The 449280-nt window shown below is 66.7% G+C and carries 429 protein-coding genes, 15 tRNA genes, 1 other RNA gene, 6 pseudogenes and 1 riboswitch (2 of these 452 only partly in view); of the genes and pseudogenes, 177 read left to right on the plus strand and 274 right to left on the minus strand.

The features are described from left to right. From JL11_RS11925 to JL11_RS11940, 3 genes and pseudogenes are all read left to right on the plus strand, one after another. A pseudogene (locus JL11_RS11925) lies at positions 1-282 on the plus strand (pectate lyase) (its annotated part extends 282 nt beyond the left edge of the window); the annotation flags it as partial. A 63-nt stretch (positions 283-345) separates the two neighbouring features. Continuing rightward, positions 346-1535 (plus strand): IS3 family transposase gene (locus JL11_RS11935; protein WP_165906610.1). Its coding sequence is split into 2 segments (ribosomal slippage): positions 346-598 and positions 598-1535, totalling 1191 coding nucleotides; the frame shifts between segments, so codons are not numbered across the junction. Beyond that, positions 1456-2673, plus strand: a pseudogene (locus JL11_RS11940) (pectate lyase). Before JL11_RS11935 ends, JL11_RS11940 begins: the two are co-directional and overlap by 80 nt. Before the next feature lie 23 nt (positions 2674-2696). Here the strand turns inward: JL11_RS11940 and JL11_RS11945 are convergent. From JL11_RS11945 to JL11_RS11985, 9 genes are all read right to left on the minus strand, one after another. Then, positions 2697-4196 (minus strand): UxaA family hydrolase, encoded by a 1500-nt coding sequence (locus tag JL11_RS11945; RefSeq protein ID WP_054765847.1) that lies wholly within the window; start codon positions 4194-4196, stop codon positions 2697-2699. Positions 4197-4199: 3 nt separating this feature from the next. Next, the gene (locus JL11_RS11950; protein ID WP_227975926.1) at positions 4200-5594 is read right to left on the minus strand and encodes a mannitol dehydrogenase family protein; all 1395 of its coding nucleotides are present in this window, start codon (positions 5592-5594) and stop codon (positions 4200-4202) included. 83 nt (positions 5595-5677) lie between these two features. Then, positions 5678-7093: a glucuronate isomerase gene (gene uxaC / locus JL11_RS11955; RefSeq protein WP_054765849.1), complete on the minus strand. Its 1416-nt coding sequence runs from the start codon at positions 7091-7093 to the stop codon at positions 5678-5680. Between the two features lie 195 nt (positions 7094-7288). Then, entirely contained in the window at positions 7289-8443 is a 1155-nt protein-coding gene (gene rodA / locus JL11_RS11960; RefSeq protein WP_054765850.1) for a rod shape-determining protein RodA, read from the minus strand. Beyond that, the gene (gene mrdA / locus JL11_RS11965; RefSeq protein ID WP_054765851.1) at positions 8440-10437 is read right to left on the minus strand and encodes a penicillin-binding protein 2; all 1998 of its coding nucleotides are present in this window, start codon (positions 10435-10437) and stop codon (positions 8440-8442) included. Before mrdA ends, rodA begins: the two co-directional genes overlap by 4 nt. Beyond that, a complete protein-coding gene (locus tag JL11_RS11970; protein WP_054765852.1) occupies positions 10434-10952 on the minus strand; it encodes a hypothetical protein in 519 nt (172 codons plus the stop codon). The genes mrdA and JL11_RS11970 overlap by 4 nt, the downstream gene beginning before the upstream one ends. Beyond that, positions 10949-12070 (minus strand): rod shape-determining protein MreC, encoded by a 1122-nt coding sequence (gene mreC, locus JL11_RS11975; RefSeq protein ID WP_054765853.1) that lies wholly within the window; start codon positions 12068-12070, stop codon positions 10949-10951. Before mreC ends, JL11_RS11970 begins: the two co-directional genes overlap by 4 nt. A 151-nt stretch (positions 12071-12221) precedes the next feature. Continuing rightward, a complete protein-coding gene (locus JL11_RS11980; RefSeq protein ID WP_054765854.1) occupies positions 12222-13262 on the minus strand; it encodes a rod shape-determining protein in 1041 nt (346 codons plus the stop codon). Positions 13263-13546: 284 nt separating this feature from the next. Next, on the minus strand, positions 13547-14260 hold the full coding sequence (locus JL11_RS11985) for a TVP38/TMEM64 family protein (RefSeq protein ID WP_054765855.1): 714 nt from the start codon (positions 14258-14260) through the stop codon (positions 13547-13549). Positions 14261-14384: 124 nt separating this feature from the next. Between JL11_RS11985 and JL11_RS11990 the strand changes: the two genes are divergently transcribed. After that, complete coding sequence (locus JL11_RS11990) at positions 14385-15590, plus strand: pyridoxal phosphate-dependent aminotransferase (protein ID WP_054765856.1); 1206 nt, start codon at positions 14385-14387, stop codon at positions 15588-15590. A gap of 51 nt (positions 15591-15641) precedes the next feature. On the opposite strand, the gene JL11_RS11995 is transcribed toward JL11_RS11990, so the two are convergent. The 8 genes from JL11_RS11995 to serS all read right to left on the minus strand — a co-directional run bounded on the left by JL11_RS11995 (position 15642) and on the right by serS (position 24348). Then, on the minus strand, positions 15642-16946 hold the full coding sequence (locus JL11_RS11995) for a cation:proton antiporter (protein WP_054765857.1): 1305 nt from the start codon (positions 16944-16946) through the stop codon (positions 15642-15644). Positions 16947-17055: 109 nt separating this feature from the next. After that, on the minus strand, positions 17056-18045 hold the full coding sequence (secF, locus tag JL11_RS12000; protein ID WP_054765858.1) for a protein translocase subunit SecF: 990 nt from the start codon (positions 18043-18045) through the stop codon (positions 17056-17058). Further along, complete coding sequence (gene secD / locus JL11_RS12005; protein ID WP_054765859.1) at positions 18045-19637, minus strand: protein translocase subunit SecD; 1593 nt, start codon at positions 19635-19637, stop codon at positions 18045-18047. The genes secF and secD overlap by 1 nt, the downstream gene beginning before the upstream one ends. 35 nt (positions 19638-19672) lie before the next feature. After that, on the minus strand, positions 19673-19990 hold the full coding sequence (gene yajC / locus JL11_RS12010; protein ID WP_054765860.1) for a preprotein translocase subunit YajC: 318 nt from the start codon (positions 19988-19990) through the stop codon (positions 19673-19675). 104 nt (positions 19991-20094) lie between these two features. Further along, positions 20095-21084 carry a M23 family metallopeptidase gene (locus JL11_RS12015; RefSeq protein ID WP_082382797.1) on the minus strand — a complete coding sequence of 330 codons (990 nt, stop codon included), beginning with the start codon at positions 21082-21084 and terminating at the stop codon, positions 20095-20097. Between the two features lie 335 nt (positions 21085-21419). Beyond that, a complete protein-coding gene (locus tag JL11_RS12020) occupies positions 21420-22064 on the minus strand; it encodes a protein-L-isoaspartate(D-aspartate) O-methyltransferase (RefSeq protein WP_054765861.1) in 645 nt (214 codons plus the stop codon). Further along, positions 22061-22852: a 5'/3'-nucleotidase SurE gene (surE, locus tag JL11_RS12025; RefSeq protein WP_054765862.1), complete on the minus strand. Its 792-nt coding sequence runs from the start codon at positions 22850-22852 to the stop codon at positions 22061-22063. Before surE ends, JL11_RS12020 begins: the two co-directional genes overlap by 4 nt. Next, complete coding sequence (gene serS, locus JL11_RS12030; RefSeq protein WP_054765863.1) at positions 22852-24348, minus strand: serine--tRNA ligase; 1497 nt, start codon at positions 24346-24348, stop codon at positions 22852-22854. Before serS ends, surE begins: the two co-directional genes overlap by 1 nt. Before the next feature lie 264 nt (positions 24349-24612). Here serS and JL11_RS12035 point away from each other — a divergent pair, with 264 nt between their 5' ends. Genes JL11_RS12035 through JL11_RS12050 form a run of 4 tightly spaced genes read left to right on the plus strand, consistent with a single transcriptional unit; the run spans position 24613 to position 26620 of the window. Beyond that, positions 24613-25464, plus strand: coding sequence for a thymidylate synthase (locus JL11_RS12035; RefSeq protein WP_054765864.1), 852 nt, complete (start codon positions 24613-24615; stop codon positions 25462-25464). Beyond that, positions 25464-25763: a hypothetical protein gene (locus JL11_RS12040; RefSeq protein WP_054765865.1), complete on the plus strand. Its 300-nt coding sequence runs from the start codon at positions 25464-25466 to the stop codon at positions 25761-25763. Before JL11_RS12035 ends, JL11_RS12040 begins: the two co-directional genes overlap by 1 nt. Then, complete coding sequence (locus tag JL11_RS12045) at positions 25760-26290, plus strand: dihydrofolate reductase (RefSeq protein ID WP_054765866.1); 531 nt, start codon at positions 25760-25762, stop codon at positions 26288-26290. Before JL11_RS12040 ends, JL11_RS12045 begins: the two co-directional genes overlap by 4 nt. A 9-nt stretch (positions 26291-26299) precedes the next feature. Further along, complete coding sequence (locus tag JL11_RS12050) at positions 26300-26620, plus strand: YbjQ family protein (protein ID WP_054765867.1); 321 nt, start codon at positions 26300-26302, stop codon at positions 26618-26620. Positions 26621-26654: 34 nt separating this feature from the next. On the opposite strand, the gene JL11_RS12055 is transcribed toward JL11_RS12050, so the two are convergent. Together JL11_RS12055 and JL11_RS12060 are read right to left on the minus strand one after the other, a co-directional pair. Continuing rightward, positions 26655-27752 (minus strand): NADH:flavin oxidoreductase, encoded by a 1098-nt coding sequence (locus JL11_RS12055; RefSeq protein WP_054765868.1) that lies wholly within the window; start codon positions 27750-27752, stop codon positions 26655-26657. A gap of 75 nt (positions 27753-27827) precedes the next feature. Continuing rightward, positions 27828-28901: an Mrp/NBP35 family ATP-binding protein gene (locus JL11_RS12060; RefSeq protein WP_054766958.1), complete on the minus strand. Its 1074-nt coding sequence runs from the start codon at positions 28899-28901 to the stop codon at positions 27828-27830. A gap of 74 nt (positions 28902-28975) precedes the next feature. Here JL11_RS12060 and miaA point away from each other — a divergent pair, with 74 nt between their 5' ends. The 4 genes from miaA to JL11_RS12075 all read left to right on the plus strand — a co-directional run bounded on the left by miaA (position 28976) and on the right by JL11_RS12075 (position 31616). After that, on the plus strand, positions 28976-29857 hold the full coding sequence (gene miaA / locus JL11_RS12065) for a tRNA (adenosine(37)-N6)-dimethylallyltransferase MiaA (protein WP_370866399.1): 882 nt from the start codon (positions 28976-28978) through the stop codon (positions 29855-29857). A 5-nt stretch (positions 29858-29862) separates the two neighbouring features. Then, positions 29863-30228, plus strand: a transfer-messenger RNA (tmRNA) gene (ssrA, locus tag JL11_RS17265). Between the two features lie 89 nt (positions 30229-30317). Then, on the plus strand, positions 30318-30788 hold the full coding sequence (locus tag JL11_RS12070) for an SspB family protein (RefSeq protein ID WP_054765869.1): 471 nt from the start codon (positions 30318-30320) through the stop codon (positions 30786-30788). A gap of 63 nt (positions 30789-30851) precedes the next feature. Continuing rightward, the gene (locus JL11_RS12075) at positions 30852-31616 is read left to right on the plus strand and encodes a C13 family peptidase (protein WP_054765870.1); all 765 of its coding nucleotides are present in this window, start codon (positions 30852-30854) and stop codon (positions 31614-31616) included. Here JL11_RS12075 and JL11_RS12080 read toward each other — a convergent pair. Together JL11_RS12080 and JL11_RS12085 are read right to left on the minus strand one after the other, a co-directional pair. Next, positions 31585-31941, minus strand: a complete 357-nt coding sequence (locus JL11_RS12080; protein ID WP_054765871.1) for a RusA family crossover junction endodeoxyribonuclease — start codon at positions 31939-31941, stop codon at positions 31585-31587. The two genes, JL11_RS12075 and JL11_RS12080, sit on opposite strands and share 32 nt — an antisense overlap. After that, positions 31938-32555, minus strand: a complete 618-nt coding sequence (locus tag JL11_RS12085; protein WP_082382700.1) for a peptidylprolyl isomerase — start codon at positions 32553-32555, stop codon at positions 31938-31940. The genes JL11_RS12080 and JL11_RS12085 overlap by 4 nt, the downstream gene beginning before the upstream one ends. 81 nt (positions 32556-32636) lie before the next feature. Between JL11_RS12085 and fumC the strand changes: the two genes are divergently transcribed. Together fumC and JL11_RS12095 are read left to right on the plus strand one after the other, a co-directional pair. Beyond that, complete coding sequence (gene fumC, locus JL11_RS12090) at positions 32637-34028, plus strand: class II fumarate hydratase (RefSeq protein ID WP_054765873.1); 1392 nt, start codon at positions 32637-32639, stop codon at positions 34026-34028. Positions 34029-34104: 76 nt separating this feature from the next. Continuing rightward, a complete protein-coding gene (locus JL11_RS12095; protein WP_054765874.1) occupies positions 34105-35184 on the plus strand; it encodes an alpha/beta hydrolase in 1080 nt (359 codons plus the stop codon). Positions 35185-35186: 2 nt separating this feature from the next. Here JL11_RS12095 and JL11_RS12100 read toward each other — a convergent pair whose 3' ends face one another. Together JL11_RS12100 and JL11_RS12105 are read right to left on the minus strand one after the other, a co-directional pair. Next, positions 35187-35573: a YccF domain-containing protein gene (locus JL11_RS12100; RefSeq protein ID WP_054765875.1), complete on the minus strand. Its 387-nt coding sequence runs from the start codon at positions 35571-35573 to the stop codon at positions 35187-35189. Positions 35574-35662: 89 nt separating this feature from the next. After that, positions 35663-35902 (minus strand): DUF2171 domain-containing protein, encoded by a 240-nt coding sequence (locus JL11_RS12105; protein WP_054765876.1) that lies wholly within the window; start codon positions 35900-35902, stop codon positions 35663-35665. Between the two features lie 142 nt (positions 35903-36044). Here JL11_RS12105 and JL11_RS12110 point away from each other — a divergent pair, with 142 nt between their 5' ends. Both JL11_RS12110 and JL11_RS12115 read left to right on the plus strand, forming a co-directional pair. Beyond that, positions 36045-37280, plus strand: a complete 1236-nt coding sequence (locus JL11_RS12110; protein ID WP_054765877.1) for a patatin-like phospholipase family protein — start codon at positions 36045-36047, stop codon at positions 37278-37280. Positions 37281-37282: 2 nt separating this feature from the next. Next, complete coding sequence (locus JL11_RS12115) at positions 37283-37471, plus strand: DUF4169 family protein (RefSeq protein WP_054765878.1); 189 nt, start codon at positions 37283-37285, stop codon at positions 37469-37471. Between the two features lie 3 nt (positions 37472-37474). Here the strand turns inward: JL11_RS12115 and JL11_RS12120 are convergent, their stop codons facing one another. Beyond that, positions 37475-38368, minus strand: coding sequence for a DMT family transporter (locus tag JL11_RS12120; RefSeq protein ID WP_054765879.1), 894 nt, complete (start codon positions 38366-38368; stop codon positions 37475-37477). A 151-nt stretch (positions 38369-38519) separates the two neighbouring features. On the opposite strand from JL11_RS12120, the gene JL11_RS12125 reads away from it, so the two are divergent. Together JL11_RS12125 and JL11_RS12130 are read left to right on the plus strand one after the other, a co-directional pair. Continuing rightward, positions 38520-38744, plus strand: coding sequence for a ribbon-helix-helix domain-containing protein (locus tag JL11_RS12125; RefSeq protein ID WP_054765880.1), 225 nt, complete (start codon positions 38520-38522; stop codon positions 38742-38744). 28 nt (positions 38745-38772) lie between these two features. Then, a complete protein-coding gene (locus JL11_RS12130) occupies positions 38773-39492 on the plus strand; it encodes an SIMPL domain-containing protein (protein ID WP_054765881.1) in 720 nt (239 codons plus the stop codon). Here JL11_RS12130 and JL11_RS17550 read toward each other — a convergent pair. After that, positions 39473-39700, minus strand: a complete 228-nt coding sequence (locus tag JL11_RS17550; protein ID WP_152950337.1) for a hypothetical protein — start codon at positions 39698-39700, stop codon at positions 39473-39475. The two genes, JL11_RS12130 and JL11_RS17550, sit on opposite strands and share 20 nt — an antisense overlap. 146 nt (positions 39701-39846) lie before the next feature. Here JL11_RS17550 and JL11_RS12135 point away from each other — a divergent pair, with 146 nt between their 5' ends. The 3 genes from JL11_RS12135 (at position 39847) to JL11_RS12145 (ending at position 43654) form a co-directional block, all read left to right on the plus strand. Beyond that, positions 39847-42204: an ATP-dependent helicase gene (locus JL11_RS12135; RefSeq protein WP_054765882.1), complete on the plus strand. Its 2358-nt coding sequence runs from the start codon at positions 39847-39849 to the stop codon at positions 42202-42204. Positions 42205-42299: 95 nt separating this feature from the next. Then, complete coding sequence (locus tag JL11_RS12140) at positions 42300-43391, plus strand: PLP-dependent cysteine synthase family protein (RefSeq protein ID WP_054765883.1); 1092 nt, start codon at positions 42300-42302, stop codon at positions 43389-43391. Positions 43392-43471: 80 nt separating this feature from the next. Beyond that, positions 43472-43654, plus strand: a complete 183-nt coding sequence (locus JL11_RS12145) for a DUF3606 domain-containing protein (protein ID WP_054765884.1) — start codon at positions 43472-43474, stop codon at positions 43652-43654. A gap of 3 nt (positions 43655-43657) precedes the next feature. On the opposite strand, the gene JL11_RS12150 is transcribed toward JL11_RS12145, so the two are convergent. The 14 genes from JL11_RS12150 to lipA form a co-directional block, all read right to left on the minus strand. Next, positions 43658-43852 carry a hypothetical protein gene (locus JL11_RS12150; RefSeq protein WP_054765885.1) on the minus strand — a complete coding sequence of 65 codons (195 nt, stop codon included), beginning with the start codon at positions 43850-43852 and terminating at the stop codon, positions 43658-43660. 11 nt (positions 43853-43863) lie between these two features. After that, complete coding sequence (lpdA, locus tag JL11_RS12155) at positions 43864-45270, minus strand: dihydrolipoyl dehydrogenase (protein WP_054765886.1); 1407 nt, start codon at positions 45268-45270, stop codon at positions 43864-43866. 2 nt (positions 45271-45272) lie between these two features. Then, positions 45273-45752, minus strand: coding sequence for a glutathione peroxidase (locus JL11_RS12160; RefSeq protein WP_054765887.1), 480 nt, complete (start codon positions 45750-45752; stop codon positions 45273-45275). Between the two features lie 13 nt (positions 45753-45765). Further along, positions 45766-47079 carry a pyruvate dehydrogenase complex dihydrolipoamide acetyltransferase gene (locus JL11_RS12165; RefSeq protein WP_054765888.1) on the minus strand — a complete coding sequence of 438 codons (1314 nt, stop codon included), beginning with the start codon at positions 47077-47079 and terminating at the stop codon, positions 45766-45768. Then, positions 47076-48455, minus strand: a complete 1380-nt coding sequence (locus JL11_RS12170; protein WP_054765889.1) for a pyruvate dehydrogenase complex E1 component subunit beta — start codon at positions 48453-48455, stop codon at positions 47076-47078. The genes JL11_RS12165 and JL11_RS12170 overlap by 4 nt, the downstream gene beginning before the upstream one ends. 3 nt (positions 48456-48458) lie before the next feature. Then, entirely contained in the window at positions 48459-49487 is a 1029-nt protein-coding gene (gene pdhA / locus JL11_RS12175) for a pyruvate dehydrogenase (acetyl-transferring) E1 component subunit alpha (RefSeq protein ID WP_054765890.1), read from the minus strand. 133 nt (positions 49488-49620) lie between these two features. Continuing rightward, positions 49621-49920, minus strand: a complete 300-nt coding sequence (locus tag JL11_RS12180; protein WP_054765891.1) for an FtsB family cell division protein — start codon at positions 49918-49920, stop codon at positions 49621-49623. Between the two features lie 138 nt (positions 49921-50058). Continuing rightward, positions 50059-51336 carry a phosphopyruvate hydratase gene (gene eno / locus JL11_RS12185; RefSeq protein WP_054765892.1) on the minus strand — a complete coding sequence of 426 codons (1278 nt, stop codon included), beginning with the start codon at positions 51334-51336 and terminating at the stop codon, positions 50059-50061. 89 nt (positions 51337-51425) lie between these two features. Continuing rightward, the gene (locus JL11_RS12190) at positions 51426-51860 is read right to left on the minus strand and encodes a hypothetical protein (RefSeq protein ID WP_227975928.1); all 435 of its coding nucleotides are present in this window, start codon (positions 51858-51860) and stop codon (positions 51426-51428) included. 287 nt (positions 51861-52147) lie between these two features. After that, positions 52148-52330, minus strand: coding sequence for a 50S ribosomal protein L32 (gene rpmF / locus JL11_RS12195; RefSeq protein ID WP_054765894.1), 183 nt, complete (start codon positions 52328-52330; stop codon positions 52148-52150). 133 nt (positions 52331-52463) lie between these two features. Next, the gene (locus JL11_RS12200; protein WP_054765895.1) at positions 52464-53015 is read right to left on the minus strand and encodes a sugar O-acetyltransferase; all 552 of its coding nucleotides are present in this window, start codon (positions 53013-53015) and stop codon (positions 52464-52466) included. After that, complete coding sequence (locus tag JL11_RS12205) at positions 53012-54127, minus strand: NAD(P)/FAD-dependent oxidoreductase (RefSeq protein WP_054765896.1); 1116 nt, start codon at positions 54125-54127, stop codon at positions 53012-53014. Before JL11_RS12205 ends, JL11_RS12200 begins: the two co-directional genes overlap by 4 nt. After that, entirely contained in the window at positions 54124-54576 is a 453-nt protein-coding gene (locus JL11_RS12210) for a type II toxin-antitoxin system RatA family toxin (RefSeq protein WP_054765897.1), read from the minus strand. The genes JL11_RS12205 and JL11_RS12210 overlap by 4 nt, the downstream gene beginning before the upstream one ends. A gap of 7 nt (positions 54577-54583) precedes the next feature. After that, positions 54584-55546 carry a lipoyl synthase gene (lipA, locus tag JL11_RS12215; RefSeq protein WP_054765898.1) on the minus strand — a complete coding sequence of 321 codons (963 nt, stop codon included), beginning with the start codon at positions 55544-55546 and terminating at the stop codon, positions 54584-54586. A 183-nt stretch (positions 55547-55729) separates the two neighbouring features. On the opposite strand from lipA, the gene JL11_RS12220 reads away from it, so the two are divergent. Further along, positions 55730-57283 (plus strand): AMP-binding protein, encoded by a 1554-nt coding sequence (locus tag JL11_RS12220; protein WP_054765899.1) that lies wholly within the window; start codon positions 55730-55732, stop codon positions 57281-57283. 6 nt (positions 57284-57289) lie between these two features. Here the strand turns inward: JL11_RS12220 and ygiD are convergent, their stop codons facing one another. From ygiD to JL11_RS12235, 3 genes are all read right to left on the minus strand, one after another. Next, on the minus strand, positions 57290-58048 hold the full coding sequence (gene ygiD / locus JL11_RS12225) for a 4,5-DOPA dioxygenase extradiol (protein WP_082382701.1): 759 nt from the start codon (positions 58046-58048) through the stop codon (positions 57290-57292). A gap of 4 nt (positions 58049-58052) precedes the next feature. Then, complete coding sequence (gene wrbA, locus JL11_RS12230; RefSeq protein ID WP_054765900.1) at positions 58053-58655, minus strand: NAD(P)H:quinone oxidoreductase; 603 nt, start codon at positions 58653-58655, stop codon at positions 58053-58055. 151 nt (positions 58656-58806) lie between these two features. Then, entirely contained in the window at positions 58807-59664 is an 858-nt protein-coding gene (locus tag JL11_RS12235) for a M15 family metallopeptidase (RefSeq protein ID WP_054765901.1), read from the minus strand. A 135-nt stretch (positions 59665-59799) separates the two neighbouring features. Here JL11_RS12235 and JL11_RS12240 point away from each other — a divergent pair, with 135 nt between their 5' ends. The 3 genes from JL11_RS12240 to JL11_RS12250 are packed head-to-tail and all read left to right on the plus strand — an operon-like array spanning position 59800 to position 62614. Then, positions 59800-61158: an MFS transporter gene (locus tag JL11_RS12240; protein WP_054765902.1), complete on the plus strand. Its 1359-nt coding sequence runs from the start codon at positions 59800-59802 to the stop codon at positions 61156-61158. Further along, positions 61155-61949, plus strand: coding sequence for a nucleoside triphosphate pyrophosphohydrolase (gene mazG / locus JL11_RS12245; protein WP_082382702.1), 795 nt, complete (start codon positions 61155-61157; stop codon positions 61947-61949). The genes JL11_RS12240 and mazG overlap by 4 nt, the downstream gene beginning before the upstream one ends. Positions 61950-61957: 8 nt before the next feature. Then, positions 61958-62614 carry an HAD family hydrolase gene (locus tag JL11_RS12250; protein ID WP_054765903.1) on the plus strand — a complete coding sequence of 219 codons (657 nt, stop codon included), beginning with the start codon at positions 61958-61960 and terminating at the stop codon, positions 62612-62614. A 3-nt stretch (positions 62615-62617) separates the two neighbouring features. Here the strand turns inward: JL11_RS12250 and JL11_RS12255 are convergent, their stop codons facing one another. From JL11_RS12255 to dusB, 7 genes are all read right to left on the minus strand, one after another. Beyond that, a complete protein-coding gene (locus JL11_RS12255; RefSeq protein ID WP_054765904.1) occupies positions 62618-64258 on the minus strand; it encodes a Na+/H+ antiporter in 1641 nt (546 codons plus the stop codon). A gap of 3 nt (positions 64259-64261) precedes the next feature. Next, a complete protein-coding gene (gene hflX / locus JL11_RS12260; RefSeq protein WP_054765905.1) occupies positions 64262-65575 on the minus strand; it encodes a GTPase HflX in 1314 nt (437 codons plus the stop codon). Next, positions 65576-65821 carry an RNA chaperone Hfq gene (hfq, locus tag JL11_RS12265; protein ID WP_054766962.1) on the minus strand — a complete coding sequence of 82 codons (246 nt, stop codon included), beginning with the start codon at positions 65819-65821 and terminating at the stop codon, positions 65576-65578. 104 nt (positions 65822-65925) lie between these two features. Then, on the minus strand, positions 65926-66789 hold the full coding sequence (locus tag JL11_RS12270) for a D-amino-acid transaminase (RefSeq protein ID WP_054765906.1): 864 nt from the start codon (positions 66787-66789) through the stop codon (positions 65926-65928). Continuing rightward, positions 66789-68195, minus strand: coding sequence for a nitrogen assimilation response regulator NtrX (gene ntrX, locus JL11_RS12275; protein ID WP_054765907.1), 1407 nt, complete (start codon positions 68193-68195; stop codon positions 66789-66791). Before ntrX ends, JL11_RS12270 begins: the two co-directional genes overlap by 1 nt. A gap of 10 nt (positions 68196-68205) precedes the next feature. Next, positions 68206-70473 (minus strand): sensor histidine kinase NtrY-like, encoded by a 2268-nt coding sequence (locus JL11_RS12280; RefSeq protein ID WP_054765908.1) that lies wholly within the window; start codon positions 70471-70473, stop codon positions 68206-68208. After that, entirely contained in the window at positions 70470-71525 is a 1056-nt protein-coding gene (gene dusB, locus JL11_RS12285; RefSeq protein ID WP_054765909.1) for a tRNA dihydrouridine synthase DusB, read from the minus strand. Before dusB ends, JL11_RS12280 begins: the two co-directional genes overlap by 4 nt. Positions 71526-71618: 93 nt before the next feature. Here dusB and JL11_RS12290 point away from each other — a divergent pair, with 93 nt between their 5' ends. Then, positions 71619-72773, plus strand: a complete 1155-nt coding sequence (locus tag JL11_RS12290; protein WP_054765910.1) for a bifunctional 2-C-methyl-D-erythritol 4-phosphate cytidylyltransferase/2-C-methyl-D-erythritol 2,4-cyclodiphosphate synthase — start codon at positions 71619-71621, stop codon at positions 72771-72773. Between the two features lie 10 nt (positions 72774-72783). Here JL11_RS12290 and JL11_RS12295 read toward each other — a convergent pair whose 3' ends face one another. After that, on the minus strand, positions 72784-75081 hold the full coding sequence (locus JL11_RS12295; RefSeq protein ID WP_054765911.1) for a spermidine synthase: 2298 nt from the start codon (positions 75079-75081) through the stop codon (positions 72784-72786). Positions 75082-75121: 40 nt separating this feature from the next. Here JL11_RS12295 and JL11_RS12300 point away from each other — a divergent pair, with 40 nt between their 5' ends. Both JL11_RS12300 and JL11_RS12305 read left to right on the plus strand, forming a co-directional pair. Further along, positions 75122-75613 carry a CinA family protein gene (locus JL11_RS12300; RefSeq protein ID WP_054765912.1) on the plus strand — a complete coding sequence of 164 codons (492 nt, stop codon included), beginning with the start codon at positions 75122-75124 and terminating at the stop codon, positions 75611-75613. Beyond that, positions 75610-75837: a sulfurtransferase TusA family protein gene (locus JL11_RS12305; protein ID WP_054765913.1), complete on the plus strand. Its 228-nt coding sequence runs from the start codon at positions 75610-75612 to the stop codon at positions 75835-75837. Before JL11_RS12300 ends, JL11_RS12305 begins: the two co-directional genes overlap by 4 nt. 10 nt (positions 75838-75847) lie before the next feature. On the opposite strand, the gene JL11_RS12310 is transcribed toward JL11_RS12305, so the two are convergent. Next, complete coding sequence (locus JL11_RS12310; RefSeq protein WP_182713208.1) at positions 75848-76711, minus strand: YihY/virulence factor BrkB family protein; 864 nt, start codon at positions 76709-76711, stop codon at positions 75848-75850. A gap of 284 nt (positions 76712-76995) precedes the next feature. Here JL11_RS12310 and JL11_RS12315 point away from each other — a divergent pair, with 284 nt between their 5' ends. Further along, positions 76996-78303 (plus strand): diguanylate cyclase domain-containing protein, encoded by a 1308-nt coding sequence (locus tag JL11_RS12315; RefSeq protein ID WP_054765914.1) that lies wholly within the window; start codon positions 76996-76998, stop codon positions 78301-78303. Positions 78304-78308: 5 nt separating this feature from the next. Here the strand turns inward: JL11_RS12315 and mfd are convergent, their stop codons facing one another. Next, positions 78309-81776, minus strand: a complete 3468-nt coding sequence (gene mfd / locus JL11_RS12320) for a transcription-repair coupling factor (protein WP_054765915.1) — start codon at positions 81774-81776, stop codon at positions 78309-78311. Continuing rightward, complete coding sequence (locus JL11_RS12325) at positions 81776-82069, minus strand: FAD assembly factor SdhE (RefSeq protein ID WP_201463963.1); 294 nt, start codon at positions 82067-82069, stop codon at positions 81776-81778. Before JL11_RS12325 ends, mfd begins: the two co-directional genes overlap by 1 nt. Positions 82070-82260: 191 nt before the next feature. Between JL11_RS12325 and recG the strand changes: the two genes are divergently transcribed. Together recG and JL11_RS12335 are read left to right on the plus strand one after the other, a co-directional pair. Beyond that, positions 82261-84348 carry an ATP-dependent DNA helicase RecG gene (gene recG, locus JL11_RS12330; RefSeq protein WP_054766964.1) on the plus strand — a complete coding sequence of 696 codons (2088 nt, stop codon included), beginning with the start codon at positions 82261-82263 and terminating at the stop codon, positions 84346-84348. Positions 84349-84425: 77 nt separating this feature from the next. Next, on the plus strand, positions 84426-86039 hold the full coding sequence (locus JL11_RS12335; protein ID WP_054765917.1) for an NAD(P)/FAD-dependent oxidoreductase: 1614 nt from the start codon (positions 84426-84428) through the stop codon (positions 86037-86039). A 1101-nt stretch (positions 86040-87140) separates the two neighbouring features. Here the strand turns inward: JL11_RS12335 and JL11_RS12340 are convergent. Genes JL11_RS12340 through JL11_RS12360 form a run of 5 tightly spaced genes read right to left on the minus strand, consistent with a single transcriptional unit; the run spans position 87141 to position 91162 of the window. Further along, positions 87141-87935, minus strand: a complete 795-nt coding sequence (locus tag JL11_RS12340) for an MBL fold metallo-hydrolase (RefSeq protein WP_054765918.1) — start codon at positions 87933-87935, stop codon at positions 87141-87143. Then, positions 87932-88714 carry a TatD family hydrolase gene (locus JL11_RS12345; RefSeq protein WP_054765919.1) on the minus strand — a complete coding sequence of 261 codons (783 nt, stop codon included), beginning with the start codon at positions 88712-88714 and terminating at the stop codon, positions 87932-87934. Before JL11_RS12345 ends, JL11_RS12340 begins: the two co-directional genes overlap by 4 nt. After that, on the minus strand, positions 88714-89706 hold the full coding sequence (locus JL11_RS12350; protein WP_054765920.1) for a DNA polymerase III subunit delta': 993 nt from the start codon (positions 89704-89706) through the stop codon (positions 88714-88716). Before JL11_RS12350 ends, JL11_RS12345 begins: the two co-directional genes overlap by 1 nt. Then, positions 89703-90335: a dTMP kinase gene (gene tmk, locus JL11_RS12355; RefSeq protein ID WP_054765921.1), complete on the minus strand. Its 633-nt coding sequence runs from the start codon at positions 90333-90335 to the stop codon at positions 89703-89705. The genes JL11_RS12350 and tmk overlap by 4 nt, the downstream gene beginning before the upstream one ends. Positions 90336-90373: 38 nt before the next feature. Continuing rightward, the gene (locus JL11_RS12360) at positions 90374-91162 is read right to left on the minus strand and encodes a septal ring lytic transglycosylase RlpA family protein (protein WP_054765922.1); all 789 of its coding nucleotides are present in this window, start codon (positions 91160-91162) and stop codon (positions 90374-90376) included. Positions 91163-91272: 110 nt separating this feature from the next. Here JL11_RS12360 and JL11_RS12365 point away from each other — a divergent pair. Further along, positions 91273-91362, plus strand: a tRNA-Ser gene (locus tag JL11_RS12365). Positions 91363-92151: 789 nt separating this feature from the next. Here JL11_RS12365 and JL11_RS17270 read toward each other — a convergent pair. From JL11_RS17270 to JL11_RS12415, 11 genes are all read right to left on the minus strand, one after another. Further along, a complete protein-coding gene (locus tag JL11_RS17270; RefSeq protein WP_335337461.1) occupies positions 92152-92781 on the minus strand; it encodes a helix-turn-helix transcriptional regulator in 630 nt (209 codons plus the stop codon). Beyond that, entirely contained in the window at positions 92774-93043 is a 270-nt protein-coding gene (locus JL11_RS12370; protein WP_054765923.1) for a hypothetical protein, read from the minus strand. The genes JL11_RS17270 and JL11_RS12370 overlap by 8 nt, the downstream gene beginning before the upstream one ends. Continuing rightward, the gene (locus JL11_RS12375) at positions 93037-93576 is read right to left on the minus strand and encodes a lytic transglycosylase domain-containing protein (protein WP_227975930.1); all 540 of its coding nucleotides are present in this window, start codon (positions 93574-93576) and stop codon (positions 93037-93039) included. The genes JL11_RS12370 and JL11_RS12375 overlap by 7 nt, the downstream gene beginning before the upstream one ends. 913 nt (positions 93577-94489) lie before the next feature. Further along, positions 94490-95179, minus strand: coding sequence for a response regulator (locus tag JL11_RS12385; RefSeq protein WP_054765924.1), 690 nt, complete (start codon positions 95177-95179; stop codon positions 94490-94492). Beyond that, positions 95179-97866, minus strand: a complete 2688-nt coding sequence (locus tag JL11_RS12390; RefSeq protein ID WP_054765925.1) for a sensor histidine kinase — start codon at positions 97864-97866, stop codon at positions 95179-95181. Before JL11_RS12390 ends, JL11_RS12385 begins: the two co-directional genes overlap by 1 nt. Continuing rightward, positions 97867-98445: a K(+)-transporting ATPase subunit C gene (gene kdpC, locus JL11_RS12395; protein WP_054765926.1), complete on the minus strand. Its 579-nt coding sequence runs from the start codon at positions 98443-98445 to the stop codon at positions 97867-97869. Positions 98446-98455: 10 nt separating this feature from the next. Continuing rightward, positions 98456-99172, minus strand: a complete 717-nt coding sequence (locus JL11_RS12400; RefSeq protein WP_054765927.1) for a TorF family putative porin — start codon at positions 99170-99172, stop codon at positions 98456-98458. A 23-nt stretch (positions 99173-99195) separates the two neighbouring features. Further along, entirely contained in the window at positions 99196-101262 is a 2067-nt protein-coding gene (gene kdpB, locus JL11_RS12405) for a potassium-transporting ATPase subunit KdpB (protein ID WP_054765928.1), read from the minus strand. 18 nt (positions 101263-101280) lie between these two features. Beyond that, positions 101281-102990: a potassium-transporting ATPase subunit KdpA gene (gene kdpA / locus JL11_RS12410; RefSeq protein WP_054765929.1), complete on the minus strand. Its 1710-nt coding sequence runs from the start codon at positions 102988-102990 to the stop codon at positions 101281-101283. 18 nt (positions 102991-103008) lie between these two features. Continuing rightward, entirely contained in the window at positions 103009-103092 is an 84-nt protein-coding gene (locus tag JL11_RS17750; protein ID WP_082503478.1) for a potassium-transporting ATPase subunit F, read from the minus strand. A 327-nt stretch (positions 103093-103419) separates the two neighbouring features. Then, a protein-coding gene (locus JL11_RS12415) for an IS3 family transposase (protein ID WP_156314186.1) occupies positions 103420-104609 on the minus strand; the annotation gives its coding sequence in 2 pieces (ribosomal slippage) (positions 103420-104357 and positions 104357-104609; 1191 coding nt in all). 135 nt (positions 104610-104744) lie between these two features. On the opposite strand from JL11_RS12415, the gene JL11_RS12425 reads away from it, so the two are divergent. After that, on the plus strand, positions 104745-105638 hold the full coding sequence (locus JL11_RS12425) for a hypothetical protein (RefSeq protein WP_156314198.1): 894 nt from the start codon (positions 104745-104747) through the stop codon (positions 105636-105638). Between the two features lie 74 nt (positions 105639-105712). Here the strand turns inward: JL11_RS12425 and JL11_RS12430 are convergent, their stop codons facing one another. Next, a complete protein-coding gene (locus JL11_RS12430) occupies positions 105713-106474 on the minus strand; it encodes a hypothetical protein (RefSeq protein ID WP_054765931.1) in 762 nt (253 codons plus the stop codon). A gap of 243 nt (positions 106475-106717) precedes the next feature. On the opposite strand from JL11_RS12430, the gene JL11_RS12440 reads away from it, so the two are divergent. Next, positions 106718-107197, plus strand: a complete 480-nt coding sequence (locus JL11_RS12440) for a sensor histidine kinase (protein ID WP_054765933.1) — start codon at positions 106718-106720, stop codon at positions 107195-107197. Between the two features lie 78 nt (positions 107198-107275). Here the strand turns inward: JL11_RS12440 and JL11_RS12445 are convergent, their stop codons facing one another. The 4 genes from JL11_RS12445 to JL11_RS12460 all read right to left on the minus strand — a co-directional run bounded on the left by JL11_RS12445 (position 107276) and on the right by JL11_RS12460 (position 114584). Next, positions 107276-108280: an amidohydrolase family protein gene (locus JL11_RS12445; RefSeq protein WP_054765934.1), complete on the minus strand. Its 1005-nt coding sequence runs from the start codon at positions 108278-108280 to the stop codon at positions 107276-107278. 24 nt (positions 108281-108304) lie between these two features. Then, entirely contained in the window at positions 108305-110245 is a 1941-nt protein-coding gene (locus JL11_RS12450; RefSeq protein WP_054765935.1) for a S9 family peptidase, read from the minus strand. A gap of 92 nt (positions 110246-110337) precedes the next feature. Continuing rightward, complete coding sequence (locus JL11_RS12455) at positions 110338-113022, minus strand: TonB-dependent receptor domain-containing protein (RefSeq protein ID WP_227975933.1); 2685 nt, start codon at positions 113020-113022, stop codon at positions 110338-110340. A gap of 175 nt (positions 113023-113197) precedes the next feature. Next, positions 113198-113285: riboswitch (glycine riboswitch) on the minus strand. 207 nt (positions 113286-113492) lie between these two features. After that, positions 113493-114584: an ABC transporter substrate-binding protein gene (locus tag JL11_RS12460; protein ID WP_054765937.1), complete on the minus strand. Its 1092-nt coding sequence runs from the start codon at positions 114582-114584 to the stop codon at positions 113493-113495. Between the two features lie 53 nt (positions 114585-114637). On the opposite strand from JL11_RS12460, the gene JL11_RS12465 reads away from it, so the two are divergent. The 3 genes from JL11_RS12465 (at position 114638) to cml (ending at position 118258) form a co-directional block, all read left to right on the plus strand. Then, positions 114638-115300: a response regulator gene (locus JL11_RS12465; protein ID WP_054765938.1), complete on the plus strand. Its 663-nt coding sequence runs from the start codon at positions 114638-114640 to the stop codon at positions 115298-115300. Then, positions 115297-116682, plus strand: a complete 1386-nt coding sequence (locus JL11_RS12470) for a sensor histidine kinase (protein ID WP_054765939.1) — start codon at positions 115297-115299, stop codon at positions 116680-116682. The genes JL11_RS12465 and JL11_RS12470 overlap by 4 nt, the downstream gene beginning before the upstream one ends. A gap of 394 nt (positions 116683-117076) precedes the next feature. Then, positions 117077-118258: a CmlA/FloR family chloramphenicol efflux MFS transporter gene (cml, locus tag JL11_RS12475; protein WP_054765940.1), complete on the plus strand. Its 1182-nt coding sequence runs from the start codon at positions 117077-117079 to the stop codon at positions 118256-118258. Between the two features lie 54 nt (positions 118259-118312). Here cml and JL11_RS12480 read toward each other — a convergent pair whose 3' ends face one another. Beyond that, positions 118313-119221 (minus strand): LysR family transcriptional regulator, encoded by a 909-nt coding sequence (locus tag JL11_RS12480; protein WP_082382800.1) that lies wholly within the window; start codon positions 119219-119221, stop codon positions 118313-118315. A 79-nt stretch (positions 119222-119300) separates the two neighbouring features. Between JL11_RS12480 and JL11_RS12485 the strand changes: the two genes are divergently transcribed. From JL11_RS12485 to JL11_RS18260, 4 genes and pseudogenes are all read left to right on the plus strand, one after another. After that, entirely contained in the window at positions 119301-119744 is a 444-nt protein-coding gene (locus JL11_RS12485) for a VOC family protein (protein ID WP_054765941.1), read from the plus strand. Between the two features lie 114 nt (positions 119745-119858). Continuing rightward, entirely contained in the window at positions 119859-120317 is a 459-nt protein-coding gene (locus JL11_RS17560; protein WP_152950363.1) for a hypothetical protein, read from the plus strand. 248 nt (positions 120318-120565) lie between these two features. Continuing rightward, positions 120566-120913: pseudogene (locus JL11_RS18255) on the plus strand (M13-type metalloendopeptidase); the annotation flags it as partial. A gap of 34 nt (positions 120914-120947) precedes the next feature. Continuing rightward, positions 120948-121073, plus strand: a pseudogene (locus JL11_RS18260) (M13-type metalloendopeptidase); the annotation flags it as partial. A gap of 225 nt (positions 121074-121298) precedes the next feature. Here the strand turns inward: JL11_RS18260 and trhO are convergent. The 6 genes from trhO to JL11_RS12520 form a co-directional block, all read right to left on the minus strand. After that, the gene (trhO, locus tag JL11_RS12495) at positions 121299-122258 is read right to left on the minus strand and encodes an oxygen-dependent tRNA uridine(34) hydroxylase TrhO (RefSeq protein ID WP_054766966.1); all 960 of its coding nucleotides are present in this window, start codon (positions 122256-122258) and stop codon (positions 121299-121301) included. A gap of 31 nt (positions 122259-122289) precedes the next feature. Then, positions 122290-122366 (minus strand) — tRNA-Arg (locus JL11_RS12500). A gap of 17 nt (positions 122367-122383) precedes the next feature. Further along, positions 122384-122689, minus strand: a complete 306-nt coding sequence (locus JL11_RS12505) for an ETC complex I subunit (protein WP_054765943.1) — start codon at positions 122687-122689, stop codon at positions 122384-122386. A gap of 78 nt (positions 122690-122767) precedes the next feature. Then, positions 122768-122844, minus strand: a tRNA-Pro gene (locus JL11_RS12510). Positions 122845-122890: 46 nt separating this feature from the next. Further along, positions 122891-123370 carry a DUF192 domain-containing protein gene (locus JL11_RS12515; protein WP_054765944.1) on the minus strand — a complete coding sequence of 160 codons (480 nt, stop codon included), beginning with the start codon at positions 123368-123370 and terminating at the stop codon, positions 122891-122893. A gap of 19 nt (positions 123371-123389) precedes the next feature. Continuing rightward, complete coding sequence (locus JL11_RS12520) at positions 123390-123914, minus strand: cold-shock protein (RefSeq protein ID WP_054765945.1); 525 nt, start codon at positions 123912-123914, stop codon at positions 123390-123392. A 484-nt stretch (positions 123915-124398) separates the two neighbouring features. Between JL11_RS12520 and JL11_RS12530 the strand changes: the two genes are divergently transcribed. The 3 genes from JL11_RS12530 (at position 124399) to JL11_RS12540 (ending at position 126572) form a co-directional block, all read left to right on the plus strand. Beyond that, positions 124399-125588, plus strand: a protein-coding gene (locus JL11_RS12530) for an IS3 family transposase (RefSeq protein ID WP_165906610.1) whose coding sequence is annotated in 2 segments (ribosomal slippage) — positions 124399-124651 and positions 124651-125588 — 1191 coding nt in all. Because the reading frame shifts where the segments join, the coding sequence is not laid out codon by codon here. Positions 125589-125673: 85 nt separating this feature from the next. Then, positions 125674-125916 (plus strand): hypothetical protein, encoded by a 243-nt coding sequence (locus tag JL11_RS12535; RefSeq protein ID WP_054765946.1) that lies wholly within the window; start codon positions 125674-125676, stop codon positions 125914-125916. 53 nt (positions 125917-125969) lie between these two features. Then, entirely contained in the window at positions 125970-126572 is a 603-nt protein-coding gene (locus JL11_RS12540; RefSeq protein WP_054765947.1) for a hypothetical protein, read from the plus strand. 9 nt (positions 126573-126581) lie between these two features. On the opposite strand, the gene JL11_RS12545 is transcribed toward JL11_RS12540, so the two are convergent. Continuing rightward, positions 126582-127139 carry a hypothetical protein gene (locus JL11_RS12545; protein ID WP_054765948.1) on the minus strand — a complete coding sequence of 186 codons (558 nt, stop codon included), beginning with the start codon at positions 127137-127139 and terminating at the stop codon, positions 126582-126584. Between the two features lie 95 nt (positions 127140-127234). On the opposite strand from JL11_RS12545, the gene JL11_RS12550 reads away from it, so the two are divergent. Next, complete coding sequence (locus JL11_RS12550) at positions 127235-127588, plus strand: helix-turn-helix domain-containing protein (RefSeq protein ID WP_054765949.1); 354 nt, start codon at positions 127235-127237, stop codon at positions 127586-127588. 148 nt (positions 127589-127736) lie between these two features. Here JL11_RS12550 and JL11_RS12555 read toward each other — a convergent pair. The 3 genes from JL11_RS12555 to JL11_RS12565 form a co-directional block, all read right to left on the minus strand. Next, positions 127737-127811: transfer RNA gene (locus tag JL11_RS12555), tRNA-Glu, on the minus strand. Positions 127812-127906: 95 nt separating this feature from the next. Next, complete coding sequence (gene recJ / locus JL11_RS12560) at positions 127907-129718, minus strand: single-stranded-DNA-specific exonuclease RecJ (protein WP_054766967.1); 1812 nt, start codon at positions 129716-129718, stop codon at positions 127907-127909. 39 nt (positions 129719-129757) lie between these two features. Continuing rightward, positions 129758-130195 (minus strand): hypothetical protein, encoded by a 438-nt coding sequence (locus JL11_RS12565; RefSeq protein ID WP_054765950.1) that lies wholly within the window; start codon positions 130193-130195, stop codon positions 129758-129760. Between the two features lie 130 nt (positions 130196-130325). On the opposite strand from JL11_RS12565, the gene phaC reads away from it, so the two are divergent. After that, positions 130326-132347 carry a class I poly(R)-hydroxyalkanoic acid synthase gene (gene phaC, locus JL11_RS12570; protein ID WP_156314199.1) on the plus strand — a complete coding sequence of 674 codons (2022 nt, stop codon included), beginning with the start codon at positions 130326-130328 and terminating at the stop codon, positions 132345-132347. Further along, complete coding sequence (locus JL11_RS12575) at positions 132344-132721, plus strand: hypothetical protein (RefSeq protein WP_054765951.1); 378 nt, start codon at positions 132344-132346, stop codon at positions 132719-132721. The genes phaC and JL11_RS12575 overlap by 4 nt, the downstream gene beginning before the upstream one ends. Here JL11_RS12575 and msrB (JL11_RS12580) read toward each other — a convergent pair. The 4 genes from msrB (JL11_RS12580) to rplM all read right to left on the minus strand — a co-directional run bounded on the left by msrB (JL11_RS12580) (position 132718) and on the right by rplM (position 135279). Next, positions 132718-133215, minus strand: a complete 498-nt coding sequence (msrB, locus tag JL11_RS12580) for a peptide-methionine (R)-S-oxide reductase MsrB (RefSeq protein WP_054765952.1) — start codon at positions 133213-133215, stop codon at positions 132718-132720. The genes JL11_RS12575 and msrB (JL11_RS12580) overlap by 4 nt on opposite strands. Positions 133216-133266: 51 nt before the next feature. After that, entirely contained in the window at positions 133267-134205 is a 939-nt protein-coding gene (gene argC, locus JL11_RS12585) for an N-acetyl-gamma-glutamyl-phosphate reductase (RefSeq protein WP_054765953.1), read from the minus strand. A gap of 103 nt (positions 134206-134308) precedes the next feature. Continuing rightward, positions 134309-134800, minus strand: a complete 492-nt coding sequence (gene rpsI / locus JL11_RS12590; protein WP_054765954.1) for a 30S ribosomal protein S9 — start codon at positions 134798-134800, stop codon at positions 134309-134311. A gap of 2 nt (positions 134801-134802) precedes the next feature. Beyond that, on the minus strand, positions 134803-135279 hold the full coding sequence (gene rplM / locus JL11_RS12595; protein ID WP_054765955.1) for a 50S ribosomal protein L13: 477 nt from the start codon (positions 135277-135279) through the stop codon (positions 134803-134805). Between the two features lie 258 nt (positions 135280-135537). Between rplM and JL11_RS12600 the strand changes: the two genes are divergently transcribed. Further along, positions 135538-136938 carry an alkaline phosphatase PhoX gene (locus JL11_RS12600; protein ID WP_054765956.1) on the plus strand — a complete coding sequence of 467 codons (1401 nt, stop codon included), beginning with the start codon at positions 135538-135540 and terminating at the stop codon, positions 136936-136938. On the opposite strand, the gene JL11_RS12605 is transcribed toward JL11_RS12600, so the two are convergent. Then, positions 136907-138007 carry a COX15/CtaA family protein gene (locus JL11_RS12605; protein ID WP_054765957.1) on the minus strand — a complete coding sequence of 367 codons (1101 nt, stop codon included), beginning with the start codon at positions 138005-138007 and terminating at the stop codon, positions 136907-136909. The genes JL11_RS12600 and JL11_RS12605 overlap by 32 nt on opposite strands. 146 nt (positions 138008-138153) lie before the next feature. Here JL11_RS12605 and JL11_RS12610 point away from each other — a divergent pair, with 146 nt between their 5' ends. Beyond that, positions 138154-138408 (plus strand): transglycosylase, encoded by a 255-nt coding sequence (locus JL11_RS12610; RefSeq protein WP_224760946.1) that lies wholly within the window; start codon positions 138154-138156, stop codon positions 138406-138408. After that, entirely contained in the window at positions 138408-138602 is a 195-nt protein-coding gene (locus JL11_RS12615) for a DUF2842 domain-containing protein (RefSeq protein WP_054765959.1), read from the plus strand. The genes JL11_RS12610 and JL11_RS12615 overlap by 1 nt, the downstream gene beginning before the upstream one ends. A gap of 35 nt (positions 138603-138637) precedes the next feature. Here JL11_RS12615 and nhaA read toward each other — a convergent pair whose 3' ends face one another. The 8 genes from nhaA to JL11_RS12655 all read right to left on the minus strand — a co-directional run bounded on the left by nhaA (position 138638) and on the right by JL11_RS12655 (position 144262). Further along, on the minus strand, positions 138638-139870 hold the full coding sequence (gene nhaA, locus JL11_RS12620) for a Na+/H+ antiporter NhaA (RefSeq protein ID WP_054765960.1): 1233 nt from the start codon (positions 139868-139870) through the stop codon (positions 138638-138640). Positions 139871-140114: 244 nt separating this feature from the next. Continuing rightward, positions 140115-140191: transfer RNA gene (locus JL11_RS12625), tRNA-Pro, on the minus strand. 59 nt (positions 140192-140250) lie between these two features. Then, positions 140251-140670 carry a MerR family transcriptional regulator gene (locus JL11_RS12630; RefSeq protein ID WP_054765961.1) on the minus strand — a complete coding sequence of 140 codons (420 nt, stop codon included), beginning with the start codon at positions 140668-140670 and terminating at the stop codon, positions 140251-140253. A 5-nt stretch (positions 140671-140675) separates the two neighbouring features. Further along, positions 140676-140981 (minus strand): integration host factor subunit alpha, encoded by a 306-nt coding sequence (locus tag JL11_RS12635; RefSeq protein ID WP_054766969.1) that lies wholly within the window; start codon positions 140979-140981, stop codon positions 140676-140678. A gap of 77 nt (positions 140982-141058) precedes the next feature. Next, complete coding sequence (locus JL11_RS12640) at positions 141059-142036, minus strand: beta-ketoacyl-ACP synthase III (protein WP_054765962.1); 978 nt, start codon at positions 142034-142036, stop codon at positions 141059-141061. Next, positions 142033-143109 carry a phosphate acyltransferase PlsX gene (gene plsX, locus JL11_RS12645; protein ID WP_257720133.1) on the minus strand — a complete coding sequence of 359 codons (1077 nt, stop codon included), beginning with the start codon at positions 143107-143109 and terminating at the stop codon, positions 142033-142035. The genes JL11_RS12640 and plsX overlap by 4 nt, the downstream gene beginning before the upstream one ends. Positions 143110-143214: 105 nt before the next feature. Continuing rightward, positions 143215-143733 carry a YceD family protein gene (locus tag JL11_RS12650; RefSeq protein ID WP_082382706.1) on the minus strand — a complete coding sequence of 173 codons (519 nt, stop codon included), beginning with the start codon at positions 143731-143733 and terminating at the stop codon, positions 143215-143217. Positions 143734-143737: 4 nt separating this feature from the next. Then, a complete protein-coding gene (locus tag JL11_RS12655) occupies positions 143738-144262 on the minus strand; it encodes a ubiquinol-cytochrome C chaperone family protein (RefSeq protein ID WP_054765965.1) in 525 nt (174 codons plus the stop codon). Between the two features lie 91 nt (positions 144263-144353). On the opposite strand from JL11_RS12655, the gene JL11_RS12660 reads away from it, so the two are divergent. Then, positions 144354-144833 (plus strand): outer membrane protein assembly factor BamE, encoded by a 480-nt coding sequence (locus tag JL11_RS12660; RefSeq protein ID WP_054765966.1) that lies wholly within the window; start codon positions 144354-144356, stop codon positions 144831-144833. A gap of 61 nt (positions 144834-144894) precedes the next feature. Here JL11_RS12660 and JL11_RS12665 read toward each other — a convergent pair whose 3' ends face one another. The 14 genes from JL11_RS12665 to JL11_RS12730 form a co-directional block, all read right to left on the minus strand. Beyond that, complete coding sequence (locus JL11_RS12665; RefSeq protein WP_054765967.1) at positions 144895-147042, minus strand: sodium-translocating pyrophosphatase; 2148 nt, start codon at positions 147040-147042, stop codon at positions 144895-144897. Positions 147043-147219: 177 nt separating this feature from the next. Then, entirely contained in the window at positions 147220-147651 is a 432-nt protein-coding gene (locus JL11_RS12670; protein WP_054765968.1) for a hypothetical protein, read from the minus strand. A 45-nt stretch (positions 147652-147696) separates the two neighbouring features. Continuing rightward, complete coding sequence (gene thiL / locus JL11_RS12675) at positions 147697-148686, minus strand: thiamine-phosphate kinase (protein ID WP_054765969.1); 990 nt, start codon at positions 148684-148686, stop codon at positions 147697-147699. Further along, positions 148686-149210: a transcription antitermination factor NusB gene (gene nusB / locus JL11_RS12680; RefSeq protein ID WP_054765970.1), complete on the minus strand. Its 525-nt coding sequence runs from the start codon at positions 149208-149210 to the stop codon at positions 148686-148688. The genes thiL and nusB overlap by 1 nt, the downstream gene beginning before the upstream one ends. Continuing rightward, positions 149207-149668: a 6,7-dimethyl-8-ribityllumazine synthase gene (ribH, locus tag JL11_RS12685; protein WP_054765971.1), complete on the minus strand. Its 462-nt coding sequence runs from the start codon at positions 149666-149668 to the stop codon at positions 149207-149209. The genes nusB and ribH overlap by 4 nt, the downstream gene beginning before the upstream one ends. Continuing rightward, complete coding sequence (gene ribB, locus JL11_RS12690; RefSeq protein WP_231681298.1) at positions 149665-150813, minus strand: 3,4-dihydroxy-2-butanone-4-phosphate synthase; 1149 nt, start codon at positions 150811-150813, stop codon at positions 149665-149667. Before ribB ends, ribH begins: the two co-directional genes overlap by 4 nt. Beyond that, positions 150813-151403, minus strand: a complete 591-nt coding sequence (locus JL11_RS12695; RefSeq protein WP_054765972.1) for a riboflavin synthase — start codon at positions 151401-151403, stop codon at positions 150813-150815. Before JL11_RS12695 ends, ribB begins: the two co-directional genes overlap by 1 nt. 120 nt (positions 151404-151523) lie before the next feature. Next, a complete protein-coding gene (locus JL11_RS12700; RefSeq protein ID WP_054765973.1) occupies positions 151524-152144 on the minus strand; it encodes a RibD family protein in 621 nt (206 codons plus the stop codon). After that, the gene (nrdR, locus tag JL11_RS12705; RefSeq protein ID WP_054765974.1) at positions 152144-152614 is read right to left on the minus strand and encodes a transcriptional regulator NrdR; all 471 of its coding nucleotides are present in this window, start codon (positions 152612-152614) and stop codon (positions 152144-152146) included. Before nrdR ends, JL11_RS12700 begins: the two co-directional genes overlap by 1 nt. Before the next feature lie 8 nt (positions 152615-152622). Continuing rightward, on the minus strand, positions 152623-153906 hold the full coding sequence (glyA, locus tag JL11_RS12710; RefSeq protein WP_054765975.1) for a serine hydroxymethyltransferase: 1284 nt from the start codon (positions 153904-153906) through the stop codon (positions 152623-152625). A gap of 33 nt (positions 153907-153939) precedes the next feature. After that, positions 153940-154503 (minus strand): GNAT family N-acetyltransferase, encoded by a 564-nt coding sequence (locus JL11_RS12715; protein WP_054765976.1) that lies wholly within the window; start codon positions 154501-154503, stop codon positions 153940-153942. Between the two features lie 32 nt (positions 154504-154535). Next, on the minus strand, positions 154536-154724 hold the full coding sequence (locus tag JL11_RS12720; RefSeq protein WP_054765977.1) for a DUF6898 family protein: 189 nt from the start codon (positions 154722-154724) through the stop codon (positions 154536-154538). Next, positions 154721-155947, minus strand: coding sequence for a 5-aminolevulinate synthase (gene hemA, locus JL11_RS12725; protein ID WP_054765978.1), 1227 nt, complete (start codon positions 155945-155947; stop codon positions 154721-154723). Before hemA ends, JL11_RS12720 begins: the two co-directional genes overlap by 4 nt. A gap of 162 nt (positions 155948-156109) precedes the next feature. Then, entirely contained in the window at positions 156110-156631 is a 522-nt protein-coding gene (locus JL11_RS12730; RefSeq protein ID WP_197273304.1) for a DinB family protein, read from the minus strand. Positions 156632-156660: 29 nt separating this feature from the next. On the opposite strand from JL11_RS12730, the gene JL11_RS12735 reads away from it, so the two are divergent. Continuing rightward, entirely contained in the window at positions 156661-157341 is a 681-nt protein-coding gene (locus tag JL11_RS12735) for a TetR/AcrR family transcriptional regulator (protein ID WP_224761196.1), read from the plus strand. Between the two features lie 258 nt (positions 157342-157599). Here JL11_RS12735 and tuf (JL11_RS12740) read toward each other — a convergent pair whose 3' ends face one another. The 4 genes from tuf (JL11_RS12740) to rpsL form a co-directional block, all read right to left on the minus strand. Beyond that, complete coding sequence (gene tuf, locus JL11_RS12740; protein WP_054765980.1) at positions 157600-158790, minus strand: elongation factor Tu; 1191 nt, start codon at positions 158788-158790, stop codon at positions 157600-157602. Between the two features lie 107 nt (positions 158791-158897). After that, positions 158898-160976 (minus strand): elongation factor G, encoded by a 2079-nt coding sequence (gene fusA, locus JL11_RS12745; RefSeq protein WP_054765981.1) that lies wholly within the window; start codon positions 160974-160976, stop codon positions 158898-158900. A 149-nt stretch (positions 160977-161125) separates the two neighbouring features. Further along, positions 161126-161599 carry a 30S ribosomal protein S7 gene (rpsG, locus tag JL11_RS12750; RefSeq protein ID WP_054765982.1) on the minus strand — a complete coding sequence of 158 codons (474 nt, stop codon included), beginning with the start codon at positions 161597-161599 and terminating at the stop codon, positions 161126-161128. Positions 161600-161680: 81 nt separating this feature from the next. Continuing rightward, positions 161681-162055, minus strand: coding sequence for a 30S ribosomal protein S12 (gene rpsL / locus JL11_RS12755; RefSeq protein WP_054765983.1), 375 nt, complete (start codon positions 162053-162055; stop codon positions 161681-161683). Between the two features lie 742 nt (positions 162056-162797). On the opposite strand from rpsL, the gene JL11_RS12760 reads away from it, so the two are divergent. Further along, positions 162798-163220: a hypothetical protein gene (locus JL11_RS12760; protein ID WP_054765984.1), complete on the plus strand. Its 423-nt coding sequence runs from the start codon at positions 162798-162800 to the stop codon at positions 163218-163220. Continuing rightward, positions 163217-164041 carry a hypothetical protein gene (locus JL11_RS12765; RefSeq protein ID WP_054765985.1) on the plus strand — a complete coding sequence of 275 codons (825 nt, stop codon included), beginning with the start codon at positions 163217-163219 and terminating at the stop codon, positions 164039-164041. Before JL11_RS12760 ends, JL11_RS12765 begins: the two co-directional genes overlap by 4 nt. Positions 164042-164112: 71 nt before the next feature. Here the strand turns inward: JL11_RS12765 and rpoC are convergent, their stop codons facing one another. The 3 genes from rpoC to JL11_RS12780 form a co-directional block, all read right to left on the minus strand. Then, the gene (gene rpoC, locus JL11_RS12770) at positions 164113-168309 is read right to left on the minus strand and encodes a DNA-directed RNA polymerase subunit beta' (RefSeq protein WP_054765986.1); all 4197 of its coding nucleotides are present in this window, start codon (positions 168307-168309) and stop codon (positions 164113-164115) included. A gap of 149 nt (positions 168310-168458) precedes the next feature. After that, the gene (gene rpoB, locus JL11_RS12775; protein WP_054765987.1) at positions 168459-172574 is read right to left on the minus strand and encodes a DNA-directed RNA polymerase subunit beta; all 4116 of its coding nucleotides are present in this window, start codon (positions 172572-172574) and stop codon (positions 168459-168461) included. A 369-nt stretch (positions 172575-172943) separates the two neighbouring features. Then, the gene (locus JL11_RS12780; protein WP_054765988.1) at positions 172944-173624 is read right to left on the minus strand and encodes a type 1 glutamine amidotransferase domain-containing protein; all 681 of its coding nucleotides are present in this window, start codon (positions 173622-173624) and stop codon (positions 172944-172946) included. Between the two features lie 124 nt (positions 173625-173748). Between JL11_RS12780 and JL11_RS12785 the strand changes: the two genes are divergently transcribed. Continuing rightward, the gene (locus JL11_RS12785) at positions 173749-174666 is read left to right on the plus strand and encodes an alpha/beta hydrolase family esterase (RefSeq protein ID WP_082382707.1); all 918 of its coding nucleotides are present in this window, start codon (positions 173749-173751) and stop codon (positions 174664-174666) included. Positions 174667-174790: 124 nt separating this feature from the next. On the opposite strand, the gene rplL is transcribed toward JL11_RS12785, so the two are convergent. The 5 genes from rplL to JL11_RS12810 form a co-directional block, all read right to left on the minus strand. Further along, entirely contained in the window at positions 174791-175177 is a 387-nt protein-coding gene (rplL, locus tag JL11_RS12790) for a 50S ribosomal protein L7/L12 (RefSeq protein WP_054765989.1), read from the minus strand. A gap of 62 nt (positions 175178-175239) precedes the next feature. Then, entirely contained in the window at positions 175240-175755 is a 516-nt protein-coding gene (gene rplJ / locus JL11_RS12795; protein ID WP_054765990.1) for a 50S ribosomal protein L10, read from the minus strand. Positions 175756-176070: 315 nt separating this feature from the next. Then, positions 176071-176532 carry an NUDIX hydrolase gene (locus JL11_RS12800; protein ID WP_054765991.1) on the minus strand — a complete coding sequence of 154 codons (462 nt, stop codon included), beginning with the start codon at positions 176530-176532 and terminating at the stop codon, positions 176071-176073. A 161-nt stretch (positions 176533-176693) separates the two neighbouring features. Then, the gene (locus tag JL11_RS12805; RefSeq protein WP_054765992.1) at positions 176694-177779 is read right to left on the minus strand and encodes an AI-2E family transporter; all 1086 of its coding nucleotides are present in this window, start codon (positions 177777-177779) and stop codon (positions 176694-176696) included. Between the two features lie 89 nt (positions 177780-177868). Further along, positions 177869-178279 carry a winged helix-turn-helix transcriptional regulator gene (locus JL11_RS12810; protein ID WP_054765993.1) on the minus strand — a complete coding sequence of 137 codons (411 nt, stop codon included), beginning with the start codon at positions 178277-178279 and terminating at the stop codon, positions 177869-177871. A gap of 52 nt (positions 178280-178331) precedes the next feature. Here JL11_RS12810 and JL11_RS12815 point away from each other — a divergent pair, with 52 nt between their 5' ends. After that, complete coding sequence (locus JL11_RS12815; protein ID WP_054766973.1) at positions 178332-178940, plus strand: NAD(P)-dependent oxidoreductase; 609 nt, start codon at positions 178332-178334, stop codon at positions 178938-178940. Positions 178941-179018: 78 nt separating this feature from the next. Here JL11_RS12815 and JL11_RS12820 read toward each other — a convergent pair whose 3' ends face one another. The 8 genes from JL11_RS12820 to JL11_RS18100 form a co-directional block, all read right to left on the minus strand. Next, positions 179019-179546, minus strand: coding sequence for a DUF2059 domain-containing protein (locus JL11_RS12820; protein ID WP_082382708.1), 528 nt, complete (start codon positions 179544-179546; stop codon positions 179019-179021). Positions 179547-179663: 117 nt separating this feature from the next. Beyond that, positions 179664-180353, minus strand: coding sequence for a 50S ribosomal protein L1 (rplA, locus tag JL11_RS12825; RefSeq protein ID WP_054765995.1), 690 nt, complete (start codon positions 180351-180353; stop codon positions 179664-179666). Between the two features lie 4 nt (positions 180354-180357). Further along, the gene (gene rplK, locus JL11_RS12830; RefSeq protein WP_054765996.1) at positions 180358-180789 is read right to left on the minus strand and encodes a 50S ribosomal protein L11; all 432 of its coding nucleotides are present in this window, start codon (positions 180787-180789) and stop codon (positions 180358-180360) included. Positions 180790-181151: 362 nt separating this feature from the next. Then, on the minus strand, positions 181152-181727 hold the full coding sequence (gene nusG, locus JL11_RS12835) for a transcription termination/antitermination protein NusG (protein ID WP_054765997.1): 576 nt from the start codon (positions 181725-181727) through the stop codon (positions 181152-181154). Between the two features lie 13 nt (positions 181728-181740). Next, positions 181741-182040: a preprotein translocase subunit SecE gene (gene secE / locus JL11_RS12840; protein WP_054765998.1), complete on the minus strand. Its 300-nt coding sequence runs from the start codon at positions 182038-182040 to the stop codon at positions 181741-181743. A gap of 70 nt (positions 182041-182110) precedes the next feature. Beyond that, positions 182111-182186, minus strand: a tRNA-Trp gene (locus tag JL11_RS12845). A gap of 96 nt (positions 182187-182282) precedes the next feature. Next, positions 182283-183617 carry a hemolysin family protein gene (locus JL11_RS12850; RefSeq protein WP_191554085.1) on the minus strand — a complete coding sequence of 445 codons (1335 nt, stop codon included), beginning with the start codon at positions 183615-183617 and terminating at the stop codon, positions 182283-182285. Positions 183618-183712: 95 nt separating this feature from the next. Further along, positions 183713-183847, minus strand: coding sequence for a hypothetical protein (locus JL11_RS18100; RefSeq protein ID WP_255478917.1), 135 nt, complete (start codon positions 183845-183847; stop codon positions 183713-183715). A 132-nt stretch (positions 183848-183979) separates the two neighbouring features. On the opposite strand from JL11_RS18100, the gene JL11_RS12855 reads away from it, so the two are divergent. Beyond that, positions 183980-184633: a DUF938 domain-containing protein gene (locus JL11_RS12855; RefSeq protein ID WP_054766975.1), complete on the plus strand. Its 654-nt coding sequence runs from the start codon at positions 183980-183982 to the stop codon at positions 184631-184633. Here JL11_RS12855 and JL11_RS12860 read toward each other — a convergent pair whose 3' ends face one another. Beyond that, on the minus strand, positions 184634-185035 hold the full coding sequence (locus JL11_RS12860) for a hypothetical protein (RefSeq protein ID WP_007445689.1): 402 nt from the start codon (positions 185033-185035) through the stop codon (positions 184634-184636). It lies immediately after the preceding gene. Between the two features lie 421 nt (positions 185036-185456). Between JL11_RS12860 and JL11_RS12865 the strand changes: the two genes are divergently transcribed. Further along, entirely contained in the window at positions 185457-186227 is a 771-nt protein-coding gene (locus tag JL11_RS12865) for a pseudouridine synthase (protein ID WP_054765999.1), read from the plus strand. Here JL11_RS12865 and JL11_RS12870 read toward each other — a convergent pair. The 5 genes from JL11_RS12870 to crcB form a co-directional block, all read right to left on the minus strand. After that, on the minus strand, positions 186213-186521 hold the full coding sequence (locus JL11_RS12870) for a transcriptional regulator (RefSeq protein WP_054766000.1): 309 nt from the start codon (positions 186519-186521) through the stop codon (positions 186213-186215). The two genes, JL11_RS12865 and JL11_RS12870, sit on opposite strands and share 15 nt — an antisense overlap. Continuing rightward, positions 186518-186967, minus strand: coding sequence for a hypothetical protein (locus tag JL11_RS17565; RefSeq protein ID WP_054766001.1), 450 nt, complete (start codon positions 186965-186967; stop codon positions 186518-186520). Before JL11_RS17565 ends, JL11_RS12870 begins: the two co-directional genes overlap by 4 nt. A gap of 81 nt (positions 186968-187048) precedes the next feature. Next, entirely contained in the window at positions 187049-187813 is a 765-nt protein-coding gene (locus tag JL11_RS12880) for an ATP12 family chaperone protein (RefSeq protein ID WP_054766002.1), read from the minus strand. After that, the gene (locus tag JL11_RS12885; RefSeq protein WP_054766003.1) at positions 187810-188832 is read right to left on the minus strand and encodes an RluA family pseudouridine synthase; all 1023 of its coding nucleotides are present in this window, start codon (positions 188830-188832) and stop codon (positions 187810-187812) included. The genes JL11_RS12880 and JL11_RS12885 overlap by 4 nt, the downstream gene beginning before the upstream one ends. Next, on the minus strand, positions 188829-189224 hold the full coding sequence (gene crcB, locus JL11_RS12890; protein WP_054766004.1) for a fluoride efflux transporter CrcB: 396 nt from the start codon (positions 189222-189224) through the stop codon (positions 188829-188831). The genes JL11_RS12885 and crcB overlap by 4 nt, the downstream gene beginning before the upstream one ends. 139 nt (positions 189225-189363) lie before the next feature. Between crcB and JL11_RS12895 the strand changes: the two genes are divergently transcribed. After that, on the plus strand, positions 189364-190557 hold the full coding sequence (locus JL11_RS12895) for a hypothetical protein (RefSeq protein WP_054766005.1): 1194 nt from the start codon (positions 189364-189366) through the stop codon (positions 190555-190557). Here JL11_RS12895 and JL11_RS12900 read toward each other — a convergent pair whose 3' ends face one another. From JL11_RS12900 to JL11_RS12910, 3 genes are all read right to left on the minus strand, one after another. After that, positions 190558-191046, minus strand: a complete 489-nt coding sequence (locus JL11_RS12900; protein WP_054766006.1) for a CC0125/CC1285 family lipoprotein — start codon at positions 191044-191046, stop codon at positions 190558-190560. It abuts the gene before it with no gap. Between the two features lie 77 nt (positions 191047-191123). Beyond that, the gene (locus JL11_RS12905; protein WP_054766007.1) at positions 191124-191849 is read right to left on the minus strand and encodes an RluA family pseudouridine synthase; all 726 of its coding nucleotides are present in this window, start codon (positions 191847-191849) and stop codon (positions 191124-191126) included. Between the two features lie 16 nt (positions 191850-191865). Then, the gene (locus JL11_RS12910) at positions 191866-193194 is read right to left on the minus strand and encodes a replication-associated recombination protein A (protein WP_054766008.1); all 1329 of its coding nucleotides are present in this window, start codon (positions 193192-193194) and stop codon (positions 191866-191868) included. 70 nt (positions 193195-193264) lie between these two features. Here JL11_RS12910 and JL11_RS12915 point away from each other — a divergent pair, with 70 nt between their 5' ends. Then, the gene (locus tag JL11_RS12915) at positions 193265-193687 is read left to right on the plus strand and encodes a VOC family protein (RefSeq protein ID WP_054766009.1); all 423 of its coding nucleotides are present in this window, start codon (positions 193265-193267) and stop codon (positions 193685-193687) included. Between the two features lie 499 nt (positions 193688-194186). Here the strand turns inward: JL11_RS12915 and JL11_RS12920 are convergent, their stop codons facing one another. The 4 genes from JL11_RS12920 to JL11_RS12935 all read right to left on the minus strand — a co-directional run bounded on the left by JL11_RS12920 (position 194187) and on the right by JL11_RS12935 (position 199712). Beyond that, positions 194187-195587: a Do family serine endopeptidase gene (locus JL11_RS12920; protein ID WP_082382801.1), complete on the minus strand. Its 1401-nt coding sequence runs from the start codon at positions 195585-195587 to the stop codon at positions 194187-194189. Between the two features lie 74 nt (positions 195588-195661). Further along, on the minus strand, positions 195662-196561 hold the full coding sequence (locus JL11_RS12925; RefSeq protein WP_054766011.1) for an enoyl-CoA hydratase-related protein: 900 nt from the start codon (positions 196559-196561) through the stop codon (positions 195662-195664). Between the two features lie 107 nt (positions 196562-196668). Next, the gene (locus JL11_RS12930) at positions 196669-197886 is read right to left on the minus strand and encodes a hypothetical protein (protein ID WP_152950545.1); all 1218 of its coding nucleotides are present in this window, start codon (positions 197884-197886) and stop codon (positions 196669-196671) included. 233 nt (positions 197887-198119) lie between these two features. Beyond that, a complete protein-coding gene (locus tag JL11_RS12935; protein ID WP_054766013.1) occupies positions 198120-199712 on the minus strand; it encodes a carboxyl transferase domain-containing protein in 1593 nt (530 codons plus the stop codon). Positions 199713-199997: 285 nt separating this feature from the next. Between JL11_RS12935 and rpsF the strand changes: the two genes are divergently transcribed. From rpsF to JL11_RS12990, 11 genes are all read left to right on the plus strand, one after another. Continuing rightward, positions 199998-200387, plus strand: coding sequence for a 30S ribosomal protein S6 (gene rpsF / locus JL11_RS12940; protein ID WP_054766976.1), 390 nt, complete (start codon positions 199998-200000; stop codon positions 200385-200387). 12 nt (positions 200388-200399) lie between these two features. Continuing rightward, a complete protein-coding gene (gene rpsR / locus JL11_RS12945; protein ID WP_054766014.1) occupies positions 200400-200678 on the plus strand; it encodes a 30S ribosomal protein S18 in 279 nt (92 codons plus the stop codon). A 1-nt stretch (position 200679) separates the two neighbouring features. Next, the gene (gene rplI / locus JL11_RS12950) at positions 200680-201264 is read left to right on the plus strand and encodes a 50S ribosomal protein L9 (protein WP_054766015.1); all 585 of its coding nucleotides are present in this window, start codon (positions 200680-200682) and stop codon (positions 201262-201264) included. Positions 201265-201610: 346 nt separating this feature from the next. Next, positions 201611-204085 (plus strand): TonB-dependent receptor plug domain-containing protein, encoded by a 2475-nt coding sequence (locus JL11_RS12955; protein ID WP_054766016.1) that lies wholly within the window; start codon positions 201611-201613, stop codon positions 204083-204085. 160 nt (positions 204086-204245) lie between these two features. After that, the gene (locus tag JL11_RS12960) at positions 204246-205736 is read left to right on the plus strand and encodes a replicative DNA helicase (RefSeq protein ID WP_054766017.1); all 1491 of its coding nucleotides are present in this window, start codon (positions 204246-204248) and stop codon (positions 205734-205736) included. 39 nt (positions 205737-205775) lie between these two features. Beyond that, positions 205776-206807: an alanine racemase gene (gene alr, locus JL11_RS12965; protein ID WP_054766018.1), complete on the plus strand. Its 1032-nt coding sequence runs from the start codon at positions 205776-205778 to the stop codon at positions 206805-206807. Between the two features lie 93 nt (positions 206808-206900). Next, the gene (gene radA, locus JL11_RS12970) at positions 206901-208280 is read left to right on the plus strand and encodes a DNA repair protein RadA (protein WP_054766019.1); all 1380 of its coding nucleotides are present in this window, start codon (positions 206901-206903) and stop codon (positions 208278-208280) included. A gap of 28 nt (positions 208281-208308) precedes the next feature. Then, positions 208309-208905: a CvpA family protein gene (locus JL11_RS12975; RefSeq protein ID WP_054766020.1), complete on the plus strand. Its 597-nt coding sequence runs from the start codon at positions 208309-208311 to the stop codon at positions 208903-208905. Positions 208906-208932: 27 nt separating this feature from the next. Next, positions 208933-210438: an amidophosphoribosyltransferase gene (purF, locus tag JL11_RS12980; RefSeq protein WP_054766021.1), complete on the plus strand. Its 1506-nt coding sequence runs from the start codon at positions 208933-208935 to the stop codon at positions 210436-210438. A gap of 9 nt (positions 210439-210447) precedes the next feature. Further along, positions 210448-210762 (plus strand): hypothetical protein, encoded by a 315-nt coding sequence (locus JL11_RS12985; RefSeq protein ID WP_152950551.1) that lies wholly within the window; start codon positions 210448-210450, stop codon positions 210760-210762. A gap of 88 nt (positions 210763-210850) precedes the next feature. Beyond that, complete coding sequence (locus JL11_RS12990; protein WP_054766023.1) at positions 210851-211603, plus strand: SDR family NAD(P)-dependent oxidoreductase; 753 nt, start codon at positions 210851-210853, stop codon at positions 211601-211603. A gap of 37 nt (positions 211604-211640) precedes the next feature. Here JL11_RS12990 and JL11_RS12995 read toward each other — a convergent pair whose 3' ends face one another. From JL11_RS12995 to JL11_RS13035, 9 genes are all read right to left on the minus strand, one after another. Beyond that, complete coding sequence (locus JL11_RS12995) at positions 211641-212267, minus strand: methyltransferase family protein (protein ID WP_054766024.1); 627 nt, start codon at positions 212265-212267, stop codon at positions 211641-211643. Between the two features lie 221 nt (positions 212268-212488). Then, a complete protein-coding gene (locus JL11_RS13000; protein ID WP_054766025.1) occupies positions 212489-212980 on the minus strand; it encodes an NUDIX hydrolase in 492 nt (163 codons plus the stop codon). Between the two features lie 4 nt (positions 212981-212984). Then, on the minus strand, positions 212985-214604 hold the full coding sequence (der, locus tag JL11_RS13005; protein ID WP_054766026.1) for a ribosome biogenesis GTPase Der: 1620 nt from the start codon (positions 214602-214604) through the stop codon (positions 212985-212987). Positions 214605-214635: 31 nt separating this feature from the next. Continuing rightward, the gene (locus tag JL11_RS13010; protein WP_054766027.1) at positions 214636-216015 is read right to left on the minus strand and encodes a PQQ-binding-like beta-propeller repeat protein; all 1380 of its coding nucleotides are present in this window, start codon (positions 216013-216015) and stop codon (positions 214636-214638) included. Between the two features lie 23 nt (positions 216016-216038). Continuing rightward, complete coding sequence (locus tag JL11_RS13015; protein ID WP_054766028.1) at positions 216039-216773, minus strand: tetratricopeptide repeat protein; 735 nt, start codon at positions 216771-216773, stop codon at positions 216039-216041. Positions 216774-216852: 79 nt separating this feature from the next. Beyond that, positions 216853-217689, minus strand: coding sequence for a 3-methyl-2-oxobutanoate hydroxymethyltransferase (gene panB, locus JL11_RS13020; RefSeq protein WP_054766029.1), 837 nt, complete (start codon positions 217687-217689; stop codon positions 216853-216855). Positions 217690-217746: 57 nt separating this feature from the next. After that, positions 217747-218148 (minus strand): hypothetical protein, encoded by a 402-nt coding sequence (locus JL11_RS13025; protein WP_054766030.1) that lies wholly within the window; start codon positions 218146-218148, stop codon positions 217747-217749. Next, complete coding sequence (locus tag JL11_RS13030; protein WP_054766031.1) at positions 218138-218692, minus strand: RNA polymerase sigma factor; 555 nt, start codon at positions 218690-218692, stop codon at positions 218138-218140. The genes JL11_RS13025 and JL11_RS13030 overlap by 11 nt, the downstream gene beginning before the upstream one ends. 21 nt (positions 218693-218713) lie before the next feature. Next, complete coding sequence (locus JL11_RS13035; RefSeq protein ID WP_054766032.1) at positions 218714-219109, minus strand: DUF6249 domain-containing protein; 396 nt, start codon at positions 219107-219109, stop codon at positions 218714-218716. 185 nt (positions 219110-219294) lie between these two features. Here JL11_RS13035 and JL11_RS13040 point away from each other — a divergent pair, with 185 nt between their 5' ends. Together JL11_RS13040 and JL11_RS13045 are read left to right on the plus strand one after the other, a co-directional pair. Continuing rightward, positions 219295-219534, plus strand: coding sequence for a DUF2188 domain-containing protein (locus tag JL11_RS13040; protein WP_054766033.1), 240 nt, complete (start codon positions 219295-219297; stop codon positions 219532-219534). Positions 219535-219547: 13 nt separating this feature from the next. Further along, positions 219548-220378 carry an endonuclease/exonuclease/phosphatase family protein gene (locus JL11_RS13045; RefSeq protein WP_197273306.1) on the plus strand — a complete coding sequence of 277 codons (831 nt, stop codon included), beginning with the start codon at positions 219548-219550 and terminating at the stop codon, positions 220376-220378. On the opposite strand, the gene JL11_RS13050 is transcribed toward JL11_RS13045, so the two are convergent. Both JL11_RS13050 and JL11_RS13055 read right to left on the minus strand, forming a co-directional pair. Then, positions 220371-220718 (minus strand): ArsC family reductase, encoded by a 348-nt coding sequence (locus tag JL11_RS13050; protein WP_054766034.1) that lies wholly within the window; start codon positions 220716-220718, stop codon positions 220371-220373. The genes JL11_RS13045 and JL11_RS13050 overlap by 8 nt on opposite strands. A 65-nt stretch (positions 220719-220783) precedes the next feature. Beyond that, positions 220784-223399, minus strand: coding sequence for a TonB-dependent receptor domain-containing protein (locus JL11_RS13055; RefSeq protein WP_054766035.1), 2616 nt, complete (start codon positions 223397-223399; stop codon positions 220784-220786). Positions 223400-223577: 178 nt separating this feature from the next. Between JL11_RS13055 and JL11_RS13060 the strand changes: the two genes are divergently transcribed. Beyond that, positions 223578-224666: an ABC transporter ATP-binding protein gene (locus JL11_RS13060; RefSeq protein WP_054766036.1), complete on the plus strand. Its 1089-nt coding sequence runs from the start codon at positions 223578-223580 to the stop codon at positions 224664-224666. Positions 224667-224687: 21 nt separating this feature from the next. Here JL11_RS13060 and JL11_RS13065 read toward each other — a convergent pair whose 3' ends face one another. Continuing rightward, on the minus strand, positions 224688-225044 hold the full coding sequence (locus JL11_RS13065; RefSeq protein WP_054766037.1) for a phage holin family protein: 357 nt from the start codon (positions 225042-225044) through the stop codon (positions 224688-224690). Between the two features lie 115 nt (positions 225045-225159). Between JL11_RS13065 and JL11_RS13070 the strand changes: the two genes are divergently transcribed. The 3 genes from JL11_RS13070 (at position 225160) to JL11_RS13080 (ending at position 226816) form a co-directional block, all read left to right on the plus strand. Next, a complete protein-coding gene (locus JL11_RS13070) occupies positions 225160-225597 on the plus strand; it encodes an HIT family protein (RefSeq protein ID WP_054766038.1) in 438 nt (145 codons plus the stop codon). 71 nt (positions 225598-225668) lie between these two features. Beyond that, a tRNA-Thr gene (locus JL11_RS13075) sits at positions 225669-225744 on the plus strand. 73 nt (positions 225745-225817) lie between these two features. Then, positions 225818-226816: an SMP-30/gluconolactonase/LRE family protein gene (locus tag JL11_RS13080; RefSeq protein ID WP_227975962.1), complete on the plus strand. Its 999-nt coding sequence runs from the start codon at positions 225818-225820 to the stop codon at positions 226814-226816. A gap of 26 nt (positions 226817-226842) precedes the next feature. On the opposite strand, the gene gspM is transcribed toward JL11_RS13080, so the two are convergent. From gspM to JL11_RS13155, 15 genes are all read right to left on the minus strand, one after another. After that, positions 226843-227316: a type II secretion system protein GspM gene (gspM, locus tag JL11_RS13085; protein WP_054766039.1), complete on the minus strand. Its 474-nt coding sequence runs from the start codon at positions 227314-227316 to the stop codon at positions 226843-226845. Then, complete coding sequence (gene gspL, locus JL11_RS13090) at positions 227313-228422, minus strand: type II secretion system protein GspL (RefSeq protein ID WP_054766040.1); 1110 nt, start codon at positions 228420-228422, stop codon at positions 227313-227315. Before gspL ends, gspM begins: the two co-directional genes overlap by 4 nt. Further along, entirely contained in the window at positions 228419-229375 is a 957-nt protein-coding gene (gene gspK, locus JL11_RS13095; protein ID WP_231681300.1) for a type II secretion system minor pseudopilin GspK, read from the minus strand. Before gspK ends, gspL begins: the two co-directional genes overlap by 4 nt. Positions 229376-229401: 26 nt before the next feature. Further along, a complete protein-coding gene (gene gspJ, locus JL11_RS13100; RefSeq protein ID WP_231681307.1) occupies positions 229402-230001 on the minus strand; it encodes a type II secretion system minor pseudopilin GspJ in 600 nt (199 codons plus the stop codon). A 5-nt stretch (positions 230002-230006) separates the two neighbouring features. Next, positions 230007-230387, minus strand: a complete 381-nt coding sequence (gene gspI / locus JL11_RS13105) for a type II secretion system minor pseudopilin GspI (RefSeq protein ID WP_054766043.1) — start codon at positions 230385-230387, stop codon at positions 230007-230009. Then, the gene (locus JL11_RS13110; RefSeq protein WP_335337462.1) at positions 230380-230976 is read right to left on the minus strand and encodes a GspH/FimT family pseudopilin; all 597 of its coding nucleotides are present in this window, start codon (positions 230974-230976) and stop codon (positions 230380-230382) included. Before JL11_RS13110 ends, gspI begins: the two co-directional genes overlap by 8 nt. Then, a complete protein-coding gene (gene gspG / locus JL11_RS13115; protein ID WP_054766045.1) occupies positions 230945-231394 on the minus strand; it encodes a type II secretion system major pseudopilin GspG in 450 nt (149 codons plus the stop codon). The genes JL11_RS13110 and gspG overlap by 32 nt, the downstream gene beginning before the upstream one ends. Before the next feature lie 13 nt (positions 231395-231407). After that, positions 231408-232625 (minus strand): type II secretion system inner membrane protein GspF, encoded by a 1218-nt coding sequence (gene gspF / locus JL11_RS13120; RefSeq protein WP_054766046.1) that lies wholly within the window; start codon positions 232623-232625, stop codon positions 231408-231410. Beyond that, complete coding sequence (gspE, locus tag JL11_RS13125) at positions 232625-234121, minus strand: type II secretion system ATPase GspE (protein ID WP_054766047.1); 1497 nt, start codon at positions 234119-234121, stop codon at positions 232625-232627. Before gspE ends, gspF begins: the two co-directional genes overlap by 1 nt. Before the next feature lie 4 nt (positions 234122-234125). Next, the gene (gene gspD / locus JL11_RS13130; protein ID WP_054766048.1) at positions 234126-236279 is read right to left on the minus strand and encodes a type II secretion system secretin GspD; all 2154 of its coding nucleotides are present in this window, start codon (positions 236277-236279) and stop codon (positions 234126-234128) included. Continuing rightward, positions 236276-237127 (minus strand): type II secretion system protein N, encoded by an 852-nt coding sequence (locus JL11_RS13135; RefSeq protein WP_054766979.1) that lies wholly within the window; start codon positions 237125-237127, stop codon positions 236276-236278. The genes gspD and JL11_RS13135 overlap by 4 nt, the downstream gene beginning before the upstream one ends. Positions 237128-237316: 189 nt before the next feature. Next, on the minus strand, positions 237317-239959 hold the full coding sequence (locus tag JL11_RS13140; protein WP_054766980.1) for a TonB-dependent receptor domain-containing protein: 2643 nt from the start codon (positions 239957-239959) through the stop codon (positions 237317-237319). Positions 239960-240037: 78 nt separating this feature from the next. After that, positions 240038-241555, minus strand: coding sequence for a hypothetical protein (locus JL11_RS13145; RefSeq protein ID WP_227975963.1), 1518 nt, complete (start codon positions 241553-241555; stop codon positions 240038-240040). 475 nt (positions 241556-242030) lie between these two features. Continuing rightward, on the minus strand, positions 242031-242546 hold the full coding sequence (locus tag JL11_RS13150; RefSeq protein WP_054766050.1) for a hypothetical protein: 516 nt from the start codon (positions 242544-242546) through the stop codon (positions 242031-242033). Next, the gene (locus tag JL11_RS13155; RefSeq protein ID WP_054766051.1) at positions 242546-243514 is read right to left on the minus strand and encodes a M20/M25/M40 family metallo-hydrolase; all 969 of its coding nucleotides are present in this window, start codon (positions 243512-243514) and stop codon (positions 242546-242548) included. The genes JL11_RS13150 and JL11_RS13155 overlap by 1 nt, the downstream gene beginning before the upstream one ends. Before the next feature lie 117 nt (positions 243515-243631). Here JL11_RS13155 and ligA point away from each other — a divergent pair, with 117 nt between their 5' ends. Together ligA and JL11_RS13165 are read left to right on the plus strand one after the other, a co-directional pair. Next, a complete protein-coding gene (ligA, locus tag JL11_RS13160; RefSeq protein WP_054766052.1) occupies positions 243632-245965 on the plus strand; it encodes an NAD-dependent DNA ligase LigA in 2334 nt (777 codons plus the stop codon). Between the two features lie 175 nt (positions 245966-246140). After that, positions 246141-246563, plus strand: a complete 423-nt coding sequence (locus JL11_RS13165; protein ID WP_054766053.1) for a DUF2147 domain-containing protein — start codon at positions 246141-246143, stop codon at positions 246561-246563. A gap of 78 nt (positions 246564-246641) precedes the next feature. On the opposite strand, the gene JL11_RS13170 is transcribed toward JL11_RS13165, so the two are convergent. The 14 genes from JL11_RS13170 to JL11_RS13230 form a co-directional block, all read right to left on the minus strand. Continuing rightward, positions 246642-247628, minus strand: a complete 987-nt coding sequence (locus tag JL11_RS13170; RefSeq protein ID WP_054766054.1) for an aldo/keto reductase — start codon at positions 247626-247628, stop codon at positions 246642-246644. Positions 247629-247738: 110 nt separating this feature from the next. Then, positions 247739-247815, minus strand: a tRNA-His gene (locus JL11_RS13175). Between the two features lie 137 nt (positions 247816-247952). Beyond that, a complete protein-coding gene (locus JL11_RS18145; RefSeq protein ID WP_261338991.1) occupies positions 247953-248582 on the minus strand; it encodes an energy transducer TonB in 630 nt (209 codons plus the stop codon). Positions 248583-248680: 98 nt separating this feature from the next. Continuing rightward, entirely contained in the window at positions 248681-249115 is a 435-nt protein-coding gene (locus JL11_RS13185) for a biopolymer transporter ExbD (protein WP_054766056.1), read from the minus strand. 5 nt (positions 249116-249120) lie between these two features. Next, the gene (gene exbB / locus JL11_RS13190) at positions 249121-250008 is read right to left on the minus strand and encodes a tonB-system energizer ExbB (protein WP_054766057.1); all 888 of its coding nucleotides are present in this window, start codon (positions 250006-250008) and stop codon (positions 249121-249123) included. A 535-nt stretch (positions 250009-250543) separates the two neighbouring features. Beyond that, positions 250544-250619: transfer RNA gene (locus JL11_RS13195), tRNA-Phe, on the minus strand. A gap of 63 nt (positions 250620-250682) precedes the next feature. Then, a complete protein-coding gene (locus JL11_RS17280) occupies positions 250683-250847 on the minus strand; it encodes a DNA gyrase inhibitor YacG (RefSeq protein ID WP_082382714.1) in 165 nt (54 codons plus the stop codon). Positions 250848-250850: 3 nt separating this feature from the next. Continuing rightward, positions 250851-251882 (minus strand): ribonuclease E/G, encoded by a 1032-nt coding sequence (locus tag JL11_RS13200; RefSeq protein ID WP_054766058.1) that lies wholly within the window; start codon positions 251880-251882, stop codon positions 250851-250853. After that, positions 251879-252460 carry a Maf family protein gene (locus JL11_RS13205; protein ID WP_054766059.1) on the minus strand — a complete coding sequence of 194 codons (582 nt, stop codon included), beginning with the start codon at positions 252458-252460 and terminating at the stop codon, positions 251879-251881. The genes JL11_RS13200 and JL11_RS13205 overlap by 4 nt, the downstream gene beginning before the upstream one ends. A 17-nt stretch (positions 252461-252477) precedes the next feature. Next, positions 252478-252696, minus strand: a complete 219-nt coding sequence (gene infA / locus JL11_RS13210; RefSeq protein ID WP_008261544.1) for a translation initiation factor IF-1 — start codon at positions 252694-252696, stop codon at positions 252478-252480. A gap of 103 nt (positions 252697-252799) precedes the next feature. Then, positions 252800-253267, minus strand: a complete 468-nt coding sequence (locus JL11_RS13215; protein ID WP_054766060.1) for a UPF0262 family protein — start codon at positions 253265-253267, stop codon at positions 252800-252802. Next, positions 253264-253749: a DUF2948 family protein gene (locus tag JL11_RS13220; protein ID WP_054766061.1), complete on the minus strand. Its 486-nt coding sequence runs from the start codon at positions 253747-253749 to the stop codon at positions 253264-253266. The genes JL11_RS13215 and JL11_RS13220 overlap by 4 nt, the downstream gene beginning before the upstream one ends. Beyond that, a complete protein-coding gene (gene murA / locus JL11_RS13225) occupies positions 253749-255041 on the minus strand; it encodes a UDP-N-acetylglucosamine 1-carboxyvinyltransferase (RefSeq protein ID WP_054766062.1) in 1293 nt (430 codons plus the stop codon). The genes JL11_RS13220 and murA overlap by 1 nt, the downstream gene beginning before the upstream one ends. A 103-nt stretch (positions 255042-255144) precedes the next feature. Next, complete coding sequence (locus JL11_RS13230) at positions 255145-255342, minus strand: hypothetical protein (RefSeq protein ID WP_054766063.1); 198 nt, start codon at positions 255340-255342, stop codon at positions 255145-255147. A gap of 110 nt (positions 255343-255452) precedes the next feature. Between JL11_RS13230 and JL11_RS13235 the strand changes: the two genes are divergently transcribed. Beyond that, positions 255453-255527 (plus strand) — tRNA-Thr (locus tag JL11_RS13235). A 61-nt stretch (positions 255528-255588) separates the two neighbouring features. On the opposite strand, the gene JL11_RS13240 is transcribed toward JL11_RS13235, so the two are convergent. The 4 genes from JL11_RS13240 to lipB all read right to left on the minus strand — a co-directional run bounded on the left by JL11_RS13240 (position 255589) and on the right by lipB (position 259135). Then, on the minus strand, positions 255589-256185 hold the full coding sequence (locus JL11_RS13240; RefSeq protein ID WP_231681308.1) for a hypothetical protein: 597 nt from the start codon (positions 256183-256185) through the stop codon (positions 255589-255591). A gap of 47 nt (positions 256186-256232) precedes the next feature. Continuing rightward, positions 256233-256733: a peptide-methionine (R)-S-oxide reductase MsrB gene (msrB, locus tag JL11_RS13245; protein WP_054766064.1), complete on the minus strand. Its 501-nt coding sequence runs from the start codon at positions 256731-256733 to the stop codon at positions 256233-256235. Between the two features lie 74 nt (positions 256734-256807). Beyond that, complete coding sequence (locus JL11_RS13250; RefSeq protein WP_054766065.1) at positions 256808-258292, minus strand: hypothetical protein; 1485 nt, start codon at positions 258290-258292, stop codon at positions 256808-256810. A gap of 126 nt (positions 258293-258418) precedes the next feature. Beyond that, positions 258419-259135, minus strand: a complete 717-nt coding sequence (gene lipB, locus JL11_RS13255; protein ID WP_054766066.1) for a lipoyl(octanoyl) transferase LipB — start codon at positions 259133-259135, stop codon at positions 258419-258421. 65 nt (positions 259136-259200) lie between these two features. On the opposite strand from lipB, the gene JL11_RS13260 reads away from it, so the two are divergent. The 8 genes from JL11_RS13260 (at position 259201) to JL11_RS13295 (ending at position 265230) form a co-directional block, all read left to right on the plus strand. Then, complete coding sequence (locus JL11_RS13260) at positions 259201-259452, plus strand: FliM/FliN family flagellar motor switch protein (RefSeq protein WP_054766067.1); 252 nt, start codon at positions 259201-259203, stop codon at positions 259450-259452. 96 nt (positions 259453-259548) lie between these two features. Then, a tRNA-Leu gene (locus tag JL11_RS13265) sits at positions 259549-259633 on the plus strand. 65 nt (positions 259634-259698) lie between these two features. After that, complete coding sequence (gene mgtE, locus JL11_RS13270) at positions 259699-261117, plus strand: magnesium transporter (RefSeq protein ID WP_054766068.1); 1419 nt, start codon at positions 259699-259701, stop codon at positions 261115-261117. 69 nt (positions 261118-261186) lie between these two features. After that, entirely contained in the window at positions 261187-262383 is a 1197-nt protein-coding gene (locus tag JL11_RS13275) for a lysozyme (protein WP_156314200.1), read from the plus strand. Positions 262384-262439: 56 nt separating this feature from the next. Beyond that, positions 262440-263027 carry a hypothetical protein gene (locus tag JL11_RS13280; RefSeq protein ID WP_054766070.1) on the plus strand — a complete coding sequence of 196 codons (588 nt, stop codon included), beginning with the start codon at positions 262440-262442 and terminating at the stop codon, positions 263025-263027. Between the two features lie 81 nt (positions 263028-263108). Beyond that, positions 263109-264272: an isovaleryl-CoA dehydrogenase gene (locus JL11_RS13285; protein ID WP_054766071.1), complete on the plus strand. Its 1164-nt coding sequence runs from the start codon at positions 263109-263111 to the stop codon at positions 264270-264272. A gap of 29 nt (positions 264273-264301) precedes the next feature. Beyond that, positions 264302-264490 (plus strand): DUF3008 family protein, encoded by a 189-nt coding sequence (locus tag JL11_RS13290; protein ID WP_054766072.1) that lies wholly within the window; start codon positions 264302-264304, stop codon positions 264488-264490. Between the two features lie 101 nt (positions 264491-264591). After that, positions 264592-265230 carry an exopolysaccharide biosynthesis protein gene (locus JL11_RS13295; RefSeq protein WP_054766982.1) on the plus strand — a complete coding sequence of 213 codons (639 nt, stop codon included), beginning with the start codon at positions 264592-264594 and terminating at the stop codon, positions 265228-265230. 245 nt (positions 265231-265475) lie between these two features. On the opposite strand, the gene flaF is transcribed toward JL11_RS13295, so the two are convergent. After that, a complete protein-coding gene (gene flaF, locus JL11_RS13300) occupies positions 265476-265841 on the minus strand; it encodes a flagellar biosynthesis regulator FlaF (protein WP_054766073.1) in 366 nt (121 codons plus the stop codon). Beyond that, on the minus strand, positions 265801-266223 hold the full coding sequence (gene flbT / locus JL11_RS13305; RefSeq protein WP_054766074.1) for a flagellar biosynthesis repressor FlbT: 423 nt from the start codon (positions 266221-266223) through the stop codon (positions 265801-265803). Before flbT ends, flaF begins: the two co-directional genes overlap by 41 nt. Before the next feature lie 157 nt (positions 266224-266380). On the opposite strand from flbT, the gene JL11_RS13310 reads away from it, so the two are divergent. From JL11_RS13310 to JL11_RS13340, 7 genes are all read left to right on the plus strand, one after another. Beyond that, the gene (locus tag JL11_RS13310) at positions 266381-266818 is read left to right on the plus strand and encodes a hypothetical protein (protein ID WP_054766075.1); all 438 of its coding nucleotides are present in this window, start codon (positions 266381-266383) and stop codon (positions 266816-266818) included. 11 nt (positions 266819-266829) lie between these two features. Continuing rightward, positions 266830-267027, plus strand: a complete 198-nt coding sequence (locus JL11_RS13315; RefSeq protein WP_054766076.1) for a hypothetical protein — start codon at positions 266830-266832, stop codon at positions 267025-267027. 64 nt (positions 267028-267091) lie between these two features. Further along, on the plus strand, positions 267092-267952 hold the full coding sequence (locus tag JL11_RS13320; protein ID WP_054766077.1) for an AAA family ATPase: 861 nt from the start codon (positions 267092-267094) through the stop codon (positions 267950-267952). Between the two features lie 57 nt (positions 267953-268009). Further along, positions 268010-268822: a hypothetical protein gene (locus JL11_RS13325; protein WP_054766078.1), complete on the plus strand. Its 813-nt coding sequence runs from the start codon at positions 268010-268012 to the stop codon at positions 268820-268822. A gap of 144 nt (positions 268823-268966) precedes the next feature. Further along, positions 268967-269560 carry a YfbR-like 5'-deoxynucleotidase gene (locus tag JL11_RS13330; RefSeq protein ID WP_054766983.1) on the plus strand — a complete coding sequence of 198 codons (594 nt, stop codon included), beginning with the start codon at positions 268967-268969 and terminating at the stop codon, positions 269558-269560. 55 nt (positions 269561-269615) lie between these two features. After that, a complete protein-coding gene (locus tag JL11_RS13335; protein ID WP_227976115.1) occupies positions 269616-270512 on the plus strand; it encodes an NUDIX hydrolase in 897 nt (298 codons plus the stop codon). Between the two features lie 87 nt (positions 270513-270599). Further along, a tRNA-Ser gene (locus tag JL11_RS13340) sits at positions 270600-270689 on the plus strand. Between the two features lie 129 nt (positions 270690-270818). Here the strand turns inward: JL11_RS13340 and JL11_RS13345 are convergent. The 8 genes from JL11_RS13345 to JL11_RS13380 form a co-directional block, all read right to left on the minus strand. Then, positions 270819-272645: a Ca2+-dependent phosphoinositide-specific phospholipase C gene (locus JL11_RS13345; protein WP_054766080.1), complete on the minus strand. Its 1827-nt coding sequence runs from the start codon at positions 272643-272645 to the stop codon at positions 270819-270821. A 39-nt stretch (positions 272646-272684) separates the two neighbouring features. Continuing rightward, complete coding sequence (locus JL11_RS13350) at positions 272685-275660, minus strand: TonB-dependent receptor (RefSeq protein ID WP_231681309.1); 2976 nt, start codon at positions 275658-275660, stop codon at positions 272685-272687. Positions 275661-275740: 80 nt separating this feature from the next. Then, positions 275741-276748 (minus strand): FecR family protein, encoded by a 1008-nt coding sequence (locus JL11_RS13355; RefSeq protein ID WP_054766081.1) that lies wholly within the window; start codon positions 276746-276748, stop codon positions 275741-275743. An 84-nt stretch (positions 276749-276832) separates the two neighbouring features. Continuing rightward, complete coding sequence (locus JL11_RS13360; protein WP_054766082.1) at positions 276833-277336, minus strand: RNA polymerase sigma factor; 504 nt, start codon at positions 277334-277336, stop codon at positions 276833-276835. Between the two features lie 166 nt (positions 277337-277502). After that, positions 277503-280262: a TonB-dependent receptor gene (locus JL11_RS13365; protein ID WP_054766083.1), complete on the minus strand. Its 2760-nt coding sequence runs from the start codon at positions 280260-280262 to the stop codon at positions 277503-277505. 179 nt (positions 280263-280441) lie between these two features. Then, on the minus strand, positions 280442-281068 hold the full coding sequence (locus JL11_RS13370; RefSeq protein ID WP_054766985.1) for a DUF1190 domain-containing protein: 627 nt from the start codon (positions 281066-281068) through the stop codon (positions 280442-280444). Between the two features lie 5 nt (positions 281069-281073). Then, entirely contained in the window at positions 281074-281487 is a 414-nt protein-coding gene (locus tag JL11_RS13375) for a DUF350 domain-containing protein (RefSeq protein ID WP_054766084.1), read from the minus strand. A 27-nt stretch (positions 281488-281514) separates the two neighbouring features. After that, positions 281515-282162, minus strand: coding sequence for a DUF2491 family protein (locus JL11_RS13380; protein ID WP_054766085.1), 648 nt, complete (start codon positions 282160-282162; stop codon positions 281515-281517). A 137-nt stretch (positions 282163-282299) separates the two neighbouring features. On the opposite strand from JL11_RS13380, the gene JL11_RS13385 reads away from it, so the two are divergent. From JL11_RS13385 to JL11_RS13400, 4 genes are all read left to right on the plus strand, one after another. Continuing rightward, entirely contained in the window at positions 282300-282980 is a 681-nt protein-coding gene (locus JL11_RS13385) for a YjfI family protein (protein WP_054766086.1), read from the plus strand. A gap of 16 nt (positions 282981-282996) precedes the next feature. Then, positions 282997-283752, plus strand: a complete 756-nt coding sequence (locus JL11_RS13390) for a PspA/IM30 family protein (RefSeq protein ID WP_054766087.1) — start codon at positions 282997-282999, stop codon at positions 283750-283752. A gap of 3 nt (positions 283753-283755) precedes the next feature. Continuing rightward, positions 283756-284922 carry a glutathionylspermidine synthase family protein gene (locus JL11_RS13395; protein WP_054766088.1) on the plus strand — a complete coding sequence of 389 codons (1167 nt, stop codon included), beginning with the start codon at positions 283756-283758 and terminating at the stop codon, positions 284920-284922. Positions 284923-284990: 68 nt separating this feature from the next. Continuing rightward, positions 284991-285596 (plus strand): biliverdin-producing heme oxygenase, encoded by a 606-nt coding sequence (locus tag JL11_RS13400; protein ID WP_054766089.1) that lies wholly within the window; start codon positions 284991-284993, stop codon positions 285594-285596. Between the two features lie 21 nt (positions 285597-285617). Here the strand turns inward: JL11_RS13400 and JL11_RS13405 are convergent, their stop codons facing one another. Beyond that, positions 285618-286907, minus strand: a complete 1290-nt coding sequence (locus tag JL11_RS13405; protein WP_054766090.1) for a PQQ-dependent sugar dehydrogenase — start codon at positions 286905-286907, stop codon at positions 285618-285620. After that, positions 286904-287341 carry a DUF2231 domain-containing protein gene (locus JL11_RS13410; protein WP_054766091.1) on the minus strand — a complete coding sequence of 146 codons (438 nt, stop codon included), beginning with the start codon at positions 287339-287341 and terminating at the stop codon, positions 286904-286906. Before JL11_RS13410 ends, JL11_RS13405 begins: the two co-directional genes overlap by 4 nt. 252 nt (positions 287342-287593) lie before the next feature. Between JL11_RS13410 and JL11_RS13415 the strand changes: the two genes are divergently transcribed. The 5 genes from JL11_RS13415 to JL11_RS13435 all read left to right on the plus strand — a co-directional run bounded on the left by JL11_RS13415 (position 287594) and on the right by JL11_RS13435 (position 295075). Further along, positions 287594-288844, plus strand: a complete 1251-nt coding sequence (locus JL11_RS13415; RefSeq protein WP_054766092.1) for a TetR/AcrR family transcriptional regulator — start codon at positions 287594-287596, stop codon at positions 288842-288844. 268 nt (positions 288845-289112) lie between these two features. Beyond that, positions 289113-291338, plus strand: a complete 2226-nt coding sequence (locus JL11_RS13420; protein WP_054766093.1) for a TonB-dependent receptor — start codon at positions 289113-289115, stop codon at positions 291336-291338. A 61-nt stretch (positions 291339-291399) separates the two neighbouring features. Continuing rightward, positions 291400-292701 (plus strand): hypothetical protein, encoded by a 1302-nt coding sequence (locus tag JL11_RS13425; protein WP_054766094.1) that lies wholly within the window; start codon positions 291400-291402, stop codon positions 292699-292701. Further along, positions 292698-294266, plus strand: a complete 1569-nt coding sequence (locus JL11_RS13430; RefSeq protein WP_054766095.1) for an alkaline phosphatase D family protein — start codon at positions 292698-292700, stop codon at positions 294264-294266. The genes JL11_RS13425 and JL11_RS13430 overlap by 4 nt, the downstream gene beginning before the upstream one ends. A gap of 20 nt (positions 294267-294286) precedes the next feature. Then, positions 294287-295075, plus strand: a complete 789-nt coding sequence (locus JL11_RS13435; RefSeq protein ID WP_054766096.1) for an acid phosphatase — start codon at positions 294287-294289, stop codon at positions 295073-295075. Between the two features lie 467 nt (positions 295076-295542). Here JL11_RS13435 and JL11_RS13440 read toward each other — a convergent pair. From JL11_RS13440 to JL11_RS13455, 3 genes are all read right to left on the minus strand, one after another. Further along, a protein-coding gene (locus tag JL11_RS13440) for an IS3 family transposase (protein WP_165906610.1) occupies positions 295543-296732 on the minus strand; the annotation gives its coding sequence in 2 pieces (ribosomal slippage) (positions 295543-296480 and positions 296480-296732; 1191 coding nt in all). 359 nt (positions 296733-297091) lie between these two features. Next, complete coding sequence (locus JL11_RS13450; RefSeq protein ID WP_054766097.1) at positions 297092-297562, minus strand: hypothetical protein; 471 nt, start codon at positions 297560-297562, stop codon at positions 297092-297094. Positions 297563-297802: 240 nt separating this feature from the next. After that, positions 297803-297894: transfer RNA gene (locus JL11_RS13455), tRNA-Ser, on the minus strand. A 123-nt stretch (positions 297895-298017) separates the two neighbouring features. On the opposite strand from JL11_RS13455, the gene JL11_RS13460 reads away from it, so the two are divergent. The 4 genes from JL11_RS13460 to JL11_RS13475 are packed head-to-tail and all read left to right on the plus strand — an operon-like array spanning position 298018 to position 302847. Further along, positions 298018-299523 (plus strand): exopolysaccharide biosynthesis polyprenyl glycosylphosphotransferase, encoded by a 1506-nt coding sequence (locus JL11_RS13460; RefSeq protein ID WP_054766098.1) that lies wholly within the window; start codon positions 298018-298020, stop codon positions 299521-299523. A gap of 11 nt (positions 299524-299534) precedes the next feature. Beyond that, positions 299535-300980 (plus strand): lipopolysaccharide biosynthesis protein, encoded by a 1446-nt coding sequence (locus JL11_RS13465; RefSeq protein ID WP_054766099.1) that lies wholly within the window; start codon positions 299535-299537, stop codon positions 300978-300980. After that, positions 300977-301918, plus strand: a complete 942-nt coding sequence (locus JL11_RS13470; protein ID WP_054766100.1) for a glycosyltransferase family A protein — start codon at positions 300977-300979, stop codon at positions 301916-301918. The genes JL11_RS13465 and JL11_RS13470 overlap by 4 nt, the downstream gene beginning before the upstream one ends. Continuing rightward, entirely contained in the window at positions 301918-302847 is a 930-nt protein-coding gene (locus JL11_RS13475) for a glycosyltransferase family 2 protein (RefSeq protein ID WP_054766101.1), read from the plus strand. Before JL11_RS13470 ends, JL11_RS13475 begins: the two co-directional genes overlap by 1 nt. On the opposite strand, the gene JL11_RS13480 is transcribed toward JL11_RS13475, so the two are convergent. Next, entirely contained in the window at positions 302844-303545 is a 702-nt protein-coding gene (locus tag JL11_RS13480) for a hypothetical protein (protein WP_054766102.1), read from the minus strand. The genes JL11_RS13475 and JL11_RS13480 overlap by 4 nt on opposite strands. Before the next feature lie 65 nt (positions 303546-303610). Next, entirely contained in the window at positions 303611-305050 is a 1440-nt protein-coding gene (locus JL11_RS13485; protein ID WP_054766986.1) for a GumC family protein, read from the minus strand. A gap of 208 nt (positions 305051-305258) precedes the next feature. On the opposite strand from JL11_RS13485, the pseudogene JL11_RS18005 reads away from it, so the two are divergent. Then, a pseudogene (locus tag JL11_RS18005) lies at positions 305259-305507 on the plus strand (polysaccharide biosynthesis/export family protein); the annotation flags it as partial. A gap of 91 nt (positions 305508-305598) precedes the next feature. Next, a complete protein-coding gene (locus JL11_RS18010; RefSeq protein WP_231681510.1) occupies positions 305599-305934 on the plus strand; it encodes a hypothetical protein in 336 nt (111 codons plus the stop codon). A gap of 19 nt (positions 305935-305953) precedes the next feature. On the opposite strand, the gene JL11_RS13495 is transcribed toward JL11_RS18010, so the two are convergent. Together JL11_RS13495 and JL11_RS13500 are read right to left on the minus strand one after the other, a co-directional pair. Beyond that, a complete protein-coding gene (locus tag JL11_RS13495; protein WP_152950594.1) occupies positions 305954-306265 on the minus strand; it encodes a sel1 repeat family protein in 312 nt (103 codons plus the stop codon). 172 nt (positions 306266-306437) lie between these two features. Further along, entirely contained in the window at positions 306438-307163 is a 726-nt protein-coding gene (locus JL11_RS13500; RefSeq protein ID WP_054766104.1) for a glutathione S-transferase N-terminal domain-containing protein, read from the minus strand. Between the two features lie 175 nt (positions 307164-307338). Here JL11_RS13500 and JL11_RS13505 point away from each other — a divergent pair, with 175 nt between their 5' ends. Next, positions 307339-307926 (plus strand): RcnB family protein, encoded by a 588-nt coding sequence (locus tag JL11_RS13505; protein WP_054766105.1) that lies wholly within the window; start codon positions 307339-307341, stop codon positions 307924-307926. 101 nt (positions 307927-308027) lie between these two features. Here the strand turns inward: JL11_RS13505 and gatB are convergent, their stop codons facing one another. Then, positions 308028-309530, minus strand: a complete 1503-nt coding sequence (gene gatB, locus JL11_RS13510; RefSeq protein WP_054766106.1) for an Asp-tRNA(Asn)/Glu-tRNA(Gln) amidotransferase subunit GatB — start codon at positions 309528-309530, stop codon at positions 308028-308030. A 97-nt stretch (positions 309531-309627) separates the two neighbouring features. Between gatB and JL11_RS13515 the strand changes: the two genes are divergently transcribed. Then, positions 309628-309963 carry a hypothetical protein gene (locus tag JL11_RS13515; RefSeq protein WP_227975967.1) on the plus strand — a complete coding sequence of 112 codons (336 nt, stop codon included), beginning with the start codon at positions 309628-309630 and terminating at the stop codon, positions 309961-309963. Positions 309964-310028: 65 nt separating this feature from the next. Here the strand turns inward: JL11_RS13515 and gatA are convergent, their stop codons facing one another. The 3 genes from gatA to JL11_RS13530 all read right to left on the minus strand — a co-directional run bounded on the left by gatA (position 310029) and on the right by JL11_RS13530 (position 312437). Further along, a complete protein-coding gene (gene gatA, locus JL11_RS13520) occupies positions 310029-311507 on the minus strand; it encodes an Asp-tRNA(Asn)/Glu-tRNA(Gln) amidotransferase subunit GatA (RefSeq protein ID WP_054766108.1) in 1479 nt (492 codons plus the stop codon). Positions 311508-311509: 2 nt separating this feature from the next. After that, a complete protein-coding gene (gene gatC, locus JL11_RS13525) occupies positions 311510-311797 on the minus strand; it encodes an Asp-tRNA(Asn)/Glu-tRNA(Gln) amidotransferase subunit GatC (RefSeq protein WP_039247681.1) in 288 nt (95 codons plus the stop codon). 94 nt (positions 311798-311891) lie between these two features. After that, complete coding sequence (locus JL11_RS13530; protein WP_156314201.1) at positions 311892-312437, minus strand: hypothetical protein; 546 nt, start codon at positions 312435-312437, stop codon at positions 311892-311894. Between the two features lie 73 nt (positions 312438-312510). On the opposite strand from JL11_RS13530, the gene ruvX reads away from it, so the two are divergent. The 4 genes from ruvX to pyrC are packed head-to-tail and all read left to right on the plus strand — an operon-like array spanning position 312511 to position 316232. Next, complete coding sequence (gene ruvX / locus JL11_RS13535) at positions 312511-312990, plus strand: Holliday junction resolvase RuvX (protein ID WP_017506485.1); 480 nt, start codon at positions 312511-312513, stop codon at positions 312988-312990. Beyond that, the gene (locus JL11_RS13540) at positions 312987-313910 is read left to right on the plus strand and encodes an AEC family transporter (RefSeq protein ID WP_054766110.1); all 924 of its coding nucleotides are present in this window, start codon (positions 312987-312989) and stop codon (positions 313908-313910) included. The genes ruvX and JL11_RS13540 overlap by 4 nt, the downstream gene beginning before the upstream one ends. A 52-nt stretch (positions 313911-313962) precedes the next feature. Beyond that, entirely contained in the window at positions 313963-314946 is a 984-nt protein-coding gene (locus JL11_RS13545) for an aspartate carbamoyltransferase catalytic subunit (protein ID WP_054766111.1), read from the plus strand. After that, positions 314943-316232 carry a dihydroorotase gene (pyrC, locus tag JL11_RS13550; RefSeq protein ID WP_054766112.1) on the plus strand — a complete coding sequence of 430 codons (1290 nt, stop codon included), beginning with the start codon at positions 314943-314945 and terminating at the stop codon, positions 316230-316232. Before JL11_RS13545 ends, pyrC begins: the two co-directional genes overlap by 4 nt. Before the next feature lie 130 nt (positions 316233-316362). On the opposite strand, the gene ubiM is transcribed toward pyrC, so the two are convergent. Together ubiM and JL11_RS13560 are read right to left on the minus strand one after the other, a co-directional pair. Further along, complete coding sequence (gene ubiM, locus JL11_RS13555) at positions 316363-317544, minus strand: 5-demethoxyubiquinol-8 5-hydroxylase UbiM (RefSeq protein WP_054766113.1); 1182 nt, start codon at positions 317542-317544, stop codon at positions 316363-316365. Positions 317545-317612: 68 nt separating this feature from the next. Next, a complete protein-coding gene (locus tag JL11_RS13560) occupies positions 317613-318548 on the minus strand; it encodes a glycerophosphodiester phosphodiesterase family protein (protein ID WP_054766114.1) in 936 nt (311 codons plus the stop codon). Between the two features lie 127 nt (positions 318549-318675). On the opposite strand from JL11_RS13560, the gene plsY reads away from it, so the two are divergent. The 3 genes from plsY (at position 318676) to topA (ending at position 323147) form a co-directional block, all read left to right on the plus strand. Further along, entirely contained in the window at positions 318676-319314 is a 639-nt protein-coding gene (plsY, locus tag JL11_RS13565; protein WP_054766115.1) for a glycerol-3-phosphate 1-O-acyltransferase PlsY, read from the plus strand. Further along, entirely contained in the window at positions 319311-320381 is a 1071-nt protein-coding gene (dprA, locus tag JL11_RS13570; RefSeq protein WP_054766116.1) for a DNA-processing protein DprA, read from the plus strand. The genes plsY and dprA overlap by 4 nt, the downstream gene beginning before the upstream one ends. 138 nt (positions 320382-320519) lie before the next feature. Further along, positions 320520-323147, plus strand: a complete 2628-nt coding sequence (gene topA, locus JL11_RS13575; protein ID WP_054766117.1) for a type I DNA topoisomerase — start codon at positions 320520-320522, stop codon at positions 323145-323147. Between the two features lie 165 nt (positions 323148-323312). Here the strand turns inward: topA and JL11_RS13580 are convergent, their stop codons facing one another. From JL11_RS13580 to JL11_RS13615, 8 genes and pseudogenes are all read right to left on the minus strand, one after another. Further along, positions 323313-326522, minus strand: coding sequence for a discoidin domain-containing protein (locus JL11_RS13580; RefSeq protein ID WP_054766118.1), 3210 nt, complete (start codon positions 326520-326522; stop codon positions 323313-323315). 152 nt (positions 326523-326674) lie between these two features. Next, on the minus strand, positions 326675-327490 hold the full coding sequence (locus JL11_RS13585) for a carbohydrate ABC transporter permease (RefSeq protein WP_054766119.1): 816 nt from the start codon (positions 327488-327490) through the stop codon (positions 326675-326677). Positions 327491-327653: 163 nt separating this feature from the next. After that, entirely contained in the window at positions 327654-328586 is a 933-nt protein-coding gene (locus tag JL11_RS13590) for a carbohydrate ABC transporter permease (protein WP_054766120.1), read from the minus strand. Next, a complete protein-coding gene (locus JL11_RS13595; protein ID WP_054766121.1) occupies positions 328583-329851 on the minus strand; it encodes a sugar ABC transporter substrate-binding protein in 1269 nt (422 codons plus the stop codon). The genes JL11_RS13590 and JL11_RS13595 overlap by 4 nt, the downstream gene beginning before the upstream one ends. Continuing rightward, the gene (locus JL11_RS13600; protein WP_054766122.1) at positions 329848-331317 is read right to left on the minus strand and encodes a glucoamylase family protein; all 1470 of its coding nucleotides are present in this window, start codon (positions 331315-331317) and stop codon (positions 329848-329850) included. The genes JL11_RS13595 and JL11_RS13600 overlap by 4 nt, the downstream gene beginning before the upstream one ends. A gap of 75 nt (positions 331318-331392) precedes the next feature. After that, positions 331393-333315 carry a TonB-dependent receptor domain-containing protein gene (locus JL11_RS17755; protein ID WP_197273307.1) on the minus strand — a complete coding sequence of 641 codons (1923 nt, stop codon included), beginning with the start codon at positions 333313-333315 and terminating at the stop codon, positions 331393-331395. A gap of 155 nt (positions 333316-333470) precedes the next feature. Further along, positions 333471-334394: pseudogene (locus tag JL11_RS18265) on the minus strand (carboxypeptidase regulatory-like domain-containing protein); the annotation flags it as partial. Between the two features lie 28 nt (positions 334395-334422). Then, on the minus strand, positions 334423-335508 hold the full coding sequence (locus JL11_RS13615; RefSeq protein WP_197273308.1) for a LacI family DNA-binding transcriptional regulator: 1086 nt from the start codon (positions 335506-335508) through the stop codon (positions 334423-334425). A gap of 305 nt (positions 335509-335813) precedes the next feature. Between JL11_RS13615 and JL11_RS13620 the strand changes: the two genes are divergently transcribed. The 3 genes from JL11_RS13620 (at position 335814) to JL11_RS13630 (ending at position 339992) form a co-directional block, all read left to right on the plus strand. After that, positions 335814-338465 (plus strand): TSCPD domain-containing protein, encoded by a 2652-nt coding sequence (locus tag JL11_RS13620; protein WP_054766125.1) that lies wholly within the window; start codon positions 335814-335816, stop codon positions 338463-338465. Positions 338466-338522: 57 nt separating this feature from the next. Beyond that, complete coding sequence (locus JL11_RS13625) at positions 338523-339017, plus strand: pentapeptide repeat-containing protein (RefSeq protein ID WP_054766126.1); 495 nt, start codon at positions 338523-338525, stop codon at positions 339015-339017. An 81-nt stretch (positions 339018-339098) separates the two neighbouring features. Next, positions 339099-339992, plus strand: a complete 894-nt coding sequence (locus JL11_RS13630) for a pentapeptide repeat-containing protein (RefSeq protein ID WP_054766127.1) — start codon at positions 339099-339101, stop codon at positions 339990-339992. 72 nt (positions 339993-340064) lie between these two features. Here the strand turns inward: JL11_RS13630 and aspS are convergent, their stop codons facing one another. Further along, positions 340065-341897, minus strand: coding sequence for an aspartate--tRNA ligase (gene aspS, locus JL11_RS13635; protein WP_054766128.1), 1833 nt, complete (start codon positions 341895-341897; stop codon positions 340065-340067). Positions 341898-342057: 160 nt separating this feature from the next. On the opposite strand from aspS, the gene JL11_RS13640 reads away from it, so the two are divergent. From JL11_RS13640 to JL11_RS13655, 4 genes are all read left to right on the plus strand, one after another. After that, positions 342058-342345, plus strand: a complete 288-nt coding sequence (locus JL11_RS13640; protein ID WP_054766129.1) for a YciI family protein — start codon at positions 342058-342060, stop codon at positions 342343-342345. A gap of 86 nt (positions 342346-342431) precedes the next feature. Then, positions 342432-343112 (plus strand): hypothetical protein, encoded by a 681-nt coding sequence (locus tag JL11_RS13645; RefSeq protein WP_054766130.1) that lies wholly within the window; start codon positions 342432-342434, stop codon positions 343110-343112. A gap of 88 nt (positions 343113-343200) precedes the next feature. Further along, entirely contained in the window at positions 343201-345417 is a 2217-nt protein-coding gene (locus JL11_RS13650; protein WP_054766131.1) for an RNA degradosome polyphosphate kinase, read from the plus strand. Continuing rightward, entirely contained in the window at positions 345417-346925 is a 1509-nt protein-coding gene (locus tag JL11_RS13655; RefSeq protein WP_054766132.1) for a Ppx/GppA phosphatase family protein, read from the plus strand. Before JL11_RS13650 ends, JL11_RS13655 begins: the two co-directional genes overlap by 1 nt. A 29-nt stretch (positions 346926-346954) precedes the next feature. On the opposite strand, the gene rnd is transcribed toward JL11_RS13655, so the two are convergent. Then, on the minus strand, positions 346955-348106 hold the full coding sequence (gene rnd / locus JL11_RS13660) for a ribonuclease D (RefSeq protein ID WP_054766133.1): 1152 nt from the start codon (positions 348104-348106) through the stop codon (positions 346955-346957). Positions 348107-348185: 79 nt separating this feature from the next. Here rnd and purM point away from each other — a divergent pair, with 79 nt between their 5' ends. The 3 genes from purM (at position 348186) to JL11_RS13675 (ending at position 352126) form a co-directional block, all read left to right on the plus strand. After that, the gene (gene purM / locus JL11_RS13665; RefSeq protein WP_054766134.1) at positions 348186-349223 is read left to right on the plus strand and encodes a phosphoribosylformylglycinamidine cyclo-ligase; all 1038 of its coding nucleotides are present in this window, start codon (positions 348186-348188) and stop codon (positions 349221-349223) included. Positions 349224-349227: 4 nt separating this feature from the next. After that, on the plus strand, positions 349228-349812 hold the full coding sequence (gene purN / locus JL11_RS13670; protein ID WP_082382715.1) for a phosphoribosylglycinamide formyltransferase: 585 nt from the start codon (positions 349228-349230) through the stop codon (positions 349810-349812). 265 nt (positions 349813-350077) lie between these two features. Next, the gene (locus JL11_RS13675) at positions 350078-352126 is read left to right on the plus strand and encodes a M13 family metallopeptidase (RefSeq protein ID WP_054766135.1); all 2049 of its coding nucleotides are present in this window, start codon (positions 350078-350080) and stop codon (positions 352124-352126) included. Between the two features lie 75 nt (positions 352127-352201). Here JL11_RS13675 and JL11_RS13680 read toward each other — a convergent pair whose 3' ends face one another. From JL11_RS13680 to JL11_RS13695, 4 genes are all read right to left on the minus strand, one after another. Beyond that, positions 352202-352402: a hypothetical protein gene (locus tag JL11_RS13680; protein ID WP_054766136.1), complete on the minus strand. Its 201-nt coding sequence runs from the start codon at positions 352400-352402 to the stop codon at positions 352202-352204. Between the two features lie 124 nt (positions 352403-352526). Then, complete coding sequence (gene ndk, locus JL11_RS13685; RefSeq protein WP_054766137.1) at positions 352527-352946, minus strand: nucleoside-diphosphate kinase; 420 nt, start codon at positions 352944-352946, stop codon at positions 352527-352529. A 75-nt stretch (positions 352947-353021) separates the two neighbouring features. Further along, on the minus strand, positions 353022-353444 hold the full coding sequence (locus JL11_RS13690) for a type II toxin-antitoxin system VapC family toxin (protein WP_054766138.1): 423 nt from the start codon (positions 353442-353444) through the stop codon (positions 353022-353024). Beyond that, positions 353441-353752, minus strand: coding sequence for a type II toxin-antitoxin system Phd/YefM family antitoxin (locus JL11_RS13695; RefSeq protein ID WP_054766139.1), 312 nt, complete (start codon positions 353750-353752; stop codon positions 353441-353443). The genes JL11_RS13690 and JL11_RS13695 overlap by 4 nt, the downstream gene beginning before the upstream one ends. Before the next feature lie 45 nt (positions 353753-353797). Between JL11_RS13695 and JL11_RS13700 the strand changes: the two genes are divergently transcribed. Further along, positions 353798-355684, plus strand: a complete 1887-nt coding sequence (locus JL11_RS13700; protein ID WP_054766140.1) for an ABC-F family ATP-binding cassette domain-containing protein — start codon at positions 353798-353800, stop codon at positions 355682-355684. Next, positions 355684-355938 (plus strand): DUF2164 domain-containing protein, encoded by a 255-nt coding sequence (locus JL11_RS13705; protein ID WP_197273309.1) that lies wholly within the window; start codon positions 355684-355686, stop codon positions 355936-355938. The genes JL11_RS13700 and JL11_RS13705 overlap by 1 nt, the downstream gene beginning before the upstream one ends. 3 nt (positions 355939-355941) lie before the next feature. On the opposite strand, the gene JL11_RS13710 is transcribed toward JL11_RS13705, so the two are convergent. Beyond that, on the minus strand, positions 355942-356760 hold the full coding sequence (locus JL11_RS13710; protein ID WP_054766990.1) for a hypothetical protein: 819 nt from the start codon (positions 356758-356760) through the stop codon (positions 355942-355944). Between the two features lie 74 nt (positions 356761-356834). Here JL11_RS13710 and trmFO point away from each other — a divergent pair, with 74 nt between their 5' ends. After that, a complete protein-coding gene (trmFO, locus tag JL11_RS13715; RefSeq protein ID WP_054766141.1) occupies positions 356835-358238 on the plus strand; it encodes a methylenetetrahydrofolate--tRNA-(uracil(54)-C(5))-methyltransferase (FADH(2)-oxidizing) TrmFO in 1404 nt (467 codons plus the stop codon). Here trmFO and JL11_RS13720 read toward each other — a convergent pair. The 3 genes from JL11_RS13720 to JL11_RS13730 all read right to left on the minus strand — a co-directional run bounded on the left by JL11_RS13720 (position 358235) and on the right by JL11_RS13730 (position 360657). Further along, positions 358235-358930, minus strand: coding sequence for a VIT1/CCC1 transporter family protein (locus JL11_RS13720; RefSeq protein ID WP_054766142.1), 696 nt, complete (start codon positions 358928-358930; stop codon positions 358235-358237). The two genes, trmFO and JL11_RS13720, sit on opposite strands and share 4 nt — an antisense overlap. Positions 358931-358997: 67 nt before the next feature. Further along, on the minus strand, positions 358998-359651 hold the full coding sequence (locus JL11_RS13725) for a squalene/phytoene synthase family protein (RefSeq protein ID WP_054766143.1): 654 nt from the start codon (positions 359649-359651) through the stop codon (positions 358998-359000). After that, complete coding sequence (locus tag JL11_RS13730; RefSeq protein WP_152950621.1) at positions 359641-360657, minus strand: polyprenyl synthetase family protein; 1017 nt, start codon at positions 360655-360657, stop codon at positions 359641-359643. Before JL11_RS13730 ends, JL11_RS13725 begins: the two co-directional genes overlap by 11 nt. A 124-nt stretch (positions 360658-360781) precedes the next feature. Between JL11_RS13730 and JL11_RS13735 the strand changes: the two genes are divergently transcribed. The 5 genes from JL11_RS13735 (at position 360782) to JL11_RS13755 (ending at position 364841) form a co-directional block, all read left to right on the plus strand. After that, positions 360782-361537 (plus strand): tRNA1(Val) (adenine(37)-N6)-methyltransferase, encoded by a 756-nt coding sequence (locus JL11_RS13735; protein WP_054766144.1) that lies wholly within the window; start codon positions 360782-360784, stop codon positions 361535-361537. 129 nt (positions 361538-361666) lie between these two features. Further along, a complete protein-coding gene (gene ettA, locus JL11_RS13740) occupies positions 361667-363334 on the plus strand; it encodes an energy-dependent translational throttle protein EttA (RefSeq protein WP_054766145.1) in 1668 nt (555 codons plus the stop codon). A 24-nt stretch (positions 363335-363358) separates the two neighbouring features. Beyond that, positions 363359-363589 (plus strand): DUF433 domain-containing protein, encoded by a 231-nt coding sequence (locus JL11_RS13745; RefSeq protein WP_054766146.1) that lies wholly within the window; start codon positions 363359-363361, stop codon positions 363587-363589. Beyond that, positions 363586-363918, plus strand: coding sequence for a DUF5615 family PIN-like protein (locus tag JL11_RS13750; RefSeq protein WP_054766147.1), 333 nt, complete (start codon positions 363586-363588; stop codon positions 363916-363918). The genes JL11_RS13745 and JL11_RS13750 overlap by 4 nt, the downstream gene beginning before the upstream one ends. After that, entirely contained in the window at positions 363915-364841 is a 927-nt protein-coding gene (locus JL11_RS13755) for a 2-hydroxyacid dehydrogenase (protein ID WP_054766148.1), read from the plus strand. The genes JL11_RS13750 and JL11_RS13755 overlap by 4 nt, the downstream gene beginning before the upstream one ends. On the opposite strand, the gene JL11_RS13760 is transcribed toward JL11_RS13755, so the two are convergent. Then, positions 364842-365246 (minus strand): EF-hand domain-containing protein, encoded by a 405-nt coding sequence (locus JL11_RS13760; RefSeq protein WP_054766149.1) that lies wholly within the window; start codon positions 365244-365246, stop codon positions 364842-364844. It abuts the gene before it with no gap. Between the two features lie 117 nt (positions 365247-365363). Here JL11_RS13760 and JL11_RS13765 point away from each other — a divergent pair, with 117 nt between their 5' ends. The 4 genes from JL11_RS13765 (at position 365364) to metH (ending at position 371215) form a co-directional block, all read left to right on the plus strand. After that, a complete protein-coding gene (locus JL11_RS13765) occupies positions 365364-366338 on the plus strand; it encodes an ArsR/SmtB family transcription factor (RefSeq protein WP_054766150.1) in 975 nt (324 codons plus the stop codon). After that, positions 366335-367291, plus strand: coding sequence for a methylenetetrahydrofolate reductase [NAD(P)H] (gene metF, locus JL11_RS13770; protein ID WP_054766151.1), 957 nt, complete (start codon positions 366335-366337; stop codon positions 367289-367291). The genes JL11_RS13765 and metF overlap by 4 nt, the downstream gene beginning before the upstream one ends. Beyond that, the gene (locus JL11_RS13775) at positions 367291-368397 is read left to right on the plus strand and encodes a homocysteine S-methyltransferase family protein (RefSeq protein ID WP_054766152.1); all 1107 of its coding nucleotides are present in this window, start codon (positions 367291-367293) and stop codon (positions 368395-368397) included. The genes metF and JL11_RS13775 overlap by 1 nt, the downstream gene beginning before the upstream one ends. Positions 368398-368548: 151 nt before the next feature. Continuing rightward, positions 368549-371215: a methionine synthase gene (metH, locus tag JL11_RS13780; RefSeq protein WP_082382717.1), complete on the plus strand. Its 2667-nt coding sequence runs from the start codon at positions 368549-368551 to the stop codon at positions 371213-371215. 43 nt (positions 371216-371258) lie between these two features. Here metH and JL11_RS13785 read toward each other — a convergent pair whose 3' ends face one another. Then, positions 371259-371834: a hypothetical protein gene (locus JL11_RS13785; RefSeq protein ID WP_054766153.1), complete on the minus strand. Its 576-nt coding sequence runs from the start codon at positions 371832-371834 to the stop codon at positions 371259-371261. Between the two features lie 185 nt (positions 371835-372019). After that, a complete protein-coding gene (locus tag JL11_RS13790; RefSeq protein ID WP_054766154.1) occupies positions 372020-375049 on the minus strand; it encodes a TonB-dependent receptor in 3030 nt (1009 codons plus the stop codon). Between the two features lie 540 nt (positions 375050-375589). On the opposite strand from JL11_RS13790, the gene JL11_RS13795 reads away from it, so the two are divergent. Continuing rightward, positions 375590-376492, plus strand: coding sequence for an MBL fold metallo-hydrolase (locus JL11_RS13795; protein WP_054766155.1), 903 nt, complete (start codon positions 375590-375592; stop codon positions 376490-376492). A gap of 131 nt (positions 376493-376623) precedes the next feature. Here the strand turns inward: JL11_RS13795 and JL11_RS13800 are convergent, their stop codons facing one another. Both JL11_RS13800 and JL11_RS13805 read right to left on the minus strand, forming a co-directional pair. After that, positions 376624-377310 carry a DUF1499 domain-containing protein gene (locus JL11_RS13800; RefSeq protein ID WP_054766156.1) on the minus strand — a complete coding sequence of 229 codons (687 nt, stop codon included), beginning with the start codon at positions 377308-377310 and terminating at the stop codon, positions 376624-376626. Positions 377311-377325: 15 nt separating this feature from the next. Next, a complete protein-coding gene (locus JL11_RS13805; RefSeq protein WP_054766157.1) occupies positions 377326-378960 on the minus strand; it encodes a long-chain-fatty-acid--CoA ligase in 1635 nt (544 codons plus the stop codon). Positions 378961-379128: 168 nt separating this feature from the next. Here JL11_RS13805 and udk point away from each other — a divergent pair, with 168 nt between their 5' ends. From udk to JL11_RS13830, 6 genes are all read left to right on the plus strand, one after another. After that, complete coding sequence (udk, locus tag JL11_RS13810) at positions 379129-379776, plus strand: uridine kinase (protein ID WP_054766158.1); 648 nt, start codon at positions 379129-379131, stop codon at positions 379774-379776. Between the two features lie 84 nt (positions 379777-379860). After that, complete coding sequence (locus JL11_RS13815; protein ID WP_054766992.1) at positions 379861-380793, plus strand: NAD(P)H-dependent flavin oxidoreductase; 933 nt, start codon at positions 379861-379863, stop codon at positions 380791-380793. Positions 380794-380829: 36 nt separating this feature from the next. Beyond that, positions 380830-381540, plus strand: a complete 711-nt coding sequence (locus tag JL11_RS13820; RefSeq protein ID WP_054766159.1) for a TorF family putative porin — start codon at positions 380830-380832, stop codon at positions 381538-381540. 174 nt (positions 381541-381714) lie between these two features. Next, positions 381715-381927 (plus strand): cold-shock protein, encoded by a 213-nt coding sequence (locus JL11_RS13825; protein WP_054766160.1) that lies wholly within the window; start codon positions 381715-381717, stop codon positions 381925-381927. 42 nt (positions 381928-381969) lie between these two features. Next, positions 381970-382143, plus strand: coding sequence for a hypothetical protein (locus JL11_RS17570; RefSeq protein WP_152950636.1), 174 nt, complete (start codon positions 381970-381972; stop codon positions 382141-382143). Positions 382144-382166: 23 nt separating this feature from the next. After that, positions 382167-382424: a hypothetical protein gene (locus JL11_RS13830; RefSeq protein ID WP_054766161.1), complete on the plus strand. Its 258-nt coding sequence runs from the start codon at positions 382167-382169 to the stop codon at positions 382422-382424. A 2-nt stretch (positions 382425-382426) separates the two neighbouring features. Here JL11_RS13830 and JL11_RS13835 read toward each other — a convergent pair whose 3' ends face one another. Genes JL11_RS13835 through JL11_RS13845 form a run of 3 tightly spaced genes read right to left on the minus strand, consistent with a single transcriptional unit; the run spans position 382427 to position 385439 of the window. After that, positions 382427-383590: a cystathionine gamma-synthase gene (locus JL11_RS13835; RefSeq protein ID WP_054766162.1), complete on the minus strand. Its 1164-nt coding sequence runs from the start codon at positions 383588-383590 to the stop codon at positions 382427-382429. 9 nt (positions 383591-383599) lie between these two features. Continuing rightward, on the minus strand, positions 383600-384037 hold the full coding sequence (locus JL11_RS13840; protein ID WP_054766163.1) for a hypothetical protein: 438 nt from the start codon (positions 384035-384037) through the stop codon (positions 383600-383602). Position 384038: 1 nt separating this feature from the next. Beyond that, positions 384039-385439, minus strand: a complete 1401-nt coding sequence (locus JL11_RS13845; protein ID WP_054766164.1) for a pyridoxal-phosphate dependent enzyme — start codon at positions 385437-385439, stop codon at positions 384039-384041. 105 nt (positions 385440-385544) lie between these two features. Between JL11_RS13845 and rnr the strand changes: the two genes are divergently transcribed. The 4 genes from rnr (at position 385545) to rpmG (ending at position 389249) form a co-directional block, all read left to right on the plus strand. Then, positions 385545-387875 carry a ribonuclease R gene (rnr, locus tag JL11_RS13850; protein WP_054766165.1) on the plus strand — a complete coding sequence of 777 codons (2331 nt, stop codon included), beginning with the start codon at positions 385545-385547 and terminating at the stop codon, positions 387873-387875. Next, positions 387872-388585, plus strand: coding sequence for an NUDIX hydrolase (locus tag JL11_RS13855; RefSeq protein ID WP_054766166.1), 714 nt, complete (start codon positions 387872-387874; stop codon positions 388583-388585). The genes rnr and JL11_RS13855 overlap by 4 nt, the downstream gene beginning before the upstream one ends. Before the next feature lie 2 nt (positions 388586-388587). Continuing rightward, complete coding sequence (locus tag JL11_RS13860) at positions 388588-388995, plus strand: DUF5990 family protein (protein ID WP_054766167.1); 408 nt, start codon at positions 388588-388590, stop codon at positions 388993-388995. A gap of 86 nt (positions 388996-389081) precedes the next feature. Further along, positions 389082-389249: a 50S ribosomal protein L33 gene (gene rpmG / locus JL11_RS13865; RefSeq protein ID WP_003164451.1), complete on the plus strand. Its 168-nt coding sequence runs from the start codon at positions 389082-389084 to the stop codon at positions 389247-389249. Between the two features lie 79 nt (positions 389250-389328). On the opposite strand, the gene JL11_RS13870 is transcribed toward rpmG, so the two are convergent. Beyond that, positions 389329-390690, minus strand: a complete 1362-nt coding sequence (locus tag JL11_RS13870) for a PleD family two-component system response regulator (RefSeq protein ID WP_054766168.1) — start codon at positions 390688-390690, stop codon at positions 389329-389331. Beyond that, positions 390687-391052, minus strand: a complete 366-nt coding sequence (locus JL11_RS13875) for a response regulator (RefSeq protein ID WP_182713570.1) — start codon at positions 391050-391052, stop codon at positions 390687-390689. Before JL11_RS13875 ends, JL11_RS13870 begins: the two co-directional genes overlap by 4 nt. 106 nt (positions 391053-391158) lie before the next feature. Between JL11_RS13875 and JL11_RS13880 the strand changes: the two genes are divergently transcribed. From JL11_RS13880 to JL11_RS13890, 3 genes are read left to right on the plus strand one after another with little or no spacing between them, the layout of a single operon-like run. Further along, positions 391159-392427 (plus strand): DNA polymerase IV, encoded by a 1269-nt coding sequence (locus JL11_RS13880; RefSeq protein ID WP_082382718.1) that lies wholly within the window; start codon positions 391159-391161, stop codon positions 392425-392427. Positions 392428-392435: 8 nt separating this feature from the next. Beyond that, the gene (gene pncB / locus JL11_RS13885) at positions 392436-393731 is read left to right on the plus strand and encodes a nicotinate phosphoribosyltransferase (RefSeq protein WP_054766170.1); all 1296 of its coding nucleotides are present in this window, start codon (positions 392436-392438) and stop codon (positions 393729-393731) included. A 36-nt stretch (positions 393732-393767) separates the two neighbouring features. Further along, positions 393768-394508 (plus strand): polysaccharide deacetylase family protein, encoded by a 741-nt coding sequence (locus JL11_RS13890; RefSeq protein WP_054766171.1) that lies wholly within the window; start codon positions 393768-393770, stop codon positions 394506-394508. 6 nt (positions 394509-394514) lie between these two features. On the opposite strand, the gene JL11_RS13895 is transcribed toward JL11_RS13890, so the two are convergent. Together JL11_RS13895 and JL11_RS13900 are read right to left on the minus strand one after the other, a co-directional pair. After that, positions 394515-394709, minus strand: a complete 195-nt coding sequence (locus JL11_RS13895; protein ID WP_227975971.1) for a hypothetical protein — start codon at positions 394707-394709, stop codon at positions 394515-394517. Between the two features lie 162 nt (positions 394710-394871). Then, positions 394872-395777 carry a hypothetical protein gene (locus JL11_RS13900; RefSeq protein ID WP_054766994.1) on the minus strand — a complete coding sequence of 302 codons (906 nt, stop codon included), beginning with the start codon at positions 395775-395777 and terminating at the stop codon, positions 394872-394874. Positions 395778-395880: 103 nt separating this feature from the next. On the opposite strand from JL11_RS13900, the gene JL11_RS13905 reads away from it, so the two are divergent. Both JL11_RS13905 and JL11_RS13910 read left to right on the plus strand, forming a co-directional pair. Then, positions 395881-396339, plus strand: a complete 459-nt coding sequence (locus tag JL11_RS13905; protein WP_054766172.1) for a RidA family protein — start codon at positions 395881-395883, stop codon at positions 396337-396339. Further along, positions 396336-397484, plus strand: a complete 1149-nt coding sequence (locus JL11_RS13910) for a GNAT family N-acetyltransferase (RefSeq protein ID WP_054766173.1) — start codon at positions 396336-396338, stop codon at positions 397482-397484. Before JL11_RS13905 ends, JL11_RS13910 begins: the two co-directional genes overlap by 4 nt. A gap of 158 nt (positions 397485-397642) precedes the next feature. On the opposite strand, the gene JL11_RS13915 is transcribed toward JL11_RS13910, so the two are convergent. The 3 genes from JL11_RS13915 to clpS form a co-directional block, all read right to left on the minus strand. Continuing rightward, positions 397643-399319: a class I SAM-dependent methyltransferase gene (locus JL11_RS13915; RefSeq protein ID WP_054766174.1), complete on the minus strand. Its 1677-nt coding sequence runs from the start codon at positions 399317-399319 to the stop codon at positions 397643-397645. Positions 399320-399410: 91 nt separating this feature from the next. Further along, the gene (gene clpA, locus JL11_RS13920) at positions 399411-401714 is read right to left on the minus strand and encodes an ATP-dependent Clp protease ATP-binding subunit ClpA (RefSeq protein WP_054766175.1); all 2304 of its coding nucleotides are present in this window, start codon (positions 401712-401714) and stop codon (positions 399411-399413) included. A gap of 13 nt (positions 401715-401727) precedes the next feature. Then, complete coding sequence (gene clpS / locus JL11_RS13925; protein WP_054766176.1) at positions 401728-402057, minus strand: ATP-dependent Clp protease adapter ClpS; 330 nt, start codon at positions 402055-402057, stop codon at positions 401728-401730. A gap of 167 nt (positions 402058-402224) precedes the next feature. Between clpS and JL11_RS13930 the strand changes: the two genes are divergently transcribed. Further along, positions 402225-402713: a nuclear transport factor 2 family protein gene (locus JL11_RS13930; protein ID WP_054766177.1), complete on the plus strand. Its 489-nt coding sequence runs from the start codon at positions 402225-402227 to the stop codon at positions 402711-402713. 59 nt (positions 402714-402772) lie between these two features. Here JL11_RS13930 and JL11_RS13935 read toward each other — a convergent pair whose 3' ends face one another. Beyond that, the gene (locus tag JL11_RS13935; protein ID WP_054766995.1) at positions 402773-403252 is read right to left on the minus strand and encodes a phasin family protein; all 480 of its coding nucleotides are present in this window, start codon (positions 403250-403252) and stop codon (positions 402773-402775) included. A 243-nt stretch (positions 403253-403495) separates the two neighbouring features. On the opposite strand from JL11_RS13935, the gene JL11_RS13940 reads away from it, so the two are divergent. Beyond that, a complete protein-coding gene (locus JL11_RS13940) occupies positions 403496-404926 on the plus strand; it encodes a D-alanyl-D-alanine carboxypeptidase (protein ID WP_054766178.1) in 1431 nt (476 codons plus the stop codon). Positions 404927-404947: 21 nt separating this feature from the next. Here JL11_RS13940 and JL11_RS13945 read toward each other — a convergent pair whose 3' ends face one another. The 3 genes from JL11_RS13945 to JL11_RS13955 all read right to left on the minus strand — a co-directional run bounded on the left by JL11_RS13945 (position 404948) and on the right by JL11_RS13955 (position 408948). Then, positions 404948-406636, minus strand: a complete 1689-nt coding sequence (locus tag JL11_RS13945) for a cisplatin damage response ATP-dependent DNA ligase (protein WP_054766179.1) — start codon at positions 406634-406636, stop codon at positions 404948-404950. Positions 406637-406741: 105 nt separating this feature from the next. Further along, positions 406742-408559, minus strand: coding sequence for an ATP-binding protein (locus tag JL11_RS13950; protein ID WP_054766180.1), 1818 nt, complete (start codon positions 408557-408559; stop codon positions 406742-406744). A gap of 83 nt (positions 408560-408642) precedes the next feature. Continuing rightward, on the minus strand, positions 408643-408948 hold the full coding sequence (locus JL11_RS13955; RefSeq protein WP_054766996.1) for a BolA family protein: 306 nt from the start codon (positions 408946-408948) through the stop codon (positions 408643-408645). 45 nt (positions 408949-408993) lie between these two features. On the opposite strand from JL11_RS13955, the gene JL11_RS13960 reads away from it, so the two are divergent. Then, entirely contained in the window at positions 408994-409662 is a 669-nt protein-coding gene (locus JL11_RS13960; RefSeq protein WP_054766181.1) for a J domain-containing protein, read from the plus strand. A 12-nt stretch (positions 409663-409674) separates the two neighbouring features. Here the strand turns inward: JL11_RS13960 and JL11_RS13965 are convergent, their stop codons facing one another. Both JL11_RS13965 and JL11_RS13970 read right to left on the minus strand, forming a co-directional pair. Next, positions 409675-410352, minus strand: a complete 678-nt coding sequence (locus JL11_RS13965) for an SDR family oxidoreductase (protein ID WP_054766182.1) — start codon at positions 410350-410352, stop codon at positions 409675-409677. A 40-nt stretch (positions 410353-410392) separates the two neighbouring features. Further along, positions 410393-411565 carry an N-acetylmuramoyl-L-alanine amidase family protein gene (locus JL11_RS13970; protein ID WP_156314202.1) on the minus strand — a complete coding sequence of 391 codons (1173 nt, stop codon included), beginning with the start codon at positions 411563-411565 and terminating at the stop codon, positions 410393-410395. A 509-nt stretch (positions 411566-412074) separates the two neighbouring features. Between JL11_RS13970 and JL11_RS13975 the strand changes: the two genes are divergently transcribed. Genes JL11_RS13975 through JL11_RS13990 form a run of 4 tightly spaced genes read left to right on the plus strand, consistent with a single transcriptional unit; the run spans position 412075 to position 417583 of the window. After that, the gene (locus JL11_RS13975; protein WP_054766184.1) at positions 412075-414741 is read left to right on the plus strand and encodes an Rne/Rng family ribonuclease; all 2667 of its coding nucleotides are present in this window, start codon (positions 412075-412077) and stop codon (positions 414739-414741) included. A gap of 58 nt (positions 414742-414799) precedes the next feature. Beyond that, complete coding sequence (locus JL11_RS13980; protein WP_054766185.1) at positions 414800-416200, plus strand: M48 family metalloprotease; 1401 nt, start codon at positions 414800-414802, stop codon at positions 416198-416200. Positions 416201-416228: 28 nt separating this feature from the next. After that, positions 416229-417014 carry a DsbA family protein gene (locus tag JL11_RS13985; protein ID WP_054766186.1) on the plus strand — a complete coding sequence of 262 codons (786 nt, stop codon included), beginning with the start codon at positions 416229-416231 and terminating at the stop codon, positions 417012-417014. 11 nt (positions 417015-417025) lie between these two features. Beyond that, complete coding sequence (locus tag JL11_RS13990; RefSeq protein WP_054766187.1) at positions 417026-417583, plus strand: CDP-alcohol phosphatidyltransferase family protein; 558 nt, start codon at positions 417026-417028, stop codon at positions 417581-417583. A gap of 78 nt (positions 417584-417661) precedes the next feature. Here the strand turns inward: JL11_RS13990 and tuf (JL11_RS13995) are convergent, their stop codons facing one another. From tuf (JL11_RS13995) to JL11_RS14005, 3 genes are all read right to left on the minus strand, one after another. Next, positions 417662-418852 (minus strand): elongation factor Tu, encoded by a 1191-nt coding sequence (gene tuf, locus JL11_RS13995; protein ID WP_054765980.1) that lies wholly within the window; start codon positions 418850-418852, stop codon positions 417662-417664. A 52-nt stretch (positions 418853-418904) separates the two neighbouring features. Then, positions 418905-418978, minus strand: a tRNA-Gly gene (locus tag JL11_RS14000). Between the two features lie 78 nt (positions 418979-419056). Then, positions 419057-419140: transfer RNA gene (locus JL11_RS14005), tRNA-Tyr, on the minus strand. A 148-nt stretch (positions 419141-419288) separates the two neighbouring features. Here JL11_RS14005 and rlmB point away from each other — a divergent pair. The 3 genes from rlmB to JL11_RS14020 are packed head-to-tail and all read left to right on the plus strand — an operon-like array spanning position 419289 to position 421340. Continuing rightward, complete coding sequence (gene rlmB, locus JL11_RS14010; protein ID WP_082382719.1) at positions 419289-420173, plus strand: 23S rRNA (guanosine(2251)-2'-O)-methyltransferase RlmB; 885 nt, start codon at positions 419289-419291, stop codon at positions 420171-420173. 31 nt (positions 420174-420204) lie between these two features. After that, positions 420205-421014, plus strand: a complete 810-nt coding sequence (locus JL11_RS14015) for a YjbE family putative metal transport protein (protein WP_054766189.1) — start codon at positions 420205-420207, stop codon at positions 421012-421014. After that, a complete protein-coding gene (locus JL11_RS14020; protein ID WP_054766190.1) occupies positions 421011-421340 on the plus strand; it encodes a rhodanese-like domain-containing protein in 330 nt (109 codons plus the stop codon). Before JL11_RS14015 ends, JL11_RS14020 begins: the two co-directional genes overlap by 4 nt. Here JL11_RS14020 and JL11_RS14025 read toward each other — a convergent pair. Then, positions 421337-421684 carry a carboxymuconolactone decarboxylase family protein gene (locus JL11_RS14025; RefSeq protein WP_054766191.1) on the minus strand — a complete coding sequence of 116 codons (348 nt, stop codon included), beginning with the start codon at positions 421682-421684 and terminating at the stop codon, positions 421337-421339. The genes JL11_RS14020 and JL11_RS14025 overlap by 4 nt on opposite strands. A gap of 65 nt (positions 421685-421749) precedes the next feature. Here JL11_RS14025 and JL11_RS14030 point away from each other — a divergent pair, with 65 nt between their 5' ends. Further along, positions 421750-422064, plus strand: a complete 315-nt coding sequence (locus tag JL11_RS14030) for an ArsR/SmtB family transcription factor (protein ID WP_054766192.1) — start codon at positions 421750-421752, stop codon at positions 422062-422064. A 10-nt stretch (positions 422065-422074) separates the two neighbouring features. Here the strand turns inward: JL11_RS14030 and metG are convergent, their stop codons facing one another. From metG to JL11_RS14045, 3 genes are all read right to left on the minus strand, one after another. After that, positions 422075-423775 (minus strand): methionine--tRNA ligase, encoded by a 1701-nt coding sequence (gene metG, locus JL11_RS14035; protein WP_054766193.1) that lies wholly within the window; start codon positions 423773-423775, stop codon positions 422075-422077. Positions 423776-423829: 54 nt separating this feature from the next. After that, the gene (locus JL11_RS14040; protein WP_054766194.1) at positions 423830-425176 is read right to left on the minus strand and encodes an MATE family efflux transporter; all 1347 of its coding nucleotides are present in this window, start codon (positions 425174-425176) and stop codon (positions 423830-423832) included. 62 nt (positions 425177-425238) lie between these two features. Beyond that, positions 425239-425637: a DUF1489 family protein gene (locus JL11_RS14045; protein ID WP_054766997.1), complete on the minus strand. Its 399-nt coding sequence runs from the start codon at positions 425635-425637 to the stop codon at positions 425239-425241. Positions 425638-425743: 106 nt separating this feature from the next. On the opposite strand from JL11_RS14045, the gene JL11_RS14050 reads away from it, so the two are divergent. Next, positions 425744-426034, plus strand: a complete 291-nt coding sequence (locus JL11_RS14050) for an antibiotic biosynthesis monooxygenase family protein (protein WP_054766195.1) — start codon at positions 425744-425746, stop codon at positions 426032-426034. Positions 426035-426041: 7 nt separating this feature from the next. Here the strand turns inward: JL11_RS14050 and JL11_RS14055 are convergent, their stop codons facing one another. Beyond that, a complete protein-coding gene (locus tag JL11_RS14055) occupies positions 426042-428006 on the minus strand; it encodes an acetyl/propionyl/methylcrotonyl-CoA carboxylase subunit alpha (protein WP_054766196.1) in 1965 nt (654 codons plus the stop codon). A 99-nt stretch (positions 428007-428105) separates the two neighbouring features. Between JL11_RS14055 and JL11_RS14060 the strand changes: the two genes are divergently transcribed. Next, positions 428106-428717 carry a TIGR02466 family protein gene (locus JL11_RS14060; protein WP_054766197.1) on the plus strand — a complete coding sequence of 204 codons (612 nt, stop codon included), beginning with the start codon at positions 428106-428108 and terminating at the stop codon, positions 428715-428717. Between the two features lie 379 nt (positions 428718-429096). Here JL11_RS14060 and JL11_RS17575 read toward each other — a convergent pair whose 3' ends face one another. From JL11_RS17575 to JL11_RS14070, 4 genes are all read right to left on the minus strand, one after another. After that, complete coding sequence (locus JL11_RS17575; RefSeq protein ID WP_156314203.1) at positions 429097-429735, minus strand: hypothetical protein; 639 nt, start codon at positions 429733-429735, stop codon at positions 429097-429099. Next, a complete protein-coding gene (locus JL11_RS17290) occupies positions 429736-430800 on the minus strand; it encodes a ParA family protein (protein WP_082382721.1) in 1065 nt (354 codons plus the stop codon). Between the two features lie 55 nt (positions 430801-430855). After that, positions 430856-433444 (minus strand): ATP-dependent chaperone ClpB, encoded by a 2589-nt coding sequence (gene clpB / locus JL11_RS14065; RefSeq protein WP_054766198.1) that lies wholly within the window; start codon positions 433442-433444, stop codon positions 430856-430858. Positions 433445-433593: 149 nt separating this feature from the next. Continuing rightward, positions 433594-435882: a TonB-dependent receptor domain-containing protein gene (locus JL11_RS14070; protein ID WP_054766199.1), complete on the minus strand. Its 2289-nt coding sequence runs from the start codon at positions 435880-435882 to the stop codon at positions 433594-433596. A 198-nt stretch (positions 435883-436080) separates the two neighbouring features. Between JL11_RS14070 and JL11_RS14075 the strand changes: the two genes are divergently transcribed. Together JL11_RS14075 and JL11_RS14080 are read left to right on the plus strand one after the other, a co-directional pair. Next, positions 436081-437718, plus strand: coding sequence for a serine hydrolase (locus JL11_RS14075; protein ID WP_054766200.1), 1638 nt, complete (start codon positions 436081-436083; stop codon positions 437716-437718). An 87-nt stretch (positions 437719-437805) separates the two neighbouring features. Beyond that, positions 437806-438288 (plus strand): hypothetical protein, encoded by a 483-nt coding sequence (locus JL11_RS14080; RefSeq protein WP_054766201.1) that lies wholly within the window; start codon positions 437806-437808, stop codon positions 438286-438288. Positions 438289-438318: 30 nt separating this feature from the next. On the opposite strand, the gene JL11_RS14085 is transcribed toward JL11_RS14080, so the two are convergent. From JL11_RS14085 to JL11_RS14095, 3 genes are all read right to left on the minus strand, one after another. Then, positions 438319-439065 (minus strand): DUF4893 domain-containing protein, encoded by a 747-nt coding sequence (locus JL11_RS14085; protein ID WP_197273312.1) that lies wholly within the window; start codon positions 439063-439065, stop codon positions 438319-438321. A gap of 51 nt (positions 439066-439116) precedes the next feature. After that, positions 439117-439827: a DUF4893 domain-containing protein gene (locus tag JL11_RS14090; protein WP_054766203.1), complete on the minus strand. Its 711-nt coding sequence runs from the start codon at positions 439825-439827 to the stop codon at positions 439117-439119. A 119-nt stretch (positions 439828-439946) separates the two neighbouring features. Further along, positions 439947-440894, minus strand: a complete 948-nt coding sequence (locus JL11_RS14095; RefSeq protein WP_054766204.1) for a DUF4167 domain-containing protein — start codon at positions 440892-440894, stop codon at positions 439947-439949. Positions 440895-441248: 354 nt separating this feature from the next. Between JL11_RS14095 and JL11_RS14100 the strand changes: the two genes are divergently transcribed. Next, complete coding sequence (locus JL11_RS14100; protein WP_054766205.1) at positions 441249-442484, plus strand: NAD-dependent epimerase/dehydratase family protein; 1236 nt, start codon at positions 441249-441251, stop codon at positions 442482-442484. Between the two features lie 8 nt (positions 442485-442492). After that, the gene (locus tag JL11_RS14105; RefSeq protein ID WP_054766998.1) at positions 442493-443386 is read left to right on the plus strand and encodes an SDR family oxidoreductase; all 894 of its coding nucleotides are present in this window, start codon (positions 442493-442495) and stop codon (positions 443384-443386) included. A gap of 9 nt (positions 443387-443395) precedes the next feature. On the opposite strand, the gene JL11_RS14110 is transcribed toward JL11_RS14105, so the two are convergent. The 3 genes from JL11_RS14110 to JL11_RS14120 all read right to left on the minus strand — a co-directional run bounded on the left by JL11_RS14110 (position 443396) and on the right by JL11_RS14120 (position 445321). After that, on the minus strand, positions 443396-443824 hold the full coding sequence (locus JL11_RS14110; RefSeq protein WP_082382722.1) for a molecular chaperone DnaJ: 429 nt from the start codon (positions 443822-443824) through the stop codon (positions 443396-443398). Positions 443825-443840: 16 nt separating this feature from the next. Beyond that, a complete protein-coding gene (locus tag JL11_RS14115) occupies positions 443841-444677 on the minus strand; it encodes a division plane positioning ATPase MipZ (RefSeq protein ID WP_054766206.1) in 837 nt (278 codons plus the stop codon). A gap of 143 nt (positions 444678-444820) precedes the next feature. Next, complete coding sequence (locus tag JL11_RS14120; RefSeq protein WP_054766207.1) at positions 444821-445321, minus strand: SPOR domain-containing protein; 501 nt, start codon at positions 445319-445321, stop codon at positions 444821-444823. Between the two features lie 291 nt (positions 445322-445612). Here JL11_RS14120 and panC point away from each other — a divergent pair, with 291 nt between their 5' ends. Beyond that, complete coding sequence (gene panC, locus JL11_RS14125) at positions 445613-446473, plus strand: pantoate--beta-alanine ligase (RefSeq protein ID WP_054766208.1); 861 nt, start codon at positions 445613-445615, stop codon at positions 446471-446473. 103 nt (positions 446474-446576) lie between these two features. Here panC and JL11_RS14130 read toward each other — a convergent pair whose 3' ends face one another. After that, a complete protein-coding gene (locus tag JL11_RS14130) occupies positions 446577-447332 on the minus strand; it encodes a hypothetical protein (RefSeq protein WP_054766209.1) in 756 nt (251 codons plus the stop codon). Between the two features lie 108 nt (positions 447333-447440). Here JL11_RS14130 and JL11_RS14135 point away from each other — a divergent pair, with 108 nt between their 5' ends. Both JL11_RS14135 and JL11_RS14140 read left to right on the plus strand, forming a co-directional pair. Beyond that, positions 447441-448046, plus strand: a complete 606-nt coding sequence (locus JL11_RS14135) for a TIGR00730 family Rossman fold protein (RefSeq protein WP_054766210.1) — start codon at positions 447441-447443, stop codon at positions 448044-448046. Between the two features lie 105 nt (positions 448047-448151). Beyond that, positions 448152-448445: a CC_3452 family protein gene (locus JL11_RS14140; RefSeq protein WP_054766211.1), complete on the plus strand. Its 294-nt coding sequence runs from the start codon at positions 448152-448154 to the stop codon at positions 448443-448445. Positions 448446-448462: 17 nt separating this feature from the next. Here the strand turns inward: JL11_RS14140 and gltX are convergent, their stop codons facing one another. Continuing rightward, a protein-coding gene (gene gltX, locus JL11_RS14145; protein ID WP_054766212.1) for a glutamate--tRNA ligase crosses the window boundary here: on the minus strand, positions 448463-449280 show its 3' portion. Its footprint extends 517 nt past the window's final position; 818 of the gene's 1335 nt are visible here — the last part of the coding sequence; its start codon lies beyond the right edge, outside the window; it ends in the stop codon at positions 448463-448465.

Here is a 449280-nt window from a genome sequence, read left to right on the forward strand (position 1 = left end):
CACCTGTTCCTGGACGCCTATCATGCGACCGGCGACGACTTCTATTATGAGGCCGCCAAGTCCGCCGCCGACGCTCTTGTCCGGGGCCAACACCCGGCTGGCGGTTGGAACTATGTCATCGACACGGCCGGCGAGGCTTCGCTGAGGCGGTGGTACGACACGGTCGGCAAGAACGCATGGCGGCTGGAGGAATTTCATCGCTACTACGGCAACGCCACCTTCGATGACGCGGGTACGGCTGAGGCCTCGCAACTGCTTCTTCGCCTGTACCTCGAAAAGCGATGACGTGACCCCCTGAAACTCCTCCAGGAATAGCTAGAGTCCGCCCAACGAAGGACGGACAGAATGAAGCGATCGAGGTTCACGGAAGAGCAGATCATCGGGATCCTGCGGGAGCAGGAGGCCGGTGTAGCGACGGCGGAGGTGTGCCGACGCCACGGGGTCAGCTCGGCGACCTTTTACAAATGGAAGGCCAAGTTTGGCGGGCTCGACGTGTCGGAGGCTCGGCGGCTCAAGGCGCTCGAGGATGAGAACGCCCGGCTGAAGCGGATGCTGGCGGACGCGATGCTGGACAACGTGGCCCTGAAGGACCTGCTGGGAAAAAAGTGGTGACGCCCGCCGGCTATCGCGAGGCGGCTGGCCATCTGCAGGCCGCCTACGAGATGAGCGAAAGGCGGGCGTGCCGTGTTCTGGGCGTCGATCGGACGAGCGTGCGCTATCAGGCGACGCGCCCGGACGACGGCGCTCTGCGCGACCGGCTGAAGGCCCTGGCCCAGGAACGTCGACGGTTCGGCTATCGTCGCCTGCACGTGCTGCTGCGGCGCGAGGGCCATGCGGTCAACAGGAAACGGGTCCAGCGGATCTATCGCGACGAGCAACTGACGGTGCGCCGGCGCGGCGGCCGGAAGCGAGCGATGGGCACGCGGCGACCGCTGGACCTGCCGCTGGCGCCCAACCAGCGCTGGTCGCTGGACTTCGTCGCAGACCAGCTGACGGACGGGCGGCGCTTCCGCATCCTGACGGTGATCGATAACTGTACGCGCGAGTGCCTGGCGCTGGTGGCCGACACCTCGCTGTCGGGCGCGCGGGTCGTGCGGGAGTTGGACGCCGTCATCCGGCAGCGAGGGCGGCCCGACACCATCGTCAGCGACAACGGCACGGAGTACACCTCGAACGCGGTCCTGGCCTGGGCCGACGACACCGGCGTCGGCTGGCACTACATCGCGCCGGGCAAGCCCCAGCAGAACGGCTTCAACGAAAGCTTCAACGGGCGGCTGCGTGACGAGCTGCTGAACGAGACGCTGTTCCGCTCGCTGCCGCACGCTCGCGCCGTGCTGGAGGCGTGGCGACGCGATTACAACGAGCAGCGTCCGCACTCGAAGCTCGGGTGGCTGACGCCGCAGGCTTATGCAGAAGCGCTCACCGGACACATCGGCCGGCCTGCTGCGCTGGTTGATGGCTGCGCAGACCGGCCTCTTGCCAACCCAGCCGATCACAGCTCAGATCAACCTAGGACTCTCGTTATGGCTGGATGAGAAACGGGGGTCACGTCAGCGAGACCGCAAATATCTGGCGCCTCTGAACAAGGCGATCGATTTTGTTCTCGACAGCCAGTATCCGAACGGAGGCTGGCCTCAACGTTACCCCTTCGTACAGAACGGCGGCGTCCACGGGCACGCCGACTACACGCCCTACATCACCTTCAATGACGATGTCGCAGGCGAGAATCTGGAGTTTCTGATCTACGCCTGGCACGGGTTGGCGCGGAACGGACGCGGCGATCCGCGCATCCTGGATGCGATCAACCGCGGCATGGATATCTTCGTCAGAACCCAACAGCCTCAGCCCCAGCCCGCCTGGGGCCTGCAGCATTTCCCCGACACCCTAAAGCCGGCCGGCGCGCGGACGATCGAACCTCAGGCCCTCGTCACCCATGCGACGGGCACCAACATCAAGTCGATGCTCGGCTTCTACCGGTTGACCGGGGACCGGAAATTCCTTGACCGCCTGCCTGAGGCCCTGGACTGGCTGGATCAGGTCGCGACCAAGCCGCCGCTCAATACACCGGGGCGGACCCATCCCACCTTCATTCTCGAAGGCGCCAACACCCCGATCTACATCCATCGTCGGGGATCCAACGTCGCCAACGGCCAGTACTACGCCGACGACAATCCCGAGAATCTGATCGTCCACTACGGTTCGTTCCGGAACGTGGACACGCCCGCTCTTCGCGCGGAGTATGCCCGCCTCTCCGCCCTGCCGGTCGAGGCTGTGACGCAAGGGTCGCCGCTGAAGGCGCGACCGGGCTCTCTACGGCTTCCGACCTATTTCACCCTTCAGGACGTCGATGTCTGGGACATGTCCAGCGAGGCCAAACGGCCGTCGCCGGTCAGCGAAAGCCGCGTAGCCGAGGTTCTGGCCGGACTGAATGCGCGGGGCTATTGGCCGACGCCGCTGACGACGACGTCGAACCCCTACAGGGGCGACTCCCCGACCGCCGTGACCGGCGGCGAATATCAGATGACACGTGTCGGCGACGTCTGGGACACGTCGCCCTATCGGACCGACTACCMSGTCTGRGASRCGTCKCCMYMTCGGWCYYSACTAYCSRRWCRWGGGCGATCTCSAYCYMGGYCYTCRKTCGMMWSATSSGCGATCKGACKSCMSGMATGATCGGGCCGTCCGGTGTCAGTCCTTTAGAGGTAGGCGCCCACCTGCCAAGGGACGAACTCATTGTCGCCGATGCCCAGCGCCTCCGACTTTGAAGGCTCGCCAGAGGCCACGGCCAGCATCTTTTGGAAGATCCGTTCGCCGACGTCGGCCAGGCTGGCGCCCGTAAGCACCGGCGAAGCGTCGATATCCATGTCCTCGTCCATCCAACGCGCTAACTTGGCGTTGGACGCGATCTTGATCGAGGGCGCCGGCTTGGCCCCGAAGACTGAGCCACGGCCGGTGGTGAAGACGATCAAATTGGCGCCCGAGGCGATCTGGCCCGTCGCCGAACAGGGGTCGTAGCCTGGGCTGTCCATGAAGCTGAGCCCCCTGGCCGCCCGCGGTTCGGCATAGCCGATCACGTCGTTGAGCGGCGTCGAGCCCGACTTGGCGACGGCCCCCAGAGACTTCTCCAGGATGGTTGTCAATCCGCCCTTCAGATTGCCCGGAGAGGGGTTGTTGTTCAGCTCCATCTGATGTCGCGCCGCATAGTCGCGCCACCAGGCCAGGCGCGCCTGCAGCTTGTCGGCGACGGCCTGTGACGCAGCACGGCGCAGCAGCAGGTGTTCGGCTCCCCAGATTTCGGGTGTCTCCGACAACAGGGCCGACCCGCCGTGGCTGACCAGCCGATCGACCGCCTCGCCCAAGGCCGGGTTGGCCGTGACGCCGGACCAGCCGTCCGAACCGCCGCACTGAAGGCCGACCGTTAGATGCTCGACCGACACGGTCGTGCGTCGTGTCTTGGCGGCCTCCGTGATCAGATCGCGAACGATCGCGACGCCGGCCTCGATCGCGCGCGCCGTTCCTCCGGCCTCCTGTATGGTCAGAGCGTGAAGGGTGGGACCGGCGTTCAGCCCCTCATTGGCGAGCCAGGCGGGGATTTGATTGGCCTCGCACCCCAGCCCCACGATCAGCAGGGCGTGAAAGTTGGGGTGGCGGGCATAGCCTCCCAGGGTGCGCTGCAAGAGGGCCACATCGGAAGACAGGGATGAGCCGCCGCATCCCCCCTGGTGGGTGAAGGCGACCACTCCGTCGACACCGTCCGGCAGGCCGTCATCAGGAAAGGCGTCGGCGATGCGGCGCGCCACTGTGGCGGAACAGTTCACGCTGGTGAGCACGCCGATATAGTTTCGCGTCCCCACTCGCCCGTCCGGGCGAACGATCCCCTGAAAGGTCGCGTCAGACCGCAGCGGCGGCGAACGCAGATCCGCCCCCACCTCGGCCTCTCGTCCATCGTCGGTCATCATCAGATTATGGATGTGAACGTGGTCTCCCGGCGCGATCGCCATGCCGGCGCGGCCGATGACCTGACCATAGCGACGAACCACTCCTCCCGCTTCCACAGCATGACGCGCGATCTTATGACCCGTGGGGATGTGGGTGCGCGCGGGGACGTCCAAGCCTTCGGGAGTCTGGCCTTCGGAAATGTCATCCAGGGCGATGGCGACGTCGTCGAGTGAATTTAAGACCAGAATGCGAGACATGATCTAGACCGCCGCCTCCCGCGCCGCCTCGACCGCTCCTTTGCGACACAGCGACAGATAGGCGTCCGTAACCGCCAGGGCGAAGCGGTCGTCCGCCGCCAGGCGCTGCGGAAAAACGGCCGCAAGCCTCAGAAGACTCAGCACCTGGTCGGCTTCATTGTCAGCCTCAGCCAGACGCCGGGCCGTTTCGGCGGCCAGCGGATCATCGACCTCGAAGCGCTCTCCCCCTTCCGTCAAACCCGATTGCCACCTCATCCAGGCCGCTACGCCCAGCGCCGTCGCCTTGATCCCGAGCCCTGCCGCCAAACGATCTGCGGCCGTCGCCAACAGTCGCTGCGGCAGCTTCTGAGAACCGTCGATGGCGATCTGGCGTGTGCGATGCATCAGGGCGGCGTTGCAGAAGCGCGCCATCAGGGCGTTCCGATAGTCGGCGATCACCAAACCGGGCGGCGGCTCCAACGTCGTCTCGACCTCGTCCCACAGGGCTTCGACATAGGTGCGGAAAGACGGCACGCCCACCACCTCATGCACATGTTCGAAGCCGGCCAGGGCCCCCAGGTAGGACAAGGCGGAGTGAGCGCCGTTCAGAAGTCTCAGCTTGGCGTTCTCCCAAGGCTCGACGGACTCCGCCAACTGAACGCCCAGGCCTGGAAAGTCCGGTCGCTCGCCGGCGAAATGGTTTTCGATCACCCACTGGGTGAAGGGCTCCGTCTTGACCATGCCTTGATCCTCGACGCCGAGCCGGCCGGTCAGTCGCGCCACGTCGTCGGGGGTGGTCGCAGGAACGATCCGGTCGATCATGGTCTGCGGGAAGGCGCCATGACGCCTGATCCAATCGGCCAAGTCAGGGTCGATACGGCCCGCCATCGCCAGCACGGCCGCCCTGATTCTTTGCCCGTTCTGCGGAAGATTGTCGCAGCTGATGACGGTGAAGGGTTTGAGGCCCGCAGCCTTGCGCGCCTTCAACGCCGCAACAAGGAATCCAGGGGCCGTGCGCGGCGCCTCCAGATCGGTCAAATCCGCGGCCACGTCCGGATCATTGAAAATCAGATCGCCGCTTGCGGGGTCGATACGGTAACCCTTTTCGGTGACGGTCAAGGTGACGATGTGAACCTCAGCCCTCGCCATGGCGGCCACCAGGGCGGCGGGGTCTTCTGGGCCGACCAGGACGCCGCAGCCCGCGCCAATGACGCGAAGATCCTCACGCGCCCCGTCACGCACCACCAGGGTGTACAGTCCCTCTTGGGGATTCAGTTGGTCTCTGACGCCCGGTGACCGCAGCGAGGCCCCGAGAACCCCCCAACGCAGGTCGCCGCCGGCCAGGGCGTCGTCGAAGACAACCGCCTGATGGGCGCGGTGGAAGGCTCCCACCCCCAGATGCACCACGCCGGTCTTCACCTCCGCTCGGTCATATCTGGGCTGAGCGACGTCCAAAGGCAGTCGCGACAAGGCCTCTGAGTTCAGCCGGGACGTCGGACCGCTCACAGCTTGTAGGCCGCCTTGACCAGACCATAGGTCAGGGCGTGGGCGACCTCGTGCGCCTCGTCCTCCTCGATCCTATGCTCCACCACAAGCCGGGCCAGGAAGCCGCAGTCCATGCGGCGCGCCACATCGTGACGGGCCGGGATCGACAGGAAGGCGCGGGTGTCGTCATTGAACCCGACCGTGTTGTAAAAGCCGGCGGTCTCGGTGACCTGTTCGCGGAAGCGGCGCATGCCCTCTGGGCTGTCGTGGAACCACCAACTGGGGCCCAGTTTCAACGCCGGATAATGACCGGCCAGCGGAGCCAGTTCGCGGCTGTAGCTGGTCTCGTCGAGGGTGAAGACGATCAAGGACAGGCGCCTGTCCGCTCCAAAGCGATCCAGCAGCGGCTTCAAGGCCCTGACGTAATCGGTCGGGGTGGGAATGTCGCATCCCTTGTCGCGTCCAAAGCGATCGAACACCGTCGCCGAATGATTGCGGAAACTGCCGGGATGCAGTTGCATCACCAGGCCGTCCTCGACCGACATGGCGGCCATTTCGGTCAGCATCTGGCCGCGAAACAGCTCGGCGTCCGCAGCTGTCGCGGGCGCCGCGGATACGCGACGGAACAGAGCCTCGGCCTCTCCTCTCGGCAGATCCGCCGTGAAGGCGGTCGGATGGCCGTGGTCGGTCGAGGTCGCGCCCCTTTCGATGAAGAAGGCGCGACGGTCGCGGAGAGCTTGAAGATAGCCGTCCCAGCTCATGACGTCGCGACCGGTGAGATCGGCCAGGCTGTGCAGATTGTCGCGGAAACCCTCATAGTCCGGATCCAGGACCGGGTCGGGTCGAAACGCGGTCAGCACCCTGCCTTTCCAGCCTGACGACGCGATGGTCTTGTGGTGATCCAGGGTGTCCAGCGGGCTCTCGGTGGTGGTCAAAACCTCGATATTGTAGCGTTCGAACAGGGCGCGTGGCCGGAAACCGTCGGTTTTGAGGGCGGCGTCGATGACGTCGTAATAATGGTCCGCCGTCTCGCCCGAGAGACGCACATCCAGGCCGAACACCTCGGCATAGACCCAGTCATGCCAGAGGCGCGAAGGCGTGCCGCGAAACAGGTGATAGTTCTCGGCGAACCGGCGCCAGATTTTCCTGGGATCCGTCTCCACAGGCCCGCCGTCGACGCGCGGCACGCCCAGATCCTCCATCGCCATCCCCTGCGAATACAGCATCCGAAAGACGTAATGGTCGGGCGTAATCAGCAGCTCAGCCGGGTTGGCGAAGGCTTGGTTCAGGGCGAACCAGCTGGGGTCTGTATGCCCGTGCGGACTGATGATCGGCAGATCTTTGACGGCGTCATACAGCCGCCGCGCGACTGCGCGGGTTCCCGCATCTGCTGGAAACAGGCGGTCGGGATGAAGTCGGAGCGGCTGAGTCATGAAATCCTTCCCTCAGTTCCCGCCGGCCGGACGCGACGAGTCGTTTCTGTCCCTCCTGTTACAGGGCCGAGGACAAAAAAGACACCGGTTACCTACAGGTCGAAAAATCCTGGTCGGCCTATGGCGCCCGCAGAATATGCGGCGCTTTAATCAAACATGCTGGACGGCCCGCCCAGGCGCGCTTTCCAATCAGCCTCAGATCAGCCCATGGCCCTTCGGCAGTTCGGCGTATCGATGCACCCGCGTCGCCATGACGAGGCCGAAGCCTATCATGACGGTCAGCATCACCGTGCCGCCGTTGGACAACAGCGGCATGGGCACGCCCACGACTGGCGCAAGCCCCATAACCATGGCTCCGTTGATCAGCACATACATGGCGAAGGTGGCGATCACGCCGGACGCCGCCAAACGGCCGAAATGACTGTGGGACAGGGACGCTATTCGCAAAGAGATCAATATGATGGCCGCATAGGCGCTGAGCAGGAAGAAGGCGCCGACGAAGCCGAACTCCTCAGCGAAGGCGGCGAAGATGAAGTCGGTATGCCGCTCGGGCAGAAACTCCAGCTGGCTCTGGCTGCCCAGGCCGTAGCCCTTGCCAAGAAGCCCGCCCGAGCCCATCGCGATCTTGGATTGGACGATCTGATACCCCTTGTCGGCCATGTCGGCCTCAGGGTTCAGGAAGGTCAGGACCCGGTGGCGCTGATAGTCGTGCATGCCGAACATCACATAGGGAGGCACGGCGACCGTGGCGACGGCGGCGACGGCGGCGATGATCTTCCAGTTCAGACCGGCCATGAACATGATGGCCGCGCCGGTCAGGCCGATCAGCATGGCCGAGCCCAGATCCGGCTGGTGCGCCACCAGCAGGAAGGGCATGCCGATGATGGCGACGGGAATGATCAGCTTCCAGTGAAAGCTCGCCTCCTTGGCCGAGGCCCCGTGGTACCAACGCGCCAGGGCCAGAACCACGCCGATCTTCATGATTTCCGAGGGCTGTATGCGGGTCACGCCCAGGTCAAGCCAGCGCGTGGCGCCGAGCGCGGTGTAGCCCAACGGCGTCTCGACGAGAGCCAGTAGGAACAGGGCCACGCCATAGATGGGATAGGCCAGGGCGAACCAGTAGCGAATGTTGATCATCGACAGCCCCAGCATCAGCACCAGGCAGACGCCGAACCGGATCAGGTGTTTAGCCGCCCAGGGTGACCACGAGCCGCCCCCCACCGAATAGAGCATCATTGCGCCCGCGCCGCCTACGGCGCAGATGAGCAGCAGAAGCCGCCAGTCGAGCTGGCTGATCTTGGTCGAAACGCGCTCGCGCTCGCCGGGACGAGACAGGGCGGAAGCGGTCATAAGCGCGGCTCCGTCGATGGGGGAAGCGGATCAACCGCCTCCGGCGTCGGCGCCGCCGGCTCGACGGTCGAAGGCTGGGTCAGGTCCGTCGTCTCTGTCGGCTCGGGCGCCGGCGGGCGTTCCATTCGCGCGCGCATCTCCGGATCCTTCAGCAAGGCGACCTTCATCACCTCCCGCGCGCGCGGCGCGCCGGCTGTACCGCCGCCCATGCCGCCGTGTTGCACAATCACCGACACGGCGTAGCGGGGATTGTCCGCCGGCGCGAAGGCGATGAACAGGTTGTGGTCCTTCTGGGCCCAGGGCCGGCCCGCGCCCTTGCGGGAGCCGGCGCCGTAGTTCTGCGCCTGGGCCGTCCCGGTCTTGCCCGCCATGCGGATGTCGCCGAGGCCCAGTTGGCTGTTCCTGAAGCCGGTCCCGCCGACGTCGGTCACCGCCTCCATCCCTTCCCGCATCACCTGCACGAAGGCCGGATCATAGGGCAGGTCGGCGAAGCTGCGGTCGCCCCCCTGCTCCACTCCCCCGATCGACTTGATCAGCCGCGGCGTCACGGCCTTTCGGCCATTGGCCAGTCGCGAAGCATAGACGGCCAGTTGCAGGGCGTTGACCGTCAAGGCGCCTTGACCGATGCCGTAGCTCGGCGTTTCGCCCGGATACCATTTGCCGTCGCCCCGCACGGGATTCTTCCGCCGCCATTCTCGGTCAGGCACCAGGCCCGGCTTCTGGCCGGAGATGCCGATGTCGTAGGTCTGGCCAAAGCCCATTTCGCGCGCCGTCTCGGCGATGGCGTCCGGCCCGACCTCGACCGCCAGGGTCATGAAATAGACGTTGCAGGAGTTCTTGATCGCCGAACGCATGTCCTGCGAACCGTGCCGTCCCAGGCAGGCGAACCGCCGCCCCAGATAGTAGGCCCCGTTGCAGACGATCCGTCGGTTCGGATCGCCGCCCCGTTTCAACGCCGTCAGCCCGACGACCGGCTTGAAGGTCGAGCCGGGCGCGAACGTCCCCGTGAGAGCCTTGTCCAGCAGCGGGCGACGTTCATAGTCGGCCAAGGCGCGATAGATGCTGGAAGGCACGCCCCCCACAAACAGGTTGGGATCGAACGATGGGGCGGAGGTCATCGCCAGGATGTCGCCGTTGCGGACGTCCATCACGACGCAGGCCCCGGACTCCTCGCCGAACACCTCCAGCGCCCGGTTCTGAATGTCGGCGTCGAGGGTCAGAACCACTTCCTGCCCGGGAACCGCCGGGCGGGAGCCGCCCACATCCTCGGCCACCACCCGACCCCGCGCGTCCACCTCGACGCGATTACCGCCGGGCTCGCCGCGCAGGGCCTCGTCCAGCGCCTTCTCCACCCCTTGCCGGCCGATGCGGAAACTGGGGTTGAACAGCAGGGGCGGAACCTCCTCCCCCCTGTCGCGGATGGCCTTGACGTCCCGATCGGACACCTTGGCCACATAGCCGACCACATGGGCGAAAGAGCCGCCGAAAGGATAGTAGCGGGCGTCGTTCATGTCTGCCATGACGCCCGGCAGCTCGTTGGCGTACAGATTGACCTTGGCGAACTCCTCCCAGGTCAGGTCGCTCTTGACCGGAACCGGGTTGAACTTGGACGAGGCGTTGACGTCGCGGATGATGGCGCGGCGGCGTTCCAGGGTGTCGGGAAGCAGCCGACCCAGCAGGTCCAGGGTCTGGTCCAGGTCCTTGGTTTCGTCGCGCACCACCAGCACTCGGAAACTGGGGCGGTTGCCGGCGATGACGACGCCGTTGCGATCCTTGATCAGGCCCCGCGGCGGCGGAACCATGCGGAAGTTGAACTGGTTCTGCGACGAGAGGGTCGCATACTCCTGAGCCTGCACGACCTGGAGCTGGGCCAGCCGCCCTACAAGCGCCGCCACGCCGAGGGTCGCCAGGCCGCCGAACACGAAGGTGCGCCGCAGGAACGAGCCCTGTCGTTCATTGACGTCGGCGAAAAAAATGGAAGGTTCGCCGCTCATCGGAAGCGAATGTCTCCATCGTCGAACCGCTCAAGCATCCAGTCAGCGACCGGATAAAGCAGGAGGGTCGGGACGATCTGGCCGATCAGCGACAGAATGGCCGGCGGATTGCCCGCCCGCACCGTCACGATGACATAGGCGAACAGAAACGCCCCCAGGGTGCAGGCCACATACCAGGCGAACCGGATCAGCCCTTCGTGTCCGGCCAAAAGATTGCGCGACAGAAGCAGGACGCCATAGACCCCCATCAGACACAGGGCCCACATGCCGAGCGGGCCGTTCCAAAACAGGTCAAGGAACAGGCCCAGGGCGAACAGCACAGCCGGCGCCGTCATCGACGGACGGATCAAGGGCCAGGCGAAGGCCAAAACCATGGGCACGACCGGCTCCGGCAAGGTCAGGCCGAAAAGCTGGGCGGGGGTGGCCAGGACGATGGTCGCCGCGACCGCCACAAGGGCCGGATAGAGGATCCATTGCAAAGGCCCGACGACGCGGACCGCAACCGGCCGTCTCACGCGGCGCCTCCCGGCGCAGGCGAGGGTCCGCCCGGCGGAGTCTCAGGCGTGGACTGATCCGGAGCGGCGCGCGGAGCCGGACCGCGCTGAACCGACGGCCCGGCGGTTGCGGCCTGCGAAGCCTGGGCCTGCCGCGTGCGTTCGGCCTGGGCGCGTGCGGCCGCTTGCCGGCGTGCGGCAACGTCCGCAATCGCAGCCGCCTGTTCGAGGCTGGGCTCGGGCGCCGTCCCCAGACCCGCCAGGGGCGGCGCATTCAAGGCGTTGGGATCGACCAGTTGGCCGAAGTCCTGGAACAACAGCACACGCACATAATCGACAGCGCCACGATCGCTGAACAGTTTGACGCGCCAGCTGCCGTCAATGCCCTTGGCGGCGACGCCGATCGGTATGCCGCGCGGCAGTCCCCCACCGTCCCCAGAACTCAGAATGCGATCACCCGGCTGCACCGAGCCGGCTCCGCGAACAAACTCCAGACGCGGGTTGTCGCTGCCGTCGCCGGTGAGAAGCGCCCGCGCATCGGTGCGATCCACCAGGACGGGCGTCCGAGACGCCACATCGGTCAGGAGCACCATGCGGCTCACGCCTCCGGTCGCGCCCGTCACGCGACCGACGAGGCCGTGTTCATTGATCACCGGATTGCCGATCCGCACGCCGCGGCGCGTGCCCACGTCCAGAAGCTTGGCCCGATTAAAGGGTCCGCGCGCGTCGGAGATGGCGCGCGCCGTGATCATCGGAACGGGCGGCTCAGTCCGCAGCCCCAGCAAGGCTTCATAGCGCGCGTTGACGTTCTTCAGGGCGATGGCCTGGTCGCGCCACGGTTGGAGTTCCGCCAATTCCGCCTTGAGTTTCCGATTTTCCGACACCGCGAAGAAATAGCCCCCGACATAGTCGGTGACGGCGCCGACCCAGCGCACCGGCGCGGCCAAGATCCCGCTGACAGGTCCAGTCACCGTATCAGCCGCTCCGCGCACGGCGCCATAGCTGGAACCGCCGTCGACGGCCTTGCGATCGCTCACCAGTAGGAGGCCGGCGGCCACGATCGACACGACGACCACAACCGCGGCGGTCCAGACCAGCGGCACCTTCAGGTTTTCAAAGGGACCGTCGCGAAACGCCACGGGCGACCTTCCACAAAAGGGGTTGGAATCGACAGGCGATCCCTGTCGTTCTGCCTGCCTATCGCAAAATCAGGGCCGGAATGGAACCGTCGATCACGCAGGGCTGAAAAGGATTTGCGGCCGGACTTTCGCCCAGCCGCGATCGAAAAAATCAGAGCGCCGAGTCGAGCACGCCCTTCATCCAGCGCGGATGCTCCAGCACGCGGCCGCAGCCGATGGCGACGCAGGACAGCGGGTCGTCGGCCACCGAGACCGGCAGGCCGGTGTGGTCGCGAATCTCGACATCCAGGCCGCGCAGCAGGGCGCCGCCGCCCGTCAGCATGATGCCCTTGTCGGCGATGTCGGCGGCCAATTCCGGCGGGGTGGCTTCCAGCGCGACCTTCACGGCCTCGATGATCTGGGTCACCGGCTCGGCCAGGGCTTCGGCGGCCTGGCGTTCCGAGATACGGACCTCGCGCGGCACGCCCTGCATCAGGTCGCGGCCCTTGACCTCGATCGACAGGCCTTCGCCGTCGGCCGGGATGCGGGCGGTGCCGATGTCCTTCTTGATCCGCTCGGCGGTCGTTTCGCCGATCAGCAGATTATGGTTGCGACGCATATAGCTGATGATGCTGTCGTCCATCTTGTCGCCGCCGACGCGGACCGAACGCGAATAGACGATGCCCGACAGAGACAGCACGGCCACCTCGGTGGTGCCGCCGCCGATATCGACGACCATGGAGCCGGTCGGCTCGTGGATGGGCAGGCCGGCGCCGATCGCGGCGGCCATCGGCTCGTCGATCAGGCCTACGCGGCGCGCCGAGGCGTTCAGGCAAGAATCATTGATCGCGCGACGCTCGACCGCCGTGGCGCCGGACGGCACGCAGACGATGATCTTCGGGTTCACGAAGCCCTTGCGGTTATGCACCTTGCGGATGAAGTGTTTGATCATCTCTTCGGCGACTTCGAAGTCGGCGATGACCCCGTCGCGCATCGGGCGGATGGCTTCCATGTGGCCGGGCGTTCGGCCCAGCATCTGCTTGGCCTCAATGCCCACGGCGTGAACGATCTTGCGTCCGCCGACGTTGCGCAGGGCCACCACGGACGGCTCGTTCAGGACGATGCCCTTGCCCTTCATGTAAATCAGGGTGTTGGCGGTGCCCAGGTCCATCGCGATGTCGTTGGAGATCGCGCCGAAAAGGGAAAAGCTCATGGGAATCGATACCGTTGTTCTTTGACCGAGGGCGTCAGTTTCGCAGTCGACCTGGCGACGCCCCGCCGTCCTGACATCCCCTTGCCGGACAGCTTCCTGATCGTCTTCGCCACGCCTACCGCTGGCCCGTGTGCCCGTATGAAACAGGGAATACAACCCCCTTCGCGTACCGGACGCGAGTTCACCCCCAGGCCTGTGTAAGCTTGGCGCTCCGGGCCGTTCACGATAGCGTCATGAGGGGGAAGGACTCCCTGTGAAACATCCTGCCGGCGCTTGCCGCGACGTCAGTCCCCACGCGCCTTTTCGCGACGCCTCACCCACTCCCGGACCCCCAGCATTAGACCCAACCAGGCCAGGGCCACGCCCGCCAGGATGGCCGAGGTCCAAACCCCGTCGCCGCTGACGGCCGTCATGAAGGAGCCGCCGAAAAAGGCCACAAGCGCCGTCTTGGGCAAAACCCCCAGGGCGCATCCGGCCAGGAAGCCGGGAAAGGACGCCCGCGCCGCGCCAAAGGCCATGTTGACCACGATGAAGGGCGCCGAGGGCACGTTGCGGATCATGAAGCTGGCGTAGAAGGCGTTCTGCCCCACGAACCGGGTCAACCGCCCGACCGTCTTTCCGCCGTGCCGCTCCAGCACCCGCGCGGTCGGCCCGCGCCCCATCCAATAGGTGACGGCGGCCGAGGCGACCGTGGCGATCCAGCTGTACAGAAACCCGAACCAGGGCCCAAAGGCCACCACGCAGGCGGCGATCAGAATGAACTGAGGCGCCCCGAAGAAGGCTGCGACCGTGAACACGATCACGGCCGCCGGCAGGCCCCACGGCCCGTGCCGGAATCCGCCCAGCCAGGCCTCCAGCCGCGCCTCGGCGTCCAGCCCCAGCTGGCTCTTACCCACGGCGAACAGAGCCGTCATCGCGCCCAGAACGACAACCGTCGCCAGCACGGCGCGCCAGCGCCGCGCCTCCATATTGGACAGGAAATCGAGGATCCAGCGCATCAGACGCGCCGCTTATCACCCCGGCTGTACATTAGCGAGCCTGGGCGGATTGTCCCGGCGGGCCTGCGCGCGTAAGGAACCTCGCCCTCCCCGGCGACAACCTTCCAAGACCGATGGGATTCCCATGTCCAGCCTGCAATCTTCCGCCCTCGCCCGCGTCAAGCCTTCGGCCACCATCGCCGTGACCGCCCAGGCCCGGAAGCTCAAGGCGGAGGGCCGCGACGTGATCGGCCTCGGCGCCGGGGAGCCGGACTTCGACACGCCGGAGAATATCAAACAGGCCGCCATCGACGCCATTAATCGCGGTGAGACCAAATATACCGACGCCGACGGCATGCCCGAACTGAAGAAGGCTATTGTGGCCAAGTTCGCCCGCGAGAACGGCCTGACCTACGACGTGTCGCAGATCCACGTCGCACCGGGCGGCAAGCCGGTCATCTTCAACGCCCTGGTCGCCACCCTGAACCCCGGCGACGAGGTCATCGTGCCCGCCCCCTACTGGGTCTCCTACCCCGATATGGTCCTGCTCGCCGGGGGCGAGCCCGTGACCGTGATCGGCGAGGAGAAGGACGGCTTCAAGCTGCGTCCCGAGGTGCTTGAGGCCGCCATCACCCCCAAGACCAAGTGGCTGATCCTGAACAGCCCCTCCAACCCGACCGGCGCCGCCTACACCCAGGCGGAGTTGCTGGCCCTGGCCGAGGTCCTGCGTCGTCACCCCCACGTCTGGGTGCTCACCGACGACATGTACGAGCACCTCGTCTATGGCGACTTCGAATACACCACCATCGCCCAGGTCGCCCCCGACCTGATCGACCGCACCCTGACCGTCAACGGCGTGTCCAAGGCCTATGCCATGACCGGCTGGCGCATCGGCTACGCCGGCGGCCCCAAGCCGCTGATCGACCTGATGCGCAAGGTGGCCAGCCAGACCACCTCCAACCCCACCAGCATCAGCCAGTGGGCCGCGGTCGAGGCCCTGAACGGCACCCAGGACTTCATCCCCGAGCGCAAGATCGCCTTCGAGAAGCGCCGCGACCTGGTCGTCTCGATGCTGAACCAGGCGACCGGGATCACCTGTGCTGTGCCGGAAGGCGCCTTCTACGTCTATCCGTCCATCGCCGGCCTGATCGGCAAGACGACGGAATCGGGCGTGGTCATCGACGGCGACTCGACCTTCGCCGCCGAGCTGCTGAACGCCGAGGGCGTCGCCGTGGTCCAGGGCGAGGCCTTCGGCCTGTCGCCCTATTTCCGCATCAGCTACGCCACCTCCGACGCCGTGCTGGAAGAGGCCTGCACCCGCATCCAGCGCTTCGCCGCCTCGCTGCGTTGATTTTTCCACCGGACGGACGCCTCTGTGTCCGTCCGGATCGACGGCCCCAGGTCAGGCCGTGGCGCGCGGCGACAGTCGGGCTCCGTCGCCGTCCGGTTCGTTCGGATCGCCCAGCTCCCCTTGCTCTCGCGCCCTGCGGCCATAGACCCATTCGAACAGCGGCGACGCCATAAGGGTCGTGATGATGGCCATCAGGACCAGGATGGAGAACAGGGCTGGGCCGATGACGCCGCGCTGAAGTCCGATATTGATGATGATCAGCTCCATCAGCCCGCGCGCGTTCATCAGGGCGCCGATCCCCATGGCCGTGGCGTTGTCCTGGCCCGTCAGCCGGGCGGCCGCCCAGCAGGCGCCCCCCTTGGCCAGGACGGAGCCGGCCAGGATCACCAGGGTGACGGCGGCCAAACCGATATTGTCCACCATCGTCAGCTGCGTATTGAGCCCCGAAAAAGTGAAGAACATCGGCAGCAGAACCAGAACGGCGAAAGGCTCCAGCTGACGTTTGATCTCCGCCGTCAAAAGGCCGCGCGGCATGGCGACCCCCAGGATGAAACCGCCGAAGACCGCATGGATGCCGACGGCGTCCATCGCCCAGGCGCTGAGCATGAACAGGATCAGGACGACGCCCAATACGCTCGGTCCGACGCGCCCCTCCCGCTCTGCGATCCGGCCTAGGGGCGCCAGAAGCCGGGGCCCCAAGGTCATCATGAAAAGGGCGAAGGCGCCGCCTCCGGCGATCGCCACCACCGCCACCATCGGGCCGGCGCCGAAGCTGGCCAGGACGATCGCCAATACGCACCACGCCCCGGCGTCATCGATGGCGCCGGCGGCCAGAGACAGCGATCCCAGCCTCGATCCGCTCAGGCCGCGTTCGTGAATGATGCGGGCCAACATGGGAAAGGCGGTAATCGAAATGGCCGCGCCCATAAACAGCATGGCCTGCCAGGTCACGATTCCCTCGCCGAACAGGCCAAGACTCAGTAGCCAGGGCGCGATGGCGACCGCGACCAGAAACGGCGCCGCCATACCGGCCAGAGACACGGCCGCCGCGCTGGTCGCATGGGCGCGGAAATGATCCCGGCGAAACCCCAGCCCGACCAGGAACATGTAGAGACCGACGCCCAGCTGGGCGCCGACGAACAGGATGGACCGCGACTCCTTCGGAAACAGGGCGGCCTGCAAGTCGGGAGCCAGAAGTCCGAAAAGGGACGGCCCCAGGATCACGCCTGCGATCATTTCGCCGACGACCTGCGGCTGACCCAACCAGCGCTTGGCCGCCCATCCCACCACCCGGCAGGCGGCGATGATCACCGCCATCTGCAGGAAAAAGGCGACACTCAGCTCCGCATTGGTCATGCGATGATCCCTCCCCAGGGCGCGCCGTTCTTGAGAACGATCACAGGTCGCTCACCCTAAACACCCTCGTCGCCTATTCAAGGCTCCCCGCAGACCTAGGTCGTCTTGATCAGGGCCGGCTGGCCATGCCCAGCTTAACCGGCTTGGCCTCCTCGTTCAGGGCGCCGCGCTTGACGCCCCAGAGCAGGATGATCGGCGCGCCGACATAGATGGACGAATAGGTGCCCACGATGATGCCGAACATCAGGGCGATCGAGAAGCCGAACAGGGCTTCGCCGCCGAACAGGGCCAGGGCCGCCAGCACCATGACGGCGGTCACGCCGGTGATGATGGTCCGCGACAGGGTCTCGTTCAGCGACAGGTCGATCACCTCGCCCAAAGGCATGGTCTTGTACTTGCGCAGGTTCTCGCGAAGCCGGTCGAACACCACCACGGTGTCGTTCATCGAATAGCCGATGACGGTCAGGATGGCGGCGACCATGTTCAGGCTGAACTCCAGGCGGAAGACCACGATCAGGCCGAAGGTCAGCACCACGTCGTGCAGCAGGCCGATCACGGCGCCGAAGCCGAATTGCGGCTCGAACCGGAACCAGATGTAGAGGAACATCAGGCCGATAGCGACGGCCAGGGCCAACAGGCCCGAGGTGAACAGTTCGCCGGACACCTTGGACCCGACCACGCTGACGCCCGAATACTGCACCTCGCCGACCGTGCCGCTGATGGCGCGCTCGACCTGGTTCACCACCTGGGTCTGATCGCGGCCTTCCGGCACCTGGAAGCGCAGGATGGCGGTCGAGCCGTCATCGACATTGGTGTCGCGCCGGGCGATGCCCTGCACCTGGACGTCGCCCAGGTTCAGACCGTTCACCGCCTCGCGCACCCGGTCCAGCTCGATGGTCTGGCCGGCGGGCTTGGACACCTCCATCGAGGCGCCGCCCCGGAAGTCGATGCCCATGTTCAGGCCGGGCACGAAACAGCCCACGATCGAGGCGATGCACAGCACCACCGACAGGACGGCGGCGTACCGGGAGTATTTGACGAAATGGAAGTTCGTCTTCTGCGGCAGCAGTTTGATGAGGGGCCATCCACGCATCGCCATTACTCCGCGATCGGCAGTTTTTTGGGCTTGGCGGTCTTGAGCCAGTAGGCCAGCAGCACCTGGGCCACCAGAACCGACGAGAACACCGAGGTGAAGACGCCGATGCTCAGCGTCCAGGCGAAGCCGCGTACCGGACCGGCGCCGAAGACGAACATGATCGCCGCCGCCACCAGGGTGGTGACGTTTGCGTCCAGGATCGTGCCCCAGGCCTTGGAGAATCCGGCGTCCATGCTGGCGATCACGCTGCGGCCCGCCCGGGCCTCGTCGCGCATCCGCTCATAGATCAGCACATTGGCGTCCACCGCCACGGCGAAGGTCAGGATCAGACCCGCGATGCCCGGCAGGGTCAGGGTCGCCTGGGTCAGCGACATGGCCGCCACGATCAGCACGCCGTTCAGGATCAGGCCGACCACCGAAACGCCCCCGAACAGGAGGCCGTAGGCCAGGATCATGAAGACCACGATGATGGCGAAGCCGACGGCGGTCGATAGGGCGCCTGCGGCCACGGCGTCGGCGCCCAGTTCGGCGGTCACGGTCCGGCGTTCCTCGACGTTCAGCGGCGCCGGCAGGGCGCCCCCGTTCAGCAGGTTCACCATCGTCGCGGCTTCCTGGATCGTGAACTGGCCTTCGATGATGCCCGATCCGTTGGTGATGGCGCTGTTGATGCGCGGCGCGGATATGACCTTGCCGTCCAGGATGATGGCGAAGGGTTTGCCGATATTGGCCGAGGTCGCCTCGCCGAAGCGGCGGGCGCCGGCGCCGTCGAAGCGGAAGCCGATGGCGGGGCGGCCGCTCTGATCGGCGTCGACCGAGGCCCGTGTCAGGTTTTCACCCGAGACCAGAACCCGCTTCTTGACCAGATAGGGCGTGCCCTGTTCATCGGTCAGCAGTTCAGCGTCCGGCGGCACGCGACCCGCCTGGGCCTCCGTCACCGAATTCTCAGTGTCCACCATCTGGAAGGTCAGTTGCGCCGTCTGGCCGATGACCTCCTCCAGCTTGCGCGGATCGCTCTCGCCCGGCGCCTGGACCACGATCCGGTCGGCGCCCTGGCGGGTGATCGAGGGTTCGCGCGTACCCAGGCTGTCGATGCGGCGACGGACGACTTCGATGGACTGATCGACCGCCGTCGATCCCATGCCGGCCAGGGCCGCGTCCGTATAGGCGAATCGGACCCGGTCCGAACCGACGCGGCTGGCCGTCCGTTCGACCTGGCCGGACGGTCCCGGCGCGCCGGCGAGGCGGCGCAGGGCTTCAAAGGCGGCGGTCTGTTTCGCCGGGTCCGCCAAAGCGACCACGACGCCGCCCGCCTCGCGCTGGAGGCCGTTGGTGGCGATGCCCTCGCCGTTCAGGGTCACCCGCACGTCCTCGATCAGATTGGTGACGCGCTTCTCGCGCATCGCCGGCACGTCCACCTCGAGCAGCAGATAGGAGCCGCCCTGCAGGTCCAGCCCCAGGTTCAGGGCGTTCTTCGGCAGCCAGCCGGGCAGCGCCTCCCGCTGAGCCGGGCTCAGCAGGTTGGGATAGGCCAGCAGGCAGCCGATGATCGCCGAGGCGACGACGAGAATGATTTTCCAGCGCGACAGCTGAATCATGAGGACAGTCCAGGTTCAGCGATACGCTTCGGGTCTCAGGCCTTGGAGTCGTTGGCGGCGACGGCGGTGCGGTTGCGCACCTCGGCGATCATCGCCTTGACGACGCGGATATTGACGCTGGGCGCGATCTCGACATTGACCTCGGCCTCTTCGACGCGGGTCACCTTGCCGATGGCGCCGCTGGACAGGACCACCGTGTCGCCGCGCTTCACGGCGGCGATGGCGGCCGCATGTTCCTTGGCGCGCTTCTGCTGCGGACGGATCAGCAGGAAGTAGAACAGGATGAAGATGGCGACGATCGGCAGGAACTGCATGATCACGGCCATCATGCCGCCGTCAGCTGGGGCGCCCATGGGGTCTCTCCGAACACAAGGCGGGGCGGCCCTCGTCGGCGCCCCCATTAAAACGAGGCGCGGAACCTAGGGCCGCGCTTCGCGGATTGCAACGTAACGAACGATCAGCGCGGCAATACGCTCAGGGGATCGACCGCCACGGGGTCGTCGCCGCGCATCTGGCGGGTCTCGAAATGGATCGACGGGCGGCCGTCCCCGGCGGTCAAACCCACGGTGCCGATCTGCTGACCCGCGCGCACGTCGTCGCCGTCCTTGACCGTGGCCGAGCCCAGATGGCCGTAAACCGTGCGCCAGCCGCCGTTGTGCACGATCAGCACCGTCAGGCCCTGGCCCACCAGATCGTCGCCCACATAGGCCACGCGCCCACCGGCCGCCGCCACGACCGAGGCGCCGGCCGAGGCGCCGATATTGATCCCATTGTTGCGCTCGCCCATGCCGACCGGACCGAACCGTCTCAGGATGTCGCCCCGCACCGGCCATTGCAGGGCGATGGTTCCGCCTGCGACGGGCGTCGTCGCCGGACCGGGCGCGCTCTCGACCGGCCGCGTCTGGACCGGCCGCGTCTGGGCCGGCAGGGCCGGATTGCCCGAGGGCGGCGGCGGGGGCGGCGGAACCACCCCCGAGTTCGGCACCAGCACACCGGCCGGCGACGGCCCCGTGGCGTAGGGATCGCGTCCCGTGTCCACGGCGGAATCGGGCAGAATGATTCTTTGACCGCTGGTGATCGCGCCGCGCGGCCCCAGCCCGTTCAGGTCGATCAGGGTTTGAACCGGCGTCTGGAACCGCCGGCCGACGCCCGAGATGGTGTCGCCCGGCTGGATCACATAGGCCGCGCCCGGCGTCACCACGGCGGGCGGCGAAGATGGGGCGGGCGTCGCCGGATAGGTCGGCTGGGCCGGCGTGACCGAAACCGGCGGCGGCAGGGCCCCGCCGTCGATCGAGCCGACCGGCGCCGTCGCCGGCGGCTGCTGATACGGTTGGGCGGGGGTCTGCGGCTGGGCCGGCTGACCATAGGGGCCCTGCTGAGCCTGCGGCTGGGCGCCTCCGGCAGGAACAGGGCGCGTCGAATACTGCGGCTCGGACGGATAGGTCATACAGGCCGCTGCGCTCAGCGACGCCGCCAAGATCACAACCGTTCTCATTCCGCCCGACATCACCGCCACCGGCCGCTCCTTACGTGGTTAAATCCGCCCGCCCGGTTTGCCCGCTCGCGCCGTCCAAGCCAAGCCCGCAATCATCGCCAAAGTGGGGCGGGAAGGTTAACGGCCGTCCAGACCCTCTCCCGCTTGCGGGAGAGGTGGCCCGGCGTCCGCGCAGCGGACCAGGGTCGGAGAGGGAAGTTTTCTTTCAAGAAGCATGACTTCCCCCATCGTTAGGCGTGTCGCTTCGCGCCACGACCTGACACTTCCCCCGCAAGCGGGGGAAGGTCTCACCCCTCCTTCGCCGTCCCCTCGACCAGGGGCACGAACCGCACTTCCGTCAGGCTTTCGCGCCGGAACGAGCCGTCACCTTGCCCCACATAGCGGTGCAGGATCTGCACCGAGGTGCGGCCCACCGGCGCCACCAGAACCCCGTTTGGCTTCAGCTGTTTCAACAGTTCGGTCGGCTCGCCCGGCGATGCGGCCGTCACCATGATCCGGTCGAAGGGCGCCTGTTCGATCCAGCCCAGGCCGCCGTCTCCGTGACGGGTGATGACGTTCTCGATCTCCAGGGCGCGCAGACGCGCCTCGGCCTCGACCAGCAGACTGCGATACCGCTCCACCGAATAGACATAGCGCGCCAGCCGGCTCAGCACCGCGCACTGGTATCCGCTGCCGGTGCCGATCTCCAGCACCCGGTGGCGGGGCTGGACGTCCAGGGCCTGGGTCATCAGGCCGACGATATAGGGCTGGCTGATGGTCTGGGCGCAGTCGATGGGCAGGGCCTGGTCTTCCCAGGCCTGATCCAGGAATTTCTCGTGCACGAAGACCGCGCGGTCGATGCTCTCCATCGCGCCCAGCACCCGGGGGTCCGTCACCCCCTGCTGGCGCAGCGACAGGATCAGACGTCCGGCGCGGTCGTCGTGCAGGTTCATGCGGCCTTCACCGCCTTTGGCGGCGCCCCGCCCAGCACCTTCTTCAGGTCATGGACGCTGGCCATATGGGTCAGGTCGATGTGCAGCGGCGTGACCGAGATCCGTCCCGCCTCGATGGCCCTCAGGTCGGTGCCCTCGGCATGCTCCTGCTTCTCGCCGCGGAAGCTCATCCAGTAGTAGTCGCGCCCGCGCAGGTCGGTGCGTCGCACCGCGTGCATCTCGCCCACGTCGCGGAACCCTTGCGTCGTCACCTCGATCTGCTCGACCCGTTCGGGCGGCAGGTTGGGGAAGTTGACGTTCATCACCACGCCCGGCGCCCATTTCTGGTCCAGCAGACGGCTGATGATCGCCGGCGCGAAGGCCTCGGCCGTCTCCCAGTGAGCCACCACCTCGTCGTGGAACCGTTCCAGGCTCTGGCTCAGGGCGATGGAGCGGATGCCGAAGGCCATGCCTTGCAGGGCTCCCGCCACCGTGCCGGAATAGCTGACGTCCTCGCCGATATTGTGCCCCCGGTTCACCCCGGACAGCACCAGGTCCGGCTTCTCCGGCATCAGATCGTTGACCGCCAGGATGACGCAGTCGGTCGGCGTCCCCGTCACCGAGAACCGCCGCTCGCCATGCTTATGCACCCGCAGCGGCTCGGTCAGGGTGATCCCCCGCCCCTTGGCCGACTGTTCGACGGCGGGGGCGCACACCCAGATGTCGTCGCTCAGGGTGCGCGCGATCCGCTCAAGGGATTCAAGACCTTCCGCCTCGATCCCGTCGTCGTTTGTCAGGAGGATACGCATCAGCCTACGAACTCGCGACCGCTCATATACGGCTGCAGCACCTTCGGCACCGCGATCCGCCCGTCGTCCTGCTGATAGTTCTCCATGATCGCCACCAGGGTCCGACCGACCGCCAGCCCCGACCCGTTCAGCGTATGGACGAACTCGGTCTTCTTCTCGCCGGCCCGCTTGAACCGGGCGTCCATGCGCCGGGCCTGGAAGTCGCCGCAGTTCGAGCAGCTGCTGATCTCGCGATAGGTCCCCTGGCTGGGCAGCCAGACCTCCAGGTCGAAGGTCTTCTGCGCCGAGAAGCCCATGTCGCCCTTGCACAGCAGCATCCGCCGGAACGGCAGCTCCAGCGCCTTCAGCACCGCCTCGGCGCAGGCCGTCATCCGCTCGTGCTCGGCGTCGGAGTCTTCCGGCCGCGCGATCGACACCATCTCGACCTTGGAGAACTGGTGCTGGCGGATCAGCCCGCGCGTATCCCGCCCCGCCGACCCGGCTTCAGCGCGGAAGCAGGGCGTCAGCGCCGTCATCCGCATCGGCGTGGCGAGGTCGTCCTCGGACAGGATGGTCTCGCGCACGAGATTGGTCAGGGAGACTTCGGCGGTGGGGATGAGCCAACGGCGGCTTTGTGCCTCACTGGCTTGAAGCTTGAAGAATGCCTCTTCAGCTTCGATCCAAGCTCGCTCTCCCAACGCCGAATAAACTTCAGAGTAGCCGTTCTCATCAATTTCGATGGGGCCGTTGTTGCGCTCATAGTCAGCAACGAGTTGATCATAAACGTCGCCAGCATCAATGCCGCGTGACTTGATCATTTCGTACTGGTCCCGGAAGGACAGCCCCGTTTGGAATAGATCTGGCCGGAACTTCGGCCATTGTCCCGTACCGAACATCGCCTCGTCCCGCACCAGCAGCGGCGGGTTCACTTCCAGATAGCCGTGCTGGTCCGTCTGCAGGTCCAGCATGAACTGGCCCACGGCCCGTTCCAGCCGCGCCAACTGCCCCTTCAGCACCGCAAACCGAGCGCCCGACATCTTCGCGGCCGCCTCGAAGTCCAGCATCCCCAGGGCCTCGCCCAGGTCGGCGTGATCCTTGGCCGGGCCGCCTTCGCGGGGCGTGCCCCAGCGCGAGACCTCGACATTGCCCGCCTCGTCCTCGCCGTCCGGCACATCCTCGGCCGCCAGGTTCTTCAACCCCGCCAGCAGGTCGCGCAGGTCCTTGCCAACGCGCGCCTCGATCTCGGCCGCCGCCGCGATATCGCCCTTCAGCGCCTCGACCTCGGCCTTCAGCCGGTCGGCCTCGGCCATGTCCTTCTTGCCCATGGCGGCGCCGATCAGCTTGGAGGCGGCGTTGCGCTTGGCCAGGGCGTCCTGGCCCGTGGTCTGGGCGTGGCGCAGTTCGGCGTCCAGCCGCAGGATGTCCGCCACCAGCCCGTCGGCCTGATCCACCCCGCGCGACGACCAGCCCGCGACATAAACCTGGGGGTTTTCGCGAATGGCTCTGATGTCGTGCATGGTCTGAAACTTCGGCTGGGCGGGAGAAGCCGAACGCTCTACCCGCCTGCGCGGTTAGGGGCAACGGCGGCGGGGCGGTTCCCCCTCCACCACGCTTCGCGCGGTCCCCCTCCCCAAAAGGGAGGAATGCGATGACCGAAATCCTCCCCCTCTGGGGGAGGTGGCGCGGCGCGCAGCGCCGCGACGGAGGGGGCCGGCCCGTTTTCTGTGGACGTCGGTTCGGAACCGCGTGGCGAATCACCCGGACTGGGGCAAGTTGGCGGCATGAACGCTCAGGTCGCCTCTTCAGAACTTCAGGGCCGGACGGCCCCGGCCGACCATCCGGAGCGGCAGTATCTGGACCTGCTGCGCGACATTCTGGACAAGGGCGTGCGCCGCGACGACCGCACCGGCACCGGCACCCTGGGCGTCTTCGGCCGCCAGATGCGGTTCGACCTTTCCAAGGGCTTCCCCGTCCTGACCACCAAGAAGCTGCACCTGCGCTCCATCATCGTCGAACTGCTGTGGTTCCTGCGCGGCGAAACCAACATCGCCTATCTTAAGGAGAACGGCGTCCGCATCTGGGACGAATGGGCCGACGCCGAGGGCGAACTGGGTCCGGTCTACGGCAAACAGTGGCGGTCCTGGGCGGCGCCGGACGGCCGCGTCATCGACCAGATCGAGAAACTGGTCCATGGCCTGAAGACCAATCCCCACAGCCGCCGCCATATCGTCACGGCCTGGAACCCGGCGGACGTCGACGACATGGCCCTGCCGCCCTGCCACTGCCTGTTCCAGTTCTTCGTGGCGGATGGGAAACTGAGCTGCCAGCTGTATCAGCGCAGCGCCGACGTCTTCCTGGGCGTGCCCTTCAACATCGCCTCCTACGCCCTGCTGACGATGATGCTGGCCCAGGTGGTCGGGCTGGAGCCGGGCGAGTTCGTCCACACCTTCGGCGACGCCCACCTGTATCTGAACCATTTGGAACAGGCCGAGCTCCAGCTCACACGCGAACCCTTGCCCCTGCCCGTGATGAAGATCGCGCCGAAGGACGATCTGTTCGCCTTCGAACTGTCGGACTTCACGCTGGAGGGCTATGAAGCCTGGCCGCACATAAAGGCCGAAGTGGCCGTCTGATGGATTTCAAGAGTCTGCAGGCCGACGTCCTGCGCATCTCCGACCTCTACGCCGCCAATCACGGCATTGATCGCGACCGGGACTGGGCCTTGCTGAAGCTCCAGGAAGAGCTGGGAGAGCTGACGGCTGAACATCTGCGGCTGTCCGGTCGGGCGCGCGGCGCGGGCGACGCCGAGGCCCTGGGCGACGAGGCGGCCGATGTTCTGGGCATGCTGTTGATCTATTGCGCGGGCGCCGGGATCGACCTTGAAACCGCGATGCGACGCAAATGGCTGAAGTGGCTGGAGCCTGCGGCATGACCGGGCCCGCTCGGATCGCCCTGGTCGTGGCCCGCGGCCGGAACGGCGTCATCGGCCGGGACGGCGACCTGCCCTGGCGGCTGCGTTCGGACCTGCAGAGATTCAAGGCGATCACTATCGGAAAGCCCTGCCTGATGGGGCGCAAGACCTGGGAGAGCCTGCCGCTGAAGCCCCTGCCCGGCCGGCTGAACCTGGTCCTGACCAAGGACGAGTCCTATGAGGCCGACGGCATGGCCAAGGGCGCCGTGGTCTGCTCCAATCTGGACGAGGCGATCGAGATCGCGCGCGAGACCGCCGAGGAGGACGGCGTGGACGAGATCTGCATCATCGGCGGCACGGCCCTGTTCGCCGCCGCCCTGCCCCGCGCCCGCCGCCTCTATATCACCGAGGTCGACGCGGCCCCCGAGGGAGATGCGGTCTTTCCGTCGTTCGACGAAACAGCCTGGGTTGAAGTATCTTCCGAAACCCATGCGGCGGGCGAGAAGGACGACCACGCCTTCACCTTCCGCGTTTTGGATCGTCGTTAGGAGCCCCTCATGTACGTCGCCACCACCAATGACCTGCCCGGTTTTCGCGTCACCCGCCACATCGGCCTGGTGCGCGGCGTTACGGTGCGATCCCGCAACGCCATTTCCGACGCCATCGGCGGCGTCCAGTCCATGCTGGGCGGCCGGGTCGGCGCCTATGTGAAACTGGCCGAGGCGGGGCGTCAGGAAGCCTATGACGAACTGGTCAAACACGCCCAGGCCCACGGCGCCAACGCCATTCTGGCCGTCCGCTATGACGCCACCGAGATCATGCCGGGCGTGACCGAGGTGCTGTGCTACGGCACCGCCGTGATCGTCGAGCCGGCCTGACCTCACTGAGACCTGACCGGCTCGACGCAGCCGGTCAGGACAGGGTCATCAGGTCCGAGCGCTCGAAATTGCGCAGTTCCTCGGTGCGCCCGTCCCGAATCTTCTGCACCCAGTGCGGATCGGCCAGCAGCGCGCGGCCGACCGCCACCAGATCGAACTCCTCCTTCTCCAGCCGGCGCACCAGACCGTCCAGCGAGGCGGGTTTGGAGCCTTCTCCACCGAAGGCCGCGATAAATTCGCCGTCCAGCCCGACCGAGCCGACCGTGATGGTCGGCTTGTTCATCAGCTTCTTGGTCCAGCCGGCGAAGTTCAGGTCAGACCCTTCGAACTCCGGCTCCCAAAAGCGGCGCTGCGAGCAGTGGAAGACGTCGACCCCGGCATCCGACAGGGGCGTCAGCCATTCGGCCATCTGGTCCGGCGTCTCGGCGATCCGGGCGGCGAAGTCCTGCTGCTTCCATTGCGACAGGCGCAGGATGACGGGGATGTCGTCGCCCACGCCTTCGCGCACCGCCTTGACCACCTCGGCGCCGAAGCGCGCCCGCTCGGCGATGGTCGGCCCGCCCCAGCGGTCCCCACGCAGATTGACCCCGGCCCAGAAGAACTGGTCGATCAGGTAGCCGTGGGCGCCGTGAATCTCGACGGCGTCAAAGCCCAGCTCCCGCGCCGCGCGCGCAGAGCGACCGAACGCAGCGATGGTGTCGGCGACGTCTTCTTCGGTCATAGGCTCATACTTGGCCTTGCCCGGCAACGTCAGGCCCGACGGACTGTCCACCTTGCCCAGGGGCGTCCAATCAGCGCCCTGGCCCCGCGCGGATCCGACGTGCCAGATCTGTGGCGCGATCAGGCCTCCGGCGGCGTGGACCTCGTCCACCACCGTCTTCCAGTGCGGCAGGGCCTCGCCGTGGAAAACGGGCACATCGACGTCATTGCGGGCGGCGGGACGCTCCACCACCGTGCCCTCAGTCACGATCAACCCCACCCCGCCCTCGGCGCGGCGGCGGTAATAGCCGGCCACATCGGACGTCGGGATGCCGTTCGGGGAAAAGGACCGCGTCATGGGCGCCATGACGATGCGGTTGGGCAGGGTCAGTCCCTTGACCGTAAAGGGGCGAAACAGGGCGTCGACGCTCATCGGATCTCCTCGCGAAATGGCAAGGGTGAAGGTGGCGAATAGAGTTGCGTTTGAAAACCCCACGCCCTGAAGTTTCTACAGCCCCAAGGAAGCCGCCACCTGCTCGGCAATCACAGCGAACCGCACCGCGATCGCGCCTTCGGGATCCGAGACGACCACCGGCCGCCCCGCATCTCCGCCCTCTCGCAGAGCGGCCTCCAACGGCAGATCGCCCAGGAAGGGGACAGACAGGCGCTCCGCCTCGGTCTTGGCGCCACCCTGTCCGAAGACGGCGCCGCTCATATTCTCGATCAGACCCAGGGTCGGCACATTCACCTTCTGGAACAGCGTGTGGGCCCGCCGGGCGTCGGCCAGAGCCACCTCCTGCGGCGTGGAGACGATGACGGCGCCGTCCAGCGGGGTCTTCTGAATCAAGGTCAGTTGCACATCGCCCGTCCCCGGCGGCAGATCGACCACCAGCACGTCCAGCGGCGCCTCGGCCGCGCCCCATCGGGTCTGGGTCAACATCTGGGTGATGGCCTGGGACGCCATGGGCCCACGCCAAATCATGGCGTCGTCCATCCGGGTCAGCAATCCGACGGACATGGCCTTCAGTCCATGCGCCTGGTGCGGCGCGATGGCGCCGTCCTCATAGGCGGGCTGGCCGCTGATCCCCAGCATGGTGGGCAGAGAGGGACCATAGACGTCGGCGTCCAGAATCCCGACAGACAGCCCCCGTGCAGCCAGGGCTGCGGCCAGATTGACGGCCACGGTGGACTTGCCCACCCCGCCCTTGCCGCTGGCGACGGCCAGCACGCGCCGGACATGGGCCGGACGGTCCGTAGGGACCGGCGCCTTGGGGCGTCCCTGATCCACAGCGGCCTTCGAAAGGCCGGCGGTGCGCGCGGGCTTGCCGAGCCCGGGCTTGGCCTCCGCCGTCAGGATCACCGAGACCCGGTTCATGCCGGGGATGGCCTTCAGCGCCGCCTCGGCCGCGTCCCTGACGGGGGCGTAGGTCGCGACCAGACTGCGGTCCACCTCCAGGGCGAAGCCCGCCCGATCCTCGGCCACGACCAGCCCCTGCACCAGGCCCGAAGCATGGAGCCCCTGGCCCGAAACCGGGTCCTTGACGGCGTCGAGCGCGGCGATGACGGCGGAACGTTCGACCAAGACGGTCTCCACAAGACTTGCAGGCGATAAGGGGCGCGTTCTATCGCCCCTGGATGCCGCCCGCGAGCCTCGATTTGTCCAAGCCGCCGTTAGTCACCCTGATCGCCGGCCCCACCGCCTCGGGAAAATCCGCCCTGGCGTTGAAGATGGCGCGCGAGACCGGGGCGGTCATCATCAACGCGGACAGCCAGCAACTCTACGCCGACCTGCGCATCCTGACCGCCCGCCCCTCGCCGGAGGACGAAGCTCTGGCCGACCACCGACTCTATGGCGTCGCTGACGCGGCTGAGGCCTGGTCGGTCGGACAATGGAGCCGGGCCGCCCTGACCATTCTGGACGAACTGCGGACGGAGAATCGCCCCGCCGTCCTCGTCGGCGGCACGGGCCTTTATTTCGCAGCCCTGACCCGTGGGCTGGCCGACATTCCTCCGGTCCCCGCCGCCGTGCGCGACCAGATCGAGGCGGACTATCTGGCGCAAGGCGAGGCTGCGTTTCGCGCCCGGCTCGCCGACGTCGACCCCCAGGCCGCGCAATCCATAGAAGTCGGCGACCGCCAGCGCCTGGTGCGGGCCATGAGCGTCCATTCCGCCAGCGGTCGCTCGCTGACAGACTGGAAGGCGCGGACCCGCCCGCTTCTGGAGCCCGGTTCATGGACGGGCCTCGTGCTCGAACCGGATCGCGCGGTCCTCTACGCCAACTGCGACCGGCGCGTGGATACGATGGTGGAAACGGGGGCCCTGTCCGAAGTTCGACGCCTCATCGCGCGCAATCTTTCACCCGCCCTTCCGGCTTTCAAGGCGGTGGGCGTGCGCGAGCTCGCCGCCCATGTCGCCGGCAACCTTGAGCGCGAGCCGGCCGTCGCTGCGCTGAAGCAGGCCACACGGAACTACGCAAAGCGGCAGCTGACCTGGTTCCGAAACCAGACGCCGGACTGGCTTCGGCTCCCCGGCGCCTGACGACGGGGCTTGGAAACCGCCCAGGCCACGCCTATATTCGCGTCGTTCGGCTTCGGCCGGACTATGGCGATAAAGGCGCCTGTAATAAGCGGACCGGACCCGGGTGCGATTCCCGGCGGCTCCACCATTTCTCCCTGCGTTATCGGCGGAGGCAGTATGGGGCCGACTAGCATCGACGGACGTGTAAAGAGGATTGCTTTCGCTCGTCCTGGCCCACCGTATCGGGCCATTTTCTAACTGCGAACGATAACTTCGCTGGAGAAGTCGCTCTCGCCGCGTAATGCGGTTCGGGTGATTTCGAACCTTAAGTCCTAGGGGTTCAGATCCCTGGGCGGGGCCTGTCGGGAGCCTGGCAACAGAATCCCGGCGCTTATCCCGCACATCCTGCGTCTTTACCTCATTCACATCTTTCGCCCACGCGCCTGCGCCGCTATCAGTCGCGCTTAATTGCGAGGTGACGATGACCGACCAGACCCCTCCGGTCGATGAGATGCAGTACGAGCGGCTGGCGCACGAGGCTTTGCGCGGCGTGATCCGGTCTGCGCTCGATCATGTGGCCGCCGAAGGTCTGCCCGGCGCGCATCACTTCTACATCACCTTCAAGACCCGGGCCGCCGGCGTCAGCATTCCTGCGAACATGCTGACCAAATATCCCGATGAAATGACGGTGGTGTTGCAACACCAGTATGAGGATCTTCAGGTCGAGGCCGACCGCTTTTCCGTGAAGCTCCGCTTCGGCGGCGTGCCTCGCACCCTCGCCATGCCCTATACGGCGGTGACCCGCTTCTACGATCCCAGCGTCCAGTTCCTGCTGCAGTTCGAAGAACCCGAGATCGTCGAGAATGTGGAAGACGCCACGCCGCCGGAAGATCCGGCGCCGACGTCCGACGGTCCGAAGGTCGTTTCCCTGGACCAGTTCCGCAAGAAATAGCGCCTTCCCTCACCCCGTCCTGGCGCTAAGCTCCCGTGTAAGGGATGTGGATGAGGACGTGCGATGGGTCGGTGGACCACGGCGGCGGTCGTAATGTTCAGCCTGGTCGTCCTGGGCTGTTCGGCCCAGGCGCAGAACCGGTTCGACGGCTGGGCCTCCGCCGTCATAGCCGCCGACTGGCGCGACAGCGACGGCCGAGCGATCACCGCCTTCGACAACGCCCAACGCGACCTGTCCAAGGCCTTTCAGCGAGCCGGCTTCGATCCGGCCTCCATGGTCAGCGTGAGCCTGCGTCCGGACGTCGCCGCGCCGGTGGAGGCCGAGGACAGCCTGCGTCGGTTTGCCGAGGCGGCTGAACGGGCGACGCGCGGCTGCCTCTTCTACGTCACCTCCCACGGCTCTCCCGAAGGCCTGGTTTTCGGACCGGAGGCGACGCTGGCTCCAGAGGATCTGATCCCTGTCTTGCGTCAAACCTGCGGCGATCGTCCGACGGTCGTGGTGCTGTCCGCCTGTTTCTCGGGCGTCTTCGTCGACGGCCTGAAGGGACCGAACCGCATGGTCATGACCGCCGCCCGGCGCGATCGCTCCTCATTCGGCTGCGCCGCCGACGCCCTCTATCCCTATTTTGATGAATGCGTGCTGGACGGCCTGAAAACCGCGCCGGATTTCATCGCCCTGTCCCGCGCCGCCACGTCTTGCGTCGCCGCGCGCGAACAGGCGGAGGGGCTCTCTCCGGCCTCAGAGCCTCAAACGGCGATCGGCGCGAACATGCAACTGCTTTTGCCGACGCTGCGGTTCAGGCCCTACGAGGATAGGATCGGATCGTAATCCGCTCGCGCTCGCCTTCCCGCCGCTCCACGAGAAGACGGGCCACCTGGCTGTCGTCGTGGAACAGATAGCCCTTGATCGAGTCGAGCAGGGCCTTGGCCAGGTTGTCGAGGTCCATCCACGGGGGTTCGCCGACATGTTCCATGCGGATTTCGACCACATGATCGCCCCAGGACGGCCGCGACGCCCACTCCTTGCGCATGAACTCATAGACCAGCGGCTTGTAGTATTTGGCCTGAGTGGTCAGGCCGTCGATGACGATCTCGACCGCCTCGCCGTCCTCGCGGGCCCGCACCTTGCCGGTTCCGATCCAGCCGACGGTCATCGGGTGCAGACGGACGGCGCGGCGTCCAGCAAACGGGCGGAACGGATGACGACCGGCGGCGTCAGCTGCTCTTGCGCGTTCGCGGGCATCTTCTGGATGCGGCGCGCCACATCCAATCCCTCGATCACCCGGCCGAAGGCGGCGAATCCCTGGCCATCCGGATTGCGGGCGCCGCCGAAATCCAGACTGGGGGTGTCCTGGGTCACAATGAAGAAGCTGGACGTCGCGCTGTCCGGGCCGTCGCGCGCCATGGACACGGTCCCCGCGAGATGACGCAGTCCTGTGTCCCGAGTCCGCTCCAGCGGAATGGGCGGACGGGCGTCGTCGTCGCTCCCCCGCGGCGTCGCCGCCTGGATGACGTCGATCGGGTTCGGGTTGGCCGTATTGGTCTCGCGCACCACGGTGCGGAAGAAGGACCCGTTGTCATAGTCGCCGAAGACGACGTAGCTGATGAAGTTGCAGGTGCTGATCGGCGCCGCTTCGGCGTCAAGGGCCAGAACGATTCGCCCGGCCGTCGTGTCCAGGGCGACGCGCGGTCGAGGCTCTTCAGCGGGAAGTCCGGCGCATCCCGCCAGCATCAGCAGAGTCGCCGTTAGAATATGCTTTGGTCCCATGGCCGCCTCGCCTTGCCCTGCTCTTCTCTCGTGCTACACCGCCGCGCATACAATCGCCACGCCTGAGAGCCTTGTCCGCGCATGAGCAACGTCCGCACTGAAACCGACACCTTCGGCCCCATCGAGGTCGCCGCCGATCGCTACTGGGGGGCCCAGGCGCAACGGTCGCTGGGCAATTTCAAGATCGGCTGGGAGAAGCAACCCCTGCCGGTCGTGCGCGCCCTGGGCATCGTCAAGCGCGCCGCCGCCGAGACCAACCGCGACCTGGGCAAGCTCGACCCCGCCCTGGCCGACGCCATCATCCAGGCCGCCAATGAAGTCATCGAGGGCAAGCTGAACGACCACTTCCCCCTGGTCGTCTGGCAGACGGGTTCGGGCACCCAGTCGAACATGAACGCCAATGAGGTGATCTCGAACCGCGCCATCGAAATCCTGGGCGGCGAGATGGGCTCCAAGAAGCCGGTCCACCCCAACGACCACGTCAATATGAGCCAGTCGTCGAACGACACCTATCCGACGGCCATGCACGTGGCCTGCGCCGAACAGGTGGTCAGCGATCTGCTCCCGGCGCTGAAGCATCTGCACGCCGCCCTGGACGCCAAGGCCAAGGCCTGGGCCCACATCATCAAGATCGGCCGCACCCACACCCAGGACGCCACCCCCCTGACCCTGGGCCAGGAGTTCGGCGGATACGCCCAGCAGGTCGCCAACGGCATCGAGCGGATCGAACAGACCCTGCCCAAGCTGATGGAGCTGGCCCAGGGCGGCACCGCCGTGGGCACCGGCCTGAACGCCCCCGTCGGTTTCGCCGAGAAGGTCGCCGCCCAGATCGCCCAGATCACCGGCCTGCCCTTCACCACCGCCCCGAACAAGTTCGAGGCCCTGGCCGCCCACGACGCCATGGTCTTCAGCCACGGCGCGATCAACACGGTCGCCGCCTCGCTGTTCAAGATCGCCAACGACATCCGCTTCCTCGGCTCCGGCCCCCGCTCGGGCCTGGGCGAACTGGCCCTGCCGGAGAACGAGCCGGGCTCGTCGATCATGCCCGGCAAGGTCAATCCGACCCAGTGCGAAGCCCTGACCCAGGTCTGCGTCCAGGTGTTCGGCAACAACGCCGCCCTGACCTTCGCCGGCTCGCAAGGCCATTTCGAGCTGAACGTCTACAACCCGGTCATGGCCTACAACTTCCTGCAGTCGGTCCGCCTGCTGGCCGATGCGGCGATCAGCTTCACCGACAACTGCGTCGTCGGCATCGAGGCTCGCGAGGACAACATCACCCGCGGCCTGAACAACTCGCTGATGCTGGTCACGGCCCTGAACGGCAAGCTGGGCTATGACCTCTGCGCCAAGATCGCCAAGACCGCGCACAAGAACGGCACCACCCTGCGCGAGGAGGCCGTGGGCGGCGGCTATCTGACCGACGCCGAGTTCGACGAGGCGGTGCGACCTGAAAAGATGATCTCGCCCGGCTGACGTCCGGCTGTTAAACTTGCAACCAAGGCGCGGCCCGAGGGATCAGCCCTCGGGCCGTCGTCATTTGGAGGCGGCGATGACCGAGGTCCGGGTATTCTTCACCACCAACCGCAACTATCAGCCCGCCAACAAGCGACAGGTTTTCGGCCGTACCTTCAATCCCGACGGCGTCGCCGCCCTGCGGTTCGGCTATGCCGATTTCAAGTCCGATCCCCAACGACCGGTCCTGCAGGACCTGCACGTCTATCCCGATGTCCTGAACCAGACCGACGTGATCAAAACAGGCGGCGGCATGTTGATGGAGGATCTGCGCGCCTCCATGGCCCAAGGCAGGAAGTGCGACACCCTGGTCTTCATCCACGGCTTCAACGTCAGTTTCACCGGCGCCCTGCAGAGCGCGGCCCTGCTGGCTCAGGGACTAAACATCGGCGGGCATCCGCTGAATGTCGTCGTCTTCAGCTGGCCTTCGGATGGGTCGGCCGTGCCCTGGATGTCCTACTACAGCGACCGGGAGGATGCGCGGGCGTCAGGGCCGTCGGTCGCGCGGGCGTTCCTGAAGTTCAGGGACTTCGTCCTGGCGCTGAACGAAGCCGACTACTGTCAGCGGCGCGTGCATCTGCTGACCCACAGCATGGGCGCCTATGTGCTGCGCCAGGCTTTGCAGGCCCTGATCGCCAAAGATCGGGATGGACTGACCCGTCTGTTCGACCAGATCCTTCTGGCCGCCCCGGACGAGGACGACGACGCCTTCGAGCACGACACGAAGCTTCGGCTGCTGCCCCGCATCGGGCGACAGGTGACCGTCTATTATAATCCCAACGACAAGGGCCTGACCGTCTCGGACAAGACCAAGGCCAATCCGGACCGCCTCGGCTCCGACGGCCCTCGCCTAGTGGATCTGATCCCCAAGAAGGTCGCCCTGGTCGATTGCCGCGTGGTCGCGGGATCGGCCGATCCCTTCATCGAGCACAGCTATTATGTGCGGAGCCAGGCGATGAACGACGACATCTCGGCGGTGCTGGCGGACACACCCCTGGACGACATCCCCAACCGGATCTTTGTCGAACGCCAGCGGTCCTGGCGGATCGTCGCGGAGACCGGCGTCAAGCCGGCCCGACCGCCCGAACCGACTCGCCCCGACGCACCACCCACATAAACCTAAGGCTTGTCGCGGATCGTTCGTCCCACCGGAGCCAGCGCCAGCTTGGCCAGTTCCAGATCCTTCAGGGCGAAGGGAATGCCGATGATCGACACGAACTCGGCCACCGCAATAACCAGGTGCGACAGGGCGATGTACCAGCCCGCCACGACGAACCAGACGATGTTCAGCACCAGACCCAGACAGCCCGCCACCGGATGGGCGTCCTGCCAGACGATCTCGCGTCCGAAGGGCCAGAAGGAATAGCTGGCGATCCGCCAGGCGGCGAAGGTCCAGGGCAGGCCCACCACGGTCAGGGCCAGGATCGCGCCGCCCAGCAGCCACAGCAGCCCCGACAGCCAGCCGCCGAAGACCAACCACAGGATATTCAGGATCAGACGGATCATCGCATCTCTCCGAGAACAATGTCCTCCAGATAGAACGAAGGCCCCGCCGACGACAGCAGGGCCTTCATTAATTCACCGAAACCCGGACCCTAGTGCGGCTTCTCGGACCAGCGCGCCTTGGCCTCGTCCTGGGTCAGGTTCAGGTGGACATGCTTGTCATCCACCCGTTCCACCCAGCTGACCGGGATCAGGTGATGTTTGAACCCACCGGCGAGGTCCAGCTTGGCCAGTTCGATCTGGTCTCCCAGAACATGATCCACGCGGCCGACATGACCGCCGTCCGATCCGACGACTTCGAGATGTTCTTTGATGAGCGAGGCGTCGACCATGAGGGTTCTCCGGGTTTTAAGGTTGGTCCCATGAAACGGACACGCCACGAGCGGGTTTCAAACCGCAGCGCTTGCTGCTGTATAGGGGGCGAGGCAGGACCTGAGCCCGCCGCCGGCTCCTTCACGGATCGTCGAGATACATATGAAACGCGCCTGTTCGACGCTGCTGGCGATGATAATGGCCTGGTCCGTCGCCGCCTGCGGCACCCTGCAGCGGCCGGAAGGGCCGCTGCGCCTGGCCGATGGCGCCCTGATCCCGGCTCAGGATCCGCGGATCCGCACGAACGACGCCGTGCGCCTCGAGGCCTTCACCGAAGAAGTGGGCCAGCGCCTGGCTCAGAAACATGATCTGTCGATCCTAGCCCTGTCCGGCGGCGGGGCCAACGGCGCCTATGGCGCAGGCGTGCTGGTCGGCTGGACCGAGCGGGGCGACCGGCCGGTCTTCGACATCGTCACCGGCGTCAGCACGGGCGCCTTGGCCGCCCCCTTCGCCTTCGCCGGTTCGGCATGGGACGCCCAGCTGGGCCACGCCTATACGGACGGGGGCGCCAGCAGTCTGTTGAGCTGGCGCAGCCTGGCCTTCTTCCTCTACCCCAGCCTCTACAGCGCCTCGGCGCTCCGGACTCTCGTCGACGAGAACGTCACCCCCGACCTCCTGGCGGCCATCGCCCGCGAACACGCCAAGGGCCGCCGCCTGCTGGTCGCCACAACCAATCTGGACAGCGAGGAGACGGTCATCTGGGACATGGGCCTGCTGGCCAGCCAGAACGACGAGAATTCGCGCGCCCTGTTCAAGGAGGTGCTGGTGGCGTCCGCCAGCATCCCGGGCGTCTTTCCGCCCGTGCTGATCGCCGGTCTTCAGCCGGACCAGACCGTGGTGATGGAAATGCACGCCGACGGCGGGGTCAACACCCCCTTCCTCGCCATCCCCGAGCCCCTGGCCCTGTGGACGCGGCCGCAGGACGAGCCCGGCGGCGGCGCCCTCTATGTCGTGGTCAACGGCCAGGTCGGCCGCAACGAAGGGGTCACGCCCGGTCGGCTGACCGCAATCCTGATGCGCAGCTACGACAGCATGAGCAAGGCTTCGCTTCGCACCCATCTGGCGACCACCGCCGCCTTCGCCCGGCGCAACGGGATGAGCCTGTCCCTGTCCGCCATTCCCGATAATGTCGAGGCTTCCAGCCTGGAGTTCGACCAGAAAACCATGACCGCCCTGTTCGAACTGGGGCGCCGGCAGGGTCGGTCCGCCGAGGCCTGGACCCGCCTGGATCGGCCGGACCCTTCGCCTGGCTTCCTTCCCGCCAAGGCCCTGCCCGCCGACGAGGTCCCCGAGCCACTGAGACCCCACGAGGCCGACAGACCCGAAAAACAGAACTGACCATGGCCGAAATCATCAACCTGAACCGGGTGCGCAAGGCCCGCGCGAAGTCCGAAGACAAGACCCGCGCGGCGGCAAACCGCGTCGTCCACGGACGCTCCAAGGCCGAGAAACAGGCCGCCCGGACCGAGCAGGAGCGAGCGGACCGTCGCCTGGACGCTCAGAAGCGCGAGACGCCGACGGAGGACTGAGCCTTAAGCCGCCTTGGGCGCCCGGATCAGCAAGACCTGGCCCGCCAGCACAAGGGCCAGCCCGACCAGCATGGTCACGCCGACCTCCGCCCCCTCGAACAGAACGGACATGATGACGGCGATCGGCGGGGTCAGGGCCGAGATATAGCTGGCGAGGGCGAACCCCCTCTGTTTCGCCAGGGTGAAGTACAGGCCGAAGGCGATGACCGATCCGAAAAGCGACAGGTGCAGCAGGGACAGAACATAGGCGGGTGTCGCCTCGACCCGCCACTCCACTCCGGTTGCAAGCCCGTAAGCAGCCAACATGGCCGTGCCATAGGCCATGGCCCAGGCTGTGGCGGCCATGACCGGGGCTCCGGCCTGCTGACCGCGCCAGGCAAACCAGTTGCCCAAGGCGGAGGCGAGCACCGCGACGAGGGCCAGCACAATGCCCAGCCCCGGCGCCGATCCGGCGGAAGCCCCCGTTCCCGCCAGTTGGCCAAACGACAGGACCGCGACACCGCAAATCCCCAGCACCGCCCCCTGCCAGGCGCCGGCGGACGCCTTCTGTCGCTCCACCAGCCGGAACATGACGAGGTTCACGAAGGCCAGGGCCGCAAAAATGACCGCCACCACGGCCGAGGCCACCCGCTCCTCGGCCGCATAGACGAAGCCGTAGCTGACCGCGAAGACGAAGGCCCCCTGCCCCACGGCGGCCAGATGCTGGACGCGACTCAGCCTGAGCGGCCGCCGCGTCAGGGCGCAGAAGCCGAACAGGACGACAGCCGCCAGACCGAAACGCCAGACGATCGAGACGATCGGATCAACCACGCCCAGCTGCAGGGTGATGGCGAACCAGGTCGTGCCCCAGATGAGGGCGCAGACGAGGATGGCTAGGACGGTGACGGGGCGACTCATGCAAGACTCCGGCTGACGGCGCCGGAATACCATCCCCGCCCTTCCGGCGCCGTTCACGTCTTGCGCCCGTGTGTGACGTCAATTCCAGGAGAAAACCCGCCATGTGCAGTACTCGCCGTCCCTCGCCCGGACGCTTCAGGGGACCTGCGCAGTGAGCGGCCTGCGGAAGCGTTCGGTCGTGCTCGCGGGCCACGCCACCTCGGTGGCGCTGGAACCGGAGTTCTGGGCCGTACTGGACCGGATCGCGGCCCGCCGCAGCCTCTCCAAGGCGCAACTGCTGGCCGACATCGACGCGGGTCGGGGCCGGCGCCCGCTCGCCTCCGCCTGTCGATTGCTGGCGCTCAGCTGGGTGGCGGAACACGGGGTGGAGATGTAAAATCGGCCGCCGACAAGGAGCCTTCCCTATGGACACCCCGCGCCTGATCCCCGCCGCCGTCTTCGGCGGCCTGGTCGCCCTGGGCCTGATCGGCGCCGGCGCTCTGATCGGCCAGGGCGTGGTCCACGCCCGCGCCGGCGACCGCACCGTGACCGTGCGCGGCCTGTCGGAGCGCGAGGTGAAGGCGGATCTGGCGGTCCTGCCGCTGCGCTTCACCGCCTCGGGCGAGGTTCTGTCCGAAGTCCAGGCACGGATCGACGGCGACCTGGCCCTGGTCCGCCAGTTCCTGAAGTCCCAGGGCTATCCGGCCGAGGCCGTCGATCTGGGACGGCTGGAGGTGGCCGACACGCGGTCTCGGGAATACGGAGTCCAGAACGGCGGCCCTCGCTTCATCCTGGCCCAGACCGTCATCGTCCGCACCGGCGACGTCGCCCGGGTCCAGGCCACCACCCGCGCCCTCAACGACCTGGTCCGTCAGGGCGTGGTGCTTCAGGATTTCCAGGGCCCCTCCTACATCTTCACCAAGCTGAACGCCGTCCGGCCCGAGATGATCGCCGAAGGCACGGCGGCGGCGCGCACCGGCGCCGAACAGTTCGCCAAGGACTCGGGCACGCCGCTCGGCCCCATTCGCCAGGCGACCCAGGGCTCCTTCGAAATCCTGCCGCGCGACGGCGCGGGCGGCGACGAATCCGGCTCCATCGACAAGAAGGTCCGGGTCGTGACCACCATCACCTATAGTCTGAAATAGGCCCGTCCGGCGCCTGTACCTCGCCCAGCTGGACGATCTCGGACGCGGGCCGTTCGGTGGGTCGCCGCTCGTCGACCTCCCGCTCACCCGTCGATTCGACCAGGGCGACCCACACGGCGATAACGGCGAACATGCCGACCATGCCGAGGACGAAAGCCCGCCAACCGCCTCCGTCCTGTCCAGGTCTTCGGTCCGATGGTCGGGTCATCCTCTGCGCCTTCCGTTGCATCGTCAGGGGAACAGAGCCTCGGCGGAACCGGTTCCGCAGTTCATTTCCGGACCGGTCCTGACATCGCCGTCTGGTCCCCTTATGTTCCCTTCTTCGATTCTGACCGCCCGGACCGCTTGCCGCCTGTGACCGATCTTCCCGCCCCCCGTATTTCAGACCTGGCCCGCGCGCGTGCGCCGCAGGAGGGAGAGGCGCGCGACTATCTGTCTGGACTGAACCCCGAGCAGCGCGAGGCGGTCGAGACGACGGAAGGCCCGGTCCTGGTCCTGGCGGGCGCCGGCACGGGCAAGACGCGGGTGCTGACGACGCGACTGGCCCACATCCTGGCCACCGGCCGCGCCCGCCCGTGGGAGCTTCTGGCCGTCACCTTCACCAACAAGGCCGCGCGCGAAATGCGCGAACGGATCACCCATCTGATCGGCCCCTCCGCCGAAGGCCTGCGCTGGCTGGGCACCTTCCACTCCATCGCCGCCCAGATCCTGCGCCGCCACGCCGAACTGGTCGGGCTGAAGTCCAGCTTCACCATCCTGGACACCGACGACCAGGAGCGGCTGCTGAAACAGCTGCTGGAAGCCGCCAATATCGACACCAAGCGCTGGACGCCCAAATCCCTGGCCGGCCTGATCGACCACTGGAAGAACCGCGGCTGGACGCCCGACAAACTGCCGCCCGGCGAAGACTTCGCCAACGGCAAGGGCCAGGGTCTTTACGCCGCCTATCAGGCCCGCCTGCGCACCCTGAACGCCTGCGACTTCGGCGATCTGCTGCTGCACAACATCACCATCCTGTCCAAGCACGCGGACCTGGCCGAGGAATACCGGCGACGCTTCCGCTACATTCTGGTCGACGAATATCAGGACACCAACGTCGCCCAGTATCTGTGGCTGCGGCTGCTGACGGCCTCGACCGGCAATGTCTGCTGCGTCGGCGACGACGACCAGTCGATCTACGGCTGGCGCGGGGCCGAGGTGGACAACATCCTGCGCTTCGAGCGCGACTTCCCCGGCGCCAAGATCGTCAAGCTGGAGCGCAACTATCGCTCGACCAGCCATATCCTGGGCGCCGCCTCGGGCCTGATCGCGGCCAACCGCGACCGTCTGGGCAAGACCCTGTGGACCGAGGACGACAGCGGCGACAAGGTGCGGGTGCGCGGCGTCTGGGACGGCGAGGCCGAGGCCCGTCTGATCGCCGATGAGATCGAGACCGCGCGTCGCCCCCACGCCGGCAAGCCGGGGCTGAAATACAAGGACATGGCCATACTGGTCCGCGCCTCCTTCCAGATGCGCGCCTTCGAGGAGCGGCTGGTCATGCTGGCCATCCCCTACCAGGTCATCGGCGGCCCCCGCTTCTTCGAACGCGCCGAAATCCGCGACGCCCACGCCTATCTGCGCCTGATCCAGTCCGAGGACGACGACCTGGCCTTCGAGCGGATCGTCAACGTCCCCAAGCGCGGCATCGGCGACACCAGCGTCCAGAAGATCCTGCAGATCGCCCGCCAGCACGACCTGTCCGCCCTGACGGCCGTGCGAGGCCTGATCAACACCGACGAGCTTCAGGCCCGCACCCGCACCGCCCTGTCCAACTTCGTGCGCGACCTGGACCGCTGGCGCGCCCTGGCCGAGACCACGCCTCACTGGCAGGTCATGGAGACGGTGCTGGAGGAGAGCGGCTACACCGAGATGCAGAAGGCCGACCGCACCAGCGGCCAGACGCGGCTGGAGAACCTGAAGGAACTGACCCAGTCCATGCAGCAGTTCGAGACGCTGCAGGCCTATCTGGAGCATGTCTCCCTGGTCATGGACCTGGAACGGGCGACGGCCGAGGACCCGCACGGCGACGGGGCGGTCCAGATCATGACCCTGCACGGCGCCAAGGGACTTGAGTTCCCGCTGGTCTTCCTGCCCGGCTGGGAGGAAGGCGTCTTCCCCAGCCAGCGCAGCATCGACGAAAAGGGCGAGAAGGGCCTCGAGGAGGAACGCCGCCTGGCCTATGTCGGCGTCACCCGCGCCAAACAGGACGCCCGCATCTCCTTCGCCGCCAACCGCCTGGTCTATGGCCGCTGGACCTCGCAACTGCCCAGCCGCTTCGTCGACGAACTGCCCATCGCCCACGTCGATCCCCAATCCGACACCGGCTACTACGGCGCCTCGACCGGCATGAAGGAGGCCAAGAGCCGCTGGGACGACGCGCCCAGCTTCGGCAGCGGCTATTCCTCCCCCGGTTGGAAACGGGCCCAAAGCTTCACCGCCGCACAGACGCCGAACCGCATCCCCGCGCGCAAGGCCGTGATCGAGGGCGACGGCCGCCTGATCGCCACGGCGGACCCGAAGTCCAGCTCAGGATGGGCGCGCGGCCAGCGCGTCTTCCACCAGAAGTTCGGCTACGGCCACGTCCGCGTCATAGAGGGCAACAAGCTGCTGGTCGATTTCGAAAAGGCGGGCGAGAAACGGGTGATCGACAGTTTCGTGGAGAAGGCGGACTGAACGGAGCGACGTCGGCGTGGCGGCGATCATCCGCCTTTGCCGTCGGCCAAGCTTTGGCCTAAGCCATCGCCTTCCTGTCTGCGACCGAGTCCGCCATGTCCGCCCCTGCCCGTCCCACCGTTGATCGCGCCTGGTTGAGCTGGGCCATGCGGCGGATCGAGGCGGACTACAACCGCTCGGCCGACACCCATCTGATCCCGGTGGACATGCCGGCCCTGTCGGACATCGCCCTGTATCTGAAGGACGAATCCAGCCACCCGACCGGCAGCCTGAAGCACCGTCTGGCGCGGTCGCTGTTCCTCTACGCCCTCAGCAACGGCTGGATCGGCGAGGGCATGACCATCATCGAGGCGTCCAGCGGCTCGACCGCCGTGTCCGAGGCCTATTTCGCCCGGATGCTGAACCTGCCCTTCATCGCCGTGGTGCCGCGCTCCACCGCCCAGGAGAAGATCGCCGCCATCGAATTCTACGGCGGACGCTGCCATTTCGTGGACGTGCCCGGCGAGGCCTACGCCGAGAGCCAGCGGCTCGCCGACGAACTGGGCGGCCACTACATGGACCAGTTCACCTATGCCGAACGAGCGACAGACTGGCGCGGCAACAACAATATCGCCGAGTCCATCTTCGCCCAGATGCGACGCGAGCCCTGCCCCGTCCCGCGCTGGATCGTGTGCGGCGCCGGCACCGGCGGCACCTCGGCGACCATCGGCCGGTTCGCCCGGTTCAATCGCCACGACACCCGGATCTGCGTCGCCGACCCGGAAGCCTCGGTCTTTCACCGTCACTGGGCCGACGCGGCGGTCCAGAGCAGCGCCGATCGCCCGTCCCTGATCGAGGGCATCGGCCGAGCGCGGGTCGAGCCCTCCTTCATCCCCAGCGTGGTGGATCGGATGATCGTCGTCCCCGACGTCGCCTCCATCGCCGCCACCCGCGTCCTCAGCCGGCGTCTGGGCCGCCCCTGCGGCGGATCGACCGGCACCAACCTGTGGGCCTGTGTCGAACTCGCTCAGGAGATGGCGCAGGCGGGCGAATGCGGTTCGATCGTCTCGATCCTGTGCGACCACGGCGACCGCTACGCCTCGACCTATTTCGACGACGCCTGGATCTCCTCCCAGGGCCTGGACACAGCGCCCTGGGAGGCCCGCCTGGACGCCTTCTTCGAAACCGGCGTCCTGCCCGAGGCCTGAACCGCCTGTCTTGTCGGGATGAACAGGACTAAGAAGAGCCGAGAGGCCGCAAACGGTCCGAACCTCTACAGGAGCCGACCATGGCGGGCCTCAAGGACAAGCGCGGCTTCATCGACAAGGACCGCATCGACCTGACCGAGCGTCAGTCGGTCGAATACCGGATGAAGCGCTGGGGCGTGACCAAGGATCAGATCACCGCCGCCCACCGCAAGGTCGGCCGCATGACCAAGGACATCGCGGCGGAGCTGGGGAAGAAGCGCTGAGCCTCAGTCCCTGGCCTGCGTCAGGATCATCTCGGGCGTTTCCCTGACGCGAAACACCTTGGCCACAAACTGGTTATCGATGCTGACCTCCGTCAGAGTCGGCTGACCATGTTTGCCGTCCTTCACGATCAATTCGCGGACGTGGTTCAGGTTGATCCAGTGAACCACGCCGTTTGTCTCGGTGACCTTGGCGAACATGGACCTCTCCATCAGATGTGCAGCACCCGCCCATAGGCGTCCAGCGCCGCCTCGTGCATGGCTTCCGACATGGTCGGGTGCGGATAGACGATGCCGTGGATGTCCTCTTCCGTCGCCTCCATGGTGATGGCGGTGACATAGCCCTGGATCATCTCGGTGACTTCGTGGCCGATCATATGGGCGCCGATCAGGGCGCCGGTCTTGGCGTCGAAGATCACCTTGACGAAGCCGTCGATCTCGCCGGCGGCGACGGCCTTGCCGTTCACGCGGAACGGGAAGCGGCCGATCTTGACCTCGCGCTTCTCGGCGCGGGCGGCCTGTTCGGTGACGCCGACCGAAGCGACCTGCGGCTGGGCGTAGGTGCAGCCGGCGATGGGCGAGACGACATTGGGAGTCTTGTAACCGGCGATATATTCGGCGGCGTGAATGCCTTCGTGGCTGGCCTTGTGCGCCAGCCAGGGCGCGCCGGCGCAGTCGCCGATGGCGAACAGGCCCTTGACGTTGGTCTGGCAGTGGCTGTCGGTCTTGATATGGCCGCGGTCCAGCTCGACGCCCAGGGCCTCCAGGCCGATGCCGTCGGTGTTGGCGGTGATGCCCACGGCCGAGATGCAGACCTCGGCCTCTAGGGCCTCGGCCTTGCCGCCGACTTCGATGTCCACCTTCACGCCCGCGCCGGTCTTGGAGACCTTGGTCACCTTGGCCCCGACCTTGAACTTGACGCCGCGCTTCTCGAACGATTTCTGGGCGGCCTTGGAGACCTCCTCGTCCTCGACCGGCATGATGCGCTCGACCGCCTCCACGACCGTCACCTCACAGCCCAGGGCGCGATAGAAGCTGGCGAACTCGATGCCGATGGCGCCCGAGCCGATCACCACGAAGGTCTTGGGCAGCTTCTTCGGCGCCAAGGCGTCGCGATAGGCCCAGATCTTGTCGCCGTCGGCCTCCAGACCGATCTGCGGCAGGGCGCGCGCCCGCGCGCCGACCGCCAGCATCACCGACTTGGCCTCGACCGTGCGCGATCCGCCGGCCTTCAGGGCGATCACGACCTTGGGCGCCGCAGCGCCCTTCTCCAGCTTGGCCGAACCCTCGATCACCTCGATCTTGTTCTTCTTCATCAGGAAGGCGACGCCCTTGTTCATCGTCGCCGCGACGCCGCGCGAGCGCTGGATGATGGCGTCGAAGTCGAACGACGCGCCGGACGCCGACAGGCCGTATTCCTTCAGATGGCTCAGGCTCTCGAACTTCTCGCCCGACTTCAGCAGGGCCTTGGTCGGGATACAGCCCCAGTTCAGGCAGATGCCGCCCAGGTTCTCGCGCTCGACGATGGCGACCTTCAGGCCCAGCTGGCTGGCGCGGATGGCCGCGACGTAACCGCCGGGGCCCGAGCCGATGACGACGAGATCGAATTCAGCAGCCATGATCAGATCAACTTCTCGATGTCGGCCTTGATGGCCTCAGGTTCAGTCTGCGGGGCGTAGCGGGCGACCACCCTGCCCTCGCGGTCGGTCAGGAACTTGGTGAAGTTCCACTTGATGGATTGGGAGCCGAGGAAGCCCCGCTTCTGCTGCGTCAGCCAGGCATAGAGCGGATGCCGGTTCGGCCCGTTGACCTCCACCTTGTCGAACAAAGGGAAGCTGACGTCGAAGCTGGTGGCGCAGAAGGCGGCGATCTCCGCCGCCCTGCCCGGCTCCTGATTGCCGAACTGGTTGCAGGGAAAGCCCAGCACCTCGAACGGCGCATCGGCGAAATCCCGATGCAGCTTCTCCAGACCCTCGTATTGGCCGGTGAAGCCGCATTTGGACGCGGTATTGACGATCAGCAGCGCCTGACCGCGGAAACGGTCCAGCGACACCTCGGCGCCGTCGATGGCGCGGGCGGAGAAGTCATAGACCGAGGTCATGACTTCCTCCCCCTCACGCCAGCATCGCGACGGGATCTTCGATAAGCGGCTTGAACGCCTGCAGGAAGCGGGCGCCGGTCGCGCCGTCCACCACGCGGTGATCGCAGGTCAGGGTCACGGTCATGACCGTGGCCGGAACCACCTGGCCGTTCTTGACCACGGCCCGCTGCTCGCCCGCGCCCACGCTCATGATACAGCCCTGGGGCTCGTTGATGATCGAGGTGAACTGTTTGATGCCGAACATGCCCAGGTTGGACACCGAAAAGGTGCCGCCCTGGAATTCTTCGGGCTTCAGCTTGCGGTCGCGGGCGCGCTTGGCCAGGTCCTTGGACTCGGTCGCGATCTGCGCCAGACCCTTGGTCTCGGCCTTCCTGATGATCGGGGTGATCAGGCCGCCGTCGATCGCCACCGCCATGGAGATGTCGGCGTTGTGGTGCATGGCGATGCCTTCGGGGGTGTAGGAGGCGTTCGCCTCCGGCACCATCTTCAGGGCCAAGGCGGTGGCCTTGATGACGAAGTCGTTGACCGAGACCTTGATGCCCTGCGGCTCCAGCATCTTGTTCACCTTGGCGCGGACGGCCATCAGCTGGTCGATCTCGCAGTCGATGAACAGGGGGAAGTGCGGCACGTTCTGCACGCTCTCCACCATCCGGCGCGCCACGGCCTTCTTCATCCCGTCCAGCGGGATCAGGTCGTAGCTGCCGTCCGGAATACCCATCTGGGCCAGGGACAGGGCCTTGCGGGGCTCGGCGGCTGCGGCCGTCGAAGCGGCGGCGGCGGGCTGGACAGATCCCTTGCCGGCGGCTTCCACATCGCGACGCACGATGCGCCCGTGCGGACCGGTGCCCTTGACCGACTTCAGATCGACGCCGTTCTGAGCCGCGATCCGACGCGCCAGGGGCGAGGCGAAGATGCGCTGGCCGCTTTCGGACTTCGGCGCCGGTGTGCTCTTAGGCGGCAGAACGGCCTCGGCGGACTTCACGCCTTCGGGCGTGGCCACGGCCTGTCCGCTTTCATGGCCGGCCGGGGCCGGTTTGTCGCTCGTCGGCGGGCCGGCGGGCTTGTCGGCCTTCGGGGCCGCCGCGCCGCCCTCGTCCTTCAGGCGGGCGATGGGCGTATTGACCTTCACCCCTTCCGTGCCTTCAGCGACCAGGATGTCGGTGATCTCGCCCTCGTCAACGGCCTCGACTTCCATCGTGGCCTTGTCGGTTTCGATCTCGGCGATCACGTCCCCGGCGGAGACGACGTCGCCGACCTTGACGTGCCACTTGGCCAGGACGCCCTCTTCCATCGTCGGAGACAGGGCCGGCATCAGGATGTCGGTCATGCCATCACCTGCTTCACGGCTGCGATGATCTTGTCCACGCCCGGCAGCGACAGGGCTTCCAGATTGGCGGCGTAGGGCAGAGGCACGTCCTCCTGGTGCACCCGCAACGGCGGGGCGTCCAGATAGTCAAAGGCGTGTTCGATGACGCGGGCCACGACCTCGGCGCCGACACCCATCGGACCCCAGCCCTCTTCGGCCGAAACCAGGCGGCTGGTCTTCTTGACGCTCTCGACGATGGTCTCGTGATCCAGCGGGCGCAGGGTGCGCAGGTCCACGACCTCGCACTCGACGCCTTCCTCGGCCAGCTTCTCGGCGGCCTGGAGGGCGAAGCCGACCATGCGGCTGTGCGCCGTGATGGTCACGTCCTTGCCTTCGCGACGGACCTTGGCCTTGCCGATGGGGACGACATAATCCTCGACCTCGGGCACGTCGAACTCGAGGCCGTACATCATCTCGTGCTCAAGGAAGACGACCGGATTCGGGTCGCGGATCGCGGCCTTCAGCAGGCCCTTGGCGTCAGCCGCGTCATAGGGGGCGATGACCTTCAGGCCAGGAACCTGGGCGTACCAGGCCGAATAGTCCTGGCTGTGCTGGGCGCCGACGCGCGAGGCCGCGCCGTTCGGGCCGCGGAAGACGATGGGGGCGCGGATCTGACCGCCCGACATATACAGGGTCTTGGCGGCCGAGTTGATGATGTGGTCGATCGCCTGCATGGCGAAGTTGAACGTCATGAACTCGACGATCGGCTTCAGACCCGCCATGGCGGCGCCGACGCCCAGACCGGCGAAGCCGTGCTCGGTGATCGGGGTGTCGACGACGCGCTGGTCGCCGAACTCCTGCAGCAGTTCGCGGCTGACCTTGTAGGCGCCCTGATACTGGGCGACTTCCTCGCCGATCAGGAAGACCTTGTCGTCGCGGCGCATTTCCTCGGCCATGGCGTCGCGCAGGGCGTCGCGGATGGTGGTCTTCACCAGCTTGGCGTCGGCCGGGATTTCCGGATCGCGCAGCTCGACCTTGGGGGTCGAGGTCTGGGTCGGGGCCTTTTCGGGATCGCCGGTCTTGCCCTCGGCGGTCGCCTTGGGCGCATCGGCCTGGGCCTTGTCGGACTCCGCCTTCGGGGCGGGCGCCGCCGCGCCGTCTTCGCCGGCCAGACGCGCGATCGGCGTATTGACCTTCACATTCTCCGAGCCTTCGGCGACCAGGATCTCCAGCACTTCGCCTTCATCCACGGCCTCGACTTCCATCGTGGCCTTGTCGGTTTCGATCTCGGCGATCACCTGGCCGGCCGACACGGTGTCGCCCGCCTTGATGTGCCATTTGGTCAGCGTGCCCTCTTCCATCGTGGGGGACAGCGCCGGCATGAGGATGTCGGTCACGGATCAGGCCTCCACGTAGACGTCGGTATAGAGCTCGGACGGATCGGGTTCCGGGCTTTCTTGGGCGAATTGAACGGCCTCTGCGACGATGGCCTTGATCTCGTTGTCGATGGCCTTCAGCTCGTCCTCGGTCGCATTGGCGGCGGCCAGCAGGGTCTTGACGTGATCGATGGGATCGCGGGTCTTCTTGACCTCGTCCACCTCTTCCTTGGTCCGGTACTTGGCCGGATCGGACATGGAGTGGCCGCGATAGCGGTAGGTCTTGACCTCAAGGATGTAGGGACCTTCGCCGGCGCGGGCGCGCTCGACCGCCTTCTTGACCGCGTCACGGACGGCCAGAACATCCATGCCGTCGACCTGTTCGCCGGGAATGCCGAAGCTGGCGCCGCGCTGGCTGAGCTGGGTCGTGGAGGACGAGCGTTCGATGCTCGTGCCCATGGCGTACTGATTGTTCTCGATGATGTAGATGGCCGGCAACTTCCACAGCTGGGCCATGTTGAAGCTTTCGTACACCTGACCCTGGTTCGAGGCGCCGTCGCCGAAATAGACGAAGGCCACCGAATCGTCGCCGCGGTACTTGCCCGCAAAGGCCAGGCCCGTGCCCAGCGCCACCTGGGCGCCGACGATGCCGTGGCCGCCGTAGAAGCCGGTCGGCACGTCGAACATGTGCATCGAGCCGCCCTTGCCCTTGGACGAGCCGCCGATGCGGCCGGTCAGTTCGGCCATGACTTCCTTCGGATCCATGCCGGCGGCCAGCATATGGCCGTGGTCGCGGTAGCCGGTGATGATCTTGTCATGGCCCTGTTTGACGCTCTCCTGAACGCCCACGGCCACGGCTTCCTGGCCGATGTACAGGTGGCAGAACCCCCCGATCAGACCCATGCCGTAAAGCTGGCCCGCCCGCTCCTCGAAGCGGCGGATGAGCACCATCTCACGGTAATAGCGGAGGAGGTCCTCCTTGGAGGCCGAAGGCGTGTTCGGCAGTTTGTCAGGCGCAGTGGTCTGAGCGGCTTTGGCTGGGGCTTTCGCCATCCGGCATCTCCCGGCTAGGCGCCGGGGAGCGACGCCTTCTTATCGTTACGGAAGGGGGCTTTAGCAGCCTTCGTTCCCGAAACGCAAAGGGGGGCGGGCCAAGCTGTAACAATAGTTCAAGTGGGGAGGATTTTCACCCCTGAACGGATTGCGCCTGAACGGCAATCACATAGTCGCGCGGGTCCGAAAACCCGAGAACCGCGCGGGCCCGCTCCTCCAGCAGATCCTTGGACAGGCTGTCGCTGCGCAGATAGCGCACGCGGGTTTCCAGATCGCGCCGTTGTTCCGTCAGATGGGCGAGCTGCGCCTCGCGCTGCCCCAGCAGGGCGTCCCGCGACGATCCGCTCAGCAGGCCGCGCTCGCCCGTCAGGGCCTGCACCCCAAGATAGGCGAGCAGGAGCAAAAGGACGATGGACAGGCGGTACGGCTTCATCCGTTCGGGCAAGACAGACGCTCCTTCTGAGCGCGAGAGACACAGTTCGTTAACTGTGCCCGAAAATGCCTAACGAAAAGTAGCTTAGCCTTAAGAAAGTCGGCGAAGAATGCCGATTCTTCGCCGACAATTCGTGGCTTAGCGCAGGAGCATGCCGTCGCCGAAATAGACGGCCTGGTCACCCAGCATCTCCTCCAGGCGCAGCAGTTGATTGTATTTGGCCACCCGATCGGAGCGGGCCAGCGAGCCGGTCTTGATCTGTCCGCAGTTGGTGGCCACGGCCAGGTCGGCGATGGTCGAATCCTCGGTCTCGCCCGATCGGTGGCTCATCACGGCGGTATAGCCAGCGCGGTGGGCCATATCGACGGCGTCCAGGGTCTCCGACAGGGTGCCGATCTGGTTGACCTTGATCAGGATGGAGTTGGCCAAGCCCTCGCCGATGCCGGCGGCCAGACGCGCGGGATTGGTCACGAACAGATCGTCGCCGACCAGCTGGACCCGGTCGCCCAGACGTTCGGTCAGCAGGCGCCAGCCGTCGAAATCGTCCTCGGCCATGCCGTCCTCGATCGAGACGATCGGGAACCGCTCGCACAGATCGACCAGATAGGCGGCCATGCCCTCGGCGTCGACGGTCTTGCCCTCGCCCGCCATCACATATTTGCCGTCCTTGAAGAACTCGGTCGAGGCGACGTCCAGACCCAGGTGGAAGTCTTCGCCGGCCAGATAGCCGGCCGCCTGCCCCGCCTTGGTGATGAAGCTCAGGGCTTCCTCGGCCGAGGCCAGATTCGGCGCAAAGCCGCCTTCGTCCCCGACGTTGGTGTTATGACCGGCGTCCTTCAGCTGCTTCTTCAGGGCGTGGAAGATCTCCGTACCCATGCGCAGGGCGTCGGTGAAGGTCTCGGCGCCGGTCGGCAGGATCATGAATTCCTGGATGTCGATCGGATTGTCGGCGTGGGCGCCGCCGTTGATGATGTTCATCATCGGCGTGGGCAGGACGCGGGCAGAGACGCCGCCGATGTAGCGATGCAGCGGCAAGCCGGCCGAGATGGCGCTGGCCTTGGCGGCGGCGAGTGACACGCCCAGGATGGCGTTGGCGCCCAGACGGCCCTTGTTCGGCGTGCCGTCCAGCTCGATCATCGCCTCGTCGATCCGACGCTGATCCTCGGCGTCCATGCCGGACAGGGCGTCAAAGATCTCGCCGTTGACGGCGTCGACCGCCTTCTGCACGCCCTTGCCGCCCCACATATCCTTGTCGCCGTCGCGCAGTTCGACGGCCTCGTGGGCGCCGGTCGAGGCACCCGAGGGCACGGCGGCGCGGCCGAAAGAGCCGTCATCCAGGATCACATCCACTTCCACCGTCGGATTGCCCCGGCTGTCGAGAATCTGGCGGGCGACGATGTCGGCGATGTCGGTCATGGCTCGGCTCTTTGGCTCAGGCGAAAAACAGGTCCGAGGGGTTTAGCCGTCTCCCTGCGAATCGCCAATGGCTGCCGCGCCCCTTGCCGTCAGGAACAGCCCTCGACCAGCTGTATCGACGGATCGCCCGCATGGATCGCTTTCACCTTGCCGTCGGCGCCGACCTCATAGCGAAGGCCGCGCGCCGCAGGATCGACGACATAGGCGGTGGAGCCGCCGCGCGACCAGACGAACAGATCCTCCGCAGGAGCCGGCTCATATTTGTGCGGCTGGGCGAAGACGGCGCCGCCATAGGCCTGTTTGATCGCCATGCCGTCGTCGCCGAGGCCGAAGCCGCGGTCGGTCTTGACCGTCGCCTCACGGGCGGCGGTGATCCGGGTCAGGACGCCGTTCTGAATCATGACCCTCACATCCGCGGGCGCCTTCGTGGGATGGAACTCGTCGCAGGTCTCGGGATCGGGGCCGCCGACCGCATTGGGCTGCGAATCCTCGCCCCAGACCTGAACCAGCTGGGCGCGTGTCATGCCGATCCGCGCGGGGCCCAGGCCCTCGCTGGTCAGGGCGTTAGGATCCGCGGGCGCTGGAGCGGCCTGAGGCGTCGAGGCCGGCGCGGCGGGCTTCGGCGCTGGTTCCTCTCGACGTTCACAGGCGGAGAGAGTCAAAAAAGCGACAGCGCTGACGGCGGCGAAACGGATCATCGACGAAGTCTCCCGAACAAGCTTCGCCGCCATGAACGCACGAAAACGGCGCGCGGATCACCGCGCGCCGTAAATCTCTTTGTCCGGTCGGCGACCGGGCCGGGAGGAAAAGACTAGTCTTCCTTCGGCGTCAGAACCTGACGGCCGCGATAGGTGCCGGTCTTCAGGTCGATGTGGTGCGGGCGCTTCAGCTCGCCGGTGTCCTTGTCCTCGACATAGACGTTCGAGGTCAGGGCGTCGTGGGCGCGGCGCATGTTGCGACGCGAGGGGGATACTTTGCGCTTCGGAACGGCCATGTCCGTCTCAATCTTCTAAGTCGGGCGCCGCCCAGAGCCGAAGCCTGTCTGGCGCGAAAACAATAGCGGCGGCCCACCGGACCGCCACGCGAGGCGCGGCTTATGCATGAACCGCGCGACGATTTCAAGGCGTTTAAGCGGGCGTCAGGCGGCGGACGATCTTGGCCGGATTGCCGACCACCACGACGTCCGCCGGAACGTCTCGGGTCACCACGCTGCCCGCCCCCACCACAGCCCGATCACCGATGGAAACTCCCGCAAGCACGATCGCGCCGCCGCCGATCCAGACATCGTCGCCGATGACGATGGGCCGGGCGGATTCCCGTCCCCGTCGTTCGGCGGCGTCCAGCGGATGTTCGGGCGTCAACAGCTGTACGCCGGGACCGGCCTGGAAGTTGTCGCCGATTCGGATCTCGGCGCAGTCCAGAAACACGCTGTTGGCGTTGACGAAGGCGTTCGACCCGAAATGGATATTGACCCCATAGTCGCAGTAGAAGCCCGGCATGATGATCGCCGCGCCGTCCGACGCCCGGACCAGTTGGTTGACCAGGGCGCGACGCCGGTCTCGATCCGGTTCGGCGTTGATGGCGACGGTCAGGGCCACGGCGCGGGCGCGGCCGTCGCGCAGGTCCGGATCGCCCGGATCATAGGGCAGGCCGGCCAGCATCTTTTCTCTTTCTGTCATGCGGCCTCCGTCAGGGCGGCGGCCACGGCCTCGCCGATGGCCAGGGAGCTGGTCAGACCTGGGCTTTCGATGCCGAACAGAGCCATCAGCCCCTCCATGCCGTGGCGCTCGACCCCGTGCAGTTGGAAGTCCGGCTGCGGCTCGCCAGGCCCGTGCAGCTTGGGCCGAATGCCCGCGTAGTCCGGGGTCAAAGCTCCATCAGGCAGCCCCGGCCAGAAGCGACGGATATAGCCGGCGAACTCTTCCGCCTTGGCCGGATCGACCGAATAGTCCTCGCTCTCGACATAGGCCAGGTCCGGGCCGAACACCGCCTGACCACCCAGGTCCTTGCGATAGTGGGTGCCCAGGGCGCCGGGAATCGGCGGCGGATAGATCAGCCGGTCGAACGGCGCCTTGCCGACCAGCCGGAAATAGACGCCCTTGCCGAAATGGCCGGCGGGGATGTCCTCTGCCGGATAGCCCTCGATCGCCGCCGCCACGGCCTGGGCCGCCAGACCGGGCGCCGTGACCAGCAGACGGCTGGAGACCGCCATCGCCCCCTCCCCGCCCACGCGGATCGTGAAGCCGCCGCCCGGCAGGGGCTCTGCGCCCTCGAACGGGGCCGAAACCACGACCGATCCGCCCGCATCCTCGATCTCGCCCTGCAGGGCCAGCATATAGCCGTGGCTGTCGAACAGGCCGCTCTCGGGCGACAGGATGGCGGCGTGGGCGTTCAGTTCCGGCTCCAGCGCCCGCGCCTGGGCGCCGGTCAGGTGGTCCAGCCCCTCGACCCCGTTCGCCGTCGCCTGTTCGAAGATGGCCTCGATCCGCTCGACCTCGGCCTCTTCGGTCGCCACGACCAGCTTGCCGCACTTCCAGTGATCGATCTTGTGAGTGGCCAAGAAGTCGTAAAGCGCCCGCCGCCCCTCGACGCAGAAGCGGGCCTTCAGCGAAGCGGTCGGATAATAGAGGCCGCCGTGGATCACCTCGGAATTGCGCGACGAGACGCCCTGGCCGACATGGCCTTCCTTCTCCAGCACCAGCACCGTCAGGCCCCGTTTCGACAACGCCCGACCGCAGGCCAGGCCTACGGCCCCGGCGCCCACGACGGTCGCGTCGAAATCGAAACTCATCGCCTGCCGTACCTCCGCATCGCCTCGGCCTCGAAACAGCCGATCAGCTTTTCCACCGCCCGGTCGAAATTGGCCGACAGCATCAGATCCAGCATGCGGGACTTGAAGGCGAAGTCGATCATGAACTCCAGCCGCGTCCCTTCGGGATGCGGGAAGAACTCCCACCGGTTCTTCAGATGTTTGAACGGCCCTCGCAGCAGACCGACCTCGACCTTGGGCGCATTGCGATCATGCCGGACCCAGGTGGAGAACCGCTCCTTCAGGAAGGAGAAGCCCACCCCCGCCTCGGCGTCCAGCACGGTCACGCCCTCGCCTTCGGCCCGCGCGTTCCAGACCCGCATCGAGGTGACCCAGGGCACGAAGTCGGGATAGGCGCGCACATCGGCGACCAGATCGGCAAGCTGTTCGGGCGCATAGGGAAGAATGCGCGTTACGCGGTGGACGGCCATACGGAATTTAGCGGCGCAGCTGCGCCTCGCGCGCGGCCTTCAGCCGGGCGAAGTCGTCGCCGGCGTGGTGCGACGAACGGGTCAGCGGCGACGACGACACCATCAGGAAGCCCTTGGCCCGGGCGATCGCCTCATAGGCCTTGAACTCTTCAGGGGTCACGAACCGGTCGATGGCGGCGTGTTTGCGCGTCGGCTGCAGGTACTGGCCGATGGTGATGAAGTCGACGCCGGCGGACCGCATGTCGTCCATCACCTGCATGACCTCTTCCTTGGTCTCGCCCAGGCCGACCATGATGCCGGACTTGGTGAACTGGTTCGGGTCGCGCTCCTTGACCATCTGCAACAGGCGCAGGCTGTGGAAGTAGCGGGCGCCGGGCCGGATCTTCAGATACAGGCGCGGAACGGTCTCGAGATTGTGGTTGAAGACGTCGGGCTTGGCGTCGATCATCACCGCCGCCGCCCCGTCCTTGCGCAGGAAGTCAGGCGTCAGGATCTCGATTGTGGTGTTCGGCGCCTGGAGGCGGATCTGGCGCACCACCTCGGCGAAGTGAGCCGCCCCGCCGTCGGCCACGTCGTCGCGGTCGACCGAGGTGATCACCACATGGTTCAGCCCCATCTGCGACACCGCCAGCCCGACCTTGCCCGGCTCCTCCGGGTCCAGCGGCTGGGGCAGGCCCGTCTTGACGTTGCAGAAGGCGCAGGCCCGCGTGCAGGTGTCGCCCATGATCATCAGGGTGGCGTGCTTCTGGCTCCAGCACTCGCCGATATTCGGGCAGGCCGCCTCTTCACAGACCGTGTGCAGCCCCTTGGAGCGAACGATGTCCTTGGTGTTGTTGTACTGGCCCGATCCGGGCGCCTTGACCCGCAGCCAGTCGGGCTTTTTCAGAACCACCGACTCCGGACGGTTCTGCTTCTCCGGGTGGCGCAGCTCCGACGGCTTGCGCTGAAGGGTGTCGATCAGGGTGACCATGGGCGGTATTTCGGCCTTCCCGCGCCCAATGGCAAGCCAAAGGCGGTTACAGATGATGGCGCGCCCGATCGCCGCCCCGGGAACTCACGCGACGTTACGCATCTTTTCAAGACGCCGTTGCGTCATTATTGACGGACGCCCGACAACAGAGAGGGCCTGTCGCGCCCTCCGCAGGAGACGCGTTTGCGCCAGGATCTGGACCCTTCGCTGTACGAGACCTCGCTGATCGACGCCCTGATCGAGGCGCGCGCCCGGTTCGGGGACAAGGAGATCCTTGAGGACCAGGATCGCCACCCCCTCACCTACACGGGCTTGATCCGCGCCGCCTTCGTTCTTGGCCGCAAGATCGCGAAGATGACCGAGCTGGGCGAGCGGGTCGCCATCCTGCTGCCCTCGTCCATGGGCGTGGTCGTCACCTTCTTCGGCCTGCACGCCCACGGCCGCGTGCCGGTCATGCTCAACTTCACCGCCGGCGAGGCCAATCTGAAGGCCGCCATCAAGGCCTCGGGCGTCAAGAAGGTCCTGACCGCCAAACGCTTCATCGACCAGGCCAAGCTGGACGACCTGATCGCCGAACTGAAGACGGTGGCCGAAATCGTCTGGCTGGACGACGTGCGCAAGACCATCGGGCTTCAGGACAAGCTGTACGGCCTCGCCGCCGGCGCCGCGCCAAAGCGGTTCCGCGTCAAGACCGACCCTGACGCGCCGGGCGTCGTCCTGTTCACCTCGGGCAGTTTCGGCACGCCAAAGGGCGTGGTTCTGAGCCAGAAGAACCTGGTCGCTAACGCCCGACAGGTCGCGGCCCATATCGACCTTCTGCCGGAATGGGTGATGTTCAATCCCCTGCCGACCTTCCACTGTTTCGGCCTGACCGGCGGCGTCGTCCTGCCCCTGCTCCAGGGTCTGAAGGCCTTCCAGTACCCTTCGCCGCTTCACGCCAAACAGATCACCGACCTGCTGCCCCAGGTGAAGGCGTCCATTCTTTTCGCGACCGACACCTTCCTCAGCCATTACGCCCGGGTCGCCGAGCCCGGCGACTTCGCCACCCTCAAATTCGCCGTCGCCGGCGCCGAAAAGGTGCGCGAGGAGACCCGCAACCTGTTCAACACCAAGTTCGGCGGCGTCGAACTGCTGGAAGGCTACGGCGCGACCGAGGCCTCGCCTGTGGTGGCGGTCAACCATCCCGACCGCAACGCCCCCGGCACGGTCGGTCAGATCCTGCCCGGCATGGACTGGAAGCTGGAGCCGGTTGAAGGAATCGACGAGGGCGGCCGGCTGTTCCTGAAGGGGCCCAACATCATGAGCGGCTATGTCACGGCCGCCGAGCCCCTGGCCTGGGATGCGGTGGGCGACGACTGGCTGGACACCGGCGACATCGTCGATGTCGACGCCGAGGGCTATGTCACCATCAAGGGGCGCGCCAAACGCTTCGCCAAGATCGGCGGCGAAATGGTCTCCCTCACGGCGGTCGAGAGCATAGCCGGTGCGGTCTGGCCGGACCAGCGTCACGCCGTCGTCTCCATTCCAGACACCCGAAAGGGCGAAAAACTGGTCCTGGTCACCGACCACGCCGGGGCCGAGGTGGCGCCCCTGGCGGAATGGGCCCGCGCCAACGGCGCGCCTGAGCTGATCGTCCCCAAGAAGATCGTCAAGGTCGCCGAGGTCCCTGTCCTGGGCACCGGCAAGACTGATTATGTGACGATCCAGAAGATGGTCGAGGGCGACAAGGCGGCGTGATCGGGCTCACCCGATCCGCACCCCCGTCATCGAGATCGAACCGCCGTCGATCCGGTCGTTGAAGAAGCTCACCGCCTCCCCGACCGCCTGCTGGGCGGCCACATAGAGCACGGGCAGGAAGTGCTCGTCGGTCGGCACGCTCAGCTGGGCGTCCTCGGCCAGACCGACCCAGTCGATCAGGGCCTCATGGTCGCCGCGCTCGAACGCCGCCTTCACCGCCTCATTGAACCCGGTCGCCCAGGCGTAGGGTTCTGCCCCTTCCTCGCGCTTCCAGGTGCGCAGATTGTGGACGAAGTCGCCCGAGCCGGCGATCACGATTCCCTCGTCCCGCAGCGGTCTCAGGGTCCTGCCCAGCTCGTAATGCTGGCGCGGCGTCAGCTCGCGGTTCAGCGACAACTGGACCACCGGCACATCGGCCTCTGGCCAGACATGGCAAAGCACCGACCAGGTCCCGTGATCCAGGCCCCACTGCGTCGTCTGCACCGCCCCGGTCAGGTCCGCGACTCGGGCCGCCAGGGCTGGCGAGCCGGGCGCGGGATACTGCATCTCGTGAAGTTCGCGCGGGAAACCACCGAAATCATGGATGGTCTCGGGCTTCTCCTGCGCCGTGACGCCCAGCCCGCGCGTCTCCCAGTGGGCGGAGATCATCACCATCCCCTCGGGCTTGCCCACGGCCTCGCCCAGGTCGCGCCAGGCGGCCCCGTAGGGACCGCCCAGGGCGTTCATCGGCGAACCGTGACCGAAGAAGAGCGCGGGCTGGCGCATCGGATCAGCCGTGCAGCTTCTTGGCCAGTTCGGCGATATGCTTGCCCTGGAAACGGGCGCCGTCCAGCTCGATCTCGCTGGGCATGCGCGAGCCGTCGCCGCCCGTGATCGTCGTCGCCCCATAGGGCGAGCCGCCGTGCACCGCGTCCAGGGTCATCTGGGCCTGGAACGAATACGGCAGACCGACCACCGGCATGCCGTGGTGCATGAAGAAGTTGTGCAGACCCTGGAAGGTGGTCTCCTGACCGCCGTGCTGGGTCGCGGTGGCGGTGAAGGCGCCGCCGATCTTGCCGATCAGGGCGCCGGTGAACCACAGGCCGCCGGCCTGGTCCAGGAAGGCGCGCATCTGAGAGGCGGCCGAGCCGAAGCGGGTGCCGGCGCCGATGATGATGGCGTCATAGTCCTTCAGGTCGTCGATCTTCGCGATCGGCGCCTTCTGATCCAGCTTGTAGTGCGAAGCCTTGGCCAGCTCTTCCGGCACGGTCTCCGGCACGCGCTTGATGTCGACCACGGCGCCTTCGACCTGACGCGCGCCTTCGGCGACGGCTTCGGCCATGATTTCCAGATGGCCGTAGGTCGAGTGGTAGAGGACGAGAATCTTGGGCAAGGGAGGACTCCGTTGAATGTCACGGCCGTCATTCGCAACAACGACCGTTGCTAACTTGGCGTCTCGCTTGACGCCATGCAAGCCCCCTCTCGGCTTTCGCGATGGTTTCGGTCAAAAACTGAAATGAAAACCGGAGGCTCGTCCAACCGGCTCAGGGCGCGAACGAAGGATCCCAGGGCCGCACATATTCCCAGTGCCAGGGTTCATAGACATAGGGGACGAAGCCGAACCGCCCGGCGTTGGCGACCAGCCAGCGATAGGTCGCCCCGCGCGCCATATATTCGCGACTGGCCGCCGCCGTCGAGTCGACGCCCCGGCCCGGCGCCTGGCCGACGTACAGATCGACCGCCGCGCCCGTCCGGTGGGGCGAACAGACGGCGCGGCGCAGGCCGTCGCAATTGCCCTGCTGGGCGCAGCGGGCGGCGTCCGCCTCGGGGTCCCGGAAGCCTGAGAAGATCTGCAGCAGTTCGGGATCGGCGGCGATCTCGGGAACCTCTGCCCGTGCGGCGGCGACCATCCGGCGATAGGCGTCCAGCACGTCACGCCGCAACAGCCGGGTCAGCCGGTCGGCGTGCTCTTCTGACGCGACCAGATAGCCCAGTTGGTTGATCGGCGGCGGATCAGGGCATTCGCCACGGATCCGCGCCATCACGAAAGGCCGCCGCTCCTGCCACAGCCCGCGCAACACCTGGAAGGTCCCGGCGTCGAACAGGCCTGTCGGCGCCAGGCCGTGGGTCTGCTGGAATCCCGCCAGTTGTGAGGCGAAGACCGGCGTACCGGGGCCGCACTGGGTGTGCAGCTCCTGCTGGATCAGGGGCGCATAGGCCATCCACCCAAATTCTGTCGCCCCGAACGGCGCCCACTCCAGTCCATAGGCCGAGGCCGCATTGGCCAGGGCCTCCTCGCCCCAGACGTCGGCGTTGGTGTGGCAGGGCCCCGCCGCGCGCGCTACGCCGGCGAAGGCCAAGACCAGCCAGAGAGTCAGGAACGCGAGACAGCTTCGCCACATGCCCCCAGCAAGCCTCAAGCGGCCCTCAGGAGCAAGCGCGCAGACGGCCGTCCGCCCGAATCCGACTCCGCTCCCGCGTCCAAACCTGCAATCTTGCGTCGGCCCGACTCATCCGGGCTGTCCCGGACCCGTCGCATGACCGCCGCCGCCGCGCCCCGTCGCTCCAACGCCGTGCTCGCCGCCTTCTCCGGCCCCTGCCTGCCGCTGGCGGCCTTCGGCGTGGCCCTGCCCGTCACCCTGCCGGAGTTCTACGCCACCTATGTGGGTCTGGAGCTGGGCGTGGTCGCGACCGTCTTCATGGCCGTGCGGCTGATCGACATCGTCTTCGACCCCTTCCTCGGCTGGGGCATGGACAAGACCCGGACCCGTTTCGGTCGCTACCGCCCCTGGATGGCCCTGGCCACCCCCATGCTGATGCTGGCGGCCCTGATGATGTTCGTCCTGGTCCAGCCGGGCGCCCCGGCGGTCTATCTGTTCGGCTGGCTGCTGTTCCTCTACCTGGGCTTCTCCATCGGCACCCTGGGCCAGCTGGGCTGGGCCGCCGTCCTTGCGCCCCAGTATGACCAGCGCAGCCGCGTCTACGGCTGGTGGCAGGTATTCAACATCATCGGGGTGGTGCTGATCCTGGTTCTCCCGACCGTGGTGGTCCAGACCGGCATCGGAACCTATGCCGACGGGGTGCGGATCATGGGCTGGGGCATCATCATCGCCCTGCCGGTCACCATCGGCCTGGCCATGGTCGCCGTGCCCGAGCCCGTCACCGCCGGGGACCAACCGCACGGCAGCCTCGGCGCCTATCTGGCCCTGCTGAAGACGCCCGTGGTGCGCAAGCTGCTGATCGCCGATCTGCTGCTGGGCGTGGCGCCGGGCATCACCGGTTCGCTGCTGTTCTTCTTCTTCGGCCAGATCCGCGGCTACGACCACACCGAGGCCGGGCTCTTCATGCTGTTCTATTTCGTCGCCGGCCTGTGCGGCGCTCCCTTCTGGGCCTGGCTGGCGACCCGTGTCGGCAAGGACCGGGGCCTGGCGATCGCCAGCCTCGTCTCGGCCGTCCTCTATATCGGCGCCACCCTGGTCCCCGGCGGCAATTTCGCCCTGACCGCCGTGGTCATGTTCATCGCCGGCCTGCCCTACGCCGCCGGCCTGTTCCTGACCCGCGCCATGATGGCCGACGCCGGCGATCAGGAGCGGTTCGAGACGGGCGTCGACCGCACCGGCCTGATGCTGTCCATCCTCTCGGCCACCACCAAGATCGGCCACGTCCTCGCCCTGCTCCCCTATTTCGTCCTCGAAAAGGTCGGCTTCCGCGCCGTGCCCGGGCCGAACGGCAACAGCGACACCTCCCTTCTGACGCTTCAGATCCTGTTCATCGCCGTCCCCGGCCTGCTTCTGGCCCTGACTGCCTGGGTGCTGAAGAACTATCCGCTGACCGCCGCGCGCCATAACGAGATCCGCAAGGCCCTGGACGCCCGCGACGCGGAGGCGCGGGCATGAGGCCGATCGACCGGCTTCTGTCCATCATGGAGCGGCTGCGCGACCCGGACGGCGGCTGCCCCTGGGACGTGGAGCAGACCTTCGCCACCATCGCCCCCTATACGATCGAGGAGGCCTACGAGGTCGCCGACGCCATCGAGCGTAACGATCTGGTCGAACTGAAGGGTGAACTGGGCGACCTGCTGTTCCAGGTCGTCTTCCACGCCCGCATGGCCGAGGAACAGGGCCTGTTCGCCTTCGACGACGTGGTCACGGCCATCGCCGACAAGCTGGAACGCCGCCACCCCCATGTCTTCGGCGACGAAGCCCAACGGACTTCAAAAGAACAGACCGTGGCCTGGGAAGCCATCAAGGCCGCCGAACGCAAGGACCGCAAGAAGCCCGGCGTCCTCGACGATGTCCCCGTCGGCCTGCCCGCCCTGACCCGCGCCGCCAAACTGACCAAACGCGCCGGCCGCGTCGGCTTCGATTGGCCCTCGACCGACGAGGTGTTCGACAAGCTGGCCGAAGAGGTCGAGGAGCTGCGCGTCGAGATCGCCGCCGGCGATCAGGCCAAGGCCCGCGAGGAGCTGGGCGACCTGCTGTTCGTCGTCGCCAACCTGGCCCGCAAGCTGGATGTCGAGCCCGAGGATGCGCTCCGCGCCGCCAACGCCAAGTTCGTGCGCCGTTTCGGCTTCATCGAGGCGGAACTGGCCAAGTCCGGCCGCACCCCCGACCAATCGACGCTGGAGGAGATGGACCGCCTCTGGGACGCCGCAAAGGCGGCCGAGAAGGCCGGCTCGTCCTCCTGAGCCGCCGCATGACCTACGACCTGATCATCTTCGACTACGACGGCGTGGTCGCCGACAGCGAGGTGCTGAACAGCACCGTCATGGCCGAGCAGCTGACCGCCATCGGCCTGCCCACCAGCCTGGACGATGTCCTCGCCGCCTATACGGGCCGGCGCTGGCGCGACAACCGGCCGGTGGTCGAGGCGGCCCTGGGCCGGCCCTGCCCGGAGGATTTCCACACCACCTGGTTCGCTGCCTGCCGGGCCCGCGCCCCGCTCCATCTGAAGCCCGTGCCCGGCCTGATCGACTTCGTCGCCGCCCGGTCCGAGGCGCGCTGCATCGCCTCGTCCAGCGGCCCTGACTGGATCGGCGTCGGCCTGGACCTGTTCGGCCTGACCGATCATTTCGACGGCGCCGTCTTCACCGGCCTGGCGGTCGAGCGCGGCAAGCCCCACCCCGACATCTTCCTGCACGCCGCCGAAAGCATGGGTGTCGATCCGGGCCGCGTCCTGGTCATCGAGGACAGCGAGGCGGGCGTCACAGCCGGGGTCGCCGCCGGCATGACGGTGGTGGGCCTGACCGCCGGAGGCCATGTCCGCGACGGCCACGCCGACCGTCTGGTCGCCCGCGGCGCCCACCATATCGCCGACAGCTATGCGGCGGTCGCGGCCTTCATGGACCGCTGAGCGTCAAAGGTAGCGCAGTTCCTGCAGATCGACCTCGCGGATCATCTTGCGCGCCGTCACCTCGTCCAGCCGGCGTAAGCGCGCCATCCGGCCGAGCTCTTCCCGCTCCGCCGCGAGCGCCGCCAGCCAGAGCTTGCGCTCCACCTGATCGATCTTGCGCGCCACGGCCGCGTCGTCTTCTTCGGTGCGGGTATGGGTCTCGATGCGGCGGCGATAGATCTCCATGATCCGACTGGCGACGTCGGAATAGAGGTCAGGGTTGGCCTTGCCCTCGGCCATGGCGTGGGACGCATCCTCCAGGGCGCGCAGGGCGGCCGAGGCGGCAGCGACGCGCCCTCTGTCCTCTTCCCGCTCCTGTGACGGTTCGGGGGGCAGCTCCACCCCCTTCATCAGACGCGGCAAGGCGAAGGTGGCGAGCAGCAGGGAGACGATGATCACCCCAGCCGCCAGGAAGATCGCCAGATTGCGGGACGGCATCGGCGAGCCGTCCGCGAGGAAGAAGGGCACGGTCAGGATGCCCGCCAGGGTGATGGCGCCCCGCACCCCCGCCAGAGACATGACCATGGTCAGCCGCAGTCCGACCTTGGGCGGCGGCCCGCGATGGCGGCGCCGAAACAGGGTCAGCCTCAGCGACGTCCACACCCAGACGAAACGCAAGGCCGCTAGGGCCGCGACAATGGCCAGGACATAGACAGCCAGCCACCAGACCTCGGGCCGGCTGGTGCCCCGCACCACCTCGGCCGCGCGCGCCATTATGGAAGGCATCTGCTGGCCCAGAATCACGAAGATGATGCCATTGGCGACGAACTGGACCGTGTCCCACACCACCCCGCGCCGGATACGGGTCATGGCCAGGGACTGGCCGCCTACGCCGCCGCCCCGCTCGGTGAAGCTCATGGTCACGCCCGCCGCCACGGCGGCCAATATGCCCGACGCCCTCAGCTCTTCCGCGACCAGATAGGCGGCGAAGGGGATCAGCAGGCTGACCAGGATCTGCGCCCCGACATCCTCGCCCCAGCGCCGACTGACGAAACCCTTAACGTAGCTGATGGCGATTGTGACCAGCACGCCCGTCGCCACCCCGACCACAGACAGCCAGGCGAAGGTCGCCACCGCCCCGCCCAAGGAAAAGGCGCCGGTGGTCGCCGCCACGACCGCGATCCGCATACAGGTCAAGCCCGTGGCGTCGTTCAGCAGCGACTCCCCTTCCAGAATATGCATCAGCCGCTTGGGTATCGGGGCCCGCGCAGCGATGGCCTGGACGGCGATTGGGTCGGTCGGAGACAGGATCGCCGCCAGGGCGAAGGCCACCGGCAAGGGCATCTCGGGGATCATCCACCAGATCATGAAGCCCAGGCCGATGACGGTGAACAGCACCAGCCCCAGGGCCAGTTCCAGGATCACGGCCCGGTCGCGAAACAGGGCCTCCTTGGGGATGCGCCAACCGTCCAGAAACAGCAGGGGCGGCAGGAACAGCAGAAAGAAGATGTCCGGCTTCAGATCGACCGTCGTCCCGGTCGCCAGGACGATGGCGGCCCCCAGACCGATCTGCACCAGCGGCAGGGCGATACGGGTGATCCGCGCGACCGATCCCGACACCACGACGGCCAGAAGCAGCAGCAGGACGGTCTCGATCAGATGCATGGTTCAGTCGGTCAGGCCGGGATACAGGCGCTCGAACCGCCCCAGGGCGGCAGGATGAAGCCTCACTGTGACATGGGTGCGGCCATCCTCCTCCGCGTCCCGCCTCGTCACCCGGCCATGTTCATAAAGCCAGGCCAGCGCCTCGCCCTGTTCGGGCGACAGGGTCAGGCGCGTCTCCGGATCGTCGTCGATCAGGCCGGCGATGGTCTGGCGCAGGCGTTCGATCCCCTCGCCCGTCCAGGCCGAGACGGCGACCGCCTCGCCGTCCTTGGCCAGACGTTCGGCCTGACCAAGAATGGTTTCGTGGGCCTCCTCGTCCAGCAGGTCGATCTTGTTCCAGACCTCCAGCACCCGGCGGGTCTTGCCCTCGGGGGTCTCGATCTGTTTCAGCACGGCCTCGACGTCCTTGGCCTGGGCGTCGCTGTCGGCCGAGGCGATGTCGCGGACGTGCAGGATCAGATCGGCCTCGCCGACCTCTTCCAGAGTGGCGCGGAAGCTTTCGACCAGTTCGTGCGGCAGGTCGGAGATGAAGCCGACCGTATCGGCCACAATGGCCGGGCGGCCCTGCGGCAGGCGGATGGTGCGCTGGGTCGTGTCCAGGGTGGCGAACAACAGATCCTTGGCGAAGACCTCCGATCCCGTAAGCCGGTTGAACAGGGTCGACTTGCCGGCGTTGGTGTAGCCGACCAGGGCGATGGTCGGAAACGGGACCTTCTGGCGCTGTTTGCGATGCAGGCCGCGCGTGCGGCGCACCTCCTCCAGCTCGGCCTTCAGCCGCACGATCCGGTCGGCGATCAGACGCCGGTCCAGCTCGATCTGGGTTTCGCCGGGACCGCCGGTCGAGCCGGTGCCGCCGCGCTGGCGCTCCAGGTGGGTCCAGGTCCGCACCAGGCGCGACCGTTCATAGTCGAGTCGGGCCAGTTCGACCTGCAGCCGGCCTTCCTTGGTCCGCGCGCGGCGGCCGAAGATTTCCAGGATCAGGCCGGTGCGGTCGATGACCTTCACCTCCCACGCCTTCTCCAGATTGCGTTGCTGCACCGGGGTCAGGGCGTCGTCGATGACGGCGACATCGGCCTCGGCTGCCCGCATCAGGGCGGCCAGCTCCTCGACCTTGCCGCTTCCGAACAGGGTCGCTGGCGCGACCTTGCGGACGCGCACGATCTCCTCGCCGCGGATATCCAGGTCCAGGGCGCGGGCCAGGCCGGACGCCTCCTCCAGCCGTTCTTCGGCGAGACGCGGCGATTCGGACCGGCCGTCAGGGTGGATGACGACCGCCCGCTGAACCGGGGCGGCGTGATCAATCAGTTTTTGGGTCAATCAATCGTCTTCGGCGTCGGGCTCGTACAGCTGCACGGGCGCGGACGGCATGATGGTGGAGATGGCGTGCTTGTACACCAGCTGGGACTGGCCATCGCGGCGCAGCAGCACACAGAAGTTGTCGAACCAGGTCACGATTCCCTGCAACTTGACCCCATTGACCAGGAAGATGGTCAGCGGCGTCTTGGTCTTGCGGACCGAGTTGAGGAAGGTGTCCTGAAGGTTCTGGCGTTTGTCTTGCGACATGGCAGGTTTTTCCTGTTCTTGGTTGTTCGTCGCCATGGGAGCGGCGTCGGGGCCGAACGGGCCGGCAGCGACCTTAGACGCCGCCTCCCCGCTCCGGCAACGCCCTAAATGGCCTCTCGACGCGCGCGTTCAAGATAGAGCCGCCGCAGCTTCAACGTAATCGGCCCCGGCTTGCCGTCCCCGATCTTGGTTCCGTCGATCGAAATCGCGGGGGTCACGAAAGCGCCGGCGGCCGTGAAGAAGGCTTCGCGCGCGCGCTTGACGTCCTCGACGCTGAAGGGGCGCTCGTCCAGTTCGAGGCCCTGTTCCTCGATCAGGGTCATCAGGGTGGTGCGCGTGCAGCCCTTCAGGATGTTGGCCTGGGTGTCGCGGGTGCGCAGCTTTCCGTTCTCATCCACGATCCAGGCGTTGGTCGAGGAGCCTTCGGTCACGAGGCCCATGTCGTCGACGAACCAGGCCTCATAGGCGCCGGCCTCCCGCGCCGCCTGTTTGGCCAGGATGTTCGGCAAGAGCCCCACCGTCTTGATGTCGCAGCGTCCCCAGCGGATGTCCGGCTGGGTCAGGACGGCGACGCCCTTTTTCGCCTGAGCTTCTCCTCGTGCGGGCGAGATGGACTTGGCGGTGACGATGACGCTGGGCGGCGTCCCCGGCGCGGGAAAGGGATGGTCGCGCCGCGCCGTGCCGCGCGTGACCTGCAGGTAGACGATGCCGTTCTTCACCCGGTTGCGCCGGATCGTCTCGCGCAGCACCCGCGTCAGGGCGGCGACCGACATGGGAATGTCGATGCGCAGTTCATTGAGGCTGCGATGCAGCCGCGTCATATGGCCGTCGAAATCCGCCAGCCGACCGTCGAACACGGACCAGACCTCATAGACCCCGTCGGCGAACTGAAAGCCCCGATCCTCCACATGGACCACGGCTTCGCCGTGCGGCTGATAGGTTCCATTCACATAGGCGACGCGGGACATCAGTCGGCCTCGTCCTCATCTCCGCCTCGCGCCGGAGAGACACCCAGCGACTTCAGCTTTCTATGCAGAGCCGACCGCTCCATGCCGATGAAGGCGGCTGTGCGGGAAATGTTGCCGCCGAAGCGCATGATCTGGGCGGCCAGATACTCGCGTTCGAACACCTCGCGCGCTTCGCGCAGCGGCAGGGCGATGGTGCGCTCCGCCCCCAGGCTGGAGGAAGGGCTGTTCGAGGTGGCGACCTCCTGCGGCAGCATGTCGGCGGTGATCGGCTCGTTCGGATCGCCTGTCGCCAGGATCAGCAGCCGCTCGATGTTGTTGCGCAGCTGGCGGATGTTGCCCGGCCAGGGATGGACCTGAAGCACCGCCACCGCGTCCTCGCCGACGATCCGGCGCGGCAGGCCCTGGGACGCGCTGATGGTCTCGACGAAATAGTCGACCAGTTCGGCGATGTCCTCGCGCCGCTCCGACAGGGCCGGCACCCGGATCGGCACGACGTTCAGGCGGTGGAACAGGTCCTCACGGAACCGGCCTTCGGCAATCTCCGTCTTCAGGTCTCGCGAAGTGGATGTGACGACGCGCACATCGACCTGCACGTCCTGTTCGCCGCCGACCCGACGGAAGCGCTGATCCACCAGAACCCGCAGGATGCGGCTCTGACTCTCACGCGGCATGTCGCTGATCTCGTCCAGATAGAGGGTGCCGTTGTGCGCCCGCTCGAACACCCCGATCTTGCGCGGCCGGCCGTCCTGTCCCTCTTCCCCGAACAGTTCGATGTCCAGTCGCTCGGGCGTCATTCCGGCGGCCGAGATGGCGACGAACTCGGCGCGCGCGCGCGGGCTGGCTTCGTGGATCTGACGCGCCACAAGCTCCTTGCCCGACCCGGCCGGACCGGAAATCAGCACCCGGCTGTTGGCCTGGGCCACCTTGGCGATGGTGCTGCGCAGGGCCTGGGCCGCCTGGGAGCGGCCGATCAGGCCGGACGGCGTCATCGTCTGCGCGCGCAGACGGCGGTTCTCGCGTTTCAGCGTCGCCGCCTCGATCGCCCGCTCGACCACCACCACCAGCCGATCCGACTTGAACGGCTTTTCGATAAAGTCATAGGCGCCGCGCTTCAGCGCGGTCACCGCCGTCTCGATATTGCCGTGGCCCGAGATCATCACCACCGGCAGGTCGAGGTCGATCTCCTTGACCACCTCCAGCAGTTCCAGCCCGTCCAGACCGCCGCCCTGCATCCAGATGTCGAGGATCGCCAGCGACGGCTTCCGTGCGCGGATCGCCGCCAGGGCCTCGTCGGAATTGGCGGCCACGCGCACGGCGTGCCCCTCATCCTCGAGCAGGCCCGAAACCAGATCGCGGATGTCCGCCTCGTCGTCGACGACCAGAATGTCGGAACCGGTAGGTCGCATCTTGCCTCGCTTATTCGGCGACGACGCTCTGGAGCTTGCGCTCCGTCGCATCGCCGGTCTTGCCGTGGGGTTTCAGGGGGAAGATCAGGCACACGCGGGCGCCGCGCAGGGTCTCGGCGTCCGCCAGCTTCAGCTCGCCGCCGTGGTCCTCGCAGATGCGTTTGACGATGGCCAGGCCCAGGCCCGTGCCCTTTTCGCGCGTGGTCACATAGGGTTCGATCAGGCGATCGCGGTCCTTGGCGGGAAGGCCGACGCCGTCGTCCTCCACCACAAAGACGGCCGTCTCGTTCTCGATGATCAGGGAGGCGATGATGGCCGCCGCATCGGGTCCGGGCGCTGCGCCTTCGGCGGCACGCCGCGCCGCCACGGATTCGCCCGCGTTCTTCAGGATGTTGACCAGCGCCTGTCCCACCATCCGGGCGTCGCACCGCAGGCTCGCCTTGGGCAGGGGCTCGATCAGGTCCACGCCGATGTCCGCGGCCGCCACCCGCTGGGCGAAAACCGCCTCTCGCAGCATTTCGGCGGGGTTGGCCGCCCCGAAACGCGGCGCGGGCATGCGGGCGAAGGACGAGAATTCGTCCACCATCCGGCCGATGTCCCCCACCTGGCGGATGATGGTGTCGGTGCAGCGGTCGAAGATCTCCACCTCGTCCACCTTGTCCCTGTATTTCCGCCTCAGCCTTTCAGCCGACAGTTGGATCGGGGTCAGGGGATTCTTGATCTCATGGGCGATACGCCGCGCCACGTCGCGCCAGGCGGCGTTGCGCTGGGCCGTGACCAGCCGGGTGATGTCGTCGAAGGTCAGCACCATCTCGCCGCCCTGACCGCCCTCGATGCGCACCCTCAGACGCAGGGTCTCGCCTTCGCGGCTCAGATCTATGTCCTCTTCGATATGGGCCTCGACCCGTCCGACCAGATCGCTGAGCTCGGGCGACAAGGTCGCCAGTTCACGGCCGAGAACCTCGGCTTCTTCGATGTGCAGCAGTTGCAGGGCGCTGTCGTTGATGGCCGAGATTCGTCCGCGCCGATCCAGACCGATCACCCCGGCGCTGACGCCGGACAGCACTGTCTCGATGAAGCGGCTGCGATCCTGGGCGTCTTCGCTGGCCGCCTTCAGCGCCGACTGCTGGGCCTGAAGATCGCCCGTCATACGGTTGAAGGCCTCCGACAGGGTGGCGATTTCACCCGGCGCCCCGTCGCTGTCCACCCGGGCGCTGAAGTCGCCCGCCGCCACCTGACCGGCCGCCTTCACCAGCCGCCCGATCGGGGCCGAAATACTGCTGGCCGCCGACATGCCCAGCCAGACCGCTCCAACCAGGACCAGCAGGGCGGTCTCCAGATAGCTGAGAATGAAGGCCGATTGGATCCGGGCGCGGCTCTCCTGGGCTTCGCGATAGGCCTGGATCGACTGGCTCGAAGCGTTCATTCGCGCCACCAGACCGTCCTGCAGCGGCCGCACCAGATAAAGATAGGCGTCGCCATAGGCTGGCAGGGCGATCAGGGAGCGCACGGTGTCCGGGTGCTGGGTCACGTCCGTCGGCGGCTTGCCGCCCTGGACGGCGTCTTCCAGATAGGAGCGCGGCGGAGCCAGATAGGGCGGCGCCCCCGGTCCTTCCGCTCGCGCCAGCACCTCCCGATCACCGTCAAGAATATAGATCGCGGGATAGCCGAAGATGTCTCCGATCTGGGCCAAGGCGTCGTTGAACTGGATCCGGTCGTCGAACAGGCCGCGGGCGCTGGTCAGTTGATCCGCGATCGTGACGAGATCCGCATCGACGGCTGTGGCGACGTCCTGGATGTAGGCGCGCCCGACCACGGCGCCGTTTTCGACCGAGGCCTGGACGTTCTGACTGAACCATTGATCGACCCCCCGCGTCACGAGCACACCGAAGACCAGGGCGATGAGAACCGCCGGAATCACCGCCACCGTCGAGAACAGGGCCACGAACCGCAGGTGCAGGCGCGAACCCGCTTCGCTGGTGCTGCGGGCTAGGACCAGGACGCGACGTCCCACGATGAAGGCCAGACCCGAAATCAGGATCAGATTGGCGATCAGGACGAACAGCACGATCTGACCGGCCGATCCTCGCGCAGCGCCGGCGCTGGCGCCCGGCGCCACCGCGACCAGCCATACCGCCGCCGCCGTGATGATGACGGCCAAGGCGTAGGCTAAACCGAAGCCCGCCCGCGCCCGCTCGGTTTCAAAACGCCCCCAGAACGACTCGTCGCCCGACGAAGGGTCGGTGCGAGAGGTCACGGCTGAGGGCGTATCCGTCATGCCACAGCAGTGTCCGCGAACTGTGGCGGCGTTTCAACAGCCGAATTGAAACAGTCAGGTAAATTTCGCCGCCACAGCCCCGCCATTTCCTGCTCGACGGCCGCGGGATCGTCCAGGCGGCAAATTCTTGCCTTGGCCTCGCGACGGTGTTGCGGATCGGCCGGCCAGGGCGCCTGTTCGATGTACCAGCCCAGATGTTTGCGGAACATCTTCAGCCCCAGCGGCAGGCCGTAGAAGTCGATCGAGGCCCTCAGATGGTGGATCACGATCGCCAGTCGCGCCTCCGGCCCCGGCTCCTGGGGCGCCGTCACGCCGCTCAGCGCCTGTTCCAAATGGGCCGCCAGCCAGGGCCGGCCGTAGACGCCTCGTCCCAGCATCAGACCGTCGGCGCCGGACCGCTCAAGGGCCGTGCGCGCGTCTTCAGGCGTGACGATGTCGCCGTTGACGATGACGGGAATGCGAACGGCCGCCTTTACGGCGCCCACGGCGTCCCAGTCCGCCCTTCCGGTATAGAACTGCTGGCGGGTTCGTCCATGGACCGTCACAGCCCTCACACCGAGCGCCTCGGCCCGCACAGCCAGATCCGCGGCGTTTCGGCTGTCGTCATCCCAGCCCAGCCGCATCTTGACCGTGACCGGACGGCCGGTGGCCCTCACCACGGCCTCCATGATGCGACAGGCCAGGTCAGGCGTCCGCATCAGGGCCGATCCGGCGGCCGAACCCGTCACCTCCTTTGCGGGACAGCCGAAGTTCAGATCGACGATGTCCGCACCGGCCTGTTCGGCCATGCGCGCCCCCTCGGCCATCTGGCCCGGATCCCGCCCGACCAACTGGATCACGGTCAGCGGCAGGCCCGCGCCCACGGCGGCGCGCCGCACCACGTCGGGCCGAGCCCGCGCCAGCTCCTTGGCCGCCACCATCTCGGTCGCCACATAGGCCGCGCCCAGTTTGGAGGCTAGGATGCGGAACGGCAGATCGGTGACGCCGGTCATCGGCGCCATCAGCACGCGGCCGGGCACGGTGACGTCGCCGATGGTCAAGGACTTGGACATTCCCGCCTTTCGCCGCATTGCGCGCCCTTTCGTCAAGCGCGACAGCGGCGGATTGACGGTTTCCCCGCTGAACGTCGCGCTCTAGAAGACGTCATGATCTTCTCAGCCATCATTGTCGCGGCCGGTTCCGGAACGCGGGCCGGCGGCGAAAAACAGTGGCGGACCCTGGGCGGAAAGCCGGTTCTGCGCTGGTCCGCCCAAGCGCTTCTGGACGCCGGCGCCCAGGAGCTGGTCGTGGTCGTAGCCTCCGACGCTCGGGATCGCGCCGCCGAGGTGCTGGACGGGCTGACGGGGTGGCGCGCCGTGGTCGGCGGGACGACGCGGGCGGAGTCCGTTCGCGCAGGACTGGCGGCCCTCACCTGTCCCGGCGACCAGCCCGTGCTGGTCCACGACGCCGCCCGCCCGCTGTTGGACGCCCCCGTCATCGCCCGCGTCGTCGCCGCCCTGGATCAGGCCGACGGCGCCCTGCCCGTCCTGGCCGTCGCCGACAGCCTGCGCCGGGGATCGGACGGGCTGATGGCCGAGGCGGTGGACCGCGAGGACCTCTGGCGGGCCCAGACCCCTCAGGCGTTCCGCCGTGGGCTCCTGGAATCGGCCTATGCCGCCTGGAACCCGGCCGAGACCCCGACCGACGAGGCCGTGGTGGTGCGCCGTCACGGCGGCCGGATCGCCCTGGTCGCCGGCGACGCCCGGCTGATGAAACTCACCTATCCCGAGGATTTCGCCATGGCCGAGGCCCTGCTGTCGCAAGAGACCCGTTACCAGTCCCGCATGGGGACGGGTTTCGACGTCCATCGTTGGGGCCCCGGAGAATCAGTCTGGCTGTGCGGGATCGAAATTCCTCATGATCAGACCCTGATCGGCCATTCGGACGCCGACGCCGGGCTGCACGCCTTGACCGACGCCCTGCTGGGAGCGATCGCCGCCGGCGACATCGGCGATCATTTCCCCCCCACCGACCCGAAGTGGAAGGGCGCCGCCTCCGACCAGTTTCTGATCCACGCCGCCGAATTGGTGGCGGCGCGCGGCGGCCGCATCGTCAATGTTGACGTGACCCTGATCTGCGAACGTCCGAAGGTGAAGCCGCACCGGCAGGCCATGCGCGAACGGATCGCCGATCTGCTGGCCTTGCCGCTGGACTGCGTCAGCGTGAAGGCCACCACATCCGAAGGGTTGGGCTTCACCGGCCGAGGCGAAGGCTTGGCCGCCCAGGCGGCGGCGACGGTGGAGATGCCGGTCTCGGCCTGATCCGGCGCCTTCAGCGCGCGGCCAGCCGCATCTGCCGCACCAGGGCTCCGAACAGGTTCACGTAGTCGTCCGTCCACGGCCGCACCTCCGTGGGCGACAGCCTGCGCCAGCGCGGATCTTCGCGATAGGGCGCCAGGGCCGCTTCGCTCTTGCCGATCACCAGAGCCTCGGTCGAGGATTCCGCCATCAGCGGCGCGTCCGACCGTTCCCGATAAATCTGGTGAAGAGCCGGCGCCCCCAGGGCCGCGGCCGCCGCCTCGGCCGGCAGGGTGATGTCCAGATTGCGGTTGGACAGGTGCAGCACCACCACCCCGTCCGGCTTCAAAAGCCGCAGATAGCCGGCGATGGCCTCCTGGGTCAGCAGATGGGTCGGTACGGCGTCGGAGCTGAAGGCGTCGATGATCAGCAGGTCATAGGAACCGGCGGCCTCCCGCGCCATGGTCAGTCGGGCGTCGCCCAGCACCGTCCGGATCGGTCCTTCGGCGCAACCATTGATGAAGCTGAACCAGCGCGGATCGCGCGACAGCCTATCCACCATCGGGTCGATCTCGAAAAAGCTCATCTGGTCCTGGCGGCGCTTATAGGCCGCCATGGCCCCCGAGCCCTGGCCCACGACCCCGATCCGGGCGCCGTCCGGCCGGTGCGCCTGGGCCATCAGGGCCGCCTGCCCCAGAGGCGTCGCCGTGGCGTAATAGAGGGTTGGCGAGCAACGGTGCGGTTCCGACTGCGCCTGGGCGCCGTGCAGGGTGGTGCCGTGCATCAGCACATGAACCGGTCCCCCCAGACCCGCGACGTCGGTATCGGCCACACGCATGACCCCGAAGAAGCTGCGCTCCGTCAGGGCCCAGTCATAGCCCCGCGCGACATGGTAGCCGGACCAGACCATGGCTCCCAGAACGACGGTGAACATGATCGCCCGGTCCCTCAGCAGGAAGGCGAACAGGGCGGCGACGCCGATCACCGCCTGGGCGATCCGCACCAGTTCGGCGTCCGGGACGACCGCGCGAATGTCGGGGGCGTAGCGCACCAGGGCCAGACCCAGCGGTCCGGCAAGGGCGACCAGGCCCCCGATCACACAGGCGATGATCTCCCATCGCCGCACCTCGCCTTCGCCCCATGGCCGCAAAAGGCCGACGGCGACCAGCGCCAGCGGATATTCCCAGACCATGTTGAAGATCAGGGGCGCAATCAGGGCGTTGAAGACGCCGCCCAGGACGCCGCCCAGCGACAGCAGCAGATAGAATTCCGTCAGCCGGCCCGGCGCAGGACGCCGCTCGGCCATCCGCTGATGGCACATCAGGGCGCAGAAGAAGAAGGCTGTCAGATTGACGACGAAGACGAACAGCCACTCCGTGGTCCGAAAGGCGACCAGGGCGCAGCCGGCCGCCAGCACCCCCGCCTGGATCGCCAGCGTCAGGGGGAGCGGCAGGACCGGTCGGTTCTGAAAGGCGATGACAAAGGTCAGCAGATAGAGGGCCAGAGGAATGACCCAGAGGAAGGGCGCAGAGGCCACGTCGGTCGACAGATGCGCCGTCACACCCAGCATCAGGCTCGACGGAACGGCCGCCAGCAGGATCAGCAACCCCTTCTCGCGCCAGGCGATCAGCGGCCCCGCCTCCAGGGGCGCGGGCTCTGCCGCCGCACCCGTTCGGACCCCGCGGCCGGACCAGGCCAGGGCGCCCAGGCCGGCGACCATCACCAGGAACAGACCATAGCCCAGGCTCCAGCCCAGGCGCTGGAGCGAAAGACTGGCCAGGGGTTCGATCAGGACCGGATAGGCCAGCAGGGCCAGAAAACTGCCCAGGTTCGAAGCGGCATAGAGGACATAGGGGTTCTTCGCGTCCGCCTGGCCCGCCCGCGCCCGCGCATACCAGGCTTGAAGCAGGGGCGCGGTGGCCGAAAGAATGGCGAAGGGGGCCCCGATCGAGAGGGTCAGGGTCGCCAGAAGCCAGGCCGTGGGCGCGTTTGGATCGGGATCGCCCAGGACGCCGCTGATCCGCAGGGGCAAAGACAGGCCTGCGGCCAGCAGAAGCGCCAGATGAACCAGCACCTGAAGCCGCATCGACCCGATGCGCTGCAGGGCGTGGGCGTAGCCGTAGCCGGCCAGCAGCGCGGTCTGGAAGAAGACCATGGCGGCGTTCCACACCGACGGCGATCCGCCCAGGCTGGGCAGGATCAGCTTGGTCGCCATCGGCTGAACGACGAAGACCAGACAGGCCGAGGTGAAGACGGCCAGCGCGAACAGGAGAGGCGTCAGCCGCCCAGGGTTCGGGCGCGCCGCGCTTTCGGCTTGAACCACATCGGTCATGGTGCTGGTTAGAGCGGGACTCGCGGCCTATGGAAAGCGCATGTTCTCACAAGACATCCTGCGACTGGCGCAACAGATCGTCGCAACCGCGGCCGAGCGGGGCCTGATGATCGCCACGGCGGAAAGCTGCACCGGCGGCCTGGTCTCCGCCGTCCTGACGGCCGTCCCCGGTTCATCTGCGGTTCTGGATCGCGGCTTCGTCACCTACAGCAACGCCGCCAAGCAACAGATGCTGGGCGTGCCGGAGGCGACCCTGATCGCCCACGGCGCCGTCTCCGAGCCGACGGCCCGCGCCATGGCCGAAAGCGCCGCAGCCCAGTCGAACGCGAGCGTCAGCGTCTCCGTCACCGGAATTGCGGGGCCGGGCGGCGGCGGCCCGGACAAGCCGGTCGGCCTGGTCCATTTCGCGGCCCTGGGTCCGGGCGGGCTGGTCCACAGGATGGAGCGGTTCGGCGACCTGGGGCGCGACGCGGTCCGGATGGCGGCGCTCAGGGTCGCCTTGGAGATGTTGGCGGAGCGAGCCGCATCGTGACCGAACCCGTCGTCGTCGACGCCCGAGGCCACCGCTGCCCGGCGCCCAGCCTCAGGCTGCAAAAGGCCATGGCCGGGGCGGCGGCCGGCGCCCGTTTCGTCCTTCTGGCGACCGACCCTATGGCGCGCATCGACGCGCCGTTTCTAATGGCTCAGAAGCAGGGCCGCGTGATTTCGATCGAAGAGGTCGACGGCGTCCTGCGCCTTCTGGTCGAAGCGGGCTGAGTTTTCGACCCTAGGTCCGCGACCGCGTGCGGCGGCTGGCCCGCCGTTCCGACAGATCGACCACATCCGCCGCGGCGGAGGCCCTGCGCGCCTGTTCCGCCCTCTCGGCCCCGGCGGCGATCTCCATCTCGGTCGCGAAGGCGCCGCCGTAGAAGATGGCGTTGACGTTCCAGGACAGCCAGATCAGCAAAACCACCACGGCCCCGACCGAGCCATAGGTCGCTCCCAGAGGCGCGATCTGTTCGACATAGATGGCGCAGAGCCAGGATGAGACCACCGACATCAGGGTGGCCACCAGCCCTCCGGTGATCGACGGCAGCCAGGCCACCGGCGTCCGGTGACTCATGGCGTAGCGATAGAGCAACGTCAGCCCCACCACCAGGCCCAGGGCGGGCAGCAGGGCGTCGAGCGGCATCAGACCCGCATTGTCCCCCCTCGCCCCCGGCGAGGCGGCATGGGCCAGAATCCGCGCCGTCACCACGGCGCCGGACACGACGGTGAACAGGGCGAAGGCGAATATGGCGACGAAAAAGGCCAGTAGATTGAATTTGAAGAAGCCGTGAGGCTCAGTCTCATCGTGAATGAGATTAAGTCCCGCCAGCAACGCCTTGAACCCTCGATGGGCGGCGTAGGCGCCGACGAACAGGGCGAAGGCGCTCTGGGCCGAGACGGTCCGGGCGGAAGCCTTGGCCAACCGGGCGATCTCGTCGTGAAAAATGGTCTGGGCCGCGCGCGGCAACAGGTCGGACAGGGCGGCGGCCTGGGCGCTGACCTCATTGATCGACAGGCCCAGCTTATAGACGCCGATCAGGATGGCGATGGCCGGAAAGACGGCCAGAAGGGCGAAGAAGGAAACGCCCCCCGTGTAGAGCATGACGTCCCGGCCCCAGCTGCGGGTGAAGGCGCGCACGGCCAGACCGCCCCAGAAGCCGGGCGCCTTCAGAACCGATCGGGTCAGCTGATCGCTCAATCCGGTCCCCACAACCGTTACAACAAACCCCTAGACTTAAAGGATTCTGGAACGGGGGAAAGCCCTGTCGACGCACCTGCCTTTAAGGGCGGCCTGCGAAGGCGATAGTCCTTTATAAAATGCGTCGCGCTATGGTGGTCCGCCTCGCATGCGGCTATGGCCCCAGCGACCGATGGGGAGGGACTGGCTTGGCATTCGACGCGCGCGTTTTGATCCTGGCGGCTCATGACGCCCGTATCGGGCCGCTCGCCGCCGGCCTGGACGCGCTTGGCTGGACCACCGTCACCGCCCGCGATGTCGGCTCGGCCGAGGCGACGCTTCAGGACCTGCCGCTCGAAGCCGCCGTGATCGACTTTGATTCCCTGACGCCGGACGCGGCGGTCCGACTGCGCGCGGCGGCCCAACCGCGCCGCCTGTCCATCATGGTGGTCGGCGCAGCCCCCGACTCGGTCGAGGGCGCCGATGTCGCCATGTCGGTTCCGCCGCACCCGGCCCAGGCCGCCCTGCGTCTCGAACAGCTCGGCCGCGCCGCCATCGCCGAGGAAGAGTTTCACCTGCGGGTCGCCACCTTCGGCCTGCGGGGCATCAGCCTGGCCGCCGACCCCGGCGCGGCGGCGCCTCTGCGGATCCTGGCGGCCGGGGTTGCGGACCGTCGCTTCCTGGCCCTGTCCAACGCCTTGACCTCTGCGGGGGCCGAGGTGGTGGCGGCGCCCACCCCTTACACCGCCTTCGACTATCTGCATGAGACCCTGTTCGACGCCGCCATATTGTGGGGCGCAAAGGATCACACTCCGGCTCTGTCGATCGCCGCAGGCATGAAGCGCAACACGCGCCTGTATCATATTCCGCTGATGCTCTATCTGCGTGGCGCCGACGAAATCAGCCTGAACGAACTGTTCAATCGGGGCTTCGCCGACGTCGCCTCGACCGAAACGCCGGAGCAGGAGACGGCGGAGCGGGTCCTGGCCATGGCCGGCGCCCACCGCCGCCACCTGACCATCAGAAAGGCGCTGGATTCGGTCCGCAGTCTGGACCTGATGGACGCCTCCACCGGCCTGTTCACGCCCGAACTCTTCGCCGCCCACCTGGGTCGGGTCGCCGAGGCGTCTCGCGTTCGCAAACGTCCCCTGTCCGTCTGCGTTCTCAGGGTGCGCGAGACCGAGCCCGTCACCTGGGCGCGCCAGGGCGGCTGGCTGGACCGGGCCATGCCCCAGATCGGCGCCATGGTCTCGCGCCTGGTTCGGGTCGAGGATACGCCGGCCCGTCTGGCCAAGGAGGTCTTCGCCCTGGCCCTGCCCGCCACGCGCGGCGAGGCCGCTCGCCTGGCCGCCGAACGGATCGCCGCCGTCATCGGCTGCACCGCCTTCGACGCCGGCCCCGACCGCTCGCCCTTCGTCGCCGAATTCGACGTCGGCGCCGCCGAAATGCGCCCCGGCGAATCCGCCGGCGCCCTCCTCGAACGCGCCTCCGCCGACCTGTTCGACAAGACGCGGTAGGGCCCTTACGCCCCCGCCACCCGCGCCAGATCGGCCGTGATCCGCTCCGCCACCTTCAGCCGGTCTTCGGCCGTCGGCCAGTCCCCCGTCACAACGATCTTCTGATCGGGCCGGATCTTCCAGAAGGCGTGGTTCTTCTGGATCAGGCCGACCAGTCCGACCGGATTGGGGAAGCTGTTGTCGCGCAGGGTCAGCACCGCGCCGCGCGGCCCAATGTCGATCTTCTCGATACAGGCCCGGCGACAGTTGGCCTTGACGCCGACGATCTTCAGCAGCTGCTGCGCCTCGTCCGGCAGGGGCCCGAACCGGTCGATCAGTTCGGCGGCCAGGGCTTCACGATCCTCGGCCTGTTCGGCGTCGGACAGGCGGCGATACAGGCTGAGACGGACGTTCAGGTCCGGCACGTAGTCCTCTGGAATCAGGACGGAAGCGCCGACGTTGATCGACGGCGACCAGCCGCGATCCACATTCAGCCCCTCGCCCTTCTCGCGCAGTTCGGCGACCGCGTCCTCCAGCATCTGCTGGTAAAGCTCGACCCCGACCTCGCGGATATGGCCCGACTGTTCGTCGCCCAGCAGATTGCCGCCGCCGCGCTGGTCCAGGTCGTGGCTGGCCAGCTGGAAGCCGGCGCCCAGATTGTCCAGCGACTGCAGCACCTGCAGACGCCGCTCGGCCGACAGGGTCATCGGCTTGACCGGATCGGTGGTCAGATAGGCGAAGGCCCGGGCCTTGGACCGGCCTACCCGTCCCCGGATCTGGTACAGCTGGGCCAGGCCGAACATGTCGGCCCGGTGCACGATCAGGGTGTTGGCCGTCGGAATATCCAGCCCGCTCTCTACGATGGTGGTCGAGACCAGGACGTCGTACTCCCCCTCGTAGAAGGCGCTCATCACCTCCTCCAGCTGGGTCGCCGACATCTGGCCGTGGCCGACCACGAACTTGATCTCCGGCACCTGCTCGCGCAGGAATTTCTCGATGTCCGGCAGGTCCTTCAGACGCGGCGCGACATAATAGGCCTGACCGCCGCGATATTTCTCGCGCAGCAGGGCCTCGCGCACCAGCACCGGATCCCAGGGCGTCACATAGGTCCGCACCGCCAGGCGATCGACCGGCGGGGTGGCGATGATCGACATCTCGCGAATGCCCGACAGGGCCATCTGCAGGGTGCGCGGGATCGGGGTGGCGGTCAGGGTCAGCAGATGAACGTCGGCGCGCAGGGTCTTCAGCTTTTCCTTGTGCTTGACGCCGAAGTGCTGCTCCTCGTCCACGATCACCAGGCCCAGGTCGCGGAAACCGACCTGTTCGGCCAGGACCGCATGGGTGCCGACGACGATCTCGACCGAGCCGTCCTTCAGCCCCGCCCGCGTTTCGGTCGCCTCCTTGCCCGTCACCATCCGCGACAGCTGGCGCACCTTGACCGGCCAGCCGGCGAAGCGTTCGGTGAAGGTCTTGTAGTGCTGGCGCGCCAGCAGGGTAGTCGGCGCCACCACCGCCACCTGTTTGCCGGTCATGGCCACGACGAAGGCGGCGCGCAGCGCCACCTCGGTCTTGCCGAAGCCCACGTCGCCGCAGATCAGGCGATCCATCGGCGTGCCCTTGCCCAGGTCCTCCAGCACGTCGCCGATGGCGTTCAGCTGGTCGTCCGTCTCCTCATAGGGGAAGCGGGCGCAGAATTCGGCGAACAGGCCCGGCGCCGGCGTCACCGCCTCCGTCTCGCGCAGCGCCCGCTTGGCGGCCAGGGCGATCAGCCCCTCGGCCATGGCGCGCAGCCGTTCCTTGGCCTTAGCCTTCCTCGCCTGCCAGCCCGCCCCGCCCAGCCTGTCCAGCTGCACCCCGTCGGCGTCCGTGCCGTACCGGGTCAGAAGATCAATGTTTTCAACCGGCAGATAGAGTTTGCTGTCACCGGCGTACAACAGCTCCAGGCAGTCGTGCGGCGCTTCCTGGATATCCAGGGTCTTCAGCCCCTCATACCGCCCGATGCCGTGATCCAGGTGGACCACCAGATCGCCGGTCGTCAGGGCCGAGGCCTCGGCCAGGAAGTTGGACGCCCGCCGCTTCTTTCTCGGCCGCGCCAGCCGGTCGCCCAGGATGTCGGTTTCGGAGATGACGGCGACCGCATCTGTAACGAACCCATGCTCCACCGGCAGGACGCCGCGCAGATACACGTCCTTGGGCGCCGCCAGCACATCGGCCCAGTCGCGCACGGCGACGATATGATCCAGGCCGTGGTCGCCCAGCAAGGTCGCCAAGCGCTCCGACGAGCCTTCGGTCCACGAGGCGAACAGCACCCGACGCCCCTCGGCCTTCAGCGCCTGGGCATGAGCCGCGACCGCCTCGAACAGGTTGACGCTGTCCTGTGCTCGCTCGGCCGCGAAGGTCCGGCCCAGCCGACCGCCCGCGTCCTCGCCCCCGCCCGTAAAGGGCGTGAGCCGCCGCACCGACCGCCCGGCCAGGGCCTGGTTCCAGTCGCCGGCGTCCATATAGAGGGATTGCGGCGGCAGGGCGCGATTGGCGGCCGCATGCCCTCCCCCCTTCCCCTTTTGGGCCTTGGCCGCCTCGGCCCGCGCCTCATAGGCGTCGACGATCAGATCCCACCGCTCGGCCCGCGCGCTTTCGGCCTGATTGTCCAGAAAGACCTGCGCCTGATCCGGCAGATAGTCGAACAGGCTGTCCAGGCTTTCGTAGAACAGCGGCAGCCACTGCTCCATCCCCTGACGCCGCGCGCCCTCGCTGATGGTCGCATACAGGGGATCGTCGCCCGGCGCCCCGAACAGCTTCAGATAGCCGGTGCGGAAGCGCGATATGGCGTCAGCATCCAGCAGGGCCTCCGACACGGGCGCCAGCGACACGGCCGTCATCTGCCCGGTCGAGCGCTGGGTCTCAGGGTCGAAGGTGCGGATCGATTCCAGTTCCGACCCGAACATGTCCAGCCGCACCGGCTCCTCGAAGCCCGGCGGATAGACGTCCACCACCCCGCCCCGCACCGCGAACTCGCCCCGCTCCGACACGGTTGAGGCCCGGACATAGCCGTTGGCGGCGAAATACCGCTCCAGCGCCTGGATATCGAGATCGCGGCCGACCCTGGTCTCGAACCCCGCCTGGGTCGTCACCGACCGGGGCGGCGTCCTCTGCATGGCCGCGCCGACCGTCGTGACTACCAGAACCGGCCCCTCGCCCGGTTTGCGCTGCGCCAGCCGCGTCAGGGTCGCCATCCGCTGGGCGGCGATCCCCGCCGTGGGGCTCAGCCGGTCATAGGGCAGGCAGTCCCAGGCCGGATATTCCAGAATTTCGACGTCTTGCGAGAAGAATCGGAACGCCTGAACAAAGCCGCCGGCCCGCTGGTAGTCGCGCGCGACAAAGACCCCCACGCCGCCGGCGGCCTTGACCCGCTCCGCCACGACCAGGGCGTCCAGACCTTCCGGCGCCCCGCCCAGATCGGCGTCGGTCCGATGCACAGTCACCTGCTGATCCATCAGCCGATGCCCTTGCCGACCTCGGCGGCCACATGCTCGCGCATGAAGGCCCGCACCTTGGCCATCACCGGCGTCTCGAACTCCGGCGGCGTCGGATCACGCTCGATGATCCAGCCGTAGAGCCACTGGTCTTCCTCGTCGATCAGCCGCTCGAACACGTCCAGCTCGGCCTCGGTCAGGGTCGGGGCCACCTGATCCGAGAACGGCCCCAGCACCATGTCGGCCTCGCGGAAGCCCCGCCGCCAGCATCGGAACTGAATCCGGCCCAGCCTCTGCTTCCGCTCGGGAGTCATTTCGTCGCCACTTTCGTTTTGGGGACGCGCTTCGATTTCGGTCACAAGAATCCTTGCCCGTTGAATATGCTGGTGCGCTCAAACAGAGAGCCGCCGCGCGGCGAGCGATAGCGCACCCAGAATGGAAGAAGCGCAGATAGCGTTCCTGAACGGACTTCGCCACCCGTCATGGTCACGCTATGTTCACGGCGATGCGTCCGCAGATTCTTTTCCCCCTGTTCGCCGAGGTCTCCAGCCTAAAGGGCGTGGGCCCCCGCATCCTGCCCCTGGTGCAGAAGGTGGCGGGGCCGCTGGTGCGCGATCTGGTCTTCCTCAGCCCCTCCGGCGTCATCGTGCGCCGACCCATGGAGGCCGCGACCGCCGTGGACGGCGAGGTCGGGATCTTCGAGATCGTCATCGACCGCCTGTTCGTCCCCAGCCGCCCCGGCGCCCCGCTGAAGGTGCGCGCCAGCGACGCGACGGGCTTTGTTCACCTGGTCTGGTTCGGCGGCTCGCCCCAGCATATCGACCGGCTGCTGCCGCGCGGCGAGACCCGGCTGGTCTCGGGCAAGGTCGAGCGGTTCAACGGCGAGGTCCAGATCGTCCATCCGGACATCGTGACGCCCGACAAGGCCGCCGACATCCCCGCCTCCGAACCCGTCTATCCGGCGACCCAAGGCCTGACCTCGCGCCAGCTGCGCAAACTGGTCCAGGCCGCCCTGCCCGCCGCCCCCGACCTGCCGGAATGGCAGGACCCTGCCTGGCTGAAGAAACAGAACTGGCTGTCCTGGCGCGCGGCGCTGGACGCCCTGCACGCCCCGACGGGCGAGCCCGACCTGTCGCCCGACGCCCCCGCCCGCCAGCGCCTGGCCTATGACGAATTCCTCGCCCACCAGCTCGCCCTGGCCCGCCGTCGCCGCGCCCGGGAGATCAAGCCCGCCCCCGTCATCGCGCCCGGCGCCGCCTCCGACTGCCTGCTCCAGGCCCTGCCCTTCACCCTGACGGGCGCCCAGGCCCAGGCCGTCGCCGAAATCCGCCGCGACCTGGCCTCCGGCAAACAGATGGGCCGGCTGCTTCAGGGCGACGTCGGTTCGGGCAAGACCGCCGTCGCCGCCCTGGCCCTGGCCGACGCGGCCTCCAGCGGCTTCCAGTCCGCCCTGATGGCCCCGACCGAAATCCTGGCCCGCCAGCATTATGAAAAGCTCGGTCCCCTGCTGGAGGCGGCCGGCGTCGCCTCCGTCCTACTGACCGGCCGGGATGCGAACGGCCAGAGACGCGAGAAACTGGCTGCCCTGGCCTCCGGTCACGTCCAGGTCGCCATCGGCACCCACGCCCTGTTCCAGGACGCCGTCCGTTTCGACCGCCTCGCCCTGGCCGTCATCGACGAACAGCACCGGTTCGGCGTCAGCGAGCGCCAGCGGCTCCAGGCCAAGGGCGATCCGCGCCTGGGCGCCGTCCACCTGCTGACCATGTCGGCCACCCCCATCCCCCGCACCCTGGAACTGACCCAGTACGGCGAGCTGGAGGTCAGCCGCCTGATGGAGAAGCCGCCGGGCCGCACCCCCGTCACCACCGCCGTCGTCCCCCTGGCCCGCATCGGCGAGGTCGCCGCCCGGCTGAAGACGGCGCTGGACGCCGGCGCACAGGCCTATTGGATCTGCCCCCTCGTCGCCGAATCCGAGGCCATAGACCTCGCCGCCGCCGTCGACCGCGCCGACGACCTGCGCCGCCTGCTGGGGGTCGAGGTCGGCCTGGCCCACGGCCAGATGCCCGGCGCCGAGCGCGAGGCCGTCATGGCAGACTTCGCCGACGGCCGCATTCCCCTGCTGGTCGCCACCACGGTGGTTGAGGTCGGGGTCGACGTGCCCAACGCCTCCATCATGGTCATCGAACACGCCGACCGTTTCGGCCTGGCCCAGCTGCACCAGCTGCGCGGCCGCGTGGGTCGCGGCGCAAAGGCCAGTTCCTGCATCCTGCTGTACGGCGGCCAGGACGGCGCCCTCGGCGAAACCGCCAAGGAACGGCTCGAAACCCTGCGCCGCACCGAGGACGGCTTCGTCATCGCCGAGGAAGACTTCCGCCTGCGCGGCGGCGGCGACCCGCTGGGCCTGAAACAGAGCGGCTTCCCCGCCTACCGCTTCGCCGACCCGATCCGCCACCGCGCCCTGATGCTGGCCGCCGCCGACGACGCCCGCCTGATCCTGAACCGCGACCCCGACCTGGCGTCCGAGCGCGGTCAGGCGGTTCAGGTGCTGGAGGAGTTGTTCGACTGGAAGGGGCATAAGGCGGGGTCGGATTGAAGGGGCGCCGCGCCCACGTCCGTGATCCTGGACCTTGCGCCTAGGATCCAAAGACTCGACCGGCTAGAACGCCCCGGATGTTGCGCCTGTTAGAACTCAAACTGCCCCTCGACCACCCGCCGGAGGCCTTGCCCGCCGCGATCGCCGCCCGGCTGGGCGTGCCGCCGCACGATCTTGTCTCCTGGTCGATATGGAAGCGGGCGCACGACGCCCGCCGGAAATCCGCGATTCTGAAAGTCTACATCCTCGACGTCGAGGTGAGGGATGAAGCGGCGGTGCTGGCCCGCCTTGCAGACGACGTGCACGTGGCGCCGACGCCGGACGTCGCCTATCGCCCGGTCGCCGTCGCCCCCAGCACCGAGCGCCTTCGGCCGGTCGTGATCGGGGCCGGGCCGTGCGGCCTGTTCGCCGGGCTGATCCTGGCCGAGATGGGGTTCAAGCCGATCATCCTCGACCGCGGCAAGGTGGTTCGGCAGCGGACCAAGGACACCTGGGGCCTGTGGCGGAGCAGCAAGTTGGACCCGGAATCCAATGTGCAGTTCGGCGAGGGCGGCGCGGGCACCTTCTCCGACGGCAAGCTCTACAGCCAGATCAAGGATCCGCGTTTCCTGGCCCGCAAGGTGTTGACCGAATTCGTCGCAGCCGGGGCGCCGGAGGAAATCCTCACCGAGGCCCACCCGCACATCGGCACCTTCCGCCTGGTGACCATGGTCGAGGCCATGCGCGAGAAGATCGAACGGCTGGGCGGCGAGTACCGCTTCGAGCACCGGGTCACCGACATCGATCTCGACAAGGGCGTCCTTCGGGGCGTGCGCCTGCACACCGGCGAGACGCTGGAGGCCGATCACGTGGTCTTCGCCATCGGCCATTCGTCGCGCGACACCTTCCAGACCCTCTACGACCGCGGCGTCCATATCGAGGCCAAGCCGTTCTCGATCGGCTTCCGCATCGAGCATCCGCAGTCGTGGATCGACAAGGCCATGTTCGGCCCCTGCGCCGGCCACCCCGACTTGGGCGCTGCGGCCTATTCGCTGTCGCACCATTGCAGCAACGGCCGCACCGTCTACAGCTTCTGCATGTGCCCGGGCGGCACGGTGGTCGCGGCCACCAGCGAGCCCGGCCGCGTCGTGACCAACGGCATGAGCCAGTATTCGCGCAACGAGCGCAACGCCAACTCCGGCTTCGTGGTCGGCATCTCGCCCGAGGATTATCCGAGCGACCATCCGTTGGCGGGCATCGAACTGCAACGGGATCTGGAGACCCGCGCCTATGCGGCCGGCGGCGGGGACTATTTCGCACCGGGCCAGCTGGTCGGCGACTTCCTGGCGGGCCGCCCCTCGACCGCGCTGGGCGAGGTCGTCCCCAGCTACAAACCGGGCGTGCGCCCGACCGACCTGGCGCCCCTGATGCCCGACTATGTGATCGCCGCCATGCGCGAGGCCCTGCCCGTCTTCGGCCGCAAGATCGCCCGCTACGACGACGCCCAGGCGGTTCTGACGGGCGTCGAAACCCGCAGTTCATCCCCGATCCGAATGACCCGCGGCGCCGACTTCCAGAGCCTGAACGTGCGCGGCCTCTTCCCTGCCGGCGAAGGCGCCGGCTATGCCGGCGGCATCCTGTCGGCCGCCGTCGACGGCATCAAGGTCGCCGAAGCCGTCGCCCGGTCGATGGTTGCGAAGGCGGCGGCCTAGATCGGTCGAACCCAGACAGCGCCCACCGTCAGTTTTTTGGATGCCCGTGGCCGGCTCACGATCCACGGCGGACGGGTTGAGAAGGCCAAAGGCGTCAGGTCGTTGGAGCGTCGGCTATTCGGGCCTGTACGCGAGACCGATCCCGACCCATTGCGGACACTGCGCCTAAGGCTCTGGTCGAGCAATGCGAGGGAAACCAAGAGCGGGAAAGCGTGCCGCCCTTCTTTTGGGTGGGGTGCTCATTGCGGTTATCATGGCCCTTGGTCTGGCGATCACGCCTGCCCCAAGCCCAGACGTTGCCGATGAGATTGATCGGCTGCTCGAACAAGACCCGTGCGTTGGTTCAACTGCTCGGTGGCCGTCCCGCTACTACGTGTGGGAAAGGCCCGCGTGGTCAACAAGGGAGCCGCGGATCGATTTCTTGTGGCTCCTGAGTGGTCCGTGGTTTGGCTCAGACACGTCGAGGGTCAACGTTCGCTTCCACGAAAATGCGTCGCCTGACATGTATCTTCCGGGCCGTCATTTACTTCGGGCCGATCAGGAAGTGATGTGGCTCGATAGCTCGAACGACAAGTTCGTGTTCGGAACCTATGATGTCCAGACACGAAAGTTCATCGATTTGACCTGCGGACCGAACTAACCCGGAAAGTCTGCTTCCCACCCCGAACAGATGTCCCGAACGTCCGCTTTCCAGCGCGGCTCTGCTAAATGCAAATGCGAGGAGAGCGGTTCGTATAGATGAACCAAGGAAGGCAAACGAAGGTCACCTCCCCCAATTTGTCGAACTGAAGCTAATCCTTTCAACACCCTAACGCGTCCGAACGGCCATCGACCAAGCACGCATCCAGACCGTGCTAACCTCGTCGTCCGGTCTTTGACATCAGGCGCGCGCCGCAGTCCGCCTGCGCCGTCCGCTCCCCATCAACGCCCCAGTCGTCGCCCCTGGCGCGTTTGGCGCCTTTGGCACGGTTGTCACCCTGTTTTCGCGCCAAACCGACCGGCCTCAGACGATCATAAGGCGCAGCCGTCGCCCACGGCCCATTTGGCGGTTTGGCGGTTTGGCGGTTTGTCACCCTGTTTTTACGACAAGCCTGCCAAAACTCAGCCGATCATGCAGGTCCAGCCGTCGAACCCGACCTCGACATTGGCCGGAACAATCGCCGACAATTCCTTGTAATCCATGTCGATATGCAGGTTCGTCAGCACGGCCCGCTCGACGTCCGCCGCCGCAATCCACTCCAGCGTCCGGTCCAGATGGGCATGGGTCGGATGGGGGGTGTAGCGCAGGGCGTCGACGATCCAGACCTGACAGCCGGCCACCGCACGGATCGCCGCGTCGTCCAGGTCCGAGACGTCGCTGGAATAGGCCATGTCGCCCAGCCGATAGCCGACCGACCGGATCGGCCCGTGCCCCTGATCGAAGGTCACGACCGGGATCGCGCCCCCCGGCCCCTCCACCGACCAGGCCGTCCCGTGCGGCGGAATGACCTGGGCGTCCAGCAGCGGCGGATAGCCGAACTTGCTCTCGAAGATATAGTCGAACCGGTGCGACAGGGACGTCAGGGTCGCCTCGTCCATCCAGGCCGGGATCCGCTTGCGCGCCCGCGTGGCGAAGGTGCGCAGATCGTCGATCCCATGGGTCTGATCCGCATGGTCGTGGGTATAGAGGACGGCGTCCACATGCCGGGTCCCAGAGGCCAGCATCTGCTCGCGCAGATCCGGCGAGGTGTCGATCAGGACATTGGTCGTCCCCTCCGGCCCGGTCTTGCGCGCCAGCATCGAGCAGCGCGTGCGCCGGTTCCTCGGCTCGGCCGGGTCGCAGACGCCCCAGTCGCCGTCGCCCCGCGGCACCCCGCCCGAGGATCCGCTGCCCAGGATGACGACTTCGAAGCTCATGCCGATCTCGGTATCCGGTCAAAGAGGCCGAAGAAGGCCTCGGTGGTTCTCTGGTCCGCCTCCTCGGCGCTCCAGCCCCGGATCTCGGCCAGCTTGTCCAGCACATGGCCGATATAGGCCGGCTCGTTGCGCCGCCCCCGATGCGGGATGGGCGCCAGATAGGGGCAGTCGGTCTCGACGATTATACGCTCGGCCGGCATGTCGCGGATCACCGCCCGCACATCCTCGGCCGCCTTGAAGGTGGCGATCCCTGAAACCGAGAACCAGGCCCCCAGTTCCGCTGCGATTCCCGCCAGTTCCGCCCCGCTGGTGTAGCAGTGCATCAGCATCTTGAACGGCCCGGCGGCGTGCTCCTCCTTCAGGATCGCCCCCATGACCGCGTCCGCCTCGCGGGTGTGGATCACCAGCGGCAGGCCCGTCTCGCGCGCTGCAGCCACATGCTGGCGGAACACCGCCGCCTGGATCTCGCGCGGGCTGAAGTCATAGTGGAAGTCCAGGCCGCACTCCCCGATCCCCACCACCTTGGGCCGCTGCGCCAGCTCCACCAGGGTCGCCGCCGTCAGTTCCGCCGCGTCCTTGGCCTCGTGCGGATGGACCCCGACCGTGCACCAGATGTCGTCGTTGGCCATGGCGATCCCGTGGGTCGCTTCAAAGGTGGTCAGCTTGTCGGAGATCTCGACCATCAGAGCGACCCCGGCCTCGCGCGCCCGGGCGATCACCGCGTCCCGGTCTTCGTCGAACTGGGGGGCGTGCAGGTTCACATGGCTGTCGATCAGCATCAGCCTCTCCGTTCCTCTTGCGCCTGAACCCGTTTCAGGTCGGCCAGCGCCCCGGCCAGGACATCGCCCCGGTCCAGGTTCAGCCCGGCCGCCCGCTCCGGCAACGGCTGCAGCCGCTCCCACAGCTCGGCCCAACGGTTGCCGAAGCCGGGCGCACTGTTCAGGGCCCGCATCCGCACCGCCGCGATCAGCCGGTCCATCAGGATGTCGAACCGCTCCTGGCCTTCCGCGCCCCGGAACCTGTCGGCGACGGCCAGGGCCTCGGCCCGGTCCACATCGCCCTCGACCCAGCGCCGCGCCAACTGGTCCATCTCGAAGGTCGCCCCCGACGCCAAGGCCAAGGCCGCGCCGGGCGATCCGCCCGCCATGGCCGCCGCGTGCTCGGCCGCCTCCGGCTCGGCCCCCGTGCGGTTCCGCACCAGGGTCTCCAGCCGCTCCTGGCTCCAGATCGGGAAGCTCAGCCGCCGACAGCGCGAACGGATCGTGGCCAGCAGGCGCCCAGGGGCGTGGGTCACCAGGAACAGCACGCCCCGCTCGGGCGGCTCCTCCAGAACCTTCAGCAAGGCGTTGGCCGCATTGATGTTCAGGTCATCGGCCGCATCGATGATCGCCACCCGGTGCTGGGCCTGGGAAGGGCTCTTGGAAAAGAACTCGGGCAGGTCGCGCGACTGATCGACCGAGATCGACTTCTTGGTCTTGCCCCCCTCGACCATCCGTTCCAGCACCAGCAGGTCGGGATGGGACTGGGCCGAGATCAGCCGGCTGACCGGATCGTCACGCCGCGCCCCCAGCGGCCCCCGCCCTGGATCGGCCGCCGCCCCCAGCAGCCGCCGCGCCGCGCGATAGGCGAAGGTCGCCTTGCCCGTCCCCTCGACCCCGCACAACAGCCAGGCGTGGTGCAGCCGCCCCCGCTCCCAGGCGTCCAGAAAGGCCGCCTCGGCCGCCGCGTCGGGGACCAGGTCGAACCGGTCGCGCGGGTGGTCCTCGCTCACAGCAGCCGGTCCTGCACCGCCCGCCAGACCCGCGCCTCGACCTCGTCCGGTGAACCCACGGCGTCGATGAGCACGCACCGATTAGGGTTGGCCTCGACGATGCGCAGAAAGCCCTCGCGCAGCCGCTGATGAAACTCCAACCCCTTGGACTCGAACCGCGTCTCGAACAGGCCGCGCCCGAACGCCCGCTCCAGCCCCACCTCGACCGGCAGGTCGAACACCAGGGTCAGATCCGGCTGATCGTCTCCGACCACGCCCGCATCGATCTGTTCGATAAAGCTCTGGGCGACGCCCCCGCCCGCGCCCTGATAGGCTCGACTGCTGTCGGCGAACCGGTCGCACACCACCCAGTCGCCCGCCGCCAGCGCCGGCCGAATGGTCCGCTCCAGGTGATCCGAGCGCGCGGCGTACATCAGCAGGGTCTCGGTCATGGCCGACCAGGGCTCGGCGTCGGTGGCCACGACGAGGTTGCGGATCACCTCCGCCCCCTTCGATCCGCCCGGCTCGCGCGTGCGGACCACCTGGCGGTCGCCCATAACGGGCTGCAGCCGCTCGACCAGCCGCCCGACCTGAGTCGACTTGCCGGAGCCTTCTCCGCCTTCGAAGCTGATGAATTTCCCACGGGTCACGGGCGCACTAATGGCGTCCGCAGCGCGGGAGGCAAGACTTAGCCGCCGGATATCAACAGAGCGTCCGCATATCCGCGCGCCACGACCGCCTGTCGCGCGGTCTCGGCCGCATTGGCGTCGCCCCAGGGACCGACCAGAACGCGGTACAGTCCGCCGGTCTCGTCCACGGTCGCCCGCTCGCCCAGCCTCCGCGCGATCCGCCGGGCGCTGTTCTGATCCCTGAACGCCCCGGCCTGGACCCAGAAGCCGCCGCCCGCGCCGACCGGGGCTTCGGCCGAGGTCGAGGGAGCGGGGGCCGCCGCCTCGGCCCTGAGCACAGCGCCGCCGCCCAGTCGCGGCGCCCGGCCGAGATAGCGAACCCGCACCCGCCCCACGCCTTGCCGCAGCAGATCCAGCTCCTGCGCCGCGCCTCGCGACAGATCGATGATTCGCCCATCGACGAACGGCCCGCGATCATTGACCCGCACCACGATCCGGCGCCCATTCTCCAGATTGGTGACCTCGACCAGGCCCGGCAGCGGCAGGGTCTTATGCGCCGCGGTCAGCTGGCGCATGTCGAACCGTTCGCCGGTCGAGGTCGGCCGACCGTTGAAGGCGTCGCCGTACCAGGAGGCCAGACCGACCTCGTCATAATCCGGCTGTTCCTTGGGCGTGTACCACCGCCCGCGCACCTGATAGGGCCGCATCGTGCCCGACACGATCGGGGCCGGGTCCCTGACCACGGGCGCGGCTCCGCCGCCTCGCCCGCCGCCCAAGGTCGAACAGGCCGCCAGCAGCGAGAACAGCCCCAAAACCAGGCCGCTCCGGATCCACTGTCCAACTCGCATCGGCACGCCTCGTCACACCCGTCCAAAAACAGGATGACCGAAGACATTTCCGCTTTGGTTAATGGGGCGTTCGCCTGCTATGGCGTCCGCCCGACCGGGCGATCCGGCAAGGAAGTGTGGCCGAGTGGTTTAAGGCACTGGTCTTGAAAACCAGCGACGGTGCGAGCCGTCCGTGGGTTCGAATCCCACCGCTTCCGCCATTCGCATTAATTTTATTACGCAAATTCTAGCTTTTTCTATACGCCCACCTAAACACCCGCCTATCACAACACCGCTTCAGATGGCTTTTCAGGGCGTTCGAGGTGTGTTCGGTTATCTCCAGTTTCGCCTGGTCCGGGAGTTCTGTCTCACTTCCACAGCGGTTTCAGCCGCGATTCGGCGATATGCCCGAACCATCTCAGGCGAAGAGAGAACGAGAGTCCGCCAAGCACGCAGCACTGTCGTCAGCCGGATCGCGCCGTCTCCTTAATCGACCCTCGCCATCATCCAGCGACGAAAGGCGTCGGCGCCCGCTTGTGCCCCGAAGTGAATCGTGTCGGCCATGGCGTAGAACCAGCTCGTCCCCAGCCTGCTAATCAGCCACCTACCCAGCGAGCGCTCACGACTGGCCCGCGATCGGGCAAGCGGAGCGAAGTCATGCGGGACCATTCGTTCGGCGTCAGCTGTTTGCATCGGCCGCGATAGATCGTGCTTGCCTTGGCTGTCGATTGGCCACTTCGCCTTTCCAACAGATCCTGACCGCCTCGGGTCGGTAGCGCGAACTCCATAGACGCGGGGGAGCGTCATCAGTGATCCCGAAATGCCGGACCGAGTCCGCACCATGTCGATCATTCCCACGTCATGGCGCGCCTCCACGCAGTGACGGAAATTAGGGATCACCTGAAGAGGTGGCGCCAGTCAGACGATACAGTCGAGGGCCCGCCCCGTAAGACCGTCGCCGCATCGACCGAGGCCTAAGTTGAGGTCGGGGCCAGAGTTGAAGATGAAGGCTAGAAGCCGAAGTCCGTCTGAACTGGATCCGGACCACGTGAACGTCGTCGCGGCTTGCGCGCCGCCACTGCGGGCGGCGTACACGGTGGAGGTGGAGGTGGCGTTGGGGATTGCGGCGGAACCGACCCCGTCGTCGCCGAACCGGGCGCCCGCTCGCGGGACGGACCGTTCTCCCGCGACGACAGTGGCATGCCCGGCAGACGCGGCGGGCTCGGCGGGCTCGGCGGGCTGAAACGCCGCTCGCCGCCCGGCGCTCGGCCGGGAACCGGTTCGGCGCCTCGCCTCGCCCTTTTCCAGGCGTTCAATTCGCTTTCCCGCCATCCGACCCGACCTGGGGACACGGGTATGGGCCAAGGGAAGAGTCCTGCCCGCTGCATGCGCAAGGCCGTCGTTCGGCTGAAGCCGACGAGGTTTTGAACCTCGGGCCAGAGCAAAAGCCGGTCATCCGGACCGCCGGGCTGGACGCCGTCGTCGTTTAACCGGAACGGGGTCGCCCGGCCTCTTGGAGGCGGAACCGGCGTCGATTCCGCGCGGTCGAGGATCACGTCCGTCACGATCCGCTCCCTCACCGCCTTCGGATGGGCGGAGAAGAGGTTGGGGCCGTCGGATCGGGGCGTCCGATCAGACACGGCGTCGGCTCTGGGCGGCGGCGGGGGCGCCGGTGCGGAGCCCCAATATCTGGGCCGCCGCCCAGGCTTCGAGCAGATTGCGGGGATAGAAGGGTTTTGAACGGACGTGGAGACACGGAGGTCCGTCCGACCGGGTGGACCAAAGCCGCGCCAGCGGGGCCGGCTTGAGCCGGATGCCCCGCTGCGCCAGGAAGGCGGAGGTCTCGGCGCGCGTCAGGAGCGCGCCCTCCTCCACCGCCGAAAACGCGGGCTCCGTCACCATTGGGAGCCTCCCGTAGGCTGGCATTGCTGGACGGTGAGGATCCGCCGGCCCGCCGTCAGGGCGGAGGTAGCAGCCCAGAACGCTCGCGACGTACTGGCGGGTTTCGGCGATGTCGGGGATCTGTCCGAGCCGGGCCACCCGGGGGGTCCGGCGTTGTAGGCGGCCAGAGCCAGCCGCACGTCGCCGAACCGGACGAGTTGCTGCGCCAGATAGGCCACGCCGCCGCGCACGTTCTCCTCCGGCTCCAAACGATTCGGAACTTGAAGATCGGCGGCTGTCCCGGGCATCAATTGGGTCAGGCCACAGGCGCCGGCGATCAAACAGGCCTCGGGTCGATAGGCGCTTTCAACAATGACGACGGCGTGAAGCAGCTTCTCGTCGAGGCCGTGTCGCCGCGCGGCGGCCTCCACAGCCGCCTGGTAAGGCTGGCTGAGCGCCGCGATCCTGTCGCTCAGCGCTTCGAACTCACCGACGCCCTCCCTGTCCTCAGACGAGAAGCCGAACAGTCCGCCGCCGGCGGCGGACCAGTCCACGGCCTGGGCCCGTGCCGGTCCAATGCCCATAGTCGGGCTGACGAGGCACAGGAGGAGGGCCGCGCGGCTGGCATACCTCACCACAGACGAACGTCCGGCTTGGCCACTCTGGCTGGCAACTGAGCGCCAACGGCGGTCATGTGGACTATGCCGGATAGAGGACATTCGCGCGTGGATCTGAGGCACGCTTTCGGGCGCGATGCATGCTTTTCAAACCCACCCTTAGCAGACATGACCGGGCCCGTTTCAGGCCCGGTCGAGAGTCACAGATCGATCTGCTCTGACATCTCCAGGGCGTCGTCCACCTCGATGCCGAGGTATCGGACAGTGCTCTCCAGTTTCCGGTGACCCAATAGGAGTTGGCAAGCCCGCAGGTTACCGGTCTCCTTGTAGACGAGAGACACCTTAGTGCGGCGGAGGCTGTGAGTTCCGTACCCTGCGATTCGAGGTCGATCATCCGAATCCATTGATCGACGAGCCGGGCGTCCTGTCGGGCGCCGATGTGCTGCCCCGGCCGGCTACGACTGGGGAACAGCCAGTCCTCATCGCGCTGACCCCGGACCTTTAACCAGGCAGCGATTGCGTTACGCGCGGCCTCTGTGATTTCGAACGGCACAGGCCTACCCGTCTTCTGCTGGATGACGAATGAGCGCTGGCGGAAGGCCCAGATGTGCTTTGGCTTGAGCGGCGCCTCGGGGCCGATCAGACCAGCCCGTGTTCCATGGCGCTTGGGTTGGATGAATAGGTCAGACTGGCGCATGGCCAACCTCCATTGAGGTCGCCTCCATGTGCGTTGCCATTCTATGACCACAGCAGCTCTCAGCGCCGTCGGCGGTCAGGTCTTTAACCCAAAGAGCATCTTCAGATAATCGCCATGGCGCCGCCGTCCCGCCTCGGCTACCGGTCGGCTGAATCAAGTGGCAAGCCGATACCCAATGCCTGGTTCGGTGACGAGCAAAGCGGGCTGGGCTGGGTCTTTCTCCAGCTTGTGCCGGAGTTGGCCGATCACGACACGCAGATACTGGACGTCGTGCAGGTGGCCGGCGCCCCAGACGGTCTTCAGCAGATCGACATGGCCCAGCACCTTGCCGGCGTTGCGCGCCAGATAGGCCAGGACGTCGTACTCCTTGGGCCGCAGCTTCACCCGCTCGCCGGCGCGGGTGACGATCCGGCGGTCCAGATCGATTATGACATCCTCCGCCGTGACCACCCCGCCAGCGACCGGCGTCAGCATGCCTTGGCGCAAGCCTGCGCGGATGCGCGCCAGCAATTCGCCGACGCCGAATGGCTTTTCCACATAGTCATTGGCCCCCAGGTCCAAGGCCGCAATTTTTTCCGCCTCGCGGTCGCGTGCGGACAGGATGATGATCGGTCCCTTGTAGAACTCACGCGCGCGGGTCAGCACGTCCTTGCCGTCCATATCGGGCAGGCCCAGGTCCAGGACCACGGCGTCGGGGTTCCACAGGGCGATGGCGCGCAGGCCTTCCTGTCCGCTGTCGGCGCGCTTGGGTTCATAGCCGGCGGCGTCGAGCGCAGGCGACAGAAACCGGTGGATTTGTGGTTCGTCGTCGATGACCAGAATCTGGGGGCGAACGGCGGTCATCACAGCAGATCCGGATGGGTGGCGATGGACTTGGGCAGGCTGATCAGAATTCGAGTTCCGCGCTTTTCACCGTCCGGTCCGTCCTGGATCGGGCTGGCGGCGGCGATGCGGCCGCGCATGGCCTCGACGAAGCCCTTGGCGATGGCGAGCCCCAGGCCGGCCCCTTTTGCACGGTCGGTGGATTCCTCCATACGCCGAAACTTGTCGAACACCCTTTCCAGCTCCGCAGTCGGGATGCCCCTGCCCTCGTCCTCGATGGAGATGACGACGGCGCCGCGATCCTCATAAGCCGCCAGTTCGATGGTCGTGCCGTCGGGGCTGTAGGCGATGGCGTTTTCCAGAATGTTGACCACCGCCTGTTCCAAGAGGCCCGGATCGGCCTCGACCATGCTGAGCTGGGCGGGAAAGTCTCGTGTGACCTTGCGCTGGCCCAGGCGGCGCGACACCCGGTCGGCGGCGGCGTTCAGGATGTCGCGCACATCGGTCCAGTCGGTGCGGACGTTCAGGCCGCCGCCCTCCAGCCGAGTCATGTCCAAAAGGTCGCCGACATAGCGCGACAGGCGCTCGGCCTCTTCTCGGATGCTCAGCAGCAGGTCGTCGCGGACCTCGGGCTTCAGGGTCGCACCATAGTCGATCAGCGTCGTCGCCGAGCCCAGGACGGTGGACAGGGGCGTGCGCAGATCGTGGCTGACCGAGTTCATCAGGGCGGCGCGGAAACGGTCGGCGCGGCGCAGGGTCTCGGTCTCCAGCGCCTGTCCCGCCAGGTCGGCGCGCTCCAGCGCCACGGCGCCCTGATCGAGCAGGGCCAGGGCCAGGCGCTCCTCGTCCGAACCGGCCGTCACGGCCGAGGCGTCGATGCCCGCCACCCCTGCCCGTCCCCGAACCCCCTGCAGGGGTTGGAACCGCCATCGGCTCTGCGGCAGGGTGCCGGTGCCGTGTCCGGCGACTTCGCCGTGCATCCAGGCCCAGCGAGCGGCGGCCATGGCGTCGGCGCCCAGGGTCGCGCCCTCCGGACTGGCGGCCGTCAGCACAATGTCGTCGCCGTCCGGCAGCAGGACCACGGCCCCTGCCCCCGCCGCCGCAGACGCCTGTTCGGCCAGGCTTCGGGCCGTTCCGGCGCGATCCTGGGCCGCAGACAGGGTCTGGCTGGCGGCCAGCAGGGCCGAGACGGCGGCGGCGCGCCTCTGGGCCGCCCGCGCCTGTTCGCGCACCCGTCCCGCCAGTGCCCCGGCGCCCAGGGCCACGGCCCAGAACAGCACCAGGGTGAGAAAGTCGGTGGGGGACCCGATTAGGAAGCTGTAACGCGGCTGAAGGAACAGGAAGTTGTAGGTCAGAAAGGCCAGGGTCGCGGCCGCCAGGGCCGGCCGCAGCCCGTTCAGCACCGCAGCCGCCACGACCGCCGCCAGATAGATGACCCCCAGATCGACGCGCTCGAACCGCGTATCCAGCAGCAGGGCGATACCGGTCGCCGCCCCGATCAACCCGGCGCTCCCGCCATAGGCGCGCCAATCCACGGCGCTGCGCGACCCTGAACGCATCGCCGGTTCGGGCGCAGCCAGATCGCCTTCGGTCACCACATGGACCGCGACGCCCTGGGCCTTACGCAGCAGTTCGGTCGCCAGCGCCCGGCCGGTCCATTCGGCGAACCGCCCGCCCCGCGTCTTGCCGATGACGATCTGGGTGACGTTGTTGCGGTGGGCGTGATCCAGGACGGCGCGCACCACGTCGTCGCCGCTCAGCGTCACCGGGCGCGCCCCCAGTTGCTCGGCCAGTTTGAAGGCCTCGGACAGGCGCGCCATGGAGCGAGCGTCAGAGCGCGAGCCCGACGGCCGTTCCACATGGGCCACCGACCAAGGGGCGTTCATCATCATGTCCGACATGCGCCGCCCGGTCCGCACCAGAGACGCGCTCATCGCATCGCCGCCCACCAGGACCAGGATCCGCTCGCCCGCCGCCCAGGGCCCGGACACGCCGCGATCCCGCAGATGCGACAGCAGTTGATCGTCCACCGTCTGGGCCGCGCGGCGCAGGGCCAGTTCGCGCAGGGCCGTCAGATTCTCAAGCTTGAAGAAGTTCTCGGACGCCACCCGCGCCGTCTCGGGCACATAGACCTTGCCCTCGGCCAGGCGAGCGCGGAGGTCCTCGGGCGTGATGTCCACCACCTCGATGTCGTCGGCTTCGGTCAGGAGGCTGTCGGGCACCGTTTCGCGCTGACGCACGCCGGTGATGCGCAGGATAACGTCGGAGAGGCTTTCCAGATGCTGGATGTTCAGCGTCGTCCAGATGTCGATCCCGGCGTCGCGCAGCTCTTCCACGTCCTGCCAGCGTTTCGGATGGCGCGAACCCGGCGCGTTGGAATGGGCGTACTCATCAACCAGCAGCAGACCGGGGCGGCGCGCCAGGGCGCCGTCGAGATCGAACTCCATCAGCGACCGCCCACGATGGTCGATCGGCGCGCGCGGCATGACCTCCAGCCCGCGCAGCAGACTCATAGTCTCCTTGCGGCCGTGGGTCTCAACCAGACCCACGACGACATCCAGCCCCTCAGCCTTTCGGCGACGAGCGGCGCGCAGCATTTCATAGGTCTTGCCCACGCCGGGCGACATGCCCAGAAACACCTTCAGCCGCCCGCGCTTGCGGCGCGGAACGGCTGAAGTCGCGGGCGTTTCGGGCGCCGTCTCGGGCAATCAGCCCTCCACGCCGAAGCGGGCGTCTAGCGCGCGATTGGTCAGCAGGACATTGACGCGCGGCTGGCCGATGAAGCCGAGGAAGGCCCCCTCGGTCTGCGCGTCGATGATCGTCTGGACCTGCTGCACGGAAACGCCTCTGGCGCGGGCGATCCGCGCGGCCTGAAGCCGAGCGTAGGCCGGGGACACGTCCGGGTCGAGGCCAGAACCCGAGGTCGTCACCGCATCGGCGGGGATGACGCCGGGACCGTCCTCGGCGCGGATGGCCTGGGCGCTTTCGGCGACCCGCGCCGCCAGGTCCGGGTTCAACGGCCCCATGTTCGAGCCCGACGAGGCGGCGGCGTCATAGCCGTCGCCCGCAGCCGAGGGGCGCGGATGCAGATAGGTCGAACCCGCGAACGGCTGTCCGATCAGGGCCGAGCCAACGACCCGACCGCCGGCGTCGCGCACCAGGCTGCCGTTGGCCTGGCTGGGGAAGGCGATCTGGGCGATCCCCGTCACCGCCAGCGGATAAGCCAGCCCCAGCAGGAGGGTGAAAAGAGCCATCATCACGATGGCTGGACGCAGTTGGTTGACCATGGTCCTCGCCTCAGAAGGTCACCTTCAGCGTCGCTATGGCGCGCGCGCCGTAGAGATCGCCGAAGTCGTGTTGATCGGTGTCGTGATAGCGCAGGTCGACGGCCAGGGTGTCGGTCAGCTGATAGGCCGCGCCCAGGTTCCAGGTGGTGTAGTCTAGGTCCGAAGACACCCACTGACGCCCGACGGCGCCAGAAACAGTCCATTTCTCGGCTGGGCTGACGGCGCCGTTGATCTCCGCATAGGACGCCTCGTCCTCCGATGCGCCGAAGAAGTCGGGTGAATAATAGACCGCCGCTCCCAGGGTCGCGGGACCTACAGCGCGCGAGGCCGCCGCTTTCAGCTCGACATAGTCATAGTCCGCGCCGTCCGGCTGGCCGGCGTACAGATAGCCGATGACGCCGAAGTCCAGGGCATAGCCCGCCACCTCGGGCCGATAGCCGGCGTAGAGATCGACCTCGGCGTGGGTGTCGTCGCCGAAATCGACATTGGAGGCCCAGCCGCCGGCGTAGAAGCCATTGCGGGTCAGATCGACGCCCGCCGAGATCGCCGGATCTTCCTGCGTCTGGCTGACGCCGCGGAAGACATAGTCGGACGTCAGGGCGACGTTTGCCGAAACATCCTGCGCCTTGGCCTCGCTGCATAGGCCCAGGCCTGCGATTGCGGCGATACTGGCGGCGGCGAACCAGGCGTCGTTACGGCCGGAGGCCTTGTTGAGACGATTACGCATGGAGATATCCTTGGAAGCGCTCATCAGGCCAGGCCCAGCGCGGAAATGACGAGATCGATCAGCTTGATGCCGACGAACGGCGCGATCAGACCGCCCACGCCGTAGATCAGCAGGTTGCGACCCAGCAGGGCGCCGGCGCCGATGGCCCGGTATTTGACGCCCTTCAGCGCCAGCGGGATCAGGGCGACGATGATCAGGGCGTTGAAGATCACCGCCGACAGTATGGCGCTTTCGGGACTGTGCAGACGCATCACGTTCAGCGCGCCGAGCGACGGCAGGGCGACCACGAACATGGCCGGGATGATGGCGAAATACTTGGCCACGTCGTTGGCGACCGAGAAGGTGGTCAGGGCGCCGCGCGTGATCAGCAGTTGCTTGCCGACCTCGACGATCTCGATGACCTTGGTCGGATCGCTGTCCAGATCGACCATATTGCCGGCCTCGCGCGCGGCCTGGGCGCCGGTCTGCATGGCCACCCCGACATCGGCCTGGGCCAGGGCGGGCGCGTCATTGGCGCCGTCGCCGCACATGGCGACCAGACGGCCCTTGGCCTGTTCGGCCTTGATCAGGCGCATCTTGTCCTCGGGCGTCGCCTCGGCGAGGTAGTCGTCCACCCCGGCTTCCGAGGCGATGGCCGCCGCCGTCACCGGATTGTCGCCGGTGATCATGACGGTGCGCAGGCCCATGCGACGCAGGTCGGCGAAGCGCGCCTTCACGCCCGGCTTGACCACGTCCTTCAGGTGGATGACGCCGACCAGCACGCCGTTCTGGGTCACGGCCAGGGGCGTGCCGCCCGAACGGGCGATCCGGTCCACCGCCTGACGGAACTCGGCGGGAGCCGCGCCGTCGGACAGGTTCAGATCCTTCAACACCGCATCGACCGCGCCCTTCCTCCAGCTGTCCTTGCCGACGTCCAGGCCCGACTGGCGGGTGACGGCGGTGAAGGGGATGGCGACGGCGCCGACAGGTTGTTCGACCGAGACGCCTGCGTTGCGGCCCAGCTCGACGATGGACCGGCCCTCAGGCGTCTCGTCGGCCAGGGACGCCATGACGGCCGCGGCCAGGGCGGCCTCGGGGCGCACGCCGGGAACCGGGATGACCTCGGTCGCCATGCGGTTGCCGAAGGTGATGGTGCCGGTCTTGTCGAGCAGCAGGGTGTCGACGTCGCCTGCCGCCTCCACCGCACGGCCCGAGGTGGCCAGCACGTTCACCTTCAGCAACCGGTCCATGCCGGCGATGCCGACGGCGGACAGCAGGCCCCCGATCGTGGTTGGGATCAGGGTGATGAACAGGGCGCCCAGCACCATCGGGTCCAGATCGACGCCCGAATAGGCGCCCAGGCCCACCAGGGTCACGACCGCGATCAGGAAGATCAGGGTCAGGCCGACCAACAGCACGGCCAGAGCCAGTTCGTTCGGCGTCTTGCGTCGATCCGCGCCCTCGACCATGGCGATCATGCGGTCCAGGAAGGTCGAGCCCGGCTTGGCGGTGATGCGCACCTTGATCCAGTCGGACACCACGGTGGTGCCGCCGGTCACCGCCGAACGGTCGCCGCCGCTTTCGCGGATCACCGGGGCGCTCTCGCCGGTGATGGCGGCCTCGTTGACCGAGGCCACGCCCTCGATGATCTCGCCGTCCGAGGCGATGACATCGCCGGCCTCGACCAGGATGACGGATCCGATCTCAAGATCCGACGCATTGGTCGGGATCACCATGCCGGTCTCGGGATCGACGATCAGCTTGGCCTTGGTTGTGACGCGGGTGGCGCGCAGACTATCGGCCGCCGCCTTGCCCCGCCCTTCGGCGACGCTTTCGGCGACATTGGCGAACAGGACCGTGGCCCACAGCCACAGCGCCAGTTGCACCGCAAAGCCCGCCGATTGACCGCCGGCCATGGCCGCCGCCGCCGAGATCGTGGACAGAAGCGCCACGATCCAGGTGGTGAAGATAACCGGGTTCTTGACCAGTTTGACCGGGTTCAGCTTGACGAAGGCGTCGCCGACTGCGCGCCCGATCATCGCCCCGGAGAGACCGCCCGCGAGGGGCGACGCACCGCCGCCCTCGCGGGGATCGAGTGTGATTTGTGTCATGTCAGGATGTCCGAAGGATCAGGCGCCGGCGACCGCCGCGAGCACCTGGAAGTGCTCGACGATCGGTCCCAGGGCGAGGGCGGGTAGGAACTGCAGGCCGCCGAGGATGAGGATCACGCCGATCAGCAGGCCGATGAACAGGCCGTTGTCGGTGGGCAGTGCGCCGGCGCTGGGCGCCAGCTTGGGCTTGACGACCAAACTGCCGGCGATGGCCAGAACGGCGACGGCCGGAACAAACCGACCGAACAGCATCCCCAGACCCAGGGTCGTGTTCCACCAGGGGGCGTTGGCGGTCAGACCCGCAAAGGCAGAGCCGTTGTTCGCCGCCGCCGAGGTGTAGGCGTAGAGGATCTCCGAAAGGCCATGCGGGCCGTCGTTCAGCAGCCCCGCCAAGGCGTTGGGGAACACTGCACTGACCGCCGCGAAGCCCAGGATGGCCAGCGGCAGAACCAGCACCGCGATCATGGCGAACTGGATCTCGCGCGCCTCGATCTTCTTGCCCAGATATTCGGGCGTCCGTCCGACCATCAGGCCGGCGACGAAGACCGACAGCAGGGCCATGACCACCATGATGGCGATGCCCGACCCGATCCCGCCGGGCAGGATCTCGCCCAGCTGCATCAGGAACATCTGCAAGGCCCCGCCCAGCGGCATATAGCTGGCGTGCATCGAATTGACCGAGCCGTTCGAGGCGCCGGTCGTGACCACGGACCAGACGGTCGAGGCGGGCGCGCCGAAGCGGACCTCCTTGCCCTCCATATTGACCGAGGCGTCCACCTGGGCCGCGACCAGGGCCGGGGCCGGCTGGGTCTCAATCACATACATGGCCGCGCTGGCGACGCTCAGCAGGATCAGCGCCGCCGCCGCAAGAGCGCGGACGTCGCGTCCCGCCAGAGCCGTGCGGCCGAAGGCGAAGAAGGCCGCCCAACCCATGACGTTGATCGCCACGGCGCTGAGAAGATTGGTGATGGCGTTGGGGTTCTCGAAGGGATGGGCGCCGTTGACGTTGAAGACGCCGCCGCCGTTGATGCCCAACTGTTTGATCGCCACCTGGCTGGCCGCCGGAAACAGCGGCAGGCTCTGGGACCCGCCCTCGACGCCTGTCGCCTGAACGTTCGCCGCCAGGCTCTGCACAACGCCCAGTCCGCCCAGAACGACCGCCAGCACGAAGGCGGCGGGCAGCAGCACATAGAGGGTGGTCCGCGTCAGGTCGGCCCAGAAGTTGCCGACGCCCTCGCCGCGATGGGCGACGAAGGCCCGCGCCAGGGCCGCCGCTATGGTCGCCCCGGTCGCAGCCGACACGAAGTTCTGTACCGTCAGCCCGACCATTTGGCTGAAGGTCGACATCGTCGCCTCCCCGCCATAGCTCTGCCAGTTGGTGTTGGTGACAAAGCTGACGGCGGTGTTGAAGGCCAGGTGCGGCGACACGCCCGCAAACCCCTGCGGGTTCAGCGGCAGCAAGCCCTGCAGACGCAGGATGGCGTACAGCAGCACAAAGCCCGCCAGGTTGAAGGCCAGCAGGGCGCCGGCATATGCCAGCCAGCCTTGGCTGCGTTTCGGATCGACGCCCGCCGCGCCGTAAAAGACGGCCTCGACCGGCTTCAACATCGGGTCCAGCCAGGTCCGCTCGCCGTTCCAGACGCGCGACATATAAATGCCGATGGGCCAGCCGAGCATGACGGCCAGCCCAAGGGTCACGGCGATCTCGCCCCATCCTTGAATGTTCATGAAATCCGTCCCGGTTCCTCAGAACCGCTCGGGCCGCAGCAGCGCCGCGACCATGTAAACGGCGACGACAAGCGCCCCCGCCCCCCAGAGCATGGCGATCATCGTCACACCCGCTTCAACGCTGTGGCCAGCAGGGCGAAGACGGCGAACGCCCCTGCCCCGATCGCCAGAAAGATCACATCGGCCATGTCGGCCTCCTCGCTCAAAGTTCGAGCGGGACAGGACCATCAAGACGCATAATGGCGCGATGTGACTCCCAGCCCTTCGCCTAAAGGATTCATAAAAACCTGGATCTATCGGCCGGTCGCCTACTAGGCCTATCGCCTGGACGAAGAAGCGCGTCGTGGCTTCCCATTGGGAGTCTCCGTCGTCGATCCGTAGGAGAATTGGTCGCTTTTGCGAGGATGGACGTGACGTGACCCCCGTTTCTCATCCAGCCATAACGAGAGTCCTGGGTTGATCTGAGCTGGGGTTGTCGGGGTTTGCAAGAGGCCGGTCAGCGCAGCCCCCAACCAGCGCAGCGGACCGGCCGATCTGTCCACTGAGCGCTTCTGCATAAGCCTGCGGCGTCAGCCACCCGAGCTTCGAGTGCGGACGCCGCTCGTTGTAGTCGCGCCGCCAGGCTTCCAGCACCGCGCGGGCGTGCGGCAGGGATCGGAACAGCGTCTCGTTCAGCAGCTCGTCACGCAGGCGTCCGTTGAAGCTCTCGTTGAAGCCGTTCTGCTGGGGCTTGCCGGGCGCGATGTAATGCCAGCCGACGCCGGTGTCGTCGGCCCAGGCCAGGACCGCGTTCGAGGTGTATTCCGTCCCGTTGTCGCTGACGATGGTGTCGGGCCGGCCCCGCTGCCGAATGACGGCGTCCAACTCCCGCACGACCCGCGCGCCCGACAGCGAGGTGTCGGCCACCAGCGCCAGGCATTCGCGGGTGCAGTTATCGATCACCGTCAGGATGCGGAAGCGCCGCCCGTCCGTCATCTGGTCGGCGACGAAGTCCAGCGACCAGCGCTGGTTGGCCACCAGCGGCAGGTCCAGTGGTCGCCGCATGCCCATCGCTCGCTTCCGACCGCCGCGCCGGCGCACCGTCAGTCGCTCCTCGCGATAGATCCGCTGAACCCTCTTCCTGTTGACCGCATGGCCTTCGCGTCGCAGCAGGACGTGCAGGCGGCGATAGCCGAACCGGCGACGCTCCTGGGCGAGGGCCTTCAGCCGGTCGCGCAGGGCGCCGTCGTCCGGGCGCGTCGCCTGATAGCGCACGCTCGTCCGATCGACGCCCAGGACACGGCACGCCCGCCGTTCGCTCATCTCGTAGGCAGCCTGCAGATGACCAGCCGCCTCGCGCCAACCGGCGGGCGTCACCACTTTTTTCCCAGCAGGTCCTTCAGCGCCACGTTGTCCAGCATCGCGTCCGCCAGCATCCGCTTCAGCCGGGCATTCTCATCCTCGAGCGCCTTCAGCCGCCGAGCCTCCGACACGTCGAGCCCGCCGAACTTGGCCTTCCACTTGTAAAAGGTCGCAGAGCTGACCCCGTGCCGCCGGCACACCTCCGCCGTCGCCACACCGGCCTCCTGCTCCCGCAGGATCCCGATGATCTGCTCTTCTGTGAACCTTGATCGCTTCATTCTGTCCGTCCTTCGTTGGGCGGACTCTAGCTATTCCTGGCGGAGTTTCAGGGGATCACGTCAGACGGCGTCCCCTATGGATCGATCCACTTGCCCTACGCCAAGGCCCCGACTTCCCATTGACCGGGAACTTCCGTGACGAAAACGATGCTCAATGTCTATCAGCAGCAGACCATAGTTCAGCGGCTGTCAAAAGCTGTGAAGGGAGAGACCATGCGGACGGTCGACGGATGGAGTCTGGCGACGCTGATGTTGGCGCTGTGCTTGCCGACGCTAGCGCGTGCACAGGATCAGGAATGCGGGGACATCCGGGCGATCGTTCGTCAAGCCTACCCCAGTGCGGTCTCGGACGGTGAGCGCACTATGAGAACTGGAAATCGCACGCTCACCCTGCCCCCACCCTCGTCGATAAACCCTCACGCCATCGTCTGTCGTCGCTGGCGGGGAAGGCCAGGACTGCTTCTGGTCGCCATCCCGCTTATTGCTGAGGTTGGCGTGGATTCGACGCTGGGTGATCTTGATGTGCTCGTCGTCGACGAGCCAACCGGCACGCCGCGCCATCGGCTCCGCATTCCCCACGCCATGGACGACGACGCCGTCCGGATTTCCCGGATTTCTTTCGACACTGCGCCATACCGCCTCGAGCCAGATCGACTGGCGTTTGGCGTGAGACGCGAATGGGTCGGCAGTTCGCGCCCTAACCCGTTCATGGAAACCACGCTGTCCCTCTACGAGCCGCGGGGCGCAGCCCTCGCGTCAGTCTTGGACGACCTGATCGTCCAACGCAGTCAAGGGCAATGGGATCTGTCCTGCGCCGGCGAGACTGTTGTGACCGAGCGGATTCTTCGAATGATCCCGGGCCAGAAGGGGCAGGATATTTCGGTGCTGGAGCGGATCACTCAGAGCACGTCTAGGGAGGCCAAGAACGGTGAGTGCAGCACGACCGACCAAGCGGTCGCGCCTCGCACGATCCGCCTTTCATTTGACGGCAAGCGCTATGACGTTCCCCGCCTGATCCAGCGACGCTAGCCATCTGGTCATAAGGCGACGCGAACGGCGATCTTGATGTCGCTGGTGCGCCACGACAGGTCATCCCTCCCGCGTCATGTCGCTGGACTTGATGGGACGGCGACGGGCTTCTTGGGCGGACGGGCGATCGCCTCGGCCCTTTCCAGAAGGCTCTCCGTTCTGAGGAGGCGATCGTGATCCGTGTGGATCATCCCCCGCACGATGTAGCTGCCGAGCAGGACGCCGAACCCGATAATGGCCAGCTCCGGGGCGAGGCCGGTGGCGAGCGCGCCGAGGGCCCCGGCCGGATCGCCCCCTTCCACGGCGGACCTGAGATTGGCGGCCGCTCCGACCGCAAGCTCTCCCTCCGGAGAGACGATGAACCGTACGGCGGCCGCGCTCGTCGCGATGAGACCAACGGCGATCGGTAGCTTGTCCGGGGTGCGCGCGTTGAGCTTCAACTCGAGACGCACGGATTTCAGCCGACTTGTGATCTCGTCCTTCGAGAACTGATCCGCTACCTCCCCGGCAAAGGAAGCCGCCAAATCGTGGCTGCGCTGGAACCGCCCCTGTGATCTCGCATGAAGTTCCCGGACAAGGACGCCGAAGCTGAAGACCCAGCTTAGGCCCACGAGACCGAGCCCCAGCAGGAAGGCTCCGGCAACGACCGGCTTGAGCCACGCTCTGATCGTCGCCGCGTTCAGGGCGAGAAGCCCACCCAGTATCGTGACGATCAGCGCCCCGACACCGATCACCATCATCCATTTCAACACAGTCTCAAACCGTCCCTCCGGAGCGGAGGTCCGGTTGGCGCGGCACAAGGCGTCTATCGAATAGTCGGAGTTCTTGCCTGTCATGGCGGCGGTGTGGCCTCAGAACGTAAACTTTGAGTTGCGCTCCACAGCGCGCCCCTCAACCGTCGTCCAACACGAACACCTTGTGAGGGCCGGTTGCTCCGGCCGAGGCGCCACCATGGCGCGCGACAGTCTGGCGGAACAGGTGCAGCTCAAGGAGGCCGAGATCCGCTCCACCTAACTGCGCCTCAGAGAGCAGGAGCGAATGATCGCCATCAATGAGGAGCGCCAGCGCCGGGTGCCGACATGCACGACGGAGTCGGCGGCCATCTGGTCTCGCTGGCCCAGTTGAGAGGCGGCGCGCCCGATGTCGAAACCCTGCGCCAGGGCGTGCGGATCGCCATCGACGATCTGCGGCTGATCATCGACTCGATGAATGGCGTGGATGACTCGCTGGAGGTCGCCATCGCCATTTTCCATGAGCGCATGGCGCCCCGCCTGCGTCTGGTGGGTATCGAACTGACCTGGACCGCCGCGCCGGGCGCGCCCGTCGAGGGTTTCAGTCCGGAGGCCAGGATCAACATCTACCGTATTCTTCAGGAGGCGATCACCAACGCGGTCAAACACGCCCAGGCGTCCCGCGTGGACATCCGCCTTGAGAGCGAGTCCGAGGCCGTCGTCATATCGGTCTCGGACGACGGCATGGACCTGCCGCCAAGGCTGCGGGATGGCGGCAAGGGCCTGCCCAACATGAAACGCCGCGCGGAACGGATCGGCGGAACCTGAATCTGGTCCCGCTGAACCCCGGACTTTCAGTTCGGCTGCGGGCGCCCCTGCCCACCTGGTTCGCACGCCGCCCGGAGATTATGCCCCAGTTTTTAGCTCGACCTGCCTCAGCCGTAACGCCTCGGCCTCGTCTGAAGTCAGCGGCAACAAGGCCATGGCGTCGTTCAGATAGGCGTCCAGAGGGCCCGAGAACGGCCAGTCGGATCCTGGTACGAACCGATCGACGCCGATCCGTCGCATCAGATCGACCAGCCTTTCGCGATCTCCGGGCGGCGTGTCGGCGTCGAAGACCTGGGCCAGGTCGAAATAGAGGTCTGGAAAACGCTTGGGATCCGTCGCCAGCGACTGCCGGAAGGCCTCCAGCGCGTCCCAAGTGTTCGCATCCAGTCCGCCCCAGCCGCCCGAATGGGCGATGACCACCGGGACGCCGCGAGCATGGGGCAGAACCTGTTCGACAAAGATGCGCACATCCTGGGCGCCATAGTCGGAGGCGCGGGTTCGCATGTGGATCATGATGGTCAGGCCGGCGCCCGAGGCGGCGTCGAAGACGGCGGCAAGACGGCGAACCTGACCGGGGTCGCGAAGATCGACGCCCGAGTTGGTCAGATGCAGCTTCAATCCCTTTGCAAAAGGCTCGCCTTTCCACGCTTCGATTTCGGCCAGAGCCTCGGGCGCCAGCGGATTGACCGAGATGAAGGCGACCAGCCGCTCGGGATGCGCGGCCGCCGTGGCCACGGTGAAGGCGTTGGCGGCATGAACGCGGTCGGCCGCGTCGGCCAGGGGTGGAACCATCATCGGGCTCTCGGCCAGATAGGCCGTGGACATGATCCAAGCCGTCTGGACGCCCGTCTGGTCCATATCCGCCAGAAGATCTTTGGCCGTCAGTGGTTTGACGAAGGCCGGATCGCAGGCGCTGATCCGCCCCGGACTGTCGCAATAGGCCGTCAGAATCTCCCGAATGGGCGGGGCGTGGACATGGACATGATGGTCGGTACGAACCGGAAGACGGGTCTGGGACGTGGCGGGCGCCGCAGCGAGCACGACCAGGGCCGCGCTCGCCGCGACAAGGCGTTTGAAGAACATGGAGCGTGACTGGAACTGTGTCGCCTAGCGCGCCGCCTCGCCCAGCAGGGTCTGTTTCCAGAACAGAAGGCTGGTCCAGAAATAGTAGTCCTCGTTCTCCTTCTTGTGGAAGCCGTGGCCCTCGTTCTGGGCCAGCAGGTGCCAGGCCGTGCCTCCGCGGCTGCGGACTGCGCTGACGATCTGGTCGGCTTCGGAGGCCGGGACGCGGGGATCGTTTCCACCGGTGGCGACCAGAAGCGGAATGGTGATCTTGTCGACGCTGGTCAGGGGGGAGATGGCTTGAAGCTGGGCGCGCTGAGCCGGATCCCGCTCGTCGCCGTATTCCACCCGTCTCAGGTCGCGGCGATAGGACTGGGTGTTTTCCAGGAAGGTGACGAAGTTGGAGATGGCGACATAGCAGTTCGCCCCTCTCAGCCGGTCGCTGTAATGGACCGCTGTGGCGTAACACATGTAGCCGCCGTAGGAGACGCCGGTGACGGCGAAGCGCGAGGCGTCAAGGGTGGGATCGACCTCGAGCGCGTCCAGGAAGGCGCCGATGTCCTTGACCGAATTCTCGCGCTGGAACGGGCCGTTGTCCAGATTGACGAACCGGGTGCCGAAGCCGGACGAGCCGCGCACGTTCGGGAAAAAAAGGGCCACGCCCATCTCGTTCAGCAGATAGTTCTGCGCGCCCAGGAAATCGGGGCGCGTCTGGCCTTCAGGACCGCCGTGAATATCGACAATCAGCGGCCGCTTGCCGGGGAATTTGGCGGGGTCGGGCCGGTAGAGGAAGCCGGACACCGTCTCGCCGTCGAAGCTCCTCACCTCGACCAGTTGCGGCTCGACGTTGACGGCAGGGTCCAGACCGCCCGTCTCGCTATAGGTCCATTGGGTGACGGCCAGGGTGGTCGGATCGACGGAGAAGGCGTCGCCGGAGACGCGCGCGGACGACAGGCTGAGGCCGATCGCGCCCCAGGGGGCGATGTCGATGGCCGGGCCGATGCTGTAGGGGATGACGCCTTCCGGCAGACCTGTGACGACCCGGACGGCGCCGGTCGCGACATCCATAACCTTCAGCCGCGATATCCCAGCCTCGTTGACCGCATAGGCGATGAAGTCGCCGTCCGGAGCGACGGCGTAGTCGCTGATGTCCCAGCGGGCTTCAGTGCTGACCGGCACAAAGCCGTTCCGCTCGATCCGCCCCAGACGCAGGAAGTCGGAATCCTTGTTCGAGGTCGCCCAGACGGCGCCGTCGGGCCCGTACTGAGGATCGACATAGGAGACCTGCGCGACGGGGTCGGTCAGCGGCGTCATCCGGCCCGAGGCGAGGTCCAGCTCATAGACAACGGCCCTATTGATCGACATCCGGTTCAGGACCAGGGCCTTGGTCCCGTCCCTGGAGAAGTCGGCGATGTTCCAGCCGCCGCCGGACACCTGGGCCACCAGACGGTCGGTCGAGGGGTCGGAGGGATCGACCACATAGAGGTCCATGTCCGCGCCGTTGCGACGCGATGAGGCGTAGCCGACCCGCTTGCCGTCCCGACTCCAGGCGCCGAACCAGTTGCGGCTCTTGCCGTCCGTAATCAAGCTCAACCGACCGGCGGCCAGGGTGTAGAGTTGATAGAATTCGTCGCCCCCATTGTCCTTCTGGACAAGAAGGGTCTGACCGTTCGGCGACAGGGCGCCGGCCAGGATCGGCTCGGCCTCGAAACTGATCTGGGTCCGGGCGCCGTCAGGAGCGGCGACGACGTGAAGCTGATCCGTGGCGCCGAACCGGGTCTTGATCAGCATCGACTGATCGGCGGCGTTCCAGCCCAGGAAGGTCGCACGGCGCGTCTGAAGATAGGGCTGGCTCGCCGCGACCAGGTCGTCGGGCACGGCGGGAAGGCCGTCGGCGACGATGGCGGCGGGCTTGGGCGCCTCGGCCAGGGCCGCAGGAGCGACGCTCAGGGCGAGCAGGAGAGCCATCGGCAGACGGGAAATCATGACACAGACCGTGTGAAAAATGGAGGAGCAGAAGGTGAGATCGCCGGCCCAATGGAGGAGCGGGGCCGGCGATCCGGAGCGCAGAACCAGAACTAGAAGCGGTACCGCGCGCCAACCGTGACGTACCGACCGATGACGTCGTAATACGGCGAATAGAGCGACCCGACCGGCGGGTCCTTGTCGAACAGGTTGGTCGCATTGGCGTACAGCTCGACCCCGTTTGCGCCGTAGTGCGCCAGGTCGGCCGTCAGCCCTAGATCGACATAGGTGAAGGCGTCGATGTGGTTGTTCGAGATGGCGACGGTGCTGTTGTAGTCGCCCGCCGAGATGTAGCGCGCGCGCAGGTTCGCGCCGAACACCTCGCCCTTCCAGCCGAGGCTGGCGTTGACCCGCAGCTTGGGTACGCCCAGGCCGAAAGAATAGCCCTGGGATTCGACATATTCGATCTTGGTCACGCCGTCGTCCGTGGTCAGGCTGTTCACCCAGGTGCCGACCAAGCGCATCATCACCCGGCCCGTCGCGCCCGGAACCCAGAGGTCGGCGTCGGAGGCGTAGGAGGCCTCGGCGTCGATCCCGTCCGTGTGGTACTCGGCCAGGTTCACATAGGTGGACATGGTGCGGACCAGATTGCCCGCCGAGTCGCGCTCGACCTTGGAGCAGAGGTCGAGGTTGCCGTTGTAGCAGCGGTTGACCAGATCCTGCGGCGCAATCGTCGTTATCACGTCGTCGATCTTGATGTCGTAATAATCCAGCGACAGGTTCAGGCCTGGGATCGAAGGCGGCGAATAGGTGACGCCCAGGGTCAGTGTATCGGCGGTCTCCGGGCGGAGGTTGGGATTACCGCCGCCGTTGTTCAGCGTATAAACTAAAGCCCCGTTCTTGGCCGGGTCATTGATGTTGTTCCAGCCGGTGGTGGTGGTGGTGAACAGCTCCGAAAGATTGGCCGAACGGATATCGCGCGACTGAGTCACACGGCCGCGGAAGCCGGGGAAGAACTCGTTGGTGGCGCCAACCTTCCAAGACCAGATCGAGCCCGTGGTGTCGTAGTCCGAGATGCGAGCTGCAGCATTGAACTGCAGGTCGTTCAGGATCGGCAGATCCTTGACGATCGGGACCAGGACTTCGGCGAAGGCCTCCTTCACGCTGAACTCGCCGGACATGGCCGAGAAGCTGAACGTCTTGAAGGCCTTGGCCGCGTCCAGCTCGCCAATGCGCTGATCGGTCTGCTCCTTGCGGGCTTCCAGGCCGACGGCGATCGACACGTCGCCGGCCGGCAGGCTGAAGGGCTCGCCACGCAGGCTGACGCCGGCGACGTCCAGCTTGGTGGTGGCCCGCTGCTGAGGCGTGCCGGTGACATAATCGATGGCTTCCTGAGACGGCGCGCCCAGGCCAAAGAGATTGATCGGCACGCAGCCCGAGTTGGGATTGGTCAGGGTCACGCGGCAGACGGCTCGACCGCTCACGGGATCGATTACGGAATCGACCGCATTGGCGAATTCGGTCTTCAGCAGGAAACCGGGCGTATCGATATTATTCTCAAACTCGCCGTGGCTGTAGTAGGCGCCCCAGCGCCAGCTGTCGCCGAACTCGCCGTCCACGGCCAGAGTGGCCTGGGTGGTGACGCGCTCGAAATCGATCGTGGAATAGGACAGATCGGAGTTGAAACGTCCGAAGGTGAAGGACGTCTGGCCAGCGGCCGCCATCTGCTGCTTGATCGTGGATGACAAGAAGGCGTTGTCGATGCTGATGGTCAGGTCGCCGCGATCGTGATCGCCGAACCAGACATAGTCGTTCCACATCCGCGAGTGACGGACGTCAGCAGTGACCCGCAGCTTGTCATTGATCTCATAGACGGCGCTGGCCAGGCCGGTGTAGCGGCGCTGCGGCGTGACCAGGGGGCTGAGATCGTCATTGGACGGACCTTCGCCGCCGATCGAGTTGGTCCCGCTGACTGTGCCGTAATCGAAAGGCCGAAGCGTGCCGTCCGGGTTAAACACCTTACCGCGGTTCACGCCCGACAGGATCAGACCGCCGTAAGCGGCGTTGGCGAAACCGACGTCGGGCTGCAAGGCGCCGTTGACCGTCGCCCATCGGCCGATATTCGGGCGTGAAGCCTTGGGGATGACGCCTTCGTTGTCGAGGTATTCGCCGCCGATGACGAAGTGGCCGCGCCCGTCGGCGAAGTCCGCGCCCCAGGCGCCTTCGAACCGTTCCTGCTCAGCGTCGTCGTAGGAGGACACGCCGTATTCGGCGCCCAGCTTGCCGCCGGTGAAATAGCGATCAATGCCGATGTTCACGACGCCGGCGACGGCGCCTGAGCCCCAGGCGGCCGATGCGCCGCCCGTAACCACGTCGACGCTCTTGACCAGCACCGACGGCACGGCGTTCAGATCGTTCTCGCTGGACACGCGACGCCCATCGATCAGGACCAAGGTCCGGTTGATGCCCAGGCCGCGCAGATCGACCGGCGCATTGCCCGCACCGGTGTTGGTGCCGGTCGTCTGGGCCGATGTGGTGGCGCGGAATTGAGGCATGTCGTTGAGGGCGGCGGCGATATTCGGCCGCGCGCCGACCGACAGATCCTCGGCGGAAAGATGGATGGTCGGCGTCGGCGCCTCGAAGCCGGCGCGGTCGATCCGCGAGGCGGTGACGACGATGTCATCGACCGAGGCCGCATCCTCTGGGGCGCCCGCCTCCTGGGCATGGACAGAGGTGGCGCAGGCCATCAGCGCGATGGCGCTGCAATAATAGGTCAGGTTGCGATTAAGACGAGACAAAGCGAGATTCCTCATGGCGACGACGCCCCTCCCCAGGGTTGCCCAATGCGACCGGCGCTCTGCGGCGCCTGTTCGCCCCCGCTGTCATTGGGCCTGAGAGTTTCGGGCCGTTCGCCGACCCTTTCTCCTTCGGCGAGGCCGCATCCCCCGGATTCGACCTTCTCTCCAGCGTTCCTTCAGCAAGACGGTCCGTTTGCCTGAGCGTTTCCGGGGCGGTTGCGCCTTCGGCGTCGGCGGGAACCGATCTCTCCCGCCTTGCTGAAGCGAGTAAGATCGACCAACGAATGCCTGTCAAATCGGCACGCCTCGCAAGGCTAATGCTTCTATTTTCACATTCATGCAATTACATGCCGCTTTTGAAGCGCGTCAGTCGTTTGTCGCCGAGCGACTCTCGGTCACCGCAGGATCGGTGAAAGCGAGGTGACAGAAACACCGCCTTCAGAAGAAAGAGACTTATCCACAGGAAAGCCTTAGGGCGCCCTAGGGTCGTCCGGCGCCCGTTCCGCCGCCTGCATGGCGGCCCGCCAACGCTGCAGAAGCCCCTCGCGACGCGCCTGATCAAGATTGGCGAGCAAGGCCGGTCCCACACGGACCGGCCGAGCGCCGGGGATAGAGGTGCGACGCTCGGTAAGAATGTCGTCGCGAGCCGGGCGGACCCCCAGGCCGGCGATGATCCTCTGCCCTTCACGCGATAAAAGAAAATCCAGAAAAAGCCGGGCGGCGTTGGGGTGGGCCGCGTTGCGGGGTATGAAGGCCACGCGCGAGACGGACAGATGATAGTCCTCTGGCGTAACCAGGCCGATATCGGGCGCCCGGGCGACCCACGACGCCCCGTAAGACTGGTTCATATTGTAGGCGAAGGCCATGCGGCCCTCAGCCAGTTGGCCCATCATCCTTTGGCCGGACGTATCGGCACGCGGATGAGTAGACCCCAGGGCAGTCATCAGGGCCCAAGCGTCGGGATAGATCTGGATGTCGGCCGACAGTTGCAGAAGCGCCACCCCGCTGCGTTCGGCGTCATACAGGGTGACCCGGCGGAAAAACCGGTCCGCGTCGGTAGACAGCCGTTCGAGCAGTTGGGCGTGGCTGCGCGGCACGATCTCCGACGGCAACCGCCTGCGATTATAGGCGAAGACGACGGGCTCGGCCGTCACACCGAACGCCTGGTCTCGCCAGACCGAGCCGTCCGGCATGGCCGCCCGATGCGGCGATCGATAAACTTGGGCGTAGCCGTCATTGATCAGCTTGACCTGCACGTCCATCGCTGTGCTCCAGACCAGATCCGGCCCCTCCAGTCCGGAGGCGGCGCGGGACTGGACTCGGTTCGCGATCAGGGTCGAGTTGATGTCCTCGAGCCGCACCGCGATCTCGGGCCAGCGCCGTTGAAACGCCGCCAGCACAGGCCCCATCAGGCTAGTGTTCGTGAGGATGTGCAGCCCGCCCTCGCGCCTGGCCAGCCATCGGACGCGGGGCGCCGTCGCGACCCCGTCCGGCTCGCCCGCGCAGGCCGAAACCCCCGCCCCCGCGAGTCCGAGAAGCAGATGTCGGCGGTCCGTCTTCACCGGGGCGGGTTTCCCGCTATTGTACCGCTCATGATCCGCTCCTTCGCATCGCCATGAGAATACTGGTCGTCGAGGATGACAAGGCGCTTCAGCATTCGCTCGAGGCCAGCCTTCTGGCGGTCGGTTTCGAACTCCGCTCCACCGACAGCGGGGACCAAGCCCTTCATCTGGAAGCGACGGAGCGGTTCGACGCCGCCGTGTTGGACATCGGCCTTCCCGACATCGACGGTTTCGAGGTCCTGAAGGCCTTCAGACGGCGGGGATCGCAGACGCCCGTCCTCATGCTGACCGCGCGCGACGCCCTGGGCGACCGGGTGGCGGGACTGGATTTCGGCGCTGATGACTATCTCGTCAAACCCTTCGCCCCTTCGGAACTGATCGCCCGATTGAGAGCGATCGTGCGTCGACGCCAGGGTCGGGCGGCGGGCGCCGCGATCGTCGGCTCACTGGTCTGCGACTGGGACGCCGGCCGGGCCCAGGTCAATGACCGGGAGCTGTCGCTCCGTCCGCGCGAATGGGCGGCCCTGCGCGTTCTGGCCTCGCGCGCTGGCCAGGTGGTGGATCGGGAGTTGTTGGCGGCCGAAGTCTTTCCGCAGGATGAGGCTCCCTCGCTCAACGCCCTGGAGATCCATGTCGGTCGGCTGAGGCGCCAGTTGCAGCCTGACGGCCCCGCCGTGACCAATATCCGCGGTCGCGGCTATCGTCTCGATCCATGAGCGAGGCGCCCGGCTCGCGCCGCCCCCACAGTCTGGTGACACGTCTGCTGATCGCCCAGGTCGCGCCCCTGGCCCTGTTCGCCGTCGTGGTGCTGGCGGTCGGGGCTTGGACGGCCCACCGCGTGGTGGCGGAGACGGCCGACCGCCTCCTGGCGGGGGCGCTGCAGACCATCCGGGAAACGGTCTCGGTCGCCGACGGCAAGGTGACTGTCGATGTCGCGCCCTGGACTCTGGGCCTGCTCGACGGTCCCGAGCGGGACGCCGTCTTCTACAGTGTTCGCGAGGGCGGCCGACTGATCACAGGCTATGAGGAGTTGCCGCGCCTGCCCGACGCCTCGTCGGATGCTCCGATCTTCGCCGACCTGTCCGTCCGCGGCGTGCCGGTTCGCATGGCCCAGCAAACCCTGACGATCCCAGGAAGACCCGCCCCCGTCACCGTGTCGGTGGCTCAGAGCCTGGACTCGCGACGCGCCAGCCTGTTGGATCTATATCGCAGCCTACTGCTGCCACCCACCCTGCTCGTCCTGTTGGCCGCGCTTCTGATCTGGCCGGCCTTGAAGTGGGGCCTCAACTCGCTCAAGCGGCTGATCGACGACCTGACGCGCCGCCCCGGTCCCCGTGCCGACTTCGCGCCCGCCGACATCGACCTGGCGCCCCGCGAATTCCAGCCGGTGCTGACCGCCTTCAACCATCTCCTGGCGCGGCTTGAGGCCTCGACGTCGGGGGTTCAGCGCTTCGCAGCCGACGCCTCGCACCAGTTGCGCACCCCGCTTTCGGTCGTGGCGGCCAATCTCGATCTGCTGGCGGGCGCGCCCAGGACCTGGACCGTGCGGGAGAGGCGTCTGATCGACGACTCCCGCGACGCGGTCGCCGGCATGACCCGGCTCGTCGGCCAGTTGCTTTCCACGGCCCGGGCTGACGGCGCCCGGATCAAGTCGTCTGCCGACCTGGGCCGGGCGGCGCGGCGCGCCTTTCAAATGGCTAAGGCGCGCCGGTCCGCCCCGAACGGCGCTCTACGCCTTCGTCTTCCGGCAGAGGCCGTGGTCGTTCTGGGCGCCGAGGACCTAATCGCTGAACAGATCCTCAATCTTATCGACAACGCCTTCCACCACGGCGCGCCGCCCGTCATCGTGCATGTGCGAACAACGGGCGCGGTCTGCGTCTGGGATCACGGCCCCGGCGTCGATGAGGCCGCCCTTCCCCGCCTTACAGACCGATTCTTCCGCGCCGCGCCCTCCCAGGCGTCCGGTTCCGGCCTCGGCCTCGCCATCGTTCGCACCTTGGCGGAGGCCCAAGGCGGGCAGTTCGGTTTATCCAACCGCAGCGGCGGGCGAAGCGGCCTCGTCGGGCGACTGACTTTCCAACCCAGTGCGGAAGAATGAGTCGTCGAAACGACAAGCCGTTCTGAAGGTGGACGCGCGCCACCGGATCGGGAGCGCCGTTCGCACCGACGGCGGCTGAAGGCGGCTTCGATCGATGTGCGGTTTAAGGCGGCTGCGCCGAAGACCCTCTCGCCAAGCCCCACCAGAGGGCTTTCGGTTTTGTCGGACAGCGCCCGTCGGCCGCCACAGCCCTGCGCGGCTTCGGTCGCTGGACCTTTGCTTTGTTTAGGTCCAGACAAAGCCTGACCAAGAAGACGCGGGAGGCGCCTGAGATGGGTGGCACGAAGGCCTCGGACGAATAGGCCGCAACGACGAACCCGTTGTTGCGGCGATCTGCTGACCTCCACCCGGCTGATCGCCGTCAAATCCAGCATTTGACGCGAAGCGATCCCTCATGTCCGACAACCGGCCCATTTGGGCCCACGCCCTTCCGACCGCCATCCTGCTGATGGCGCCCTTTGACCTGCTCGCCTCGCTGGCGATGGACATCTATCTGCCCGTGACGCCGGCCATGCCGGCCGCTTTGCAGGCCGATCCAGCCGTCATCCAGCTCACGCTCAGCGTCTACCTCCTCGGCCTCGGCCTCGGGCAAGTCATCTTCGGCCCGCTCTCAGACCGGTTCGGTCGGCGGCCTGTGCTTCTGTCCGGCGCGCTCACGTTCGCGGTGACTTCGGGCCTGTTGGCGATGGCGGCGTCAGGCTGGGCGTTCGTCGTCCTTCGGCTTGCTCAGGCGATGGGCGCCGCGGCGATGCTGGTGGCGACCTTCGCGACGGTCCGTGACGTGTACGGCGACAAGCCGGAGAGTGTCCGGATCTATGGCCTGTTCAGCGCGATGTTGGCCTTTGTGCCCGCGTTCGGACCCGTGCTCGGGGCGCTCGTTTCAGCGCAGTTGAGCTGGCGGGCGATCTTCTGGTTCTTGGCCGCTTTGACGCTTCCGCCCCTGATGCACGCGCTTTGGCGGTGGACGGAAACGCGCCCTTTGGGCGAAGCCTCTCGCCCACGCCCGGGCCCCATTCTCCGCAGTCGGGCCTTCCAAATCTACACCTTGGCGTTTGGAGCCGCGATGGGGTCCTTCTTCGTCTACGTCTCGACGGCGCCACGCATTCTTGTCGAAAGGGTGGGACTGTCGGAGCTTGAGTTCAGCCTCGCCTTCGCCAGCACGGCTTTCGTCATGATCGTCGCATCCCATGCCGCTCGCCCTTGCTTGGACCGATGGGGGGTGGCGGGCGCCGTTCAGCGGGGCATGGGCCTGCTGCTCGCGAGCGCCCTGTGTTTCGGCGCGAGCGCCGCCTTCGGCGAGCCCTCCATAGGGAGCGTCATCCTCCCGTCTTGGATCATGGCGGTGGGGATCGTCCTGACCGTGTCCGTCTCGGCGAATGGTGCCCTCGAAGCCTTCGGCGATCAGGCGGGCCTGGCCGTCGCGCTCTACTTTGCGGGCCAGAGCCTGATCGTAAGCCTCGTTGGGACCCTGGCCGTGATCCTATTCAACGGCAGCACAGTTTGGCCTCTGGCCGCCTACACGCTGACACTGCCAACCCTCGTGCTACTGGGTCTCAACGCATCACGGAAATCCTGAAACCCAAGAGATCATCACGGATCGAACAGGCGGCTGCAGCTCAACGTCGCCAACTCAGGGCGTCGCCTGCGCTTCCGTCTCGATCTCGTTTCTGAGCCAACGCAGACCGTGATCATGGTCCCGCCGGTCATGCCAGACCTGGACGAGCGCAATACGGGCGAGGGCGATCGGCGGCGCGCCGAGGACCAAACCCCTGTCTAGCCGCGCCTCAAGGCTTCGGCGCGCCGCCGTCAAAACCAGGCTTGTGCCTCGCACGATCCGAGGGGCGACGGACCAGTGCGGCAGGGTGAAGGTCACCCGACGAGCGTGGCCCAAGGCTTTCAAGGCGGCGTCCACCTCGCCCCTGTCGTCCGGCGACGCCGCCACCGCCACATGAGGTCGGGACAGATAGTCCTCCAAGGTCGCCGGCAGACCCGCCGCCTCGTCGGCAAGACAGGCGAATTGATCAATGAAGAGATCCGAACTGCGCAAGCCGTCGTCCCGCACGTCCGGATAGACGCCGATCGCCAGATCGATTTCGCCGGATCGGACCGCGCCCAAAGCGGCCTCGCGGCCCAGGGACACGAGCCGCAAGGCCGCACCCGGCGCCGTTTGAACAAGGCGCCTGACCAGCCCCGGCAACAGAACCTCGGCGGCGTAGTCCGACATCGAGACCCGAAACGCCCGCCTGAGGGTCTGCGGACTGAAGACCTCGTCCCGCAAAAGCCCTCCGAGCACGGCGAGGGCCTCGCCAAGGGGCGCGGCCAACGCCTGTGCGCGCGCGGTCGGCTCCAGCCGCCCGGCTCTGCGAACCAGGATCGGGTCATCAAGCAGAGCCCGAAGACGCGCCAGAGCCTGGCTGACGGCGGGCTGGGTCTTGTTCAGCCTCAGCGCTGCACGGGTCACATGGCGTTCAGAAAGCAAAGCGTCCAGGACCACGAGCAGGTTGAGATCAATGCCGGCGATTTCATTCGTCATACGCATGATCGCCATATTAAATATCCATTTCCATACGGGATGTGAATAACCGAAGATTGGCGCGCAATCACCAAGGGAGCGCCCGATGTCCGATACACCCTCCTTAGACCGCGGCCTGAGCCACATCGCCCTGGTCGTCCGTGAGATGGACCGCAGTCGTGAGTTCTATGAAACCTTCGCCGGCTTGCGGCTGGTGCATGAACGCCCTGCGGAGGGCCGTATCAGCCGCGTCGCCTGGCTGGCCGATCCCCACACCGCCTTCACGGTCGTGCTGGTCGAATCAAACCAGCTCGACGACACGCCGCTCGGTCCCTTTGGGCAAATTGGACTGGCGTGCCGGGATCAGGGCGAAGTGGACCGCCTCGCGGACCTCGCCAGGCGCAGGGGCGTCCTGCGGTCTCCGCCCGTTCAAAGCCCGCCTCCGGTCGGCTACTGGACCTACATCAGCGACCCAGACGGAAATACGCTGGAGCTATCCTTCGGACAGCAGATTCGGTTCACGGGCCGTCAGGGCGCCGAAGGACATTAAGCCGAGCGGCAGCGAGGCGCGCCTCAGCATCGGATTGACTCTCGCGCTATTTACGAAATTGTAGGTAGTCAATCAGCGCGTGTAGAGGAGGTATCGATGCTGAGAACTACGCTCATGGCGGCCGCCGCCGCCTCCATGATCAGCCTTGTTTCGGCGGAACAGGCTCAAGCAGGCACCTTCTATCTGCCGCCCCCCGGGGTGACGGCGCCGGCGACCGGGACCGTCACCTTCCAAACCTTCATAGGACCGGTCACCTGCTCGGTGCGATCGAGTTGGCGAATGCAGAGCGGTGCGCCGTGGTTGGGCACGTCAACCCTGACGGGACCGAACTGCTTCCTGGTGACCCTGAATGGGTTTGGAAGTCTGGTCGCCCCCACGCCGTCCACCCTGCCGTCGGGGATTAACAGCCAGGTGATCCTGAACTGGAGTGTGTCAGGAGGATCCACCTGCATGTCCTCCATGTCGCCCGGAATCTTCGACAATCCGACTTCGACCGTCAGCTTCACGGGGTCTGGGGTGAGTTGCGTCGCCTCGGGAACCTTGACGTTTCCAGGGCTGACGCTTCTTCCTTAGGCGCGTCGAGCAAGTCGTCGCTGGCCGCCAAGCTCGAGAAGGCGGGTCCTGTCGTGTCAGGCAAGCCCCAGCGACGCGCGCGCAAGAAGCGAAAAACTCGGCAGACTTATGCCCCCTCGACGATGTTCAGCGTCGTGACGGTCCCCTGAAAAATGCGTCTGGAGCGCATGTTGCAGCTTGTAGAACTCTGCCAACCGATAGCGCTCCGCATGGCTGACTCGTCCTTTTAGTCGCCATCATTACTGGGTGTGCGGTCTACTGAGCCAGAGAAGAGCGTAAGCCAAATCGTCGTATGGGGTTGCCTCGCACTCGCGGTAAGGCGGTCGCCGACCAGTCGCGCCGCATTCGGCGCCAAGGCCGAACGGCTGGTCTCTCAATACGATAGCTATGAACCTCTACCCGGCGTTCACCTGGACGGGCGCCGATCTCTCGGCGAGAACCTCGCAGATTTGGTCGGGGTGACCCTGGCGCTTGATGCGCTCCGGCTGCATGCGGCGGAGACCGGGATGGACATGAACGCCCGGTTGGACGGCTTCGCCGCAGAGCAGCGCTTCTTTCTGGGATGGGCGCAGTTCTGGCGCACACAGACAACTGAAGACGCCCTGAGGCGGTCAGTCTCAGAACAGCTACCACTCGCCGGCGCGTTACCGCGTCAACGGCGTCGTCCGCAATCTCGACGCCTGGTACGCGGCATTCGATGTCGGGCCGGACGCGGCTTTGTATCTACCGCCAGATGAAAGAGTGGTGGTTTGGTAGCGCCTCGGATTCACGATCAGAACTCGGCGCTTGCGAAAAGCGTATGCGCCCAACGTCGCCTTTGAGTCACGCCGCGTCATCCAGCCTGACCCCGGCTGATTAGAACTCATCCAGAGGCAATCCGAAAGGTGGGTACAGACGTGGGAACAATTCAAGATTGTGGCTTATGACATTGTTTTTATTTATTTAACCTACAAAGCGGACACTGCTTCCGCCGGCGCCCCGTCAGGCCGGATCCGTTCGCCCCAGATGCGCCTGCCCTCGCCTTCGGGCCAGCTCGATCTGTCTTTGCCGCTCCGCATAGCGCAGCCTCTGGGCGTCGTCGCGCGTGTCCCTGCAACGGTCGCAACAGACGCCTTCGATGAAATGGGGCGAGGCCCGCCCCGCCGCATCCATAGGCATGCGGCAGCCCCGGCAGAGCGTGTGCTTGCCCCGGACCAGACCGTGCCCCACGGAAACCCGCTCGTCGAAAACGAAGCAGTCGCCCCGCCACAGGCTGTCGGCAGGATCGACCTCTTCCAGATAGCGCAGTACGCCGCCTTCCAGATGGTGGACGTTCTCCACCCCTTCCGCTTTCAGAAAGGCGGTCGACTTTTCGCAACGAATGCCGCCGGTGCAGTACATGGCGACCCGCTGGGGCTTGCGTTCGTCCAGCAGCGCCCGGCCTTCCGTGCGGAACCAGTCGGGAAAGTCGCGGAAGCTGCGGGTGTTCGGCTGCACCGCCCTCTCGAAAGCGCCGATCTCGCCCTCATAATCATTGCGGGTGTCGATGACCAAGGTGGTCGGATCAGCGATCAGGGCGTTCCAGTCCTGAGGCGCCACATAGACCCCCGCCTGGCGCGCGGGGTCGAGATCGGGCTGACCCATGGTCACGATCTCGCGTTTGATGCGGACCTTCATCCGGAGGAAGGGCGCCTCCCCCGTCCAGGCGTATTTGACGTCCAGATCGGCGAACCCCGGCAAGGCGCGGATCTCACCCAACACCGCCTCAATCCCCGCCTCCGGCCCGGCGATCGTGCCGTTCAGCCCCTCGGTCGCGACCAGAAGCGTGCCCTTGACGCCGTACGCGTCGCAGACCGCCTGAAGCCGGTCCCGCACCAGGACAAGCTTGCTCTCCCCTATCGGCGCAAACCGATACAGGGCGGCGACTCGAGTCTGAGGAGAGGCGAAAGCGGGGTCTGTCATCGAGAAAGCTCTGATCGCCGCCGCCGGAGAATGGCGCGCCCTGTAGGACTCGAACCTACAACCGTCCGCTTAGAAGGCGGGTGCTCTATCCGGTTGAGCTAAGGGCGCTCGGCAAAGGCCCGACGTCAGTGCGTCCAGGGCTGTTTGCGGTTGGTTGCGAAGTTGTCGGCATAGGCCTTGATGATCGTCGGCGCCTCGTGCGGCTCGTGCAGCCGGAACGGAATGCCGTGACGTTCGGCATAGGCGACGGCCTCTTCCTTCGAATCGAAGGTCAGACGCACCTGGCCGTTCATGTCGGAGCTGCCCGTCCAGCCCATCAGCGGGTCGATCGTGCGGGCCGAGGCCGGTTCGAACTCCAGGCGCCAGTCGCGGCTCTTGGCCTTGCCGGACTGCATAGCGGTCTTGGCCGGGCGGTAGATGCGGGCGAGCATGGCGAAATCCCTAGTGATCGTCAGGTCCTGTGGACCTGCCATAACGCGCGCCGGACACGGAATCCAGCGGCCGTTCCTTGGTCGGGGCGAGAGGATTCGAACCTCCGACCCTCTGGTCCCAAACCAGATGCGCTACCAGGCTGCGCTACACCCCGGACCGAACGGAGCGCTCTATTGGCACTTCAGCGCGCAATCCGCAAATCATGGCTTGAAATAAGGGTGCAAAACCTTGTCGCCGGGCTTGGCGCCGATCTCGGAGGCCCGCCCCGCGCGCAGTTCCAGAACCCCGTTGGCGGCGCCGTTCGAGGGGATCGGCGTCTCGGAAAAGGGCGTGGCGTGCGAGGCGATGGAGACGATTCGCCCTTTCGGATCTATATAGAGAATGTCCAGCGAACTGGGGGTGTTGCGCATCCAGAAGCTCTGTTCGCGCGGCGGCTCTCCCGGCCATTGGAACAGCATGCCCTGATCGTCCGCCAACGGGGGACGGAACATCAGTCCGCGCTGCCGTTCGGGCTCATCGTCCGCGATCTCAACCCAAAAGGCGTGTTCGCCCGAGGCGGTGACGACCGCCAGCCGCTGCATCGGCTCGCCGTTGACGCCCACCGGCGCCTTGGCGGCGCACCCAGCCAGCGCCAGCGCCATCAAGCCGGCTGAAAACGCACGTCGCACCAGATCGACCATCCGCCCTCCGGGGCGGCCTTCAGCCGCCCGTTCTGATTTCCGCCACCACCAGCCCCTTGGGGCCGCTGGCGAACCGCACCTGAACCGCGTCGCCGGGAACCAGATCGTCCAGTCCACAACGGCGCAGCGTCTCTATATGGACGAAGATATCGCCGGGTTCGCGATCACGCACGACGAATCCGTAGCCCTTGGTGCGATTGAACCATTTGACCACGGCGGGCTCCAGCGTCGCGCCGGGGTCAAGCGGCGGCGCCGGCTTGTCGGCCTCGGTACCGGGCCGTCTCGCCACCGCCGCGACGTCGCCGACGCCCAGGTCGTGAACCTGGACGGCCTGCCATCCCTTGGCGCGCCGCACGCAGTCGCAAACGATGGGCGCGCCCTCTTCCGCATGGTCGCGCCCCTTGTCTCTCAGACTGCTGATGTGCAGCAGCACGTCCCGCAGATCGGTCAAAGTCGGATCGTCCGGAACGATGAAGCCATAGCCCTTCGTCGGATCGAACCATTTGACGCGACCGACGACACGAACGGTCTCCGCCGTTTCCATCCCGTGGTAGTCAGTCAACCTAATACCCCCGTCCGCTCCTCTACGGACCCTTGGATTCCGTTTAACACTGTTCCGCGAATCTTTGGAAAGCGGAATCTGGCCGCAGGGGGTGGGAATGTTGAGCGAGGTTAGCAGAAACGCCTCGGTTGTGTCGCACAAACGACACCAATCCGGCGCACCGCTCAACGATTGAATTGGCGAGGATTTCTATAGGTGAGGCGGCAGGCGGCCAGGCCCTCAGCTTCACCGCGTGGCAGTCCCTAGGGGAGGGTCAGAAGCGTCGCCATAAGAGCCTGAATGGCCTATAAAATACCGGATTTACTGGACTTTTCTCCTGCACCGTTTAGAACGCCGTAGAAGAAACCGTAGAAAACTGACATCCCGAATGGGGTGTTTCTGGTGGGGAAATGCTCGATGGCGTTGACGTGACCCCCTGAAACTCCTCCAGGAATAGCTAGAGTCCGCCCAACGAAGGACGGACAGAATGAAGCGATCGAGGTTCACGGAAGAGCAGATCATCGGGATCCTGCGGGAGCAGGAGGCCGGTGTAGCGACGGCGGAGGTGTGCCGACGCCACGGGGTCAGCTCGGCGACCTTTTACAAATGGAAGGCCAAGTTTGGCGGGCTCGACGTGTCGGAGGCTCGGCGGCTCAAGGCGCTCGAGGATGAGAACGCCCGGCTGAAGCGGATGCTGGCGGACGCGATGCTGGACAACGTGGCCCTGAAGGACCTGCTGGGAAAAAAGTGGTGACGCCCGCCGGCTATCGCGAGGCGGCTGGCCATCTGCAGGCCGCCTACGAGATGAGCGAAAGGCGGGCGTGCCGTGTTCTGGGCGTCGATCGGACGAGCGTGCGCTATCAGGCGACGCGCCCGGACGACGGCGCTCTGCGCGACCGGCTGAAGGCCCTGGCCCAGGAACGTCGACGGTTCGGCTATCGTCGCCTGCACGTGCTGCTGCGGCGCGAGGGCCATGCGGTCAACAGGAAACGGGTCCAGCGGATCTATCGCGACGAGCAACTGACGGTGCGCCGGCGCGGCGGCCGGAAGCGAGCGATGGGCACGCGGCGACCGCTGGACCTGCCGCTGGCGCCCAACCAGCGCTGGTCGCTGGACTTCGTCGCAGACCAGCTGACGGACGGGCGGCGCTTCCGCATCCTGACGGTGATCGATAACTGTACGCGCGAGTGCCTGGCGCTGGTGGCCGACACCTCGCTGTCGGGCGCGCGGGTCGTGCGGGAGTTGGACGCCGTCATCCGGCAGCGAGGGCGGCCCGACACCATCGTCAGCGACAACGGCACGGAGTACACCTCGAACGCGGTCCTGGCCTGGGCCGACGACACCGGCGTCGGCTGGCACTACATCGCGCCGGGCAAGCCCCAGCAGAACGGCTTCAACGAAAGCTTCAACGGGCGGCTGCGTGACGAGCTGCTGAACGAGACGCTGTTCCGCTCGCTGCCGCACGCTCGCGCCGTGCTGGAGGCGTGGCGACGCGATTACAACGAGCAGCGTCCGCACTCGAAGCTCGGGTGGCTGACGCCGCAGGCTTATGCAGAAGCGCTCACCGGACACATCGGCCGGCCTGCTGCGCTGGTTGATGGCTGCGCAGACCGGCCTCTTGCCAACCCAGCCGATCACAGCTCAGATCAACCTAGGACTCTCGTTATGGCTGGATGAGAAACGGGGGTCACGTCAATCCTGATCTAGATATCTCTCCCTCACCAACGCTTCCGATTCGTCGGAGCAATGCATCGGGGGATGTATGCAAGACCACCAAGCCGAACTGATCGACCTAGACCTGTTCTGCGAGATCATGGAGGAATCCGTGATCATCGAAGCGATCAGGGAAGGCGAGCTATACCTTCACTTCCTCAAACACCCGGTGCGCGGCTTCCTCACCGGCATACACGCCGGGAGCGCCGTATTGATGGTTGAGGGCGGCTACGCAGACCTCCGGGAGCGGGCTTTCATGGTTTCTGACGATCCGATGCCAGAGACGCCTTGACCATTTGTGGTCGCTAGGCAAACAACCCAATCGGGCTTTCACAAGGGGATTTCATGCGTCTTGCGATTATCGTCGCCGCTTCGGCCTTGCTCATGGCTGGGCCATCAGTCGGCCAGTCGAGGAACTGGAACACGGATTGGTTCGACGTAACCCAGCACGACACGTCTTGCGGCATGTCCTCGTCGTTCAACTTCGATGGTCGCCCGGACGTAAACCTTGATATCCTGTATGCTGGTGAGAGTAGCGGCATCCTAGCAGTCACAAGCTCCGGATGGAGCGCGGTCGAGGGGGCTGAATATGACGACCTCAGCTTCCTGCTGGTAAACCCTGACAGAGATTTTGGCGGAGGCGTCGCGACCGGCGTTGTCCTCAGCTACATCTACAAGGGTTTCAGTATCAGCTTCCCGACCGACTTCCTCGATGCCCTCGCAGCGGCGTCATCAATGATCGTGACGAAGGGTAAGGGCGATGATCAGGTGATCCTCACCCACATCAATCTCCGGGGTTCGGGTGCGGCGGTCGCTTCACTTCGTCGGCGCGCGGAACACGTTCAGCGCGCAAACGCTGCCCAAGCTCGCCGCGAGCAACGATGGGACCACATTAGCCGCGATCCCTTCGCAACCCAGCCGACGAGCGAGGAGCCGAAGGTTCCGTAACGGCTCGGTTTAGCCTTCGGCTTCGTCCCCTGATGAGAGAGGGGTATCTTGAAACAGCTTGTAGTGGATGCGCTGGATCGCCTTGCTGAACCTCGCTGCCTTGATAGCTATCCGCTCAAGCTGGCCCGCGTAATACGGCGTGTCCCGGTGGACGATCTCGCCGTTCGAGATAACGATTTCATCGAAGCGGGCTATTCCGGGAAGGACGCTCATGTCCGCATGAGCCATCTGGTTTCGAATGTCCCGGCCCTGATCGAACCGATCAAGAATCGCTAAGCCCAAAGACCGCCTTGCCGAAAGAGGACCTTGCGTATCCAGCACCCTGCGAAGAAACTTGATCCTTGATGCTGGGGTGAAGGGCGGCTTCTCCGCAAGGTTGCGATACTCCGGTTCATGCGAACAGCGGATCGCCAGATAGGTCAGCTTCTGCTCAACGTGGCTATAGCTCCACAGGATCGCGGCGCGCAGCATTAACACCCTCGCCAGCTCACTATCCGGCGTCCACGGGCTGATGACTGCCCGCCACTCCTTTGGCACGAGGTTCGGCTTCAGCGGTGATGGGTTCATTTGAGGATTAGAGCCTGTCTCAATCCACGGGTCGAGGCATTCCCCGAAACAGGTTATCGCTATTTACCGTCGCCCTCCCCGGCAAGGATCGAACCATGCGCCACACTTCCGAGATAGACCCCGTTGATGTCCGGATCGGGCAAGCCGTGATGGCCCGCAGGGTCCAGCTAGGCCGCTCGCAAGCGCAACTCGGCGCAGCCGTTGGCGTGACTTTCCAGCAAATCCAAAAATACGAGAAAGGGGCCAATCGGATATCGGCGGCCACGCTTGAGCGCATCGCCACCTATCTTGACTGCCCCGTGGCGAATCTTTTCGGTGAAACCGAACCGAACGCCAACACAGCCTCCGCGAGGGCGATACTCAAGGAATGGGAGAAGCTACGCCCGGATCAAGCCGAAGCGATTCTTCGGGTCGTGAAGATGCTCAATAAGGGACAGGTTGAAACCTGATTCACATCGGATGAAACCGACGCGAATCCGCATCCGCTCACGCGTTTTTCAGCGGTCAGAAAGTCGATCAAAAAAGCGTATAAATGACCGTAGAAAACATTGCCCCGAAGGGGTGTTAAGTAGTTGTTTTCTAACGGTTTCCCGGCGCTGGCAGTCCCTAGGGGAATCGAACCCCTCTTTTCAGGTTGAAAACCTGACGTCCTAACCGATAGACGAAGGGACCGCTGCGCGGGAGAGCCGGCGATATAGCCGCGCCCTCAAAAGGGTGCAAGCGCGGATTTCGAGTTTTTCAGCAGCCTGGTCCCGAAGCGGCGACCGTTATATGCGACGGGGATCGGCCACGTCTTCGATCTCGAGCTGAACGCCGCGCCGGCCGTTCCAGTCGTCCGCCTTCAGACGACCGACGACATTCAGCCCCCCCTGGCCCGACAGCAGGGCCCGGCCGATCGGCAGATCGGCGCAACGCCAGGCCACCGCGCGGACGGACGCCCCGTCAGGACCGACCAGACGACAGCGCACATGACCGCCGCTCATCTGCACCGCCTCCCGGGCCTGGACCCCGGCCAGGGCGAAGACGGGTTCGGGATTGGCCGGACCGAACGGCGCCAGACGTTCGAACGAATCGAACAGATCGCGGCGAGCGGCGGCCGGATCAATCAGGGCGTCGATCTCCAGCACATCCATCGCCACGGCGTCTTCCCGTTCGCCGGACAGCCGCTCCGCCAGAAAGGCGGTCAGTTCGGCCAGTCGGCCGCCCTCGAGCGTCAACCCGGCCGCCATGGCGTGGCCGCCGCCGGCCAGCAGCAGCCCTGCTTCCCAAGCCGCCTGGACCGCCCGGCCCAGGTTCATGCCGGGCTGGGACCGGCCCGACCCCTTGCCCAGTCCCGTCACCGGATCCAATCCGACGACGATCACGGGCTTGCGCCAGCGCTCCCTCAGACGCCCCGCCACAATGCCGACCACGCCGGGATGCCAGTCTTCACCGGCGACCACGATCACGGGCGTATCATCGACGTGCGCCCCGGTCGCCTCCACCTTGCGCACGGCGGCGTCGGTCACAGCGCGCTCGACGTCGCGCCGAGACAGGTTCAGCGCATCCAACTCCAGCGCCAGCTGCTGCGCCTCGGCCGGATCGTCCGTCGACAACAACCGGGCCCCCAGGTCCGCGCGCCCGATCCGACCACCTGCATTGATGCGCGGCCCCAGGATAAAGCCGGCGTGATGGCTCTTGGCCGCGCCCTGTTCCGCGCCCGCAGCGGCCAGAAGCGCGCGCAGACCGGGATTTCTCCAGTCGCTCATCACCTTCAGGCCCAGACTGGTCAGGGCGCGGTTGAACCCGGTCAGGCCGGTGACGTCGCAGATGGCCCCCAGGGCGGCCAGGTCCAACCACTGCCGCAGGTCCGGCTCAGGCCGGTCGGCGAACAGGCCTCGCCGCCGCGCCTCGCGGTTCAAGGCGGCCAACAGCACGAAGACCACCCCGGCCGCCGCCAGATTGCCCTGACCTGAGTTGCAGCCGGGTCGATTGGGATTGACCACCGCCAGGGCCTGCGGCGGCTCCGACCGCATCAGATGGTGGTCGATCACCACGACCTTCAGGTCGATGGCGGCGGCATGGGCCAGAGCTTCGTTCGCGGCGGCGCCGCAGTCCACCGTGACGACCAGATCGGCCCCGGCCGCCTTCAGCGTGTCGAAGGCGCGCGCCGACGGGCCGTAGCCTTCGGTCAAGCGATCAGGGACGTACAGAGGCAGGTCGGCGCCCATGGCCCGGAACCAGCGCACCAGCAAGGCCGCGCTCGACGCGCCGTCCACATCATAGTCGGCGAAGACATGCACCCGAGCCTTGGCCAGCAATGCATCGACGATCGCCTCGGCCGCCCTGTCCATATCCATGAAGCTGGACGGATCGGGGAAAAGCGCCCGCAGGGTCGGGGTCAGAAAATCCGCTCCCTGATCGGCGCCCACGCCGCGCGCCGCCAGCGCCCGCGCTACCGGCTCCTCGAGACCTAGGCCCTGACGATGGGCGCGAATCAGGGCCGGGTCCGCCGGGCGTTGCCGCCAAGCCCGCCCGGACAGGGACTGGGACACGCCCAGGAAACCGCTGTCGATCTTGAAGCCGCCGTCGTCCGCCATCATCGCATCATCCGGGGATTCTCCGCCCCGGCGACCGCCTCATGGGATCGGTCGGCGATCGACCGGCGGCGGCGCCTTGGCGCGATCTCTCAGTTCCTGAGCGAAGGCCTCGATATCCGCCTGGGTGCGGGCCGCGTCGGGCGATACGGGAACGGCCCCAACCTGGGCGCGGACAGCCGCGGCTTCAGCCTCGGCGTCGGTCATCGTCCATTCGATTCGCGCCGCCTCCTGCGCAAGGGTCGAGCCTTCGGCCTGGAGCCGATCGATTGATCGCCCGACCTCAGCGACCTGCGGCAGATCGGTCGGGGCGGCGGGGAAATCACGCCAGCGCGGATAGTCTCGATTGGCGTCGACCAGAGCCTGGACGCGCGGCGCGATCGGCGAGGCGGGATCGGTGTCCAGACCCAGCGACCGCGCACAACCGCCCGAGGCTGCGATGAGACCCGTCAGACAAACGACGGAGGCGGCTCGCCTCATTTTCGGCCCGCCGGCTTCATTTTAGATAAGTGCGCGTTCATTTCGAGGTTCGTCTTATGCCATCATCGTCCTCTGCGGAAGGGCGCGGGTTCGAACCGGCGTGACGCGAACAAGAAGGTGGAGGAAACCAATGGCCCGCGCTCCCGAAGACAGCCCGCCCAAGCCGGGCGCGCCCCGCGCCGAGCCGACCGCCAAGAGCCCGCGAAAGGCGGGACGCCCGACCTCGGCCAAGCCCCGCCCTTCAAAAGCCAAGACGGCCCCCAAGGCAGCGAAGGCCGCGAAGGCCGACGCATCGGAGGCTGCGGCCTCCGCCGCTAAGCGCGGTCCCAAGCCCGCTCCGGCGGATACGAGGCCGCCCGAAACCGAGGACGTCGCCCCGCCCTTCGGCGCCGACCAGGCCCAGTTGATCGAGACTCTGTCGATGAACCTGGCCAAGGCGGCGATGATGGCGCAGGGCGCCTTGGCCGAAGCCGCCCTGTCGCAGGCCGACCGTCCGGCGGCCTTGTCGCCAGACCCCTTCAACATCGCGCCCGCCCTGACGTCGATCATGGGCGGTCTGGCGGCGCGCCCCGAAAAGCTGTTTCAGGCCCAGGCCGATCTGTTCGGCCGCTACATGGACCTGTGGGCCGATACGGCGCGTCAGGCGGCCGGCGAACCGGCGAAGCCCGCCCCCGCCGACAAGCGGTTCAAGGATCCGGAATGGTCCGAGAACCCGATGTTCGACCTGATGCGCCGCTCCTATCTGCTGACGTCCGACTGGATGAACGGCCTGATCGCGGGGGTCGAGGACGTCGATCCGGCGGTGAAGCGGCGCGCCCAGTTCTTCACCCGTCTGCTGACGGACGCCTTTTCGCCGTCGAACTTCCTGGCGTCCAATCCCGTCGCCCTGAAGGCCCTGGCGGAGACGAGCGGCGAATCGTTGGTCAAGGGCATGCAGAACTTCGCCGCCGATCTGGAACGGGGCGCCGGATCGCTGCGGATCAGCCAGGCGGACTACGGCAAGTTCGTCGTCGGTCAGAACGTCGCCACCGCGCCGGGGCAGGTGGTCTGGCGCGACGATCTGTTCGAGCTGATCCAGTACGCCCCAGGGACCGAGACCCAGCACCGGATTCCGCTGCTGATCTTCCCGCCCTGGATCAACAAATTCTACATCCTCGACCTTCAGCCGGGCAATTCCCTGATCCGTTGGCTGTCCAGCCAGGGTTTCACCGTCTTCGTCTGCTCCTGGGTCAATCCCGATCGCGACAAGGCGGGCTACGGGTTTGACGACTATCTGGAGAAGGGCGTCTACCGCGCCGTCGAAAAGACGCTGGAGCAGGCCGGGACCGATCGGCTCAACGCCGTCGGCTATTGCATCGGCGGCACATTGTTGGGCGCAGCCCTGGCCCATATGGCCGCCAGGGACGATCAGCGGATCGCCGCGGCCACCTTCTTCGCCGCCCAGCACGATTTCGCCGAGGCGGGCGACCTCCTGCTGTTCACAGACGACCACTGGATCGCCGAGATCGAGCGCCAGATGGACGCCGCCGGCGGCGTCCTGCCCGGCGCAGCCATGGCCGACACCTTCAACGCCCTGCGGTCCAATGACCTGATCTGGTCCTTCTTCGTCAGCAACTATCTGTTGGGCAAGGATCCCCCGGCCTTCGACCTGCTGTTCTGGAACGCCGACCAGACCCGGATGCCCAAGGCGCTGCACCTGGCCTATCTGCGCCAGATGTACGGGGCCAACGCCCTGGCCCAGGGGGCGTTCAAGATCGGCGGGCTGACGGCGGACCTGTCCAAGGTGACGATCCCCCTCTATTTCCAGGCCAGCCGAGAGGACCACATCGCCCCCATGAACTCGGTCTATCGGTCCGCCAAACTGTTCGGCGGCAAGGACGTCACCTTCACCCTGGCCGGCTCGGGCCATATCGCGGGGGTCATCAATCCGCCGACGGCGAAGAAGTATCAGCACTGGACCAACGCCGAACTGCCCGACACCCTGGCCGAATGGCAGGCGGGCGCGGCGGAGGCGCCCGGCAGCTGGTGGGACCACTGGGCGGCTTGGTTGCGGGCGCGTTCCGGCGAGCCCGTTGCGGCGCGCGATCCGTCGGCCGGCCCCCTGCCCCCGCTTGAACCCGCGCCCGGCGCCTATGTGAAGGTGAAGTCTTGAGCCGTCTGGAACCCAACCTCCTGCTGGCCTTCAGCACCGGCGTCGCCCTGGCGCTCTTGATCATGACGTCGACGGCGTTCGGCGCGCCGGGCCAGGCGGCGAAATATCTGATCACCGCCGTCGTCTGTTCGACCCTGTTCGTCGCCTTCAACGGCGGGATGAACCGGCTTCTGAAACGCCCCACGCCCCAGCCGGTGATCCATCCGGCTTCGGCGGCCTCCGCCGTCTGGGCCGGCCTGTTTCCCTTGTTGTTGATCTTCGCCGCCGCCGCGCCGGTCTTTCTGCCGGGTCACGATTATGGCCTCCTGATCCTGATCGCCTCGGTCTGGTTCGGCGTGACGGTCGATTCCGCGATCCGGGCCAATCGAGCCTAGGCCGCAACGAACCTCAGGGCCGCGCCGTTGTTGCAATAACGCAGTCCGGTCGGGCGGGGACCATCGTTGAAGACGTGGCCTTGGTGTCCCAGGCAGCGGGCGCAATGATATTCCGTGCGAGGAATGCCGATCGCAAAATCGCGCTTGCGGCCGATGTTGGCGCCCATGACCTCATAGAAGCTGGGCCAGCCGGTGCCGGACTCGAACTTCCAGCTCGAGCGGAACAGGGGCAGGTCGCACCCCTTGCAGACGAAGGTCCCCCGTCGATGCTCATCGTTCAAGGGACTGGTGAAAGGACGTTCGGTCGCCTCATGCCGCAGAACCCGCCAGGCGGCGTCGCCCAGCCGCCGCCGCCATTCCGCGTCCGAAATCCGGCGATAGGGCGAGGCGGCGTATTGGGCCTCGCCCGCCGCCGTAGGCTCTGGCGAGCAGGCGGCCAGGGCGAGGACGCCGGTCAAGAGGCTGCGGCGATGGGGGAGCACGGACAGGGTCATGCTCTCAGTACGAAGGCGAGTCGGAAAAGGTTTCTCTCCCGTCCTCCAAGCTCAGTTCAGCCCGGTCGCCTCATCCAGTCCCAGCATGATGTTCAGATTCTGCACCGCCGCGCCTGACGCCCCCTTGCCCAGATTGTCCAGCAGGGCGACCAGGCGCGCCTGCTCTCCGCCCCGGTCGCCGAAGACGTGAAGACGCAGACGATTGGTGCCGTTCAGGGCCTCGGGTTCGATCCCCGTCAGGGCCTCGGTCTCTTCCAGGTCGGCGACCTCGACGAACGGCTGGCCCTCATAGGCTTCGACCAGGGCGCCGTGCAGCCGCTCGACCGACGGCGTCTCCGGCAGGGCGGACAGATGCAGCGGAACCTCGACCAGCATCCCCTGGCGATAGTTTCCGACGGCGGGAGCGAACAGGACGGGGCGCGACAAGCCCGAATGTTTGGTCATCTCGGGCACATGTTTGTGCTTCAGCGTCAGGCCGTAGGCGCGATAGGCGGTCGAGGCGTCGTCGGCCTCGAACTCTGCGATCATGGCCTTGCCGCCCCCGGAATAGCCGGACACCGCGTTGACCGTAACCGGCCATTCGGCCGGGACCAGCCCGGCCTTCACCAAGGGCCGCATCAGGGCGATGAAGCCGGTGGGATAGCAGCCGGGATTGGACACCCGTGTCGAGGCGGCGATCGCCGCGCGCTGGTCCGCATCCATCTCGGCGAAGCCATAGGTCCAGTCCGGATCGACCCGATAGGCGGTCGAGGCGTCGATCACCTTGACTGACGGATTTTCGATCATGGCCACCGCTTCGCGCGAGGCGTCGTCAGGCAGACACAGGATCACCGCATCGGCCGCATTCAGCGCTTGGCGCCGTGCGTCCACATCGCGCCGCCGGTCGCCCAGCAGCATCAAGTCCAGATCGCCGCGCGCCTCCAGTCGCTCGCGGATCTCCAGTCCGGTGGTGCCGGCTTCGCCGTCGATGAAAATGGTGTGGGTCGTCATAGGCTGCTCCTTGGCCGTCCCGCTCCTGCCGGAGGAGATGGGCAAGAAAAAGGGCGCTCCGGGTTTCCCCGAAGCGCCCCAAATCCAAACCGCGTGAATGCGATCAGCGCTTCGAGAACTGGAAGCTGCGGCGAGCCTTGGCGCGGCCGTACTTCTTGCGTTCGACGACGCGGCTGTCGCGGGTCAGGAAGCCGTGCGGCTTCAGAACCTTGCGCAGTTCCGGTTCGAAATGCGTCAGGGCGTGCGACAGGCCGTGGCGGATGGCGCCGGCCTGGCCCGACAGGCCCGAACCTTCGACGGTGCAGATCACGTCATACTGGGTGGCGCGGTCCGACACGGTCAGCGGCTGGGCGATCATCATGCGCAGCACGGGACGGGCGAAATACTGCTCCTGGTCCTTGCCGTTGATGGTGATCTTGCCGGTGCCGGGCTTCACCCAGACGCGGGCGATGGCGTTCTTGCGCTTGCCGGTCGAATAGGCGCGGCCCTGGGCGTCCAGCTTCTGGACATAGACGGGGGCGTCGTTCTCGGCCGAGGCGGTCAGGCCCTTCAGGGCGTCGAAGCCGGTCGCGGTTTCGTTGGTCACGTCGGTCATGCTCAGACGCTCCGGGTGTTCTTGGGCGACGCCGACTTGAAGTCGATCGTTTCCGGTTGCTGGGCTTCGTGGTCATGCTGGCTGCCGGCGAACAGACGCAGGTGCGTCATCTGCTTGCGGGCCAGGGGGCTTTCCTTGGGCAGCATCCGCTCGACGGCCTTCTCCAGGACGCGCTCGGGGAAGCGGCCGCCCAGCACCTTCTCAGGCGTGGTCGACTTGACGCCGCCGGGGTGGCCGGTGTGGCGGTAGTAGATCTTGTCGGTGTTCTTCTTGCCCGTGAACACGACCTTGTCCACGTTGGTGACGACGACATAGTCGCCGCAATCGACGTGGGGGGTGTAGTCGCCGCGGTGCTTGCCGCGCAGACGGTTGGCGATGAAGGTCGCGAGGCGGCCCACCACGACGCCTTCGGCGTCGATGTGGATCCACTTCTTCTCGACCTCGGCCGGCTTCAACGAAGCCGTGGTGCTCTTCAGCATTGAGAGGATTCCTGGAGACGAAAATCGGGTTCGGTCCCGAGGGAACCGAATGAAGGCGCGCTGATACAGGAGGGCGGCGACGGCGTCAATCCAAACGAGGACATCCAGATTGCGTCATCCTTATGTAAACAAACGTCTTTTTTAGTACGGTATTAAAATACCCGGACCAACTGCGTTCTTTTGTTATGAAATAACAGTCGTCGTCATCAAACCATGATCATTCGGAGTCATCGGAGGCCGTCCCTCGGAGCCCTCCCCATGATCCTTCATCGTCGCAGTCTGATCGCCTCCAGCGCCGCTCTGGCCTTTTCCGGCCTTGCCCGCAATGTCCACGCCGCCGAAGAGGAAACCTATCTCAACGAGGTCGTCGGCTATGGCCCGCTCAAGCGCGACCCCAACGGGGTGCTGGACCTGCCCGAAGGCTTTTCCTACCGCATCGTCTCCCAGGGCGGAGAGACCATGGCCGACGGCCTGCTGGTTCCGGGACAATTCGACGGCATGGGGTGTTTCGCCCTGGACGACACCCGCGTCGCCCTGGTCCGCAATCACGAACTGAAGGGCTCTTCGGCCAGCCACCGCAACTGGGGCCCCGGCGGCTATAATCAGGAACGGATCGGTCGGCTGGACGCGAACCGCGCCTATGACACCCATAAGGACGGCCGTCCCCTGCCCGGCGGCACGACCACCGTCATTTACGACCTGGCGACCGGCCGCACCGAGCGCCAGCACCTCAGCCTGGCCGGCACCAGCACCAACTGCTGCGGCGGCCAGACGCCCTGGGGCTCATGGCTCAGCTGCGAGGAGACCAGCGAGCTGCCGGCCGACTCGGACGTGACCAAGGACCACGGCTATGTCTTTGAAGTTCCCGCGCGCGCCGAAGGCCTGGTCGATCCGATTCCGTTGAAGGCCATGGGGCGCTTCGAACATGAAGCCGTCTGCGTGGATCCCCGCACCGGCATCCTCTATCTCACCGAGGACCAGGGAGACGGCCTCTTCTATCGCTTCCTCCCCGATGCCCCGGGCGAACTGGCCAAGGGGGGTCGGCTGCAGGCCATGGTGCTGCGCGGGCACAAGGGGGCCGACACCTCGAACCACAAGGACCGGATCTGGTCAGTCGGCGACTGGCGCGAGGTGGAGTGGATCGACATGCACGAGGTCGAGAGCCCCAAGGGCGATCTGCGCTGGCGCGGCCACGCCGACGGCGCCGCCCTGGTGGCCCGCGCCGAAGGCATCTGGTGGGGCGACAATGAACTGTATCTGACCGCCACCTCGGGCGGGCCGATCCAACGGGGCCAGATTCTGCGCTATGTCCCCTCCCCCGAAGAAGGCCGAGGCGGCGAATCCCGGCGCCCCGGGCGCGTGCAGTTGTTCGTCGAGAGCACGGACCTGAAAACGCTGAATATGGGCGACAACATCACCATCGCGCCCTGGGGCCATCTGATCGTCTGCGAAGACAACTATTCGACAGAGGTCAAAAACCATCTGAAGGGGGTCACGCCCGAGGGCAAGCTCTACACCCTGGGGCGCAACGTGTTTCAGGGGAACTCTGAGTTCGCCGGGGCGGTCTTCGCCCCCGACGGCCGAACCCTGTTCGTCAATATTCAGTATCCGGGCCTGACGGTGGCGATCACCGGACCATGGTCCTCGGTCCGGACATGAAGATCCGGGGCTGAGCCCGCAGCACCAGCCAGAGGTTCGCCGTCGCCGCCGCCAAGACGACGGCGGCCCCGGCCTGGTGCAGAACGCCCAGCCACAGAGGAACCGCATGGATCAGGGTGGCGATCCCCAGGACCGCCTGGCCCCAGACCACCCCGGCCAAAACGAAGGCCGCCAGCCCCATCCCCTCGGCCACGCGCCAGCGCCAGGCCTGAAAGGCGTAGATGCTGACGGCGATCAGCAGACCATAGGCGACCAGACGGTGGTTGAACTGGGTCAAGGCCTGATCGTGCAGGAAGGCGACGGCGCCCAGGCTCCAGTCCGCAGGCGGCAGGACGGAACCGTTCATCAGGGGCCAGTCGGTATAGACGAGCCCGGCGTGCCCGCCCGCCACCAGGGCGCCCAACAAGCATTGCAGGAACACCAGACCCAGCAGGAAACCGGCGCCGCGCGCCCAGCCGGCCGGAGGGCGACCGTGGTCCTCACCGTTCCAGGCCTCCAGTCCGGTCCAGATCAGGGCGGCGAACAGGATCAAGGCCAGACCCAGATGGGTCGCCAGACGTTCGGGTGCGACACTGACCCGCTCGGACAGACCGCTTGAGACCATCCACCAGCCGATCAGCCCTTGCAGACCGCCGAGGCCCAGCAGCAGGACGCAGCGCCAGATCAGTCGATCCGGCACGGCCCATTGACGAAAGATCGAGCGGGCGGGCGCGATGCGGCACAGCAGAAACACCGCCAGCGGAAGAGCGAACACCAGTCCGATCACCCGCCCCAGCAGTCGATGCACCCATTCCCACCAGAAGATGCCCTGAAACTCGGCCAGGCTCATGCCGGCGTTGACCTGGGCGTACTGGGGAATCTGCTTGTACTTCTCGAACGCCTCGGCCCACTGGGCGTCGTTCAACGGGGGGATGGCCCCCATGATCGGCTTCCATTCGGTGATCGACAGACCCGACCCGGTCAGGCGCGTGACCCCGCCCACCACCACCATCAGAAAGACCAAGGCCGCCGTGGCGAACAGCCACACGGCCACGGCGCGGTTACGATCTGGATTTCCGAAACGGTTCATTCGACGCCCGACACTGACCCGGATATGGTGTCGCCTTCGACCGTGACCAAATCGCGACCGAGGCGGTATGCCCCGCCCAGGCCGCAAGATCGAGTCGGATTGAGATCATGACGTCCTCCCCGATGGGGCTGACAGGGAGAAGATGCGTGTTGCAATACGCCGACATCGGCGCCGCCCTTCTGGGCGGCCTGCTTCTGGCCTGGATCGCCGACCTGCTGACCGGACGGCGGGGCTTCGGCGGCGCCAGCCTGGTCTCCGGCGTCGGCCTGGCCTGCGGCTGGTTCCTCGCCGTGCGGGTGTTTGCGGTCAGCACCCTGGACAGCTGGGTCTGGGTCCCTTGGGCCCTGACAGGGTCGGTCGTCTGTCTGGCGACCTTCTTCCTGTTCAGGAACAAGCGCTGATGCCGCCGCGGGCGCGTCGGTTCATCGCCGCCGTCGGCGTCCTGGCCTTTCTGGTCTTCTGGGTGTGGGGCCTCATCGCCCTGCGCGGCCTTTTACCGCCCTCGCCTTGGATCGACTTCCTGTTTTTCGGGATCGGAGGCACGGCTTGGGGACTGCCGATCATCCCCCTGCTCAGATGGGCGGAGCGCGGCTGAGCCTGCTCAGCCGCGCCCTGCTGTTCGCGTTCTCTTCAGGTCGAGGAACCTGCGAGCGGCTTCACCTGCGGCTTTGCGGCCGCCGGATCGCGGCGAGGCCGGCGCCCAGCCAGAGCCAAGACCACGGCCGCGCCGATCGCCGAAATGATCGACCCCCCGATCACGCCCAGCTTGACCTCGATCTGCTCAGGGGAGTCCACCGCGCCCGGAAAGGCCAGGACGCCGATGAACAGGCTCATGGTGAAGCCGACCCCGCACAGCAGAGAGACCCCATAGACCTGAAGCCAGCTGGCGTCGGTCGGACGCGCGCCGATCCGCAGGGCCGAGGCCAGCCAGGCGGCGCCGAAGACGCCGATCTGCTTGCCGAAAAACAGACCCAGGGCGATCGCCACGACCAGGGGGGCGAAGGCCTGTTCCAGCGACAGGCCGGCGAAGGACACGCCGGCCTTGGCGAAGGCGAACAGCGGCAGGACGAGGAAGGCGTTCCAGGGATGGAGGTCGTGCATCGCCTCCTTCAGCGGGCTTTGGCGGTCTTCCTTGCGCGCCTGGATCGGAACGATCATCGCAAAGGCCACAGCCGTGAGCGAGGTCGAAAGACCGGACAGAACCGTCAGATACCAGACCGCCGAAAAGCCAAGCACCCAGAAGGGGGTCGGAACGCGAATCCTGTGCGCGATCAGGCCGAAGGCCGCCAGCAGACCCAAGGCCCAGAACAGTGGCGTCCAATTCGCCCCTTCACTGAACAGCAAGGCGATCAGGGCGATCGCGCCGAGATCGTCGACGATCGCAAGGGTCAAGAGGAACACGCGGAGCGACGAGGGCAGCCCCTTGCCGACGAAGCCGAAGATCGCCAGGGCGAAGGCGATGTCCGTCGCCAGGGGAATGGGCCAGCCCGCGTGCGGCGCCCCCATCGTCATGGACAGGAACAGATAGACCGCCGCAGGCCCGGCCATCCCGCCCAAGGCCGCCAAGACCGGCGTCGCCAGCTTCCTGGGGTCGCTCAATTCGCCGCGAACGATCTCATATTTGATCTCCAACCCCACGACGAGGAAGAAGATCGCCATCAAGCCTTCCTTGATCCAGTCGGAGATCGTTTCCTCCAGACGGATCGGCCCGATCTGGAGCACGTGATAGCTCTTCAGCCAGGCGAAATAGTCGGCGCTCCAGGGCGAGTTCGCCACCAGCAGGGCGGCGACCGCCGCGAGGGCCAGGGCCGAGCCGGACGCGGCCTCGGTCTTCAAGAAATCTAGGGTAGGTTTACGCGCCACGGCGGCCTCCGATCATCGAATGAAGCTGTCGTGACGCCAGGTTATCGACGGGCGTCGGACCGGATTCACCCGAACATCACAGGCGCCGGCCTGGTCGCGGGGAGGCGACCTGATCTCTGCCGTTCATCATAATGAGCCGAGAACCGGGTTCAAGCCGAAGGCGGCCGAAAAAGACCCGCGTAACCGCAAAACGAAAAGGGGCCGCCCGAAGGCGGCCCCTAAACCCATCATCGACCTGTGTCGATGGTCGGAGCGACAGGATTCGAACCTGCGACCCCTTGACCCCCAGTCAAGTGCGCTACCAGGCTGCGCCACGCTCCGAAGGCGCTCCCTATAGACGCGGGTTTCGCGCGCCGCAAACGCAAAAACAGGTTTTCCACCTAGCTTCTCAGAACAGCGTCCAGTCGGGCCTTGGCCTGTTCCAAATCCATCAGCACGACATTCAGCCGCTCAGTCACGCCGGTCAGGGCCGGCTCCCTTGAAATCAGGGGCTCAGCCGGGGATTCGGCGTCGCGCGCCTCTATCAGGCCGGCCATGTCCGCGCCGACCAGCGTCTTGAGCCCCTGCTCCTTGTGCAGCCGTTGCAGCCCGCGGATGGTCAGGCCGTCCTCGTGCAGCAGCCGCCGAACCGCCTTGAGCACGGCGATGTCCTGGGGCCGGTAGAATCGACGTCCACCGGCGCGCTTCACCGGCGTGACGAAGCTGAACTTGGTTTCCCAGAACCGCAGAACGTGCTGCGGCGCTCCGACCTCCTCGGCCGCCTCAGAAATGGTGCGGAAGGCGTCGGCGCTCTTGGCCAAGCGAATCAGGCCTCGACGACGGCGTCGTGAACCCGGCTCTTCATGATCTGAGAGGCGCGGAAGCTGATGACGCGACGGGGGTTGATCGCCGCCGGTTCGCCGGTCTTGGGGTTGCGGCCCATGCGGGCCCGCTTCTCACGCACCTGGAAGACGCCGAAACCCGACAGCTTTACGGTATCGCCCTTTTCCAGGGCCTCCACGATCAGCTCCAGCGTCCGTTCGACCAGGGACGAACACTCCTGGCGGGACAGACCGACCTCTTCATGCACAGCTTCACAAAGGTCGGCGCGCGTTACGGTGTGGTTGCCCATCATAGTCCCGTCTGGAAACGATCTGCTGGGCGCATAGGGGCGCAAACCTCTCAGAAAATCAATGCCCGGCGCAGCGGTTAAAGCCTCAAGGCGCAGGCGCCCCAGGTCAGGCCGCCGCCCATGGCTTCCAACAGGACCATATCGCCCTTCTTGATCCGCCCGTCCTGGATCGCCGCATCCAGCGCCAGGGGAATTGAGGCGGCGGAGGTGTTGGCGTGAAGAGCCACGGTCGAGATCACCTTGTTCTCGTCCAGACCCAGTCGGTCGCCGACGCCCTTGATGATCCGCTGATTGGCCTGATGCGGCACGAACCAGTCCACATCCGCGATTTCGATGCCGGCGGCCTCACAGGCCGCAGTGATGCCTTCGGCGATATTGACCACCGCATGGCGGAACACCTGATTGCCCGCCATCCGCAGATGGCCGACGGTTCCGGTCGACGCCGGCCCGCCGTCGACATAGAGCAGGTCCGTTTTCGAGCCGTCGGCGCGCAGGGCGAAGCCCAGCATCCCCTGGTCGGCGGCCGTCCCCTGCCCCTCGCGCGGCTCCAGCACCACGGCGCCGGCGCCGTCGCCGAACAGCACACAGGTCGTCCGGTCGGTCCAGTCCATCAGCCGCGTCATTTCCTCGGCGCCGATCACCAGGGCGCATTTCGACAGGCCGCGGGCGACGAAGCCGTCGGCGACGCTCAACGCATAGACGAAGCCGGAACAGACCGCCTGAACGTCAAAGGCCACGCCGACGCCGGCGCCCAGCTTGTGCTGAACGATGGAGGCCACGGCCGGGAATGTCATGTCCGGCGTAGTCGTCGCCACGATGATCAGATCGACATCCGCCGCCGTCTTGCCGGCGTCGGCCAGGGCCTTCCTGGCGGCCTCGACCGCCAGATCGCTGGTCGGCTGGTCGTCGCGCGCCTTGTGGCGCTGTTTGATCCCCGTGCGCTCCTGGATCCATTTGTCGGAGGTGTCGACGATCTGGGCCAAGTCGGCGTTGGTGACGATCTGCTCCGGCAGATAGGAGCCGACGCCGGTCACGGCGCTGCGGGTGACGCTCACTGAAGGGGTTCTCCGGCGGGGGCGGCGGGCGCGCTGGAATGGTCGAACACGGCGTCCAGCTTGCCCAGATTGGCGCCGACCTTGGTCATATAGTCGCTGCGGGCCAGATCCACAGCGATACGGATGGCGTTTCCGAAGCCCTTGGCGTCGGCGCCGCCGTGGCTCTTCACCACAATCCCGTTCAGCCCCAGCAGGGGGCCGCCGTTGATGGCGCTGGGGTCGATATTCTCGCGCATCGTCTTCAGGGCCGGCATGGCGATGGCGGCGCCCAGCTTGGCCTGCAGGTTCGAGGTCAGGGCCTCGCGCAGCAGGGCCGAGATATAGCGGGCCGTGCCTTCGGCCGTCTTCAGGGCGATATTGCCGGTGAAGCCGTCGGTGACGACCACGTCCACCGTGCCCTTGGCGATGTCGTCGCCTTCGACGAAGCCGTAATAATTCAGGTCGAACGGCCCGTCGCGCAGGATGGCGTGCGCCTCCTTGACCTGTTCATTGCCCTTCATGTCCTCGGAGCCGACGTTCAGCAGGCCGATGGTCGGGCGAACGGTGCCGCGCACCGCCGTCTGGAAAGCCTCGCCCATGATGGCGAACTCGACCAGTTGCTCGGCGTCGCTGCCGATGTTGGCGCCGACGTCCAGAACCGCCGTATGGCCCTTGAAGGTCGGCCAGCTGGCGACGATGGCCGGCCGCTCCAGGCCCGGCGCCGACATGCGCAGAATCAGTTTGGAGATGGCCATCAGGGCGCCGGTGTTGCCCGCCGAGACCACGCCGCCGGCCTCGCCGGTCTTAACCGCCTCGACGGCGTTCCATAGGCTCGAGCCCTTGCCCCGGCGCATGGCCTGGGCGGGCTTCTCGTCCATGGCCACCACCTTGTCGGTATGACGGATGTCGACCGTGTCGGCCGGCAGGCTGCAATGCGCCAACTCGGCGCGAATCCGGGTCTCGTCCCCATGCAGCAGGAAGCGGACTCCCTCCCCGCCATGGGCGCGGACAAAGCTTTGGACGCCCGGAACGACGACGGATGGGCCGTGATCGCCGCCCATGGCGTCAAGCGAGATCGTAACTGGGGCTGGCAAATGGACCTCGACTAACCGCGTCGTCTTGTCGCACGACACTGGATATAGGCGCCGGACGATAGCGCCGACGCCGGGGGATGCAACCGCACGGCCCCTGCGTCAACCTCAGCCTTGGTCGTCCTGCGGCTTCAGGGCCTTCAAAGCTGCAAAGGGCGAGATTTCGGCGGGCTCTTCCGGTTGCACGAACTGCGCCCCCGGCTTGCGCGGAAAGGGGTCCAGAGACAGGACCAGCTGCTCGACCGCATACTGCCCCAGGTCGATCTTGCCGTCCTCGATCAGGTCGGCGTCCTCCTCCTCCAGGGTGACTTCGATCTCGTCGGTCTGCTGCGGCTCGGCCTCGGCCAACTGAATCGAGAAGCGGCGGTCCACCTCGACCGGCAGGGGTTCCAAGGTCAGGCCGCAGGTCTGGATCGCATGGGCCGTGACGCGCCCCTTCATCGTCCACTCGCTGCTCGACGGGGTCGGCTTGACCTCGATCTCTACGGCGAAGGCGTCCAGGCCCTGCAGATCCAGGGCGCGCGCAATTCGCTGACGCGCCTCCGCGTCGGGCTCCAGGCGTCGGCTCAGCCCCGCGCCGATCTGATTGACCCGCACCGTCTCGCTGTAGGGGAGGCTTGCGCTCATGGTCTCAAACATCCGTCCAGGCCGGCTTCACCAGCACATCATTGAATTCCTGCGCCGCCAGGGCGGCTCGCGCGGCCAGGGCGTAGCGCGCCAAATCAGCCGCCTGTTCCGCCCGCGTCTCGCCATAGACATTGCGCGCCAGAGCTTCGGTCAGAGCCGCCGCATCGCCGTCGCGCAGCGGCGGCTCATAGGCGTTCATCCGGCCGTACAGGGCCTCGCCCAGCTTGCGCATCTTCTTGCCCACCGAAATGTCGCCGACGCCTTCTTCCCGCAACGCATGGTCCAGCGCCGAGACATAGACGTCGAACAGAGCCTGGGCCGCGTCTCGACCGCTCGGCGTGTTCTCATCGCGCAGCCGCAGCACCAGCAGCAGCACGTGCAGCGTATAAAGTTCGAACCGCGCGTCGATCCGGTCAGCCACGCCCAGTCGCGTATAAAGTCCCGGCCGGCGCGCCTGCTCCACCGCCAGGGCGTACAGGGCGTCGCCAATGCGGACGCCTTCGCGGGGTTTGAACAGGTTTTTCAGCATGGCTTTAAACGGCCCCTTTTCCGCCGCGCCGTTGAACTAGGACGCAGGTCCGTCTAGGTCAAAGATCTTGTTCTCTCGCAGGCGCCCGATCATGTCTCGTTTCGTCCCGCTTTTCGTCGCCGTTTCCCTGGGCGGCCTGTCCGCCGCCTGCGCGCCGATGGTCGGCTCCAACGGCTTTCAGGTGATCGACGCCAAGCCCCAGGACGTGGTCGCCGGAACCGACACCAAGGAGACGGTGCTGGCGCGGCTGGGCTCGCCCTCGACCACCTCGACCTTCGAACCGGACAAGGTCTGGTACTACATCAGCCAGACCACTGAGAAATACACCTACAATCTGCCGGTCGTTTCCAGCCGCACGGTGACCGAAATCACCTTCGAGCCGAACGGCGACAAGGTCGCCGCCGTGCGCACCCTGGGGCTGGCGGACGGCGAACAGATCGCGATGAACAGCCGCGAAACCCCGACGCGCGGCCGCGCCCTGACGGTTCTGGAGCAGCTGCTGGGCAACGTCGGCCGCGGCCAGCTGCCGCGCACCGAGGACGACACTCCCGGTCAACGCCGCCCGGACTGATCCCCGGCGCATCGCCCAAGGAAAAACGCCCCGGAGAATCGCTCTCCGGGGCGTTTTCACGTCAGCCGACCGTCCCGCTGGCCAGCACCGCCAGCAGCAGCAGGGCCACGATATTGGTGATCTTGATCATCGGATTCACCGCCGGCCCCGAGGTGTCCTTATAGGGGTCGCCCACGGTGTCGCCCGTGACGGCCGCCTTGTGGGCCTCCGATCCCTTGCCGTGCACCACGCCGTTCTTGTCGGTGAAGCCCTCCTCGATCACCTTCTTGGCGTTGTCCCAAGCGCCGCCGCCCGAAGTCATCGACACGGCCACGAACAGGCCGGTGACGATCACCCCCATCAGCATGGCGCCCAAGGCCGCAAAGGCGTTGGCCTTGTCCGAGATGGCCATGACGGCGACGAACAGGACAATGGGCGACAGGACCGGCAGCAGCGACGGCGCGATCATCTCGCGAATCGCCGCCTTGGTCAGGATGTCCACCGCCCGTCCGTACTCGGGCTTGACCTGATAGGTCATGATGCCGGGGTTCTCCCGGAACTGGCGCCGCACCTCGGCCACGACAGACTCGGCGGCGCGCCCCACCGCCATCATCGACATGCCGCCGAACAGGAAGGGCAACAGCCCGCCGAACAGCAGGCCCACGACCACATAGGGGTTGGTCAGGTCGAAAGCGACCGTCCCCATGTCGGCGAAGAAGGGATAGTCGGACGGATTGGCCGAGAAATATTGCAGGTCCGACGTATAGGCCGCGAACAGCACCAGCGCCCCCAGGCCCGCCGAGCCGATGGCGTAGCCCTTGGTCACGGCCTTGGTCGTGTTGCCCACGGCATCCAGCGCATCGGTCGAATGCCGCACCTCGCTGGGCAGGCCCGCCATTTCGGCGATCCCCCCGGCGTTGTCCGTCACCGGCCCAAAGGCGTCCAGGGCCACGATCATCCCCGCCACGCCCAGCATGGTGGTGGTGGCGATGGCGATGCCGAACAGGCCCGCCAACTGGAAGCTGGCCACAATGCCGACGATGATGGTCAGGGCCGGCAGCGCCGTGGCCTCCAGCGACACCGCCAGCCCTTGGATGACGTTGGTCCCATGACCCGACACCGAGGCGTTGGCCACCGACCGCACCGGCCGGAAGCCCGAGCCGGTGTAGTATTCCGTGACCACCACGATCGCTGCGGTCACCGCCAGCCCGACCATTCCGGACCAGAACAGGGCCATGGGCTGGATGACCAGACCGCCAGTCGTCGTCACCGGCCCGCTCACCATCTGGTCAATGACCCACCAGACCGCGCCGATGGACAGGACGCCGGTCACGATCAGCCCCTGATACAGGGCGCCCATGATGTTCTGGCTCTTGCCCAGCCGCACGAAGAAGCTGCCGATGATCGAGGTCACGATACAGACCGCGCAGATCGCCAGCGGCAGCACCATCAGCATGTCCACATAGGGCTGGCCGCGGAAGAAGATGGCCGCCAGCACCATGGTCGCCACGGTCGTCACCGCATAGGTTTCGAACAGGTCCGCCGCCATGCCGGCGCAGTCGCCGACATTGTCGCCGACGTTGTCGGCGATGGTGGCGGCGTTGCGGGGATCGTCCTCAGGGATGCCGGCCTCGACCTTGCCCACCATGTCGCCGCCCACGTCGGCGCCCTTGGTGAAGATGCCGCCGCCCAGTCGTGCGAAGATCGAGATCAGCGAGGCGCCGAAGCCCAGGGCCACCAGGCCGTCGATCACCTCGCGGCCGACCGGGTTCAAACCGAGGTGGTGGGTCAGGACGATATAATAGCCCGACACCCCGATCAGGGCGCCGCCCGCCACGAACATGCCGGTGATCGCGCCCGACCGGAAGGCCAGGTTCAGCCCCTTGGACAGGCTTTCGGAGGCCGCCTGGGCCGTGCGAACATTGGCCCGCACCGAGATCAGCATCCCGGCGTAACCGGCCGCGCCCGACAGGACCGCCCCGATCAGAAAGCCCACGGCCGCATAGGGGCCGATCAGCAGATAGGCGGCGATCAGGATCACAATCCCCACCAGGCCGATGGTCAGATATTGCCGCTTCAGATAGGCCGAGGCGCCTTCCTGAATGGCGGCGGCGATCTCTCGCATCTTGTCGTTGCCAGTGCTCGCCTTCATCAGGGCGGCGGTCTGAACGGCGCCGTAAAGCACCGCCAGAACACCGGCCGCGAAGACCAGCGTAAGATAGGTCGTCATTGGCGTTTCCATGCCCTTGCAAACAGGCGCGCAGGCCTGGCGCGGCGGGCGGGCCTTAGGGCCTCTGTCCGCCTTCCGGTCCCCCCGCACGCGGCGAGCGCGTCATTGCGCCCCTTGGGATTTTGCAGAGGGAGCGTGTCACGGGCGTCAAGTTGACGCAACCGTGATCGTTGACCGCTAGTGAGCGGTCGGCATGCCGGAGCGACGGCGTGGGCTCTGGGCGATGATCTCGACGCCGGTCACCGAGCCCCGTCCGGAGATGGTGTTGGCGGCAGCGACCAGGGCGGCCGACATGCGACGCTCGTCCAGGCGCGTCCAGTCGCCGGGAACGGTGAAGGGGGTCCGGTGCGCGGCCTTCACCAGGGCGTCGCGGAAGAAGGCCTCCTTCAGCCGCATCTGATCGGCGGTCTTGCCCGCGCCGAGCATCAGGCGGAGCGAGACGAAGACATAGTTCCGCAGCCGACCGTCAGCGATGACGGGCAGGCCCACCCCCGCTATGCCGAAGGTCGGGGGCCCTTCGGCCGCCTTCTCGGAGGAGGCGGCGGCGGAACCGGCGGCGGTCCCGGCGAGGGCGACGGTTCCGGCGGCGATGAAGCTTCTGCGATCCATGCGACCAGCCTAACGGCGGTGGGTTAGGATTCCCTTGCGAAAGTCCTAGCCATGGGTCCAGCCGGCGCGCCCCGGCGTCAGGGGCCGGCCGCCGTAGGAGACCGTGACCCCGGCGCCGGCCCGCACCTCACCCAGCAGGGTCAGGCGAACCCGCCGCCGGTCGGCCTCTCGGCGCAGCGTCTCCACCAGCCGGGCGGGGGCGGTGAAGACGATCTGGTAGTCGTCGCCCCCGGTCGCCAGATCCTCCAGCGCCGCCTGAGGATCGACGCGGGCCTCGAACCAGGCCCTGGCGGCCGCCGACAGGGGCAGGCTGTCCAGGTTCAGGTCGATGGCGACGCCGCTGGCGTTGGCGATATGCGTCAGATCGGCGATCAGCCCGTCGGAGACGTCGGCCGCCGCAGTGGCGTGGGCGGCGATCACCTCGGCGAAATCCTGCTGAGGCGTCGGCTGGCGATAATGGTCGATCAGAAAGGCCAGCCGCTCGGGATCGAGCGTCAACTGACCCCGCGCCGCCTGAAGCCCCAGGAGGCCGTCGCCGATCGTGCCGGTCACGAAGACCATATCCCCCGCCTCGGCTCCGGCGCGCGACACCGCCCCCCCGGCCGGCACCCAGCCCAGGGCGGTCAGGGAGAAGGCGGCTGGGCCCGGTGTCCTCACCGTGTCCCCGCCCATCAGAAAGACGCCGAAGCGCGCCTGATCCTGAGCCAGGCCTGAGGCGAAGGCTTCGCGTTCCGGCCAGCCGCAACGTTCGGACCAGGCGCAGGCCATCAGATAGCCGAAGGCTTCAGCCCCCTTGGCCGCCAAGTCCGACAGGTTCACACGCAGCAGCTTTCTGGCCACCGTATCCAGGGGGTCGTCGGGCAGGAAATGGACGCCTTCGACGATGGCGTCCTTGGTCAGGACCAGATCATAGCCGGGCCGGGACGGCAGGACCGCCACATCATCGACCAGCCCCCTGCCCCACTCCGGATGGGCCAGGGGCCGCAGCAGCGTCTCGATCGTCTCGAACTCGCCCGCGACGTCGAGCGCGGGCATCAGCGGCGGACGTCTCTGGCGACGCCGTCCAGAGCAGCGTTGACGAACCGGGCCTCGGAGTCGTCGAAGAAGGCCTTGGCCAGTTCGACATATTCGTCGATCACCACTTCGCGCGGCGTCTCCGGATGTTTGATCAGTTCCCAGGCGCCCGAGCGCAGCAGGGCGCGCAGGGTGGCGTCGATCCGCTCCAACCGCCAGTTGGACGCCAGCCGGGCCTTGATCGCCGCGTCGATCTCGCGCTGGCTTTCGATCACGCCGCGCACGATGTCGGCGAAATAGGCTTCATCCGCCTCGGCCAGGGCCTCGCCCTCGATGTCGGCGTCGAAGCGGAAGTTGGAGAATTCGGTGATCACCGTCTCCACCCCCTCGCCCGCCAGCTCCATCTGGTACAGGGCCTGGACGGCGGCGAGGCGCGACACGGTGCGCGCCCGGCGCTGTTTGGAGCTCAGATGGGGCTCGGCCCGCTGTTTCTCGGCTTCGGCCAGTTGTTCGAGGACGGCCTTGACGCTGTTCGGTTCAGTCATGCGCCGAGGCCTAGCCGCAACCGCTTCTTCAATGCAATGAGGTCCAGACAGGCTTTGGCCGCTCCACCGCCCTTATCCCCTTCGGAAAGCCGCGCCCGGGCCCAGGCCTGATGCTCGTCCTCGGTCGTCAGAATGCCGTTGCCGACGATCAGCCCCTTGACGCCCAGGGCCATCAGCCCGGCCGCCGACTGGTCCGAGACGATCTCGAAATGATAGGTCTCGCCGCGGATCACGCAGCCCAGGGCCACATAGCCGTCATAACGCGGCGCGGTCGGGAACCGCCCGGCCTCCTCGGCCATGGCGATCACCGCTGGAATCTCCAGGGCGCCCGGCACGGTGACGACGTCGAACAGGGCGCCGCGCGCCTTCAGCGTCTCCTTGGCCCCTTCCAGCAGGGCGTCGGCCAGTTGGTCGTAGAAGCGCGCCTCGACGATCAGAATACGGGGTGCGTCGGTCACGCCTTGTCTTCTCCATCCATGTCGCGCCAGCCGACGATGCGCAGGCCATAGCCTTCAAGCGCCGTCGGTTCAGGTCGCGTCGAACTCATCACGATCATATCCTTGACGCCCAGGTCCAGCAGGATCTGCGCGCCCACGCCATAGGCCCGCAGCGACCGATCGACCGCCGCCGGCTTGTCGACCCCCGCCAGCCGCTCGGCCAACGCGTTCAGCGCCGGATCGCGCAGGAAGACGACCACGCCCGCGCCGTCATGCTCGGTAATCTGGCGCAGAGCCTTCGGCACATAGTCCTGGCGCGTCTCGACATGGCCCAGGAGGTCGCAGGCGAAGTCCACCTGGTGCATCCGCACCAGGGCCGGTTTGGACGGGTCGATCCGACCATGGACAAGGGCGACGTGTTCCGCCCCCTCGATCGTGTTCTTGTACAGCATCAGCCGGAACGGCCCGCCGTGGACGCTCTCGAACGGCGTATCCATGATCCGTTCGACGAACCGCTCGGTGCGGCGGCGATAGGCGATCAGGTCGGCGATGGTGCCGATCTTCAGCCCGTGCAACTGGGCGAAGGCGACCAGATCCGGCATCCGCGCCATCTCGCCGTCGTCCTTGATGATCTCGCAGATCACCGCCGCCGGGGTCAGGCCGGCCATGCGGCTGATGTCGACTGAAGCCTCGGTATGGCCGGCGCGGACCAGCACCCCGCCGTCACGCGCCACCAGGGGAAAGATGTGGCCGGGCGAGACGATGTCGTCCATGCCCTTCGAAGAGTCGGTCGCCACCTGGATGGTCCGCGATCGGTCGGCGGCGGAAATCCCCGTCGTCACGCCTTCCTTGGCCTCGATCGAGACGGTGAAGGCGGTCTTCATGCTCTCGCGGTTCTCGGCCGCCATCGGCGGCAGCCGCAGCTGCTGCGCCCGCTCGGCCGTCAGGGCCAGGCAGACCAGACCGCGGGCCTGACGGATCATGAAGTTGATCTGATCCGGGGTGGCGAACTGGGCGGGGATGATGATGTCGCCCTCGTTCTCGCGATCCTCGGCGTCCACCAGGATGTAGGGACGGCCGTTGCGGGCGTCCTCCAGTATGTCCTCGATGGGACTGATCGGGCTGTCGTTCATGTTCGCGGCCAGCATCTGGCGTTCCTTCGGCATCAGGCCGTCTCCTGCCACCGCGCCAGGTAGCGCGCCAGCATGTCGATCTCGAGATTGACCGGATCGCCGACCTTCAGGCGGCCCAGGGTCGTCACTTCCCACGTATGCGGAATGATATTCAACGAAAAGACCCGGTCTTGCACGGCGTTGACCGTGAGCGACACCCCGTCCACCGTGATCGAACCCTTGGCGGCGATGTAGCGGTGCAGCGGCGCCGGGGCCTCGACCTCGATCCGGTGCGAGCCCCCTTCGGGCGTGATGGAGACGACCCGGCCCAGGCCGTCGACATGACCCGACACCACATGGCCGCCCATCTCGTCGCCCAGGCGGGCGGCCCGTTCCAGATTGACGCCGTCGCCGGCCTTCCAGCCGCCCAGCGTCGTCTTGGACAGGGTCTCGTTCGACACCTCGACGGCGAACCAGTCGGGGCCCTTCTCCGTCACGGTCAGGCAGCAGCCCGCATGGCTGATTGAGGCGCCCAGGTCGATGGAGGCCACGTCCCAGGCGGTCTCAATCTCATAGCGGCGGTCGCGCGCGGTCTCGCGAACGTCGCGGACGCGGCCGATGTCGGTGACGATGCCTGTGAACATGAGACGACCGGTCCCCCTTCGGACCCGAAAAATACAATCTAATGTGTCCAGATCGTCTGAAACAGTCCGATCCGGACACCGAAAAACAGTGTCCAAAGTGTCCGATCTGTCCGATCGCCGTCAGATGCGGACGTAGCTTTCCCACAGGTCGTTCCCGACGGGCCGGACATCCAGGCGTCGGAAGTTGGGGGCCTCGGCCAGCTTTGCAAGGGCCAGGGAGGCTACGCACGGCCGCCCCTCCCCGCCCAACAGGATCGGCGCCCGGAACCATTCCAGACGATCCACCGCCCCCGCGCGCAGAAAGGCGGCAGCCACCTGGCCTCCGCCCTCGATCAGGACCGAGGCGACGCCGACCGCCTTCAGCGCCTTGAGGACGGCCGGCACGGCGGGGCGTCCGTCCTGTGCCTCGACCTGCCGCACCTCGGCGCCTCCGACCGGACGGGGGGCGACGGCGGTCAGGATCAAACTGTTCGGCCCCGCCAGTTTGGCCGTCGCCGGGGTTCTGAGCCGGCTGTCCAACACCACCCGCAGCGGCTGGTCCACGCTGCGGCCCGGCAAACGGGCGGTCAGTTCGGGGTCGTCGTGGAGCACGGTCTCGACCCCCACCAGAAGGGCGTCATGGGCGGCCCGCAGCCTGTGCCCTTCCAGCCGGGCCGCCTCGCCGGTGATCCACTGGCTCTCGCCCGAGGCCGTGGCGATGCGGCCGTCCAGCGAGGTGGCCAGCTTCAGGGTGACGCGCATCAGCTCTTGCCGGACGGCTCGTCAAAGCCTTCATCGCCCAAAAATTTGGCGAAGTCGCCCGTGTGCCGAAAGTCCTTATAGACCGAGGCGTAGCGGACATAGGCCACCTCATCCACGCCCTTCAGCGCCTTCATGATGAAGTCCCCGACGACGCTGGAGGCGATTTCGGTCTCGCCGAGGCTTTCAAGCTGACGGACGATCCGATTGACCATCTGTTCGACCTGTTCGGCCTGGACCGGGCGTTTGCGCAGGGCCACGCCCAGCGACCGCTCCAGCTTGTCCCGGTCGAACGGGGTCCGCCGACCGTTGCGTTTCAGGATCACCAGTTCGCGCAGCTGGACCCGTTCGAAGGTGGTGAAGCGCCCGTTGCAGTTCGGACAGGACCGCCGCCGTCGGATGGCCGAGCCGTCGTCCGACGGCCGGCTGTCCTTAACCTGGGTGTCCTGATGACCGCAGAAGGGGCACTTCATCGGTCATCTCATCCATAGATGGGGAAGCGGTTCGTCAGTTCGCGCACCTGGGCCGCCACGCCCGCGACCACGGCCGGATCAGCCTCGTCCCCGCCGTTCATCGAGGAGACGACGTCGGCGATCCAGTGACCGATCTGCTTGAACTCCTCCTCGCCGAAGCCCCGCGTGGTGCCCGCCGGCGTGCCCAGGCGAACGCCCGAGGTGACGGTGAAGGGCGCCGTGTCGAACGGCACGCCGTTCTTGTTGCAGGTCATCAGCGCCTTTTCGAGCTCGTGTTCGGTCGCCTTGCCGGTCACGCCCTTGGGCCGCAGATCGACCAGCATCAGATGGCTGTCGGTGCCGCCCGAGACGATGGCCAGGCCGCGCTCGACCAGGACGCCGGCCAGGGCCTGGGCGTTCTTGACCACCTGCTGGGCGTACAGCTTGAACTCGGGCTGCAGCGCCTCGCCGAAGGCCACGGCCTTGGCCGCGATCACATGCTCCAGCGGCCCGCCCTGGAGGCCCGGGAAGACGGCCGAGTTGATCTTCTTGCCCAGTTCGACATCGTTGGACAGGATCATGCCGCCGCGCGGCCCGCGCAGGGTCTTGTGCGTCGTCGTGGTCACGACATGGGCGTGCGGGATCGGATCGGGATAGGCGCCCCCGGCCACCAGGCCGGCGTAGTGGGCCATGTCCACCATCAGATAGGCGCCGACGCTGTCGGCGATCTCGCGGAACCGCTTGAAGTCGATGTGGCGGCTGTAGGCGGAGGCGCCGGCCAGGATCAGCTTGGGCTTCTCGCGCTCGGCCATTTCGGCCACATGGTCATAGTCGATCAGATGGGTGTCTTCGGTGACCTTGTAGGTCACCGGGCGGAACCACTTGCCCGACTGGTTCGCCGGCGACCCGTGGGTCAGGTGCCCGCCGCAGGCCAGGTCCATGCCCAAAAAGGTGTCGCCGGGCTGCAAGAGCGTAAAGAAGACCGCCTGGTTGGCCTGGGCGCCCGAGTGGGGTTGGACGTTGGCGAAGGCCGCGCCGAACAGCTTTTTCGCCCGTTCGCGCGCCAGATCCTCGGTCACGTCCACATATTCGCAGCCGCCGTAGTAGCGGCGCCCCGGATACCCCTCGGCGTATTTGTTCGTCAGAACCGAGCCTTGGGCGTCCAGCACCGCCTGGGAGACGATGTTCTCGGACGCGATCAGCTCGATCTGCTCCTTCTGCCGGCCCAACTCCCCTTGAATGCCCTTGAAGACGTCCGGATCGGCGTCGGCCAGGGTCTTGGTGAAATAGGCGTCATGAGTGAAGGCGGTCACGTCGGAATCCCCGCATCTGAGAAGGCCGCCTATCTAGTCCCCAGCGGAGCGAACCACAATATCTTGTGTCCCAGCCGCCCATTCACGCCGCAGCAGGCCGTAGACCAGCATGTCGCACAGGCCCTTGTGCGTGGTTTCATGCTCCCGCAACCGTCCTTCCAAGGAAAAGCCCAGGCGCTCGGCCAAGCCGGCGGACGGCCGGTTGTCCGCATCGATCTCCGCATAGATCCGACGGCACGACGGATCGGTGAAGAGATGGGACACCAGGGCCGTCATGCACTCCCGCGCCACGCCCTGCCCCTGGCGGTCGACGACGGTGACATAGCCGACCTCCAGAACGCCCTCGTCGCGTCCTGGAAAGGCGACGTAGCGTCCAGCGACCGCGCCGGTTTCGCGGTCCACCGCCGTCCAGCTTCGGCCCGGCCAGGTCGGATCGACCAGCCAATCGGCCAGATCGGCCTCGCTACGGAAGGCGGGTCGCGACATATACAGACACTGGTCGTCGCGCGAGAGGGTTGGAAACAGCGCCGCCGCGTCCTCGCGGACCAACGGCCGCATCAGGAAGCGGGGCGTATGAAGGGTGGGCGTCGGGCGCATGCCGCCGCTATAGGGTCAAGAGAGCGGCTGCGCTATCGCCCAGCCTCCAAAGCTCGCCTCAGCTTGGCGATCGCCACCCGCTCGACGGCCTTGGGTTCGTTCGCCGGCCCCATGGCGCTGACCTCGCGGCCGGTCGCGACGTGGATGGCCGAGCATTTGACATAGGGACCGTTGCGGACGAACTCGACGATGATCTCGCCGAGGTCGTCGCCGGTCGTCATGCGGCGACGGGCCGGCGCGCCACGTTGCAGTGGGAGAAGAGCTTGTCCATCGCCTGGACCAGATGATCCATCATCGCGTCCGTATGGTTGGGCGAGGGCGTGAAGCGCAGGCGCTCGGTCCCCTTGGGCACGGTCGGATAGTTGATCGGCTGAACATAGACGCCGAAGTCTTCCAGCAGCATGTCCGAGATCATCTTGCAGTGGACCGGATCGCCGACATGAACCGGGACGATGTGGCTCTCGGACTCCATCACCGGAATACCGACGGCGGCGAAACGGGCCTTCAGGGTCGCCGCGCGTTCCTGATGGCGTTCGCGCAGTTCGGGATGGGCCTTCAGATGGCGCACCGAGGCCAGGGCCCCCGCCGTCAGGGCCGGCGGCAGGCTGGTGGTGAAGATGAAGCCCGAGGCCCAGCTGCGCACCGCATCCACGATCACGGCGTCGGCGGCGATATAGCCGCCCATGACGCCCACGGCCTTGCCCAGGGTGCATTCGATGATGTCGATCTGGTCCAGCACCCCGTCCCGCTCGGCGACGCCGGCGCCGGTCGCGCCGTACAGGCCCACGGCGTGGACCTCGTCCAGATAGGTCAAGGCGCCGTACTGGCGCGCCAGGGCGATGGTGCCGGCCAGGTCGGCGATGTCGCCGTCCATCGAATAGACGCTCTCGAAGGCGATCAGCTTGGGCGCCTCGACCGGGGCGGCGGCCAGGAGCTGCTCCAGATGCGCCAGGTCGTTGTGGCGGAAAATGTGACGTTCACCGCCGCCGTGACGGATGCCCTCGATCATCGAGGCGTGGTTCAGAGCGTCGGAGAAGATGATCAGGCCCGGCAGGATCTTCTGCAGGGTCGACAGGGTCGCCTCATTGCCGACATAGCCGGAGGTGAACAGCAGGGCCGCCTCCTTCTGATGCCAGTCGGCCAGTTCGCTCTCCAGATCCACAGCCGAGCGGGTGGTGCCCGAGATGTTGCGCGTGCCGCCGGCGCCCGCGCCGGTCGCCGCGATCTCGTCCTGCATGGCCTTCAGCACGTCCGGATGCTGGCCCATGCCCAGATAGTCGTTCGAGCACCAGATCACGACGTCCTGTTCGGACCCGTCTTCCCGACGGCGCACCGCCTGGGGAAAGGCGCCGCTCACCCGCTTCAGATCGGCGAAGACGCGATACCGGCCTTCGCTGCGCACCTGCTCCACCGAGCTTTCAAAGGCGGCTTTATAGTCGAACACGATAGTCGTTCTTTCGCTTATGGCGTGTCTGACGGTTTATTTGCGCCCGACGGCCTGGCTTGTCCATGTCTTCCGTATGGACAAATCGCCCAAGCCCTTAATTGATAACGCTTCTCAGAACGAAGGCGTCAGCTCGTCTCCAGCTCGGTATGCTGCCCAGGATCAGCCTGCGCCGGACCCGTCTTGACTGAATCCCTTGTCTCGCCGCGCGGGCTCGTTCTGGTGAAGATACACCGCAAGCGTGTCCCAGGGCGGCGTGACGGATGCTTGAGTGAGAAGGCGGCCGATCTCGCCTCTGTGATAGCCGGCGTGCAGCGAGACATGAACCAGCATCTCCTCACGCGTCATCGAGCCGCGGTCGCCGTCAGTGAAGGTGAAGGCGACGGGCTCGATCCGAGCTTCGGCAGACAGAGCATCCACATAGTCGATGTACCACTGGTCGGTCGCTGCAACGGCCTCCCTCAACTGGCCGAGCGGCAACGCCGTTTCGAAATTTGTAGAGGTGAAGCCGTGCGTCTCTCCTTGCAGATGTCCTGCGAAAATCCGGCTCACAACGTGAAGGTGGCCGATGAGTCGCCGCGCGATCAGCAATTCCGCCTCCCATTGCACAGCATCAAGAGCGTCCAGTTTGTCAAACAGCTCCTGATTGGCCCAGGCAGAATAGCGAACCAACATCTGCAGCATATTTCCCATTGTCAGGCCTTACTTTGCTGGTGACGAATGCGAGCAATCCGCACACATTTTCAGAAGGAGCGGCGTTCCTGTCTATTCGCATTGAAAATCCGCAAGCGGCGACCCGCAAAACCCCGCGTCAGGCGCGCTCGCGCGCCACGGTCGATGCCATCATCGAAGCCGGTGCTCGCATTCTCAGCGATGACGGATGGGCGGGGTTCACGACGAACCGCGTCGCTGAGAGGGCCGGCGTCAGCATCGGCTCGCTTTACCAGTATTTTGAGGACAAGTTTTCACTGGTCGACGCCATCCGTCAGACCCATCTGGAAAACGGTATGCAAGCGATGCGAAGGGTTCGTGCCGTAGGATTGACGCCACATGAACTGGCGGTCCGGATCGTCGCAGCGAGGATCGAAGCCCATTCCATTCATCCTGGCCTTCATCCCGTCCTACTTCAAGAGATCCCGACAGCGAGGGCGCGCCGCAACCCGGCGAGCGACTATGAAGTCGCCTACCTGTCGTTATACGCGAAAATCGTGGCGGACTTCCGCAGCAGACAGGGTAGTCCCGCTGACGCGGTTGCGGGGCGTGTCCTCTCGGACGCCGTTGACGGCGTGATCCACAATGCGGCGAGTCGCAGCGCCCTCGACGACGAGCGGATGCGCGAGGAGTTGATCCGCTTGATCGCGCTCTATCTATCACCTGGAACTGATTTGCCGTGAAAGGCTGCCTTGTCCAGAGGCGCCTTCCTGGATTCAAGGCTGTCACCCTCACCCCATTGCTGTAGCCCCGCATCACGGACCTCAAGGCGGCGTGGGATCCGCCGCGCGTAAGACAGTCGCCCAAAGCAAAACGGCCCCCGGATTTCTCCGGGGGCCGTTCTTTTTGTAGCCTACGCTCGCCTCGCGGAGGCTCGCCGCTTGAGGTCGAAGCGCTCAAGAAGCGAGCGACCGCTCGCGCGCGTTAGCGCACTAAGAGGCTTACTCGACGATCTTGGCCACGACGCCGGCGCCGACGGTGCGGCCGCCTTCACGGATGGCGAAGCGCAGGCCCTGGTCCATGGCGATCGGGGTGATCAGTTCGACGTTCAGCTCGGCGTTGTCGCCGGGCATGATCATCTCGACGCCTTCCTTCAGCTTCACGATGCCGGTCACGTCGGTCGTGCGGAAGTAGAACTGCGGACGATAGTTGGTGAAGAACGGGGTGTGACGGCCGCCCTCTTCCTTGGTCAGGATGTAGGCCTCGGCCAGGAACTTGGTGTGCGGGGTGATCGAACCCGGCTTGCACAGAACCTGACCGCGCTCGACGTCTTCACGCTTGGTGCCGCGCAGCAGAACGCCGACGTTGTCACCGGCTTGACCCTGGTCCAGCAGCTTGCGGAACATTTCGACGCCCGTGCAGGTCGTCTTCTGGACCGGACGGATGCCGACGATCTCGACTTCTTCACCGACCTTGATGATGCCCTTCTCGACGCGACCGGTCACCACGGTGCCGCGGCCCGAGATCGAGAAGACGTCTTCCACCGGCATCAGGAACGGCAGGTCCACCGGACGTTCCGGCTGCGGGATGTAGCTGTCGACGGTTTCCATCAGGGCCAGGATGCGCTGTTCGCCGATCTCCGGGTTCACGCCGTCGGTCGCGGCCTTGGCCGAACCCTTGGTGATCGGAATCTCGTCGCCCGGGAACTGGTACGAGCTCAAGAGCTCGCGCACCTCCATCTCGACCAGCTCCAGCAGCTCTTCGTCGTCGACCAGGTCGACCTTGTTCATGAAGACCACCAGGGCCGGCACGCCCACCTGACGAGCCAGCAGAATGTGCTCGCGCGTCTGCGGCATCGGGCCGTCAGCGGCCGAAACCACCAGGATCGCGCCGTCCATCTGCGCCGCGCCGGTGATCATGTTCTTCACATAGTCGGCGTGGCCGGGGCAGTCGACGTGCGCATAGTGACGGTTCGCCGTCTCATATTCCACGTGCGCCGTGTTGATCGTGATGCCGCGCGCCTTCTCTTCCGGCGCAGCGTCGATGTCGGCGTAGTTCATCGCCTTGGCGCCGCCGGCCTTCGCCAGCGTCATCGTGATCGCCGCCGTCAGCGTCGTCTTGCCGTGGTCAACGTGACCGATCGTGCCGATGTTGCAGTGCGGCTTCGTGCGTTCGAACTTTTCCTTGGCCATTCTCTAGCTCCTAGGTCCCCGAACCGGGGGTTCCTGCAGTCTGGGGGTTAAGGGCGCCCGGTCTTGGGACCGGGCGCTTTTAGGTGCGCTTTTCCGAAAGGAAAAGCTTAGGCGTACTTCTTGATCACTTCGTCGGCGACGTGCTGCGGCACCGGCTCATAGTGGTCGTACTGCATGGTGAACTGGGCGCGGCCCTGCGACATGCCGCGCAGCGTGTTCACATAGCCGAACATGTTGGCCAGCGGCACGAAGGCGTTCACGACGGTGGCGTTGCCGCGCATGTCCTGACCCTGGATCATGCCGCGACGGCCGTTCAGGTCACCGATGACCGAACCCAGATACTCTTCCGGGGTCACGACCTCGACGGCCATGATCGGCTCCAGCAGCTTGGGTCCGCCCTTCTCGCGCAGTTCCTTGAAGGCGGCGCGAGCGGCGATTTCGAACGCCAGGACCGAGGAGTCGACGTCGTGAAAGGCGCCGTCCACCAGGGTGGCCTTGACGTCGATGACCGGGAAGCCGGCCAGCAGGCCGTTGTCCTTGGCGGATTTCAGGCCCTTTTCGACGCCCGGGATATATTCCTTGGGCACCGCGCCGCCGACGATGGCGGATTCAAAGACGAAGTCCGTACCCGGCTCGCCCGGCTCGAACACCAGTTTGACGCGGGCGAACTGGCCCGTACCGCCGGTCTGCTTCTTGTGGGTGTAGTCGATCTCGGCCTTGCGGCTGATGGACTCGCGATAGGCCACCTGCGGCGCGCCGATATTGGCCTCGACCTTATAGGTGCGCTTCAGGATGTCGATCTTGATGTCCAGGTGCAGCTCGCCCATGCCCTTCAGGATGGTCTGGCCCGACTCGTGGTCGGTCGAGACGGTAAAGGACGGGTCTTCCGAGGCCAGCTTGGCCAGGGCGACGCCCAGCTTCTCCTGGTCGGCCTTGGACTTGGGCTCGACGGCGATCTCGATCACCGGGGCCGGGAATTCCATCCGCTCGAGGATGACCGGCGACTTGATCGGGTCGCACAGGGTGTCGCCGGTGCGGGTGTCCTTCAGGCCGGCCAGGGCGACGATGTCGCCGGCGTAGGCTTCCTTGATGTCCTCGCGGTTGTTGGAGTGCATCAGCAGCATGCGGCCGACGCGTTCCTTCTTGTCGCGGGTCGAGTTCAAGAGGCCCATGCCCGTTTCCATCTTGCCCGAATACAGGCGGCAGAAGGTCAGCGAACCGACGAAGGGGTCGTCCATGATCTTGAACGCCAGAACCGACAGGGGCTCGTCGTCGGACGCCTTGCGCTCGACCTCGGCCTCGGTCTTGTAGTCGATGCCCTTGGTCGGGGGGATGTCCACCGGCGACGGCAGATAGTCGACGACGGCGTCCAGCAGGGTCTGCACGCCCTTGTTCTTGAAGGCCGAGCCGCAGAGGATCGGGTAGAAGGCGCCGGTCAGAACGGCCTTACGGATGCACTTCTTGATCGTCTCTTCCGAGGGCTCTTCGCCGCCCAGATAGGCTTCCATGGCCTCGTCGTCGAGTTCCACGGCGTTGTCGATCAGGTACTGGCGGGCCTCGACGGCCTTGTCCATCAGGTCGGCGGGGATTTCCTCGTCCTGGTAGGAGGCGCCCAGGCCGTCGTTGTCCCAGACCACGGCCTTCATGCGGACCAGATCCACCAGGCCCTTCAGGTTCGACTCGGCGCCGATCGGGAACTGGATCGGCACGGCCTTGGCGCCCAGACGGTCGCGGATCGATTCGACCGACTTGTCGAAGTCGGCGCCGATCTTGTCCATCTTGTTGACGAAGACGATGCGCGGAACCTTGTACTTGTCGGCCTGACGCCAGACGGTCTCGGTCTGCGGTTCGACGCCGGCGTTGCCGTCCAGAACGGTCACGGCGCCGTCGAGGACGCGCAAGGAACGCTCGACCTCGATGGTGAAGTCCACGTGGCCGGGGGTGTCGATGATGTTGAGGCGCTTTTCTTTCCAGAAGGCGGTCGTCGCGGCCGACGTAATGGTGATGCCGCGTTCCTGCTCCTGGTCCATCCAGTCCATGGTGGCGGCGCCGTCGTGAACTTCGCCGATCTTATGCGACTTGCCCGTGTAGTACAGGATCCGCTCGGTCGTCGTCGTCTTGCCCGCGTCGATGTGGGCCATGATGCCGAAGTTGCGGTAGTCTTCGATTTTATGCGTGCGGGGCATTAGAGCGTCCCTTGAGGGCTTCGGACGCGAATGCGCCCTTCGAAATGTCGGATATGACGGCGCGGGCGATTTAGCTGAAACCGCCCGCGCCGGATAGTCTTAGATAGGAACCGCCCCATACCTTCGAAAGGGAGACGGTTTTAAGACATTTACCAGCGGTAATGGCTGAAGGCGCGGTTCGCCTCGGCCATCTTGTGGGTGTCTTCGCGCTTCTTGACCGCAGTGCCGCGGTTGTTCGAGGCGTCCAGCAGTTCGGCGGCCAGCTTCTCGGTCATGGTGTTCTCGCCGCGCTTGCGGGCGGCGTTGACGAGCCAGCGGATGGCCAGGGCGCGACGACGGTCGGGACGAACCTCGACCGGCACCTGATAGGTGGCGCCGCCGACGCGACGCGAGCGGACTTCGACCGCCGGGGCGACGTTGTCCAGGGCGGAGTGGAAGGTCTCGACCGCGGTCTGGTCCTTCTTCTTCTCGGCCAGGATATCGAAGGCGCCGTAGACGATGTTCTCGGCGACGGCCTTCTTACCTTCGTACATGACGTAGTTCATGAACTTGGTGACGACCAGGTCGCCGAACTTGGGATCCGGCAGGACTTCACGTTTCTGGGCGCGGTGACGACGCGACATGGGTTATTCCTCTTGGGGCCCGGCCGACGCCGGGTAGATCTCGAAAAGGCCTCCGGGCGCGACGGCCCGGAAGCGAACGGCTTACTTCGGACGCTTGGCGCCGTAGTGCGAACGGCGCTGCTTGCGGTCCTTGACGCCTTGCGTGTCGAGCACGCCGCGCAGGATGTGGTAGCGAACGCCGGGCAAGTCCTTCACGCGGCCGCCGCGGATCAGAACCACTGAGTGTTCCTGCAGATTGTGGCCTTCGCCGGGGATGTAGCACACGGCTTCATAGCCGTTCTTGGCCAGACGGACCTTGGCGACCTTACGCAGAGCCGAATTCGGCTTCCTCGGGGTCGTGGTGTAGACGCGGGTGCAGACGCCGCGACGCTGGGGCGAACCCTCCAGAGCCGGCACCTTGTTGCGGGTGGGCTTGGGCTTGCGCGGCTTGCGGATCAGCTGGTTGATCGTGGGCATTGAGACAGGTCTCGACTTCTATGGGGGGCGTGTGTCTTTCGACCGAGGCGCCCCACGCCTTCTTTTGTGAACGAGGGACCATTCCCCCGCCCGGGTGTCATCGAGACTGAGTGCGTGACGACCCAAACAGAAAAGCCGGAACGCGCGCTTTGGGCGTTCCGGCGGGCACAGCCCGTCCGTTCGATTGTCACGATCTCAGCGACCGGCGAACCGGCCACGCCTCGAAAGTGGGCGGCTTCTACGCGCGATGGTGGGAAAGGTCAAGGCGGCGGGGGCTCAAGCGCGCACTCCGTTGCGGTCTGCGCCTCCCTAGGTCCGCTCGAAACAGGGAGACAGCCCTGACAGGGTCCGGCGGTCATGCCCGTCGCCCGCATTGGGGACGGGGGACCGCCTCCCCCCAGAGCCCCGCCACACAGCCATGACGCGAACAAGTCAAACCAGCGCCTGAATCCAGCCATCCTTGCGGTCGAGCTTTGCTTTGAACGGTCGGGGGACGGAGATGGGGGCGACGGGCAGGATCGGCTGGGCGGGCGCGACCGCCGCCGCTCTCAGCGTCAACGTCCTGGTCATAGCCCTGCTGTCGATGGAGCACCGGCGAGAGCGGACGCCGCGCCCAAGGGCTGCCGAACCGGTTTTGTATCTCGATATCGAGCCACGCGCCTCCTTGCCGAGGGATCGGGCCGTTCGGACGTCTCGCAGGCTCGGCCGTGCGCCCTCTCCTGTTGAACGTCCAGCCGCCGTTTTGCCCACGACCTCCAACCAGACGAAGGAGGCTGGGGTTTCCGTCGCGGCCGGCGCGCCCATCGATGAAGGCTGGCGCGTCAAGACCGGCGTCGGGCGTCCCAGCGACAGTTTCGCGTCCTGCGACGCGCCGGATCGTCTGTCCGTCGAAGGACGTCGTCGATGCGAGGACCGGTGGATGCGCCTGGGCCAGGAGGTCCGTTCCATCGCCGGCTCGAGCGACGCCGAACGGGACGCGGTCTTCGCGCGCCAGGGCGCCAGACGCCTGGCGGCGTGGGAGGCGAAGCGCGCTGAGCCGTCGCGGGGCGACCCGCCTTGCGAAAGTCCCAATCCCGTGGCCGGTTGCGAAGGGGTCAACATCAGCGTTGAGCTATTCTCCACACGCGACGGCGTCCTGCCCAACCTCAGAAAGCGCCGCCAATGAGCGTGTCCGCCCAGCCTCGTCCACCGTTCCAGCGTCCCGACTGGCGCAAGGCGGGTCTGGCCGCGTTGGCCGCCGCCATCAACATCGCCCTGATCGCCGCCCTGTCCGTCACGGCGCTGGGGATCGACGGGGAAGACTTCGCCGCCGAGCCGCCGCCGATCTATCTGGACATTGAGCCCCGCCCCCTGCTGCCCGACGAACGCCCTCGCGCCCCCGCCAGGGCCGCGCCGGACGTCGAGCCCGCAGCGGCTCCGACAGCCTCGTCTTCCCCGTCGGTTCGACCTCCCGCTGCGGAGGCCCAGGCCGTTCCCCGCCCTGCTCCCCTGCGTCCCCGCCTCGCCGCCCCGACGCCGCCGGGCGCGCCGCCGCCGGCCGACGTCTGGCGGGTCGATCCTTCAAACCGCAGCGGGGCCATGGCCCGCACCCTGCGCCAGGGCCTGCCCGGCTGCGCCTCGCCCGACCTGTTGAACGAGATGGAGCGACAGCACTGCCGCAATGAGTTCGCCCGAAGGGGCGAGAACGCGGCGCCCATCACCGGCTCGGGCAACCCCGAGCGCGACGCCCGCTTCGCCCGCGAGGGGGCGCGCCGTCTGGCGGAGTGGGAGGCGACGCGCCGTCCCCTGTCCGGCGGGGTCGGAGTCGTCGGTCCGGCGGACTGTGTCGGCTCGAACTTCGGCACGGGCTGTGCGGGCGCCCACCTGGACCCGTCCCTGGCGCCGGATTCCCGCCAGAACGTACAGACAAGCCGCGACGGCCACCGCGCCGCCGGCGCCCCTGTCACCCCCGGCGCCTCGGCCCCTAGGGAACGCTGGAAGGACTGACGCATAAAAGAAGGGGCGGCCCCGTCGCTGGCGCCGCCCCTCTTCAGTTCATCGCTTCCGAAAACCGGAGATCAGCCTTCGCTGCTCTCTAGCTCCAGTTGCAGATCGGCCGGCAGGGGCTCGATCGCGTCTTCGCGGGCCTGGGTCAGTTCGGCGTCGCGCTCGTTGGCGATCTTCTGCAGCGAGCGCAGATAGGCGCCCGTGCCTGCCGGGATCAGGCGGCCGACGATGACGTTCTCCTTCAGACCTTCCAGCATGTCCTTCTTGCCGTGGACCGAAGCCTCGGTGAGGACGCGCGTGGTCTCCTGGAAGGAGGCCGCCGAGATGAAGCTGCGGGTCTGCAGCGACGCCTTGGTGATGCCCAGCAGAACCGGCTGGGTGATGGCCGGACGACCGCCGCGCTTCTCGACCTTGGCGTTCTCCAGAGCCGCCTCGGCCACCTCGACCGTGTCGCCGCGGATCAGGGTGGTTTCACCGGCGTCGATCACCTCGACCTTCTGCAGCATCTGACGCACGATGACTTCGATGTGCTTGTCGTTGATCGGCACGCCCTGCAGTCGGTAGACCTCCTGCACTTCGTTCACCAGATACTCGGCCAGCGCCTCGACGCCCTGGATGCGCAGCAGATCGTGCGGATCCGGATTGCCGTCGATGATGTAGTCGCCCTTCTGGATCAGATCGCCGTCGTGGACGGAGATGTGCTTGCCCTTCGGGATCAGGAACTCGACGGGTTCGCCCTGAACGCCGTCGGCGTTGGGCTCCGGCGTGATCTTGATGCGGCGCTTGTTCTTGTAGTCGCGACCGAACTCCACGCGACCGTCCATCTCGGCGATGACGGCGCAGTCCTTCGGACGGCGGGCTTCGAACAGTTCGGCCACGCGCGGCAGACCGCCGGTGATGTCGCGGGTCTTGGCGCCTTCGGTCGGAACACGGGCGATGATCTCGCCCGGCTTGACCTCGTCGCCGTTCGCCACGGACAGAACCGCGCCGACGGGCAGGAGATAGCGGGCGTCGGAGCCCGACGACAGCTTGGCGTAGGCGTCGCCGCTGGTGATCCCCATGGCCGGACGCAGGTCCGAGCCGCGCGGGCTGGCCCGCCAGTCGCTGACGACGCGCTGGGCGATGCCGGTGGCTTCGTCGGTCTCTTCCTTGACCGACAGGCCCTCGACCAGGTCCTCGAAGCGCACGACGCCGCCGACTTCCGTCAGGATGGGCGTGGTGTAGGGGTCCCACTCGGCCAGACGTTGGCCCTTCTTGACCGGATCGCCATCCTTGACGCGGATGCGGGCGCCGTAAGGGGCCTTGTGCGTCTCGCGGTCCTTGCCGTCCACGACCACGGTCACGATGACGTTGCGGCTCATGGCCACCAGGTCGCCGTGGGCCGCAACGACGGTCGGGCCGGTGACCTTGGCCGTACCGGCGTTGGTCGCCTCCATGAAGGAGGTTTCCGCCACCTGGGCCGTGCCGCCGATGTGGAAAGTCCGCATGGTCAGCTGGGTGCCCGGCTCGCCGATCGACTGGGCGGCGATAACGCCGACCGCTTCGCCGATATTGACGTTGGTGCCGCGCGCCAGGTCACGGCCGTAGCAGTGGGCGCAGATGCCGGCCTCGGCTTCGCAGGTCAGGGCCGAACGCACCTTCACCGACTGGACACCGGCGGCCTCGATGGCCTCGACGACTTCCTCGACCAGATAGGTGTCGGCGGGGAACAGGACCGTGTCCGTGCCCGGCTCCTTGATGTCCTCGGCCGCATAACGGCCCAGGACGCGCTGTCCCAGCGAGACCAGGACGTCGCCGCCCTCCATCACCGCACGCAGGGTGATGCCCCGGGTCGAGCCGCAGTCCTGCTCGGTGACGATCGAGTCCTGCGCCACGTCCACCAGACGACGGGTCAGATAACCCGAGTTGGCGGTTTTCAGCGCGGTGTCGGCCAGACCCTTACGGGCGCCGTGGGTCGAGTTGAAGTATTCAAGGACGGTCAGGCCCTCCTTGAAGTTCGAGGTGATCGGCGTCTCGATGATCTCGCCGGAAGGCTTGGCCATCAGGCCGCGCATGCCGCCCAGTTGCTTCATCTGGGCCTGCGAACCACGGGCGCCGGAGTTGGCCATCATATAGACCGAGTTGATGTCGGGGTTTTCGCCCTCGATCAGCACGCGCGGCTGCGCGATCTCGCCCATCATGGCGTCGGCGATCCGGTCCGTGGCCTTGGCCCAGGCGTCGACGACCTTGTTGTACTTCTCGCCGCGCGTGATCAGGCCGTCGGCGTACTGTTGTTCGTACTCCTCGACCTGGGTGCGGGTTTCGGCGACCAGCTCGGCCTTCTTCGCCGGAATGACGATGTCGTCCTTGCCGAACGAGATGCCCGCCTTGGCGGCCTCGCGGAAGCCCAGACCCATCATCTGGTCGGCGAAGATGACCGTCGCCTTCTGACCGCAGTGGCGATAGACCACGTCGATCAGGTTCCCGATCTCCTTCTTGGTCAGGTTCTTCTCGAGCAGGCGATAGCCGACGTTCGGGTTGCGCGGCAGCAGGGCGGCCAGCTTCATCCGGCCCGGCGTGGTGTCGATGACCTTGGTCACCTCCTTGCCCTCGGCGTCCAGCTCGGTCCAGCGCGCCTTGATGCGGCTGTGCAGGGTCACGACCTTGGCGTCCAAAGCGGCGTCGATCTCGCCGATGTTGGCGAACAGCTTGCCCTCGCCCGGCTCGCCGTCCTTGACCAGCGACAGATAGTACAGACCCAGGACGATGTCCTGCGACGGCACGATGATCGGCTTGCCGTTGGCGGGCGACAGGATGTTGTTGGTCGACATCATCAGGACGCGCGCTTCCAGCTGGGCCTCGAGGCTCAGCGGCACGTGAACGGCCATCTGGTCGCCGTCGAAGTCGGCGTTGAAGGCGGTGCAGACCAGGGGGTGCAGGCGGATGGCCTTGCCCTCGATCAGCTTGGGCTCGAACGCCTGAATGCCCAGACGGTGCAGGGTCGGGGCGCGGTTCAGCAGCACCGGGTGCTCGCGGATGACCTCGTCCAGGATGTCCCAGACGGCGGGCTGTTCGCGCTCCACCATGCGCTTGGACTGTTTGACGGTGCCCGACAGGCCCTTGGCGTCCAGGCGCGCGTAGATGAAGGGCTTGAACAGCTCCAGCGCCATCTTCTTGGGCAGGCCGCACTCGTGCAGCTTCAGCTCCGGACCCACGGTGATCACCGAACGGCCCGAATAGTCGACCCGCTTGCCGAGCAGGTTCTGGCGGAAGCGCCCCTGCTTGCCCTTCAGCATGTCGGCGAGCGACTTCAGCGGACGCTTGTTGGCGCCGGTGATGACGCGGCCGCGGCGGCCGTTGTCGAACAGGGCGTCGACCGATTCCTGCAGCATCCGCTTTTCGTTGCGGATGATGATGTCCGGAGCCCGCAGCTCCATCAGGCGCTTCAGACGGTTGTTCCGGTTGATGACGCGACGATAGAGGTCGTTCAGGTCGGAGGTCGCGAAACGACCGCCGTCCAGCGGCACCAGAGGACGCAGCTCCGGCGGAATGACCGGCACGATGGTCAGGATCATCCACTCGGGCTTGTTGCCCGATTCCAGGAAGGCCTCGATCAGCTTCAGGCGCTTGGACGCCTTCTTGGCCTTCATTTCCGACGGGTTGTCGGCCAGTTCGGCGCGGTGCTTCTCGGCCTCGGCGTTCAGGTCGATGCCCATCAGCAGGTTGCGGACGGCCTCGGCGCCGATTTCGGCGGTGAAGCCGTCGTCGCCGTATTCTTCCTGGTAGCGATAGAACTCGTCTTCCGTCAGCAGCTGGTTCTGCTTCAACGGGGTCAGGCCCGGCTCGGTGACGATGTAGTTCTCGAAATACAGGACGCGCTCGACGTCCTTCAGCGCCATGTCCAGCATCAGCGAGATGCGGCTGGGCAGCGACTTCAGGAACCAGATGTGGGCGACCGGGGCGGCCAGGTCGATGTGGCCCATCCGCTCGCGACGGACGCGGGCCAGGGTGACTTCAACCCCGCACTTCTCGCAGATGATGCCCTTGTACTTCATGCGCTTGTACTTGCCGCACAGGCATTCGTAGTCCTTGGTCGGGCCAAAGATGCGGGCGCAGAACAGGCCGTCACGCTCGGGCTTGAACGTGCGGTAGTTGATGGTTTCCGGCTTCTTGATCTCACCGAACGACCACGACCGGATCTTCTCCGGCGAGGCCAGGGCGATCTTGATCTGGTCGAAGGTCGGGGTGACCGGGACCGGGTTGAAGATGTTCAGGACTTCCTGGTTCATCTTGGGTTCCTTGCTGCGGTCGGAGACCGCGAAAAACTTAGTGGCGAGTGGCGAGTGGTGAGTGGCGAGTAAGAAGGGGGATCACGGCGCTGAATTTCTTCACTCGCCACTCGCCACTCATTACTCGCCACTCTGAGGCGCTACGCGCCTCAGCTGTTCTCCAGCTCCACGTTCAGACCCAGCGAACGCATTTCCTTGATGAGCACGTTGAAGCTCTCGGGAATGCCGGCCTCGAAGCTGTCGTCGCCGCGGACGATGGCCTCGTAGACCTTGGTCCGGCCGGCCACGTCGTCGGACTTCACCGTCAGCATCTCCTGCAGGGTGTAGGCGGCGCCGTAGGCTTCCAGAGCCCAGACCTCCATTTCCCCGAAGCGCTGACCGCCGAACTGCGCCTTGCCGCCCAGCGGCTGCTGGGTGACCAGCGAGTACGGGCCGATCGAGCGGGCGTGGATCTTGTCGTCGACCAGGTGGTGCAGCTTCAGCATGTAGATGTAGCCGACCGTGACCGGACGCTTGAACTGCTCGCCGGTCTGACCGTCGTACAGGATCGACTGGGCCGACTTGTGCAGGCCGGCCTCTTCCAACAGACGCTCGATGTCGCCGATGTGCGCACCGTCGAAGACCGGGGTCGCGAAGGGCACGCCCTTGGACAGGTTCTTCGCCAGTTCGATCAGCTCTTCCTCGTCTTCCGGCAGCGGGGTTTCCGGGCCGTAGATTTCGGTCAGACGATCGATCAGAGCCTGCTTCTGGCCGCCCGACTGCCAGGCTTCCAGCAGACCGGAGATCTGCTTGCCCAGGCCGGCGGCGGCCCAACCCAGGTGGGTTTCGAAGATCTGGCCGATGTTCATGCGCGAAGGCACGCCCAGCGGGTTCAGAACCACGTCCACGTGGGTGCCGTCTTCCAGGTGCGGCATGTCCTCGATCGGCAGGATCTTGGAGATGACGCCCTTGTTGCCGTGACGGCCGGCCATCTTGTCGCCGGGCTGCAGCTTGCGCTTCACGGCCACGAAGACCTTGACCATCTTCATGACGCCGGGGGGCAGTTCGTCGCCGCGCTGCAGCTTCTCGACCTTGTCTTCGAAACGACGGTCCAGTTGCTTACGCGCGTCCTCGAACTGGCGCTTCATCGCCTCCAGCTCGCCCATGGCCTTTTCGTCGTCCAGGGCGATCTGCCACCACAGGCCGCGGCTGACCTCGGCCAGCTTCTCTTCGGTCAGCTCGCCGCGACCGATGCCCTTCGGGCCCGAGACGGCGGTCTTGCCCAGCAGCAGAGGCTTCAGGCGGCCGTAGACGTTGCGTTCCAGGATCTTGAGCTCGTCGTCGCGGTCCTTGCCCAGGCGTTCGATCTCGGCGCGTTCGATGGCCAGGGCGCGTTCGTCCTTGTCCACGCCGTGACGGTTGAAGACGCGGACGTCGACGATCGTGCCGGCGACGCCGGGCGGCAGGCGCAGGGAGGTGTCGCGCACGTCCGAAGCCTTCTCGCCGAAGATGGCGCGCAGCAGCTTCTCTTCCGGGGTCATGGGCGACTCACCCTTCGGCGTCACCTTGCCGACCAGGATGTCGCCCGGCTGGACCTCGGCGCCGATGGCCACGATGCCCGCCTCGTCGAGGTTGCGCAGGGCTTCCTCGCCGACGTTGGGGATGTCGCGGGTGATTTCCTCCGGCCCGAGCTTCGTATCGCGCGCCATCACCTCGAACTCCTCGAGGTGGATGGAGGTGAAGACGTCGTCGCGCACGATGCGCTCGGAGATCAGGATGGAGTCTTCGAAGTTGTAGCCGTTCCAGGGCATGAAGGCGACCAGGGCGTTACGGCCCAGGGCCAGTTCGCCCAGGTCCGTCGACGGACCGTCGGCGATGACGTCGCCGGCCTTCACCGCATCGCCCACGCGCACGATCGGGCGCTGGTTGATGCAGGTCGACTGGTTCGAGCGCTGGAACTTCGACAGGCGATAGATGTCGACGCCCGAACGGGCGGCGTCCACCTCGCCGGCGGCGCGCACGACGATCCGGGTGCCGTCGATCTGTTCGACGACGCCGTCACGACGGGCCACCACCACGGCGCCGGAGTCCACGGCCACGACCGCTTCCATGCCGGTGCCGACCAGGGGCGCGTCCGACTGCACCAGCGGCACGGCCTGACGTTGCATGTTCGCGCCCATCAGTGCGCGGTTGGCGTCGTCGTTTTCGAGGAACGGGATCAGGGCGGCGGCGACCGAAACGACCTGTTTCGGCGACACGTCCATCATGTCCACCGCGTCCTTGTTCAGGAGCTGGGATTCGCCGTTGATCCGGCCGGGGACCAGGTCCTCGACGATCACCCCGTCCTTCAGTTCGATGTTCGCCTGGGCGATCGTGTACTTCGACTCCTCCATGGCGGAGATGTAGACCACCTCGCCCTGGGCCTTGCCGTCCTTCACGCGGCGGTACGGGCTCTCGATGAAGCCGTACTTGTTGACGCGGGCGTGGGTGGCCAGGGAGTTGATCAGGCCGATGTTCGGGCCTTCCGGCGTTTCGATCGGGCAAATCCGGCCGTAGTGGGTCGGGTGGACGTCGCGGACTTCGAAGCCCGCGCGCTCACGCGTCAGACCGCCCGGGCCAAGCGCCGACAGACGGCGCTTGTGGGTGATTTCCGACAGCGGGTTCGTCTGGTCCATGAACTGCGACAGCTGCGACGAGCCGAAGAATTCGCGAACCGCCGCGGCGGCCGGCTTGGCGTTGATCAGGTCGTGCGGCATGACCGTGTCGATATCGACCGAGGACATGCGCTCCTTGATGGCGCGCTCCATCCGCAGCAGGCCGACGCGGTACTGGTTCTCCAGCAGTTCGCCGACCGAACGGACCCGGCGGTTGCCCAGATTGTCGATGTCGTCGATCTCGCCGCGCCCGTCCTTCAGCCCGACCAGGATCTGCAACACCTTCAGCACGTCCTCCTTGCGCAGGACGCGGATCTCGTCCGAGACCTCGGGGGTCTCCAGACGCATGTTCATCTTGACCCGGCCCACGGCCGACAGGTCGTAGCGCTCGCTGTCGAAGAACAGCGAGTTGAACATGGCTTCAGCGGCTTCCGGGGTGGGCGGCTCGCCCGGACGCATCACGCGATAGACGTCGAACAGGGCGTCCTCGCGGTTGTCGTTCTTGTCGATGCGCAGGGTGTTGCGCATATAGGCGCCGACCGTGACGTGGTCGATGTCGAGCACCTCGATGGTGGTGAAGCCGTTCTCTTCCAGCACCGCGATGGTGGCGGCGTCCAGCTCGTCCCCGGCCTCGGCGAAGATTTCGCCGGTCTCGAAGTTGACGGCGTCGTTCGCCAGATACTTGGTCACCAGGGCGTCGGCCGCCAGCGACAGCGACTTGACCGTCTCGCCCAGCTTCTTGGCGGCGCGGGCGCTGATCTTCTGGCCGGCCTGGGCGACCACTTCGCCGGTGTCGGCGTCGATCAGGTCGAACTCCGGCTTCACGCCGCGCCAGCGCTCGGCCTTGTACGGGGTGACCCAGCCCTCGCCGCGCTTCTCGTAGGGCACGGTCTCGTAGAAGGTCTTCAGGATCTCTTCGCCGTCCATGCCCAGACCCATCAGGAAGGTCGTGGCCGGCAGCTTGCGGCGGCGGTCGATGCGGACATAGACCACGTCCTTGGCGTCGAACTCGAAGTCCAGCCAGGAGCCGCGGTAGGGGATGACGCGCGCGGCGAACAGCAGCTTGCCCGAGCTGTGCGTCTTGCCCTTGTCGTGGTCGAAGAAGACGCCCGGCGAACGGTGCATCTGCGAGACGATCACGCGCTCGGTGCCGTTGACGATGAAGGTGCCCTTGTCCGTCATGAGCGGGATGTCGCCCATGTAGACGTCCTGCTCCTTGATGTCCTTGACCGAACGGGCTCCCGTTTCCTCGTCGGCCTCAAAGACGATCAGACGCAGCTTGACCTTCAGCGGCGCGGCATAGGTCATGTCGCGCTGAATGCACTCTTCGACGTCGTACTTAGGATCCTCGAACTCGTAGGAAACGTACTCGAGGATGGCGCGTTCGTTGAAGTCCTTGATCGGGAACACCGACTTGAAGACCGCCTCGATGCCCTGCTCCTTGCGCTGGCCCGGACGGACTTCGCGTTGCAGGAACTGTTCGTAGGAGGCGCGTTGAACCTCGATCAGGTTCGGCATCTGGACGGCTTCGGGAATACGCCCGAAGGACTTGCGGATGCGCTTCTTGCCGGTGAACGAGGTGGCGGAGGCGATCTGACCGTTGATGGCGAGATCGTGGGCGACGTCAGTCATTCAGTGTTTCCCATGGCGCGCGACCCGGGGAAGTCGCGCGCGAAATGCAGCAGCCACGGTGCGCGTTTCCGCGTCCGCAGCCAGGTTTTCGGCGCCCACCCTCGGCCCGCTGCCGGGCCAGGACGCCTGAATTGTACCGGCTCCCTGGGGAAGGAGCCGCGCCTTCGCTCCGGTCGGAGGGCGACGGACCGGGCCTCGGCGCTTGCGCGCAGACTCTTTAGGAGTGTTGCGGAACGCGGACATATACTCGCTTCCGCGGCGAAATAAAGGCCCCTGCCCCATATTTTCGCGCCCCTTCGCCAAGGCGTCTAAGGCGGATTGACGGACCGGCGAGTCGCCGCCCTGGATGGGCTCTGACGGCCCTAGGTCTCAGGACTTCAGCAGTTGCAGCAGGGCCTCCGCCGCGTCGCGCGAGGAGGCGGGATTCTGACCGGTAACCAGCTTGCCGTCCACGACCACGTGGGAGCCCCAGTCGGGGCCGCGCGAATAGTCGCCGCCGTTGGCGCTCAGCACGTTCTCGACCAGGAAGGGCACCACGGCCGTCAGGCCGACGGCCTCCTCCTCCGTATTGGTGAAGCCCGTGACCTTGCGGCCGTTGACCAAGGGCTGTCCGTCCGGACCGTTGACCGACTTCAGAACGCCCGGCGCGTGGCAGACCAAGCCCGTCGGCTTGTCCGCCTTGGCGAAGGCTTCGATCAGGGCGATTGAGGCCGGATCGTTGGCGAGGTCCCACAGCGGTCCGTGGCCGCCCGGATAGAAGACCGCGTCGAAATCCTCGGCCTTGACCGACGACAGTTCGACGGTCGAGCCCAGGGCGGCCTGGGCCTCGGCATCGGCCTTGAAGCGGCGCGTGTCCTCGGTCTGTGCGTCGGGATCGTCGCTCTTGGGGTCCAGCGGCGGCTGACCGCCCTTGGGCGAGGCCAGGACGATCTCGGCCCCGGCGTCCTTGAGCGCATAATAGGGGGCGGCCAGTTCCTCCAGCCAGAAACCGGTCTTCTTGCCGGTGTCGCCGAGCTGGTCGTGCGAGGTCAGCACCATCAGGATCTTCATTTCGGGGGCTCCTTTTCAGGCGTAACAGATGGGAAGCCGAACCGATCCGCCAAGGCCGCGCTTGCGACGCCTGTCGGCCTGGGGCAAGCCTGCCCCCTTCCCTGCCCCCAATGGAGACGGACGGATGAGAGCGTGGATCGCGGCCCTGGCCCTGCCTCTTGTGATGGGTGTATTGGCGTCGGCTTCAGCCGCTCGGGCCGATTGCGGCCTGGCGCCGGCCGGAACGACCCGCGCCCTGGCCCTGGGTCCGAACGGTCGGACGGTTCAGCTTCATACGCCGCGCGGATTTGACCCGAACCGCCCCGCTCCCCTGGTCTTTCTGCTGCACGGCAGCGGCGGCACGGGCGCCGAAATTCTGGCGTCCTCGGGTTTGGCCGAGACGGCGGATCGGCACGGCTTCATCGTCATTGCGCCCGACGGCGGCATTCCGGTGGAGCGCGGCTTCGTCTGGAACGTGCCGGGCGTGCCCACCATAGCGGGGACGATTCCCGGCCCAAACGACGCCGACGATGTCGCCTTCATGACCGAGACCATCGACGCCCTGGCCGATCAGGGCTGTATTGACCCGTCCAGGGTCTATGCGACCGGCCTGTCGGGCGGCGGCCGGATGACCTCCTGGCTGGGCTGCGCGGCCGCGGACCGGTTCGCCGCCATCGCTCCCGTGGTCGGGCTGCGCGCCGGACGGCCCGATCGGCGTGATCCTCAGCGCCCTGATCCCGCCACCTGCCGGCCGTCGCGCCCCATGCCGGTGATGGCCTTCGCCGGCGACGCCGACACCACCAATCCGATCCAGGGCGGCGGCGCCCCATATTGGAGCTACACCATGCATGCGGCCGAACAGCGCTGGGCCCAGTTGAACGGCTGCGCGGCCCCGCGTCCCACCGTCTGGGTCACGGCCCAGGTCTATGAAGAAGGCTATGCCGCCTGCCGAGACGGCGCCGACGTCGTCGGCCGCATCACCGCCGGCGGGGGCCACAGCTGGGTCGCCGACAACGACGCCATGTGGGCCTTCTTCGCCGCGCGGACACGCCCGCAGAACTGATACGGACTAGGCCCCAGCCATAGCGCTCACGGGCCTCAAGCAGCGCGAAGCGCGGTAGGCCAACAAAAAAGCCCGGCGGTTTCCCGCCGGGCCTTTCCGATCTTCAGCGGAGCTGAGACCCAGATTACTTGATCTGGACCTTGGCGCCGGCTTCCGTCAGCTTCTTGGCGATCTCGTCGGCTTGTTGCTTGGAGACGTTCTCGACGACGTTCTGCGGAGCGCCTTCGACCAGGTCCTTGGCTTCCTTCAGACCCAGGTCCGAACGGACGCCGCGGACTTCCTTGATGACGTTGATCTTCTTGTCGCCGCCGTCGACCAGGACGACGGTGAACTCGGTTTGCTCTTCAGCGGCTTCAGCCGGAGCAGCGCCGCCGCCGCCGGCCGGCATGGCCATGGCGACCGGAGCGGCGGCGGAAACGCCCCACTTTTCTTCCAGCAGCTTGGAGAGTTCAGCGGCTTCCAGAACGGTAAGCGCGGACAGGTCTTCGACGATCTTGGCGAGGTCGGCCATTGTCAGTTTTCCTTCGGAGGATTGGTTTCAGAGAATGATGCAGAGATGAAAGGGTCCGCCGCTTACGCGGCTTCCTTGGTGGCGTAGGCGTTGAACACGCGAGCCAGCTGACCAGCGGGCGCTTGCAGCACGCCGGCGACCTTGGTCGCGGGCGCATTGAGCAGGCCGATGAGCTGAGCGCGGACTTCGTCGAGCGTCGGGAGTTTCGAGAGAGCCTCGACACCCTTCTGATCGACGACGGTTTCGCCCATGAAGCCGCCGATGATCTTGAAACGATCATTGGCCTTGGCGAACTCGGTCGCGACCTTGGCGGCCGTGCCCGGGTTCTCGGCATAGGCGATGCCCACGGGGCCCTTGAACAGGCCGTGGTAGCCGCTGCCTTCTTCGGCTTCGAGCGCCTTCAGCGCCAGGCGGTTCTTGACCACCTTGAACGCGCCGCCTTCTTTGCGAAGACGGCCGCGCAGATCTTCCATTTCCGCAACGGTCAGACCCAGGTTGTGGGTCACGACCACGGAGCCGGCGTCGGCGAACACGCCCTTGAGCGTCTCGATCGACTCGGCCTTTTGTGCGCGGTCCATTGCGGTCTCCAGTCTTGGTATTCGCCGCCGGGCTTATTCCCGACGACGGATTGGCCGAGGCGCCGCGCATCGCCCAAGAAGGACGACGTGGGGCGTCAGGCCGGTCTTATTGTCCGAAGGATGCGTCTGACGGCGTCCGTCCCGGAATGCGGGCTGACATCGGCAAGGTCGCGTCCCCATCTCCCCACGGCGCCAGAGGGCTCTCTGACAGTTACGGCCTGGGTGACCCCCACGCCCCGAAGTTCTCGGACAGGACCGTCAAAGGCGTGAACCTGTGACGGGAAGGCGCGCTCATACAGGCGCGGCCCGGCGAAATCAAGCCGGCTGTTCGTCCGTCGGCAGGGTTGCGGCGAATTCGAGGATCAAGGCGGCCAGATCCGGTTCGTTGACCGCCGCCGCCGCGGCTTGCGGCGTCATCCACCGCCGCTGACGCTGATGGTCCTCAGGCCAGGCTCCGAGCTGGATCAGCACCTGCAGCGGATAGACGGAGACCACGCATTTGCGCTGCCCACCGTCCTTCAGGGTCTTGGCGTAGCGAAAGACGCCGATGGGCGCGTCTTCGACCGCCCCCTTGACGCCCGCCTCCTCCAGAGCCTCCTGCACCGCCGCCTGGGCGTCGGTCTTGCCGGCCATACGGCCGCCCTTGGGTATGACCCAGCGTCCGGTCTGGCGCGACGTGATCATGAGGATTCGGCGCTCGCCCTCCTCCACCCGCCAGGGCAGGGCCGCCACCTGACGCATTTCCGAGCGCGCCGTGCGCTTGGCTCCGCTGGCCATACGTCAGATCCCTTCCACCGCAGAAGGCCGAAAGACCGGTCGAGACCCCTTGCCTCGTCCTCGCCTCGCCCAACCATCCGTACCAAGACGGTCGATCGACCGCGTCTTCCCAAACGTCATCCGGCAAGCGGCGTCAAGACACTGGTAAACCCGATAAGGGATCAGGTTTGGCCAGGCGCCGTCGCCTCCTCGTCGCCCAGAATGTCCTGTCGGTAAATCATGGTGATGACGGTGTGCAGAACGAGGGCCAGGGGCGTTGCGAACAGGACCCCCAGCGGCCCGAAAAGCGTTCCTATGCCCACGACGGCGAAGATGCCCAGGACGACCGGCAGATTGGCGACGTTCTTCTGCACCATGGGGGTGATGAAGTTGCTCTCCAGCTGGGAAACGGCGACGTAAAGACCCAGGGTCATCAAGGCGGTCTCCCAGCCCTGGGTCGCGCCCACCAGGACCGCCGGAATGGTGGAGACGATGGGGCCGACGATCGGCACGAACTGCGCCACGCCCGTCAGCAGCCCCAGGCCCACCGCCGAGGGCACGCCGATCAGCGCCAGTCCCGTCCCCGTCAAGACCCCGACCAGCACCATCGAGAACAGCTGCGCCTTCAACCACCCCTTCAAGGCGCGGCCGCAGCTGTTCAGCACCTCGCGCAGGCGCGGCCGGTGGGTCTTGGGCGCCAGGGACAGAAGGCCCTCGCGCGATTTGGCGGGCTCGATGGCCAGGAAAACCCCGGCCACCATCACCAGAACCAAGGTGGTGGCCCCGGAGGCGAAGCCCACTGCGAACTTCTGCGCCACTTGCAGCGCCTGCCCCGTCTGTCCGCCCAGACTCTTCAGCTGGTCAAGCAGTTGGGCGGCGTAGGGCTGGGCCTGAATCCAGGACTGCACCCGATCCCAGCCCTGAGGCAGCACCGCCACAAGGGCCGCGATCTGTTCGGCGATCTGGGCGCCGAAGAGGGTCAGAACCCCCGCCAGGATCGAAATGACGATCAACAGGGACAGCAGAACCGCAGCGGGATCGGGCAGGTTGAACCACCGGACGATAGGGTCGGCTAGGGCCCTCAGAACGACCGCGGCCAGAATTGCACCGAAAACCAACAACCATAGGGTGTGTAGCGTGACAATCAGTTGGCCGGCGAAATAGACGCCCACCAGCACCACGGCGCCGAAGGCCAGCCTTCCCTTCCATGGATCGCGTCCGCCCTCATCCGCCGGCGCGCCCTGCGCCGCTCTTCCCAAACCGAACATTCGCTTCCCTTGTTTCGCCTGCCTACAACGCCGCCGGAGCGGCGCCGTTCGAAGCGATGACGAAAAGAGTTCGACCAGGTTCGTGGGACTCAGGGATGATCGCGTCCGTCATAGGCGGCCTGGGCCGCCTCCACCTCGTCCATATGGGTCTCCGCCCAGTCTATCATCGACTGCAGAGCCGCCAGAAGCGATCGGCCTAAGGGCGTCATGGCGTAGGTGACGGACACGGGCACGGTCGGCGCGACCGATCGGGAGACCAGCCCGTCGCGCTCCAGAGCCTTCAGGGTCTGGCTCAACATCTTTTGGGACACGCCGTCGATCCTATGCCTCAGCGCATTGAAACGCATCGGCCCGTCGCCCAGGACGATCAGGATCAGGGTGCTCCATTTGTCGGCGATCCGATCCAGGAGCTGGCGCGTCGGACAGGCGGCGCAAAAGACGTCGCCGCGCAGTCGGGTTTCCAGTGGGTGACCAGGTGAGAGAAAGGTGCCGTCTTGCATAGCCGATTTCCATAACGCACCTGGTCTCCATTGGAAACCTATGGAGACTTTCATGAAGATCGCAGTCTTGGGCGCCAGCGGTCGCGCCGGATCGGAAATCACCAAGGAGCTGGCCTCTCGCGGCCATTCAGTCGTGGCGATCGCCCGCAAGCCGGAAGCCATTCCCGTAGCGCCCGGCGTGACGGCGCTTGGGGGCGACGCCTCGGACGCTGCGGCCTTGGCGAACCTCATCAAGGGATGCGACGCCGTGATCAGCGCCCTGCACCACGACATCAAGGCCGAGACCCTGCTTCAGGCGCTGAAGACTGCGGGCGTGCCGCGCCTTCTGGTCACCGGCGGCGCGGGCAGCCTGGAGGTCGCGCCGGGTCTTCGCCTGATCGACACTCCCGATTTTCCGGAAGAATTCAAACCCTACGCCCTGCCCGGCGTCGCCTTCCTGGAGGATCTGCGGGGCGAGACCGAAATCGACTGGACCTTCTTCTCCCCTGCGGCCTTCATCGAGGAAGGACCGCGCCTGGGCGTCTTCCGCACGGGAACCGATCAGTTGATCGTCGACGCCAACGGACAGAGCCGCATCAGCTTCGCCGACTACGCCATCGCCATGGTGGATGAGTTGGAGCAGCACAATCATTCGCGATCGCGTTTCACCGCGGCCTATTGAGGGCTGGGCGGCGGGTCTTGATCCGCCGCCGTCTTCCAGGTCACAGGTGAAACAGTCCCCGTGATCGTCGCCTGAAAATCACCGCCCCACGGCTTGAGACATCGCCGCCTTCAATTCACGGCGCTGTTCGGCTGTGCATTCGAACTCGTCGCAGAGCACATTGCCCATCTCGGCCATGATTTCCGGCATGATCGCCTGGACCGCCTCCGCCAAACGCGGCGCGGCTTGATAGCTCTTGGTCACCATGGAGCGGCCGACGTCGCTCTGATAGAAGTCGACCAGGGCCTGGAGTTCTTCCAGAGTGAAGATGTCGGCGTAGATCGGCGCCATGGCCTCGAACATGCGCGGCATCATGCGCGCCGTCACCTCCCCCATGACCGCACGGAACTTGGCGGCCTCATCTTCGGACATGCCTTCGAGCTCGGCGGGCATCATCATCGACGTCATCTGACCCAGGGCGGCGCCCAGTTCCTCTCCTTGCATCAAGGAGACGAACTTGTTTGCGAGCGCCAGCCGCGCCGCGCCGTCATCGCGCGTCTCGGCCAGGGCGGCCGGCGCGCAGAACAGTGTCAGGGCCAACATCAGCCCGCCGAAAAAGTGTCTCATCCTAAACCCCCGGTTAGACGCCCACCCTGCCGGGCCGTCCGGTTAGAGACAAGAAAAAAGCGGCGGGGATCGCTCCCCGCCGCTCTTCGATACCGATCGTCTTTCGACGCAGACGGCTTAGGCGCCCAGCGAGGCCGGATCGACCTTGAAGCCCGGGCCCATCGTCGACGACAGGCTGATGCGCTTCACATAGGTGCCCTTGGCGCCCGACGGCTTGGCGCGGACCAGGGCGTCCACGATGGCCTTGACGTTGGCCTCCAGAGCTTCCTGGGTGAAGGAGACCTTGCCGACGCCGGCGTGGACGATGCCCGCCTTCTCGACGCGGAACTCGACCGCGCCGCCCTTGGCGTCCTTGACGGCCTGGGCGACGTTCGGGGTCACGGTGCCGACCTTGGGGTTCGGCATCAGGCCGCGCGGGCCCAGCACCTTACCCAGACGGCCGACCAGGGCCATCATGTCCGGCGAGGCGATCACGCGGTCGAACTCCATGAAGCCGCCGGCGATCTTCTCGTACAGGTCTTCGGCGCCGACGTGCTCGGCGCCGGCCGCGACGGCTTCAGCGGCCTTGGCGTCCTTGGCGAAGACGGCGACGCGGACGTCACGGCCGGTGCCGGACGGCAGGTTGACCACACCGCGGACCTGCTGGTCGGCGTGACGCGGATCGACGCCCAGGTTGACGGCGATTTCCAGGGACTCGTCGAACTTGGCCTTGGCGTTTTCCTTGGCCAGCTTGATGGCGTCGGAGAAAGGCAGCAGGTCTTGGGTGACGCCGGTGCGGGCCTTCTGGGCCTTGGTTTGCTTGGCCATGTGCTTAGCCCTCCACCACTTCGAGGCCCATCGCGCGGGCGGAGCCTTCGATGATCTTGGTCGCCGCGTCCAGGTCGTTGGCGTTCAGATCCTTCATCTTCTTCTCGGCGATCTCGCGCAGCTGGGCCACGGTGATCTTGCCGGCCACTTCACGACCGACCAGCTTGGAGCCCGACTTCAGGCCGGTGGCCTGTTTCAGGTACCAGGTCGCCGGGGGCGTCTTGGTGACGAAGGTGAACGACTTGTCCTGATAGACGGTGATGACGGTCGGAAGCGGGGTGCCCTTGGCTTCCTTCTCGGTGCGCGCATTGAACTCCTTGCAGAAGCCCATGATGTTCACGCCGCGCTGACCCAGCGCCGGGCCGATCGGGGGCGAAGGCGTGGCCGAACCGGCCGGCACTTGCAGCTTGATATAGCCGAGAATCTTCTTGGCCATTGGTCTCTCCTATGAATGACCCGACGAACGAACGACGAGCCGGTGAGCCGTGGTGCGGCATGGCGGCCTCCCACGGATTTGACGCTCCACGAACCGAGGCCCGCCAAGCGAAGGCGCGCGTGTAACAGAGAGGGGCTGGAAAGGCAAACGCGACTGGCGCTCCCATCCCCCGCTTCGTCATCCTCGGGCTTCACCCGAAGTCCGGACGCGGATCGGGCTGTGCGTCGTCCGAGGCGCAATGCGACTGACGATCCGATCCTCGGATCAAGCCCGAGGATGACGGCGGGGAACGATCCACACGCCACAACGAAAAAAGCCGCGCCCAGTCGGACGCGGCTTAAAATCCCGGCAGGGGCGTGGCCTCAGCCCGCGACCTTCTCCACCTGGCCGTATTCCAGCTCGACCGGCGTGGCGCGGCCGAAGATGGAGACGGCGACGCGCAGGCGGGCCTGTTCTTCGTCGACGCTCTCGACCGAGCCGTCGAAGCTGGCGAAGGGACCGTCGATGACCTTGACCTTCTCGCCGATGTCGAAGCGGATGGTGGGCTTGGGACGTTCGACGCCCTCTTCCACCTGGCCGATGATGTTCTGGACCTCACGTTCCGAGACCGGCAGGGGCTTGGTGCCGCCGGCGGCGCCCAGGAAGCCCGTGACCTTCGGCGTGTTCTTGACCAAGTGATAGGCTTGGTCGGTCATTTCCATCTTCACCAGCACATAGCCGGGGAAGAACTTGCGTTCCGAGTTCACCTTGCGGCCGCGACGGATCTCGACGACGTCCTCGGTCGGCACCAGGATTTCGGAGAAGGCGTCTTCCAGCCCCTGTTGCTTGGCCTGCTCACGCAGTTGCTCCGCCACCTTCTTCTCGAAGTTCGAGTAGGCGTTGACGATATACCATTTGTGGCGCGGGTTGGCGGGCTTTGCGGGCGCTGCATCGGTCATGGGCGCGTCTTTCTCAGGATCCGAGAGCGATGATGTATCGGAAGGCGAAACCGAGGACGGTGTCCACGACCCAGAAGAAGATCGAAGCGATCACCACCATGATGAAGACCATCACCGAGGTGATCCAGGTCTCCTTGCGGGTCGGCCAGACGATCTTGCGGCCCTCGGCGCGAACCTGGCTGAAGAACTGCGCCGGGCTGGTGCGGGGCTTCTTGGGCTCGATCGGATCGACGACGACGGTGGCGCCGGCCGCGACGGCCTGGGGCTTGGAGCCGGCCTGGGGCCGCTTGCCGGGTGATTTGGCCTTGGCCATCAGTTGCTCTTCACACAATTGTTCCTGTCGCCCCAGATGGGTAGTCCCATCCGGAAGCGACAGGGGGGATTGGCAGGAGTTGGGGGACTCGAACCCACGACCCCCGGTTTTGGAGACCGGTGCTCTACCAGCTGAGCTAAACTCCTAGACAATCGCGCGAACCGTCCGGCCCGCGCGTTCGCCAGAGGGGGGCGTATGCCCCACGCCGCCCGTCATTTCAAGGGCGATGTCGCAGTTCCGCTTCAGTCTTCCAGATGGGCGGCGATGGCTTCCCGCTCGGCCTCGGCCTTCACCAGTTCCTTGAAGATCAGCTTGTCGATGCGGCGGTCGTCCATATCGACCACCTCGACCTCGAATCGGCCGACCTGCAGAATCTCGCCCTCGTCCGGGACGCGCGAAATCTGATGCAGAATCAGGCCCGCGACGGTGTGGAAACCCTCATGCTCGCCGAAGTCCTCGCCCAGGGTATCGGCGAGATCGTCGAGATCGGTCTGTCCGTCCACCAGCCAGCTGCCGTCTGGGCGCTGATGAATCCAGGCGTCGTCTTCATCGTGGCCCTCGTTGAAGTCGCCCGCGATCATTTCCAGAATGTCGGTGGCGGTGACGACGCCTTCGAAGGCGCCGAACTCATCGACGATGAAGGCCATATGAACCCGGGACCCCTTCAGGATCTCCAGGGCCTTCAGGACCGAGGTCGATTGGGGAATAAAGGCCGGTTCGGCCACCAGGGGTTCGATGTCGAACGTGCCGTCGGTCAGCAGGGCGTCCAGCAGATCCTTCTTGTGCACCACCCCAAGGGGATTATCGACGTCGCTCTCACGCGCCACCACGATCCGGGAATAGGGGCAGGTGCGGATCTCTTCGCGCAACACCGCCTCGGGATCGTCCAGGGCGATCCAGAAGACTTCGTGGCGCGGCGTCATGGCCACCCGCACGGGCCGGTCGCCCAGGCGCAGGATTTCCTCGATCATCACCTGTTCTTCGGGCTCGATCAGGCCTGCGGAGGTGCCTTCGGCCAGGATCGTCGCCACCTCTTCCTGGGTGACGTCCGAACCGTCACGATCCTTGACGCCCAAAATCTTCAGAATGCCCGAGGTCGAGGCCGTCAGCAGCAGAACAAAAGGCTTCAGAGCGACGGCCAGGGTGGAGATGGGCGCGGCCATCTTCGCCGCTATGGTTTCAGGGAAGATCAGGGCCAGCCGCTTGGGCACCAGTTCGCCGACGATCAGCGAAACATAGGTGATGCAGACCACGACCAGGGCCGTGGACACGATTTCCGTATAGGCCGACAGGGCCGGGAAGCTGACTTCCAGAATATGGTCCAGTTCGGCGGCGATGGTGGCCTGACCATAGGCGCCGGCCAGAATGCCGATCAGGGTGATGCCAACCTGGACCGCCGACAGGAACTGCGTCGGCTCCTCTGACAGTTTCAGCGCCTTGCGCGCCCCGCGATCGCCTTTTTCAGCCCGGCTTTGGAGGCGGGATTTTCGCGAGGAGACCACGGCCAACTCGGTCATGGCGAACAGGCCGTTGAGCACCACAAGGAGCAGAACGACGGCAATAGCGATGAGTAACATCTAGGGGTTTTTGGGGACCGACGCGGCGCGACATTCGGCGTCCGCGCGCCTATACTATGACAGGTTGGCGCGCGACGCCACGTTTTCCTTGATCTTCAGCCGGTCCGGCCGACCTCTATCGCCCCATAGGCGCCGGACGTCGAGGCGCGACCGGCGTCATGGGCGCCGGCGCAGGCGCTCATGCCCAAAAGCGTGCCGATGAACAGTCCGGTGCGAAGCGCGCGTCGCATAAGGTTACCAATCGCTTAGTACTGACAACCGTCATAAACGATGGATTAAGATTTGGTTCAAGCCGACACCCGCCGGAAGCGAAAAAGAGACGCCACAGCCCGAGCGGCGTCTACAGGATCGAGATGCAGACCATGGATTCCCTCGTCGCCACAGACGGCGCCGCCCTTCCGCCCGGCGCCCTGTCCTCTCCGGCGGCGCGTCGCAACGCCGCGCCGATTCTCGGCGTGCTGAAGGCCCATATGCCCAAGAAAGGCCGCGTGCTGGAGGTCGCCGCCGGATCGGGCGAGCACGCCCTGATCTTCGCCTGCGCCCTTCCCGGCGTGACCTGGACGCCCAGTGATCCGAGCCGTGAGGCGCGCGACAGCATCGACGCCTGGCGGCGGGATGGACCGTCGAATCTGCGGAAGCCCCTTCCGCTGGACGCCGCCGACCCGGCGACATGGCCCCCGACGGCGGGTCCCGAAACGGCTTGGGATGCGGTCTATTGCGCGAACATGGCGCACATCAGCCCCTGGTCGGCGACCGAGGGGCTGATGGTTCTGGCGGGACGGATGCTGCGCGGCCCCGGCGGTCTCTTGGCGCTTTACGGCCCCTATCGCGAGGCCGACCTCCCCCTGTCCCCGTCGAACGCCGCCTTCGACGAGAGTCTGAAGGCGCGAAACCCGAGCTGGGGCTTGAGGGCGCGCGAGGACGTGGAGGATCTGGCCCGGTCGCAGGGGCTGGTCGCGACGCGCCGGGTCCAGATGCCGTCGAACAATCTGATGCTGCTGTTCAGGCGTGCCTGATCAGAGGGCGGCGACCACGGCCGCCAGATCCGGACGGGCGTTCACCAGTTGGACCTGTTCGCCGTTGAACAGGGCGCCGGGCGCCTGTGCGGCCACGCCGAAACGATCGGCCGCCACATCCACGCCGTCGGCGAATGCGATCACGGGCAGTTGGTTTGCCCGCGCCAGATCGATCAGAGCCCGAACGGCCGCCAGGCCCGTCGCGTCCTGCGCGCCGCCCGGCACGATCAAACCCTTCAAACGCCCCTCGGCGATGTCGGATGCGGTTGCGGTCGCCAAGACCGTCACCCCGCCCGCAACCAAACTGGCGTCGCCGGTCGAAATGGGCGCCAGTCCCACGCCTTCAGCCCGCAGTGCGCCCTCGACATCGCCCATTTCACCGAAGTCCATGTCCCGGCGCATCACCAACCCCATCCGAAGACGGGTGGGCACGGGACGATTATAGCTCGAACGACGAGGACCGGAGGAAGATTTACGTTGTGCGTACAAGACGTCTCCTTTTCAATTTCAATATGTCATCAGATCGCGTCGCCGAATCCGAAGACGCTTCTGGAAAATTTCCAGAGAAACGAAAATGATCGGGATCGGCCGTGGCCGCCCCGCAATCTGCATCGTTTGTGGAATGAGGTCTGATATAGTCGGATCGTCGGCAATATCAACCTTCGCCGGCTCGGAACGTCCTGATCGTGGTCATTCACGACCCCCGCGATTTTCTCATACGGCCGCCCCGCCTGGAGCCTGATGCGGTGAGGAGGAACGGCTTCGCGGTTCCGTCCGAAGCGGTCATGCTCTAGACAGCCGCATCCTTTGACGACGGACCGTAATGGCTTTTTCCCGCACCTATGACGGCGACGCGCCGGTCCGGATCAACAAGTGGCTGGGCCAGACCGGCGTCTGTTCGCGCCGGGAGGCCGAGAGCCTGATCGCAGACGGACTGGTGACCATCGACGGAGAGGTGGTGCGAGACGCAGGCCGCAAGATCGAGCCGGGCCAGACCCTGACCCTGAACGACACGGCCCAGTCGGCCCTGGCGGCGGGCATGACCATACTGCTGCACAAGCCGGTCGGCTATGTCTCGGGCCAGCCTGATCCCGGCAAGATTCCGGCCGTGCGGCTGTTGAAGGCCCCCAACCGCGTCGGCGAGGGCGAGGTCCCGGCGCGCGACGCCTCCCTGCCCCCGATCGGCCGGCTGGACGAGGATTCGCGCGGCCTGCTGCTGCTGTCGTCGGACGGGGTGGTGGCCAAGGCGGTGATCGGGCCGCAGTCCGAACTGGACAAGGAATATCTGGTGGTCGTCGACGGCCAGATCACCGAGGCCAAGCTGGGCAAGCTGCGCCACGGGCTGGAGCTGAACGGCAAGCCGCTGAAGCCCGCCCGCGTCACCCAGATCGAACCCCAGCGGCTGCGCTTCATCCTGACCGAGGGCAAATACCGCCAGATCCGCCGGATGTGCGAACTGGTCGGGCTGGAGGTCACGGACCTCTACCGCATCCGCGTGGGGCCGCTGCTGCTGGGCGACCTGCCCGAGGGCGGATGGCGTCACCTGACCCCGGACGAGCGCGACGCCCTGATCCGACAGTCAGCCGGGAACTGACACCCCGGCCAGCCCCGCCAGACGGGTCAACTCCGCCACATGGCCGGCGAAGGCCTTGCGTCCCGTCGGCGTCAGCACCAGCCAGGTGCGCTGGCGCCCGGCGAAGGCCGCCTTGCGCAGCTTCACATAGCCGGCTTCCTCAAGCTGTTTGACGTGTTTGGACATGACCGAGTCCGACACGCCGACGCCGTCACGCACCACGCCGAACTCCACCTCGTCGGCGGCCGACAGCATGGCGCAGATCTGCAGGCGGCCCGGCGCGTGTATCAAAGCGTCGAAGACGGGCGCGCTCACTCCCCCGCCTCCGTTTCGGCTCGGTAGACGCGCAGCCACAGGCGCGAGCAGCCGAGAGCGGCGACGAAGGCGATCACCCCGAGCGGCAAGGCCCAGAGCGGCTCCCCCCATCGGCCGGCATAGAAGGCGGCCAGCATCAGCACGGCGAAGAGAGCGCCGAGCGCCAGGGCCACCCAACGCGCCCGTTTCGGCGAGAGGCCGGTCACGCTGACGCCGGTCTTGTCGGCCCAGCCGCGCCACAGGAGGCCAAACGCCAGGGCGCCGCAACCGGACGCCAGCACGTTGAAGGGCGCCGGCGCAACCTGCCCCGCCACGATCACGGCCGCGATGGAGGAATAGACGATGTCGTAGCGCCAGGACCCTGCGGCGACCCGGTCGCGCACGAAGTGCTTCGACGCTCGAATCTGCGCCAGTTGCGCCTCGTAGTTCTCAGGTTCATCGGACATGGCGACCTCTCTTCACTTTCCAAACTGGAAAATGACAGTGACTTTCCACATCGTCAACTTAAAACTTTCCGCATTGGAAAGTTAGCTCAGCGCCGAGAACCAACGCTGCAACAGTTCAGCCTCGGCGCGGCGCGCCTCGGTGCGTTCCGCAGCCTCTGCATCAACGCCCCACTGCTCCTCCTGAAACTGCTCATCGATCCGCGACAGGTCGAAGGCGGCGCCGCCCTCCAGAGCGCCCTGCTCCAGCGCCAGGGCCAGGACCGCCGAACCGAACAGGGGCACGGCGGTCGCCAGGCCGGTCAGGCGGAAGTCGTCCAGCGACAGGGCGTGGGCCTTCACCCGGGCGACGGCCTCGGGCGACTGGGGCTGGTGGACGATGCCGGAGACGGGCGCCAGGACCACCCCCATCTCGCGCGCCGCCCAATCGCGCCACGGTCCCCACGCGTGCTGCTGGCGTTCGACCAGGGGCGTCGGGTGTTCAGCCAGATAGCAGACCACGTCCGATCCGGCGTAGGCGGCGATCTCTTCCGCCACCGCCTCGCGCGCCTGGCCGATCCGGTCGATCGCGGTCGAGGCCAGGCGGGTGGCCGGCATGGTGGAGGGCTCGACCACCTCGCCCTGTGCGGCCCACTCATCGGCGACGAGTCGGGCGGCGGCCTCGGTCGGCAGCACCAGGGGCGCCTTGGCGGGGGTCTTGGGCGTGCGCCCGTCCAGCAGCACGGCCCAGCCGCCGTCGGAATGGCTCCCGACGGTCACATCGCTCCAGAAGCGGCGCACCGTCTCCTGGGCCTCGCGGAAGCCCTTGCGGGCGGCGACAATGGGGTCGAGCGGGGGAATATGGCTCATCGAATTCGCTTCACGCCCAGGAAGGGATCGTCTTCCGCCTCGTCCTCGGAGAAGCCGAAATGGGCGAAGCCGGCCTTCATTTCGGGACTGAGCGGCGCGGTGACCTTCAGCAGGCCGCCACGCGGGTGGTCCAGTTCGATGCTGCGGGCGTGGAGTTGCAGCTTCAGCGGACCGGACAGTTCGCGGGACTTGTCGTCGCCGTATTTGGGATCGCCCAGGATCGGGTGGCCTATGCCCGCCATATGGGCGCGCAGTTGGTGGGTGCGGCCGGTGAAGGGGCGCAGGGCCATCCAGGCGGCGCGATCGGAGGCGCGGGAGATGGTGCTGAAGGCCGTCTCGGCCGGTTCGGCCTTGGGATCCTTGCGATCCGCCGGGCGCATCATCTCGAAGTCGTTGATGCCGGTCTTCTTCAGCGGCATGTCGATCTGGCCCGAATAGGGTTTCGGATTGCCGATGACGATGGCCCAATAGGTCTTCTTGGCCTGACGGCGGGCGAAGGCCCCGGCCAGACGCTTGGCCGCCTCAGGCCCCTTGCCCAGCAGGAGGACGCCGGAGGTGTCGCGGTCCAGGCGGTGGACCAGGCGCGGCCGCTCCATCCCCTCGCCCCAGGCTCCCAACAGGCGGTCCACGTGACGGCTGGTCTTCGTGCCGCCCTGGACGGCCAGGCCGTGCGGCTTGTTCAGGGCGATGACCATGTCGTCCTCATAGAGGACCAGAGACTTGGCGAAGGCGATGTCGCGTTCGGTCAGGGTGTGGGGATCGCCGGCCTGACGCGAGGTGTCGTCGGGGATCGGCGGCACGCGCACGGCGGCGCCGGCGGTCAGACGGCCCTCGGGCTTGATGCGGGCGCCGTCGACGCGAATCTGGCCGCTGCGGGCCATCTTCTGGACCTGGATATTGGACAGGTGGGGCCAACGCCTGCGGAACCAGCGGTCCAGCCGGATGCCGTCCTCGTCTTCCGCCACATAGAGGGTCAGGACTTCGCGCTTGGGCGCGTCTGCGGGCGGTTGGTCGGTCAAAGGGCGGCTCCGAAAGCGCGGCGGGCGACCATCAGGCCGATAAAGAGAGCGGCGACGGCCAGGATCACCGAACCGACCACATAGGCGGCGGCCAGGGCGTAATCTCGGCGTTCGATCATCATCACCGCCTCCAGCGAATAGGAGGAGAAGGTGGTGAACCCGCCCAGCACGCCGACAGCGGCGAACAGGCGGATCGTCTCCTGATGCGCCCCTCCCTTGAAGGCCAGCCAGCCGACCAGCAAGCCCATGGCCAGGCCGCCCAGGATATTGGCCGCGAAGGTGCCCATCGGCCAGGCCGTATTGGGCGCCAGCCGCGCGGCGAGGAGACCCAGGCCGAACCGGGCCATGGACCCCAGGGCGCCGCCGGCGGCGACGAGAAGAAACCGTGTCATGATCCGGGCCTATATACGCCGCCGCCGCCGAAAGCGAAGTCTCCCTGCCCTCGCCGCCCGTCTGACCGAAACTTCACTTGCCCTCGGACGTGGTTAACGGCGATATCCGAAACAGCCTAGTTCAGGTCGGGGATGTTTCATGTCGCAGGAAGACAGCCAGAGCCCGGCGATCACGCCGACGATGACCCCGCCGCCGCCCGTCGTCGAACCCGAAGCGCCGGCGGCCGAGCAGCCGCACGATCTGGCCGAAGCCCCGGCGGAGGCCCCGCGCGCCGCGCCGCCGACGCCGACCCCCAGCGACACCCCCGCCATATCGGACGAAGGGGTTCTGCGCCCGATCCAGGAAAGCGACTATTTCACCCTGGACGACGCGGCGATCGCGCGCATCTCCGGCAACATCGACCTCTATTTCAACCAGCCCCTCGACATCTTTCCCTTCTGGGAAAACGAGAAGAAGCCCGACCGCTTCCACGTCCTGTTCTCACGCCAGATCAAGGAGCGGTTTCCGGCGGACCGCGACATCCGCGGCCGGGTTCACGCCTATGGGCGGCGCATCTTCCGAAACCTGTGTGTCCATGTGGGCGTCAAACGGCTGACCCAGGCCCTGACCCTGATCGCCTTCGCCGTCCTGGCCGAGATGGGGCCGACCCTGTTCGCCCAGTGGGCGGGCGGTCAGCCGGCGGGGCTGGGCCTGGGCGTCCTGGCCATGCTCGTGACGGGCGGGATCTTCTTCGGCGTCTCGACCATACTGTTCATCCAGTACCGGTTCCGACTGGAGAACGACTCCTATGAGCTGTCGCGCGAAATCGTGCAGCGGACGCGGGAGCTGCAGAACCTGTTCACCAACGCCCGCGCCCTGTCGGACCAGGCCGAGACCACCTATCAGATGGACGGCAAGGCCTGGGGCCAGCGCGCCCTCTATCTGACGCGGCTGGTCATGTGGATCGGGGCGCGGATGGAGTATCTGGAGAAGTTCATCCAGATGGAGCTGTGGCGTGTGCGGCGCGAACGCTACTGGATGCGCTGGTTCGGGCGGATCACCACCCCGGCGGTTCTGCTGATCTGGCTGATCGCCTTCGCCCTCTTCCCGGCGCCCCAGGCGAACGAGGTCGGGTTCCGCGTCCTTCAACTGGTCGCCGTCGTTCTGGCGTTCGGCGTGTCGTGGCTGTCCTACTTCCGCTGGCAAACCCCGACAAACGCCATTCAGGACAAGCTGGGCGCTGACGGCTGGGTCCGTTACGCCTCGCTGGACGTGGACAACACCGTCGGCGATCAGGTGCGGCGCGACAAGGAACGGCTGGTCGAATATCGCGCCCTCACCAGGGGGCGCTGATCAGCGCGGAATGGAGGCCTGCACCGACCGGGCGTCATAGGCGTTCGGACGGTCGGGCTTCTGACCCCGTCCCATGACGATCTCCAGCGAGGTCGAGGTCGGGCTGGGGCCGCTGAAATTCAGGCCCAGGCCGACGCCGACGCCCGAGGCGGAATAGCCGCCGTACCGGCTGGAGCCGCCGCCGATCGAGACGCTCGGACGCACGCCGCCCGCGCCGCCGGGGCGGCCGTCGGTCCAGCTCTGGGTCACCTCGAACCAGTCATAGCCCTGTTCGGTCGTCAGGTCGGCGGCCCGCAACAGGGCGAAGTCGGCTACGGCGCCGGGGGCGCCCACGCCGTTGTAGGTCACCCGATAGCGGTTCGATTCGATCCTCTGGTCGGAATAGCCCTGACCGCCCGGCCCGCGCTGGGCGCCGTAGGGCGCCAGACTGGCGCAGGCCGCAAGCGCCAAGGTCGAGGCGGCGAGGCTGAGAACGGCGAGGCGCTTCATGGCGGGGTCTCCTTTGGCTGAGATAGCGTTGTTTGAGCCGGAGCGTTCCGTCCAGAGGCCCAGACTAGAGGCCCCGACTACAGGCCAAGCGCCGCGCGCAAACCCGCAAAGTCGGCGGGCGGCGGCGCCTCGACCGTGGTGGTCCCGCCTTCGGGATGGGGGAAGCTCAGCTTGGCGGCGTGCAGCATCAGGCGCGGCGCCGGCCCGACCTCTGTCGTCAGGGCGCCGCCATAGCGGACGTCGCCGATCAGCGGACGGCCCAGATGGGCCATATGGACCCGCAGCTGGTGCATCCGCCCGGTCAGCGGCTCCAGCTCGACCACCGCGCCCTGATCATTGGCGGCCAGGGTCCGATAGCGGGTCTGCGCCCCTTGGGCGCCGGGCGCGTCGAAGGCGACGACCCGCATATAGGACTCGCGCCCGATCTCCTCGCGCCGCAACGGGGCGTCGATGGAGCCGGATTTCGGGTCCGGCGCGGCGGACAGCAGGGCCAGATACTGTTTGCGGAACCGCCGCATCTGCAAGGCCTTGCCCAAAAAACCCGCCGCCGGCTTGGTCTTGGCCGCCAGGATGACCCCCGAGGTGTCCCGGTCCAGCCGATGCACCAGCTCCGGCCGCTTTCCGTTGGACCGGGCGAAGGCCCACAGCAGATCGTCCAGCGTATGGGCCTTGATCCGCCCGCCCTGGCTGGACAGGCCCGACGGCTTGGAAAAGGCGATGAGATGGGCGTCCTCGTGGATCACCCAGGACCGGACGGCGGCGATCTCATCCTCGGACAGGGCGACGGGGGTGCGGGCGGTCATCGGGGGCTTCTAGAGGTCAGTCCCCCGCCCCGTCCACCGCCGCCTCTTCGGCCATTCGCGCCCGCATCTCGGCCCAGCGCTCCAGCCGCGCCTTGACCTTCTCCTCATGCCCCTCGCCCTTGGGCTTGTAGAAGGTGCGGCGCTCCATCTCGTCGGGGAAGAAGTCGGCGCCCGAGAAACCCTCGGGCGTGTCCGGGTCGTACTGGTAGCCCTTGCCGTAGCCGAGCTGTTTCATCAGCTTTGTCGGGGCGTTGCGGATATGGGCGGGCGGCATCAGCGAGCCGGTCTCATAGGCCGCCTTCTTCGCCGCCTTGAAGGCTTCGTACACCCCCACCGACTTGGGCGCAGTGGCCAGGTGGACCACGGCCTGGGCCAGGGCCAGTTCGCCCTCCGGGCTGCCCAGGAAGTCGTAGGCGTCCTTGGCCGCATTGGCGACGAGGATCGACAGGGGGTCCGCCTCGCCGATGTCCTCGACCGCCATCCGCACGATCCGCCGCGCCAGATACAGCGGATCCTCGCCCCCGTTCAGCATTCGCGCCAGCCAGTAGAGGGCCGCGTCCGGGTCCGACCCCCGCACCGATTTATGCAGGGCGGATATGAGGTTGTAGTGTTCTTCTCGCGACTTGTCGTAAGCGGGCGCGCGGCGTTGCAGCACCCCCGCCAGCCCTTGCACATCCAGGGTCCCGCCCTTGGGCAGGTCGAACAACACCTCGGACATGGTCAGCAGATAGCGGCCGTCGCCGTCGGCCAGGGCCAGCATGGCCTGACGCGCCTCGGGTGAAAGAGGCAGGGCGCGCTCCATATGGGCCTCCGCCCGCTGCAACAGTTGATCCAGAGCCGTGTCGTCGAGACGTTTCAGCACATAGACCTGGGACCGCGACAGCAGCGCCCCGTTCAGTTCGAAACTGGGGTTCTCGGTCGTGGCCCCCACCAGGGTCACGATCCCCGCCTCGACGAAGGGCAGGAAGCCGTCCTGCTGGGCGCGGTTGAAGCGGTGGATCTCGTCGACGAACAACAGGGTGCTCTGCCCCGCCGCCCGCCGCATCCGCGCCGCCTCGAACGCCTTCTTCAGATCGGCGACCCCGGAAAAGACGGCGCTGATCGACTGGTATTCATAGCCCGCAGCCTGGGCCAGCAGCCGGGCGATGGTGGTCTTGCCGGTGCCGGGCGGCCCCCACAGGATCATGGAGCCCAGCCGCCCCGCCTCGATCATCCGCCGGATGGGACCGCCCGGTCCCAACAGATGATCCTGGCCCACCACCTCCTCCAACGTGCGCGGTCGCAGCCGGTCCGCCAGGGGCGCATCGGGGGGCAGGATGCCGGAGGCTTCGAAAAGATCGCTCATTGCGACCTATGTAGTCGTGCCTAAAGCGGTTTTCACCCGTTAGTATGGGTCAGCGCCATAGCGAGTTCCCATGACCGACGTCCATCCGAACCAAGGCCCGACTTCCGGCCTGACACCGCACCTGACGATTCCGTCGCGCGGGGCCTCGGCCGCCGTGGACTTCTACACCATCGCCTTCGGCGCAGAGGTGCTGGATCGCCGCCTGGCCGACGACGGCGAACGGCTGATCCACGCCCATCTGAGGATCAACGGCGCCAGCCTGATGCTGAACGACGAGTTCCCGGAATATACGGGCAGCCAGGACGTCCGCCCCGTCGGCGTGACCCTCCACCTTCAGGTCGCCGATCCCGACGCCTGGTGGACCCGCGCCATGACCGTCGGCGGGGCCGAGCCGGTCATGGACATGGCGGACCAGTTCTGGGGCGACCGCTACGGCGTCCTGCGCGATCCCTTCGGCCACACCTGGTCGATCGGCGGGCCAATGAAGGGTTGAGACGATCAGGCTCTCGCCCCGTCCGGTCAGCGAGAGCCCTCGCAGCGCTCGATCGCCAGCCCTCTGCCTTCTGGCCATCCCAGGGCTTCTCGTCCAATGTCGCGAAAACCCGCTCCTTGTTTCAACGGCTTGTGGCTTCGCCCGCCGAACTACCCGGCGCCCCTCCCGAGGGCCCTATAATGACGCCCGGTCTTTGACATCGCAGAAGGAGCAGAGCGCGGCGGCAGCCGGACAGTCCGATCAGCGTCCGGCCATTTCTCATTAGAAAACAAAACCCGTCGGACAGATCGGACACATCGGACACCTTTTTTCGTGTCCCATCGGCCGGACGTCTCAGCCTTGGCCGCCCCGCTCCTAGCCCGAGCCCTTTTCCAGCCCGCTCCTGGCCCATCCTCGGACAGCCTAACCGGCGTCGGGGAAATTCCCCCCGCAAAAACAAAGGCCGTCGGACAGATCGGACACATCGGACACCTTTTTTCGCGTCCAATGGCGGAGCGGCCTAGCGCAGAACGCCTCGGATTTGCCGACCGCCGCGATTGATGACCACCTCCCAAGGGCCGCGCCCAGCGCTGGCGGCCTGAGCGTCAGCGGCTGTGGAAATTTGACGGCCGTTGATCGCGATCAGCAAATCGTTCTGGCGGAAGACGCTGGCCGCATAGCCTCGACCGGAGACGCCGAGCACGACCACTCCGGTGGCGAAGGGATCGCCGCCAAGCCGATCCGCCAGGGCCGGCGTGAGTTGCGCCACCATGGCCCCTTGCAACGGCCCTTGCTGGATAACGAGGCCCTTGTCGGGATCAGCCTCGCCCGGCAGGGTTTGCACCCGCGCCGTCAGCGTCTGGACCCGCCCGTCGCGCAGGATGGCCACCTGCACCTGATCATTGGGCGCGCGGGAGCCGATGCGGTAGTTCAGCCCGCCCTGGTCGTTGATCTCCTGGCCGTCGATCGCCGTGATCACGTCGCCCTGACGCACCCCCGCGCGGGCGGCCGGGCTGTTCGGATAGACGTCGGTGACCACCAGCCCCTGCGGGCGGGAAAGGCCCAGGCTGCCGGCGATGTCGCCGGTGACCGTGTCGCCCTTCACCCCCAGCCAGGGCCGCACCACCGTCTTGGCGCCGCCCAGGGCGCTGTCGACCACCCGCTTGACCATGGCGGCCGGCACGGCGAACCCGACCCCGGCCGACGAGCCCGAGCGCGAGAAGATGGCGGTGTTGATGCCGATCAGGTCGCCGTCCATGTCCACCAGCGCCCCGCCCGAATTGCCCGGGTTGATGGCCGCATCGGTCTGGATGAAGGAGCCTGAGTCGGAAATGCCCGTCTCGGTCCGGTTCAGGGCCGAGATGATGCCGTTGGTCACGGTCTGGCCCACGCCGAAGGGATTGCCGATGGCCAGGACCAGATCGCCGACCTGCTGTTCTTCCTGATCGTCGATGGCCAGGACCGGCAGGCGGTCGCTGACGTTCTCCAGCCGCAGCACGGCGATGTCGCTGCGCTCGTCAGCCAGGATGACGGTGGCGGGAAACTCGCGCCGATCGTTCAGCACCACCTTGATCTGCTGGGCGCCGTCGATGACGTGGTTGTTGGTCACCACGATCCCGTCCGACCGGACGATGACCCCCGACCCCACGGATTCGGCCACCCGCGCCTGGGGGATGCCGCCGCCGAAAAACTGGAAGAAGGGATCGACCTGAACCCGCTGCACGCTGCGCGCCGAAATATTGACCACAGCCGGAGCGGCCGAGCGCACCACAGGGGCGAAGCTGGACTTCATCCCCGCCGCATCGCTGGGGGCGGTGCGCGTGGGCTGGGCGAACTCGCCCTCCTGCGCCTTGGTCGAGGTGGGATTGCCGCAGGCCGAAAGGGCCAGGGCGGCGACGAGCACGATCGGTCGGGTCTTCATCGTCATCCAAGGAATGGAGGCTTCAAGCCGGGCTATACCGCACGGCTTTTCTGGCGGCATCAAGGCGATGGCGGTCAGACCGTCCAGCTCGGCTTGCGCTTGTCCAGAAAGGCGCGAACCCCCTCCTGCCCCTCGGCCGAGACCCGCGCCCGGGCGATCCGTCTGGCCGTATCGTCCATCAGGCCGTGATCGATCCTGTGGCCGGCGATGTCGTCGACCAGCCGCTTGGCCTCGCCCATGGCGCCGGGCGCATTGCCGCCCAGGCTGTCGGTCAACATGGTGATGAACTCATCGACCGAACCCTGGGGCAGGACCAGGTCGATCAGTCCCGCATGGGCGGCGTAGTCGGCGTCGAAACTGTTGGCGGTCAGAAACAGTTGGCGGGCGCGGCGGGCCCCGACGGCCTCGATCACATAGGGGGCGATGGTGGCCGGGATCAGGCCCAGCTTGACCTCGGAAAAGGCGAAACGCGCGCCCTCGACCGCCACGGCCATGTCGCAGGCGGCGACGATTCCGGCCCCGCCGCCCATGGCCGCGCCCTCAACGACGGCGCAGGTCAGGGCGGGGACGTCGTGCAGGGCCTTCAGCATCCGCGCCAGGCCCAGGGCGTCGTCGCGATTGTCGGCCTCGGACCAGTCCGCCGCGTCACGCATCCAGTTCAGATCGGCCCCGGCGCTGAAGGTTCCGCCCGCCCCGCGAATGAAGACCGCGCGCACATGGTCGGCGCCGTGCAGGGTCTCGAACGCCTCATGCAGGGCGGCGATGGTGGCGGCGTCAAAGGCGTTCTTCTTGGCCGGCCGGTTGAGGGTGACGAAGACCACGCCGTCGGTGGTGGCGTCGATCCGGACCAGATCATCGTTCGCATCCGGCGCGGGGTCCGCGACCAGGGGATGGGCGATGCTGTTGATCTCCGCCGCCTCCGCGTCGGTGACGTCCAGGGCGTTGATGTCGGCGTCGTTCGGTTGATCGGCCATGTCTTGATCTCGGATATTCGATTGACGAGAGCCTAACGCGCTCCACGTCAAACGGAAACGCAACCCTCCTCGATTCGATCGCCAACTCGCTCAGCCTTCATGGGAAACTAGCCCGTGGAGTTGCCGCAATAGAAGGAGCTGGACCGACACGGCACGCCCGGCTGGGTGTTGAGGCCCATGGCGATGACTTCCAAGGTCAGACTGAAATACATATCGGGGCCGGTTATATTATAGGTGAACTGCGTGCCGGACACTGTTGTTGTCAGAATGCAGGCGTCGTTCCTATACAGGTTGAGCACATATGATGTGGCCTGTGGCACAGCCGCCCACGAGGCCGTAATCGGCGTGCGTGGATAGACGTAAGTCCCTGGCGAGAGACTCCAGTTCACGCCGGTGGTGGGAGGCAGTTGCGGAGCTTGATTGTCCCTCCACTGCACGATCGGCGACTGGCCGTCTTTAGTTTCGGAAGTCCAATACCAGTGGAATGCCGGCCCCTGCGGCCCGTTCTTGAGATAGTTTTGAATGAAGCCGGACACGGTGATGTTGGCGCCCCACAGGCCGTTGTAGAAAACCCATGCTGGGCCATCATCGGAAATGAAGGTGAGGTTTGGCGCCGTGTCCCAGACTGGCCCCACATCGTCTGTATAATCGTTCGCCGTAAAGCCGGTCTCCGTCCTCATATGGACGCCGGCGGTCGTGTAAAGCTCATGGCTGTGCCAAGCCGCATAGCCGTTCAGACGAGGCACTTGGTCAAGCGTCAGGTCTGAAAAATTCGAAGATGTGACAATGTTGGGATCGCCATGGGCTTCATAATCGACATAGAGCAACGACACCTTGTCCTGATTGATCTTCACCTTGGCGGTGAGACGAATCCAGTCCCCTATGTGAGCGCCGAATCCGGAGCCCGAACCCAGCGGCCGTGAGGCGTAAGACGTCTGCGGACCCAGGCCCCCATTATATGCAAAGAAGCCGAAGTAAGAAATAAGATAGTAGTCGTCACGCATTGCGATGCGGACGTACATCGGCGCGGTGATCGTTCTATTTGTAGGTCCATGCTGACCTAAGAACGTTTCGAGCTGATAGTTATAGAAATGAGGGTCGGATACGGGGATCACCGACGGAGACGAGGGGAGAAGCTCGCCTATATCGCTGAAATAACCCTGCCAAAGCGACACCCAGCTCCAATCAGCGACCGGTGCTGAGCCCGGCGCAGCCGGAAGAGGAAACAATGAAATATTGTCGATCTCTCCACCGCCAAAGGCAGTGCTGGAGGATCCCGCTTTCAACTTATCCGGAGTCATCGGCCCGGCGTCGAGAACGGACATGCCTGAGGGTAAGTCAGCGCCCCCGGATGAAAGTTCTCCGCTACCGCTGACCAACTGGCAGCGGCTGAGAAATGTCTCGACAGCTATCGGCCGATGCGGATCCTGAGAATGCAAGCGAAGGATTGGAGCCAGCTTGGCTGCAACTTGGGCGGGCGTAACCGTCGGCATAAAGATCCCCAAATCTGATAGACCGACGATATGAGGCGCCCTGCGAGAAGTACAGCCGTCTTATGCTACATCCTAAACAGGCCGAAGGTCGTCTCCGGGATCGGGGCGTTCAGGCTCGCCGATATAGCCAGACCGAGCACATCCCGGGTTTGCGCAGGATCAATGACGCCGTCGTCCCACAGGCGGGCGGTGGCGTAATAGGGATTTCCTTCGTCCTCACACTTCTGACGGATCGGTGCCTTGAAAGCTTCGGCCTCCTCGGGCGACCAGGTCTCGGCGTCGCGGTGGACGGTGGCCAGGACGCTGGCGGCCTGTTCGCCGCCCATGACGCCGATCCGGCTGTTGGGCCAGGTGAAGAGGAAGCGCGGCGAATAGGCGCGGCCGCACATGCCGTAGTTCCCCGCCCCGAAGCTGCCGCCGATCAGGACGGTGAACTTGGGCACTTCGGCCGAGGCCACGGCCGTCACCAGCTTGGCGCCGTCCTTGGCGATGCCGCCCGCCTCATACTTGCCGCCGACCATGAAGCCCGAGATGTTCTGCAGGAACAGCAGCGGAATCTTGCGCTTGCAGGCCAGTTCGATGAAGTGGGCGCCCTTCTGGGCGCTTTCGGAAAAGATGACGCCGTTGTTGGCCAGGATGGCGACCGGATAGCCCCAGATGCGGGCGAAGCCGCACACCAGGGTGGAGCCGTAAAGGGCCTTGAACTCATCGAACTCCGACCCGTCGACGATCCGGGCGATGACCTCGCGCACGTCATAGGGCGCGCGGACGTCCTCCGGGATCAGCCCATACAGTTCGGCCGGATCGAAGGCCGGCGCGCGGGGTTCGCGCACATCCAGCTCCACGGCCTTGGTCGTGTTCAGATTGGCGACGATCGACCGCACGATCTCCAGCGCGTGTTCGTCGTTCTCGGCGACATGATCGACCACGCCCGAGCGGCGGCCGTGCGTTTCGGCCCCGCCCAGTTCCTCGGCCGAGATGACCTCGCCGGTGGCGGCCTTCACCAGCGGCGGGCCGGCCAGGAAGATGGCGCCCTGGTTCCGCACGATCACGGTCTCGTCCGACATGGCCGGCACATAGGCGCCGCCGGCGGTGGACAGGCCCATGACGCAGGCGATCTGGGCGACGCCCTTGGCGCTCATCCGCGCCTGGTTGAAGAAGATGCGGCCGAAATGGTCGCGGTCGGGAAACACCTCGGCCTGGTGCGGCAGGTTGGCCCCGCCGGAGTCGACCAGATAGACGCACGGCAGTCGGTTCTGCTCGGCGATCTCCTGGGCGCGCAGGTGTTTCTTCACCGTCATGGGGAAGTAGGCGCCGCCCTTCACCGTCGGGTCGTTGGCGACGATCATGACCTCGCGCCCTGAGACCCGCCCGATCCCGGCGATGGCGCCGGCGCCCGGCGCTTCGCCGTCATACATGCCGTGGGCGGCCAGCTGCCCGATCTCGAGGAAAGGCGAACCGGGATCCAACAACCGCTCGACCCGATCCCGCGGCAGCAACTTGCCGCGGGCGACGTGACGCTCGCGCGCCTTGTCGGAGCCGCCGCGCGCGGCCTTGGCCACATGGTCGCGAAGTTCGGCGACCAGGGCGCTGTTATGCGCGTGCAGGGACTTGTACTTGGGGCTTTGCGGATCGACCGCTGACGTCAGCTTCGGCATGGGGGTGGTTTAGGGGCGGTTGGCGAAAAGCGCTAGTGAGTGAGACGTGCGCTGAGGCGCGCGCTGAAGGCTCGCCTCCTGCTCACAGGCGCTTTTCACCCCGACGCCCCGCCGTTCTTGCCAGTTCCCGCCTTTTCCCCTATACGCCCCCGCTTTCCAGGGCTTCGGTCCTGACGCGGAACGCCAAAGGGTTGGACAACCGGTCCCGCCGCCGCGCCAGGAGCCATCGTGGAGATCGACTTACCCGGTCGTTTCCGCGCCGACGCCTACAAGGGAGACTACCGCATGGCTCTTTACGAGCACACGGTCATGACGCGCCAGGACATCTCGGCGCAACAGGCCGAAGCGCTGAACGACACCATCAAGGACCTGATCGTGCAAGGCGGCGGCTCCGTCGCCAAGATCGAGTACTGGGGTCTGCGCAACCTGACCTACCGCGTGAAGAAGAACCGCAAGGCTCACTATTCGCTGCTGGCCGTCGACGCCCCTCCCGCCGCCATGGCCGAGGTCGAGCGTCAGCTGTCGATCAACGAAGACGTGCTGCGCTGGCTGACCGTCCGCGTCGAGGAACTGGACCTGGAACTGTCGCCGCTTCTGGCCCGCCGCGAGCGCGAACGCGAGCGTGAACGCGAGCGCACCCCGCGTGACGACGCCGACGCCGCAGACGCCGAATAAGGAAACCGGATCATGACCGACACGACTGCCCCCACCCCGGGCGCCCCGGCCGGCTCCGGCTCCGCCGGCCGCCGCCCCTTCTATCGTCGCCGCAAGGTCTGCCCGTTCTCGGGCGCCAATGCGCCGAAGATCGACTACAAGGACGTCAAGCTGCTGCAGCGCTACGTCTCCGAACGCGGCAAGATCGTGCCTTCGCGCATCACCGCCGTCTCCCAGAAGAAGCAGCGCGAACTGGCCAAGGCCATCAAGCGCGCCCGCTATCTGGCCCTCCTGCCGTATGTGGTGAAGTAAGATGAAGGTCGTTCTGCTGGAACGCGTCGAGAACCTCGGCGCCATCGGCGACGTCGTCACTGTCAAGGACGGCTTCGCCCGCAACTTCCTTCTGCCGCGCGACAAGGCCCGCCGGGCCACCGCCGCCAATCTGAAGGCCTTCGAACTCGACCGCGCCGCCATCGAGCAGCGCAACGAGAAGAACAAGGCCGAGGCTCAGAAGATCGCCGACAAGATCGACGGCCAGACCTACATCATGATCCGTCAGGCCGGTGAAACCGGCCAGCTGTACGGTTCGGTCGCCGGTCGCGACGTCGCCGAGGCCATCCAGGCCGAAGGCGGCAAGGTCGAACGTTCGCAGGTCGTCCTGAACACGGCGATCAAGACCCTGGGCGTCCACGAAGTGCCGGTCCGCCTGCACGCCGAGGTCCGCGCTACGGTCAAGATCAACATCGCCCGTTCCATGGACGAGGCCGAGCGCCAAGCCAAGGGCGAGGACGTGATCCGCAGCCAGTTCGATGATGAGCGCCAGGCCGCCGAGCAATCGGCCCAGGAGCTGATCGAAGGCGGCGCCGGTCAACAGGAAGGCTTCGGCGACGAAGCCTGATCCTGACCCCGCCGGATTGGGGCCCGCCCTGATCCATGGCGAATCGTCGAGACATCAAGGGCGCGTTCCGAACGGAGCGCGCCCTTTTTGCTGGCCGAGCGATCCGAACCAAGCTCTGGGCGCGAGCCCATCGTATGACAAGTTTGCAACAGATTGTCCCACTTCGGCATGAGGGAACGCCATGCGCACAACCTTGCCTTGACCATCAACTCTAGCGATGAACACATTCCAATTGGGCTGGATTTTTGGCTGTTTCCTAGTGATTTTTTGCGCCGACTAAGCCCTGGACGTCGTTATCGCGGCCGTCGCCGTCCAAGACCACTGGTCGCTGTCATTGGGGATAGTCATGACGCTGATTTCCGGTCGTTCCGTTCTGCTGGCCTTCGCCTCCACCAGCGCGTTGATGTCGGCGCCGTGCGCCTTCGCCCAAGAGGCGCCGCCTTCGACCGATGATGCGGCGGATATCGGCGAGATCGTCGTGACCGGCACGCGCACGGCGGGGCGGACCAGGCTCGACACCATAGCGCCTGTGGACGTGATCACAGGCGAGACCCTGACCCGCACCGGCACGGGCACGGAAACAGCCGCCGCCCTCGCCGCAGCCGCCCCTTCGATCAACTTTCCACGCCCCGCCATCTCCGACGGCTCCGACCATGTTCGTCCCGCGACCCTGCGCGGCTTGGCGCCCGATCAAACCCTGGTGCTGATCAACGGCCAACGCGGCCACGTCGGCGCCCTGGTCAACGTCAACGGCGCCTTGGGGCGGGGCTCGACCGCCTTCGACCTGAACACCATCCCGTCCGTGACCTTGGGGTCGGTCGAGGTGCTGCGCGACGGCGCCTCGGCCCAGTACGGCTCGGACGCCATGGCCGGCGTGATCAACCTGCGCCTGCGCCAAGCGCGTGAAGGCGGCGGACTGACACTGAACTACGGTCGCTACGACACCGAATATGACACCGCACGCGGATCGCACGAGGCGACGGACGGTGAACAGACCTCTCTGTCGGGATGGGTCGGCCTGCCATTGGGCGAGGACGGCTTCGTCACCGTATCCGGCGAGTTGCAAAAACGCGATCCGACCAACCGCTCCGACTATGCAGCCCCCTCGGCCGTCGTCGGCAACACCTCGACCACCACTGTGCTGGGCCGGTTCGGCGACCCGGCCGTGGAGTCGCAGTCGCTGTGGTTCAACGCCGGAAAACCGATCAGTGCGGACTGGGAAGTCTACGCCTTCGGCGGAATCCAGCACAAGGAAAGCGAATCCGGCGCCACCGCCCGCGCCTACAACAACGCTAACAATGTCGTCGCCATCTATCCGAACGGCTTTCTGCCTCTGATCAACACCGAGATCGTCGATCGCAATCTGTACGGCGGGGTCAAGGGCGAGGCGGCCGGGATCGAATGGGACCTGTCGGTGGGGTATGGCCGCAACTCGCTGGATTACCGCGTCACCAACTCCCTGAACGCCTCATACGGGGCGGGGTCCAAGCGAGAGTTCAACGCGGGCGGATTGAAATATGACCAGCTCACCCTGGGCATCGATGGCGTGAAACCGCTTGAGGTCGGACTGATCGAACCGCTGAACGTCGCGTTCGGGCTCGAATACAGGACCGAAAGTTTCGAAGTCTACGCTGGCGAACCGGCCTCCTATAATCGCGGAACGGGCGGGACAGGCGGCGCGGGCGCCCAGGGCTTCCCTGGTTTTGCCCCCTCGAACGAGGCCGATGAAGACCGCAACAACTGGAGCGCCTATGTTGATCTGGAAGGTCGGCTGACCCCGGCCCTGACCTTCGGCGTCGCCGGGCGTTACGAGGACTATTCCGATTTCGGCGACCAGTTCACCGGCAAGATCTCGGCGCGCTATGACTTCTCGCCCGCCTTCGCGCTGCGCGGCGCGGTTTCTACAGGCTTCCATGCCCCCGCGCTTCAGCAACAGTATTTCAGCTATACGGCGACCAATCTGGTTACACAGGTCATCGGCGGGGTGCCCACCACCAGCCTGATCCAGGCCGGGACCTTCCGCGTCGATGATCCGGTCGCCCTGGCTCTCGGCTCCAAGCCGCTAGAGCCGGAAACCTCGATCAACTATTCGCTGGGCGCCGTATTCCGCTCTGGCGGCTTCGAACTGACGGTCGACGCCTATCAGATCGAGGTGGAGGACAGGATCATCTATTCGGAAAGCCTGGGTACAACCCGCCCGAGCCAGTCGGCGGCCACGACTACGGCGGTCCAGACCCTGTTGGCGCCCTTTGGGGTCAGCGCGGCGCGCTTCTTCCTGAACGGGGTGGACACCACCACCCAGGGGGTCGATGTCGTCGGCCGTTATCGCTTGCCGACGGATTTCGGACGCTTCGACTTCACCCTGGCGGGGAACTACAATGAGACGACAGTAGACAAGACGCCGGGCACGCCCGCCGGCCTGTCGATCCCCGTTTCTCCCAACTTCCTGTTCGATCGGTCCAACATTCTGGCCTTCGAGGATGGCACGCCGAAGACCAAGGTGGTTGGAGGACTGGACTGGACCCTGGGCGATTGGGCGGTCTCGGCCAAGGCGACCTACTACGCCAGCGTCCTGGTCGCCAATAACGCCTCGACACTGGACTATGAGACCGGCGACCACACTCTCTTCGATCTGGAAGCCCGCTATCAGTTCCCCTACGGGGTCGGTCTGGCCGTCGGGGCGAACAATCTGTTCGACGAATACCCGACCTACACGCCGACCACTCTGAACGGCGCCACCGGCTCGGTCGGTTTCCCGAGCTATTCGCCCTTCGGCTTCAACGGGCGGTTCTTGTACGCTCGTCTCAGCTACAGCTTCTGAGGCGTTCGGCCGGGGCGCGCTCAGTTGCGCGCCCCGGCGTCGAATCCACGAGCCCCGCAGACGACGGATTCACTTCACCCACAGGGGGGACGATCTGTCCACCGTCGCGGCGGCGTCCGCGACTGACGCAGGCGCGTGTGAGGGATAGAGCGTTAAGACAATGAACGCCTTCGCCCCCCTGCCCTTCTCGTCCTCCCCGTTGGACTCCAACGGCGTCGCCTCCATGCCTCATAACCTGGAGGCCGAACAGGCGCTGCTCGGCGCCTTGATGTTCGACAACGGGGTGTTCGAGCGTCTCAGCGACCGTCTGCGCGGCTCCCACTTCTACGAGCCCTTCCACCAGCGGCTGTTCGACGCCATCGAGGATCACATCCGTCAGGGCATGCTGGCCGAGCCGACCATCCTGATGGAGCGGTTCAAACAGGACCCCGCCTTTCAGGAGTTCGGCGGCCTGCGCTATTTCGCCGATCTGGTGGACCGGGCCCCGCCGGCGGCCAACGCCCCGGACTACGCCCGCGTCGTCTATGACACGGCCCTGCGCCGCGACCTGATCCGCATCGGCGGCGAGATCATCAAGGAGGCGCCCAATCCGGACGTCCCCGCTGACGAACAGATCGAACAGGCCGAACAGACCCTTTATTCGCTGGCAGAGACGGGCAAGCCCTCGTCCGGTTTCGTCAGCTTTTCTCACGCCTTGTCCGGCGCCGTTCAGATGGCGGCGGAAGCCTATCAGCGCGAGGGCAAGCTGGCCGGTCTGGCCACCGGCCTGCACGATCTGGACCGGAAACTGGGCGGCCTGCACCCGTCCGACCTGCTGATCCTCGCCGGACGCCCGTCGATGGGTAAGACGGCTCTGGCGACCAACATGGCCTTCAACGTGGCCCGCGCCTATCAATGGGAGCCGACGCCGGAGGGCCGCAAGACGGTCAACGGCGGGGTGGTCGCCTTCTATTCGCTGGAAATGAGCGCCGAACAGCTGGCCATGCGGATCCTGGCCGATGCGTCCGGCGTCTCATCCGACAAGCTGCGCAAGGGCGAGATCGACGCCTCGGATTTCGGCAAGCTGCGCGATGCGGCGGTCGAAATCGGCGAGGCGCCTCTCTACATCGACGCCACCGGCGGCATCTCCATCTCCAAGCTGGCCGCCCGGGCGCGGCGGCTGAAGCGGATGGAGCACGGGCTGGATCTGATCATCGTCGACTATCTGCAGCTGGTGACCACCGGCGAAGGCGGCGGTCAAAAGAACCGCGTTCAGGAAGTGTCCGAGATCACCGGCGGCCTGAAGGCCCTGGCCAAGGAGCTGAACGTGCCGATCATCGCCCTGTCGCAGCTGTCGCGTCAGGTCGAGCAGCGTGACGACAAGCGGCCGCAGCTGTCGGACCTGCGGGAATCCGGTTCGATCGAACAGGACGCCGACTGCGTCATGTTCGTCTATCGCGAAAGCTATTATCTGGGTCGGGCCGAACCGCGCGAAGGCACCGAAGAGCACCTGCAATGGCAGCAGGACATGGACCGGCTTCAAGGTCAGGCCGAGGTCGTGATCGGCAAGCAGCGCCACGGCCCGATCGGCATCGTCAAACTGGCCTTCGACGCCGACACGGTCCGCTTCGGCAACCTGGCGCACGGCTATGAGGAAGTCAGCTACGAATAGGGCTCTTCCCTAAGCGCCGACTTGGGTCATAAGGCCGCCATGCCCTCCCCCGCCCTGCTGTCCGTCGATCTGAACGCCCTGGCCCGCAACTTCCACACTCTGGAGGCCGTGACCGGCGCGCCGGTCCATCCGGTGGTCAAGGCCGACGCCTATGGGCTGGGCGCCGAGGCCTGTGCGACCCGGCTGATGGCCGAGGGGGCGCGGACCTTCTTCGTCGCCCGCGCCGATGAGGGCGTGGCCTTGCGGGCGGCGCTGGGCGATGCGCCGGTCATCTATGTGCTGGACGGCTGCCACGACGGGGCGGCCGGCGTGCTGAAGGCGGCGGACCTGCGTCCAGTGCTGAACCAGCCGCGACAGATGCAGGCTTGGAGCCAGGCTGGCGGCGGAGCCTGCGGCATCCAGATCGACACCGGCCTGAACCGGCTGGGGTTCCGCCCCGAAGACGCGCCGGAGTCGTTCGAGGGCCTTCACCTTGTCATGAGTCACCTGGCCTGCGCCGACGAACCCGACCAGCCGATGAACCGGCGCCAGCGAGACGCCTTCGCGGCGGCGGCCGCGCGATATCCGGGCATCACGCGATCCCTGGCCAATTCGGGCGGTTGCTTTCTGGGGCGGGACTACAGCTTCGACGCCGTGCGCCCCGGCGTCTGTCTCTATGGCGGCGGGCCGCAGGGTCGGCAGGATGACAGGATCGCCGCCGTCGCCACCCTGACCGCCGAGGTCTTGCAGGTCCGAGACGTCAGGGCTGAGGAAAGCATCGGCTATTCCAGAGGCTTCGTCGCCGACCGTCCCGTGCGAGCGGCCGTGGTGGCCGCGGGCTATGCCGACGGCGTCATGCGGGCCTATGGACAAGGCGGCGCCGCCTGGGTGTCGGGCGAAATCCGCCCTCTGCTGGGCCGGGTGTCGATGGACGTCTGCACCCTGGACGTCACCGGCCTGGACGTCGCGGTCGGCGATCGGGTCGAGCTTTTCGGCGCGAACCGTCATCTGGATGAGGCGGCGGCCGCGGCCGGGACCATCAGCTATGAACTATTGACTGCAATCAGCGACCGGGTGCCCCGCGCCTATTGAGACGAATGCGACCGCGACTGACGTAGAAGAGGACGATGAAGGCGCAATGCTCGGCCCGTCACCCGACGTCGGCTGTCTCTGCTAAGGAAGTCCATGGCTCGCGATTCCGCTCTCTACGTCTGTCAGTCCTGCGGCTCGGTCCACGGCAAGTGGTCGGGTCAGTGTTCATCGTGCGGCCAGTGGAACACCCTGACCGAAGAGAGCCGTTCCGCGCCGCCGGGCGCGATCAAGCCTTCGGCGGCCGCTTCGGCGCGCGGACGCGGCCTGCAGTTTGAAACCCTTCAATCCGACACGCCCGAACCGCCCCGCATCACGACGGGCGTGGCCGAGTTCGACCGGGTCTGCGGCGGCGGGGTGGTGCCGGGTTCGGCCATCCTGCTGAGCGGCGATCCGGGCGTGGGCAAGTCCACCCTGCTGCTCGAGGTCGCGGCCAAGGCGGCGCTTCGCGGCGGGCGTATCGCCTATATCTCGGGCGAAGAGGCCGTCGAGCAGATCCGAGCGCGGGCCAAGCGGATGGGGCTGGACCAGGCGCCGGTCAATCTGGCGGCGGCGACGGCGCTGCGCGACATCCTGGGCACGCTGAAGCGCGAACAATTCGACATCGTCATCGTCGATTCGATCCAGACCCTGTGGTCCGACGTTCATGAGAGCGGGCCCGGCTCCATCACCCAGGTCCGGGCCTGCGCCGGCGAAATGATCCGACTGGCCAAGACGCAAGGGATCGCCGTCGTCCTGGTCGGCCACGTCACCAAGGACGGCCAGGTGGCCGGGCCGCGCGTGGTCGAACACCTGGTCGACGCCGTCATGACCTTCGAGGGCGAGCGCGGCTATCCGTTCCGCATCCTGCGCGCCGGCAAGAACCGGTTCGGCGCCACCGACGAAATCGGGGTGTTCGAAATGGGCGACAGCGGCCTGCGCGAAGTCGCCAATCCCTCCGCCCTCTTCCTGGGCGAGGGCAAGGACCGGGCGCCCGGCGCCGCCGTCTTCGCCGGGATCGAAGGCTCGCGGCCCGTTCTGGTCGAGATTCAGGCCCTGGTGGCGCCCTCGGCCTATGGCACGCCGCGGCGGGCTGTGGTCGGTTGGGACTCCGGTCGCCTGGCCATGTTGCTGGCGGTGCTGGAGGCCCGGTGCGGCCTGGGCTTCGGCGACAAAGATGTCTATCTGAACGTCGCCGGGGGGCTGCGGATCAACGAGCCGGCGGCGGACCTGGCGGCGGCGGCGGCCTTGATCAGCTCGGCCCTGGACATGCCCCTGCCCCAGGGCTGCGTCGTCTTCGGCGAGATCGGGCTGTCGGGCGAGGTCCGCAGCGTGGGCCGAGCCGAGGCGCGGCTGCGCGAGGCTCAGAAGCTGGGCTTCGACCATCTGCTGTGCCCGCCCCTGCCCCAGAGCGCGGGGAAGACAAACGGGGTCAAGGTGACGTCGGCGACGCGGTTGACGGATGTGGTCGAACGAATCTCGCAAAACCGCTATTAGACGGGCGCAACAGTTTCTGGACCTCTGAGTGACCGGTTACGACGTCTTCGCCATAGTGGTGATCCTGTTCTCCGCCGCCGCCGGCTGGGTGCGCGGCGGGGTGCGCGAGATCATCACCCTGCTCAGCGCCCTGCTGGCGGCGCTGATCGCCCTGGTGACCCTGCCCTGGACGGCCATGCTGGGGCGGGCCCTGGTCAATCCCGACTGGGCCGGGACGATCCTGGCGGCGATCGTGACCTTCATGGTCGTCTATTTCGGCATCCGCATCTTCGGCTCCTTCCTGTCCAAACAGGCCCAGGCCCATCCGCAGTTGGGAGGAATCGACCGGTTCATCGGAGTGTTCGTCGGCGCAGGCCGGGCCTTGGTCCTGTTGGGCGCCGTCCATCTGGTCATCGTGGCCGCCATGCCGGGCGAACGGACGCCGAAATGGCTGACCCAGGCGGCGCTCTATAAGGTCAGCGCCGTCGGCGCCCGCGCCATTCAGATCGTCCTGCCCGGCATCGGGCGCGGCGCCGATGCGATCACGCCTGTGGTGGATTCATCCGTGCGCAAAGGGTTTTCGAACGACGAAGCCTTGCCTCGGACGCAATCCGAGACTAACTCGCCGCGCGAAGCCGCCCCGTAAGTTTCCCCCGGTCATCGGAGCCCCACGATGCGCCACCATATCGCCGATCCCGTCGTTCACCGCGAGCACTGGCGCGAGCCGGAGGATGATCAGCTCCGTCTGGAGTGCGGCGTCTGCGGCGTCTGGGGCGCGGACGAGGACGAGGGCTCCGCTGTCGTCGCCCTGGGCCTGCATGCGCTTCAGCATCGCGGTCAGGAAGCCTGCGGCATCGCCAGCATCAAGGACGAACGCTTTTACACCGAACGCCATCAGGGGCTGGTGGGCGAGGCCTTCGGCGGCGCCGACCTGATGACGCGCATGCCCGGTCGCGCGGCTGTCGGCCACACCCGTTACTCCACCGCCGGCGGCAGCTTCCTGCGCAACATCCAGCCGATGTTCGCCGACCTGGACCAGGGCGGCATCGCCATCGCCCACAACGGCAACCTGACCAACTTCAAATTCCTGCACAGCCAGCTGGTCAGCGAAGGCGCCATCTTTCAATCGACCTCGGACTCCGAAGTCATCCTTCACCTGATCGCCCGCAGCCGTAAGGCCAAGATCGTCGACCGCTTCATCGACGCTCTGGCGCGGATCGAGGGCGGCTACGCCCTGGTGGCCCAGACCCGTCACAAGATGATCGGCGCCCGCGACCCTCTGGGCATCCGCCCCCTGGTGCTGGGCCAGATGGGCGAGGCCTGGGTCCTGGCCTCCGAAACCTGCGCCCTGGACATGATGGGCGCCACCTTCGTGCGCGACGTCGAACACGGCGAGGTCGTGGTCATCGACGAGAACGGCGTCGAATCGATCAAACCCTTCCCCGCGCGCGCCGCTCGCCCCTGCCTGTTCGAATACGTCTATTTCTCGCGTCCCGACTCGGTCGTGAACGGCCGTTCGGTCTATGAGGTCCGCAAGGAAATGGGCCGGGGTCTGGCCCGCGAATGGGGCGTGGACGCCGATATCGTCGTGCCGGTGCCCGATTCCGGCGTGCCCGCCGCCCTGGGCTATGCCCAGGAGAGCGGCATCCCCTACGAGATGGGCATCATCCGCAGCCACTATCTGGGCCGCACCTTCATCCAGCCCAGCCAGGGCGCCCGGCAGAAGGGCGTGCGGATGAAGCACAGCCCCAACAAGTCTGCCCTGGCCGGCAAGCGGGTCGTGCTGATCGACGACTCCATCGTGCGGGGCACCACCTCGGTCAAACTGGTCCGCGCCGTCCGGGCGGCCGGGGCCAAGGAGGTTCATCTGCGTTCGGCTTCCCCGCAGATCCTTTTCCCCGACTTCTACGGCATCGACATGCCCGAGCGGGCGCAACTGCTGGCGGCCAACAAGACGCTGGAGGAGATGCGCGAAATGCTGGAGGTCGATTCCCTCGGCTTCCTGTCCATCGATGGCCTGTATCAGGCGATGGGCGAGCCCGGCCGCAACAATGACGCGCCCCAGTTCACCGACCACTATTTCACCGGCGACTACCCCACCCGCCTGCTGGACCGGGAGATCGAGGAAGGCGGCCGGGAGTTTTCAGCCCGACAGCTTTCGCTGCTGGTCAGCGCATGATATCACGGGTTGATGGCGCACAACCCAGTTCAAAACAGCCAACTGCAGGAGGGGAGGCTCGTCCTGATCAGGCTTGGCGACCGCCTTCTGGCGATTGTCGGGATGTTCTTCGTCTTGAACCTGATCCTGGCGGCAAACCAGTCCGCACTATCGCCTTCGACCCTCGCTGGGTTGACGACGGGCGTGGGCGCCGGGCATCTGCTCTTCGGCAAGCGCCGCTTTCGCGTGCCGTCGATGGTTTGGCTGGGCGTCGGTTTGGTGATGATCTTGGTCGCCACTAAGGCGTCATACGGCCTCGCTAAAGCAGCGTTCGGCGGAAACTGAGTCACATCAGGGCGTCAGCTTCAGCCTGTGATCGCCGCACGCTCGATCCCGCTTGGCGGCCGCCGCAAACGCACGCTAATCATGGCGGATGTCAGACCTGCCCCTCAAAGACCGTATCGCCCTCGTCGTCGGGGCCTCGCGCGGCATCGGCTATGAGAGCGCCCTCGCCCTGGCCAAGGCCGGGGCGCACGTGGTCGCAACGGCCCGGACCCAGGGCGGACTGGAAGAGCTGGATGACGCCGTGTTCGCCGCCACCGGCAAACACGCCACCCTGGTCCCGTTTGACCTGGTCGACGGGGGCGGCATCGACCGGCTGGGCGGAGCGATCTTCGAACGGTTCAAGAAGCTGGATGTCTGGGTCCAGGCGGCGGCGACCATGGGGCCGTCGGGCCTGACGCCGGTGGCCCACGCCGACCCGCGCGAGTTCGCCAAGGTGGAGAAGGTCAACTTCACGGCCGTCTACCGGCTGATCCGCTCGCTGGAGCCGCTGCTGCGCGCCTCGGACGCCGGGCGGGCGATCCATTTCACCAGCAGCGTGGCGACGACGCCCCGCGCCTTCTGGGGCATGTACGCCGCCACCAAGGCAGGCGCCGAAGCTCTGATCAAGGCCTGGGCGGACGAGGTGGAGAGCACCCCGATCCGCGTCAGCATCGTCGATCCGGGCCGAATGCGCACCGCCATGCGCGCCCAGGCCTTCCCCGGAGAAGACCCGCAGACCGTGCCCCATCCATCGGAAATCGGTCCCCTGGTGGTCGAACTGGCGCGAGGCGACCTGACGCCTCCGCCGACGATCCGATTCCGTGACTGGAAGGCCGGGTTAACGACGGAAGCTCTGGTCTGAAGTCATGCGAGGCCAGAGCCCTTCTGATCGTCGCCAATCAGGGTAGGCGCACCAGCGTAGCCAACCAGCCCTGGGCCTGGGCCAGGTCGACGGCCTCAAACAGCGGTATGGCGAGCAGGAAAACCAGCCCGTCTCTAATCGTGGTCAGAAAGAAGTTGGGCCGCACCGACAGCTCTGGCTCGTCCCGCCAGAGGGAGAAGTCAGGCAGGAAACGAGGCGTCCGCGCCTTGTAATCGGCATAGGCGGCGCCGAAGGTCGCGCCCAGCCATGCCTCTTCGCGGCGAACGGTCAGATAGAAGACCGCCACGGACGCGAGGGTGAACAGCACCGCCAGCGTCAGGCTGCCGCTCTGGGCGCCGACGCCGAAGGCACCGAAGAAGCTGAAGATATAGAGGGGATTGCGGCTGATCGAATAGGGGCCGCGCGAGACGATCTCGGCCTTCTTGCGCCCTCCGATATAGAGGGAACACCAGGCCCGGCCGACGATGGCGAAGACGATCGCGGCCAGACCCACGGCCTCGACGCCCTCGTGAAGCGGACTGTCCAGGCCCGTGGCGGACTGGGACACCATCGTCAGGCCCACCAGACCCAGCAGGGCGACGAGCACGGCGCCCTTACGCACCTTTTGCACCGCTTGAAGATCGAAGATCGGGGATGTCGTCATGGTGTTCTCCTATCCTCCAGGGATCAAGCGCCGCAGTGGGCCTTGCTGCAAGCCCTATGATTGCAAACGAATATCCCTCTCGAAAAAGGACGCCATCGGAGGGAACTTCAGACAGCCGCAATTCCCGTGCTTGCCCCGCGCCCAGCCTGTCTGATCCACAGGCTGGCTCAGCAGGATGGCGATGATCAGGGCGGGCATGGCGAACGAGGCGGACCAAGACCCTAGCCTTGATCAACACCCCTCGCCATCGGCGTCAGCCGCTCCAGAATGTCCGCCAGTTCCTGGGGCCAGATCGTCTCGGTGGAGGCGCGGATCTGGTCGAGGCTCCACCAGCGGTGCTCGGCCAGGACGCGCCGCTCCGTCTCGGTCCAGCCGGCGGAGGACAGGTCGAAGTCGTCGCTGCGGAGCAGGAAGAAGCGCTGATCGACGTCGGCCATGCGGCCGTCGGGCAGGCGGAAGCTGACGCGGACGCGGGCGACCTGGGGGCCCGGATCAGCGACGATCAGGCCCGTCTCCTCGAACAGTTCGCGGCGGGCGGCGTCCTCGTAGGTCTCGCCCGGATCGCAGCCGCCGCCCGGCGTGGCCCAGAATTCGGATCCGGCGAGGGGGCCGTCGGCGAAGGCGAAGCGGAACAGCAGCACCCGCCCCTGCCCGTCCAGGATCAGCCAGCGCGAGGTCGGCCGGTCGGGAAGGACGGACGCGACCTCGCTCATGAGGTCACTTCTTGGCGCCGCCCTTCTGGCCGGTGCGGATGCGGCCTGAGCGCGACACCTGACGGGCCCCGCCGCGCGCGCCCTTCTGGATCGCAACAGACGATCCGGCCTTCTTGGACGCGCTGGCCTTCAGGCCGCCCAGCACCTTGGGCTGGGCCTTGCGGGTCTTCTTCTGCTCCAGCGCCTTGCCGGGCAGCTTGGACAAGGCCTCTTCCTTCTCGGCCTTCTTGACGCGGCGCGGCGCGGTCTTGGCGTCGCCCTTGTAGCGTTCCGGGCCGGACTTGGCGCCGCCCTCGGCATAGGGATTGGCGCCGCTGGACTTGACGTTCAGGCGGATCGGCGTGCCCGGCAGGTCGAAGCTCTCCCGGATCGAATTCACCAGATAGCGCTTGTAGTGATCCGGCATGGCCTCGGCCCGATTGGCCATCAGCACGAAGGTGGGCGGACGGGCCTTGGTCTGGGCGATGTATTTCGGCTTGATCCGCTTGCCGTCCACGGCGGGCGGCGGGTGCCGCTGGGTCGCCATGGACAGCCAGGTGTTCAGATCCTTGGTCTTCACCTTGACCGACCAGGTGTCATAGGCCTGAAGCACCGCCGGCATCAGCCGATCGACGCCCCGCCCCGAGTGGGAAGACAGGGCCACAAAGGGCGAACCCTTCAACTGAGGCAGTTTGTCTTCCGCCAAGGTCTTCAGCTTGGCCAGCCGCGACTGGGGTTCGTCTTCCAGGTCCCATTTCGACGCGACGTAGACCAGGGCGCGGCCTTCCCGCTCGACCAGATCGGCCAGCTGCAGATCCTGGGTGTCGAAGGCGTCGTCCTTGTCCATGACCAGGATCACCACCTCGGCGAAGGTGATGGCGCGGATGGTGTCGGCGACCGACAGCTTCTCCAGCTTCTCCTGAACACGGGCCTTGCGCCGCATCCCGGCCGTGTCGATCAGGCGGATGTTCTTGCCCTCGAACGTCCAGTCCACCGAGATGGAGTCGCGGGTGATCCCGGCTTCCGGCCCCGTCAGCAGCCGGTCGTCGCCGATCAGACGGTTGATCAGGGTGGACTTGCCGGCGTTGGGCCGGCCGATCACGGCGATACGGATCGGCTTGTCCGGCTCGTCGATCTCCTCGACGAAGATGTCCTCCGAACCGGCGCGGAGGGCGGCGTAGAGGTCGGCCATGCCCTCGCCGTGCTCTGCGGAGATAGCGACGGGCTCGCCGAAACCCAGGGCGTGCGCCTCGCCCACGCCGCCGCCGCTCTCACGGCTCTCGGACTTGTTGGCCAGCAGGATGATCGGCTTGTGCACCTTGCGCAGGCGTTCGGCGAAGATCCGGTCCAGCGAAGTCACGCCTTCGCGGGCGTCCATCATGAACAGGATCAGTTCGGCGTCGTCGATGGCCGCCTCAGTCTGTTCGCGCATCCGCGCCTCGAGGCTTTCGTCGGTGACGTCCTCATAGCCGGCCGTGTCGATCAGCGTCAGGTCCATGTCGCCGATATTGCCGTCGGCATAGCGCCGGTCGCGGGTCACGCCGGGCCGGTCGTCGACCAGCGCGAGGCGCTTGCCGACGAGACGATTGAACAGTGTCGATTTGCCCACATTGGGGCGGCCGACGATGGCGACCTTCAGAGCCATGTCGGCCTTCTAACGTAATTCTGGCTGAAAATCAGCGGATACAGATCAGCTGACCGGTGTCGGTCAGCACATAAAGGGCGCCGTTATAGGCCGCAGGCGCGATATAGGCGGGCGCGCCCAGCTTCAACGTCGTCTGAGCGACGCCCGTCTTCGGATCGAAGGCGACCGCTTCGCCGTAGGAGTTGACCATCACCAGACGGTTCGAGGCCAGCAGCGGGCCGGACCACTGCGGCGTGATGGTGCGACGGCCGAAGCGCAGGAAGCCGCCGACCTTGCGGGCGCGGCCTTCATTCAGCTCGCGAGTCCAGTAGATCTGGCCGGTGTCGCGATTGGCGGTGATCAGCTCGCCGGACTTGGACACGACGAAGACCACGTCCCCGACCGGCAGGGGCGCGTTCACGCCCGTGACCGGCAGTTGCCATTTGGGTTGGCCCGAGCGCAGGTCCAGGGCCGACAGCACGCCCGAATGGCTGACGCCAAAGACCATGCCGCGGCTGATCACGGGGCGACCGGCCACGTCGCGTACCTCGGACAGGGCGCTGGTGCGGCTGGTGCGCGACAGGGTCTGTTCCCACAGGGACTGGCCGTTCAGGGCGCTCAGCGCCACCAGCTGACCCGAGGCGAAGGGGGCGATGACGGTGTTTCCGGTCACGGCCGGGCTGGAGGCGCGCATCACACGGGCCGGCTCGGCGATGCCGCGATAGGTCCAGTCCTGGGCGCCGGTGTCGACGTCGAAGGCGAACAGCTGGCTGTCCACGTCCACGACGAAGACGTGCGAACCGACCACCGTCGGCGCCCCGTGAATGGGGGCGTCCACCGGCTGAGTCCAGGCGACGGCCCCGGTATTGGCGTCCAGCGCCGTCATGGAGCGATAGCCGGAGGAAACGAAGACCTTGCCGCCGGCCACGGCGACGCCGCCGCCGAAGCCGCCGTTGCGGTCGCGCTCGCCGTTCTTCACGTCGGTCTTCCACAGAACCGCGCCCGTGTCGGCGGAAACGGCCGAGACGGTCGATTCGCCGTCCAGCACGAAGATTTTGCCGTCGGCCGCGACGACAGGCGCCATGACGTTGCCGACGCGGGCCGACCCGCGGCCGATGTCGCGCTTCCAGGCGATCTTGAAGTCCGGCGCGGCGATGACGTGTTCGACCAGGTTTTCCGCCGTGCCGCCCGGCTGGGTCCAGGCCGTCGCGGCCTGCGGACCCGGCAGGAAATAGGTCCGACCGGACAAGGCCGCCGAGGGCGCCAGCTGCTGTTCGAACTCCAGCACCGAGATGCGCTGGCCTTCGGACGCCGTCGCTTTGGGATCGCCCTTCTTGCCCAGACCGAAGGGCAGGTTGCGACTGACGGCGCCGCAGGAGGCCATGGTGGCGGCGACGCCGCAGATCAGCGCGACTTTCAGAACTCGGTTCATCGGGGGCGTCCTGTCGGGGGTCGTCACTGTTGAGCGGGGGCGGTGGACGGAGCGGGGGCGGCCGGCGGAGGCGCCGACTTGGCCGCATCGACGATGGCCTTGAGGGCGCCGGCCGTGCCCGCGTCGATCGTGGCCACGGCGATATTGGCGCGCTGGCGGACGTCGTCGGGCACGTCCTGGCCCAGTTGCAGAAGAACGAAGGCTTCACGCGCCTCATCGGTCTTGCCGTGTTGCAGGCGCGCCAGGGCCAGGGCTTCCTGGGCGAAGGCGTGCAGCGGGCGATCGTCCTCGGCCAGGGGCGTCAACCGCGCCTCCAGATCGGCCAGGGGCGCCGTATCCATCACCAGGAAGGCGGCCTTGAGGGCTGGCGGGTCCGAAAGGATTGGATCGCCCGATGCCTTGGCCGCCTCGTCAAACAGGCGAACCGCATCCGGAATCTTGTTGGCGCTGACCGCCAGCCCCGCCTGTTGTTGCAGGGCCATGACCTTATAGGCGCCGTTGCCTTCCTTGGCCGCTTCTTCGAAGGCGGCGCGCGCATCGACGGGCTTGTCGGCCCGCAGGGCCTCCATGCCGCGATCATAGGCCTCAGCGGCCTTGGCGGCCTTGCTCGAGTTCAGGCTGTCCCAGCCCCACCAGCCCAGGGCGGCGACAAGGGCAACCACCAGAACGGCGCCCACGACGGGCAGCCAGGTGCGGGCCAGGCGCTTGTACCGGTCGGAGCGAAGCTCCTCCTCGACCTGTTCGAAGACATCAACCACGGAAACGTCGCCCCAAAATCGCAAAAAGCAAACCGGCGCGGACCCTAGAAGGTCGGCCCCTCGCCCGCAACGTCGTCCGTTACGGCGAAGCCGGCTTTTTCGAGAAGTAGGTCTCGACTTCGGCAGGAAAACGGCGGGTTTTCACATCATTGGCGAAAGCGGCGGCCGCGCGGTCGATCTCGGTGCGCAGATCGGCGTATTTCCGCACGAACTTCGGCGCCCAGTCGAACAGGCCCAGCATGTCGTTGACCACCAGCACCTGGCCGTCGCAGGCGGCCGAGGCGCCGATGCCGATGGTGGGAACGTCCAGGGTCTCGGTGATCTCGCGCGCCAGCGATTCGGCGACGCCCTCGATGACGATGCAGAAGGCGCCGGCCTCGGCCGTGGCCCTGGCTTCCGCCAGGACCCGATCCCGCTCGACGTCTGTACGGCCCTTGGCTCGGAAACCGCCCTCGGCCAGCACCGCCTGAGGGCGCAGGCCGACATGCCCCATGACCGGAATGCCCCGCCTCACCAGAAAGGCTACGATTTCGGCCAGTTCGACGCTGGTCTCCAGCTTGACCGCCTGGGCGCCGGTTTCCTTCATCACCCGCACGCAGTTGTCGTAAGCCGCTTCCTTGCCTCCCTCATAGGAGCCGAAGGGCATGTCGACCACCACCAGGGCCCGGCACGATCCACGCACCACCGCCTGACCGTGCAGGATCATCATGTCCAGGGTGACGCCGACGGTGTTGGGCAGGCCGTGCACCGCCATCCCCACGCTGTCGCCGACCAGAAGAACGTCGCAATGGGGGTCGAGCAGCCCCGCCATCGGAGCGTCATAGGCGGTCAGGCAAACGATCGGCGCGCCGCCCTTTCGTCCCGCGATGTCGGGGACCGAAATCCGTTTGACGGTCTCTTGAACATGAACGGACATCGGGCGCCTCCTGACCTGAGGGGCGTCAGATAGGCGCGCCGAGGACGCAAGTCACCCTCAGACGTCCTGCGACAGCTTCACAGCTCCCGCCGCCAGCAGGGCCGCCACCGCGCCCGCCGCGATCCAGAAGGCCAGCATGCCTGAGCCGCCCATCAGGTCGATCGACCCAAGTCCCAGGCTGTCCAAGCCTGTCTGGGCCGCGCCCTGGGCCGCGGCTGCGGCGGTCCGCACCCCCTGCGTCAGGGTCGTGTCGGGGTCGCCGCTGAAGTTGAAGTTCACGCCCTCCCGCACGGCCAGGACGCCGCCGACCAAGCCGGCCGCCGTCAGAGCCAGACCGCGCCAGCGCGACCGCTTCTCCAGCCGGGCCTGCAAGGTGGCCACGAACAGCGCCTCGTCCGCCAGAGTCGGAGTGCGCGAAAAAAGGCGCTCGATCATCGGATCGAATTCGTCAGCCGACATGGAGCGACCTCCCGTCCGCCGCCACGGGCTGCAACCGCGCGCGGAGTTTATCCAGACCACGTTTGACATGTGACTTCACCGTGCCGAGTGGCAAATTGATGGCTGCCGCAATCTCCGGGTGAGACATCCCCGCGCCATGGCACAGGGACACGCAGACCCTTTCCGTTTCGCTGAGGGTCCTCAGCGCCTCGTCCAGATCCATGGAGCCGGCCTGATCCTGAGCCGGCGCCGCCTCATCGGCCTCAGCCTCAGCTACATAGCGGGCTTCGCGGGCGACGCGCTTCAGATAGAGGCGGGCGGCGATCTTCTTGATCCAGCCCGCAAAGGTCCCCTGCCCCCGAAATTCCGAACAGCGCTGAAAACCTTGCAGAAAGGCGTCCTGGGCGACGTCGTCGGCCAGGGACGGCGCCGCGCCCATGCGGCGCAGCAGCCCCCGAACCGCCGAACCGTGCCGCCGGACCAGTTCGCCATATTCCCGCCGTCCGCCGGCCGCCGCCTGGGCGGCCAGCTCCACGTCGTGCAGATCGCGTAAGGACTTGCTCATGACGTCCCCCTCCGGTCGACGTCAGGCCTTGTTCGGGTTGAAGAAGCCCAGGATGATGAAGGCGATCCCGATCGCGGCAGGGATGCAGGACAGGCCGAGCAAGACTTCTTGGCCGTTTGAGCCAAAGTCGCGGTGCGCCGAACCGATTATCAGCGCGAAACCGGCCAAGCCTGCTCCGGCCGCCAGGCTCAGAACGCCCTTGCGAATGTCCTTGGTCCGCGACGGCAGGCTTTTCTGCACGTCCTTGGTCATGGCGTCGATCAGTTCGGGCGGCAGCGTCTGGCCCTTGTCCACAGCATGGCGGACGGTCAGCTGCATCTCGGTGCGCTCGCGGCTTTTCAGATAGGAGGGGCCCACGATCACGGCGACGATGGAGCCGAAGACGATGAAGACGATGAAGATGGGTGTCAGTTCCATGACAGACTCTCTTTGATCCGTTGTGACAGCCTGATGCGGCGGCCTTCTGATCACAAGAGGCGTCAGCCCGCGCAAACGGATGCGGAAACCCAGATGAAATATCGGTAAGCTGTCTCATGAAGGCGGCTGACGCATCCGGCCAAGGCCGCTAGGGTCGTCTTCATTGTCAATCTAAGGAGCGCCCCATGGCCCATGTCGTCTACCGGATCGTCGAACACGACGGGGGCTGGGCCTATAGGGTCGGCGACACCTATTCCGAAACCTATCCCACGCATGAGGCGGCCAAGGCCGCGGCCGTCCAGGCCTCGCGGGAACAGAAGGTTCCGGACGAGAACGCCGCCATCGAATATGAAACGGCCGACGGTCGCTGGGTGACTGAAACGGCGGACGGCCACGACCGGCCGGTCACCGATGTCGAAGATTGAGGCGGAGACGGTCTTGATCTCACGCCGCGTCCTCCTCGCCGCCGCAGCCGCCGCGCCGCTCGCCGCCTGCGCGTCCGACGGCGGCTTGGGCGGACGGTCCTCCGCTCGAGAGCCGACCGCGTCCTTGACCTTGGCGACCTTCAACATCTGGCACGACATGGGGAACTGGCCCGCGCGGCGGCCGCTTCTGATCGCGGCTCTCCGGGCTCAGAACGCCGATGTCATCGCCTTGCAGGAGGTGCTGGAGGACGCGGACAAGGGGCTGGAAAATCAGGCCGAAACCCTGGCGCGCGAACTGGGCGGCTATCAGGTCGCCTTCGTCTCCACCGATCCCGAAGGCGCGCGGCGCCGCTACGGCAGCGCGCTTCTGACTCGCCTGCCCGTACTGGCGCGCGATTCGGTGCGGCTGGAGCCCCTGGACGATTATCGCACGGCCCTGCGTCTGCGCCTGTCCGTCGGCGGCCGGCCCGTCGACGTCGTCGTGACCCACCTGGCTTGGCAGCAGGACGCCGGAGCCGTGCGCGCCCGCCAGATCGGTCATCTGCTGTCCTGGCTGCCTCAGGACGGGACGCCGCTGATCGTCATGGGTGATTTCAACGCCGCCCAGGACGATCCGGGATTGGCGGCTCTGACCGGCCCGCGTTTCACCAGCGCCCTGCCCGCCGGCGCGGCCGAGACGACCCTCAATCCGGCCAAGGGGCACCCGAACCGGGTCATCGACCACATCTTCGTGGAGCGGACCTTCTTCACCCCCGCCGCCGCCCATCTGTTCGGGGTTCAGCCCACCGGCGGAGAATATCCGTCAGACCATTTCGGGGTCGCCGCGACCGTCGCCTTCAACTGAAGACCTGGGAGTAAAGCTCTGGCTTGAACCCGACCAGCCGCCGATCCCCCAGGTCCAGGATGGGCCGTTTGATCATCGACGGCTGGGCGATCATCAGGGCGACGGCCTTGTCTCGGTTCAGGCCCGCCTTGTCGGAATCTGGCAGCTTCTTGAAGGTCGTGCCGGCGCGGTTCAGCACCGCCTCCCAGCCGTGTTCATCGACCCAGCCGCCCAGGCGCACGGGATCGATCCCCGCCTTCTTATAGTCGTGGAAAACATAATCGACGCCATGCTGTTCCAGCCAGACGCGCGCCTTTCTGACAGTGTCGCAGTTGGGTATGCCGTAAAGCGTCGGGGTCATGGCGAGTTCCTTCACCCCGCGCCTTAGCCGAGGAAAGAAGGCCGCGCCAGATGGGTCGGAAGCAGTCAGAAGCGCTTCGTAAAGCCCAGACTGATCACCCGACCACGTGGGTCGGCCACGACGGGGTCGTATCCGAAGGCGAACTGGGCCAGAGGCGGGGCCTTGTCGGCGATATTGACCGCGCCCAACGTCAGGTCGATGTCGGTCCCGACGGAGCGGGTGTAAAGCAGGTCGATGGTCGTTTGGCTGGCGATCGAGGCGTCGGTGATCCCGCTGCGGTCGTTGGCGTAGCCCGCCGTATAATGAACAAGGCCGGTCAAAGCCTGCCTTCCGTCGCGCCAGTCCAGAACCAACTCTCCCCGATTGCGCGGCAAGGATCGACCGATGTTGTTCAGATTGGTGGACCCCACGCCGGACACGGCGTCGGCGCTCGCATTCAGGCGGATGTCGTAGCGATCGACATAGGTCCAGTCCGCCGCCGCCGACGCCCGTCCGCCCCAAAGATCGCGGCCGTAGCGGGCCGACAGATCCACCCCCTCGGTTTCGATCGACGAGGCGTTGATGAAATAGAGCTGAACGAAGGTCAGGGCCCCGCTCGCGGACCGGGTCAGACGCGACTGGGCGTCCGTACCCGTCCGTCCCGCCAAATCATCGGCCGCCGCCTGGTTGATCACAGCCTGGGCCGATTCCTTGACCACCTGATCTCTATAGTCGAACCGCCAGGCGTCGAGGGACAGCTCCAGCCCGTCCAGCGGACGCCACTGCGCGCCAAAGGTCAGGCTTTCCGACTTCTCAGGCTTCAGCTCCGGATCGCCGGAAGTCAGGGTGTTGACGAAGACGAAGGCGCCGCGATCCAGCACCGAAGGCTGCGCCGCCTGAGCGCCGGACTGGGCGTAGACCGAGGGCGCCCGATAGCCCTGGCCCCAGGACGCCCTCAGGGCGAGGGCGTCCACCACCTCCCAGCGAACGGCCGCCTTGGGATTGAACCGGCCTTCCCCGTCATAGGCTTCATAGCGGCCGGCCAGTTGGGCCTCGATCCGGTCTCCCAGATGCAGACGCGCCTCGGCATAGGCGGCCAAAGCCTGCTGGTCGCCGTCGAAGTCCGGCGAATAGCCGGCCGTCAGCAGGTCGCCGCGGTTGACGAGGTCGTTCCAGTCGTGGCGGAAAGCGCTGCGGCGATACTGGAGCCCCAGGGCGAGATCGACAGAGCCGCCGTCCCAGCCCAGGGCCTGACCCGAGGTCGAGGCGTCGGCAGTCGTCAGGCTGGCGGCGCCACGCAGACCCGCAGAGCCGATCAGACTGTCGATCAGGGCGGCGCTGTTGGGCGCCCCGGTCCCCAGATAGGCGCTTCCGAACGGGTTGAAATATCGGCAGGCTCCGACGCCGGGCGTCCCAGCGGCCGGGTCGCACCCCGGACCGCCCAGGCCGTTCAGGGCGTTTTGCAGGGCGCTGCCGATCACGTCCGGCTTGTCATAGGCGACGTGTTGGCGGCTGGCCGTGGCGGCCAGACTCCAGCGCCAGCCGCCGGAGAAATCGCCGTCCAGCCCTGCAGCGACCCGCCAGGTGCGATAGTCGAACTGAGCCTTCGACGCCCCGGCCTCGGCGCCGAGAAGCCGACCGCGAAACAGGACGTCTTCTCCGAACGGATTGTCGGGATGGGACGCTGGGACGCTCAGGGACCGCGCCAGAATGGGCAGGGACGGCGTCTGGCGCGCCGTGGTCGAGGTGGCCGAGCCCGCCGCCTGCAAGGACAGCCGCATGTCCCCCACGGGGCGTCGATAATCGGCGAAAACCTGGGTCCGCGTCTCTTCCGGCGCCAGGTCGAAAAAGTCCGAATAGTCCAGTCGGCAGAATGAATCGGTCGCTGAGTTGAGATAGGCGGATTGGAAGGCAGGGTCGCCGCAGCTCGGATCGGGCGAATAGGCGCGGCGGCTGGGCCGGTAATAGGAGCCGGGCTGGCCGTAACTGGTCACGGCGGTCCAGGGAGCCCGGCCATAGGTCTGCGCCTGGGCGAAATCCCTTTCATCCGTGCTCAGGGCCGAACGGTGGAAGCGGGAGGCCGCGACCGTCAGATCGCCGCCCAGCAGCGTCCAGCCGCCCAGCCCCTGGACCAGGGTTTCTTCCGATCCGTCGGCGAAGGCGTAACGGGCGCTCAACTCCGGATGATCGACCGCGGTGCGCGTGATGAAGTTGACGACCCCGGCGACCGCGTCCGATCCATAGACGGCCGAGGCGCCGTCCTTGACCACTTCGATCCGCTCCAGGGCGATCAGGGGGACGAGGGCGTTGATGTCCACGAAGGCCGCGCCGTCGGTGGCCACCACGGCGCTGGAGGTCCAACGCTGGCCGTCCACCAGGACCAAGGTCGAGCCCAGGCCCAGGTTTCGCAGATTGAACTGCGCCGTGCCTGAGCTTTGCGGCTGATTCAGCTGATCGACCTGCGCCTCAGACCCCGAATTGGCCGTCACGAGCCGGGTGAGCTGACCCGCATCGCCTACTCCGGCGGCGGCGATCACCGTGCGGTGCACGGTTTCCACCGGCGCAACCCGATCTCCCCCGGCCAGACGCGACCCCGTCACCACGACCTCTTCCACCTGAGCGGGCTGCTGCGCCTGGGCCGCGCCCGCGACGGCGACGGCCCAGCCGGCGGCGGTCGCCATCCAGAGTCTGCGCTTCGTCATATCGGTCTTCCTCCGTGGTCCAAGCCGGGGCTTTTACCGACACTTCGCTGCTTGTGAAAGCTCAATTTTGCAATTTTGCAGATTTGCCCCACTGCGTTGGCCGAAGCGAACCTCGCCCATTGATCCCGCCATGTAACCGGTTACGGTGGGCCAAAACGCAGCGACCTAGGGAAGAAGCATGGCGGACGTCCGTCTGATCGACGTGAAGAAGGCGTTCGGCGCCGTAGAGGTGCTGAAGGGCGTCGATCTGGAGATCGCGGACGGCGAATTCGTCGTCTTCGTCGGCCCGTCCGGCTGCGGCAAATCCACCCTGCTTCGCACCATCGCCGGCCTGGAAGAAGCGACGACGGGGGACGTCTGGATCGGCGGGCGCCGGGTCAACGCCCTGTCGCCCTCGGATCGCGGCGTGGCCATGGTCTTTCAGTCCTACGCCCTTTATCCGCACATGACGGCCTATGAAAACATGGCCTTCGGACTGAAACTGGCCAAGACGGACAAGGGCGAGATCGATCGGCGCGTGCGCGCGGCGGCCGAGGCCCTGAGCATTACCGACTATCTGGATCGCAAACCCAAGGCCATGTCCGGCGGCCAACGGCAGCGCGTCGCCATCGGCCGCGCCATCGTGCGCGAGCCCCAGGTGTTTCTGTTCGACGAGCCTCTGTCCAACCTGGACGCCGCACTACGGGTGCGGATGCGCTACGAGTTCGCGCGGCTGCACGGCGAGCTTAAGACGACCATGATCTACGTCACCCATGATCAGGTCGAGGCCATGACCCTGGCGGACCGCATCGTGGTCTTGAACGGGGGGCGGATCGAACAGGTCGGGGCGCCGATGGCGCTTTATCAGCATCCGGCCAATCTGTTCGTCGCCGGATTCATCGGCAGCCCGAAGATGAACCTTCTGAAGGCCGAGATCGTCGAGGCTTCGCGAGAAGGCGCGGTCGTCAAGACGGCTGGAGGCGAAAGGGTGCGGGCGGCGGTGGACGCCTCGACCGCCCAGCCGGGCGCCGCCGTCACCCTGGGGATACGGCCCGAACATATCGTCCTGAACGGCGGTCGCGACAGCCTGTCGGCCCAGGTCCTGTTCGTCGAAACCCTGGGCGCAGTCACCATGGCCCATCTGAAACATCCCGCCTCTGACGAGACCCTGACGGTCCAGACGCCCGGCGAGCGCCGTCTGACGATCGGCGAAACCGTCAGCCTGTCGGCGGCGCCCGCAGACGTCCATCTGTTCGACGCAGAGGGTTGCGCCTTGCCCCGCCTGTGACCGAGGCTGGACCGCGCGGCTTCAGCCGCGCTTTTCCTCGTCGCCGATGAAGGCGCCGGCGATCCAGCTGACCACGCCCGTCACGATGGCGGCGCCGATCCCCGCCCACAGGCCGTTCACGGCGAAACCGCCCAGGAACATGGCGGTCAGGCCGATCATGGCGGCGTTCACCACCAGCAGAAACAGGCCCAGGGTCACGACGGTGATGGGGAAGGTGATGATCACCATGAAGGGCCGCACCACCGCATTAACCAGGCCCAGAATCAGGGCGGCCGCAATCAGAGAGCCGTTGTTGGTGAAGGCGACGCCGGGCACCACCTGGGCCGACAGCCAAAGGCCGATCATGGTGACGACGGCCTGAATGATGAAGCGGGTCATGATGTCCTCAGGGCTGGAAGCGTCACCATAACGCGCCATCGGGGCAAAAGGCTCCCCTCGATCCGTCGCGCCTGCTAGATTCGCGGAACGATCCGATCCGACACGGAGACTGCAGATGAGCCTTCACGGCGCCTATGATCCCGACAATGTCTTCGCCAAAATCCTTCGCGGCGAACTGCCCTCGGTGAAGGTCTGGGAGGACGACCATGTTCTGGCCTTCATGGACGTCTTTCCTCAGTCGGAGGGCCACGTCCTGATCATCGCCAAACAATCCCAGGCGCGGACCCTGCTGGAGGTCGAGCCCGACGTTTTGGCCCATATGACGGCGGCGCTTCAACGCACGGCGCGCGCAGTGGAAAAGGCGCTGTCGCCAGACGGCCTGTCGATCATGCAGTTCAACGGCGACGCCGGCGGCCAGACAGTCTTCCATCTGCATTTCCACATCGTCCCGCGCTGGGCGGACCGACCGATGAAGGGCCACGGTCACGCCCCCATGGCCGATGCGGCCACGCTTCAGCCTCTCGCGGACAGGATCGCCGCCGCCCTGGACTGAGGCCGCGCGAGGCGTCTTGCGTCCGGCGCGATCCGTCCGCATAAGGCGCGCAGTTCCGTCCTACGGACGCGGCCGGTTTAGCTCAGTTGGTAGAGCGCCAGTTTTGTAAACTGGATGTCGCGGGTTCGATTCCTGCAACCGGCACCATTCCCCTTCTTTGAAGACGGATGGCCTTGGACCTGAGGATCGCTACAGTGTCCGCTCTTTTCAGGAGTGCGTCTTGCCTGCTTCTCGTCGTCTGGTGCTCGTCGGCGGTCTCGCCGCTGCGGGCTGCTCCTCCCTCGCCGTGACGGCGGGCGGCGTCCGCCGTATGGACCCGGCCTTAAACGGGGTGGTCGCTCCGGATGCACGGCTCGAGCGTCTGGCGTCGGGCTTCACCTGGTCTGAAGGCCCGGTCTGGATCGCCGACGGGGACTATCTGCTCTTCAGCGACGTGCCGGAGAACCGTATCCATCGCTGGTCACGAGCAGGCGGCCTGTCGGTCTTCATGGCGCCGTCCGGCTATGACGGACCCGACCCGTCTGTCTTCCGCGAGCCGGGGTCGAACGGCCTGATCGCCGGTCCGGCGGGGACGATCCTGATGGCGGATCACGGCAATCGGGCGATCGCCCGCGTGGATTTGGCGACCCAGGTCAAGACCTTGCTGGCGACCCATTACCGCGGCGCGCGGTTCAACTCCCCCAATGATCTGGTCCAGGCGTCGAACGGTGCGATCTTCTTCACCGACCCGCCCTATGGTCTCAAGGACATGGACCGTTCGCCGCTGAAGGAGATGGCGGAGAACGGCGTTTACCGGCTCGATCCCGACGGCGGCCTGCATCGTCTGGTCGATGATCTGACCTTCCCCAACGGCGTCGCCCTGTCCCCGGATCAGCGCACCCTCTATGTCTCGGTCTCCGATCCGGCGCGACCGGTCCTGATGGCCTATGAGCTGGACGGCGCGGGCGGGATCAGGGGCGGCCGGGTGTTCAAGGATTTCGCCGCCCTGGCCGGCCCTTCGGCGCCGGGCCTGCCGGACGGGATGGCGGTCGATCGGGACGGACGCCTGTTCGCCACCGGTCCGGGCGGCGTCCATGTGCTGACGCCGGACGGCCGCAGCCTGGGTCTGATCGACACGGCGGGCGCGGCGGCCAACTGCACCTTCGGCGAAGACGGCCGCACCCTGTTCATCACCGCCGGCGACCGACTGCTGCGGCTTGAGACCCTGACGCGGGGCTGACGAGGCGGGTTCACGGCGCGGCGGGTTCACCGCGCGGCGGTCAGCGTCCCTTCCAGGCTGATCGTGGCGTCGGCGTTCTCGACCACATTCAGGGTCGTCGCCTCGACCTTGCGGTCATGCAGGGCCGCCAGCCAGCCGAAGGCGGCGGTGGTCGACACATTGGTCAGGCTGAACCCCAGCCCCCCCTCGGCCGACATCCCCATCTGGGGCGTCAATCCGGTCGCCGCCTCGACCTCGGCGACGGCGGCGGAGACGTCGACCTCTCCTGTCTTCGCCTCGCCGACGGCCAGGCTCCCCGTCCCGCGCTCGATGGCCGTCAGTTCGGCCTCGGCCGTCGCGCGCGTCCGCGCGGCCTCATCGCGCCAACTCGCCAGCGGCCGAACGATCAGCAACCAGGCCAGGACTGCGGCGATCGCCACGCCCATCACGGTCAGCATGCGCCGTTCGCGCAAGGTGCGGCCGTCCCACCAGGCGGCGGCTTGAGCGATCAGGCCGTTCATTGCATCCCTCCAATGATCACTTCGCTGACCACCCGACCGCCGTCCTCGACCGTGGACTGGTCCGTCATTGACAGCCCAGAGGCGGTCAGGGTCGCGCGGATCGCGTCCAGATCCGAAAAGGCGGGATAGCTGAGCGTCGCCCGCACCCCCTTGCCGGGCCCGGCGCTGAGACTGTCCAGTTCGGCCCCCTCCACCTGTTCGACTGCCGCGAACAAGGCCGCGGAGACCGCCGCCAGCCCGCCCGGCGGCGGCGCGACGTCGATCAACCGACGCGCCTCCTGAACGGGATCGGGGGCGCCGGCCGCCTCCGGCAGCCGGGCCTCGATCAAGGCCAGGGTCTGGCGTTCGGCGTCCCGCGCTGCGGCCTGATCGCGCAAGCCGCCCGCTGCGGTCAGGATGAGGGGCGAGACCAGCAGGGCCGCCGCCAAGGCCGCCGCCAGACGCCAGTCCCCCCGGCCCGGCTCGCGCTTGCGTTCCTGGCCCGACAGCAGATCGACGGCCGGCGCGACGGCGGCGGCGGCCAGCCAGCGCTCAAGGGTCTCGGCGTCCTCGATCCGCACCAGGCGGCGATCGCCGGCGATCAGGTCCACCAGATCGGACTGCACTGTGGCCGCAAAGCCTTCGCCCCGCAGGGCCGTATCCCCGCCGAAGACGGCGGCGACCAGTTCATCGCCCGACGGCGGCGGCGCAAGAAGACTGTCGGGCGTGACCGCGACCGGCCGAACCCCAAGGGCGGCCAGATAGTCGATCCAGGCTTCCAATAGACCCGCGCTGACGGCGGCGACCAATCGTGGGGCGGTCTCTTCGCCGCGCGCCGCCGGCGCCACGGCCACGACCGTCCTTTCGGGATCTCCGGCCAGTTCGTCCTTCAAGGCCCAGCGCGCAGCGGCCCGCACCTGGGCCGCGCCGCCGACCGGCAGATCGAGCCAGCGCACCAGAACATCGGCGCCCGGCGCCACGGCGACGGTGCGGACATCGGGCGTCGTCAGCGGGTCTTCGAGCAACAGCGACCCGCGCTGCAACACCCGCCCGCCCTCATCGAAGGTCAGAAAGGGCGCCGGCATGGAGGCGGACGGCGGGATGATGACGATACGGGTCTGGCTCATTCTTCAGGGGTCCAGCGGCGAATGACGGTGCGCACCACGCCGTCGGGCGCGGCGTGGATCAGGGCGGTTCGGACGGCGCGACCGCCCGCATAGTCGACGTCGACCCTCAGATCGAAATAGCGTGTGACCAGCGTCACCTGCTCACGGGTCTGATCATCGGGCGAATAGGTTTGCAGGGCCGGCTGCCCCCAGAAGGCGTCCGTAGAGGCCCAGCCCTGGCGCGGTCGGGCGGCGATGGCGGCCCGCGCGCCCTGAACCCCGACCGCGCCCCCGGTCAGCATGGTCAGAAGCGGCGCCTGATCCGGCGTCAAGGTGTTGACGTTCAACTTGGCCGGTTGGGTCGTGGGCAGGGCGCAGACATAGGGTCGAAGCCGATCATAGAGACCGGCGTCGATGTGGGCGACCGCCCGCATCTCGCTGACGTCGGCCAGCATGATTCCGCCGGTCCGGTAGGGCGTGGCGAGGCCGGCGTAACGCGCGTCCTCGGCCCCGCCCGGCGCGGCCTCCGCATCGGCGTCCATCCAGTCGGTCAGGGCGGCGGCGGCGGCGGCCATCCGGGCGCGCGACACGCCCAGGGCGGCCCCCAGGGCGATGAACTGGGCCGCGCCCTCGGGCCGGGCGAACAGATCTTCCCTCTGGCCATACACCAGCGAGTTCAGGTTGAAACAGGCCTGACCGTCCGTGACGACGGCGCGGATCGCCCCCTCTTCGATCGGGAAGTTCAGCACCCGGCCGTTCCAGCGCGGCTCCAGAGGGGTGCGCAGCGGATCGGCCTTGATCAGGTCGGCGATCTGGCGACGGGCCAGGCTCTCGGCCCCGGCGGCGTACCACTGGGCCTGGGCCTGGACGTCGGCGTTGGTGGTGCGACGCACGGAAAAGCGCACGTCGTCCAACAGGACGACCGCCACGGCGGCCATGACGGCCACCAGCAGCAGGACGGTCAGCAGGACCATCCCTTCGCGCGACGTCCGCCCCCGCCTCATGCCGATGCGACCAGAAAAAGCTGCTCCAGCCGTCCCACCCCGTCCAGGGTCATGACGATACGAACCGCATCGGGCAGCGGTCGGTCGCTGGAGGTGATGAAGGCCTGGGCTTCCGACCCATCCTGAATAAAGGTCACGGCGGCGTCCTTGACCCCGCGACAGAGGACTTGAGGCGGTCCCGGGCGCGCGCCGTCCAGATAGGGGAAGACCCGGCGCTCCAGACGCCCCTCCACCACCCGATATTCGACCCTCTGCAACGACGCCCGCGGGGCCTGGCCGGGATTGGACCAGCCGTTCCGAACCAGGGTCAGGATCGGATCGCCGGGCTGCTCCTGCCCCATCAGGGCGCGCGGCAGAGGCCGCCCGGTCGGGGCGCGAACGCGGCGCGGCGCAGCCTGGGCCAAGTCCGCCTTCAACAGGGCGCGCATGCGCTGAAGATCGCCGATCCGGTCGGTCTCGGCGCGCAGAGCGAACCGGGTGTCGATCGTCTGGCTCAGCACCAGGGCGCCCGCCCCGGCCAGGAGGGCGAAGATCGCCAGTGCGACCAGCACCTCTACCAGGGTGAAGCCGCCGCGCCTCCTAAGCCTGTGGCGCACGCGCCTCATGCCGCAGCCGCGCGGAACAGAACCCGGTCGGCGACCTGGCCTTCGTCGGTGAAGACGCGAACGTCGATCCGGCCCAGGCCGGGAACCTCGGTTCCCGTCACCACCCGCCGCCAGCGCCAGACGCGGCCCGCCAGCTCGACCTGGCCCGAGGTTTCACCGGTCGGCAGGCTGGACGCCAGCATGGCCTCGGCCGCCACGTTTTCAGCGACGACCCCGCCCAGGGTCCGGGTTTCCAGCCGGACCGCCGAGCGCGTGGCTTCTCCCGACAGATTCAACAGGGCCATCGCCGCCAGGGCGAAGACCGCCAGCGCCACAAGCATTTCGATCAGGGTGAAGCCGGCGCGGCCCGCAGATGGCGATCGGACGGCCTCAACCATTGATCGAAACCTCGCCCGCGCCGTCGATCGAGATGGTGCGGACCTGCTCGTCGCGGCTCAGCCGAACCTGCGCCGGATCGGCGATTCCCGTGGGATCGAAGACGATGCGGATAGGACCGGCGGACGCCGCGACGCCCTCCGCCCAGGTTCGAGGCGTGAAGACGCCGTTCAGCGGCGTCCAGGCCGCGCCGTCGAACTGCGCGAACCGATAGCCGGAGGCGTCCGCCTCGACCGCCACCGGACGGTTCGTCATGATCGCCTCTTCTCGGGCGCGCGCCAGCCGAGCGGCGAACTGTTCGGCCTCCACCCCGACGGCCGGTCGAGGGTCGGGCATGGACAGCACCACCGCCCCAGCCGCCAGCCCGATCACTGCGATCGTGACCATCAGTTCGACCAGGGTGAAGCCGGATTTTCTTTTAACGCTACCGCTCGCCGCGCGGCGGCGCGCTGCTTGAGCGCATTCTTTGGCGCTACCGCTCGCCGCGCGGCGGCGCGCTGCTTGAGCGCATTCTTTGGCGCTACCGCTCGCCGCGCGGCGGCGCGCTGCTTGAGCGCGGTCAGCCCTGCCAGTTGCCGAGGTCCGCATCATTGCCCTCGCCCCCTTCCTTCCCGTCCGCCCCCAGGGAGAAGACGTCGAACGGCTGGCCGTGCGTGCTCTGGCGGCGGTAGCGATAGGGATTGCCCCAAGGATCTTCGGGCAGACGACGCACATAGCCGCCCTGGCGATAGCGTTCCGGCTGGGCCAGGCCGGCCGGCGCCGACACCAGCGCTTGCAGCCCCTGCTGATCGGTGGGGAAGTTCAGATTGTCGAGGCGATAGGTCTCGATCGCCTGTTCCAGAACCGCGATGTCCGCCTTGGCCTTGGCCACCATGGCCCGGTCCTGGCTGGGCAGGACATTGATGGCCACGACCGTCGCCAACAGGCCGATGATGACGATGACCACCATCAGCTCGACCAGGGTGAAACCCTGACGTTTCCGCCGCTTGTTCTGATTTTCTGAAGTCATCAATAAACGCTCCTCACCCCATCGCCAGGGTGTTGATCTGAAGAATGGGCAGCAGGATCGACAGGACGATCAGGGCGACCACCCCGCCCATGACGACGATGATGGCCGGCTCCAGCAGGCTCAGCATCACTGCGGTGAAGGTGGCGAACTCGCGCTCCAGATAGTCGGCGGCGCGCTCCAGCATGGGCTCCAGCCGGCCGCTGCTCTCGCCCGAAGCGGTCATATAGACCAGCAGCGGCGGGAAGACGTCGGCGCGGCGCATGGCGGCCGAGAGGCCCCCGCCCTCGCGCACGGCCTCGGCCATGGTCTCCGTCGCGCGTCTCAGGGCCCGGTTCGACACCGTGCGAGCAGTGATCGTCAGCCCCTCCAGCACGGGCAGGCCGGCCTGAATCATGGTCGACAAGGTCCGCGCCATGCGCGCGCCGTGCAGGTCGCGCGTCAGCCGGCCGATGACCGGCAATCTCAACATCGCCTCATCCATGCGCAGACGGGTCGCAGGATGGCGCCGCGCGGCCACGCCCCCGCCGATCAGGGCCGCCAGGATCAGGATCAGCATCCAGCCCCAGTTCCGCATCAGCGCCGACAGGCCGATCACCATCCGGGTCAGCAGCGGCAGGGTCTGGTTCATGCTTTCGAACTGATCGACCACCTTGGGCACCACGAAGGTCATCAGCACCGCGATGACGCCCAGCGCCACCACGGCCAGGACGGCGGGATAGACGATCGCCGTGATCACCTTGCCCCGCACCTGCTGGTCGCGTTCCAGCCCGTCAGCCAGCCGTTCCAGAATGGGTTGCAGCGCGCCGGACTGTTCGCCGGCCGAGACCATGGCCCGGTAGAGCGGCGGAAAGGCGCGGCCCTGCACCGACATGGCGTCGGACAACCGCCGCCCCTCCATCACCCCGGCATGAACGCCTTCCAGCACGCGGCGCACGGCCGGCCGATCCGCCTGAAGCGCCAGCGTCCGAAGCGCCTCCTCGACCGGAGAAACGGAAATCAGCGTCGCCAGCTGACGGGTGGTCAGGGCCAGGGTCTTCGCCCCCAGACGGACGCCGGCGCCGCCCTGTAGGGGCCGTTCGCCCCGCGAGCCGACACGAGCCGGCGTCAGCTCCAGCGCCATCAAGCCGCGGCGGCTCAACTGTCCCCTCGCCGCCGTCTCGTCCGCAGCGGTCAGGGCGCCGGACACGGTCCGGCCGACCGCATCGACGGCGACATAGTCGAAGCCCGCCATCAGGCCGCCTCCGCCGGGTCGGACGCCGTTTCCTGGCGGGCCACGCGCACCGCCTCCTCCACCGAGGTGACTCCCTCAAGCACCAGGGCCCGCGCCCTATGCCCCAGGGTTCCCGCCCCATCAAAGGCGGCAGCGACCAGAGCGTCCTCGTCCGCCTCGGCGGCGATCAGGCGACGCAGGCGGTTGCCGACCTTCATCACCTCATAAAGGCCGATCCGACCGACATAGCCGGAGCCGCCGCAGTGGCTGCACCCCTGCGGGCGCCAGACCGTGACCCCGGCCTTGGCGCCGATCAGCTTGGCGGTCTTCTTGTCGGCGACCTCGGGCGTGCGGCAATGGTCGCACAGGCGTCGCACCAGTCGCTGGGCCACGATCAACCGCAGGGTCGAGGCCAGGAGGAAGGGCTCCACCCCCATGTCGCGCAGACGCGTCACCGCCCCCGCCGCGTCGTTGGTGTGGACGGTGGACAGGACCAGATGGCCGGTCAGGGCGGCCTGGACAGCGATGGCGGCGGTTTCGACGTCGCGGATTTCGCCCACCATGACCACGTCCGGGTCCTGGCGCAGAATGGCCCGCAGGCCCGCAGCGAAGGTCATGCCGACCTTGGTGTTGACCTGGGTCTGGCCGACACCGTCGATGGCGTATTCGACCGGGTCTTCGACCGTCAGTATGTTGCGCGTCTGGTCGTTCAACAGGGCCAGGCCCGCATACAGGCTGGTGGTCTTGCCCGAACCCGTCGGCCCGGTGACCAGGATGATGCCGTTCGGCTCGGCCAGGGCCGCGCGGAAGGCGGCCAGGGCGTCGGGCGCCATGCCCAGGCGGTCCAGGGTAAGACCCGCCTGATCCTTGTCCAGGATCCGCATAACCACCCGCTCGCCGCCGCGCGACGGCAGGGTCGAGACCCGCACGTCCAGTGTCTTGCCGCCCAGGGCCAGGGGGATGCGCCCGTCCTGGGGCACCCGCTTCTCGGCGATGTCCAGCCGCGCCATGACCTTGATCCGCGAGACCAGAAGCGGCGCGATGCGCGGATTCAGGCTCAGGGCCTCGCGCAGCACCCCGTCGATCCGCATCCGAACCAGGAGCGCGCTCTCATAGGTTTCCAGATGGATGTCCGAGGCGCCGGTCCGCACCGCTTCGGCGATGATCCCGTTGATCAGTCGGATCACCGGGGCGTCGTCGGCCGTGTCCAGGAGGTCGGCGGCCGCCGGGATGTCGTCGATCAGACTGTCCAGGCCGGCGGGCATGTCCAGATCCTCGCCGTCCGCCGCCGCCAGATGATCGCCCGCATAGATCTCGGACAGCTGCCGGTCGAAGGCGGCTTGGCTCAGGGGCTCAACCGCCAGCGGCCGACCCAGCACCCGCCGCGCCTCGATCAGTCCCTTGGGGTCGGCGCCCTCGCGCAGACCCACCCGCGCCACATCGCCGGCGTCCAGCAGCAGGACGCCGTGCCGTTTGGCGAAGCCGTAGGGCAGGCTTGGGCCGACCAAGGTGATCATGGCGTCAATATCCCGCCGACGGCAGGGGCGCGGCCTCGACCGGGGCCACAGGCGCGGTCACGCCGGTGGGCGCGATCACCATCGGCTCGCCCGTCGCCGGGGCGGCCGGAGCCTGGGTCCGCATATAGTCCCGCACCAGAGCGTCCAGGCTGGGCTCGCGATCCGGCTGAACCGCCTGCTGCTGGTCGCGGATATAGCCCCAACGGTCGGCAGCCAACCCTTGGGCCTCTTCGCGGGTGCGGATGATGGTGGGGCGCAGGAACACCATCAGATTGGTTCGGCCGCGCTGACGGCTGTTCGAGCGGAACAGGGCCCCGACTCCCGGCAGGTCGCCCAGACCGGGGATCTTGTCCGCCTGAATGATGTCGTTCTGGTCCAGCAGCCCCCCGGCCACCGCAATGTCGCCGTCATCGACGACAAGGGTCGTCTGCAGCTCGCGCTTGTCGAACACCAAATCCGTCGTGCTGCTGGTCAGGCCGCCATTGATGGCCGACACCTCCTGACGCAGCGTCAGGGTGATGGAGCCCCCGGCGTTGATCTGAGGTTTGACTGTCAACCGCACCCCGATGTCCTTGCGGTCGGTGGTGGTGAAGGGGTTGGAGTTTCCGTCCAGCAGGGTCTGGCCCGTGGTGATCGGCACCTCCTGTCCGACCAGGAAGGTGGCCTCTTCGTTGTCCAGCGTCATGATGGACGGGGTCTGGAGCAGGTTGGAGCCCTTGTCGGTCTTGGCCGCATTGATGATGAAGCCGAACAGGCCGTCTCCGACCTCGAACCCGCCGCCGCCGACGAAGCCGTTGGCGCCCACCAGACTGTTCAAGGCCAGGGTCTGCAGCTGTTCGCGCAGAGGATCGTCCTCGTCCAGCTGCCCCGCATAGGCGCCGCCGGCCATTTTCACCAGCGGGGTGGCGTTGTCAGTATAGTTGGTCAGGCCGACGCCGTTCTCACCGCCGTACAGCCACTGGACGCCCAGTTCGCGCACGGCGTTGTCGCTCAGCTCGACCACAATGGCCTCGATCAGCACCTGCTGGCGGCGCACGTCCAGGCGACGGATGACGTCGGCCAAGGTGCGCTGCATGTCGGCCGGCCCGGAAATCACCAGGGCGTTGGCGCCGGGGAAGCGGGCGATGGTGGCGCGCTGGCCGGTGGCGGTGACGGAGGACGAGCCGATGGCGCCGCCCTCGGCGTCTCCGCTCCCCAAGCTGGCGGCGGCGCGCGACAGGCCGCTGGAGGCGCTGGTCGTCGATCCGGTCGCGGCGGTGCGCAAGCCCTGGCTCGTGCTGTTGGAGGCCGTCACGGGCTGGCCCACCACCTGTTGCAACACCGGCAGAAGCTGCTCGGCGTTGGCGTGTTCCAGGAAAACGACGTTCACATCCTGGTTCGCCCTCGACCGGCCGTCCAGGTCATGGATCAGGCCGCGCACCCGCGCCAGGGCCTGGCCGTCGCCGCGCAGGACGATGGAGTTGGAGCTTTCGACCGGCGTGACCGTCACCATGCCCTGCCCGCCCCCGGGCGCGGCCATCACCTGTTGCAGCACCCCGGCGATCTCGCGCGCGGAGGCGTTCTCCAGGGCGACCACCTCATAGCTGGACCGATCCACGTCGATCCGGCCGATCAGCGAGCGGATGCGCGCCAGATTGTCCGAGAAATCGGCCACCACCACGCTGTTGGCGCCCGGATTGGCCAGAACCTGGCCCTGAGCCCCGACCAGGGGCCGAATAGTCTCCGCAGCCGAGGCCGCGTCAATGTTGCGCAGTTGGAAGACCTCGGTCGAGAACCGCTCGGCCCCGACGGTGGACGGTCCCTGGGCCGCGCCCTGGGCGGGACTAATCCGATAGGCGCCTGACTGGGTCGGCGTCACCACCAGGCCGTTGGCCCGCAGGGTGGACAAAAAGACTTCAAACAGTTGGGCCCGACCCAGCGGGCGCTCACTGGTCACCGTCACCGTACCGGTCACGGCCGGGTCGACGATGAAGGTGCGGCCGGTGGTGCGGGCCACGTCCTGGATGAAGGCGCGAATGTCGGCGCCCTGGACGTTCAGGGTCTGGCGCGCCTCCTGGGCCAGGACCGGCGAGGCCGCGACCGGCGCCTGAAAAGCCAGAACCAGGGCCAGCGCCCCGACGCCGGAGCGCATCAGCCGGTGGCGCAGAGAGACGGTCATGGTCGCGTCCTTATGGTGGTGGTGCGGGTCTGCCCCCCGCGCTCATACTGGATTTCGGCAGAGGAAGCGTCGGCCAGCTGACTTCTCAGGGCGCCGACCGCTTGAGGGCTGTTCAGGGCCACGCCGTTGACCGACAGAATGACGTCGCCCGCCTGAAGACCCGCGCTGCGAAGCTCCGACCCGTCTCCGGCGGACGAGACGGTCAGGCCTTTGACGCCCAGCCCCTGCAGCCTTGGGCGCAAAGCGGCCTGAGCGATCAGGCGTTGGGGATTGACGACTGCGGCTGCGGCCGCGTTCGAGGCGGGGGAAGCGGCGGGCGGGGTCACGATCTGGGGGGTCGAGGGCGGCGGCGGGGGCGACGCGGCCCCGGCAGGCGCATCCGTAAACTCCAACCGGGTCAGGGACTGGCCCCGCGCCAGGGTCACGAAGTCGGGAGCGACAGACTGCAACACCAGTCCGGGCTCGACCTCCTCTCCGACGCCGACGGAAATCTGACGCCCGTCAGCCAGGCCTATGATGGCCGAGCCGCCGCCCACGCCGCCCGCGCGGACGCCGAACAGACGCATCTGACTGGCCTCCGCGCCCGAGGCGCCGGCCAGGGCCCCCTGCCCTCCGGTGCGGAAGAAGGCGTCAAACCGCGACAGTATGCTGACGTCGACAGGCCTAGCCGCGGCGGCGGCGGCCGGCGCCTCAGCCTGGGGCCTGGGCGCGGCGAACAGCCAGATCAGACGGCCGGCCTGCACCAGCAGCAGGGCGATCAGAAGGAGTTCCACGAGGCGGCGCAGCGGCAGACGACGCCCCCTGTCCAGGGCGGCGGAGAGGCTGAGGTTGCGGATGTCAGCAATCACGACGCCAAGCCCGTGCCGGCCCCCGACGGCCGCGAATGGCGTGTAGAACAATCGTCCGTATGCGGGCCTCACCGAAGTGTGAAGACGCGGATAACTTCTCGTGACAGTTCCACTGTGTACGGACATTTAGATCGAAACGGCCGGGAGGCGTTCGCCTCCCGGCCGTCGATGGCTTGCGGTTCTGACAGATCAGAAGCGCGCGGTCAGGCTCACCGAGGCGCTCTGACCCAGGTCATAGTTGTTGACCCGGATCTTGGCGCCCCGCTCCTGGTACTCGTCGAAGTCGGTTCCCAGCAGGTTCCGCAGTTCCAGGGCGAAGCCGATGTCGCGGTCCATGACGGTGAAGTCCTTGCGATACACGAAGTCGAGGAAGACGCCCGGCTCCTGGATGAAGTCCGGTTCGCGGCTCGAACCGATGCCGGCGCCGCGGGCGGTGATGCGATCGCTGACATAGTTGAGGATGATCGTCGCCTGCGACCGGGCCGTATCGTCTTCCCAACCCAGTTGCAGATTGGCGACGTGATCCGACTGGCCTTGCAGACGGCTGCCGTCCTGAATGAAGAAGGAAGCCTGTTCCGGCGTACCGGCGCCGCCCAGGGTCAGCACCGTATCGCCCGAGCTCACCTTCACCTCAGAGTCGGAGTAGGTGTAATTGGCCTGGACCAACCAACGCTTGTTGGCGATGAAGGCCATGGGCTGGTCGGGGAACTCGAAATACTTCTTCACCTCGACCTCGGCGCCCATGATGGTCGCCTTGGGCGCGTTCAGGAAGGACTGCTGGCGCTGGTTGCCGACGTCGACGATGACGGATTCAACCGGCTTGTCCATGTCCTTGTAGAAGACGCCGGCCGTGATGAACTGCTGGCGGGCAAAGTACCATTCATACCGCGCGTCGAGGTTCAGCAGTTCGGTGTCCACCAGGTAGGGGTTGCCGATGAAGATGCGGTCGCTTTCCGGATCGGTATAGGCCTGGGGGGCCAGTTCGCGGAACTGCGGGCGACCGATCGTCTTGGACGCGCCGAACCGCAGTTGCTGATCCTCAGCGAAGTTCCACGTGGCCGTGAAGGAGGGCAGCCAATACTGTTCCTCGATTTCGGTGGCCTTATAGGTCGAGGCGCCGCCGAAAACGTCGCGCGGGGTGACGCTCTGTTGGCCGTCCTCGAAGCGGACGCCTACCGTCGTGCGAACCAGCGGGATGATCTCCGCATCAATCATCGCATAGGCCGCATTGACCTGAAGCTCGGCGTCATAGGCGCTGGCGCCGTTGCTGCCGGCGATTTCACGCAGCTGCAGCGTGTTCGGATTGATGTTGTAGTCCGAGAACAGATAATCGACCCGCGCGTGACGCTGACTGTCGGTCAGTCCGTTGACGGCTTCGAACTGCAGATCGTGGCGGGCGGCTTCGCGATTGTTGTCGAACGAGGCCACGCCGGCGCTGATGATCGCCTCGCGGATCGAGGACAGCGGCAGGGTGTAGGCCACATCCACGCCGCCCGAGACGATGTCGTCGTCCAGTTCGCTGAACGAGATCAGATTGCCCTGGACGTTGTGGATGTAGTCGCCGGCGGCGTCCACGCCGTATTGGAACCGCGTTTCATAAGGCGCGTCCCGCGACGTCTTGGCGTAGGCGGCCCGCCAGTCGATCTCCAGTGCGCCGTCCATGAACTGGTGTTCGCCGGCCAGTTGGCTGGTGAACAGCTGGCGCACGAACCATTCCGTATAGTCGTTGCGTATGATGCTTTTACCAGCGTCGAAGTCCGGGCCGGCGACCGAACGGGCTTCCTTGGTGGTGTTGCGAACGTACAGGTTGGTCCACTTCAGCTCATGATCGATCGTCTTCAGCGACAGGCCGCCGAGCAGGTTCAACCGGATGTCGTTCTGATTCGATTCGACGTCACTGGAGGAAGCGACCTCCAGGGCGTCCCCCTGGAACTGACCTTCCTGCTGAACTCCCCGGCGTGCACGCCAGCTGTTGTCGTAGCCGGCGACCGCGATAAGGCCCAGCGTCCCCAGGCCGGTGTCCTGCGAGAACCCGCCGGCCAGCTCGACGCCGCCGTCGATCGGGGTCTTCTCGCGTTGCAGCAGGCGCAGCGGGGCGTTCTCCAACGACTGCCCCATGACCTGAAGCTGGGCGGCCGAGAAGTTGGCGGTGTTGATCTGCTTGCCTTGGTCGAAGGCGATGCGGATGGCGCCAGGGACGTCGCGGGTGTCGTCGTCGAAGCCGGTGAAGTCGGTGCGCGACCCGTAATAGATCAGGCTCTCCTTGCCGGTCGTTTCCGTGTTGCCGCCCAGCGACAGCTTCATGTTGAAGAAGGGCTCGTTCGGGGCGTCGATGGTGTGCAGATCGATCACACCGCCGCCGAACTCGCCGGGGAAGTTGGGCGAATAGGTCTTCTGGACCGTCACCCCGTCCAGAATGCTGGAGGGGAACAGGTCCAGGGGCACGACCCGTTGCAGCGGCTCGGGGCTGGGCAGGGGCGAACCGTTCAGCAGGGCCGACGAATAGCGCTCGCCCAGGCCGCGGACGTAGATGAACCGGCCCTCGACGATCGACAGGCCGGTGACGCGGGTCAGGGCGGCGGCGGCGTTGCTGTCGCCGGTGCGTTCCAGGTCTTCCGAGGTCAGGAAGGCGGCGACTTCGGAGCTTTCACGGTTGGGCTCGGGAATGTAGCGACCCAGGACGACGATTTCGCCGACGTCGGTCGCCTGTTCCTCGACCTGCTCGGCCGGGGTCTGCGTGGTCGGAGCCGTCTGGGCGAACGCCAGACCAGGCGCGATCAGCGCGCTGGTGGCGAGAAGGACCCCGCTCAGGGTCAGAGTAAGTCTATTCATGGTCTGCGCCTTGAAGGGGTCAGGAAACGCGAAGAACCGGCGGCGACCTTTCAAAGGCCGCCGCCGGCGCCGTCGTGATCAGCAGGGAGAGCCGGCCGTCAGGCCGCAGGTCCAACCCTGCCACCAGGTGTCCTGGGCGTTCCGCACAGCGCCGATGTAGTTCACGCTGTCGAAGAAGCTGTAGACCGTCTTCGGATCGATCGCCGTCACGGCGTTTTCGTTGGCGCCGTTGATGAAGGCCAGGTTCTGGTTGGCGATGGTCGTGCCGGAAGCCGGGGCCGTCAGGGTCGAAGTTCCCGCCGCCGTCACATTGGTGTTGCGGGCGTTGGTGAACACCGCCGTCGAGCGGGCGACGTTGGCCGGACGATAAGAGACCGAGCAGGACATGTAGATCGAGCGCAGCGAAGGCGAGGCATTGCCGTCGAAGCTGGTCTGGGTGTCGGCATCCTCAATATCGAAGCAGCCGGCGACCGAACCTGTCGTCGAGGTGGCGACGATGTTCATGAGCGTCGGCTGGGTGCCGGTGTCGAAGTGCATGACCGTGTGGACGTCACTGGCGGCGTTGCGGCCGACTAAAGTCCAGTTGGCGATCTTGGGTTGCGACAAATAACGCGCCGCATAGGCAGTGGTTTTGGGCGCCGAAGAGAATTCAAAGCCGGCCGACCGGCTGGTCGAGTTCGGCGCGCGCTGGGTCACGATGCCGAACTGGGCGCCGCCGCGCCAGCCGGTGTCGGTGTCCAGACCGTCGTCGTCGGCGCCGTTGATGACGATGTGCTTCAGGTTGGCATTGCCGCCGAAGATCTCGATGCCGTCGTCCGAGCTGTTGTACGACTGGATATATTCCAGGGTCGTGCCCGAGCCGACGCCGGCCAGGGTCAGGGCCTGGAGCTCGTTGCCGGTCGAGATTTCAAAGCCGGAATATTTGATCTGAACGTAGCGCAGACGGCCAGAGTTGTCGGTCGCCGTATTGCCGCCGTAGAAGGCGTTGGTGCCCTCGACCTGGCCGGTGCAGGTGACCGGCGCCGTCAGCTGGCAGTTGGCCTGGGGCGCGCGGCCGGCCAGGACGATCCCGCCCCACTGACCTTGCGAGGTCGCCGTGGCCGTGCCCTCGACGTCCTGGCGGCTGGTGAAGATGATCGGCTTGGTGGAGGTGCCCTCGGCGTAGATTTGTGAGCCGCGGTTGACCAGCAGATAGTCACCGCCGCTGGAGGCGAAGATCTTGACGCCCGGTTCGATGGTCAGGATGCCCTGCGTGCCCGTGGTCGAGGCGGGATCGATGCCGCGGTCGGTGCCCACCTCGGTGCGGCCGCTGATCGAATAGATGGTGCCGGCGCGGACGGCCAGGCTGAGGTTGCCCAGAATCTGCTGCGGCAGTTGGCAAACGCGCAGCGAGCCGTTGGCGATGGTGCCGACATTGGCCAGGCCGGTCGGGCAATCCGCAGCGGGCGTGCCGGGGGCCGGCGTGTTGCCGCCACCGTTGTTGCCGCCGTTGTTGCCGCCGTTGCCGAAGTTGCCTTCGCCGGGCGAAGCCACTTCCGCCGAGCCGCAGGCGGCGAGCGCGAGGGCGCTGGCCGCCGTCACGAGCAGGGTTTTCATCTGAAGGCCGGTCATCGTCAGTCCACCGTGTCTGGTCAAAGAGCTATGACAGGGGGCGCCCGAGCCCATGCCCGGCCGCAAAGACGTGATCGCCCCTCCTGCCCGAGTGGAGTCATTAGGGATGCTGTGTGAAGGCGCATGCGCTGTTGCGTGAAGCTTCAGCGGAGCTTTTGCTGCGGATTGCGATCCATTTTACGACAAACGATCTGCCTTCGGATCACTGGCTCTCGTCCAAGGCCCTGCGGCGGCGCGCCTTATTCGGTCTGGCCTTGACCCAATCTGGAAATCTATCTTAGGTTGCAACGTGTCGCGCGATCCCGAAATAAAATCCGGACCTCCACGTCCCGCGCAAGACCGGCGCGCCGCCGACCCAGGGCGGCGACGCGGGTCGATCATCTTGGCTGGCGCCGTCGGCGCCTTCATCTGGCTGACGATCGCCGGCGCGGCCTGGCTGGCGGCGCGGGCCCTCGGTTGATCAGTCGCCGTTCCACCACGTCAGGCTGACGGGGAACCGGCGATCGCCCACCTGAACGGCCCCGCTCATAACCGGCGTCTGGTCGCCCAGATTGCGTCTGGCGGTCGCCAGGGCGCCCTGGTCGATCCGCAGATCCAGACGCACCGCCTCTCCGCGCGCAGCGGTTCCCGTCATCCGCAGCCTATCGTCCGTGATCTCATAGGCCTGCAGCGACACCGGCGGCGAGCCGTCCGAGCCGGCGAGGGTCAGGATCAAAGGCGCGCCCGCCCGCGATCCCCGCTCCCACGCTTCAAAAGCCGCGATCTGGCCGACGAACAGCCCGGCCAACTCCCCCGGTGCAGCCCCGCCCCCAACCGGCCGATACTGGCCCGAGACGTCGCCGCTCAGATGGTGACGGAAGGCCGCCTCAACCGGCGCCCGCTCTGCGGTCTCCGTCCCCCGACGCACTCCGCCCTCCCGGCCTTCGCACGCCGCCAGGGCTGCAATACAGAGAAGAATCCCGCCCAGGCGCCGCATCAGCGATCCAACGACCGGTCCAGAGCCCGGAATCCGGCGATGGCCAGTTCGGTCGAGGCGGCGAAGACCTCCGGCTTGATCCGCTCGAAGTCGTCGCTGGGGCGATGATAGTCGGGGTGATAATCGACGCCCATATAGAGGAAGGGAACCCCGGCCTCATGGAAGGGGGCGTGATCGGAGGCGTCCACCCAATTGTCCTCTCCCTCGTCCTGCGGCGTGTCCTTGCCGAAGGCGAGGCGGACCGGCCCTACCGGGGCGATCGGCTCCAGGATCGGGCGTAGACTCGGATTCTGATAGGTCCCCGTGACCCATAGCCGCCCATCGGTCTCGGCCCGCGCCGTCATGTCGAAGTTCAGGTTCAGGGCGACGGCGGACAGGGGCATGGGGGGGGCCTTGACGAGCTCTTTCGCCCCCAGAAGCCCGCGCTCTTCCCCGTCGAAGAAGACGAGCAGAACGCTGTGCTCCGGCGCCTCGGCCTTCAGCCGCTTGGCCAGCTCCAGGGCGGTGGCGACGCCGGAGGCGTTGTCGTCGGCGCCGTTGTAGATTCGACCGCCGTGGACGCCGACGTGATCATAGTGGGCCGACACGACGATATAGCGGTCGCTGACCCGGCGGCCGGGGATCAGCCCCAGAATATTGACGCCGCGATAGGTCGTCGGCCCGTTGGGCGAGTCGCCCATGGCTTCGAACGGCTGCAGCCGCCCGAACGGCGCCGGCGCCACGTCCAGGGCCTCCAGCCGCGACACGAGATAGGCCCTGGCCCGCTCTCCGCCAGTCGAGCCGGTGTCGCGCCCCTCCATCTCGTCCGACGACAGGATCCGCACGTCCGCCAACAGCTGATCATAGACGGAGGCGAGCGGGGCGACCGGCTGGCCGGCCGGCGTCGCGGTCGGCGTGACACAGCCGGCCGCCCCAAGCGCGAGGCCCGCCGTCATGAGGGCGCTGACGAAAGAACGGACGGTCGGCATGGGCGGCTCCACGGGGTCGATAAGGCAACTTAGCGCGGCGCTGCGGCGCCGTCAGCCGCGTTGACGGGATGAACCTGACGCTGCGCATGCTTTGAAACAGATGATAGGGAGTTCGACATGTCCAGCGCGATTCCCGCCTTTCCGCCCGTCGAAGACCTGACCGCCGAGACGGCGGCTGAGGAGTTGGCCTGGCTGGCCGCCGAAATGGCTCGCCACGACGCCCTCTATAATGAAGCGACGCCCGAGATTTCCGACGCGGACTACGACGCCCTGCGCGCCCGGAATCTGGCGGTCGAGGCCGCCTTTCCCGATCTGGTCCGCCCCGACTCCCCGTCGAACAAGGTCGGCGCCGTCGCCTCCAGCCAGTTCGCCGAGGTGCGCCACGGCGTCCCCATGCTGTCGCTGGACAACGCCTTCGACGAGGGGGAGGTGCGCGACTTCGTCGCCCGCATCGCCCGCTTCCTGAAACTGCCGGCCGACGAACCCATCGCCTTCGTCGCCGAGCCCAAGATCGACGGCCTGTCCGCCAACCTCCTCTATGTGGACGGCCGGCTGACCCTCGGCGCCACGCGCGGCGACGGGCGCACGGGCGAGGACGTGACCGCCAATCTGAACACCATCGCCGATGTGAAACAGGCCCTGGCCGGCGACGACTGGCCCGACCGGATCGAGATCCGGGGCGAGGTTTACGCCCCCAATGACGCCTTCGCCGCCTTCAACGCCGCCGCCGAGGCCGAGGGCCGCCGCACCTACGCCAACCCCCGCAACTTCGCTGCGGGCTCCCTTCGCCAGAAGGACGCCCGGATCACGGGCAAAAGGCCGCTGAACTTCTTCGCCTACGCCTGGGGCGAACACTCCAGCGATTTCGCCGAGACCCAGTGGGAGGCCCTGCAAAAGCTCAAGGCCTGGGGCTTTCCCGTCAACGCCCGCTCGCGCCGGGTCGAGGGCGCCGAGGGCCTGATCGCCGTCTATCGCGAACTGGAACGCGACCGCGCGACCCTGGGCTATGACATCGACGGCGTGGTCTACAAGGTCGACCGCATCGACTGGCAACGTCGCCTGGGCTTCGTCGCCAGAAGCCCCCGCTGGGCCATCGCCCACAAATTCCCGGCGCAACAGGCGACCACGGTGCTGGAGGGGATCGACATCCAGGTCGGCCGCACCGGCTCCCTGACCCCCGTGGCCCGGCTCCACCCCGTCACCGTCGGCGGGGTCGTGGTCAGGAACGCCACCCTGCACAATGAAGACGAGATCGAACGTCTGGATGTCCGCGTCGGCGACACCGTCCGCCTGCAACGCGCCGGCGACGTCATTCCTCAGATTCTGGGCGTGGTCCCGGACCTGCGGCCCGCCGACGCCGTCCCCTATGTCTTCCCCGACAAATGCCCGGTCTGCGGCTCGGAGGCCGTGCGGGAGGGCGACGAGGTCAAGCGCCGCTGCACCGGCGGCCTGATCTGCGACGCCCAGATCGTCGAGCGGCTGAAGCATTTCGTCAGCCGCCGCGCCTTCGACATCGAAGGCCTGGGCGAGAAACAGCTGGTCGCCTTCCACGCCCGCGGCTGGATCAAGGAGCCCGCCGACATCTTCCGCCTGGCGCGCGATGCGGACCGGCTGAAGGAATTGGAGCGCGAAGATGGCTATGGCGAGACCAGCATCCGCAACCTGGTCGCCGGCATCGACGCCCGGCGCGTCATTGCGCTGGACCGGTTCCTGTTCGGCCTGGGCATACGCGACATCGGCGAACAGACCTCCATCGTCCTGGCTCGGGCCTTCGAAAGCTGGTCCGCGCTGAAGGCCGCCTGCGTCCAGGCCGCCTCGGGTGTGCCGTCCGACGCCTGGACCACGCTCGCCTCCGCCCACGCCATATCGCCCCGCGTCCTGACCCTGATGGCCGAGGCGACGCCCCCCGCCGTCGATCCCTGGCCCGAGGCGACGATGGACATGAAGATCAGTCAGGCCTTCCCCGGCATGGCCGCCCCGGCCCGCCGCTCGCTGGCGACGATGGTTCAGGACTGGTCCGGCCTGGTCGAACTGGCCCGCGTGGCGCGTGAGGAAGCCCCGTCCGAAATCCTGAACCAGATCGCCGGCGTCACCGGCGTCGGCCCCGTCGCGGCCCTGGCCCTGGCCCACTTCTTCCACGAGCCGCACAATCTTCAGGTCGTCGCCGCGCTCGAAGCCGAACTGACCCAGATCCTCGACGCCGAACGGCCCAAGTCCGACACCCCGGTCGCGGGAAAGACCGTCGTCTTCACCGGCGCCCTGGAACGCTTCACCCGCGACGAAGCCAAGGCCCGCGCCGAAAGCCTGGGCGCCAAGGTTTCAGGTTCCGTCTCGAAAAAGACCGACTACCTGGTCGCCGGCCCCGGCGCCGGGTCCAAGCTCAAGGACGCCGAAAAGCACGGGGTTCGGGTGCTGACCGAGGACGAGTGGCTGGCTCTGATCGGGGGATAGGTGGGGGCTTAGCCGGTCCGCGCGCGGAACGCCCGCTGCTCCAGCCGCCGAAAGCTTCCCTAAGGTCCGGTTTTTGTTGGCGATAAGGTGATCGGCAGAGCCTTGTTTTGATCCAAAACCGGGATCACCTTGCGCCCAACGGGCGGCGTCGCCGACCCGAACATAGGAAACGACGATGAAGACCAAGATCATGCTGGCCGCCGCCGCCCTGGCGACCGCCCTCGCCTCCCCCGCCCTGGCCGGCGATCCGACTGGCCTGTGGCAGACCCCCACCAATGGCGGCCAGGTGCGGATCAGCCGCTGCGGCCAGGCCCTGTGCGGGACGCTGGTGACGTCGAACCACATCCGCGCCGACCCCAATGTGCGCGACGAGCACAATCGCGACGCCAGCCTGCGGGGCCGGACCCTGCGCAATCTGCCCATGCTTTCGGGCTTTACCGGCGGCCCCACGGAATGGCGCAACGGCTCCGTCTATAATCCGGCTGACGGCCGCACCTATCGCGGCACCATCACCATGAACGGGGACAACAGCCTGAACCTGCGTGGCTGTGTCGTCGCTCCCCTGTGCAAGACCCAGACCTGGACCCGCATCCAGTAATCCTCTTCGGCGCAGAACAGCAAAGGCCCGGCCGGATCGCTCCGGCCGGGCCTTTTCATGGCGTTCAGAGCCAGAACCTCAGCGGTTCAGGGCCGCCCGCGCCGCCTCGGCGTAGCGATGGCCCACCGCCGCTCCCTTGGGGAAGACGGCGTCGATTCGCGCCAGATCCTGGGGCGTCAGCGCCAGGTCCACGGCGGCGACGTTCTGCTCCAGGGTCGCGACGCGGCGGGTGCCGGGAATGGGGATCAGATCGTCCCCCTGAGCCAGGACCCAGGCCAGGGCCAGTTGGGCGGCCGTGACGCCCCTGTCGGCCGCGATCGCCTTCACCGCCTCGACCAGATCCAGGTTCTTCTGGAAATTCTCGCCCATGAAGCGCGGATTGGTGCGGCGGAAGTCGTCGGGGGCCAGATCGTCCACCGACCTGATCTCGCCGGACAAGAAGCCCCGGCCCAGCGGGCTGTAGGGCACGAAACCGATCCCCAGCTCGCGCGTGACGGCGAACAGCTCGTCTTCGGGCTCGCGGCTCCACAACGAATACTCCGTCTGAAGCGCCGTGATCGGATGGGTGGCGTGGGCCTTGCGCAGGGTCTCAGGCGACGCCTCTGACAGCCCCAGGAAACGGACCTTGCCCTCGGTCACCAGCTCCGCCATCGCTCCGACCGTCTCTTCGATCGGCGTGTCGGGATCGACCCGGTGGAGATAGTAGAGATCGACGTGATCGACGCCCAGCCGCTGGAGACTGCCCTCAATGGCCCGGCGGACGTTGGCGGGGCTGCCGTCCACCATCAGCTTCGACCGGTCCGCGTTGTAATTGATGCCGAACTTGGTGGCGATAAAGGCTTGGTTGCGCCGATCCTTCAGCGCCTTGCCGAGGAGGATCTCGTTCGTATGGGGCCCATACATCTCGGCCGTATCGAACAGGGTCACGCCCAGGTCCAGGGCCCGGTGGATGACGGCGGTGGACTGGGCCTCGTCGGCGCCGCCGTAGAAGGCGCTCATGCCCATACAGCCCAGGCCGATGGCCGAGACTTCGGGTCCGCTTGGACCCAGTTTGCGCGTCTTCATCTGCGCTCTCCTGTCGATGTGGGGGATCGGCCCAAAAACGGAAAATGGAGGCCGACGATCAGGAGATGGGAGCTACAGGCCGGGGCATCAAGCCCGCCCGGCCTCTGCGATGGTACCGCCTCTCAGGCTTGAACTGAGGACCTCCGGTTCCACAAACCGGCGCTCTAACCAACTGAGCTAAGGCGGCCCGCGCATCGCGAGGCGCGTTCTCTACCGGTCCTGCGACAGGGGATCAAGCGGCTTGATGCGATTTCGTGGCGACGCGGGACAAAAGAAAACGCCCCGGAGATGGCTCTCCGGGGCGTCTGGTTCTGGCTGGCCAGCTTACTGAAGGCGGAAGCGAACCGTGAAGCGCGCTTGGCCGCCTTGGGCAACCCCGTCAACTGTGCCCGGCGAAAATCTCGCCGACCGCATTGAAGACAGGGCTTCACGACCGAAGCCCGCGCCAGCAGGCGTTTCGGAAACGATGCTGCAGTTCGTGGCCGACCCGTTGGCTTGAACCGAGCACAGCAACACGACCGTGCCTTCCTCAATCCCACGCTCTTGGGCTCGGGCGGGGAATTCAGGACGAGGCTGCCGCGACCAGCTGACACTGGTGATCGTCGAAGGCCGAACCGGCGCCGGCGGAGCCGGAGGCGGCGGCGGGCCGGGAACGACGACGGGCGGACCGGTGTACTCGACCCGATCTTCCTTCTTCGTCGGCGTGATGTTCACCGGCGGAGGCGGAACGATGTTCGGGACGGGCGCAGGCACGCGAACCTGAAGCTTCGGCGGCGGAGGCGTGTCCGTCGGCGGAGGCGGCGGCGGCGGAGGCGGCGGAGGCGGCGGGACCGGCTCGACCAACTCGACCTCGACGGACTCGTCGACGTAGTTGAACTCCTTGAGCTTAAACTTCGACTGCTGAAGGAAGAAGATCAGCAGGGCGAACAGGAGGGTGACGATCAGCAGGCACACGATCAGCACGGGGTAGGAAACCCCCATGAAGCCCTTGGCCTTGGGTACGTCGTAACGACTGCGATGATAAGTGACGTCTGTCATACTATCTCCGCCATCTAGCTCGTCGCCTGGTCTTCGCCGACCAGTGCAACGCTGTAGAAGCCGTTATCCTGCAAGGCGTTCATGACCTGCATGAAGTCGCCGTAGCGGGTGTTTTGGTCAGCCCGAATGAAGATCCGCTCATCGGCCGGGTTCCGGGAGCCGATCTGTTTCGTCAGATCTTCTCCCAGCGTTCCGATGCTGGTCTGGAAGTCGCCCACAAAGACGTCGCCGTCGTTCTGGATCGAAATATAGACCGGCTTGGGCGGGTTCGGGGCCGCCTTGGCGACGGCGATCGGCAACTCTACCGGCACCGACACGGATGCGAGCGGAGCCGCAACCATGAAGATGATGAGCAGGACGAGCATGATATCAACGAAAGGCGTGACGTTGATATCGCTGTTGGCCTCGACCTGGCTGCCGCCGCCGCCTGATTTAATCTTGGCGGCCATCCGTCTTACGCCCCCTTGTCGAGTTGACGCGAGATGCCGTTCAGCAGCTCAGCGGCGAAACCGTCGGCGCGGGTGCCGTAGGCGGCGATGCGGGTGTTGAAGTAGTTATAGAAGACCACGGCCGGGATAGCGGCGAACAGGCCGATACCGGTGGCCAGCAGGGCCTCGGCGATACCCGGAGCAACGACGGCCAGGTTGGTCGTGTTGGATTCCGCGATGCCGATGAAGGAGTTCATGATGCCGTAAACGGTGCCGAACAGACCGACGAACGGACCGGTCGAACCGACCGAGGCCAGGAACTGCTGACCGCCCGACAGGCGCTTGGCCAGGCCCGACTGAACGGCGGCGACGGCGGCGGTGGCGCGGCCCATGGCGTTGTCCAGGTGGTCGCCGGTGACCGAAAGGCCGGCTTGACGCGACATTTCGATTTCGTCGGTGGCGGCGGCGGCCATGTCGGCCAGCGGGTTGCCGTCATATTCTTCCTGGGTGGCGACGGCGCGCATGTCCGCGATGGTGCGGGCGCCGCGGAAGTTTTCCAGGAAGTTGTCGGTCTTGCGGTTCAGGGCGCCGAACTCGAACAGCTTGATGAGCAGCAGGGTCCACGACAGGATCGAGGCCAGCAGCAGGCCGATCATCACGACCTTAACGATGATCGTGGCTTCCATGAACATGGAGATCGGGGTGATGCCGCCCGAATGACCGCCGCCGACGGATTCGCCGACGGTTGAGGGGTTGGCCGCATCGGCGGCCGGAGCCATGGCCGTCGGGGCTTCGGCGGGCGCGGCGGCCGGGGTCGGCTCGGCCGGGGCCTGGGCCAGAACCGGCGAGCTCGCCATCAGGACGGCCGCGCCGGCCGCGGCGAGAAGGATGTTCGTCTTTTTGCTGTTCAGCATAGTTCGCCAGTTCCTGCTTGGTCTGACTCGTGGAACCAAAGGTGCGGCCGTGTCAAAGGGCCGCCCCCCAACCTGAAATGTTTCCTTCAGAGGCCATGTCCCTGCGGGATCGCCGGCCGCTGAATTCTTGGATGGAGACATATGCGGTCGCCCGTACTGCCTCCGATGTTCGAACCGCGGGAGAACACGCCTCCTAGAATCCGTTTGACGCCTTAATGGGAGGGCGTCCCAACCCCTTTGACGAACCCTTACCGGAGCGTCAAGGGACAACAGCCGGATTTCGCCCTTGGGGAGAAGGTTCATGAGAATCTCGCCCTTTTGTCGCGCCCAGAATGGCGCAGCACGACATTTTTGTGATGCTAATCTGTAGATTAGGGGAAGCTTGTTCGAAAACGCGCCTCCGCGCAGTTTTTAACTCTTTCAGCAGCCTTCCGTAGGTCATCCGCCCCACGAGTCGCCGATTGCACGCGATGATCGCACGCATGAAGGCGCTTGCCGGGAAAAGATATGAAGTCTGGGAGCCCCAAAGGGAAAATGGTGCCTGGAGGCGGATTCGAACCACCGACACGCGGATTTTCAATCCGCTGCTCTACCAACTGAGCTATCCAGGCGCCGACGCGGCGTCGCGAGAGGCGGGTCTATAGGCGACACTTTTCGCACTGTCCAGCGCCGTTTCAGTCCTTTTCGTCATCCTCCTTCAGCCCCTCTTCCAAGGGAACCGGAATGACGTAAGCCCCACTGAACCAGCGTTGCAGATCCACCTCTGAACAGCGGCGCGAGCAGAAGGGCCGATATTTGGGATCGGCCTCGGCCTTTCGGCAAATGGGACAGGCGCTCATGGTTCAGCCTTCTTCTATATGGCCCCGGCCGGGCGGCAGTGCGTCGTCGGACCGCAGGCCGGCCCTCGGCCCCAGCCGGGCGATCAGGGGCGCGGCCAAGGCGGCTTCCTCGGGCGCGCAGCGGACGCTCAGCCTCGGCGTCGTCGTTTCGCTCAGCAGCCGCCGACGCAGCGCCCGAACCAGGGCCAGGGCGCGCGTGGCGACCGACGGTCCGCCGCCGTCGAACAGTCGTTCCTCGACCGGCGTCATGCGCCAGGGCAGCGACATCTGCAGCAGGCCGAACCGGCTGATCGGGCCGAAGACAGCCTGCGGTTCATGGGAAAAGGCGGCGCGGGCGATGCGGGCTTGAGCCTCCGCGTCCTGCCCGTCCCCAACCAGGTCGATGACCACCAGCCCGCCCCACTGTCTGAGACCGATCAGCCGCGCGGCCTGATGGAGCCCCTCTCGGTTGGCGGCCGCCCGCCCCTGCCGCGCGTCTCGACCGGGACTGGGCGCATAGTCGATGTCGACGGCCACCAGGGCGCGCGTCCTTTCCAAGGCGAGATCGACGCCATGGGCCGCGCTGCCCCACCGGGCGGCTAAGGCCTCTTCCTCCGCTTCCACCGCGGCGTCGATGGCGGCGACGCCCTCGATCAAGGGACTATTCGGAGCCAGGGCCTGGAGACGTTCCGCCACGCCGGGCGCGGCTTGCAGCAGACGCGGCGCGCCCTCCCCCGGCCCCAGACGACGCACGACCGGCCCCTTGCCGGCGCGGGGTTCGGCGATCACCACCACCTCCAACCGCTCGCCCTGATCGACGCGATCCTTCCGATTCAGCGGCAGGAAGGCCGGCGGGCCGGCGCCCAGGTCCATGAAGGCGCCGCGAAGGCCTGGAATGACGTCGGTCACACGGCCTACGGCCAGCGCGCCCAAACGGCACTGAGCGACGTCGTCGTCGCGATGGATGATCAGATGGGTGTAGCGGCCGTTCCGGGACGCCACGCCGCGGATTTCGCCAGGCGTGTCGTCGAGGAAGACCTCGACCGCGCCGCTCATGCGCGCCAGCCGACGCCGTGCAACAGTTGGACGGCTTCGTACAGGGGCAGCCCCATGACCGAGGGATGGCTGCCGACGATCCGCTGAACGAAGGCGCCGGCCGGGCCCTGGATGCCGTAGCCGCCGGCCTTGCCGCGCCAGTCGCCCGTCGCGACATAGGTCGCGATCTCATGATCGGACAGCGGTTTGAAGGTGACGCGGGTCTCATTGACCCGCACGGCCGTCCTGCCGTCGCGCACCACCGCCACCCCTGTGAAGACGCGATGGTTGCGCCCGGACAGCAGTTTGAGGAAACGTGCGGCCTCGGCCTCGTCCGCCGCCTTTTCAAGAAACCGACGACCGACCGCGACCACCGTGTCGGCGGCCAGAACGACGGCCTGGGGGCGACGCGAAGCGACCACCTGGGCCTTGGAGGTCGCCAGCCGCTCGGCCAGACGCGGCGGCGTCTCCCCCTTCAGCGGGGTTTCGTCGATATCGGCAGGGTCGATGTGATCCGGCTTGATTCCCACCTGCGCCAGCAATTCGATGCGGCGTGGGCTGGACGAGGCCAGCACAAGCTCCAGACGCCCTTCCGACACGAAAACGACGCCGCTCCTTATTTGAAGCGGTAGGTGATGCGACCCTTTGTCAGGTCGTAGGGGGTCATTTCCACCAGAACCTTGTCGCCCGCCAGCACGCGGATACGATTCTTGCGCATCTTGCCGGCGGTGTGGGCGATGATCTCGTGGTCGTTCTCGAGCGTCACGCGGAAGGTGGCGTTCGGCAGCAGTTCGCTGACGGTGCCGGGAAACTCGAGCAGTTCTTCCTTAGCCATGCGGCCTCTCGCGCCCGGTTGATATGCGTTCAGCCCCACGCCGGGCGGGCGCGAGGGGCGGAATGGAGGGGCCTAATGCCTCAAAACGGCAAGATAGTCGAGGTCAGCCGCGACGGTAGAGGGCGCACAGCAGGGTGAACAACCTTCGCGCCGTCTCCTGGTCGACTGCGATCTTGCCTTCCAGGCGGTTCATCAGCTGTTCCGCCCCTTCGTTATGCAGTCCCCTTCGACCCATATCGACAGATTCGATCTGGCTGGGCGAGGAGCCGCGCAGGGCTTCATAATAGCTGTCGCAGATCAGTAGATAGTCTTTGATGACGCCCTTCAGCGGCGTCAGGCTGATGGCGTAGGTGCGGGCGAAGGCCTCGCCCGTGACGTCGAACACCAGACGATTGTCCTGAAGCGACAGCTTCAGCCGGTAGGACCCGCCCTCTGCGCCGACGGGTTCGAAACTGTTTCGTTCGACCAGATCGAAGATGGCGACGCGCCGCTCGTGCTCGATCTCGGCCGTCGCCGCCGGCAGGGTGGCGGCGTCCAGCTCGACGGACGCCAGCTTGTGGGGGGCGCTCATACCGTCTTCCCTTCGTCCAGCCCTGCGTCGTCCAAATGTGTCGGCGCCATTCGGGCCGGCCAGCGCTCGGATATGTCAGTGACGACGGCGTCCAGGCATTCGACGTCGATTCTCAGATCACCGCCCCCGGCGAACATCAGTATGACCCGACCGCTCGGCGCCTCGGTCGGGATGAAGTCGAGCGCCAGCAGTTCCAGCGAGGCGTCCGGGTTGCGCGGCAACCGCCGGCTCTTTACCCCCATGACATCGCCGAACTGCATGGCGGACATGACGCGGGTTCCGCCGCATTCCCAACAGAAGCGGCTGAAGGCGATGGTCAGGGTGCGCGCGCCCTTTTCCCAGACGATGTCGATCGGCCGGAGTATGGCGTCCTGAAGGGCGGCCGAGATGATCTGCAGATCGTCGGCGTCCTCGGCCAGCAGACGCAGCGGTTCGACCGCCGTCTTGGCTTCGGACAGGGCGCCGTCGATCTCCGCTGTCATCACTCCATCCCTTCGCTGTGACCCTTGATCCGCCGAATCTCTGCGCCGCAGGCGCCGAGCTTTTGTTCCAAACGCTCGAACCCGCGATCCAGATGATAGACGCGACCGACGGTCGTTTCGCCTTCGGCGACCAGGCCGGCGATGATCAGGCACATCGAGGCGCGCAGATCGGTGGCCATGACCTGGGCGCCGTGCAGCGCCTCGACGCCGTGCACACGGGCCTCGCCCGCATGGACGGAGATGTCGGCGCCCAGCCGCGCCAGTTCCGGCACATGCATGAAGCGGTTCTCAAAGATCGTCTCCCGCACCGTGCTGACGCCCTCTGCCGTGGTCATCAGGGCCATGAACTGGGCCTGCAGATCGGTGGCGAAGCCCGGATAGATCGCCGTCTCGACATCGACCGCCTTCAACCGGACCTTGGGATCGCGCTTGATCAGAACGCCGTCTTCCGTCGGCGACACCTCGACTCCGGCCTCGATCATCTTGTCGGTCAGGGCGCCGATCAGATCAGCCCTGGCCTTGGTCAACCGGACCTCGCCCCCGGCCATGGCGGCGGCGACGGCGTAGGAGCCCATTTCGATACGGTCGGGAATCACCGACCAGGTCGTCCCGGTCAGGGACGAGACGCCGGTGATGGTCAGGACGTCGGTGTCGATCCCCTCGATCTTGGCGCCCATGGCGGTCAGACAGCGCGCCAGATCGCCGATCTCGGGTTCACGCGCGGCGCGACGCAGCACGGTCGTGCCCTGGGCCAGGACGGCGGCCAGCAGGGCGTGTTCGGTCGCCCCGACGGAGACGAACGGAAACTCGATCTCGGCGCCCTTCAGGCCGGACGGCGCCTTGGCGGTCACATAGCCTTCCTCCAGCTCGATCTCAGCGCCCAGGGCCGTGAGCGCCTGAAGATGCAGATCCACCGGGCGGGCGCCGATGGTGCAGCCGCCGGGCAGGGACACCTTGGCCTCGCCGGTCCGGGCCAAGAGCGGCCCCAGCACATTGAAGGAGGCCCGCATCTGCCGCACCAGATCATAGGGGGCGAAGGTCGATGTCAGGGTCTTGGCGTGGAACAGGCTCTCCTGCCCGTCGGCGCCGTCACGCTCGGTCGCCTCAATGCCGAACTGGCGCAGCAACTGACCCAAGAAGCGGGTGTCGGCCAGCCGCGGCATATTGGTCAGCAGCAGGGGTTGATCCGTCAGGATCGAGGCGGCCATCAGCTTGATGGCGGAATTCTTGGCGCCGCTGACGGGGATCTCCCCGAAGAGCTGAGCGCCGCCCTGAATGGCGATACTGTCCATGACGTCCTTGAAGCGCGCCCGAAGGAAACGCCTCGGGGGGAGGGTTCTCTAGCAAGCCGGCGCGCGCTTGCCAAAGGGCGGAGCGTCCGCCGGGCGATGACTTTCAGTTGCTGTCCTTGGGCGCCGCCGGGGTTCGGGCGGGCGCCTTGCGGCGTCGCAGGTTGGCGCGCAGGGCCGCCGCCAGGCGAATGGCGCGTTCGGCCTTGGCCCGCGCCGCCTCGGACGGCGCGCCGGCCTCTGGCGTCAAGCTGGGCGAGGTCTCGACGGGCGGGGTGTCGGTGTCGTGCGGCGGACGAGTCATGGGCTTAGAATGCCGTGATAACGGGGCTTGTCCAAACTTTCTTTCAGATCGTCAAAAAGCCGCTTCCCTCCCCCGAACGGTTTGGCTATACGGCCGCTTCCTCAGTCGGGGCCGCCGTAGCTCAGTGGTAGAGCGCATCCTTGGTAAGGCTGAGGTCGTGGGTTCGATTCCCCCCGGCGGCACCATCTGAGACGAAAAAGGCCCGGCGAAAGCCGGGCCTTTTGCTTGATGGAAGGCCGCGCCGCTTCAGTCCGAAGCCGTCGCGCCTCGCGGCCAAGCCGCGCCGTCTTCAGCGTCCCGGTCCTTGCTCCAGCTGAAGCCCATCGACAGGGACTTGCGGCTCGAATCGCCGCCGTAGCCGCGCACCCGGCCGTAAGGCGGATAGAAACCAGGCCCCCGAAGTCCATAGCCGTAAGCCTCATAGCCGTAGCCCCAGGGTTCGTTGCGCCCCTCGCGATAGGCCAGGTCCAGACGCCCGTTTTCGCCGATCGGCATCGAGACGGCGGCGCCATAGCTGCGATAGCCGCCGGTGCCGACGCCCGCCTCGACCATGCCGTGCATCTGGCGGTCGTCCATGGGGCCTTCAGGGAGGCGCTCCTGAAAATCCACGCCGGGGGTTCGGTTGCTGAGCCAGGCCTGGATCTGCTGTTCCGTCGTCATCCCATGGGGCTGAGCGTCCTGCGCGGTCGGCGCAGGCGCAGCGGCTTCCGGGGCGGCGGCCATGGCCTGGGCCAGGGTCGGGGCGTTGGTCGGGGCGGTCGCGACGACGCCGTCAGGATCGCCGTCCGCGCCTGCGCCCGAAGCTGCGAGCGCCAAGCTCGCCACAAGTCCTGCCATCAGCATGGGCCGTCTCCTTCCGCCTCATCCTAGCACGCCGATTGCGGCCATGGTCAGGCGTTTCCGTCGCCCCGTCGCAACGGGTCCGGCAAGGGTTCGCCTTCGGGCACGAAGGTCAGAGCGACCGAGTTGATGCAATAGCGGTTTCCCGTCGGCGGCGGGCCGTCGGGGAAGACGTGGCCCTGGTGGCTGCCGCAGCGGGCGCACAGGGTCTCGATGCGAATCATGCCGTAGCTGGTGTCGCGCACCTCATGGACGTGGGCCGGATCGACGGGTTCGGTGAAGCTGGGCCAGCCGGTTCCGCTTTCGAACTTGGTGCGGCTGCGGAACAGGGGCAGACCGCACTCCCGGCAACAGAAGACGCCCGCGCGTTTTTCGCCCAGCAGGGTTCCGCAGAACGGCGCCTCCGTGCCGTGGGACAGGAGGACGCGCTTCTCCTCGGGGTTCAGGTCCGCCTCCAGCCGGGCGCGTTCCTGATCATCGGGCGGCGTCAGATCATAGCCGGCCGAGGAGTGTCGGGGGGCTACGGAATCGGAAAGGTCGATGTCGGTCATGAGCCCGAAATAGGAAGGGGCGGGCCGAGGTTCCACCCCGACCCGCCCCCTTCAAACCCGATCGCCAGGACGTCCTATTGGAACAGGCTGGCGACCCAGGCGCGCACGGCCGTCTCGTCGGCCGCATCACCCGCGTAAACCAGACCCTGCGTCGGCGTGTACGGGGCGTCATTGCCGCGCTGGCGGGTGGTCCAGGCCTTATGGCCATAGGTCAGTTCCGCGTAGTTCGACGGCAGACGCAGCACGGTCGGCTCGATGAAGATGGTGTCCTCAGCCGTGGTTGATCCCGCCAGACGCACGTTCGGCAGGCGGGTCAGCAGATCCAGGGTGTCCAGGCAGCCCCCGCTGCAGCCGGCGTCCACCAGAACGACCACGGGTCCGGCGACCGGATTGGCCGCGCCGGTGTCCGGCACGGACGGACGACCCGGCATGGTGAAGGTCGCCTGATTGGCCGCCAGGGCCGAATCGAAGGCCGCCACGATGGCCTGGGTCTGGTCGATCACCGCGCTGGATTCCTGCACGAAGCGAGGATCGGCCTGCATGCGGCCCAGGGTGTCGACGAACCACTGGCGATTGGCCGGGGTGGCGCGATAGGTGATGGAGCCGGCTTCCGGCTGGCGGCTGACGGTGAACTCCGGCGTCCAGATGCGGTTGGCCAGGCCGTAGCCGCGGCTGGTGGCGTTCAGCGACGATCCGTTGGCGCCGCGCAGATCGATCACCACGCCCTGCGATCCGCGAATGGCCGGCAGTTGCGCCTCGACGGCGGCGAAGAAGGCGTCCCAGCCGGCGTCGTCGGCCAGACTGTGGACATGGACCCAGGGACGACCGTTGACGGTCTCGACGGCCAGCGGCGTCGCCGGCGGCATGTAGACGGTGGCGCGATAGGCGGCTTCCAGCGACGCCGCGTCGGCGGGTTGGGGCTGCATCTGGAACTCGCGGTCCCGGCGCCCGACCTTGAAGGTGCACAGCGACGGCACGCCGCCGGTGAAGGGGTTGTTGCGGTTCCACAGCAGATAGGGGGCGGTGCGGACGCGCCCGGCTTCCGTCGTCAGATCGCCTTCCCAACGGTCCAGCCGCTCTTCGGCCAGTTGAGCCGCAGTCTTGTCGCCGCACTTGACCAGGGTGGAGCCGACAGGCGGCAGGTTCCGAACGCCCGGCTTGACGTAGGAGACCACATATTCGCCGTTGCGCCAGGCCGTCGTCAGGCCCGGCCAGCCGATGGCGAAGAAGGGCCCCTGCCCTTCATAGGTCGGCCGGATCGCGGTGTTGGAATCGCGGAATCCGTTCGCATAGTAGCGCAACAGATAGGCGTGGCTGTCCCCGCTGTTGACGCGGCCGACGCGGCCCAGGGCGTCCTGATAACCGGCGTCGATCCAGTTTCGGAAGGCTTCGTCCGGCGCGCCGGGAATGACGGCGGCCGGATGGTTGGCGGCCAAGGCGTCGCGGGCGGCCTGAAGGTCTTGCTGGGCCAGTGCGCGGAAATCCTGGGCCGATGCGGCTCCAGCCGCCAGACTGAGGGACATGACGGCGGCCGAGGCGGCGGCGATCAAGCGGTTCATGGAGGCTCCTGGGCTCGGATTCTAAAGCGAGGTGGCGCCGTTAAACCTTATGGCCGCCGGGCTTGCCAACCCCCATCGGCGCCCTTTGGCGCGATTGTCGCATCCCTCGCCGAGCGCCGATACGGCTCAGAGTGGCGGGGAACTTTCCGTTACCGGACCGAATATCTGTCGGAAGCTGTTCTTCAACGCCGCATCCGCCTCGTCCATCGTGGCCAGGATTCCCAGGTCCACCAGGCTGGTCACCCCGTGCTCCTGGATGCCGCACGGCACGATGCCGCCGAAATGCTCCAGGTCGGGCTCCACGTTCAGGCTGATCCCGTGGAAGCTGACCCATTTGCGGACCTTGACCCCGATGGCGGCGATCTTGTCCTCGCGCGACCAGCCGGCGCCCTTGCGCTCGACCCAGACCCCGACCCGGCCCTCGCGCACCCCGGCCTCCACGCCGAACCGGTCCAAGGCGCCGATCAGCCATTGCTCCAGCCCGCGCACGAAACCGCGCACGTCCTTGCCGCGATGGTTCAGGTCCAGCATCACATAGGCCACGCGCTGACCCGGTCCGTGATAGGTGAACTGCCCGCCACGCCCCGTGCGATGAACGGGAAAGCGCGCCGCATCGAGCAGATCCTCGTCCTTGGCCGACACACCAGCCGTATAGAGGGGCGGATGCTCCAAGAGCCACACCAGCTCCGCCGCCTCCCCCGCCGCGATGGCGGCGACGCGGGCCTCCATGAACGACTCGGCGGCGGCGTAATCGACATAGGTCGAAGAGACGGTCCATTCGACCGGGCGGCCGTCGCCGCGACGCAGCTTCTTAAGGTCAGGACTTAACGGGTCGGCAAGCATAAGGCTTCAATGTGCAGGCGGAGGCGTTTCCGCAAGGGACGACCTCTTAGTGAACGAGAGCGCCCGTGTCCCAGATCAACGCCGTCAACGTCGAAATCTCAGTCGTGCTGGGGCGTATGGTGCTGCCGATGTCCCAACTGCTGAAGATGGGTCGGGGCGCGGTGATTCCGCTGGATGCCTCCGAGGGCGACGAGGTTTGGATCCTGGCGAACAACCACCCCGTCGCACGCGGCGAGATCGAGATTCGCGAAGACCGGATCGCCATCACCGTCACCCGGCCCGCCGACGTCTATGACTTCATGGCCGGCGCGGCCTGAGGTCCGAACGGCGTCAGCCGCACAAAGCGCGCTCGGGTCAAAAGAGAGACTTTCCTTTTCCAGCGGCTTCGTCTATTCGCCGCCGCTCCGATGCGAGCGGTCGTGGCGGAATTGGTAGACGCGCAGCGTTGAGGTCGCTGTGGGGCAACCCGTGGAAGTTCGAGTCTTCTCGACCGCACCATCTGGCTAAACAGGGCGATTCATCGGCTAACTACGGCTGGACATTCTACCAAGGGAGGCGACCACGTGAGCACCACGGACACCGCCTTTGCTCCAGCCGAAGCGCCTGAAACCGAAGACCACGCCGCCCTGGACGAGGACTATGTCCTCACGCCCCAATTCGTCGAAAAAGTCGTGGACGCCGCCGACGACGGCGACGGCATGCGACTGCGGTCGCTGCTGGAGGATCTGCACCCCGCCGACGTCGCCGATCTGATGGGCTTCCTGACGGCTGAGCACCGCGCGGTCGTGGTGCTGTGGCTGCCGCCGGAACTGTTGGCCGAGACCCTGCCGGAGCTGGACGACGGGATTCGGGAAGAAGTGCTGGAGCGGGTGCCGCACGGCACCCTGGCCGAGGCCCTACAGGAACTGGATTCCGACGACGCCGCCGCCGTGGTCGAGGATCTGGAAGACGACCAGCGCGAACGCGTCCTGGCCGCCATGCCCGACGTCGATCGCGCCGCGATCGAGAGCAGCCTGGGCTATGAGGAAGAGTCCGCCGGCCGCCTGATGCAGCGCGAGGTGATGGCGGCGCCCCAGTTCTGGAGCGTGGGCGACACCATCGACCATATCCGCAAACAGGGCGACGACCTGCCGGAGCTGTTCTTCGACATCTATGTGGTCGATCCGCTGAACCGCCCCGTCGGCGGGGTGCCGATTAGCGGCCTGTTGCGCGCCCCCCGCAGCGCCGCCCTGTCCGACCTGATGGAGCCGATCAATGAGATCGCGGTCGATCAGGACCAGGAAGAGGTCGCCTACATCTTCGAAAAGTACCATCTGATCTCGGCGCCAGTCGTGGACGCGGCCGGCCGGCTGGTCGGCCAGATCACTGTCGACGACATCGTCAACATCATTCAGGAGGAGAACCGCGAGGACATCCTGCGTCTGGCGGGTGTCTCCGACGAGGATCGCGGCTCGTCCGTGACCGAGATCGTGCGCGGCCGCGTGCCTTGGCTGGCCATCAACCTGGCGACCGCCGCCCTGGGCGCCAGCGTGATCGGCCTGTTCGAGGGCACGATCCAACAAATTGTGGCCCTGGCGGTCCTGATGCCCATCGTCTCGGCCATCGGCGGCAATGCAGGCACCCAGGCTCTGACCGTCACTGTCCGCGCCCTCGCGACCCGCGAACTGAACTCCGCCAACGCCACCCGCACGTTTTTCCGCGAACTGGTCGTGGGCCTGGCCAACGGCCTGATCCTGGCGCCCCTGATCGGCGTCGCCGCGGGGATCTGGTTCCGAGATGAGGACTGGAAGATCGGCGTCGTCATCGCCGCCGCCATGATCCTGAACCTGCTGGTCGCGGCCTGTATCGGGGTTCTGACGCCCCTGACCCTGTCGAAGCTGAAGTTCGACCCCGCCGTCTCCTCGGCGGTGTTCGTGACCGCCACGACCGATTTCTTCGGCTTCCTCATATTCCTGGGTCTTGCGACGATCGTTCTGTTGTAAACGCTTGGCCCCAGGCTTGCTGCGGGACGGCTCAGGGCCGAGCCGTCGTCTCGCTTTGGGGCAACACCTGTGTCAGACACGTTGAAACCGACCAAGATCTCCCGCGAGGGTGTCATTCTGATCAAGAGCTTCGAGGGTTTCCGCCCTCGGGCGATCCAGCGCGACGACGGCCGCTGGATGATCGGTTATGGCCATACGGCGTCCGCCCGCGAGGGGCTGACCGTTTCGGAAGTCGATGCTGAACTGCTGTTGCAGTACGACCTGCTGCCTGTCGTCAAGGCGATCGACGAAGTCCAGGCGCCGCTGAACCAGCACCAGTACGACGCCCTCGCCAGTTTCGTCTTCTCCATCGGGGTGGATCGCTTCCGCTCCTCCGAGGTCTTGAGGCGACTGAACGCGGGTGAGACCCAGGCTGCGGCCGAAGCCCTGGCCGCCTGGATCGACGACGGCGGCCCCTTGTCGCCCCCGCGTCGCCGCGCGACCGAACGGGCCCTGTTCGTCGCCAATCCGGACGCCCCGGTCTCCCTTGCCGATCTGCTGTCCGCTCCCCTGCCCCCGGCGACGGCGACGATCTTGGAGACGACGGAGGCGGCCGGTTCGACCGGTTTCGACGCGGTCGATGTCGCGCCTTTTCCGGCCCATGACGCGTCGGAGCCCATGACGTGGGAAAGCGCAATATCCGCCCTGCTGAACGAGTCGGATCTCAAGCAAGCGGACGAAGAGGTCGACGAAGGTCCCGATCAGGCGTCTCATCCTGCAGACGACGCCGCGGACGCACCTGCGAGCCAGGACGCCGAAACCCCCATGGCGAACGGCGAAGCTCAACCGGTGGAAGCCGAGCCGGTGACGACGGTCGAACCTTTGGTCGATGCGGGCAAGCCGTGCGCAGACTCCGCCTCGCCCCCTGCCGAATCCTCTGTTGCGCTTCTTCTGGACGAGCCGGCCGTCGAGGCGGAACCCGAAGAGGCCAAGGCCGTGCCTAGGCCTGCCGAATCTTCAGATGGTGAGGCGGAAACAAGCGAGCCCCCGGTCGAGGCCGACGCAGGAGAATTCGTCGCTCCGGCCCTCGAACAGCCCACAGCGTCGGACGAACCCGAGCCTGCCTCATCGGAGCCGGCTTCAGCGTCCCCTGCCGCCCGCCCGGCGCCCAGCGCGGCCGTCTTCTATTCTCCCTACGCGATTCGGGTGACCGGACCGCTCGCCCTCCTCTCCTCGCCCCCCCGTCGCCCCCGGCGGCCTCCGCCTCAGCCGTCCCGGCGGCGCTGACGCCCGTCCCGCTTGAGACCCTTGCCGCAGAAGCGGAGCCGGCGAACGACGACGGCGTGAGCCTTCCGGAGGAGGCTGTGGCGGCGCCGGCCGCCGAGGCGGAAGCGGCCTCCGTCGATCAGCCCGCCTTCGAGCCGTCCAACGCCCCGAGCCCCACGCCGACCCTGGCATCCGCCGATGCGCCCGACGTGGAGGAACAGACGGTTCAGGTGCCCATGTTCTTGATCGCCCCGACCGAGCCGCCCGCCGAGCCGGACAGCGAGCAGGCGTCGGCGGGGCGTTTGGAGGCCGCTCCGCCTCCCCACGCCGCGACCGATGCGACGGGATTCACCGACCTCGATCAGACCGCCCTGTTCGACGCGGAGGTCCAACCGGAGGACGGCCTGCATCCGTCGATCGACCAGGAGGCGACGCCCGACAAACGGTTCGACTGGAGCGAAACCGCGACCTTCCTGGTGATGGGCGGCATAGGCATGCTGGCCTTCGGCGCGGCCATGGCGGCCTTCCGACAGGCGTCGAACTCGACGGGGGGCGAGACCGCCGTCATCGGCTGGGTTCTGGCGATCATCGCCTTGGCCTGCGTCGGGGTGTCGGGCTACAATCTGTTTCAGCGCTGGGGCCGCCCGACGGATCCGACGGCCTGACGGACGGAATCGTCACAGGCTGAAACGGACAGGTCGTCCTGCGCTTTGCGAAAGGCCGTGCGCGATGCTACGCCCAAGGGCATGAGCATTCCCTTCGCACCCCAATCCATGGAATTCGGCCTCGGCGAGAACGCGGACGCCATTCGCGACACCACCGCGCGCTGGGCGGCGGATCGCCTGGCGCCCCTGGCCGCCGAGATCGACGAAACGAACAGCTTCCGCCGCGAACTCTGGCCCGAGATGGGCGAACTGGGCCTGCACGGCATCACGGTCGAGGAAGAGTTCGGCGGCCTTGGCCTGGGCTATCTGGAACATGTGGTGGCGATGGAGGAGGTGTCGCGCGCCTCGGCCTCGATCGGCCTCAGCTACGGCGCCCACTCCAATCTGTGCGTCAACCAGATCCGCCGCTGGGGCACGCCTGAGCAGAAACAGAAATATCTGCCCAAGCTGATCAGCGGCGAACACGTCGGATCGCTCGCCATGTCCGAGGCCGGGTCCGGCTCGGACGTCATGTCCATGCGCACCCGGGCCGAAAAGCGGGGCGACCGCTACGTCCTGAACGGGACCAAATTCTGGATCACCAACGCCCCCCACGCCGAGACCCTGGTGGTCTATGCCCGCACGGGCGACGGCAACGGCGGGGTGACCGCCTTTCTCATCGAAAAGGGCATGAAGGGGTTCAGCGTCTCCAAGAAGCTGGACAAGATGGGCATGCGCGGCTCCGACACCGCCGAACTGGTGTTCGAGGACTGCGAAGTGCCCGAGGAGAACGTCATGGGCCCGGTCGGCGGCGGCGCCGGCGTGCTGATGAGCGGCCTGGACTATGAGCGCGCAGTCCTCGCCGCCGGCCCACTGGGCATCATGCAGGCCGCCCTGGACGTGGTCCTGCCCTATGTCCGCGACCGCAAACAGTTCGGCAAGCCGATCGGCAGCTTCCAGCTGATGCAGGGCAAGGTGGCCGACATGTACGTCGCCCTGAACAGCGCCCGGGCCTACGTTTATTCGGTGGCCCGCGCCTGCGACGCCGGCCTGACCACCCGCTATGACGCTGCGGGCGCCATTCTGCTGGCGTCCGAAAACGCCGTGAAGGTCACGCTTGAGGCCGTTCAGGCCCTGGGCGGCGCGGGCTACACCAAGGAGTGGCCTGTCGAACGTCTGGTCCGAGACGCCAAACTCTATGACATCGGCGCCGGCACCAACGAGATCCGTCGCTTCCTCATCGGTCGGGAACTGCTGGGCGGCTGACGGCTTCTTCCGAACGGAAGGAGACGCCCATGCCCGCAAAATCCGCAGCCCAGCAGAAGGCCGCCGGCGCCGCCCTGTCGGCCAAGCGCGGCGACACGCCCAAGTCGGAGCTGAAGGGCGCGTCCAAGTCCATGGCCGAGTCCATGACGGAAAAACAGCTGGAAGACTTCGCCCACACCGAACGCAAGGGCAAACCCGAACACGCGGCCAAGAAATAGCCGGTTCGGCGCGATTCTTCGGCATTGTTGCCGTTCCGTAAGTGGCGGTGAAACCTCTGTGCGCCTAAATGGGCGAACTCCTTTCGCCGAGCCCGCCGCTGATGCCCGCCCAAGACAAGCCGAACGACGACCTGCGGCTCTTCTCCGACGTGATCGAGGAACTGGGCGAAGGCGACGACCCCAAACTGAAGCTGGAAGAGCTGGTCGCCGCTTTCGGCGAACGGGGCTTCGGGGCCATGATACTGATCCTGTCGATGCTGGCCCTGCTGCCGTGGCCGCCGGGCGGCAAGGCGGTGTTCGCCGTGCCCATCATTCTGATGTCGCTGGAACTGGCCTTTCAGCGCAGTTCGATCTGGCTGCCGCGCTGGGCGCTGCGCACCTCCATCAGCCGTCCCGCCTATCGCGCGGGGGTGTCGCGGATCATGAAGACGGTGCGCTATGTCGAAAACCTGACCCAGCCGCGCCTTCCCCTTCTGACCGGTGAAGTCGCCGATACCGTCACCGGCCTCGTCTGCGTCCTGCTGGCGCTGATCATGGCCCTGCCGATTCCGTTCGGAGACGCCCTGCCGGGCATCGCCCTGGTCTTCTTCGCCCTAGGCATGATGCAGAGAGACGGTGTGGCCATTCTGCTGGGCGCACTGGCGACCGGTGCCTGCGGCCTCTACCTGTTCCTGATCTGGCACACGGTGTCAGAGATCGCCCATCACGCGGCCGGATGGTTCTCGGGCGTTCTGCCCTGAACGACAAAAGGGCCGCCGCGTCGCCGCGACGGCCCTTCATTGTCTGACCGCGAACGGCCGGACCGCAACTCAGCCCGAAAGGATCAGGCCAGGCCTCCAACGAGGACCAGGGTCGCGGCCACCGCACGCGATTGATGACAATGAGACACTGGATCACCTCCTTTCGACTGTTGAACAGGGACTCGAAAGGTAAGACGCCTCAAGGCCTTGCGCCAATAGGCTTCGCGATTTCGTGAAGTCGGTCGTCAGGCCGCCTGCTGCGCGCCCGGCGCCAGGCCCTGCATCATCATGCGATTGATGTCGATCAGGTCCTCGAACGACTCCTCTCCGCGCATGACCAGAGAAGAGTGGCGATTGACGAACAGGCTCAACGAGATGATCTGGGCGCGCACGGCCTGCGGCAGGACATTGGCGGAATCGCCGCAGTCCGCCGCCAAGGTCGACCACAGACGCCGGTTCCAATCCAGGGCGTCGATCCGGGTCGCCAGATCGCGCTCATCAGACTTGGAAGCCTGAACCAAGGCCCGGGTGACCTGACCGAACAGCCGGTATTCCAGGTCGCGGGGCGTCTCAGCCCGCGTCGCCGCCGCTGTGTACGCCTGAAGCGACATTGAGCACCTTCTCTTCGTAATCGACAATCTTACGGGCGGCCATCAAGGCCTTGTAGTATTCGCGTTGCAGCACATGGCGCGAGGCGGAGACACATTCGGCCAAGATGTCCGGGTTCTTGGTCGCCCCCATGAATTCGGTGATGCGGAGCGCCATCTCGTCGTAGAATTTCGACGCCGACGCCTCGTCCAGATACATCATCATGATCGGGAAATAGATGCGACGCGCCGGCGTCGTCACCTCATCGGCCTGCATGATGTCCTTTTCACGCAAAACACTGGCGCGGTTTTGCAGGATGAGAACGCCGCGACGGTCGCCGTTTTGAACCACCGCGCCGTTCAACACGAATTTTTCGCCGGGTTTCAACGACAGTTTCAAAGCCATTGACGACCGAACTCCTTCAGCAGGTCGGAACCGATCGAAGATGGACCGCCCCTAACGATTCGAAACCTTAAAGGCTGAGGGTTAATCATCCCTTGTCCCCAGCCTGCGCGGAACACCTGCCTCGGGGCGACGTTTCGTCACCAGACAGGAGGCGACCATGCCCGACATGGACTATCAGGACGATCAGGGACAGGCCGAGGTCTTTGACGAAACCCATCTGGACGATGAAGGCGAAGGCGACCTTCTGCTGGATGAGGCTGACCAAATTCTTGACGTCACCCAGGCCGACGGCGATGCGGACGAAGACGCCTTCGACGAGGACGACCTCGACATCGACGATCAACTGGCCCTGGACGGGATCGAGCGCGAGGCGGACGCCCTGCTCGGCATGGACGGCGAAAAGGTCAATCAGTCCGACGCCGACAGCAATGATCTGGCGGCCGAGGGCGAAGTCGAACTGGTCTACTCGGGCCTGATGGAAAATGAGCGCGGCGCCCAGGCCAGTGCGGCGCACTGGGAGGCGCGACGCCTCGACGACGACGATATCGAACAGCTCGGCTACGGCGCCGACGACGCCCGCACGCAAGAATCCTGAAAGGAGCGCACATGCAGGACGCGAACGCTAAACAAGACGCCTCGACGGACACACCCCACGCCAAAAGGGTCGAACCGCGCGAAGGCAAGCCCGACCAGTTGGAACACCGCGTAAATCCGGAAGAAGGGCGCGAGGAGGCGCTGATCGACGAGAGCGTGGAAGAGACCTTCCCCGCCAGCGATCCCATCTCGCCAAAACACATCACCTGATCGCTGTTCAGGCGATTGCCGATCGGCTAACCCGCTTCGTGGCACTCACGAGGCGGGTTTTTTCATGAGCCGGTTTGAAGGCACTGATCGCTACATCGCGACGGCGGACCTCAAGGTCGCCGTCAATGCGGCCGTGGCCTTGGAACGTCCGCTGCTGATCAAGGGCGAACCGGGAACGGGCAAGACCGTGCTGGCCTATGAGGTCGCCAAGGCCTTCGATGCGCCCCTGATCACCTGGCACGTCAAATCGACCACCAAGGCCCATAACGGACTCTATGAGTACGACGCCGTCAGCCGGCTGCGCGACAGCCAGCTCGGCGAGGCGCGGGTTCAGGACGTCCGCAACTATCTGAAGAAGGGCAAGTTGTGGGAGGCTTTCACATCCCCGACGCGCCCCGTCCTGCTGATCGACGAGATCGACAAGGCGGACATCGAATTCCCCAACGACCTGTTGCAGGAACTCGACCGGATGGAGTTCTATGTTCAGGAGATCGACGAGACGATCCGCGCCGAGGTCCGGCCCATCGTCATCATCACCTCGAACAATGAAAAGGAGCTGCCGGACGCCTTCCTGCGCCGCTGCTTCTTCCACTATATCCGCTTTCCCGACGCCGAGACCCTGGCGGCCATCGTCGACGTCCATTTTCCGGGCATCAAACCGCGCCTGGTCTCGGAGGCGTTGAAGACCTTCTACGAGATCCGCGACACGGCCGGCCTGAAGAAGAAGCCCTCCACCTCCGAACTGTTGGATTGGCTGAAGCTGCTGCTGGTCGAAGACATTGACGCGGAAACCCTGCGCGAAAAGACGCCCAACAAGCTGATCCCGCCCCTGCACGGCGCCCTGCTCAAGAACGAGCAGGACATTCACCTGTTCGAACGCCTGGCCTTCCTGGGCCGCAGAGACGGCGCGCGCCCGGGCGGCTGAGCGGCATTACCGCGATTTCACTGGACCACTCTCTTCGATGGCTCAAAAATAGAGACCATGAGCGTTACACTCCCGTATCGTTTGCTGACCGCCGGCGTGGCGATCGTCGGGCTCGGTGCAGGCCTGGTCGCCTGTGACGGCGAAAACGCGGTTCGGATCACCAAGACCACGACGACCAGCGCCTCCAATGACGTGGAGCCCGGCGTGCTCAAGGTCGTCGAAGGTCTGAAATGCCCCGAAACGCTGGGCGTGCTGACGCGCAAGGGCTTTGCAGACCCCGGCGGGGCCGCCTGCACCTACGGCGGCCCCCGCGGCGCCGAGGTGGTGCTCTATCTGGTCAAGCTTGAAGATCGGTCCGCCGAGGACGTGCTGCGCGAATACGAACGCCGCGTCTCGTCGGACATGCCCCAGGCGGCGGTGCGTATCGACGCCCGCCAGACGGAAAACGGAGCGGAAGAGGCCACTGTCGCCGCGCCCGGCGTGAACATCCAGGCCAAGGGCGATGACGCCTCGGTCAAGCTTCCGGGGCTTCAGATCGAGACCCGGGGCGACAGCGCGAGCGTTCGCATCGCGGGCATCAACATCCAGTCCAAGGACGGCGAAGGCGTCCGCACCGAAAAGAGCAGCGTCAAGATCGACTCTAACGGCGAAACCACCCAGATTCGCACCCAGGCGCCAGGGGACGCCACGCGGGCCAGCTTCATCCTGGCGGACGACGACGTGCCGGCGGGCGCATGGCGTCAGGTCGGCTTCGAGGCGCGTGGGCCCGCCGGCGGCCCGCTCGTCATCGCCACGGTTCGCTCCAAGTCACGGCACGACCGGGTGTTCGAAACGGCCAAGGATCTGGTCGCCCTGAACGTCGGAGACTGAAATCCGCGCCGAAAACAAGCGCCGACGGCCGGACGCCTTGATCCTGACGGCGCTTTGCGTCACCTGACCAGCCCACCAGCGAGCAGGATCGACGATTTGGCCGAGCGCCCCAAGAAAAAGACCGAAGTCCGCGCCTGGCAGCGCATGCTGTCGGGCCGACGCCTGGATTTGCTCGACCCCTCTCCTTTTGACATTGAGATCGAGGACATCGCCCACGGCCTGGCCCGGGTTGCGCGGTGGAACGGCCAGACCATCGGCGAGCACGCCTTTTCGGTGGCCCAGCACAGCGTCGTGGTCGAGGAGATCGCCGCCCACATCAAGCCGGGGCTCGATCCCAAATGGCGCCTCGCCGCTCTGCTGCACGACGCCTCCGAATATGTCATCGGCGACATGATCTCGCCGTTCAAGGCGGCCCTGGGATCCGGCTACAAGGACTTCGAGGCGCGGCTGGAAGCCGCCATCCACGTCCGCTACGGCCTGCCGCCCAAGACGCCCCAAACGATCAAGACCCTGATCAAGAAGGCAGACAAGGCCTGCGCCTATTTCGAGGCGACGCAGTTGGCCGGTTTCAGCGAGAAGGAATCGCTCGGCTTCTTCGGCGCGCCGCCGCCCGGATACAGCCTGACCATCGAGCCCCTGCCGGCCTCTCTCGCCCAGGCGCGCTATCTGGAGCGGTACCAGGTGCTGGCCAAGGCCGTGGGCCTTCTGCCCGCCGACGACGCCTGGCACACGGAATAGAGCTGTGACTGGGCCGACGGATCAAGGCGTGCGAATCGGTCTGTCGGCCGTCGTCATGACGCTGAAGGACCGTCGTGCCGTGGTCCTGACCACCCAGACGGAAGACGGCGTCCGCGCCCTGCCGTTCGGGCCTTTCGACCCGGCGCGGGACCGCACCTTTGAGCGCGCGCTGCGCGACTTCGTGACCGATCAGACGGGGTTCCGGCTCGGCTTCGTCGAACAGCTCTACACCTTCGGCGACGCGGGCCGCGCCTCGCCCCGCGCAGCGCCCGGCCCCGACCAGATGCGCGAGGTGTCGGTCGGCTATCTGGCCCTGACCTCGGAAGCCGCCGCTCCGCCGGCCCATGACGCCCAATGGACCCCCGTCTTCGACATCTTCCCCTGGGAGGATCGGCGTTGCGGCCGATCGACTCTGCATGGCTCGGTGATCGACGCCCTTTTTCGCTGGGCCGGGGCGGATGAACGCCGCCTGGGCCGCGCCCGGGCCCTCTTCGCCCTGACGCCGGATCATCGCTGGAATGAGGAGCGCGTTCTGGAGCGCTACGAACTTCTTTATGAGGCGCGCCTGGTTGCGGAGGCTTGGCGCGACGCCCGACAGACGCCGCACGACGTCCCGCCCCTCCCCGGCGCCGTCATGGGCTCCGACCACCGGCGCATTCTCGCCACGGGCCTTGGTCGGCTGCGCAGCAAGCTGAAGTATCGGCCCGTCCTGTTCGACCTGACGCCTGAGTCCTTCACCCTTTCCGAGCTTCAGGCGGCCGCCGAGGCCGTCTCCGGCCTCACCCTGCACAAGCAGAACTTCCGCCGCGCTGTGGAGCGGGCAGGCCTGGTCGAGCCCACCGGCCGGATGTCGTCGGCCACGGGCGGCCGCCCCGCCGAGCTGTTTCGATTCAAGGGCCTGGACCCGGAAACCGGCGCCGCGCCCGGACTGTCGCTGCCGGCGCAAAGATAGGTTCGGATTTCTTTCACAGACAGCTTGCGGCGCCGCCGCTCTGCCATTAGAGAAGCCGCTCGCTCGACCAAGCGACTGATGCGCCGCGGAGAGGTGGCAGAGTGGTCGAATGTACCGCACTCGAAATGCGGCGTGCCTGGAAGGGTACCGTGGGTTCGAATCCCACCCTCTCCGCCATCATCCTGCCGCCTCCAGGCCAAGCCGGACGCACCCCCGAAAACTGACGGCTTTCCTGCCGAACGCGCGTCGCTTCGATCTCTAATTCCAGAGACTCCGCCGGACTTTCGACCGGCGGAGCTGTGTCCCCTACTGCACCTGACCTGAGCGAGCGAGCGCCGCCTGGACCTCGGCCCGGGCGGCCTCCATGTCGCGACGGAAGACGTCGGAGCGTTGTTCGGCCCCATAGATGATCATGCCCGACAGTAGGCCGGCCTCGACGGCGCTGTAGCTGTGTGATCCGCAGATGTAGCGGCTCTCGGCGTAGGCGCGGCCGCGGGCGTACAGTTCGTTCGCGCGCTGGGGGGCCAGTTCGGCCAGGATCATGGCCACATGGGCGCCGTGGGCCGAATGGCCGGACGGATAGTCGGGATTGCCGGCCAGATGGTCGGTCTTGGCTTCGCAGATCGGCTGGTCCGTGCCGATATAGGGCCGTTTCGTGCCCCAGTGGGTCTTGGCGTCGCCCACGACGGATCGGTCATTGCCCGCCCGGTTCAGAAGGGCGGTCAGCACGGGCGCGGCGTCCGGCGTCAGTCGCACGCCCAGGGCCTCTGCGAAGTCGTCATAGATCTCGCCCGACACGTCCGAGGTCGCCAGCGCCCAGCGCGGCGTGCCCTGCAGGGCGCGGGTCTCACGGAATACGCCCTGGTCGGCGACGGCGCGGGGCGAACCCGGCGGGGGCGGCGGAGCCAGCACCTGGGTCAGATCCGGGCGGTCCGTCGGCGCCAGATAGCCGCGCGCCGCCCCTTCGTCGGTCAGCTCCACGGCGAGCCCGTCGCACCGCTTTTCAGTCCGCAGCAGATTGCAGACAGCCGCCGCGCCCCCGGTCAGCCGCACCTCATAGGCGGGGAAGCGCGGATCCGGCGTCATATAGTCGGTAGACACATATTGCGCTCCGCTGGCGAAGGCGGCGCTGCGCATGGAGACGTCGCTCGTGCGCGCCTCCCGGGTGTCGGCGTCGGCGCGGGTGCGGACGATGAAGCCGGCGCGAACGGCGGCGCGAATGCGCGCCTGATCGGCCACCGGGTCGTTCAACGTCAGATAGGCCGCTGCCGGCGAGGTCTCGTCGGTGTTGACGAAGAAGATCCGACCTTCCAGCGAACGCCGCGCGCCGCGATAGGCGGCGACCTTCTCGGGGCCTTCATCCAGGGCGAAGAAGACCTTGCCGCGCGCCGCGCCCAGCCGCGGCCAGCCTCCGGCCAGAACCCCTTCACGCAGGGTGGCGTGACGCCCCTGGACCCGGTCGGGCGTGATCAGGTGATCGGCGTCGAACACCGACCGCACCTCGGCGTCCAGGGCGTCCCAGGCGGCGGCGTCGAAATCCAGCGGCGTCGTTCCGCCGGGCATGGCCGGGCCGCCCGTCTTGGCGTTCAGCATGATCAGAATGGGGGCATGGTCCGAATGGGCGCGCGACCAGTCGCGGATCTCCGTCAGACAGGCCACAAAGGTCAGGCAGGTGCTGCGGAAGTCGACGTCGGGCATGTGCAGGGTCTTGAAGCCCGGCCGGGCCATGGCTTCCGCGAAGGCGGCGCTGACCGGCGCGCCCTGGCCCGGCCGTCCCAGGGCCGACAGGGGATGGGCGTAGCGCCCGCCCTGCGGATCGTTCAGCACGTCGATCTCGATCTGGCGCGCCCCGGCTTCCAGCTGTTCCGTCAGGGGGCGATGCGAATAGTCCAGAGCCACGGCGCCGGGATTGACGGCGATCATGGCCTGAAGTTCGGCGGAGGGGATCGGCAGCTTGTAGCTGTTGTGGGTGCCCACCGCCGTCAGATCGTTCATGCCCAGATTGCGATCCATCCAGGCCGGGGCGCAGGGGTCGCCGCCGGCCGCGCGTAGATCGGCTGCGGTCAGGTCGCAGGCCGGCGCCGCGCCCGCCAGAGCGGAGCCGGCCATAAGGGCCGCCATCAGATTGAGCATCGAAAATCCTCGGAAGTCACAGGCAGAAGGGAAAAGGGATCACAGCGACCAGCGCAGGCTGGCGGTCAGGCTGGGGCCGACGCGGCCCAGCTGGAGCAGGCGCCGCGTGTCGTATTCGTAGGCGAGGTCGGTCGTATCGGTCAGGTTGGAGGCGGCGACGACCAGGGTGCCGCCGGACCCGATCTCGAACGAGGCCTGAGCGTCCAGATAGCCGGCGGGGCCGACGGTGAAGTCGGCCACCCCTCCCCCCTGCATGTCCGCCTCGGACCGGAAGGCGGACCGCCAGGACCAGGACAGGCCGATCACGACCGGCCCGCGCTCGAAGAAGGGGTTGATGGAATAGGCGAAGCGCGACACCCCCGCCAGGCTGCGTCCGCCCGGCCCGTGGCCGTCGGTGAAGGTGCCGCTGGCCCACAGGCCGAAGCCGGAGGGAAGCCGCCGGTGAAGCCCCACCTCCACGCCCCGGCTGATCGCGCGCCCCAGATTGGCCGGCCGCGACATCATCACCTCGGCCCGCACCAGGGGACCGGCGCGGGTCTCGAACACCAGCATCTCGGGCGCGTCCACCAGGCCGATGAAGTCGTCGATGCTTTTGTGGAAGACGGCGAGGCTGAGCGCGCCTTGCGGAAAGCTCCACTCATACGAGGCGTCGAGATTGGTCGACATATAGGGGCTGAGATCCGGGTTGCCGCCGACCCCGGTGAAGATCGAGCCGGGCGACGGGGCGTCGATCTCTGCCTGCCCGCGCTCATAGATGTTCGAGACAAGGGAGCTGGCGGGCACGGTCGCCCGGCGCAGGTCCGCCAGCGAGGGCCGCGTCATCGTGCGGGACGCCGCCAGCCGCAGGCGCCGGCCCCGATCCAGATCGAAGGCGATGTTGAAACTGGGCAGCAGGGCGGTGTCGGTCCCCAGCTTGGAGACCGGCCGAATGGCGGCGCTGCCGCTGTCGCCGGCGTTCAGAAAGGCGCCGTCCACCGCCGTGCGCGTCGTCACCAGACGAAGACCCAGATTGCCCGAGAAGGGGGCGCCGCCCGCCTCTCCCTCGAAATCCGTTCGCCCGTAAAGAGCCCCGACACGCTCGCCGACGCGATAGGAGTTCTGCAGGTCGGCGCCCGTGGGAGCCAGGGCGTCGGGCCCGACCGCCAACTCCTCGCTTTCCCGGGGGATGTGAAAGGCCTGCTGAAACCGGTCGAAGTCGGCGGCGATCCAGGATCCCGGATGCCGGTCGATCAGGGAATCGAACACGTCGTCGGCCACGCGAAATCCGAGAAACTCGGGGGTGATAACGGCGCCCGGCCGAAGCGCGGCCTCACGGTCGCGTCTCTGGTAATCGCGGGACCGATCGCTGATCTGGGCGCCGAAGGCGATTTCGGTCAGGACCGTCCTGCCGAGATCGACGGACACGGGACGCCGCAGATCGAGGAGGCCCGTCAGGTCCTCGTCGACGGATTCGATGGCGCGAACGCCCAAACGCTTGAAGGCGAAGCCGGTCGGGTCGGACAGGTCGAGATCGGTAGTCAGCAGCACGGCCTTTCGCCCGCTCGCCGCTCCGCTGACATCGAACACATAGGCGGGGGCCTGTAACGAACGGAAGGAGATCCTCTCCAGCGGCGTATCCAGCTTTGATCGTGCGCGGGACAGGCTGAAACGCGGCGTCAGGCTCCAATCGCCCAGCACCACATCCGCCCTGCCCGACACCACGATGTTCAGGTGCGCCTGGGCGGAGAACTCCGTGTTGTTGTCGATCACGCCCGCCCGGATCGAGCCGGCCGTGACCACGCCGTCCGTGACCGTGGCCATGGCGCCGGGCGTCTCCAGAAGGGCGCCGACCCCATAGGCGATCCGGTCCTCGCGAATGGTGTTGTCGAAGGTGGAGACGAGGCTGTCGAACCGCAGCCTGAGCGAAGGCGACGCCCGCCACTCTCCGCCGAGGAAGAGGATGCGCCTCAGCCGATCCTCGTGCTCGAGCGTCGTCCTCACATCGCTGGGGGCGACCGCCGGCTGCCCCTCGACGACGACCGGCGTATAGCGTCCCACCTGAAAACGGTCGTAGAGGACCGACCGCCCCTCCTGGGACACGCCGCCGACCAAACCCCATGCGCCGCCTTGGGACACGAACCGGCCCGCGAGGGAGACGTCTGTTTCCGGCCGGCCCGTTCGCGCCTCCACGGAGGCGCCCGCCCTGAAGCTCAGGAAGGGATCCCCGTCCAGGCCGCCGATCGTCTCGATGTCGATGTTGGAGCCGATCCCGCCCTCGATCAGATCGGGCGTCGCCGACTTGGTGAGCTGAGCCCCCGCCAGGAGATCGGCCGACAGGGCGCGGAAGCGGAACTGCCGACCGCTCTGGGTCGAGTTGCGGATGTTCTCGTTGAAGGCGACTGGCCCTCCGTTCAGGGTCACCGACTGGAACAGCGGCCCCAGCCCCCGGACGCTGACGAACTGCCCCTCGCCCACCTCGCGTTCGATGGCCACGCCGGGCACTCTCTGGAGGGCCTCAGCCAGATTCGCCGCCGGAAGTTCGCCGATCCGGGTCGCGGACGCGCTGTCCAGGATGACGTCCGCCGCCGCCTTGCGTCGCAAGGATTCCTCGATCTGCTCCGACAGCCGCCCCACGACCGTGATCGACTCCAGCTCTGCGGCGGGAATGGGCGGGATCTCGGCGGGCTTTTGAGCCTCCATCCAGACCCGCAGCCCCCGGTCGCCGATGAAACGGTGCCGCAAGCCGGTGCCTTGGAGCATCTGGTCTGCCGCAGCGCGCCAGGACATTTGCCCGCGAACCGCTCGCGTGCGCCGCGCCTCGCCCATGGGCGTCAGAAAGGCCAGGTCACAGCCCGCCGAAACACAGAGCTGCACCAAGGCGCGACGCGCGTCCTGGGCGGGGATGTCGAAAACCTGCGCGCGATCCTGCGCCCGGGCGGCCGGGGCCCAGCCGCCGAGGGCGACGATCGCCAGAGCGGCGGCGGCGACGCCTCCCCGTAGCGCATCGAACGGCGTCGATCGTGCGGGCGGTTTCAAGCGAACGGCGCCTTGAGCCAGGGTAGCGAACAACGAAGACGCAACGCTTAGCGCGCTTGCGTGACAGCTCTGCGATAGACCTATTCGGGGCGGATCAGGACCCGGCCGTCCTCGCCGCGTTCGATCGAGATCGGCAACAGGGCGTCCAGCCGGTCGATCAGTTTCGCCTCGTCCGTCAGGGGCAAAACCGCCGTCACGCGCATCTCGGCGAGGGCGGGGTCGGCGATCACCAGGGGCGCGCCTGCGTAGCGCCCGGCCTCTTCGACCACGACCGACAGGGGCGCATCGTGGAAGACCAGTCTGCGCTCGCGCCAGGCGGTGGCCGCCTCGACGTCGATCCGACGAAGACTGACGCGGTTGACGCCCCGTTTGAAGACGGCCTGCTGCCCCGGAGCCAGGGCGACGGCGCGCTCCAGCGCGCGGGCGCGGCCGACGTCGGTCCGCCCGATGGCGACCCGTCCCTCCAGCAACGACACCTCCGCCTGGTCGTTTCTCAACGCCGCCGCGAACCGCGTCCCTGTCACGATGACGTAGCGATCCTCGACCGCGACCTGGAAGGGTCGTTCGGCATTGTGGGCGACGTCGAAATAGGCCGCGCCCTGCATCAGGGTTAGGCCGCGGGCGTCACGGCGATAGGCGACCTGGATCCGCGTGTCGGAATCCAGGGTGACGCGTGACCCGTCTTCCAGCGTCACATCCGTGATCTGGCCCGGCGCGCTGGCGTAAACACGACCGGCCGCGACGGCGGGCTCCTGGCCAGCGCCGGGCAGGACCAGAGCGACGGCGGCCACCGCCGCCACCGCGCCTGTCGCCAGGCCGCCGGCGATCAGCATACGTCTCTGGGACACGACATTCCGTCGCCCCCGAAGACGCGCCAGATCGGCCGCAAAGACATCGCTCAACGGCGACAGTTCCGCCACCCCCCTCTTCGCGGCCTCGTACTGGTCCAGATGAGCCTCGTCCGCCTCCAGCCATTCGAGGAAGGCCGCCTGGTCGCGTGCGGAGACGTCCGGCCGTCGCATGCGCGCCAGCCAGGCTTCGGCGGTCAGCGGCCGACGATCAAACAGGGATGTCAGGCGCTGGATCATGCGCAAACAGAACGCTCCGGGACGCGGCGGGCGGATGGGGCGCCGAGGCCTTCAAGACTCACAACGACAGTTTCGCCAAACCCCTCAGCCATCTCGTGAAATCTTCAGCTGACGGAGGGCTTCGGCAATGTGTTTTTCGACCATGCTGACCGACACGCCCAGACGTTTGGCGATCTGGGCGTAGGTCTGGTCCTCGAACCGGTGCAATAGAAAGGCGTCGCGGGTTCGCGGCGGCAGGGCGCGGATGACGCGGGCGGCCGCAGCCAGATTCTCCCTGCCGATCAGCTGCTGGTCGGCGGCAGGCGCCTCGCTGGCCACGGCGCGCGGCGAGGCGTCGAGGGCGTGGATGTCGTCCGTGCCGCGAACCCCCGTCCGACCGGCGGCCTTCCAACGATCCGCCTGAAGGTTTCGGGCGATGACGAACAACAGGGGGCGGGCGTCCGGCCCCGTCAGATCGTGGCCCGCGCGGTGGAAACGCGTGAAGGCTTCCTGGGCCACGTCCTCCGCGTCCTCGGCCGACAGGCCCCGGCGCTGCACATAGGCCATGAGATCGCGCCGCAGGCCGGCGAAGACCTGATCAAGCGACATGGTCGCCCCGCCCACCTGGACACTCAGACGCGACTAAGCGAAGACGCCCCCTCCTCGCGGAAGGGGCGTCGCGCCGGCCTCTGTCCCGGCGGGTTGGGCCGGGGAAGGCGAAGGACGACGTCGGTCGCCCCCCGCTTTCGACATGAGGTTCGCTTGTGGGAATGGATCAGAACTCCATCCGCAGGCCGAAGTTGATACGGCGTCCCGACTTTTCGTACATGGTCGGGAAGGAGGGATCCATCGTGTATCCCTTGGTCGCCTCGTCCGTGACGTTGATGCCTTCCACATTGATCTGGAGGCTGTCGGTCACGCGGTAGCTGGCCGACAGATCGACCTGGCCATAGCCCTCGCGCGTGATCGGGTACATCTCGTAGCCGATGGCTTCGACGTACTCGTCCTTGTAGTTGTAGGAGGCGCGGGCCTGGACCTTGTCGTTCTCGTAGAACAGGGTGACGTTGTAGGTGTTGTCGGCCAGCCCGATGGGCGGCGTCGGGATGCCAAGAGTCGAGGAGCCGGTCAGCGAGCTGTCCAGCACCGTGTAGTTGGCGTTGATCCCGAAGCCTTCCAGCGGTGAGAAGAACTGGCCGAAGGGCACGACGGCGACCAGCTCCACGCCGCTGACCTCGTAGGAGCCGGGCTCGTTGATCGGCTGATAGACGTCGAAGGTGTAGACGCCGTCGATCGTGCCGTTGGCGTTGTACTTGGTCACGTTCGGCACCGTGCCCGTCAGGGCCTGACGCACGACGCCCTCGATCTCCTTCCAGAAGTAGGAGACCGCCAGCAGGCCGCCGTCGCCCAGATACTGTTCCAGACCGGCTTCCCACTGTTTGGCGTAGGTCGGCTTCAGGTTGGGGTTGCCGTCGGTGAAGCGGAACGAGTTCCAGCTGGCCGTGCGCTTGTAGGCCAGGTCCGTCAGGGCCGGACGGATCAGGGTCTCGGATGCTGCGGCGCGGAAGATCAGGCTGTCGGTCAGGTCGGCAGTGATGTTCAGGCTGGGCAGGACCTTGTCGTAGCTGCCGTCGCTGGACACCGGCTCCGGCGTATAGGTGGTGCCGCCGGTCGGCGTTTGAATCTGGTGATAGCCCGAAGAGGTGATCGAGGTGTCGATGTAGCGGGCGCCGCCGTTGACGGCGACCGGCACCGGTCCCAGGTCGAACTCCAGGTCAGCCATGGCGTAGGCGGCCAGAACCTCTTCCGTCACCTCGTAGTAGTCGCCGACGTTGAAGGGAGTGAAGAAGCCGTCATAGCGGAAGGTGCGACGGGCGTAGTCGTTCGAGACCTGGCTCCAGTTCAGGTCGCGGATGCTGTAGTCGCCGCCGGGCACCAGATCGCCGATCGGCGTCAGTTCGCTCTGCGACATCGGGCGCCCCACATAGTCGACCTTGCCTGCGCCGGAGCCCTGGATGTTCAGCGAACCGTACTGACGCTCCTTGGACTTGTCCGTGTAGCGCGCGCCGACCTGGACGCTCTTCAGCGCCGGGAAGAAGCTGAAGTCGAGGTAATGGGTGAAGTCGATCTGGGCGGCGTACTTGTCGTCGTTGATCTCTTCGTAGGTGGTCTCATACGCCTCGAACAGATAGCGCGAGGGCGAGTTGTACATGTCGATCGAGGCCGGGTTGGCGCTCTGGATCGTCTCGCCGCCTTCGGCCGTCCAGCGCGTCCGCGACGGCGCATAGGCCACGTGCTTCAGGTTGGCGTAGTCCAGGGTCTTCTCGGCGCCGGAATAGCCGGCGATGGCGTGCAGTTTCCAGCTGTCCCCGCTCCAGTTCAGTTCGGTTCCAAACTGCTGGTAGTCGGTTTCGTTGATACGCTCCTTGCTGAGCATCTCGTGCTGGGTCGCGGTGTAGGAGACGTCGCGCAGCACCACCATGCCGTAGTCGGCCAGGGTGGTCTTGTCGAACTCGTGGATGGTCTCCAGGGTCGAGCGGCTGGAGGCCGAATAGGCAGCCGCATCATACTCGTCCTCGGTCGTGTCGTAACTGCCGACCATGGCGTCGAAGGCCAGGCTGAAGTTCGACGACGGGCGATACTGCAGAGAGACGGTGCCGCCCCACTGATCCTGGGTGTTCAGATAGGCGCGGTCGCCGACCTTGTCCTGGAAGATGATCCGGTTGGTGACATTGGTGTCGGACCGGTTCGGAATGGCGATGCCGGCGTCTCGCAGCAGAACCGCCGCCGCCTGGGTCCCCCGGGCGCCGGTCGAGGTCGCCAGGAAGCGCGACATCGGGCGGAAGTTGATGCCCGATTCCGAGTCGGTGCGGTTGGTGCGGCGGGCCGTCGAGAAGGACACCAGGGCCCCGAAGTCGCCCCAGGTGTCGCTGGCCAGGAAGGCGATCTTGGGATCGATCTCTTCGGAGATGGAGTTGTAGGCGCCCTCCACCGAACCGACGACCCGGCGACCGGCGTAATCGAACGGACGGGCGGTCGAGATATTGACCGAACCGGCGATGCCGCCTTCTTCATCGGCGGCGCGCGGCGACTTCTGGACCGTCACCTGCTGGATGATTTCCGAGGCGAAGATGTCGAACTCGACGTCACGACCGCCGCTGCCCGAGGCGGTGGCCAGGCCGTTGATGCTGACGAAGGTGAAATCGCTGGGCAGGCCGCGCACGTTGACGCGCTGGCCCAGGCCGCGGTTGCGTTCGATGGTGACGCCTGGGATGCGCTGCAGTGCCTCGGCCAGGTTCTGTTCGGGGAAGTTGGCGACGTCGGTGGCGACGATGGAGTCCGAGAAGCCGACCGTCTTGCGCTTGATGTCGACCGCCTCTTCAAGGCTGCGGCGATAGGAGCCGGTGACGACGATCTCGTCCAGAGTGGCTGTGGCCTGGCTCGCGACGGCGGCCGGTTCGGCGGTCTGCGCCAAGGCGACGAACGGCGTTGCAGCGACCACGGCGAAGGCCGTCGTGCCCAGAATTCGGTTCTTCATGTGAGTAGCCCCCAGTGAGTTCTAGGCGCTTCAACGACGGGCTCTCAGGCCCCCTCAATGTGTGACAGGCCTTTTCATTCAAACTTCACGGCCCTGTCGCGTTCGACCTTCTCACACAAGCAAAACGGCCCGCAGGCGCAACCTGCGGGCCGTCGTCCGATTCTGGCGAAGGGACGAGTTCAGCCGCCGAAACTGCGCCCCCCGCCGCCGAAGCCGCCGCGCGAGACGACCGTGGTCCGGCTCTGTACCCGCGTCGGCGCCTGCTTCACGACATCTCCGTTTTCGCGCGTCGTCACCATCCGACCGGTCCGGTAGTCGCGATAGGCATAGCCGCCGCCGTATCCGTTCACATATCGATCCTCGCGGTCTCGATACAGCGGGCCGCCCCCGTAGTAGCGCCCGCCGTCCAGCATCTGGCCGATGACGAAGCCGGCCAGCAGCGGGGTGAAGAACGACCCGCCGCCCTGATTGCTCGGCTGGCACTGCGACGGGCCCCACTGGCCCTCGCACTCCTCGCGCGTGGCGTAGCGGGGGGCTGTGCGGGCGGCATCCTCCTGCGCCTTGGCCAGGGCGGCGTCGCACTGCGCGTCCGGTATGACGTCCGCCGCACGGCATTCATCCAGGGAGGCGTAGGCCAAGGCCGGTTCTGCTGCGGCGCGAGGCGCCGGCGCGTCCGGCGCGTCGCAGGCGGCCAGCGAGAAGCTCGCAGTGGCCATCAGGCCGCCGATATGCAGGGCGCGCGACCGTTTCAGTTGGCGCAGGGTCTTGGTCTGGGGCAGGTCGGCTTCCGGCTTGCGATCGGTCATGGCGGTCACGACGTCATGCAGGCGGCGTTCAGCAGGCCGACACAGATCGAGACTGAGGCGAGGTACACCGCCGCCGCGATCTCGCCCGCCTCGATCCGGGCCACCAGATTGCGGAAGGCCAGGCGGCTGATGGTGACGAAGACCACGATCTGGATCACCCCGGCCAGCAGGGCCCAGGCGGCGAACTCCATCAGACTGACCGTATGCGACAAGGCGGAAGCCAGCGGCAGGACATAGCCGATCAGGGCGCCGCCCAACGCAATGGCGGCGGCCGTATTGCCCTGCCGGATCAGCGTATGCTCGTGGTACGGCGTGACCCACTGGTAGACCAGCTTGAACGCCAGGGTGAAGCCGCCCGCCACGGCGAAGGCGATCAGGAAGGCGATCGCCCCCTGCTGAAACAGGAACCAGTCGAACATTCGGTCTTCCCCTCTTTAAACACGCCCTCAGGCGCGGAACTCGGCCATTTCCAGCGGAATGCCGATCATGATTTCGTGCGTCGTCTCGCCGCCCTCGGGCTGCTGCTCCAGGGCGATCATCAGTTCGCGCCCGCCCGCCAGTTCGCGTGCATAAAGCATGCAGGTCTGGAAGATCTTGGCGTAGGGCTTCGTCGCGGCGCGGTCGTCCCAGATGGTCTCCCACAGGGTGACCGGCGGCTGGATCGCGTCGCTCTCGGAGAACCAGAACCGCGGATAGTCGGGCAGGTCCTCGGCCGCCCCGTGGAAGACCGGCGCCGACAGCCGGTCGCGCCAGACCCGCCGTTCCCGCTCTCCCGGCGGATAGGCCGAGGTCCAGGGCACGAACAGGCTGAAATCATAGTTCTCCAGCCCCGCCTCGTCGTCGCTCATGGCCTGAAGCATGACGTGGTCGTCGGTGTAGAAGCGATGGACGAACTGGCCGCTTTCCAGACTGATCAGCCCCTGAGCCGAGATGTCGAGCACGTCGCGATCCAGTGCGAAACGGGTCTCTTCGCCCAGCCGCCGCCAGGCCAACGGGTCCAGCGACACGGTCCGACCCACGGTGATGTTGCGCACCGCCGCCAGCTTCGATGCGGGCTCAGCCTTGTTCGACGATCCGAAGAGTTTCTTGAACATGGCGACTATCTAGGCCCCATGGACGCCAAGGGCGAGCCTCGGACGCAAGAGCGACGGAACGAAGCGGTTCATACGCGCAACCTCAGCCCGATCTTGCATCACGTCAAGCGTTCATGTTACACGTTTCATGTAACGCCATGCCCAGCCGCACCCCGCACTCTTCCGCCGCCAACGACCGCATTCGCGCGTGGCGACAGGCGCGCCGGGAAGCGGGCCTCGTCAAGCTGGAGCTCTGGGTGCCGGAGGCCGCGCGCGACGACGTCAAGGCCGCCGTCCGCGCCATCGTCACGGACTCCACCCGCGGCCCGGAGCTTGCCGGGCGCCGCCGGATCCCCACTTCCGATTCCTTCACCCCTGGAGACGACCATCAGATGGACGCCGTGATCGAAACCCCCTGGACCGTGCCCGCCATCAAGGCGGCGCTGGACCAGTCCCCCCTGGTGCGCGAGGGCGAAATGACCCTGCGCGTGCTGGAGGGGGCGGACCCCGTACTGCTGGCCACCATGCATGAATATGGCGACCTGCCGGTCTATCTCAGCGTCGGGGGCGCCCAGATCGTCTGCTCGGTCCTGCTGTGGCCGGTGTCGGAACAGACCGATCGCCATGCCTTCAACGAGTTTCTCCTGAAGGCCCAGCGCGTGGTGCCCCTGTCGAACTTCGCCATCACCAACGTCGGCGGCGAGGACGTGTATGAGTTGATGGGAGAGCTGTCGTGCAAGACGACGCTCCAGACCATTCTGATCGAACTGCGCACCCTGGCCGAGAATGCGATCGACGCCACCGAACTGCGCGAAACCTTCGGCGCCGAAGCCGCCTGATCCGAAAGACCCGACCATGTCCATGCTCAGAAAACTCTCCGCCCTGTTCCGCGGCACGGCCCATGACGCAGCCCAGGGCCTCGTCGACGCCAACGCCCTGAAGATTCTCGATCAGGAAATCCGTGACGCCGACAACGCCCAGGGCAAGGCGCGCGACGACCTGGCCGGCCTGGTGGCGCGTCGCCGCATGGCCGAAAATGAGATGGCCAGCTTCCGCGACCAGATCGCCAAGTACGAAAGCTCGGCCCGCACCGCCCTGGCTCAGGGCAAGACCGATCTGGCCCGCGAGGTCGCCTCGCGTATCGCCGAGCTCGAAGTCGAGATCACCAGCCGCGGCCCGTTGATCGAGGACATGAAGACGGCAGAGACGCGTCTGCGCACGGCCATCGCCGCCACCGACCAGAAGATCGAGACGCTCCGTCGCGAGATCGACATCGTCAAGGTCAATGACTCAGTCCAGCGAGCCCAGACCTCGGTCGCCCTGAACTCGGCCGGCGCCCATTCGCGCATCGGCTCGGCGGCGGACAGCCTGCAACGGATCAAGCAGCGCCAGGCCATCCAGGAAGAAAAGCTGAACGCCAGCCAGGCCCTGGAAGATCGCCGCACCGGCGCCGATCTGGACGCCAAGCTGCGCGAGGCCGGCATCCTGCCCGGTCATTCGTCGGCCGACGATGTCCTGGCCCGCCTCAGCCAGCCGGAAGTGACCGTGGTCACCCCCCGCATCGGCCAATCCACCCTTGGCGTGGCCACGCCCGACAAGGACCCGGCCTGATCCATGGAGCGTCTGCGCTTCGATCCCCGCCCCGACTGGGAAGCCACGGCCGAGCGCCTAGGCTTCACCTGGCGCCACATCAACGGCGAGATCTATTGGGACGAGACGGCGGCCTACGCCTTCTCCCTGGAAGAGGTCGAGGACGGGATCGAGGCGCCGACCGCCGAACTGCACGGCCTCTGCCTGGAGCTGGTGAAGGAGGCCGTCCAGTCCGAGCGGCTGATGGAGCAGCTGGATATCCCCGAGCCCATGCGGGACTATGTAGCCGCCAGCTGGACGCGCGGGGATCCGTCCCTCTACGGCCGCTTCGACTTCGCCTATGACGGTCGGAGCCCGGCCAAGCTCTACGAATACAACGCCGACACCCCGACGAGCGTCTACGAGACGGCCGCCTTCCAGTGGCTGTGGCTGGAGGATCAGATCCGGGCCGGCGTCCTGCCCGCCGACGCCGACCAGTTCAACAGCCTCAGTGAAAAGCTGATCGCGCGGTTCCGCACCATTTTCCCGAACGGCGGCTTCGTCCATTTCTCGTCGGACGCCGATTTCGTGGAGGATCGCCAGACGGTGCGCTTCCTCGAAGACCTGGCCCAGCAGGCCGGGCTTGAGCCCCAGTTCGTCGCCATCGACCAGATCGGCCTGAACGCCGACGGCCGGTTCGTCGACCACGAGAACTGGATCATCCAGGCGATGTTCAAGCTCTATCCCTGGGAGCAGATGCTGCGCGACGACTACGCCGCCCCCCTGCCGACCGCCGATGTCCGGGTGCTTGAACCCGCCTGGAAGAGCATCCTGTCCAACAAGGCCATCCTGCCCCTGCTGTGGGAACGCCACAAAGGCCACCCCAATCTGCTGGAGGCCTATTTCGAGGGCGATCCGGCGCAGGCTGCTCTCGGGGATTCCTACGTCCGCAAGCCCCTGTTCTCGCGCGAGGGCGCCAATGTCGAACTGATCGACCAGGGCGTCAGCGCGGAAACGGTCGTGGATGGCGGCTACGGTCAGGGCCGCTTCATCCGCCAGGCCCTGCACGACACGCCCCGGTTCGACGACGCCCACGTCATCGTCGGCTCCTGGGTCGTCGGCGACGAACCGGTGGGCATGAGCCTGCGCGAGGATGTGGGCCGGATCACCCGCGACACCTCACGCTTTGTCCCGCACTTCATCCGTGACTGAGGCTCAACCGGAAACAGCGATCGGCCCGCGCAACCACTCTCAGACCCACGCCTGGATGGCAGCTGCTGATGATCGAAACTGAGACAAGCCGAGCCAAAAGACTGAAGGCGGCGACGCAAGGCGTGCATCAGGGCCTGGACGAAGCCGTCATGGCCGCCCGCCCCTTCGAAAGTAGCGCGCGATATGCGGAGTTTCTGCGAATTCAGCAGATATTCCATCGCGACGTGGCGGCCCTCTATAAGAACGAGGCTCTGACGGCCCTGATCCCGGATCTGGCCGCGCGGCGAAGGTATGACGCGGTGATCGCAGACCTTGGCGACCTGGAGGCCGAACCCGGCGTCGAGTCTGACAGCCCCGTATTTGAGGATCAGATCGCCGACATTCCCACGGCGCTGGGCTGGCTGTATGTGGCGGAGGGATCGAACCTGGGCGCAGCGTTTTTGCTGAAGGCGGCGGCCGGCCTGGGCTTGTCAGAGGCGTTCGGCGCCCGGCATCTGGCCGCCTCTCCGGACGGTCGCGCCAACCACTGGCGCAGCTTCACCGCCGCCCTGGACGCGGCGGAGATGACGCAGGCTCAAGAGGATCGGGCAACGGCCGGCGCCACAGCCGCCTTCGCCCGCGTGCGCGCCCTGGTGGAGGCGCACCTCGGACCGGATCAGTCGGCGGCGGCCTGAACCCCGCCGACCGTCTCCGCCTTATTGCGGCGCGACCCGCCAGACGGTGTTCGACAGATCGTCGGCGATCAGCAGGATGCGACGTTGAGGGTCGAAGGTGACGCCGACCGGCCGTCCCCTCGCCTTGCCGTCCTTGATGAAGCCCGTGACGAAATCGACGGGCTGGCCCGCCGGACGACCGGCGTTGAACGGCGCCCAGCTCACCTTATAGCCGGACAGGTCCTGACGGTTCCAACTGCCGTGCTCGCCGATGAAGGCGCCCTGGCTGAAGGCGCCGCCGAAACCACCGTCGGTGGTGAAGCTCAGGCCCAGGGCCGCCACATGGGATCCCAGGGCGTAGTCGGGCTTGACCGCCTCGGCCACCTTGTCCGGTCGCTGCGGATGGGCGCGCGGATCGACGTTCTGCCCCCAATAGCTGTAGGGCCAGCCGTAGAAGGCGCCGGGCCGCACGGCGGTCAGATAGTCGGGGGCCAGTTGCGGGCCCAACTCGTCGCGCTCATTGACCACGGCCCAGAGCGCGCTGGTGGTCGGCTCAATCGCCAGGGCCGTCGGATTGCGGATGCCGCTGGCGAGGATGCGGTGGGCGCCGGTCTGCCGGTCAATCGCCCAGACCACGGCGCGGTCCTGCTCCACCGCCATGCCGCGCTCGCCGACATTGCTGTTGGACCCGATGCCGACGTAAAGGGTCTGGCCGTCGGCGCTGGAGGTCAGGGACTTGGTCCAGTGGTGGTTGATGGCCGAGGGAAGCTCGGTCAGGACCGCGCCCGGCGCTGTGATCCGCGTCTGTCCAGGCTGATAGGGAAAGCGCAGCAAGGCGCCCTGCTCGGCGACGTAGAGGGCGCCGTCGACGAAGGCCAGGCCATAGGGCGCATCCAGATTGTCGATGAAGGTCGTGCGGAGTTCGGCCTGTCCGTCTCCGTCGGCGTCGCGCAGCAGGGTGATCCGATCCCCGCCCTTCACGCTGCTCTTGCCCTTGGCCTTGATGAGGCCGGCGATGACGTCCTTGGGACGCAGCTTGGGCGCATGGCCGCCCGACCCTTCCGCCACCAGAATGTCCCCGTTCGGCAGAACAAGAATCTGGCGCGGAATCTTCAGGTCGGTCGCCAGGGGCGTGATGGCGAAGCCGGCGGGCACGGCGGGCCGGTCGCCGTTCCAGCCCACGGGCTCGGCGATCTTCATCGGTGGAACCAGGGTCTGGTTTTGGGCCGGTAGATCGGGATTGGGACCGGTCTGTCTGAGGTTGGGATCGCTGCGGCTGCAAGCCGTCAGGGCCAGGAGCACGGCGGTCGCGCCGAGAAGGTGTCTGATCATCGTGCAATCCCCCGAACCGGCGCGGCGCTATAGGCGAACCACCCTGCGACAAGGACGAAGAGGGTGGACAGGATGGACAGGGTCAGGCCCAGGGTCCCGACCGAGCTCCATGCGTCCTGGCTGTGCTTGAAGGCGTTGATCAGGCCGCAAAGCCAAGCCAAGGCCAGGGCGACCACATAGATCAGGGTCGCCAGCCGCTGAGGGGTGCGCCAGGCCAGGACCAGCTGGACGATCGCCCACAGTCCTGCGACGCCGCCGAACACCAGGGCGCCGACGATCAGCCAGGCCGAAAAATTCGACCACTGCATCTCAGCGGTCCGCAGATAGGCGATGTCGCTGATCAGGGCCGAGGTGAACAGGGCGATCGGAAAACACAACAGTATGGCGTGGAGTGGATTGTGGGCGGGGCGCTCCGACCCTGTGGCGGCGATCATCGACCTTCAATCTCCTCGTCCGGCCTTCATCTGTCCGAACCCAATCCTCCGTTGCGGGATTTGGTTTCATCAGATCATCGAGGGAGCGCGGCCCTGGGCGGAAAGGCTGTCGCCGGCGCCATCATCTCCGCTACACAATCCGAGATTAAGCCGCGCTCGGTCCGCGACGCTTCGTCGCTGAAGACAGGGCCGTCTTCCCCGAACCTCGCGCCGCGCACTCGACAGCTCATCATCGAGACTTCATTGAAACCTATGTCTCAAGTCCAAGCGCCCAGCCGGGCCGCCGACGCCCTTCAGATCATCAAGGCCGCCATCGCCCAGGCGGCGGCCAACGGGCTCGACAGCCTGACGATGCGGGACCTCGCCCACGCCGTCGGCAAGAGCACGACGGTCATCGTCAACCTCTTCGGATCGAAGGCCGGGCTGATCCAGGCGGTGGGAGAAGAGGCGCTACGGCAGGACACGGCCTTTCACACCGCCTTCTTCGCCCCCGTCGTCGGCCTGCCGCCCAGCCGAGACGCTCTGCTGGCCTTGTTGCGGCACTATCTGCGCCTGCGCGCTTCCGAAAGCGCCGGTTTCGCGCGGATCTGGGAGGCGCTGTTGATCGACGGAGACGCCTGCGCCGAGCGTCGCGATCTCATTCGGCGCTGGACCGCGATGCGGGAAACGGCGTGGGCCGACTATCTGGCGGCTGATCCCCGGTTGGTCGACTTCGCCTCCATCATCGTGGCCTGGACCACGATGGAGCAGTTCTACGCCGGAGCCCTGGGCGAACGCGCAGACTATGAGGTGATCGCGTCCGAAGGTCTCGGCGGCCTCGTCGATCGCGCCTTCGGCGAGACCGAAAGGCCGCCGGCGGCGACCCTCTGGCACAGGGAAACCCTGATCATACCCAAGGCGCCGGCGGCCGGGCTGGACCCGGATTCGATGAAGCTGAAGCTTCTGCATATCGCGGCGGATCAGATACTGGAGCGGGGTCTGGGCGCCCTGACCAACCGGTCCGTCAGCGCCGTGGCGGGGACCTCGACCTCAACCATCGCCTATCACTGGCCCGACATGCGCCGCTTCGTCCTGGACGCGGTCTGGCACAGCGTCTTCCGCGACATGCCGCTGTATCTGGCCGGTCAGCGTCCGGAAGGCGACCCGGCGTCGGCGGACCTGGAGCGTTGGGCGCGGCTGATGGCGCCGACAGTCGCCATCGCACCCCAGTCAGAGGGCTTCTACGTCCGATACGCCAGGCTGATCGCGGGCGTGTGCATGGAGGCGCGGCGCGACCCCGCGCTGCGTGACCTGGCCATGTTGCTGCGCGGTCCCGAAGGCGGTGGCACCTATTACAATCAGGCCGGCGTCTGGCCCGCCGACTTCGATCTCAATCGGCTGGCGGCGACGCGGTTCGCCCTCTGGATCAAGGCCGCCGCCCTGACCGCTCGGGCGAGCGGAGCGCCCCTCGATGAGGCGGCGCTCAAGGCGGCCGCAACCCGGCTGGTTGCGCGTCGCACGTGACAGAACACACGTTATCGTCGTGCGCACTCAGCCCTAACTGCGGCTGACAAGAACAGTTCTAACAAGCTTCATAAAAGCATTGCGCGCGCAATCTAATGCCGCATCGTTGTCGAACATCTGTTTTTCCGCGCGACGATGCGGCCGGACTTCTCCCCAGGGTCAGGGCCCGCTTCGATCAGGAAGCGGCCAAACGGCTGTTCGACGACCTTCAACAACACATCGACACGCGAGGGTGGGGGCCCCGCGCGTCGCCCGATGGATGGTCAACATGCAACGTCTTCTTCTCGGCGCCTCGGTCGCCGTCCTCACGGCGGCGGCCCTGCCCGCCTCCGCCCAAACCCAAACCGCCTCTCAAACGGCTTCGGTCGATGACGTCATCGTCACGGCCCAGCGTCGCTCCGAATCGTCGCAGAAGGTCGCCGTGGCCCTGACCGTGGTGTCCGGCGAAACGCTGGACGACCGCAACATCCAGACCGTGAACGATCTGGAGAACACCGTGCCCAGCCTGGAGGTCGACAGCCAGCTGGGCGGCGGCCAGCCCCAGTTCCGCATCCGCGGCGTCGGCCTGACCGACTACGCCGCCAACAACACCTCGACCGTCGGCATCTATGTGGACGAAGTCGCCTATCCCTACGGCGTGATGACCCAGGGTCTGCTGTACGACATCGCCCGTATCGAGGTGCTGCGCGGCCCACAGGGCACGCTCTACGGCCGCAACACGACGGGCGGCGCGGTCAGCGTCATCACCAACGCCCCGACCGACCATGTCGCCGCAGGTCTGAACCTGAGCTACGGCAGCTATGATGCGGCCAAGATGGAAGCCTATGTCTCCGGCCCCGTCGTCGATACCCTGACCGCCCGCCTTTCGGTCGCGGCTGAATCGGGCGGAGCCTGGCAGTACAATCGCGACACCGGCGAGAGCCTGGGCGACAAGGACACCAAGGCCGCGCGCCTGCGCCTGACCTGGCGTCCGTCGGCCCAGACCGACGTCGATCTGAACCTGCACTACAGCCGCGACGAGTCGGACGGGCGGGGCCTGCGTCTGATCACCACCCCCTTCACCGCCGGCGGCGGGCGGGTCTATCCGATCGACACCGATCACCGCATCACCGGCTGGGGCATCTCGCCCTATTTCGCCCAGTTGATCGGCGCCTCGCCCAACGCCAAGCCCTTCCGGGACAATGAGGGCAAGGGCGTCAGCCTGCGACTGAACCAGGATCTGAACTGGGCCACCCTTACCGCCATCGCCAGCTACGAGACGTTCGACCGCAACGAGTTCAACGACTGGGACGCCACGGCGTCGAACGAGGCGGGCACCTTCTTCTTCAACGACATCGACACCTCGTCCCAGGAGGTCCGCCTGGCCTCGCCGGCCGGTGGTCGGGTCCAGTGGTTGGCCGGCGTTTATCACGCCAATGAATCCGTGGACGGCGGCTTCTATTCCGACTTCTCCGAAGCCAAGAGCCTGGCCTTCTGGATGAGCACCACCTACGGCCAGAAGGTCGAGACCACCGGCGTATTCGGCAATGTGGACTATCGCCTGACCGACCGCCTGACCCTGGTCGGCGGCCTGCGCTATGAGGATGAAACCCGCGAACTGAACAACTTCAAGACCGAGGTTCTGGCCCCCACCCCGTCCGTCCGGGCCACCACCTCCAAGTCGCAGGAGATGGGCGAGTGGACCGGCAAACTGGGCGTCGAATACACCCTCAGCGACGACATACTGACCTACGCCAATGTTTCGCGTGGCGTGAAGTCGGGCGGTTTCACCACCTACAACAGCGGCCTGCCGGACCAGTTGGAACCCTTCAAGTTCGAGGAGCTGATCGCCTATGAGACCGGGCTGAAGTCCAGCTTCTTCCAGCGCAAGCTTCAGTTCAACGCCGCCGCCTTCTACTACGACTATCGCGATCAGCAGCTGCAGGGCATCCTCTACACCCGCACGGGCCGCGTGGGCCGTATGATCAACGTGCCCAAGTCCCACATCCAGGGCGCAGAGATCGAGGCCGTCTGGCGTCCCCTCCCCAATCTGACCGTCACCCAGGCCCTGGCCTACAAGTACGGCGAATACGACGAGTTCTTCTTCGTCAACGCCACCGCCACCGAGGCGGCGCGCGACAAGGTGACGGGCGAGTACAACACCATCGTCTACAGCGACCGGGCGGGCGAACGCCTGCCCTTCCCCAAATGGGACTACAAGGGTTCGATCGCCTATGATTGGCGGATGGGCGACTGGGGCGTGGAGGCCCAGACCAACTACGCCTTCCGTGACGAGAAATTCAGCACCTCGGCCAACTCGATCATCGACTCCTTCTGGCTGGTCAACGCCGGCCTGACGGTGCGGCCGATGGACGGGAACTACGCCCTGGGCCTCTATGTGAACAATCTGACGGACGACTATTCCGAGGAGTCGCGCAATCGCTTCATCTCGGCCTCGACCGGTTCGCCGAACCCGCCCCGCACCTGGGGCGTGCGCCTGAGCTATCGGTACTGACGCCTTGCGGGCTTCGGTCGGTCGGCCGAAGCCCGCCCTTCTTCGTTGGGAGAGACACGCCTTGCAATTCCCCTGGAAACGTCTGGGCGGGACCGCCGCCGCCCTCGCCGCCTTGACCGCCGGAGCCGTCATGGCAGAATCGGCGCCGCAGCGGTTCACCATCGCCGTCATTCCCGACACTCAGAACTACGTCGATTTCACCCATCAGCGCGCGGAGGGCTTCGCCTTCGACGCCCGCGACCTGATGGATCAGCAGCTTCAATTCATCGCTGACAACGCCGTGTCGCGCGGCGGCGACATCGTCTTCGCGACCGCCGTGGGCGATGTCTGGCAGCACCCGATCATCGACATCGACCCGGACCATGCGGCCCGGGGCTTCCGCCCTCGCCCAGCGCCGGCAGGCGCGGGGGTCGCGGCCTGGGCGGACGGCGTGCGGAATGTCGAAATCCCGGCGGCCATCGCCGCCTACGACCGGATCGACGGCGTCCTGCCCTTCTCTGTCGTGTCAGGCAACCACGACTATGACGGCCAATGGTGGGACGAGCAGTGGCCCCAGGATCTGACGGCGCCGCCGGGCGACCTGCGTCGTCTGGGCATGATCCACATCGGCGGCCTGACCGCCTTCACCCAGGCTTTCGGCGCGACCTCGAAATATTTCAAGGACCGGCCCTGGTATGTGGCCTCTCATGACGACGGCGCCGACAGCGCCCAGGTCTTCGAGGCGGACGGTTATCGCTTCCTGCACATCGGCCTGCAGATGGCGCCGTCCGACGCCAGCCTGAAATGGGCGGAGACGGTCATCCACGCCCATCCCGGCCTGCCGACCCTGATCACCACCCACGACTTCATCGACAAGACCGGCCAGCGCCGCGCCCATCCGGTCGTCGATCTGAACGCCCTCGACCCCTTCGACAACAGCGCCCAGGGCGTGTGGGACAACCTGATCAGCCGCAATCCGCAGATCTTCATGGTGCTGAGCGGCCATCATAACGGCCAGGCCTTCCGTACCGACCTGAATCGACAGGGCGGCGCCGTCTATCAGCTTCTGTCCGACTATCAGGACCGCAATCAGACGGCGCTCGACGCCGGCCTGGCGCCGGGCCGCGCGCCGGGGATCGGCGACGGCTGGCTGCGGCTGATGATCTTCGACATGGGCGGCGATGTCCCGACCGTGCGAGTCCGCACCTATTCGACCTATTATGGGGTCTATGCGTCCGACCAGGCCGAGTACGCCCGTCGCTACAAGCCCAATGAACAGCCCCAGATGACGGACGACGCCTTTGTCGCCGCCGACGACTTCGTCATCCGCCTGGAAGATTTCCGCGCCCGCTTCGGCCCCGGCGCCGAAGAGGCCGGGCGATGATCGGCCTGAACGATCGACTGTCGCGCCGCGCCCTGATCGGGGGGCTGGTCGCCGCGCCGGTCGTCCTCCGGTTCGGCCGGGCCCAGGCGGGCGCCGATCTTTTCTCCCTCGGCGTCGCCAGCGGCGACCCTTGGCCGGACGGCTTCGTTCTGTGGACCCGCCTGGCCGCCGATCCCATAGCGCCGGACGGCCTGGGCGGTCTGGGCGATCCGATAGAGCTTCTTTGGGAGGTCGCCGCCGACGAAGGTTTCAACCGCATCGTCGCTGCGGGCCGGACCACGGCCCAGCCCGCCGAGGCCCATTCGGTCCATGTCGAGGTCCAGGGCCTGCTTCCCGGCCGCCCCTATTGGTACCGTTTCACCGCCGCCGGTCAGCGCAGCCCCGTCGGCCTGGCGCGCACGGCGCCGGCGCCCCACGCCGAGGTGGATCGGCTGAAACTGGCCGTGGCCTCCTGTTCGAACTGGGAGGTCGGCTATTTCAGCGCCTATGGCCATATGGCCGACGAGGCGCCGGACCTGACCCTGTTCCTCGGCGACTATATCTATGAATACACCCGCACCGGCGCGCGAGCGGCCAATGTGGTGCGACACTACGGCTTTGAGGACGCCACCACCCTGGCCGGCTATCGCAACCGCTACGCCCTGCACCGCACCGATCCGGACCTTCAACGTCTTCACGCCGCCGCTCCCTGTCTGGTGACCTGGGACGACCATGAGGTGCTGAACAACTATTCCGGCGTCTGGCCCGACGAGGGCGGGCGGCCCGACGACTTCCTGCGCCGCCGCGCCGCCGGCTATCAGGCCTTCTATGAAGCCATGCCGATCCGCCGCACGCGGCTGGACCGCCGGCTTCAGATGCCCATTCACAAGCGCGTCCGCTACGGCCGTTTGGCCGAGTTCTTCATGCTAGACGGACGCCAGTATCGGTCGCGCGGCGCCTGCGTCGATGAAGGCGGGGCCAAGGGCCAGATCGTGCCCGACAGCCTGTGCCTGGACCGCACCGACCCGTCGCGCACCTTCCTGGGCTTCGACCAGGAACGCTGGCTGTACGACGGTCTCGGGGGCGGCGACGCGCGCTGGACCATCCTGGGCCAGGACCTGGTCATGGCCGGGCTCCGGTTCGAAAACCCCAATGGCGAGACCCGCTACTGGACCGACACCTGGGACGGCTTCCCCGCCGCTCGCGACCGCATGACCCAGGCCCTGCATCAGCTGAAGCCGCGCAATCCCGTGGTTCTGTCCGGCGACTATCACTCCTTCTGGACCAATGACGTCCTGCTGGACAGCCGCGACGAGACCTCGCCGGTGGTGGCGACCGAGTTTGTGGGCACCTCCATCACCTCCGGCGGCCCGCCCTATGAGGGGCTGATGGCGGCCATGCCGGCCAATCCGCACATCCGCTTCTTCGAAAGCCGCGTGCGCGGCTATATGGCGATGGACGTCACCCCGGAGCGGATGATCACCCGCTATCAGGCGATCAGCGACGTGCGCGATCCCAAGGCGTCGATCTCCACCCTGAATCGCTGGGTCGTCGAGGATGGCCGCCCCGGGGCCCAACCGGCCTGATCCCGTCCAGAGTTGATTTCATGATTCGAATCCTGTCCCTGCGCGGCCGCGCCGTCGCGGCGGCCCTGGCGCTCGCCCCGTTGATCGTGCTGGCCGGATGCGCCTCCAGCCCCTCTCCCGCCCCGACCTTCTGGACCGGCTTCCGCGATCACCCGAAGGGCTATCTGACCGCAGGCGCGGCCCCTGACGCCTCCCGTTTCCTGCCGCCCCCGCCGGAGGCCGGGTCGCTGCGCGATCAGGATGACGTCGACCGGTACCGCGCCACCCGCGCCTTGAAGGACACGCCCCGCTGGGATCAGGCCCGCGCCGACAATGAGATCGAGACGCCGACCGCGCCTCGGGTCTTTGACGAGGCGCTCGGCATTCGGTTCGAGCCCGCGCGCATGCCGACCCTGACCCGGCTCCTGGGCCGGATGCTGGGGGACCTTGAGATCGTCCAGACCCCCGCCAAACGCGGCTTCTTCCGCCCACGTCCCTTCGTCACGGAACCGGCCGAAACCTGTTTCCCGCCCGAGCCCTGGCTGGCGAACAGCGGCTCCTATCCTTCCGGCCACGCCGCCCTGGGCTGGGCCTGGGCCCTGGTCCTGGCTGAAATGGCGCCGGACCGCGCCGACGCCGTCCTGGCCCGCGGCCTGGCCTATGGCGACAGCCGAATGATCTGCGGCGTCCACTACGCCAGCGACGTCGAGGCCGGCCGCCTGGTCGGCGCCGCCCTGGTCGCCGCCCTGAAGGCCGACCCCGAGTTCCAGGCCGACTTCAGCATAGCCCGCGATGAACTGGAGGCGGCGCGCCTAGAAGCGGCGCGTTGACGACTTCACGCAGGCGAACAGCTCCGGGGCGAGCTTCCGTTTCACTCATGCTTCCAAGGAGGTGGCGGAGACGGAGGGACTGCCTTCCGCTGCCAGAATTTCCTTCAAAATCAGTTAGATAACGAAAGCGGAATGTAGCGGGTGAGGGAAGCGTTTGTATCAGTTGATCGGACAACCACAAGCATCTTAGCATTGGCTGGCTGATTGGCGTCATATCATCTGTGGTCGATGATCGCGCTACCGCGCCCCCCGCCTCTTCCTAATATACTTTAGCTTGACGGCTTGCCTGTGGCGGACGCAGTCAGTCAGGCCGCCAAAGGCAACCGTTCGTCCAGAAATACCTTGAGAGTTGCGGGTTCGGTCAAACGCCCTCCCAGGATTTCGAAATACTGCTTCTCCCTGACTGCATTTGGCAGCTTAGCGCTTTTCTTCCCACGCGCTTTTGCCTCTGACGTGACCCCCGTTTCTCATCCAGCCATAACGAGAGTCCTAGGTTGATCTGAGCTGTGATCGGCTGGGTTGGCAAGAGGCCGGTCTGCGCAGCCATCAACCAGCGCAGCAGGCCGGCCGATGTGTCCGGTGAGCGCTTCTGCATAAGCCTGCGGCGTCAGCCACCCGAGCTTCGAGTGCGGACGCTGCTCGTTGTAATCGCGTCGCCACGCCTCCAGCACGGCGCGAGCGTGCGGCAGCGAGCGGAACAGCGTCTCGTTCAGCAGCTCGTCACGCAGCCGCCCGTTGAAGCTTTCGTTGAAGCCGTTCTGCTGGGGCTTGCCCGGCGCGATGTAGTGCCAGCCGACGCCGGTGTCGTCGGCCCAGGCCAGGACCGCGTTCGAGGTGTACTCCGTGCCGTTGTCGCTGACGATGGTGTCGGGCCGCCCTCGCTGCCGGATGACGGCGTCCAACTCCCGCACGACCCGCGCGCCCGACAGCGAGGTGTCGGCCACCAGCGCCAGGCACTCGCGCGTACAGTTATCGATCACCGTCAGGATGCGGAAGCGCCGCCCGTCCGTCAGCTGGTCTGCGACGAAGTCCAGCGACCAGCGCTGGTTGGGCGCCAGCGGCAGGTCCAGCGGTCGCCGCGTGCCCATCGCTCGCTTCCGGCCGCCGCGCCGGCGCACCGTCAGTTGCTCGTCGCGATAGATCCGCTGGACCCGTTTCCTGTTGACCGCATGGCCCTCGCGCCGCAGCAGCACGTGCAGGCGACGATAGCCGAACCGTCGACGTTCCTGGGCCAGGGCCTTCAGCCGGTCGCGCAGAGCGCCGTCGTCCGGGCGCGTCGCCTGATAGCGCACGCTCGTCCGATCGACGCCCAGAACACGGCACGCCCGCCTTTCGCTCATCTCGTAGGCGGCCTGCAGATGGCCAGCCGCCTCGCGATAGCCGGCGGGCGTCACCACTTTTTTCCCAGCAGGTCCTTCAGGGCCACGTTGTCCAGCATCGCGTCCGCCAGCATCCGCTTCAGCCGGGCGTTCTCATCCTCGAGCGCCTTGAGCCGCCGAGCCTCCGACACGTCGAGCCCGCCAAACTTGGCCTTCCATTTGTAAAAGGTCGCCGAGCTGACCCCGTGGCGTCGGCACACCTCCGCCGTCGCTACACCGGCCTCCTGCTCCCGCAGGATCCCGATGATCTGCTCTTCCGTGAACCTCGATCGCTTCATTCTGTCCGTCCTTCGTTGGGCGGACTCTAGCTATTCCTGGAGGAGTTTCAGGGGGTCACGTCAAGAGACAACGCTGCCCGACCAATGGGTCAAACTAATCCGCGACCCCGCTCGACCAGATGGTCCCAGAACCTACCATGACGACACGGGCGTCATGGATGGCGCGGAGAAGGCACGCCTTTGGGGAAGCGCGTCTTATTACGACGGACAAGGCCCAATCCCCATCAGGCTTCCCGATGTCATGGAGATCACGGGACTGCGTATAACCCTCGGAAAGGGGCGTGGAGTGAAGAACATCGAACTTAGGAGACACCACGCAGCAATCGCCACCAAGCCACCAAAAGACTGGCCCTGACAGCTTACTGACCGGGGACAGCATCCCGATACATCCGCTCGATGGCCTCGTTTGCAGCGTCCCTATACTCCTTCGCTGCGAGTTCCAGTTCCGTCGCGGCATCAACATAGACTGTCTGGGCGCACTCCGAGAGTTGCCTTACGGGACAGGAGTAGACTGCGCTCGTAATGTAAGCTTCCGGGTAGCCGAAGCCCTCTCCGTTTTGGGCGGCTGTCAGAACTACCGCGTAGGTCGTCGAGGGACCGGCGGTGATCTGGGTTGTGTCCATGCTCGTGATGACGACACGGTAGATAGCGTTCGCGGCATTGACCTCAAAGGACGCTGACGCGCGGAAGCGATCTCTCAAGAGGTAGGCGAGCCTTTGACCGCCAACATCGTCGCCGTGATGCACTATCTCTACCGGGGTCTTTCCAGTCGGCTCGCCGATGACCTGCGATCCCCCGATCAACAAAGCCGCTACTGCCGGAATCACCATCCCATCCTCCCAATCCCTGCGTTGACAGCAACTATGTGTGCCAAGCGGCCATTTGAAAAGTGTGCCAAGTGTGCCGGGAGGCTGATTTCGTTTACGAAAATCGCGCTGACACACTTTCGGGGACCAACCGGAACAGCCCGAAAAAGTGTGCCAAGTGTGCCAAAACCCGGCCTTTCGGCACAGAATTCTTGGCACACTCGGCCCCGTAGGGCTTAAGTCACTGATTTTTCGAGGGATAGCTGGCGGAGACGGAGGGATTCGAACCCTCGGTACCCCTTACGGGGTACGACGATTTAGCAAACCGTTGCCTTCAGCCACTCGGCCACGTCTCCAGCGAAGGGCTCGATAGCGGAGCCTGATGCGTCGTGCAATCCGCTTCGCGCGAAACGACGATGTTAACGTCACATAGAGGGCCGAGCGTGCAGGGTGGCGACTGTACGACGCCACGGATATCCATGCCTGACTGCGCCTCCTCTCTCGCCGCGACCGCCGCCGCGACGCCGCCGGGCGACGCGGGCGAGGCGCGCGCCCAGCGGGGTCCGTTCCGGCCCGAGGTCTGGCTGAACGCGCGCCGTCGCTCCAGCGTGCGCCTGGCCGCCCACTGGTTTCGGGCCCTCGACGTGACGGTCGCCGTCGGCCTGGCGGCGCTCGTCCTGTGGGCGCTGGAGTCGATCGATCTGCGAACCCTGCCGGTCGGCGCTGTCCTGCCCCTCGCCGTCGGAGTGACGGCGGTTCTGGCCCTGCTGCGGGGCCTGGACCTGTATCGATTCGAGCCGGAGCGGTCGCCCCTGGTCCATCTGGCGGCGGTGCTCGCGGCCCTGGGCCTGGCGATTGCGGCCGCCGTGACTGTGGGCTGGGCGCTGCAAGGCGACGGCCTGGGTCCGGTCCTCCCCTGGGGCCTGACGGCGGCGGCGGCCCTGACCGGTCTGCACGGTCTGTGGCTGATCCTGGTCGGGCGCTGGCGCCGCCAGGGCGCCCTGTCGCCCAACATCGTCATAGTGGGAGCCACACGAAACGCCCAGGCCCTGATCGAACGCGCGCTGGAGCGGCGGGACCTGAACGTCCTGGGCGTGTTCGACGATCGGCTGGCGCGTTCGCCCAGCCGGCTGGCCGGAGTGCCCGTGCTGGGCCGGGCCGACGCCCTGCTGAGCCACCGGATGCTGCCCTATGTCGATCATATCGTACTGGCCATCGACCCTGAGGCCGGGCCGCGCGGGCGCGACTTGGCCCGTCGGCTGGAGACCCTGCCCACGCCCTTGGCCATCCTGGTCGATTCCGAAGCCGGCCGCGACGATGCGCTGAAGCGGCTGGCCGGGGGCCGCCTGGCGCCGCTCGGCAACACGCCCAGCGACGAGCGCAGGGCCTTCGTCAAACGGCTTCAGGACCTGGCGATCGGCGGCCTGGCCCTGATCGCCTCGGCGCCTCTGATGATGCTGATCGCCCTGGCGGTGCGTCTGGACAGTCCTGGGCCGATCTTCTTCCGCCAGCGGCGACACGGCTTCAACCAGGAGGCCATCGTAGTGTGGAAGTTCCGCTCGATGCGCCATGCCGCCGCCGACGCCACCGCAAGCCGCCAGGTGGCCGTCGACGACGACCGCGTCACCCGCGTCGGCCGCTTCATCCGCGCCACCAGCCTGGATGAGCTGCCCCAGATCTTCAACGTCATGTCCGGCGAAATGTCTCTGGTCGGTCCCCGGCCCCACGCCATCGGCATGAAGACCGGCGAGACCGAATCCGCCCTCATGGTGGCCGAATACGCCCACCGTCACCGCATCAAGCCCGGCATCACCGGCTGGGCCGCCGTCAAAGGCTCGCGCGGCCCGGTCCACACCGAGGCCGAGGTGCGCCGCAGAGTCGAGCTGGACATCGACTATATCCAGCGCCAGTCCTTCTGGCTGGACCTGTGGATCCTGCTGATCACCGTGCCCGTTCTGCTGGGCGACCGGACCGCCGTCAGGTGAGCGAGAAACGCATGTTCTGGCGCGGCGTCTGGGGCTATCTGCCGGCCCAGATCGTTCAGGGCGTGGTCGGCTTCCTGACCATCGTCGTCTTCACCCGCCTGCTCAGCCCCGAGGATTTCGGCCGCTACGCCCTGGCCTTTTCTGTCATCAGTTTGGCCCATACCGTCAGCTTCAGCTGGCTGGAGGCGGCCATGGCCCGCTTCTGGGCGGCCGAGCGCACGCCGGGCGGCCTGGCGACCCATTTCGCCAGCCTGTACCGCACCTCCTTCGCCGTCATCGCCGTCTTCACGCCCGTCGCCGCCCTCGTCGTCTGGCTTCTGCCCCTAAGCCCGGCCTTCAAACTGGCCCTGGCCTTCGGCTTGGCCGGAGCGCCCATTCGCAACCTGGCCAAGCTGGCGCAGGAGCGGTATCGCGCGGCCGGCGAGGTGTCCAAGGCCGCAACCGTCGACATGGCCGTCGCCGTCCTGGGCTTTCTGGTCGGGGCCGGGTTCGCCCTGGCCGGCGCGGGCGCCGCCTCTCCCATGCTGGGGCTGATGATCGCCCCCCTGTTCGCCCTGCCCTTCATCCTGCCGGGCGAACTGCGCCAGTCGGCCGGCGGAACCGTGGATCGTGCGCGGCTGAAGGCCTACGCCGCCTACGGCTATCCCATCGCGGCGTCGCTGACCCTGGCCCTGGTCCTGGCCTCAACCGACCGGTTCCTGTTGGCGGCCTTCCTGGATGCGGCGGCGGTCGGCGCCTATCACGCCAGCTACAGCCTGGCGAACCGCACCCTGGACGTGATGTTCATCTGGCTGGGCGCGGCCGGCGCCCCGGCCATGGTCATGGCCCTGGAGCGCGGCGGTCGCGAGGCCCTGCGCCAGACGGCCCTGGAACAGGGTTCGACCCTGATCCTGATCGGCCTGCCCGCCGCCGTCGGCCTGGCCTTGGTAGCCCGCCCCCTGGCCGAGCTGATGATCGGGCCCGAGCTGCGCGTCGCCGCCGCCCTGGTCACCCCCTGGATTGCGGCCTCGGCCTTTCTGTCCGGCATTGTCACCTATTATTTCGGCTTCGGCTTCACCCTGGGCAAGAAGACCGGCCTGCTGCTGGTCACCATGGCCGTCCCCGCCGTCGCCAACGTCGTCCTGAACCTCGTGCTGATCCCCCGGCTGGGCGTGCTGGGCGCCGCCGTCGCCACGGCCCTCAGTTTCGCCATAGGCCTGGTCGCCTGTCTGCTCATAAGCCGCCGCGCCATCGCCCTGCCCATTCCGTGGGAGGCCCTGGTCCGTTGCGGCCTGGCCTCGACAGGCATGGCCCAGGTGGTCTGGCGCCTTCCGCCGCTGGGCGGTTTCATCGAACTGATGCTGGACGCGAGCGTCGGCGGACTGGTCTATGCGGCCCTGGCGCTGACGCTGAACGCCGCAGGGGTGCGCGACGTGCTGAACCGACTGATCAAGGCCCGACGGAGCGCGACGGCATGAGCGGCTCCCGCGCCGATATCCACGACAACTCCGGCTGGGTCGGCGCCCGGCCCGAGCTGTCGGTCCTGATCCCCTTCCTGCGCGACGATCCCGAACCCCTGCTGCGCCGGCTGGATACGGAAGGCGCCGCCGTCGCCGGCCGGGTCGAGCTGATCCTGCTGGACGACGGCACGGGCGACGCCGCCCTGACCGCCCGGCTGAAGGCGGCGCTGGACGCCCTGGCCCTGCCCGCCCGCCTCGTCACCCTGTCCGCCAACGAAGGCCGGGCGCGGGGGCGCAACCGGCTGACCATCGCCGCCCGCGCCGGCTCCTGGCTGTTCCTCGACAGCGACATGAAGCCTGACAGCCCCCACTTTCTCCAGACCTGGATCGAGCTGATCGCGCGCGACGATCCGGCCGTGGCCTTCGGCGGCTTTTCGCTGAAGCAGGCGCCGCGCGACCGTCGCTTCGCCGTCCACCGCGCCCTGTCCGGCGCCAGCGAGTGCGTTCGCGCCGCCCAGCGCGCCAGGATGCCCGAGAAATACGTCTACACCTCCAATCTTTTGGTGCGTCGCGACGTCTTCGCCGTCGAATCCTTTGACCCCGGCTTCACCGGCTGGGGGTGGGAGGACGTCGAATGGGCCATGCGGGTCGCCCGCCGGTTCCAGGTGGTCCACATCGACAATCCCGCCACCCATATGGGCCTGGACACGGTGCCGGACCTGGCGCGCAAGTTCGACCAGGGCGCCGGCAACTTCGCCCGCGTCGTCGCCCTGCACCCCGAGATCGTCCAGACCTACCCCAGCTACAAGGCCGCCCGCGCCCTGAAGCGCCTGCCGTCCCTGCCCCTGATCCGTCGCCTAGCTAGGGGCGCCGCCCTGTCGCCCCTGTTGCCGACCCGCACCCGCGCCTTCGCCCTTCGCCTGTACCGCGCGGCCGTCTATGCGGACGCGATCTGATGCGGAATGTCGCCGTCGTCATTCCCACCCTGCGTCGGCCGGTCATGCTGGAGCGGGCCCTGCGCTCGGTCTTTGCTCAGGTCGGGTCGCTGGACCGGATCGCCGCCGTGGTCGTCGCCGACAATGATCCCGACGGTTCGGCCTCGGCGGTGGTGGAGCGGCTGCGAGCCGAGGCGCCGGTTCCCTTGATCTACGCCCACGCCCCCGTCCCCGGCGTCGCCACCGCCCGCAATGTCGGTCTGGCCGCCACCGACGCCCCCTTGATCGCCTTTCTCGACGACGACGAGGCTGCCTCCCGCGGCTGGCTGGCCGCCCTGTTGCAGGCCCAGGCCCAGACCGGGGCCGACGTCCTGTTCGGCCCGATCCGGGGCCGCGTGCCCGAGGGCACGGGTTGGACCACCGCCTATCTGGAGCGGTTCTTTGGCCGCGACGGCCCGGCTGAGACCGGCCTGACCGACCAGATCCACGGGTGCGGCAACAGCCTGATGGTCCGCGCCACGGCCCTGCCCGGCGACGCCCCTTTTGACACGGCCATGAACGAGACCGGAGGCGAGGACGACCGCCTGTTCACCGCCCTGCAGGCGCGCGGCGGCCGGTTCGGCTGGGCCGCCGACGCCTGGGTGGACGAGTTCGCGCCCCCCGACCGCGCCACCCTGAACTACGCCCTGCTGCGCGCCTTCGCCTATGGCCAGAGCCCCAGCCAGATGGCCGCCGCCCGCCGCGACTGGCCCGACGTCGCCCGCTGGATGCTGATCGGCGCCGCCCAAACCGCCGTCTGGGGCCTCGCCTCCCTGATCCTCGCCCTGCTCCGCCGCCCCGCCCGCGCCGAGACCCTGGACCGCATGGCGCGCGGCCTGGGCAAGGTCTTCTGGACAAAAGGGTTCGAGCCAAAGCTCTACGGCGCGGCCATGCTTCGCAAAGCCGCTTAGCCCGCCAGCCGGGACAGGAATTTTGGCGGCTTATAGGTCGAACGGTTCATGACCACCCCGGCGATACGACCGCCGACAGCCTCGATCTCGTCGCGCAGGATCATCGGGGCGCTCGCGCTCGCCCCGCCGGCCGCGACCACCAGAACCGTCATGTCGACGAAGGGCGCCAGGATGATCGCCATGTCGTTGCGGTCCGCCGCCGGGCTGTCGATGACGATGGTGTCGGCGTGCGGCCTCAGGGCGTCCCAGTAGCGCGGCTCTCCCACCGCCTCGATGCGGTGCCCCGAGCGCAGGGCCTCCATGTGAAACCGCGTCGTCCACAGCCGTCCGCCCAGGCAGGGCCGCGCGGTCAGCAGGCGCGCCGGCGGAACCGGCTTGCCGTCCCGCCCCGTCGGCGCCGGCGTGACCGCGAAGAAGCTGGAGCCGTCGGGCGAGGCCTGGGCCGGCTTGCCTAGCTGCCCGAACCGGTCCGGTTCGGCGGCGATGGCTTCAAGCTGCCCTTGCTGCGCCAGATCGCCGTCCACCAACCAGACCGGCTTTCGCGCCCGCACGGCGGCCAGCCGGGCGTATTCGCGCGTGACCGTCGAGACGCCTTCGCCGGTCGTGGCGGCGGCGAACTGGATCACCCGGGCGCGATGCGCCGGGGCCGGCCCCAGCGCCGCCCACAGACCGGCCATTTCGGACGTCAGATCGACCATCGAATCGCTACGCGCGCTCCACCACGCGCCACAGTATCATGGCCGCCCGCCCAAGCCCCACCGACCTAGTGCGCCTTGGCGGGGGCGACCGCCAGGACCGGCACGTCCAGAGTACGGCGCACCGAGTCGGGCGTCGAAAATCCCCGCCGCGTGAAAATCCTCAGCAGGCCGATGCACAGGGCGGTGAAGGCGGCGAACAGGAAGACGGCGGCCAGGGCCGGCGCCTTCAGGCTCTTGCCCGTCGCCGGCGGCTGGGCCCGCTCGATGACGGTGACGTTGTCGGCGCCGGCCGCCACCAGGGCGTTGTCCGCTCGGCTCTGGCTTTCGCGCTGCTGGAACTCGCGGATATTGGCGGTCAGGACCTCGCGATTGCCCGCCAGGGTCGCATTCTCGGACTCCAGAGCCGTCAGCCGCGCCTGCCGCGACCGGATGTCCGAGAGCTGCCGATCCAGGGCCGCCAACCGGGCCGCCAGGGCGTCGCGGTCGGCCTGGGTGTTGATTCGGGTCGTCTCCAGCTCGGTCCAGACGGGGTTGGGTCCGGTGCGAACCTCCTTAGGCCCGACCGCCGTCCCGCTGGCGACATAGGCTTGCAGCTGGGCGATCCGCGCCTCGATGTCCTTCACCGGCTGGGCGTCGGGTTGATAGCGCGACAGCAGCTGCTGACGTTCTGTGCGCAGTTGCAGCACCTGATCCTGGGCCGAGATGTTCAGATCCTGCTGCAGGGCGACCTCGGCCGGCGTATTGGCCTGCTGCGCCACCAAGGTGCTCAGCCTCTGGCTGGTCTGGTTCAACTGGCTCTGCGTCGCCATCCGGTCGGCGAAGGTGGTCTGATAGGTCGCCGCCAAGGTGGCCTTTGCGGCGGCGAAGTCGCCGATGTCGTTCGACGTCAGAAACTGCTCATAGGCCCGGTCCGCAGCGTTCAAATCCTCTTCAAACGCAAGGCGCTGGCTGGCGATGGCCGGGGTCTTGTCCTGAAAGACTTCGCGACGATAGGCCAGATACTGATCGATCACGCTGTTCAGGATGCGAGCCGCCTGCTGAGGATCATCCGCCTTGTAGCTGACGCGGATGACCGCGCTGCCCGGCGCCGTCGCGACGTGCAGGCTGGAGCCCAGCACCTTGCTGGCCGCCGCCTTCGACTTTTCCGGCGCGCCCTTGGGCGCCCTGCCCAAAATGACCTGGGGGCCCAAGGCGTCGATGACGCGCTGGCGCACCTGGCCCGAACTGAGGATGGCCGCTTCGGAGTTCGCCACCTCGTCGCCCTGCGGCGCCTGCCCCCGTTCGGCCGTGCCCACACGGGGTTGATAGACATATTCCTGGCCGACGCCTGCGAAGACGGCGCCCTGGGCCGTATAGGTCTTCTTCAAGGTGAAGACGGCGGCGGCTCCCAGGGCGAAGATCAGCAGGAAGACGACGACCATCAAGAGCAGTTCGCGGAACAGCAGGCCGACGACGTCCAGCACGCCGTAGCGCGGTCGAGTCGTGACATAGGCCGTCGAACGCATGGCGAGCGAATCCAGGAAACTCTTGATCGACGTCACCTTTCGCTGACCGGCGTTAACCATCGGTTACCCATAAGGGGCGAGGCTGTGATCCATCCTCTTTCCCGGCGGACCAACCGATTCCATGACGTCAGATCGCCGACTGTTCCTGCTGGCCCTCGGATCGGCCGCCGCCACCCTGGCGGCATGCGGCGGCGGGGCTGCGGGCCGAATGCCCCGCCCCAGCGACCGCGCGCAAAGGATCCAGCCTTCCAGCCGCGGGGATTTTCCCAACATCCCCTTCGCCGACTGGACCGACGAAGAGCCAGAATATCTGCTTTATCCCGGCGATGAGATCGAGGTGGCCCTGCCCACCGCCGCCGAACTGACGCGAACGCTGAAGGTCGGACCGGACGGCCGCGTCGCCCTGCCCCTGATCGGTCAGGTCATGGCGGCGGATCGGAGTCTCTCTGAGCTGGAACAGGCGGTGTCTGCGGCCTATGGGTCGCAACTGCTGCGCCCGACGGTGGAGGTGACCCTGCGCCAGGCCGGGCCCATTCGGGTCTGGGTGGATGGCGAGGTCCGCACGCCGGGGGGTGATCGAAATGGTCGGAGACCTGGACGCGCACCAGGCCGTCATTCAGGCAGGCGGCCTGCTGCCCACAGGCAAGGCGGAACGGGCGGCCCTGATCCGGCGCGGCCCTGGCGGCGCGCGCATGATGCGGGTGATCGATCTGCGTCCCCGGCGGGGCGAGGTCGTCGCCCTGAGGCGCGGCGACATCATCTTCGTGCCGCGTTCGACCCTTGGCGAACTCGCCGCCTTCTTCACCCAGGTGCGCGCCGCCATGCCGATCGGCTTCAGCTATTCGATCAACGGCTCGAACGGCGCGGGTTACGCCAGCTTCTGAGGCGTAACCGTCTCTGCCATCAGGCGACCAGACGAACCACGCCGGTGTCGATGTAACGGCGCGCCGCCTTCTGGGCCTCGGCGATCTCTTCGCGATCCATCTCCTGGCTCATCTCGCGGCGGTAAACGCGCGCCTCGATCGAACCCTTCATGGCCGCCAGGTTGAAGATCATATGGGCCGAGACCCGGTCCATCGGACAGCCGCCCGATCCGGCCGAATACATCATGCCCAGCTTGAACAGCTCGTCGCCCGACATGTCGGCGGTCGGCAGGGGCAGTTCATCCGTCTGCGCGCCGGCCGCCAGGTCGTGCGCCATTTCTTGCGCTTGCATCACCACATCTCCTGAACGAACGCCCTTCTGGGTCCGTCTCTGATGACGCATCAAATACCGCTGGTTTGAAGTTAAAGTTAACGCCGAAAGCCCACGCAGGACTTTTCAGTAAAGCGAGAATGAATACTCCAGATTCGATTCGTAAATCCGAAATCGTTCGGAAACCTGTCGTTTACGCGGTGCGCGCCCGCTGGCCGAAGAGGATGGCCCGCGCCGCTTCGGCCGCTTTTCCTGACCCGCCGGCGTTTCCGCGCCGGTCTTCCAGAAGCGCTCGGCCCGCCCTGACAGCCGGCCGGGCGCCGACCCGCTCAAGCCACGCCGCCAGACGGGGGAACTCGGCCAGATCCTGACCTTGCAGACTGGGCAGTATCCAGGGCCAGGCGGCCATGTCGGCGATGGAATAGTCTCCGGCGAGATAGTCTCGATCCCGCAGGCGGCGATCCATGACGCCATAGAGACGATGGGTCTCGTTCGTATAGCGCCGGACGCCGTAGGCGATCTGGCGCTGATCCTTGATCATGGCCGGAGCATATTGGCGGAAATGGTGGGTCTGTCCGGCCATCGGCCCGAGGCCGCCGACCTGCCAGAACAGCCATTGATCGACCTCTACCCGCGCCCGCATGTCGGTCGGATAGAAGAGGCCCGACTTGTTTCCCAGGTACTGGAGGATGGCGCCGGATTCAAAGATCGAGATGGGCGCGCCGTCGGGTCCGTCCGGATCGACGATGGCCGGCATCCGACCGTTGGGGCTGATCGCCTGGAAAGCCGGCTCGAACTGTTCGCCGACGCCGATGTTCACCGGCCTGACCTCATAGGCCAGGCCCATCTCCTCCAGCGCGATGGAGACCTTCCACCCATTGGGTGTGGGCCAGTACCAGAGCTGGATCGGCGCGTTCATTAGACGATCTCCATTGAGCCTTGCGGACATCTGGGTCGGCGGCCTCGCCTGCGCAACGTCCGTCGATTAATCCTGACACGGTCATTCAGGAGGCGTTCAGACGCAAAGCCGGACTTTGACGTCATTAACGGGTGCTTTCGTCCTCTCGGCGGAAGGCCCAGATTGGAGCACGCTGATGAAACGCCTCACCAAGGCCGCCGTCGTCGCCCTCGCCCTCTCCGCTACCGCCGTTCCGATGATGGCCCAGGCGCAGAGCCGCGACGACCGGCGCGAATATCGCCAGGACCGCCGGGACGACCGCCGCGACTATCGCAACGAACGCCGCGACGATCGACGTGACTGGCGTCAGGGCGAATACCGGGATCGCCAGGAATACCGCCACGATCGCCGCGATGACCGCCGCGATTATCGCGTCGAACGCCGGGATGATCGTCGCGACTGGCGTAACGACCGCTGGGACCGCAACAATCGCGACTGGTGGCGAGGTCGGTCCGAGTTCCGCGGCTACAACGGGCCTCGGTCGGGCTACTGGTACGCCCCCAGCTACGGCTACTACCGCGTCGAGCCGCGCCACTACGGCTATCGGTGGCGGACCGGCGCCTATCTGCCGCCCCAGTATCGGACCTACTATGTTCGCGACCCCTATTTCTACGGCCTGCGTCCGGCGCCGCACGGCTATCGCTACGTCCATGCCGGCAGCGACATTCTGCTGGTCGCCGTCGCGACGGGTCTGATCGCCAGCGTCCTTTCGAACGTCTATTGATCCGACACGGGCCTGAAGACGCCGTCCGAATGAAGAAGGCCCGGAGAGCGATCTCCGGGCCTTTTTCAGAGGTTTCGTCAAACGGGGGCGGGGCCGGGAGGTCAAAGCCCCAGCTTGGCCTTCAGTATGTCGTTGACGGCGGCCGGATTGGCCTTGCCGCCCGTGGCCTTCATGACTTGGCCGACGAACCAGCCGAGGGCCTGTGGCTTCTCGGCGACGGCGGCGGCCTTGTCCGGATTGGCGGCGATGATCTCGTCGATCGCCTTCTCGATGGCGCCGGTGTCGGTCACCTGCTTCAGGCCGTGCTTCTCCACCACCTCGGCCGGCGAGCCTTCGCCGTTCCAGACGTGGTCGAACACCTCCTTGGCGATCTTGGAGGAGATGACGTTGGTCTCGATCAGTTCGACCAGCTGGGCCACATGGGCGGCCGGCAGCGGGTTCTCGCTGAAGTCCTTGCCGTCGGCGGCCAGACGCGCCGACACCTCGTTCGTCACCCAGTTGGCGACCAGCTTGGCGTCGCGACCCTGAGCGGCGGCCTCGAAATAGTCGGCCTTGGCCTGTTCCGAGATCAGCACGATGGCGTCGTACTGGGACAGGCCGTACTGGCTCATCAGACGTTTGCGCTTGTCGTCCGGCAGTTCGGGCAGAGACGCCTTGATCTCGGCGATCCAGGCCTCTTCCAGGTCCAGCGGCAGCAGGTCGGGGTCGGGGAAGTAGCGGTAGTCCTGCGCCTCTTCCTTGGAGCGCATCGACCGCGTTTCGCCCTTCACCGGATCGAACAGGCGGGTTTCCTGAATGATCGAACCGCCGTCCTCGAGGATCTCGATCTGGCGGCGCGCCTCGTACTGGATCGCCTGGGAGATGAAGCGGAACGAGTTGACGTTCTTGATCTCGCAGCGCGTGCCCAGGAAGCTGAAGTCGCCCGTGGCCTTGAACTTCTCATAGTTGCCGGCGCGGCAGACCGAGACGTTCACGTCGGCGCGGAGGTTGCCCTTCTCCATGTCGCCGTCGCAGGTGCCTAGATAGACCAGGATGGTCCGGATCTTCTTGACGTAGGCGACCGCCTCTTCCGGCGTGCGCAGGTCAGGCCGCGAGACGATCTCCATCAGGGCCGTGCCGGCCCGGTTCAGGTCGACATAGCTCTCGGTCGGCGACAGGTCGTGGATCAGCTTGCCCGCATCCTGCTCAAGGTGCAGCCGCTCGATGCCGACGTTGAAGAAGCTGCCGTCCTCGGCCTCCACCTCGACCACGCCTTCGCCGACGATGGGGTAATAGAGCTGGCTGATCTGATAGCCCGTCGGCAGGTCGGGGTAGAAGTAGTTCTTGCGGTCGAACTGGCTGCGCTTGTTGATCTGCGCACGCAGGCCCAGACCGGTCTTCACCGCCTGTTCGACGCAGTGCTTGTTCAGGGTCGGCAGCATGCCGGGGAAGCCGGCGTCCACCAGCGAGACCTGTTCGTTCGGCCCCGCGCCGAAGCCGACGGCGGCGCCGGAGAAGAGCTTGGCCTTGGAGGCCACCTGGGCGTGGATCTCCAGCCCCATGACGATTTCCCAATCGCCGGTGCGGCCCTTGATGGTTTTCGGGTTCGGAACAGTGTCGGTCATGGGGTCGTCCTAGCGCCCTAGGCGGCGGCGAGAAAGAGGCTGTCTTGAGGGTGTCGCGAAATCGCGCTCAACTTCGGTCGCCTCAATGGAGAATCCCATGTCCAAGACCCTGTTCGCCGCCGCTGCGGCCTCCCTGCTGCTGATCGGCGCCGCCTCGGCGCAGACCGCGCCGGCTCCGGCCCCGGCCCAAGACCATGCTCATGCCGAGCATCACGCCCATCCGACCATCGACAGCCCGATCGAGGCCCTGGTGAACGATCCGGCGACCAAGGCCGTGCTGGAAAAGCACCTGCCCGGCATGGACAAGCATCCCGCCTACGGCCAGTTCAAGGGCATGACCCTGCGCCAGGTCGCCCCCTACTCCCAGGGAGCCATCACCGACGAGAAGATCGCGGCCATTGACGCCGACCTGAAGGCGCTGCCGGAAGCCTGAAGACATCAGGGGCCGGCCTGATCACCGGCCCCTCCCTCTCTCTCCGCGAGAGGGGGAAGATCAGTTCACCACCACTGGCCCGGCTTGGCCGTGAAGCCCGCCGCCCGTTCCAGCGCCGCGCCGACCTGGAAGACCGTGGCCTCGTCCAGGGCCTTGCCGATGACCTGGAGGCCGAGGGGCAGACCGTTGGAATCGACGCCGGCGGGGACCGAAATGCCCGGCAGGCCGGCCAGGTTGGTCGTCACCGTGAAGACGTCGTTCAGATACATGGTCAGGGGATCGATCTGCTTGTCCCCCAGGGCGAAGGCGGCCGACGGGGTCGAGGGGGTCAGGATGGCGTCCACCCGGCCCCAGACATTGTCGAAGTCCTCGGCGATGCGGCGACGGACCTTCAGCGCCTTGACGTAGTAGGCGTCGTAGAAGCCGGCCGACAGCACATAGGCGCCGATGGTCAGGCGACGCTGGACCTCCTTGCCGAACCCTTCCGCGCGCGAGGCGGCGTAGAGGTCGTCAAGCGACTTGAAGTCATCCGCCCGGTGCCCGAACCGCATGCCGTCATAACGGGCCAGGTTGGACGAGGCCTCGGCCGGCGCGACGATATAGTAGGTCGGCAGGGCGTATTTGGTGTGCGGCAGGCTGATGTCCACGATCTCGCAGCCGGCGTCCTTCAGCCAGGCCACGCCCTGGTCCCACAGGGACTGAATCTCGGCGGACATGCCGTCCACCACATATTCGCGCGGCACGCCGATGCGCAGGCCCTTGACCGACTGGCCGACCGACTGGGTCCAGTCGGGCGTCGGGATGTCGAGGCTGGTGGAGTCTTTGGCGTCGAACGAGCACATGGATTGCAGCAGCAGGGCCGCATCCTCGACCGTCTTGGTGATGGGGCCGGCCTGGTCCAGCGATGAGGCGAAGGCCACCATGCCGAAGCGGCTGGCGCGGCCATAGGTGGGCTTGATCCCGACCGTGCCGGTGAAGGCGGCGGGCTGGCGGATCGAGCCGCCGGTGTCGGAGGCGGTGGCGGCCAGGCAGAGGTCGGCGGCGACGGCCGAGGCCGAACCGCCGGAAGACCCGCCCGGCGTCAGATCGGCGTTGGAGCCGGTCGACTTCCACGGGTTCTTGACCGGACCGAAGGCCGAGGTCTCGTTGGACGAGCCCATGGCGAACTCGTCCATGTTCAGCTTGCCCAGCATGACCGCCCCGTCGCGCCACAGATTGGCGGTGACGGTAGATTCATACGGCGGCACGAAGCCGCGCAGCATGTTGGAGCCGGCCGTGGTCTGGACGCCCTCGGTGCAGAACAGGTCCTTAATCCCCAGCGGCGCGCCTTCCAGCGCCCCGCCCTGGCCGGAGGCGATGCGGGCGTCCGACGCACGCGCCATGTCCATCGCCTTGTCCGCCGTCACCTCGACGTAGGCGTTCAGGGTCGGATTGGCGGCTTCGATCGTGGTCAGGAAGGCCTGGGTGATCTCGGCCGAGGTGAAGTCCTTGGCCTTCAGCCCGTCGACGGCGCCCTTCAGGGTCAGTTTGGTCAGGTCGCTCATGACTATTCGACCACCTTGGGCACGACGAAGAAGCCGTCCGCCGACTTGGGCGCATTCGACAGGACCGCATCGACCTTGGCGCCGTCGGTGACGACGTCGTCGCGCAGGCGCAGCGGCTGGGCGACGTTCGAGGTCATCGGCTCGACGCCTTCGACATCCACCTGATCCAACTGCTCGATCCACGCCAGGATGCCGTTCAGCTCCTGCGCCAGCGGCTCCAGCCGGTCCTCGGGGGTCTTGATGCGGGCGAGATGCGCGACCTTGCGCACCGTCGCAGCGTCGATGGCCATGCGGCCCTCCAACACACAAAATGAAAACGAAGCGGTCGGATTAGCCGCCCGCACTGGGATTCACAAGGATCAGCGCGGGTCGTCAGGCGTGATCTCACTGCGACGTGCTGACGGACACCGCGTCCGGCGGCGTCTCGCCGCTCGGGGGGAAGTCGATCTGCACGGTGCGCTCCACCTTCAGGATGTCGCCGTTCGGTCCCGCCGTGTCCTGACGCACCGCCAGGACCACGCGCCCGGCCTTCGCCTCGACGACCTTCCATTCGGCGTAGTCGCCCAGTGGATAGGCGCGCCAGCCCTCAGCCGAACCGCCGAACAGGGCGAAATAGGTCACCAGACCGTTCACCGCCGGATCGCCGCCCGACAGGCTGAAGACCTTGGCGCTCTGCTCAGGCAGGGCCTGCAACTGCGACACGTCGGCCGCCGTCCCGATCTCCTCGCGTGCAGCGGCCGCGCGCCGTTCGGCAGGCCCGACCGGCTTGGCGGTCAGGGGCGGGGCCGCACGCGTGATCGGGCTCGGCGTCGGCGCGGCTGCCGCGATCTGAGTATCCTGTGCGGCCGGGGTCTTGGCCGGCGCGTCGGACTGTCCGCAACCACTCAGCACGAGTCCGAAAGCCGTCATCGCCGCTGTCGCTATGCGCATGTCATCGTCCTTCCTGTCCATCATCGTCACCATCGCCTTTGACTTCGGTGCGCGCCAGTCCTAACCGCAGGCCGTGCCCGTCCTCGACCTCCTCGACCTGCCCGCCGCCTGCCCGCCCGACACGCCGTGGATGGGGCTGGATCTGGGCGAGAAGACCATCGGCGTCGCCGTGTCGGACTCCACCCGCCTGATCGCCTCGCCCCTGGAGCTGATCCGCAAGTCCAAGTTCACCCAGGAAGCCGAACACCTGTTCAAACTGATGGCGCATCGCAAGGTTTCGGCCCTGGTCATCGGCCTGCCCGCCAACATGGACGGCACGGAAGGTCCGCGCGCCCAGTCGTGCCGCGCCTTCGCCCGCAACCTGGAGCGGCTGCGGCCCGTCAACATCGCCTTCTGGGACGAGCGGCTGTCCACCAGCGCGGTCGAGCGTTTCCTGATCGAGGATCTGGATCTGAACCGCAAACGCCGCGCCCAGGTCGTGGACCGCACGGCCGCCGCCTGGATCCTGCAAGGGGCGCTGGACCGGGTTCGGGATCAGGCGACCTGGGTTTGACAGCCCTGATCGCCGGCGTCCTGCCGGTCTTTTTGATGATCGCCCTGGGCTACGGCCTCAGAAAGTCCGGCTTCCTGCCAGACGAGGCCTGGCGGCCGATCGAGAAGCTGTCGATCAACATCTTCTATCCCAGCTTCCTGATCCCCGCGATCTGGCACGCCGACCTCGCCGGCGGCGGCGCGACCGTGGCGGGCGCAGCGGCGGTGGGCGCGACCCTGATCGTGGCGGCCGCGACCCTGGCGGCCAAACCCCTGATCACACTGGACGGCCCGGCCTACACCAGCGTCTTTCAGGGCGTAATCCGCTGGAACAGCTTCGTCTTCGTGCCGGTGATCCAGTCGGTCTATGGCTCGGAAGGCACGGCGCTGGCCGCCGTCGCCATCGCCTTCATCATTCCCGTCACCAACATCGCCTGCGTCGCCGTGCTGGCGAAATGGGGGTCGCTGCGGCGTGAGCCGTCGGTCGTCGGCCTGATCAAGTCGATGCTGGCCAATCCGATCCTGCTCGCCTGCCTGATCGGCCTAGCGCTGAACCTGTTGCGCGTGCCGCTGATCCCGGGCTTGTCGGATCCGATGGACCTGTTGGGCGCCGCCGCCCTGCCCCTGGGCCTGATCGTCGCCGGGGCGGGTCTGTCCTTCGCCGAGGTCAAACGCCGCCGCATCACCATCGCCGCTGTCAGCCTGGTTAAACTCGGGGTCATGCCGCCGCTGATGTGGTTCATCGCCTGGGCCCTGGGCGGCGACAGCCTGGCGCAGGGCATCGCCCTGATCTGCGGCGCCGCGCCCGGCTCGGCCGCCTCCTACATTCTGGCGCGTCAGATGGGCGGCGACGCCCCGCTGATCGCCGGCGTCATCGCCCTGACGACCGTAGGCAGCGCCGTGGTCATTCCCATCCTGCTTGCCCTGTTCCACTTCACCTGACTGGCGCCGCACACTGGCAATAAGAGCGACTCCCGCCTATAGCCGCGTCTCGATGACCCAGCCCGCTCAAGTCACCGATCAGACCATCCGCGACCGGCTGGTTCCGTTCCCCAAACCGCACTTCCTGGCCGCATCGGACCTCGATCCGTATGTGACGCCGCAGTTGCTGGATCTCGGCGACGCCTTCGTCGACTTCAATCGTCAGTCGTCCAAGGCCCTGGACCTGCTGCACGGCCGCACGGTCGTGAACCTGTTCTTCGAGAACTCGACCCGCACCAGTTCCTCTTTCGAGATCGCCGCCAAGCGGCTGGGCGCCGACGTCGTGACCATGCCGGTCGCCTCTTCCTCGGTGAAGAAGGGCGAAACCCTGATCGACACGGCGGTCACCCTGAACGCCATGAAGCCCGACATCCTGGTCATCCGCCACTCGGCCTCGGGCGCGGCCGAACTGCTGAGCCAGAAGGTCGGCTGCGCCGTCGTGAACGCCGGCGACGGACGCCACGAACACCCGACCCAGGCCCTGCTGGATTTGCTGTCCATGCGCCGCGCTTTCGGCGATGTGACCAGCCTGACGATCGCCATCTGCGGCGACATCATCCACAGCCGCGTGGCCCGCTCCAATGTCGCCCTGCTGCAGATGATGGGGGCGCGCGTCCGCCTGATCGGCCCGCCGACCCTGGTGCCCGGCGACGCCGACCGCTGGGGCTGCGAGGTCTTCCATGACATGCGCGAGGGCCTGAAGGGCTGCGACGTGGTCATGATGCTGCGGCTTCAGCTGGAGCGGATGGCCGGCGCCCTGGTGCCCTCGACCCGCGAATATTTCCGCTTCTGGGGTCTGGACCGCGAGAAGCTGGCCTGGGCCAAGCCCGGCGCAAAGGTCATGCACCCCGGGCCGATGAACCGGGGGGTCGAGATCGATTCCGACGTGGCCGACGATCTGGACGTCTCCCTGATCCAGGATCAGGTCGAGATGGGCGTCGCCGCCCGCATGGCCGTGCTGGCCTCCCTGTCGGCCCGCTGGGGAGACGCCGCATGAGCGACACCATCATCGTCTTTTCGGACGCCCGCCTTCTGGATCCGGCCACAGGCAGGGACGGCCCCGCCACACTCATCGTCCAGCACGGCAAGATCATAGAAGTCGCCTTCGAGCGGCAGTTTCATACTGAGCTCGGCGCAGATTTCGAGATTATCGACTGCGACGGCCACTGCCTCGCGCCCGGCCTGATCGACATCCGGGTCAAGACCGGCGAACCCGGCGCTGAACCGAAAGAGACGCTGAAGTCCGCCAGCCTGGCCGCCGCGGCCGGGGGCGTGACCACCATCGTGGTCCAGCCCGACACCGATCCCGCCGTGGACGACCCGGCCATGGTCGACTTCATCCAGCGGCGCGGCGCGGCCCTGAATCTGGTCAATGTCCGTGCGGCCGGCGCCGCGACCAAGGCCCTGGACGGCCAGCGGATGGCCGAGATCGGCCTGATGGACGAGGCCGGCGCCCTGTATTTCACCGACGGCGACAAGGTGATCGTCAACAGCCGCACCCTGCAAAGGGTGATGAGCTACGCCGCCGCCTTCAACGCCCTGATCGCCTGTCGTCCGGCCGACCCCTGGCTGACGGAAGGCTCGGTCGCCGCCTCGGGCGAGCTGGCCACGCGGCTGGGCCTGCCCGGCAGCCCGGCCATCGCCGAGCGGATCGGGCTGGAGCGCGACCTGGCCCTGGTCGAACAGACGGGCGCGCGGTTCCTGGTCGATCAGATCTCGACCGAAGGCGCGCTGGAGACCCTGGCGCGGGCGCGGGCCAAGGGGCTGGAGGTCGCGGTCAGCGTCTCCATCAACCACCTGTGCTTCAACGAGGTGGATATCGGCGACTATCGCACCTTCTACCGACTGGACCCGCCGCTGCGGTCCGAGGCCGATCGTCAGGCCCTGATCGAGGCGGTGCGTGAGGGGCTGATCGACGTCATCACCTCGGCCCACGCCCCCGCCCCGGCCGAGGACAAGCGCCGCCCCTTCGCCGAGGCCGCGCCCGGCGCCGTGGGCCTGGAGACCCTGCTGCCCGCCGCCCTGACCCTGCACCACGAGGACGGTCTGGACCTGCTGGACGTGCTGCGGCCCCTGACCCAGGGACCGGCGGCGCTGCTGGGCCTCGACGCCGGGGTGCTGGCGGAAGGCGCACCCGCCGACCTGGTGCTGTTCGACCCCGGCGCGCCGGTGATCGTGGATGCGGATACGCTGCGCTCCAAGTCGAAGAACTCGCCGTTCGACGGACGCAGACTGCAGGGCAAGGTAATCGGGACCTGGGTGGGCGGCCGTAAGGTTTTCTGAAGCCCGCTTCGCTACTTTCGTCATCCTCGGGCTTGACCCGAGGATCGGACGCGGTCCTGGACCGATTAAACCTTCGTCGCATCAACGGCGGACCTTCCGATCCTCGGGTCAAGCCCGAGGATGACGGTGTTCACGCCGTCAGCATCCGCTTCACCACCCGTTTGAACGGCGCCGTGGCCTGGCCGGCGCGCAGGGCGGCGCCGCGCGCCAGACGGGCCGGGGGCGTTTCCTGGGTGAACAGGCGGACCAGGGCGTTGGTGCCCTGGTACAGGGGCCAGCTGGCGAGGCGGTGGTCGCGTTCATAGCGGGCCAGCAGACGTTCCGACCCGATGTCCCCGCCCCGCGCCGACTTCAACACCTTGGCCAAGACGTCCTGTCCGCGCAGACCCAGGTTGAAGCCGTGGGCGGTGACCGGGTGCATGCCCACCGCGGCGTCGCCGATCAGGGCGAAACCCTCGCCCGCGAACCGGCGGCTCCAGGTGGTGGCCAGCGGATAGGCGCAGCGTTCGCTGACCAGTTCCAGCCCGGTCAGCCGGCCCTTCAGCCGCCGTTCCATCTCGACCGCGAAGGCGTCGGGCGACAGGCGCATCAGGTCGGCGATGGCGGGGGCGGCCAGGGTGAGGACGACGGAGGAGACCCGCTCCTGGGCGTCCGCGACCGGCAGCAGGGCGACGGTCTGGCGATGGTCGAACCATTCGGTCGCGACATGGCCGTGCGCCTGGTCGTGGCGCATCCGGCAGACCATCATCGACCGGCCCAGCCGGTTCATCTCGACCCCGACGCCCAGTTGGTCGCGCACGCCGGAAAAGCGGGAATCCGCCGCCACGATCAGCCTGGCCCGGATCGTCGTCCCATCGTCCAGCACGACCCGGCCGCGCGGGGCGGCGCCCTGGACGGCGCAGCTGGCCACTCGCCGCCCCGCCATCAGGATCACGCCCGCCTGGCCTTCGACAACGTCGAACAGGGCGCGGCGGATCAGGTGGTTGGGGATCAGGACGCCCAGCCGGTCGGCGCCGCCGACGTCGAAGGTCAGGGCGAAGGGCGAGCCGCCGTCCAGCACCCGCGCCTCGCGCAGGTCCGAAATCTCTTGCGCCGGAACCCGGTCCCAGGCGCCGAGGGACTTTAACAGGCGGATGGAGTTGTGGGTCAGGGCGATCTCGCGTCCGTCGAAGGCCGGGTCGCGCAAGGCCGCCTCGTCCTGTCCCTCGATCAGAGCGATCGTCAGCCCCGCCCCGGCCAGCGACCGGGTGAAGGCCAGGCCCGCCGGTCCGGCCCCGACCACGGCCACGTCGAACATCAGATCATCGCGCATGCTGAACTCCTGATCTTCCCCTGCCCTAGCCCGTTCGTCCGCTCCTTGATCGAGCGCAAATCGTCGCGTCAGCGCGGGCGGCGGCAGGCGGCGGCCTTGGCGACTTCCGCGCCCAGCACCGACTGGACCGCCAGGGGCGTGTCGGTGGCGATGACGGTCACGCCCTGGCGGAACAGGTCGCGGTATTCGGAGACGTCGCCGTCGGCGGCGTAGCGGTCATCGCGGCGGCGGCCCTCCGCCCCCAGGGTGCCGAACTGGACCTCGACCCCCGCCTGACGCAGGGCCGACCACAGGCCGGGCCGCTCCTCGCGCGTGCCGGTCCAGGCCAGGATCTGGGCCGGATTCAGACCGTCCAGATCCTCGACGCCGTCCAGACCGGCCGAGATCATCATCTCCGGCGCCAGGGCCGCCACGGCGCGGGCGTCTGCGTCATTATAGGTGATCAGGATGACCCGGTTCTGCGCGCCCGAGCGCCGCACCTCGGCAATGATGGCTTTCGCCAGATCGACCGTGGTCGCGCCTTCGGCCGGTTTCAGGTCCAGGCTGGCGATGGCGCCGACCCGCCCGGCGGCGTCCAGCGCCTCGGCCAACGTCGGGGGCGCGGCCTCGGTCAAGGCGCCGTTCGACGCCTTCAGCCGGGCGGCCTTGACCTGGGCCAGGGTCAGGTCGGCGACGCGGCCCCGGCCGGTCGTGGTCCGCTCCATCGTCTCGTCGTGCATCAGCACCAGATGGCCGTCCTTGGTCAGGACCGCGTCCAGTTCGAGGATGGCGCCGGGAATGGCTCGCCCGGTCGCCTCGATGGCGGCGATGGAGTTCTCAGGCTGGTCCGGGGCCGAGACCGCCCTATGGGCGGAGATGGCCACGCCGCCGTCGCGGACACAGTCGAAATAGGCGGCCATGGCCGGGCGGGACACGGCCCCCTCCCCGCCGGTCGGGGCGCCGACGCAGGCCGAGGCCGACATCAGCAGGATCGAGACGGCGACGGCGGTGGAATATCGGCTCATGGAACTCTCCGGAAAGGCGGGCGGACCTGACCCTGCGTCATTCATCGGGTCAAGAGGCCGGATCGCCCTTGCTCCGTAAGGCGCGCCGACGCATTTTGCCGCTGCATTTCCCGGGGAGAGAATCAAAGTGCAGGATCTGGTGGGCCCCGCAGTCGGGACCTTGGCGCTGGTCGCGCTGGGCGGATATCTGCTCGGCTCGATCCCGTTCGGCGTGGTGATCACCCGCGCCGCCGGCGCCGGCGACGTGCGCAACATCGGCTCCGGCAATATCGGCGCGACCAATGTGCTGCGCACCGGGCGCAAGGACCTGGCCCTGGCCACCTTGCTGCTGGACGCCGGCAAGGGGGCCGTCGCCCTGTTGATCGCCCGCGCCCTGTTCGACAGCCAGGCTGCGGGCGCCATCGCCGGCGGCGCGGCCTTCCTGGGCCACCTGTTTCCCGTCTGGCTGAAGTTCAAGGGCGGCAAGGGCGTGGCGACCTTCTATGGTCTGCTGCTGGCCGCCGCCTGGCCGCTGGGGCTGATGGCCGGAGCGATCTGGCTGATCAGCGCCTTCGCCTTCCGCTATTCGTCGCTGGCGGCCCTGATCTCCTCGGCGACTGCGCCGCTGCTGGCCCTGCTGCCGCTGGCGGCCGTCGGCCTGCCGGTGGACATGCCGATCCTGGCCCTGACCGTCTTCGCCGCCGTGCTGATCTGGGTCCGCCATCATCAGAACATCGCCCGGCTGCTGAAGGGCGAGGAGCCGCGCATCGGGGCCAAGAAGGCGTGACCCCGGCGGGGGACGAACGGTTCGCCCGGCTGCGGCTCGCCCGCACCGACCGCATCGGTCCCGTCGCCTTTTCGCAGTTGCTGGGCCGTTATGGGTCAGCTGTCCGCGTGCTGGAGGTCCTGCCCGACCTGGTCCGCAAGTCCGGCGCGGCCTCCATTCCGCCGCCCGTCGCAGGCATTGAGCGCGAACTGGCTGACGGCGAGCGGATCGGCGCGCGCCTGCTGGTGCTGGGCGATCCTGACTATCCTGAGATGTTGGCGAACCTGGACCCGCCGCCGCCGATTCTGTGGGCGCGGGGTCGGGTCGATCTGTTGAACACGCCCAGCATCGCCATCGTCGGCGCCCGCATCGCCTCGGCGGGCGGGCAGAGGATCGCGCGCGGCCTGGCGCTGCAACTGGGTCAGGCGGGGCATGTCGTCGTCTCGGGCATGGCGCGCGGCATCGACGCCGCCGCCCACGAAGGCGCCCTGGCGACGGGGACCGTCGCGGTCCTGGGCGGCGGGGTGGACGACGTCTATCCGCCCGAACACGCGGATCTTTACGCGCGGCTGATCGACCAGGGCTGCGTCGTGTCGGAAAGCCCCGTCGGCGCGCGGGCCCAGGCGCGGGACTTCCCCCGCCGCAACCGCATCATCTCGGGCCTGTCGCGCGGCGTCGTGGTGGTGGAGGCGGAGATCAAGTCGGGATCCCTGATCACCGCCCGACTGGCGGCCGAACAGGGGCGCGACGTCTTCGCCGTGCCGGGCTCGCCGCTGGATCCGCGCGCCAAGGGGCCGAACGAACTGCTGCGCCAGGGCGCCATCCTGTGCGAGGGGATCGAGGACATCGAGCGCGCCTTCAATACCCTGCGCAGCCTGCGCGCGCCGCCGTCGGAGCCGATGGATTATGGCGAGGTGGACGACGCCTTCCTGGACCGGGTCGCCGCCCTGCTCTCCCCCACCCCGACGCCGCGCGACGAGATCGCTCGCGCCCTTAACGCCCCCATGGGCCAGGTGGCCTCCGCCCTGCTGGAGCTGAGCCTGGCGGGCCGCGCCGAGCTGCTGCCGGGGGGTCTGGCGTCGATATAGTGAAGTCTCTTCCGGATTCGTCTTCGATCCGTGATAGTCACCCGATAATCCGCAAGTTCACGGGCGTCCGGCGGCCGGTGCATTGACACATGGCTCCGCTCCAACCACGTTCGCGCCCCTTCCCGAGACCGAACACGCATGAACCTCGTCATCGTCGAGAGCCCCGCAAAGGCCAAGACCATCAATAAATACCTCGGCTCCGGCTATGAGGTTCTGGCCTCCTACGGCCACGTCCGGGACCTGCCGTCCAAGGACGGATCGGTCCTGCCCGATGACGACTTCTCCATGCACTGGGAGGCCGACGCCAAGGGCGCCAAACGCCTGTCCGAAATCGCCGAGGCCGCCAAGCGCGCCGACCGCGTCATCCTGGCCACCGACCCCGACCGCGAAGGGGAGGCCATCAGCTGGCACGTGCTGGAGGTGCTGAACAAGAAGAAGGCGCTGAAGGACACCCAGGTCGAGCGCGTCACCTTCAACGCCATCACCAAGTCCGCCGTTCTGGACGCCATGGCCAAGCCGCGCCAGATCGACATGGAGCTGGTGGAAGCCTATCTGGCCCGCCGCGCCCTGGACTATCTGGTCGGCTTCACCCTGTCGCCGGTGCTGTGGCGCAAGCTGCCGGGCGCGCGCTCGGCAGGTCGCGTCCAGTCGGTGGCGCTGCGCATCGTCGTCGATCGCGAGATGGAGATCGAGAAGTTCAAGCCTCAGGAATACTGGTCCATCGAGGCCGACCTGAACGCCGACAGCCCGCCCTTCACCGCCCGCCTGGTCAAGCACGCCGGCAAGCGGGTGCAGCGTCTGGACATCAAGGACGAGGCGACCGCCGCAGCCGCCCGCGCCGCCATTCAGGCCGGCGACTTCACCATCAATTCGGTCGAGAAGAAGCCGGTCCGTCGCAACCCGGCGCCGCCCTTCACCACCTCCACCCTGCAGCAGGAGGCTGCGCGCAAACTGGGCTTCACCGCCCAGCGGACCATGCAGGCGGCGCAGAAACTGTATGAGGGCGTGGACGAGACCGGCGGCCTGATCACCTATATGCGGACCGACGGCGTGTCCGTCAGCCCCGAGGGCCTGGCCCAGGCGCGCGAGGTGATCGGCAAGGAGTTCGGCCCGGCCTATGTTCCGGCGGAACCTCGTCATTACAAGGTGAAGGCGAAGAATGCTCAGGAAGCGCACGAAGCGATCCGGCCCACCAATATCGCCCGCCATCCCGACAGCCTGCGCCTCGAGTCCGATCTTCAGCGCCTCTACGAGCTGATCTGGAAGCGGATGGTCGCCTCGCAGATGGAGGCCGCGCGTCTGGACCGCACCACGGTCGAGATCGAGACCTCCGACGGGCTGACCGGCCTGCGCGCCACCGGCCAGGTGGTGACCTTCGACGGCTTCCTGGCCGTCTATGAGGAAGGCCGCGACGAGAAGCAGAAGGGCGCGGAAGGCGACGAGGGCGAAGACGACACCAGCCGCCTGCCGGCCCTGAAGGAGGGCGCCAAGGCCAAGGTCGACGCCATCCGCACCGATCAGCATTTCACCGAACCGCCCCCGCGCTATTCGGAAGCCACCCTGGTCAAGAAGCTGGAAGAACTGGGCATCGGCCGCCCCTCGACCTACGCCTCGACCCTGTCGACCCTGCGCGACAGGGAATATGTGCGGGTGGACAAGAACCGCTTCCATCCTGAGGACAAGGGGCGGCTGGTCACGGCCTTCCTGGAGCAGTTCTTCCGCAAATGGGTCGAATACGACTTCACCGCCGCGCTTGAGACCCGACTGGACGAGGTGTCGGCCGGGCAGCTGAACTGGAAGGTGCTGCTGCGCGAGTTCTGGCAGGACTTCCACGCCGCGACGCAAGCCGCCGGCGAGCTGCGCACCACGGCCATTCTGGACGCGCTGAACGAGAGCCTGGGCGCCCACATCTTTCCGGACAAGGGCGACGGGTCCGACCCGCGCGAATGCCCCCTGTGCCATCAGGGCCAGTTGAGCCTGAAGACCAGCCGCTTCGGCGCCTTCATCGGCTGCTCGCGCTATCCCGACTGCAAATACACCCGTCCCGTCGCCAGTCCTTCGGCCGAGGACGGATCGGCCGAGAGCGGCGACCGCGAACTGGGGGTCGATCCCGCGACCGGACACCCCGTGCAGCTGAAGATCGGCCGCTTCGGCCCCTATGTCGAAATCGCGCCGCCGGACGGCGAGAAGCCGAAACGCTCGTCGCTGCCCAAGGGGTGGTCGCCGGCGTCCCTGACGCTGGACCAGGCCCTGCGCCTTCTGGCCCTGCCGCGCGAGGTCGGGGTTCACCCCGAGGACGGCAAGATGATCACGGCGGGCCTGGGTCGTTACGGTCCCTTCGTCCTGCACGCCGGCACCTACGCCAATGTCTCGGACATCGACGAGGTGTTCGAGGTCGGTCTGAACCGCGCCGTCGCCCTGCTGGCCGAGAAGCGCGCCGGTCGTCCCGGCCGCGGGGCGGCTGCGGCCCCGCTGAAGGACCTGGGCGCACACCCGGAGACGGGCGAGCCGATCCACGTCATGGCCGGCCGCTTCGGCCCCTATGTCAAATCGGGCAAGATCAACGCCACCCTGCCGAAAGGCACGGCGCCCGAAGACCTGACCCTGGAAGCCGCCCTGCCCCTGCTCGCCGCCAAGGCCGGCGCGGCGCCGAAGAAGAAGGCGCCGGCGAAGAAAACGGCTGCGTCGAAGAAGGCTGCGGCTGCGAAGAAGCCCGCCGCCAAGAAGGCGCCGGCGAAGAAGGCCAAGGCGAAGGCGGAAGACTGACTCATAAGGCCCCTCTCCCGCCGGGAGAGGGCTTGAGCGCACGAGAGCGAAGCGATCGTTCTGGCGCGAAAGGGTGAGGGTTCGGCGGTGCGAACCGGCCCACCGGCCGGCCCTCATCCGGCCCTCCGGGCCACCTTCTCCCAATGGGAGAAGGAAGACCTTTCGTCAGCGCATCTCCACCCGTCGCGCGCCTGCCGGGATCGCCAGCTCGTCATCGGTCCATTGCGCGGCCCGCCCGTCGATGCGCACCCGCTCCGGCCGCCCCTCGCCCGCCGGCCATTGCAGCACATAGCCCCCCGGCGGCGTCGCGCCCTCGCCCAAGGTCAGCACATAGGCCGCCCCCTGTTTGCGATAGGCGTAGGTCAGCGCCCCATAGGCAGTGCGCAGATCCTTCACCCCCACGCCCTGGGCCGTATCCAGCCAAACCTGAGGCACGCCCGCCGCCAGCACCAGGGCGTGGTCGCGGTCCCGCTCGTAGGCGAACAGGTCCAGAGCCGAGCGGATATAGTCGGAGCTGATCCAGGCGTGGGGCATGTCACCGATGAAGCGCGGCTCGCGCTTGTCGCGCCCCACCACCTCGGCCCAGCCGTTCCAGGCCTCGGGCCGGCGGTCGGCCATCAGGAAGTCCAGCACCGCCAGGGCGCGGTCCTTCTGGCCCAGCCGCACATAGGCGCCGACCAGCCGCCATTCGTAGGGGGTGTAGTCCTTCCACCCCGTGCGATTGGTCAGCCGGTTCTGGAAGTTTTCCCAATAGAGGTCGAAGGTTCTCGCTAGAAGTTTCGGTGGAAGATTATCCTTCTCGCCCGCCGGAGACAGGGCGATGGTGGTCGAGGTGGCGTCGAAATCGCCCCGGTCGGCGGCGCCGGCGATCCAGTCGATGTCGTGGTGAGCGGCCGTCGCGACGATCGAGGCGCGGATGTCGGCGGCGAACTGATCCCGCGCGGCGGCGTAGCGGGCGGCGGCCTCGGCGTCGCCTAAAGTCTCGGCGATGAAGACGGCGTCCTTGTAGCCCAGCAGGCCCCAGAAATCGTCCCAGTAGGAATAGGCCGCCTTGTCCGAATAGCCCTCGTGGCTGATCGTCGGGGGCAGCAGACCGTACAGGTGGCGCTGGTCTGGGGCCTGGAAGGCGGCGGTGCGGGTGGAGGCGCGCAGTTCGTCCATATAGGCGATCGCCTTCTGGACCTGGGGCCAGACCTGACGCAGCAGAGCCTCGTCGCCGGTGTAGCGATAGGTCTCGGCGGCCAGGAAGATGAACTCGCCGTGGCTGTCGTTCTCGGGCACCGGATCGGCGCCCCGCGCGTCGACGCAGCAGGGAACCTTGCCGTTTTCAAAGACGTAGGGGGCGTACCAGCGCAGATAGTCGGCAGAGTGCTCGGCCATGCCCAGCCGGTTCAGCCCCTCGGCCATCATGGCCCCGTCGCGGATCCAGGAACGGTTGTAGCTGCGGGTGCCGGGCTGGAGGATCGGCCCCTGACGCGACATCAACATATGGGCCAGTGAGGATTTCAAAGCATCCTCGATCCTTTGGGCGGCGGGCGGCAGGGTCAGGTCCACCCGGTCCAGCTTCTCGCGCCACTCCGCCGCCAGCGCCTGCTCGGCCTGATCCAGAGCGGCGACGCCCTGCCCGGCCTGCGGCTGGGGCGTCTCGCCCGACAAGGGCGACAGGAAGCCGAAGGTACGCGTCTCGCCAGGCTGAAGCGTCACCTCGTACAGCAGGGCGCCGGCCGGCAGGTCCGCGGCGTCGGAGACGGCGACCGGCTCACCGGCGGGCCGTCGCGCCGTCGGCAAAATCAATGATTGAGGATCGGCCCCGGCGTCGAAGCTCGAAGCCGCCACAGCGTCCGGCGCGGTCAGGGGCTGGACCCGGACGTCGTCGTTCAGCGTCAGGCTCGCGCCGTCCCAGGCGATCCGCTCGACCGGCGCCACGCCCCCCGGAATGGCCAGGAACTGCACCGGCCCATTCACCTGGAACGGCCGCGCCGTCAGGGCCAGGGTCAGGCTGCGCGGCCGGTTGGAGGTGTTGGTCAGGTCATAACGGCCCCACAGCCGCGCCTGGTCCGGCGTTCCGACGGCGAAGCTGGTGATCTTCAGCGTCCAGTCGTCGGCGATCCAGGTTACCGAGGGAATGGGCAGATCGCCGTCCTTCAGCCCCTGTTCGATATTGACGTCGGCCCAAGTGATCAGCCGGCCGTTATCGACGACGAAGGGTTCGATGCTGGGGCCCGCGCGGCGCAGTTCAATGGCGCCGTCCTCGCCGATCAGGCCGCTCTCGCCGCCGCCGTCCACGCCGACCAGGGTCCAGTAGGGCTGTTCGCCGAAGAAGCCGCGCGGATAGAGGCCGCGCAGGTTCTCCTTGGCCACCGCCTCGACGAAGGCCGTGGCGTCCTCGCCGAAGGCCAGGGGTTCGACCTCGATCTCGTTCAGCGCATAGGTCGTCGCCTGCCCCGCGCCCAGCCGCTGGCCGGCGCCGGACGAGCCGACGACGTCCGAGGCGGGGACCGGCTTCAGCGGCTCCAGCCGCAGCCAGCGGGCGCTCGTCTCGGGCGTGCGCAGCCAGTCGACGCCGCCGTTGCCGCCCTTCACGGATGTCAGCTCACGCCAGTCGCGTCCGTCGAGAGACGCTGAAATCCTATAGTCCGCCGCCGCGCCCCGCTCGCCCCAGCGCAGGGTCAGGCCGCCGAACTCGCGTTCGTATCCCAGATCCAGGGTCAGGGCCGACGGCTCGCCCACAGGCGGGGTCCAGGCGGTCTTCGGGTCCAGGTCGACGGCGTTGGCGGCCGTCGTCTGCGCCCGCCCATCGGCGGCGATCGGCTGGGGCGGCGCGAGGGGCTCGACCGGCAGGGCGCGCAGGCTCAGTTGATCGATCTCGACCGCGCCCTTGCCGCCCTCGGCCGCCACCACGACGAACTCGACCCGTTCGGCGCGGCGCAGCACCGTCTCGGGGCTGGGCCCCCAGGCCTTGGACACCTGGCGGCGTTTGATCACGAACTTCGTCCAGCCGTCGGGGAAGTCGTAGCGCGCCGTCTGTCTCCACCAGACGTTCTCGGCCGAGGCGTCGGTCAGCTTGACCTCGAACGTGTTGACCGGCCCGGCGCCGCGCACCCAGAAGCTGATCTCGTAGTTGTCAGGCAGGTCGAACGGCAGCGGCCGGCTGAGCACCGCATAGCCCGCCTTGCCGTCGAAATCATAATCGAGCCGCACGGCCCGACCGTCATGCCCCGCGACGGCGGAGACGGCGGCGTGGACGTCGGTCGAGACGCTGGCCTGCCACCGCGAGGCGTCGTCCATGCTGTCGAGAACGCGCGTGTCCTGGGCGACGGCGGGGACGGCCATGAGGGCGGCGCTGAGTGCGAGGATGGAGGTCAGGATACGCATTGGATGACTCCAGCTTTCCCTCTCCGCGTCATCCTCGGGCTTGTCCCGAGGATCCAGACTCCCGGTATTGGACGGGGTGCATAGGGCGGCCGCACCGGGAGTCTGGATCCTCGCCACAAGGGCGAGGATGACGGCGTAGAGAGACGAGAAATTTACCCCTTCACGCTGCCCGCGAGCATGCCGCGGATGTAGTAGCGTTGCAGGGCGAGGAAGAGGATCAGCACAGGCGCGACCGTGACGACCGCGCCTGCCATCATCAGTTCGACATCCTGGACATGTTCGCGAGAGAGCGCCGCCAGGGCGACAGGCAGGGTGTAGTTCGACTGGTCCGTCAGGATGATCAACGGCCACAGGAAGTCGTTCCAGCTGCCCAGAAAGACGAACAGGCCCAGGGTAACGATGATCGGCTGCAGCGTCGGCAGGACGATGCGGCGGAAGATCTGGCCTTCGCTGGCCCCGTCGATGCGGGCCGCCTCCAGCATTTCGTCGGGAATGCTCAGCGCATACTGGCGCACCAGGAACAGGCCGAAGATCGAGGCCAGCCAGGGCACCAGGGCGCCGGCGTAGGTGTTCACCAGCCCCATCCCCTTCAGCATCAGAAACAGCGGCAGGGTGCCGATCTGGGCCGGCACCACCAGGGCGGCGACCAGGAACTGGAACAGGCGTTCGCGCCCCGTGAACTTCAGCTTGGCGAAGGCGTAGCCGGCCGGGACGGTGAAGCTGAGCGCCAGAAGCGTCGCCAGGGTCGCCAGGGCGAAACTGTTCCACAGATAGCGGCCCATGCCCTGGTTCAGGAACAGGTCCTGATAGTGCTCCAGCGTCCAGCGCGACGGGACCAGGGGCGGCGGGAAGGTCGCGGCCTCACCGGTCGGCATGAAGCTGACCGACGCCATCCAGACCAGCGGGAAAAGGACGATGAGGGCAATCGCGGCGACGGCGAGGTTGAGGAGGAGGCTCCTGATCTTCATCGCACCGCCTCCATTCCCGTCATCCTCGGGCTTGTCCCGAGGATCCAGACTCCCGGTGTTTGAAGGGGGAGCATACTGCGGACACACCGGGAGTCTGGATCCTCGCCACAGGGGCGAGGATGACGAACTCTCAGAGCGCGAGACTGACGGCAGGACAACCCCATCACTGGTACGCCCCCACCCGCTTGGCCACGGCCAGCTGCACCAGGGTGATGGCCAGGATGCACAGGAACAGGACGAAGGCGACCGCGCTGGCGGAGCCCAGGTTCCACCATTTGAAGCCTTCCTCGTACATGAAATACAGCACCGTCACCGTGCTCTGGGCCGGGCCGCCTTGGGTCATGACATAGGGTTCGGCGAACAGCTGGAAGAAGCTGGCGACCGAGATGATCGAGACCAGCAGCATGGTCGGGGCGATGGCCGGCAGGGTGACGTGGCGGAACTGTTTCCACGGCCCGGCGCCGTCGATGCGGGCGGCCTCGTACAGGTCGTCCGGCACGGTCTGAAGCACGGCCAGGAAGATCAGCATATTGTAGCCGAAGATCTTCCAGACCACGAACATCAGGATGGCGGGAATGGAGGTCGAGGGCTGGCCCAGCCAGTCGACGGCGGGCAGGCCGATGCTCTCCAGCCCCCAGTTGATGACGCCGTAGCGGGTGTGCAGCAGATAGCGCCAGACCACCGCCGTCGCGACCAGGGTGGTGACATAGGGGGCGAAGAACATGACCCGCCAGATCGGCCGCCACTTCACCACCCGCGCGTTCAGGACCACCGCCGCCGCCAGGGAGGCCGCGATGGACAGGGGCACGCCCAGGACCGCGAAGGTCAGGGTGTTCTTCATCGCCCCCCAGAACAGCGGATTGGTCATCAGCCGCTCGTAGTTCTGCAGACCGACGAAGCGCAGATTGTCGAGGTCCGCCAGGGCGTAGATGTCGAAGTCGGTCAGGCTGAGCAGCAGGGCTGCGATCACCGGAAGGGCGAAGAACAGGCCGATGGCGATCATGGCCGGGGCGACGAAGCCCCAGGCGGCGCGTTCGCGGGCTGCGAGGCCACGCGACGGTCTCGGCTGGACCAATGTCGGATCGGCGACGGTCATACGGCCCTGCCCTGCTCCATCATCCAGCGGCGCTTCTCCAGCAGTCGATCAGCACGGCGATCGATCTCGGCCGCCGCAGTCTCGGGCGTATATTCGCCGCGCACCATCCGTTCGGCGACGATCTGCATCTCTGTCACGATCCGCTCCCATTCGGGAACCTTGGGCACGGCCTTGGCGCGTTCCAACTGGCCCCGGAAGGGCGCCAGCATAGGGTCGCGCTCGACCTGGGCGATGTCCCAGGCGCTCTTCCGCGCCGGAAGATCGCCGACGATGGTGTTGAACCGAGCCTGCACCGCCGGCTCGGACAGATAGCGGACCAGGGCCCAGGCCGCCTCCTGATGCGGCGAGGATTGGAAGACCGCCAGGCTGGAGCCGCCCGGCGCCGAGGCGCCCAGGCCGTTCGGCCCCGGCACGCCCGCCGTGGCCCAGCTGGACTGAAACGACGTCGGCAGACGGCTGCGGAAATCGCCCACGCTCCACGGGCCGGAGAAGTAGAAGCTGAAATAGCCGCGCGCGAACTCGGTCCAGACGTTGGAGATCTGCGCCGCCGACGCCAGGGGCGCCAGGCCCTCGGCGAACAGGCTGCGATAGAAGGCCAGGGCCGCGATGAAGCCAGGGTTGGAGAAGTTGCCGCGCGTATTCCTGTCCCGCAGCAAGGGCTCCTCGGTCTGAAGGCCGAAGGTCAGAAGCTGCTCGAACTCGTTCAACGGAAGCAGGATGGCGTAGTTGTCGCCGCCCGCCACGCGCTTGATCCCGTGCATGGCCCGCTTCCACTCGGCCCAGGTCCGAGGCGGCGCGCCGAAGCCCGCGCGGGCCAGAAGGTCGGTGCGATAAAACAGCAGACGCGTATCGACGTACCAGGGCGTGGTCATGGCCCGGCCGGCCACCTCATTGGTCTCCAGCACCGCGTTGAACTGATCGGTCAGCAGGTCAGCGGCGGCCGGTGGGGTCGGCGACAGGGCGCCGATGGCGGTCAGTTCCGACACCCAGGTATTGCCGATCTGGCTGACGTCCGGCAGGGAGCCGCCAGCATAGGCTGTCAGCAGCTTCTCATGCGCCGCCGTCCAAGGCAGGGGCTGGACCGCGACGCGGACGCCGGGATTGCGCCGCTCGAACTCGGGCATCAGCTGGCCCACCGTCCCGCCCTCATTGCCCATGGCCCAGAAGCGCAGCACGGTCTCGCCGTCACGACGCGGCGTGCAGGCCGCCGCCGCCCCGCCCGCCAGCAGCGCCAGGGCCCCGCGTCTGTGCGGGCCAGAGGTCATGCGTTCAGCCAGCCGCCGGTGAAGCCCGCTGTCTCCAGAGCCTTACGGATGTGCGGCTCGCCGCGCATGTAGCGCCAGATGAAGTCGGAACGATGGTTCTCGGTCATGCCGACGATGGGCCCCTGGTCGATGCCCAGATAGTCGTCGGCGACCCAGCCCACGCCGTCAATGATCTTGCCGTGCTGCAAGGGCCCGTCGCGCTGGGTCAGGGTCGGGTTGAAGCTGTCGAGGAAGCCCCATTCGGTATAGATGCCCGCGCCGAACCGGCTCTTCATCGCCTTGATGCAGGGCACGACGATCTCGGGCGCGAAGGCGATGGAGCTGGCCGCCGCCGTGGGAGCGATGGTGCCGTCGTCGCGGTCGCCGGGGCCGCGCGCTGAATAGCTGAAGAACTCGCGCTCGACGCCGTTGATCGTCTGTTTGAAATCGCCCGGCCCGTCGCAGGCCGTCAGGCCCCAGGTCTCGGACGAATAGCCGACCCACTGGCCCGGGTTGTCGTGGCCGTATTTCTGCTGGGCGTAGACGGCGCGGCGGCTGTTTTCGAAATAGTCGAGATGTTCGCCCAGCTGAGCCGTCTGACCGCGCATCCAAGCGTCCTGAATTCCGCGGAAGTCGACGTACATATGGCTGTACTGGTGGCCGAAGATCGGCGCGAAATTCAGGTGCCAACTGCCCCAGCGGTCGGTCCAGCTCTCGTCATAGCTGGCGGCCCATTCGTGCCAGACATTGACCGAGACCGGATGGGTCGGGCTGCCGATGGCCAGCAGCAGCACCAGCATGCCCTCGTTATAGACGTGCCAGTCCGACGGGATGAAGCCGGTCTCGGGGTGCCAGCCCATGGTGATCCGATTGTCGCGCACGACGGCCCAGTCCCATTCGATCCGTTCATACAGGGCCTGGACCCGGCTGCGGATCTCGACCTCGTCCGGGTGGTCGCCGTCGAAATAGCGGGCGGCGAACAACATGCCGGCCATCAGCAGGGCCGTGTCCACGGTCGACAGCTCGTTGGTCCGGTAGCGGTGGCCGGTCTCCATGTCGAGGAAATGATAGAAGAAGCCCTTGTGCCCCGCCGTGCCGGTCGGCTCCGGCCCCTGGGGCAGGCTGTGGAAATAGCGGACGGTGGTCAGGGTCCGCTCGCGCGCCTCGGCCCGGCTCATCCAGCGGCGTTCGACGCCGATGGGCCAGCAGGTCAGGGCGAAACCGACCGCCGCAATAGAGCAGAAGGATTTGCTGGGCCAGCGATCGGGCGTCAGGCCGGTGGCCCGGTCCGTGACCTTTTCGAACCAGCGGAAGGTGCGTTCCTGAAGCTCATCGACCTCGCGGTCCAGCCGCAGAGGCCGGCGCTGCGTGCCGTTTACCGCCCCAGTGACCGCCTGCTGCGCCGCCGCCTCGCCCACAACGAGGCCCCCGACCGCCAGGGCCGCAGCCCCTGCCGTGGTTCGCATCAGGAAGTCTCGGCGGTTCATAGGCACGCTCACTGAATATCTGAAAAATGAAGGCCGCCTTCCACGCAAGCGGAAGGCGGCCCAGGCTCAGGGTGGTTAGAAGGAGTAGCGCAGACCGACCTGGAAGCTGCGGGTCGGCGTGAAGACTCCGGTGCCAGCGCCGAAGCGCGGGCTGGTGTAGCTGCCTTCGAACGAGCTGTAGTTGGTGAAGTTGAACAGGTTGATGGCGTCAGCAATGAACTCCACTCGCTGTCCGCCAAACACTTCGAAGGCCTTCGTCAAGCGCAGATCCACTTGCCGATAGGCGAAGTTCAGGCCCGGCAGGAAGGCGCGCTTTTCGGGGTTCCCGGCATTCCAGCAGATGTTGGGACCACCCGCCGGCGCGTCAGGGCAGTTGAAAACATTATACGGCAGGCCTGAACCCAAGGTCACGATGCCGGACAGCAGGAAATCGGCCGGCAGACCCAGGGTGCCCGAGGCGACGATGCGGTGCCGCTCGTCCGTCGCCGATCGATATTCCGGCGATTGGCTGGGGACATTGTAGTCGAAGTCGAAGGCCGCATATCCGTTGTCACGGCTGCCGTTCTGGGTCGCGTCCATATAGGTGTAGGCCAGATTGAAGCCCCAGCCGTCCTGAGCGTTGTACGGCTTATCAGCGGTCAAATAGATCGCTTTATAGTCGCGTTCCTTGTCCGTGTTCTGGAAGAAGATGGTGTTCCGGAACTGCGGGAAGCCGACCGAGGTGGGCGACGGTCCGTTGAAGCGACCACCCGTCTCGGTCAGGGCGTTGGCGATGTACCAAGCAGATTCACCCTCCGTATGACCGGCCGCGAATGTAAGGGCCGTCTGCCATTGGCCGAACTTCTGGCGCACGCCGATATTGAACTGATCGGTGCGCGGCGGTTCGAAGTTGTTCTTGACAAGGAAGACCTCTCCGGCGCCCGGCGACGCGGCCAGCAGCGGATCAAGGCCGGCCGGCGTCAGATAGGCTGGGTTCCAGGCTACCGTCTGCTGCCCCCCGACGAGGCCGCCGGTGTTGGAGAAGTAGATAGTCTTGTTGAACTGGAACGGCTTGAACCGTTCATCGAAGGCGAAGTTGAAGCCGATCCGGTCGTAATAGCGCCCTGCACCGCCGAACAGCACAGTGCGTTCGTCGCCGAAAACGTCATAGGAGAAGCCGAAGCGAGGCTGGAAGGCGTCCTTGAAAGCAGGACGATCACCGTCGGAAATATAGTCAGCCGGATTGAAGTAGGACGGGAAATCGTAGCTCGGCAGGTTCTGAATCGCCGCCAGCATGTTCCGAATGGAGTCCGGCGTCCGGTAGTCGTTGTTGACCGCGTTGTCCTCGTAGTCCCAGCGGATGCCTAGGTTCAGTTCCAGCTTGTCGGTGATCTGCCAGTCGTCCTGAATGTACAGTCCGATGACATTGTTGTCAGCGTCAGCGGGAGGAACGGCCACGCCGAGGTCAACAGAGACCGGAATGGTTCGGCTTCCGTTGATTTCAGGACGCGCCTCGATGTCGTAGGTGAAGGTCGGGTTGCGGCCGAAGTCCTTCTGCACGAAGTAATTCTGCATCGAATACTTCGCACCCATCTTGATGGTGTGGGTACCCATCCAGGACAGGTCGGGGATAGTCAGGTCGTTCCGGATCGTCGTGCTCTTCTGCTCCAGGAACTGAGAGTCCGCGCGACCGCCAGCCGTGAAGACCGTCGCCTCGCGGTTGTTGATGCTGTACTGGAAGCCGGGCGTCGTCGGACTGTCGTCCCGGAAGATGACATACCGGCGGCCGTAGTCGCCGCCGTTGATCACCGACTGCTCATAGCTGGACTGCAGGTAATCGATCGCGAACTCATTCAGGAAGCGATCGCCCTGGTATTGGTGACGCAGGTTGAACGCCTTGTTCTCACCGCTGTTGCGCGCCGCGCGGCTGGGGGCGTTCTGGCCGCTGGCCCACGGATATCCTCTTCGGTCTTGTACTCGGCGCTGAGTTCCAGACGCTGCCGGTCGTTGATCTGCCACGACAGCTTGCCGAAGAAGATGTCCTGTTCATACGGCGTCGAGGTTGTGCCCAGATCGGCGGCGAAGAAGTCATTGTATTCCGTGCGGTTCAGGAAGGACTGCGAAATCCGGTCCTCATCCTTGCGCTCGTAGGCGCCGAAGAAGTGCAGACGATCCTGGATGATCGGGCCACCCAGGCTGGCGCCGTATTGCAGTCGCTTCAGCGGCGCCTTCTCGGCTCCACGACGTTCCGAAATCTCATCCTGAGCGATCCAGTCGGGATCCTGATAGAAGACGAAGGCGTCACCGTGGAACTCGTTCGTGCCAGAGCGGGTCACGGCCGTAATGATGGCCGAACCGGCCTGTTCATACTCAGCCTTGAAGTTTTGGCTGATGACGCGGAACTCCTGAACCGCGCCCTGCGGGAAAGGGGTGCCGCGGCTGTCGTCCTGACCAGCCACGCCGCCGTCGTTGATCAGGGATTTTCGGTTCTGACCGTCGATGAAGACGTTGATGGCCTGAGCCGTCTGACCACCGGCCGAAATGGTCCGCTCCGTATCGTCTTCGCGAACACGCAAGCCGGGGGCCAGGGCGGCGAAGTTCAGGAAGTTGCGGCTGATCTGCGGCAGGTTGTTGATCTGCTGCTGGGTCACATTGGTGGCGACTTCGGGCGTGCGGACTTCAAACACCCGACGGCCGGTCACGACGATGTCGCCCAGCTCGGTCGCGCCGCTGGTCGCGGGCGCGGTCGAAGCGGCGGCGACGTCCAGATTGAGCGTGCCGACCTGGCCCAGGGCCAGGGTGACGGTTTCTTCAGCCGTCTGGCCGTCCGCGCTGGTCACTTGAACGCGATAAGTGCCGGGACGGAGACCGGAAAAGACGTAGCGGCCGTCGGCGCCGACGCGGGCGCGCGCCACATAGCCGGTCGCCACTTCCGTGGCTGTGACTTGCGCGCCGGCTTCAGCGGTCGCGCCGTCGTAAACGGCGCCGCGGAGCGTAGTCGTTGCGTTTTGCGCGGTCGCCGCCCCAGCGAAACCGGCCGCGATGGCCAGAGCCGACGCGGCCGCCAAGGCGGTGCTGCGTGTATTGAACTTTCTCATCCTGTTTTCCCCTCCTGATGGGCCCGTTTCACAACGGCTGTGCGGTTGGATTGACGGTGGTCGACCCGGCGGTTTCAGCCGCCGCGGTGGATTGTCGTTCGACCAGGAGCGGCCGAACGATTTCGCAGGCGGAATCCGGCGCCCCGTTCGGGCCGGCCTGGACCAGGCCGATCAGGCGCTCCACGCCCCTTCGGCCCATTTCCGCAATATTCACTCTCAACGTAGTCAGGGTCGGCCGGACCAGGGCCGCCAGCGGCACGTCGTCGAATCCGATCACGGCCACGTCCTCAGGGCAGCGCACGCCCGCCTCCTGGAAGGCCAGCATGGCGCCCAGGGCCATCATGTCGTTGGCCGCGAACACCGCGTCGGGGCGCTGGTCCAGAGCCAGCAACCGGGTGGCGGCGCGATGCCCGGCCGCCTGGGTGAAATCGCCCTCGACGATGATCGGTTCCTGGTCGACCAGGGCGCTGGCGTAGCCTTCGGCGCGGATGTCCGCCTCCAGGTTTCCGGCCGCGCCCCGAATGTGGGCGATGCGGCGCCGGCCCGTCGCGCGCAGATGCTCGACCGCCGTGACGGCCGCCCCGTGATTGTCGATCGCGATGGAGGGGCGGCCCGCCTCGTCCAGGCCGCCGTTCATCAACACCACCGGCATGCGGCCCGCCACGTCGGCGGCCAGGTTGGCGGCGCGCAGATGGGGCGACAGGACGATCATTCCATCGACCCGACCGCGCATCGATCGCAGGGCGGCCAGGGTTTCCTCGGTATCGCCGTGGGAGCTGGATACGATCAGATGTTTGCCGTGCGCGCGGGCGGCTAAATCCATGCCGCGGATCAGCTCGGAGAAGAACTCGCCGTACAGGTCCGGCAGGATGACGCCGATCGTGTCGGTCCGACTGGTAGACAGGCTGCGGGCGCCGACGTGAGGCACATACCGGAGATATTCGACCGCATCGAGCACCCGACGCCGGGTCGATTCCGTGATGGCGTCAGAGCCGTTAAGCACGCGCGACACTGAGGCGACGGACACCTGCGCCCGCTCCGCCACGTCACGGATCGTGGCGGCCTTGGCGGCCGGCGCATGTCCGTTAACGGCTGACGGGGTGGAGACGTCCACGGTTTCCTCTCTGAGCGTTCATCGTGCCGGCCCACTTATCGAAGGTCCGTCGATAACAAATGTAATCGGTTACATGACACAGGAGGCTCAGTCACCGCAAGCGGCGAGATGTCGCCCCTTCTCGATTTCTCCTCCCCCGACGGGTGTTCCCGTCCAGGCTTCGGCCGCCACCGCCCCTGGGTGCGATCCCTGGGGTCGGGCGGCATGATCCACCGCGAATTCAGCGGTTGATAACGACTACATCTAGTAGCGCGGGTCATCGCGACACCGTAATCTGGCGCCAGCTCTAAGGGGAGATGCGGTTTATGCGCTTTCAATCCGGCTTCGTCGCTCGCGCCGTGCGGGTCGCGATGGAGACCCGCGCCATAGAGCGCCCCTTCCTGGTCCAGGAGGTTCTGGCGCCCGCCGGCTGGTCCGACGCCCGGATCGAAGCCTGGCTGGACTGGGGCGATTCGCTCTCGCCCCCGCCGTCCGTCGCAGGCGGCTGGCTGAACGGCGCGCCGGACGCCTGGGCTGGGCGTTTGGCGGCCAAGGGATTGGCCGAGGGCGTCTTTGCCGACACCAAGGCGGCGGGCGCCTTTGCGGCGGAGCTGGCGGCTACGATGCAGCTCGGCCTGGCGACCCCGGTGGGACACGCGGCAACGGCCGGCGTCGTCGACCTCGCCGATCCATCCGCCGCCGCCCGGCTTTCCGCCCACAGGGCCGATCGGACGACCCAGCGGCTGGCGCGACAATCAGCGGAGGCCCTGACCGACGCCCTCTGCGCCGTCGCCGACGCGGTCGATCGTTGCGAGGGGGCCCGGGGGGATTGCGCCGACCCGATGCGAAATCCCGCGCTGGGCCGGGCCGCCGCCGCCGCCCGCGGCCGCGGGGCGACCGACGCCGACATCCTGCGCGCCGTCGATGGTGAGCGTCCCAGCCTGACGCTTCGCCCCTTGGCGGACGGTGCCCAGCTGGTGGTCCTGGCCGACCGGACCCAGACCGCCGCCGGCTCCCCTGAAGTTCTGGCCGCTGCAGAGGCCGCCCTGGACGGCGGCCTGGTCGTCGTCTTCGACCCGCGGGACGCTGAGGTTCTGGCCGAACCCGCCGCCAATCGGGTTCTGATCGACCTGGCTGCGGTCGCGACCCTGAGCGATGGGACGTTCGATCTTCTGCCCGATCTGGTTCGTCTGTGGGTGACGGCCCTGGACCTCCAATCGGACGACGCCGTGCTCGCGCTGGGACTGGAGGGGCTTTTGGACGCCCTGGCGCCGCTCGACGGCGATCCCGCCGCCCGCGCCGAGGCCTTGGGCGCCCTGACGGCGTCGGTCGCAGTCCAAACCTCGGTCGAGCTGGCGCGGCTGCGCAGTCCCTGTGGCGAGTGGGAGGGTTTGAAGGCCCAGATCATCGACGTCGAAAAGGCGCGCCGCGACCGGCTGTCGGCCAATCCCTCTCCCCTCGCCGCCCAGGCGATCGAGATTCTGGATCGGACGTCCGGTCCCCGCCGCCACGTCGCCGTGGATCTGTTCGTTGACGACGCCGAGGCCCGCCTGCGTCTCGGCCGGGGCGCGCCCGCCGTCGTCGATCTATTCGAGACCGCAGACGGTGGGATCGGTCGCCGCCTGGCCCCGGCCCTGGCCGCCGCCCTGGTCCGCAGCGGTGGGGACGTCCAGGCGGCCGAGCGTCGCCTGTTCGGCCGACGCACCCTGGTCGAGGCGCCGGGCGTGGATCATTCCGCGCTTCGCGCCTTCGGCTTCACCGATGTGGAACTGGCCGCCGTGGAACAGGCTCTGGGTGCTGCGGAAAGCTTCGACGCCGTCTTCACCGCACCCGTCCTCGACCCCGGCTTCATCCGCGACGTTCTGGGACTGGAAGACGGCGACGGCCCCTTGTTGAACCTGCTGGGGGTGCCCGAAGAGGCTGAGGCCGCTGCGGCTCAATGGGTGTTCGGCCATGGTCATCTGAGGGATTGGGAGGGCGCGCCGACCGACCTCGCAGCCCTTCTCGCCGATCCCGCCGGCTTCGAGGGTCGCCTGCGTCTGGCGCTCGAACCCTTCAGCGACGCCCCCGACATCGCGCTTGAAACCCTCGACTGGCGCGCCACCGCCGCCCAGGCCGCGCGCACGCTCAGCCAGGCGGCGGATCACGGACGGCGCGCCATCCGCCTGAACCGCGCCGCGCCTCCCCCCGGCCCTCTGCTGACCCTGCCCAAGACCGACCCTGCGCCGCGCTTCGAAGCCGCACCCCAGACCGCCGCCGCACCCGCCCCCAAGGAGCGGATCATCGAACGGGTGGTGGAACGCGAACGCGCCCGCCGCAAACTGCCCGACCGTCGCAAGGGCTATATCCAAAAGGCGGCCGTAGGCGGCCACAAGGTCTATATCCACACCGGAGAATATGAAGACGGCGAATTGGGCGAGATCTTCATCGACATGCACAAGGAAGGCGCCGCCTTCCGCAGCCTGATGAACAACTTCGCCATCGCCATCTCGATCGGCCTGCAATACGGCGTGCCGCTGGACGAGTTCGTCGACGCCTTCGTCTTCACCCGCTTCGAGCCGGCGGGACGGGTCACCGGCAATGATTCCATCCGTTCGGCGACCTCGATCCTCGACTACATCTTCCGCGAACTGGGCGTCTCCTATCTGAGCCGCCAGGAACTGGCCAACGCCCAGGCGGATCACACCCAGGGCGAGGGCCAAAACTGGGGCGAATTGGGCGATGGAAAGCCCAAGGACGGCGAGGCCGTGCCCGCCGCACGCTTTATATCCAAGGGGTTCGCGCGCGGCTCGGCGCCGGACAATCTGGTCGTCGTGCCCTTCGGCCGCAAGCTGGAGACGGAGCCTCGGCCAGGCGGCGAGACAGAGGCGGCGGCCTGTCCCTCCTGCGGGGACTTCAGCCTGCAACAACGCGGCGCCGGCTGGACCTGCGACACCTGCGGCGCGGCGCCGGCCCTGCAAGGCGGGGATCAGGGCTAAGTTAACGGGTCGCCCCTAGGCTCAGGATCAATGCGACGCCTTCGCCGGAGCGACCCCATGTCCCGCCTGACCGCCCTTTCCCTCGCCGCCGTCCTGTTCGCGACCCTGGCCGTCCCCGCCTCGGCCCAGAACGCCGGTCAGATCGCTTCGGTGCGTCGGGGCGCTTCCTGCGCGGGCTGCAACCTTTTTCAGGGCGACTTTTCCGGGCTTGAGGCGCGGGGCCTGAACCTGTCGCGGTCGCGTCTGCGCCAAGCCGACCTGAGCCTGAGCGTGATGAACCGCACCCGCTTCTCCAACGCCGATCTGCGCGACGTGGACGCCTATGGCGGGGTCTTTTCCGGCTCCAGCTTTTCAGGCGCGAACCTGACCAACGCCAGTTTCGTCGGCGCCTATCTGCAAGGGGCGAACTTCGCAGGGGCCACGCTCCAGGGAACCAATATCTCCGGCGCCGATCTGTCGCGCGCCTCAGGTCTGACGCAGAGCCAGCTCAATCGAGCCTGCGGCGACGGCTCCACCGTCCTGCCGCACGGCCTGCGTATTCCGGCCTGCTGAAGGCCGCCAATCTTGCCGGCATTTAACGAAATTACCTCGATTTAAGTAGGTCCGGTCACGGTTTCAGGGCATTCAGGCGGTGTGAAACAGATCATCCGCCCTACCCTTTCGGTCCTTTTGCCCGCCCTGGCTGCGGCGAGCGGCCTTCTGCTGGCGCCGTCCGCCTTCGCCGGCGTCGAGATGACGGTGCAAGATCGCGACGTGGCCCGGTCAGTCTCGCTCGGCGGATCCTGCAATCGCTGCGAGCTGTCGGGGCGCAATCTTTCCGGTGCGACCTTCACCGGCGCCAGCTTCATGAACGCCACCCTGGTCGGCGCCAATCTGCGTGGCGCGGAAATGGTGGGGTCGAACTTCACGGGCAGCGACTTCAGCCGCGCCAATCTGACCGGGGTCGAGATCGTCGGCGCCGACTTCACCTCCACCAGCTTCGCAAACGCCGTCCTGACGGGAGCAGAGGCCCAGGGCGCCTCCTTCGTGCGCGCCAACCTTTCCCGCGCCAACCTTTCCGGAGGCGAGTTGCACGGGGTCAATTTCAACGGCGCCACCCTGATCGAGGCCGACTTTTCGGGCAGCGAGCTATTCGGCGCGACCCTGGCCAATGTCCGCGCCGCCGGGGCCGATTTCAGCGATGCCGAGATCAACGCCTCCAACCTGACCCACGGGGACTTCACCGGCGCCTCCTTCCGGGATTCCAGCCTGGACGGCGCGCGGCTGACCGGCGGCGTCTTTAGCCGGGCCGACTTCAGAGACGCCTCCCTGCGGCGCACCGATATTCGAGGCGCAGATTTGTCCGGCGCGCGCAATCTGACCCAGGATCAGGTGCGGGAAGCCTGCGGCGATGGATCGACCCGCCTTCCCGGCCGTCTGACGGCCCAGGCCTGCCGCGGCGCAATCCGCGTCATCCGCGCCGTTCCCGCGCCGCCGACGCCGCCCGCGCCGCCGCGCGTCCGCAACTTCGTGACTGCAGACCGCTGACGCCCGGCTGAATGCGGTCGAATGAAAAAGGGCGCGCCTCGGCGCGCCCTTTCTTTCGCTCAGATAGGCCGATCAGACCTTGATCGGCGGGGCCGTGCGGATATGCAGCTCCTTCAGCTGGCGCTCCTGCACCGTGGCCGGGGCGCTCATCAGCAGGTCTTCGCCTTGCTGGTTCAGCGGGAAGGCGATCACCTCGCGGATGGCCTGCTGACCGGCCAGCAGCATGACGATCCGGTCGATGCCGGGAGCCAGACCGCCGTGCGGCGGGGCGCCGAAGCGGAAGGCGTTCAACATGCCGCCGAACTGCTCTTCGACCACCGAGGCGTCGTAGCCCGCGATTTCGAAGGCCTTCAGCATGATCTCGGCCTTGTGGTTCCGGATCGCGCCCGAGCACAGCTCATAGCCGTTGCAGACGATGTCGTACTGATAGGCGCGGATGGTCAGCGGATCCTGGGTCTCCAGGGCCTCCAGCCCGCCCTGGGGCATGGAGAAGGGGTTGTGGCTGAAGTCGACCTTCTTCTCTTCCTCGGACCATTCGAACATCGGGAAATCGACGATCCAGCAGAACTTGAACTGGTCCTCATCGACCAGCTTCAGCTCCGTGCCCACGCGTGTGCGGGCCAGACCGGCGAACTTGGCGAAGGCCGACGGCAGGCCGGCGACGAAGAAGGCGGCGTCGCCCTGGCCCAGGCCCAGGGACTTCATCAGGGCCTCGGTCGGCTCCTGACCCAGGTTCTTGGCGATGGGGCCGCCCCAGGCGCCCTGGTCGTCGGACCAGAAGATATAGCCCAGACCCGGCTGGCCCTCGCCCTGAGCCCAGCTGTTCATACGGTCGCAGAAGGCGCGCGATCCGCCGGTCGGCGCCGGAATGGCCCAGACGGCGTTCTTCTCGTCCGCGCCCAGAATCTTGGCGAACAGGCCGAACCCGCCGTCGCGGAAATGGTCGGACACGACCTGCATCTTGATCGGGTTGCGCAGGTCCGGCTTGTCGGAGCCGTACCAGGCCATCGACTGGGCGTAGGTCAGGCGTTCGAAGCCCTTGTGTTCGAAGCTCTGACCGAAGTCGTTGGTGAAGGTGTGGGTCTGGTCGATGGGCGAGACCGGCTTGCCCTCGCCGAACTCTTCGAAGACGCCGTGCATGACGGGTTCGATGGCGGCGAAGACGTCTTCCTGGGTCACGAAGCTCATCTCGACGTCGAGCTGGTAGAACTCCAGCGACCGGTCGGCGCGCAGGTCTTCATCGCGGAAGCAGGGCGCGATCTGGAAATAGCGGTCGAAGCCCGAGACCATCAGCAGCTGTTTGAACTGCTGGGGGGCCTGCGGCAGGGCGTAGAACTTCTCGGGGTGCAGGCGGCTGGGCACCAGGAAGTCGCGCGCGCCCTCGGGCGACGAGGCCGTCAGGATCGGCGTCTGATATTCCAGGAAGCCCTGGTCGAACATGCGGTTGCGGATCGACTGGATCACGCGCGAGCGCAGCACGATGTTCTTGTGCAGGGTCTCACGGCGCAGATCGAGGTAGCGGTGCTTGAGACGGATCTCCTCCGGATACTCCGGCTCGCCGAAGACCGGCAGCGGCAGTTCGGCGGCTTCCGACAGAACCTCGACGCCCTGGACCCGCACCTCGATCTCGCCGGTCGGCAGGTTCGGGTTCACCACCGAGGCGTCGCGGGCGACCACCTCGCCGTCCACCTTGATCACGCTCTCGGCGCGCAGGCGCTCGACGGCCGCGAAGCCGGGCGTCTCGGGGTGCAGCACCAGTTGGGTCAGGCCGTAGTGATCCCGCAGGTCGATGAACAGCAGGCCGCCGTGGTCGCGCTTCCGGTGAACCCAGCCGGACAGGCGAACGGCGGAACCGGCGTCGGAGGCGCGCAGGGCGCCGCAGGTATGGGAGCGGTAGGCGTGCATGAACAGACCGTCTGGAAATCTGGCGGTGGAATCTGACGCCTTCGGCGCCTGAAATCGAAGCGGCGTAGGGCGCATCATCGCCCCGGAAAGTCAAGGTTTCAACAGTTGCAAACCCCGCTGCGGCGCGCAATAGCGGTTCCAGTCAAAGCTGAAGGCGCCCATGTTCATCGTCACCATCACCTATACCCAGCCGATCGAGGCCATTGAGCAAAAGACGGTCGAGCACCGCGCCTGGCTGGACCAACACGTCGCCAGCGGCCTGATCCTCGCCGCCGGCCCTATGGTTCCTCGCACCGGCGGCATTCTCGTCGTCCGTGGCGGCGGAACGAAGGAGGCGCTGGAAACCCTGCTGAAGGACGATCCTTTCCAGGTCCACGGCCTGGCCGATTACAAGGTGACCGAGTTCAAGGCGGGCAAGCTGAACCCCGTCCTGGCCGAATTCGCCTGAAACGCTCCACAGGGTCTGACGTCCCTCCCCATTACCAACAGGCCCGCTCTGACACAGGCCGACCGGGCCTCTGCTATGACAGAACCATGTCCGCGCCGAGCGCCCTGAGCCCAAAGCCCGCCGAACAGCTGCGTCTGCCGCTGGAACGCCCCGTAGGCGACGCCTTCGTCGTCTCGGACAGCAACGCCGAGGCGACGCGGGTGCTGACGGCCTGGCCGGACGGCGTGGGTTCTGTCCTGGCGCTCTATGGACCCGCGGGAGCCGGCAAGAGCCGTTTGGCCGCCGACTGGGCCGAACGGGTCGGCGCCCTGCCCCTGCACGGCGCGGAAGCGGCTCTGATCGACCCCCTGGAGCTGGAAGGCCGCCCCGTCCTGCTGGACTCGGCCTCTGATGCGGATGATGAAAGCCTGTTTCATCTGATCAATCTGGCGAACCTCTCCGGCGGCGCCCTCCTGCTGGTGGATCGGGCGGCCCCGCGGCGATGGCGAGCAGCCCTGCCCGACCTGCGCTCGCGTCTGGATGCGGTGCGGGCCGTGGCCGTCGAGGCGCCGGATGACAAGGTGCTGTCGGCCATTCTTCGCGCCCGCTTCGCAGAGCGCAGCATCGCCCCCGCCGACGACGTCATCGACTATCTGGTGCGACGCCTAGACCGTTCGGCGGACATGGCCGTGCAGGTGGTGGATCGGCTGGACGCCCTGCATCGCCCGGTGACCCGCCCCCTGGCCCGCGAGGTTCTGGACCAGCTCGGCGACGCAGACGCCGCCTGAAGCGCCCCCTCCCTACGATCTTACCCGCCCCTGCAAATTTCCGGCTCGTCCGCTTGCGGCCGTCACAGTCGCGCGCGACAACCGGCGCATGACCGACGCTGCGATTCAAGACGACACCCGGGGCGAGGAAGTTCCAGCCTCCCGCGCGCCTCAGCTGGCCCTGAACGAAGATCTGATGATCTCGCCGTCGCGCTTCTTCAATCGCGAGATTTCCTGGCTGGCCTTCAACGAACGCGTGTTGGAAGAGGCGGCCAATCCGAACCATCCGCTGCTGGAGCGGCTGCGGTTCGTCTCGATCTCGGCGAACAATCTCGACGAGTTCTTCATGACGCGCGTCGCAGGCCTGAAGGGCCAGTTGCGCGAGCGACTCAGAATCCTGTCCGCGGACGGTCTGACCCCGGCCGAACAGCTGGAGCGCATCAATATCGCAGCGGGCCAGTTGATGGCCGAACAACAGGTCCGCTGGCGTCAGCTGAAGAAGGAGTTGGCTGCGGCGGGGATCGAGGTGGTCGATCGCAACCGCCTGACCAAGACCGAAAGGGAGCGGCTGGAGCCCGAGTTCCTGAACCAGCTGTTCGCCGTTCTGACGCCTCTCGCCATTGATCCGGCCCACCCCTTCCCCTTCCTGCCCAACCTCGGCTTTTCCCTGGCGCTGAAGCTGAAGCGCAAGGGCGAGACCAAGACCTTCTACGCCCTGGTGCCGGTGCCGACCCAGGTGCGCCGCTTCTGGGAGTTGCCGACAGACGGTCGCTCGGCGCCGGGTCGCAAGCGGTTCATCACCCTCGAGAACGTGCTTCTGCTGTTCATCAACCACCTCTTCCCCGGCTGTGAGGTCCTGGAAAAGGGCCTGCTCCGTCTGATCCGCGACAGCGACATCGAGATCGAGGAAGAGGCTGAAGACCTGGTGCTGGAGTTCGAGGAGGCCTTGAAGCAGCGGCGCCTCGGCTCGGTGGTGCGCGTAAAGATCGAGGCCTCGATGCCCGCCGATCTGCGCGACTTCATCATCGGCGAGTTGGAGGCGACGCCCCAGGACGTGGTGCTGGTGGACGGCATGCTGGGCCTGGCTCAGCTGTCGGACCTGATACCCGGCGGCCATCCCGATCTGAAGTTCAAGGGCTATGAGCCCCGCTATCCGGAACGGGTTCGGGACAATGGGGGCGACATCTTCGCCGCCGTCCGAGAAAAGGACATGCTGATTCACCACCCGTTCGAGAGCTTCGACGTGGTGGTGCAGTTCCTGCGTCAGGCGGCGCGTGACCCGAACGTCATCGCCATCAAACAGACCCTGTACCGCACCTCCAAGGACAGCCCCATCGTCGCCGCCCTGATCGAGGCGGCCGAGAACGGCAAGAACGTCACCGCCCTGGTCGAGCTGAAGGCCCGGTTCGACGAGGAGGCCAACCTGCGCTGGGCGCGAGCGATGGAGCGGGCCGGCGTCCACGTCGTCTTCGGCTTTGTCGAATACAAGACCCACGCCAAGCTGAGCGTCGTGGTGCGACGTGAAGGGGACGGCCTTAGAACCTATTGCCACTACGGCACCGGCAACTATCACCCGGTCACGGCCAAGATTTACACCGACCTGTCCCTTTTCAGCTGTGATCCGACTCTGGCGCGCGACGCCAGCCGGGTGTTCAACTACATCACCGGCTACGCCACCCCGGACGAGTTGGAGGCGTTGATCGTTTCCCCGCTCAACATGAAGGCCAAGCTGATCGAACTGATCGGCAAGGAGATGTCGGCCGCCGCAATGGGCAAGCCGGCGGCCATCTGGGTGAAGCTGAACGCCCTGGTCGATCCCGAGATCATCGACGCCCTGTACCGGGCCAGCCAATGGGGCGTGCGTATCGACCTGGTGGTGCGCGGCATCTGCTGTCTGCGTCCCGGGGTGCCGGGCCTGTCGGAGAACATCCGGGTCAAGTCCATCGTCGGCCGCTTCCTGGAACACAGCCGGATCGTCTGTTTCGCCAACGGCAAGGATCTGCCGCACGACAAGGCCAAGGTCTTCATCTCGTCAGCCGACTGGATGACCCGGAACCTGAATCGGCGGGTCGAAGTGATGACCCCCATCCTCAACGCCACCGTCCATGATCAGGTGCTGGATCAAATCATGGTCGCCAATCTGAAGGATGATGCGCAGAGCTGGGTCTTGGACGCCGAAGGACGCTATACGCGCGTTTCCCCCGCCGATCCGGAACGCCCCTTCTCCGCCCATGATTACTTCATGACCAATCCCAGCCTGTCGGGCCGCGGCCGCAAGGTGAAGACCTTGCCGGCCGTCCTCCGCTACGAGCGCCCCGGCCGTTGATGGGTGACATAGCCCCAGCCGGCCGTGACATCGCGGCCATCGACATCGGCTCCAACTCGGTTCGCCTGGTCCTGTACCATCTGGAAGGCCGCGCCGTTTGGACGGTGTTCAATGAAAAGGTCTTGGCGGGCCTGGGCCGCGATCTGCCCGTCACCGGTCGGCTGTCGCCCGAGGGCGTCGCCATGGCCCTGACGGCGCTTCGCCGTTTCGCCGCCGTCCTGGAAGGTGTGCGCCCGGACGCGACCCTGATCGCCGCCACAGCTGCGGTGCGAGAAGCCGAAGACGGGCCTGACTTCTGCCAGAGGGTGGCGGCGGAGACCGGGCTGAACATCCGCGTATTGAGCGGCGAGGAAGAGGCGAAGTACGCCGCCATGGGCGTGTTGGCGGGCGCCCCGACGGCCCAGGGCGTTTCGGCCGACATGGGCGGCTCCAGCCTGGAGCTGACTCAGTTGAAGGGTCTGAAGGCTCTGAAATGGACTCGAGGACAGGGCCTGACCCTGCCGCTCGGGCCCTTCGCCCTGGCCGAGGGAAGCGGTTTTGACGCTGAACGGATCAGGGGCCGCATCGACCAGAAGCTGAAGCCGGTCGCTTCACGGTTCCGAACGGACCGGCTCTACGCCGTCGGCGGCGCTTGGCGCACCCTGGCCCAGGTTCACATGGGGCTGAAATCCTATCCGCTGAAGGTGGTGCATCAATATCAGATGTCGGCGAACGAGGCGTTGGAGACCGCGCGGCTGGTGTCCCGACAATCCGCCGTCAGCCTGGCCAAACTGCCCGGCGTCTCGAAAACCCGCGCAGAAACCCTGCCCTACGCCGGACTGGTGCTGGAGGGGTTGATCAATCATCTGGGCCTCAAACACATTGAAATGTCGGCCTGGGGCGTGCGTGAGGGCCTCCTGTTCGAAACCCTGGACAAGGCCACCCGGACGGCTGATCCTCTTCTTGCCGGCTGTGCGGCCCTGGGCGGCCGTCAAGGAGTGGCGCCCGCCCTACCGGGCGCTCTGAAGGGATGGATCGCCGACATCGTCGCAGCCCTCCCCTCCGTCTTTGGCGCCAAGCGCGACGACGTGCTGGTGGCGGCCGCCTGCCGGCTGGCGGATCTGGGCGCGCGGCTGCACCCGGATCACCGCTTGGAGTTGGTGTTCGACCAGGTGCTGCGCGCGCCCGTGGCGGGGATCAGCCACGACGAACGCGCCTTTCTGGCCAGCGCCCTGAACGCCCGCTACGGCGGCGGTGCAGCCACGCCCCAGCCCGAGGTTATCGACCGGCTGCTGGACGCCGTCGCCGCCAGACGCGCCCGCGCCCTGGGGCTGGCCATCCGCCTGGCCTGCGATCTGTCCGGCCGCTCGCCGCAACTTCTCGCCAACGCCACGGCGCGTGTGAAGGGCGGAGAGCTTCGGCTGACGGCGACGGAAGGTTATGCCGACGTTCTGTTGGGCGAACAGACGCGCAAACGCGCCAAGGCTCTGGCCGAGGCGATGGACCTGGGCCTGAAGATCCAGACCTAGAGGATCGACGGCGCGTCGAGCCCCGGCCTCTAGCCTTCGATCTCGACCACCTCGACCCGGGCGCCGCTCAGCACCAGGGCGATCTCGCCCCGTTTCAGCTTCAGCGCGTCCTCGCCGAAGATCTGGCGCCGCCAGCCCTTCAGCGCATCCACGTCGGCGTCGTCCGTAACGGCGATCTTCTCCAGGTCGGAAACCGTGGCGATCAGCTTGGGCGCGACGCCGGCGTTGTCGCTCTTGGCCTTCAGCAGCACCTTAAGCAACTCGACCACCGACGGAGGCGCCGGCTGGCGATGGGCAGGGCGCTCCATCTCGGGCGCATGGGATTCCGGATCGGCCAGAACGCGTTTCAGCTCCTCGGCCAGTTCCAGCCCCAACCGCGATCCGCCGAACCCCTTGGGCACCGAACGCAGCCGGTTGAAGGCGTCGGGGTCGGTCGGCGCCTGTTGCGCGACCTCGTCGATGCCCTCGTCCTTGAGGATGCGGCCGCGCGGCTGGTCGCGCTCCTGGGCCGCCCGCTCGCGCCAGACGGCCACGGCCTTGAAGGCCGCCAGATATTTGGCTGAGAACTTCTTGGGCTTCAGCCGCTTCCAGGCGTTCTCGGGATTGGTGTCGTAAAGGGCCGGATCGACCAGGCTCTCCATCTCCGCCATCACCCAGTCCAGCCGACCTTCCTTCTTCAGCCGGTCGCGCAGCTTCGGATACAGGGCCGCCAAATGCGTCACGTCGCCCAGGGCATAGACCAGCTGGCTGTCCGACAGGGGGCGTCGCGCCCAGTCGGTGAAGCGGCTGCCCTTGTCCAGTTCGACGCGCAGCATCTGCCGCACCAGGGAATCATAGGCGACCTGCTCGCCGAACCCGGCCGCCATGGCCGCCACCTGGGTGTCGAACATCGGCTTGGGCATGGCGCCCAGGCGCACGAAGATTTCGACGTCCTGTCGACAGGCGTGGAAGACCTTGATGATCTTCGGGTCGCGCAGCAGATCCAGGAAGGGCTCCAGGTCCAGGCCTTCCGCCATCGGATCGATGATGCCGGCGTGATCGGCGGACGCGGCCTGGATCAGGCACAGCCTGGGCCAGTAGGTCGTTTCCCGCATGAACTCGGTGTCGACCGTGATGAACGGGGCGGTGGCGAGGCGGGCGCAGAAATCGGCCAGCGCCTCATTGGTGGTGATCGGCGTCATTCCGATGCTATAGCCCCCCGCAACCCACCTGTGGCAAGAGCCGCGCTGCATTTCCGCCCCGATTCCAGGCCCGAGACCCATGAGCGACACCCAAAAACCTCTCGAAAACGGCCTGACCTACGCCGACGCCGGCGTGGACATCGACGCAGGCGAGATGTTGGTCGAACATATCAAGCCCCTGGCCAAGTCCACGGCGCGCCCCGGATCCGAGCCTTCGCTGGGCGGTTTCGGCGCCCTGTTCGATCTGAAGGCGGCCGGATTCGAGGATCCGCTGATCGTCACCACGACCGACGGCGTCGGCACCAAGCTAAAAATCGCCATCGAGACCGGGCGTCATGACGGCGTGGGCGTCGACCTGGTCGCCATGTGCGTCAACGACCTCCTGGCCCAGGGCGCCGAGCCGCTGCTGTTCCTCGACTATTACGCCACCGGCCGCCTGGAGATCGACGCCGCCCGCCGCGTGGTCGCCGGCATCGCCGAGGGCTGCCGCCAGGCGGGCTGCGCCCTGGTGGGCGGCGAGACGGCGGAAATGCCGGGCATGTACACCGAGGGCGACTATGACCTGGCCGGCTTCAGCCTGGGCGCGGTCGAGCGCGGCCATGCCCTGCCCTATCTGGACCGCCAGGCGGCCGGCGACATCATCATCGGCCTGGGCTCCACCGGTCCGCACTCGAACGGCTATTCGCTGGTTCGCAAGGTGGTCGAGAAGTCCGGCCTGGCCTGGGGCGACGACGCCCCCTTCGCCAAGGACCGCTCCCTGGCCCAGGCCCTGATGGAGCCGACCCGCATCTATGTGAAGCCGGTCCTGCCGCTGATGAAGGCGGGCCTGGTCAAGGGCGCGGCCCATATCACCGGCGGAGGCCTGATCGAAAACCCGCCGCGGTGCATCGCCGAAGGGCTGAAAGCCTCGTTCGACTGGGACGCCTGGCCCATGCCCCACGTCTTCCAGTGGCTGGCCGAGGCCGGCGGCATCAGCGACCACGAGATGCGCCGCACCTTCAACTGCGGCGTCGGCTTTATCCTGATCGTCTCGCCCGAGAACGCCGAGCCGGTGCTGGCCGCCCTGCTCAACGCGGGCGAGGTCGCCTTCGTCTGCGGACAGCTGGAAGCGGCCTGATCTCGTGAAGACGCGCGTTGCGGTCCTGATCTCGGGGACCGGCTCCAATATGGCCGCCCTGATCGACGCCGGTCAGGCGGCGGACAGCGGCTATGAGGTCGCCCTGGTCCTGTCCAACATCGAAGGCGCGGGCGGTCTGGCCATCGCTGCGGCCAAGGGGGTTCAAACAGTCGCCGTTCCGCACAAGCCCTTCGGCAAGGACCGCCAGGCGCATGAGCGGGCGGTGGACGCGGCCCTTCGCGCCGTCGGCGTCGAGGTGGTCGCCCTGGCCGGCTATATGCGCATTTTGACGCCCTGGCTGGTGCGCGCCTGGGAGGGTCGGATGCTGAACATCCACCCCAGTCTTCTGCCCCTCTATCCCGGCCTCGACACCCACGCCCGCGCCATAGCGGCGGGCGACGCCGAAGCCGGCTGCACCGTCCACCTGGTCACCGAAGGTGTCGACGAAGGCCCGATCCTGGGCCAGGCCCGCGTTCCCATCGTCGACGGCGACACGCCCGCGAGCCTGGCAGAACGGGTCAAGACGGCGGAGCATCGGCTGTATCCGCAGGTGCTGGGTGATTTCTGCAAGGGTCTGGCGCGGGGTTGAAGCCCTCTACCAAAGGCCCGTCATCCTAGGCCTTGTGCCTAGGATCTATACGCTCGGCTTATGGCGTGTGGCATGGTCTGCGAGCGTGCGCTCGTCCCTCCGTCTTGAGTTTATGGATCCTAGGCATGAGGCCTAGGATGATGACTTGTCGGCGGCGCGTCCCCGTTCTCTAAACACCTCCGCCCCCAGATTACGAAAACTTCATGCGACACCGCGCCGCACCGGCGCAAAGGTGCCGCCGACCAAAATCGGGACCTTATCCTTCATGCAACGTATTCGCCTGATGGCCGCCTGCTCGGCCTGCATCCTCGTCGCCCTGACCGGCGGCGCCTCGGCCCAGGACCATTCGCACGGGGCCCACGCCGCGCCCGGCTTCGGCGCCTGGGGCTTCGACCTCGCCGGTCGCAACACGTCGGTGAAGCCGGGCGACGACTTCAACGAATACGCTAACGGAACCTATCTCCGCACCACCGAAATCCCGGCCGACAAGGCCCGGTTCGGCCCCTTCGACGTCCTCTATGAAAACGCCCAGGCCCAGCTGCGCGCGATCATCGAGGCCAGCGCCGCCAATCCGGTCAACGCCAACGCCCAGAAGGTCGGCGCCCTCTACGCCAGCTTCATGGACGAGGCCCGCGTCGAACAGCTGGGCGCGGCCCCCATGGCCGCCGACCTGGCCGCCGTGAAGGCTGTGACCGACCACGCCGCCATGGCCCGCCTGATGGGCGCCAGCCATTCGGGCTTCGGCGGTTCGCTGTTCGGCGTCGCCGTGTTCGAGGACCTGCAGAACCCGAACATCAACTCGGCCTATCTGGGCCAAGGCGGGCTCGGCCTGCCCGACCGCGACTATTATCTGAAGCCGGACTTCGCCGCCCAGCGCGAGGCCTATCTGGCCTATCTGACCCAGACCCTGACCGCCATCGGCTGGACCAAGCCGGCTGAGACGGCCGCCGACATCCTGGCCTTCGAGACCAAGGTCGCCGAGAAACACTGGACCACGGTCGAGCGTCGCCAGATCGACAAGCTCTACAACCCCAGCAAGGTCGCCGATCTGGCCGCCCTGGCCCCCGGCTTCGACTGGCCCGCCTTCCTCGACGGCGCCCAGGTCGGAAACCTCGACACCCTGATCCTGATGGAGAACACGGCCATCCCCGGGATCGCCCAGGTCTTCGCCGAGACCCCCATCGAGACCCTGAAGGCGTGGGAAGCCACCCAGATCGTCGATCAGGCCAGCCCCTATCTGTCCAAGGCCTTCGTCGACGCCCGCTTCGAATTCCGCGGCAAGACCCTGCGCGGTCAACCGGAGAACCGTCCGCGCTGGAACCGGGGCGTGGCCCTTGTCGACGGCCAGCTGGGCGAGGTCCTGGCCCAGGAATATGTCCGCCTTCACTTCCCCGCCTCGTCCAAGGCCCAGATGGAGACCCTGGTCGACAACATCCGCGCGGCCATGACCGAGCGGCTGAAGACCCTGGACTGGATGAGCGAGGCGACGCGCGAACAGGCCCTCTACAAGATGTCCAAGTTCGGGGTGAAGATCGGCTACCCCGACAAGTGGCGGTCTTATGACGGTCTCGAACTGACCCCCGGCGACCTGTACGGCAATGTCGAACGCTCCAGCGCTTTCGAGTGGGCGTATCAGCGCGGCAAGATCGGCAAGCCGGTCGATCCGCTGGAATGGGGCATGACGCCCCAGACGGTGAACGCCTATTACAACCCGCCGCGCAACGAGATCGTCTTCCCGGCCGCCATCCTGCAGGCGCCCTTCTTCGATCCGAACGCGGACCCGGCCGTCAACTACGGCGGCATCGGCGCCGTCATCGGCCATGAGATCACCCACGGCTTCGACGACCAGGGCCGCAAGTCCGACGGCGACGGCGTGCTGCGCGACTGGTGGACGCCGGAAGACGCCGCCCGCTTCGAGGCGCGCGCCAAGGTGCTGGGCGACATCTACAACTCGCTGGAGCCCATCCCCGGCGTCCACGTGAACGGCGACCTGACCATGGGCGAGAACATCGCCGATCTGGGCGGCCTGCTGCTGGCTCTGGACGCCTATCACAAGTCGCTGAACGGCCAGCCGGCGCCGGTGATCGACGGCCTGACCGGCGACCAGCGCGTCTTCCTGGGCTGGGCCCAGGTCTGGCGCGAGAAGTCGCGTGAGGCGGCCCTGAAGGAACAGCTGACCACCGACCCGCATTCGCCCGGTTCGGTCCGGGCCGCCACATCGCCGCGCAACATCGACGCCTGGTACGCCGCCTTCGGCGTCTCGCCCGACCAGAAGGAATATATCGCCCCCGAGGCCCGCGCCCGCATCTGGTAGGCGGTCCGCAGCCCAAACGGAAAAGGCCCGGAGCGTCGCTCCGGGCCTTTCTTTTTCAGCCGTTAGGCTGAGGTCTTACTTCGGCGTCGTCGCAGCGCCGGCGACAGCGCCGATGGCGGCGCCGGCGACAGTTGAGCCGGTGTTGCCGCCGACCACCTGACCGGCGACGGCGCCGCCCAGGGCGCCGGTGGCGGCACGTTGTTCCATGGTCTGGCCGCAAGCGGCCAGCAGGGCCACGGCGCCGATGACGGGGGTCAGTTTCAGGATGGTCTTCATGGGTCTGCTCCGAGAGGGGGACGATACGAGACTGACCCAACGAAAAGGCCCGCGTCCGGTTCCGGACGCGGGCCTCTGTCTCTTCGCGCTACGCTCGGGGCGCGGCCCCTCGCGACTTGAGCGCTTAGCCGACGATCTGGTCTTCGGTGAAGAACTGCTCGATTTCGATCTTGGCGTTGTCCAGGCTGTCCGAGCCGTGGACCGAGTTCTCGCCGATCGACAGGGCGAATTGCTTGCGGATCGTGCCTTCGGCGGCCTGTTCCGGGTTGGTGGCGCCCATGACTTCACGGTACTTGGCCACGGCGTTCTCGCCTTCCAGAACCTGGACGACGACCGGCTCGGCGGTCATCTGCTCGACCAGCTCGCCGTAGAAGGGACGTTCGGCGTGAACTTCGTAGAACTTCTTGGCCTGGTCGGTCGTCAGCTTGACGCGGCGCTGGGCCACGATGCGCAGGCCGGCGCCTTCGATCACGGCGTTGATCGCGCCGGTCAGGTTGCGGCGGGTCGCGTCGGGCTTGATGATCGAGAAGGTGCGTTCGGTCATGGGAATTGACTTCTTGTTAGGGAGAATGAGGTCGCGGGCTTATAGCGACGCCCCGCCCCCTCGCCAAGCCGTCTTTCAGCAGGCGATGGCCCGGACGTGACCAGCGGCGGCATAGTCCAGAATGGCGCGATCTCGGGTGACGACGAGCAGATCGTCTACCCGCGCCTGCGACACGAGCAGTCTGTCAGCAGGGTCCTTGTGAAACGGTTCAGGCAGCCTTGCTGCGGTCAAAGCCGCCGCCGTGGAAAGAGGTAAAGACTGCGCAGTGGCGCTGGACATCGCCGCTTCGAACCAGACGACAGGATCTCCAGCGATCTGGAGAAGGCGTCCCGTTCGGGTCGCGGTCGCCAGCATGCCGATTTCCCAGGCCGAGACCGACGAAACCCAGAGATCGTCGGCTTGCGCCGCTTTGGCGATGACGTCGCGCGCTTCTTGCCTGATCGAAGCTCCGAGAACCATTCTGATGAAGGCGTTCGTGTCCAGGAGCACGCCGCTCATTCTTCATCCCACAGGCCACGCTCCGGATCACATACCCCGTGTAGGGCGGGGTCGTAGATCGGGCCGTCGATGTCCAGCCCTTCAGGTATGATCAACGTGCCCTTCATACCACCGAAGATGCTGTTGGGATCCCACGGCTTCTCCGCTGGGTGATCGGGAGACCTTACCACCGCCACTTCCTTGCCGCGCTTGGTGATGCGAACACGACGAATCTCGCCCGAGTTCACACGATCCAGCAGGTCCAGGCACTTGGCCTTGAACTCCGTGGCCGTTATGACGACCTCGCCGCCTACAGGGTCATACGTCATGACTGGTCATATTGAGATGACCAGTCAGAAAGTCAATTCGTCCGCATGCTCCAGATCAACAACCTGACCCTGAACGCCTGGGGCCGCCAGTTTCTGGACGACGCCTCGGTCAGCCTGCCGCCCGGCTCCAAGGTGGGTCTGGTCGGGCGCAACGGTATCGGCAAGTCGACCCTGTTCAAGGTGATCCTGGGCGAACTGGCCGCCAACGGCGACGAGATCAGCCTGCCCAAGACCGCCCGCATCGCCTCCGTCGATCAGGAACACCCCGCCACCCCCGTCAGCGTGCTGGAGACCATCCTTGAGGCCGACGTCGAGCGCCACGAGCTGATGACGCGGCTGGAAACCGCCGATCCCGAGGAGATGGGCGAGATCTGGGGTCGTCTGATCGAGATCGACGCAGAGAGCGCGCCGGCGCGCGCGTCTGAAATCCTGGTCGGTCTGGGCTTCAGCCAGGAGGATCTTCACCGGCCCATGTCGCATTTCTCGGGCGGTTGGCGGATGCGCGTGGCCTTGGCCGCCGCCCTGTTCGCCGAACCGGACATGCTGCTGCTGGACGAACCGACCAACTACCTCGATCTGGAAGGCGCCTTGTGGCTGGAGGCGCGGCTGAAAAAATACCCGCACACGGCCTTGATGATCTCGCACGACCGCGATCTGCTGAACTCGGTCTGCACCCACATCCTTCAGCTCTCGAACCGCAAGCTGGAGCTCTACACGGGCAACTACGACACCTTCGAGCGCACCCGGGCCGAAAAACTGCGGCTGATGGAGGCCACCAAATCCAAGCAGGACGCCGAGCGCGCCCACCTTCAGAAGTTCATCGACCGCTTCAAGGCCAAGGCCTCCAAGGCCACCCAGGCCCAGTCGCGCGTCAAGAAGCTGGAGAAGATGGAGCGGATCGAGCTGCCGCCCGAAGAACGGGTCGCCCCCTTCGTCCTGCCTTCGCCGGAGCGCCCCCTGCCCCCGCCCCTGATCCGTCTGGAGAAGGCCAGTGTCGGCTATGAGCCGGGCAAGCCGATCCTTCGGAACCTAAACCTGCGGATGGACCTGGACGACCGCATCGGCCTCTTGGGCGTCAACGGCGCCGGCAAGTCCACCTTCGCCAAGCTGATCGCCAAGGCCCTGACCGTCGACGCCGGCGAGTTTCACCGCGACGGCAAGATGCGGGTCGGCTGGTTCCACCAGCACCAGATCGAGGCGATGGATCCCGAGGACACGCCGTTGCAGATCATCCTGCGCGCCATGCCCGAAGCGTCCGAAAGCAGCCGGCGCAGCCGCCTGGCCCAGTTCGGCCTGCCCTATCAGAAGCAGGACACCAAGGTGGGGGCCCTGTCCGGGGGCGAGCGCGCGCGTCTTCTGCTGAACCTGGTGGCCATGGATGCGCCCCACATCCTGATCCTCGACGAACCGACCAACCACCTGGACATCGACAGCCGTCGCGCCCTGCTGGACGCCCTGAACCAGTACACGGGCGCCGTCATCCTGATCACCCACGATCGGTCGCTGATGGAGCTGGTCGCCGACCGGCTGTGGCTGGCCGCCGACGGTACGGTGAAGCCGTTCGAAGGCGACATGGACGACTACGCCAAGTTCGTCCTCGACCGCGCCAAACAAGCCGGGATGAAGCCCAGTCAGCTCAAGCCCGAGCCCGTGGCCGAAGCGGCGCCTGTCGCTGCGTCCAAGGCGGAGAAGAAGAAATCAGGCCCCTCCCCCTCTACCCTGCGCCATGCGGTGAAGAAGGCGGAAGAGGAGATGGCCCGCCTGACGGCCGACCTGGCCCGGATCGACGCCGACCTCGCCGCTGCGGCGGCCGCCAATGACTCTAAAAAGCTGGAAAGCCTGGGCCGCGCCCGCGCCAAGACCCAGGCCGATCTGGACGCCGCTGAAACCGCCTGGATCGCGGCGGAAGAGGCGCTGGCCGAGGTGGCGTGATGATCAAGCCCGTTCAACTGTCCAAGGATCAGCGCGCGGCCGCCACGGCCAGGCTGCGCGCCTATTTCCGCGACGAGCTGGAGCAGGAGCTGGCTCAACTGCCGGCCGAGATGTTGCTGGACTTCATCGGCAAGGAAATCGGCGCGATCTTCTACAATCGCGGCGTTCAGGACGCCCAGCAGTTGGTCCAGCAGAAGGCGGAGGACGTGGTCGAGGCCCTGTATGGCCTGGAACGCTCAGTTTCGATCCGTTAGGCGTCAGCCCGGATCGCGCGCGTCCGGAGCCCAATATTCCAGCCGCTGATAGGCTTCGCCCAGGAAGACGGCGGCCAAGGGCGCCTCCAGCCCCGACAGGACCAGGGCGGATGCCACGTCCCTGGCGGCGCCGGACAGCAAGCCCGCAGCGGAGAGCCCGATCAGGACCAGCTTGGGCAGGCCGACCACGATCAGCCCGCCCAGCAGGGGCCAGAAACTGCCCTGGGCGACGCCCATGCTGTTCAGCGAGACCATATGCCCGCGCCCCAGGGTGGCCGGGGCGAACAAGGACAGCCGCACGGCCATCACCAGAACCCCATAGGCCACCAGCAGGGTCACGACCGCGAGCAGCACCAGCTTCCACACCGGACCGACCGCAGCCCAGTTCCGCTGGTTGATCGCCTCAGCGTCCAGCCCCGCCATTCCGAACAGGGCCAGAAGCAGCAGGGCCGCAACCGACAGGATCATGGCCATGAAGACCGCGCACAGCAGGGCGGCGCCCAGCAACCGCAGTTCCGGCCATCCGAACTGAAGACCGGCCGGACCCAGTCCGCGTCGCCGCGCCTCATCCAGATCGGCGCTGACCGCAATCCGCGTCAGGCCGCCCGCCAGGGCCAAGCCGGCGACGAGGCCGGCGATCTGGCCGACACCCCGCCCGATCATCGCCCAGGAGGCTTCAACCGCATGGGCGCTCCACCCGGCGACGCTCCAAACGACGGCGCAGACCAGGATCGCGCCCCACGCGCCCCGCCAGGCCAGCGGCAGCTTTGCGAAGGCGGCCTTCAGGGTCTCGCCTAACGGCAACTGTCTGTGACGGTTCACGCGCACCCCCTCATCCCCGCCGCGACATAGCAGGGGATCATGACATCACGCCAGACGGCCGCTAGAAGGCCGCGATGAACGCTTCCCCCACATCTCCTTCCCCTGTTCACGTCATCGGCGGCGGCCTGGCCGGCTCGGAGGCCGCCTGGCAGATCGCCCAGGCCGGCGTGCCCGTCATCCTGCACGAGATGCGCGGAGTCCCCGGCGTGAAGACCGACGCCCACCAGACGGACGGACTGGCCGAACTGGTCTGCTCCAACTCCTTCCGCTCGGACGATTGGGAGTACAATGCGGTCGGTCTGCTGCACGCCGAGATGCGGGCGCTGGACTCGGTCATCATGGCCTGCGGGGACGCCCATCAGGTGCCGGCGGGCGGCGCCCTGGCGGTGGATCGCGACGGCTTTTCCCAAGCGGTCACGGCGAAGCTGGAAGCCCACCCCCTGGTCACCGTCGTGCGTGAGGAGATCGCCGGCCTGCCGCCTGAGGATTGGGACAATGTGATCGTCGCTACCGGCCCCCTGACTTCGCCCGCCCTGGCCGAGGCGATCCTGAAGGCGACGGGCGAGGAAAGCCTCAGCTTCTTCGACGCCATCGCCCCCATCGTCCATGCCGACAGCATCGACTTCGACATCGCCTGGCGTCAGTCCCGCTATGACAAGGAAGGCCCCGGCGGAGACGCCGCCGCCTACGTCAACTGCCCGATGGACAAGCCCCAGTACGAGGCCTTCATCGACGCCCTGCTGAACGGCCCCAAGGCCGAGTTCAAGGATTGGGAGCACGTCCCCTATTTCGACGGCTGCCTGCCGATCGAGGTCATGGCCGAGCGGGGGCGCGAGACCCTGCGGCACGGGCCGATGAAGCCGGTCGGGCTGACCAATCCGCGCAATCCGACGGTCAAGCCCCACGCCATCGTCCAGCTGCGTCAGGACAATGCGCTGGGTACGTTGTTCAACATGGTCGGCTTCCAGACCAAGCTGAAGCACGGAGCTCAGGCCGAGGTCTTCCGCATGATACCGGGGCTTCAGAACGCCCAGTTCGCGCGCCTGGGCGGCCTGCACCGCAACACCTATCTGAACAGCCCCCAGCTGCTGGACAAGCAGTTGCGGCTCAAGGCCATGCCCCGCCTGCGCTTCGCCGGCCAGGTCACGGGGGTCGAAGGCTATGTCGAGAGCGCGGCCATGGGCCTGCTGACCGGCCGCCTGGCCGCCGCCCAGGCCCTGGGTCGCGACCTGTCGGCGCCCCCGCCTGAGACCGCCATGGGCGCCCTGGTCGAACACATCACCGGCGGACACCTGGAAGGCTCGAAGTTCCAGCCGATGAACATCAACTACGGCCTGCTGCCCCCGCTGGAGGCCCCCAAGGTCGATGAAGACGGCAAGCGCATCCATCCCAAGGAACGCGGCCGGGCGAAGAAGCGGTTGCAGAGCATTCGGGCGATGGAGAGCCTGAAGGCCTGGCGGGACGCGGTGACGGCTTAAACCACCGTTCCGAACAGACGTCCGATTCCGGCGGTGACCGCCATGGCGAGCACGCCCCAGAAGACGACGCGCACCACCGAGCGGGGGATGTCGGCCCCGCCCGCACGCGCGCCCATGCCGCCCAGGACCGCCAGACCGACAACGGCGCTGGCGGAGACCCAGATAAGGAGGCCGTCGGTCGGCGCGATCGCCACGGCGGCCAGGGGAAGAACCGCGCCTGCGGCGAAGGTGGCGGCGGATGTCAGGGCCGCCTGAATGGGGCGCGCGGTGGTGAAGCCGGAGATGCCCAGTTCGTCGCGCGCATGGGCGCCGAGGGAGTCGTGAGCCATCAGCTGTTCGGCCACGGCTCTGGCCGTGTCGGGCTGGACCCCACGCGCGACATAGATACCCGCCAGCTCGTCCAGCTCGGCCTCAGGCGCAGCGGCCAGTTCGGCCGCCTCTCTGGCCAGATCGGCCTTCTCCGTATCGGACTGGGAGCTGACCGAGACATATTCGCCAGCGGCCATGGACATGGCGCCGGCGACCAGTCCGGCGACGCCCGAAACCACAACCGAGCCCTTCGAGGCCTCGGCGGCGGCGACGCCGACGATCAGGCTTGCAGTGGAGACGAGGCCGTCGTTAGCCCCAAGGACAGCGGCTCTCAGCCAGCCGATACGCTCGATTAGGTGGCGTTCAGAATGGGGTCGGGCCATGGCGGCCTCCGTGTGTCTGCACCTCTAGACCAGACCCAAAAGCCCGTGGGCGCAAGCCCGATCTGGATCAAATCCGCCCGACGAAGGCGGCCAGGATCAACCGCAGCCGCCGGAAGGCCTCGGGCCGGTCACGCCCGGACAGGGCGGCGTGGGCCACGGCGGGGAAGGCGGCGACCGGCAGGGTCTTCAGGGCGGCGTTGGCGGCCTTGCGCCCGGCCCTCGCCTCGTCCGCTCGCCCGACCTGGGTCAGGCCCCAGACCCGTCCGGCCTCGATCACCTTATCCACATGGCCAGGACCGGCCAACACATGGACCGCCGTCTGCATGGGCCCCACGTAGAAGGCGTCGAGATCATGGGGCTGGCTGTGGACGCGGCCGATATGGGCCTCGATCAGGGCGTCGAAGGGGGCGCGGTCCAGGCTGTGACGGGCGACGAGATCCGTCAGGGCCTCGAGCACCGGATGGCCCTTGCGCGGGACGGCGGCGAAGACTCCATCCAGCTGTTCGGCCCACCAAGTGTAGCGCATCTCGGCCAGCAGGGGCTGGGTCACGCGCGTGGGTATGACCATCAGCTCGGCCTCGAAGGCGTAGAGGGTGATCAGATCGGCGCGGGAGCGATCATCGGCGACCAGTCGGCTGGACAGCCAGCGGTCCAGATCGGCGGCGCGAACCTGGGCGTCCAGGCCTGCCCCCCCTGCCGCAGGAGCAGGTTCAGGCGGCACGCGAAACGGCGAAATCGGCCAGGTCTTCCAGGGCCGCGCGCCAGTCGGATGCGGGCAGGACCGACAGGGCGGCCTTGGCCTGATCGGCGTAGTCGCCGGCCAGGTCCAGGGTCGCGCCGATGGCGCCGGAGCCGACGACCAGTTCACGGGCGCGGGCGAAGTCGTCGGGCGTGCGTTCGCCCTTGGTCACGGTCCGCTCCCAGAAGGCGTCCTCGCGGCCCCGGGTGCGGGCCACGGCCAGCAGCAGCGGCAGGGTGGCCTTGCCCTCGTTGAAATCGTCGCCGGCGTTCTTGCCCAGGGCCTCGGCGGTCGCGCCGTAGTCCAGGGCGTCGTCGGCCAGCTGGAAGGCGATGCCCAGGGCCATGCCGTAATCGCGCAGGGCCTTGACCGCCTCGGCCGACGCCCCGGCGCCCACGGCCCCCGCCTCGGCGGCGGCGGCGAACAGTTCGGCGGTCTTGGCCGAGATGATCTGAAGATAGGTGGCCTGGTCCAGGTTCAGGTCGTGGGCGCGGGTCAGCTGCAGCACCTCGCCTTCCGAGATCACGCGCGAGGCCTCGGCCAGAATGCCCAGAGCCCGCATCGAATCCGTTTCGACCATCAGTTCGAAGGCGCGAGCGAACAGGAAGTCGCCGACCAGGACGCTGGTCGGTGCGCCCCAGATCAGATGTGCGGCGACCTTGCCTCGACGCAGCTCCGACGCATCCACGATGTCGTCGTGCAGCAGGGTGGCGGTGTGGATGAACTCCACCGCCGCCGCCAGCTTCTTGGGCGACAGAATGTCCCCCTGCGCGCCCGTGGCCCGGGCGGCGGCGACTGTGAGCAGGGGCCGCAACCGCTTGCCCCCCGCCGAGACCAGATGTTCGGCCAGTTTTGGGATGATCGGCACATCCGACTGCATCCGGTCGATAATCAGAGCGTCCACCTCGGCCATATCGGTTCCGGCCAGCCGGACGAGGGCGTTCACATCCCCCTTCGGACGGGGAAACACGGCAGGGGCGAGGTCCAAGGGGATACTCTTTCGCAGGTCGCGCAACGTCCGCCGCGCAGCTAATTCCGACCGCGTCCGCTTGCCGGATCGCGATGGCGCGCACAATGGTGATCACCCCCCGGAGGGTCAAGGAGATTGAGGCTTGGACAGCGTTCCCGCCGCGCCGGAAGTCGTCGAGAACGCCCTGTTAGGCGGGCGGGTGCGCTTGCGACAGCCCGCGCGGGGTTATCGCGCCGGCATGGACGCCGCCCTGTTGGCCGCCGCCGTCGCGCCACGGCCGGGCGAGCGGCTGTTCGAAGCCGGCTGCGGCACGGGGGCGGTCCTGATGCAGATCGCCGCCCGTCATGAGGGGGCTTTCCTGACGGGGCTGGAGCGCGACTCGCTCGCCGCCGATCTGGCGCGTCAGAATGCGGCGCTGAACGGTTTCACGGACCGTATGACCGTCATCGACGGCGAAGTGGCGGCGGGCTTCCGCCCCCTGGAGCTGCCGGCCTTCGACTGGGCCGTATCCAATCCCCCCTTCTTCGACGACCCGGGCGCCCTGCGCGCGCCGGCCCCGGGCAAGCACGGCGCCTGGATGGCCGACGACGGTCTGGCGGCGTGGACCGGCCTGCTGCTGAAAGCGGTGCGCGAGGGCGGCCGGATCGTGATCATCCACCGCGCCGACCGCCTGGCCGATCTTCTGGCCCTGCTGGGAGACAAGGCCGGGTCCTTCGCCATTCGACCGATTCAGCCCTTCGCCGAGGAACCGGCCAAACGGGTGCTGGTCCGGGCGATCAAGACCGGCAAGGCGCCGTTGCGCCTCCTGCCGCCGCTGGTGCTGCACAACCGATCGGGCGCCAAACACACGCCCGAATCCGAAGCCCTTCTGAGAGGCGAAGCCGCTCTGGACTGGTGAGAGGCCCCGTTCCGACACAGGGCACCCGACCCGCCAATACTCGCCTTATTTGCTCTCGCGCCTCAGGATCGCTACATCCGCGGCAACCTCCCCCATTCGACGAAAACCCCAAGGGCGAAATCGCACCTCATGGCGCAACAATATATTTTCCAGATGCAGGGTCTGACCAAGACCTTCCCCGGCGGCCGCAAGATCTTCGAGAACATCTGGCTCAGCTTCTACAACGACGCCAAGATCGGCGTGGTCGGGGTCAACGGCTCGGGTAAGTCCACCCTGCTGAAGATCATGGCCGGCCTGGACACCGAGTTCTCCGGCGAGGCCCGCGCCGCCGACGGAATCAAGCGCGGCTATCTGGAGCAGGAGCCCCAGCTCGATCCCGCCCTGAATGTTCGCGAGAACGTCGAGGCCTGGTGCGAGGAGAAGCAGTGGGTCAACCGCTTCAACGCCGTCGCCGCCGAACTGGGCGAGAACTACACCGACGAGCTGATGGAGGAAATGACCAGCCTCCAGGAGAAGATCGACGCCGCCGACGTCTGGGACATCGACAGCCGCATCGAAATGGCCATGGGCGCCCTGCGCTGCCCGCCCGACGACTGGGAAGTCACCAACCTGTCCGGCGGTGAGAAGCGCCGCGTCGCCCTGGCCCGCCTGCTGCTGTCCAAGCCCGACATGCTGCTGATGGACGAACCGACCAACCACCTGGACGCCGAATCCGTCGCCTGGCTGCAGCACCACCTGGAGAACTTCCCCGGCTGCGTCATCCTGGTCACCCACGACCGCTACTTCCTGGACCAGGTCACCAAGTGGACCCTAGAGCTGGACCGCGGCAAGGGTCACCCGCACGAGGGCAACTATTCCTCCTGGCTGGAAGCCAAGCAGAAGCGCGTCGTTCAGGAACAGTCGGAATCCGAAGCCCGCCAGCGCGCCCTCACCCGCGAACTGGAATGGGTCCGTTCGGGCGCCAAGGCCCGTCAGGCCAAGTCCAAGGCCCGTCTGGCCGCCTACGAACGGATGGTCGAGGAACAGGAATCGATGCGCGGGGCCCAGACCCACGCCCATATCCAGATCCCGCCCGGCCCGCGCCTGGGCAATGTGGTGCTGGAGGTCGAGGGCCTGCAGAAGTCCTATGGCGACAAGCTGCTGTTCGACAATCTGACCTTCAAACTGCCGCCCAACGGCATCGTCGGCGTCATCGGCCCCAACGGCGCCGGCAAGTCGACCATGTTCAAGCTGATCACCGGCCAGGAAAAGCCCGACGGCGGCTCGATCCGCGTCGGCGAGACGGTCAAGCTGGCCTACGTCGACCAGTCGCGCGACGACCTGAAGCCGGACGAGACCATCTGGCAGGCCATCTCCGGCGGCACCGACGTGATGATGGTCGGCAAGCGCGAGATCAACACCCGCGCCTACGTCGGCAGCTTCAACTTCAAGGGCGGCGACCAGCAGAAGAAGGTCGGTCAGCTGTCCGGCGGCGAGCGCAACCGCGTCCATCTGGCCAAGACCCTGGCCGCCGGCGGGAATCTGATCCTGCTCGACGAACCGACCAACGACCTGGATATCGAGACCCTGCAGAACCTCGAGGAGGCTCTGGAGGAGTTCGCCGGCTGCGCCGTGGTCATCTCCCACGACCGCTGGTTCCTGGACCGTCTGGCCACCCACATCCTCGCCTTTGAAGGCGACGGCCATGTGGAATGGTTCGAAGGGAACTTCGAGGCCTACGAACAGGACAAGATGCGCCGCCTGGGCGCCGACAGCATCATTCCCAAGCGCCTGCAACACCAGAAGTTCGGGCGCTGATTGATCTGTGATAGGATGCGGGACATGAGCGACGATCTTCTGTCCCGCATCACCATTGATCCCAGCCAGTGCGGGGGCCGTCCGTGCATTCGAGGCATGCGAATTCGCGTGCAGGACGTTCTGGACATGCTGGCCGGTGGCGCGAGCCCGGAGGAAGTCCTCGCGGACTTTCCCTACCTGGAAGCTGACGACATTCGGGCCAGCCTTGCCTATGCGGCCGCAAGCATCGGCGACACCGGCGTGATCGCCGCGTGAAATTCATCGTGGACGCCCAGCTGCCTATCGCTCTTGCCGATTGGCTGAGAGCTAATGGGCACGCGGCCGACCATGTTTCCACGCTTCTGGCGGTACATGCGCGTGACCAGGACATCTGGGATTTGGCCCGAGCGGAATCGCGCGTCATCATCACCAAGGATCGGGACTTCGCCATCTGGGCGGCGGACCGCCGGCTAGGGCCTCAGATCGTCTGGCTTCGTCTTGGCAACGCGACCCGGCGTGTGCTGATCGAATGGCTTGAACCCCGATGGGCCAGGATCGAACAAGGCCTCCTCGACGGCCTCCATTTGATCGAGGTGCGCGCATGACCCAACGCCCCGCCGTCCTGATCATGCAACGGCATCTCGCCCCGCTCTCGCCGATCCTCGAGAGCGTCTATGACGTCTACCGCTTCTGGGAAGGTCCGCCGATCGAGGCCGCCCACGACATCCGCGCCCTGATCGTCGCCGGCGAGGCGCCGCTGGACAAGGGGCTGATCGAACGCCTCCCCGCCCTCGATCTGATCGCCTGTTTCACCTCGGGCTATGACGGGATCGACATCGACTGGTGTCGTGAACGCGGCCTGCCCGTCACCCATGCGCCGGGGGTCAACCATGAAGACGTGGCCGACCACGCCCTGGGCCTGATCCTGGCCGCACGCCGCCAGATCGTCTCGGGCGATCGTCAGGTCCGGTCGGGCGGCTGGACCGCCGAGACCCGCAGCATCACCCCCTCGCTCGGCGGCCAGAAACTGGGCGTCGTCGGCCTGGGCGCCATAGGCGCGGCCGTGGCCCGGCGCGCCGAGACGTTCCGCATGGATGTGAGCTGGTGGGGCCCTCGCCCCAAGGACGCCGAATGGCCGCGGGCCGACAGCCTGTCGGCCCTGGCCAAGGCCAGCGACATCCTTGTCGTCGCCTGCAAGGCCGATGAAACCAATCGCGGCCTGATGTCTCGCGAGGTGCTTCAGGCCCTGGGGCCGGACGGCCTGCTGGTCAATGTCGCGCGCGGCCAGTTGATCGATGAGGCAGCCCTGATCGACATGCTGAAATCCGGCGCCCTGGGTCAGGCGGCCTTGGACGTCTTCATGGAGGAGCCGACCGAGCCTTCACGCTGGGCCGATGTTCCGAACCTCGTCCTGACGCCCCACACCGCCGGCGCGACGTCCGCCGGGGTGCAGGGCATGCTGATGCTGCTGATGCAGAATCTTCAGGCGCATTTCGCGGGCCAGCCGCTGAAGACGCCGGTCGGGTGATCAGTCCGGGCGTTGCGGACGCTGGGGGCGTTCATCGGCCGTGACGACGCCGTCGCCGTTCTTGTCCATGGTCTTGAACATGGCTTCGGCGGCGGCCTCCATCTCAGCCTTGGTGATGAGTCCGTTCCCATCCGCATCGGCGCGGCTCAGCATCCGACCGCCCGGCGAGGCGGACAGCTCCGAGGCGTTGATCGCGCCGTCATGGTTGCCGTCGATACGGTCGAACATGGCGCCCATCCTCGCCTTCATGTCAGCGAGGGTCTCGCGCTCCGGCGGACGCATCCCGCCCATCGGCGGCGGGCCGGACATCTGCCCCCCGCCCATCGGCGGCTCAGGAAAATCGCTCTGCGCCAGGGCCGGTCCGGCGACGAGGAGGGCGAAGGTTGAGATCAGAAGACTGCGCATGGAACCACTCCAAAGGGATTGCATCTCCTTCAACGGCGAAAGGAAGCCTTACCGTCGCGGCCTTTGCGAGCAGGTTTTTGCTTGCCAAATCATATAAAGATATCTTTATATGATCATATGAGCTTGAACGCCGATCAGACTGTCGAAGCGCTTCGCGCCGCCGGCGAACCCACCCGCCTGCGCATCCTGTCTCTGCTGGCCAGTGAAGAGCTGTCGGTCATGGAGATGTCGCGCATTCTGGACCAAAGCCAGCCCCGCGTCTCGCGTCACCTGAAGCTGATGACCGATTCCGGGCTGATCGAGCGGTTTCCCGACGGCGCCCGCGTCTATTACCGCCTGTCGCACGATCCCCATGCGCGGCGGCTGATCGACACCGTACTGGACATTCTGGCCGACGACGCCGGAGAGGCCGACCATCGGCGACTGAGCGAGGTGCAGAAGGACCGACAGCAGGCGGCCGAAAGCTATTTCGAACAGATTGCGCCGCAATGGGACCGACTGCGCTCCCTCTATGTCAGCGAAAGCGCCGTGGAAGCCGCACTGGAAAGGGCGGTGGGGCCCGGTCCGTTCAAGCGCGTCGTCGACCTGGGCACCGGCTCGGGACGGATGCTGACCCTGTTCGGCAAGAAGGCCAAGATGTCGGTCGGGCTGGATCTGAGCCAGAACATGCTCAACATCGCCCGCGCCAATGTCTCCAAGGCCGGGCTGAGCAAGGTCGAACTGCGTCACGGCGACATCTTCGCCACCCGTCTGCCCGCCGGCAGCGCCGATCTGGTGATCGTGCATCAGGTCTTGCACTATCTTGCCGACCCTTCCGCCGCCGTGGCCGAGGCGGCGCGTCTGGTCTGCCCGGGCGGGCGGCTGGTCATCGTCGATTTCGCCCCGCACGACTTCGAACATATGCGCGAGGCCCATCAGCACCGCCGCCTGGGCTTCGCAGACGCAGAAATCACCGGCTGGCTGGTCGACAACGGCCTGGCTCCCTCTGCGCCCATCGCCCTGCCCCCCGATAACGAAGGGCTGACTGTAACGATCTGGACGGCCGAACGCCGGGCGGCGCCGGCCGCCGCCCAAGGCAGAAAGAGCGCATGATGACCGGTTCCTCCACCAATCTGGCGGAAGCGCGGGCCTTGCTGCTCTCGCCGCTGGGGCCGGTCGCGCGCGCCGGATCGAACCGCGAAACGGTGCGGGTCTCCTTTGAGTTCTTTCCGCCCAAGACCGACGAGGCCGAGGTCAATCTGTGGAAGGCGATCCGCCGGCTTGAGCCGCTGAACCCCGCCTTCGTCTCCGTCACCTATGGAGCGGGTGGTTCGACGCGGGAACGCACCCACCGGACCGTGCAAAGGATCATCGCCGAGACGGCTTTACGTCCCGCCGCCCACCTGACCTGCGTCGACGCCAGTCGGGATGAGGTGGACGAGGTGATCGCCGGCTACAAGACCATCGGCGTCGATCATATCGTCGCCCTGCGTGGCGATCCCCCCGGCGGCGGCGGCATCGGCGGCGTCTATCAGCCCCGCGCCGACGGCTACGCCAACGCCACCGAACTGACGGCCGCCATCAGCCGCATCGGCGGCTTCGACGTCACGGTCGGCGCCTATCCCGAGAAACATCCTGAGAGCCCGTCCATCGATCACGACATCGAGGTGCTCAAGGCCAAGGTGGACGCCGGCGCGACCCGCGCCGTCAGCCAGTTCTTCTTCGACATCGACGCCTTCCTGCGTTTCCGCGACCGGGTGCGGGCGGCGGGGGTGACCATTCCCCTGATCCCCGGCGTCATGCCCGTGTCCAACTTCGCCGGCCTGGTCCGTATGTGCGGCGCTTGCGGCGCGGGTATCCCCGACTGGCTGAAAGCTCATTTCGACGGGCTGGACGACGACCCGGAAACCCGCAAACTGCTGGCCGCCTCCATCGCCGCCGAGACCTGCGCCCGTCTGCAGGAAGAAGGTTTCTCCGACTTCCACTTCTACACCCTGAACCGCGCCGATCTGGTCTATGCGATCTGCCGCGTGCTGGGCGTGCGTGAAACAAAGGCTGTGGCGTAATGACCTCTCCCCTCACCCGCCCCCTGACTCGGGCAGAACGGATCGCCGCCCTGCATGCGGCGGCCAAGGAACGCATTCTGGTCCTCGACGGCAGTTGGGGCGTGATGATCCAGCGTCGCGGCCTGTCCGAAGCCGACTTCCGCGCCGACCGTTTCGTCGCCGCCAACGGCTATGACGAGGCGCAGCAGATGAAGGGGAACAACGACATCCTCTGCATCACCCGGCCGGACATCATCTCGGACCTGCACGACCAGTATTACGCCGCCGGGGCCGACATTTCCGAGACCAACACCTTCTCCGGCACCACCATCGCCCAGGAGGACTACGCCCTGGACGCCCAGGCGGTGTGGGACATCAATCTGGAAGGCGCCAAACTGGCCCGCGCCGCCGCCGACCGCTGGACAGAGAAGGAGCCGCACAAGCCGCGCTTCGCCGCCGGCTCCATCGGTCCGCTGAACAAGATGCTGTCCATGTCGTCCGACGTGAACGACCCCGGCGCCCGCAGCGTGACCTTCGACCAGGTCTATGAGGCCTATCGCCATCAGGTGAAGGCGCTGAACGAGGGCGGCGTCGATCTCTATCTGATCGAGACCATCACCGACACGCTGAACTGCAAGGCCGCGATCAAGGCGATCAAGGATCTGGAGGACGAGGGCATGGACGCCCTGCCCATCTGGATCTCGGGCACCATCACCGACCGATCGGGCCGCACCCTGTCGGGCCAGACGGCCGAGGCCTTCTGGAACAGTGTGCGCCACGCCAAACCCTTCGCTGTGGGCTTCAACTGCGCCCTGGGCGCCGACCTGATGCGGCCCTTCATCGCCGAACTGAGCCGCGTCGCCGACACCCTGGTCGCGGCCTATCCCAACGCCGGCCTGCCCAACGCCATGGGCCAGTACGACGAGGAGCCGCACGAGACCGCCCATTTCATCGAGGAATGGGCGGCGTCGGGGCTGGTCAACATCGTCGGCGGCTGCTGCGGGACGACGCCGGATCACATCAAGCACGTCGCCGAAGAGGTCGCGCCGCTGAAGCCGCGCGCGATCCCGGAGCGGCCGGTAGCTTTGCGGCTTTCGGGGCTCGAACCGTTCGAGATGGTGGCGTGACAGGCTTCCCTCCCCGCTCATCCCCGCGAAAGCGGGGACCTAGTCCGTTGGGCGACAGCCATCACCATGATGTCTTCGCTCGCGATCCCATGCACCGTGCCTCCCAAAAGCACTGGGTCCCCGCTTTCGCGGGGATGAGCGGAAGTCTGTAATGCGCCCCACCTTCATCAACGTCGGCGAACGAACCAACGTCACCGGCTCAGCCAAATTCCGCAAGCTGATCGTCGAGGGCGACTACTCGGCCGCGCTCGACGTCGCCCGGCAACAGGTCGAGGCCGGCGCCCAGATCATCGACATCAATATGGACGAGGGCCTGCTGGACGGCGCCGTCGCCATGCGGACCTTCCTCAACCTGATCGCGGCCGAGCCCGACATCGCCCGTGTGCCGGTGATGATCGACAGCTCCAAATGGGAGGTGATCGAGGCGGGCCTGAAATGCGTCCAGGGCAAGCCCATCGTCAACTCGATCAGCATGAAGGCGGGCGAGGCTGAGTTCCGCGAACAGGCCGTCAAATGCCTGCGCTACGGCGCCGCCGTCGTGGTCATGGCCTTCGATGAGGTGGGACAGGCCGACACCGCCGCCCGCAAGATCGAGATCTGCACCCGCGCCTATAATATCTTGGTCAACGAGGTCGGCTTCCCGCCCGAGGACATCATCTTCGATCCCAATATCTTCGCCGTGGCGACGGGGATCGAGGAGCACGACAACTACGCCGTCGACTTCATCGAGGCGGTCAAGGTCATCAAGGCCACCCTGCCCTACGCCCGCATCTCGGGCGGTGTGTCGAACGTCTCGTTCAGCTTCCGCGGCAATGAGCCGGTGCGCCGGGCGATCCACAGCGTCTTTCTGTACCACGCCATCAACGCCGGCATGGACATGGGCATCGTCAACGCCGGCGACCTGCCCGTCTATGACGACATCGACCCCGAGCTGCGAGAGGCGGTCGAGGACGTCATTCTGAATCGACCGCAGCGGACCAATGTCTCGAACACCGAGCGATTGGTCGACATGGCGCCCCGCTACAAGGGCGAAAAGGGTCAGGCTCGCGTCGTCGATCTCAGCTGGCGCGAACAGCCGGTCGGCAAGCGGATCGAGCACGCCCTGGTCCACGGCATCACCGAGTTCATCGAGGCCGACACCGAGGAGGCGCGTCTCGCCGCCGAACGGCCGCTGCACGTCATCGAAGGTCCGCTGATGGACGGGATGAATGTGGTCGGGGACCTGTTCGGCTCGGGCAAGATGTTCCTGCCGCAGGTGGTGAAATCCGCCCGGGTGATGAAACAGGCCGTGGCCTGGCTCGAGCCCTATATGGAAGCTGAAAAGGCCGGCAAACCGCGCGAACAGGCCGGCCGCATCCTGATGGCCACGGTCAAGGGCGACGTCCACGACATCGGCAAAAACATCGTCGGCGTCGTGCTCCAGTGCAATAATTACGAGGTCATCGACCTGGGCGTCATGGTCCCGGCCGACCGGATCCTGGACGAGGCCAAGGCCCATAACGTCGACATCATCGGCCTGTCCGGCCTAATCACCCCGTCGCTGGACGAGATGGTCTTCGTCGCCGCTGAGATGGAGCGGCGCGGTTTCGATATTCCTCTGCTGATCGGCGGCGCCACCACCAGCCGCACCCATACGGCGGTCAAGATCGAGCCGGCCTATCGCCGGGGCTCGACAACCTATGTCGTCGACGCCTCGCGCGCCGTCAGCGTGGTCTCAGGCCTGCTGTCGCCCACCGAAAGGGCCAGGAACGAAGCCGCCACCCGCGACGAATACATCCGCATTCGGGAACAGTACGCCCGGGGCCAGGAGGTCAAGGCCCGCGCCAGCCTGGATCAGGCGCGCGAGAACCGCTTCAAGCTCGACCCCGATCAGCCCCGCCCCGGCAAGCCCGGCTTCATCGGCGTGCGGGCCTTCGAGTCCTGGGATCTTCAGGACCTCGCCGACCACATCGACTGGACCCCATTCTTCGCCAGTTGGGAGCTGATCGGCCGCTATCCGCTGATCCTTGACGACGAGATCGTCGGCCAGGCCGCCCGGGATCTGTTCGCCGACGCGCAAGCCATGCTGAAGCGGATCATCGACGAGAAGTGGTTCACCGCCAAGGGGGTGGTCGGCTTCTGGCCCGCCCGCGCCGACGGCGACGACATCATCGTCTTCGCCGACGAGGCGCGCGACGCCGAGATCGCCCGCTTCCACACCCTGCGTCAGCAGATCAAGAAGTCGAACGGCAAGCCGAACCTGGCTCTGTCCGACTTCATCGCCGACGACGACCAGGACTATATCGGCGCCTTCGCCGTCACCGCCGGCCATGGCGAGCTGGAGGTCGCCAAACGCTTCAAGGACGCGGGCGACGACTATTCCGCCATCCTCGCCACCGCCCTGGCCGACCGCCTGGCCGAGGCCTTCGCCGAACGGCTGCACAAGGAGGTCCGCACCCAGCTGTGGGGCTACGCCGCCGACGAGGCGACCGGCATCGACGACCTGATCGCCGAACAGTACCAGGGCATCCGCCCCGCCCCCGGCTATCCGGCCCAGCCGGACCATACGGAAAAGGCCACCCTGTTCCGCCTGCTTCAGGCCGAGCAAAACGCCGGAATGGCCCTGACGGAGAGCTTCGCCATGACGCCCCCGGCCTCGGTCTCGGGCCTCTATTTCGGCCATCCGGGCAGCCACTATTTCGGCGTCGGCAAGATCGATCTGGACCAGGTCGAGGACTACGCCCGGCGCAAGGGCTGGGACGTCGCCACCTGCGAACGCTGGCTGGCCCCCATCCTCAACTATGATCCCTACGTCGCCAAACGGGAAACGGCGGCCTGAGCCGGACCCAAGCCGCCGTCGCTGATCTTCGAGATTCTGCCGCTTAGTTTGCGGGCGCCGGCGCCTCAAGCCCCACTTCGGCCGGGGTCGCCGGCGGATTGGTGATGTTGTTCCGGATGCGCCGCGCCGCATGTTCGCACCGGCCCGGCAGGCCGTAGAATAGGCCGAACGATTGGCTCCGCGCCGCCTCGTCCTCGCTCGCCAGAAGCGGCGCCCACTGGGCCTTGGCCGCAGCCGCCGCCTGTTGCGCAGCCGCCTTGGTCGCCGCCGTCTGCCTCGGCTCCGCCGCCGCCAGGGCGCTGCGGAAATCCTGGGCCTCCAGACGCCCCAGCCGCACCAGCTCCGTATCCTCCGGCGAGCGGTTGGTCAGGCTGTCGCCCAGATCCGCGTGCCCCGTCACCAGGGCGTCGCACCAAGCCACCAGCGGATAATCCTGTGTCGGCGCCCCGCGCGGCAGCGTGTGCGAATAGGCGATCGCCTCACGGACCTTCAGGGCCTCCGCCGTCTCGGCGGTGCGATTGCCCGTGACGATCGGCCCGTCCTGGGACTGGGCGAAGGCGGCGGCGGCGGCGGAAAGCGAAAGGGTCGCGGCGAGCGCGGCGGCGGAAAACTTCAGCATTGCAATCCTAGACGAGAGGGCGCCCCAGCGCCCAGCCAAGCTGTAACGCTCCACCGCCAAGATGGCGCCAGTGCGGCGCTCAAAAAGAAAGGGCGGCGGACCGAAGTCCGCCGCCCAGTGCTTCTTCCGCTATGACTTGGCCTTGAGGATGACGGCGGAGCCGCCGACATCCTGAGGTTCTCGTCTTAGAAGGAGTAGCGCACCCCCAGATAGGCGCGGCGAGGCGCAACCCAAGCATTCGCTTCCTGGTAGTCGAAGTCAGCGTTACCAGCCACGTCAGTGAATTCCGACGTCGCGGACTGCTGATCCAAGATGTTGAAGATGTCCGCAAACAGCTCGACCTTACCGAACGACAGGTCGAGCGTGTAGGTCGCCCGAACATCGAAGGTGAAGTACGACGGGCCCGTCTCCGAGCCGGTGAAGCCGGGCGAAAGCCAAGTCGAGGTCGTGCCGCCGAAGTTGTAAGCGGGATCGCGCGGTCCCGCCACATATCCATACAGATACGAGATGGGGGTGTAGATTACACCGCTGTTCCAGTTGAAGACGCCAGCCACTTCGAGGCCGAAGTCGAACTCGTAACCGCCGTAAGCCTTGAACTGATGCTTGATGTTCCCAGGCAGATCACCCCAGGCGTTCGGAGCGCGGGGATCCAGGTAGATGAAGTCACCCTGCACGCCTGCATTGCCGTCCGAGCTCGAGTTACCCTTGGCGTCGTTGAAGGTGTAGGACAGCTGTCCGAACCAGTTTTCGGTACGGTACTTCGTCAGCGCCACTTCGATGCCGCGATAGTCACGCTTGCCGCCGGCGAGGGTGCCCAACACATAGTTGATCCGACCCGCTTGGACGTCAGCAATCTGAGCGGCGCTCAAACCGAAGTAGCTGTAGTCCAGGAAGAAGGGCCCACCGGGAACCGCGTTGCCGTCCAGACCCGTATTGGTCGGGTCCGAATAGACGTGCAGATCGTAGTCTTCGAAGATGTTACGGGTGTTCCGCTGGGTGGCGACCACCGACAGACCGATGTCACGTCCAAAGGTGGTCGAATAGCCGATCAGGAATTCATCCGTGTAGGGCGTCTTGGTGCTGGGCGAGAAGATGGAGTCGAGCACAGCAGCGCCACCGCGGGTGCGATAAGTCACCCAGTTGCCGCCAATGTTGATCTGCTCTTCATCGACTGCCCCTGACAGGCTGCCGGCGAAGGCGGTCATGTCGTTACGTACGGGATCGTAATAGCGACCGCCGAAGGCCCAGACCTTGGTGCGGCCGTCCCCGAACAAATCATAGACGACGCTGACACGCGGCGCGAGTTCCCATTCAAACGTAAACAGTTCGCTTCCGTTCGAATCGGTGTGGGTCCACTCCTCGGCTCGCACGCCGGCGTTCACCGTCAGTTGTCCCTTGGTCCAGCTATCCTGGATGTAGAAGGCCTTGCCTTCGGAACCCACATTGTTGATGCCGTTCTGTGTCCGCAGCGAGCGATACGAGTTGATCTGGCTGCCCGGGTTTCCTGCCGTATCGGAGAAGCTGATGGCGTCGATCTCACCCAGCGACAGGGATCCGTCACGGTTGGTGTCAACGATCGCATAAAGCGCGGCCCGGTTCGAGGCTGCGTTGATGCCATCGATGATACGACTACGGTCATCGGCGGAGAAGACAGCGCTCGTAAAGCCCGTGCCCGCCAGTTGAGCAAAGGTCGTGCCCGGGTAACGGCTCGACAGCGAGGTATAGGTCGCGCCTCCGTTCACCGTACCCTCGACGATGTTTTCGTTCTTGGTCGATGTGTAACCCGCCTTGAACGTATGGCTGCCGAAGGACGTGTCCAGGAAGTACTCGGCGCTGACGCCCCATTCATCCCGATTGCGGTTACGAAGCGTATTCCTGCCCGAACCACCAATGTTCTGCTCTTCGTAGGTATAAGTCGCCCCACGAGCAAACACGACGTTATTACGCGTGGAGCTGTCGGCGGCGATCGTGTTGAGCTCAGACTCGTGGTTGAAGTAGTAAGCGTTCAGCGTCAGATCGCCCCAGGTCTTGGTGTAATCGATCTTGTAACGCTCGCCACCCTGGTCCGTCGCCGAGTCACGATAGTTGCGAACAGATGCCGAGGAGCTGCCGCTGATTTCCGTCGGATCGCTCAGGTAGGTCGCGGTCAACCGGTCATTGTCGGTAATCTGCCAAGTCAACTTCGCGAAGCCGTACTCAGCGTCGCGTTCGACCGTCCGCTGAACCGCGCCGGTGGTTCTGTTCAGAACGTCGTCTTCGCGATGCGTGCGCTGATAAGAACCGAAGAACCACAGCCTATCACGAAGAATGGGTCCGCCGAGCGTCACTGCCGTGTCGTAGGTGGAGAATCCAGCCGACTCATTATGTTTGTCTTCCTGAACGAGACTGTCATTCTGGAAGTAGTAGTTGACAGAACCGTGGAACTCATTTGACCCGGACTTTGTCACCACTTGTGAGATGAGACCCGAACCACCTTCGTACTCAGCAGGTGCACCGCCAGTAATGACCTTCTGCTCCTGAATGATTTCGTTGTTCAGGTTGGCGCCAAAGGTGCCGGTGACGGGGTCGGTGACATTTACGCCATCAATGTAGTAGACGTTGTCCGAAGACGAACCCACCACACCAGTGACTGACGAGTTAATGCCCGACTTTGAAGACGGGTTCGAGCCAGGCTTCACGCCAGGAACGAGTTGCAGATAGCTTTGATAGCTCCGGCCCGTAGGCAGGGATTCCACAGTGTCCAGCGTCAAAACAGTCTGAACCGTGGCGGAGGTCACATCGACAGCGGCGAAAGAGGTGCCGGTCACGATGATGTCGTCCACGGTCGACGCACCACCGATGCTGAACGTCTGCGACAGGTCACTGTTCGACGTCACCGCAATGCCGGTCGCCGTAAAGGTTTCATAGTTGGGCGCCGAGATCGAGACCGTGTAGTTGGCGGCCGGGTCAAGGCCCGACAAGCGCACAAAACCCGCACTATCCGTCACGCCAGTACGAGACACAAGCGAGAGCGGCGAACTGACAGTGACCGTTGCGCCGGCCAGGGGCGCGCCGTCAGGGCCATTGACGGTCACGCGAAGGCCGCCCGTCGTGCTTTGAGCCAAAGCAGCCGTTGGCGTCAGGACAGGCGCTGCCACGATCATGGCGAACGCCACGCCGCCCATCATGGTCGTAGCGAGCATCCGCTGCCGAATGGATCGGTTTTTCAAAATCATCCTCCTGAAACGATCGGGCGACGCTAAAATGCCGCCTAAACTCTACGTCCCCATGCACGTAGATCGGAGGAGAGCTTAATCCGCCACATAGGGCGCGCTACGTCTATTACAGGCCCGTAACCCTTTAGTCGTCCACCTGTCGCAATATGGCCACAGAAAGGCGAGGAAGGCCACAATACGTCGTTATTGCGGCGAAATCCACCAATTCATCAATCTGAGCCCGCAAAAACGCGACACTTTGAGATTTTTTGTCTGCTGCGTCATCGAATGCGCAATATTTCCCCCACAGCCCTCTAGGTGGTCCCTAGGAGCATTCCGCTCAAATCACCGCTCCACCGCCACCCTTGACGCATAAGGCGCCGGCTCGGGCGTGCACGACGCTGTGACGAGTTGCGCCGCCATGAGACACAGCAGCGCCGCCGCGATAGGCTGGAGCCGATTTGAGACAGCGAAGGCGATCGAACGAGCCATGACGGGCGCTCCGGCGAAGGTTACCGAGGAGTTAAGGCAAGGGTCGCGCCAGAGGACGGGGGCGGCGGCGTGATTCCCTTCGTTCGCGATTTCGACTTCGCCTATGGGCGGCGCGATCAGGTCTCGCCGCTGATTCAGCGGGTGATCGCCGACAATCCGGGCCCCTTCACCTTTACGGGGACGGGGACCTATATCGTTGGGCGGGCGGAGCCGGGGGCGCAGGTGGCGGTGATCGACCCCGGCCCTGTGGACGAGGCGCATCTGGCCGCCCTGCTGACGGCGGTGGAAGGGCGCGTCGTCAGCCACGTCCTCGTCACCCACACCCACCGCGACCACGCCCCCCTCGCCCGCCCCTTCGCCGATCGTACAGGGGCGACGATTCTCGCGGCGCGGCCGCCGGTGCGAGAGACCCACGCCTCGGGCGCCCTGGATGAGGATGAGGATGCGGACTTCGCACCTGACGGGGTGCTGGCGGGCGGCGAACGGATCGAGGGCGACGGCTGGACGCTGGAGGCGCTGTTCACGCCCGGCCACGCGTCAAACCATATGGCGTTCGCTCTACGGGAAGAGAACGCCCTGTTCAGTGGAGACCACGTCATGGGCTGGTCCACCACGGTGGTGGCGCCGCCGGATGGAAACATGCGCGACTATATGGCCAGCCTGGACGCCGTGATCGCGCGGAACTTCACCACCCTCTGGCCCACGCACGGCGCCCCGGTGACGAACCCTGGGCCCTTTCTGTCAGCCTATCGCGCCCATAGGCTGGAGCGCGAGGCCCAGGTGGCGGCGCGGTTGAGGGCGGGCGACCGAACGGCGGCGGAGATGACGCCGATTCTCTACGCCGCCGTGGATCAGCGGCTGTGGCCGGCCGCCGCCCTGTCGGTCCTGGCCCATCTGATCCAACTGGTCGAAGACGGGACGGCGACCGTTTCGGGCCCGCCCAGCGTGACGGCGGAGTTTCGTCCGGCCTAGAGCCTGATCCGTTGAGGAGGAACCGCTTCGCGGTTCCGCTGAAACGGTGAATCAAGCCCCAGATCAAAGCGAGAGCATGATTCACGCTTCTGTTGGAACCGCTGCGCGGTTCCGTCCGAAACGATCATGCTCTAGCGGACTTCCTCCTCCAGGGCCGCGACGATCTTGCCCATCAGACGGCAGGTCGCGCCGCCGTCGGGGCGCGGATCGCGCGCTGCAACTCGAATGTCGGTCCGTGCGGGCCGGATGCGGATCACCGCGTCATAGGCGAAGCCGAACCAGGCGCCCTCATGCACCCCCTCGACCTCGAAGGTTGAGGCGCGCACCACTGGAAAGCCGGCGTCCACCAAGGCTGAAACCGCTTGCTGCGCCAGGACCTGGGTGGGGATGGATCGCGCGGCGGGACAGGCGGGCGCGCCCTGAACGTCATTCGCGCGAGGATGAAGGGCGGCCAAACGGCTGAAGGCCGGCGGTTCTTCCACATTGGTGCTGACGTCACGTGGCGTAGGCCGGGCCAGCCGTGCGCCTTGATAGAGGAAGACGCCCAGGACGCCTCCCGCCAGGACCAGAGCCGTGACGGCATAGACCCAACGGCGACCGAGGTCCCGCAGAGCCAGGACCGTCACGGTCAAGGCTGCGCCCAGACCGACCCAGGCCATGCCCCGCCCCACCGTCCAGGTCAGCAGATCATAGGTGACCGCCCGATCGACCCCGCCGAACAGGGTGGCGGCCATGGCCGCCACCACCAAGACCGGAGCCGCCGCCGTCACGGCGGTCAGGACAGGGATCAAGGCGGGGACGGGCTTGGTCGATCGCATCGGCGCTCCGGCAGGTCAGGCGGGCTGAACGTCGGGCAGACGATAGTCCTTCATCCGCTCGCGCAGAAGCTTCTTGTCGATTTTGCCTGTGGCGCCCAGGGGGATCTCGTCCAGCGCCACCACGTCGTCGGGCATCCACCATTTGGCGATCTTGCCCTTCAGGAAGTCGAGATGCTCCTGCTTGTTCAGGATCTCTCCCGCCTTCAGCTTGACCAGCAGGACCGGGCGCTCGTCCCATTTGGCATGGGGGGCGCCGATCACCGCCGCCAGTTCGACCTTGGGATGGCCGACGGCGATGTTCTCGATCTCAATGGAGCTGATCCACTCCCCACCCGACTTGATCACGTCCTTTGACCGGTCGGTGATCTGCATGAAGCCCAGTTCGTCGACGGTCGCAACGTCGCCCGTATCGAAGAAGCCGTCTGAATCCAGAATCGAGCTCTCCTCACGGAAATAGGCGCGGGCGACCGTCGGTCCCTTGACCATCAAATGGCCGAAGGTGGCCCCGTCATGCGGCAGGCTCTGACCCGCGTCGTCCTTCAGCGCCAGTTCGATGCCCAGTGGGGGCGTACCCTGTTTGGTGCGGTATTTCAGCTGTTCCTCGAACGGCAGGGCCGCCGTCTCCGGCGTCATGTTCGACAGGGTGCCGATCGGCGAAGTCTCGGTCATGCCCCAGCCCTGGAGCACTTCGACGCCATAATCGTCGTGGAAGGCTCGGATCAGGCTTTCCGGCACGGCCGAACCGCCGATCAGCACGCGCTTGACCGTAGAAAGCTTCAATCCGTTCTGCCGCATATGGGCCAGAAGCCCCTGCCACACGGTGGGCACGGCGGCCGAGAAGGTGACGCCCTCGGTCTCGAGCAGCTCATACAGAGCCTCCCCGTCCATCCGGGCGCCCGGCATCACCAGCTTGCAGCCCGATGCGGGACCGACGAAGGCGATGCCCCAGGCGTTGGCGTGGAACATGGGCACCACCGGCAGAATGACGTCGCTGGTCTTGCCCCCAACCACCGAAGCTTGCAGGGCCATGAAGGTGTGCAGGAAGTTGGAGCGGTGCGAATACAGCACCCCTTTGGGATTCCCCGTGGTGCCGGAGGTGTAGCACAGGCCGCAGGCGGTGTTTTCCGGGAAGTCGCCCCACAAGACGTCGGGGGACTGTTCAGCCACGATCCTTTCATAGGATTCTGCGCGCGGCAGCCGGGTCTGCGGCATGTGGGCGTCGTCGGTCATGATGATGACCCGCTCGACCTTCGGGATGTGGGGCAGAATGGCTTCAAGCAGCGGCACGAAGGTCAGGTCGGTGAAGATGACCCGGTCCTCGGCGTGGTTGATGATATAGACGAGTTGCTCGGGAAACAGACGGGGGTTCAGGGTGTGGCACACAGCGCCTATGCCCATGACGCCGTACCAGGTCTCGATATGGCGGTCGGTGTTCCAGGCCAGGGTTGCGACGCGATCGCCGGGCTCGATACCCCAGGCTTTCAGGGCGTTGGACACCCGCTTGGCCCTGTCGTGAATCCGGCTGTAGGTGGTGCGGACGATGGGGCCTTCGACGGAACGGGTGACCACTTCGCGGTCGCCGTGCCAGTTCTTGGCGTGGTCGAGGATCTTATCGACCGTCAGAGGCCAATCCTGCATCAATCCCAGCATGTGCGTCTTCCTTGTCCCTTGATGCGTCTGCTCGCCCGCGACGCTTGATGAGACGCTATAGGGGTGATCAGCGATAAGCAATGCGACCCCGGCGCGCCGTCGCGCGACCGATCGCCCCGTCGGACCGGCGCTTGGCGATGCGCCGGCCGGCGCCGTAGAAGGCCGTCCATGGCCATATTGATCGCAATCACGGGGGGCTCCGGCTCCGGTAAGAGCACACTGGCGGAGGCGCTTGTGTCCAGCCTGCCCGACGGGGCGGCCGTGCTGGTGCGTGAAGACTCCTATTATAAAGACGCCGCCGCCCTGCCCGGCTTCGACCCCGCGACCTTCGACTTCGACGATGTGGCCGCGCGCGACCATGCGCTAATGATCACAGACCTGAAGGCGTTGAAGTCGGGTCGGGGCGTGACGGCGCCCGTCTATTCCTTCATCCATCATGGACGCGAGCCGGGCGGCGAACCGATCCCGCCAGCCGAGGTGGTGATCGTCGAAGGCACCCATGTGCTCTGTACGCCCGAGCTGACCGCCCTGTTTGACATCCGGGTCTTCGTAGACACCCCCGCCGACATCCGCTTCATCCGGCGCCTGCTGCGCGACCAGTCCGAGCGGGGTCGGTCGGCGGATTCGGTCGTAGCCCAGTATCTGGCGACCGTGCGGCCGGGCCATGAGCGGCTGACCGAGCCGTCGCGCACCCACGCCGACTTTATCGTCGCCGACGCCACCGCCGCCGTCCGGCTGGAAGATCCGCAGGCCGTGGTTCGTCTGGCCGCGCCCGTCCTGGCCCATCCCCTGCTGGCGCCTTTCCTGACAGACTGAAGGTTTCGGTCGGACTTCGGAACGGATTGCCTTACGCCACGACAGCCCGGTATGCGTCCTGAAACGAAACTGAAGGAGACGCCTGTGGCCATTCCCGCTTCGCTTCAAAAAGGCCTGACCCTGCCGGTCATCTCCTCGCCGATGTTCCTGGTCTCGGGGCCGGATCTGGTGGTCGAGGCCTGCAACGCCGGGATCATCGGCACCTTCCCGTCGCTGAACCAGCGCACCACCGAGGGCTATCGGGACTGGCTGCAGGAGATCAAGGGACGCCTGTCCCCCGACGCCGCCGCCTTCGGCGTCAACCACATCGTCCACCCGACCAACCCCCGGCTGATGGTCGACATGATGGTGTCGGTCGAGGAGAAGGTGCCCCTGATCATCACCTCCCTCGGCGCGGTGCGCGACGTGGTGGATGCGGTCCACGGCTACGGCGGCGTGGTCTTCCACGACATCGCCAACATCCGTCACGCCAGGAAGGCGGCCGAGGCGGGCGTCGACGGCCTCATCCTGGTCGCCAACGGCGCCGGCGGCCACGCCGGCATCATCAATCCCTTCGCCCTGATCAACGAGGTCCGGTCCTTCTACGACGGGACCATCATCCTGGCCGGCGCCATTTCGACGGGCCGAGACGTGGCGGCGGCCCTGATGATGGGCGCCGATTTCGCCTATATGGGCACCCGCTTCATCAACACGGCCGAAGCCCTGGCTCCCCAGGCCTACAAGCAGATGGTCATCGACAGCGGCTCGACCGACATCGTCCATACCCCGGCGGTCTCGGGCATCCCGGCCAACTTCATGACCAAATCCCTGATCGAAAACGGTATCGATCCCAAACACCTGCCCGAGCACAAGCTGGACATGGGCGACGAAGCCAAGGCCTGGAAGACTGTGTGGTCCGCCGGCCAGGGCGCAGGGGCCATCCACGACGTCGTTCCGACCGCCGAACTGGTCGCCCGCCTGCGACAAGAGTTCGCTCAGGCCACGGAACAATTTTCAACCCGGTTCCCGACAGGCTAAGGGGCTCTTTCGCGCGGTTCGCGCGTTGGAGCCCCCATGATCCGAAACACACGCGCCACCCGCCTCTCCGTTCCCCTCGCCGTCGCCCTTGCGGGCCTCGCCGCCCCCGCCCTGGCCCAGACCTCCGGTCCTTCCTCGGACTGGGGTTTCGAGCTGGGGGCGGGGACGGACAACCGATCCAAGGCGGCGTCCAAGTCCGGCAACGACGGCTATGTCTTCGGCGCTGCGACCTGGGAGTCCGCCGACGGCCGCTTCTACGCCGGACCCGGCTTCGAGACGATCCAGGCGGGCGGCTCCCGGCTGGAGACCGAACTGGTCGCCGGCTACCGGCCGGAGGTGTGGGGCTACGCCTTCGACCTGAGCCTTGCCTACAAGCACCGGCTCGACGTCGATCCCGGCTATGACGCCGACGGCTGGGAGCTGACCGGCAACATCAGCCGCGCCGTCGGTCCCGCCGAGGCCCGGCTACAGGTCCAGCACTCGCCCGACGCGGCCGGGTCCACACGGTCCTTCACCTGGGTCGAAGCCCAACTCGCCTGGGCCTTCAGTCCCCGTCTGGAGGGCTCTGCCGCCGTCGGCCGCCGCGAACAGGACGGCGCCCCCGACTATACCGGCTGGAACGCGGGCGTGACCTACGCCCTGACGGACGCCCTGGCGCTGGATCTGCGCTACCACGATACCGACGCCCACAGGGTCGGCGACCAGTACCGCGAGGCCCTGGTGGCGGAAGTGGCCTACGCCTTCTGACCCGCACCCTTGCGCCCGCGCCTTGGGCTTCCCATATCAACAGTGTCGATCTCTCTGCGTAACGCCGCTGCTCCCTTTGCATCACGCACCGAGGTCCAAACGCCGATCCCATTCAGACCCGACAGGCCGACCAGGGATTCCTCCCTGCGGTCAACGCCAGACGGAGGTCTCCAAATGGCTACCGGCACTGTAAAATGGTACAATCCCACAAAGGGTTACGGCTTTATCGCCCCCGATGACGGCGGCAAGGACGTCTTCGTTCACGCCTCGGCCGTCGAGACCTCGAGCCTCGGCTCGATGAACGAAGGCCAGAAGATCGGCTACGAAATCGAGCGCGACCAGCGCTCCAGCAAGAAATCCGCCGGTCGCCTTTCGGCGGCGGAGTAGGACAAGCTTGTTGGCTCGCCTGCCATCGCTTTCGACGGCGAGGTGACGAAGCTCCTGCCCCTGGGCGGCCGGAAGGTCCGCCTGGACAACGGCCACATCGTCACGGTCCTGCCGACCCTGGGCGCGCCGAACGGCGTGTCGCTGCTCGGCGACCGTGTCGTGGTCGAGATCGCCTTCAATCAGCTGAAGGGCTGGCGCCTCGCGCGCCGGCCCTGAAGCCATTCTGCACGGATGACGACATGACCCCGCTCGCCGACATGATCCCCACGATGACCGACGCCGATCTGACCACCCTGCGCGCCAACGCCGCCCGTCTGGTCGAACACGGCGCCTCCACTCAGGTGATGGCCGCCAGCGACATCCTGCCGGTCATCGACGACGAACTGGCCCGCCGCGCCGCCCTGCCCAAGCCCGCCAAGGCGCCGGCGAAGCGCGCCGCCCCCAAGAAGAAGCTGCCCCCCGTCACCGGCCACCAGACGGCTCTGCCCACCGGCTGAGATCAGCCCAGGGCCTGATCCAGATCGGCGATCAAGTCCTCGACGTCCTCGACCCCGACTGACAAGCGGATCAGGTTGTCGGTCACCCCGCCCGCCTCGCGCACCTCCTTGGGCACGCTGGCGTGGGTCATGATGGCCGGGTGGTTCACCAGGCTTTCGACCCCGCCCAGCGACTCCGCCAGGGTGAAGACCTCGACTCGCTCCAGCACCCGCTTGGTCCGCTCCAGGTCGCCGTCCAGGATCACTGTCACCATGCCGCCGTAACCGCCGCGCATCTGGCGCGCCGCCAGTTCGTGCTGCGGATGGGCGATCAGGCCGGGGTAGATGACCTTGGACACGCCCTTGCGGGTCTCCAGCCAGCGCGCCACCGTCAGGGCGTTCTCGCAGTGCGCTCTCATCCGCAGCGCCAGGGTCTTCAGGCCCCGGTTGGCCAGGAAGGCGTCGAACGGCCCCATGACGCCGCCGACCGAGTTCTGCAGGAACTTGATCCGCGTCGCCAGCTCAGCATCTGCGGTCGCCAGCACCCCGCCGATGATGTCCGAATGGCCGTTAAGGTATTTGGTCGCCGAGTGCATGACGATGTCCGCCCCCAGGCTCAGCGGCTGCTGGCAGAAGGGCGTGGCGAAGGTGTTGTCGACAATCAGCAGCAGGCCATGCGCCTTGGCCAACTTGGACAGGGCGGCGATGTCGGCCAGCTTCATCAGCGGATTGGTCGGGGTTTCGACCCACAGCATCTTCGTCTTGGGCGTGATCGCCGCCTCGACCGCCGCGATGTCGCTCAGGTCCACATAGGCGAAGTCCAGTCCCATGGTCCGCCGCCGTACCCGCTCGAACAGGCGCCACGAGCCGCCGTACAGGTCGTCGCCCGTGACGATATGATCGCCCGCATCCAGCAGTTCGAGCGCCGTCGAGGTCGCCGCCATGCCCGAGCCGAAGCCGAACCCGTGGGCGCCGCCCTCCAGGTCCGCGATACAGGCCTCGAACGCCTCGCGCGTCGGGTTCTTGCCCCGCGCGTATTCATAGCCCTTGTTCACGCCCGGACTTTCCTGGGCGTAGGTCGAGGTGGCGTAGATCGGCGTCATCACCGCCCCCGTCGTCGGGTCGGGATGCTGCCCGGCATGGATGGCGCGGGTGGAGAAACCTTGGCTGTTTTTTTTGTCGCTCATTGGTCTTCCTTAAAGATCGAAGCCAGGATGGAGGTCCGTCCGGGGCTCGTTCTCGATCCATCCCTCGGCGGTCAACCGATCCTGCAGCCGCGTATCGCCGACAGTGTACTCGATCTGGGTTTCGAGCGGCGCGCCCAAGCCCGGCAGCAGGCTTCTAAGCAGGCCGCGAACGCCGTCCAGATCGTCCGCCTCGATATCGATGCCAGTCAGTATGATGGTTGTCGCGCCGTTCTCATCCGGCGCGGACTGCATTGTGCCGCCGCCGCTGACATAGCCGAGGTTGCGAAGCTTCAGCTGTTCCTGGATCGGATCCTCGAAGAGGTAGTGACGCTCGACCGGCTGTACGTCACCCGGCATACGGACATAGACGAAATGGGTCTCAAGCCGGCCGTCAAAGGGCGGCGCGACGTCTCCGCCTTTACCGAAGATCTTCTTGAGCCAGGACATGTTAGCGGTTCAGGCTGAGGTGGTTGATCAGGTCGGTGCGGGTGATCAGGCCCACGAACTTTTCGCCGTCCAGCACGATGGCCACCCGGTCGCGGTCGAACAGGGGGATCAGGGCGTCCAGCGGCTCATTGACCTGGACCGTGTCCAGATCGCGGGTCATGGCGTCGGCGACCGGCTTGGCGAACCGCTCCTTGCGGGTGATCTCGTCGGTGTTCATCACATGGACCAGGTCGCTCTCGTCCAGAATGCCGACCAGACGCCCGTCCTCGATGATCGGCAGCTGGGAGACATCGGCGCCCTTCATCCGTTTGAAGGCGGTGTCCAGGGTGTCGCCAGGCCCGGCCACGACCACGTCGCCCCGCTCGTATTTGCGGTTGATCAGGTCCGACAGATCGCCGTGCAGCTCGCGCTCGCCCAGCCCCTGATCCGCCAGCCAGGCGTCGTTGTAGACCTTGGACAGATATTTGGCCCCCGTGTCGCAGACGAAGGTGACGCAGGTCTTGGGCTCCGTCTGTTCGCGGCACCAGCGCAGGGCCGTGGCGATCAGAGTGCCCGAGGACGATCCCGCCAGAATGCCTTCCTTCAACAGCAGTCCGCGCGCCGTGGCGATGGCTTCCGCGTCCGGGATCGAATAGGCTTTGTCGATCAGACTCATGTCCGCGGTGTCTGGCACGAAGTTCTGGCCGATCCCCTCGACCGTATAGCTGCCGTCCGGCCCCGGCACGCCCTCGTTGACGATGCCGGCCAGGGTCGATCCCACCGGATCCGCCAGAATGATCTGGGCCTTGGAGCCGACGCTCTTCAGGTAGCGCGCCACGCCGGTGATCGTCCCGCCCGAGCCGATGCCGGCGACGAAGGCGTCGATGTCGCCCCCCGTCTGTTCCCAGATCTCCGGCCCCGTCGTCTTCACATGGGCCTCGGCGTTCGACTGGTTGGCGAACTGGTTGACGTAATAGGCGCCGGGAATGGCCTGGGCCAGGCGCTCGGCCATGTCGGTATAGTACTCGGGGTGGCCATGCGGCACATCCGATCGCGTCAGACGAACATCGGCGCCCATGGCTCGCAGATGCTGGATTTTTTCCTTCGACATCTTGTCCGGAATGACCAGCAGCACCTTATATCCCCGAGCGCGGCCGACCAGGGTCAGGGCCAGGCCGGTGTTGCCGGCCGTCGCCTCGACGATCGTGCCGCCTTCCTTCAGCCATCCCTCGCGTTCGGCCGCATCCAGCATCTCGACAGCGATCCGGTCCTTGATCGAGCCGCCGGGGTTCTGGGACTCCAGTTTCAGCAGCAGGCGGCACTTGCCGGTGTCGATCTTCGTCACCTCCACCATCGGCGTCCTGCCGATCAGATCCAGCGGCGACTTTACGGTCGCGCTCAGGGCGGGGGCGTTCAGGGACATCGTAGGCTCCGGTTCGGGACGCAGCGAGGCTGAGGCCTCACATTCACATGGTCAACTCACGCAAGATTTGACCCAAGGGCGCGGTTCCGCGCTACGAAAGACGCAATGACCAAATCACCCAAGAGGCCGCCCGCCGGTCTCCCCGACAAAGACACCCTCCTCGCCTTCCTGCGCGAGGCCGGATCGGCCGAGAAGACCGATATCGCCCGCCACTTCGGCCTGAAGGGCGGCGATCGCCGGGCCCTGCGCGAAATGATCCGTGAGCTGGAGGCTGAGGGCCGACTGGGCAAACGGGGCCGCAAGGGCTTCTCAGAAGCCGGCGCCCTGCCCCCCATCGGCGTCGCCGATGTGATCGAACGCGACGGCGACGGCGAACTTTACGTCCGCCTGGTCGAGGCCGGCGCCGACGCGCCCCGCGCCCTGTTGATGCCTGACAAGGCAAAGCCCGGTCCCGCGCCCGGCCTGGGCGACCGGCTGCTGGTCAAGTTCCAGCGCGGCGACGACGGCTGGGAGGCGCGGTTGATCAAACGGCTGGACGCGGGGACCAACCGTGTTCTGGGCGTCATCCGCAAGTCGGCGCGCGAGACCCGCGTCGAGCCGGTCGATCGCCGCTCCAAGGACGTGCTGCTGGTGCCCCAGGCCCAGTCCGGCGACCTGCGCGACGGCGATCTGGTCCTGGCCGCCATCGAAAAGGGCGACCAGCGCTATGGGCCCAAGCGCGGCAAGATCCTGGAACATATCGGCAAGGAGGACGACCCCCGCGCCGCCTCCCTGATCGCCATCCACGCCCATGGCGTGCCGACCGGCTTCTCCGAGGCGGTGGAGCGCGAGGCCGAGGATCAGGAACTGCCCACGCTGAAGGGGCGCGAAGACCTGCGCGAGATCCCCTTCATCACCATCGATCCCGCCGATGCGCGCGACCACGACGACGCCGTTTACGCCGCCCGCGACGAAGATCCGAAGAACCCCGGCGGCTGGATCGTTTGGGTCGCCATCGCCGACGTCGCCGCCTATGTCCGGCCGGGCAGCCAGCTGGACCGCGAGGCGCGCGACAAGGGCAACTCCACCTACTTCCCCGACCGGGTCGAACCCATGCTGCCCGAGGTGCTGTCGAACGGCCTGTGCAGCCTGAAGGAAGGCGAGAACCGCGCCTGTCTGGCGGTACGGATGGTGTTCGACAAGGACGGCCGCAAGACCGGCCACAAGTTCGTGCGCGGCCTGATGCGGTCGCACGCCAAGCTCAGCTACGAACAGGCCCAGGCCGCCATCGACGGGCCTGAAAAGGGAGGCGGGGCCGACGACACGACCGGCCCGATCATGGAGACCATCCTCTATCCGCTGTGGAACGCCTATCACGCCATGCTGAAGGGCCGGCTGAAGCGCAGCCCGCTGCAGATCGAATCCGCCGAACGCCGCATCCGCATGGCTCCGGACGGCGGGATCGCCTCCATCGAGAAGCGCGCTTCCCTGGAGGCGCACCGGCTGATCGAGGAGATGATGATCCAGGCCAACGTCTGCGCCGCCGAGACCCTGGAACAGAAGAAGACGCCGCTGATCTATCGCGTCCACGACGCCCCCAGTCAGGAGAAGATCTTCAACCTGGCCGACTTCCTCTCGACCATCGGCAAGCCGTGGAACAAGGGCGAGCCGGGCACGACCAAGCGGTTCAACAAGCTGCTGGACGAGACCCGCGACGGCGAATACGCCGATGTGGTCAATGAAGTGGTTCTTCGCACCCAGATGCAGGCCATCTATTCGCCGGACAACGTCGGCCACTTCGGCCTGAACCTGGACCGTTACGCTCACTTCACCTCGCCGATCCGGCGCTATTCGGACCTGATCGTCCACCGCGGCCTGATCCGGGCTCTGGGCTTGGGCAAGGATGGGCTGACGGACCGCGAGATCGCCGAACTGCCCGCCATCGCCGAGGGCGTGACCATGACCGAGCGCCGGTCCATGGCCGCAGAGCGCGACGCCATGGACCGCTATATCGCCGCCTTCCTGGAGGACCGCGTCGGCGCGACCTTCACCGGACGGATAACCGGCGTGACCCGCTTCGGCCTGTTCATCCGCCTGGACGAGACCGGCGCCGACGGCCTGGTTCCCGTCTCCACCCTGGGCGGCGAGTATTTCGCCCATGACGACCGCGCCCACGCCCTGGTCGGCGAACGCACCGGCAAGCGCTTCACCCTGGGCCGGATGGTCGAGGTACGGCTGGTGGAGGCCACGCCCGTCACCGGCGGACTGGTGTTCGAAATGCTCAGCGAACCTGAGCCGCGCGATCCCAACGCCCCGCCCCCTCGCTACGGCGTCCGGGGACGAGGCGGCGACGGCCCGCCGATGCGCGGCAAGAACCGGCCTGGCGGCCCCAAGCCCCGCAACGGCTCCAAACCTTCGGGCGGGCTGAAGGGCGTGCGCAAAGGCAAGCGCAGGTGACCCCCTTCGACGCCGCGCAGGACCTGACCGACGCGCCTCGCGTCGGCGGCGCCCAGCGGCCCAAGGACGCGGCGACATTGATCGTGACACGGGGCGGATCGCGGCCTGAGGTGCTGATGGGGCGGCGGGCGCCGGGCCATGTCTTCATGGCCTCGAAATGGGTGTTTCCCGGCGGACGAGTTGACCGGGCGGATTTCACCGCCGCCTCGACCGGCGCCTTGGCGTCAGACGTCGCGCGTCGGCTGGAGGCCGAGGTTCCCGCCCGCCGCGCCCGCGCCCTGGCCCTGACGGCGATCCGCGAGACCTTCGAGGAGACCGGCTTGGTCCTGGGGCGGCCCGCGCCGTCGGCCAGCGTCGCCGGACCGTGGCGCGAATATCGGCAAGCGGGCGCCCTGCCCGATCTTTCGGTCCTGTCCTACATCGCCCGCGCCGTTACGCCGCCCGGTCGCACGCGCCGGTTCGACGCTCGTTTCTTCATGGCTCCGGCCGAGGCCCTGCTGACGCCCGAGCCGACCGCAGGGTCGGGCGAACTGGACGAAATCGCCTGGCTTACCCTGGAAGACGCTCGCGCCCTTGATCTGCCCGCCATCACCCGCTTCGTGCTGGGCGAACTGGCTGAGCGACTTGGCCAAGATCGAACAAGCCCCGACCGTCCCCTGCCCTTCGTCCGCATGGTGCGCGGCCGCCACATCGTCGATCACAGGGACTGACCATGCCCAGCGCCGTCACCCTGCGCCTGACCACAGCAGACCCGGTCCCAGGCGTCGCCTACAGCCTGCAGGACAAGACCAACGCGCCGGTCGATCCCCGCATCGCCGACGACGGTCCGATCAGTTTCGACGTCCTCGTCACCCTGTCCGATGACGGACGGCTGACCGGTCCCTTCGTACGCCGCGAGGGACCGTCGCGACGCTTCATCTATATCGCCATCGGCACATCGGCTGGACAGCACGGCGAATGGATCCGTCGCGCCAAGATCGATGTCCACGACATTCCCGCCGCCCTTCTGGCCCAGGCCCGCGCCGGTCAGACGCTTGAGGTGATTCTGCCCGGCCGTGCCCGCGACGGCGGCCCCGCCTGCGCGACTGTGCGGCCTCTTCAGCCGTGGACGGCCGTCTGAGATTGGGCCGTTGACTTTGGATCGAGTCTGAGTATGTTCCGCGCCTCTTATTTTAAGCGGCTTTCGCCGTCGCAGAGGTAATTCCGATGGCCAAACCGGCTTCCATCAAGATCCGCCTGAACTCCACGGCCGACACCGGCTTCTTCTACGTCACCAAGAAGAACGCTCGCACCATGACCGAAAAGATGGTCGTCAAGAAGTACGACCCGGTCGTGCGCAAGCACGTCGAGTTCAAGGAAGGCAAGATCAAGTAACGCCTTGATCCGCTGACAAAGGAAAACGCCCGGCTGGTCGCAGCCGGGCGTTTTTCGTTGCGGCTATGCCGTTGCGACGTCAGACCGCGCGCGCGACGACCTTGTTGCGGCCGCCGGCCTTGGCTTCATAAACGCCTTCATCGGCCCGCTTCAGCAGGGCCTCAGGCGTGTCCCCGGCGCCGGTGGTCGCGGCGACGCCGATCGACAGGGTGATGGTCAAAAACTCCTCGCCGCCCATCACGCGGAACGGCGCTGCGGCGATGTCGCGGCGAATACGCTCGGCCACCATGCGGGCGTCCTCCAGACCCGCGCCCGGCATGACCACCACGAATTCCTCCCCGCCCATACGGCAGGGCAGGTCCACGGCGCGCACATTGGTGGCGAGCCGGACCGCAAACTCGGCCAGAACCTCATCGCCGGCGTCGTGGCCGAAACCGTCGTTGACCGCCTTGAAGTGGTCGATATCCAAGACCAGCACAGCCACCGGCGAGCCGCCGTGTGTGGCGCGCCCCACCAGGGCCTGCAGCTGGCCGGCCATGTAGCGCCGATTGTGCAGGCCCGTCAGAGAGTCGGTGACGGCCATTTCCAGACTGCTGTCCAGCTTCTGGCGCAGGAAGTCCGTATAGCGTTTGCGCCGGATCTGGGTGCGGACACGGGCGGAAAGCTCCTCGGTGTCGATCGGACGCGGCAGGATGTCGGTAGCCCCCAACTCCAGCGCCTTGACCATCCGCGGTCGCTCGCCAGGCTCCACGATTGCGAGGACCGGCGCGCGCCGCGCGTCGCCGGATTTCAGCGTGGCGACGACCCTTAATCCGTCGAAACTCTGGGCCGCCACATTGACGATGATCAGATCCAGCGGCCCCTTGGCCGCCGCAAGCGCCGCCTGGGGGTCGGTCTCCACCACCACGCGGTGTTCGCGGCCCAGTTCCGCAGCGACCGCTGCGGCCTGGCTTTCGTCGTCATCGACGATCAGAACCCGGCCGCCTTCGGTTCTCAGACGCGCTGCAGCCTCGTCGCCCACGCCCATGCGCCGGCTGCTTTCCTCGCGCTCGCGCAGTTCGTCCATCACTTGCTTCAGCCGCGTCAGCGACTTGACCCGCGCCAGCAGCACCACATCGTCGATCGGCTTGGTCAGAAAGTCGTCGGCCTCGGCCTCCAGACCGCGAATACGGTCGGCTCGTCCGTCCAGCGCCGTCACCAGCACCACTGGAATGTGCCGCGTCTCAGCTCGCGCCTTCAACCGCCGACAAGTCTCGAAACCGTCCATGCCAGGCATCATGACGTCCAGCAGGATCAGGTCCGGCTGCTCTTTCGCCGCCAGGGTCAAGGCCGTCTGACCGTCGTGGCAGGTCAGCACGTCATAATATTCGATGGTCAGCTTGGCCTCGAGCAGACGCACATTCACGTCTACGTCGTCGACGACCAGAATTCGCGCGCTCATCCCAGATGCTGCCGAATGGTCTGGAGGAAGTGCATGACCGAGATCGGCTTGGAGATATAGGCCTCGCAACCGCCCTGACGAATCCGCTCCTCATCGCCCTTCATGGCGAAGGCGGTCACGGCGATGACGGGAATATGGTTCAGCTCCTCGTCGTCCTTCAGCCATTTGGTGACTTCGAGACCCGAAATTTCAGGCAGTTGAATATCCATCAGGATCAGGTCCGGATGGTGCGCGCGCGCCAGGGCCAAGGCCTGCAGCCCCTCTCGGGTCTGCAAGGTCTCGTAGCCCTGGGAATCGAGCAGATCATGAAAAAGCTTCATGTTCAGCTCGTTATCCTCGACGATGAGGACTTTCTTGGACATCATCACCTGACCTGGGTCGCCGGCGAATTGGCGACGCCGCGTTGAACGTCATACTGCCTGCCCAGTCTTAAGTAGGGGTGAAGCCAAGGTTACGGAGACCTTAAGCGTGGCCATAAAGGCCGTCTGCCGCGACTGTCTGTGGACCGGAACCGACCCCGCCGGGCCGCCGGATCGGCGCTGCCCGTCGTGCGGATCGCGCCGCATCGTCGCCCACACGGAACTGGATCGGTTGACGATCGCGCACATGGACTGCGACGCCTTCTACGCCTCGGTCGAAAAGCGCGATCGGCCCGAGCTTCGCGACCGGCCGGTGATCGTCGGCGGGGGAAAGCGCGGCGTGGTTTCGACCGCCTGCTATGTCGCCCGCCAATATGGCGTCGGCAGCGCCATGCCGATGTTCAAGGCCCTGAAGGCCTGTCCCGAGGCCGTGGTGATCAAGCCGGACTTCGCCAAATACGTCTTTGAGTCAGATCGCATCCTGGGCGCCCTGGGCCGGCTGACGCCCCTGATCCAGCCGCTGTCGCTGGACGAGGCCTGGGTCGATCTGTCGGGCACGGAGCGACTGAACGGCGGGCCTGCGGCCTTTCAGTTGATCCGGTTCCAGAAGCAGATCGAGCAAGAGACCGGCCTGACCGTCTCGATCGGCCTGGCGCCCAATCGCTTCCTTGCGAAAATGGCCTCGGAGATGGACAAGCCGCGCGGCTTTTCCGTGATCGGCGCAGGGGATGCGCAGGCCCTGCTGGCGCCCCGCTCCGTCACCGCCCTGCCCGGCGTCGGCCCGGTGTTCGGCAAGGCGCTGCGCAGCGACGGCTACGCCACCATCGGCGATCTGGCGCGCGCCGACGTCCGCGATCTGGTCAAACGCTATGGCGAGTCCGGCCTACGTCTTTACGACCTGGCCCACGCGCGGGACGCTCGGGCCGTGAACCCGGAGCGGGACCGCAAGGGCATGAGCGCCGAAACCACCTTCAGCGAGGACCTCAGCACGGCCGAGGCCCTGGAGGCAGAGCTCTGGCCCCTGTGCGAGAAACTGGCGTCAAAGGCGCGGCGCGATGGCGTCGCCAGCCGCGTCCTGGTGCTGAAACTGCGCCGCACCGACTTCAAGATCGTCACCCGGCGGATCAGCCTGGCCGAACCGGTCCAGACCGCCCGCGCCCTGTTCGCCGCCGGTCGCGATCTGCTGCGACCGGAACTGGGGCCGCCCTATCGGCTGATCGGTATCGGCATGGCGGATATTCAGGATGCGGAAGACGCGCCTGTCGGTCTGTTCCAAAGCGCCGAGACCCGCCTCCTGAAGACCGAACGGGCCATCGACCGGCTGCGGGAAAAGTTCGGCAAGGACGCCGTGGTGGCGGGTCGGGCGCTTAAGACCTAAGAGGGCGCATGGACCTCGCCAAACGCGCCTTCGACCACGGGTTCCGCCTGGACCCGATCGTCCGCAGCCTGCTGGACACCGATTTCTACAAGTTGCTGATGTTGCAGATGATCTGGCGTGAACATCGCGACACGCCCGTGGTCTTCCAGGTCATCAACCGCACCCGGTCGGTCCGTATAGCGGACGAGATCGACGTCGCTGCACTGCGCGACCAGCTGGACCACGCCCGCACATTGCGCTTCACCAACAAGGAGTTGGTCTGGCTGGCGGGCAACAGCTTCTATGGCGTGAAGCAGATCTTCTCGCCGGACTTCATCGCCTGGCTGACCGACTACCGCCTGCCCGACTACGACCTGTCGGTTCAGGACGGCCAATATGTCCTGACCTTCTCCGGCGCCTGGGCCGAGGTCACCCTGTGGGAAATCCCCGCCCTGGCCATCCTCAATGAACTGCGCTGCCGCACAGGGCTGCGTCGGCTGGGACGGTTCGAACTGGACGTCCTCTATTCCCGGGCCAAGACCCGGCTGTGGTCCAAGGTCGAGCGGCTGCGCGCCCTGCCCGGCCTGGCTCTCTCCGACTTCGGCACCCGTCGTCGTCACGGCTTTTTGTGGCAGCGTTGGTGCATTCAGGCCCTGAAGGAAGGCCTGGGCGGGTCCTTCATCGGCACCTCCAATGTGCTCCACGCCATGGAGAACGATCTTGAGGCCATCGGCACCAATGGCCACGAACTGCCGATGGTCCTGGCCGCCCTGGCCCCCGACGACGCCAGCCTGGCTCAGACGCCCTATGCGGTGCTGGACGAGTGGCGGCGGCACTACGGCGGCAATCTGCTGGTCGTCCTGCCCGACGCCTTCGGCACCGAGGCCTTTCTGGACAAGGCTCCCGACTGGGTCGCCGACTGGACCGGCTTCCGCCCCGACTCGGCCCCGCCGATCCCGGCGGGCGAACGGCTGATCGACTGGTGGCGCGAACGGGGCCGCGATCCGCGCGAGAAGCTGCTGATCTTCTCCGACGGCATGGACATCGACGGTATCGAAGCGGCCCACGCCCATTTCCATGGCCGCACCCGGCTCAGCTTCGGCTGGGGCACTAATCTGACCAATGACTTCCGCGAGTGTTCGCCCGCCTTCGCCCCCGAGCTTGAGCCTATCTCCCTGGTCTGCAAGGTGGTCGAGGCCGGGGGGCGCCCCGCCGTCAAACTGTCGGACAATCCGGAAAAGGCCGTGGGCGATCCGGCCGAAATCCAACGCTATCGCCGCGTCTTCGGCGAGCGCGGCCTGACCGCTCGACCCGTTGCGGTCTGAAACCCGGCCTTAAGCCCGATCCGCGATAAGGGCGACATGAACGCCTTCGTCGATAAGATGCGCCGCCGCGCCGGCCGTTATCTGGATGTCCGCCCCGTGACCATCCGGTCCCCGCGAGGCGTGCTGAGCCTGTCGTTCGACGACATCCCCGCCTCCGCCTGGCTGGAGGCCGGGCCGGTGCTGGCCCAGCACGGGGTGAAGGCCACCTATTATGTCTGCGGCGGTTTGGCGGGCGGGCGCAATCTGGATCTGCCGCAGTTCGAGACCGCACACCTTCAGGCCCTGCACGCGGCGGGGCACGAGGTCGGCTGCCACACCTATGAACACGTCTCGACCCTGCGCCTGTCGCCAGCCGAACTGGACGCCAGCCTGGCCCGCAACGCCGCCTGGGTGTCGGAACGGCTGGACGGCTATCGGATGCAGACCTTCGCCTATCCGTTCGGCGACTGCGCCCTGGGGTCCAAGGCGGTGATTGAGCGGCGCTTCCTGTGCGGCCGAGGCGTGCGCGACGGGATCAACACCGGCCGCGTGGATCGCAATCTGGTGCAGGCCATCGGCCTGGAGAGTCGTCGCCTGCCCGGCTATGATCTGGAACAGCTTGTCGCAGACACGGCGGGCTCTAGAGGCTGGCTGATCGCCTACGGCCACGACGTCAGCGACGCGCCCACCCCCTATGGCTGCCGCCCGGAAGACATCGACCGGCTGATCGGACTAGCCAAGGCCGCCGGGCTGGACATTCAACCCGTGGCCTCAGCCTGGGGCCGCGTCACCGGCTGAAACAGCTTAGAAAACGCCCACGGCGCCCTCGGCCCAAATCAGCAGAACCGCCAGGACCACCGCGGCGCAGACGGCCAGAGCCAAAGAACGACGTTTGATCAAAGCCAGCGTCAGTTTGATCAAGACGCCCGCTCCGACCAGCAAGACGCCCGCGAACAGGAAGTCCGACGCCGTCCAGGCGACCTCGCGAGTGAACTGCATGGCCACCAGCGGCGCCGATAGGGCCAAGGCCACAAGGCCCAACCGACCAAACGCAGAGGATGCGTCCCGCCCGCACGCTTCGCCGCCATCGACATGCCGTCGCTCCAATCCGAAAATGTCAGCACACTAATCGATAATCGGGCTATCGAACATCGCCGGCTCTCAGACGAGGGCGACGGCCTTGCGCCGGTCCGCCCAGGCGATCAGTTCCTTCCTCGGCCAGACCATCAGCCATGACCGCGCGGTGTATTCACCGCTGTCGATCAACGCCTTTCGCGACGCAGAGGCTGTTGCCGCCCGCTGCGTGTGGATCTCGCCCGGCCCTTGATGCACCATAAAGGCCCCGCCCTTCAGCGGGTTCAGCCGCAGGTGCGCCAGGCGGGGGCTGATCTCGGTCAGGGGCGGGTCGTAGAACCAGCTGGAGCCGATCATCCCCGCCAGCTCCGGTCGCGTCCGACAGATTTCCGCCGCCGTGGCCCAGGCGTCGTTCCAACCCTCCTCGTTGAAGCCGCGCAGCCAGCGGCTCTCGGTATGGACCTCCAGCCAGGGCTCGCGTTTGGCGCCCGCCTTCAGATAGCGGAACAGCGGGCCGAAGCCCCAGCCGTCGCGCACATGTTTGATGATCTGTCCCGGCCCCACCGGCGAACTCAGGTCGATGACCTGGCTCTTGGCCGCCGGCACGCTGAGCGCCAGGCTGAAGCGAACATCCTTGGCCCAGTGGTCGAAGTCGTAATCGCCCTCCGCCTGGGTCAGGAAGGCCGCCAGCTGTTCGATCCAATAGGGATAGAGGGACAGCACTTCGGGCGGCAGAGCCAGGGTCGCGACCCGATCCGGCAAGCGCAGGGCCCAACTGGCGATGAGGCCGCGTCGAACCGCGTCAGAGGCGGATGCGCCCAGAACGGCGTCCACCGCCCTGGCTGGCATTTCGAAATCCCAGTGGGGCGCGGCCTCTGCGGCCTTGGCGCCGGCGGGCTCCATGGCTGCATCAACGTGCGCCCAGTCCGACGGCGAAAGGCGCGCCAACACGGCCTGAAAGGCGGCGACGTCAGAGGTCAGGTGCAGATCCATGAGCGCCATTCTGGCATATGGCGATTGGCGAAGGCTTAAGACGCCGGACGGGTGACGCCGCCCTTGCGCCGCGCTAAACCGCCGACCAGATCAAGGAGCCCCCATGACCATCGAATCCCGTATCGCCGAACTCGGCATCACCCTGCCGGAACCCGCCAAGGCGGTGGCCAACTATGTGCCCTTCGTCCAGTCGGGCGCGGTCGTCCACATCTCGGGCCAGCTGTCGAACGACGCCTCGGGCGGGATCAAGGGCACGGTCGGCGTAGACGTGACGCCGGAACAGGCTGCCGCCGCCGCCCGCCTGTGCGGGATCAACCTGCTGGCCCAGATCAAGGCCGCCTGCGACGGCGACCTGGGCCGGGTCGTGCGGATCGTGAAGCTGGGCGGCTTCGTCCAGGCGGGACCGGAATTCGAGGCCATTCCCGCCGTCATCAACGGCTGCTCGGACCTGATGGTCGAGGTGTTCGGCGACGCCGGCCGCCACGCCCGTTCCGCCGTCGGCGTCTACAAGCTGCCCCTCGGCTTCGCCGTCGAGGTGGACGCCGTCGTGGAGATCCGTTGACCTTCACACTGACGGTTCACGACGGGATCGCCGACATCGGCCGCGAGGCCTGGGACGCCTGCGCGTGTCCCACCGGCGATCCCTTCGTCTCCTACGATTTTCTGCACGCCTGCGAGGCGTCCGGCAGCGCCGCGCCGCACCAGGGTTGGGCGCCGCGACACCTGGCCCTGCGTGACGAGGATGACGCCGTCCTGGGCGTCATGCCCCTCTATCTGAAGGGCCACAGCCAGGGCGAATATGTCTTCGACCACAGCTGGGCCGACGCCTATGAGCGCGCCGGCGGTCGCTATTACCCCAAGCTGCTGGGCGCCGTGCCCTTCACCCCGGCGACCGGCCCACGCTTCCTGAACCACCCGGATACGGACGCCGCGACGGTGCGGCAGGCCCTGCTTCAGGGCGCCCTGACCCTGGTCGAGCGGCTGGGCGTCTCGTCCCTGCACGTCAACTTCCCAACCGAGACGGAATGGACGGATATGGCCCAGGCTGGCCTGCTGCTCCGCCAGGACATCCAGTTCATCTGGCGCAATGACGGCTATCAGACCTTCGACGACTTCCTGGCCGCCCTGTCGGCCAACCGTCGCAAGACCATCCGCCGCGAACGCCGCGACGCCCAGGCCGGTCTGGACATCCGCATCCTGACGGGCGCCGACATCGCCGAGGCCCACTGGGACGCCTTCTTCGCCTTCTACATGGACACGGGCGACCGGAAATGGGGGCGACCCTATCTGACCCGGGACTTCTTTAGCCGCGTGGGCGCGACCATGGCGGACCGGATCGCCCTCGTCATGGCCTTCCGCGACGAAAGGCCCATCGCCGGCGCCTTGAATTTCATCGGCCGCGACGCCCTGTACGGCCGCCAGTGGGGCGCGCTGGAAGACGTGCCCTTCCTCCATTTCGAGCTCTGCTATTATCAGGCGATCGAGTTCGCCGTTGCGCGCGGCCTGTCCCGCGTCGAGGCGGGCGCCCAGGGCGAGCACAAGATCGCACGCGGCTATCTGCCCTCCCCCGTCTACTCCGCCCACTTCATCGCCGACCCCGCGCTGCGCGGCCCGGTCGCCGACTATCTCCGTCGCGAAGGCCCCGCAGTGGAGGCGCAGAGGCGAGAGATGACCGAGGAACTGTCGCCCTTCAAAAAAGAAAACTGACCCTCTCCCGCTTGCGGGAGAGGTGGCCCGTCGTTCGCGAAGCGAACCAGGGTCGGAGAGGGGAGTCTTGTTTGGCTGGAAGAAGACTTCCCCCATCGTCAGCCGTCTCGCTACGCTCGACGAGCTGACACTTCCCCCGCAAGCGGGGGAAGGTCCACCTAGGCCGGCCTCTGCGCCCACAGATGGTACATGCCGGCGAACAGCCGGGGTTGGCGCGTCTCCAACTGATCCCATAGCTGCAAATCCAGCGGGTCGGCGCGCCCGAAGGCCGTCGCAAAGGCCGCTTTCGCCTCCGCCGACGCCTCGAACCCGACCAGCCTCAAACCCGCCCCGGCGATCAGTTCGCCGAGCAGGGGCGGCGTGTAGCGATGCTCCTGCACATGGAACACCAGATCGCGGCAGCCGCTGAGGCTGTAGAAGTCCGCGCTCTCCCTCAGCGCCGCCAGAGGCTCGCCCTCCGGCAAGGCCAGAACATGGGCGCGGAACGCCCGGATGTCCGTCTCAACCGGCGTCCAGGCCCGCTCCCGGATCAGATCATGCGCCGCCCGCACCACCGCCCGCGCCCGCTCGCTGTAGAGCCCCAGCCGCACCGCGCCTCCGGGCCGCAGAACGCCCGCCAGCCGCGCCAGCCCGTCCTCCGGTCGCGCCATATGGTGGATCACCCCGGTGCTGGTTATGACGTCGAACCGCGCCTGAACCTGGTCCAGCTTCAGGATGTCGCCCTGAACAAACCGGATCTGCGTCAGACCCAGGTCCTCGGCCACCCTCATGCCGTGGGCCAGGCTGGCGCGGCTCAGGTCCATCGCGGTGATCGCCAGCGAAGGGTCCATCCGCGCCAGGTCGATGGGCTCGAAGCCCGTGCCGCATCCGGCGATCAGCACCGTCTCCACACGATCGCCGAAGGCCTTACGATCCAACCCCGGCAAGACTGAAACGGCTTCACGAAGCGGCCGAGGTCGCGGCGAAGGCGGCGCCGACCAGCGCGGATAGGGGTTGGCTTCGTACTGATCCTTGACCGCTTCGGAGACCGCGTCCTCGCAGTCGGGCGTGAAGGCGGGAACCGTCCGGGCCAGATTCCGCTCGCGCGCCGGTTCGTCAACGGCGCGCCGGATCAGTTGAGCCTGGATCTCGCCCTCGCCCAGGGCGGACACGTCTGCCGGGGTCGGCGGTCTGTACAGGATAGCCGCCACACCCTCAGCCTGCCGCGCCGAAGCGACATATTCGGACGCGAACCCGTTGACGCCCAAGGCGGCGATCAGAACGCCTATCGTGGCGTCCGGCCTGCCCCCTTCCACCGACATCTCCGCCAGGGCTTCGCGCACAGCGTCCAGCCGGGCCTCCATGGCTGGGCTCACGTTCACGCACCGCGACAGGAAGGCCAGCCACAGCGGATCGCGCCCCATGTCCGACAACATCGACGCCGATCCATCGAACCGCGCCTGCTTCAGCAACAGGGTCTCGGCGGTCACCCGCGCCAGCGTCTGCGGGTCGACGGTTGGAGAGGCCAGGCACGTCTGCAGGTCGCGATCCAGCACGGCGTTCCAAGCATTGGGCGTCAGGCCCGCCAGCAGACGCGCGAAAGTCGGCTCTGTCCGCCGCCGCAGCACATCATCCCCGACCGCCGTAGCGCGGCTGAGCAGTTGAGCCGCCGTTCCGGGATCGCCGTGCTCGGCCAGGAACAGACCCAGACCCGACAGTGCGGGGGCGAAATCCGGCGCCGCTTTCAGACAGGCCTTGTAGGCCGCAAAGGCGCCGTGCAGGTCCCCGTCCGCCTGCCGCCGCTCGGCCTGGGCGAGCAAGGCCGCCGCCTCTTCAATCTGTTCAACCTGCCCCATCGACCCAGTATGCCGCCGCCGAGCGCGCCGCGCATGAAAAAAGGCCCGGGCGTCTCCGCCCGGGCCTTCCGCTCGTCGTCGCTCGGGCTGATCAGGCCGTCTCTTCTTCCTCCGACTTCGCCGGAACGCCGCCGGCGCTCTTGATGTCGAAGTCGATCTTGCCGTCCTTCAGCTGGACCTTGACGTGTCCGCCGCGCGTCAGACGCCCGAACAGGATGTCGTCGGCCAGCGGCTTCTTGATCGAATCCTGGATGACCCGCGCCAGCGGACGCGCGCCGTACAGTTCGTCGAAGCCGTTCTTGGCCAGCCAGTCGGCCGCCTCGTCGGTCAGTTCGATGGTGATGTTGCGGTCTGCCAGCTGGGCTTCCAGCTGAAGGATGAACTTGGTCACCACCGAGCGGATCGTGTCGGCCTGCAGCGGCTTGAAGGCCACGATGGCGTCCAGGCGGTTCCTGAACTCCGGCGCGAACAGACGCTGGATGGCCTTTTCGTCCTCGCCCTCGACCTTGCCGCGGCCGAAGCCGATGGAGGCGCGGGCGTTGTCGGCGGCGCCGGCGTTGGTGGTCATGATCAGGATGACGTTCCTGAAGTCCACCTTCTTGCCGACCGCGTCGGTCAACAAGCCGTTGTCCATCACCTGCAACAGGATGTTGTAGACGTCCGGGTGCGCCTTCTCGATCTCGTCCAGCAGCACCACCGAATGGGGATGCTGATCGACGGCGTCGGTCAGCAGACCGCCCTGGTCATGGCCGACATAGCCGGGAGGCGCCCCGATCAGGCGGCTGACGGTGTGCCGCTCCATGTACTCGGACATGTCGAAACGCTGCATCTCGATGCCGAGGGTGGAGGCCAGCTGACGCGCCACCTCGGTCTTGCCGACGCCGGTCGGACCGCTGAACAGGAAGCTGCCGATCGGCTTGTTCGGATCACGCAGACCCGCCCGCGCCAGCTTCATCGCCGCCGACACCTGTTCGATCGCCTGCTCCTGCCCGAAGACCACGCGCTTCAGATCGACCTCCAGCTCGCGCAGGCTCTCGGTGTCCGACTTGGACACTGACTTGGCCGGAATGCGGGCCATCTTGGCGATGACGGCCTCGACCTCCTTCTGACCGATGACCTTCTTGCGCTTGGACTCGGTCAGCAGCATCTGCGACGCCCCGGCCTCGTCGATCACGTCGATCGCCTTGTCCGGCAGTTTCCGGTCGGTCATGTAGCGCGCCGACAGCTCGACCGCCGTCCGCACGGCGCTGTCAGTGTAACGAACCTTATGGTGCTGTTCGTAATAGGTTTTCAGACCTTTCAGGATCTTCACCGTATCCTCGACCGTCGGCTCGTTGACGTCGATCTTCTGGAAGCGGCGCACCAGGGCGCGGTCCTTCTCGAAGTGTTGGCGATACTCCTTGTACGTCGTCGATCCCATGCAGCGCAGCGAACCCGAAGCCAGGGCCGGCTTCAGCAGGTTCGACGCATCCATGGCCCCGCCCGAGGTCGCGCCGGCGCCGATCACCGTGTGGATCTCGTCGATGAAGAGCACGGCGTTGTCGTGGTTCTCCAACTCCTTGACCACCTGTTTCAGCCGCTCTTCGAAGTCGCCGCGATAGCGGGTGCCGGCCAGCAGCGCCCCCATGTCCAGCGAATAGATGGTGGCGTCCTTCAGGACGTCGGGCACCTCGCCGTTGACGATCTTGCGGGCCAGGCCTTCGGCGATGGCGGTCTTGCCGACGCCGGGGTCGCCGACCAGCAGCGGATTGTTCTTGGTCCGGCGGCACAGGATCTGGATCGAGCGTTCGACCTCGGCCTGGCGGCCGATCAGGGGATCGACCTTGCCCTGGCGCGACTTCTCATTGAGGTCGACGCAATAGGCCTCCAGCGCCTCGCCGCCCTGTTTGACCGCCGACTGGTCTTCGGCCTCCTCGGGCGAGGCGCCCTTGGCCGGACGGGCCTCGCCGGCGCCGGCCTTCTTGGCGATGCCGTGGGCGATGAAGTTGACCGCGTCATAGCGGGTCATGTCCTGCTCTTGCAGAAAGTAGGCGGCGTGGCTCTCGCGCTCCGAGAAGATGGCGACCAGCACGTTTGCGCCGGACACCTCTTCGCGACCCGAGGACTGGACATGGATGACGGCGCGCTGGATCACACGCTGGAAGCCCGCCGTCGGCTTGGCGTCCTCGCCATCGGCCGTGGCGAGGGCGGCCAGATCATTGTCGACATAGAGGTTCAGCGCCGCCTTCAACGCCGACAGATCGACATTGCACGCCCGCATCACATTGGCGGCGTCCGGGTCGTCGATCAGGGCCAGCAACAGGTGTTCGAGCGTGGCGTATTCGTGCCGACGCGCATTGGCGTAGCCGACGGCGCGGTGCAGGGTTTCTTCGAGAGGACGGGAAAATGAAGGCATAGGGAGGCTCCTCTCAGTCCTTTTCCATCGTGCATTGCAGCGGGTGCTGGTGGCGGCGCGCGGTTTCGATGACCTGCGCGACCTTGGTCTCGGCGACTTCATAGGTGTAGACGCCGCAGACCCCCACGCCATGCTGATGCACATGCAGCATGATGCGAGTGGCTTCTTCCCGGCTCTTCTGGAAGAATCGTTCCAGGACATAGACGACGAATTCCATCGGCGAATAATCGTCGTTCAGTATGAGCACTCGGTAAAGCGAGGGCTTCTGAAGCTTGGGCTTTGTTTCGGTGACGACGGCGGTTCCTTGTCCGCCGCCTGTTTCACCGGGCCTTTGTATGGGCATTCGTGTTCCGTATCGGGGAGTCGTCTTGTCTATCAGATAGGGAATGATGGCCTGATTTGAAGCGGCGTCCAGTCACGGCTTTCGTGAGCGGAGGCTGACGAAAGATTCACGTGATCCCGCAACCCTTTCGCCACAGGTTGGGACATCGCCAATCAAAGGTCGCCCCCATGTCTGTCGCCCTCGCCGCCGCGCCATTGGCCGCATTGGCGCTGCTCGCCGCCCCCTCGCCGGGCCAGACCCTGCGCGAGTCGGTCATGGCGGCGGACGCCCGGCTCTTTTCCGTCTTCTTCGAAGCGTGCGACCCTGCGACCCTGCGGACGCTCGTTACGGACGATTTCGAATTCTTCGACGACAGGGGCGGTCGGGTGGCGACGGATGCGGACGGTTTCGTGGCCCAGTACGCCGATCGGTGTCAGGACCGCCTTGCGCCGGACGCCTGGCGGTCTCGACGCGAAGCGCTTGCGGACGCGGTGGCGGTCTATCCGATCGAAAACTACGGCGCCGTCGAAACCGGCGAACACGTCTTTTATGAGAGGCGCGGGGACGGCCCCGAGACCCGCGTCGGCCGCGCCCGCTTCACCCAGATGTGGAAGCGCGAGGGCGAGACTTGGAAGCTGGCGCGCGTCTTCAGCTACGACCACACGCCCCTGCCCTGAAGACAAAGAAAAGGCCCCGAGGCGAACCTCGGGGCCTTCGAATGCTTCGATCGCCAGACTTAGCGGGCGGCCTGGAAGGTCTCGACCGAGGCGGTGACGCGCTCATTGATGGGCTTCAGGCTGTCCTTGACCGTCGTGGTGACGATCTCGTTGGTCTTGGCCAGTTCGGACATATAGCGTTCCATGGACTTCTTGGCCCAGGTCGTCTGAAGTTCGAAGAACTCCTGGACCGAGCGGGCGGTCGACAGTTCCTTGGCGGCGGCGACGCCGTCTTCCCAGCTGGTCTTGGCGAAGCCCAGAGCCTGTTGCGACAGGGCCTCGGCGCCCTTCTGGGCGACGGTGGCCGACTCGACCACGGCGTCCAGGTTCTTCTTACCGTGGGCGTTCAGTTCGGTCAGCGAGGCGACGGATTTGTCGATGCCTTCTCGCAGCGCCTTGGCGCCGGCGGCCTGGAATTCGGCGGCATGGGCCTGAGCCTGGTTTTGGGCCTTGGCGGCGGAATCGGCGGTCTTCTTAATGGTTTCGGCGGTGTCGGCCATGGTCATGTTTCCGATTGGTTAGGGGGACGGCGCAATCTAGTTGACCCAGGGTCATCCCCTTTATGCTGCACAAGCGAACAAAAATCAAGGATCATTGTGCATTGCACCATTTCGTGACTCGCTCTTCAAATTCGCGTTGATGATCGGTTAACCACCCTGAAACCCGCCTCTCCTATGCTAGACCTCCAATCGCGTCGGCCGGGGGGCCTGTCGCACCCTGCTCACCGAGGGTCGTATCCGCCCATGCTTTCACTGTTCCGCCGTGGTCTCTTCGCCGTTCTCGCCCTGTCGCTGGTGTTCAGCGCGAACGTCCGGCCGATCGAAGCCCAGGCTCAAAGCCAGGAAAACAGCCGCTACGCCGCCATCGTCATAGACGCCGCCTCGGGCGAGGTTCTGTTTTCGCGCCATGCCGACGCCCGTCGTTATCCGGCCTCCCTGACCAAGATGATGACGCTCTATTTGACCTTCGAGGCCCTGTCTCAGGGCCGGGTCAAGGCTGACGACGTCCTGACGGTTTCGCCCCACGCCGCCTCCCAGCCGCCGTCGAAACTCGGCCTGGCGGCGGGCCAGACCATCACCCTGGACGACGCCATGCGCGCCACCGCCGTGCGGTCGGCCAACGACATGGCCGTCGCCATCGCCGAACATGTGGGCGGTTCCGAAAGCCGGTTCACCAGCCTGATGACGCAGAAGGCCCAACAGTTGGGCATGACCCAGACGCGCTATTTCACCGCCAACGGCCTGCCCGATGCGCGCCAGGTGACCTCAGCCCGCGACCAGGCCATCCTGGCCCGCGCCATCATGCGAGACTTTCCCCAGTACTACAGCTATTTCGGCCTGCATGACTGGGCCTACAACGGCCGCAGCTATCGCAACACCAACGGTCTCCTGCCCACTGGAAACGGCTATGACGGGATGAAGACCGGCTATACCAACGCCTCGGGCTACAATCTCGCCGCCTCTGCGGTGCGCGATGGACGTCGGCTGATCACCGTCGTGCTGGGCGGTCGCTCCAGCGCCAGCCGCAACGCCCATGTCGCCGAACTGATGGACACCGGCTTCGAGGTCGAACGGCGGCGGGCGCAGGGCGAGTCGATCCAGATCGCCCAGTCCTTCTTCGAACAACGCGGCTTCGGCGTCGGCTCCGAAGCCCTGTCGCCCAGCGCCCCGGTGGCCTACGCCGCCTTGTCGGATGACGAAGACGCTATCGGCGGCGAAACCTCGGCCGTCGCCTATACGGCGGCCCCGGCCCCGGCGGCTTTGCCGACACGCATCACGCCCGCCCCTTCGGAACGACGCGCCGCCGCCGACACAGCCGGTCGGGCGCCCGCCAACCTCACCGCCTCTCTGAACGGTGGATCCGGCGCTGCGGCGCCTGCGCGCCGAACCACGCCGCCGCCCGCCCGCGAAGCCGCAAGGGCCGCCCCATCACGCGCCTCAGGCCGGTGGGCTGTTCAGGTCGGCGCCTTCAAGGATGAAAAGGTCGCTTCCGACTGGCTGACGGAGGTCAATCGCCGCTTCCGCACCCAATTCGCCAACGCCGAACGCAATGTTCAGACGGCGGGCGAATGGTACCGGTCGCGCTTCACCGGACTGACCGAGGACGCCGCCAAGGCGGCGTGCGAGGCTCTGTCGGAACGTCGCGTCACCTGCATGGTCGTGCGCCCGGACTGACGCCGCAACCGGCGCGGGTCGTCAACTCCGAGCCACCCGTCCGCCGCCGCTTTCCAGGGCGTCCAGAAGATCCATCACCCCGTCCAGGGTGTCGGCTTCGCGCGCCGGCTTGTCCCAGCGGATTCGGCTGATGCGGGGAAAGCGCATGGCGACGCCGGACTTGTGCCGCGACGATCGTTGAAGGCCCTCGAATGCGATCTCCAGCACCAGGCCGAAATCCCGTTCTGCCCGAACCGACCGCACCGGTCCGAACCGCTCGACGGTATGGTCCCGCACGAACTTGTCCAACTGCTTCAGCTCTTCGTCGGTAAAGCCGAAATAGGCCTTGCCGACGGGGGTCAGCGCGCCCGCCTCGGTCCAGACGCCGAAGGTGTAGTCTGAGTAGAAGCTCGACCGTTTGCCGTGACCGCGCTGGGCGTACATCAGAACGGCGTCGATGACGTGGGGATCACGTTTCCACTTGAACCACGGCCCCTTTGGTCGGCCGGCCACATAGGGACTGTCCCACCGTTTCAGCATCAAGCCCTCGGCCGCCGCCCCGACCGGCGGATCGGCCCGCAGCCGCGCCAACTCCGTCCAGTCTGCGTAATCGACCAGAGGCGAGAGATGCAGGCGCGCCTCGGGATGGGCGCCGACCAGCGCCTCCAGCCGGGCGCGGCGGTCTCTGAGGGGCAGCGCCCGTAAATCGCCGGTCTCATCGGCCAGCAGATCATAGGCGATGACGGCGGCGGGAAAGGCGGCCATGGCCTTGGCGTCGACCGTCTTGCGGTTCAGCCTTTGCTGCAGATCGCCGAAGGGCGCCACGGCCCCGTCCCGCCAGACCACCAGTTCGCCGTCCAAGGCGCCCGCGAAGGCCAGGGTCTCCATCACGTCAGGAAAAGCGGCTGAAATCTCGTCGCCGGTGCGCGACCACAGTTTGCGCACACCGCCCTCGACCACCGCCTGAACGCGGATGCCGTCCCACTTCCATTCGGCGGCGTAGTCGGCTGGATCGAGCCGCGGCAGATCGGCCGTCTCATCGACGGCCACGGCCAGCATGACCGGCCTGAACCGTCCAGGCGCATCGGGGCTCGGCCGTTCGGCGCGACCTTCCAGCCAGGCGAACAGATCAGCGTAAGGCGGGTCCACAGCATGCCAGACCTCCTCCACCGCCGATACGTCCACCGGCTCCAGGACCGCACGCGCCTCCCCGCCTTCCGCCTTAGGAGGCGCAACCGCTTCGGCGGGGCGCATCATGGCCGCCGCCGTCTTGGCCAGGCGCGCCGACAGACCGACCCGCAGTCCGCCCGTCATCAGCTTCAGCAAGGCCCATCGCCCCTTCGGCTCCAGAGCGTCCAACCAGGTTTCCAGCAAGGCTCGAACCTCGGTGCGGCCCGCAGCGCGCAGCGCGTCCACCACCTCGCCCAGTTCGGGTTCGCGGTTGGGGCGATGATCCGATTGACCGGGCCAGATCAGGGCGACGGTCTCGGCCAGGTCGCCGACATAGTCGTAGGACCAGCCGAACAGGGTCGCATCGACCCGCCCTTCGACCGCCTTTCGGATCATGGCCGGCTTGGCGGCGTCGAAGGTCAGATCCCCCGTCAGGGCCGCCAAGGCCCAGCCCCGATCCGGATCGGGGGTCGCCTTCAGATAGTCCCGGACCAGCACCAGTTTGGCGTTGCGCGACGCCGTCAAAGACAGGCGATCCAGAAGTTCGGCGAAGGCGCGCATGATGATCCAGTCTGGCCGCGGCGAGCGGCGCCGTCAGCCCAGAACGAAGAAGGCGACGGAGGTTTCCCGCCGCCGCGCCTTGCGCGCCCCCTTAAATCAGTCGCGTCAGGCTGCGGCCGACTGGCTCGGCGAATCCTCAGCAGCGCTCAGGGCTGCGCGCCCGCCGGCGGCACGGCCCATCATCTCCGCCAAGGCGGCGAAGTCGATCGGCTTGGTCAGATAGGCGTCCGCGCCGGCCTCCAGCCCGGCTTCGTGATCCTCGCTGCGGGCTGAGGCCGACAGCACGACGATCGGCGTGTCGGCGTTCGGCCCGTCTCCGTCCCGAATGCGCCGAGTCGCCGTCAGCCCATCCATGACCGGCATGTTGACGTCCATGATGATCAGATCGAACGGCTGTTCGGACGCTGCCTCTACGGCCAACTGTCCATTCTCCGCCGTGACGGCGGCGTGGGAGGCCGTGCTCATCCAGGCTTCCAGGATCATGCGGTTGACGGGGTGGTCCTCGACCACCAGCACCCTCAGCGCAACCCCTTCCTCGACCTCGGCCTCTACGGCGCCGGTCGCGACAGGGCGAACCCATTCCACGACCTCGGCCTCTACGGTCAGGGTGAAGCACGATCCGCGCCCCACCTCGGAGTCCACCGTGATGTCGCCGCCCATGATGTTGGCCATCCGGCGTGCGATGGTCAGACCCAGGCCCGTTCCGCCGAAGCGCCGCGTGGATGAGGCGTCCACCTGGGTGAAGGGCTGGAACAGCCGGGCCAGATCCGCTTCGGATATGCCCGATCCGCTGTCCGTCACCGAGAATTCAAAGCCGACGCGCCGATCGGAGATGCGCGTGCCGCGCACGCGATAGAGAATTTCGCCGCCGTCGGTGAATTTCACGGCGTTGGACAACAGGTTCTGCACGACCTGACAGACGCGCAGCGGATCGCCGCGCACGACCGCCGGAATCTCGCCTTCCAGTTCAGACGCGAACGTCAGACCCTTGGCCTCGGCCTGGGCCTCGAAGGGTCCGGTGATCCGACGGTGAAGGTCCTCCACCACAACATCGACGACCTCGAAGGTCATCTTGCCGGCCTCGATCTTGGTCATGTCGAGAATGTCGTTCAGCAGCGACAGAAGGTTGTCGCCGGAGTTGCGGATGATCGACAGATATTCGCGCTGGGCGGCCTCCAGTCGGGTTGCGCTGAGCAGCTGCGCCGCGCCGAGGACGCCGTTCATCGGCGTTCGCAGCTCGTGCGAAATCACGCCGAGGAAGTTGGACTTGGCCTGGTTCGCCGCATCCGCCTTGTCACGGGCGGCCTCCAGCTCTTCGATGAGATGGGCCTGGTGGGCTTGGAAGGCCTCGATCCGGCTCTCGCGCAACATGGTCATGGTAACCAGCACGAACAGCACGGCGACCACGCACGGCAGCACCGCAATCATCGACCAGAACTGAGGCTCGCCCCAGCAGCTCAGCAACATGACCGCCGCCGCCGCCCCATAGGGCGACGAGACGATGATCGCGTGCAGCGGCGAATTACGAAGCTGGGCGAAGACCAGCACATAGCCGCAAATGATGAATCCGACCGCCAAAGCCTGGCCGAAAACCGCGCCGGAGTACCAGGCCATCAGGGGGGCGACGGCCCAGGCGGCGGTGGTGACGGTCGCGACCGCTGGGAAGACCATGCCCCAGCCCGCCTCCACCCGATCACGCAGCTTGTGCTCGACCACGCCCCGGATCGTGCCGGCCCCCAGGGTCATCACGAACCAGATCAGAGCTTGCCACCAAGGGGCGGTGCCCAACAGCGCCAGGGCCCAGGAGGCGATGATGACATAGCGCAGATACTGGGTTTGCAGGATGGCCGTCAGGGCCTGGGCCGGGTCGCCCGCGCGCCGATCACCGGGAAATGTCTTAGCAACACCGTCCGATTCAACCATATGAACCCGCCCCCACGTTCTTTGTAAGGCGCGACGCTAGTACGAAGGTTCTAAGACGGAGTGAACGCTGGTCTCCGCCGCAATCAGACGCTGTGAACGGCCTCCGCCGGCGTCAGGGCCTTTATGGACAGGGCGTGTACAGGCCCGGCCAGTTCGGCGCGCAGAAGGTCGTTGATCCGCCGCTGGCGCAGCACCCGCGAAACGCCCTCGAAGGCGGACGACACGATCACAAGGTTGAAATGGCTCTCCCCACCCGGCTGGGCGTCCATGCCGCCCTCGTGATGGTGGCCGGCGTGCCGCCAGCTGTCGTCCTCGATCTCAAGACGTTGCGGCGACAACGCAGCGGTCAGTTTTTCACGGATAATCGTCGCCACGGGCCCGTCTGACATGATCGTTTCCTTGAAGAGGTCCAAATCCGAACTACACTTCGTGTGATGTCCGCCTCCTTTCAATACAAGCCGCGATTCACCGACATTCGCGTGAAGCCGCCAAAGGCCGAGGAGGAAGCGGCCCAGGCGGATGTTTTGCATCTCAAGCCCGGCGAAAAGCCGTGCCAATGGCCGGACTGCCGCCGCGCCGCAACCGCCAAGGCGCCCAAGTCGCGCGAACGACTGAACGACTTTTATGAGTTCTGCCAGGCCCATGCGGGTGAGTACAACAAGGGCTGGAACTTCTACGCCGGCATGACCGAAGGCGAGATTCGCGCGGCTCAGGAAAACGAGGCCATGACGGGCGGACGCCCGACCTGGGAGATGAAGGCGGGTCGATTCACGCGCGAAGCCGCCGCCTTCTCGGCGAAGATGGGTACGTCGAACACCACAGGCGCCGGCTCATGGCGCGACAGTTTCGGCCTTTTCGGCCGTCGCGGCGATCAGGCGCCCCAGTCGCCGACCGAGGATCGGCGCGTCGGCAAGCTGGAGCGCGGCGCCCTGGCCGATCTGGACCTGGAGCCCGGCGCGGACAAGGCGGCGGTCAAGGCCCGCTACCACGAGATGCTGAAGCGCTTTCATCCCGACACCAACGGCGGGGACCGCGGCGCCGAGGCCAAGCTGCAGCGGGTGATCAAGGCCTGGAAGACGCTGAAGAAGGCGGGTCTGGCCTAGGACAGCTCGCCCCTAGTCGGCATAGATCATCTTTCGCGTCATCCCGCCGTCCAGGGTCAGCACCTGTCCTGTGACGAACTCGGCCGCCGCCAGATAGAGCACGGCCTGGGCGACGTCCTTCGCCCGCCCCACCCGACCGACCGGATGTTGCTCGTGGTCGGCAGCGGTCACATCGTCAGGATCAGCGACCCACCCCGGCGCGATCGCATTGACCCGTACCTTTGGCCCCAGGCTGATCGCCATGGCGTGGGTCAGGGCGACAAGGGCGCCCTTGGACGCGGCGTAGGCTTCCGTCTCGGGCTCGGACATGAAGGCGCGGGTCGAAGCCATGTTGACCACGCTCGCCCCTTCCTTCAGGCGGGGAATGACCGCACGGCTCATCAGAAAGGCGCCGGTCAGGTGACTGTCCAGGGTGCGGCGCCAGGCCTCCAGCGACAGTTCGGCCAACGGACCATTCGCGGGATCGGCGATGCCGGCGTTGTTGACCAGAAGATCGAGCTCGGACCACCCCAGATCCTCAAAGGCGGCGGCGACCGAGGCTTCGTCGCTGACGTCACACAGGATCTGCCGCGTGCCCGGCGCGGCGGCCTTCTTGTCGAACGAGACGACCTGCCAGCCTTCGCTGGCCAGGGCCTGACATATGCCGGCGCCGATCAGGCCGGCGCCTCCTGTGACGATTGCTCTCTTCATGATCCGACAACCGCCAAGCCCCGGCTTGGTTGCCGACCGGTCAGGGCTGACCGGCGGGTCCGTCGTTGGAGGCGGTCATCAGGGCCGCGGCGGGCTCGCGAAAATAGCGGTCGATGCCGTCGGCGACCGACCTCATCAGGCGGCGACGCGCCCGTTCGTCGGTCAACAGCCGTTCGTCCTCGGGATTGGTGATGAAGCCCATCTCCAGCAGAACCGCCGGCACATCCGGCGCCAGAAGCACAGCCAGGCCCGCATCGCGATGGCTGCGGCGCAGCAGCGGATGGTCCGAGGCCTCCAGATGCGTCAGCAGCACACGGGCGAACTGGGCCGACCGGTTCTGGGTCGCACGCTGGGTCATGTCCAGCAGGATGCGGTCCACCGAAGGGTCGCGGCCGGGCAGATGCAGTTCGCGATGCCAGTTGTCGCTCCGCGTGAACTCGCGCACCGCCCGTCCTGCGCCCTGTTCGGACAGGGTGTAAACGCTGGCGCCCCGCACGGCCGGGTCCGTCCCAGCATCCGCGTGCAGCGAGATGAACAGATCCGCGTCGGCCCGACGCGCAATGGCGACACGGCGATACAGATCGACATAGGTGTTGGTTTCGCGTGTCAGCAGAACGCGATACCGGCCCGTGCGCTCCAACTCGGCCTTCAGGGTCAGGGCCGCGGCAAGAGTCACCTCACTCTCACTCACCTTCGCGCCGCTTGCCCCCGGATCGCGGCCGCCGTGGCCCGCGTCGATGACGACCAGCGGTTTTTCGGCACGTCGGGGAGCCGGGGTCGGCGAGACACGCTGCGCAGCGGGGCCGACGGCGCCTCCGTTCGCCTTTAGATCGACCACATAGCGATAGTGGGCCACCCCGTCGCCAGGCGGCAGAAGAAAGCGTCGCTCGATCTGGCTGTCGCGCGCCAGCTCCAACTCAACGCGAGAGGCGCCGCCGACCGCCGTCACCTGATAGGCGCGGACAAGGCCCGATCCGCCGCCGTTCAGGCCGCGTCCCGGCGCCACTCCGGCCAGAGCCAGGGTGATCCGTCCGCCGTCTCCCGCATTGATCACGCGCCCCTGTGTGGACTTGTCCAGATCAATGACTACACGGGTCCGATCCCGGTCGGCGCCGAACCGCACGGCCAGCACGTCGCCCTGGGCGCCCCAGGCGAAACCGCGCGTCGCAAACAGGACGCAGGCGCAGATGACCACGAAGGCCAGGGCGGTCATCGCCCATTCCTTCGCGCCCCAACGGCTCATCCCTGTGACAGCGCGACCACCCATGACGCCTGCAAACCACTCCTACTGCGACTTCGGATCCATCATGCCAGAGGCTCGTATTCAGGGGGTTAAGGCCGAACACCTTTTAATTCGCATGCAGCGTGACTATGCTGTGGTCCGTCCGCGAAACGATCGCGCCCTTTCGCCCTTGCGAATGGGGGCGCGCCCTCCTCGCGGCGCTGACTTTCACCAATCCGAGAACCGCCCCGGCGTCGCCGATGGTTCGAAGAGCGGACCAGGGTCGCGGCCTTCCCCCAGGTTTGGCGCGCCCGGTTCAGGACCGACGACCTCCATGGGCCTTTCCGCCTGCCTTCCCCTACGGCTTGACCAAGCCTCTTTCGCCCTCCTCGGCGAAGGGAAGTCGCACGCGCCGGCCCCTACCCCCATTCGGCGAGCCGCCATGACCCTGCCCGGTGTTCCGGGACGGTCGGCCTGTGCGCGCCAGAGAGAGACTTTCCATGTCAAAGACCATGCTGATCGACGCGGCCCACCCGGAAGAAACCCGGGTCGCGATCGTAGACGGACGCCAGATTGAGGAATTCGATTTCGAATCCCGCGCGAAGCGCCAGCTTCGCGGCAACATCTATCTTGCCAAGGTCACTCGCGTAGAGCCCAGCCTACAGGCCGCCTTTGTCGAATACGGCGGCAACCGTCACGGCTTTCTGGCCTTCAACGAAATCCACCCGGACTACTACCAGATCCCCGTCGCCGACCGCGAAGCCATCATGGCCGAGGCGCATGACGACGAGGACGAGGACGATCTGGATCGGGAATCCACCGGCGACGACGTCGATCCGGAGGCCGCCCTGGCCGACGAAGAGCGGCTGAAGCGCCGGCTGATGCGCCGCTACAAGATCCAGGACGTCATCAAGCGTCGCCAGATCCTGCTGGTGCAGGTCGTCAAGGACGAGCGCGGCGCCAAGGGCGCAGCCCTGACCACCTGGCTGTCGCTGGCCGGCCGCTACTGCGTCCTGATGCCCAACACCGGCAAGGGCGGCGGCATCAGCCGCAAGATCACCAACACCTCGGACCGTCGCCGGCTGAAGAGCGCCGTCGCGGCCCTCGACGTGCCCAAGGGCATGGGCCTGATCATCCGCACCGCCGGCGCCAAGCGCACCAAGGCCGAGATCAAGCGCGACTACCAGTATCTGCTGCGTCTGTGGGAGACGATCCGCGAGACAACCCTCGCCTCCCACGCCCCCTCGCTGATCTACGAAGAAGAGAACCTCGTCCGGCGCGCCGTGCGCGACATGTTCGACAAGGACTTCGACGGCATCCAGGTCGAGGGCGTCGAGGGCTTCAAGGAAGCGCGCGACTTCATGCGCGTGCTGATGCCCGCTCAGGCCAAGAAGGTTCACCTGTACCGCGGCTCGCGCCCCCTGTTCGCGGCCAACGGCATCGAAGAACTGCTGACCCAAATCCACCAGCCGGTCGTGCCGCTGAAGTCGGGCGGCTATCTGGTCGTCAACCAGACCGAAGCCCTGGTGGCTATCGACGTCAACTCGGGCCGCGCCACCAAGGAACGCAACGTCGAACAGACGGCGTTCAAGACCAACCTGGAAGCGGCGGAAGAAGCCGCCCGCCAGCTGCGCCTGCGCGACCTCGCCGGCCTGGTCGTCATCGACTTCATCGACATGGATGAAGGCAAGAACAACCGCACGGTCGAGCGGGTGCTGAAGGAGGCCCTGTCGACCGACCGCGCCCGTATCCAGATGGGCCGCATCTCGCCCTTCGGCCTGATGGAGATCAGCCGCCAGCGTCGTCGCCTGGGCGTGATCGAGGGCGCAACCGAGGCGTGCCCGCACTGCCAGGGCACCGGCCGCATCCGCTCAGCCGAATCCGCCGCCTTGATGACCCTGCGCGCTGTCGATATCGAGGCCGGCAAGAACGGCGCGGGCGTCGTGGTGCTGAAGGTCTGCACCGCCGTCGGCCTTTACATCCTGAACCACAAGCGCGCCTATCTGCAGTCGCTGCTGGAGCGTCGCGGTCTGAACGTCATCGTCCAGATCGACGACAGCCTGGGCCAGGGCGAACACAATATCGAGCGTACCGAGACCAACGAGGACTTTGTCGCGCCCGAGATCGAGATGCCCATCCTCGACGACGATTTCGACGCCTCCCTCTATGAAGACGAGGATGAGGAGGACGACGAAGAGATCATCGCCGACGACGAGGACGACGATCTGGACGCCCTGGACCGCGAGGACAGCGACGATGACGAGCCGCGCGAGCGGGCCGAACGTCACGACGGGGGCGGTCGCGGACGGAACCGTCGCCGTCGTCGCGGCGGGCGTCGCGACGAGGAAGGCGGGGAAACGGACACCGCCGATACGATGGATGTCGCCGACGCCTCGGACGATGAGGACGATGAGAACGGTCGCCGCCGTCGCCGTGGCCGCCGCGGCGGGCGCCGGGTGCGCGAGGACGGCGAGCGTGACGTCTACAGCTGGGTGCGCGGCCGCACGCCGTCGCTGGACAATCCCTATGTCTGGTTCGATCCGCTGAATCCGGGACGGCCAGAGCCCCGCTCCGACCGTGCTGAGCGCGGCGATCGCCCCGCGGCGGCCGAGGCCGAGGTTGAAGGTCTGAACGTCGTCGCTGCGGCAAGCGGCGGCGAAGAGGGCGGACGTTCGCGGCGCCGTCGCAGACGCGGTCGGGGCCGAGGCGGCGACGCCCAGGACCTCAAGGCGGACGCCGCCGTCGCCGAAACCGCCGACGAGACCCCGGAGGCGGCGGTCCTGACCGAGACCGTCGCCGCCGAGGCTCAGCCGGAGGCGCAAGCCGAACCGCAATCCGCCGTACAGCCCGAGCCGCAGCGCCGTCGCGTGCGCCGCAAGACCGCCGCCGCCCCAACCGTCGCGACGCCGGCCGAGGCGGAGGTCGAGGTCGAAGTCGAAAGCGAAACGCCAGCCGCCGCCGTCACGCCTGAGCCTGAACCGGTCCAGCCGGAAGCGACGCCGACGGCGGTCGAGGCCGACCAGCCGGTGCTGACGGCCGCGACGGCGGAGTTGGAAACCTTCGAGGCGCCCAAGCCCGAGGTCGATATCGAAGCCATCATCGCCGAAGACCCCAATCAAATCGTCGCCCCGCCTGAAAAGCCCAAGCGCGGGTGGTGGCGCCGCTGATCGGTCACGATTAAGCTGTCAGGATGCAGGCGGGGGCCGGTCGTTTTTGGAGTACGCCATGACGTGGCTTCCCCGATCCGCATCCCGCTTTCTGACGGCGGCGGCGGTGGCCTTTGCAGCCCTCGTCGCCGCCGGTCAGGCCTCGGCCCAGAGCCTGATCCGCGACACCGAGATCGAGGGGATCATCCGCGAATGGGTCGATCCGGTCTTCGTCTCCATGGGTCTGAACCCGTCTGACGTCGAGGTTCTTCTGGTCAATGACAATGAGCTGAACGCCTTCGCCACGCGCGGGCGGATCATGGGCGTGAACACCGGCCTGATCCTGCGGACCAAGAACCCCAATGAGCTGTTGGGCGTGATGGCGCACGAGGCGGGCCATATCAAGAACCGCCACACCCAGCGCGACGGGGCCCAAAACGCGGCCAAACAGCCGATGTTCATGACCATGGCCCTGGGCGCCCTGGCCATCGCCGCAGGCGCGCCGGACGCGGGCGTCGCCCTCTTGGGCTCCAGCCAGTATTTCGGCACGATCGGTGCCCTGCAATATATGCAGAGCCAGGAGGGCGAGGCCGATCTGACCGGCGCACGCGCCCTGGAGGCGGCCGGTGAATCCGGCGCGGGCCTGGTGTCCTTCTTCGAGAATTTCCGCGCCCAGGAGGTCTTCTCCGACGCCCGCCGCTATCCCTATTTCCGCAGCCACCCCCTGTCGTCGCAGCGGATCGAATCCCTCCGTCGTTTCGTGCAGGACCAGCCCCATTACGACCATCGCGACAGTCCCGAGCGGATGGCCCAGCACGCCCTGATCCTGGCTAAGATCCACGCCTTCATGGACCCGCCCAACACCACCCTGCGGGCCTATCCGTCTTCCGATGTCAGCCTGCCCGGCCGCTACGCCCGCGCCATCGCCTGGTATCGGGACGGCCAGACCGACAAGGCGCTGACGGCTGTGGACGCCCTGATCGCCGAAGACCCTCAGAACCCCTATTTCGCTGAACTGAAGGGCCAGATCTATTTCGAAGAGGGCCGCCCGGCCGAGGCCGTAGCCGCCCACCGCGAGGCGGTGCGGTTGAAGCCCGACGCCCCCCTGCTGCGGATCAACCTGGCCCACGCCCTGATCGGCACCGAGGACCCCAAGAACCTCGACGAGGCCATCGACCAGCTAAAACACGCCACGGTCGCCGAGCGCGAGAACACCATGGCCTGGCGTTTGCTGGGACAGGCCTACGCCGCCCAGGGCAAGGAGGGCGAGGCCCGGCTGGCGACCGCGGAATACTATTTCGCCGCCGGCCAGGAACAGCAGGCCACCCAGTTCGCCCTGCGCGCCCGCAGCATGCTGGACCCGAACTCCATCGAATGGCGCCGGGCGGTCGATATCGTCCTGGCGTCCGGCGCGACGCCCGATGATCTTTTGGACCTCGATCGCCGCGAAGCCGGCCGTCGCCCCGCCACCCTGAACTGATCCCCCTCTCCGCCTGTTGCGAGACCTCATGACCCACGACGCCCCCGCGCCCGAGACACCCGCCGCTCCGCCCGCCCCGGCCCGCCGGATGAACGGGGCGGTCGCCGGCTATGTCGCCCTGGGGGTGTCGGTGGTCGCCCTGGGCCTGGCCGCCGCGCCCTATCTCGGAGGCGGGTCCAGCGACGTCCGCGCCTATCTCCTGGAACATCCCGAAGTCCTGCAGGAAGCCAGCCTCGCCTTGCAGGCCAAGGAGGGACAGGCCCGGGTCGATGAAACCAACCAGGCCGCCGCCGCCAACGCCGCCCTGTTGGCCCCCGACCGCCGCGACCCCGCCTTCGGTCCCGCCGACGCCAAGGTGACGGTGATCGAATTCTTCGACTTCCGCTGCCCCGGCTGCAAGGCGGTGGCGCCCCAGTACCGCGCCCTGATGGCGGCCCACCCGGACGTCCGTTTCGTCTTCAAGGACTGGCCCATCCTGGATCGGGGCGAGGACATCACCTCGCAATACGCCGCCCGCGCCGCCCTGGCCGCCCATCAGCAGGGCAAGTATCTCGAGGTCTATGACGCCCTGATGACCGAAAGGGCTCTGACGCCAGAGACCATCGACCGCATCCTGGTCGAACACGGCGTCGATCTGGCCCGCGCCAAGGCGACCCTGGCCGCACCCGACACCACCCGCCACATCGCCGACATCCACACCACGGCCGCCGCCCTGAAGCTTCAAGGCACCCCGACCTTCTTCGTCAACGGCATGGCCGCCGCCAGCATCGACCCGGCCGAAATCGCCCGCATGATCGAGGCGGCGAAGCGATAAGGCCAAGCACAATGCGGCGGCTGCCCTGGGCTCTGGTGATCTTTCGGCTGGTGGCGGCCCCAGCCCTGCTTGGCCTGGCGCTTATCGGCCCGTCGGCAGCCATTACGGCCGCAGTCCTGCTCTCGCTCGCCGTCCTGTCCGATATCTTAGACGGCGTGATCGCGCGCCGTCTCGATTGCGTCACGCCGAACTTGAGACATTGGGACAGCCGCGCCGATGTCGTCTTCTGGCTTGGCGCTGCGATCGCCCTGCTTCTGATGCACCCTGCGCTGGTGGCGACCTTGCTCCCCCCCGCCCTGGCGCTGGTCGCCCTTGAAACCGCCAATCACGCCTTGAGCATCGCGAAGTTCAGACGCGAAGCCTCGCCCCATCACTGGATGTCCAAGGTATTCTGCCTCGCGCTCTGGGCCCTGTTCGCCCAACTTTTCGTGACGGGTCAACCCACCGCCCTGCTGTGGGCCGCCTTCGGCCTGGGCGTGATCTCCCAAATAGAAGCCGCCGCCATCACCTTGCGATTGAAGACCTGGCGCTGTGACGTGCCGTCCGTCTTCAGCCTGAACTCACGCTAACCCCCGACGCCCCCAAAGCAAACGGCCCCCGGATTTCTCCGGGGGCCGCTGAGGTCTTCGGGTCGTTTGGACCGTCGATTACTCGACGATCTTGGCCACGACGCCGGCGCCGACGGTGCGGCCGCCTTCACGGATGGCGAAGCGCAGGCCCTGGTCCATGGCGATCGGGGTGATCAGTTCGACGTTCAGCTCGGCGTTGTCGCCGGGCATGATCATCTCGACGCCTTCCTTCAGCTTCACGATGCCGGTCACGTCGGTCGTGCGGAAGTAGAACTGCGGACGATAGTTGGTGAAGAACGGGGTGTGACGGCCGCCCTCTTCCTTGGTCAGGATGTAGGCCTCGGCCAGGAACTTGGTGTGCGGGGTGATCGAACCCGGCTTGCACAGAACCTGACCGCGCTCGACGTCTTCACGCTTGGTGCCGCGCAGCAGAACGCCGACGTTGTCACCGGCTTGACCCTGATCCAGCAGCTTGCGGAACATTTCCACGCCCGTGCAGGTCGTCTTCTGGACCGGACGGATGCCGACGATCTCGACTTCTTCACCGACCTTGATGATGCCCTTCTCGACGCGACCGGTCACCACGGTGCCGCGGCCCGAGATCGAGAAGACGTCTTCCACCGGCATCAGGAACGGCAGGTCCACCGGACGTTCCGGCTGCGGGATGTAGCTGTCGACGGTTTCCATCAGGGCCAGGATGCGCTGCTCGCCGATCTCCGGGTTCACGCCGTCGGTCGCGGCCTTGGCCGACCCCTTGGTGATCGGGATCTCGTCGCCCGGGAACTGGTACGAGCTCAAGAGCTCGCGCACCTCCATCTCGACCAGCTCCAGCAGCTCTTCGTCGTCGACCAGGTCGACCTTGTTCATGAAGACCACCAGGGCCGGCACGCCGACCTGACGGGCCAGCAGGATGTGCTCGCGCGTCTGCGGCATCGGACCGTCAGCGGCCGAAACCACCAGGATCGCGCCGTCCATCTGCGCCGCGCCGGTGATCATGTTCTTCACATAGTCGGCGTGGCCGGGGCAGTCGACGTGCGCATAGTGACGGTTCGCCGTCTCATATTCCACGTGCGCCGTGTTGATCGTGATGCCGCGCGCCTTCTCTTCCGGCGCAGCGTCGATGTCGGCGTAGTTCATCGCCTTGGCGCCGCCGGCCTTCGCCAGCGTCATCGTGATCGCCGCCGTCAGCGTCGTCTTGCCGTGGTCAACGTGACCGATCGTGCCGATGTTGCAGTGCGGCTTCGTGCGTTCGAACTTTTCCTTGGCCATGGCCAAACTCCTGATGGCCCGGGTTGAGGGGCGCGATGCTGATCTAAAAACCTGGAGCGGGTAGACGGGATCGAACCGACATCCTCAGCTTGGAAGGCTGCTGCACTACCATTGTGCTATACCCGCGCGGAGACTGCGGAAGTTCCGGGGAACGCCGCAGCCGATTCCTCTCCGTCGTCCTGATCCGTCGTGTTCGAAGGCGCGTGGTGGGGGAAGAAGGACTCGAACCTTCGAAGCTTACGCAGGGGATTTACAGTCCCCCCCCTTTGCCGCTCGGGACATTCCCCCAACGCGCCTTGTCGAACCGCCGGACCCCTCGTTCCGCCCATAATCAAGCGGGACGAAACAAAAGCCTTCGGCATGTCGCCTCCTCTGCGATAGAGGGGGCGCCCAGACCCGAAAGCCCTTGGGGCTCCAAATCGGAGGGCGTCTTATAGTGTCGTCGAAATCAGAACGCAACGACCGTAGAAGCGGTAAAAAGCCAATCCCAGCAAACCCATCTTCCGGCCCGCGGGAAAGGGGCCAAAAGCCTGTCGCAAAAGGCTTTTCCGGCCGAGAGGATGCGAGCCGAACCCCGCGTTCGCCCGATCGCGGCAAGGCGGACGCCGATAATTTTCTGTGGGGCCGTCACCCCGTCCTCGCCGCCCTGGCGAATCCGGCGCGGCGCGGCATGGGCCGGTTGCTGGCCACGCCCGAGCGCGCCGCCGAAATCGAGGAGGGCCGATTGGCGCACGGCCACAAGATCGAAGTGGTCGAGGGCCAGATCCTGACCCGCATGCTGCCGCCCGGCGCCGTCCATCAGGGCCTGGCCTTCAAGGTCCAGCCGCTGGAAGGGGTGTCGCTGGACGATCTGGCCGATCCGGCCCAGGGGGTCATCGTCATGCTGGACCAGTTGACCGATCCGCAGAACGTCGGCGCCATCTTCCGCTCGGCCCTGGCTTTTGGGGCTCGGGGGATCGTCGTTCAGGATCGCCATGCGCCCGCCCTGGCCGGCGCCCTGGCCAAGGCGGCGGTCGGCGCCACCGAACGCCTGCCCCATGCGCGAGTGACCAATCTGTCGCGCGCCCTGGAAAGACTGGCGGATCTGGGCTGGCGCGCGGTCGGCCTGGACGGTTCGGCCGAGCAGACGCTGGAAGAGGCGCTGGACGCCCAGCCGACGGTCCTGGTCATGGGTTCCGAAGGCGACGGCATCCGTCGGCTGGTGGCCGAACATTGCGACGTCCTGGCCAAGATCCCCATGCCGGGCGGATTCGAGAGCCTGAACGTCTCCAATGCGGCGGCCGTGGCGCTTTATGAGGCTGCGCGCGCGCAACGCGGCTGACAGACGGCGCGGGCGAGGTTAAGGAGCGGCCATGGAATTCCTCTCTTCTCCCGAACTCGCCAGCCAAGCGACCGCGCTGGGCCAGGTTCTGCTGATGGATCTGGTCCTGGCCGGCGACAACGCCGTCGCCGTCGGCCTGGCCGCCGCCGCCCTGCCCCAGGAACAGCGCAAGAAGGCCATTCTGATCGGCCTGGCCGCCGCCGTGGTCATGCGCATCGGCTTCGCCCTGATCACCGTGCAGCTGCTGGCCCTGGTCGGGCTGCTGCTGGCGGGCGGTCTTCTGCTGCTTTGGGTCTGTTGGAAGATGTGGCGAGAACTGCAGGAGCAGCGCACCCACGATCAGGCCGAGGCGGAAAAGGAGCTGGAGCTCGCCCTGAGCATCGAGCACGGCACCGGCCCCTCGCCCGAAGAGCTGGGCGTCAAGCGCAAGTCCTTCGGCGCCGCCCTGCTCCAGATCATGATCGCCGACATCACCATGTCGCTGGACAATGTGCTGGCCGTCGCCGGCGCCGCCCACGAACACCCTTGGATCATGGTCTTCGGCCTGATCCTATCCATCGCCCTGATGGGTGTGGCGGCGACCTATATCGCCCGTCTGCTGCACCGCTTCCGCTGGATCGGCTATGTCGGTCTGGTCGTGGTTCTGTACGTCGCCCTGCATATGATCTGGGACGGCGCGCGTCAGGTGGTGGTCCGCACCGGCCATATGGATGAGTTCAACGCCTCGGCGCCGGCCTTCATCGAGATAAGTCCCGAGGAAGCGGCCAAACACATGGGCCAAAAGCGGACCGAGGACAGTTCCGCCCCTGCGCCCGCCGCCCCGACTGCGCCCGCCGCATGACGGTCGCGACGGTCGATGTCGAAACCGCCGCCGCCTGGCTGCAAGCGGGCGAAGCCGTGCTGATCGACGTGCGCGAGGCGGACGAGTTCGCCGCCGCCCGCATCGACGGCGCCATCCTGGCCCCGCTCAGCGCCATGCCCGCAGCCTGGCAGGCGCTGGACCTTCCGGCCGACCGCAAGATCGTGGTCATGTGCCTGAAGGGCGGTCGCAGCCATCAGGTCTGCGCCTTCATCGGCCCGACCGGGCCGGAGGGTCAGCCGCTGTTCAACCTGACCGGTGGGATCCAGGCCTGGTACGCCGCCGGTCTGCCGATCATCGAGGGTTAGTCGGCCTCGGCGAACTGGTCGTAGGCGCGCAGGGCGTCGGCGGCGTACATCAGGGCCGGGCCGCCGCCCATATAGACCGTCATGGCCATGACTTCGGCGATCTCGTCGCGCGTCGCGCCCAAATCCTTCAGCGCCTTGGCATGAAAGCCGATACAGCCGTCGCACCGCTGGGACACGCCGATCGCCAGGGCGATCAGCTCTTTGGTCTTCTTGTCCAGGGCGCCGTCGGCGGTCGCCGTCTTGGCCAGTTCCGAAAAGGCCTGCATCGGCCCCGGCTGCGCCCGGCGCAGTTCACCGATATAGGCCGAGATGTCGCGTGTCAGCGCCGTATAGTCCTTGGCCATGGCGGCCTCCTTTTCAATTTCGATATTTATGATATGATCGAAATATGAAATGTAAAGACCTACCGATGACCGCTGTCTTCGACGGCCTTCCGGCCCGAGCGGATCAGGCGGCGGCGTTTCTGAAGGGGCTGGCCAGTCCGCACCGGCTGCTGATCCTGTGCGCCCTGGCCCATGGAGAGCGCAACGTCTCCACCCTGATCGCCGAGACCGGCATGGCCCCTACATCCATGTCCCAGCATCTGGCCAAGCTGAAGGACGAGGGGGTGATCGACGTTCGCCGCGACCACCGCACCCTGACCTATTTCATCGTCCATCCGGCGGCGGTTCAGGTCATGGACGTGCTGCACGCCCATTTCTGCGGGAGCCTGCAGGCGGACTGAGGCGGTCGCCCTACTCCGCCCCGCCGAAGCGTTCGGACCATTCCGCGACCTGGGCGTCTTCGATCTTGGCGAACAGCACGCCCTGAGCCTCGACCTTGCCGCCGACCGGCAGACGGTTCAGCAAGTCCTCGTCCGCTGCGGGCCAGCTGAGATCGGTCGAACCGACCGAGGCGGCGATCTTCTCAGCCGAGAAGGGCAGGATCGGCGCCGCCAAACGGGCGAACAGGGCCACCAGGTTCAGGCCGGTGCGCACGCCCACCGCCGCCCGGTCGCGGTCGGTCTTCAGGGCGGTCCAGGGGGCGGCGACCTGCAGATATTCGTTGCCCAGCACCCAGGCGGCGCGGATGGCGACGGCGGCCTTGCGGAACTCCATCGCCTCGAACTGTTCGGTCGCCTCGGCCACGGCGGCCCGAATGTCGGCCTCCAGCTGGATCTCGACCGGACCGGGTTCCCCGCCCTCCGGCACGACGCCGTCGAACTTGGACTCGGCGAACTTGACGATCCGGTTGACGAAGTTGCCCAGAACGTCAGCCAGATCCTTGTTGGTCGAGGCCTGGAAATCCTCCCAGGTGAAGGCCGAATCCGCGTGTTCCGGCCCATAGGCCGTCAGGCGCCAGCGCCAGTAGTCGGCCGGCAGCAGCTCCAGCGCCTGGTCCATGAAGACGCCGCGCTTCTGGCTGGTCGAGAACTTGCCGCCGTACCAGTTCAGCCAGTTGAAGGCCTTCAGCTGGTCCACCGTCTTCCACGGCTCGCCCGAGCCGATGATGGTCGCCGGGAAGCTGACGGTGTGGAAGGCGACGTTGTCCTTGCCCATGAACTGGACATAGCGGACGTCCTCGGCCCCCTCGTCCAGACGCCACCAGTCGCGCCAAGTCCGGCCCGCGGCCTCGGCCCACTCCTCGGTCGCGGCGATATATTCGATGGGGGCGTCGAACCAGACGTAGAAGACCTTGTCCTCCATGCCCGGGCGGGGAAAGCCGTCCTTGGTCACCGGCACGCCCCAGGCCAGGTCGCGGGTGATGCCCCGGTCGATCAGCCCCTCGTCCAGATGCTTGTAGGCGATGGACTTGGCCAGCGTCTGCCAGCCGGTCTTGCCGTCGACCCAGGCGCGGATCTGGGGCTCGATTTTGGTCTGAAGCAGATAAAGGTGGCGGGTGTCGCGCACCTCCAGATTCCGAGAGCCCGACACCGACGAATAGGGGTCGATCAGGTCGGTCGGGTCCAGCAGCCGGCCGCAGTTGTCGCACTGGTCGCCGCGCGCGCCGACATGGCCGCAGTGGGGGCAGGTGCCCTCGACATAGCGGTCGGGCAGGAAACGGGCGTCGTCGATCGAATAGATCATCCGATCCACCCGCTCCTCGATCAGGCCGTTCTTCTCCAGCGCCTCCGCGAAATGCTGGGTCAACCGATGGTTCTGCGGGTTCGAGGACCGGCCGAACCAGTCGTAGCTGAGGCCGAAGGCCTGACCCGCCGCCTTCTGAATTTCGTGCTGCTCGTCGCAATAGGTGCGCACGTCCTGGCCGGCGGCGGCGGCGGCCAGCTCGGCCGGGGTGCCGTGCTCGTCGGTGGCGCAGATATAGAGGACCTCATGGCCTTGAGCCCGCTTGAACCGCGCCCAGACGTCGGCCGGCAACATGGAGCCCGCCAGATTCCCCAGGTGCTTGATGCCGTTGATGTAGGGCAGCGCCGAGGTGATGAGGATGCGGGCCATGATCGTCCAGGAGTTCGGGGAAGCGCAGGGATATAGAGCGGCGACGTCGTTTCCTCAAACGCCTTGCGGCAGTCGGCGCGCAATACGGATGAATCGCCCCGTCAACAGGGTCGAGGAAGCCAGGCTGGCGATGACCACCGCCCACACCAAACCGTTCACGCCCATTTGGTGCGCCAAGACCCAGCCCAGCGGCATCATCACAGCCCCATAGGCGGTGAAATGCAGGATGGTCGGCCACCAGACGTCGCCCGCCGCGCGGTTCGCCTGGGCGGCCACCACCTGGATGCCGTCCGCCACGAAGAACAGGGTCGCCAGCACCAGGGCCGGGGCGGCGATGGCCAAGAGCGCCGGGTCGCGGTTATAGGCGCCGACGATCAGATGGGCGCTGGGCCAGACCGCCAGGGCGACGACGAAGGTCAGGGCCGTGACGACGCCCAGGCCGACCAGACCGGCCCGCAACACCCCTCGGCCATCGCCGGCGCCATAGCTGCGGCCCACCAGCACCGCCGTCGCCGAGGACAGCCCCATGGGCAGCATGAAGACAATGGCCGACACGTTCAGCACCACGGCCCAGGCCGCCGTCTCGGCCGCGCCGATCTGGCCGGCGAAGAAGGTGAAACCGGAAAAGGCTCCGACCTCGATAAAATAGGAGGCGCCGGCGCCCAGGCCGACCTTGACCTGTTCCCGCGCAGCCTGGGGATCGCGTTCGGGCTTGTCGAATACACCCAGGGCGCGCGCCTCGGGCAGGCGCAGAATATAAACCACCAGAAAGAGCGCCAGGGCCGCCCGCGCCCCGAAGGTCGCCCAGGCCGAGGCGAAGGCGCCGTTGAAGCCGATCCCCAAAAGATCCGGCACCAACAGCAGGTTCAGCGTCAGATTGACCCCATTGGCGACCCACATGGCGACCATGCCGGGCTTGGGCCGCCCCAGGGCTTCCAGGAAGAATTGGCCCGTCACCGAGATCAGATAAAAGGGCATGGACAGGGCGAAGACGATCAGGGCGGGGCTCGCCCCCTCGGCCAGACCGTCTTCCAGGCCCATCTTGCCGAGCCCCCACGGACCGATCGCGATCAGGGCGATCATGGAGACCACGCCGATCTGCAACGAATAGGTCATGCCCCGGCGCAGCACCGAGCCGACCGAGTGCCGCCGTCCCTCGCCCAGCATCCGCGCGGTCATCACCTGAACGCCCAGCATCAGACCGACCGCCGTCGTCACCACGATGGACGTCGGCGCCCAGGCCAGAGAGTGGAAGGCCAGTTCGCGGCTTGAGAAATTGCCGACGACAATGGCGTCGGTCAGACCCATGGTCATGATGCCGATCCGCGCCAGGATCACCGGCCAGGCCAGGTGCAGCAGGTCGTGGAAGGCGGTGCGGGTCTGGGGGCTGAGCGCGATCATCGGACGCGGCACAGGCCATGCGGGATCGTCGGGGTCAACTCCCAAAAACTCTGGGGTCTTGGCTACCAGGCGCCCAGTTCACGCAGTTGACGGACCAGCTCCTCCGGCGCCTCGCCGGCGTCCAGCGTATCCAGATCAGGCGGGACGTCCTTGGGCTCGAAATAGCGCCAGCCCTGGAAGGGCCGCCGCGCCAGGGGCGCCGTGCGGATCACCCGAGGCTCCAGCATGATCTCGCACCGGCTCTGCTTGCCCTCGCCCAGGGTCGTGATGTCCAGAACCGGCTGGCGACAGACGATCACGCCCTTCACCACCCAGTACAGCGACCCGCCGTCCTCGATTTCCGAAGCGCGTTTGGGCGTCATTCGGGTGTGAACCACCAGAGGTCCGCCCTTGGCGGCGCGGCGTTCCAGCCATTCGACGTCGGGAACCCCGACGCCCAGCTTGATGATGTGAAGCGGCATGGCGACCACGTAATCTCCCTTAAGGGCCTTCGCCAGTTTCTCTTTACGGTCGGACCTTAGGGTGCGGTCCGTGCCTTCTTCTCATTCACGGCGCAACGGAACGACCATGTACGGATTGATTACGCGCCTGACGGCGCATCCCGGCCGCCGCGACGAACTGGCGCTTCTGCTGACCGATCCGGCCGTGAAGAAACACGGATGCCATTCCTACATCGTCGCCCACGACCTGGCCGACGCGGAAACCCTGTGGGTGACGGAGGTCTGGGTCGATCAGCCCACCCACCAGTCCTGGAGCCGGGACCTGCGCGCCAGCGGCGCCTGGCGAGCCGTTTACGGCCTGATGGCCAAGATGGATGAGTCCATCCTGACCCGCCCCCTGGGCGGGATCGGGTTTTGATCCGCGATCAGTCCGGCGCCTTGACCACCGCCAGAACCGCCGCCTCCCCCACCTGATCCCCGACGGCCGCGACGCTTTCGACAACCCCGTCGAAGGGCGCCGTCAGGGCGTGCTCCATCTTCATCGCCTCCAGCACCACGACCGGCTGACCCTTGGTTACAGCGTCGCCCGCCTTGACCGGCGCCGCCACCACCTTGCCCGGCATGGGAGCGCGAAGGGAGCCGTCAGACACCGCCCCGGCTGCGGCGCTCGTCGCGGCGCGGTACGGCGTGACGCGGCGCGCCTCGCCTTCCACGAACAGGATGAAGCCGTCCTCGACCGCCCGATAGCCGAACAGGCGATCGCCGGCCTGAACCTGATCAAAGCCGATCTGGGCGGTCAGGCCTTCGGCGCCGCGCCAGCCGGTTTCGACCGGGGCGACCGGGCCTGAGACGGGCTCGCCGTCCAGACGGGCCCAGACGGTGGTTTGGGGTGGGGTGTTCAGTCGAAGACCGTAGGACAGGCCCGGCTGTCCGCCCCAGGGGCTGAACCGGTCGGACCCGACCGGCTCGACCTCGGTCGCCGCCTCCGCGACCAGGGTCAGGGCGGCCAGAACCGTCTCCGGCGCATCGGCGGGCTGCAACGCCCCCTCCTCCGCCGCGATAAACCCCGTATCCACATCCCCCGCCACGAAGCGCGGATGGTCCAGGCAGCGTTTCAGAAAGCCCGCATTGGTCTTGACCGGCCAGACCTCGACCTCGCCCGCCGCCTCGGCCAACCGCGCCGCCGCCGCCTCGCGCGTGTCTTCGTGCACGATCAGCTTGGCGATCATCGGGTCGTAGAACTGGCTGACCTCGCCGCCCTGTTCCACGCCGGTGTCGACCCGAATTCCTTCGGGCATGACGAAATGGTCCAGCCGCCCAATCGACGGCAGGAAGCCGGTCGCCGGATCTTCGGCATAGAGGCGCGCCTCCATGGCCCAGCCGTTCAGGCGGATCTGATCCTGCTTCAGCGGCAGGGGCTCGCCCGCCGCCACCCGGAACTGCCATTCGACCAGGTCGACGCCGGTCACGCTCTCGGTCACCGGGTGCTCGACCTGAAGCCGGGTATTCATCTCCATGAACCAGACGCCGTCCGCCTTCAGCCCGTCCGAGGCGTCGGCGATGAATTCGATCGTCCCGGCGCCGACATAGTTCACCGCCTTGGCCGCCTTGATCGCCGCATCTGTCACGGCGGCCCGCACAGCCTCGCTCATGCCCGGCGCCGGCGCCTCTTCGATCACCTTCTGGTGGCGGCGTTGCAGGGAGCAGTCCCGCTCATACAGATGCACGACCTCGCCGTGGCGGTCGCCGAACACCTGGACTTCGATATGGCGCGGCCGGGTGATGTAGCGTTCGATCAGCACCCGGTCGTCGCCGAAGGCGGCCGCCGCCTCGCGCCGGGCGCTGGCCAGGCCGGCGGCGAAATCGGCCGGATCATCGACCCGTTTCATCCCCTTGCCGCCGCCGCCCGCCACGGCCTTGATCAGCACCGGATAGCCGATCCGCGCCGCCTCGGCCGTCAACGTCTCTTGCGACTGGTCCGCCCCCTGATACCCCGGCGTCACCGGCACCCCGGCCTGGATCATCAGTTCCTTCGCCGCGTCCTTCAGCCCCATGGCCCGGATCGAGGCCGGGTCCGGCCCGATCCAGATCAGCCCCGCCGCCGCCACCGCCTCGGCGAAGTCGGCGTTTTCGCTCAGGAAGCCATAGCCGGGGTGGATGGCCTCGGCCCCCGTCGCCTTGGCCGCCGCCAGCACCTTGGCCCCGTCCAGATAGCTCTCACGCGCCGCCGCCGGCCCGATCAGCACCGCCTCGTCCGCCGCCCGCACATGCAGGGCGTCGGCATCGGCCTCGGAATAGACGGCGATGGTGCGAATCCCCATCCGCTGGGCGGTGCGGAAGACGCGACAGGCGATTTCGCCGCGATTGGCGACAAGGACGGACTTGAACATGCCCCGGTCTTAGCCGGATCGTGCGCCCCTGCCCAGCGCTTCTCCCCGGCTGCGACGGCGAGGCCTTGCGCCCCGCGCCAGACCGGCTATCCCGGCCCCATGTCCCTGCGCCCCCTCTTCGTCACCCAGGTCTATGAAGCCTCCCTCGCCGAGGGACGCGGCTGGCCCGCCTTCAACGCCCAGCTGATCGAGGTGGTCCGGATGATGGCCGAAGAAGACGCCGCCGGCCGCCGCTGGTGCCGCGACAACGCCTATCGCGGCTACACCTCCTACGCCTCTCTGAACGACCTGCCCCAGCGCTTCCCCGAGTTCGCAGAGCTGAAGCGCCATCTGGACCGCCACGCCCTGGCCTATGCCCAGGCGCTGAATTTCGACCTGGCCCGGAAGCCGCGTCTGGACAATCTGTGGGTCAATATATTGAAGCCCGGCGGCGGCCACACCAGCCATATCCACCCCCACGCCTATCTGTCCGGCACCGTCTATATCGACGTGCCCGACGGCGCCTCGTCGCTGAAGCTGGAAGACCCCCGTCTGCCCTTCATGATGGCCCGCCCCGGCGTCACCGACGACGCCCCCGAGGCCGAACGCCCCTTCGTCTATCTGCGGCCCCAGGCCGGGACGGTGCTGATGTGGGAAAGCTGGCTGCGCCACGAGGTGCCGACCAACCAGGCCAAGTCCGACCGGATTTCGATCAGCTTCAACTACGCCTGAGGCGCCCCGTGGGCGACACGGACCTTCCCCCGCCTGCGGGGGAAGTGTCAGCTCGTCGAGCGCAGCGAGACGGCTGACGATGGGGGAAGTCTTCCTTTTTGGCGACACTTCCCCCTCCGACCCTGGTCCGCTACGCGGACGCCGGGGATGGTCTCCCCCGCAAGCGGGAGAGGGTCTTTCGCCTATGCCGAGCGTGGGGGCGATCCCGCATCGTGCGGCGTCCAGAGCCCCTCCACCCCCGCGCAAGCGGCGCGGCGGTCACCCTCCCCGCAGGCGGGGAGGAGACGGTGCGACGGCCCTTGCCTGTCTCCTCCCCATGAAATGGGGAGGCGGCGCGACGCGAAGCGGCGTGACGGAGGATGACGAATGCCGGAGTCAGTTACGCAGGCAGGCCCTGCCCCTCGTGTAACGCCCTCTTTAACCACGACAATTTTCGAGCAACTCGTCCGCGACAGTTTTCCAACTGACGATCCAATGCGGCCGATACCATTTGGCATTCGTCTTGCGAGAAAAAACGCGAAAAATTGAGGAAAAGATAGCGGTCTTCGTCAACACGAAGCGCAGACTGACTATCGCCACCCGACAACTCCATAATATCGGCAAGATCGGGAGATATTAGTATACGAGGAACTTCAGCCTCTTTCGACTCCAATCTGTACGCATCTATAAGCGCAGCGCTATATACTATACCATCTTCAGAGTAATGCTTACCATAGGCAACCCCGCCCCTTACCAAAACACCCATCTTGATGAGATCTGCTTGGAGGCGGGTACAAGCATCTAAAAACGGCGTAAACGCCTCTCGAGAGAACAACGTCGAGACGACTATAGAGTCCGAGAATAGATCGACCGATATTTTAGCATCGACATCACCGAGCGCTCGCGCCGCTAAAACAGCTTGGCGAATAGAATCTAAATTCGAGTCTGCCATCAGTTCAGCATTAGAAAAATCTCTCTGCACTTTCTCTGCAAATCCGAGAATGTCTATGAATGCTACAAAATACTGATCGACCTGCATTCAAAGGACCGTATCAATGCGGTCTGCGAGACACTTCATTTTTTCAGCAAATTTATCGATACGACTTTTGGCATCTGTCCATACGTTACCGGACCATGGCACTCCGCCATTTAAGGATCTGGTATCGTCAGGACCGATCTGAAATATAGCCTTGCCGTTTTCTTGCATTATTGGGCCCAACCCCTGAAAGTCGGGAATCTCTGCAATAATCCAGTTTGACGGATTATCCTTCGCCAATAGATCAAATCCTTGGGTAGCCACGGAATTAAGCGCCGGGACTAGATTCCCTTCGACGGCCTTGGGGATTTGATCCATCCAGTAGCGATACGATGGCCTTGCCTGGCCGCCATACATTTTAAAATTCGAAATTATCACACCCAAGAACACTGGCGCACCCTTCGGGACCGGGAGCCCGAGCTGTGAAAAGGCGGGTATGACCTGGGCATTCTCCCCAACCCATCTCGAAATTATCGTTGAGAGCGTCCCGATCGCTTGAACGTTGAAGCGATCGGGCATCGTCGGCACAAAGAAGCCGTCGCAGACTAGAAAGCAGGCTCGAGTAAGAGCGCCTGAACTTGGCCCAACATCAAACACTACGTAGTCATAACCTCGAACAGAAGCTAAACGCCTGACGAAATCATCTATAGCACCATACGTCCGCTTTTCATGCGTTTTGGAGGAATGTCTCTGCTGATGCGCCTCAGACAAATGGTCTTCAATGCTGCTTAGATCGACGTCACCCCTGATCAGAAACAGGTTATCAGTTATTTTTACCTCGATATCATTGGTAACTTCAACAGCAGGTATCGCGCCCTCAATCCTTGGCTGAAGCAGCTCCAAAAGAGTTTTACCAGGAAGAACCGCTGATTTTCCGGTTTCCAACTCTTCTTGATCAGCTACAGCTAGCTGATGCGCCATCATAATCTCAGTGCAGTTGCACTGAGGATCCGCATCGATAACTAAGACTTTCGAACCTTTGGCCGCAAGAAAATGAGCCAAGTTAAAGGTGGTCGTCGTTTTAGAGACGCCTCCTTTATGGTTATAAAGAGTAACGACTTTGGTCATTTTCACCCCGCCCAAGTTGCACAGCCTATCGCGGCGGAGTTGAGATTTCTAGCTCTCAATGCACCCGCGCCTTCCCGATCTCCAACCCGCCCTCGCCGGCCGTGACCGCAATCACCCCGCCGTCCTCGATCTCGCCGGCCAGCAGTTTGCGCGCAATCGGGTCCACCAACTCCTTCTGGATCACCCGCTTGAGCGGCCGCGCCCCATAGGCCGGGTCGTAGCCGCGGTCGGCGAGCCAGGCCAGGGCGGCGTCGTCCAGGTCCAGCGTCATGCGGCGGTCGGCCAGCAGCTTTTCGAACCGTGACAGCTGGATCCGCACGATCCCGCCCATCTGGTCGCGGCCCAGGCGGTGGAACAGGATGATCTCGTCGATCCGGTTCAGGAACTCGGGCCGGAAGTGGGCGCGGACGGCCTCCATGACGAAGGGGCGGACGGCCTCCACATCCTCGCCCTCGCCCTGTTCGGCCAGATACTGGCTGCCCAGGTTGGAGGTCATGATGATCAGGGTGTTGCGGAAGTCGATGGTCCGCCCCTGCCCGTCCGTCAGGCGGCCGTCGTCCAGCACCTGCAACAGCACGTTGAAGACGTCGGGGTGGGCCTTTTCGACCTCGTCGAACAGGACGACCTGATAGGGGCGGCGACGCACGGCCTCGGTCAGGGCGCCGCCCTCGTCATAGCCGACATAGCCGGGAGGGGCGCCGATCAGGCGGCTGACGCTGTGCTTCTCCATATATTCCGACATGTCCAGCCGGGTGATGGCCGCCTCGTCGTCGAACAGGAAGTCGGCCAGCGCCTTGGTCAGTTCGGTCTTGCCCACGCCGGTCGGGCCCAGGAACAGGAAACTGCCCAGCGGCCGGTTCGGGTCGTTCAGGCCGGCGCGGGCGCGGCGCACGGCGTCGGAGACGGCGGCCAAAGCCTCGTCCTGGCCCACCACGCGGGCGGACAGGGCCTCCTCCATCTTCAGCAGTTTTTCGCGCTCGCCCTCCAGCATCTTGTCGACCGGCACGCCGGTCCAGCGGCTGACGACGGCGGCGATCTGTTCGGCGTCGACCACCTCGGGCGTCAGGGGGCCGGATTTGTCGGCCTCGTTCGCCTCGGCCTCGGCCAGCTGTTTTTCGATCTGGGGGATCTGGCCGTAGGCGATCTCAGACGCTCTCCCCAGGTCGCCGGCGCGTTGGGCGTTGGTCAGTTCCAGACGCAGACGGTCCAGGGTTTCACGCAGTTGCGCGCCCTGCCCGACCTTTTCCATCTCGGCCTTCCACTGGGCGGTCAGGTCGTCGGACTGGCCTTCCAGATCGGCGATCTCGTCCTCCAGCTTCTCCAGCCGGTGCTGGGAGGCCTGGTCGGTCTCCTTCTTCAGGGCCTCGCGCTCGATCTTCAGTTGGACCAGGCGGCGGTCGATCTCGTCCAGGGCCTCGGGCTTGGAGTCCACGGCCATCCGCACGCGGCTGGCGGCCTCGTCGATCAGGTCGATGGCCTTGTCCGGCAGGAAGCGGTCGGTGATGTAGCGGTTCGACAGGGTGGCGGCGGCCACGATGGCGCTGTCGGAGATGCGGACCCCGTGGTGGACCTCGTACTTCTCCTTCAGTCCACGGAGGATCGACACCGTGTCCTCCACCGTCGGTTCGGAGACGAAGACCGGCTGGAAGCGGCGGGCCAGGGCGGCGTCCTTTTCGACGTGCTTCCTGTATTCATCCAGGGTGGTGGCGCCGACGCAGTGCAGTTCGCCGCGCGCCAGGGCGGGTTTCAGCAGGTTGGAGGCGTCCATGGCGCCGTCGCCCTTTCCGGCGCCGACCAGGGTGTGCATCTCGTCGATGAACAGGACGATGCCGCCCTCGGCCGCCGAGACCTCGGACAGCACGGCCTTCAGCCGCTCCTCGAACTCGCCGCGGTATTTGGCGCCGGCGATCAGGGAGCCCATGTCGAGCGCCATCACCGTCTTGTCGCGCAGGGATTCGGGCACGTCGCCGTTGACGATGCGCAGGGCCAGGCCCTCGACGATGGCGGTCTTTCCCACGCCGGGTTCGCCGATCAGGACGGGATTGTTCTTGGTCCGCCTCGCCAGGACCTGGATGGTGCGGCGGATCTCCTCGTCGCGGCCGATGACCGGGTCGATCTTGCCGTCGCGGGCGGCCAGGGTCAGGTCGCGGGCATAGCGTTTCAGGGCGTCGTAGCCGTCCTCGGCGGCGGCGCTGTCGGCGGTCTTGCCCTTGCGCACCTCGGCGATGGCGGCGTCCAGCTTGTCGGCGGTCACGCCGGCAGATTTCAGCACTTGGGCGGCGGTTCCGCCCTCCTTGGCCAGGGCCGCCAGCAGGCGTTCGGTAGTGACAAAGGCGTCGCCGGCGGATTTTGAGGACTCTTCGGCGGCGGCGAAGACGCGGGCGGTGTCGCCGTCCAGATAGAGCTGGCCCGAGCCGCCGGTGACCTGGGCGCGCTTCTTCAGCGCGGTTTCGACATCGGCCTCGGCGCGGCGGGCGTCGCCGCCGGCGGCGGTGATCAGGTTTCTGGCCAGACCGTCGCGCTCCTCAAGCAGGACCTTGAGCAGGTGTTCGGGCGCGAACTGCTGGTGACGGCGGGCCAGGGCCAGCGACTGGGCCGACTGGACGGCCTGTTTGGCGCGGTCGGAATAGAGATCGAGATTCATAGGTGTCCCCTCATCAGGCGGATTTCGCCCGCGCCGCCCTTTCAGGAAGCGACGACACGGGTCTGTGAAATCCAGATGGTGTGACCCGTCGGGCACACAAGGGGTGGCGGGCGGGAGATTTCACCCCGCCCGCGCTTCGCCGTCATGTCTCAGCCGCCGGTCGGGCCGGTCGAGAAGTCGAACTGTTCCGGCTGGCGGCGCGGCCCGCCGAAGTTCCAGGTCAGGCCGACGTAGAAGGCCCGCAGCTTGATGTCCTGCTCCGAGCGTTCGCGGAACTGCGGCGTCTCATAGATCGTGGTGGTGTTGAAGGTGTTGAACAGGTCGCGCGCGGTGAAGTTGAACGACAGCTGCTCGTTCAGCTTGCGGCGATAGCCGAGATTGACCATGCCGCCGGCCTCGCGCCGCCCCTGGGCCAAGAGGCTGTCGCCCTGCCAGAAGCTGGACAGTTGGACGAAGTCCTTGGCCGTCGGCTGCCAGTTCAGGCTCAGACGCCCGCTGGCCAGTGTCGCCTCGCGGTCTCCGCCGCCGACCACGGCGCCCGAGTCGATCTCCTGACGGAAGACATTGACCCCGGCGCTGTAGCGCAGGGTCGACAGCAGGCGCCCGTTCGCCGTCGCCTCGACCCCCACGTCCTGGCGCGAGCCCAGGTTTTCGGGCCGGGTCAGGAAGACGCCGCCGCCGATGTCGGTCGCCACGTCGGTAAAGGCCTTGTCGGTGTTCCGCAGATAGGCCGTCGCCTGATAGAAGCTCTGGCCCTTGCGCATCTGCCACATGGCTTCGAAGCTGTCGGTCTCCTGCGGCTCCAGGTCCGGATTGCCGGACCGGACGTTCAACGGGTCCTGATAGGCGACGAAGGGGTTTAGCTGGCCGGGCTGGGGCCGCTGGATGCGGCGCGAATAGCTGGCGCGCAGGGTCTGTTCGGCCGACAGCTGATATTGCAGATGGGCCGTCGGATAGGCGCGGAAATAGTCCTGGGACGCCGAGGCGCCGCCGGTCAGATCCTTGATCTCTATGTCCGCCTGTTCCAGGCGCAGGCCCAGCTGAGCCGACAGCTTCTCGCCCAGAGGACGTTCGTAGGTGGTGTAGAGGGCGTGCACCGTCTGCTCGGCCTCGAACCGGTTGTTCAGGGCCGGGACGGGCGTCAGGGCGGCCTCGGACGGGCCACGCAGAAAGCCGGCGTCCTGCTCGGGCCGCTGAAGGTTCAGCTCATAGCCCAGGCGCAGCTTGCCGCCGTCCGACATCGGGCGGGTATAGGCGCTGGTGAAGCCCCAGGTGACCTGATCGACGTCAGTCCGAGTGCGCTCGTACAGGGCCGCCGCCGCCGGCGTCAGGAAGGTGGTCAGGGCCTGGCTGGTGTTTTCATTGCTGTTGGAATCGTAGCGCAGTTCGTTGGACCATTCATGGCCGTCGCCGTCGAAGCGGCGCAGCACCCGGGCCGTGGCGCCCCAGTTGGCGAAGTCGAAGTCCGACGATCCCTCGCGCCGATAGGCGTTCGTCACCGCCCCGCCCGCGTTGCGTGTTTCGAACAGGCTGGAGGCCGAGCCCGTGCCGTCGAAGGCCACGCCGCGCAGTTCGCCGGTGATCTGGGTCTTGTCGTCCAGCTTGTATTCGGCGGTGAAGCGGCCGAAGGCGCCGTTCTGCTCGGACTCGATCGGCTGATCGACGGTGGTGGTCGAAACCACGGCGCCGGTCGTCGGGTCCAGTTGCTCGCGCGTCCGGGTGAAGCTCAGCTCCGTCGGATCGGACCGATAGCTGACGTCGCCCGACAGGGTCAGTCGGTCCTTCTGCCACGATCCGCTGAGGCCGGCGTTCCAGCGGCCGTTGTCGCCGACGTTCGCCCGCACCGAGCCGGTGGATTGCGTACCCGGCTTGGGCGCCGTCGGCTTGGTGATCAGATTGATGACCCCGCCCGACCCCTCGGGGCTGTAGGCGGCCGAGGGATTGGTCATCACCTCGATCCGCGCATATTGGCTGGCGGGCAGTTGGATCAGCGCCTGCCCGCGACCGGGGCCGGTCAGAATGCCGGACGGGCGACCGTCGACCAGTATGGTGACATTGGCGTCGCCGCGCAGGGAGACATTGCCCTCCGAGTCCACATCGACCGAGGGCACGTTGCGCAGGGCGTCGGCCAGGCTGCCGGAGGTCGCCTGCAGATCATTGGCCAGGCTGTAGCTGACGGAATCGATCGAGGTGCGGACGTCGTCGGCGCGCGCCGTCACGGTGACGTCGCCGACCGAGGCGGGCTGGTCGGAGGCCGGCTGGCCGGAGGCGGGCGGCGTCTGCCCGGCCGGCGTCTGCCCAGCCGGCGTCTGGGTCGGTCTCTGCTGAGCCGGCGCGGGCGTCTGCGACGGCTGCGGCGTTTGCGCCTGGGCCAGGGCGGCGGCGGGCAGCACGGCCCAGGCCGCGCCGAGCAGCAGAACAAGTTTGGACGACGTCATCCCCGATGATCCTGAAGGTGCGGCGGACGGCTTCCGACGCTTATCGATAATCGTTGCGTATCGAGCCTGCTTTGCAATGCAAAGTTACATCTTGGACAGGTCCATTACACCTTCGTCATCCTTGCTCCGAAAGCGATGGGTGACGCGCGCGAAGCGGCGCGTTAGCGTGTCGCCGCATCGAGAGTTGGAGCCCGCGCCTTGCCCCTGAACCTGACCCGTCGTCGCGCCCTGGCCGGCGCCCTCCCGCTGAGCCTCGCGGCCCGCCCGGCCCTGGCCTGGAACGCCGCCAACGACGATACGACCCTGGCTGAGGCGATCGACGCCTATGTAAAAAAGGCGATGGCCGCTTGGCCCGACCAGCCCGCATTGGGAATCGCCGTGGTCAAGGACGGCGCCGCCGTGCTGACCCGCGGCTATGGGGTGAAGGTTCAGGGCAAGCCGGCCGTCGCCGATGAACACACCCTGTTCGCCATCGCCTCCAACACCAAGAACGTCACCGCCGCCGCCCTGGCCATTCTGGTCGATGAGGGCAAGGTCAAATGGGACGCGCCGATCAAGACCTATCTGCCCGATTTCCGGCTGGTCGATCCTTACATCGCCGACCACATCACGGTTCGCGACACCTTGAGCCACCGCGCCGGTTTCGGCCTGGGCGCCGGCGATCTGCTGTTCTGGCCCAACAGCGACCGGACCCGCGCCGAGGTCTTGGCCCAGGCCGCCTTCGTGCCGATCGAGGACGGATTCCGCGCTCGCTACCACTATTGCAATCTGATGTTCGTGGTCGCGGGGGCGGTGATCGAGGCCGTCTCGGGCCAGACCTGGGAAGACTTCATCCAGACGCGGATTCTGGACCGCGTCGGCATGAGCGAGACCGTGCCCCTGGCGCGCCTGGCCGACCCGGCCAAGTCCGCCCTGCCCCACGGCCGGGTCGGACCGCCGCTGCGCTATCAAGGCGCCATGACGCCGATCGCGGATTCGATCGTGGAGGTCTGGAACTGGGACTCGGCCGCCGCAGCCGGCGGGATCTGCACCACCCCGGCCGACTGGGCCAAATGGATCGCGGTGCGGCTGAACGAGGGGCGGCTGCCCGACGGGACGCGACTGTTCTCGGAAGAGTCCGCCAGGGAAATGTATCGTCCCAACATCATCGTCGGCAGCTCGCCGGGCCCGACGGCGGAACTGCCCAACCGCTCCATCGCCTCGACCTACGCCCTGGGCCTGCAGGTTCAGGACTATCGCGGCGAGCGACTGATCAGCCACGGCGGCGGTTCGCCCGGCGGCATTTCCGCGACCGTTCTGATCCCCGGCCGCAAGGTTGGGTTCAGCATTTTTTCGAACGCCGAGGAGAGCTTCCTGCTGCGCGCCCTTCGCTCAGGCATCGCCGACCTCTGCCTGGGCAAGGTGGATGTCGACTGGATCGCCGATTCCAAGCGGTTGGAGGCGGAGGGGAACGCCAAATCCATCGCCGCCGCAGCCGAGATCGACGCCAAACAGGCGGCCGGGGCGCCGCCCTCCATGCCTCTGGACGCCTATGCCGGAACCTGGCGCGACCCTTGGTACGGCGACATCGTCATCGCGCCCAAGACCCGCGGCCGGGGGCGCGACCGCAAGCCCGGCCTTTGGCTGACCTTCACCCATACGCCGGCCTTGCAGGGCTGGTTGGAGCCCTATGACGGCGAGACCTTCCGCACCCGCTTCCCGGACAAGCGGGAGGAAGACGCCTTCGTGACGTTCGACATCCAGACCGCCAAGCCCGCCACGGCGACGATGAAGGGCGTCTCGCCGGACATCGACTTCTCCTACGATTACCAGGATTTGAGACTGACGCGGATTTGAACGTTCGGCCTGTGACCTAGGCGCGCAAGGCGGAACGTCCTGACCGAGGCAGCGCTGTCCTTCCATCAACGTAAAGGAAGGACAGCCATGTCAAAGTCAGACACTCCCCGCGCGCTCGACCGCGACGAAGCGGAGATGGTCCAGCAGAGCCAGGTCCTGGACGACCGATCGCCCGCCGAATTGCGGGAGCTGATCGGCCGACTGCGGGCGCGGCGGGACAGGGCGCAGCGCCAGATTCGCACGCGCGCCCGCTCGGCTCAGGGGCGGGGCGAAACCGCCGGGGCCGACACAGGCGCGCGGGAGAAGAAGGCGCTGCTGACAGAGGCGATCGCTCGCGTCGCCGAAGCCCTGGCGTCTCCACGGAGCGGCGGCGCAAAGGCGAAGACGGCGACCGAAAATCTTCGACAGGCGGTCCGGCGCAAGGCCGAGAACCCAACCTGGACCGGGCCCGAAGACCGCACAGCGGATCAAGGATCGGTCGAGACCCCAAACACGAAGATCGCTCCCTCGGGCGCCCTGCACGCCGAGGGGATGCGCGCGGCGATTTCGCGTTCCACCGGCAATCGTTGACCCAGAGACCTGAAGCCGCGCCTGCGGACTTCAGGTCCTGATTTCCAGGAGCTCCAGCTTGGCTTCCTGCTTGGGCCAGGGGAGGACGAGCCGCCAGCGGCTCTGGCCGATCCGCTCCAGAACGCCCACCTGATCGCGTTCCGGGCGATCGCCATAGGCGGGAAAGCCGGTCTCGGCGTCGCTGAGGGCCTGGGCGCCGATATAGACGAGGCGACGATCCGTGTCGGGATAGAGCAGGCCCTGAGTCCGCTGCGACCCCGTCTTCTTGGTCAGAACCAGATCCCCGCCTGGGGTCGTCTCCACCGAACAGGCGAACCAGGGATAGTCGACATAGGCCAGACCGGTTCCCTCCCCGCGCCGCCCCAGCTTGATCGTTCGGCAACGATAGGCGCCGGGAGGCGGCTGAAGGCGATCGGGCAAGCCGGCGTTGGGATCGACCAACGGGCCCAGGGCCTCGACCTCAGAGGCGAAGCCGGCGGCCTCGGCCTCGGCGCGGGCCATACGCCAGGCCTGGTCCAATCGACCGAGCAGGCTGGCGTCGGCCGCCGAGGCGACCTGACGCCAATCGTCGCTTCCGCCTTGAAGCCCGTCTTGAGCCGCGGAAGGTGCGGCTGCGGCAGCGGCTGTCGCGGGCGGCGCGACGCGCGGGGGGACGCCTTTGGCGGGCGCGCTGACGGCCGGCGAGGTTTCGGCGCGGCTGCCCGGACTGTTCTCACCGCAGGCGGACACCGCCAAGCCGAGAAGCAAGGGCGCAAAGAAGGTCGGGGTGCGGCGCATGATCGGCGTCTCCATCGGTTCAGGAGACGAACGGTCAAGCCGCCGCGCGGTTCAGTCGGTCTTGGCCGGAACCAGTTCGATCAGGTCCAGGTTCGACTCATACTGCGGCCACGGCAGCACCAGACGCCAGCGCGCCTCGCCGATCCGTTCCAGAACGGCGACCAGATCGCGATCACTGTTGCGGCCATAGGAGTTGGCGGCCGGTTCCTGGGCCAGGGCCATGGACCCCAGCAACAGCATGTGCCGGTCGTTCTCGGGGAACAGGAGGCCCGAAGGCCTCTGGGAGCCGGTCAATTTGGTGAACTTCAGACCGCGCGGCGTCTGTTCGATGCGACAGGCGAACCAGCCGTAAACCACATAGCCCAGTCCGTCCTCGCCGCCCTGGGAGCCCAGTTTCACGGTGCGGCAGCGGTAGTCGCCGGTCGGCGGGGTCACGCCGGGGCGTGCGGCGGACGGATCGATCAGATCGCCCAGACTGTTCAAATCGCCCGAACCGCGCTGGCGTCGCGCCTGTTGCAGGGCCAGATCCCAGGCGGCGTCACGACGCTGATAGCGATCCCGATCGGTCGAGGTGATGACGCCGCGCCAATCCATCAAAACCCCGCCCGTTCCGGAAGAGGGCGGCGGCGGCGGCGGAGGCGGCGGCGGGGTGGAGGCGCAGGCCGCCAGAGCGAGAAGGCCCGCCAGAGCCAGACCGCCCTTCAGCCCGGCCCCTGGGGCCAGGCGTCGAAGCGAAGGACAAGGCGGACGTATCTGGCGCATCAACGCTTCCCTGTGAAAAGGCGTCCGAGGGACGGACCTTGCGGCGAAGTCGGTCTTTTAGGCCCTTGGTCGGCGGCCCGCGTCAAGACCGCAGCCGCAGATCACGGCTTGGCGGGAGATCAGCCTTCGCTCTCGGCCGCAGCCTCGGCCTTGCGGCGGGGCGCGCGGCGGCGCGGGGCGGGCTCGCCCTCCTCGACCGTCGGAGCGGGGGCGGACAAGCGGGTCAGAAAGCCGGGCAGAGCCGTCGGAGTCTCATCATCGCCCGTTTCGGCTGCAACGGTGGGACGGCGCGACCGGCGCGCCGGCCGCTCGTCCGGCTGAGGGACTTCGCTCTGATCCGAGACCGGAGCCGCCGACTCGGTCTGGGCCGCGGCGGCGGCGTCATCGGCGACCGCTTCGATCGGGCGGCCCTCGCCCGACTGGCCTTCGCCCTGGGTGTCGAATCGGCGCTGCCGCTCCTCGCGACGCCGCTCCCAGCGTTCGCGACGGCTTTCACGGCGACCGCCGCCTTCGCCCTCGGCGCGCATCTCGCCGTCGTCGCGCGGCGACTGGCCGTCGCGGTCGCGGTTCTGGTCGCGGTTCTGGTCGCGGTCGCGATTGTAGTCGCGCTCCCGGTTTTGATCCCGGTTCTGGTCGCGGTTTTGGGACTGCTCCGCGCGCTCCGCCGCTTCCTGAGCCTGGCGATCCGCCGCCTGCTGCGCCGCCATGAAGGCCGCGGCCTGGGCGCCGGATTCGTCTTCGAAATCGATGTCGAAGCCCTGGTTCGACAGTTCGCGCGCGGCGATGTCGGAGAAGGAGCGTTGGGGCTGAAGGGCGCGCAGAACCCGGTAATAGTGTTCGGCGTGCTGTTGGTAGTTCTCGGCCAGCACCCGGTCGCCGCTGGACGCCGCGTCACGGGCCAGCTGCTGATAGCGCTCATACACGGTCTGGGCGTTGCCGCGGACCTTGATGTTTTCGGGCCCTTGCGAATCCCACGAACGATTCGGATTGGCGTTGTTGGCGTTATTGGCGCCCGCCTTGTTCCGATTGCGTCCGCGCTGACGCTTCATGCCCTTGAAATCTCTCATTCGCGCTACCGTGTGCAGGGATGGAGCCAAGCCATCGGGCCGGGTCCGTCCGTTTCGTGGTTCCGTTTCGCTCGGGGCCGATCCCCGATTGTCGATCTGTCGGAATGCCTTGTCGCCCGCATGGTGCGCCGGCCCTGTGGGGACCGACCGTCATGGCCGGCTCAAGCCGCGAACAGCCGGGCGAAAACCCGTAAAGCTGCGTTTGAGTGGGAGACGAGAGAGACTTAGCGTGTGCGCCGTCCCTTTCCAAGGGGTTTTCGACAAAGCGTCGCACCTTGGGCCACGGCTCCGCTTTGCCGACAGGCGTCGGGTGGGCTAGGCAGGGTCTTTAAGGCGACGATGAGGCTTTCTCCCATGCGGGTTCTGGTTCTAGGCGGCGACGGCTTCTGCGGCTGGCCGACGGCCCTGCATCTCTCGGCCCAGGGCTGGGACGTGACCATCGTCGACAATCTGAGCCGGCGGAATATCGACAATGAGCTGGAGGTCCAGTCGCTGACGCCGATCCGAACCATGGGCGAGCGGATCAAGGCCTGGAAAGAGGTGTCGGGCCGCGACATCGGCTTCGTCAACATGACCGTGGGCAAGGAGTTCGACCGTCTGGTGGCCCTGATCCGCGACCTGGCCCCCGACAGCGTGGTCCATTTCGCCGAACAGCGGGCCGCCCCCTATTCGATGAAGTCGGCGCGGCACAAGCTGTACACGGTCGACAACAACATCAACGCGACCAACCACCTGCTGGCCGCCATCGTCGAGAGCGGGCTGGACGTGCACCTGGCCCACCTGGGCACCATGGGGGTCTATGGCTACGGCACTGCGGGCCTGCGCATCCCCGAGGGCTATCTGAAGGTGACGGTGGACACCGACCACGGCCCGGCCGAGCAGGAAATCCTGTTCCCGCCGAACCCGGGCAGCATCTATCATATGACCAAGACGCAGGACGCCCTGCTGTTCCAGTTCTATGCCCGCAACGACAGCCTGCGGATCACCGACCTGCACCAGGGCATCGTCTGGGGCGCCCAGACGGCCGAGACCAAGCAGGACGAACGGCTGATCAACCGCTTCGACTATGACGGCGATTACGGCACGGTGTTGAACCGGTTCCTGATGCAGGCGGCGGTCGGCTATCCGCTGACCGTGCACGGATCGGGCGGCCAGACGCGGGCCTTCATCCATATCCAGGACACGGTGCGTTGCGTCGAACTGGCGCTGAACAATCCGCCGAAACGCGGCGACCGGGTCAAGATCCTGAACCAGATGACCGAAAGCCGACGTGTGCGCGACCTGGCCCGAATGGTCGCCGACATGACCGGCGCCGAAGTCCACAATGTGCCCAACCCGCGCCAGGAGGCCGACGAGAACGATCTGGTCGTGGCCAACGACCAGTTCCGCGAACTGGGGCTGAAGCCGATCACCCTGGCCGAAGGCCTGATGCAGGACGTCACCGAGATCGCCCGGCGCTACGCCGACCGCGCCGATCTGAACCGCATCCCTTGCGTTTCGGCCTGGAACCAACGCCGCGCCAAGGCGCTGGAAAGCCAAGCGCGGCCGTGCGCGAGTTCGCCCGGTTCGCCCAACATCCTGACCGCCTGAGCCTGCCGATGAACCGCCCTGTCACCGCCCCCTCCCTGCTGGTCTTCGGCGGCGGCTATCTGGGGCGGGCCGCAGCGCGCGAAGCCTTGAAGCGAGGGGGACAGGCGGCGGCGACCTCTCGCGATCCCGAACGCCGACGCTCCCTTGCGGCGGAAGGTGTTTCAGCGATCAATCCTGCAGACTCTGACGCCCTCAAGACTGCGCTGGAATCGGCCACGGCAGTGCTGATCACTGCGGCGCCGGACGCCCATGGCTGTCCGGGCCTGCGCGCCCTGGCGCCCGTCGCGTCCCAGGCTTGGCCGGATTGGATCGGCTATGTGTCATCAACCAGCGTCTATGGCGACCGAGCCGGCGGCTGGGTGTTCGAGGACGGGCCGCTGAACGCCGCCAGCCTGGAGGGCGCCCGTCGAGTGCGGGCCGAACGCGACTGGCTGGACGGGGCGCAGGGCATGGGGCTGACAGTCCAGATTTTCCGTCTGCCCGGTTTTTACGGCCCCGGCCGCAACGTCATTGATCGGCTGAGGGACGGCTCGGCGAAACTGGTCCGGAAGCCGGGCCAGGTGTTCAACCGCATCCATGTCGATGACGTGGTGTCGGCGCTGTTCGCCTCCGTGAACCGCCCCCGGCCCGGCGCCGCCTATAATCTGACCGACGACGAGCCCTCGCCCGCCGATATGGTGGTGGAATGGGCGGCCGACCGGATGGGCCTGCCCCGTCCGCCGGAAGTCGATTGGACCGACGACAGCGTCAGCGAGGCGATGCGCCGCTTCTATCTGGATTCCAAGCGGGTCTCGAACGCCCTGGCCAAGGCCGAACTGGACTGGCGACCGGCCTATCCCAGTTGGCGGGAAGGCCTGGAAGCCTTGCTGGACGCGCCGCCGCCGCTTCGCCTGGTCGGCTGATCGCGCGTCTCAAGCGCCTCTGTTCTTCTTCAGGAGGCGGTCCCGCGCCGCATTGACTCGGATCGCCAACCCGGCCGTGCCGCCTTGGTCGGGATGGACGCGGCTCATGGCGTGTTTCCAAGCCGCGCGAATCTGCGCCTCGTCCGCGTCCGGAGGGACGCCGAGCACTGCGCGCGCCTCGGCCTCGGTGATCGGCTCGGAACGTACGGGCGTCCGCATCCGCGACGACCAGACCAGATAGAGGCCCGCCGCCGCGAGGCCTGCGCCCCACAGCCAAGCGCCCCTGAAGGCCGCCAAAGCCCCGCCGGCCAGAAGCGCAGACGCGAGCAGGGTCGCCGTCACCCGCCAATGGGCCCGACCACGTCTTTCCGTCTGTCGTCCCAGTCGCACCAGGGCCCAGACGGCGACGGCCGCCAGGGCCAGTCCAATCAGAGCCACGCGGTCATCCGGCCTTTCAGGCCGCCACGTCCAGCGGCGCCAGGGCCTGTTCCAGACCCATGGCCTTCATCAGATTGCGCAGCTCCTGGCGGGCCGCGACATGGGCCAGGGACACCGCCACCGGCCGCACCTCATTGGACAGGTCTGCAACCGTCAGGCCGAAGGGGAACAGCTCGCGATAGATGACCCGATCACGCAAGCCCGGCCCGACGCGGAAGCCGACCCGCTTGGCCAGCTTGTTCATCCGCTCTTCCAGTCGCTTGCGGTTGCGCGCCTCGGCGACGGCGAGACGGTTCGTCACGACCAGCCAGTCGATGGTCGCTTGCCGGCCCTGGGTGATCGCCCGGACCTTGCGGGCCTCCCAGACGCTTTCGGAATAGATGGAGGGCTTCAGCAGCTCCAGCGAGACTGGGTCCACCTCGCCCAGCAGGTCGAAGTCGACAAAACTGTCGTTCATGGGGGTCACGATCTGATCGGCGCGCGCATGGGCGGCGCTGGACACCGCCGTGTCGCCGCCGGGGGTGTCGATCAATATGGCGTCCACGCCTGCGGCCGCAGCCTCGGCGAAGGCCTTTTCGAAGGCCGCGATCTGCTCATCTGTCCCGCCCTTGGCCAAGGCCTTGCCGTCGCCCATGTCGGGCATGAACGGCTGGGGCAGCGTTTGGCCGTTCGCGGCCAGCCAAGCCTGACGGTTGGTGAAGAAGCGCTGCATGGAGCGCTGGCGCAGATCCAGATCGATGATCGCCACCGTCCGCCCCGCATGCAGCAGGCCGGTGACGATGTGGATCGCCAGGGTGGACTTGCCCGCCCCGCCCTTCTCATTGCCGAGGACGATCACGTGTGGCTGCGTCATGGAGGAAACCCTCTGTGGCGGCCGACGCGACTCAGTGCAGCGCGGCCTTCGGACGCCTTAGACTCGGCGCACAGAGGCCAAACGTCAACGCGGCGTTAACGGCCATCTGTGGACTTTGCTCTGGTGGAAGGGACGCCCGCCGGTCAGCCGGCGCGACGGCACCAGGGATCGGCCACCTGGGCGGCCGCGCACAGGGCGCTGGCGGTCTCGGTTGGAATAGGCCCAACCCGCAGCCGGGTCAGACGACGACCGGCGACCTCGACGTCCTCGAATCGCGGCGAAAAGTCGGACAGATCCGCCTGGGTTCTCAGCCGCGCCCAGGCGGCCCGCGCCGCAGCTTCGCTGGAAAAGGCGCCCAGCTGGATCAGTCGGCCTTCCGCCGACGACGTCGGCCGCGCCTCCGATCGGATGACGGCGGGGCGCAAGACCGGCCTGTCGGCCCGATCAACCGCCTCGACAAGCGCAGGAGCGGCGGCGCGCATGGCGGGCTGCACGGCCGGTTGGACCATCCGCGTCACCGCCCCCCTTAGACCGGGTTCCCGGTCAGGCTCGGGTTCCGTCCGCCCTTCGTCCGCGCCAAGCCGCCCCGCCATGGCGTCGCGGGCGTCCCACATCTCATAGGGCGTCATCAGGGCGATTTTCACGGGCGAGAATTTTGCGGACCGCAACCCCTGGGTTTCGGCGCGAGTTTCGTGCGCAGTTGCGGGCCTCGGGGCGTCCGGGTCCATCGGAATCTCGATCGCAGCGATCCGATCGGCGGCGGACTGGAAGGAATGACGGTCGCCTTCGACGGCCCCGCACCCCGCAAGCCCGAGGGTGAGGGCGATCAGAACTGGACGGGTCGCTGCTGCTGGCGTCATAAGCACCACCCTAGTCGCCAGGGCTTGAGGTCTGGTGCATCGACACGCTTAAGGCACAAGGTTAACCGGTTCACCATGACCCAGCCCGCTTCTCTCCTCGTCGTCCGCTCCGTCGCGGAACTGCGCGCCGCGGTAAGCGACTGGAAGAGACAAGGCCTGACGGTGGGCCTGGTTCCGACCATGGGCGCCCTGCATGACGGCCATCTCGCCCTGGTGCGCGAAGCCGTTCGGCGCGCCGATCGGGTGGTGGTCTCCAACTTCGTCAATCCGACCCAGTTCGCCCCGACCGAGGATCTGGCCCGCTATCCACGCCAGCAGGCGGAGGATGCGCGGCTGTTGTCCGGCGTCGGCTGCCCTCTGATGTTCGCGCCCGCGCCAGAGGACATGTACCCCGAAGGCTTCGCCACCAGCATCGCCGTGACGGGTCCGGCGATGGGCCTGGAAGGCGATTTCAGGCCTCAGATGTTCGGCGGGGTCGCCCTGGTGGTGACCAAGCTGTTCAACCAGGTTCAGCCGGACTTGGCCGTGTTCGGCGAGAAGGACTATCAGCAGCTGATGGTGATCCGGCGCTTCGTCCGCGACCTGGATCTGCCGATCGACATCGTCGCCGTTCCGACCCAGAGGGACGAGGCCGGCTTGGCCCTGTCGTCGCGAAACGCCTATTTGTCGCAAGACGAATTGGCCGTGGCCCGCCGGCTCAACCGCATCCTGGCGGCGGCGGCGGCCGATGCCGCGTCGGGGCGTCCCCTGCCCGGCGTCGAACGAGACGCCTATGCCGCCGTGCTGAAGGCCGGCTTTGAGCGCATCGACTATGTGGCGGTCCGGCGGGCCGAAGACCTGTCAGTCTTTCGCGACGGCGTGGTCGACGCCCCCGCGCGCATTCTCGCCGCCGCCTGGCTGGGCAAGACGCGGCTTATCGACAACCTGGCCGTCTGAAAAAAGAGCCCGACGCAGGCGCCGGGCTTTGAATGGAAGTTCGGTGATGGTGTGTCCCAGAACGGGACAGATTCATCTGTCCGCCGCTTCGGTTAACGAAGTCCTAACCGCCGCGATCCGGCAGCCATGTGGTCTGACGACCGCTCGGTCCGGTCGGCCAGGTCAGCCGCCATCCGTCGCCGGCCCGTTGCGACTGAAAGTCCGCCTGAGAACCGACGCCGGGATAGTCGAACCGTTCGCCGTCCACGACGATCGACGCTGCACCCCCGTCGGGGGCCGTCGCACGCCAACTGCCGCCGGTGCGGCTCAGGACCGGCGCCCGCCTTCCGTTGATCGTCACCTCCGGCGGCGGTCCGTTCGCGCGACCGGAGACGATCAGGACCGCGCCGTCGGAATCCACCGCATCCAACCGACCCCGGCCGTCCAGCCGGGTCGTGGGTTCTCCGGCCGCGATCAGGATGATCGGCCCCGCGCCGCCTTGCAGAAGCACCAAGGTCTCGGGCGAGGGCGCGGCGTCCTCTCCGATCTGCACCTCCGGCCTCAACCGCATGTCGCCTGAGGTCAAGGGCGCCCGCAGTTCGAACCGGCCGGCGGCGTCTGCGCTGACCGCCACGGCCGCTCCGTCCCCCGCGCGAAGCACGACTCGGGCGTCGGGCGCCGCCGCGCCTCGAACCACCACCTGTCCCCCCTCGCGCCGAGTGGCGTCAACCGTCGGCGGCTGCGTCCAGGGCGATTCCACCGGGGCGCCCGGCTCGGACGCGACGGCGGCGTCCTTCTTTTCCGAACAGGCGCTCAAGGTCGGCGCCACAAGGACCAGAGCCGTCGATAGGGCCGCCTTGGCGACGATCCAGCGTTTCATCCTTGGTTCCGACACGATATGGCTGGCGCCCAGCGGCCGAGAGTCTGTTAGCTCGATCGCCGCCCGTTTGGCCATGGCCGACGGCGCATCCGTTCATTTCGAGGCCTCATGTCCCTGCCCCCTGTTTCGATCCAGCCTTTCGAAGGCCCCTCCGTCTGCCTGTTCTGCGGTTCGTCCGATCGGGCCGATCCCGCCTATATCCAGGCCGCGCGAGACTTCGGCAGGGCGACGGCCGAGGCGGGGTGGCGTCTGGTCTATGGCGGTGGCGGCGTGGGCCTGATGGGCGCCTCGGCGCGCGGAGCCCATGAGGCGGGCGGGCGAGTGCTGGGAATTATGCCCGCCTTCCTGCGCAGCCGCGAGCGCCTGTTCGACGAGGTCGAGACGGTCGTCGTGACCTCCATGCATGAACGCAAACAACTGATGTACGACCAGTCCGACGCCTTCGTGGTCGCTCCGGGCGGCATCGGAACCCTGGAAGAGGTCGTCGAACTGCTGTCCTGGAAGCGGCTGGATCTCCATCAGAAGCCCGTGGTCTTCCTGAACCTAAACGGCTTCTGGAACGGCTTTTTCGATCTGATGCGTCACAGCGTCGACGAGGGAATGACGCCGGCCGATTTCCTGAACGCCTGGACGGTGGCGGACACGGTGGAGGCTGCGCTGGAGCAGATTCAGACGGATCCCATGGACGGGGCGCGTATCTATGATCGCCGATAGGTGATCGCCGGTCACAATCGACGCCGCGCATCTTGACAGTTTTTATCGAAAACTGACATTGACGCCCGACGGCACGACGCCGTTCTTCAATTTCGGAGAGTTTTCATGCGCGTCCTGCTGATCGCCGCCGCCGTTTTCGCCGCCGCCCCCGCCGTCGCCCAGACGCCTGCCCCCACCAGCCTGGTCCTGGCGGATGCGGCCAAGGCCCCCGCCCGCCCGACCATCATCGACGGCGCGCGCTGGTCCTGCGAGGGCTCGGCCTGCACCGCCTCGGGCGGCACGGAACAGCCGGCGACGCGCGCCTGCCGCCGCGTGGTGCAGAAGTTCGGCCCGGTGACGGCCTTCTCCTACAAGGGCAAGACGCTCAGCGCCGAAGAACTGGCCGCCTGCAACGCCTGATCCAGGCGTGAGGCGGCTTAGGCCGCCTCGCCTTTCAGGCGCCGCTGGATGGTCTCGCGACCGATCAGCGGCGCCAGGGCCGCCATGTCCGGCCCATGGGCCTGGCCCGTCAGCGCCAGCCGCAAGGGCATGAACAGGGCCTTGCCCTTGGCGCCCGTCTCGGCCTTGACGGCGTTCGTCCAAGCGGACCAGGCCGTCTCATCAATGACCTCGGGCAACAGGCCGGCGGCGGCCTCGATGAAGGCGGCGTCCTCGATGACGGGCTGGATCGGCCCCCGCACGACCTTCGCCATTTCAACCACATCGGCGAACTTGTTCAGATTGCCCCGCACCACGGACCAGAAGGTCTCGCCTAGATCCGCGTCCAGAGCCTGCAGCCGGGGTTGAGCCGAAGCATAATCCATGACGTGCAGCGCCTGGGCGTTCAGCCGGTCCAGATCGGCCGTGTCATACCGAGCCGGCGACCGGCCCATCTTGGTGAAGGCAAAGCTCTCGCCCAGGGCCTGAACCGATGCGGCGACCTCCAAGGGGTCGGAGGTGCCGATCCGGCCCAGATGGCTGGTGATGGCGATCGGCTCGTAACCCTGGTCGCGCATGTCGCTGATCGACAGGGAGCCCAACCGTTTCGACAGGGCCGCGCCGTCGGCGCCGACCAGCAGGGGCATGTGGGCGAAGCCGGGAACCGTCGCCCCCAGGGCTTCGAAGATCTCGATCTGTGCGCCGGTGTTGGTGACGTGGTCTTCGCCGCGAATGACGTGGGTGATCGCCATGTCGATGTCGTCCACCACAGACGGCAGGGTGTAGAGGAACAGGCCGTCCTCGCGGATCAGAACCG

Source organism: Brevundimonas sp. DS20 (genome assembly GCF_001310255.1).
In the GTDB taxonomy this organism is placed as follows: Bacteria; Pseudomonadota; Alphaproteobacteria; order Caulobacterales; family Caulobacteraceae; genus Brevundimonas; species Brevundimonas aurantiaca.

What these genes read in the sequence shown, in the direction of transcription:
- JL11_RS11945 (WP_054765847.1), bottom strand. Translation starts at nt 4,196, where the DNA reads ATGTCTCGCATTCTGGTCTTAAATTCACTCGACGACGTCGCCATCGCC.
- uxaC (WP_054765849.1), bottom strand. Translation starts at nt 7,093, where the DNA reads ATGACTCAGCCGCTCCGACTTCATCCCGACCGCCTGTTTCCAGCAGAT.
- rodA (WP_054765850.1), bottom strand. Translation starts at nt 8,443, where the DNA reads ATGACCGCTTCCGCCCTGTCTCGTCCCGGCGAGCGCGAGCGCGTTTCG.
- mrdA (WP_054765851.1), bottom strand. Translation starts at nt 10,437, where the DNA reads ATGAGCGGCGAACCTTCCATTTTTTTCGCCGACGTCAATGAACGACAG.
- JL11_RS11980 (WP_054765854.1), bottom strand. Translation starts at nt 13,262, where the DNA reads ATGAGCTTTTCCCTTTTCGGCGCGATCTCCAACGACATCGCGATGGAC.
- JL11_RS11985 (WP_054765855.1), bottom strand. Translation starts at nt 14,260, where the DNA reads ATGCGCTGGATCCTCGATTTCCTGTCCAATATGGAGGCGCGGCGCTGG.
- JL11_RS11990 (WP_054765856.1), top strand. Translation starts at nt 14,385, where the DNA reads ATGTCCAGCCTGCAATCTTCCGCCCTCGCCCGCGTCAAGCCTTCGGCC.
- JL11_RS11995 (WP_054765857.1), bottom strand. Translation starts at nt 16,946, where the DNA reads ATGACCAATGCGGAGCTGAGTGTCGCCTTTTTCCTGCAGATGGCGGTG.
- secF (WP_054765858.1), bottom strand. Translation starts at nt 18,045, where the DNA reads ATGGCGATGCGTGGATGGCCCCTCATCAAACTGCTGCCGCAGAAGACG.
- secD (WP_054765859.1), bottom strand. Translation starts at nt 19,637, where the DNA reads ATGATTCAGCTGTCGCGCTGGAAAATCATTCTCGTCGTCGCCTCGGCG.
- yajC (WP_054765860.1), bottom strand. Translation starts at nt 19,990, where the DNA reads ATGGGCGCCCCAGCTGACGGCGGCATGATGGCCGTGATCATGCAGTTC.
- JL11_RS12015 (WP_082382797.1), bottom strand. Translation starts at nt 21,084, where the DNA reads ATGACCTATCCGTCCGAGCCGCAGTATTCGACGCGCCCTGTTCCTGCC.
- JL11_RS12020 (WP_054765861.1), bottom strand. Translation starts at nt 22,064, where the DNA reads ATGAACCTGCACGACGACCGCGCCGGACGTCTGATCCTGTCGCTGCGC.
- surE (WP_054765862.1), bottom strand. Translation starts at nt 22,852, where the DNA reads ATGCGTATCCTCCTGACAAACGACGACGGGATCGAGGCGGAAGGTCTT.
- serS (WP_054765863.1), bottom strand. Translation starts at nt 24,348, where the DNA reads ATGCACGACATCAGAGCCATTCGCGAAAACCCCCAGGTTTATGTCGCG.
- JL11_RS12035 (WP_054765864.1), top strand. Translation starts at nt 24,613, where the DNA reads ATGAACGCTCAGGTCGCCTCTTCAGAACTTCAGGGCCGGACGGCCCCG.
- JL11_RS12040 (WP_054765865.1), top strand. Translation starts at nt 25,464, where the DNA reads ATGGATTTCAAGAGTCTGCAGGCCGACGTCCTGCGCATCTCCGACCTC.
- JL11_RS12045 (WP_054765866.1), top strand. Translation starts at nt 25,760, where the DNA reads ATGACCGGGCCCGCTCGGATCGCCCTGGTCGTGGCCCGCGGCCGGAAC.
- JL11_RS12050 (WP_054765867.1), top strand. Translation starts at nt 26,300, where the DNA reads ATGTACGTCGCCACCACCAATGACCTGCCCGGTTTTCGCGTCACCCGC.
- JL11_RS12055 (WP_054765868.1), bottom strand. Translation starts at nt 27,752, where the DNA reads ATGAGCGTCGACGCCCTGTTTCGCCCCTTTACGGTCAAGGGACTGACC.
- JL11_RS12070 (WP_054765869.1), top strand. Translation starts at nt 30,318, where the DNA reads ATGACCGACCAGACCCCTCCGGTCGATGAGATGCAGTACGAGCGGCTG.
- JL11_RS12075 (WP_054765870.1), top strand. Translation starts at nt 30,852, where the DNA reads ATGGGTCGGTGGACCACGGCGGCGGTCGTAATGTTCAGCCTGGTCGTC.
- JL11_RS12080 (WP_054765871.1), bottom strand. Translation starts at nt 31,941, where the DNA reads ATGACCGTCGGCTGGATCGGAACCGGCAAGGTGCGGGCCCGCGAGGAC.
- JL11_RS12085 (WP_082382700.1), bottom strand. Translation starts at nt 32,555, where the DNA reads ATGGGACCAAAGCATATTCTAACGGCGACTCTGCTGATGCTGGCGGGA.
- fumC (WP_054765873.1), top strand. Translation starts at nt 32,637, where the DNA reads ATGAGCAACGTCCGCACTGAAACCGACACCTTCGGCCCCATCGAGGTC.
- JL11_RS12095 (WP_054765874.1), top strand. Translation starts at nt 34,105, where the DNA reads ATGACCGAGGTCCGGGTATTCTTCACCACCAACCGCAACTATCAGCCC.
- JL11_RS12100 (WP_054765875.1), bottom strand. Translation starts at nt 35,573, where the DNA reads ATGATCCGTCTGATCCTGAATATCCTGTGGTTGGTCTTCGGCGGCTGG.
- JL11_RS12105 (WP_054765876.1), bottom strand. Translation starts at nt 35,902, where the DNA reads ATGGTCGACGCCTCGCTCATCAAAGAACATCTCGAAGTCGTCGGATCG.
- JL11_RS12110 (WP_054765877.1), top strand. Translation starts at nt 36,045, where the DNA reads ATGAAACGCGCCTGTTCGACGCTGCTGGCGATGATAATGGCCTGGTCC.
- JL11_RS12115 (WP_054765878.1), top strand. Translation starts at nt 37,283, where the DNA reads ATGGCCGAAATCATCAACCTGAACCGGGTGCGCAAGGCCCGCGCGAAG.
- JL11_RS12120 (WP_054765879.1), bottom strand. Translation starts at nt 38,368, where the DNA reads ATGAGTCGCCCCGTCACCGTCCTAGCCATCCTCGTCTGCGCCCTCATC.
- JL11_RS12130 (WP_054765881.1), top strand. Translation starts at nt 38,773, where the DNA reads ATGGACACCCCGCGCCTGATCCCCGCCGCCGTCTTCGGCGGCCTGGTC.
- JL11_RS17550 (WP_152950337.1), bottom strand. Translation starts at nt 39,700, where the DNA reads ATGACCCGACCATCGGACCGAAGACCTGGACAGGACGGAGGCGGTTGG.
- JL11_RS12140 (WP_054765883.1), top strand. Translation starts at nt 42,300, where the DNA reads ATGTCCGCCCCTGCCCGTCCCACCGTTGATCGCGCCTGGTTGAGCTGG.
- JL11_RS12145 (WP_054765884.1), top strand. Translation starts at nt 43,472, where the DNA reads ATGGCGGGCCTCAAGGACAAGCGCGGCTTCATCGACAAGGACCGCATC.
- JL11_RS12150 (WP_054765885.1), bottom strand. Translation starts at nt 43,852, where the DNA reads ATGTTCGCCAAGGTCACCGAGACAAACGGCGTGGTTCACTGGATCAAC.
- lpdA (WP_054765886.1), bottom strand. Translation starts at nt 45,270, where the DNA reads ATGGCTGCTGAATTCGATCTCGTCGTCATCGGCTCGGGCCCCGGCGGT.
- JL11_RS12160 (WP_054765887.1), bottom strand. Translation starts at nt 45,752, where the DNA reads ATGACCTCGGTCTATGACTTCTCCGCCCGCGCCATCGACGGCGCCGAG.
- JL11_RS12165 (WP_054765888.1), bottom strand. Translation starts at nt 47,079, where the DNA reads ATGACCGACATCCTGATGCCGGCCCTGTCTCCGACGATGGAAGAGGGC.
- pdhA (WP_054765890.1), bottom strand. Translation starts at nt 49,487, where the DNA reads ATGGCGAAAGCCCCAGCCAAAGCCGCTCAGACCACTGCGCCTGACAAA.
- JL11_RS12180 (WP_054765891.1), bottom strand. Translation starts at nt 49,920, where the DNA reads ATGAAGCCGTACCGCCTGTCCATCGTCCTTTTGCTCCTGCTCGCCTAT.
- eno (WP_054765892.1), bottom strand. Translation starts at nt 51,336, where the DNA reads ATGACCGACATCGCCGACATCGTCGCCCGCCAGATTCTCGACAGCCGG.
- JL11_RS12190 (WP_227975928.1), bottom strand. Translation starts at nt 51,860, where the DNA reads ATGACACGCGCCCAGCTGGTTCAGGTCTGGGGCGAGGATTCGCAGCCC.
- rpmF (WP_054765894.1), bottom strand. Translation starts at nt 52,330, where the DNA reads ATGGCCGTTCCGAAGCGCAAAGTATCCCCCTCGCGTCGCAACATGCGC.
- JL11_RS12200 (WP_054765895.1), bottom strand. Translation starts at nt 53,015, where the DNA reads ATGACAGAAAGAGAAAAGATGCTGGCCGGCCTGCCCTATGATCCGGGC.
- JL11_RS12205 (WP_054765896.1), bottom strand. Translation starts at nt 54,127, where the DNA reads ATGAGTTTCGATTTCGACGCGACCGTCGTGGGCGCCGGGGCCGTAGGC.
- JL11_RS12210 (WP_054765897.1), bottom strand. Translation starts at nt 54,576, where the DNA reads ATGGCCGTCCACCGCGTAACGCGCATTCTTCCCTATGCGCCCGAACAG.
- lipA (WP_054765898.1), bottom strand. Translation starts at nt 55,546, where the DNA reads ATGGTCACCCTGATCGACACCCTTCAGCGCAAGCCGTCGGAGCTGCGC.
- ygiD (WP_082382701.1), bottom strand. Translation starts at nt 58,048, where the DNA reads ATGCGCCAGCCCGCGCTCTTCTTCGGTCACGGTTCGCCGATGAACGCC.
- JL11_RS12235 (WP_054765901.1), bottom strand. Translation starts at nt 59,664, where the DNA reads ATGTGGCGAAGCTGTCTCGCGTTCCTGACTCTCTGGCTGGTCTTGGCC.
- JL11_RS12240 (WP_054765902.1), top strand. Translation starts at nt 59,800, where the DNA reads ATGACCGCCGCCGCCGCGCCCCGTCGCTCCAACGCCGTGCTCGCCGCC.
- mazG (WP_082382702.1), top strand. Translation starts at nt 61,155, where the DNA reads ATGAGGCCGATCGACCGGCTTCTGTCCATCATGGAGCGGCTGCGCGAC.
- JL11_RS12250 (WP_054765903.1), top strand. Translation starts at nt 61,958, where the DNA reads ATGACCTACGACCTGATCATCTTCGACTACGACGGCGTGGTCGCCGAC.
- JL11_RS12255 (WP_054765904.1), bottom strand. Translation starts at nt 64,258, where the DNA reads ATGCATCTGATCGAGACCGTCCTGCTGCTGCTTCTGGCCGTCGTGGTG.
- hfq (WP_054766962.1), bottom strand. Translation starts at nt 65,821, where the DNA reads ATGTCGCAAGACAAACGCCAGAACCTTCAGGACACCTTCCTCAACTCG.
- JL11_RS12270 (WP_054765906.1), bottom strand. Translation starts at nt 66,789, where the DNA reads ATGTCCCGCGTCGCCTATGTGAATGGAACCTATCAGCCGCACGGCGAA.
- ntrX (WP_054765907.1), bottom strand. Translation starts at nt 68,195, where the DNA reads ATGCGACCTACCGGTTCCGACATTCTGGTCGTCGACGACGAGGCGGAC.
- JL11_RS12280 (WP_054765908.1), bottom strand. Translation starts at nt 70,473, where the DNA reads ATGACGGATACGCCCTCAGCCGTGACCTCTCGCACCGACCCTTCGTCG.
- dusB (WP_054765909.1), bottom strand. Translation starts at nt 71,525, where the DNA reads ATGTCCAAGTCCTTGACCATCGGCGACGTCACCGTGCCCGGCCGCGTG.
- JL11_RS12290 (WP_054765910.1), top strand. Translation starts at nt 71,619, where the DNA reads ATGATCTTCTCAGCCATCATTGTCGCGGCCGGTTCCGGAACGCGGGCC.
- JL11_RS12295 (WP_054765911.1), bottom strand. Translation starts at nt 75,081, where the DNA reads ATGACCGATGTGGTTCAAGCCGAAAGCGCGGCGCGCCCGAACCCTGGG.
- JL11_RS12300 (WP_054765912.1), top strand. Translation starts at nt 75,122, where the DNA reads ATGTTCTCACAAGACATCCTGCGACTGGCGCAACAGATCGTCGCAACC.
- JL11_RS12310 (WP_182713208.1), bottom strand. Translation starts at nt 76,711, where the DNA reads ATGCTCTACACGGGGGGCGTTTCCTTCTTCGCCCTTCTGGCCGTCTTT.
- mfd (WP_054765915.1), bottom strand. Translation starts at nt 81,776, where the DNA reads ATGGATCAGCAGGTGACTGTGCATCGGACCGACGCCGATCTGGGCGGG.
- JL11_RS12325 (WP_201463963.1), bottom strand. Translation starts at nt 82,069, where the DNA reads ATGACTCCCGAGCGGAAGCAGAGGCTGGGCCGGATTCAGTTCCGATGC.
- recG (WP_054766964.1), top strand. Translation starts at nt 82,261, where the DNA reads ATGCGTCCGCAGATTCTTTTCCCCCTGTTCGCCGAGGTCTCCAGCCTA.
- JL11_RS12335 (WP_054765917.1), top strand. Translation starts at nt 84,426, where the DNA reads ATGTTGCGCCTGTTAGAACTCAAACTGCCCCTCGACCACCCGCCGGAG.
- JL11_RS12340 (WP_054765918.1), bottom strand. Translation starts at nt 87,935, where the DNA reads ATGAGCTTCGAAGTCGTCATCCTGGGCAGCGGATCCTCGGGCGGGGTG.
- JL11_RS12345 (WP_054765919.1), bottom strand. Translation starts at nt 88,714, where the DNA reads ATGCTGATCGACAGCCATGTGAACCTGCACGCCCCCCAGTTCGACGAA.
- JL11_RS12360 (WP_054765922.1), bottom strand. Translation starts at nt 91,162, where the DNA reads ATGCGAGTTGGACAGTGGATCCGGAGCGGCCTGGTTTTGGGGCTGTTC.
- JL11_RS12370 (WP_054765923.1), bottom strand. Translation starts at nt 93,043, where the DNA reads ATGGTGACGGAGCCCGCGTTTTCGGCGGTGGAGGAGGGCGCGCTCCTG.
- JL11_RS12385 (WP_054765924.1), bottom strand. Translation starts at nt 95,179, where the DNA reads ATGACCGCCGTTCGCCCCCAGATTCTGGTCATCGACGACGAACCACAA.
- kdpC (WP_054765926.1), bottom strand. Translation starts at nt 98,445, where the DNA reads ATGGTCAACCAACTGCGTCCAGCCATCGTGATGATGGCTCTTTTCACC.
- JL11_RS12400 (WP_054765927.1), bottom strand. Translation starts at nt 99,172, where the DNA reads ATGCGTAATCGTCTCAACAAGGCCTCCGGCCGTAACGACGCCTGGTTC.
- kdpB (WP_054765928.1), bottom strand. Translation starts at nt 101,262, where the DNA reads ATGACACAAATCACACTCGATCCCCGCGAGGGCGGCGGTGCGTCGCCC.
- kdpA (WP_054765929.1), bottom strand. Translation starts at nt 102,990, where the DNA reads ATGAACATTCAAGGATGGGGCGAGATCGCCGTGACCCTTGGGCTGGCC.
- JL11_RS17750 (WP_082503478.1), bottom strand. Translation starts at nt 103,092, where the DNA reads ATGATCGCCATGCTCTGGGGGGCGGGGGCGCTTGTCGTCGCCGTTTAC.
- JL11_RS12430 (WP_054765931.1), bottom strand. Translation starts at nt 106,474, where the DNA reads ATGACAGGCAAGAACTCCGACTATTCGATAGACGCCTTGTGCCGCGCC.
- JL11_RS12440 (WP_054765933.1), top strand. Translation starts at nt 106,718, where the DNA reads ATGCACGACGGAGTCGGCGGCCATCTGGTCTCGCTGGCCCAGTTGAGA.
- JL11_RS12445 (WP_054765934.1), bottom strand. Translation starts at nt 108,280, where the DNA reads ATGTTCTTCAAACGCCTTGTCGCGGCGAGCGCGGCCCTGGTCGTGCTC.
- JL11_RS12450 (WP_054765935.1), bottom strand. Translation starts at nt 110,245, where the DNA reads ATGATTTCCCGTCTGCCGATGGCTCTCCTGCTCGCCCTGAGCGTCGCT.
- JL11_RS12465 (WP_054765938.1), top strand. Translation starts at nt 114,638, where the DNA reads ATGAGAATACTGGTCGTCGAGGATGACAAGGCGCTTCAGCATTCGCTC.
- JL11_RS12470 (WP_054765939.1), top strand. Translation starts at nt 115,297, where the DNA reads ATGAGCGAGGCGCCCGGCTCGCGCCGCCCCCACAGTCTGGTGACACGT.
- cml (WP_054765940.1), top strand. Translation starts at nt 117,077, where the DNA reads ATGTCCGACAACCGGCCCATTTGGGCCCACGCCCTTCCGACCGCCATC.
- JL11_RS12480 (WP_082382800.1), bottom strand. Translation starts at nt 119,221, where the DNA reads ATGCGTATGACGAATGAAATCGCCGGCATTGATCTCAACCTGCTCGTG.
- JL11_RS12485 (WP_054765941.1), top strand. Translation starts at nt 119,301, where the DNA reads ATGTCCGATACACCCTCCTTAGACCGCGGCCTGAGCCACATCGCCCTG.
- JL11_RS17560 (WP_152950363.1), top strand. Translation starts at nt 119,859, where the DNA reads ATGGCGGCCGCCGCCGCCTCCATGATCAGCCTTGTTTCGGCGGAACAG.
- trhO (WP_054766966.1), bottom strand. Translation starts at nt 122,258, where the DNA reads ATGACAGACCCCGCTTTCGCCTCTCCTCAGACTCGAGTCGCCGCCCTG.
- JL11_RS12505 (WP_054765943.1), bottom strand. Translation starts at nt 122,689, where the DNA reads ATGCTCGCCCGCATCTACCGCCCGGCCAAGACCGCTATGCAGTCCGGC.
- JL11_RS12515 (WP_054765944.1), bottom strand. Translation starts at nt 123,370, where the DNA reads ATGGTCGATCTGGTGCGACGTGCGTTTTCAGCCGGCTTGATGGCGCTG.
- JL11_RS12520 (WP_054765945.1), bottom strand. Translation starts at nt 123,914, where the DNA reads ATGGAAACGGCGGAGACCGTTCGTGTCGTCGGTCGCGTCAAATGGTTC.
- JL11_RS12535 (WP_054765946.1), top strand. Translation starts at nt 125,674, where the DNA reads ATGCAAGACCACCAAGCCGAACTGATCGACCTAGACCTGTTCTGCGAG.
- JL11_RS12540 (WP_054765947.1), top strand. Translation starts at nt 125,970, where the DNA reads ATGCGTCTTGCGATTATCGTCGCCGCTTCGGCCTTGCTCATGGCTGGG.
- JL11_RS12545 (WP_054765948.1), bottom strand. Translation starts at nt 127,139, where the DNA reads ATGAACCCATCACCGCTGAAGCCGAACCTCGTGCCAAAGGAGTGGCGG.
- JL11_RS12550 (WP_054765949.1), top strand. Translation starts at nt 127,235, where the DNA reads ATGCGCCACACTTCCGAGATAGACCCCGTTGATGTCCGGATCGGGCAA.
- recJ (WP_054766967.1), bottom strand. Translation starts at nt 129,718, where the DNA reads ATGGCGGACGACGGCGGCTTCAAGATCGACAGCGGTTTCCTGGGCGTG.
- JL11_RS12565 (WP_054765950.1), bottom strand. Translation starts at nt 130,195, where the DNA reads ATGAGGCGAGCCGCCTCCGTCGTTTGTCTGACGGGTCTCATCGCAGCC.
- phaC (WP_156314199.1), top strand. Translation starts at nt 130,326, where the DNA reads ATGGCCCGCGCTCCCGAAGACAGCCCGCCCAAGCCGGGCGCGCCCCGC.
- msrB (WP_054765952.1), bottom strand. Translation starts at nt 133,215, where the DNA reads ATGACCCTGTCCGTGCTCCCCCATCGCCGCAGCCTCTTGACCGGCGTC.
- argC (WP_054765953.1), bottom strand. Translation starts at nt 134,205, where the DNA reads ATGACGACCCACACCATTTTCATCGACGGCGAAGCCGGCACCACCGGA.
- rpsI (WP_054765954.1), bottom strand. Translation starts at nt 134,800, where the DNA reads ATGACCGACGTGACCAACGAAACCGCGACCGGCTTCGACGCCCTGAAG.
- rplM (WP_054765955.1), bottom strand. Translation starts at nt 135,279, where the DNA reads ATGCTGAAGAGCACCACGGCTTCGTTGAAGCCGGCCGAGGTCGAGAAG.
- JL11_RS12600 (WP_054765956.1), top strand. Translation starts at nt 135,538, where the DNA reads ATGATCCTTCATCGTCGCAGTCTGATCGCCTCCAGCGCCGCTCTGGCC.
- JL11_RS12605 (WP_054765957.1), bottom strand. Translation starts at nt 138,007, where the DNA reads ATGAACCGTTTCGGAAATCCAGATCGTAACCGCGCCGTGGCCGTGTGG.
- JL11_RS12615 (WP_054765959.1), top strand. Translation starts at nt 138,408, where the DNA reads ATGCCGCCGCGGGCGCGTCGGTTCATCGCCGCCGTCGGCGTCCTGGCC.
- JL11_RS12635 (WP_054766969.1), bottom strand. Translation starts at nt 140,981, where the DNA reads ATGGGCAACCACACCGTAACGCGCGCCGACCTTTGTGAAGCTGTGCAT.
- JL11_RS12650 (WP_082382706.1), bottom strand. Translation starts at nt 143,733, where the DNA reads ATGAGCGCAAGCCTCCCCTACAGCGAGACGGTGCGGGTCAATCAGATC.
- JL11_RS12655 (WP_054765965.1), bottom strand. Translation starts at nt 144,262, where the DNA reads ATGCTGAAAAACCTGTTCAAACCCCGCGAAGGCGTCCGCATTGGCGAC.
- JL11_RS12660 (WP_054765966.1), top strand. Translation starts at nt 144,354, where the DNA reads ATGTCTCGTTTCGTCCCGCTTTTCGTCGCCGTTTCCCTGGGCGGCCTG.
- JL11_RS12665 (WP_054765967.1), bottom strand. Translation starts at nt 147,042, where the DNA reads ATGACGACCTATCTTACGCTGGTCTTCGCGGCCGGTGTTCTGGCGGTG.
- JL11_RS12670 (WP_054765968.1), bottom strand. Translation starts at nt 147,651, where the DNA reads ATGGATCGCAGAAGCTTCATCGCCGCCGGAACCGTCGCCCTCGCCGGG.
- thiL (WP_054765969.1), bottom strand. Translation starts at nt 148,686, where the DNA reads ATGCCCGCGCTCGACGTCGCGGGCGAGTTCGAGACGATCGAGACGCTG.
- nusB (WP_054765970.1), bottom strand. Translation starts at nt 149,210, where the DNA reads ATGACTGAACCGAACAGCGTCAAGGCCGTCCTCGAACAACTGGCCGAA.
- ribB (WP_231681298.1), bottom strand. Translation starts at nt 150,813, where the DNA reads ATGCCGAAGGAACGCCAGATGCTGGCCGCGAACATGAACGACAGCCCG.
- JL11_RS12695 (WP_054765972.1), bottom strand. Translation starts at nt 151,403, where the DNA reads ATGTTCACAGGCATCGTCACCGACATCGGCCGCGTCCGCGACGTTCGC.
- JL11_RS12700 (WP_054765973.1), bottom strand. Translation starts at nt 152,144, where the DNA reads ATGCGCGTCACCCTGAAGCTGGCCACCTCGCTGGACGGCCGCATCGCC.
- nrdR (WP_054765974.1), bottom strand. Translation starts at nt 152,614, where the DNA reads ATGAAGTGCCCCTTCTGCGGTCATCAGGACACCCAGGTTAAGGACAGC.
- JL11_RS12715 (WP_054765976.1), bottom strand. Translation starts at nt 154,503, where the DNA reads ATGCGCCCGACGCCCACCCTTCATACGCCCCGCTTCCTGATGCGGCCG.
- JL11_RS12720 (WP_054765977.1), bottom strand. Translation starts at nt 154,724, where the DNA reads ATGACGACCGGCGACGACCTCGGCGAGATCATCGTCGAGTTCGTCCGC.
- JL11_RS12730 (WP_197273304.1), bottom strand. Translation starts at nt 156,631, where the DNA reads ATGCTGCAGATGTTGGTTCGCTATTCTGCCTGGGCCAATCAGGAGCTG.
- tuf (WP_054765980.1), bottom strand. Translation starts at nt 158,790, where the DNA reads ATGGCCAAGGAAAAGTTCGAACGCACGAAGCCGCACTGCAACATCGGC.
- fusA (WP_054765981.1), bottom strand. Translation starts at nt 160,976, where the DNA reads ATGCCCCGCACGCATAAAATCGAAGACTACCGCAACTTCGGCATCATG.
- rpsG (WP_054765982.1), bottom strand. Translation starts at nt 161,599, where the DNA reads ATGTCGCGTCGTCACCGCGCCCAGAAACGTGAAGTCCTGCCGGATCCC.
- rpsL (WP_054765983.1), bottom strand. Translation starts at nt 162,055, where the DNA reads ATGCCCACGATCAACCAGCTGATCCGCAAGCCGCGCAAGCCCAAGCCC.
- JL11_RS12765 (WP_054765985.1), top strand. Translation starts at nt 163,217, where the DNA reads ATGAGCGTGTCCGCCCAGCCTCGTCCACCGTTCCAGCGTCCCGACTGG.
- rpoC (WP_054765986.1), bottom strand. Translation starts at nt 168,309, where the DNA reads ATGAACCAGGAAGTCCTGAACATCTTCAACCCGGTCCCGGTCACCCCG.
- rpoB (WP_054765987.1), bottom strand. Translation starts at nt 172,574, where the DNA reads ATGACTGACGTCGCCCACGATCTCGCCATCAACGGTCAGATCGCCTCC.
- JL11_RS12780 (WP_054765988.1), bottom strand. Translation starts at nt 173,624, where the DNA reads ATGAAGATCCTGATGGTGCTGACCTCGCACGACCAGCTCGGCGACACC.
- JL11_RS12785 (WP_082382707.1), top strand. Translation starts at nt 173,749, where the DNA reads ATGAGAGCGTGGATCGCGGCCCTGGCCCTGCCTCTTGTGATGGGTGTA.
- rplL (WP_054765989.1), bottom strand. Translation starts at nt 175,177, where the DNA reads ATGGCCGACCTCGCCAAGATCGTCGAAGACCTGTCCGCGCTTACCGTT.
- rplJ (WP_054765990.1), bottom strand. Translation starts at nt 175,755, where the DNA reads ATGGACCGCGCACAAAAGGCCGAGTCGATCGAGACGCTCAAGGGCGTG.
- JL11_RS12800 (WP_054765991.1), bottom strand. Translation starts at nt 176,532, where the DNA reads ATGGCCAGCGGAGCCAAGCGCACGGCGCGCTCGGAAATGCGTCAGGTG.
- JL11_RS12805 (WP_054765992.1), bottom strand. Translation starts at nt 177,779, where the DNA reads ATGTTCGGTTTGGGAAGAGCGGCGCAGGGCGCGCCGGCGGATGAGGGC.
- JL11_RS12810 (WP_054765993.1), bottom strand. Translation starts at nt 178,279, where the DNA reads ATGCAAGACGGCACCTTTCTCTCACCTGGTCACCCACTGGAAACCCGA.
- JL11_RS12815 (WP_054766973.1), top strand. Translation starts at nt 178,332, where the DNA reads ATGAAGATCGCAGTCTTGGGCGCCAGCGGTCGCGCCGGATCGGAAATC.
- JL11_RS12820 (WP_082382708.1), bottom strand. Translation starts at nt 179,546, where the DNA reads ATGAGACACTTTTTCGGCGGGCTGATGTTGGCCCTGACACTGTTCTGC.
- rplA (WP_054765995.1), bottom strand. Translation starts at nt 180,353, where the DNA reads ATGGCCAAGCAAACCAAGGCCCAGAAGGCCCGCACCGGCGTCACCCAA.
- rplK (WP_054765996.1), bottom strand. Translation starts at nt 180,789, where the DNA reads ATGGCCAAGAAGATTCTCGGCTATATCAAGCTGCAAGTGCCGGCCGGT.
- nusG (WP_054765997.1), bottom strand. Translation starts at nt 181,727, where the DNA reads ATGACCGATGCAGCGCCCGCAAAGCCCGCCAACCCGCGCCACAAATGG.
- secE (WP_054765998.1), bottom strand. Translation starts at nt 182,040, where the DNA reads ATGGCCAAGGCCAAATCACCCGGCAAGCGGCCCCAGGCCGGCTCCAAG.
- JL11_RS12850 (WP_191554085.1), bottom strand. Translation starts at nt 183,617, where the DNA reads ATGTTACTCATCGCTATTGCCGTCGTTCTGCTCCTTGTGGTGCTCAAC.
- JL11_RS18100 (WP_255478917.1), bottom strand. Translation starts at nt 183,847, where the DNA reads ATGCGACGCGCGCTTCGCACCGGACTGTTCATCGGCACGCTTTTGGGC.
- JL11_RS12855 (WP_054766975.1), top strand. Translation starts at nt 183,980, where the DNA reads ATGGATTCCCTCGTCGCCACAGACGGCGCCGCCCTTCCGCCCGGCGCC.
- JL11_RS12860 (WP_007445689.1), bottom strand. Translation starts at nt 185,035, where the DNA reads ATGCGCCGGGACATGGACTTCGGTGAAATGGGCGATGTCGAGGGCGCA.
- JL11_RS12865 (WP_054765999.1), top strand. Translation starts at nt 185,457, where the DNA reads ATGGCTTTTTCCCGCACCTATGACGGCGACGCGCCGGTCCGGATCAAC.
- JL11_RS17565 (WP_054766001.1), bottom strand. Translation starts at nt 186,967, where the DNA reads ATGTCCGATGAACCTGAGAACTACGAGGCGCAACTGGCGCAGATTCGA.
- JL11_RS12880 (WP_054766002.1), bottom strand. Translation starts at nt 187,813, where the DNA reads ATGAGCCATATTCCCCCGCTCGACCCCATTGTCGCCGCCCGCAAGGGC.
- crcB (WP_054766004.1), bottom strand. Translation starts at nt 189,224, where the DNA reads ATGACACGGTTTCTTCTCGTCGCCGCCGGCGGCGCCCTGGGGTCCATG.
- JL11_RS12895 (WP_054766005.1), top strand. Translation starts at nt 189,364, where the DNA reads ATGTCGCAGGAAGACAGCCAGAGCCCGGCGATCACGCCGACGATGACC.
- JL11_RS12900 (WP_054766006.1), bottom strand. Translation starts at nt 191,046, where the DNA reads ATGAAGCGCCTCGCCGTTCTCAGCCTCGCCGCCTCGACCTTGGCGCTT.
- JL11_RS12905 (WP_054766007.1), bottom strand. Translation starts at nt 191,849, where the DNA reads ATGACCGCCCGCACCCCCGTCGCCCTGTCCGAGGATGAGATCGCCGCC.
- JL11_RS12910 (WP_054766008.1), bottom strand. Translation starts at nt 193,194, where the DNA reads ATGAGCGATCTTTTCGAAGCCTCCGGCATCCTGCCCCCCGATGCGCCC.
- JL11_RS12915 (WP_054766009.1), top strand. Translation starts at nt 193,265, where the DNA reads ATGACCGACGTCCATCCGAACCAAGGCCCGACTTCCGGCCTGACACCG.
- JL11_RS12920 (WP_082382801.1), bottom strand. Translation starts at nt 195,587, where the DNA reads ATGAAGACCCGACCGATCGTGCTCGTCGCCGCCCTGGCCCTTTCGGCC.
- JL11_RS12925 (WP_054766011.1), bottom strand. Translation starts at nt 196,561, where the DNA reads ATGGCCGATCAACCGAACGACGCCGACATCAACGCCCTGGACGTCACC.
- JL11_RS12930 (WP_152950545.1), bottom strand. Translation starts at nt 197,886, where the DNA reads ATGTCCGTTCTCGACGCCGGGCCGATGACTCCGGATAAGTTGAAAGCG.
- JL11_RS12935 (WP_054766013.1), bottom strand. Translation starts at nt 199,712, where the DNA reads ATGCCGAAGCTGACGTCAGCGGTCGATCCGCAAAGCCCCAAGTACAAG.
- rpsF (WP_054766976.1), top strand. Translation starts at nt 199,998, where the DNA reads ATGGCTCTTTACGAGCACACGGTCATGACGCGCCAGGACATCTCGGCG.
- rpsR (WP_054766014.1), top strand. Translation starts at nt 200,400, where the DNA reads ATGACCGACACGACTGCCCCCACCCCGGGCGCCCCGGCCGGCTCCGGC.
- rplI (WP_054766015.1), top strand. Translation starts at nt 200,680, where the DNA reads ATGAAGGTCGTTCTGCTGGAACGCGTCGAGAACCTCGGCGCCATCGGC.
- JL11_RS12955 (WP_054766016.1), top strand. Translation starts at nt 201,611, where the DNA reads ATGACGCTGATTTCCGGTCGTTCCGTTCTGCTGGCCTTCGCCTCCACC.
- JL11_RS12960 (WP_054766017.1), top strand. Translation starts at nt 204,246, where the DNA reads ATGAACGCCTTCGCCCCCCTGCCCTTCTCGTCCTCCCCGTTGGACTCC.
- alr (WP_054766018.1), top strand. Translation starts at nt 205,776, where the DNA reads ATGCCCTCCCCCGCCCTGCTGTCCGTCGATCTGAACGCCCTGGCCCGC.
- radA (WP_054766019.1), top strand. Translation starts at nt 206,901, where the DNA reads ATGGCTCGCGATTCCGCTCTCTACGTCTGTCAGTCCTGCGGCTCGGTC.
- purF (WP_054766021.1), top strand. Translation starts at nt 208,933, where the DNA reads ATGCGCCACCATATCGCCGATCCCGTCGTTCACCGCGAGCACTGGCGC.
- JL11_RS12990 (WP_054766023.1), top strand. Translation starts at nt 210,851, where the DNA reads ATGTCAGACCTGCCCCTCAAAGACCGTATCGCCCTCGTCGTCGGGGCC.
- JL11_RS12995 (WP_054766024.1), bottom strand. Translation starts at nt 212,267, where the DNA reads ATGACGACATCCCCGATCTTCGATCTTCAAGCGGTGCAAAAGGTGCGT.
- JL11_RS13000 (WP_054766025.1), bottom strand. Translation starts at nt 212,980, where the DNA reads ATGAGCGAGGTCGCGTCCGTCCTTCCCGACCGGCCGACCTCGCGCTGG.
- der (WP_054766026.1), bottom strand. Translation starts at nt 214,604, where the DNA reads ATGGCTCTGAAGGTCGCCATCGTCGGCCGCCCCAATGTGGGCAAATCG.
- JL11_RS13010 (WP_054766027.1), bottom strand. Translation starts at nt 216,015, where the DNA reads ATGAACCGAGTTCTGAAAGTCGCGCTGATCTGCGGCGTCGCCGCCACC.
- panB (WP_054766029.1), bottom strand. Translation starts at nt 217,689, where the DNA reads ATGTCCGTTCATGTTCAAGAGACCGTCAAACGGATTTCGGTCCCCGAC.
- JL11_RS13025 (WP_054766030.1), bottom strand. Translation starts at nt 218,148, where the DNA reads ATGTCGGCTGACGAATTCGATCCGATGATCGAGCGCCTTTTTTCGCGC.
- JL11_RS13030 (WP_054766031.1), bottom strand. Translation starts at nt 218,692, where the DNA reads ATGAGCAAGTCCTTACGCGATCTGCACGACGTGGAGCTGGCCGCCCAG.
- JL11_RS13035 (WP_054766032.1), bottom strand. Translation starts at nt 219,109, where the DNA reads ATGGAACTGACACCCATCTTCATCGTCTTCATCGTCTTCGGCTCCATC.
- JL11_RS13040 (WP_054766033.1), top strand. Translation starts at nt 219,295, where the DNA reads ATGGCCCATGTCGTCTACCGGATCGTCGAACACGACGGGGGCTGGGCC.
- JL11_RS13050 (WP_054766034.1), bottom strand. Translation starts at nt 220,718, where the DNA reads ATGACCCCGACGCTTTACGGCATACCCAACTGCGACACTGTCAGAAAG.
- JL11_RS13055 (WP_054766035.1), bottom strand. Translation starts at nt 223,399, where the DNA reads ATGACGAAGCGCAGACTCTGGATGGCGACCGCCGCCGGCTGGGCCGTC.
- JL11_RS13060 (WP_054766036.1), top strand. Translation starts at nt 223,578, where the DNA reads ATGGCGGACGTCCGTCTGATCGACGTGAAGAAGGCGTTCGGCGCCGTA.
- JL11_RS13065 (WP_054766037.1), bottom strand. Translation starts at nt 225,044, where the DNA reads ATGACCCGCTTCATCATTCAGGCCGTCGTCACCATGATCGGCCTTTGG.
- JL11_RS13070 (WP_054766038.1), top strand. Translation starts at nt 225,160, where the DNA reads ATGAGCCTTCACGGCGCCTATGATCCCGACAATGTCTTCGCCAAAATC.
- gspM (WP_054766039.1), bottom strand. Translation starts at nt 227,316, where the DNA reads ATGAACGGCCTGATCGCTCAAGCCGCCGCCTGGTGGGACGGCCGCACC.
- gspL (WP_054766040.1), bottom strand. Translation starts at nt 228,422, where the DNA reads ATGAGCCAGACCCGTATCGTCATCATCCCGCCGTCCGCCTCCATGCCG.
- gspK (WP_231681300.1), bottom strand. Translation starts at nt 229,375, where the DNA reads ATGGTCCTGCTGACCGTCCTGCTGCTGGTGGCCGTCATGGCCGCCGTG.
- gspI (WP_054766043.1), bottom strand. Translation starts at nt 230,387, where the DNA reads ATGGTTGAGGCCGTCCGATCGCCATCTGCGGGCCGCGCCGGCTTCACC.
- JL11_RS13110 (WP_335337462.1), bottom strand. Translation starts at nt 230,976, where the DNA reads ATGATGCGGACCTCGGCAACTGGCAGGGCTGACCGCGCTCAAGCAGCG.
- gspG (WP_054766045.1), bottom strand. Translation starts at nt 231,394, where the DNA reads ATGACTTCAGAAAATCAGAACAAGCGGCGGAAACGTCAGGGTTTCACC.
- gspF (WP_054766046.1), bottom strand. Translation starts at nt 232,625, where the DNA reads ATGGCGGGCTTCGACTATGTCGCCGTCGATGCGGTCGGCCGGACCGTG.
- gspE (WP_054766047.1), bottom strand. Translation starts at nt 234,121, where the DNA reads ATGATCACCTTGGTCGGCCCAAGCCTGCCCTACGGCTTCGCCAAACGG.
- gspD (WP_054766048.1), bottom strand. Translation starts at nt 236,279, where the DNA reads ATGACCGTCTCTCTGCGCCACCGGCTGATGCGCTCCGGCGTCGGGGCG.
- JL11_RS13140 (WP_054766980.1), bottom strand. Translation starts at nt 239,959, where the DNA reads ATGAATAGACTTACTCTGACCCTGAGCGGGGTCCTTCTCGCCACCAGC.
- JL11_RS13145 (WP_227975963.1), bottom strand. Translation starts at nt 241,555, where the DNA reads ATGAAAACCCTGCTCGTGACGGCGGCCAGCGCCCTCGCGCTCGCCGCC.
- JL11_RS13150 (WP_054766050.1), bottom strand. Translation starts at nt 242,546, where the DNA reads ATGCGGCGCCTGGGCGGGATTCTTCTCTGTATTGCAGCCCTGGCGGCG.
- JL11_RS13155 (WP_054766051.1), bottom strand. Translation starts at nt 243,514, where the DNA reads ATGCCGACCGTCCGTTCTTTCGTCAGCGCCCTCATGACGGCGGGCCTC.
- ligA (WP_054766052.1), top strand. Translation starts at nt 243,632, where the DNA reads ATGTCCAGCGCGATTCCCGCCTTTCCGCCCGTCGAAGACCTGACCGCC.
- JL11_RS13165 (WP_054766053.1), top strand. Translation starts at nt 246,141, where the DNA reads ATGAAGACCAAGATCATGCTGGCCGCCGCCGCCCTGGCGACCGCCCTC.
- JL11_RS13170 (WP_054766054.1), bottom strand. Translation starts at nt 247,628, where the DNA reads ATGAAGACGCGCAAACTGGGTCCAAGCGGACCCGAAGTCTCGGCCATC.
- JL11_RS13185 (WP_054766056.1), bottom strand. Translation starts at nt 249,115, where the DNA reads ATGGCCGCCAAGATTAAATCAGGCGGCGGCGGCAGCCAGGTCGAGGCC.
- exbB (WP_054766057.1), bottom strand. Translation starts at nt 250,008, where the DNA reads ATGCTGAACAGCAAAAAGACGAACATCCTTCTCGCCGCGGCCGGCGCG.
- JL11_RS17280 (WP_082382714.1), bottom strand. Translation starts at nt 250,847, where the DNA reads ATGAGCGCCTGTCCCATTTGCCGAAAGGCCGAGGCCGATCCCAAATAT.
- JL11_RS13200 (WP_054766058.1), bottom strand. Translation starts at nt 251,882, where the DNA reads ATGAGCGGCGCGGTCGAGGTCTTCCTCGACGACACGCCTGGCGAAATC.
- infA (WP_008261544.1), bottom strand. Translation starts at nt 252,696, where the DNA reads ATGGCTAAGGAAGAACTGCTCGAGTTTCCCGGCACCGTCAGCGAACTG.
- JL11_RS13215 (WP_054766060.1), bottom strand. Translation starts at nt 253,267, where the DNA reads ATGAGCGCCCCCCACAAGCTGGCGTCCGTCGAGCTGGACGCCGCCACC.
- JL11_RS13220 (WP_054766061.1), bottom strand. Translation starts at nt 253,749, where the DNA reads ATGACAGCGGAGATCGACGGCGCCCTGTCCGAAGCCAAGACGGCGGTC.
- murA (WP_054766062.1), bottom strand. Translation starts at nt 255,041, where the DNA reads ATGGACAGTATCGCCATTCAGGGCGGCGCTCAGCTCTTCGGGGAGATC.
- JL11_RS13230 (WP_054766063.1), bottom strand. Translation starts at nt 255,342, where the DNA reads ATGACTCGTCCGCCGCACGACACCGACACCCCGCCCGTCGAGACCTCG.
- JL11_RS13240 (WP_231681308.1), bottom strand. Translation starts at nt 256,185, where the DNA reads ATGCTGATGGCAGGACTTGTGGCGAGCTTGGCGCTCGCAGCTTCGGGC.
- msrB (WP_054766064.1), bottom strand. Translation starts at nt 256,733, where the DNA reads ATGACCGACATCGACCTTTCCGATTCCGTAGCCCCCCGACACTCCTCG.
- JL11_RS13250 (WP_054766065.1), bottom strand. Translation starts at nt 258,292, where the DNA reads ATGAACCGCTTGATCGCCGCCGCCTCGGCCGCCGTCATGTCCCTCAGT.
- lipB (WP_054766066.1), bottom strand. Translation starts at nt 259,135, where the DNA reads ATGCTTGCCGACCCGTTAAGTCCTGACCTTAAGAAGCTGCGTCGCGGC.
- JL11_RS13285 (WP_054766071.1), top strand. Translation starts at nt 263,109, where the DNA reads ATGAGCATTCCCTTCGCACCCCAATCCATGGAATTCGGCCTCGGCGAG.
- JL11_RS13290 (WP_054766072.1), top strand. Translation starts at nt 264,302, where the DNA reads ATGCCCGCAAAATCCGCAGCCCAGCAGAAGGCCGCCGGCGCCGCCCTG.
- JL11_RS13295 (WP_054766982.1), top strand. Translation starts at nt 264,592, where the DNA reads ATGCCCGCCCAAGACAAGCCGAACGACGACCTGCGGCTCTTCTCCGAC.
- flaF (WP_054766073.1), bottom strand. Translation starts at nt 265,841, where the DNA reads ATGTCGCTTCAGGCGTACACAGCGGCGGCGACGCGGGCTGAGACGCCC.
- flbT (WP_054766074.1), bottom strand. Translation starts at nt 266,223, where the DNA reads ATGGCTTTGAAACTGTCGTTGAAACCCGGCGAAAAATTCGTGTTGAAC.
- JL11_RS13310 (WP_054766075.1), top strand. Translation starts at nt 266,381, where the DNA reads ATGCCCGACATGGACTATCAGGACGATCAGGGACAGGCCGAGGTCTTT.
- JL11_RS13315 (WP_054766076.1), top strand. Translation starts at nt 266,830, where the DNA reads ATGCAGGACGCGAACGCTAAACAAGACGCCTCGACGGACACACCCCAC.
- JL11_RS13320 (WP_054766077.1), top strand. Translation starts at nt 267,092, where the DNA reads ATGAGCCGGTTTGAAGGCACTGATCGCTACATCGCGACGGCGGACCTC.
- JL11_RS13325 (WP_054766078.1), top strand. Translation starts at nt 268,010, where the DNA reads ATGAGCGTTACACTCCCGTATCGTTTGCTGACCGCCGGCGTGGCGATC.
- JL11_RS13330 (WP_054766983.1), top strand. Translation starts at nt 268,967, where the DNA reads ATGCTGTCGGGCCGACGCCTGGATTTGCTCGACCCCTCTCCTTTTGAC.
- JL11_RS13335 (WP_227976115.1), top strand. Translation starts at nt 269,616, where the DNA reads ATGACGCTGAAGGACCGTCGTGCCGTGGTCCTGACCACCCAGACGGAA.
- JL11_RS13345 (WP_054766080.1), bottom strand. Translation starts at nt 272,645, where the DNA reads ATGCTCAATCTGATGGCGGCCCTTATGGCCGGCTCCGCTCTGGCGGGC.
- JL11_RS13355 (WP_054766081.1), bottom strand. Translation starts at nt 276,748, where the DNA reads ATGATCCAGCGCCTGACATCCCTGTTTGATCGTCGGCCGCTGACCGCC.
- JL11_RS13360 (WP_054766082.1), bottom strand. Translation starts at nt 277,336, where the DNA reads ATGTCGCTTGATCAGGTCTTCGCCGGCCTGCGGCGCGATCTCATGGCC.
- JL11_RS13365 (WP_054766083.1), bottom strand. Translation starts at nt 280,262, where the DNA reads ATGAAGAACCGAATTCTGGGCACGACGGCCTTCGCCGTGGTCGCTGCA.
- JL11_RS13370 (WP_054766985.1), bottom strand. Translation starts at nt 281,068, where the DNA reads ATGACCGATCGCAAGCCGGAAGCCGACCTGCCCCAGACCAAGACCCTG.
- JL11_RS13375 (WP_054766084.1), bottom strand. Translation starts at nt 281,487, where the DNA reads ATGTTCGACTGGTTCCTGTTTCAGCAGGGGGCGATCGCCTTCCTGATC.
- JL11_RS13380 (WP_054766085.1), bottom strand. Translation starts at nt 282,162, where the DNA reads ATGTTCAAGAAACTCTTCGGATCGTCGAACAAGGCTGAGCCCGCATCG.
- JL11_RS13385 (WP_054766086.1), top strand. Translation starts at nt 282,300, where the DNA reads ATGCCCAGCCGCACCCCGCACTCTTCCGCCGCCAACGACCGCATTCGC.
- JL11_RS13390 (WP_054766087.1), top strand. Translation starts at nt 282,997, where the DNA reads ATGTCCATGCTCAGAAAACTCTCCGCCCTGTTCCGCGGCACGGCCCAT.
- JL11_RS13395 (WP_054766088.1), top strand. Translation starts at nt 283,756, where the DNA reads ATGGAGCGTCTGCGCTTCGATCCCCGCCCCGACTGGGAAGCCACGGCC.
- JL11_RS13400 (WP_054766089.1), top strand. Translation starts at nt 284,991, where the DNA reads ATGATCGAAACTGAGACAAGCCGAGCCAAAAGACTGAAGGCGGCGACG.
- JL11_RS13405 (WP_054766090.1), bottom strand. Translation starts at nt 286,907, where the DNA reads ATGATCAGACACCTTCTCGGCGCGACCGCCGTGCTCCTGGCCCTGACG.
- JL11_RS13410 (WP_054766091.1), bottom strand. Translation starts at nt 287,341, where the DNA reads ATGATCGCCGCCACAGGGTCGGAGCGCCCCGCCCACAATCCACTCCAC.
- JL11_RS13415 (WP_054766092.1), top strand. Translation starts at nt 287,594, where the DNA reads ATGTCTCAAGTCCAAGCGCCCAGCCGGGCCGCCGACGCCCTTCAGATC.
- JL11_RS13420 (WP_054766093.1), top strand. Translation starts at nt 289,113, where the DNA reads ATGCAACGTCTTCTTCTCGGCGCCTCGGTCGCCGTCCTCACGGCGGCG.
- JL11_RS13430 (WP_054766095.1), top strand. Translation starts at nt 292,698, where the DNA reads ATGATCGGCCTGAACGATCGACTGTCGCGCCGCGCCCTGATCGGGGGG.
- JL11_RS13435 (WP_054766096.1), top strand. Translation starts at nt 294,287, where the DNA reads ATGATTCGAATCCTGTCCCTGCGCGGCCGCGCCGTCGCGGCGGCCCTG.
- JL11_RS13450 (WP_054766097.1), bottom strand. Translation starts at nt 297,562, where the DNA reads ATGGTGATTCCGGCAGTAGCGGCTTTGTTGATCGGGGGATCGCAGGTC.
- JL11_RS13460 (WP_054766098.1), top strand. Translation starts at nt 298,018, where the DNA reads ATGCCTGACTGCGCCTCCTCTCTCGCCGCGACCGCCGCCGCGACGCCG.
- JL11_RS13465 (WP_054766099.1), top strand. Translation starts at nt 299,535, where the DNA reads ATGTTCTGGCGCGGCGTCTGGGGCTATCTGCCGGCCCAGATCGTTCAG.
- JL11_RS13470 (WP_054766100.1), top strand. Translation starts at nt 300,977, where the DNA reads ATGAGCGGCTCCCGCGCCGATATCCACGACAACTCCGGCTGGGTCGGC.
- JL11_RS13475 (WP_054766101.1), top strand. Translation starts at nt 301,918, where the DNA reads ATGCGGAATGTCGCCGTCGTCATTCCCACCCTGCGTCGGCCGGTCATG.
- JL11_RS13480 (WP_054766102.1), bottom strand. Translation starts at nt 303,545, where the DNA reads ATGGTCGATCTGACGTCCGAAATGGCCGGTCTGTGGGCGGCGCTGGGG.
- JL11_RS13485 (WP_054766986.1), bottom strand. Translation starts at nt 305,050, where the DNA reads ATGCGTTCGACGGCCTATGTCACGACTCGACCGCGCTACGGCGTGCTG.
- JL11_RS18010 (WP_231681510.1), top strand. Translation starts at nt 305,599, where the DNA reads ATGGCGAGGTCCGCACGCCGGGGGGTGATCGAAATGGTCGGAGACCTG.
- JL11_RS13495 (WP_152950594.1), bottom strand. Translation starts at nt 306,265, where the DNA reads ATGCAAGCGCAAGAAATGGCGCACGACCTGGCGGCCGGCGCGCAGACG.
- JL11_RS13500 (WP_054766104.1), bottom strand. Translation starts at nt 307,163, where the DNA reads ATGAACGCGCCGATCCAGCTCTGGTACTGGCCCACACCCAATGGGTGG.
- JL11_RS13505 (WP_054766105.1), top strand. Translation starts at nt 307,339, where the DNA reads ATGAAACGCCTCACCAAGGCCGCCGTCGTCGCCCTCGCCCTCTCCGCT.
- gatB (WP_054766106.1), bottom strand. Translation starts at nt 309,530, where the DNA reads ATGACCGACACTGTTCCGAACCCGAAAACCATCAAGGGCCGCACCGGC.
- JL11_RS13515 (WP_227975967.1), top strand. Translation starts at nt 309,628, where the DNA reads ATGTCCAAGACCCTGTTCGCCGCCGCTGCGGCCTCCCTGCTGCTGATC.
- gatA (WP_054766108.1), bottom strand. Translation starts at nt 311,507, where the DNA reads ATGAGCGACCTGACCAAACTGACCCTGAAGGGCGCCGTCGACGGGCTG.
- gatC (WP_039247681.1), bottom strand. Translation starts at nt 311,797, where the DNA reads ATGGCCATCGACGCTGCGACGGTGCGCAAGGTCGCGCATCTCGCCCGC.
- JL11_RS13530 (WP_156314201.1), bottom strand. Translation starts at nt 312,437, where the DNA reads ATGCGCATAGCGACAGCGGCGATGACGGCTTTCGGACTCGTGCTGAGT.
- JL11_RS13545 (WP_054766111.1), top strand. Translation starts at nt 313,963, where the DNA reads ATGACCCAGCCCGCTCAAGTCACCGATCAGACCATCCGCGACCGGCTG.
- pyrC (WP_054766112.1), top strand. Translation starts at nt 314,943, where the DNA reads ATGAGCGACACCATCATCGTCTTTTCGGACGCCCGCCTTCTGGATCCG.
- ubiM (WP_054766113.1), bottom strand. Translation starts at nt 317,544, where the DNA reads ATGCGCGATGATCTGATGTTCGACGTGGCCGTGGTCGGGGCCGGACCG.
- JL11_RS13560 (WP_054766114.1), bottom strand. Translation starts at nt 318,548, where the DNA reads ATGAGCCGATATTCCACCGCCGTCGCCGTCTCGATCCTGCTGATGTCG.
- topA (WP_054766117.1), top strand. Translation starts at nt 320,520, where the DNA reads ATGAACCTCGTCATCGTCGAGAGCCCCGCAAAGGCCAAGACCATCAAT.
- JL11_RS13580 (WP_054766118.1), bottom strand. Translation starts at nt 326,522, where the DNA reads ATGCGTATCCTGACCTCCATCCTCGCACTCAGCGCCGCCCTCATGGCC.
- JL11_RS13585 (WP_054766119.1), bottom strand. Translation starts at nt 327,490, where the DNA reads ATGAAGATCAGGAGCCTCCTCCTCAACCTCGCCGTCGCCGCGATTGCC.
- JL11_RS13590 (WP_054766120.1), bottom strand. Translation starts at nt 328,586, where the DNA reads ATGACCGTCGCCGATCCGACATTGGTCCAGCCGAGACCGTCGCGTGGC.
- JL11_RS13595 (WP_054766121.1), bottom strand. Translation starts at nt 329,851, where the DNA reads ATGACCTCTGGCCCGCACAGACGCGGGGCCCTGGCGCTGCTGGCGGGC.
- JL11_RS13600 (WP_054766122.1), bottom strand. Translation starts at nt 331,317, where the DNA reads ATGAACCGCCGAGACTTCCTGATGCGAACCACGGCAGGGGCTGCGGCC.
- JL11_RS13620 (WP_054766125.1), top strand. Translation starts at nt 335,814, where the DNA reads ATGCGCTTTCAATCCGGCTTCGTCGCTCGCGCCGTGCGGGTCGCGATG.
- JL11_RS13625 (WP_054766126.1), top strand. Translation starts at nt 338,523, where the DNA reads ATGTCCCGCCTGACCGCCCTTTCCCTCGCCGCCGTCCTGTTCGCGACC.
- aspS (WP_054766128.1), bottom strand. Translation starts at nt 341,897, where the DNA reads ATGCACGCCTACCGCTCCCATACCTGCGGCGCCCTGCGCGCCTCCGAC.
- JL11_RS13640 (WP_054766129.1), top strand. Translation starts at nt 342,058, where the DNA reads ATGTTCATCGTCACCATCACCTATACCCAGCCGATCGAGGCCATTGAG.
- JL11_RS13645 (WP_054766130.1), top strand. Translation starts at nt 342,432, where the DNA reads ATGTCCGCGCCGAGCGCCCTGAGCCCAAAGCCCGCCGAACAGCTGCGT.
- JL11_RS13650 (WP_054766131.1), top strand. Translation starts at nt 343,201, where the DNA reads ATGACCGACGCTGCGATTCAAGACGACACCCGGGGCGAGGAAGTTCCA.
- JL11_RS13655 (WP_054766132.1), top strand. Translation starts at nt 345,417, where the DNA reads ATGGGTGACATAGCCCCAGCCGGCCGTGACATCGCGGCCATCGACATC.
- rnd (WP_054766133.1), bottom strand. Translation starts at nt 348,106, where the DNA reads ATGACGCCGATCACCACCAATGAGGCGCTGGCCGATTTCTGCGCCCGC.
- purM (WP_054766134.1), top strand. Translation starts at nt 348,186, where the DNA reads ATGAGCGACACCCAAAAACCTCTCGAAAACGGCCTGACCTACGCCGAC.
- JL11_RS13675 (WP_054766135.1), top strand. Translation starts at nt 350,078, where the DNA reads ATGCAACGTATTCGCCTGATGGCCGCCTGCTCGGCCTGCATCCTCGTC.
- JL11_RS13680 (WP_054766136.1), bottom strand. Translation starts at nt 352,402, where the DNA reads ATGAAGACCATCCTGAAACTGACCCCCGTCATCGGCGCCGTGGCCCTG.
- ndk (WP_054766137.1), bottom strand. Translation starts at nt 352,946, where the DNA reads ATGACCGAACGCACCTTCTCGATCATCAAGCCCGACGCGACCCGCCGC.
- JL11_RS13690 (WP_054766138.1), bottom strand. Translation starts at nt 353,444, where the DNA reads ATGAGCGGCGTGCTCCTGGACACGAACGCCTTCATCAGAATGGTTCTC.
- JL11_RS13695 (WP_054766139.1), bottom strand. Translation starts at nt 353,752, where the DNA reads ATGACGTATGACCCTGTAGGCGGCGAGGTCGTCATAACGGCCACGGAG.
- JL11_RS13700 (WP_054766140.1), top strand. Translation starts at nt 353,798, where the DNA reads ATGCTCCAGATCAACAACCTGACCCTGAACGCCTGGGGCCGCCAGTTT.
- JL11_RS13705 (WP_197273309.1), top strand. Translation starts at nt 355,684, where the DNA reads ATGATCAAGCCCGTTCAACTGTCCAAGGATCAGCGCGCGGCCGCCACG.
- trmFO (WP_054766141.1), top strand. Translation starts at nt 356,835, where the DNA reads ATGAACGCTTCCCCCACATCTCCTTCCCCTGTTCACGTCATCGGCGGC.
- JL11_RS13720 (WP_054766142.1), bottom strand. Translation starts at nt 358,930, where the DNA reads ATGGCCCGACCCCATTCTGAACGCCACCTAATCGAGCGTATCGGCTGG.
- ettA (WP_054766145.1), top strand. Translation starts at nt 361,667, where the DNA reads ATGGCGCAACAATATATTTTCCAGATGCAGGGTCTGACCAAGACCTTC.
- JL11_RS13745 (WP_054766146.1), top strand. Translation starts at nt 363,359, where the DNA reads ATGAGCGACGATCTTCTGTCCCGCATCACCATTGATCCCAGCCAGTGC.
- JL11_RS13755 (WP_054766148.1), top strand. Translation starts at nt 363,915, where the DNA reads ATGACCCAACGCCCCGCCGTCCTGATCATGCAACGGCATCTCGCCCCG.
- JL11_RS13760 (WP_054766149.1), bottom strand. Translation starts at nt 365,246, where the DNA reads ATGCGCAGTCTTCTGATCTCAACCTTCGCCCTCCTCGTCGCCGGACCG.
- JL11_RS13765 (WP_054766150.1), top strand. Translation starts at nt 365,364, where the DNA reads ATGAGCTTGAACGCCGATCAGACTGTCGAAGCGCTTCGCGCCGCCGGC.
- metF (WP_054766151.1), top strand. Translation starts at nt 366,335, where the DNA reads ATGATGACCGGTTCCTCCACCAATCTGGCGGAAGCGCGGGCCTTGCTG.
- JL11_RS13775 (WP_054766152.1), top strand. Translation starts at nt 367,291, where the DNA reads ATGACCTCTCCCCTCACCCGCCCCCTGACTCGGGCAGAACGGATCGCC.
- metH (WP_082382717.1), top strand. Translation starts at nt 368,549, where the DNA reads ATGCGCCCCACCTTCATCAACGTCGGCGAACGAACCAACGTCACCGGC.
- JL11_RS13785 (WP_054766153.1), bottom strand. Translation starts at nt 371,834, where the DNA reads ATGCTGAAGTTTTCCGCCGCCGCGCTCGCCGCGACCCTTTCGCTTTCC.
- JL11_RS13790 (WP_054766154.1), bottom strand. Translation starts at nt 375,049, where the DNA reads ATGATTTTGAAAAACCGATCCATTCGGCAGCGGATGCTCGCTACGACC.
- JL11_RS13800 (WP_054766156.1), bottom strand. Translation starts at nt 377,310, where the DNA reads ATGCGATCGACCAAGCCCGTCCCCGCCTTGATCCCTGTCCTGACCGCC.
- JL11_RS13805 (WP_054766157.1), bottom strand. Translation starts at nt 378,960, where the DNA reads ATGCTGGGATTGATGCAGGATTGGCCTCTGACGGTCGATAAGATCCTC.
- udk (WP_054766158.1), top strand. Translation starts at nt 379,129, where the DNA reads ATGGCCATATTGATCGCAATCACGGGGGGCTCCGGCTCCGGTAAGAGC.
- JL11_RS13820 (WP_054766159.1), top strand. Translation starts at nt 380,830, where the DNA reads ATGATCCGAAACACACGCGCCACCCGCCTCTCCGTTCCCCTCGCCGTC.
- JL11_RS13825 (WP_054766160.1), top strand. Translation starts at nt 381,715, where the DNA reads ATGGCTACCGGCACTGTAAAATGGTACAATCCCACAAAGGGTTACGGC.
- JL11_RS13830 (WP_054766161.1), top strand. Translation starts at nt 382,167, where the DNA reads ATGACCCCGCTCGCCGACATGATCCCCACGATGACCGACGCCGATCTG.
- JL11_RS13835 (WP_054766162.1), bottom strand. Translation starts at nt 383,590, where the DNA reads ATGAGCGACAAAAAAAACAGCCAAGGTTTCTCCACCCGCGCCATCCAT.
- JL11_RS13840 (WP_054766163.1), bottom strand. Translation starts at nt 384,037, where the DNA reads ATGTCCTGGCTCAAGAAGATCTTCGGTAAAGGCGGAGACGTCGCGCCG.
- JL11_RS13845 (WP_054766164.1), bottom strand. Translation starts at nt 385,439, where the DNA reads ATGTCCCTGAACGCCCCCGCCCTGAGCGCGACCGTAAAGTCGCCGCTG.
- rnr (WP_054766165.1), top strand. Translation starts at nt 385,545, where the DNA reads ATGACCAAATCACCCAAGAGGCCGCCCGCCGGTCTCCCCGACAAAGAC.
- JL11_RS13860 (WP_054766167.1), top strand. Translation starts at nt 388,588, where the DNA reads ATGCCCAGCGCCGTCACCCTGCGCCTGACCACAGCAGACCCGGTCCCA.
- rpmG (WP_003164451.1), top strand. Translation starts at nt 389,082, where the DNA reads ATGGCCAAACCGGCTTCCATCAAGATCCGCCTGAACTCCACGGCCGAC.
- JL11_RS13870 (WP_054766168.1), bottom strand. Translation starts at nt 390,690, where the DNA reads ATGAGCGCGCGAATTCTGGTCGTCGACGACGTAGACGTGAATGTGCGT.
- JL11_RS13875 (WP_182713570.1), bottom strand. Translation starts at nt 391,052, where the DNA reads ATGTCCAAGAAAGTCCTCATCGTCGAGGATAACGAGCTGAACATGAAG.
- pncB (WP_054766170.1), top strand. Translation starts at nt 392,436, where the DNA reads ATGGACCTCGCCAAACGCGCCTTCGACCACGGGTTCCGCCTGGACCCG.
- JL11_RS13890 (WP_054766171.1), top strand. Translation starts at nt 393,768, where the DNA reads ATGAACGCCTTCGTCGATAAGATGCGCCGCCGCGCCGGCCGTTATCTG.
- JL11_RS13895 (WP_227975971.1), bottom strand. Translation starts at nt 394,709, where the DNA reads ATGCAGTTCACTCGCGAGGTCGCCTGGACGGCGTCGGACTTCCTGTTC.
- JL11_RS13900 (WP_054766994.1), bottom strand. Translation starts at nt 395,777, where the DNA reads ATGGATCTGCACCTGACCTCTGACGTCGCCGCCTTTCAGGCCGTGTTG.
- JL11_RS13905 (WP_054766172.1), top strand. Translation starts at nt 395,881, where the DNA reads ATGACCATCGAATCCCGTATCGCCGAACTCGGCATCACCCTGCCGGAA.
- JL11_RS13915 (WP_054766174.1), bottom strand. Translation starts at nt 399,319, where the DNA reads ATGGGGCAGGTTGAACAGATTGAAGAGGCGGCGGCCTTGCTCGCCCAG.
- clpA (WP_054766175.1), bottom strand. Translation starts at nt 401,714, where the DNA reads ATGCCTTCATTTTCCCGTCCTCTCGAAGAAACCCTGCACCGCGCCGTC.
- clpS (WP_054766176.1), bottom strand. Translation starts at nt 402,057, where the DNA reads ATGCCCATACAAAGGCCCGGTGAAACAGGCGGCGGACAAGGAACCGCC.
- JL11_RS13930 (WP_054766177.1), top strand. Translation starts at nt 402,225, where the DNA reads ATGTCTGTCGCCCTCGCCGCCGCGCCATTGGCCGCATTGGCGCTGCTC.
- JL11_RS13935 (WP_054766995.1), bottom strand. Translation starts at nt 403,252, where the DNA reads ATGGCCGACACCGCCGAAACCATTAAGAAGACCGCCGATTCCGCCGCC.
- JL11_RS13940 (WP_054766178.1), top strand. Translation starts at nt 403,496, where the DNA reads ATGCTTTCACTGTTCCGCCGTGGTCTCTTCGCCGTTCTCGCCCTGTCG.
- JL11_RS13945 (WP_054766179.1), bottom strand. Translation starts at nt 406,636, where the DNA reads ATGCGCGCCTTCGCCGAACTTCTGGATCGCCTGTCTTTGACGGCGTCG.
- JL11_RS13950 (WP_054766180.1), bottom strand. Translation starts at nt 408,559, where the DNA reads ATGGTTGAATCGGACGGTGTTGCTAAGACATTTCCCGGTGATCGGCGC.
- JL11_RS13955 (WP_054766996.1), bottom strand. Translation starts at nt 408,948, where the DNA reads ATGTCAGACGGGCCCGTGGCGACGATTATCCGTGAAAAACTGACCGCT.
- JL11_RS13960 (WP_054766181.1), top strand. Translation starts at nt 408,994, where the DNA reads ATGTCCGCCTCCTTTCAATACAAGCCGCGATTCACCGACATTCGCGTG.
- JL11_RS13965 (WP_054766182.1), bottom strand. Translation starts at nt 410,352, where the DNA reads ATGAAGAGAGCAATCGTCACAGGAGGCGCCGGCCTGATCGGCGCCGGC.
- JL11_RS13970 (WP_156314202.1), bottom strand. Translation starts at nt 411,565, where the DNA reads ATGACCGCCCTGGCCTTCGTGGTCATCTGCGCCTGCGTCCTGTTTGCG.
- JL11_RS13975 (WP_054766184.1), top strand. Translation starts at nt 412,075, where the DNA reads ATGTCAAAGACCATGCTGATCGACGCGGCCCACCCGGAAGAAACCCGG.
- JL11_RS13980 (WP_054766185.1), top strand. Translation starts at nt 414,800, where the DNA reads ATGACGTGGCTTCCCCGATCCGCATCCCGCTTTCTGACGGCGGCGGCG.
- JL11_RS13985 (WP_054766186.1), top strand. Translation starts at nt 416,229, where the DNA reads ATGACCCACGACGCCCCCGCGCCCGAGACACCCGCCGCTCCGCCCGCC.
- JL11_RS13990 (WP_054766187.1), top strand. Translation starts at nt 417,026, where the DNA reads ATGCGGCGGCTGCCCTGGGCTCTGGTGATCTTTCGGCTGGTGGCGGCC.
- tuf (WP_054765980.1), bottom strand. Translation starts at nt 418,852, where the DNA reads ATGGCCAAGGAAAAGTTCGAACGCACGAAGCCGCACTGCAACATCGGC.
- JL11_RS14015 (WP_054766189.1), top strand. Translation starts at nt 420,205, where the DNA reads ATGGAATTCCTCTCTTCTCCCGAACTCGCCAGCCAAGCGACCGCGCTG.
- JL11_RS14020 (WP_054766190.1), top strand. Translation starts at nt 421,011, where the DNA reads ATGACGGTCGCGACGGTCGATGTCGAAACCGCCGCCGCCTGGCTGCAA.
- JL11_RS14025 (WP_054766191.1), bottom strand. Translation starts at nt 421,684, where the DNA reads ATGGCCAAGGACTATACGGCGCTGACACGCGACATCTCGGCCTATATC.
- JL11_RS14030 (WP_054766192.1), top strand. Translation starts at nt 421,750, where the DNA reads ATGACCGCTGTCTTCGACGGCCTTCCGGCCCGAGCGGATCAGGCGGCG.
- metG (WP_054766193.1), bottom strand. Translation starts at nt 423,775, where the DNA reads ATGGCCCGCATCCTCATCACCTCGGCGCTGCCCTACATCAACGGCATC.
- JL11_RS14040 (WP_054766194.1), bottom strand. Translation starts at nt 425,176, where the DNA reads ATGATCGCGCTCAGCCCCCAGACCCGCACCGCCTTCCACGACCTGCTG.
- JL11_RS14045 (WP_054766997.1), bottom strand. Translation starts at nt 425,637, where the DNA reads ATGCCGCTTCACATCATCAAGCTGGGCGTCGGGGTTCCCGACGTCGAA.
- JL11_RS14050 (WP_054766195.1), top strand. Translation starts at nt 425,744, where the DNA reads ATGTACGGATTGATTACGCGCCTGACGGCGCATCCCGGCCGCCGCGAC.
- JL11_RS14055 (WP_054766196.1), bottom strand. Translation starts at nt 428,006, where the DNA reads ATGTTCAAGTCCGTCCTTGTCGCCAATCGCGGCGAAATCGCCTGTCGC.
- JL11_RS14060 (WP_054766197.1), top strand. Translation starts at nt 428,106, where the DNA reads ATGTCCCTGCGCCCCCTCTTCGTCACCCAGGTCTATGAAGCCTCCCTC.
- JL11_RS17575 (WP_156314203.1), bottom strand. Translation starts at nt 429,735, where the DNA reads ATGCAGGTCGATCAGTATTTTGTAGCATTCATAGACATTCTCGGATTT.
- JL11_RS17290 (WP_082382721.1), bottom strand. Translation starts at nt 430,800, where the DNA reads ATGACCAAAGTCGTTACTCTTTATAACCATAAAGGAGGCGTCTCTAAA.
- clpB (WP_054766198.1), bottom strand. Translation starts at nt 433,444, where the DNA reads ATGAATCTCGATCTCTATTCCGACCGCGCCAAACAGGCCGTCCAGTCG.
- JL11_RS14070 (WP_054766199.1), bottom strand. Translation starts at nt 435,882, where the DNA reads ATGACGTCGTCCAAACTTGTTCTGCTGCTCGGCGCGGCCTGGGCCGTG.
- JL11_RS14080 (WP_054766201.1), top strand. Translation starts at nt 437,806, where the DNA reads ATGTCAAAGTCAGACACTCCCCGCGCGCTCGACCGCGACGAAGCGGAG.
- JL11_RS14085 (WP_197273312.1), bottom strand. Translation starts at nt 439,065, where the DNA reads ATGCGCCGCACCCCGACCTTCTTTGCGCCCTTGCTTCTCGGCTTGGCG.
- JL11_RS14090 (WP_054766203.1), bottom strand. Translation starts at nt 439,827, where the DNA reads ATGCGCCAGATACGTCCGCCTTGTCCTTCGCTTCGACGCCTGGCCCCA.
- JL11_RS14095 (WP_054766204.1), bottom strand. Translation starts at nt 440,894, where the DNA reads ATGAGAGATTTCAAGGGCATGAAGCGTCAGCGCGGACGCAATCGGAAC.
- JL11_RS14100 (WP_054766205.1), top strand. Translation starts at nt 441,249, where the DNA reads ATGCGGGTTCTGGTTCTAGGCGGCGACGGCTTCTGCGGCTGGCCGACG.
- JL11_RS14105 (WP_054766998.1), top strand. Translation starts at nt 442,493, where the DNA reads ATGAACCGCCCTGTCACCGCCCCCTCCCTGCTGGTCTTCGGCGGCGGC.
- JL11_RS14115 (WP_054766206.1), bottom strand. Translation starts at nt 444,677, where the DNA reads ATGACGCAGCCACACGTGATCGTCCTCGGCAATGAGAAGGGCGGGGCG.
- panC (WP_054766208.1), top strand. Translation starts at nt 445,613, where the DNA reads ATGACCCAGCCCGCTTCTCTCCTCGTCGTCCGCTCCGTCGCGGAACTG.
- JL11_RS14130 (WP_054766209.1), bottom strand. Translation starts at nt 447,332, where the DNA reads ATGAAACGCTGGATCGTCGCCAAGGCGGCCCTATCGACGGCTCTGGTC.
- JL11_RS14135 (WP_054766210.1), top strand. Translation starts at nt 447,441, where the DNA reads ATGTCCCTGCCCCCTGTTTCGATCCAGCCTTTCGAAGGCCCCTCCGTC.
- JL11_RS14140 (WP_054766211.1), top strand. Translation starts at nt 448,152, where the DNA reads ATGCGCGTCCTGCTGATCGCCGCCGCCGTTTTCGCCGCCGCCCCCGCC.